The 453,995-nt window shown below is 66.3% G+C and carries 403 protein-coding genes, 3 tRNA genes, 1 rRNA gene, 2 other RNA genes, 7 pseudogenes and 5 riboswitches (1 of these 421 running past the window's edge); of the genes and pseudogenes, 163 read left to right on the top strand and 253 right to left on the bottom strand.

The genetic code is table 11. From position 1 onward, the window contains the following. A protein-coding gene (mgtE, locus tag ACXJJ9_RS02080) for a magnesium transporter (RefSeq protein ID WP_457095616.1) crosses the window boundary here: on the top strand, positions 1-127 show its 3' end. It extends 1,235 nt beyond the left edge of the window; 127 of the gene's 1,362 nt are visible here — the last part of the coding sequence; its start codon lies off the left edge, out of view; it ends in the stop codon at positions 125-127. A gap of 141 nt (positions 128-268) precedes the next feature. Beyond that, positions 269-352: pseudogene (locus tag ACXJJ9_RS02075) on the top strand (DUF1294 domain-containing protein); the annotation flags it as partial. 127 nt (positions 353-479) lie between these two features. On the opposite strand, the gene ACXJJ9_RS02070 reads toward ACXJJ9_RS02075, so the two are convergent. Genes ACXJJ9_RS02070 through ACXJJ9_RS02060 form a run of 3 tightly spaced genes read right to left on the bottom strand, consistent with a single transcriptional unit; the run spans position 480 to position 2,449 of the window. Continuing rightward, entirely contained in the window at positions 480-1,385 is a 906-nt protein-coding gene (locus ACXJJ9_RS02070; protein ID WP_457095615.1) for an aspartate carbamoyltransferase catalytic subunit, read from the bottom strand. Between the two features lie 39 nt (positions 1,386-1,424). Continuing rightward, complete coding sequence (ruvX, locus tag ACXJJ9_RS02065) at positions 1,425-1,886, bottom strand: Holliday junction resolvase RuvX (protein WP_457095614.1); 462 nt, start codon at positions 1,884-1,886, stop codon at positions 1,425-1,427. Further along, entirely contained in the window at positions 1,883-2,449 is a 567-nt protein-coding gene (locus tag ACXJJ9_RS02060; RefSeq protein ID WP_310051346.1) for a YqgE/AlgH family protein, read from the bottom strand. Before ACXJJ9_RS02060 ends, ruvX begins: the two co-directional genes overlap by 4 nt. Before the next feature lie 97 nt (positions 2,450-2,546). Between ACXJJ9_RS02060 and ACXJJ9_RS02055 the strand changes: the two genes are divergently transcribed. The 3 genes from ACXJJ9_RS02055 (at position 2,547) to ACXJJ9_RS02045 (ending at position 5,069) form a co-directional block, all read left to right on the top strand. Then, positions 2,547-4,277 (top strand): dipeptidyl-peptidase 3 family protein, encoded by a 1,731-nt coding sequence (locus tag ACXJJ9_RS02055; protein ID WP_457095613.1) that lies wholly within the window; start codon positions 2,547-2,549, stop codon positions 4,275-4,277. 1 nt (position 4,278) lies between these two features. Then, positions 4,279-4,842 carry a DNA-3-methyladenine glycosylase I gene (locus tag ACXJJ9_RS02050; RefSeq protein ID WP_457096140.1) on the top strand — a complete coding sequence of 188 codons (564 nt, stop codon included), beginning with the start codon at positions 4,279-4,281 and terminating at the stop codon, positions 4,840-4,842. Positions 4,843-4,919: 77 nt separating this feature from the next. Continuing rightward, positions 4,920-5,069 (top strand): hypothetical protein, encoded by a 150-nt coding sequence (locus ACXJJ9_RS02045; protein ID WP_310051340.1) that lies wholly within the window; start codon positions 4,920-4,922, stop codon positions 5,067-5,069. Positions 5,070-5,113: 44 nt separating this feature from the next. Here ACXJJ9_RS02045 and ACXJJ9_RS02040 read toward each other — a convergent pair whose 3' ends face one another. The 3 genes from ACXJJ9_RS02040 to ACXJJ9_RS02030 all read right to left on the bottom strand — a co-directional run bounded on the left by ACXJJ9_RS02040 (position 5,114) and on the right by ACXJJ9_RS02030 (position 8,502). Beyond that, positions 5,114-6,037 carry a hypothetical protein gene (locus ACXJJ9_RS02040; RefSeq protein ID WP_457095612.1) on the bottom strand — a complete coding sequence of 308 codons (924 nt, stop codon included), beginning with the start codon at positions 6,035-6,037 and terminating at the stop codon, positions 5,114-5,116. A 184-nt stretch (positions 6,038-6,221) separates the two neighbouring features. After that, positions 6,222-7,352, bottom strand: a complete 1,131-nt coding sequence (locus ACXJJ9_RS02035; protein WP_457095611.1) for a PilT/PilU family type 4a pilus ATPase — start codon at positions 7,350-7,352, stop codon at positions 6,222-6,224. A gap of 112 nt (positions 7,353-7,464) precedes the next feature. Next, entirely contained in the window at positions 7,465-8,502 is a 1,038-nt protein-coding gene (locus ACXJJ9_RS02030; RefSeq protein ID WP_310051334.1) for a type IV pilus twitching motility protein PilT, read from the bottom strand. A 145-nt stretch (positions 8,503-8,647) separates the two neighbouring features. Here ACXJJ9_RS02030 and ACXJJ9_RS02025 point away from each other — a divergent pair, with 145 nt between their 5' ends. The 3 genes from ACXJJ9_RS02025 (at position 8,648) to ACXJJ9_RS02015 (ending at position 10,733) form a co-directional block, all read left to right on the top strand. After that, positions 8,648-9,328 carry a YggS family pyridoxal phosphate-dependent enzyme gene (locus ACXJJ9_RS02025; RefSeq protein ID WP_457095610.1) on the top strand — a complete coding sequence of 227 codons (681 nt, stop codon included), beginning with the start codon at positions 8,648-8,650 and terminating at the stop codon, positions 9,326-9,328. A gap of 79 nt (positions 9,329-9,407) precedes the next feature. Next, positions 9,408-10,244 carry a pyrroline-5-carboxylate reductase gene (proC, locus tag ACXJJ9_RS02020; protein WP_457095609.1) on the top strand — a complete coding sequence of 279 codons (837 nt, stop codon included), beginning with the start codon at positions 9,408-9,410 and terminating at the stop codon, positions 10,242-10,244. A gap of 15 nt (positions 10,245-10,259) precedes the next feature. After that, positions 10,260-10,733, top strand: coding sequence for a DUF4426 domain-containing protein (locus tag ACXJJ9_RS02015; protein WP_457095608.1), 474 nt, complete (start codon positions 10,260-10,262; stop codon positions 10,731-10,733). Positions 10,734-10,773: 40 nt separating this feature from the next. On the opposite strand, the gene ACXJJ9_RS02010 is transcribed toward ACXJJ9_RS02015, so the two are convergent. Genes ACXJJ9_RS02010 through ACXJJ9_RS02000 form a run of 3 tightly spaced genes read right to left on the bottom strand, consistent with a single transcriptional unit; the run spans position 10,774 to position 12,438 of the window. Beyond that, positions 10,774-11,565, bottom strand: a complete 792-nt coding sequence (locus tag ACXJJ9_RS02010) for an ABC transporter substrate-binding protein (protein ID WP_457096139.1) — start codon at positions 11,563-11,565, stop codon at positions 10,774-10,776. A gap of 19 nt (positions 11,566-11,584) precedes the next feature. Beyond that, positions 11,585-12,187, bottom strand: a complete 603-nt coding sequence (gene pdxH / locus ACXJJ9_RS02005) for a pyridoxamine 5'-phosphate oxidase (RefSeq protein ID WP_457095607.1) — start codon at positions 12,185-12,187, stop codon at positions 11,585-11,587. A 47-nt stretch (positions 12,188-12,234) separates the two neighbouring features. Beyond that, the gene (locus ACXJJ9_RS02000) at positions 12,235-12,438 is read right to left on the bottom strand and encodes a dodecin family protein (RefSeq protein ID WP_457095606.1); all 204 of its coding nucleotides are present in this window, start codon (positions 12,436-12,438) and stop codon (positions 12,235-12,237) included. A 95-nt stretch (positions 12,439-12,533) separates the two neighbouring features. On the opposite strand from ACXJJ9_RS02000, the gene ACXJJ9_RS01995 reads away from it, so the two are divergent. From ACXJJ9_RS01995 to ACXJJ9_RS01975, 5 genes are all read left to right on the top strand, one after another. Continuing rightward, positions 12,534-13,076 (top strand): shikimate kinase, encoded by a 543-nt coding sequence (locus tag ACXJJ9_RS01995; RefSeq protein WP_457095605.1) that lies wholly within the window; start codon positions 12,534-12,536, stop codon positions 13,074-13,076. Next, positions 13,073-14,206, top strand: a complete 1,134-nt coding sequence (aroB, locus tag ACXJJ9_RS01990) for a 3-dehydroquinate synthase (RefSeq protein WP_457095604.1) — start codon at positions 13,073-13,075, stop codon at positions 14,204-14,206. Before ACXJJ9_RS01995 ends, aroB begins: the two co-directional genes overlap by 4 nt. Before the next feature lie 50 nt (positions 14,207-14,256). Beyond that, positions 14,257-14,517 (top strand): WGR domain-containing protein, encoded by a 261-nt coding sequence (locus ACXJJ9_RS01985; RefSeq protein ID WP_457095603.1) that lies wholly within the window; start codon positions 14,257-14,259, stop codon positions 14,515-14,517. Between the two features lie 47 nt (positions 14,518-14,564). Further along, complete coding sequence (gene hemE / locus ACXJJ9_RS01980) at positions 14,565-15,638, top strand: uroporphyrinogen decarboxylase (protein ID WP_457095602.1); 1,074 nt, start codon at positions 14,565-14,567, stop codon at positions 15,636-15,638. 300 nt (positions 15,639-15,938) lie between these two features. After that, positions 15,939-16,181: a helix-turn-helix domain-containing protein gene (locus ACXJJ9_RS01975; RefSeq protein ID WP_457095601.1), complete on the top strand. Its 243-nt coding sequence runs from the start codon at positions 15,939-15,941 to the stop codon at positions 16,179-16,181. A gap of 6 nt (positions 16,182-16,187) precedes the next feature. Here ACXJJ9_RS01975 and ACXJJ9_RS01970 read toward each other — a convergent pair whose 3' ends face one another. Then, positions 16,188-19,811, bottom strand: coding sequence for a hybrid sensor histidine kinase/response regulator (locus ACXJJ9_RS01970; protein ID WP_457095600.1), 3,624 nt, complete (start codon positions 19,809-19,811; stop codon positions 16,188-16,190). A 130-nt stretch (positions 19,812-19,941) separates the two neighbouring features. Between ACXJJ9_RS01970 and ACXJJ9_RS01965 the strand changes: the two genes are divergently transcribed. The 3 genes from ACXJJ9_RS01965 to ACXJJ9_RS01955 are packed head-to-tail and all read left to right on the top strand — an operon-like array spanning position 19,942 to position 21,834. Further along, positions 19,942-20,688 (top strand): YceI family protein, encoded by a 747-nt coding sequence (locus ACXJJ9_RS01965; RefSeq protein ID WP_457095599.1) that lies wholly within the window; start codon positions 19,942-19,944, stop codon positions 20,686-20,688. Then, the gene (locus ACXJJ9_RS01960; RefSeq protein WP_457095598.1) at positions 20,685-21,293 is read left to right on the top strand and encodes a cytochrome b; all 609 of its coding nucleotides are present in this window, start codon (positions 20,685-20,687) and stop codon (positions 21,291-21,293) included. Before ACXJJ9_RS01965 ends, ACXJJ9_RS01960 begins: the two co-directional genes overlap by 4 nt. Continuing rightward, positions 21,283-21,834 (top strand): YceI family protein, encoded by a 552-nt coding sequence (locus ACXJJ9_RS01955; RefSeq protein ID WP_457095597.1) that lies wholly within the window; start codon positions 21,283-21,285, stop codon positions 21,832-21,834. The genes ACXJJ9_RS01960 and ACXJJ9_RS01955 overlap by 11 nt, the downstream gene beginning before the upstream one ends. 60 nt (positions 21,835-21,894) lie before the next feature. Here ACXJJ9_RS01955 and ACXJJ9_RS01950 read toward each other — a convergent pair whose 3' ends face one another. After that, entirely contained in the window at positions 21,895-22,122 is a 228-nt protein-coding gene (locus tag ACXJJ9_RS01950; protein ID WP_457096138.1) for a glutaredoxin family protein, read from the bottom strand. Positions 22,123-22,243: 121 nt separating this feature from the next. Between ACXJJ9_RS01950 and ACXJJ9_RS01945 the strand changes: the two genes are divergently transcribed. Further along, on the top strand, positions 22,244-23,626 hold the full coding sequence (locus ACXJJ9_RS01945) for an L-serine ammonia-lyase (protein WP_457095596.1): 1,383 nt from the start codon (positions 22,244-22,246) through the stop codon (positions 23,624-23,626). 107 nt (positions 23,627-23,733) lie between these two features. Further along, complete coding sequence (locus tag ACXJJ9_RS01940; protein WP_457095595.1) at positions 23,734-25,923, top strand: putative bifunctional diguanylate cyclase/phosphodiesterase; 2,190 nt, start codon at positions 23,734-23,736, stop codon at positions 25,921-25,923. Positions 25,924-25,983: 60 nt separating this feature from the next. On the opposite strand, the gene ACXJJ9_RS01935 is transcribed toward ACXJJ9_RS01940, so the two are convergent. The 3 genes from ACXJJ9_RS01935 to metX are packed head-to-tail and all read right to left on the bottom strand — an operon-like array spanning position 25,984 to position 29,443. After that, the gene (locus ACXJJ9_RS01935; protein ID WP_457095594.1) at positions 25,984-27,159 is read right to left on the bottom strand and encodes a homoserine dehydrogenase; all 1,176 of its coding nucleotides are present in this window, start codon (positions 27,157-27,159) and stop codon (positions 25,984-25,986) included. After that, the gene (locus ACXJJ9_RS01930) at positions 27,156-28,367 is read right to left on the bottom strand and encodes an O-succinylhomoserine (thiol)-lyase (RefSeq protein WP_457095593.1); all 1,212 of its coding nucleotides are present in this window, start codon (positions 28,365-28,367) and stop codon (positions 27,156-27,158) included. The genes ACXJJ9_RS01935 and ACXJJ9_RS01930 overlap by 4 nt, the downstream gene beginning before the upstream one ends. Then, a complete protein-coding gene (gene metX / locus ACXJJ9_RS01925; protein WP_457095592.1) occupies positions 28,364-29,443 on the bottom strand; it encodes a homoserine O-succinyltransferase MetX in 1,080 nt (359 codons plus the stop codon). Before metX ends, ACXJJ9_RS01930 begins: the two co-directional genes overlap by 4 nt. A 72-nt stretch (positions 29,444-29,515) precedes the next feature. Then, positions 29,516-29,652: riboswitch (SAM riboswitch) on the bottom strand. A 240-nt stretch (positions 29,653-29,892) separates the two neighbouring features. Here metX and ACXJJ9_RS01920 point away from each other — a divergent pair. The 3 genes from ACXJJ9_RS01920 (at position 29,893) to ACXJJ9_RS01910 (ending at position 33,670) form a co-directional block, all read left to right on the top strand. Next, a complete protein-coding gene (locus tag ACXJJ9_RS01920) occupies positions 29,893-30,990 on the top strand; it encodes a phytase (RefSeq protein ID WP_457095591.1) in 1,098 nt (365 codons plus the stop codon). Between the two features lie 28 nt (positions 30,991-31,018). Next, positions 31,019-31,927: a peptidoglycan DD-metalloendopeptidase family protein gene (locus ACXJJ9_RS01915; RefSeq protein WP_457095590.1), complete on the top strand. Its 909-nt coding sequence runs from the start codon at positions 31,019-31,021 to the stop codon at positions 31,925-31,927. Between the two features lie 138 nt (positions 31,928-32,065). Then, positions 32,066-33,670 (top strand): peptide chain release factor 3, encoded by a 1,605-nt coding sequence (locus tag ACXJJ9_RS01910; protein ID WP_457095589.1) that lies wholly within the window; start codon positions 32,066-32,068, stop codon positions 33,668-33,670. Positions 33,671-33,725: 55 nt separating this feature from the next. On the opposite strand, the gene ACXJJ9_RS01905 is transcribed toward ACXJJ9_RS01910, so the two are convergent. Together ACXJJ9_RS01905 and ACXJJ9_RS01900 are read right to left on the bottom strand one after the other, a co-directional pair. Next, positions 33,726-34,343, bottom strand: coding sequence for an aspartyl/asparaginyl beta-hydroxylase domain-containing protein (locus tag ACXJJ9_RS01905; protein WP_457095588.1), 618 nt, complete (start codon positions 34,341-34,343; stop codon positions 33,726-33,728). An 8-nt stretch (positions 34,344-34,351) separates the two neighbouring features. Continuing rightward, the gene (locus ACXJJ9_RS01900; protein ID WP_457095587.1) at positions 34,352-35,074 is read right to left on the bottom strand and encodes a sulfotransferase family 2 domain-containing protein; all 723 of its coding nucleotides are present in this window, start codon (positions 35,072-35,074) and stop codon (positions 34,352-34,354) included. Between ACXJJ9_RS01900 and trhA the strand changes: the two genes are divergently transcribed. Next, positions 35,073-35,723, top strand: coding sequence for a PAQR family membrane homeostasis protein TrhA (trhA, locus tag ACXJJ9_RS01895; protein ID WP_457095586.1), 651 nt, complete (start codon positions 35,073-35,075; stop codon positions 35,721-35,723). The genes ACXJJ9_RS01900 and trhA overlap by 2 nt on opposite strands. Positions 35,724-35,925: 202 nt before the next feature. Then, positions 35,926-37,884 carry an AsmA family protein gene (locus ACXJJ9_RS01890; RefSeq protein WP_457095585.1) on the top strand — a complete coding sequence of 653 codons (1,959 nt, stop codon included), beginning with the start codon at positions 35,926-35,928 and terminating at the stop codon, positions 37,882-37,884. Positions 37,885-37,906: 22 nt separating this feature from the next. On the opposite strand, the gene ACXJJ9_RS01885 is transcribed toward ACXJJ9_RS01890, so the two are convergent. From ACXJJ9_RS01885 to mtgA, 3 genes are read right to left on the bottom strand one after another with little or no spacing between them, the layout of a single operon-like run. After that, complete coding sequence (locus tag ACXJJ9_RS01885; protein ID WP_457095584.1) at positions 37,907-38,335, bottom strand: CBS domain-containing protein; 429 nt, start codon at positions 38,333-38,335, stop codon at positions 37,907-37,909. Further along, a complete protein-coding gene (locus tag ACXJJ9_RS01880) occupies positions 38,274-39,314 on the bottom strand; it encodes a glycosyltransferase family 2 protein (RefSeq protein WP_457095583.1) in 1,041 nt (346 codons plus the stop codon). The genes ACXJJ9_RS01885 and ACXJJ9_RS01880 overlap by 62 nt, the downstream gene beginning before the upstream one ends. A gap of 38 nt (positions 39,315-39,352) precedes the next feature. Continuing rightward, positions 39,353-40,093 (bottom strand): monofunctional biosynthetic peptidoglycan transglycosylase, encoded by a 741-nt coding sequence (gene mtgA, locus ACXJJ9_RS01875; RefSeq protein ID WP_457095582.1) that lies wholly within the window; start codon positions 40,091-40,093, stop codon positions 39,353-39,355. Positions 40,094-40,230: 137 nt separating this feature from the next. On the opposite strand from mtgA, the gene hslO reads away from it, so the two are divergent. The 4 genes from hslO to ACXJJ9_RS01855 all read left to right on the top strand — a co-directional run bounded on the left by hslO (position 40,231) and on the right by ACXJJ9_RS01855 (position 46,118). Then, positions 40,231-41,142, top strand: a complete 912-nt coding sequence (gene hslO, locus ACXJJ9_RS01870) for an Hsp33 family molecular chaperone HslO (RefSeq protein WP_457095581.1) — start codon at positions 40,231-40,233, stop codon at positions 41,140-41,142. A 143-nt stretch (positions 41,143-41,285) separates the two neighbouring features. Then, positions 41,286-42,107, top strand: coding sequence for an XOO1806 family protein (locus tag ACXJJ9_RS01865; protein ID WP_457096137.1), 822 nt, complete (start codon positions 41,286-41,288; stop codon positions 42,105-42,107). A gap of 255 nt (positions 42,108-42,362) precedes the next feature. Then, entirely contained in the window at positions 42,363-45,356 is a 2,994-nt protein-coding gene (locus tag ACXJJ9_RS01860) for a TonB-dependent receptor domain-containing protein (protein ID WP_457095580.1), read from the top strand. Between the two features lie 108 nt (positions 45,357-45,464). Further along, positions 45,465-46,118: a TIGR02466 family protein gene (locus ACXJJ9_RS01855; protein ID WP_457095579.1), complete on the top strand. Its 654-nt coding sequence runs from the start codon at positions 45,465-45,467 to the stop codon at positions 46,116-46,118. Between the two features lie 32 nt (positions 46,119-46,150). On the opposite strand, the gene ACXJJ9_RS01850 is transcribed toward ACXJJ9_RS01855, so the two are convergent. From ACXJJ9_RS01850 to ACXJJ9_RS01835, 4 genes are read right to left on the bottom strand one after another with little or no spacing between them, the layout of a single operon-like run. Beyond that, positions 46,151-47,713: a tetratricopeptide repeat-containing sulfotransferase family protein gene (locus ACXJJ9_RS01850; protein ID WP_457095578.1), complete on the bottom strand. Its 1,563-nt coding sequence runs from the start codon at positions 47,711-47,713 to the stop codon at positions 46,151-46,153. Beyond that, entirely contained in the window at positions 47,713-48,300 is a 588-nt protein-coding gene (locus ACXJJ9_RS01845) for a 2OG-Fe(II) oxygenase (protein WP_457095577.1), read from the bottom strand. Before ACXJJ9_RS01845 ends, ACXJJ9_RS01850 begins: the two co-directional genes overlap by 1 nt. Before the next feature lie 6 nt (positions 48,301-48,306). Further along, positions 48,307-50,100: a phosphoenolpyruvate carboxykinase (GTP) gene (locus tag ACXJJ9_RS01840; RefSeq protein ID WP_457095576.1), complete on the bottom strand. Its 1,794-nt coding sequence runs from the start codon at positions 50,098-50,100 to the stop codon at positions 48,307-48,309. Positions 50,101-50,112: 12 nt separating this feature from the next. Further along, a complete protein-coding gene (locus tag ACXJJ9_RS01835; RefSeq protein ID WP_457095575.1) occupies positions 50,113-50,709 on the bottom strand; it encodes a TetR/AcrR family transcriptional regulator in 597 nt (198 codons plus the stop codon). 229 nt (positions 50,710-50,938) lie between these two features. On the opposite strand from ACXJJ9_RS01835, the gene ACXJJ9_RS01830 reads away from it, so the two are divergent. Both ACXJJ9_RS01830 and ACXJJ9_RS01825 read left to right on the top strand, forming a co-directional pair. Then, positions 50,939-53,407, top strand: coding sequence for an acyl-CoA dehydrogenase (locus ACXJJ9_RS01830; protein ID WP_457095574.1), 2,469 nt, complete (start codon positions 50,939-50,941; stop codon positions 53,405-53,407). Positions 53,408-53,473: 66 nt separating this feature from the next. Further along, positions 53,474-53,968: a hotdog fold domain-containing protein gene (locus ACXJJ9_RS01825; RefSeq protein WP_457095573.1), complete on the top strand. Its 495-nt coding sequence runs from the start codon at positions 53,474-53,476 to the stop codon at positions 53,966-53,968. On the opposite strand, the gene ACXJJ9_RS01820 is transcribed toward ACXJJ9_RS01825, so the two are convergent. Both ACXJJ9_RS01820 and ACXJJ9_RS01815 read right to left on the bottom strand, forming a co-directional pair. Beyond that, on the bottom strand, positions 53,936-54,286 hold the full coding sequence (locus ACXJJ9_RS01820; protein WP_457095572.1) for a DUF1304 domain-containing protein: 351 nt from the start codon (positions 54,284-54,286) through the stop codon (positions 53,936-53,938). The two genes, ACXJJ9_RS01825 and ACXJJ9_RS01820, sit on opposite strands and share 33 nt — an antisense overlap. A gap of 85 nt (positions 54,287-54,371) precedes the next feature. Next, positions 54,372-55,694, bottom strand: coding sequence for an NTP/NDP exchange transporter (locus ACXJJ9_RS01815; RefSeq protein WP_457095571.1), 1,323 nt, complete (start codon positions 55,692-55,694; stop codon positions 54,372-54,374). Positions 55,695-55,873: 179 nt separating this feature from the next. Here ACXJJ9_RS01815 and ACXJJ9_RS01810 point away from each other — a divergent pair, with 179 nt between their 5' ends. Next, a complete protein-coding gene (locus ACXJJ9_RS01810; RefSeq protein WP_457095570.1) occupies positions 55,874-57,475 on the top strand; it encodes a GMC family oxidoreductase in 1,602 nt (533 codons plus the stop codon). An 18-nt stretch (positions 57,476-57,493) separates the two neighbouring features. Here ACXJJ9_RS01810 and ACXJJ9_RS01805 read toward each other — a convergent pair whose 3' ends face one another. Together ACXJJ9_RS01805 and ACXJJ9_RS01800 are read right to left on the bottom strand one after the other, a co-directional pair. Then, positions 57,494-59,401, bottom strand: coding sequence for a M48 family metallopeptidase (locus ACXJJ9_RS01805; RefSeq protein ID WP_457095569.1), 1,908 nt, complete (start codon positions 59,399-59,401; stop codon positions 57,494-57,496). A gap of 82 nt (positions 59,402-59,483) precedes the next feature. Beyond that, on the bottom strand, positions 59,484-60,080 hold the full coding sequence (locus ACXJJ9_RS01800; protein WP_457095568.1) for a LemA family protein: 597 nt from the start codon (positions 60,078-60,080) through the stop codon (positions 59,484-59,486). Between the two features lie 86 nt (positions 60,081-60,166). On the opposite strand from ACXJJ9_RS01800, the gene ACXJJ9_RS01795 reads away from it, so the two are divergent. The 7 genes from ACXJJ9_RS01795 to ACXJJ9_RS01765 all read left to right on the top strand — a co-directional run bounded on the left by ACXJJ9_RS01795 (position 60,167) and on the right by ACXJJ9_RS01765 (position 68,959). Next, a complete protein-coding gene (locus ACXJJ9_RS01795; RefSeq protein WP_457095567.1) occupies positions 60,167-61,552 on the top strand; it encodes a serine hydrolase domain-containing protein in 1,386 nt (461 codons plus the stop codon). Positions 61,553-61,853: 301 nt separating this feature from the next. Then, a complete protein-coding gene (gene lptD, locus ACXJJ9_RS01790) occupies positions 61,854-64,244 on the top strand; it encodes an LPS assembly protein LptD (protein ID WP_457095566.1) in 2,391 nt (796 codons plus the stop codon). After that, complete coding sequence (locus ACXJJ9_RS01785; protein WP_457095565.1) at positions 64,241-65,614, top strand: peptidylprolyl isomerase; 1,374 nt, start codon at positions 64,241-64,243, stop codon at positions 65,612-65,614. Before lptD ends, ACXJJ9_RS01785 begins: the two co-directional genes overlap by 4 nt. Before the next feature lie 2 nt (positions 65,615-65,616). Continuing rightward, positions 65,617-66,606 (top strand): 4-hydroxythreonine-4-phosphate dehydrogenase PdxA, encoded by a 990-nt coding sequence (pdxA, locus tag ACXJJ9_RS01780; RefSeq protein WP_457095564.1) that lies wholly within the window; start codon positions 65,617-65,619, stop codon positions 66,604-66,606. A 70-nt stretch (positions 66,607-66,676) separates the two neighbouring features. Then, the gene (gene rsmA / locus ACXJJ9_RS01775; RefSeq protein WP_457095563.1) at positions 66,677-67,474 is read left to right on the top strand and encodes a 16S rRNA (adenine(1518)-N(6)/adenine(1519)-N(6))-dimethyltransferase RsmA; all 798 of its coding nucleotides are present in this window, start codon (positions 66,677-66,679) and stop codon (positions 67,472-67,474) included. Between the two features lie 210 nt (positions 67,475-67,684). After that, positions 67,685-68,062, top strand: coding sequence for a Co2+/Mg2+ efflux protein ApaG (gene apaG / locus ACXJJ9_RS01770; protein WP_310051221.1), 378 nt, complete (start codon positions 67,685-67,687; stop codon positions 68,060-68,062). A gap of 15 nt (positions 68,063-68,077) precedes the next feature. Continuing rightward, positions 68,078-68,959, top strand: a complete 882-nt coding sequence (locus ACXJJ9_RS01765; RefSeq protein ID WP_457095562.1) for a symmetrical bis(5'-nucleosyl)-tetraphosphatase — start codon at positions 68,078-68,080, stop codon at positions 68,957-68,959. Here ACXJJ9_RS01765 and ACXJJ9_RS01760 read toward each other — a convergent pair. The 14 genes from ACXJJ9_RS01760 to ACXJJ9_RS01695 form a co-directional block, all read right to left on the bottom strand. After that, positions 68,956-69,459: a dihydrofolate reductase gene (locus tag ACXJJ9_RS01760; protein WP_457095561.1), complete on the bottom strand. Its 504-nt coding sequence runs from the start codon at positions 69,457-69,459 to the stop codon at positions 68,956-68,958. The two genes, ACXJJ9_RS01765 and ACXJJ9_RS01760, sit on opposite strands and share 4 nt — an antisense overlap. Before the next feature lie 3 nt (positions 69,460-69,462). Continuing rightward, the gene (locus tag ACXJJ9_RS01755) at positions 69,463-70,257 is read right to left on the bottom strand and encodes a thymidylate synthase (RefSeq protein WP_457095560.1); all 795 of its coding nucleotides are present in this window, start codon (positions 70,255-70,257) and stop codon (positions 69,463-69,465) included. 13 nt (positions 70,258-70,270) lie between these two features. Continuing rightward, the gene (gene lgt, locus ACXJJ9_RS01750; RefSeq protein ID WP_457095559.1) at positions 70,271-71,176 is read right to left on the bottom strand and encodes a prolipoprotein diacylglyceryl transferase; all 906 of its coding nucleotides are present in this window, start codon (positions 71,174-71,176) and stop codon (positions 70,271-70,273) included. Positions 71,177-71,317: 141 nt separating this feature from the next. Beyond that, positions 71,318-71,806 (bottom strand): TPM domain-containing protein, encoded by a 489-nt coding sequence (locus ACXJJ9_RS01745; protein ID WP_457095558.1) that lies wholly within the window; start codon positions 71,804-71,806, stop codon positions 71,318-71,320. Between the two features lie 9 nt (positions 71,807-71,815). Then, positions 71,816-72,718, bottom strand: coding sequence for a TPM domain-containing protein (locus ACXJJ9_RS01740; protein ID WP_457095557.1), 903 nt, complete (start codon positions 72,716-72,718; stop codon positions 71,816-71,818). A 19-nt stretch (positions 72,719-72,737) separates the two neighbouring features. Beyond that, complete coding sequence (locus ACXJJ9_RS01735; protein ID WP_457095556.1) at positions 72,738-73,427, bottom strand: LemA family protein; 690 nt, start codon at positions 73,425-73,427, stop codon at positions 72,738-72,740. Positions 73,428-73,527: 100 nt separating this feature from the next. Further along, a complete protein-coding gene (locus ACXJJ9_RS01730; protein ID WP_310051201.1) occupies positions 73,528-74,262 on the bottom strand; it encodes a TerC family protein in 735 nt (244 codons plus the stop codon). Positions 74,263-74,318: 56 nt separating this feature from the next. Further along, positions 74,319-74,699, bottom strand: a complete 381-nt coding sequence (locus tag ACXJJ9_RS01725; RefSeq protein ID WP_310051199.1) for a diacylglycerol kinase — start codon at positions 74,697-74,699, stop codon at positions 74,319-74,321. Positions 74,700-74,940: 241 nt separating this feature from the next. After that, entirely contained in the window at positions 74,941-75,897 is a 957-nt protein-coding gene (locus tag ACXJJ9_RS01720) for an isoaspartyl peptidase/L-asparaginase family protein (RefSeq protein WP_457096136.1), read from the bottom strand. Between the two features lie 105 nt (positions 75,898-76,002). Then, positions 76,003-77,235, bottom strand: coding sequence for an ABC transporter permease (locus ACXJJ9_RS01715; RefSeq protein WP_457095555.1), 1,233 nt, complete (start codon positions 77,233-77,235; stop codon positions 76,003-76,005). A gap of 230 nt (positions 77,236-77,465) precedes the next feature. Beyond that, complete coding sequence (locus ACXJJ9_RS01710) at positions 77,466-78,149, bottom strand: ABC transporter ATP-binding protein (protein WP_457095554.1); 684 nt, start codon at positions 78,147-78,149, stop codon at positions 77,466-77,468. Beyond that, positions 78,146-79,672 (bottom strand): efflux RND transporter periplasmic adaptor subunit, encoded by a 1,527-nt coding sequence (locus ACXJJ9_RS01705; protein ID WP_457095553.1) that lies wholly within the window; start codon positions 79,670-79,672, stop codon positions 78,146-78,148. The genes ACXJJ9_RS01710 and ACXJJ9_RS01705 overlap by 4 nt, the downstream gene beginning before the upstream one ends. Positions 79,673-79,771: 99 nt before the next feature. Then, the gene (locus ACXJJ9_RS01700) at positions 79,772-81,040 is read right to left on the bottom strand and encodes a sensor histidine kinase (protein ID WP_457095552.1); all 1,269 of its coding nucleotides are present in this window, start codon (positions 81,038-81,040) and stop codon (positions 79,772-79,774) included. 11 nt (positions 81,041-81,051) lie between these two features. Further along, entirely contained in the window at positions 81,052-81,762 is a 711-nt protein-coding gene (locus ACXJJ9_RS01695) for a response regulator transcription factor (RefSeq protein ID WP_457095551.1), read from the bottom strand. 124 nt (positions 81,763-81,886) lie between these two features. Between ACXJJ9_RS01695 and ACXJJ9_RS01690 the strand changes: the two genes are divergently transcribed. After that, complete coding sequence (locus ACXJJ9_RS01690) at positions 81,887-82,225, top strand: DMT family protein (protein WP_457095550.1); 339 nt, start codon at positions 81,887-81,889, stop codon at positions 82,223-82,225. 38 nt (positions 82,226-82,263) lie between these two features. On the opposite strand, the gene ACXJJ9_RS01685 is transcribed toward ACXJJ9_RS01690, so the two are convergent. The 4 genes from ACXJJ9_RS01685 to nudE are packed head-to-tail and all read right to left on the bottom strand — an operon-like array spanning position 82,264 to position 84,773. After that, entirely contained in the window at positions 82,264-82,566 is a 303-nt protein-coding gene (locus ACXJJ9_RS01685; RefSeq protein ID WP_457095549.1) for an Mpo1-like protein, read from the bottom strand. 28 nt (positions 82,567-82,594) lie between these two features. Then, a complete protein-coding gene (mazG, locus tag ACXJJ9_RS01680; RefSeq protein WP_457095548.1) occupies positions 82,595-83,425 on the bottom strand; it encodes a nucleoside triphosphate pyrophosphohydrolase in 831 nt (276 codons plus the stop codon). An 8-nt stretch (positions 83,426-83,433) separates the two neighbouring features. Then, the gene (gene cysQ / locus ACXJJ9_RS01675) at positions 83,434-84,228 is read right to left on the bottom strand and encodes a 3'(2'),5'-bisphosphate nucleotidase CysQ (protein WP_457095547.1); all 795 of its coding nucleotides are present in this window, start codon (positions 84,226-84,228) and stop codon (positions 83,434-83,436) included. Beyond that, positions 84,225-84,773: an ADP compounds hydrolase NudE gene (gene nudE, locus ACXJJ9_RS01670; protein ID WP_457095546.1), complete on the bottom strand. Its 549-nt coding sequence runs from the start codon at positions 84,771-84,773 to the stop codon at positions 84,225-84,227. The genes cysQ and nudE overlap by 4 nt, the downstream gene beginning before the upstream one ends. Before the next feature lie 56 nt (positions 84,774-84,829). Here nudE and bioA point away from each other — a divergent pair, with 56 nt between their 5' ends. Together bioA and ACXJJ9_RS01660 are read left to right on the top strand one after the other, a co-directional pair. Continuing rightward, complete coding sequence (gene bioA, locus ACXJJ9_RS01665) at positions 84,830-86,233, top strand: adenosylmethionine--8-amino-7-oxononanoate transaminase (protein ID WP_457095545.1); 1,404 nt, start codon at positions 84,830-84,832, stop codon at positions 86,231-86,233. Further along, positions 86,233-86,970 carry a 16S rRNA (uracil(1498)-N(3))-methyltransferase gene (locus ACXJJ9_RS01660; RefSeq protein ID WP_457095544.1) on the top strand — a complete coding sequence of 246 codons (738 nt, stop codon included), beginning with the start codon at positions 86,233-86,235 and terminating at the stop codon, positions 86,968-86,970. The genes bioA and ACXJJ9_RS01660 overlap by 1 nt, the downstream gene beginning before the upstream one ends. Positions 86,971-86,991: 21 nt before the next feature. Here ACXJJ9_RS01660 and ACXJJ9_RS01655 read toward each other — a convergent pair whose 3' ends face one another. The 4 genes and pseudogenes from ACXJJ9_RS01655 to ACXJJ9_RS01640 all read right to left on the bottom strand — a co-directional run. Beyond that, complete coding sequence (locus ACXJJ9_RS01655) at positions 86,992-88,101, bottom strand: acyltransferase family protein (RefSeq protein WP_457095543.1); 1,110 nt, start codon at positions 88,099-88,101, stop codon at positions 86,992-86,994. Positions 88,102-88,142: 41 nt separating this feature from the next. Then, positions 88,143-88,649, bottom strand: coding sequence for a chemotaxis protein CheW (locus tag ACXJJ9_RS01650; protein ID WP_457095542.1), 507 nt, complete (start codon positions 88,647-88,649; stop codon positions 88,143-88,145). Between the two features lie 32 nt (positions 88,650-88,681). Next, on the bottom strand, positions 88,682-89,995 hold the full coding sequence (locus ACXJJ9_RS01645; protein WP_457095541.1) for a chemotaxis protein CheB: 1,314 nt from the start codon (positions 89,993-89,995) through the stop codon (positions 88,682-88,684). Further along, positions 89,988-92,288, bottom strand: a pseudogene (locus tag ACXJJ9_RS01640) (response regulator); the annotation flags it as partial. The pseudogene ACXJJ9_RS01640 and the gene ACXJJ9_RS01645, both read right to left, overlap by 8 nt. 284 nt (positions 92,289-92,572) lie before the next feature. On the opposite strand from ACXJJ9_RS01640, the gene ACXJJ9_RS01635 reads away from it, so the two are divergent. After that, the gene (locus ACXJJ9_RS01635) at positions 92,573-93,274 is read left to right on the top strand and encodes a pentapeptide repeat-containing protein (protein ID WP_457096135.1); all 702 of its coding nucleotides are present in this window, start codon (positions 92,573-92,575) and stop codon (positions 93,272-93,274) included. A gap of 925 nt (positions 93,275-94,199) precedes the next feature. On the opposite strand, the pseudogene ACXJJ9_RS01630 reads toward ACXJJ9_RS01635, so the two are convergent. The 5 genes and pseudogenes from ACXJJ9_RS01630 to ACXJJ9_RS01610 form a co-directional block, all read right to left on the bottom strand. Continuing rightward, a pseudogene (locus ACXJJ9_RS01630) lies at positions 94,200-94,553 on the bottom strand (Hpt domain-containing protein); the annotation flags it as partial. A gap of 1,939 nt (positions 94,554-96,492) precedes the next feature. Further along, complete coding sequence (locus ACXJJ9_RS01625; RefSeq protein ID WP_457095540.1) at positions 96,493-98,505, bottom strand: methyl-accepting chemotaxis protein; 2,013 nt, start codon at positions 98,503-98,505, stop codon at positions 96,493-96,495. A 59-nt stretch (positions 98,506-98,564) separates the two neighbouring features. Further along, positions 98,565-99,131, bottom strand: coding sequence for a chemotaxis protein CheW (locus ACXJJ9_RS01620; RefSeq protein WP_310051166.1), 567 nt, complete (start codon positions 99,129-99,131; stop codon positions 98,565-98,567). Position 99,132: 1 nt separating this feature from the next. Further along, on the bottom strand, positions 99,133-99,498 hold the full coding sequence (locus ACXJJ9_RS01615) for a response regulator (RefSeq protein WP_310051163.1): 366 nt from the start codon (positions 99,496-99,498) through the stop codon (positions 99,133-99,135). Between the two features lie 18 nt (positions 99,499-99,516). Continuing rightward, positions 99,517-99,927, bottom strand: coding sequence for a response regulator (locus ACXJJ9_RS01610; protein ID WP_310051160.1), 411 nt, complete (start codon positions 99,925-99,927; stop codon positions 99,517-99,519). 238 nt (positions 99,928-100,165) lie between these two features. On the opposite strand from ACXJJ9_RS01610, the gene gshB reads away from it, so the two are divergent. Next, complete coding sequence (gene gshB / locus ACXJJ9_RS01605) at positions 100,166-101,134, top strand: glutathione synthase (RefSeq protein WP_310051158.1); 969 nt, start codon at positions 100,166-100,168, stop codon at positions 101,132-101,134. A gap of 53 nt (positions 101,135-101,187) precedes the next feature. Then, a complete protein-coding gene (locus ACXJJ9_RS01600; protein WP_310051156.1) occupies positions 101,188-102,081 on the top strand; it encodes an energy transducer TonB in 894 nt (297 codons plus the stop codon). A 48-nt stretch (positions 102,082-102,129) separates the two neighbouring features. Here ACXJJ9_RS01600 and tsaB read toward each other — a convergent pair whose 3' ends face one another. From tsaB to mrcB, 4 genes are all read right to left on the bottom strand, one after another. Beyond that, a complete protein-coding gene (tsaB, locus tag ACXJJ9_RS01595) occupies positions 102,130-102,828 on the bottom strand; it encodes a tRNA (adenosine(37)-N6)-threonylcarbamoyltransferase complex dimerization subunit type 1 TsaB (protein ID WP_457095539.1) in 699 nt (232 codons plus the stop codon). 72 nt (positions 102,829-102,900) lie between these two features. After that, on the bottom strand, positions 102,901-104,964 hold the full coding sequence (locus ACXJJ9_RS01590) for an ATP-dependent DNA helicase (RefSeq protein ID WP_457095538.1): 2,064 nt from the start codon (positions 104,962-104,964) through the stop codon (positions 102,901-102,903). Further along, positions 104,964-105,548 carry a hypothetical protein gene (locus tag ACXJJ9_RS01585; RefSeq protein WP_457095537.1) on the bottom strand — a complete coding sequence of 195 codons (585 nt, stop codon included), beginning with the start codon at positions 105,546-105,548 and terminating at the stop codon, positions 104,964-104,966. The genes ACXJJ9_RS01590 and ACXJJ9_RS01585 overlap by 1 nt, the downstream gene beginning before the upstream one ends. Further along, positions 105,545-107,935, bottom strand: coding sequence for a penicillin-binding protein 1B (gene mrcB / locus ACXJJ9_RS01580; RefSeq protein WP_457095536.1), 2,391 nt, complete (start codon positions 107,933-107,935; stop codon positions 105,545-105,547). Before mrcB ends, ACXJJ9_RS01585 begins: the two co-directional genes overlap by 4 nt. Before the next feature lie 146 nt (positions 107,936-108,081). On the opposite strand from mrcB, the gene ACXJJ9_RS01575 reads away from it, so the two are divergent. After that, on the top strand, positions 108,082-110,190 hold the full coding sequence (locus ACXJJ9_RS01575) for a glycosyltransferase (RefSeq protein WP_457095535.1): 2,109 nt from the start codon (positions 108,082-108,084) through the stop codon (positions 110,188-110,190). Between the two features lie 11 nt (positions 110,191-110,201). On the opposite strand, the gene ACXJJ9_RS01570 is transcribed toward ACXJJ9_RS01575, so the two are convergent. Then, on the bottom strand, positions 110,202-111,794 hold the full coding sequence (locus ACXJJ9_RS01570) for a tetratricopeptide repeat protein (protein WP_457095534.1): 1,593 nt from the start codon (positions 111,792-111,794) through the stop codon (positions 110,202-110,204). 70 nt (positions 111,795-111,864) lie between these two features. Beyond that, the gene (locus tag ACXJJ9_RS01565) at positions 111,865-114,015 is read right to left on the bottom strand and encodes a RelA/SpoT family protein (protein WP_457095533.1); all 2,151 of its coding nucleotides are present in this window, start codon (positions 114,013-114,015) and stop codon (positions 111,865-111,867) included. A gap of 69 nt (positions 114,016-114,084) precedes the next feature. On the opposite strand from ACXJJ9_RS01565, the gene ACXJJ9_RS01560 reads away from it, so the two are divergent. Genes ACXJJ9_RS01560 through ACXJJ9_RS01550 form a run of 3 tightly spaced genes read left to right on the top strand, consistent with a single transcriptional unit; the run spans position 114,085 to position 115,723 of the window. After that, positions 114,085-114,585 (top strand): hypothetical protein, encoded by a 501-nt coding sequence (locus tag ACXJJ9_RS01560; RefSeq protein ID WP_457095532.1) that lies wholly within the window; start codon positions 114,085-114,087, stop codon positions 114,583-114,585. Further along, positions 114,585-115,076, top strand: coding sequence for a hypothetical protein (locus ACXJJ9_RS01555; RefSeq protein ID WP_457095531.1), 492 nt, complete (start codon positions 114,585-114,587; stop codon positions 115,074-115,076). Before ACXJJ9_RS01560 ends, ACXJJ9_RS01555 begins: the two co-directional genes overlap by 1 nt. A 53-nt stretch (positions 115,077-115,129) precedes the next feature. Then, positions 115,130-115,723 carry a hypothetical protein gene (locus ACXJJ9_RS01550; protein ID WP_457095530.1) on the top strand — a complete coding sequence of 198 codons (594 nt, stop codon included), beginning with the start codon at positions 115,130-115,132 and terminating at the stop codon, positions 115,721-115,723. Between the two features lie 18 nt (positions 115,724-115,741). On the opposite strand, the gene hrpA is transcribed toward ACXJJ9_RS01550, so the two are convergent. After that, complete coding sequence (gene hrpA, locus ACXJJ9_RS01545; protein ID WP_457095529.1) at positions 115,742-119,731, bottom strand: ATP-dependent RNA helicase HrpA; 3,990 nt, start codon at positions 119,729-119,731, stop codon at positions 115,742-115,744. 106 nt (positions 119,732-119,837) lie between these two features. On the opposite strand from hrpA, the gene ACXJJ9_RS01540 reads away from it, so the two are divergent. Together ACXJJ9_RS01540 and recQ are read left to right on the top strand one after the other, a co-directional pair. Continuing rightward, entirely contained in the window at positions 119,838-120,401 is a 564-nt protein-coding gene (locus ACXJJ9_RS01540) for a Dps family protein (protein ID WP_310051138.1), read from the top strand. 144 nt (positions 120,402-120,545) lie between these two features. Further along, positions 120,546-122,351 carry a DNA helicase RecQ gene (gene recQ, locus ACXJJ9_RS01535; protein ID WP_457095528.1) on the top strand — a complete coding sequence of 602 codons (1,806 nt, stop codon included), beginning with the start codon at positions 120,546-120,548 and terminating at the stop codon, positions 122,349-122,351. A 71-nt stretch (positions 122,352-122,422) separates the two neighbouring features. On the opposite strand, the gene ACXJJ9_RS01530 is transcribed toward recQ, so the two are convergent. The 3 genes from ACXJJ9_RS01530 to ACXJJ9_RS01520 are packed head-to-tail and all read right to left on the bottom strand — an operon-like array spanning position 122,423 to position 124,332. Beyond that, positions 122,423-122,944 carry a DUF4136 domain-containing protein gene (locus tag ACXJJ9_RS01530; protein ID WP_457095527.1) on the bottom strand — a complete coding sequence of 174 codons (522 nt, stop codon included), beginning with the start codon at positions 122,942-122,944 and terminating at the stop codon, positions 122,423-122,425. A gap of 49 nt (positions 122,945-122,993) precedes the next feature. After that, the gene (locus ACXJJ9_RS01525) at positions 122,994-123,512 is read right to left on the bottom strand and encodes a hypothetical protein (RefSeq protein WP_457095526.1); all 519 of its coding nucleotides are present in this window, start codon (positions 123,510-123,512) and stop codon (positions 122,994-122,996) included. Position 123,513: 1 nt separating this feature from the next. Next, positions 123,514-124,332: a DUF2092 domain-containing protein gene (locus ACXJJ9_RS01520; protein WP_457095525.1), complete on the bottom strand. Its 819-nt coding sequence runs from the start codon at positions 124,330-124,332 to the stop codon at positions 123,514-123,516. A gap of 207 nt (positions 124,333-124,539) precedes the next feature. Here ACXJJ9_RS01520 and ACXJJ9_RS01515 point away from each other — a divergent pair, with 207 nt between their 5' ends. Continuing rightward, the gene (locus tag ACXJJ9_RS01515; protein WP_457095524.1) at positions 124,540-124,680 is read left to right on the top strand and encodes a hypothetical protein; all 141 of its coding nucleotides are present in this window, start codon (positions 124,540-124,542) and stop codon (positions 124,678-124,680) included. Between the two features lie 77 nt (positions 124,681-124,757). On the opposite strand, the gene ACXJJ9_RS01510 is transcribed toward ACXJJ9_RS01515, so the two are convergent. The 9 genes from ACXJJ9_RS01510 to ACXJJ9_RS01470 all read right to left on the bottom strand — a co-directional run bounded on the left by ACXJJ9_RS01510 (position 124,758) and on the right by ACXJJ9_RS01470 (position 133,152). Continuing rightward, positions 124,758-125,537, bottom strand: coding sequence for a hypothetical protein (locus tag ACXJJ9_RS01510; RefSeq protein ID WP_457095523.1), 780 nt, complete (start codon positions 125,535-125,537; stop codon positions 124,758-124,760). Then, complete coding sequence (locus ACXJJ9_RS01505; RefSeq protein WP_457095522.1) at positions 125,534-127,570, bottom strand: CehA/McbA family metallohydrolase; 2,037 nt, start codon at positions 127,568-127,570, stop codon at positions 125,534-125,536. The genes ACXJJ9_RS01510 and ACXJJ9_RS01505 overlap by 4 nt, the downstream gene beginning before the upstream one ends. Before the next feature lie 208 nt (positions 127,571-127,778). Beyond that, positions 127,779-128,054: a hypothetical protein gene (locus ACXJJ9_RS01500; RefSeq protein WP_457095521.1), complete on the bottom strand. Its 276-nt coding sequence runs from the start codon at positions 128,052-128,054 to the stop codon at positions 127,779-127,781. Positions 128,055-128,267: 213 nt separating this feature from the next. Then, the gene (locus ACXJJ9_RS01495) at positions 128,268-128,408 is read right to left on the bottom strand and encodes a hypothetical protein (protein ID WP_457095520.1); all 141 of its coding nucleotides are present in this window, start codon (positions 128,406-128,408) and stop codon (positions 128,268-128,270) included. 162 nt (positions 128,409-128,570) lie between these two features. Continuing rightward, the gene (locus tag ACXJJ9_RS01490) at positions 128,571-129,551 is read right to left on the bottom strand and encodes a YeeE/YedE thiosulfate transporter family protein (RefSeq protein ID WP_457095519.1); all 981 of its coding nucleotides are present in this window, start codon (positions 129,549-129,551) and stop codon (positions 128,571-128,573) included. A gap of 51 nt (positions 129,552-129,602) precedes the next feature. Further along, complete coding sequence (locus ACXJJ9_RS01485; protein ID WP_457095518.1) at positions 129,603-130,055, bottom strand: Ohr family peroxiredoxin; 453 nt, start codon at positions 130,053-130,055, stop codon at positions 129,603-129,605. After that, complete coding sequence (locus ACXJJ9_RS01480; RefSeq protein ID WP_457095517.1) at positions 130,042-130,671, bottom strand: DUF4760 domain-containing protein; 630 nt, start codon at positions 130,669-130,671, stop codon at positions 130,042-130,044. The genes ACXJJ9_RS01485 and ACXJJ9_RS01480 overlap by 14 nt, the downstream gene beginning before the upstream one ends. Before the next feature lie 82 nt (positions 130,672-130,753). Then, positions 130,754-131,968, bottom strand: coding sequence for an epoxide hydrolase family protein (locus ACXJJ9_RS01475; RefSeq protein WP_457095516.1), 1,215 nt, complete (start codon positions 131,966-131,968; stop codon positions 130,754-130,756). A 65-nt stretch (positions 131,969-132,033) separates the two neighbouring features. Beyond that, a complete protein-coding gene (locus ACXJJ9_RS01470; RefSeq protein ID WP_457095515.1) occupies positions 132,034-133,152 on the bottom strand; it encodes a LuxR C-terminal-related transcriptional regulator in 1,119 nt (372 codons plus the stop codon). 329 nt (positions 133,153-133,481) lie between these two features. On the opposite strand from ACXJJ9_RS01470, the gene ACXJJ9_RS01465 reads away from it, so the two are divergent. Next, on the top strand, positions 133,482-134,024 hold the full coding sequence (locus ACXJJ9_RS01465; protein ID WP_457095514.1) for a hypothetical protein: 543 nt from the start codon (positions 133,482-133,484) through the stop codon (positions 134,022-134,024). Between the two features lie 3 nt (positions 134,025-134,027). Here ACXJJ9_RS01465 and ACXJJ9_RS01460 read toward each other — a convergent pair whose 3' ends face one another. Continuing rightward, positions 134,028-135,494, bottom strand: coding sequence for an epoxide hydrolase family protein (locus tag ACXJJ9_RS01460; protein WP_457095513.1), 1,467 nt, complete (start codon positions 135,492-135,494; stop codon positions 134,028-134,030). 127 nt (positions 135,495-135,621) lie between these two features. Beyond that, entirely contained in the window at positions 135,622-136,086 is a 465-nt protein-coding gene (locus tag ACXJJ9_RS01455) for a MarR family winged helix-turn-helix transcriptional regulator (protein ID WP_457095512.1), read from the bottom strand. A 337-nt stretch (positions 136,087-136,423) separates the two neighbouring features. On the opposite strand from ACXJJ9_RS01455, the gene ACXJJ9_RS01450 reads away from it, so the two are divergent. The 3 genes from ACXJJ9_RS01450 to ACXJJ9_RS01440 all read left to right on the top strand — a co-directional run bounded on the left by ACXJJ9_RS01450 (position 136,424) and on the right by ACXJJ9_RS01440 (position 138,205). Further along, entirely contained in the window at positions 136,424-136,861 is a 438-nt protein-coding gene (locus ACXJJ9_RS01450) for an Ohr family peroxiredoxin (protein ID WP_457095511.1), read from the top strand. Between the two features lie 66 nt (positions 136,862-136,927). Then, the gene (locus ACXJJ9_RS01445; RefSeq protein ID WP_457095510.1) at positions 136,928-137,719 is read left to right on the top strand and encodes a (S)-acetoin forming diacetyl reductase; all 792 of its coding nucleotides are present in this window, start codon (positions 136,928-136,930) and stop codon (positions 137,717-137,719) included. A 174-nt stretch (positions 137,720-137,893) separates the two neighbouring features. Further along, on the top strand, positions 137,894-138,205 hold the full coding sequence (locus ACXJJ9_RS01440) for a hypothetical protein (RefSeq protein ID WP_457095509.1): 312 nt from the start codon (positions 137,894-137,896) through the stop codon (positions 138,203-138,205). 184 nt (positions 138,206-138,389) lie between these two features. On the opposite strand, the gene ACXJJ9_RS01435 is transcribed toward ACXJJ9_RS01440, so the two are convergent. Further along, entirely contained in the window at positions 138,390-138,848 is a 459-nt protein-coding gene (locus tag ACXJJ9_RS01435; protein ID WP_457095508.1) for a hypothetical protein, read from the bottom strand. Between the two features lie 17 nt (positions 138,849-138,865). Further along, positions 138,866-139,474: an FMN-dependent NADH-azoreductase gene (locus ACXJJ9_RS01430; RefSeq protein WP_457095507.1), complete on the bottom strand. Its 609-nt coding sequence runs from the start codon at positions 139,472-139,474 to the stop codon at positions 138,866-138,868. 453 nt (positions 139,475-139,927) lie between these two features. On the opposite strand from ACXJJ9_RS01430, the gene ACXJJ9_RS01425 reads away from it, so the two are divergent. The 10 genes from ACXJJ9_RS01425 to ACXJJ9_RS01380 all read left to right on the top strand — a co-directional run bounded on the left by ACXJJ9_RS01425 (position 139,928) and on the right by ACXJJ9_RS01380 (position 151,074). Beyond that, positions 139,928-140,353, top strand: coding sequence for a DoxX family protein (locus ACXJJ9_RS01425; protein ID WP_457095506.1), 426 nt, complete (start codon positions 139,928-139,930; stop codon positions 140,351-140,353). Positions 140,354-140,613: 260 nt separating this feature from the next. Further along, positions 140,614-141,537 (top strand): LysR family transcriptional regulator, encoded by a 924-nt coding sequence (locus tag ACXJJ9_RS01420; protein WP_457095505.1) that lies wholly within the window; start codon positions 140,614-140,616, stop codon positions 141,535-141,537. Positions 141,538-141,820: 283 nt separating this feature from the next. Beyond that, positions 141,821-142,693 carry a pirin family protein gene (locus ACXJJ9_RS01415; protein WP_457095504.1) on the top strand — a complete coding sequence of 291 codons (873 nt, stop codon included), beginning with the start codon at positions 141,821-141,823 and terminating at the stop codon, positions 142,691-142,693. 229 nt (positions 142,694-142,922) lie between these two features. Then, a complete protein-coding gene (locus ACXJJ9_RS01410; RefSeq protein ID WP_457095503.1) occupies positions 142,923-143,420 on the top strand; it encodes a MarR family winged helix-turn-helix transcriptional regulator in 498 nt (165 codons plus the stop codon). A gap of 52 nt (positions 143,421-143,472) precedes the next feature. Continuing rightward, complete coding sequence (locus ACXJJ9_RS01405; RefSeq protein ID WP_457095502.1) at positions 143,473-144,450, top strand: carbon-nitrogen hydrolase family protein; 978 nt, start codon at positions 143,473-143,475, stop codon at positions 144,448-144,450. Beyond that, the gene (locus tag ACXJJ9_RS01400) at positions 144,395-145,393 is read left to right on the top strand and encodes an NmrA family NAD(P)-binding protein (RefSeq protein ID WP_457095501.1); all 999 of its coding nucleotides are present in this window, start codon (positions 144,395-144,397) and stop codon (positions 145,391-145,393) included. The genes ACXJJ9_RS01405 and ACXJJ9_RS01400 overlap by 56 nt, the downstream gene beginning before the upstream one ends. 62 nt (positions 145,394-145,455) lie before the next feature. Then, a complete protein-coding gene (locus ACXJJ9_RS01395) occupies positions 145,456-145,893 on the top strand; it encodes a hypothetical protein (protein ID WP_457095500.1) in 438 nt (145 codons plus the stop codon). Positions 145,894-146,470: 577 nt separating this feature from the next. Beyond that, positions 146,471-148,600, top strand: coding sequence for a catalase (locus tag ACXJJ9_RS01390; protein WP_457095499.1), 2,130 nt, complete (start codon positions 146,471-146,473; stop codon positions 148,598-148,600). Positions 148,601-148,643: 43 nt separating this feature from the next. Then, a complete protein-coding gene (locus ACXJJ9_RS01385) occupies positions 148,644-149,441 on the top strand; it encodes a DUF72 domain-containing protein (RefSeq protein WP_457095498.1) in 798 nt (265 codons plus the stop codon). Between the two features lie 373 nt (positions 149,442-149,814). Further along, the gene (locus ACXJJ9_RS01380) at positions 149,815-151,074 is read left to right on the top strand and encodes a c-type cytochrome (protein ID WP_457095497.1); all 1,260 of its coding nucleotides are present in this window, start codon (positions 149,815-149,817) and stop codon (positions 151,072-151,074) included. A 326-nt stretch (positions 151,075-151,400) separates the two neighbouring features. Here ACXJJ9_RS01380 and ACXJJ9_RS01375 read toward each other — a convergent pair whose 3' ends face one another. Genes ACXJJ9_RS01375 through ACXJJ9_RS01360 form a run of 4 tightly spaced genes read right to left on the bottom strand, consistent with a single transcriptional unit; the run spans position 151,401 to position 155,029 of the window. Next, complete coding sequence (locus ACXJJ9_RS01375; protein WP_457095496.1) at positions 151,401-152,552, bottom strand: hypothetical protein; 1,152 nt, start codon at positions 152,550-152,552, stop codon at positions 151,401-151,403. After that, on the bottom strand, positions 152,530-153,180 hold the full coding sequence (locus ACXJJ9_RS01370) for an LssY C-terminal domain-containing protein (RefSeq protein WP_457095495.1): 651 nt from the start codon (positions 153,178-153,180) through the stop codon (positions 152,530-152,532). Before ACXJJ9_RS01370 ends, ACXJJ9_RS01375 begins: the two co-directional genes overlap by 23 nt. Next, positions 153,177-153,755 carry a hypothetical protein gene (locus ACXJJ9_RS01365; RefSeq protein ID WP_457095494.1) on the bottom strand — a complete coding sequence of 193 codons (579 nt, stop codon included), beginning with the start codon at positions 153,753-153,755 and terminating at the stop codon, positions 153,177-153,179. The genes ACXJJ9_RS01370 and ACXJJ9_RS01365 overlap by 4 nt, the downstream gene beginning before the upstream one ends. After that, positions 153,752-155,029: an LssY C-terminal domain-containing protein gene (locus ACXJJ9_RS01360; protein WP_457095493.1), complete on the bottom strand. Its 1,278-nt coding sequence runs from the start codon at positions 155,027-155,029 to the stop codon at positions 153,752-153,754. The genes ACXJJ9_RS01365 and ACXJJ9_RS01360 overlap by 4 nt, the downstream gene beginning before the upstream one ends. Before the next feature lie 283 nt (positions 155,030-155,312). Here ACXJJ9_RS01360 and ACXJJ9_RS01355 point away from each other — a divergent pair, with 283 nt between their 5' ends. The 11 genes and pseudogenes from ACXJJ9_RS01355 to ACXJJ9_RS01305 all read left to right on the top strand — a co-directional run bounded on the left by ACXJJ9_RS01355 (position 155,313) and on the right by ACXJJ9_RS01305 (position 164,937). Continuing rightward, on the top strand, positions 155,313-155,453 hold the full coding sequence (locus ACXJJ9_RS01355; RefSeq protein WP_457095492.1) for a hypothetical protein: 141 nt from the start codon (positions 155,313-155,315) through the stop codon (positions 155,451-155,453). After that, the gene (locus tag ACXJJ9_RS01350) at positions 155,450-156,085 is read left to right on the top strand and encodes a hypothetical protein (protein WP_457095491.1); all 636 of its coding nucleotides are present in this window, start codon (positions 155,450-155,452) and stop codon (positions 156,083-156,085) included. Before ACXJJ9_RS01355 ends, ACXJJ9_RS01350 begins: the two co-directional genes overlap by 4 nt. Before the next feature lie 507 nt (positions 156,086-156,592). Further along, positions 156,593-157,003: a hypothetical protein gene (locus tag ACXJJ9_RS01345; protein WP_457095490.1), complete on the top strand. Its 411-nt coding sequence runs from the start codon at positions 156,593-156,595 to the stop codon at positions 157,001-157,003. A gap of 1,177 nt (positions 157,004-158,180) precedes the next feature. Continuing rightward, positions 158,181-158,606, top strand: coding sequence for a DUF305 domain-containing protein (locus tag ACXJJ9_RS01340; RefSeq protein ID WP_457095489.1), 426 nt, complete (start codon positions 158,181-158,183; stop codon positions 158,604-158,606). A 7-nt stretch (positions 158,607-158,613) separates the two neighbouring features. Next, on the top strand, positions 158,614-160,068 hold the full coding sequence (locus ACXJJ9_RS01335) for a YncE family protein (protein WP_457095488.1): 1,455 nt from the start codon (positions 158,614-158,616) through the stop codon (positions 160,066-160,068). A gap of 46 nt (positions 160,069-160,114) precedes the next feature. Next, positions 160,115-160,639, top strand: coding sequence for an RNA polymerase sigma factor (locus ACXJJ9_RS01330; RefSeq protein WP_457095487.1), 525 nt, complete (start codon positions 160,115-160,117; stop codon positions 160,637-160,639). Further along, positions 160,636-161,409, top strand: a complete 774-nt coding sequence (locus tag ACXJJ9_RS01325) for an anti-sigma factor family protein (protein ID WP_457095486.1) — start codon at positions 160,636-160,638, stop codon at positions 161,407-161,409. Before ACXJJ9_RS01330 ends, ACXJJ9_RS01325 begins: the two co-directional genes overlap by 4 nt. A 274-nt stretch (positions 161,410-161,683) precedes the next feature. Next, positions 161,684-162,760, top strand: coding sequence for an alpha/beta fold hydrolase (locus tag ACXJJ9_RS01320; RefSeq protein ID WP_457095485.1), 1,077 nt, complete (start codon positions 161,684-161,686; stop codon positions 162,758-162,760). A 126-nt stretch (positions 162,761-162,886) separates the two neighbouring features. After that, a complete protein-coding gene (locus ACXJJ9_RS01315) occupies positions 162,887-163,720 on the top strand; it encodes an SDR family NAD(P)-dependent oxidoreductase (RefSeq protein WP_457095484.1) in 834 nt (277 codons plus the stop codon). Positions 163,721-164,253: 533 nt separating this feature from the next. After that, positions 164,254-164,391 (top strand): annotated as a pseudogene (locus ACXJJ9_RS01310) (winged helix-turn-helix domain-containing protein); the annotation flags it as partial. 81 nt (positions 164,392-164,472) lie between these two features. Continuing rightward, a complete protein-coding gene (locus ACXJJ9_RS01305) occupies positions 164,473-164,937 on the top strand; it encodes a hypothetical protein (protein ID WP_457095483.1) in 465 nt (154 codons plus the stop codon). Between the two features lie 104 nt (positions 164,938-165,041). Here ACXJJ9_RS01305 and ACXJJ9_RS01300 read toward each other — a convergent pair whose 3' ends face one another. Beyond that, positions 165,042-165,950: a LysR family transcriptional regulator gene (locus ACXJJ9_RS01300; RefSeq protein ID WP_457095482.1), complete on the bottom strand. Its 909-nt coding sequence runs from the start codon at positions 165,948-165,950 to the stop codon at positions 165,042-165,044. Positions 165,951-166,068: 118 nt separating this feature from the next. Here ACXJJ9_RS01300 and ACXJJ9_RS01295 point away from each other — a divergent pair, with 118 nt between their 5' ends. The 7 genes from ACXJJ9_RS01295 to ACXJJ9_RS01265 all read left to right on the top strand — a co-directional run bounded on the left by ACXJJ9_RS01295 (position 166,069) and on the right by ACXJJ9_RS01265 (position 173,921). Continuing rightward, positions 166,069-166,695 (top strand): isochorismatase family cysteine hydrolase, encoded by a 627-nt coding sequence (locus ACXJJ9_RS01295; RefSeq protein WP_457095481.1) that lies wholly within the window; start codon positions 166,069-166,071, stop codon positions 166,693-166,695. Positions 166,696-166,707: 12 nt separating this feature from the next. After that, positions 166,708-167,979: an epoxide hydrolase family protein gene (locus tag ACXJJ9_RS01290; protein ID WP_457095480.1), complete on the top strand. Its 1,272-nt coding sequence runs from the start codon at positions 166,708-166,710 to the stop codon at positions 167,977-167,979. Positions 167,980-168,072: 93 nt separating this feature from the next. Beyond that, a complete protein-coding gene (locus ACXJJ9_RS01285; protein ID WP_457095479.1) occupies positions 168,073-168,891 on the top strand; it encodes an enoyl-CoA hydratase/isomerase family protein in 819 nt (272 codons plus the stop codon). A gap of 1,126 nt (positions 168,892-170,017) precedes the next feature. Then, complete coding sequence (locus tag ACXJJ9_RS01280) at positions 170,018-170,917, top strand: LysR family transcriptional regulator (protein WP_457095478.1); 900 nt, start codon at positions 170,018-170,020, stop codon at positions 170,915-170,917. A gap of 151 nt (positions 170,918-171,068) precedes the next feature. Next, positions 171,069-171,887: an alpha/beta fold hydrolase gene (locus ACXJJ9_RS01275; protein ID WP_457095477.1), complete on the top strand. Its 819-nt coding sequence runs from the start codon at positions 171,069-171,071 to the stop codon at positions 171,885-171,887. A 420-nt stretch (positions 171,888-172,307) separates the two neighbouring features. Next, positions 172,308-172,835 carry a hypothetical protein gene (locus tag ACXJJ9_RS01270; protein WP_457095476.1) on the top strand — a complete coding sequence of 176 codons (528 nt, stop codon included), beginning with the start codon at positions 172,308-172,310 and terminating at the stop codon, positions 172,833-172,835. 75 nt (positions 172,836-172,910) lie between these two features. Beyond that, entirely contained in the window at positions 172,911-173,921 is a 1,011-nt protein-coding gene (locus ACXJJ9_RS01265) for an aldo/keto reductase (RefSeq protein ID WP_457095475.1), read from the top strand. A 203-nt stretch (positions 173,922-174,124) separates the two neighbouring features. On the opposite strand, the gene ACXJJ9_RS01260 is transcribed toward ACXJJ9_RS01265, so the two are convergent. Then, a complete protein-coding gene (locus tag ACXJJ9_RS01260) occupies positions 174,125-175,012 on the bottom strand; it encodes a LysR family transcriptional regulator (protein WP_457095474.1) in 888 nt (295 codons plus the stop codon). 106 nt (positions 175,013-175,118) lie between these two features. Between ACXJJ9_RS01260 and ACXJJ9_RS01255 the strand changes: the two genes are divergently transcribed. From ACXJJ9_RS01255 to ACXJJ9_RS01245, 3 genes are all read left to right on the top strand, one after another. Then, the gene (locus tag ACXJJ9_RS01255; RefSeq protein ID WP_457095473.1) at positions 175,119-175,865 is read left to right on the top strand and encodes an SDR family oxidoreductase; all 747 of its coding nucleotides are present in this window, start codon (positions 175,119-175,121) and stop codon (positions 175,863-175,865) included. A gap of 46 nt (positions 175,866-175,911) precedes the next feature. Next, positions 175,912-176,811 carry an SDR family oxidoreductase gene (locus tag ACXJJ9_RS01250; protein WP_457095472.1) on the top strand — a complete coding sequence of 300 codons (900 nt, stop codon included), beginning with the start codon at positions 175,912-175,914 and terminating at the stop codon, positions 176,809-176,811. 326 nt (positions 176,812-177,137) lie between these two features. Continuing rightward, on the top strand, positions 177,138-177,770 hold the full coding sequence (locus tag ACXJJ9_RS01245) for a class I SAM-dependent methyltransferase (protein ID WP_457095471.1): 633 nt from the start codon (positions 177,138-177,140) through the stop codon (positions 177,768-177,770). A gap of 517 nt (positions 177,771-178,287) precedes the next feature. Here ACXJJ9_RS01245 and ACXJJ9_RS01240 read toward each other — a convergent pair. The 19 genes from ACXJJ9_RS01240 to aspS all read right to left on the bottom strand — a co-directional run bounded on the left by ACXJJ9_RS01240 (position 178,288) and on the right by aspS (position 194,321). Beyond that, positions 178,288-178,363 (bottom strand) — tRNA-Lys (locus tag ACXJJ9_RS01240). A 99-nt stretch (positions 178,364-178,462) separates the two neighbouring features. Continuing rightward, on the bottom strand, positions 178,463-179,158 hold the full coding sequence (gene queC / locus ACXJJ9_RS01235; protein ID WP_310050958.1) for a 7-cyano-7-deazaguanine synthase QueC: 696 nt from the start codon (positions 179,156-179,158) through the stop codon (positions 178,463-178,465). A 48-nt stretch (positions 179,159-179,206) separates the two neighbouring features. Continuing rightward, positions 179,207-179,893 carry a 7-carboxy-7-deazaguanine synthase QueE gene (queE, locus tag ACXJJ9_RS01230; RefSeq protein WP_310050955.1) on the bottom strand — a complete coding sequence of 229 codons (687 nt, stop codon included), beginning with the start codon at positions 179,891-179,893 and terminating at the stop codon, positions 179,207-179,209. A gap of 59 nt (positions 179,894-179,952) precedes the next feature. Beyond that, on the bottom strand, positions 179,953-180,753 hold the full coding sequence (gene ybgF / locus ACXJJ9_RS01225) for a tol-pal system protein YbgF (RefSeq protein ID WP_457095470.1): 801 nt from the start codon (positions 180,751-180,753) through the stop codon (positions 179,953-179,955). A gap of 88 nt (positions 180,754-180,841) precedes the next feature. Further along, a complete protein-coding gene (pal, locus tag ACXJJ9_RS01220; RefSeq protein WP_310050950.1) occupies positions 180,842-181,357 on the bottom strand; it encodes a peptidoglycan-associated lipoprotein Pal in 516 nt (171 codons plus the stop codon). A 192-nt stretch (positions 181,358-181,549) separates the two neighbouring features. Beyond that, entirely contained in the window at positions 181,550-182,866 is a 1,317-nt protein-coding gene (tolB, locus tag ACXJJ9_RS01215; RefSeq protein WP_457095469.1) for a Tol-Pal system beta propeller repeat protein TolB, read from the bottom strand. Positions 182,867-183,006: 140 nt separating this feature from the next. Then, positions 183,007-183,924, bottom strand: coding sequence for a cell envelope integrity protein TolA (locus ACXJJ9_RS01210; protein ID WP_457095468.1), 918 nt, complete (start codon positions 183,922-183,924; stop codon positions 183,007-183,009). Continuing rightward, positions 183,921-184,364: a protein TolR gene (tolR, locus tag ACXJJ9_RS01205; protein WP_457095467.1), complete on the bottom strand. Its 444-nt coding sequence runs from the start codon at positions 184,362-184,364 to the stop codon at positions 183,921-183,923. The genes ACXJJ9_RS01210 and tolR overlap by 4 nt, the downstream gene beginning before the upstream one ends. A 146-nt stretch (positions 184,365-184,510) precedes the next feature. Continuing rightward, positions 184,511-185,308, bottom strand: coding sequence for a protein TolQ (gene tolQ / locus ACXJJ9_RS01200; protein ID WP_457095466.1), 798 nt, complete (start codon positions 185,306-185,308; stop codon positions 184,511-184,513). Then, positions 185,305-185,712 carry a tol-pal system-associated acyl-CoA thioesterase gene (ybgC, locus tag ACXJJ9_RS01195; RefSeq protein WP_457095465.1) on the bottom strand — a complete coding sequence of 136 codons (408 nt, stop codon included), beginning with the start codon at positions 185,710-185,712 and terminating at the stop codon, positions 185,305-185,307. The genes tolQ and ybgC overlap by 4 nt, the downstream gene beginning before the upstream one ends. Positions 185,713-185,864: 152 nt before the next feature. Continuing rightward, positions 185,865-186,908: a Holliday junction branch migration DNA helicase RuvB gene (gene ruvB / locus ACXJJ9_RS01190; RefSeq protein WP_310050937.1), complete on the bottom strand. Its 1,044-nt coding sequence runs from the start codon at positions 186,906-186,908 to the stop codon at positions 185,865-185,867. Between the two features lie 100 nt (positions 186,909-187,008). After that, positions 187,009-188,853, bottom strand: coding sequence for a potassium transporter Kup (locus ACXJJ9_RS01185; RefSeq protein WP_457096134.1), 1,845 nt, complete (start codon positions 188,851-188,853; stop codon positions 187,009-187,011). A 112-nt stretch (positions 188,854-188,965) separates the two neighbouring features. Next, the gene (gene ruvA / locus ACXJJ9_RS01180) at positions 188,966-189,556 is read right to left on the bottom strand and encodes a Holliday junction branch migration protein RuvA (protein WP_457095464.1); all 591 of its coding nucleotides are present in this window, start codon (positions 189,554-189,556) and stop codon (positions 188,966-188,968) included. Positions 189,557-189,697: 141 nt separating this feature from the next. Further along, a complete protein-coding gene (gene ruvC, locus ACXJJ9_RS01175) occupies positions 189,698-190,219 on the bottom strand; it encodes a crossover junction endodeoxyribonuclease RuvC (RefSeq protein WP_457095463.1) in 522 nt (173 codons plus the stop codon). Between the two features lie 17 nt (positions 190,220-190,236). After that, positions 190,237-190,968 carry a YebC/PmpR family DNA-binding transcriptional regulator gene (locus ACXJJ9_RS01170; protein WP_457095462.1) on the bottom strand — a complete coding sequence of 244 codons (732 nt, stop codon included), beginning with the start codon at positions 190,966-190,968 and terminating at the stop codon, positions 190,237-190,239. A 90-nt stretch (positions 190,969-191,058) separates the two neighbouring features. After that, positions 191,059-191,679, bottom strand: a complete 621-nt coding sequence (locus ACXJJ9_RS01165) for an esterase/lipase family protein (RefSeq protein WP_457095461.1) — start codon at positions 191,677-191,679, stop codon at positions 191,059-191,061. Positions 191,680-191,737: 58 nt separating this feature from the next. Then, complete coding sequence (locus tag ACXJJ9_RS01160; RefSeq protein ID WP_457095460.1) at positions 191,738-192,253, bottom strand: N-acetyltransferase family protein; 516 nt, start codon at positions 192,251-192,253, stop codon at positions 191,738-191,740. Positions 192,254-192,255: 2 nt separating this feature from the next. Further along, positions 192,256-192,540 carry a DNA primase gene (locus ACXJJ9_RS01155; protein WP_457095459.1) on the bottom strand — a complete coding sequence of 95 codons (285 nt, stop codon included), beginning with the start codon at positions 192,538-192,540 and terminating at the stop codon, positions 192,256-192,258. 5 nt (positions 192,541-192,545) lie between these two features. Next, on the bottom strand, positions 192,546-194,321 hold the full coding sequence (aspS, locus tag ACXJJ9_RS01150; RefSeq protein WP_457095458.1) for an aspartate--tRNA ligase: 1,776 nt from the start codon (positions 194,319-194,321) through the stop codon (positions 192,546-192,548). A 192-nt stretch (positions 194,322-194,513) separates the two neighbouring features. On the opposite strand from aspS, the gene ACXJJ9_RS01145 reads away from it, so the two are divergent. After that, positions 194,514-195,461: a DUF3011 domain-containing protein gene (locus ACXJJ9_RS01145; protein WP_457095457.1), complete on the top strand. Its 948-nt coding sequence runs from the start codon at positions 194,514-194,516 to the stop codon at positions 195,459-195,461. An 86-nt stretch (positions 195,462-195,547) separates the two neighbouring features. On the opposite strand, the gene ACXJJ9_RS01140 is transcribed toward ACXJJ9_RS01145, so the two are convergent. Both ACXJJ9_RS01140 and ACXJJ9_RS01135 read right to left on the bottom strand, forming a co-directional pair. Continuing rightward, complete coding sequence (locus ACXJJ9_RS01140; protein ID WP_457095456.1) at positions 195,548-195,868, bottom strand: FmdB family zinc ribbon protein; 321 nt, start codon at positions 195,866-195,868, stop codon at positions 195,548-195,550. A 90-nt stretch (positions 195,869-195,958) separates the two neighbouring features. Then, positions 195,959-197,809 (bottom strand): ABC-F family ATP-binding cassette domain-containing protein, encoded by a 1,851-nt coding sequence (locus tag ACXJJ9_RS01135; protein ID WP_457095455.1) that lies wholly within the window; start codon positions 197,807-197,809, stop codon positions 195,959-195,961. Positions 197,810-197,979: 170 nt separating this feature from the next. Here ACXJJ9_RS01135 and ybaL point away from each other — a divergent pair, with 170 nt between their 5' ends. Next, positions 197,980-199,656 carry a YbaL family putative K(+) efflux transporter gene (ybaL, locus tag ACXJJ9_RS01130; RefSeq protein ID WP_457095454.1) on the top strand — a complete coding sequence of 559 codons (1,677 nt, stop codon included), beginning with the start codon at positions 197,980-197,982 and terminating at the stop codon, positions 199,654-199,656. A gap of 64 nt (positions 199,657-199,720) precedes the next feature. Here the strand turns inward: ybaL and btuB are convergent, their stop codons facing one another. Together btuB and clpB are read right to left on the bottom strand one after the other, a co-directional pair. Then, positions 199,721-201,607, bottom strand: a complete 1,887-nt coding sequence (gene btuB / locus ACXJJ9_RS01125) for a TonB-dependent vitamin B12 receptor (protein ID WP_457095453.1) — start codon at positions 201,605-201,607, stop codon at positions 199,721-199,723. Between the two features lie 113 nt (positions 201,608-201,720). Further along, a riboswitch (cobalamin riboswitch) is annotated at positions 201,721-201,961 on the bottom strand. A 579-nt stretch (positions 201,962-202,540) separates the two neighbouring features. Continuing rightward, entirely contained in the window at positions 202,541-205,126 is a 2,586-nt protein-coding gene (gene clpB / locus ACXJJ9_RS01120) for an ATP-dependent chaperone ClpB (protein ID WP_457095452.1), read from the bottom strand. A gap of 171 nt (positions 205,127-205,297) precedes the next feature. Between clpB and otsB the strand changes: the two genes are divergently transcribed. The 3 genes from otsB to otsA are packed head-to-tail and all read left to right on the top strand — an operon-like array spanning position 205,298 to position 209,267. Beyond that, entirely contained in the window at positions 205,298-206,062 is a 765-nt protein-coding gene (gene otsB / locus ACXJJ9_RS01115; protein WP_457095451.1) for a trehalose-phosphatase, read from the top strand. Between the two features lie 9 nt (positions 206,063-206,071). After that, a complete protein-coding gene (locus tag ACXJJ9_RS01110; RefSeq protein ID WP_457096133.1) occupies positions 206,072-207,886 on the top strand; it encodes a glycoside hydrolase family 15 protein in 1,815 nt (604 codons plus the stop codon). A 16-nt stretch (positions 207,887-207,902) separates the two neighbouring features. After that, a complete protein-coding gene (otsA, locus tag ACXJJ9_RS01105; RefSeq protein ID WP_457095450.1) occupies positions 207,903-209,267 on the top strand; it encodes an alpha,alpha-trehalose-phosphate synthase (UDP-forming) in 1,365 nt (454 codons plus the stop codon). A 4-nt stretch (positions 209,268-209,271) separates the two neighbouring features. Here otsA and ACXJJ9_RS01100 read toward each other — a convergent pair whose 3' ends face one another. From ACXJJ9_RS01100 to rluD, 4 genes are all read right to left on the bottom strand, one after another. Then, the gene (locus ACXJJ9_RS01100; RefSeq protein ID WP_457095449.1) at positions 209,272-209,685 is read right to left on the bottom strand and encodes a thiol-disulfide oxidoreductase DCC family protein; all 414 of its coding nucleotides are present in this window, start codon (positions 209,683-209,685) and stop codon (positions 209,272-209,274) included. After that, the gene (locus tag ACXJJ9_RS01095) at positions 209,675-210,049 is read right to left on the bottom strand and encodes a DUF4166 domain-containing protein (protein ID WP_457095448.1); all 375 of its coding nucleotides are present in this window, start codon (positions 210,047-210,049) and stop codon (positions 209,675-209,677) included. The genes ACXJJ9_RS01100 and ACXJJ9_RS01095 overlap by 11 nt, the downstream gene beginning before the upstream one ends. Positions 210,050-210,164: 115 nt before the next feature. Continuing rightward, positions 210,165-210,923 (bottom strand): peptidoglycan editing factor PgeF, encoded by a 759-nt coding sequence (pgeF, locus tag ACXJJ9_RS01090; protein WP_457095447.1) that lies wholly within the window; start codon positions 210,921-210,923, stop codon positions 210,165-210,167. A gap of 3 nt (positions 210,924-210,926) precedes the next feature. Beyond that, the gene (gene rluD / locus ACXJJ9_RS01085; protein WP_457095446.1) at positions 210,927-211,901 is read right to left on the bottom strand and encodes a 23S rRNA pseudouridine(1911/1915/1917) synthase RluD; all 975 of its coding nucleotides are present in this window, start codon (positions 211,899-211,901) and stop codon (positions 210,927-210,929) included. An 80-nt stretch (positions 211,902-211,981) separates the two neighbouring features. On the opposite strand from rluD, the gene ACXJJ9_RS01080 reads away from it, so the two are divergent. Next, on the top strand, positions 211,982-212,848 hold the full coding sequence (locus ACXJJ9_RS01080) for an outer membrane protein assembly factor BamD (protein ID WP_457095445.1): 867 nt from the start codon (positions 211,982-211,984) through the stop codon (positions 212,846-212,848). 257 nt (positions 212,849-213,105) lie between these two features. On the opposite strand, the gene ACXJJ9_RS01075 is transcribed toward ACXJJ9_RS01080, so the two are convergent. From ACXJJ9_RS01075 to sucC, 5 genes are all read right to left on the bottom strand, one after another. Beyond that, the gene (locus ACXJJ9_RS01075; protein ID WP_457095444.1) at positions 213,106-214,734 is read right to left on the bottom strand and encodes an NAD+ synthase; all 1,629 of its coding nucleotides are present in this window, start codon (positions 214,732-214,734) and stop codon (positions 213,106-213,108) included. 138 nt (positions 214,735-214,872) lie between these two features. Next, complete coding sequence (locus tag ACXJJ9_RS01070; protein WP_457095443.1) at positions 214,873-215,892, bottom strand: ribonucleotide-diphosphate reductase subunit beta; 1,020 nt, start codon at positions 215,890-215,892, stop codon at positions 214,873-214,875. A 282-nt stretch (positions 215,893-216,174) separates the two neighbouring features. Continuing rightward, positions 216,175-218,508 (bottom strand): ribonucleoside-diphosphate reductase subunit alpha, encoded by a 2,334-nt coding sequence (locus ACXJJ9_RS01065; protein WP_457096132.1) that lies wholly within the window; start codon positions 218,506-218,508, stop codon positions 216,175-216,177. A gap of 376 nt (positions 218,509-218,884) precedes the next feature. Then, a riboswitch (cobalamin riboswitch) is annotated at positions 218,885-219,139 on the bottom strand. A 243-nt stretch (positions 219,140-219,382) separates the two neighbouring features. Beyond that, a complete protein-coding gene (sucD, locus tag ACXJJ9_RS01060) occupies positions 219,383-220,258 on the bottom strand; it encodes a succinate--CoA ligase subunit alpha (protein WP_310050875.1) in 876 nt (291 codons plus the stop codon). A 13-nt stretch (positions 220,259-220,271) separates the two neighbouring features. After that, the gene (sucC, locus tag ACXJJ9_RS01055; protein WP_310050873.1) at positions 220,272-221,438 is read right to left on the bottom strand and encodes an ADP-forming succinate--CoA ligase subunit beta; all 1,167 of its coding nucleotides are present in this window, start codon (positions 221,436-221,438) and stop codon (positions 220,272-220,274) included. 207 nt (positions 221,439-221,645) lie between these two features. Here sucC and ACXJJ9_RS01050 point away from each other — a divergent pair, with 207 nt between their 5' ends. The 9 genes from ACXJJ9_RS01050 (at position 221,646) to coaE (ending at position 233,497) form a co-directional block, all read left to right on the top strand. Further along, positions 221,646-223,250, top strand: a complete 1,605-nt coding sequence (locus tag ACXJJ9_RS01050) for a sensor histidine kinase (protein WP_457095442.1) — start codon at positions 221,646-221,648, stop codon at positions 223,248-223,250. 252 nt (positions 223,251-223,502) lie between these two features. Further along, positions 223,503-224,981, top strand: coding sequence for a sigma-54-dependent transcriptional regulator (locus ACXJJ9_RS01045; RefSeq protein WP_457095441.1), 1,479 nt, complete (start codon positions 223,503-223,505; stop codon positions 224,979-224,981). 139 nt (positions 224,982-225,120) lie between these two features. Next, positions 225,121-226,014: a TfpX/TfpZ family type IV pilin accessory protein gene (gene tfpZ / locus ACXJJ9_RS01040; RefSeq protein ID WP_457095440.1), complete on the top strand. Its 894-nt coding sequence runs from the start codon at positions 225,121-225,123 to the stop codon at positions 226,012-226,014. Between the two features lie 159 nt (positions 226,015-226,173). Continuing rightward, positions 226,174-226,587, top strand: a complete 414-nt coding sequence (locus ACXJJ9_RS01035) for a pilin (protein ID WP_457095439.1) — start codon at positions 226,174-226,176, stop codon at positions 226,585-226,587. Between the two features lie 166 nt (positions 226,588-226,753). Continuing rightward, the gene (locus tag ACXJJ9_RS01030) at positions 226,754-228,646 is read left to right on the top strand and encodes a hypothetical protein (protein ID WP_457095438.1); all 1,893 of its coding nucleotides are present in this window, start codon (positions 226,754-226,756) and stop codon (positions 228,644-228,646) included. A 222-nt stretch (positions 228,647-228,868) separates the two neighbouring features. After that, positions 228,869-230,587, top strand: coding sequence for a type IV-A pilus assembly ATPase PilB (gene pilB, locus ACXJJ9_RS01025; protein ID WP_457095437.1), 1,719 nt, complete (start codon positions 228,869-228,871; stop codon positions 230,585-230,587). A gap of 3 nt (positions 230,588-230,590) precedes the next feature. After that, positions 230,591-231,847 (top strand): type II secretion system F family protein, encoded by a 1,257-nt coding sequence (locus ACXJJ9_RS01020; RefSeq protein ID WP_457095436.1) that lies wholly within the window; start codon positions 230,591-230,593, stop codon positions 231,845-231,847. Positions 231,848-231,870: 23 nt separating this feature from the next. Further along, the gene (locus ACXJJ9_RS01015) at positions 231,871-232,734 is read left to right on the top strand and encodes a prepilin peptidase (RefSeq protein ID WP_457095435.1); all 864 of its coding nucleotides are present in this window, start codon (positions 231,871-231,873) and stop codon (positions 232,732-232,734) included. 139 nt (positions 232,735-232,873) lie between these two features. After that, positions 232,874-233,497, top strand: coding sequence for a dephospho-CoA kinase (gene coaE, locus ACXJJ9_RS01010; RefSeq protein WP_457095434.1), 624 nt, complete (start codon positions 232,874-232,876; stop codon positions 233,495-233,497). 72 nt (positions 233,498-233,569) lie between these two features. On the opposite strand, the gene ACXJJ9_RS01005 is transcribed toward coaE, so the two are convergent. The 3 genes from ACXJJ9_RS01005 to ACXJJ9_RS00995 all read right to left on the bottom strand — a co-directional run bounded on the left by ACXJJ9_RS01005 (position 233,570) and on the right by ACXJJ9_RS00995 (position 238,517). After that, the gene (locus ACXJJ9_RS01005; RefSeq protein ID WP_457095433.1) at positions 233,570-234,568 is read right to left on the bottom strand and encodes a Nudix family hydrolase; all 999 of its coding nucleotides are present in this window, start codon (positions 234,566-234,568) and stop codon (positions 233,570-233,572) included. 51 nt (positions 234,569-234,619) lie between these two features. Then, positions 234,620-237,349 carry a preprotein translocase subunit SecA gene (gene secA / locus ACXJJ9_RS01000; RefSeq protein WP_457095432.1) on the bottom strand — a complete coding sequence of 910 codons (2,730 nt, stop codon included), beginning with the start codon at positions 237,347-237,349 and terminating at the stop codon, positions 234,620-234,622. Between the two features lie 250 nt (positions 237,350-237,599). Next, the gene (locus ACXJJ9_RS00995; RefSeq protein ID WP_457095431.1) at positions 237,600-238,517 is read right to left on the bottom strand and encodes a peptidoglycan DD-metalloendopeptidase family protein; all 918 of its coding nucleotides are present in this window, start codon (positions 238,515-238,517) and stop codon (positions 237,600-237,602) included. A 22-nt stretch (positions 238,518-238,539) separates the two neighbouring features. Here ACXJJ9_RS00995 and ACXJJ9_RS00990 point away from each other — a divergent pair, with 22 nt between their 5' ends. Next, a complete protein-coding gene (locus tag ACXJJ9_RS00990) occupies positions 238,540-238,992 on the top strand; it encodes a DUF721 domain-containing protein (RefSeq protein WP_310050823.1) in 453 nt (150 codons plus the stop codon). 315 nt (positions 238,993-239,307) lie between these two features. On the opposite strand, the gene lpxC is transcribed toward ACXJJ9_RS00990, so the two are convergent. The 17 genes and pseudogenes from lpxC to rsmI form a co-directional block, all read right to left on the bottom strand. After that, on the bottom strand, positions 239,308-240,219 hold the full coding sequence (lpxC, locus tag ACXJJ9_RS00985) for a UDP-3-O-acyl-N-acetylglucosamine deacetylase (RefSeq protein WP_457095430.1): 912 nt from the start codon (positions 240,217-240,219) through the stop codon (positions 239,308-239,310). Between the two features lie 391 nt (positions 240,220-240,610). Further along, positions 240,611-241,855: a cell division protein FtsZ gene (gene ftsZ / locus ACXJJ9_RS00980; RefSeq protein WP_457095429.1), complete on the bottom strand. Its 1,245-nt coding sequence runs from the start codon at positions 241,853-241,855 to the stop codon at positions 240,611-240,613. Positions 241,856-241,976: 121 nt separating this feature from the next. After that, entirely contained in the window at positions 241,977-243,227 is a 1,251-nt protein-coding gene (gene ftsA / locus ACXJJ9_RS00975) for a cell division protein FtsA (protein WP_310050816.1), read from the bottom strand. Then, positions 243,224-243,967 (bottom strand): cell division protein FtsQ/DivIB, encoded by a 744-nt coding sequence (locus ACXJJ9_RS00970; RefSeq protein ID WP_457095428.1) that lies wholly within the window; start codon positions 243,965-243,967, stop codon positions 243,224-243,226. Before ACXJJ9_RS00970 ends, ftsA begins: the two co-directional genes overlap by 4 nt. After that, positions 243,964-244,947, bottom strand: coding sequence for a D-alanine--D-alanine ligase (locus ACXJJ9_RS00965; RefSeq protein ID WP_457096131.1), 984 nt, complete (start codon positions 244,945-244,947; stop codon positions 243,964-243,966). Before ACXJJ9_RS00965 ends, ACXJJ9_RS00970 begins: the two co-directional genes overlap by 4 nt. A 2-nt stretch (positions 244,948-244,949) precedes the next feature. Beyond that, the gene (murC, locus tag ACXJJ9_RS00960; RefSeq protein ID WP_457095427.1) at positions 244,950-246,404 is read right to left on the bottom strand and encodes a UDP-N-acetylmuramate--L-alanine ligase; all 1,455 of its coding nucleotides are present in this window, start codon (positions 246,402-246,404) and stop codon (positions 244,950-244,952) included. Beyond that, positions 246,401-247,516 (bottom strand): undecaprenyldiphospho-muramoylpentapeptide beta-N-acetylglucosaminyltransferase, encoded by a 1,116-nt coding sequence (gene murG, locus ACXJJ9_RS00955; RefSeq protein WP_457095426.1) that lies wholly within the window; start codon positions 247,514-247,516, stop codon positions 246,401-246,403. The genes murC and murG overlap by 4 nt, the downstream gene beginning before the upstream one ends. After that, the gene (gene ftsW / locus ACXJJ9_RS00950; RefSeq protein ID WP_457095425.1) at positions 247,513-248,820 is read right to left on the bottom strand and encodes a putative lipid II flippase FtsW; all 1,308 of its coding nucleotides are present in this window, start codon (positions 248,818-248,820) and stop codon (positions 247,513-247,515) included. Before ftsW ends, murG begins: the two co-directional genes overlap by 4 nt. Next, entirely contained in the window at positions 248,820-249,905 is a 1,086-nt protein-coding gene (mraY, locus tag ACXJJ9_RS00945; RefSeq protein WP_310050807.1) for a phospho-N-acetylmuramoyl-pentapeptide-transferase, read from the bottom strand. Before mraY ends, ftsW begins: the two co-directional genes overlap by 1 nt. Then, the gene (locus ACXJJ9_RS00940) at positions 249,895-251,289 is read right to left on the bottom strand and encodes a UDP-N-acetylmuramoyl-tripeptide--D-alanyl-D-alanine ligase (RefSeq protein WP_457095424.1); all 1,395 of its coding nucleotides are present in this window, start codon (positions 251,287-251,289) and stop codon (positions 249,895-249,897) included. The genes mraY and ACXJJ9_RS00940 overlap by 11 nt, the downstream gene beginning before the upstream one ends. Continuing rightward, complete coding sequence (locus tag ACXJJ9_RS00935) at positions 251,286-252,773, bottom strand: UDP-N-acetylmuramoyl-L-alanyl-D-glutamate--2,6-diaminopimelate ligase (RefSeq protein ID WP_457095423.1); 1,488 nt, start codon at positions 252,771-252,773, stop codon at positions 251,286-251,288. The genes ACXJJ9_RS00940 and ACXJJ9_RS00935 overlap by 4 nt, the downstream gene beginning before the upstream one ends. After that, positions 252,770-254,539: a peptidoglycan D,D-transpeptidase FtsI family protein gene (locus tag ACXJJ9_RS00930; RefSeq protein ID WP_457096130.1), complete on the bottom strand. Its 1,770-nt coding sequence runs from the start codon at positions 254,537-254,539 to the stop codon at positions 252,770-252,772. Before ACXJJ9_RS00930 ends, ACXJJ9_RS00935 begins: the two co-directional genes overlap by 4 nt. A gap of 166 nt (positions 254,540-254,705) precedes the next feature. Next, on the bottom strand, positions 254,706-254,972 hold the full coding sequence (gene ftsL / locus ACXJJ9_RS00925; RefSeq protein WP_310050801.1) for a cell division protein FtsL: 267 nt from the start codon (positions 254,970-254,972) through the stop codon (positions 254,706-254,708). 11 nt (positions 254,973-254,983) lie between these two features. Then, positions 254,984-255,886: pseudogene (gene rsmH / locus ACXJJ9_RS00920) on the bottom strand (16S rRNA (cytosine(1402)-N(4))-methyltransferase RsmH); the annotation flags it as partial. Positions 255,887-255,933: 47 nt separating this feature from the next. Next, positions 255,934-256,380 carry a division/cell wall cluster transcriptional repressor MraZ gene (gene mraZ / locus ACXJJ9_RS00915; RefSeq protein ID WP_310050797.1) on the bottom strand — a complete coding sequence of 149 codons (447 nt, stop codon included), beginning with the start codon at positions 256,378-256,380 and terminating at the stop codon, positions 255,934-255,936. Between the two features lie 474 nt (positions 256,381-256,854). Further along, an RNA gene (gene rnpB / locus ACXJJ9_RS00910) (RNase P RNA component class A) lies at positions 256,855-257,203 on the bottom strand. Between the two features lie 175 nt (positions 257,204-257,378). After that, positions 257,379-258,203 carry a 16S rRNA (cytidine(1402)-2'-O)-methyltransferase gene (gene rsmI / locus ACXJJ9_RS00905; RefSeq protein WP_457095422.1) on the bottom strand — a complete coding sequence of 275 codons (825 nt, stop codon included), beginning with the start codon at positions 258,201-258,203 and terminating at the stop codon, positions 257,379-257,381. 60 nt (positions 258,204-258,263) lie between these two features. Here rsmI and ACXJJ9_RS00900 point away from each other — a divergent pair, with 60 nt between their 5' ends. The 5 genes from ACXJJ9_RS00900 (at position 258,264) to ACXJJ9_RS00880 (ending at position 263,531) form a co-directional block, all read left to right on the top strand. Further along, positions 258,264-259,655, top strand: coding sequence for a penicillin-binding protein activator (locus ACXJJ9_RS00900; RefSeq protein WP_457095421.1), 1,392 nt, complete (start codon positions 258,264-258,266; stop codon positions 259,653-259,655). Between the two features lie 64 nt (positions 259,656-259,719). Continuing rightward, a complete protein-coding gene (locus ACXJJ9_RS00895) occupies positions 259,720-260,118 on the top strand; it encodes a YraN family protein (RefSeq protein ID WP_457095420.1) in 399 nt (132 codons plus the stop codon). 47 nt (positions 260,119-260,165) lie between these two features. Continuing rightward, a complete protein-coding gene (locus ACXJJ9_RS00890; RefSeq protein WP_457095419.1) occupies positions 260,166-261,551 on the top strand; it encodes an FAD-binding oxidoreductase in 1,386 nt (461 codons plus the stop codon). A gap of 74 nt (positions 261,552-261,625) precedes the next feature. Further along, the gene (locus ACXJJ9_RS00885; protein WP_457095418.1) at positions 261,626-262,363 is read left to right on the top strand and encodes a hypothetical protein; all 738 of its coding nucleotides are present in this window, start codon (positions 261,626-261,628) and stop codon (positions 262,361-262,363) included. Between the two features lie 136 nt (positions 262,364-262,499). Beyond that, positions 262,500-263,531: a patatin-like phospholipase family protein gene (locus tag ACXJJ9_RS00880; RefSeq protein ID WP_457095417.1), complete on the top strand. Its 1,032-nt coding sequence runs from the start codon at positions 262,500-262,502 to the stop codon at positions 263,529-263,531. Between the two features lie 34 nt (positions 263,532-263,565). Here ACXJJ9_RS00880 and thiL read toward each other — a convergent pair whose 3' ends face one another. From thiL to glyA, 10 genes are all read right to left on the bottom strand, one after another. Further along, positions 263,566-264,534 carry a thiamine-phosphate kinase gene (gene thiL, locus ACXJJ9_RS00875; protein ID WP_457095416.1) on the bottom strand — a complete coding sequence of 323 codons (969 nt, stop codon included), beginning with the start codon at positions 264,532-264,534 and terminating at the stop codon, positions 263,566-263,568. 31 nt (positions 264,535-264,565) lie between these two features. Further along, complete coding sequence (nusB, locus tag ACXJJ9_RS00870; RefSeq protein ID WP_310050777.1) at positions 264,566-265,027, bottom strand: transcription antitermination factor NusB; 462 nt, start codon at positions 265,025-265,027, stop codon at positions 264,566-264,568. Continuing rightward, complete coding sequence (gene ribH / locus ACXJJ9_RS00865) at positions 265,024-265,491, bottom strand: 6,7-dimethyl-8-ribityllumazine synthase (protein WP_457095415.1); 468 nt, start codon at positions 265,489-265,491, stop codon at positions 265,024-265,026. The genes nusB and ribH overlap by 4 nt, the downstream gene beginning before the upstream one ends. Before the next feature lie 73 nt (positions 265,492-265,564). Beyond that, a complete protein-coding gene (gene ribB, locus ACXJJ9_RS00860) occupies positions 265,565-266,692 on the bottom strand; it encodes a 3,4-dihydroxy-2-butanone-4-phosphate synthase (RefSeq protein WP_310050773.1) in 1,128 nt (375 codons plus the stop codon). A gap of 123 nt (positions 266,693-266,815) precedes the next feature. Then, positions 266,816-267,421 (bottom strand): riboflavin synthase, encoded by a 606-nt coding sequence (locus ACXJJ9_RS00855; RefSeq protein ID WP_457095414.1) that lies wholly within the window; start codon positions 267,419-267,421, stop codon positions 266,816-266,818. Positions 267,422-267,578: 157 nt separating this feature from the next. Beyond that, a riboswitch (FMN riboswitch) is annotated at positions 267,579-267,739 on the bottom strand. 138 nt (positions 267,740-267,877) lie between these two features. Next, positions 267,878-268,639 carry a class I SAM-dependent methyltransferase gene (locus ACXJJ9_RS00850; protein WP_457095413.1) on the bottom strand — a complete coding sequence of 254 codons (762 nt, stop codon included), beginning with the start codon at positions 268,637-268,639 and terminating at the stop codon, positions 267,878-267,880. After that, complete coding sequence (gene ribD / locus ACXJJ9_RS00845) at positions 268,636-269,739, bottom strand: bifunctional diaminohydroxyphosphoribosylaminopyrimidine deaminase/5-amino-6-(5-phosphoribosylamino)uracil reductase RibD (protein WP_457095412.1); 1,104 nt, start codon at positions 269,737-269,739, stop codon at positions 268,636-268,638. The genes ACXJJ9_RS00850 and ribD overlap by 4 nt, the downstream gene beginning before the upstream one ends. A 17-nt stretch (positions 269,740-269,756) precedes the next feature. Continuing rightward, positions 269,757-270,167: a hypothetical protein gene (locus tag ACXJJ9_RS00840; protein WP_457095411.1), complete on the bottom strand. Its 411-nt coding sequence runs from the start codon at positions 270,165-270,167 to the stop codon at positions 269,757-269,759. Continuing rightward, a complete protein-coding gene (nrdR, locus tag ACXJJ9_RS00835; RefSeq protein ID WP_457095410.1) occupies positions 270,164-270,682 on the bottom strand; it encodes a transcriptional regulator NrdR in 519 nt (172 codons plus the stop codon). Before nrdR ends, ACXJJ9_RS00840 begins: the two co-directional genes overlap by 4 nt. Positions 270,683-270,714: 32 nt before the next feature. Next, positions 270,715-271,980, bottom strand: a complete 1,266-nt coding sequence (glyA, locus tag ACXJJ9_RS00830; protein ID WP_457095409.1) for a serine hydroxymethyltransferase — start codon at positions 271,978-271,980, stop codon at positions 270,715-270,717. Between the two features lie 194 nt (positions 271,981-272,174). Here glyA and ettA point away from each other — a divergent pair, with 194 nt between their 5' ends. From ettA to pyrF, 3 genes are all read left to right on the top strand, one after another. Then, positions 272,175-273,836, top strand: a complete 1,662-nt coding sequence (gene ettA, locus ACXJJ9_RS00825) for an energy-dependent translational throttle protein EttA (protein WP_457095408.1) — start codon at positions 272,175-272,177, stop codon at positions 273,834-273,836. A 3-nt stretch (positions 273,837-273,839) separates the two neighbouring features. Beyond that, a complete protein-coding gene (locus ACXJJ9_RS00820; RefSeq protein WP_457095407.1) occupies positions 273,840-274,316 on the top strand; it encodes a cupin domain-containing protein in 477 nt (158 codons plus the stop codon). A gap of 70 nt (positions 274,317-274,386) precedes the next feature. Further along, positions 274,387-275,202 carry an orotidine-5'-phosphate decarboxylase gene (gene pyrF, locus ACXJJ9_RS00815; protein ID WP_457095406.1) on the top strand — a complete coding sequence of 272 codons (816 nt, stop codon included), beginning with the start codon at positions 274,387-274,389 and terminating at the stop codon, positions 275,200-275,202. Between the two features lie 44 nt (positions 275,203-275,246). On the opposite strand, the gene ACXJJ9_RS00810 is transcribed toward pyrF, so the two are convergent. The 13 genes from ACXJJ9_RS00810 to gspE form a co-directional block, all read right to left on the bottom strand. Beyond that, complete coding sequence (locus ACXJJ9_RS00810) at positions 275,247-276,134, bottom strand: glycosyltransferase family 2 protein (RefSeq protein ID WP_457095405.1); 888 nt, start codon at positions 276,132-276,134, stop codon at positions 275,247-275,249. 19 nt (positions 276,135-276,153) lie between these two features. Further along, entirely contained in the window at positions 276,154-276,999 is an 846-nt protein-coding gene (locus ACXJJ9_RS00805; protein ID WP_457095404.1) for a glycosyltransferase, read from the bottom strand. Positions 277,000-277,008: 9 nt separating this feature from the next. Further along, positions 277,009-279,303, bottom strand: a complete 2,295-nt coding sequence (gene gspD, locus ACXJJ9_RS00800) for a type II secretion system secretin GspD (RefSeq protein ID WP_457095403.1) — start codon at positions 279,301-279,303, stop codon at positions 277,009-277,011. A gap of 9 nt (positions 279,304-279,312) precedes the next feature. After that, positions 279,313-280,098, bottom strand: coding sequence for a type II secretion system protein XpsN (locus ACXJJ9_RS00795; protein WP_457095402.1), 786 nt, complete (start codon positions 280,096-280,098; stop codon positions 279,313-279,315). Next, a complete protein-coding gene (gspM, locus tag ACXJJ9_RS00790) occupies positions 280,088-280,738 on the bottom strand; it encodes a type II secretion system protein GspM (RefSeq protein ID WP_457095401.1) in 651 nt (216 codons plus the stop codon). Before gspM ends, ACXJJ9_RS00795 begins: the two co-directional genes overlap by 11 nt. Next, a complete protein-coding gene (locus ACXJJ9_RS00785; RefSeq protein ID WP_457095400.1) occupies positions 280,722-281,891 on the bottom strand; it encodes a PilN domain-containing protein in 1,170 nt (389 codons plus the stop codon). The genes gspM and ACXJJ9_RS00785 overlap by 17 nt, the downstream gene beginning before the upstream one ends. A gap of 46 nt (positions 281,892-281,937) precedes the next feature. Continuing rightward, positions 281,938-282,816, bottom strand: coding sequence for a general secretion pathway protein GspK (locus ACXJJ9_RS00780; RefSeq protein WP_457095399.1), 879 nt, complete (start codon positions 282,814-282,816; stop codon positions 281,938-281,940). Positions 282,817-282,827: 11 nt separating this feature from the next. Further along, positions 282,828-283,481, bottom strand: coding sequence for a prepilin-type N-terminal cleavage/methylation domain-containing protein (locus ACXJJ9_RS00775; protein ID WP_457095398.1), 654 nt, complete (start codon positions 283,479-283,481; stop codon positions 282,828-282,830). 2 nt (positions 283,482-283,483) lie between these two features. Next, positions 283,484-283,915, bottom strand: a complete 432-nt coding sequence (gene xpsI / locus ACXJJ9_RS00770; protein ID WP_457095397.1) for a type II secretion system protein XpsI — start codon at positions 283,913-283,915, stop codon at positions 283,484-283,486. Continuing rightward, positions 283,912-284,367 carry a type II secretion system protein XpsH gene (gene xpsH / locus ACXJJ9_RS00765; protein ID WP_457095396.1) on the bottom strand — a complete coding sequence of 152 codons (456 nt, stop codon included), beginning with the start codon at positions 284,365-284,367 and terminating at the stop codon, positions 283,912-283,914. Before xpsH ends, xpsI begins: the two co-directional genes overlap by 4 nt. Before the next feature lie 28 nt (positions 284,368-284,395). Further along, positions 284,396-284,830 carry a type II secretion system protein GspG gene (locus ACXJJ9_RS00760; RefSeq protein ID WP_457095395.1) on the bottom strand — a complete coding sequence of 145 codons (435 nt, stop codon included), beginning with the start codon at positions 284,828-284,830 and terminating at the stop codon, positions 284,396-284,398. A 230-nt stretch (positions 284,831-285,060) separates the two neighbouring features. After that, the gene (xpsF, locus tag ACXJJ9_RS00755; RefSeq protein WP_457095394.1) at positions 285,061-286,278 is read right to left on the bottom strand and encodes a type II secretion system protein XpsF; all 1,218 of its coding nucleotides are present in this window, start codon (positions 286,276-286,278) and stop codon (positions 285,061-285,063) included. A 4-nt stretch (positions 286,279-286,282) separates the two neighbouring features. Continuing rightward, positions 286,283-288,001, bottom strand: a complete 1,719-nt coding sequence (gspE, locus tag ACXJJ9_RS00750) for a type II secretion system ATPase GspE (protein WP_457095393.1) — start codon at positions 287,999-288,001, stop codon at positions 286,283-286,285. A 210-nt stretch (positions 288,002-288,211) separates the two neighbouring features. Between gspE and ACXJJ9_RS00745 the strand changes: the two genes are divergently transcribed. Beyond that, positions 288,212-288,868: a helix-turn-helix transcriptional regulator gene (locus tag ACXJJ9_RS00745; RefSeq protein ID WP_457095392.1), complete on the top strand. Its 657-nt coding sequence runs from the start codon at positions 288,212-288,214 to the stop codon at positions 288,866-288,868. 107 nt (positions 288,869-288,975) lie between these two features. Further along, complete coding sequence (locus ACXJJ9_RS00740; RefSeq protein ID WP_457095391.1) at positions 288,976-292,779, top strand: HYR domain-containing protein; 3,804 nt, start codon at positions 288,976-288,978, stop codon at positions 292,777-292,779. A 64-nt stretch (positions 292,780-292,843) separates the two neighbouring features. Here the strand turns inward: ACXJJ9_RS00740 and purL are convergent, their stop codons facing one another. From purL to xerD, 4 genes are all read right to left on the bottom strand, one after another. Beyond that, a complete protein-coding gene (purL, locus tag ACXJJ9_RS00735; protein ID WP_457095390.1) occupies positions 292,844-296,776 on the bottom strand; it encodes a phosphoribosylformylglycinamidine synthase in 3,933 nt (1,310 codons plus the stop codon). 193 nt (positions 296,777-296,969) lie between these two features. Next, positions 296,970-297,848, bottom strand: a complete 879-nt coding sequence (locus ACXJJ9_RS00730) for a DsbC family protein (protein ID WP_457095389.1) — start codon at positions 297,846-297,848, stop codon at positions 296,970-296,972. Positions 297,849-298,059: 211 nt separating this feature from the next. After that, the gene (locus ACXJJ9_RS00725) at positions 298,060-298,194 is read right to left on the bottom strand and encodes a hypothetical protein (RefSeq protein WP_457095388.1); all 135 of its coding nucleotides are present in this window, start codon (positions 298,192-298,194) and stop codon (positions 298,060-298,062) included. A gap of 91 nt (positions 298,195-298,285) precedes the next feature. Continuing rightward, positions 298,286-299,239 carry a site-specific tyrosine recombinase XerD gene (gene xerD / locus ACXJJ9_RS00720; protein WP_457095387.1) on the bottom strand — a complete coding sequence of 318 codons (954 nt, stop codon included), beginning with the start codon at positions 299,237-299,239 and terminating at the stop codon, positions 298,286-298,288. Between the two features lie 25 nt (positions 299,240-299,264). Here xerD and ACXJJ9_RS00715 point away from each other — a divergent pair, with 25 nt between their 5' ends. The 4 genes from ACXJJ9_RS00715 (at position 299,265) to ACXJJ9_RS00700 (ending at position 304,386) form a co-directional block, all read left to right on the top strand. Next, a complete protein-coding gene (locus tag ACXJJ9_RS00715) occupies positions 299,265-299,729 on the top strand; it encodes an RDD family protein (RefSeq protein WP_457095386.1) in 465 nt (154 codons plus the stop codon). A gap of 319 nt (positions 299,730-300,048) precedes the next feature. Then, positions 300,049-301,746, top strand: coding sequence for a hypothetical protein (locus ACXJJ9_RS00710; RefSeq protein ID WP_457095385.1), 1,698 nt, complete (start codon positions 300,049-300,051; stop codon positions 301,744-301,746). Positions 301,747-301,829: 83 nt separating this feature from the next. Further along, on the top strand, positions 301,830-303,908 hold the full coding sequence (locus ACXJJ9_RS00705) for a TIR domain-containing protein (protein WP_457095384.1): 2,079 nt from the start codon (positions 301,830-301,832) through the stop codon (positions 303,906-303,908). A gap of 85 nt (positions 303,909-303,993) precedes the next feature. Further along, positions 303,994-304,386, top strand: a complete 393-nt coding sequence (locus ACXJJ9_RS00700; protein ID WP_310050700.1) for a hypothetical protein — start codon at positions 303,994-303,996, stop codon at positions 304,384-304,386. A 67-nt stretch (positions 304,387-304,453) separates the two neighbouring features. Here the strand turns inward: ACXJJ9_RS00700 and lptG are convergent, their stop codons facing one another. Both lptG and lptF read right to left on the bottom strand, forming a co-directional pair. Beyond that, complete coding sequence (gene lptG / locus ACXJJ9_RS00695; RefSeq protein ID WP_457095383.1) at positions 304,454-305,554, bottom strand: LPS export ABC transporter permease LptG; 1,101 nt, start codon at positions 305,552-305,554, stop codon at positions 304,454-304,456. 13 nt (positions 305,555-305,567) lie between these two features. Further along, positions 305,568-306,650: an LPS export ABC transporter permease LptF gene (lptF, locus tag ACXJJ9_RS00690; protein ID WP_457095382.1), complete on the bottom strand. Its 1,083-nt coding sequence runs from the start codon at positions 306,648-306,650 to the stop codon at positions 305,568-305,570. Between the two features lie 209 nt (positions 306,651-306,859). Here lptF and ACXJJ9_RS00685 point away from each other — a divergent pair, with 209 nt between their 5' ends. The 3 genes from ACXJJ9_RS00685 (at position 306,860) to ACXJJ9_RS00675 (ending at position 311,863) form a co-directional block, all read left to right on the top strand. Continuing rightward, complete coding sequence (locus tag ACXJJ9_RS00685; RefSeq protein WP_457095381.1) at positions 306,860-308,338, top strand: leucyl aminopeptidase; 1,479 nt, start codon at positions 306,860-306,862, stop codon at positions 308,336-308,338. A gap of 13 nt (positions 308,339-308,351) precedes the next feature. Beyond that, complete coding sequence (locus tag ACXJJ9_RS00680; protein ID WP_310050691.1) at positions 308,352-308,777, top strand: DNA polymerase III subunit chi; 426 nt, start codon at positions 308,352-308,354, stop codon at positions 308,775-308,777. A gap of 185 nt (positions 308,778-308,962) precedes the next feature. Beyond that, entirely contained in the window at positions 308,963-311,863 is a 2,901-nt protein-coding gene (locus tag ACXJJ9_RS00675; protein ID WP_457095380.1) for a valine--tRNA ligase, read from the top strand. Positions 311,864-311,900: 37 nt separating this feature from the next. On the opposite strand, the gene ACXJJ9_RS00670 is transcribed toward ACXJJ9_RS00675, so the two are convergent. From ACXJJ9_RS00670 to pssA, 4 genes are read right to left on the bottom strand one after another with little or no spacing between them, the layout of a single operon-like run. Beyond that, positions 311,901-312,383 carry a hypothetical protein gene (locus ACXJJ9_RS00670; protein WP_457095379.1) on the bottom strand — a complete coding sequence of 161 codons (483 nt, stop codon included), beginning with the start codon at positions 312,381-312,383 and terminating at the stop codon, positions 311,901-311,903. Beyond that, a complete protein-coding gene (gene rimI, locus ACXJJ9_RS00665) occupies positions 312,380-312,868 on the bottom strand; it encodes a ribosomal protein S18-alanine N-acetyltransferase (protein WP_457095378.1) in 489 nt (162 codons plus the stop codon). The genes ACXJJ9_RS00670 and rimI overlap by 4 nt, the downstream gene beginning before the upstream one ends. Then, positions 312,865-313,221 carry a hypothetical protein gene (locus ACXJJ9_RS00660; protein WP_457095377.1) on the bottom strand — a complete coding sequence of 119 codons (357 nt, stop codon included), beginning with the start codon at positions 313,219-313,221 and terminating at the stop codon, positions 312,865-312,867. The genes rimI and ACXJJ9_RS00660 overlap by 4 nt, the downstream gene beginning before the upstream one ends. Beyond that, positions 313,218-313,988, bottom strand: coding sequence for a CDP-diacylglycerol--serine O-phosphatidyltransferase (pssA, locus tag ACXJJ9_RS00655; RefSeq protein WP_457095376.1), 771 nt, complete (start codon positions 313,986-313,988; stop codon positions 313,218-313,220). Before pssA ends, ACXJJ9_RS00660 begins: the two co-directional genes overlap by 4 nt. Positions 313,989-314,064: 76 nt before the next feature. Between pssA and ACXJJ9_RS00650 the strand changes: the two genes are divergently transcribed. The 4 genes from ACXJJ9_RS00650 (at position 314,065) to ACXJJ9_RS00635 (ending at position 317,059) form a co-directional block, all read left to right on the top strand. Next, positions 314,065-314,472 (top strand): DUF4124 domain-containing protein, encoded by a 408-nt coding sequence (locus ACXJJ9_RS00650; protein WP_457095375.1) that lies wholly within the window; start codon positions 314,065-314,067, stop codon positions 314,470-314,472. Between the two features lies 1 nt (position 314,473). After that, complete coding sequence (locus ACXJJ9_RS00645; RefSeq protein WP_457095374.1) at positions 314,474-314,767, top strand: DUF4124 domain-containing protein; 294 nt, start codon at positions 314,474-314,476, stop codon at positions 314,765-314,767. A 105-nt stretch (positions 314,768-314,872) separates the two neighbouring features. Next, positions 314,873-316,618, top strand: a complete 1,746-nt coding sequence (locus tag ACXJJ9_RS00640; RefSeq protein ID WP_457096129.1) for a proline--tRNA ligase — start codon at positions 314,873-314,875, stop codon at positions 316,616-316,618. Between the two features lie 51 nt (positions 316,619-316,669). Further along, complete coding sequence (locus tag ACXJJ9_RS00635) at positions 316,670-317,059, top strand: H-NS histone family protein (RefSeq protein ID WP_457095373.1); 390 nt, start codon at positions 316,670-316,672, stop codon at positions 317,057-317,059. Between the two features lie 124 nt (positions 317,060-317,183). On the opposite strand, the gene ACXJJ9_RS00630 is transcribed toward ACXJJ9_RS00635, so the two are convergent. After that, positions 317,184-318,476, bottom strand: a complete 1,293-nt coding sequence (locus tag ACXJJ9_RS00630; protein ID WP_457095372.1) for a threonine/serine ThrE exporter family protein — start codon at positions 318,474-318,476, stop codon at positions 317,184-317,186. Positions 318,477-318,547: 71 nt separating this feature from the next. Here ACXJJ9_RS00630 and ACXJJ9_RS00625 point away from each other — a divergent pair, with 71 nt between their 5' ends. The 4 genes from ACXJJ9_RS00625 to ACXJJ9_RS00610 are packed head-to-tail and all read left to right on the top strand — an operon-like array spanning position 318,548 to position 322,209. After that, a complete protein-coding gene (locus ACXJJ9_RS00625) occupies positions 318,548-319,798 on the top strand; it encodes an MlaE family lipid ABC transporter permease subunit (RefSeq protein ID WP_457095371.1) in 1,251 nt (416 codons plus the stop codon). Positions 319,799-319,803: 5 nt separating this feature from the next. Then, the gene (locus ACXJJ9_RS00620; RefSeq protein WP_457095370.1) at positions 319,804-320,607 is read left to right on the top strand and encodes an ABC transporter ATP-binding protein; all 804 of its coding nucleotides are present in this window, start codon (positions 319,804-319,806) and stop codon (positions 320,605-320,607) included. A gap of 1 nt (position 320,608) precedes the next feature. Next, the gene (locus ACXJJ9_RS00615) at positions 320,609-321,535 is read left to right on the top strand and encodes an MlaD family protein (protein ID WP_457095369.1); all 927 of its coding nucleotides are present in this window, start codon (positions 320,609-320,611) and stop codon (positions 321,533-321,535) included. Between the two features lie 41 nt (positions 321,536-321,576). Then, the gene (locus tag ACXJJ9_RS00610) at positions 321,577-322,209 is read left to right on the top strand and encodes an ABC-type transport auxiliary lipoprotein family protein (protein ID WP_457095368.1); all 633 of its coding nucleotides are present in this window, start codon (positions 321,577-321,579) and stop codon (positions 322,207-322,209) included. Positions 322,210-322,232: 23 nt separating this feature from the next. Here the strand turns inward: ACXJJ9_RS00610 and ACXJJ9_RS00605 are convergent, their stop codons facing one another. Then, positions 322,233-322,820 carry an alpha-ketoglutarate-dependent dioxygenase AlkB family protein gene (locus tag ACXJJ9_RS00605; protein ID WP_457095367.1) on the bottom strand — a complete coding sequence of 196 codons (588 nt, stop codon included), beginning with the start codon at positions 322,818-322,820 and terminating at the stop codon, positions 322,233-322,235. A gap of 116 nt (positions 322,821-322,936) precedes the next feature. On the opposite strand from ACXJJ9_RS00605, the gene ACXJJ9_RS00600 reads away from it, so the two are divergent. Both ACXJJ9_RS00600 and ACXJJ9_RS00595 read left to right on the top strand, forming a co-directional pair. Beyond that, positions 322,937-324,580 carry an electron transfer flavoprotein-ubiquinone oxidoreductase gene (locus ACXJJ9_RS00600; protein WP_457095366.1) on the top strand — a complete coding sequence of 548 codons (1,644 nt, stop codon included), beginning with the start codon at positions 322,937-322,939 and terminating at the stop codon, positions 324,578-324,580. Continuing rightward, the gene (locus tag ACXJJ9_RS00595; RefSeq protein ID WP_457095365.1) at positions 324,580-325,422 is read left to right on the top strand and encodes a methyltransferase domain-containing protein; all 843 of its coding nucleotides are present in this window, start codon (positions 324,580-324,582) and stop codon (positions 325,420-325,422) included. The genes ACXJJ9_RS00600 and ACXJJ9_RS00595 overlap by 1 nt, the downstream gene beginning before the upstream one ends. A gap of 5 nt (positions 325,423-325,427) precedes the next feature. Here ACXJJ9_RS00595 and ACXJJ9_RS00590 read toward each other — a convergent pair whose 3' ends face one another. From ACXJJ9_RS00590 to ACXJJ9_RS00580, 3 genes are all read right to left on the bottom strand, one after another. Continuing rightward, complete coding sequence (locus ACXJJ9_RS00590) at positions 325,428-327,608, bottom strand: FG-GAP-like repeat-containing protein (RefSeq protein ID WP_457095364.1); 2,181 nt, start codon at positions 327,606-327,608, stop codon at positions 325,428-325,430. Between the two features lie 265 nt (positions 327,609-327,873). Beyond that, positions 327,874-328,503: a CoA transferase subunit B gene (locus ACXJJ9_RS00585; RefSeq protein ID WP_457095363.1), complete on the bottom strand. Its 630-nt coding sequence runs from the start codon at positions 328,501-328,503 to the stop codon at positions 327,874-327,876. A 20-nt stretch (positions 328,504-328,523) separates the two neighbouring features. Continuing rightward, positions 328,524-329,243 carry a CoA transferase subunit A gene (locus ACXJJ9_RS00580; protein ID WP_457095362.1) on the bottom strand — a complete coding sequence of 240 codons (720 nt, stop codon included), beginning with the start codon at positions 329,241-329,243 and terminating at the stop codon, positions 328,524-328,526. A 177-nt stretch (positions 329,244-329,420) separates the two neighbouring features. Between ACXJJ9_RS00580 and ACXJJ9_RS00575 the strand changes: the two genes are divergently transcribed. From ACXJJ9_RS00575 to ACXJJ9_RS00560, 4 genes are read left to right on the top strand one after another with little or no spacing between them, the layout of a single operon-like run. Beyond that, entirely contained in the window at positions 329,421-330,167 is a 747-nt protein-coding gene (locus ACXJJ9_RS00575) for an electron transfer flavoprotein subunit beta/FixA family protein (RefSeq protein ID WP_457095361.1), read from the top strand. Further along, positions 330,167-331,111, top strand: coding sequence for an electron transfer flavoprotein subunit alpha/FixB family protein (locus ACXJJ9_RS00570; RefSeq protein WP_457095360.1), 945 nt, complete (start codon positions 330,167-330,169; stop codon positions 331,109-331,111). Before ACXJJ9_RS00575 ends, ACXJJ9_RS00570 begins: the two co-directional genes overlap by 1 nt. Before the next feature lie 38 nt (positions 331,112-331,149). Further along, entirely contained in the window at positions 331,150-331,710 is a 561-nt protein-coding gene (locus tag ACXJJ9_RS00565) for a hypothetical protein (protein ID WP_457095359.1), read from the top strand. Positions 331,711-331,759: 49 nt separating this feature from the next. Then, on the top strand, positions 331,760-333,841 hold the full coding sequence (locus ACXJJ9_RS00560; protein ID WP_457095358.1) for a glycoside hydrolase family 99-like domain-containing protein: 2,082 nt from the start codon (positions 331,760-331,762) through the stop codon (positions 333,839-333,841). Positions 333,842-333,930: 89 nt separating this feature from the next. Here ACXJJ9_RS00560 and ACXJJ9_RS00555 read toward each other — a convergent pair whose 3' ends face one another. From ACXJJ9_RS00555 to ACXJJ9_RS00505, 11 genes and pseudogenes are all read right to left on the bottom strand, one after another. Continuing rightward, positions 333,931-335,004, bottom strand: coding sequence for a glycosyltransferase family 2 protein (locus ACXJJ9_RS00555; RefSeq protein WP_457095357.1), 1,074 nt, complete (start codon positions 335,002-335,004; stop codon positions 333,931-333,933). A 43-nt stretch (positions 335,005-335,047) separates the two neighbouring features. Further along, positions 335,048-335,431 carry a hypothetical protein gene (locus ACXJJ9_RS00550; protein ID WP_457095356.1) on the bottom strand — a complete coding sequence of 128 codons (384 nt, stop codon included), beginning with the start codon at positions 335,429-335,431 and terminating at the stop codon, positions 335,048-335,050. A 2-nt stretch (positions 335,432-335,433) separates the two neighbouring features. Further along, positions 335,434-336,234, bottom strand: a complete 801-nt coding sequence (locus ACXJJ9_RS00545) for a glycosyltransferase family 2 protein (protein ID WP_457095355.1) — start codon at positions 336,232-336,234, stop codon at positions 335,434-335,436. Further along, entirely contained in the window at positions 336,231-338,168 is a 1,938-nt protein-coding gene (locus ACXJJ9_RS00540) for a DUF2142 domain-containing protein (RefSeq protein WP_457095354.1), read from the bottom strand. The genes ACXJJ9_RS00545 and ACXJJ9_RS00540 overlap by 4 nt, the downstream gene beginning before the upstream one ends. A 56-nt stretch (positions 338,169-338,224) precedes the next feature. Continuing rightward, a complete protein-coding gene (locus tag ACXJJ9_RS00535) occupies positions 338,225-339,496 on the bottom strand; it encodes a rhamnosyltransferase WsaF family glycosyltransferase (protein WP_457095353.1) in 1,272 nt (423 codons plus the stop codon). After that, on the bottom strand, positions 339,493-341,346 hold the full coding sequence (locus ACXJJ9_RS00530; protein WP_457095352.1) for a glycosyltransferase family 2 protein: 1,854 nt from the start codon (positions 341,344-341,346) through the stop codon (positions 339,493-339,495). The genes ACXJJ9_RS00535 and ACXJJ9_RS00530 overlap by 4 nt, the downstream gene beginning before the upstream one ends. 41 nt (positions 341,347-341,387) lie before the next feature. Then, positions 341,388-342,803 carry a methyltransferase domain-containing protein gene (locus ACXJJ9_RS00525; RefSeq protein ID WP_457095351.1) on the bottom strand — a complete coding sequence of 472 codons (1,416 nt, stop codon included), beginning with the start codon at positions 342,801-342,803 and terminating at the stop codon, positions 341,388-341,390. After that, a pseudogene (locus ACXJJ9_RS00520) lies at positions 342,793-343,152 on the bottom strand (Wzt carbohydrate-binding domain-containing protein); the annotation flags it as partial. The pseudogene ACXJJ9_RS00520 and the gene ACXJJ9_RS00525, both read right to left, overlap by 11 nt. A gap of 101 nt (positions 343,153-343,253) precedes the next feature. Further along, positions 343,254-343,818: pseudogene (locus ACXJJ9_RS00515) on the bottom strand (ABC transporter ATP-binding protein); the annotation flags it as partial. A gap of 185 nt (positions 343,819-344,003) precedes the next feature. Next, positions 344,004-344,786, bottom strand: a complete 783-nt coding sequence (locus ACXJJ9_RS00510; RefSeq protein WP_457095350.1) for an ABC transporter permease — start codon at positions 344,784-344,786, stop codon at positions 344,004-344,006. Positions 344,787-344,801: 15 nt separating this feature from the next. Further along, positions 344,802-345,977: a cystathionine gamma-synthase gene (locus tag ACXJJ9_RS00505; protein ID WP_457095349.1), complete on the bottom strand. Its 1,176-nt coding sequence runs from the start codon at positions 345,975-345,977 to the stop codon at positions 344,802-344,804. A 57-nt stretch (positions 345,978-346,034) separates the two neighbouring features. On the opposite strand from ACXJJ9_RS00505, the gene ACXJJ9_RS00500 reads away from it, so the two are divergent. Further along, positions 346,035-347,048, top strand: a complete 1,014-nt coding sequence (locus tag ACXJJ9_RS00500) for a hypothetical protein (RefSeq protein ID WP_457095348.1) — start codon at positions 346,035-346,037, stop codon at positions 347,046-347,048. 4 nt (positions 347,049-347,052) lie between these two features. Here the strand turns inward: ACXJJ9_RS00500 and ACXJJ9_RS00495 are convergent, their stop codons facing one another. The 4 genes from ACXJJ9_RS00495 to ACXJJ9_RS00480 form a co-directional block, all read right to left on the bottom strand. Continuing rightward, complete coding sequence (locus tag ACXJJ9_RS00495) at positions 347,053-347,994, bottom strand: 2OG-Fe(II) oxygenase (protein ID WP_457095347.1); 942 nt, start codon at positions 347,992-347,994, stop codon at positions 347,053-347,055. Next, positions 347,994-349,370, bottom strand: a complete 1,377-nt coding sequence (locus ACXJJ9_RS00490; RefSeq protein WP_457095346.1) for a pyridoxal-phosphate dependent enzyme — start codon at positions 349,368-349,370, stop codon at positions 347,994-347,996. Before ACXJJ9_RS00490 ends, ACXJJ9_RS00495 begins: the two co-directional genes overlap by 1 nt. A gap of 240 nt (positions 349,371-349,610) precedes the next feature. Then, the gene (locus ACXJJ9_RS00485) at positions 349,611-349,829 is read right to left on the bottom strand and encodes a YdcH family protein (protein WP_310056046.1); all 219 of its coding nucleotides are present in this window, start codon (positions 349,827-349,829) and stop codon (positions 349,611-349,613) included. Between the two features lie 345 nt (positions 349,830-350,174). After that, on the bottom strand, positions 350,175-351,392 hold the full coding sequence (locus ACXJJ9_RS00480) for a DUF4398 domain-containing protein (RefSeq protein ID WP_457095345.1): 1,218 nt from the start codon (positions 351,390-351,392) through the stop codon (positions 350,175-350,177). A gap of 106 nt (positions 351,393-351,498) precedes the next feature. On the opposite strand from ACXJJ9_RS00480, the gene ACXJJ9_RS00475 reads away from it, so the two are divergent. Then, the gene (locus ACXJJ9_RS00475) at positions 351,499-352,605 is read left to right on the top strand and encodes a PilT/PilU family type 4a pilus ATPase (RefSeq protein ID WP_310056042.1); all 1,107 of its coding nucleotides are present in this window, start codon (positions 351,499-351,501) and stop codon (positions 352,603-352,605) included. Between the two features lie 90 nt (positions 352,606-352,695). Here the strand turns inward: ACXJJ9_RS00475 and maiA are convergent, their stop codons facing one another. From maiA to rplM, 5 genes are all read right to left on the bottom strand, one after another. Beyond that, positions 352,696-353,355, bottom strand: coding sequence for a maleylacetoacetate isomerase (gene maiA, locus ACXJJ9_RS00470; protein ID WP_457096128.1), 660 nt, complete (start codon positions 353,353-353,355; stop codon positions 352,696-352,698). A 119-nt stretch (positions 353,356-353,474) separates the two neighbouring features. Next, positions 353,475-354,461, bottom strand: a complete 987-nt coding sequence (locus ACXJJ9_RS00465) for a fumarylacetoacetate hydrolase family protein (protein WP_457095344.1) — start codon at positions 354,459-354,461, stop codon at positions 353,475-353,477. Between the two features lie 159 nt (positions 354,462-354,620). Continuing rightward, positions 354,621-354,695, bottom strand: a tRNA-Gln gene (locus ACXJJ9_RS00460). A gap of 27 nt (positions 354,696-354,722) precedes the next feature. Next, positions 354,723-355,115: a 30S ribosomal protein S9 gene (gene rpsI / locus ACXJJ9_RS00455; RefSeq protein ID WP_310056038.1), complete on the bottom strand. Its 393-nt coding sequence runs from the start codon at positions 355,113-355,115 to the stop codon at positions 354,723-354,725. Between the two features lie 11 nt (positions 355,116-355,126). Further along, positions 355,127-355,555, bottom strand: a complete 429-nt coding sequence (gene rplM / locus ACXJJ9_RS00450; protein ID WP_310056037.1) for a 50S ribosomal protein L13 — start codon at positions 355,553-355,555, stop codon at positions 355,127-355,129. Positions 355,556-355,720: 165 nt separating this feature from the next. Between rplM and ACXJJ9_RS00445 the strand changes: the two genes are divergently transcribed. Together ACXJJ9_RS00445 and coq7 are read left to right on the top strand one after the other, a co-directional pair. Next, on the top strand, positions 355,721-356,875 hold the full coding sequence (locus tag ACXJJ9_RS00445) for a (Fe-S)-binding protein (protein WP_457095343.1): 1,155 nt from the start codon (positions 355,721-355,723) through the stop codon (positions 356,873-356,875). A gap of 22 nt (positions 356,876-356,897) precedes the next feature. Continuing rightward, positions 356,898-357,539, top strand: coding sequence for a 2-polyprenyl-3-methyl-6-methoxy-1,4-benzoquinone monooxygenase (gene coq7, locus ACXJJ9_RS00440; protein WP_457095342.1), 642 nt, complete (start codon positions 356,898-356,900; stop codon positions 357,537-357,539). Positions 357,540-357,652: 113 nt separating this feature from the next. Here coq7 and speD read toward each other — a convergent pair whose 3' ends face one another. Next, a complete protein-coding gene (gene speD / locus ACXJJ9_RS00435) occupies positions 357,653-358,444 on the bottom strand; it encodes an adenosylmethionine decarboxylase (protein WP_187712885.1) in 792 nt (263 codons plus the stop codon). Between the two features lie 282 nt (positions 358,445-358,726). On the opposite strand from speD, the gene crp reads away from it, so the two are divergent. Genes crp through ACXJJ9_RS00420 form a run of 3 tightly spaced genes read left to right on the top strand, consistent with a single transcriptional unit; the run spans position 358,727 to position 360,223 of the window. Then, positions 358,727-359,362, top strand: coding sequence for a cAMP-activated global transcriptional regulator CRP (gene crp / locus ACXJJ9_RS00430; protein ID WP_310056308.1), 636 nt, complete (start codon positions 358,727-358,729; stop codon positions 359,360-359,362). A gap of 3 nt (positions 359,363-359,365) precedes the next feature. Then, positions 359,366-359,827, top strand: a complete 462-nt coding sequence (locus tag ACXJJ9_RS00425; RefSeq protein WP_310056029.1) for a GNAT family N-acetyltransferase — start codon at positions 359,366-359,368, stop codon at positions 359,825-359,827. Between the two features lie 24 nt (positions 359,828-359,851). Beyond that, positions 359,852-360,223 carry a TFIIB-type zinc ribbon-containing protein gene (locus ACXJJ9_RS00420; RefSeq protein WP_457095341.1) on the top strand — a complete coding sequence of 124 codons (372 nt, stop codon included), beginning with the start codon at positions 359,852-359,854 and terminating at the stop codon, positions 360,221-360,223. 32 nt (positions 360,224-360,255) lie between these two features. On the opposite strand, the gene ACXJJ9_RS00415 is transcribed toward ACXJJ9_RS00420, so the two are convergent. From ACXJJ9_RS00415 to ACXJJ9_RS00360, 12 genes are all read right to left on the bottom strand, one after another. Beyond that, positions 360,256-360,990 carry a haloacid dehalogenase-like hydrolase gene (locus ACXJJ9_RS00415; RefSeq protein ID WP_457095340.1) on the bottom strand — a complete coding sequence of 245 codons (735 nt, stop codon included), beginning with the start codon at positions 360,988-360,990 and terminating at the stop codon, positions 360,256-360,258. Beyond that, the gene (gene trpC / locus ACXJJ9_RS00410) at positions 360,987-361,778 is read right to left on the bottom strand and encodes an indole-3-glycerol phosphate synthase TrpC (RefSeq protein ID WP_457095339.1); all 792 of its coding nucleotides are present in this window, start codon (positions 361,776-361,778) and stop codon (positions 360,987-360,989) included. The genes ACXJJ9_RS00415 and trpC overlap by 4 nt, the downstream gene beginning before the upstream one ends. Before the next feature lie 105 nt (positions 361,779-361,883). Next, a complete protein-coding gene (locus ACXJJ9_RS00405; RefSeq protein WP_457095338.1) occupies positions 361,884-362,231 on the bottom strand; it encodes an antibiotic biosynthesis monooxygenase family protein in 348 nt (115 codons plus the stop codon). After that, positions 362,228-363,268, bottom strand: coding sequence for an anthranilate phosphoribosyltransferase (gene trpD / locus ACXJJ9_RS00400; protein WP_457095337.1), 1,041 nt, complete (start codon positions 363,266-363,268; stop codon positions 362,228-362,230). The genes ACXJJ9_RS00405 and trpD overlap by 4 nt, the downstream gene beginning before the upstream one ends. A 72-nt stretch (positions 363,269-363,340) precedes the next feature. Beyond that, a complete protein-coding gene (locus ACXJJ9_RS00395; RefSeq protein WP_457095336.1) occupies positions 363,341-363,919 on the bottom strand; it encodes an anthranilate synthase component II in 579 nt (192 codons plus the stop codon). A gap of 86 nt (positions 363,920-364,005) precedes the next feature. Next, positions 364,006-365,406, bottom strand: coding sequence for an ATP-binding protein (locus tag ACXJJ9_RS00390; RefSeq protein WP_457095335.1), 1,401 nt, complete (start codon positions 365,404-365,406; stop codon positions 364,006-364,008). Next, positions 365,403-366,080 (bottom strand): winged helix-turn-helix domain-containing protein, encoded by a 678-nt coding sequence (locus ACXJJ9_RS00385; protein WP_457095334.1) that lies wholly within the window; start codon positions 366,078-366,080, stop codon positions 365,403-365,405. Before ACXJJ9_RS00385 ends, ACXJJ9_RS00390 begins: the two co-directional genes overlap by 4 nt. A 99-nt stretch (positions 366,081-366,179) precedes the next feature. Next, positions 366,180-366,395: a hypothetical protein gene (locus ACXJJ9_RS00380; RefSeq protein ID WP_457095333.1), complete on the bottom strand. Its 216-nt coding sequence runs from the start codon at positions 366,393-366,395 to the stop codon at positions 366,180-366,182. A gap of 404 nt (positions 366,396-366,799) precedes the next feature. Next, the gene (locus tag ACXJJ9_RS00375) at positions 366,800-367,501 is read right to left on the bottom strand and encodes a hypothetical protein (RefSeq protein WP_457095332.1); all 702 of its coding nucleotides are present in this window, start codon (positions 367,499-367,501) and stop codon (positions 366,800-366,802) included. Positions 367,502-367,697: 196 nt separating this feature from the next. After that, positions 367,698-369,191: an anthranilate synthase component I gene (gene trpE, locus ACXJJ9_RS00370; RefSeq protein WP_457095331.1), complete on the bottom strand. Its 1,494-nt coding sequence runs from the start codon at positions 369,189-369,191 to the stop codon at positions 367,698-367,700. A 233-nt stretch (positions 369,192-369,424) separates the two neighbouring features. Continuing rightward, positions 369,425-370,096 carry a ribulose-phosphate 3-epimerase gene (gene rpe, locus ACXJJ9_RS00365; RefSeq protein WP_457095330.1) on the bottom strand — a complete coding sequence of 224 codons (672 nt, stop codon included), beginning with the start codon at positions 370,094-370,096 and terminating at the stop codon, positions 369,425-369,427. Between the two features lie 7 nt (positions 370,097-370,103). Then, the gene (locus tag ACXJJ9_RS00360) at positions 370,104-370,436 is read right to left on the bottom strand and encodes a J domain-containing protein (protein ID WP_310055990.1); all 333 of its coding nucleotides are present in this window, start codon (positions 370,434-370,436) and stop codon (positions 370,104-370,106) included. A 230-nt stretch (positions 370,437-370,666) separates the two neighbouring features. Here ACXJJ9_RS00360 and ACXJJ9_RS00355 point away from each other — a divergent pair, with 230 nt between their 5' ends. From ACXJJ9_RS00355 to ACXJJ9_RS00345, 3 genes are all read left to right on the top strand, one after another. After that, positions 370,667-371,614, top strand: coding sequence for a phosphoribosylaminoimidazolesuccinocarboxamide synthase (locus ACXJJ9_RS00355; RefSeq protein ID WP_457095329.1), 948 nt, complete (start codon positions 370,667-370,669; stop codon positions 371,612-371,614). A 115-nt stretch (positions 371,615-371,729) separates the two neighbouring features. After that, complete coding sequence (locus ACXJJ9_RS00350) at positions 371,730-372,209, top strand: Mpo1 family 2-hydroxy fatty acid dioxygenase (protein WP_457095328.1); 480 nt, start codon at positions 371,730-371,732, stop codon at positions 372,207-372,209. A 32-nt stretch (positions 372,210-372,241) separates the two neighbouring features. Next, positions 372,242-373,129, top strand: a complete 888-nt coding sequence (locus tag ACXJJ9_RS00345) for a DMT family transporter (protein ID WP_457095327.1) — start codon at positions 372,242-372,244, stop codon at positions 373,127-373,129. 5 nt (positions 373,130-373,134) lie between these two features. On the opposite strand, the gene ACXJJ9_RS00340 is transcribed toward ACXJJ9_RS00345, so the two are convergent. The 6 genes from ACXJJ9_RS00340 to hppD all read right to left on the bottom strand — a co-directional run bounded on the left by ACXJJ9_RS00340 (position 373,135) and on the right by hppD (position 379,552). Continuing rightward, entirely contained in the window at positions 373,135-374,013 is an 879-nt protein-coding gene (locus ACXJJ9_RS00340; RefSeq protein ID WP_457095326.1) for an NAD-dependent epimerase/dehydratase family protein, read from the bottom strand. Further along, positions 374,010-375,245 (bottom strand): Na+/H+ antiporter NhaA, encoded by a 1,236-nt coding sequence (nhaA, locus tag ACXJJ9_RS00335; RefSeq protein WP_457095325.1) that lies wholly within the window; start codon positions 375,243-375,245, stop codon positions 374,010-374,012. The genes ACXJJ9_RS00340 and nhaA overlap by 4 nt, the downstream gene beginning before the upstream one ends. Before the next feature lie 3 nt (positions 375,246-375,248). Then, the gene (locus ACXJJ9_RS00330; protein WP_457095324.1) at positions 375,249-376,277 is read right to left on the bottom strand and encodes a sodium:calcium antiporter; all 1,029 of its coding nucleotides are present in this window, start codon (positions 376,275-376,277) and stop codon (positions 375,249-375,251) included. A 107-nt stretch (positions 376,278-376,384) separates the two neighbouring features. Next, a complete protein-coding gene (locus tag ACXJJ9_RS00325) occupies positions 376,385-377,029 on the bottom strand; it encodes a hypothetical protein (RefSeq protein WP_457095323.1) in 645 nt (214 codons plus the stop codon). Positions 377,030-377,117: 88 nt separating this feature from the next. Then, positions 377,118-378,416 carry a homogentisate 1,2-dioxygenase gene (gene hmgA / locus ACXJJ9_RS00320; protein ID WP_457095322.1) on the bottom strand — a complete coding sequence of 433 codons (1,299 nt, stop codon included), beginning with the start codon at positions 378,414-378,416 and terminating at the stop codon, positions 377,118-377,120. A gap of 32 nt (positions 378,417-378,448) precedes the next feature. Further along, the gene (gene hppD, locus ACXJJ9_RS00315; protein ID WP_457095321.1) at positions 378,449-379,552 is read right to left on the bottom strand and encodes a 4-hydroxyphenylpyruvate dioxygenase; all 1,104 of its coding nucleotides are present in this window, start codon (positions 379,550-379,552) and stop codon (positions 378,449-378,451) included. A 76-nt stretch (positions 379,553-379,628) separates the two neighbouring features. Here hppD and ACXJJ9_RS00310 point away from each other — a divergent pair, with 76 nt between their 5' ends. Further along, positions 379,629-380,159, top strand: a complete 531-nt coding sequence (locus ACXJJ9_RS00310) for a MarR family winged helix-turn-helix transcriptional regulator (RefSeq protein WP_457095320.1) — start codon at positions 379,629-379,631, stop codon at positions 380,157-380,159. A 12-nt stretch (positions 380,160-380,171) separates the two neighbouring features. Beyond that, positions 380,172-381,452, top strand: a complete 1,281-nt coding sequence (locus ACXJJ9_RS00305; protein WP_457095319.1) for an aspartyl/asparaginyl beta-hydroxylase domain-containing protein — start codon at positions 380,172-380,174, stop codon at positions 381,450-381,452. A gap of 75 nt (positions 381,453-381,527) precedes the next feature. Here the strand turns inward: ACXJJ9_RS00305 and ACXJJ9_RS00300 are convergent, their stop codons facing one another. The 3 genes from ACXJJ9_RS00300 to ACXJJ9_RS00290 all read right to left on the bottom strand — a co-directional run bounded on the left by ACXJJ9_RS00300 (position 381,528) and on the right by ACXJJ9_RS00290 (position 384,550). Next, positions 381,528-383,072 carry a peptide MFS transporter gene (locus ACXJJ9_RS00300; RefSeq protein WP_457095318.1) on the bottom strand — a complete coding sequence of 515 codons (1,545 nt, stop codon included), beginning with the start codon at positions 383,070-383,072 and terminating at the stop codon, positions 381,528-381,530. Positions 383,073-383,199: 127 nt separating this feature from the next. Continuing rightward, complete coding sequence (locus ACXJJ9_RS00295; RefSeq protein ID WP_457095317.1) at positions 383,200-383,634, bottom strand: NUDIX domain-containing protein; 435 nt, start codon at positions 383,632-383,634, stop codon at positions 383,200-383,202. A 22-nt stretch (positions 383,635-383,656) separates the two neighbouring features. After that, positions 383,657-384,550, bottom strand: a complete 894-nt coding sequence (locus ACXJJ9_RS00290) for a tryptophan 2,3-dioxygenase (protein ID WP_457095316.1) — start codon at positions 384,548-384,550, stop codon at positions 383,657-383,659. A 181-nt stretch (positions 384,551-384,731) separates the two neighbouring features. On the opposite strand from ACXJJ9_RS00290, the gene ACXJJ9_RS00285 reads away from it, so the two are divergent. From ACXJJ9_RS00285 to ACXJJ9_RS00265, 5 genes are all read left to right on the top strand, one after another. Further along, positions 384,732-388,391: a Calx-beta domain-containing protein gene (locus ACXJJ9_RS00285; protein ID WP_457095315.1), complete on the top strand. Its 3,660-nt coding sequence runs from the start codon at positions 384,732-384,734 to the stop codon at positions 388,389-388,391. A 151-nt stretch (positions 388,392-388,542) separates the two neighbouring features. Further along, complete coding sequence (gene pdhA / locus ACXJJ9_RS00280) at positions 388,543-389,634, top strand: pyruvate dehydrogenase (acetyl-transferring) E1 component subunit alpha (protein WP_457095314.1); 1,092 nt, start codon at positions 388,543-388,545, stop codon at positions 389,632-389,634. Positions 389,635-389,648: 14 nt separating this feature from the next. Next, positions 389,649-390,659, top strand: a complete 1,011-nt coding sequence (locus tag ACXJJ9_RS00275; protein ID WP_457096127.1) for an alpha-ketoacid dehydrogenase subunit beta — start codon at positions 389,649-389,651, stop codon at positions 390,657-390,659. A 54-nt stretch (positions 390,660-390,713) separates the two neighbouring features. After that, entirely contained in the window at positions 390,714-392,060 is a 1,347-nt protein-coding gene (locus tag ACXJJ9_RS00270) for a dihydrolipoamide acetyltransferase family protein (RefSeq protein WP_457095313.1), read from the top strand. 144 nt (positions 392,061-392,204) lie between these two features. Further along, positions 392,205-392,591 (top strand): VOC family protein, encoded by a 387-nt coding sequence (locus ACXJJ9_RS00265; protein WP_457095312.1) that lies wholly within the window; start codon positions 392,205-392,207, stop codon positions 392,589-392,591. Positions 392,592-392,636: 45 nt separating this feature from the next. Here ACXJJ9_RS00265 and ACXJJ9_RS00260 read toward each other — a convergent pair whose 3' ends face one another. After that, complete coding sequence (locus ACXJJ9_RS00260) at positions 392,637-393,749, bottom strand: GGDEF domain-containing protein (protein WP_457095311.1); 1,113 nt, start codon at positions 393,747-393,749, stop codon at positions 392,637-392,639. Positions 393,750-393,835: 86 nt separating this feature from the next. After that, entirely contained in the window at positions 393,836-395,158 is a 1,323-nt protein-coding gene (locus ACXJJ9_RS00255; RefSeq protein WP_457095310.1) for a tryptophan--tRNA ligase, read from the bottom strand. Positions 395,159-395,295: 137 nt separating this feature from the next. Here ACXJJ9_RS00255 and ACXJJ9_RS00250 point away from each other — a divergent pair, with 137 nt between their 5' ends. Further along, positions 395,296-396,105, top strand: a complete 810-nt coding sequence (locus ACXJJ9_RS00250) for a hypothetical protein (protein WP_457095309.1) — start codon at positions 395,296-395,298, stop codon at positions 396,103-396,105. A gap of 95 nt (positions 396,106-396,200) precedes the next feature. Here the strand turns inward: ACXJJ9_RS00250 and ACXJJ9_RS00245 are convergent, their stop codons facing one another. The 8 genes from ACXJJ9_RS00245 to birA all read right to left on the bottom strand — a co-directional run bounded on the left by ACXJJ9_RS00245 (position 396,201) and on the right by birA (position 400,755). Then, a complete protein-coding gene (locus tag ACXJJ9_RS00245; RefSeq protein WP_310055939.1) occupies positions 396,201-396,401 on the bottom strand; it encodes a CsbD family protein in 201 nt (66 codons plus the stop codon). A gap of 177 nt (positions 396,402-396,578) precedes the next feature. Further along, positions 396,579-396,731, bottom strand: coding sequence for an entericidin A/B family lipoprotein (locus ACXJJ9_RS00240; RefSeq protein WP_310055936.1), 153 nt, complete (start codon positions 396,729-396,731; stop codon positions 396,579-396,581). A 224-nt stretch (positions 396,732-396,955) separates the two neighbouring features. Further along, complete coding sequence (locus ACXJJ9_RS00235; protein WP_310055933.1) at positions 396,956-397,090, bottom strand: entericidin A/B family lipoprotein; 135 nt, start codon at positions 397,088-397,090, stop codon at positions 396,956-396,958. A 118-nt stretch (positions 397,091-397,208) separates the two neighbouring features. Further along, positions 397,209-398,132, bottom strand: a complete 924-nt coding sequence (gene rocF / locus ACXJJ9_RS00230; RefSeq protein ID WP_457095308.1) for an arginase — start codon at positions 398,130-398,132, stop codon at positions 397,209-397,211. Positions 398,133-398,146: 14 nt separating this feature from the next. Further along, positions 398,147-398,222, bottom strand: a tRNA-Thr gene (locus ACXJJ9_RS00225). 60 nt (positions 398,223-398,282) lie between these two features. Then, positions 398,283-398,993 (bottom strand): SPOR domain-containing protein, encoded by a 711-nt coding sequence (locus ACXJJ9_RS00220; protein WP_457095307.1) that lies wholly within the window; start codon positions 398,991-398,993, stop codon positions 398,283-398,285. A gap of 23 nt (positions 398,994-399,016) precedes the next feature. Next, positions 399,017-399,757, bottom strand: coding sequence for a type III pantothenate kinase (locus ACXJJ9_RS00215; protein ID WP_457095306.1), 741 nt, complete (start codon positions 399,755-399,757; stop codon positions 399,017-399,019). Next, positions 399,754-400,755, bottom strand: a complete 1,002-nt coding sequence (gene birA / locus ACXJJ9_RS00210; RefSeq protein ID WP_457095305.1) for a bifunctional biotin--[acetyl-CoA-carboxylase] ligase/biotin operon repressor BirA — start codon at positions 400,753-400,755, stop codon at positions 399,754-399,756. The genes ACXJJ9_RS00215 and birA overlap by 4 nt, the downstream gene beginning before the upstream one ends. 136 nt (positions 400,756-400,891) lie before the next feature. Between birA and ACXJJ9_RS00205 the strand changes: the two genes are divergently transcribed. Together ACXJJ9_RS00205 and ACXJJ9_RS00200 are read left to right on the top strand one after the other, a co-directional pair. Then, positions 400,892-401,161, top strand: coding sequence for a hypothetical protein (locus tag ACXJJ9_RS00205; RefSeq protein ID WP_457095304.1), 270 nt, complete (start codon positions 400,892-400,894; stop codon positions 401,159-401,161). A 23-nt stretch (positions 401,162-401,184) separates the two neighbouring features. Continuing rightward, positions 401,185-401,928, top strand: coding sequence for a M90 family metallopeptidase (locus tag ACXJJ9_RS00200; protein ID WP_457095303.1), 744 nt, complete (start codon positions 401,185-401,187; stop codon positions 401,926-401,928). Between the two features lie 41 nt (positions 401,929-401,969). On the opposite strand, the gene ACXJJ9_RS00195 is transcribed toward ACXJJ9_RS00200, so the two are convergent. The 16 genes from ACXJJ9_RS00195 to ACXJJ9_RS00120 all read right to left on the bottom strand — a co-directional run bounded on the left by ACXJJ9_RS00195 (position 401,970) and on the right by ACXJJ9_RS00120 (position 429,634). Continuing rightward, positions 401,970-403,367 (bottom strand): ATP-binding protein, encoded by a 1,398-nt coding sequence (locus tag ACXJJ9_RS00195; protein ID WP_457095302.1) that lies wholly within the window; start codon positions 403,365-403,367, stop codon positions 401,970-401,972. Between the two features lie 174 nt (positions 403,368-403,541). Next, complete coding sequence (locus ACXJJ9_RS00190) at positions 403,542-404,225, bottom strand: response regulator transcription factor (RefSeq protein ID WP_310055914.1); 684 nt, start codon at positions 404,223-404,225, stop codon at positions 403,542-403,544. Positions 404,226-404,402: 177 nt separating this feature from the next. Next, positions 404,403-404,807, bottom strand: a complete 405-nt coding sequence (locus ACXJJ9_RS00185; RefSeq protein ID WP_457095301.1) for a PepSY domain-containing protein — start codon at positions 404,805-404,807, stop codon at positions 404,403-404,405. Between the two features lie 146 nt (positions 404,808-404,953). Beyond that, positions 404,954-405,865 (bottom strand): arginine deiminase-related protein, encoded by a 912-nt coding sequence (locus tag ACXJJ9_RS00180; RefSeq protein WP_457095300.1) that lies wholly within the window; start codon positions 405,863-405,865, stop codon positions 404,954-404,956. After that, positions 405,862-406,911, bottom strand: a complete 1,050-nt coding sequence (gene dusA, locus ACXJJ9_RS00175; protein WP_457095299.1) for a tRNA dihydrouridine(20/20a) synthase DusA — start codon at positions 406,909-406,911, stop codon at positions 405,862-405,864. The genes ACXJJ9_RS00180 and dusA overlap by 4 nt, the downstream gene beginning before the upstream one ends. A gap of 145 nt (positions 406,912-407,056) precedes the next feature. After that, complete coding sequence (locus ACXJJ9_RS00170; RefSeq protein WP_457095298.1) at positions 407,057-412,138, bottom strand: OmpA family protein; 5,082 nt, start codon at positions 412,136-412,138, stop codon at positions 407,057-407,059. Positions 412,139-412,158: 20 nt separating this feature from the next. Further along, entirely contained in the window at positions 412,159-419,631 is a 7,473-nt protein-coding gene (locus ACXJJ9_RS00165; protein ID WP_457095297.1) for an isopeptide-forming domain-containing fimbrial protein, read from the bottom strand. A gap of 73 nt (positions 419,632-419,704) precedes the next feature. Further along, positions 419,705-419,796: riboswitch (cyclic di-GMP riboswitch) on the bottom strand. Between the two features lie 41 nt (positions 419,797-419,837). Continuing rightward, positions 419,838-421,232: an AgmX/PglI C-terminal domain-containing protein gene (locus tag ACXJJ9_RS00160; RefSeq protein ID WP_457095296.1), complete on the bottom strand. Its 1,395-nt coding sequence runs from the start codon at positions 421,230-421,232 to the stop codon at positions 419,838-419,840. Positions 421,233-421,242: 10 nt separating this feature from the next. Continuing rightward, positions 421,243-421,749 (bottom strand): ExbD/TolR family protein, encoded by a 507-nt coding sequence (locus ACXJJ9_RS00155; RefSeq protein WP_457095295.1) that lies wholly within the window; start codon positions 421,747-421,749, stop codon positions 421,243-421,245. After that, on the bottom strand, positions 421,746-422,252 hold the full coding sequence (locus ACXJJ9_RS00150) for an ExbD/TolR family protein (protein ID WP_457095294.1): 507 nt from the start codon (positions 422,250-422,252) through the stop codon (positions 421,746-421,748). Before ACXJJ9_RS00150 ends, ACXJJ9_RS00155 begins: the two co-directional genes overlap by 4 nt. Positions 422,253-422,277: 25 nt before the next feature. After that, entirely contained in the window at positions 422,278-422,961 is a 684-nt protein-coding gene (locus tag ACXJJ9_RS00145; RefSeq protein WP_310051053.1) for a MotA/TolQ/ExbB proton channel family protein, read from the bottom strand. A gap of 62 nt (positions 422,962-423,023) precedes the next feature. Beyond that, a complete protein-coding gene (locus ACXJJ9_RS00140) occupies positions 423,024-423,380 on the bottom strand; it encodes a hypothetical protein (RefSeq protein WP_457095293.1) in 357 nt (118 codons plus the stop codon). After that, entirely contained in the window at positions 423,380-424,027 is a 648-nt protein-coding gene (locus ACXJJ9_RS00135) for a tetratricopeptide repeat protein (protein WP_457095292.1), read from the bottom strand. Before ACXJJ9_RS00135 ends, ACXJJ9_RS00140 begins: the two co-directional genes overlap by 1 nt. Continuing rightward, the gene (locus ACXJJ9_RS00130) at positions 424,011-427,172 is read right to left on the bottom strand and encodes a tetratricopeptide repeat protein (RefSeq protein ID WP_457095291.1); all 3,162 of its coding nucleotides are present in this window, start codon (positions 427,170-427,172) and stop codon (positions 424,011-424,013) included. Before ACXJJ9_RS00130 ends, ACXJJ9_RS00135 begins: the two co-directional genes overlap by 17 nt. Then, on the bottom strand, positions 427,169-429,112 hold the full coding sequence (locus tag ACXJJ9_RS00125) for a tetratricopeptide repeat protein (RefSeq protein WP_457095290.1): 1,944 nt from the start codon (positions 429,110-429,112) through the stop codon (positions 427,169-427,171). The genes ACXJJ9_RS00130 and ACXJJ9_RS00125 overlap by 4 nt, the downstream gene beginning before the upstream one ends. A 6-nt stretch (positions 429,113-429,118) precedes the next feature. Further along, complete coding sequence (locus ACXJJ9_RS00120; RefSeq protein ID WP_457095289.1) at positions 429,119-429,634, bottom strand: hypothetical protein; 516 nt, start codon at positions 429,632-429,634, stop codon at positions 429,119-429,121. 1,052 nt (positions 429,635-430,686) lie between these two features. On the opposite strand from ACXJJ9_RS00120, the gene ACXJJ9_RS00115 reads away from it, so the two are divergent. Together ACXJJ9_RS00115 and ACXJJ9_RS00110 are read left to right on the top strand one after the other, a co-directional pair. Beyond that, on the top strand, positions 430,687-433,527 hold the full coding sequence (locus ACXJJ9_RS00115; RefSeq protein ID WP_457095288.1) for a galactose oxidase-like domain-containing protein: 2,841 nt from the start codon (positions 430,687-430,689) through the stop codon (positions 433,525-433,527). A 254-nt stretch (positions 433,528-433,781) separates the two neighbouring features. Then, a complete protein-coding gene (locus ACXJJ9_RS00110) occupies positions 433,782-437,162 on the top strand; it encodes a galactose oxidase-like domain-containing protein (RefSeq protein WP_457095287.1) in 3,381 nt (1,126 codons plus the stop codon). Positions 437,163-437,176: 14 nt separating this feature from the next. On the opposite strand, the gene ACXJJ9_RS00105 is transcribed toward ACXJJ9_RS00110, so the two are convergent. The 8 genes from ACXJJ9_RS00105 to ACXJJ9_RS00070 all read right to left on the bottom strand — a co-directional run bounded on the left by ACXJJ9_RS00105 (position 437,177) and on the right by ACXJJ9_RS00070 (position 441,808). Further along, positions 437,177-437,734, bottom strand: coding sequence for a GNAT family N-acetyltransferase (locus ACXJJ9_RS00105; RefSeq protein ID WP_457095286.1), 558 nt, complete (start codon positions 437,732-437,734; stop codon positions 437,177-437,179). Next, positions 437,731-438,147, bottom strand: a complete 417-nt coding sequence (locus tag ACXJJ9_RS00100; protein ID WP_457095285.1) for a GFA family protein — start codon at positions 438,145-438,147, stop codon at positions 437,731-437,733. Before ACXJJ9_RS00100 ends, ACXJJ9_RS00105 begins: the two co-directional genes overlap by 4 nt. Positions 438,148-438,164: 17 nt before the next feature. Beyond that, positions 438,165-438,851, bottom strand: coding sequence for a hypothetical protein (locus ACXJJ9_RS00095; protein WP_457095284.1), 687 nt, complete (start codon positions 438,849-438,851; stop codon positions 438,165-438,167). Between the two features lie 19 nt (positions 438,852-438,870). Continuing rightward, a complete protein-coding gene (locus tag ACXJJ9_RS00090) occupies positions 438,871-439,305 on the bottom strand; it encodes a hypothetical protein (RefSeq protein ID WP_457095283.1) in 435 nt (144 codons plus the stop codon). A gap of 176 nt (positions 439,306-439,481) precedes the next feature. Then, on the bottom strand, positions 439,482-439,952 hold the full coding sequence (locus tag ACXJJ9_RS00085; protein ID WP_457095282.1) for a hypothetical protein: 471 nt from the start codon (positions 439,950-439,952) through the stop codon (positions 439,482-439,484). Between the two features lie 122 nt (positions 439,953-440,074). Continuing rightward, a complete protein-coding gene (locus ACXJJ9_RS00080) occupies positions 440,075-440,806 on the bottom strand; it encodes an HAD family hydrolase (protein ID WP_457095281.1) in 732 nt (243 codons plus the stop codon). Between the two features lie 164 nt (positions 440,807-440,970). Further along, positions 440,971-441,342, bottom strand: a complete 372-nt coding sequence (locus ACXJJ9_RS00075) for an EF-hand domain-containing protein (protein WP_457095280.1) — start codon at positions 441,340-441,342, stop codon at positions 440,971-440,973. 277 nt (positions 441,343-441,619) lie between these two features. Beyond that, positions 441,620-441,808 (bottom strand): CPXCG motif-containing cysteine-rich protein, encoded by a 189-nt coding sequence (locus tag ACXJJ9_RS00070; RefSeq protein WP_457095279.1) that lies wholly within the window; start codon positions 441,806-441,808, stop codon positions 441,620-441,622. A gap of 166 nt (positions 441,809-441,974) precedes the next feature. On the opposite strand from ACXJJ9_RS00070, the gene ACXJJ9_RS00065 reads away from it, so the two are divergent. After that, positions 441,975-442,478, top strand: a complete 504-nt coding sequence (locus ACXJJ9_RS00065; RefSeq protein WP_457095278.1) for a hypothetical protein — start codon at positions 441,975-441,977, stop codon at positions 442,476-442,478. 90 nt (positions 442,479-442,568) lie between these two features. Here ACXJJ9_RS00065 and ACXJJ9_RS00060 read toward each other — a convergent pair whose 3' ends face one another. The 3 genes from ACXJJ9_RS00060 to ACXJJ9_RS00050 form a co-directional block, all read right to left on the bottom strand. Beyond that, positions 442,569-443,363, bottom strand: a complete 795-nt coding sequence (locus tag ACXJJ9_RS00060; protein WP_457095277.1) for a lytic transglycosylase domain-containing protein — start codon at positions 443,361-443,363, stop codon at positions 442,569-442,571. A 112-nt stretch (positions 443,364-443,475) separates the two neighbouring features. Then, positions 443,476-444,801 (bottom strand): aminopeptidase P N-terminal domain-containing protein, encoded by a 1,326-nt coding sequence (locus ACXJJ9_RS00055; protein WP_457095276.1) that lies wholly within the window; start codon positions 444,799-444,801, stop codon positions 443,476-443,478. Positions 444,802-444,859: 58 nt separating this feature from the next. Further along, positions 444,860-445,408 carry a UPF0149 family protein gene (locus ACXJJ9_RS00050; protein WP_457095275.1) on the bottom strand — a complete coding sequence of 183 codons (549 nt, stop codon included), beginning with the start codon at positions 445,406-445,408 and terminating at the stop codon, positions 444,860-444,862. A 139-nt stretch (positions 445,409-445,547) separates the two neighbouring features. Between ACXJJ9_RS00050 and ACXJJ9_RS00045 the strand changes: the two genes are divergently transcribed. From ACXJJ9_RS00045 to ACXJJ9_RS00010, 8 genes are all read left to right on the top strand, one after another. Then, positions 445,548-450,071, top strand: coding sequence for an EAL domain-containing protein (locus ACXJJ9_RS00045; RefSeq protein WP_457095274.1), 4,524 nt, complete (start codon positions 445,548-445,550; stop codon positions 450,069-450,071). 48 nt (positions 450,072-450,119) lie between these two features. After that, the gene (locus ACXJJ9_RS00040) at positions 450,120-450,341 is read left to right on the top strand and encodes a TIGR02449 family protein (RefSeq protein ID WP_457095273.1); all 222 of its coding nucleotides are present in this window, start codon (positions 450,120-450,122) and stop codon (positions 450,339-450,341) included. Continuing rightward, positions 450,338-450,646 carry a cell division protein ZapA gene (locus ACXJJ9_RS00035; RefSeq protein WP_457095272.1) on the top strand — a complete coding sequence of 103 codons (309 nt, stop codon included), beginning with the start codon at positions 450,338-450,340 and terminating at the stop codon, positions 450,644-450,646. Before ACXJJ9_RS00040 ends, ACXJJ9_RS00035 begins: the two co-directional genes overlap by 4 nt. Positions 450,647-450,747: 101 nt before the next feature. Beyond that, positions 450,748-450,936, top strand: a non-coding RNA gene (gene ssrS, locus ACXJJ9_RS00030) — 6S RNA. Positions 450,937-451,049: 113 nt separating this feature from the next. Continuing rightward, on the top strand, positions 451,050-451,655 hold the full coding sequence (locus tag ACXJJ9_RS00025) for a 5-formyltetrahydrofolate cyclo-ligase (protein ID WP_457095271.1): 606 nt from the start codon (positions 451,050-451,052) through the stop codon (positions 451,653-451,655). A 19-nt stretch (positions 451,656-451,674) separates the two neighbouring features. Next, on the top strand, positions 451,675-452,142 hold the full coding sequence (locus ACXJJ9_RS00020) for an EVE domain-containing protein (RefSeq protein WP_457095270.1): 468 nt from the start codon (positions 451,675-451,677) through the stop codon (positions 452,140-452,142). Positions 452,143-452,146: 4 nt separating this feature from the next. Then, entirely contained in the window at positions 452,147-452,794 is a 648-nt protein-coding gene (gene rpiA / locus ACXJJ9_RS00015; protein WP_457095269.1) for a ribose-5-phosphate isomerase RpiA, read from the top strand. Positions 452,795-452,802: 8 nt separating this feature from the next. Further along, complete coding sequence (locus ACXJJ9_RS00010; RefSeq protein WP_457095268.1) at positions 452,803-453,531, top strand: 2OG-Fe dioxygenase family protein; 729 nt, start codon at positions 452,803-452,805, stop codon at positions 453,529-453,531. A gap of 270 nt (positions 453,532-453,801) precedes the next feature. On the opposite strand, the gene rrf is transcribed toward ACXJJ9_RS00010, so the two are convergent. Further along, a 5S ribosomal RNA gene (gene rrf, locus ACXJJ9_RS00005) occupies positions 453,802-453,914 on the bottom strand. Between the last annotated feature and the right edge of the window lie 81 nt (positions 453,915-453,995).

Genomic DNA, 453,995 nt, shown 5'->3' with positions numbered 1-453,995 from the left:
GCCGCTGACGCTCAAGCGCATGAACCTCGATCCCGCATTGGCGGGTGGCGTGATCCTGACCACCGTCACCGACGTGATGGGGTTCCTCGCGTTCCTGGGGTTGGCGACGATCATCCTGTTGCGCTGATTCGTGGGGGCGCCGCTGCTGGTCTGCGCATTTGCCGGCTTCATCGGATGGGCCATCCATGCAGGGCAGTTGCCCGTCATGGCCGGCTTTGCATTGCGTTCTTGAGCGCGACTACTTACCTCGCCTACGCGTTCGACAAGCATGCGGCCGAGCGTGGCCGTTGGCGGACGCCCGGAAAGCACGCTGCATGCACTTGAGTTGCTGGGAGGCTGGCCCGGCGCCCTCATCGCCCAACGCGTAATGCGACACAAGACGCGCAAGACAAGTTACCGCATGGGCTTCTGGATGGCGGTCGTCGCGAACTGCGCGGCATTGGGCCTGTGGATTGCCCAGCCCTGAAGCAACCAGCGCCTCAGCGGCCCAACAGCGCCTCCAGCGCCGCCATTCGCACCGCCACGCCATTGCCAACCTGACGCAGGATCAGCGACTGCGGCCCGTCGGCCACGTCATCGGTGATCTCGACCCCACGGTTCATCGGCCCCGGATGCATCACGACCGCATCCGGCGCCGCGCGACGCAGGCGGGATGCCGTCAACCCATATTCGCGGTGGTAGTCATCGAGCGAGGCGATCAGGCCGCCCTCCATGCGCTCGCGCTGGATGCGCAGCATCATCACCGCATCGACGCCTTCCAGGGCGGCGTCGAAATCCTGCGTGACCACGCAGCCCTGCAGCGTGCCGTCATCCGGCAGCAGCGACGCCGGCGCGCAGACCCGGATTTCGCCCGCACCCAGGGCGCGCAGTGCATGCAGGTCCGAGCGCGCCACGCGCGAGTGCTTGACGTCGCCAACGATCAGCACCTTGAGCTTTGCGAAATCCTTCCCCTTGGCCTGCCGCAGCGTGAGCATGTCGAGCAGCCCCTGCGTGGGATGCGCGCTGCGGCCATCGCCGGCGTTGAGCAGCGCGACGCCAGGCTTCGCGGCGGCGGCGAGCGCAGCCACGGCGCCATCGACCTTGTGGCGGACCACGAACCCGCGCACGCCCATCGCCTCGATGGTCCTGAAGGTATCCAGGTCGGTTTCGCCCTTCGTCGCCGAGGACGTCGATGCGTCGAAGTTGAGTACGTACGCGCCCAGCCTTTGTGCGGCGAGCTGGAAGCTCAGGCGCGTGCGCGTGGAGGGCTCGAAGAACAAGGTGCAGACCGCAACGCCGGCCAGTGCCTCGCGTGCGTCGGCGCCCTCGGCAAAGGCCTGCGCACGGTCCAGCAGGGTCTCGAGTCCGGCGCGCGGCAGGTTGTCCAGCGTGAGCAGATGCTTCATTGCCTGGTCTTCAGAGGTGGGAAGGGATGCGATTGCCGTTCAATCGGCAGGAACTTCGGTGGCGTCCTGCGGTGATGCCAGCCAACGCTCGACAATGACCGCGGCCGCCACGGCGTCCAGCGCTTCGGCATCGCGGCGGCGCTTGCGTCCTTCCGCCCGGTCGCTGGCGAAGCGCTGCGCGGCCTCGATCGAACTGGCGCGCTCGTCCACGAGGACCACCGGCAGCCGGAAGCGCACGACCAGCTCGCGGGCGAAGGCGTGAGCGCGCGTGCGCGCGGGTTGGTCGCCGCCTTCGAGCGTCATCGGATCGCCGACGATGAACCCGTCCGGACGCCATTCCCTGCGCAGCCGCTCGATCGAAGCCCAGTCGGGACCATGGCCATGCACGTCGATCACGGCCAGTGCCCGCGCTCCCGATCCGAATGCGCTGCCTACCGCTACGCCGATGCGACGCGCACCGACGTCGAAGCCGAGCACGGTGCCGTCGCTAAGAATGCTCATGCGTGCCCGGCGTAGTCCGCCAGGTGTGCGAAGTCGACGCCGATGCGTCCGGCTGCGGCCTGCCAACGCGCCTCGAGCGGCAGATCGAACAGGAGCTCGGCGTCGGCCGGCGCCGTGAGCCAGTCGTTTTCGGTCAGTTCGTGCTCCAGCTGGCCCGACCCCCACCCCGCGCAACCCAGCGCGACGATGGCGTTGTCCGGGCCTTCGCCGCGCGCCATCGCCTCGAGGATGTCGCGGGACGTGGTGAGGAACAGCCTGTCGGTGATTGCCAGCGTGGAATCCCAGCGCGGGCCGCCGTCATGCAGGACGAAGCCGCGTTCCGGATGCACCGGCCCACCGGCCAGCACGGGTTGCGCGCGGAGCGTTTCGGTGCCGCCGTCGAGGCCCATCTGGCCCAGCACTTCACCCAGGGTGTACTCGGATGGGCGGTTGACGACGATGCCCATCGCGCCGTCGTCGTCGTGCTGGCAGATCAGCGCCACGCTGCGCGAGAAGTTGGTTTCCGCCAGCGCAGGCAACGCGATCAGCAGCTGGTTCGTCAGGGGCTCGGGCATCACGGGCATGGCTGCATTCTAGCGCGCACGCCCCTTCGCGCCAGATGACGGAAGCACAATGGCAGGGCGTAGGATGGCGGCTTCCCCGACCGATCCGCGACTCGCCATGACCGCACCGAATCTTCGTCCGCTCGTCCTGGGCTGCCTCGCCGCGCTGGCCGGCCTTTCTATGGCCGCCTGCAAGCCGCATGCCGCGCAGGAAGCCGCCCCGACGGCCACGCAATCCGCTCCCGCGCCCGCTGCCTCCTACGCGCAGGCGCATGCCGGAGACTATGCGGTGGTGCCGCTGAAGGCCGACCTCTCGCACCTCGACGAGAACACCCGGCGCATGATCGCCAAGCTGGTGCAGGCCGCCGACGTCATGAACGACCTGGCCTGGAAACAGACCTGGAACGGTGACCGCGCCGCACTGCTTGCGCAGGCGCCCGACGATGCCACGCGTGAACTGGTGAACATCAACTTCGGCCCGTGGGACCGCCTCAACGAAGACACCCCGTTCATCGCCAACATCAAGCCGCGCCCGGCGGGCGGCCCGTTCTATCCGCTCGACATGACCAAGGAGGAATTCGAAGCCGCCGCCCTCGCGGACAAGAAGTCCAACTACACCCTGCTCCGCCGCGACGACGCGGGCAAGCTGATCACCGTCCCCTACCACGTTGAATACAAGGCCGAACTCGAGCGCACCGCCGCGCTGCTGCGCGAAGCCGCGGAACTGAGCGGCGACAAGAGCTTCGCCGATTACCTGCGCATGCGCGCGGACGCATTGCTCAACGACAACTTCCGTCCAAGCGACATGGCATGGATGGAGATGAAGACCAATCCGGTGGACATCGTCATCGGTCCGATCGAAACCTACGAGGACCAGTTGTTCGGCTACAAGGCCGCGTACGAAGGCCTGGTCCTGGTGAAGGATGCCGAATGGAGCAAGAAGCTCGCCCGCTACGCCGGCTTCCTGCCCGAACTGCAGAAGGGATTGCCGGTCGAAGCCAGGTACAAGGCCGAGAAGCCCGGGTCCAAGGCCGACCTCAATGCGTACGAAGCGGTGTATTACGCCGGCGATGCCAACGTCGGCGCCAAGACCATCGCGATCAACCTGCCCAATGACGAGGAAGTGCAGCTCGCCAAGGGCACGCGCCGCCTGCAGCTTGAAAACGTGATGCAGGCGAAATTCGACGCCATCCTCATGCCGATCGCGAAGCAGCTGATCGCCCAGGACCAGTTGCAGCACGTGACCTTCGATGCGTTCTTCGAGGACACGATGTTCCATGAAGTCGCGCACGGCCTGGGCATCAAGCACGTGCTTGATAAGGGCGGCCTGGCTGGCAAAGGCACGGTCGGCGAAGCGCTGAAGGAATATTCCTCCAGCTTCGAGGAAGGCAAGGCCGACATCCTCGGCCTGTACATGATCGACGCACTCAGCGCGAAGGGCGAGATGGACAAGGCCAAGATCATGGACAGCTACGTGACCTTCCTCGCCGGCATCCTGCGCTCGGTGCGCTTCGGCGCGGCCGACGCGCACGGCAAGGCCAACATGCTGCGCTTCAACTATTTCGCCGACGCCGGGGCGTTCACCCGCGATGCCAATGGCCGTTACCGCGTCGACTTCGACAAGATGCGCGCGGCGATGAATTCGCTCAGCGCCAAGCTGCTCACGGTGCAGGGCGACGGCGACTACGCCGAAGCCAAGCGCATGACCGACACGCTGGGAGTGGTCAAGCCGGAACTCGCGGCCGACCTCGCCCGGTTGAAGGACGCGAAGATCCCGGTGGACATCCGGTTCGAGCAGGGCCTGGATGTACTGGGTCTGGCGCAGTACGCCACGCCTGCCACCCAGTGACATGTCGGGCTATTGCGATTTCGCGCCGGGCCATGCGCTGCATGGCCCCTATCACGACACCGAGTACGGCTTTCCCAGCCGCGATGAATCCGTGTTGTTCGAACGCCTCGTACTCGAGATCAACCAGGCCGGCCTGAGCTGGGAAACCATCCTGAAAAAGCGCGATGGCTTTCGTCGCGCCTATCACGGGTTCGACGTGGACAAGGTCGCGGCTTACGGCGAGCGCGATCGCGAACGCCTGCTGGTCGATGCCGGCATCATCCGCAACCGGCTCAAGGTGGACGCCGCGATCCACAATGCGCAGGTGATCCAGGGCCTGCGCGCCGGGCACGGCAGCTTCGCCGGCTGGCTCGATGCGCAGTTGATGGATGCCGGTGCGGCACGCGACAAGGCTGGCTGGGTGAAGCTGTTCAAGAAGACGTTCCGCTTCACCGGCGGCGAGATCACCAACGAGTTCCTGATGAGCCTGGGTTACCTGCCGGGCACGCATCGCGAAGACTGCCCGGTATTCGCGGCGATCGCGGCGCTGGATCCACCGTGGCGGCGAGCGCTCGGGATGTCCTGAACATGGCGGCCTGCTTCGACGCTGCTGTCACCGCGGGCATGCTTCGATGTTTGCTCCCATCAAGGGAGGACAGGAGCATGATTCGCAAGCTTCCCTCTGGCGGGTACCGCCTGTACTCGCGCAAGAAGGACCCCCGCACCGGCAAGCGACGGAACCTGGGGACTTTCCAGACCCGCGACGCCGCCGAAAAACACGAACGCGAAGTGCAGTACTTCAAGCGCCACTGACTGGCGTCCACGCCGAAGCCGGTGGAGTGGCGCTGGATTGCAACTCAGAAGCGACGGGCGATGTATTCACCCAGCCTTCGTTCGAGTTGCGCCGGATCGTCCAGGAAAGCGCAGACGAGGGCGAAGAGTTCGAAACGCTGCCAGTCGAACACGGCGTGGTCACGGACCATGGCCGCGGTATGCACGCCTTCGCTGCGGATGTTGGCGCCGGAAGCGGCCACCTCCCCGCAGCGTCCCGCCGCGAGTTCGGCGCCGATGCGCCGGTGGTGGGATGACGCGCCGGTTGCCGAAGTCACCAGGTCGCCCAGGCCGGCCAGCGTGTAGGCGGTCTCCCGGCGACCTCCCTGGTGCTCCACGATGTCGGCCAGTTCATGCGTTGCCGCCGCGATCAGGAAGCCGCGCATGTTGTCACCCATGCCCAGTCCGTCCGCGGCGCCCACCAGGGGCACATAGACGTTCTTGAGAACGGCCGACCACGCGGCCCCAGGAACATCCTCGTGCACTTGAAGCCGCAGGGACGTACCCGAAAACAGCGCCTTGAGGCGTGCGCCCACTTCCGGCCGGTGGCTTGCGGCGACAGCGAACCCACTACGGCCCGACTGGAGTTCGCGCGCCAGCATCGGGCCGTAAAACAGGCCCCACCCAATCCTGGATCCGAAGTGCTGCGTGAACACCTGCGCCGCAGTGCGCCCCTGCTCGTCCAACCCCTTGGCGATGGACACGCAGAGCGCATCGGGCTGCAGGCATGGCACCAGCCGCCCGGCCAACTCGTCATGCGGCTGGGTCGGCAAGGCAAATACCACCACCTGGCGATCACGCGCGGCCTCCTCCAGGGGCTGGGTTTCCTCGCCTGTCGTGAGGTCGCGGTCCCAGGCCAGCACCTCATGCCGTTGCGAAAGCAACGTTTCCAACGCCTGCCCCATGGCGCCATGGCCGAGGATCAGGATTCGCTTGGCTGTGCTTGGCATGGCGTGTTTCCTAGGTGGATGGCCGGGTCACGCAGACACGCGGGACACGTCAGCCACTCACGTGCTCCGCGATGCTTGCCAGTTCAAACCCCGCCTGCAACGCTGCAAGCCAGCGCCTGTCCCTACACCCTGAAACGAAAGAAGCCGGGTTTCCCCGGCCTCTTCGTGAGCATGGCGCGTGGCTTCAGCGGGCTTCCGCGACTTCCACCCCATCCAGCCCCTGCGACAGCGTCCTGGCATCGCCGCCCTGGGCGAGCTTGATGCGCAGGCGCACTTCGTTCTGCGAATCGGCGTAACGCAGCGCGTCTTCGTACGAGATTTCGCCCGCCTGGTACAGCTCGAACAGGCTCTGGTCGAAGGTCCTCATGCCCAGCTGCACGGAATCCTTCATCACTTCCTTCAGCTTGTGGATCTCGCCGTCGCGGATGTAGTCCTGCACCAGCGGGGTGCCGAGCATGATTTCCATGGCGACGCGGCGACCCTTGCCATCCGGTGTCGGGATCAGCTGCTGCGCGACGACGCCCTTGAGGTTCAGCGACAGGTCCATCAACAGCTGGCCGCGGCGGTCTTCAGGGAAGAAGTTGATGATGCGGTCCATCGCCTGGTTGGCGTTGTTGGCGTGCAGGGTGCACAGCACGAGGTGGCCCGTTTCGGCGAAGGCGATCGCGTGGTCCATGCCCTCGCGGGTACGCACCTCGCCGATCATGATCACGTCGGGCGCCTGGCGCAGGGTGTTCTTCAGCGCCGCATCCCAGCTATCGGTATCGATGCCCACTTCACGCTGGGTGATGATGCAGCCTTCGTGCTTGTGCACGAATTCGATCGGATCCTCGATCGTGATGATGTGGCCGGTCGAATTCATGTTGCGGTAGCCGATCATCGCGGCGAGCGAAGTCGACTTACCGGTACCGGTCGCACCCACGAAGATGATGATGCCGCGCTTGGTCATCGCCAGCGTCTTGATGATCGGCGGCAGGCTCAGCTCTTCGACGGTCGGGATCTTGGTTTCGATGCGGCGCAGGACCATGCCGACCTGGTTGCGCTGGTAGAAGCACGACACACGGAAACGACCGACGCCGGTAACGCCGATGGCGAAGTTGCACTCGTGTGTCTTTTCGAACTCCTCGCGCTGCTGCGGCGTCATCACGTTGAGGACGAGGTCGCGGCTCTGCTGCGGCGTCAGCGGATTCTGCGAGATCGGCGAGATCTTGCCGTGGACCTTCATCGACGGCGGCATGCCGGCGGTGATGAACAGGTCCGACGCCTTCTGGTGCGCCATCAGCTTGAGGAAAGAGGTGAAGTCGATGGTGCTCATGCGTTTGCCTCCGGGAGGCTCTGGTACTCAATGCGTTGGGGACGCTGCTCGTCGCAATCCCTGCCCCCACCCAACCCTTCCCGCATCCGCCGGGAAGGGATGAAACGAAACATCAGTCGAACAACCGCTTGTCCTTGGCGTACATGCGTGCTTGCGGCTTCAGGATCAGGCCGCGCTTGACGAGGTCCTGCAGGTGCTGGTCGAGGGTCATCATTCCGTACTGCTGGCCGGTCTGGATCGCCGAGTACATCTGCGCGACCTTGTCCTCGCGGATCAGGTTACGGATGGCCGGGATGCCGACCATGATTTCCCACGCCGCGGTACGGCCGCCGCCGACCTTCTTCAGCAGCGCCTGCGAGATCACCGCGCGCAGCGATTCGGACAGCATCGAGCGGACCATCGGCTTTTCGCCGGCGGGGAACACGTCGATGATGCGGTCGATGGTCTTGGCAGCCGAGCTGGTATGCACGGTCGCGAACACCAGGTGGCCGGTTTCCGCGGCGGTCAGCGCCAGGCGGATGGTTTCGAGGTCGCGCAACTCGCCGACCAGGATGTAGTCGGGGTCTTCACGCAGGGCCGAACGCAGGGCCTCGTTGAAGCCGTGGGTGTCGCGGTGCACCTCGCGCTGGTTGATCAGGCACTTCTGCGAGGTGTGGACGAATTCGATCGGATCCTCGACGGAGAGGATGTGCGCGTATTCGTTCTTGTTGATGTGGTCGAGCATCGCCGCCAGCGTGGTCGACTTGCCCGAGCCGGTCGGACCGGTCACCAGGATCAGGCCCTGCGGCTGGTCGATGAGTTCCTTGAAGATGCGCGGGCAACCCAGGTCGTCCAGCGTCAGCACTTCCGAGGGAATGGTACGGAACACCGCACCGGCGCCGCGGTTCTGGTTGAACGCGTTGACGCGGAAACGGGCCAGGCCCGGGATCTCGAACGAGAAGTCGACTTCGAGGAACTCTTCGTAGTCGCGCCGCTGCTTGTCCGACATGATGTCGTAGACAAGGGCATGGACCTGCTTGTGGTCGAGGGCCGGGATGTTGATGCGGCGGACGTCACCGTCCACGCGGATCATCGGCGGCAGGCCCGCCGACAGGTGCAAGTCCGAAGCTTTGTTCTTGACCGAAAACGCCAACAGTTCGGCGATATCCATGCGTGCTCCCCTTGCACTGCCAACGGAATGAGTTGTAACGCGTACCGGCAGAATGCTGGAACGGCATACCCCTGCGAGGCAGTATAGCCCCCTCCCCCCGCCGTAAAACCAGCCCCTTTTTCGGCCCCAAGCGAGAACTGCGAACGTGCTCACGCACGCCCTGCAAGACACCCTGTACCGGGTAGAAAACGCGGCCAGCGCGGCCGGGCGGCCAACTCCACGACTGTTGGCGGTCAGCAAGACCCAGCCCGCGGACGCGATCGCGGGGCTTGCCAGCCTGGGGCAGCGCGCTTTTGGCGAGAACTACGTCCAGGAGGCGGTCGCCAAGCAGGCCCGGTTGCAGGGGCTCGGGCTCGAATGGCACCTGATCGGCCACCTGCAGTCGAACAAGGCGAAAGAAGCCGCCGCCCGCTTCGACTGGGTGCAGGCCGTGGATCGTGAACGGCTCGCGCTGGCGCTCAACGCCCACCGCGCCGCTGAACAGGCACCGCTGAACGTGCTGATCCAGGTCAACATCGACGACGAGGCGAGCAAGCACGGCTGCCCTCCCCAAGACGTGATGGCGCTGGCGGATGTCATCGCCGCCCAGCCACGCCTGCGGCTTCGGGGCGTGATGGTGATCCCCGCGCCGCATCCGGACGTCGACCTACGGCGTCCGGCCTTCCGCCACGCGCGGGAGCTGTTCGAAGCCCTCGCGGCCGTGCATCCCCATGTGGATACGCTGTCGATGGGGATGAGCGACGATCTGGAAGTCGCCATCGCAGAAGGCTCGACCATGGTTCGCGTCGGCACCGCACTGTTCGGGGCGCGGCCTCGCAAGGCGTGAGAACCACGGCCCGTGCCGTGCCACGTGGTCATCCGGGCTACGATGCGCCTCGCCCCCGACTGAATCATTCACCCCACCGATGAATCCGCTTCCCTTCGCATCCGGCACCGTGGCTTTCATCGGTGGCGGCAACATGGCCCGCAGCCTGATCGGTGGCCTGGTAGCGCGCGGCGTTCCGGCCACGTCGATCCGGGTGGCGGAACCGATGGCCGAGCTGCGCGATTCGCTGGCACGCGATTTCGGCATCCATGCCTTCACCGACAACGCCATCGCCGCGGCCAATGCGACGACGTGGGTGCTGGCAGTGAAACCGCAGGTGATGCGCCAGGTGTGCGAGGCGCTCGCCCCCGCCGCGCAGGCCACCCGGCCACTGGTAGTGTCGATCGCCGCCGGCATCACCGCGGCGCAGATGGAACGCTGGCTGGGCGGCGGTGTCGCGGTGGTGCGGACGATGCCGAACACACCCGCCCTGCTCGGCGCCGGCGTGACCGGCATGTTCGCCAACGATCGCGTCGATGCATCGCAGCGGACACAAGCCGCCGACCTGCTTGAAGCGACGGGCAAGACCGTGTGGATCGAGGACGAGCCGCGCATGGACGCCGTGACTGCGGTGTCCGGCAGCGGCCCCGCCTATGTCTTCCTGCTGGCCGAGGCCATGCAGGCGGCGGGTGAAGCCGAAGGCCTGTCCGGCGAGGCCGCGCGCACGCTGGTCCAGCAGACCATCCTCGGTGCCGCACGCATGCTGATCGAGAACGATGAGATGCCCTCGGAGCTGCGCCGCCGCGTGACTTCGCCGGGCGGCACCACACAGGCCGCGCTCGAGAATTTCGAAGCCGGCGGTTTCCGCGAACTCGTCGCCCGCGCCATCCACGCCGCGACCGAACGCGGCCGCCAGCTTTCCGCCGCCAACGACTGACCCGCGAGGACCGCCATGCGCCACCGTTTCGTACCAGCGCTCCTGCTCGCGATCGCGATGGCGGGTTGTGGCGGCAACGCCCCGGCGCCCGCGACTCCCGCTCCGCCGGCACAGCCGGAAGCCATCAGCAAAATTGGCGACGTCACCATCCGCGCCACCGCGCTGCAGACGGCCGCACTGACGCCCGAAGTGGCGAGCCGTTACGGCATCAGCCGCGGCGATCGCACCGTGATGCTGCTGGTCGGCGTGCGCCAAGGCCCCGAGATGCAGGAAACCGCGCTGCCCGCGACCATCACCGCCACGGTGACCAACCTCAGTGGCCAGCGCCAGCAGATCGCGATGCGCGAACTGCGCAGCGGCGACCTGCTCGATTACGTGGGAACGGCGGAAACGAGCCCGCCGGACACGTTGCGGTTCGACCTCACGATCGTTCGCGAGGGTGGCGCGAGTTCGACGATGCAGTTCACCCGCGAGTTCTATCCGCGCTGAGCGCACACCACGCGCACATCCACGCGCGCACGTCGATTTTTCAGCGGGCCGCGGCCCACGCCCGGATGATGCGGGCCATCTCGGTGACGCCTTCGGTCAGGGCCGCCGGGCCGGGCTGGAGGATCACCGGCGACTTGATCTCGTGCAGTTCGCCATCACGCACCGCGGGAATGGCGTCCCACCCGGGACGCGCGGCGACCTTTTCCGGGCGGAACTTCTTGCCGCACCACGAGCCCAGGATGATGTCGGGCGCGCGACGCACCACTTCATCGCCGTTCTCCAGGATGCGCTGCTTCGCGAGCGATTCGGCGGCGCGCTCGGGAAAGATGTCGTCGCCGCCGGCGATGCGGACGAGCTCGGCGACCCAGCGGATGCCGGTAATCATCGGCTCGTCCCATTCCTCGAAATAGACCTTCGGCCGGCGCGGCAGCGTGGCCGCTTCGCGTTCGATCGCCGCGAGGCCCGCTTGCAGGCTTCCGGCGTAGGCATTCGCCTTGTCGCCGGCCCCGACGAGTGCGCCGAGGCGGCGGATGTAGTCGAGGATCCCGTCGACGCCGCGATGGTTGCTGATCCACACCTCGACACCGTGCCGGATCAGCTCGGCGGCGATGTCGGCCTGGATGTCGGAAAAACCCACCACGAAGTCGGGCTGCAGCTTCAGGATCTCGCCGATCTTCGCCGAGGTGAAGGCGCTGACCTTCGGCTTCTCCCTGCGTGCGATCGCCGGGCGCACCGTGAAGCCGCTGATGCCGACGATGCGATGCTGCTCGCCCAGCGCGTACAGCACTTCGGTGGGCTCCTCGGTGAGGCAGACGATGCGTTGCGGCCCCATGCTCATTGCTCGAAACCGGTCACGGATACAGCATCCGCTTCGCCCATTCGCCCGCGCGGTTGCGCTCGTAGAGCCAGCGCTCGTGCAGGCGGAAATCGGCGCCGAACCAGAATTCGATCTTCTCCGGCTTCACCCGCAGGCCGCCCCAGCGCGGCGGTCGCGGGATGTCGCGGTCCTCGAACTCCACCTCTAGCCGGGCCAGCCGCTGTTCGAAGGTGGCACGCGAATCGAGCGTCTCCGACTGCTTCGAAGCCCATGCTCCCAGCTGGCTCCCGCGCGGACGGCTGGCGAAGTAGGTGTCGGCTTCGGCGTCGCCCACGATTTCCACCGCCCCTTCCACGCGCACCTGGATGCCGTCGCGCACGCGCGGCCAGTGGAACACCAGCGCGGCATGCGGATTGGCCTGCAGTTCGCGGCCCTTGCGGCCATCGAGATGGGTGTAGAAGACGAAGCCGCGCGGATCGTGGGCCTTGAGCAGGACGGTGCGCGCCGAAGGCCGGGCGTCGAGCGCGGCGGTGGCGACGATCATGGCGGTGCGGTCGGGTTCGCCCGCGGCCGCCGCCTCGTCAAAGAGGCGGTCAAAGGTGGCCAGGGCTTCGGCGTAGAGGTCGGTAGCGGTCATCCCGCCATTGTATGCGCGGGTCGCGGCGCCCACCCCGGACCACGGGGTCATTGCACGATGAAGGTCACGCGCAGGTTGACGCGCCATTCGGCCACGTTGCCGGCCTCGTCGGTGACGACCTTGATCTCGTTGACCCACGCGCCCTGGATGTTCTTCACCGACTCGGCGCACTTCTTCAGGCCCGCCTTCACGGCGTCCTCCATGCTGGTCTTCGACGCGGCGTTGAGCTCGATGATCTTGGCGACCGACATGGCGGTTCTCCCTGGATGACCGGCGCGGCGCCGGAATGAGGTGGGAGCTGCGACGCTACGCCGCGTTCCGTTAAGCGCGCGGCTAGAATCGCGGCATGGACCCCGCCAGCAACCTGATCCTCGTCGGCCCGATGGGCGCGGGGAAAACCTGCGTCGGCGAACGCCTTGCCCTGCAGTGCGGGCTGCGGTTGCTCGACCTCGACCACGAGATCGAGCGCGATGCCGGAGCAAGCGTGATGCAGATCTTCGAGCATGAAGGCGAAGCCGGTTTCCGCGCACGCGAAAGCGCGATGCTGGCCGAACTGCTGCGTGGCGATGGCATCGTATTGGCTACCGGCGGCGGCGCCGTGCTCGACGCCGACAACCGCGCGCTGCTGCGCGGACGCGGCTTCGTCGTGCATCTGCACGCAAGCGTCGAGCAGCAGCTGCAGCGCCTCGCGTTCGACGACACCCGCCCTCTGCTCGCGCGTCCGGATCGCGAGGACGTGCTGCATGATCTCGCCGCCGCCCGCGCACCGTGGTACGCGGAAGTGGCGGACCTCGTATTCGACACCGCCGGTCTCGACACCGACGCCGCCGCCACGCAACTGGCCGCGTTGCTGGAGCAGCGCTGGCACCGCATCGGAGCCAACGCATGACCGGGCCGCACCCCCATCCCCACAGGCAGGTCGAAGTCTCGGGCGACGCGCCCTACACGATCACCATTGGTCCGGGCCTGCTCGCGGCCGGGCACGCGGACAACGCGCGGCGGCTGGGCCAGGTCCTGCGCGGGCGCCATGCGCTGGTCGTCAGCGACAGCAATGTCGCGCCGCTGTATGCCGATGGCGTCGAGGCGTTGTTGCGCGCGGCGAAGCCCCAGCTCGCGCTCTCGCGCTGGGTCATGCCGGCGGGCGAACAGGAGAAGACCCTCGCCCGCTTCGGCGAGTGTCTCGATGCCCTCGCCGCGCTGGGGGCGACGCGCGACGCCACCGTGGTGGCGCTGGGCGGGGGCGTGGTCGGTGACCTCGCCGGCTTCGCGGCGGCCTGCTGGATGCGCGGCATCGACTGCGTACAGCTGCCGACCACGCTGCTGGCGATGGTCGACTCCGCGGTCGGCGGCAAGACCGCGGTGGACCTGCCGCACGGCAAGAACCTGGTCGGCGCATTCCATCCGCCGCGCGCGGTGATCACCGACACCACCGTGCTGCGCACCCTGCCCGATCGCGAATTGCGCGCGGGCCTGGCCGAGGTCGTGAAGTACGGCGCCATCTTCGACGCCCACTTCCTCGACTGGCTTGCTGCCCGCGCCGAGGCCCTGTTGGCGCGCGATGACAGCGCGCTGGCCGAGGCCATCGCCCGCTGCTGCGAATTCAAGGCCGATACCGTGACGCGCGATCCCTACGAGCACGGCCACCGTGCCCTGCTCAACTTCGGCCACACCTTTGGCCACGCCATCGAGGCGGAGCAGGGTTACGGCGCCGGCCGCGACGCGCTCCTCCATGGCGAAGCCGTGGCGGTGGGCATGGTGCTGGCGGCCCGGCTGTCGACCCTGCTCGGCCTCGCCCCGGCATCGGACGGCGATCGCCTGCAGGCGCTGCTGCAGCGCTTCGGCCTGCCCACCGCGGTGCCCGAAGGACTGGAAGCCGGGGCCCTGGTCGCCCGCATGCGCCTGGACAAGAAGGCGGACGCCCACGGGCTGCGCTTCATCCTCCTGGACAGCGCAGGGGCCGCGCGCGTGGTCGCCGGCGTCGCCGAGAGCAGCGTGCGCGCCGTCCTGGAAGCCGGCTGACGCCGGCAACCGGCAGGAAGGCGGCGCCCAGCCCTTACAATGCGCGTCCCATGCGCCTGCTCCTGCAACAACGCCCCCAGGGCCACGAAGCCCCGCGCTTCGTGCAACTGATGCTGCAGCCCGACCTGTTCGGCGGCTGGGAACTGCTGCGCGAAACCGGCCAGATCGGCGGCCGCAGCACGGTCCGGCGCGAAGTCTTCCTCGACCAGACCGCCGCCCTCGCTGCGCTGGAGCAAGCGCGCGACCAGCAGATCAAGCGTGGCTTCCAGTTGATGTTCGCCCAAGGCATGGAAGCGCCGAAGAACTCGTGATCGTGGCAGCTCCCGCCACGTCCCCCCCACCAGGACGACCCTCCCTCGTGCCCGCACCCCTGAAAAACGATCGTTTCCTCCGCGCCCTGCGCCGTGAGCCCGTCGACTGCACCCCGGTCTGGCTGATGCGCCAGGCCGGCCGCTACCTGCCCGAATACCGCGCCACGCGCGCCAAGGCCGGCAGCTTCCTGGCGATGGCCAAGAACCCGGAACTCGCCTGCGAAGTCACGCTGCAGCCGCTGCGCCGCTTCCCGCTCGACGCCGCGATCCTGTTTTCCGACATCCTCACCGTGCCCGACGCCATGGGGCTGGGCCTGTACTTCGTCGAAGGCGAAGGCCCTAAGTTCGAACGCCCGATCCGCACGGCCGCCGACATCGCGCGTCTCGCCGTGCCGGACATGGAAACCGACCTGGGCTACGTGATGGATGCGGTGCGCACCATCCGCCGCGAACTGGATGGCTCGGTGCCGCTGATCGGCTTCTCCGGATCGCCGTGGACCTTGGCCTGCTACATGGTCGAAGGCGGCGGCAGCGACAACTACTCCAAGGTGAAATCGCTGGCGCTCAATGATCCGGCCGCGATGCACAAGCTGCTCGATGTCACCACCGACGCCGTCATCGCCTATCTGTCGGCGCAGCAACAGGCGGGCGCGCAGGCGCTGCAGGTGTTCGATACCTGGGGCGGCGTGCTGTCGCCGGCGATGTACCGCGAATTCTCGCTGCGCTACCTGCAGCGCATCGCCGCCGAACTGCCGCGTGGCGAGGGCGCCGAACGCGCGCCCCTGATCCTGTTCGGCAAAGGCAACGCGCCCTACGTCGAAGACCTGGCCAACAGCGGCGCCGAAGCGGTCGGCGTCGACTGGACCATCGAACTCGGCGACGCCGCCCGCCGCGCCGGTGGCAAGGTCGCGATCCAGGGCAACCTCGATCCGGTCACGCTGTACGCCGAGCCGGACGCGATCCGTCGCGAAGCCGGCCGCGCCCTCGACAGCTACCGCGACGGCAACGGCGCTTCACGCGAGGGCCACGTGTTCAACCTCGGCCACGGCATGTCGCCCGACATGAAGCCCGAACACGTCGCCGTCCTGGTCGACGCAGTGCACCAGCTCAGCATGCGTTGATCCTGCCCGGCCGCGTGCGCGGCCACGGTTCGTGTCCGCGCTCGTTATCGCGTGACGGGGCGGCGCGCCGAGGATCGGAATCCGCCGGCAAAAAAGAAATGGCCGCTCACGCGGCCATTTCCCCCGATCACTGGCGCATGCAGCCACGCCAGAAACGCTGCGCATGAAAGCCTCGCACAGCGGCCGTGCCGCGGGCTGGTTGGGGTTCCACCATCACGGCAGGCGGCTCCAATATATCTGAATACTAGATATCCGTAAACAGGATATAGCTTCCCTGTGGTCCCACATTCGACCACGCCCGTGCCTGCCAAATCGCTCTACAGGAAAGAGAACGCCGCCCTCGCCCGCCTCATCCGCGAAATGCGCATTGCCGCCGACCTCACCCAGGTCGCATGTGCGGAAGCACTCGGGCGACCGCAGTCCTTTGTAAGCAATGTCGAGAGTGGCGAGCGGCGCCTGGATTTGTTGCAGCTGCGCGAGTATTGCGCCGTGTGCGGAATATCGCTCTCGACCTTCATCAAAAGATTCGAGGCATCGCTTTAGATCCCGTCATGCATCCACTTCCTGGCCGATTTCGGCGTCCATGTCGTGCAACGCCTGTCCGCGCACGGGAGCGTCGATGCCATCCAGCAGGGTGGCGAGCATTTTCAATGTCATGGGCTTGCGGATGAAATGATCGAAACCGGCATCCATCGCTTCGGCTTCGGCATCGGCATCGGCACGCGCGGTGACCGCGATGAGCGGCGGCTGGAAACCTTGTATGCGCAGTTGTCGCGCGAGTGCCAGGCCATCCATGCCAGGGAGGTCGAGGTCGAGCAGGGCGGCGTCGAACGGCGCGGTCGCCACGGCCACGAGCGCGGACAGCCCATTGGGTACATGGACGACATGATGGCCCTGCAAGCGCAGCAGGCCGGTCAGCACATCGGCCACGGTCGGATCATCCTCCACGAGCAGTAGCGACAGACTGCGCTGCGTGGGCGCTTCGGGAACCTCTGCCTCGTCGCGGGCAGCGAAGACGGGCGATGCCGGCAACGGCAGGCGCACGCTGAAGCGGGTGCCTTCCCCGGGCGCGCTGTCGATCTCGATCCTGCCCTCCATCGCCGCTGCAAGCTCCTGGCTGATCGCAAGCCCCAGGCCGCTGCCGCCGTACCGCGCACTGGTGCGCGCACCTTCGGCCTGCTCGAAGCGGCGGAACAGCCGCGATTTCTGTTCGGAATTGAGGCCGGGGCCGGTGTCGGCGACTTCGAAGCACACGCCTTCCGGCGTCGGCGCCACGCCGAGCGAAACGCTGCCGCGCTCAGTGAACTTCACTGCGTTGCCGAGCAGGTTGAGCAGGATCTGGCGCACGCGGGCGGCATCGCCGCGCACGTGCCGCGGCGTGTCGTCACCGATGCTCAGCGCGAAGGCGAGCCCGCGCTGCTTCGCCAGGGGAGCGACCAGGGCGGCGAGGTCCTCCATCAAGGCATGCAGGTCGAAAGACTCGTCGGCGAGTTCGAGCTTGCCGGATTCGATCCGCGCCAGGTCCAGCGCGTCGTTGACCAGTCGCAGCAGGTGCTCGCCCGCGCCGCGGATCGCGCCGACATAACCGCGTTGCTGCGGGTTGAGCGCCGTGCCCAGGAGCAATTCGCTCATGCCCAGCACGCCGGTCATCGGCGTGCGCACCTCGTGGCCGAGCGTGGCGAGGAAGCGGGTCTTGGCCAGCGACGCCTGCTCGGCCAGATCCTGTTTCTGCGTGGCGAGCTGCCAGGCATGCCGGCGCTTGAGGCGCTGGCGGTAAGCACCCGCCAGCATCCACGCCAGCGCCCCGGCCGCGAGCGCGAAGGCGGCGATGGCCCACCACGTCTGCCACCACGGCGGCTGCACGTCGAACACGAGCACCTGCACCGGCGACCACACGTTGTCCGCCGCGCGAGCCTGCACGTGCAGGCGATAGCGGCCCGGCTTCAGTCGCGAGAACACACGCTCGCCGGACGGACCGGTTTCGACCCAGCCGCTGTCGTGGCCTTCGAGGCGGAAGCGATAGCCATGGTTGCGCGCATCGTTGAACGAGAGCAGTCGCGCCACGATCCGCACATCGCGTGCGTCATGCGCGATCGCGATGGTGCCGCGCGGAACGAACGCCACCTTGCCATCGCCGCTCAGCGCATCGACGGATTCGATCACCAGCCGCGGTGGCGCACTCGTGTCCTTCATCGCGGAGGGATCGAAGATCACCAGCCCATCGGTCGCGCCGGCGAGGATGCGTCCGTCGCCCGGGCGCACCACCGGTGCGTCTTCGAACTCCTGCCCCGGCAAGCCGTCGCGTACGCCGAAGACGCGGACGGAACGATTGGCGGGATCCACCCGGATCAGGCCGCGCACGCTGGTCAACCAGAGCCGGTCGGCGATGTCGATGGCGATGCCGGCGGGTTCGAGCGCGGGGAATCCGTTGCGCGTATCGATGCCGGATTCCAGCGTGAGCGCGGCGCCATCCCAGCGGTAGGCCTCGACCGCGCCGAAGCGGGCGAGCCACACTCGATGCTTGTCGGCGCTCGTGAAGCCGAAGACGCGTTGCGACGGCGCGCCCGGCACCGGCTCGAAACGCCGCGCGCCGGCATTCCACATCAACAACCCTTTTGAGCCGGCGAGCCACAACGCACCATCCGGGCCAGTTCCGATCTGCTCGATGAAGAGGTCGGACGGCAGGCCGTCCTTGCCGGCCGGCATCGAACGCTGGACGCGGCCTTCCTCGTCGCGCACCTGCACGCCGTGTTCGGTCGCCAGCCACAGCAGGCCATCGGCGGTCTGCGCGAAGCGCGCCTCGCCGAACAGCGCCGCATCGGCACCGTCGCCACGGCGCCAGCGCGTGACGGCACCGCTGGCCGGATCCACGCGCGCCAGGCCTTCCGAGTAGCTCGCCCACACCTGCCCGCGCCGGTCCTCAAACACGTTGGCGAGCACGTAGCCCGCGCCGACATCGCGCGCGACATGCGTCAATGCCCCCGTCTCGGGATTCAGCCGGTCGAGTACACCGCCCGAGCCCACCAGCCACATGTCGCCCGTGGCCGACGGCGCGATGCCGCGCACGTGCGCGTTGGCGATCGAGCCCGGCATGCCGTCGCGACGCGACAACACCGCGAACCGGCGCCAGTTTGCCGGCAGGTACCACAGGCCATTGGTGTAACTGACGAACCACAGCCCGCCTTCGCGATCCTGGTGCGCAGCGACCCACGAGGGCCGGACGGCGCCATTCGCGGAGCCGTACAGCGGCACTGGCTCGATGCCGCGTTCGCCATTGATGCCCAGGCCGGCGGGAACGTCATACCAGTACTGGCCGCTGCGATCGTGGCTGAGGACGTGCAGCACCTTGCCGTCGCCCGCCAGCTGCGCCCACGGCGCCTTCGAATAGCGGCCATCGGGCCGGCGCACGCTGACGCCTTCGGGCGTGCCGATCCACAGCGTGCCGTCACGCTCGATGGTGAGGCCGTTCACCACCGACGAATTCAAGGCGGAACCGGGCACGCGCTCGAAGTCGCGCCCGGTCCAGCGCGCGACGCCGCCCTGCGTGCCGACCCACAGCGTGCCGTCGGGCGCGACCGCGAGTTGGCCGACGCCGGCGTGCGGGAGACTGCGCGGGTCGCCGGCTCGCGGCATGAAGCGGACGACCGCCTTGCCATCGGCGGCGATGCGGTAGAGGCCGCCATCGGCGGTGCCGAACCAGGTCGCGCCATCCGGCGTGGATGCCACCGACCAGACATCGTCGCTCGCCATCGCCGGCGTGTTGCCGCGGCTGTAGTAACGGAAGTGCCGGCGTTCGGCATCGAGAACACCGAGGCCGGCCTGGTGCGTGCCGAACCACACCCGGTTGCGTGCATCGACGTTCACCGACCAGACGAAGTTGTCGCGCAGCCCCTGCTCGACGCGCCAGGTGCGGAAGTCGACGCCGTCGTGGCGAACCAGACCGTCGCTGGTCGCTATCCACAGATAGCCGGCGCGGTCTTCGGCGATGCCATTGATCCGGTTCGATGGCAGCCCGTCCGCCACGGTGAACTGGCGCAGGCGCGGTGTCTCCGGCAGGCCCGCGTGCGCGCCTGCCGCCATGCCTGCGATGAACAGCACCAATGCCCACTTCCCTGTCACTCCGGCGGCGCGCAATACGACACGCGCTGCCAGCCCCTTCCAGGCTCTTGCCATGCGTCATCCCCCCGGATTCCCCGTCGCTAGGCTCGTCCATGCCGCGGCCGACTTCAAGTCACCCGCCGGGCTTCACCTGATTCAGTCAGCGCGGCCTAGAATCGGCCGCCTCCCCCCCGAGGGCTCCGCCATGGCGTGTCGACTGTCCTGCCTGCTCGCATGCGCGCTCTTGTCCGCCGCCGGCGCGGCCCAGGCCGAAACCGCGACCTATTCGCTCGATCCCGTCCACACGCGCGTGGTCTTCCTGGTGGAGCACGCCGGTTTCTCGCATGCGATGGGCTCGATTTCCGGCAGTTCCGGCACGCTCCGTTTCGATCGCGACGACTGGCGCAGTGCGCAGGTCGACGTTACGGTACCGCTCACCCGCCTGGAACTGGGCGATGCGAAATGGAATGCGTCGGTGCTGGGCACCAACCTGCTCGACGGCAAGCACCATCCCGAGGCGCACTTCGTTTCCAGCCAGGTCGAGGGCATCGATGCCGACCACGCGAAGGTCTGCGGTGACCTCACCCTGCGTGGTCTCACCCAGCCCGTATGCATGGACGTGACCTTCAACGCGCTCAAGCGGCATCCGCTGCCACCGTTCCACCGCACCGCCGGGTTTTCCGCGACCGCGGTGCTGAGCCGCAAGGCCTTCGGCATGACGGCCTGGCCGACGGTGATCGGCGACGAGGTCAAGCTGCTGATCGAAGCCGAGGCCGCGCGCGGCCAAGGCGAAGGCAGGGAAGCTCCGGCCGCCGCCGAGCCCGCCCCGGCCGAGGAATGCCAGCCCGACCGCGAATCCGAAACCGCTCCGCCTGCCTCTACCGACTGCCAGCCCTCCCCGCAGCCCGGGCCGGATCAGCCGCCACCGCCACCACAACGAGACCATCCATGACCTGGAAGAACACCGCCGAACGCTGGGGCCCCGTCAGCCAGCTGCTGCACTGGCTGATCGTGCTGCTGATCCTGGGCCTGGGCGCCGTCGGCCTGGTGATGACGGAGATGCGCAACAGCCCGGACAAGATCCAGGTCTACCTGCTGCACAAATCCTTCGGCCTCACGGTGCTGGCGCTGATCGCGCTGCGACTGCTGTGGCGCCTGTACGCAGGCGCGCCGAAGCCGGTGCCGGGCACGCCGCACTGGCAGGAGCGCATCGCATCGCTCACCCACGCCGCGATGTACGCGCTGGTGCTCGCCCTTCCGATCAGCGGCTGGGTGCTGAATTCGGCCGCCGGCTTCCCATTGCGCTGGTTCGGACTCTTTAACTTGCCGGCGATAGCAGGCAAGAGCAAAGCGCTGCACGAAGTCGCCGTGGAAGTGCACGAGTGGCTGTTCTGGACACTGATCGCGGTTGCCCTCATGCATGCGGCGGCCGCGATCTACCACCACGTCTTCCAGCACGATGCCACCCTGGCGCGCATGCTGCCGCGCGGCTGGCTGCGCGTACCCGATGCCACTCCCATTCCCCCCATCGCACAGGAGCGCCGCGATGTCGTTTAAGTTCGTTTTCCTTGCCGGGCTGATGGTCGCGGCCTCGCCCGTGGTCGCGGCTGACTACGTGCAGGCGCCGGGCTCGGTGCTGGCCTTCGCCGGCACTTACGAGGGCGAGGCCTTCACCGGCCGCTTCCCGGGCTTTGTCACCCGGTTCTCGTTCGACCCCGCGCAACTGGCGAATGCCAAGCTCGACGTCACCATCCCGCTCGCCACCGCCAGCACCGGCAACAGCGACTACGACGGCGAGATGCGCGGCAGTTCGTTCTTCAACGCCGCGAAGTTCCCGCAGGCGCGCTACACCGCGACCAAGTTCCGCGCGCTCGGCGGCAACAATTTCGTCGCCGACGGCACCCTGAACCTGCGCGGCCTCAGCAAGCCCGTCGCCCTGACGTTCACGTGGACGCCGGGCGCGCAGCCAGTCCTGTCCGGCAAGGCCTCGGTGAACCGGCTGGATTTCGGCGTGGGCCAGGGCGACTGGGCCGAGACCGATCTCGTCCCGAATACGATCGCGGTCAGTACCAAGGTGATTTTCGCTCCGGCGAAGTGACTTCCTGAACGACGCGGACCTCAGGCCCGGCGTTGTGCCGGGCGTTCAGCGTCTTGCCCTTCAATTCCGGGCCAGCCATTCCCGCAACTGGCCCTCGCCGAACGGCCATTCCAGTTCGACGTCGCTCGCTTCGTCCCGCAAAACGGGCACCCGCGCGCCGTAACGCTCCTCGAGCAGGGCGTCGCCGTCGATGAACACACTCTCGAACTCCGGGGCCTGCGCCTGCGCCAACACGTCCAGGGCGAGATCGCAGAGGTGGCAGTCATCGCGCTGGAACAGGACCAACAAGCGCTTCTTCAACGAAAACCCCTCAATACGCCAGAGAATTGCGCGGGCGGGCCGCGCGGCGGGCATAGAATAGGCCGATTCGCGCGGGCACTCGCGCGTGCTCCATCAATCTGGAACCACCATGGCTGTCAGTACTTTCGACCTGTTCAAGATCGGCGTGGGCCCGAGCTCCTCGCACACCGTTGGCCCGATGCGGGCGGCCTGCCGCTTCGCGCAGAAATGGCTGGAGGAAAACGGCAACCTCGAAAAGACCGCGCGCGTGCGCGCCGAGGTTTTCGGCTCACTCGCCCTGACCGGCCGCGGCCACGGTACCGACAAGGCCGTGCTGATGGGCCTGGAAGGCCACATGCCGAACGAGATCGATCCCGATGTCATCCCCGAGGCGCTCGCCCGCATCCGCGGCGAGAAGAAGATCCGCCTGCTCGGCAAACACGAGATCGCCTTCGACGAGAAGAACGACCTCATCATGAACAAGCGGCAGAAGCTGCCTTTCCACACCAATGGCATGCGCTTCATCGCCTACGACGCCGCCGGCGAAATACTGGCCACGCGCGACTACTACTCGGTCGGCGGCGGGTTCGTCGTCAACCAGGACGAGGCGGCGGAAGACCGCATCGTCGCCGACACCACCGAGCTGCCCTACCCGTTCCACAGCGGCGCCGAACTGCTGCAGCAGTGCGAGGCCCACGGGCAGACCATCGCCGCGCTCATGTTCGCCAACGAACACGCCTGGCGTTCCGGCCCCGAGATCCGCCAAGGCCTGCGCGACCTCTGGACCGCGATGCAGGCCTGCGTGGCGCGCGGCATCCGTTCGGAAGGCACGCTGCCCGGTGGCCTGCACGTCACGCGCCGCGCGCCCGCACTGCATGCCGAACTCTCCGGCAAGCCCGAGGCCGCGATGCGCGATCCGCTGACCGTGCTCGACTGGGTCAACCTGTACGCCCTAGCGGTGAACGAGGAGAACGCCGCCGGCGGCCGCGTCGTCACCGCGCCCACCAACGGTGCCGCCGGGATCATTCCCGCCGTCCTGCACTACTACGACCGCTTCTGCCCGGGCGCGAACGAACAGGGCGTGTTCGACTTCCTGCTCACCGCGTCCGCGGTCGGCATCCTCTACAAGGAAAACGCATCGATCAGCGGCGCCGAAGTCGGCTGCCAGGGCGAAGTGGGCGTGGCCTGCTCGATGGCGGCGGCGGGCCTCACCGCCGCGCTGGGCGGCAGCCCGGGACAGATCGAGAACGCCGCGGAAATCGGCATGGAGCACAACCTCGGGCTCACCTGCGACCCCATCGGCGGGCTGGTGCAGATCCCCTGCATCGAGCGCAATGCGATGGGCTCGGTGAAGGCGATCAACGCCTCGCGCATGGCCATGCGCGGGGATGGCAAGCACAAGGTCTCGCTCGACAAGGTCATCAAGACCATGCGCGATACCGGCCGCGACATGCAGGACAAGTACAAGGAAACCTCGCGCGGCGGACTCGCGGTGAACGTGATCGAATGCTGAAGCACGTTCCACCCCACCCCGGCCAGGTCCCGCCTCCCGTGGCGGGGCGTCCGGATTTGCGCAGCGGGGCGAGCCACGCGCCAGGATTTGACCTGTAGACTGGGGCCATGCAGGGAAACGCTCGAAAGTTTCGCCACTTCGTTATGTGGACCGCGCTCTACTTCGCCTGCGCGGTACTGGCCTCGCGCTTCCTGCGTAATTCCGACGGCGTCGCCCTGCTCTGGCCGAGTGCGGGCATCGGCTACGCCGTCGCCGTGCGTTACGGCCTGCGCTGGACCGCGGTTGTCGCCGTGGGCTCGCTGCTGTATGCGCTCCAGCTGGAACAGCCCACCCCGCTTTACATCGCGCTGATCGTCGCGGGAAAAACCGCAGCCACTGCCATCGCGGCCTGGTACGTGCTGCGGAGCCGGGTCCTGCACCTGCGCACGGACGACGGCATGCGCCTGCTCGGGGGCGGCGTGATCCAGAGCGTGCTCAGCGCCGCTTTTGGCCTGTTTGCCATGCAGCAGGTCGGCCAGATGGACTACGCCAGCACGCCGGATGCCTTCATCCGCTGGGCACTGGGCGACATGCTGGGCATCGCCGTCGTCGCCCCCACCCTGCTGCTGGCCACGACCTCGCGCAATCCGCTGCATCGGCTTTCGCCCTTCCACGAACCCGCATCCCGTCGCGAGCGCATGTTCTGGCTCGCGCTGCTGGCCACGAGCTTCATCGCCATCCCGGCGCTCGGTGGCCGCGGCATCTACGTGCTCGGCATGATCAGTGTGTCGCTGGTGCTGCTGCTGTGGTCCGCGTTGCGTTTCGCGCCGGTGTGGACGGCGGTGGCAACCGGGGTGACCGTCACGTATTTCAGCGTTTCGGCCGGGCTGGGGGTAGGTGGATTCACCGCACCGAAGTCGCTGGTCGAGACCGCGGTCCTGCTGTTGCTGCTGTGCCTGGTGGCGGTGATTCCGGTGATGATGGCGCTCGCCGGGCTGGAGCAGCGCACGACCTCCTACGCGCTCTACCAGCGCGCCACCCGCGACACCCTGACCGGCCTGCTCAACCGCACGGCCTTCGAAGAGGAAGCCCGGCGCCGCCTGTCCGCCACGGACACGCCGGCCACCCTGCTCTACCTCGACCTCGACAATCTCAAGATCATCAACGACAGCACCAGCCATGTCGCCGGCGACGACATGATCCATGCCATCGGCGGCGCGATCGGCGCGGTGGTTGGCGATGCGGCCGTAGTGGCCCGCACCGGCGGCGACGAGTTCGCGATCCTGCTGCCGCGAGGCGAAGCCGGCGCGATAGTCGAAGCCCGCCGCCTGCTCACTGAAATCGAGGCGATGCGCGTGCCGTGGGCGGACCAGGTGCTCACCACCACCGCGAGCATCGGCCTGGTGTCGGCGACCGCGCAGGACCGCGACTACGACATGCTCTTCTCGCATGCCGATGCCGCCTGCTTCGCCGCCAAGGAACTGGGCGGCAACCGTTTCCACGTGTCGTATCCGAGCAGCGACGAGGCACAGGCGCACAGCGCGGTGATGCGGTCCGCGCTGCGGATCCGCGAGGTGCTCGAACGCGAGCAGTTCCTGCTCTACGTGCAGCCCATCGTGCCGACGCACAACACCCGGGCCGGCGGCGTCCATTTCGAGGTGCTGCTGCGCTGGCAGGAGCCCGACGGCCGCATCCACGTGCCGGCCGAATTCATCTCCGCCGCCGAACGCTTCCGCATGGGGCCACGCATCGACCGCTACGTGATCGATGCGACGCTGCGCTGGCTGGAGCGCAATCCGCAGGCGGCAAAAAGCGTGACCAGTTGCGGCATCAACCTCAGCGGCGCCACGTTGACCGACGAGCACTTCGCCGACTACCTCGCGATGCGCCTGCGCCGCAGCAGTTTCCCGGCGCAGAACCTGTGCCTGGAAATCACCGAAACCAGCGTCGTCCGCGATCGCCAGCGCGCGCAGCGCTTCATCGGCCAGATGCGCGACCTCGGTTGCCGCTTCGCGCTGGACGACTTCGGCACCGGCTTCTGCTCGTTCGGCTACCTCAGCGATCTCGATGTCGACTACATCAAGATCGACGGCAGCTTCATCCGCGGCCTCGAAGCCTCGCCACTGTCGCAGGCGGTCGTGCGTTCGATCGGTGACATCGCCCACGTGATCGGCAAGAGCACTATCGCCGAACAGGTCGAGACCGAAGCGGAACACCGCATCCTGCAGGAGATGCAGGTCGACTACGCACAGGGCTACCTGTTTGGACGGCCGCAGTCGATCGAGTCGTTCTTCGCGGCAAAATCGGCCGTGGCTTGAGCCGCCCGAAAGGGCTGCAGACTCTTTTGGCACGCCACGAACAGCTTTCTGGCACGCCCTTCAGCGCAGCACCCGCAGCGCGTCGTCGAGCAGTCCTGCAGCGGTGACCTCGGCGCCAGCGCCCGGGCCCTGGATGACCAGCGGCTGGGTGCGGTAACGATCGGACCAGATCGCGACCTTGTTGTCGGTGCCGGCGCCCCCGGCCAGCGGATGATCGCCGGGCAGCGATTCCAGGCCCACGCGTGCCCTGGCCGCGCCCTGGGCGTTGCGTTCGAGGCGGGCGATGAAGCGCAGCTTCTCGCCATTCTTGTAGGCCGCGGCAAAGCGCTGGCGCAGTGATGCGTCCAGTGCCGGCAAGGCGGCGTCGATGGCGTCCTTCGACAGCACGGCGAGTTCCGGCGGCACCAGCGACGTGACTTCCACGTCCTGCGATTCCAGCTCGACTCCTGCCGCGCGCGCGAGGATCACGATCTTGCGGCGCACGTCTTCGCCGGAGAGGTCGTCGCGCGGATCGGGTTCGGTGTAGCCGGCATCGCGCGCCTGCCGCACCAGCGCGGAAAATGGCCGCATGCCGTCGTAATGATTGAACAGCCAGGCCAGCGAGCCCGACAGCACTCCGGCGATGGACTGGATGCGGTCGCCGCCTTCCTGCAGTTCGCGCAGTGAACGCAGCAGCGGCAGGCCCGCCCCGACGGTCGCGCTGTCGCCGTAGCGTGCGTTGCGTTCCGCGCAGGCCGCGCGGATCTCGCGCCAGCGATGGAGCGAGGTGCCCTGGCCCAGCTTGCAGGCAGTGACCACGTGGATGCCTTGTTTGAGCCACGCCGCGTGGCGCGTGGCCACGGCCTCGCTGGCGGTGGCGTCGATCACGATGCGAGGCCCGGACATGCCCAGTGCTGTGGCAACGGAATCGAGTGACGAAGGCGCCGAAGCCAGGGGGCGGACGCTTGCAATCGCCGGGAACGGGACACCGGCATCCACAACGGAAGCAGCTCCGAGCGCGATTCCCGCCTGCCACGGGCACACGCCCGCCGCATCGGCGACGGCAACGCGTGAGTTCGCCACGTGCACCAGGTGCAGTCGTCCACCCAACGCGGTGCCGGACCACGACGCCAACCGCGCCAGCACCGCGCGGCCCACGGTACCGGTACCGAGCAGGGCGACGCGTGCGCCAGCGTTGGCGTGCACGCGCACGCCGGCTTGCGGCGCCCTGCGCGCGACGTCGGCGACTGCGCTCATTTCGCCACGCGTTTGGCGCCGGTGGCCAGCGCGCCGGCGCGATCCAGTGCGGCGGCGATGTCGGCGACGAGATCGTCCGCATGCTCGATCCCCACCGACAGACGCAACAGGCCATCCCCGATGCCGGCCGCCGCGCGCGCTTCGGCCGCCATCGCCGCGTGCGTCATCGTCGCCGGATGCGCGATCAGGCTTTCCACGCCGCCCAGCGATTCGGCCAGGGTGAAACACTGCAGGCCGTCGAGGAATGCGCGTACAGCTTCGCTGCCGCCTTCGAGTTCGACGCTGAGCATGGCGCCGAAGCCGTGTTGCTGCTTGGCCGCGACGGCGTGGCCGGCATGCCGCGGCAGTCCCGGGTAATGCAGCGCCGCGACGGCGGGATGGTCGTCGAGCAGTTCCACCAGCGCCCGCGTGTTTTCTTCGTGCACGCGCAGGCGTGCATCCAGCGTGCGCAGGCCGCGCAGGGTCAGGAAGCTGTCGAAGGGCGAGCCGGTGAGCCCCAGCGCATTCGCCCACCACGCGATCTGGTCGTGCTGCTCCGCGTCCTTCGACACCACGGCGCCACCGACCACGTCGCTGTGGCCATTGATGTACTTGGTGGTCGAGTGCAGGACGAAATCGGCTCCGAAGGCGATCGGCTGCTGCAGCGCCGGAGACAGGAAGGTGTTGTCGACCACGGCCAGCGCGCCGGCCTTGTGCGCGGCTTCGATGACGAAGCGCAGGTCGGTGATGCGCAGCAGCGGATTCGACGGCGTCTCGATCCAGACCACCCTGGGCGGCTCGCGCAAGGCTTCGGCCAGCGAGCGCGGATCGGTGAGATCGGCGGTGACGAGTTCGAACGCGCCCTTTTTCGCCAACGCGTTGAACAGGCGCCAGCTGCCACCGTAACAATCGTGCGGCACCACCAGGCGATCGCCGGGTTGCAGCAGCGCATGCAGCAGCAGGGTGATCGCGCCCATGCCGGTCGCGGTGATCACACCACCGGCGCCCCCTTCGAGTTCCGCCAACGCTTCGCCGAGCAGGTCGCGGGTTGGATTGCCGCTGCGGGTGTAGTCGTACTGCCGCTTCTGCTCGAAACCGGCGAAGCTGAAATTGGACGACAGCACGATGGGCGGTGTCACCGCGCCAAACGCGGTGTCGCGGTCGATGCCGGCGCGCACGGCGCTGGTACAGCGGTGGTGGCGTGGAGGAGTGCGAAAGGGAGTGCTCATGCGGCGGCCTCGATGGCTATGGGAGAGTGGGACGTCGCAGCGGACTGCAGCGCGTGGTTCCGCGTGTGGTTCAGCGCGTGGTCCAGTACCGCGGCGATCGCGGCCTCTTCCTTGAGAAAGGCATCGTGGCCAAACAGCGAGCGCAGGACCTGGACACGCGTGGGACCGCGCACGCGCTGCGCGAGATCCAGGCTGTCGGCGATGGGGACGAGGCGATCCTCTTGGACCGCGACGACGGTCACCGGCACGTCGATGCACTCAGGGGCAACGGATTGCAGGTCGATCGATTCGGAGAGCCGCTGGAAGGCAAGCGGAGACGTGCGCGCCGTGTACTGGGCACCGCAATGGTCGAGGTAGTCCTCCGCGGCGACGCGCACGCGACCGTCGACGACCTGCGCCGCGTCGAAGCGCTCGGCGAATTCCTCCGGCGTGCGATAGCTGAGGATCGCCAGCTGGCGCGCCAGGGCCAGGCCGTGGCTTTCGTCGCATTGCAGCGCGCCCAGCGCGACCGCGCGACGCTGCAGCGCGCGCCACGCACTGGAAAACGGGTGGGCGCGGTGGGCGCCGCTGATGGCGACGACATGGTTGAGGCGGGCGCCGTGGCGCGCCGCGAACTGCAGGGCCACCATCGCGCCGTAGGAACAGCCGACGAAGGCTTGGAGGCGCTCGATGCGCAGGGCATCGAGCACGCAGGCGATGGCATCGGCCTGGTCGGCCGGATCGATCACCGCATCGAGGCTGCCGTCGCTGCCCAGCCAGTCGAAGGCGACAAGCCGGTACCGGCGGGGATCCAGCGCGCGCCCGGCCCCGGCCTGCGCTTCCCACCACCCCGCATCGGCGAAGGCCTCGCTGCTACCGACATGCCGGTTTGCGGAAATGCCGCCGGCGACGAAGACGGCGGGCAGCGCCGCATCGCCGCAGACCTCGTAACGAAGGGTGACGATGCGCGTGCCGGCGTGGCGCAGGGCGAGGGACACCACGACTTCGCCCCGTTGCGCCGGAACAGCAGCCGGCGCATGGCCGATGGAGGATGCGGTGGAGTGCGTGGTTTTTTCGAAGTGGCTGGCGAAGCTCATGTCGGCGATTCCGTCCAAGTAAGGACCACCGAGTCGTCAGCTGCGGCCTCCGCCTGCTGGCAGGCGAAGCCACAACCATCTTCCGGAGCCTCGCGATGGCGCGGGCTCCGCAGGAGTTGGCACCTTCCCGCTCCGTCACCGCGATGCGGTGGAAGCGGTAGGTTGCCCCGGCGTCAAAGGGCCTGTCCCTCAGCCGGTCTCGATGGATGCCGCCAGACTGCCAGCGCCTCGCCACCAAGTCAATCGCTTCATGCGAATAAAGCGATATATATTTCCATTCGTCATGACGCCAGGGACACCGGGGCGACGCAGGCGTTTTTCCGACACGGTTGCCACGCGCGGCCGGTCACGATGGAGCAACCGTCCCCGATCGACCCGGATTTCGACACAATGCCGCGTCCCGATCCCTCCCATCGCCTGCCGCGGCACCCGCCGCATACACTCCACCCATGAATCCACGTCTCCTGATTGCGGCCAGCCTCGCCGCCCTGCTGAGTGCCTGCGTTACAACGCCTCGCGAAACCGCTCCTCCTGCCACTGCCGCCGCCGCTCCGAATCCGGTCACCGTCGTCGAGGCCTACACCTCTGACGAGACCCCCGCCGAGGAACTCGACTCGCTCGCCACCTGGCCTGCCGAGGACGGCAAGACCTGGTTGATCGCCACCGGCAAGTCCAGCCACCGCCTGGTGGTGTTCGACGCGGACACCGGCATGGAACTGCGCACCGTCGGCGAGGAAGGCCCGGGACCGGGCCAGTTCAAGCGCCCGAACGGGATCGCGGTGCAGGGCGATTACCTGTTCGTGGTCGAGCGTGACAACCATCGCGTGCAACTGCTGTCGCTGCCCGACTTCAAGACGATCGGCACCTTCGGCGAGAAGGAACTGCGCAGCCCGTACGGCATCTGGCTGACCGAGAAGGAACCCGGCGAGCTGGACGTCTACATCACCGACAGTTTCATGTACGGCAAGAAGTTCGACGTGGTGCCGCCGTTCGAGGAGCTGAACCAGCGTGTGCGCCGCTACCGCGTGGTCTTCGACCAGGACGGCGCCATGCGTGCCCAGTACGCGGGCTCCTTCGGCGATACCCATGAAGAAAGCGCGCTGCGCATGGTCGAATCCATCGCCGGCGATCCGGAGAACGATCGCATGCTGGTCGCCGACGAGGACCGCCGCCATCTCTCGACGCTGCGCGAATACACCTTCAGCGGCCACTACACCGGCCGCAGCCTGCCGCAGGATGCGTTCGGCGCCGAAGCCGAGGGCGTGGCGCTATGGACCTGCCCGGATGGCAGCGGTTACTGGATCGCCGTGGACCAGCTCGCGCCGCTCACGATCTTCCATTTCTTCGACCGCGTGACGCTCAAGCCGGTAGGCAGTTTCCAGGGCGCGAAAACGGCGCGGACCGATGGCGTGACCCTGCATGCCGCGGCCATGGCGGCGTTTCCCGGTGGTGCGCTGTTTGCGCAGAGCGACGACAAGGCAGTTGCTGCCTTCGACCTGCGCGATGTGGCACGATCGTTGGGCCTGAAGCAGGGTTGCACCGAGTAGGCGAGCGGCGATGGCAGTTGCGCGATCCATGACCGTATTGGCCATCGCCACGTTGCTGGCTGGCCTGGGCATGGGCGCGCACGCCGCCAAGGTCTACAAGTGGACCGACAAGAACGGCGTCACCCATTACGGCGACAACGCGCCCGACAGCGCGAGCCCGGCGGTGAAGGCGGGCTCGGTCAAGGTCATCCCGGTCGTCGCCGAGCCGCGTGCGGTCGCGCGCCTGCGCCTGGAAACCAGCAACGGCCGCTACCTCGCCTTCGCCGACAACAACCTCGCGGGCCCGATCGAAGTGCTGCTGCAGGCCCGGGGCGGCGGTCTCGAAAGCGACCCGCCGCTGCCGGCGCGCGCGACGGTGCCCGCCCGCGGCACGACACTGGTGGCCGTGCTCGACGGCTCCCGTGGCGGCGAACTGATGATGGACAGCCTCCCCGGCGATCCCAGCGCGCGGCCACGCGATGTCGAATACCTGCTGCCGCTGCGGCAGCGCGACTTCCGCATCGACCAGGGCTTCGGCGGCAGCTTCAGCCACGACGACCCCCAGAACCGCTACGCCGTCGATTTCGCCGCGGACATCGGCACGCCGGTGCTGGCTGCACGCGACGGCGTGGTGATGCAGGTCGAGAACGATTTCGCCAAGGCCGGCCTTAGCCGGGAGAAGTACGGCGGCCGCGCCAACTTCATCCGCATCCTGCACGACGACGGCACGATGGCCCTGTACGCGCACCTGCGCGAGGAAGGCGCCCTGGTGCGGGTGGGCCAGCGTGTGCGCGCCGGCCAGCAGATCGGGCTTTCCGGCAATACCGGCTTCACCACCGGGCCGCACCTGCATTTCGTGGTCCAGGTGAATCGCGGGATGAAGCTGGAATCGCTGCCTTTCCACATGCGAGGGCCGGACGGGCCGCTGCGGATCGCCGGCGGCGGCAGCCCGCGATAAGGCTTCGGCGCTGGGATGCCGCGCCCGCGGTTGGGCCAGATGAACTACGGGAGCGGTCCCGCCCGGGATCGGCCGCGGCTTCCCCTATAATTCCCACCCTTCCCCGCTCCTCGACGCGCCGCCCGGCGCGCCGCCGCCATGTCCGACGTTTCCCTCGAAGCCCTGCGCCGCCGCACGTTCGCGATCATTTCGCACCCCGACGCCGGCAAGACCACGCTCACCGAAAAACTGCTGCTGTTCGGCGGCGCGATCCAGATGGCCGGCTCGGTCAAGGGCCGCAAGGCCGCGCGCCACGCGACGTCCGACTGGATGGCGCTGGAAAAGGAGCGCGGCATCTCGGTGACGTCCTCGGTTATGCAGTTCCCGTACGAGGGCCGCATCGTCAACCTGCTCGACACCCCCGGCCACGCCGACTTCGGCGAGGACACGTATCGCGTGCTCACCGCGGTCGATTCCGCCCTGATGGTGATCGACGTCGCCAAGGGCGTCGAGGAGCGCACGATCAAGTTGATGGAGGTGTGCCGCCTGCGCGACACGCCGATCATGACCTTCATCAACAAGCTCGACCGCGAAGGCAAGAGTCCGGTTGACCTGCTGGATGAGGTCGAGAGCGTGCTCGGCATCCAATGCGCGCCGGTGACCTGGCCGATCGGCATGGGCCAGCGCCTCAAGGGCGTAGTCCACCTGATCACCGGCGAAGTCCACCTCTACGAGCAGGGCCGCAACTTCACCCGCCAGGATTCGACGATCTTCGCGTCGCTGGACGATCCGGCGCTGGAAGCGCGCATCGGCACGCCGATGCTGCAGGAAGTGCGCGACGAACTGGAACTGGTGCAGGGCGCCTCGCATCCGTTCGACCCGGCCGCCTACCTGTCCGGCAAGCAGACTCCGGTGTTCTTCGGTTCGGCGGTCAACAACTTCGGCGTGCAGCTACTGCTCGATTTCTTCATCGAACACGCGCCCTCGCCCAAACCGCGCGGCACGACCAGCCGCGAAGTCGCGCCGTACGAACAACATCTGTCCGGCTTCGTGTTCAAGATCCAGGCGAACATGGATCCGCAGCACCGCGACCGCGTCGCGTTCATGCGTATCTGTTCGGGCAAGTTCAGCGCCGGCATGAAGGCCTTCCAACCACGTACCGGCAAAGAAGTGAAGCTGGCGAACGCGCTGACCTTCATGGCATCGGATCGCGAGATCGCCGAGAGCGCCTGGCCCGGCGACGTGATCGGCATCCACAACCACGGCACAATCTCGATCGGTGACAGCTTCAGCGAAGGCGAAATGCTGTCGTTCACTGGCATTCCCAACTTCGCTCCCGAACTGTTCCGCCGTGCGCGCCTGCGCGATCCGCTCAAGCTCAAGCAGCTGCAGAAGGGACTCGCCCAACTGTCGGAGGAAGGCGCCACACAGTTCTTCCGCCCGCTGATGTCGAACGACCTGATCCTGGGCGCCGTCGGCATGCTCCAGTTCGACGTGGTCGCGTACCGGTTGAAGGACGAATACGGCGTCGACGCCAGCTTCGAGCAGGTCAATGTCGCCACCGCGCGCTGGATCAAGTGCGCGGATGCGAAGAAGCTGGAGGAATTCCGCGACAAGAACGCGATGAACCTCTCCGTCGACGCGGCCGGTGAGCTGGTCTACCTCGCCCCCACCCGGGTCAACCTGCAACTGGCACAGGAGCGGGCGCCGGGTGTGCAGTTCCTCGCCACCCGCGAGCATGCGCACGCGGTGTCGCTGGACTGAGCGGCGTTTCGTTGTTGCACTCCAAAGGAAAACGCCCGGCCATGCCGGGCGTTTCTCATTTCTGCGCCGCCAACCATGCCGGTTCGGGCTGGTCCGGATCGTAGTACTCGAAGATCAGGTGGATGCGGTCGCTGGCGCCGGCGTTCTCCACGGCATGCACGGCCATGTTGCTGACCTCGACGGCCTCGCCCTCGGGAAAGTGGTAGCCGACGTTGTCGATGAAGAAGGTCACCTTGTCGTTGGTCAGCAAGGGCACGTGAATCTTGTGCGGCCACTTGGCCGCCGGATTGGCGTCGCGGTGCGGCTTGATGACGCCTCCGGGCGCCATGCGCGCCAGCATGACGCGCGGAAAGACGCCCCGCGCATAGCCGTAGGGCTCGACTGCCTTGGCCAGCACCGGCTCGAGCAATCCACGCCATTGCGCCCACAGCGGACGGTCATAGGAATCGCGCCAGTCGCGGAAATTGCTGACGAAGCGAAAGACGATATGCCGGGTCTTGTCGAGCGCTTCGAAGCGGTTCGGCTTGTCCGCATTCTCGGCATCCCACACCGCATCCGGAATCGCCAGCACGGCTTCGCGCAGCCGGGCGATATCCACCGGCCCCAGCTTGCGCATGGAGGTGGTCTTGCGCGGGTTGGGCTGCATGGCGGCGGCAGAAGCAGGAACGTTCATGGCGATGTTCAGAACTGGTAGTCGAAGAGTTCGAGGTCACGGCGATACAGCTCGGCCACGCCGTCGATCAGTTGCTGGTCATAGTAGTCGCGGTAACTGCCGCGGCGGGAACTGTTGACCTGTTCCAGCGACCGCGACGGGATGCCGATCCGCGCGCAGAGGCTGTCGTACGACGCCTGCATCTCCTCCACCCGGCCCACCATGTCCGCCAGCATCCGGCCGTCCCGGTCGGTGACGAAAGTGTGCTGCGGCACGAACAGGATGTGCTGCATCGGCCGCGCCTCGAACAGGATATGGCGCATCACCGCCTGCGGTTTTTGATTGAACGCGTCATTGGCCCGCGTCATGAACGCACAGTAGGAAACGAAGCGATCGAACGGATTGCGCACGAACGCGAACTTCAGGTAGCTGGCGAAGGCTTCCTCGCCGACGAACGGCCGGATCTGATCCAGGGTAATGTGGCCATGCTTGATCGACGCCAGTTCCTCGAACGGGAAACGCTTGTTGACGAACAAGCCGACCTGCTCGAGGTCTTCGTCGCTCATGTGCTCACGCAGTGCCTGTCGCACGGAGTGGGTTCCGGTCTTGGGAATGGCGGCAAAAACGAAGCGATGCTGATGGGAAATGATCATTTGCGAACGGCAACCGGCGGACGGGGAATCATAGGCCACCCGCCGCCCGCCTGCGGCCCTGAGTATTTGCTCCAGCGATGAACCGGATGCTCCAGCCATGACCCAGTCCAGCCCCCTGGCCGACGCCCGCGAGGAACTCGCCAACGCCCTCACCCATGGCCTTGGCGCCACCGCGGCTCTGGCCGGCGGCGCGGTGCTCGTCACCCTGGCCGCCCGTCATGGCGACGGCTGGCAACTGGTGGGCGCCTCCGTGTTCGGCCTGAGCCTGCTGCTGCTCTACATCGCCTCGACCCTCTACCACGCGATCCAGCACCCGGTCTTGAAAGCGCGCATGAAGGTGGTCGACCATTGCGCGATCTACCTGCTGATCGCGGGCACCTACACGCCCTTCACCCTGATCGGCCTGCGCGGCGAAGTCGGCTGGTGGCTGTTCGCGGCGATCTGGACACTCGCGCTCGCCGGCGTCGTCTTCAAGCTGTTCTTCACCGGGCGCTTCAAGCTGTTGTCGACGCTGATCTACATCGCGATGGGCTGGCTCGTGCTGGCGGCGATCGTGCCCGTGTTCCGCGCACTCGACGCCTGGACGTTCGGCTGGCTGCTTGCCGGCGGTGCCTGCTACACGCTGGGCACGGTTTTCTACCACCGCCCGACCATGCGCTACTCGCACGCCGTCTGGCACATGTTCGTCGTCGCGGGCAGCGTGTGCCATTACGTTTCGGTGATGGCGCAGGTGGCGCCGCGCGCCTGATCGCATCGCAACGCTGAATCGGCCACAACGTGTTCACCCGCGCTTGACCACCGCTTGCCGAAGGTAGTGCCGGTTCCCATGGAGCACCGGCATGCCGCGGCTCAGACACATGTCGCTCGGACACATGTCGCCATCGCTGCTTGCGGTGGTTGCCGCGGCAAAAAAAGTGGCTTCGCCGCCATGAAGCCACCTGACCAATGACATGGACACGCCGCGTCCGCCTGAACCGGCCGAAGCGATTGCCGCGCTGCGACGGCATCCCTGGCTGACCCTGCTGGGCCTCGCCATCGCCGGTCTGGTGGTGCTGATCTGGCTGTGGGACTGGAACTGGTTCAAGGGCGCCATCGAGCGCCAGGTCGAGGCGCGCACGGGGCGCGATTTCGAGATCGGCGGCAACCTCGACGTCGACCTGGACTGGACCGAACCGACGGTTCGTGCCGACGCCGTGCGCTTCGCCAATGCAAGCTGGTCCAGGCAACCGGTGATGGCGTCGGCCGACCGGGTCGAGTTCACCATCCGGCTGTGGCCGCTGCTGCGGCGCCGGTTCCTCGTCCCCGACCTGCGGTTGCGCCATCCCGTGCTGCACCTGGAAACCGACCCGCAAGGTATCGGCAACTGGGAGTTCGGCGAACCCGGTGGCACCATCCCGCAGTTCTCGCAACTGTGGATCGACAGCGGAAAGCTCACTTTCATCGATGCGGCGAGCAAGACGGACATCGCCACCGACGTGACCAGCAAGCTCGCGCCGGGCGCCGTCGCGTCGTCGGTGGCGCTCGACGGCGGCGGCCACTGGAAAGGCAGGCGGTTCCGCGTGAACGGCACCGCCGAATCGCCCTTGGCCCTGCGCGAGCGCCAACGTCCGTACCGCATCGACCTGCGCGCCAGCGCGGGAGACACCCACGCACACGCGCGCGGCTCCCTGGTCGACCCGGTGCTGCTGCGTGACTTCGACCTGCAACTTGCGATGGCCGGCCAGGACATGGCCGATCTGTACCCCTTGCTCGGCATCGTTACGCCCAACACGCCGCCCTACAAACTCGATGGCCGGCTGACGCGGGAAATCAGCGCCGGGAAACACACGTGGCACTACGACAACTTCCACGGGGTCGTCGGCGACACCGACCTCGCCGGCGACGCGAGCCTGACGGTCGGTGGCACACGTCCCTTCCTGCGCGCCAACCTGGCCTCGAAGCGACTCGACTTCGACGACCTCGCCGGCTTCGTCAACAAGGCCCCGCACACCGGCGACGGCGAATCGACCAACGCGCAACTCGCGGCGCAAGCCGCGAGCGACGATGCACGCCCGCGCTTGCTTCCGGACCGCCCGTACGAACTCGAAAAGCTGCGCGCGATGGATGCTGAAATCCAGTACACGGCACATCGCATCGACGCACCCAAATGGCCGCTCGACAACATGGATACCCACCTGCGGCTGGACAACGGCGTGTTGCAACTGCAACCGCTGAACTTCGGCGTGGCAGGAGGACAGGTGCGCTCGGTGGTGCGCATGGATGCGCGCGGAAATCCCATCCGCACCCGCACCCGGATCGACGCGCGCGGATTGAACCTGCGCGAACTCATCCCGGACGTGAAGCTGGCCCAGGACGCGATCGGCCGCATCGGCGGCCTCGTGACGCTGACGGGTAGCGGCAACTCGATCGCCCTCATGCTCGGAAGCAGCGACGGCGATGTCGCCATCGGCATGGGACACGGCCAGATCAGCAACCTGCTGATGGAACTGGCGGGCATCGATATCGCCGAGGCCCTGAAATTCCTCGTCGAGGGCGACCGCAAGGTGCCCATCCGCTGCGCCTTCGGTGATTTCAGCGTCAGCAACGGAGTCATGACAACGCGCGCGATGGCCTTCGACACCACCGACACGATCATCGTCGGCGAAGGCACCGTGAGCCTGCGCGACGAAACGCTGCATCTGAAACTGCGGCCACGACCGAAGGATCGCAGCCTGCTCGCATTGCGGTCGCCGTTGTGGATCGACGGCACGTTCAAGGATCCCGAATTCCATCCGGATTACGGACGCGTCAGCCTGCGCGGCGCCGTTGCGCTGGTACTGGGCAACATCGTCCCGCCGGCTGCGCTGCTGGCGACGCTGGAGCTGGGACCCGGCAAGGATGCGGCGTGTGGCGGGCGCTACGCCAGGTAATGCGCGCGCCGCCCGGCTTTACTCAACTGGCGATATAGCGCTGCAGCTGGTCCAGTTCGACCTGCTGGTCCTCGATGACCGCCTTCACCAGGTCCCCGATCGAAACCACGCCGACGACTTCGCCGCCCCGGATCACCGGCAGGTGGCGGATGCGCTGGTTGGTGACGACCTGCATGCAGTGCTCGGCCGTGTCGTCCGGGCGCACGGTGAGGACATCTGCGGTCATGATGGTACGCACGGGCGTGTCGCTGGACGAGCGCCCCTGCAGCACGATCTTCCGCGCATAGTCGCGTTCCGACAGGATGCCGACCAGTCGCGTCCCTTCCATCACCAGCACCGCGCCGATGCGTTTTTCCGCCATCAGCCGGATCGCATCGATCACCGGCGCATCAGGCGCGATCGCGTAGATCTCCGGGGTTTTCGCTTCGAGCAGCTGCCGCACGGTACGCATGGCCCTCTCCTTCGATGGCGACTGACGAGGCAGAGAATACTCCTGCCGCCGGCCTCCAGGCATCGACCAAGTAGAGCGGTCGCTGCTTGGCTTCGTCGTACAGGCGGCCCAGGTATTCACCGATGAGACCGAGGGCGATCAGCTGCACGCCCCCGAGGAAGAGGATGACGGCCATCATCGTCGGCCAGCCGGCGACGGGGTCGCCCCAGAACATGGCCTTGAGCACGACCCAGAGCGCGTACAGGAAGGCCACGACCGCGGTCAGCAGGCCCAGGTACGTCGCCAGCCGCAGCGGTGCGGTTGAGAAGCTCGTGATGCCCTCGAGCGCGAAATTCCACAGGCGCCACAGGTTGAATTTGCTGGTACCGGCGTTGCGCGCCGCGCGGTGGTAAGGAATCGCGGTGGAATTGAAACCCACCCATCCAAACAACCCCTTCATGAAGCGGTGGCGCTCGCGCAACTGCCGCAGCGCCGCCAGGGAACGCGGCGAGAGCAGGCGGAAGTCGCCGGTATCGGCGGGGATCGGCGTATGCGAGAGCCGGCCGATCACGCGATAGAAGGCGTGCGCGGTGCCGCGCTTGAGCCAGCTTTCGCCTTCGCGCTCCATGCGCGTGCCGTGTACGTCGTCATAGCCCTCGCGCCACTTGGCGACGAACTGCGGGATCAGCTCGGGCGGGTCCTGCCCGTCGGCATCGAGGATCAATGCGGCACCGGCGCCGACATGGTCCAGCCCCGCGGTCAACGCCGCCTCCTTGCCGAAGTTGCGGGAGAGGCGGAGCAGGCCGACGCCTGGATCGTTGGCGGCGATCTGCTGCAGCACGGCCCAGGTGGCGTCGTGGCTGCCGTCGTCCACATAGAGCACGCGGCCGTCGACATCGAGCATCCCATCCAGCGCGGCGCGCACGCGGGGATGCAACAGCGGCAAGGCCTGGGCCTCGTTGAAGGCCGCAACGACGACGGTGAGCAGGTCACGGGGCATGCCGGAATGGTAACGGGCCCGGCGCCGCCCGTCGCGATTCAGTCAATTTGCCGCAGGAATTCCGGGCCGCCCATGTAGCGCATCTGCCGCTGGATGGCGCTGCTGCGCCGCTGCACGTAGGGACCCGGGCTCGCCAGGCTGTACCGGCGCGGATTCGGCAGCACTGCGGCCATGCTCGCGGCTTCGGCCGGCGTGAGCGTGTTGGCATCCTTGCCGAAATAGGTGCGCGCCGCGGCCTGCGCGCCGTACACGCCGTCGCCGAGTTCCACCGTGTTGGCATAGACCTCGATGATGCGGGCCTTGGGCCAAAGCGCCTCGATCAGCACCGTGTACCAGACCTCCAATCCCTTGCGCGCCCAGCGCGTGACGCCCTGCCCCTTCCACAGGAACAGGTTTTTCGCTGTCTGCTGGCTGATGGTGCTCGCGCCACGGATCCGCTTGACCGGCTTGTTGCGTTTGCGCGCACGTTCCTCGGCGCGCTCGTTGTGGGCGCGGGCCTTTTCGATCGCCTTGAAGTCGAAGCCGTTGTGCGTCGCGAAGTTCTGGTCTTCCGACGCGATCATCGCCAGCGGCACGTTGCGCGAGATCTCGTCGAGATCGCGCCAGTCGTAGGCGATGCGGAAGCCGAATTCGCCTGAGCCCCAGGCCTCGACCTCCCTGGCGGCCATGAATGCCGTGAACGGAGGATCGATGAAACGCAGCAGCAACACCTGCAGGACCGTGACGGCCACGAACATCAGCGGCAGCTTCCACAACCAGCCCCGCCAACGCTTTCGCACGGCCCTTGCCGTCACTTCGTTCCCCTGTCGACCTGCGTCTTGCACCCGGCTGCCCCCATCCCCATCTTGCGGTCATCCCCGCAAACCCTGGTGCGCATTATCGTGGATGACGCGCGCCTTACCGCATGAGCCCCCCAATGACGACCCCCACAGATCGTGACCAGCTGAGCCGTTTCCTGATCGAAGGCGCCGGGGTGCGCGGCGTGCGCGTGCACCTGCAGGACACCTGGCAGCAGATCCGCACGCGCGCCGCCAGCCTGGACCATGAAATCCCGGCGGCCGCGGCGGAACTGCTGGGTGAAGCCGCCGCCGCGGCCGCCCTTTTCACCGGACACGCCAAGGTCGACGGCCGGCTGTCGGTGCAGCTGCGGGGCCATGGCGCCTTGCGCACGCTGTTCGCCGAATGCACCGCCGCGGGCACGCTGCGCGGCATCGCGCAACTGGCCGACGAGGGCACCGTGTCCCGCGACCTGCGCGACCTGGGACCCGACGCGATGCTCGCCATCACCATCGAAAACCCTTCGCGCGATGGTCGCGAGCCCATGCGCTACCAGGGACTGGTCGCACTCGAGTCCGATTCGCTCGCCGGCGCCTTTGAAGACTATTTCCGCCGCTCGGAGCAGCTGCCCACCCGCCTCCTGCTGGCGGCGGACGAGACCGCTGCCGCAGGCCTGATGCTGCAGAAGTTGCCCGGCGACGCCGGCGACGACGACGGCTGGGCACGGGCCGGCGCGTTGTTCGAGACCCTGACCCCCCAGGAGTTGCTGGACTGGACCGATACCCAACTGGTGACCCGGTTGTTCCACGAGGACGGCGTCCAGTTGCTGGGCTCCAGGCCGCTGAGCTTTGCCTGCTCGTGCTCAAGGGAACGGGTGGAGGCTATGCTGACCTCGCTGGGCGCGGAGGAGGCCCACGCGGCCTTGGCCGACGGGGAGGCGCTCGTGCGTTGTGAGTTTTGCGGCCAGTCGTATCGGTTCAGTGGGGAGCAGATCACCGGACTTTTCGAGACCGGGTTGGAGGTTCAACCTGCCCCCGAACGGACCCAATAAGGGGCTTGCGACGCAACGCACAGATTGTTAAATAAGCATAAAGTAGCTATAGTCCTAGGCCCATAACGCGGGGAACTTCACCGACCGATTCCGGTCGTAACCACGCCATGAAAGCGCGCCTGTTCCAGCTGCCACTAGCCCTGCTGCTCGCCCTTGGCGTGGCTTCGGGCGTGCATGCGCAGGCCACGGGGCGCACCGATGCGACCCTGCTCCCGGTGTGGAACACCAACGGCAAGCTCGAAGCCGTCCTCCAGCTCGAACCCAGCACGATCCCGGTTGCCGGCGCCCGCTGGCGCGTGGGCGGCAATACCCTGGATGCCGCTTTCGGCGTCGCTGCCGGCGATACGCTGGGCCTGGTATGCGATCGCAAGAACGGGCTGTCCTCGGCGATAAGCAGCCTCGCCAACCACTGCATGCTTGCCACGCTCGACGGTGATGGCGATGGCAGCGGCGACCGGCAGTTCAGTGGCGGAGCCAGTCTGAGCCACGGCAGCGGCCGCGTGGGCCTGATCATGGGCACGGCACGCGACACCCTGCCCGCGTGGCTCAGCCCCAGCTACAAGACCGGCAAGCTCGACCAGAACAGTCTTACCCTCTACGGCCAGAAAAACGTCGGCCGCGAGGCAACCGTCTCCATTGGCGGCACCCTGGCCCGGGCCCGCCTGATCCCTGCGGACGACATCCCGTCCGAAGTAGCCGACCGCTGGACCAGCAAGACCTTCACGGTCGGCGCCGGGGTGGGCAATTTTGGCGCCAACATCATCGGCCGCGTCGTCGACACCCCCGGGGTCCCGGGCCAATGGGGCGGCCTTGGAGTGGGACTCACCTGGCGGACGCCCTGGAGCGGCCAGCTCACCGTCGGCGCCGAGAACATCGTGACCCGGGGCAAGAACCCCTTCGCTCCCAGTGGCAGCGACAAGGACGAGGGAACCGTTCCCTACGTCCGCTACGAGCAGGACCTCTAGTCCGCTCTCCGGCCGCCCCCCTTCCGGCGGCGTCTCCCTCGTTTTTGCTGCCCCCCCCTTCCGGCGGCCCTCTCCCTCGTTTTTGCCTTTGGAACCCGTCCGGGGACCATTCGTCGGCGCTTGTTAACGACACTTTAATTTTTCGGAGCAGCCGTCTACTATCCGGACGGCCTTGCCGGATTAGGTGTCTTCCTTGACTCCGCCGGGGAGGTTCCCATGGGAAACAAACCAAGACCGACTTGGAGAGAGAGAGAAATGACCCTTAAGACCAACAAGCTCCGCGACGCGATTTCGTTCGCTATCGCTGTGGGCGCCATCGCCGGAACCGGCTCTGCGTTCGCGCAGGAAGCCGCTCCGCCGGAAAAGAAGGAAGCCACCACCCTCGATCGCATCGAGGTGACTGGCTCGCGCATCAAGCGCACCGACATCGAGACCTCGCAGCCGGTGTTCTCGCTGAGCCGCGATGAAATCACCGCACAGGGCCTGACCTCGGTCGGCGACGTGATCCAGAACATCACGGCCAACGGTTCGACCCTCAACAGCACCTTCAACAACGGCGGCAACGGTGAAACCCGCGTCAGCCTGCGTAACCTCGGTTCGAACCGCACCCTGGTGCTGGTCAACGGCCGTCGTTGGGTCGGTGGTACCGGCCTGGGTGGCGCGGTCGACCTGAACACCATTCCGACCGCCGCGGTCGAGCGCATCGAAGTCCTGAAGGACGGCGCCTCGACGATTTACGGCTCCGACGCCATCGCCGGCGTGGTCAACGTGATCCTGCGCCAGAACTTCGAAGGCGCCGAAGCCAACGCTTACATCGGCCAGTTCGACAAGGGCGACGGCACCAAGCAGGCCTACGACTTCACCATCGGTTCGGCTTCCGACCGCTTCACCGCGATGATGGGCTTCGGCTGGGTCAAGGAAGAGCCGGTCATGGCTGGCGACCGCGACATCTCCAAGGAGCCGGTCGTCGGCACGGGCAACGCGTTCGGCAGCGGCACCTCGCCGGGCGGCCGCTTCGCGCTGTGCCCGGGTGGCTACAACAGCGCCACCAACCTTTGCAATGGCCCGCAGCGGAACTTCAACGGCGGCGCCGGCACCTTCACCTACGACGGCGGTCCGGACAGCGCGCCGCGTCCGTACGTCCCGGGCGTTGATGCGTACAACTTCGCCCCTGAGAACTACCTGCTGACCCCGCAGGAACGCCGCTCGGTGTTCGGCAATGCCTCGGTGGACATCACCGACGACATCCGCTTCAAGACCACCATCACCTACAACGAGCGCACGTCCGAGCAGCTGCTCGCCGCCATGCCGGTCGTTCTGGGTACCGCTCCGGGTGCCACTCCGCTGAGCCGTGCGGTCTTCATCAGCAAGGACAGCATCTACAACCCGTTCGGCCAGGACGTCTCGCGCATCAACCGCCGCTTCGTCGAAACCGGCGGCCGTTCGTTCAACCAGGACGTGCGTACGTTCGCGGTGGACGCCGGCTTCGAAGGCACGCTGAACTTCGGCGAGAAGTACTTCGACTGGGAAGCTGGTTACTTCCGCGGTGAGAACCAGGCCAACAACACCACCCAGGGCCTGATGAACGTCATCGCGCTGAAGCAGGCGCTCGGCCCGTCGTTCCGCGACGCTGCCGGCGTGGCTCACTGCGGTACCGCCACCGCTATCGTCGCCGGCTGCGTGCCGCTCGACCTGCTCGGCGGCGTTGGCAGCATCACCCCGGAAATGCTCGACTTCGTGTCGTTCACCGCGCACGACGAGTACAACTACCTGCAGAAGACCTACTACGCCAACGTCAGCGGCGAAGTGTTCGACATGCCGGCCGGCGCGCTGGGCTTCTCGTTCGGCCTCGAGCACCGCAGCGAATCCGGTTACGACTCGCCGGACGCGCTGATCGCTTCGGGCAACACCACCGGCAACGTGCGTACCCCCACCAAGGGCGGCTACTCGCTTGACGAGGCCTACCTCGAACTGGCCATCCCGGTGCTGGCCGACATGCCGTTCGCCAAGCTGCTCGACTTCAGCGTCGCCACCCGTTACTCGGACTACAGCAACTTCGGCGACACGCTGAACAGCAAGTTCGGTTTCCGCTGGAAGCCGATCGATGACCTGATGGTCCGCGGCAACTGGACCGAAGGCTTCCGCGCTCCGTCGATCGGTGAACTGTTCGCCGGCCAGGCCGACTCGTTCCCGACCCTGTCGGACCCCTGCAACGTCGCCAACTTCCAGAACCAGATCCCGGCGGCCAAGGCCCGGTGTATTGCCGAAGGCGTGCCGAACGGCGGTTACGTGCAGGACAGCTCGCAGATCCGCATCACCGTCGGCGGCAATCCTGACCTGCAGCCGGAAACGGCCGAGTCCACCACCTTCGGCGTGGTCTACAGCCCGAGCTTCGCGGAAGGCCTGGACATCTCGCTCGACTGGTGGAAGATCAAGCTAGAAGACCAGATCACCACGATCGGCGGTGCCAACATCATCCAGCAGTGCTTGGACTCCGGTGGTACGGGCCCGACTTGCGCGCTCTACTCGCGTAATCCGGCCGGCGACATCAACACCCTGCTGAACACCACGACCAACATCGGCGGCGCCAAGCTCGAAGGCTACGACATGACGGTCAGCTACCGCCTGCCGGAAACGGCGTGGGGTACCTTCAGCTTCGTGTGGGATACCACCTACCTGTCCAGCTTCGAACAGGACATCGATGGCGACGGCCGCTTCGGCGAAGACCAGCAGATCCTGCCGGCCATCGGCCAGCCGTTCAACTTCAACGAAGGCGGCAACCAGGTCGGCGAGTTCGCCCAGAACTCCAACTCGTGGCGCATCCGCTCCAACCTGGCCACGCGCTGGGAAATGGGTGATTTCGGCGCGAATTGGAACATCCGTTACTTCTCGGCTCAGAACGAGGGGTGCCAGAACTTCGAAGACTACGGCTACGCCTTCCTGTGCTCGGATCCTGACCGCTTCATCGGCCTGCCCAGCGACGACAACGGCAATGGCGTGTGGGACGGCGAGGCTGGTGGCGATTCCATCGTCGCTACGCCTGCTGCCGAGAACCACATCGGTGCGACGACCTACCACGACGTGAGCGCCTACTGGAACGCGCCGTGGAACGCGAAGATCACCGTGGGCGTCAACAACGTGTTCGACAAGGATCCGCCGGTTGCGCTGAATGCCTTCGCGAACTCGTTCGACCCGCAGTACGAAGTCCCGGGCCGCTTCTACTACATGCGTTACGCGCAGAAGTTCTGATCCAGCCCAGTTGTATGTTTGCCACTACGGCCCCGAAAGGGGCCGTAGTTTTTTGCGCAGTACACTAGCCCCGTTGCGCGGGAGCGCCGCGCCCAGGAATCGCCACGCATGCCACTTGAGATCAATCCGGTATTCGCCGTGCCGCTCGGCCAGGAAACCCTGCCCGATGCGCAATCCATCAATGCGGAACTGAAGGCGTTGCTGCTCGCACGCGAGTCGGAAGGGGACCGCTACGCCAACCCCAATCCTTCGCTGAAGCAGCACCAGGGCGTATTCGAGAGCGACTTCAACCTGTTCTCATGGCCGGAGCCGTGCGTGCAGCGCTTGCGCCAGTTCTGCTGGTCGGCGCTGGGCAAGCTGATCCAGGACCTCAACGGCTACAGCGCCGAGGATATGCAGCGCCTGCAGATCTTCTCGCACACCTGGTTCCACGTGACCCGGAACGGCGGATTCACCATCATGCACACCCACCCGATGGCATCCTGGTCGGGCGTCTACTGTGTGGCCGCCGGGGAGACGCCAGCGGACCGGCCTGAATCAGGGATCCTGCGGTTCCACAACCCGCACCACTACAGCAACTATTTCCTCGACCCCGGCAATGCACGGCTGCGCGCCCCGTACCACCATGGCACCTGGAGCGTCCGTTTCGAGGGGGGGCAGCTGGTGCTGTTCCCGTCATGGCTGCAGCATGAGGTCATGCCGTTCTACGGCAACGATGAACGCATCACTGTCGCCTTCAACTGCTGGTTCGGCATGAAATGACAGCCAGGCGGGGCCGGTCCGACCCTCGTCAGTCAGCGATACGGGGCCAGTCCTTCGATCAACGGCTGCAATTGTTGCTCGTACGGACTCCAGGCGGCCTTGCGGTTCTTGATGATCCCGCCGCGCATCTGCGGACTGCTCGCGGTGGCCACCGCGCCGGCTCCTTCCAGCGTCGTCGCCGCTGCGTCCCACGGCAGGCCGCAGAATTCGAGCACGCCACGCATCACGCCCTCGGGGTCCTCCACCAACGCGTCGTAGTGGACGTCGAGGATCCGGCCCGGCATCACCTTGTGCCAGTGGGCCATCAGCTGCCGGTACTGGCCATACCACTCCGCCAACTCCTGCTGGTCGTACGAGAACGTGTTCACGTCCGAAAACATCGTGCGCAGGTTGGAGAAGCACGTATCCAACGGGTCGCGAACCATGTGCAGGATCCGGGCCTGCGGCAGGGCCTTGGCGATGAAGCCTAGGTTGAGGAAGTTCGACGGCAGCTTTTCGGTCAGGTATGGCTTGCCCTTGGCCCGCCAGGCGGTCGCTTCATCGAAACGGCGCCCCACCAGGCCGTAATCGACGTTGGCCGCGCGCCGGACCAATTCGGCATCGACCACACCCTTGTTGCGGTAATCCGCCGCATAACGCATCTGCGTCGTGAACGAGTATGTCTCGCCGCCGTCCGCCACCATCGGATGGCCGCCCAGCAATTGCTCGAGCAGCGTGCTTCCGGAGCGGTGCATGCCGACGATGAACACCGGTACAAAAGTGGCCTCGGGCTGCGCGACGGGTTGCACGAATTGTTCGTCGGCCAACGCCATCAGGCCGTCATACATGCGGCGGGCATCGGTGCGGTCGTGCGGCGTCAGCTGGCGCTTGCAGCGGCAGCCCTGCTGCAGCGCCTGCCAGGAATCGGCATATCGACCCAGGTCATGGAGCTCGTTGTGCAGGGCGAACGCCAGGTATGCATCGCTTTCGCTGCCGCGCGGCACCCTGGGAATCAGGGCGCGCATGCGCTCGACATGATTGGCGTCTTCCGTCTGCTTGCGCAGGCGCGACAGCACCCAATGCGCCTGGGTGAGCCCGGGCGCCTTGGCGATGCTCAGCTCCAGCTCCCGTTCGGAGGCTTCCATGTCGCCGAAGAACATCTGTACGACTCCGCGGAAATAGCGGGTCTGCGGGTTGTTCGGTTCGCGAATGATCGCGAGATCGAGCATCTCCATCGCCAGGTCGTTGGCGCCGATCGTGCTGACCATCATGGCCAGGTCCGTCAGCCAGGTGGCCGAGCGGCGTTCACGCCAGCGCGAGTGCTCCACGCATTCGAGCAGCGCGACAGGCTCGTTGTACATGCGCAACGCACGCACCAGGGTGAGCACGGTCTCATCGCTGCCGGGGCGCCTGGCCAGCGCGCGCAAGGTGTAGTCGAGGCCGTCACGGTAACGGCCGAGCGAGAGCGCCATCCTCGATGCGCGCAGCATCGCCATCGCATGGCCCGGATCACGCGCCAGCACGTTGTCGTATTGCGCCAGTGCGGCGGCCCACTGCCCCTGGCGGGCGTAGGTTTCAGCCTTGTTCCAAAGCGCGGGCACCGTTTCTGCGTTCATCATGCCCCGCCGTTCGCGACGCGCTCGAACTTGATGGCGAAGGTGTAGCGCGGCGCATAGCAGATGCGGTTCGGCGGCCTTCCGACGTGCTTGATCGCGCCGTCAAAGATGACCAGCCTTCCCGGCTGGGGGCGCACCGCGCAGGCGATCTCGTCCTGCGCGTCATAGAACATCGTCTCGCCGCCCCACTCGAGGTCCCAGCGTTCGCACAGGTACCACAGCGCGGTCAGGTCGTGCTGGTCCGGCAGGCAGTCCGTATGCGTGAACAGCATGTCGCCGTAGCTCGCGACGTTGGTGTAGGCGCGATACGGACGATATCCAAACCCGGGCCCCGCGAAGCCACCCACGGCGAGGCGGGTAACTTCAAAAATCGGCTGGCGCATGAGCGCTTCGAGCTTGATTTCCGTGGCCCAGTGCTTGTGCTCGGCCGTCTCAGGCCGCGCGAACTCCGTGCGGGTGAACATCGCACGCGCCAGCCCCTGCACGTACTCGCCCACATTGGGCAGCAGCCCGTCGAACACCCGCAGCGGGCGGCCATCGATCAACAGCTCGCGACTGCTCGCGGGCGCGGCGGGGTTCGAGGTCATGGCTCGTCAGCTGGCCAGCGAACGGGCAATGCGCTGCTGTTCGTCGTGCAGTGCCTGCGGCATGCGCGGACCGTACTCGCCGAGGTATTCGCCGATGCTCTCGAACTCGGCACGCCAGCCGGCGTGGTCGAACCCGAACAGCTTGGCCTTCGCCTCATCGCTCAGGGCGATGCCATCGACATTGACGTCATCGAGGCTCGGCAAGTGGCCGATCGGCGTTTCGACCGCGCCAGCTTCGCCCTTCACGCGCTTGATCATCCATTCCAGCACGCGCAGGTTGTCGCCGAAGCCCGGCCAGAGGAACTTGCCGTCGTCGCCCTTGCGGAACCAGTTGACATGGAAGATCTTCGGCAGCTTCGCGCCATCCTGGTCGAACGACAGCCAGTGGCCGAAATAGTCGGCGAAGTTGTAACCGCAGAAGGGCTTCATCGCCATCGGATCGCGGCGCATCACGCCAACGGCACCCGTGGCCGCGGCAGTGGTTTCGGAACCCATCGCGGCACCCACCAGCACGCCGTGCGTCCAGTCGCGTGCTTCGAATACCAGCGGCACCAGCGACGCGCGCCGACCACCGAAGACGATCGCGCTGATCGGCACGCCCTGCGCATCTTCCGCGTGCGGCGAGTACGACGGGCACTGCTTCGCGCTCACGGTGAAACGCGAATTCGGATGCGCCGCCGGGGCGCCCTTGCTGAAATCGTAGTCATTTCCGCGCCAATCAATGACGGGCTTGCCCTGGCTCAATCCCTCCCACCAAGGCTGGTTGTCGGCAGTGGTGGCGACGTTGGTGAAGATCGTGTCGTGCGCGATGGTCTTCAGCGCATTCGGATTGGAATTGATCGAGGTACCCGGGGCGACACCGAAGAAGCCCGCCTCCGGATTGATCGCATAGAGGCGACCGTCGGAACCCGGGCGCATCCAGCAGATGTCGTCGCCGACGGTCCATACCTTCCAGCCGTCCTTGCGGTAGCCCTCCGGCGGGATGAGCATGGCGAGGTTGGTCTTGCCGCACGCGGACGGGAATGCCGCGGCGATGTAATGGGTTTCACCCTGCGGGCTTTCCAGGCCGAGGATCAGCATGTGCTCGGCGAGCCAGCCTTCGGCCTTGGCCTGGTGCGAGGCGATGCGCAGCGCATGGCACTTCTTGCCCAGCAGTGCGTTGCCGCCGTAGCCGGAACCGAATGACTTGATCGCCAGTTCTTCGGGGAAATGCATGATGTAGCGGCGGTTCGGGTCGAGCTCGCCAATCGAATGCAGGCCTTTCACGAACGAGCCTTCGCGCTCGATGCGCGCGAGGGCCGGCGCGCCCATGCGGGTCATGATGCGCATGTTGGCGACGACGTAGGGAGAGTCGGTAATCTCGACGCCGCAACGCGACAACGGCGAGTCGATCGGCCCCATGCAGTACGGAATGACGTACATGGTGCGGCCCTTCATGCAACCGGCGAACAGCGCATCCATCTTGGCGTGGCCATCGGCCGGCGACATCCAGTGGTTGTTGGGACCGGCATCTTCCTGCTGCGGCGTGCAGACGAAGGTCAGGTGCTCGACGCGGGCGACGTCGTCCGGATGGGAGCGATGCAGCCAGCTGCGCGGGTGGGTTTCGGGGTTCAGCGGGATCAGGGTGCCGTCGGCTTCCATCCGCGCGATGAGCGCGGCGTTCTCGGCGTCGCTGCCGTCGCACCAGTGGATCGCATCGGGTTGGGTCAGAGACGCTACTTGTGCAACCCAGTCGTTGAGCGCGGCAAGTTTGCTTCGTCCGGCATTTTCAGCCGGAGCGTTCTGCGACACATTGTTCATCGATGAAACCTTCTACGGATTGGGAATCAGGGTCACGGCCATGTGCTCGACATAGGCCTCGAATTCGTCGTGCTGCATCCGCGTCTGGTGCAGCTGCAGATTGAGCTGCAGGAAACCGACGTAGGCGGAGTACAGCAACTGGGCACGATGGCGTGCGTCGGTGCGCACAAGACCCGCCTGGCGGAACGAGGCGGTCAGGTAATCCAGGCGACGTTCGGACACACGACCGATCACCGGCTGCACCGCCGGGTGGTCCATCGCCTTGATCAGTTCGGAATAGACGACGTGCGACTTGTATTCGTGCGCCACCAGGTTGAAGAGCGCACGCAGGCGGGCACGTGGGTCGTTGATGGGCTCGAGCTCGCCGAACAACAACTCCTGTTCCATCTTCTCCCAACGCTCCAGCGCAGCGACCAGGAGGGCTTCGCGCGATGGGAAGTGCCAGTAGAAACTGCCCTTGGTAACACCCAGCCGGCGGGCGAGCGGCTCGACGGCGACGGCGGCCACCCCCTGCTCGGCTATGAGGTCCAAGGCGGCCGACGCCCAGTCATCGGCGCTGAGGCGGCCGGTGCGTTCCTTGGCGGCGTCGGGCTTGGTGGTGGTAGTCATGGCGGCAAGTTTAACCATACGGTGGCGACTGTGATAGTACGCACAGTCCCGAAACGGGGATGGCGGCGCGGTTGACAGTGCTCGCACGCCCGAAACATACTCGGCCGTATGTTACGCGTTTCATGCCACTGTTTGAATCCGCTCCCGCGCGGCAGCAGATCCAGGCACCCGGCGCGGAACGGACTACCCTTACCTCAGCCCGTCAACGCCACGTCGCGTCGGAGCCCACATGAGCATCGCCCTTCCCTTCCTCGCCCTGCTGGTCGTCGGCGCCGTTGCCGCGTACCACCGCCTGCGCCTCGTCGTCTGGGCCGCGGCCACGCTGACCGCCCTGATCGGCTGCCTGATGCTGGGAGCGAACATCACCGCGACCATCGTCGCCACGATCTTCGCCGCCCTGGTCGCGGTGCCCCTGCTGGTGCCGCAGATCCGCCTGCCCTTCATCACCCAGCCATTACTTGGCTTCTACACCAGGATCCTGCCCCCGCTGTCGGAAACCGAGCGCGTCGCCCTGGAAGCCGGCACGGTCGGCTGGGAAGGCCAGCTGTTCTCGGGCAAGCCCGACTGGGACGTGCTGTTCGACCAGCCCAGGCCAGAGCTTCGCCCGGATGAGCAGGCCTTCCTCGACGGTCCGGTCGAAGAGGTCTGCCGCATGACCAACGACTGGCAGATCACCCACGTCAACGCGGACCTGACCCCGGAGATCTGGGATTACATCAAGCGCAACAAGTTCTTCGGCATGATCGTGCCGAAGGAATATGGCGGCCTGGGCTTCACCGCACTGGGCAACCACAAGGTGATCCAGAAGCTGGCCACCGTCTCGACCGTGCTCAGTTCCACCGTCGGCGTGCCCAACTCGCTGGGCCCGGCCGAGCTGCTGTTGCACTACGGCAGCAAGGAACAGAAGGATTACTACCTGCCGCGCCTGGCCGACGGCCGCGAAGTACCGTGCTTCGGCCTCACCGGCCCGTGGGCGGGTTCGGATGCGACGTCGATCCCCGACTTCGGCATCGTCACCATGGGCGAGTGGAACGGGGCACGCGTGGTCGGCGTGAAGCTCACCTTCGACAAGCGCTACATCACCCTCGCCCCGGTCGCGACCCTGATCGGCCTGGCGTTCCGCATGTACGACCCGGACGGACTCATCGGCGACAAGCGCGACATCGGCATCACCCTGGCGTTGTTGCCGCGCGACACGCCCGGCGTGGAAATCGGCCGCCGCCACTTCCCGCTCAACTCGCCGTTCCAGAACGGCCCGATCCATGGCAAGGAAGTCTTCATCCCGCTCAGCCAGTTGATCGGCGGCGAGGCATTTGCCGGCAAGGGCTGGCAGATGCTGGTCGAATGCCTGTCGATCGGCCGCTCCATCACCCTGCCCTCCACCGCCAGCGGCGGCGCCAAGTTCGGCGCCGTCGTCACCGGAGCGTATGCACGCATCCGCAAGCAGTTCGGCCTCTCCGTCGGCCGCTTCGAAGGCGTGGAGGAGGCCCTCGCCCGCATCGGCGGCAAGGCCTACGCGATCAGCGCGCTGTCGGAAGCCGCGGCCGCCGCCGTCACGCGCGGTGAGTTGCCGGCGGTGCCGTCGACGATCGCCAAGTACCACTGCACCGAGATGGCGCGGGAAGTCGCCACCGACGTGATGGATATCCACGGTGGCAAGGGCATCATCCTCGGCCCGAAGAACTACGCGGGCCGCAACTGGCAGGCGTTGCCGATCATGATCACGGTGGAGGGCGCGAACATCATGACGCGCTCGCTGATGATCTTCGGCCAGGGCGCGATCCTCTGCCATCCATGGGTGCTCAAGGAAATGAAGGCCGCGGGCCTGTCGGATCCGGAAGAGCGCCTGACCGAATTCGACGCGAACCTGTTCGGCCATGTCGGCTTCGCCTTCTCCAATGCCGTGCGCAGCTGGTGGTACGGCTTCACCGGTGCGCGCATCGGCAAGGCCCCGGGTGACAAGTACACCCGCCGCTACTACCGCAAGCTCAACCGCTATTCGGCGGCGCTGGCACTGGCAGCGGACACGTCGATGCTGCTGCTCGGCGGCAAGCTGAAGTTCAAGGAATCGCTGTCGGGCCGCCTGGGTGACGTGCTGAGCCAGCTCTACATCGCCAGCGCCATGCTCAAGCGCTACGAGGACCAGGGCCGTCCGGTGTCCGACCAGCCGCTGCTGGCGTGGGCTTTCCACGATGCCGTCAACAAGATCGAAACCGCATTTTCCGCGGCGCTGCGCAATTTCCCGGTGCGGCCGGTCAGTTACCTGCTGTGGGCGCTGATCTTCCCCTGGGGTCGCCGTGCGCAGGCACCGAGCGACCGCCTCGGCCACAAGATCGCCTCGCTGCTGATGTCGCCCAACGAGGCGCGCGACCGCCTTGCCACCGGCACCTTCCTGACGCCCTGCGCCAACAATCCGGCCGGCCGCATCAACAGCTACCTGCCCAAGGTGATCCTGGCCGAACCGGTGGAGCGCAAGTTCCTCAAGGCACTGAAGAACAGCGACATCGAGGCGCTGGATTTCGCCTCCCAGCTCGACGAAGGCGTGCGCGAAGGCTGGATTACCGCCGACGAGCGCAAGCAACTGGAAGAACTGCGGGAGATGACGATCGATGTGATCAGCGTCGACGACTTCGATGCAGAGGAACTGCGCTCCGCCGGCTATCGTCGCGAGAATTACGACAGTCGCGCCGCGGCCTGATCCAGCCAGTCAATCGCACAGGACGGCGGGCCAGGCCCGCCGTCTTCCTTTCCGGAGTCACAGCGCATGGCTGCTTCCGTGCTTTCGATGTACCGCCGCCTCAACCGCTGGCCCGGCGGGCGCTGGCTCTTCTCGCGTGCGGTGTGCTGGCGCGCCCCCTACTTCGCGACGATCTCGCCGCGCTTCACCGCACTGGAACCGGGGCGCTGCGAAGTCGAGATTCCCGACCGGCGCCGCGTCCACAACCACCTCGGCACCGTGCACGCGATCGCCCTGTGCAACCTGGCCGAACTGAGTGCCGGCGTGATGACCGAGGCGTCGCTGCCGGCTTCGATGCGCTGGATACCCAAGGGAATGACCGTCGAATACCTCAAGAAGGCGCGTGGCACCCTGCACGCCGTCGCCGCGCCGGAGACTGCCATCAAGGACGCCGCGAGCGGCTACGACCTGCCGGTGCTTGTGTCGGTACGCGATGCGGCCGGGGAAGAAGTATTCCGCGCCCGGATCATGATGTGGCTGTCGCCGAAATCACGCGGCCAGGACAGCGCCCATCGCCAGTAATGCCGGCATCGACTGGATGAAGAAGATGCGTTTGTTGACCGTCGCCGCGCCGTAAAGCCCAGCGATGATCACGCAGGCAAGGAAGAACAGTTCAAATTCGCGCGACCCCGTAAGCGCGCCGTAAACCAGTCCCGCTGCAAGAAAGCCGTTATAGAGCCCCTGGTTCGCGGCCAGCACCTTGGATTGCTCGGCTTTTTCCGCGGATTGCCGGAACACCTTCAGCCCCAGTGGCCTGGTCCACAGGAACATCTCGAGCACAAGGAAGTACAGGTGCAACAGGGCGACCAGCAGCACCAGCAGGACGGCGACGGTGGACATCGGTTTCCCCTTCGATGAAAGCGACACTGTTGCGAAGCCGCAGCGTAACCCAGGCCGGGGCACTGGCACTCAAATGCACCGCCACTCAAGTGCGCGCTGGCGCCCGCGACTCCCGCCCGCCAAACATCGCCTGCCGCGACAGCCGCACGCCAATCGCCGCCGCCGTGAACGCCGCCAGCGCACTCAACGTGGCGAACCCGCCAGCAGCGACCCCAAGCGAACGCAGGCCATTCATCCCCAGTGCGATCGCCATGTCGCCAAACCGCCATACGGCGGTATCGACGGTGTTCTGCCCCTTGTAGCGCTCGTTGCGCGGCACGCGGGTAAACAGGCTGTGGCGCGCGGGCTCGGCCATGCCGTAGGCGAGGCCGCGGCTGATGATGAGCGCGAGGGCCACCGCAGGGAATCCGCCGACGATCGGCGCATGCGGATCGGGCGAGAAGATCACCAGGGACAGCGCGATTACGCTGATACCGGCCCAAAGGGTGATGAGCAGGCCCGGGCCCTTGCGCGGCAGCAACCAGCGGGTGACCAGCAACTGCAGCACCACGGTCAGGATGTTCGCCGTCAGGTCCACGTTGGCGGCGAAACGCGTGCGCGCGACCGCATCGCTGAAGGTCGCTCCCGAGTAGTCGGACACGAGCGCGTAGTTGACCGTGCCGATGCCGTCCGCGAGCAGCAGCAGGAACGCCATGCTGCGCATGAACGGCTGCGTGAAGACCTGCTTGAGTCCGTCGAGCATGCCGCCGCCGATGGCGGTTTCGTGGGAGGCATCGTGGCGCCGGGCGCCATGCACGCGGGCCCATTGCCCCAGCAATATCGCGCAGACCACCGCGGCCGCCAGCAGCGTCGCCGATACCGCCAGCAGCGGCGCGACCCCGATCACGTCGACCAGCGACTTCGTCAGCAGCGGTCCGGTGATCGCACCGGCCGTGCCCGCGACGGCGATGATGGGAAACAGACGGCGCGACTGCTCCTCGCTCCAGATGTCGGCCATGAAGCTCCAGAACACCGACACCACGAACAGGTTGAACACGCTGACCCAGACGAAGAACGCGGTCCCGAGGGCGCGCGGACTGAGCAATCCCTGGTGGGTAAACAGCGGAATGAAGCCGATCAGGCACGCGATGAAGAACAGGTACACCACCGGCACGACGATTCGCCGCGGGTATCGCGACACCAGGGCGCCGAATACCGGCGCCAGCGCCAGGGTCGCGAAGAAGGTGCCCGCGTAGAACCATGGCAACTGCGTCGATCCCACTGCGGCAGACAACTGCTCGCGCACCGGCCGCATCACGTAGTAGGCGGTCAGCACGCAGAAGAAATAGACGAAAGACAGCGCGACCGCGCGCCACTCCCCCGTGTGGATGCGCCGCCCGGCGTTACCGGCGGCGTCGATGGTCGCCATGCAACCGCTCCGCGAAAACTGGCGCCACGGTAGCCCAAGCCAGCCCCTCCCGCTACAGCGCGCCAACGTGCGCGGCGCCTGCACATCCGGCGTCCCGCCCCTTGCCAGAGCAAATGCTCTAGGCTCGGGGAATAGCGTCGGCGCGGTCATCAAGTGGTAACGCAACCGGGATCAGCACGTTGTACGACTACATCATCATCGGCGCCGGCTCTGCCGGTTGCGTGTTGGCAAACCGGCTTTCCGAGGATCCTGCCTGCAAAGTCCTGCTGTTGGAAGCCGGTCCCCGCGACTGGCATCCCTTCATCCATATGCCCGCCGGACTGGCCAAGCTGGTTGGCAAGAAGGGCGTGAACTGGAATTACGACACCGCTCCCGAGCCGCAGCTCAACAACCGGCCAATGTGGTGGCCACGCGGCAAGGTGCTCGGCGGTTCCAGCTCGATCAATGCGATGTGCTACATCCGCGGCGTTCCCGGCGACTACGACGACTGGGTCGCGCAGGGAGCAACGGGCTGGGGCTGGAAACAGGTATTGCCGTTCTTCAAGCGCAGCGAACACAACGAGCGCGGTGGCGATGCCCTGCACGGCGGCCAGGGGCCGTTGTACGTTTCCGACCTGCGATACACCAACCCGCTGTCGCAGGCCTTCATCGAAGCGGGCCAGCAAGCGGGTTACGCGCGCAACCGCGACTTCAACGGCCCGCACCAACAGGGGTTCGGCCTCTACCAGGTGACGCAGAAGGACGGTGCGCGATGCTCGGCGGCCGTGGCCTACCTGCATCCGATACGCGAACGCCACAACCTCACCATCGTCACCGGCGCCCAGGCCAGCCGCATCACGTTCGACCCGGCTTCGACAGGCGCGCAGCGCGCGAACGGTGTCACCTATGCGGTCGGCGGCAAGGCGTTCCACCAGGTCGCCACGCGCGAAGTGCTGCTGAGCGGTGGGGCGATCAATTCACCCCAGCTGTTGATGCTGTCCGGCATCGGTCCAGCCCATCACCTGCGCCGGCACGGCATCGATGTCGTATTCGACGCGCCGCAAGTGGGCGAAAACCTGCAGGACCACCTCGATATCTGCACCTTGCAGCATTCGACCCAGCGCGTGACCTACGACCGCGTCAGCGATGCAAAGATCGCCTTTGACTACTACCTGCGTGGCCACAGCGGCCCTGGCAGCAGCAATATCGCCGAAGCCGGCGCCTTCGTGCGTTCGCGGTTCGCACCGGACGATCGCGCCGACATCCAGTTCCATTTCGTTCCGGCGATGCTCGACGACCACGGCCGCCACCGCCTTGCTGGCGATGGCTATACCGCGCATGCCTGTTTCCTGCGGCCGCGCAGCCGCGGCCGCATCCTGCTGGCCAGCGCCAATGCCGGCGACAAGGCGCGGATCGAGGCCAATTACCTGAGCGACGCGGAAGGCTTCGACCTGAAGATGATGGTCGAGTGCGCGAAGATCACCCGCGACGTGTTCGCACAGAAGGCGTTCGATGCGTACCGGGGCGCGCCGATCCATCCCGCGCGCAACGACCTGTCGGATGCAGAGCTCGTCGAATTCATCCGCGCCAAGGCCGAAACCGTCTACCACCCCGTCGGCACCTGCCGCATGGGCAGCGACGACGCGTCCGTAGTCGACCCGCAGTTGCGCGTGCGCGGCGTCGAGGGGCTGCGGGTGATCGATGCGTCGGTGATGCCGACGCTGATCGGCGGCAACACCAATGCCCCGACCATGATGATCGCCGAGCGCGCCGCGGACCTGATCAGCGGACGGATGGCCTGAAGCCCGACCCCCGCCAGCTCATTGCTGCCCCAGCAATGGCGGCAGCGGGCAATGCAATACGCTGCAGATCGTGCGCAGGAGTTCGGCTTCGGCGACATCGATGCGTCCGTCGTGGCTGATGGTGGCGGTGATCCCTTCGACCAGCGCCTCCTTCGCCAACGGCTCCAGCGCATCCAACGGCACCCACACATCATCCAGCGCCAGCACGCCATCGGTTCTTGGCACGTAGGGCAAGGGCTGGTCGGGAAGCACGCGCAGCATGCCGGCCAGGAAAGCCTGGCGGGCGGTTTCCGCATCGGTGTTGCCGCATTGCGCCACCACGGTAAGGAGCGTGGTGACCTCGTTGCGCACGCCGCTCAGTTTGCGACGGCCGAAGCGCGCGTAGCGGGAAGGGTCCAGGGACTCGCGCACGTGCACGGTGAGGAGCCGCGCCAGGCAATACTCGAACAGGGAGACGTTGCCGTCGGCATAGACCATCGCGTTGACGGTATCCAGGAACACGTCGAGTTCCGGTCGCGGCCGCCGGCGCAGCACCGGAAATGCCAGCGAGGCCAGCGGCAAGCGCAGCACGGGATGCAGCGATGCCACCGCGTCCTGCTGCAGCGTGCGTGCCTCCACGGCTGCGGTCTTGCCCATGCGTGCGGCAATCTCGTCGCCCTGCTTGTCCGCCACGGCGGGCTGCGTGTCGAGCAGCAATGCGAGCAGCAACGGAACCACCCTGTCGCGTTGCGCCGCCAGCGCACGCAGCTCCTCGGGGAGATGCGCGGCGATAACGTCCGCGGCGCGGTAATCATCAGCGCCAGGTTGCGCGACCTGCGCCACGACGCCCGCGGGCGTCACCGTCTGCTCCGTTGCCGATGGGGGCAATGACGGCATGGTGCGGGCACCGGCGAACCCCATCTGCACGTCCTCGTCCAGGCCGTTGGGTGGCAGCGCGTGCCATTGCAGGCGCAGCCGCGCGAGCTGGTCACTGGTGAAACCGGGTTCCAACACCCTGATGCGCTCGAGCAATGGCGGATGCGTGGCGAACCAGCTGCGCAGGCCCACGCCATCGCCGAAGAGCATGTGGCTGATTTCCTCGGCATCGCTGCGATGGCTGAGCTTGCTGCCTTCGTCGATGCCGCCAATTTTTTTCAGTGCGCCCGCCAGGCCGCTTGTCTGCCGCGTGAACTGGACCGCGGATGCATCGGCGAGGCGTTCGCGCGAGCGGCTCACCCCGGCCTTGATCAGGCGGCCGAAAAACAGGCCGATGTAACCGACGATCATCGCGATCAGCGCTGCGACGAGGATCGCGCCGGCGTTCTTGTCGCGCCCCCGCCCGAGTTCGAGCACCTTGCGGCCGATGATCGCGAGCATGAGGATGCCGAACAGCACTCCCATCAGGCGGATGTTCAGGCGCATGTCGCCGTTGAGGACGTGGCTGAACTCATGCGCGATCACGCCCTGCAATTCGTCGCGGTTGAGGCGCTCCAGAGCGCCGCGCGTCACCGCCACCACCGCATCGGACGGCGCATAACCCGCGGCGAAGGCGTTGATCGCGGCTTCGTGCTCCAGCACGTAGAGCTTGGGCATCGGCACGCCCGAGGCGATCGCGATCTCCTCGACGACATTGCGCAGGCGGCGCAGGTGGAAGTCGCTGCTGTGCTCGGGTACCGCCACGCCGCCCATCTGTAGCGCCACGGATTCCCCACCGCCGCGCAGCGTCGCGATGCGATAGAGCGATCCCAGGCCGATCACCCCCAGCGTCAGCAGCGAGGTGAAGACCAGCATTGCGCCGGTTTCGCCCGGCAGGGGATCCGAGCTGGCGAACACCAGCCACACGGCGAGATCCACCGCTGTCACTATCCCGGCCACGGCCAGCGCGAACAGCAGTACCAGCCATGTTGCGTTGCGCCGCGCCGCGGCCTGGTGTTCGAAGAAGTTCATCTCGCGCCGGCAGGGTCAGCCCGTGATCAGGAGTCGCGGCAATGGGCACTGCGCCCCTGCCGACGGATCGCGAATCCCCGGCTCAGAACTGGACCTTCGGCGCCGCCCTCACCTCGGCCTGCTGTCCGGCCGGGATCTCCAGCAGCGCCGCGGGCGCGAAATTGAACATGCCGGCGATGACACTCGAGGGGAACACCTCGCGCCGGTTGTTGTAGCCCATGACACTGTCGTTGAAGGCCTGCCGGGCGAATGCGACCTTGTTTTCGGTCGAGGCCAGCTCCTCGGTGAGCTGCATCATGTTCTGGTTGGCCTTGAGGTCCGGGTACGCCTCGGCGACGGCCAGCAGGCGGCCGAGCGCGCCATTGAGCTGCTCCTGGGTCGCGGCCAACTGCCCCATGGCGGCGGGGTCGCCGGGGCTGGCCTTGGCAGCGGACAGGCCGGAGATGGCGGCGCCACGGGCGGCGATGACCGCTTCCAGGGTCTCTCGTTCGTGTCTTAAGTATCCCTTGGCGGTTTCGACCAGATTGGGGATCAGGTCGAACCGGCGCTGGAGCTGGACGTCGATCTGGGCGAAGGCATTCTTGAATCCATTCCGCGCCGTGATCAGGCCGTTGTAGATGCCGACCACCCAGAACGCCAACACGATCACCAAAGCCAACAAAATCAGCAAGCTGAACATGTTTGTTGCCCCCGTCCCTTGAATTTTGGAGTGGTTTTGGAGTTATGATCCGGCGCGATTTACAGCATACGCAGGCGCTGCGAGCGATGAAAGAACCATCCAGCCGCCGGTCCCGCAGGATGTGGCAAGCCGGATTGATCCTCTCGTGCCTGATGACCCAGGCCTTGGGCTCTGCCGCCCAGACGCCGCTGCGGTGGGAAGGCCGTGCCGCCTCGCAGGCGCCGGTCCCGCGCACCGGTTATATCGATCGCGCCGCCGTACAGAACGTCCGCCCCCTGGGTTCGGATTTCAACGTCGCCCAGTTCGAGGCCATGGCGCAGCAGCTCGTCGCCAACCAGCGCGTGCCTGGACTGGCGATGGCCATCGTCCACAACGGCCAGGTCCTCAGTGCCCGCGGGTACGGCATCACCGACACGCGCGCGCCGTTGCCGGTCGACGCCCACACCGTTTTCCGCCTGGCCTCGTTATCCAAGGCTTTCGCGGGCACCCTCACCGGGCTGCTGGTCAATGACGGCACCCTGCGCTGGGATACCCGCCTGACCCAATACGACCCGGACTTCCGCCTGGTCGATCCGTCGGCCGCGCAGAAGATCACGGTCGCCGACCTGCTGAGCCACCGCGTCGGCCTGCGCCACAACGCCTATGACCGTGACCTGGAAGCCAACGTCGACTACGCGACGCTGACCCAGAAACTTGCCTATGCGCCGATGGAATGCGCACCGGGCACCTGCTACGGCTACCAGAACATCGCCTTCAGCCTGATTGGCGACGTCATCCAGGGCGCCACCGGCGTGCCGTATGGCCAGGCCGTGCAGAACCGCATTCTCCGCCCCCTCGGCATGAACGACGCCAGCGTGGGCCTGGAGGGGATCCTCGCCAGCCCCAACTGGGCCCGCCCGCATGTCCGCACCCGCGGTGGCTGGCTGTCGCTGACGCCGAAACCGAGTTACTACCACGTGGCCCCGGCCGCGGGGGTCAACGCCAGCGCGTCCGACATGGCGCAATGGTTGCTGGCACACACCGGCCATCGCGCGGACGTACTGTCCGCGCCGCTGCTGGCCACCCTGCACCAGCCACTGGTGGCCACGCCCAGCGAACTGCGTGGATCGTCCTGGCGGCGCGAACGCCTGAGTTCGGCGAGCTATGCCCTGGGTTGGCGCGTCTACAACTACGCCGGCAACAACCTGGTCTTCCACGGCGGGGCCGTGCAGGGCTACCGCGGCGTGGTGGCGATGCTTCCCGATCGGGACCTGGGCATCGCGATCCTGTGGAACAGCGAAAGCTCGCTGCCCACCGGCATGCTGCCGACCATGCTCGATCGTGCGATCGGCCTGAGCGAACGCCCATGGCTCGATATCGAGTTCGAAGATCCGACGCTGTTCGCGGGTAATTCCGGCAAGCCGTCCACCCGGGGCGAAGAGCCGGATGACGCCGGCACTACCACCACCAAGACGACCGCGGCGCCAAAGTAAGCGGACTACCCAATCCCGGTGCTTTCACCTGGCGGCGGATCGGCAACGATCCGCCGCTTTTGCTTCTGCGCAGCTGTACGCCAGCCCGCGGCATTGTGATCACTTGCCACGGTGAAATGCGCAATAACCATTGCATCCGACGGTTCCACTTGCCGTCATCCTCCTTGTCCGAATGCGCAGGACAGGCCACTCCCTCCGCTTCCCAGGTATGAACGTCGATGCCGCCCACAGGCGTCTGCATTGCCCGTATGCAAGGGATGGGGCAAGCTAGCGGCCGTTTGTATAGGACCTGGATGCCCGCGTGCGCCCCAGCTTTCGCCTGCTCCCGTTGTCGCTCTGCATCGCGCTGGCGCTGCCCACCCAAGCCAGGGAGCGGGAAGAGAACTGGGGCCTGTGCCCGGTGGTCGATGCCCTGCCCGGCTTCGACGAGCCGCCCCCGGGGTCGTCGGAAACGCGCGCGCAGCAGCCCACCGACATCGAGGGCGACCAGCTCCAGGACATCGAGAACACGAGCACGCTGATCCAGGGCAATGTCTCGCTCAGCCACGGCGACCAGACCCTGCACACCGACAGGCTGACGTTCAATCGCGAGACCGGCGATTACGCCGCCGAAGGCAGCGTGCGCTATCAGGATTCGGGCATGCGCGTGGTCGCCGAGCGCGCCACCGGCAACCAGGAAAAGGACACGCACCGGATCGAGGACGTGCAGTACCAGCTGACCCGTCGCCGTGGCAACGGCGGCGCCGAGGCCATCGAGATGCACGGCGCGGACGGTTCGCTGATCGGGTCCACCTATTCGACCTGCGAACCCGCGCAACGCGTGTGGGAGCTGCGCGCCCGGCGCATCGACATCAATACCGAAGAAGGCATGGGCGTTGCGCACAATGCGACCCTGCGCATCGGCAAGGTGCCAGTGCTGCACGTACCGTGGCTGATGTTCCCGGTCGATGAGCGCCGCCGCACCGGCCTGTTGTACCCCTCGATCGCGTTTTCCGGCCGCAACGGCTTCGACTGGCGCCAGCCGATCTACCTGAACCTCGCGCCGAACTACGATGCCACGCTCAACCCGCGTTACATGAGCAAGCGTGGCGTCGTGCTCGGCGGCGAATTCCGCTGGTTGTATTCGCAGGGCAGCGGCCGGCTGTCCGGCAATTACATGTACCACGACAACCTGCCCGACGACGAACCGTCCCGTTACCTCAACGACGTCAACGGCAACCCGATCCCCGGCGCGACCCTTCCGGAAGACGACCGCGGCAATTTCGCGTTCAACGCACTCCATCGCCTCGGGGACAGCTGGTTTGCCCGCGCCGACCTCGGGTGGGTCAGCGACACCCACTATTTCGAGGACTTCAGCAACAGTCTCTACGGAATCTCGTCGTCCTTCGTGACCAGTACCGCCGGCGTCTATGGCCGCGGCCGCTGGTGGGAAGCCGGCGTGATGGTCAACCGCTACCAGTTGGCCGACTACACGCTCAACGAGGGCAGCCTGCCCTTCGACCGCTTGCCGCGCGGCTACTTTCATTGGGGGAAACCGCTGGGCGACTGGTTCGAAGCAGGCGTGGATTCCGAAATCGTCCGCTTCGAGCACGACGACATCACCCAGGTCGGGCCCGACATCAGCATTCCGGGCGGCAGCCGTTTCGACCTCAAGCCGTACATCAGCTTCCCGCTGCAGGGCAACAGCTGGTTCCTGCGACCCAAGCTGGCATGGCGTTACACCGGTTACCAGCTCGACGACACCCCGCCGGGCCGCGACTCCAGTCCGACGCGCACCCTGCCCATCACCAGTGTCGACGCCGGTCTCTTCTTCGATCGCGAAACGAGCATTCGCGGCGAGCATTACCTGCACACCCTGGAGCCGCGCCTCTACTACCTGCACGTGCCATTCGAAGACCAGAGCGATCTGCCGATCTTCGACACCTCGCCGCTGACTTTCAGCTGGGGCCAGCTGTTCCGCGACAACCGCTACGGCGGCGCGGATCGCCAGGCCGATGCCAACCAGCTCACCGCCGCCCTCACCACCCGACTGATTGCAGAAGAGGATGGTCGCGAGCGCCTGACGGTGAGCCTCGGCCAGATCAAGTACTTTGATCCCTCCCGGGTCGTCATGCCCGGCGAGCCGGCGGTGCAGCAAGGGAAGTCCGCCTGGGTGGCGGAAGCCACCATCGCGCCCAGTGACCGCTGGAACATCTCCGCCGCCTACCAGGGGGACCCGAAGTACAACGGCGGCAACCTGGCCAGCCTGCGCGCACGCTACCTGATCGGCGACAGGGGCATCGTCAACGTCGGCTATCGCTACCGCCGCGACACGATCACGCGCGCCGACCTGGTAGAGCAGGCCGACTTCTCGTTCCTGTACCCGGTCAGCCAGAACTGGAGCGTGGCGGGCCGTTACTACTACTCGCTGCTCGACAAAAAGACGCTGGAGCAACTCTTCGGCGTGCAGTGGGACAGCTGCTGCCTGGCGGTGCGCGTGCTGTCCCGTCGCTATCTGCGCAACCGCACTGGCGACCTGAACAACAGCCTGCAGGTGGAGTTCGAACTCAAGGGCCTGGGCTCCGCCGGCCAGGACACGAGGCGTATCATGCGCCGTGCTATCCTCGGATACGACCGCGACGACCTCTATCTCGTCCCGCCCTCGTCGGTGAACAGCACCGACAGCGACCAGGTTCCAGACCCCATTCCATGAAGAAACTGTTTGCGTGCCTTCTCGCAGCCGTCGTCCTGACCGGCACTTCCGCCTTCGCCCAGCAGCAGGCGACCGCTCCCCAGCCCCTCGATCGCATTGCCGCCGTGGTCGACGAGGACGTGGTCCTGCGCAGTGAGCTCGATCGCGCCATCAACAACATCAACCGCCAGTACGCCGGCCGCGAGAACCAGCTGCCGCCGCGTGATGTGCTCGAGCGGCAGGTGCTCGAGCGCCTGGTATTGATGAAGCTGCAGCTCGCCCGCGCCGAACAGACTGGCGTGCGCGTCACCGACCAGGAAGTCGACAGCGCCATCGCCGGCATCGCGCAGCAGAACAAGCTGAGCATGGACCAGCTGCGCCAGCAGGCCGTGGCGGATGGCGGAACCTTCGAGGATTTCCGCAACTCCATCCGCGACGAGCTGATCGTGCAGCGCCTGCGCCAGCGATTCGCGCAGAGCCGCATTTCCGTAAGCGAGGCCGAAATCGAGGCCGCCCTGGCCGCACAGAAGAACGCCGGCGCCCAGTACCACCTTGCCCACATCCTCATCGCCCTGCCCGAAGGCGCGACGCCCGAGCAGATCAGCACGGCGAAGAGCAAGATCGAAGGCGTCCAGGGTCTGCTCGACCGTGGCGAGATGGATTTTTCCGCCGCTGCGGTGCGTTACTCCAACAGTCCCAACGCGCTGGAAGGCGGCGACCTCGGCTGGCGTTCGATGGACGAGATCCCGGCGGCATTCGCCTCGCTCATCAAGAACATGAAACCCGGTGACGTCAGCGCCCCGTTGCGCGGCGCCAGCGGCTTCCAGTTGCTCAAGCTGGTGGAAGTGCGCGACGCAGGCCAGGCTGCCAGCGCCAACATGATCACGCAGGTCCATGCACGCCACATCCTGATCCGCACCGACGACACCACGTCCCAGGCCGCAGCGAAGGCCAAGATCGACACCATCGCGGCGCGCCTGAAGGGCGGCGCGGACTTCGCCCAGGTAGCGCGTGAGGAGTCCCAGGACCTCAGCACGCAGGCCAAGGGCGGCGATCTGGGCTGGTTCGTGCCGGAGCAGTTCGGCACCGAGTTCGGCGTGCAGGTGTCATCGTTGAGCGACGGCCAGGTGTCCGCACCGTTCACCTCGGACGCCGGCTGGCATATCGTCCAGCGGATCGCGACCCGCCAGACCGATACCGCCGAACAGAACCGCCGCGCACAGGTCAGCGACACGATCGGCCGCCGCAAGCTCGAGGACGAGTGGAACCGCGCCCTGCAGGAAATGCGCGGGGAAGCCTACTTCCTTGACATGCGCAACGGCCTGCCGGCCGAACCGGCCCCGGCCCCGGCTGCCAAGGGCACCAAGCCGGCCAAGCCGCCGAAAGGCTGAGCATGCGTCCCATCCGGCTCGCGCTGGTCCCGGGTGAACCGGCTGGCGTCGGGCCGGAACTATGCGTGCGGCTTGCCCAGCGGCCGCGCGACTACGAGTTGATCGTCTTCGCCGATCCACGCAGCCTGCGTGCGGCGGCAGAGGCGCTGTCGCTTCCCATCGCCCTCGTCGCCCCCGGACATACCGAGGGCGTGGCGGGCGAACTCGCAGTGGTCGAGGTCGCCAATGCGACTGTTCCCGCCTTCGGCACCCCTGATCCAAGCAACGCCGCGGCCGTGATCGGCGCGCTGCGGCTGGCAGCGGAGGGCTGCCTGCGTGGCGACTTCGATGGCCTGGTCACCGGACCGGTGCACAAGGCCACCATCAACGAAGGCGGCATCGCCTACACCGGCACGACCGAACTGCTCGCCCGGCAGGCGGGGCGCGACGTGGTGATGATGCTGGCCAACGACATCGTCCGTGTCGCGCTCGTCACCACCCACCTGCCACTGCGCGCCGTGCCCGATGCCGTCACGCCCCAGGCGGTGGAGCGCACGCTGCGCATTACCCACACGGCCCTGCGGAGGGATTTCGGCATCGCCGATCCCGTCATCGCCGTGCTCGGCCTCAACCCGCACGCGGGCGAAGCGGGCCACCTGGGTGGCGAGGAAATCGAGGTCATCGAGCCCGTGCTCGCCGCGCTGCGTGGCGAGGGCATGCAGCTCGCGGGTCCGCTGCCAGCCGATACCGCGTTCCTGCCGTCGAAACTGCACGGGTTCGATGCCGTGGTCGCGATGTACCACGACCAGGGATTGCCCGTGCTCAAGTACAGCGGTTTCGAGCACGCGGTGAACCTGACCCTGGGTCTGCCCTATCCACGCGTGGCCGTCGACCACGGCACGGCGCTCGACCTCGCCGGCCGCGGCCTCGCCGACCCTTCCAGCCTGATCGCCGCCGCCCACACCTGTGCGCGCATCGCCGCCCTGCGCTCGCGCCGCGCCGCCCCCCAGTGAACGTCACGCAAAGACGATAACGATGCCGCGCCGGCGGCTGGCCAAGGCAAACAACGGCGATAATCCTGGAATGACCCGACCCGCCGCTTTCACCGAGCCTGCCAAGAAACACCTTGGCCAGCACTTCCTGCACGAGCGCGGGATCATCAGCAAGATCGTGCAGGCCGTGGACCCGCAACCGGGCGATCGCCTGGTGGAGATCGGCCCCGGCCAGGGCGCGATCACGTTCCCGCTGCTCGACCGGCACGGTGAACTCACTGTCATCGAGTTCGACCGCGACCTGATCTTCCCCCTGACCGAAGCGGCGCGTGCCCACGGCACGCTCGAGGTGATCCATCGCGACGTGCTGGCGGTCGACTTCACCGCGCTGTCGCACAACGGCGGTCCCATCCGCCTGGTCGGCAACCTGCCCTACAACCTTTCCACGCCGATCCTGTTCCATGCACTCGACCATGCGCCAGCGATCCGCGACATGCACTTCATGCTGCAGAAGGAAGTGGTCGATCGCATGGCCGCAGGCCCGGGCAGCAAGGTCTATGGGCGCCTGAGCGTGATGCTGCAGGCGTACTGCAACGTGACCCCGCTGTTCAACGTGCCGCCGGGGGCGTTTCGTCCGCCGCCGAAGGTCGATTCCGCCGTGGTCCGGATGGTGCCGCGCGATCCGGCCACGATTGGCGTCCGCGACCACGCGAAATTCGCCGAGGTGGTACGCGATGCCTTCGGCCAGCGCCGCAAGACGCTGCGCAATGCGCTGTCGCAGCAGTGCGATGCTGCCGCGATCGAAGCCGCCGGCGTGCGGCCGGATGCGCGCGCGGAGCAGATCGAGGTTGCGGATTTCGTGAGGCTGGCGAATTCGTTGTCGGTCTGAGTCGGGTTCGCCGCACAACGAATCGGCCATTGCCCGCCCGCGTCAGCCGCGCGCGCGGCATCGACATCGCGACAATATGCACCCTACCGCGGGCCGGGTTCGCCGCACAACGAACGGCCATTGCCTGCCCGCGCCAGCGGCGCGCGCGGCATCGACATCGCGACGATGTGCAACCTACCGCGGGCGGGCGTCGCGCACTACACTGCGACCATGGAAAGCCTTTACGCCATCGACATCGATGTCGCCACCCGCTATCTCGACGACCAGTCCGAGCCCGAGCAGGATCGCTACGTCTTCGCCTACACCATCCGCATCCGCAACAGTGGCCAGGTGCCTGCGCGCCTGCTGACGCGCCACTGGATCATCACCGACGCCAACGGCAAGACCGAGGAGGTCGAGGGCGAGGGCGTCGTCGGCGAGCAACCCTACCTGCGTCCCGGCGAGAATTTCGAATACACCTCCGGCGCCGTGCTGGAAACCGCCCTCGGCACGATGCGTGGCGGCTACCAGATGCTGGCCGATGACGGTACGCGGTTCGAAGCGCCGATCCCCGCCTTCACGCTGGCCGTTCCACGGACGCTGCACTGACATGGCGGCGTTCGAATGAGTGTCTGGGCGATTGGCGACCTGCAGGGATGCTATGACGCGACGCAGCGCCTGCTGGAAAAACTGGCGTTCGATCCCGCGCGCGATCGCCTGTGGTTCTGCGGCGACCTCGTCAACCGCGGCGGACAGTCGGTGGAAACCCTGCGCCTGGTGCATTCGCTGCGCGCCAACAGCGTCGTGGTGCTCGGCAACCATGATCTCTCGCTGCTCGCCATCAGCGAGCGTCGTGAGGACGAGCAGCGCAAGGTCAACCCGGACCTGCAGGGCGTGCTGTTCGCGCCCGACGCCAACGAACTGATCGGCTGGCTGCGCACGCAGAAGCTGCTGCATGTCGACCGTTCATTGGGCTGGATGATGGTGCACGCCGGCCTTGCGCCGAAATGGACCACGACCATGGCCGAACGCCACGCGCGCGAAGTCGAGGAGCGCCTGCACGGCGACCAGGCCGCGCGCCTGCTCAAGAACATGTACGGCGACAAGCCGGCATGGCACCCCAAGCTCGCCGGCGTCGATCGCCACCGCGCGATCATCAATGTCTTCACCCGCCTGCGTTACTGCACGCCGCGCGGCCGCATCGGGTTCGAGGACAAGGGCTCGCCGGGCACCCAGCAGCCGGGTTTCTATCCCTGGTACGAAGTGCCTGGGCGCGTCGAGCGGGACCTGAAGATCGTGTGCGGGCACTGGTCGACGCTCGGGCTGTTCATCGGCCATGGCGTGCATGCGATCGATACCGGCGCGGTGTGGGGTGGGAAGCTGACCGCATTGCAGCTGGATACCGACGAACTGCGGGTGGTGCAGGTGCCGGGGCGCGACGTGCCGGCGAGCCCCCCACGCCCGCGCACCCCGCAACGACGGCCGCAGGCGCCGCGCAGCGTCTAGGAAGCGACGACCCGTTCGTAGTCGACGAAGTCGAAATCGAAGGCGTGCTTCGCATCCGCCACGTGCGCCTCGCGCGCGGTGACGCGCCAGGCCGTGGCATCGAAGCCCGGAAAGAACGCATCGGCGCCGACAACCACCGTGTCGACATGGGTGAGGTGCATCCGCGTCGCCAGCGGCAGGCATAGCGCATAGACCTCACCGCCACCAATCACGCACAACTCGCCGGCTCCGGCCTGGCCGGCGACGCGGCGCGCATCGTCCAGCGATGCGACCGCCTGCATGCGCTCGAAGGGAACCTGCCCCGAACGCGTCAGCACCAGGTTCAGGCGTCCCGGCAGCGCGCGTCCCAGCGACTGTGCGGTCTTGCGCCCCATCAGCACGGGTTTGCCGAGGGTGAGCGCCTTGAAACGCTTCAGGTCATCGGGCAGGCGCCACGGCAGGTCGTTGTCGCGACCGATGGCGTTGCGGCGGTCCAGCGCCGCGACGAGCACGAGCTGCATGCGTCAGACCGCCACCGGCGCCTTGATCGCCGGTGCGGGATCGTAGTTCTCGATGCGGATGTCGTCGTAGCTGAAACCGAAGATGTCCTGCACCCCGGGATTCAGCATGAGCTGCGGCAGCGCGCGCGGCGCGCGCGACAGCTGTTCGCGCGCCTGTTCGAAATGGTTCGAATACAGGTGTGCGTCGCCGAGCGTATGCACGAAGTCGCCGACGCCCAGGCCGCACACCTGCGCCACCATGTGCGTGAGCAACGCATAGCTGGCGATGTTGAACGGCACGCCGAGGAAGATGTCGCCGCTGCGCTGGTACAGCTGGCAGCTCAGCTTTCCGTCGGCCACGTAGAACTGGAACATCGTGTGGCATGGCATCAGCGCCATGCGCGGCAGGTCCGCGACATTCCACGCGGAGACGATCAACCGGCGCGAGTCGGGATTGCGCCTGATCTCGTCGACGACCCATTGGATCTGGTCGATCTCCTTGCCATCGGGTCCCGCCCAGCGGCGCCACTGCTTGCCGTAGACCGGACCGAGCTCGCCCGCGGCATCGGCCCACTCGTCCCAGATAGAGACCTTGTTTTCCTTCAGGTAGGCGACGTTGGTCTCGCCCTGCAGGAACCACAACAGCTCATGCACGATCGAGCGCAGGTGCAGCTTCTTGGTCGTGACCAGCGGAAAGCCTTCGTTGAGGTCGAACCGCATCTGCCAGCCGAACACGCTGCGCGTGCCGGTGCCGGTGCGGTCCGATTTTTCCGTACCGTGTTCGAGGACGTGGCGAAGGAGCTCCAGGTACTGCTTCATCGAACAGGTCTCCTCAGTGCGATAGCGCCGGCTGCAGCGTCGGCGAGCGCCGCGAGAGCCACAGGAAGAACAGGCCAAGCGCGACCAGCGGCAGGCTCAGCACCTGCCCCATGGTCAGCCAGCCGAAGGCGAGGTAACCGTGATCGCCGATCTGCGCATCCGGAACGCGCACGAACTCGACGGCGAAACGGAACACCCCGTACAACAACGCGAACACGCCGGACACCGCGTAGCGCGGACGCGGCTTGCGCGAGTACCACCACAGCACCATGAACATGACCAGCCCCTCGAGGCCGGCCTGGTACAGCTGCGACGGATGGCGTGCGAACTGATCGAGCGCACCACCGGCGAACTGCGCCTGGATCTGCTGCATCGACATGTGCTGCAGCTCCGGCGCGGACGGGAACACCACGCCCCAGCCGGCTTCGGTGGGCTTGCCCCACAGCTCGCCGTTGATGTAGTTGCCCAGGCGTCCGAAACCGAGTCCCGGCGGCACCAGCGGCGCAATGAAGTCGACGGTGTCGAAAAGGTGCAGCTTCTGCCTGCGCGTCCACCACCACGCGGCGAAGACGACACCCATCAGGCCACCATGGAAGCTCATGCCGCCCTCCCAGATCTTGAGCACCTGCAATGGCTGGTCGAGGTAGGTCGGCAGGTCGTAGAACAGGATGTACCCGAGCCGTCCGCCGAGCACCACGCCAAGGGCGCAATAGAAAACGAGGTCGCCGTAGGCCTGCTCGTTGACCCCCGGGAGGCGCCCGGCGCGCACGCGCCGCAGGCCCAGCCACCACGCGGCGGCGAAGGCGAGCAGGTACATGATTCCGTACCAGTGGATCTGCGGATGCACGCTGCCAAGCAGGGGCAGGTTCCAGGTGCCGAGGTCGAGGGCGATCGGGTCGATCTGGTGCAGTACGGTCATTCCGGAACGGGCTCCGCGGGGATGTGGCTATTGTGCCGCGCCGCGAGATGGATCGGGGGGCGAAACACTCAAACGCGCCGCAGCGCGAGGGGAGCCCAACGCTCCGGTCGTTCCGCGACCGTGGCCGCGCCAGCCGCGGTCCTACAGCAGGTGCGGCGCATCCGGCAGCTCGTTCTCGTCGACGTAGTCGGCCCCGCGCGGGAAATGTGCTTCGACCAGGGCGGACAAGGCCTCGATGCCACGCAGGACCGCGATTTCGGGTTCGCCCGCCCTCAGCCGTTCCTCGATGAGCTGGCAGGCACCGCGCCATTGCTCCGCGCTCACCAGGCCCTCGAAACCGCGGTCGGCGACGATCTCGATGCGATGGTCGGCCAGCAACAGGTACAGCAGCACGCCGTTGTTGGCGCGGGTATCCCATACGCGCAACTGGGCGAAGACTTCATGCGCGCGGTCGCGCGCCTGCACGCCCGCGAGCACCGCGCGCGGATGCAGCGCGCTCTCGACGGCGAAGCGGACCTCGCCGGTGTGGCGCGCCTCGCTCGCCGCGATCGCGGCCGCAATGCGCTCCAGCGCGTCGGCTGCGAACAGGCGCCGCGGTGGCATGGCGAACAGATGCCTGAGCAATCGCATCGCGGGCTCCTACCAGCTGCCGGAGGCGCCACCGCCCCCGCTCATGCCGCCACCACCGGACCAGCCACCGCCTCCGCCAAATCCGCCACCGCCGCCCCCACCGCCACCGAATCCGCCGCCGCCCCAGCCCCCGCCGCCACCGAAACCACCCCAGCCGCCGTGGCGGGCATAGCTGCCGGGTGACACCCCGGCCAGGCCGACGAAGAAACCGATCAGGGCACCGATGCCACCCACCAGCACGGACGAGAGCAGCCATGCCACCCCGCCCGCCGCGACCGCGCCGAGGAGGCCGCGCACGACGGAGGGCACCGGACTGAGGAAGGCGCGCGCGACCTGCGCCACGATGAGCGCAGCGAACAGCGCAAACAGGAATCCACCACCGCGACCGCCGCGGGGCCGGCGCTGCTCGACCATCGGAGGTGGCAACGCTTCGCCATCGATCAGCTTCACCAGCTCGCCGGTGGCGTCGGTAAGGCCGCCATTGAAATCGCCGGCGCGGAACTTCGGCGCCATGTATTCGGTGATGACACGGATCGCAATCGCGTCTGGAATCGCACCTTCCAGCCCATAGCCGACTTCGATGCGGGCGCGGTGATCATCCTTGGCGATGACCAGCAGCGCGCCATCGTTCGTTCCCGTGCGGCCTAGCTTGTACTGGTCATAGGCACGCGTGGCGTACTGCGCGATGTCCTCGGGTTGCGTGGTCGGGATGACCAGCACCTGCAGCTGGCTGCCCTTGCGCTGCTGCAATGCGAGCGCCTGCGCCTCGAGTCGCTGTTTCGTCGTCGCATCCAGGGTCGCCGTCGTGTCGATGACCGGCCCGGTGAGCGGTGGAATGGCCGCAAGCTGCTGTGCCTGCGCGAGGGCGCAGGCGAACAGCAACACGGTCAGTGCGACCAGGCGCCGCAGCATCGGAATTACGCCTGTCGGCTCAGCCGCCCGCCGGTGCCGGCTGCTGCTGCGGCTGCTGCTGCGGCTGCTGTTGCGGCTGCTGTTGCGGCGGCTGCTGCGGTTGCGGCGCCGGAGCCGGCTGCGCGGGCTGGCCGAAATCGACCTTGGGCGCTTCCTGGACCTGCTGCTCGTTCTCGACGGTGAAGTTCGGCTTGGTCTTGTAGCCGAACATCATCGCGGTGAGATTCTGCGGGAACGAGCGGATGAAGGTGTTGTAGTCCTGCACCGAGGTGATGTAACGCTGGCGTTCCACCGCGATGCGGTTCTCGGTCCCTTCCAGCTGCGCCTGCAGCTGCAGGAAGTTCTGGTCGGCCTTGAGTTGCGGGTAGTTCTCGCTGACCACCAGCAGGCGGCTGAGCGCGCTCTGGAGCTCGCCCTGGGCCTGCTGGAACTGCTGCAGGGACGCCGGATCGTCCGCATTGACGTTGATGCTGCCGACCTTCGAACGCGCCTCGGTCACCTGCGTGAAGACTTGCTGCTCATGGGTGGCGTAACCGCGCACGGTGGCGACCAGGTTCGGCACCAGGTCGGCGCGGCGCTTGTAGACGTTGATCACCTGCGACCAGGCAGCCTTCACCGCCTCGTCCTTCTGCTGGATGCTGTTGTAGCCGCAGCCGCTGAGCATGCCGGCGAGCGTGAGCAGGCATAGCATCATGAGGAACTTGCGCATGGGGGTTTCCTGGTTGGGGTGGGACGACGCGCATTGCAGCATCGGCCGGAATTAAGGTGGCGTGATGATGCCCGATTCCCCCGCTGGCGGCACCGGCAGGTCAGTCCTCCACCAGCCGCCGCTGTGAGTTGCGCTTCGCCCAGAGGTTCAGGCATTCCACCAGCGCGGAGAAGCCCATCGCCCCGTAGATGTAGCCCTTCGGGATGTGCATGTCGAAGCCTTCCAGGATCAGGTACACGCCGACCAGCACGATGAAGGCCAGCGCCAGCATCTTGATGGTGGGGTTGCGTTCGATGAAGTGACCCAGCGGCGTCGCCGCCAGCAGCATCACCGCGACCGCGAGCAGGATGGCGGCGACCATCACCGGCGTCTTGTTGGCCATGCCGACCGCCGCGATGACCGAGTCGAGCGAGAACACGATGTCGATCACCGCGATCTGCGCAATGACACCCATGAACGAGATCGCCGGCTTGCTGTGGACGTCCTCGGATTCTTCCTCGCCGATGATCAGGTCCTTGACCTCGGACGCCCCCTTCACCACCAGGAACACGCCGCCCAGGATCAGCACCAGGTCACGGACCGAGATGCCCAGGCCGAAGAGATTGAACAGCTCCGTGGTCAGTCCGGCCAGCCACGCCAGCGTCAGCAGCAGGCCGATACGGGTTATGCAGGCGACCGCGATGCCGAACTTGCGCGCCTTCTCGCGCTGCACCAGTGGCAGCTTGCTCACCGCGATCGAGATGAATACGAGGTTGTCGATGCCCAGCACGATCTCGATCGCGCTCAGGGTGATCAGGGTGATCCAGGTTTGCGGGTCGGTGAGCAGTTCAATCACGTGCAAATTCTCGGCAAGGCGGGCTTCGGCCCGCCGTCAGGCAAGTCGGAAACGGATTACAGGACGCGCGGCAACAGGATGGCGCCCCACACCAGCAGCACGTTCATCATCAGCACGAAGACCGCAGCCGAGCCCATGTCCTTGGCGCGCCCGGCCAGCTCGTGGAACTCCGGACCATAGCGTTCGATCACGGCTTCGATCGCCGAATTGAGCAGCTCGATGCTCAGCACCAGCAATATGGAACCGATGAGCAGGATGCGCTCCACCGGCGTCTGGCCCAGCCACCAGCCGATCGGCGCCAGCACCACGAACAGATAGACCTCGAGCCGGAACGAGGACTCGTGCAGCCATGCCGCATGCAGCCCCTGCATCGACCATTTGGCGGCCTTGAGGATGCGTGAGGGGTGGCGGGGAAGATGACCGAAGGCGTCAGCCATGGCGGCGCTCCGGGACTGTTGCGGATGGAAAAAATGGCATGTCGCGCGATGCTCTGGACGGCCGCGAACGGGGCCGGGGAGGCGGCAGTAAAGCCGCCATCAAGTACCCGGATTCTGCCACAAGGCCCCCAGTCCCGCCCCTGCCGGCCTTTGCAGCATGGGCCCGGTGCCGCGCCGACACCGGCGGGCCGCAAGAGCCAACGCTCCAGGTGCGGCCCTGGATGTTCCCACCCGCGGTGAATCAGTCCTCGTCGCGGAAGATCGCGGTGCCACGCGATCCATCCGGCTTGATCCAGGCCCGGTACATGCCGGTGGTGTTGAACGGCATCGCGATGTTGCCGTCGCGGTCCAGCGCGATCGCGCCGCCGTCGCCGCCATTCGCCGGCACGATCTTGTTGACCACTTCCTCCGCGGCCACCGCCAGCGCGTCGCCGCGATAAGCCACGCGCGCGCAGATGTCATGGGCGACCGCGTTGCGGATGTAGAACTCGCCCCAGCCCGTGCCCGACACGCCGCAACGGTCGTCGGCCCACGTGCCCGCCCCGATCACCGGCGAATCGCCGATGCGGCCCCAGCGCTTGTTGGTCATGCCGCCGGTGCTCGTCGCCGCGGCGATGTGGCCCTGGGCATCGAGCGCCACTGCGCCGACGGTGCCGAAGTACTTGCCCTTCTCGACCAGGCCCGCACCGGCCTTCTCCTTCGCCTGCTCCGCTTCCAGCTGCTTGCGGCGGCGTTCGGTATCGAACCAGGAATTCGGTACCCGCTCGATCTCCGGACGGCTGTCGGCGAATTTCTCCGCACCCGCGCCTGCCATCATCACGTGGGGGCTATGCTCCATCACCGCGCGCGCGAGCCGGATGGGATTGCGCACGGTGCTGATGCCGGCGACCGCGCCCGCGCGGCGGGTGTGGCCTTCCATGATCGACGCATCGAGCTCGTGCTTGCCTTCGGCGTTGAACACCGCACCCTTGCCAGCATTGAACTGCGGCGCTTCCTCCATCACCACGATGGCGGCTTCCACGGCATCGAGCGCACTGCCACCTTTCGCCAGCACGGCGTTGCCGGCATCGAGTGCGCGATCAAGCGCGGCACGCACTTCGCGTTCCTCGGCTGCGCTCAATGCGCTGCGTTCGATCACACCGGCGCCGCCATGGATCACCAGTGCGGTCCGGGGCTTGTCTGCGGCCTGGGCGGTCATGGTGGCGAGTACGAGGAACAGGGCGGGAAGGAAGCGCATGGCGAGGCCTTGGGGTTCATGACACGCCAAGCATAGTGCAGCTCGCCTGCGGTTCGTGCGCGGGAGTCACTGTTGGCGCAGCGCCTCGATCGGATCCAGCTGCGAAGCCTTGCGCGCCGGGTAGTAGCCGAAGAACAGGCCGGTGGCGATCGAGAACCCGGCTGCAAGCGCGATCACCTGCCCGTTCAGCGCCACCGGCAGCGAACCAAAGCGCCCCACCAGCAAGGCGCCGACGACGCCCAGCGCGATGCCGATGACGCCACCGATCAGCGAAATCAGCATCGCCTCGGCCAGGAACTGACGGCGGATGTCCGACGGTCCCGCTCCCACCGCCATGCGCAGGCCGATCTCGCGGATGCGCTCGGTCACCGACACCAGCATGATGTTCATGATGCCGATGCCGCCGACGATCAGTGAAATCGTCGCCACCGCGCCCAGCAACAGCGACATCAGCCGTGTGGTCTGCGTGCGGGTGGCCACCACTTCGGCGATGTTGCGTACGCTGAAATCATCCTCGTCGCCGGGCTGGATCCGGTGCCGCTGGCGCAGCAATGCTTCGACTTCGTCCTGGACGTACGAAACATCATCGGCGCGCGTGACGCCCAGAGCGATCTGCTGCACCGCGCCCGGCGGTATCGCCGTTGCGCCGGCCAGCCGGCGGCGCGCGGTTTCCAGCGGCACCAGCACGATGTCGTCCTGGTCCTGGCCGAAACCGCCCTGCCCCTTCGGCTTGAGGATGCCGGCGACGGTGAACGGCACGCGGCCGATGCGCACCGTCTGCCCGACCGCATCCTCATCGCCAAACAGCTCGCGCCGCACCGTCTCACCGAGAATCACGGCCTTGCCGCCGTTGTAGTCGCGGGCCTCGAATGCATTGCCATCCCGGACTTCCCAGCCATTGATGGCGAAAAAATCCGGTTGCACGCCCTGCCACTGCGTCGACCAGTTGTTTTCCGCGTACACGATCTGGGTGCCGCCACGGAGCATCGCGGCGACGTACTGGACTTCAGGGATCTCGTCGCGGATCGCTTCCGCATCCGCTTCATCTAGGGTGTAACGGCTGCCCGCGGCGATGCGTGCGCCACCGCCGCCGAACCCGCCCGCGCCGCCGATATCGAGGCGGTTGGAGCCGAGCCCCGAAACCAGCTTGTCGATCTCGGCCTGCGTGCCCTGCCCCACCGACACCATCACGATCACCGCGGCGATGCCGATGATCACGCCAAGCGAGGTCAGTGCGCTGCGCAACCAGTTGCCACGCAGGGCGAAGATGGCGGTGCGCAGGATTTCGAGAAAATTCATGGCAGTTCTCCAGGTGCTCAGGTGCCGTCCATGGCGCAACCGTCGGGTGCTCCAACCTCCTGCCCGGCCATCCCTGGCCGGGCGCTCACCAGCGCAGCCGATGCCGATAGGGCATCGGCTCAGTACTCAGGTGCCGTCCGTGGCGCAACCCGTCCGGTGCTCCAACCTCCTGCCCGGCCATCCCTGGCCGGGCGCTCATCAGCGCAGCCGATGCCGATAGGGCATCGGCTTTACGCGCTGATGAGCCCATCCCTCATCACGAAGATGCGATCGCAATGCTTCGCCACATCCGGATCGTGCGTAATCAGCACCACGGTGTGGTCTTCCTGCTGCAAGCGCTTGAACAGAGCCAGGATCTCCTCGCCGGTGCGGCTGTCGAGCGCGCCGGTCGGCTCGTCGGCGAGCAGGATCGGCGGGCGGTTGATCAGCGCTCGCGCGATGGCGACACGTTGCTGCTGTCCGCCGGAAAGCTCGCTCGGGCGATGCCCGGCGCGTTCGCCGAGACCCACGGCTTCCAGCGCATCACGGGCACGCTGCAACCGCTCCTCGCGCTGGATGTTGGCGTAGCCCATGGGCATCGCCACGTTCTCCAGCGCGTTCATGCGCGGCAGCAGGTTGAAACCCTGGAAAACGAAACCGATTTTCTCCAGCCGCAACGCAGCGCGTTCTTCGGCGTCGAGGGTGGCGACGTCGATGCCGGCGCACAGGTAGGTACCACTCGACGGCGTGTCCAGGCAGCCCAGCAGGTTCATGAGCGTCGACTTGCCCGAACCCGAGGGCCCCATGATGGCCACGAATTCGCCACTACCGATGCGCAGGTCCACGTCTCGCAGCGCGGTCACTTCGGCTTCGGTGCCGGGCGAATACACCTTGCTCAATCCGAGCGTCTCGATCACGGCCACGGGAGAGTTCATTTCGCGGCACGCCCGCTGCCGACGATCACTTCGTCGCCTTCACGGATGTCGCCGGAGACCTCGGTGTAACTGCCATCGGATGCCCCCACGCGCACCATCACCGCCTGCGGCCTGCCGCCGGCCAGTTTGTACAGCGGCGCGCGACGCGAACCGAGCAGTGCGGCGGTCTCCCTGTCCCACACGGCCTTCTGGCTGTCGTCGAGCGTCGCCTTGAACGCGGCGAACTGCTGGTTGAAACGCTCGGCCATGCGTTGGCGCATCGCGCCGGCGTTGCCGCCATCGTTGCCTCCGCGGTTGTTGCCTCCGCCGCCGCCCGGTCCACGACCGAAGAGGGTCGCGCCCTGATTCTGTGCCGCGGGCGCTGCGATCCGCGCTGCCGCCCGCTGCCTGATCGCGGCCATCGCTTCGTCGAAGGCGGCCTGTTGGCCGGCATTGAGCGTCAGCGCGTGGGCGATGCGTTCGAAATCCTGCGCGAAGTTGCCGCGCGTGCCGCCCTGTTGCGCGGCCGCGTCCGTTGCGTTGTCGTCCGGTTTGTAACGCAGCGCTGCATTGCTGACGCGCAGGACGTTGTCGCGGTGGCTGACTTCGATCTCCGCGTTGGCGGTCATGCCCGGCAGCAGCGACTGGTCGCTGTTGCCGACGGTCACCACCACCGGGTAGGTGATGACATTGGCCGTATTGGTCGCTGCCAGCCGCACCTGCTTGACCTTGCCGCGGAAACGCCGTTCCGGGAACGCATCGACGGTGAAGCCGACTTCCAGGCCCGGCTTGACCCGGCCGATGTCGGCTTCATCGACCGCCAGCAGGATCTCCATCTGCGACAAGTCTTCGGCGATCTGGAACAGTACCGGCGCCTGCAGGCTCGCCGCCACGGTCTGTCCCGGCTCCACCGAACGCGACAGCACTACGCCATCCACCGGTGCGCGGATCACCGTGCGCTGCAGGTTGAGGCGCGTGGTCTGCGTGGACGCGGTCTGCTGCCTGATCTGCGCCTGCGCCGAAGCCACCTGCGCGCGTGCCTGGTCGCGGGCGGCGCGGGCGAGGTCGAGGTCGCCGCGCGCGATCAGCTGCTGCTGCGCGAGCTCGGCCTTGCGGTTGTAGTCGGCCTCGGCATTGCGCACGGTTGCCTGCGCCGTCGCCAGGTCGGCACGCGCACTGTTGATCTGCGCGTTGCCCTGTGCGATCTGCGCCTCGAAGGTGCTCGGATCGATGCGCGCGATCACCTGCCCCTTGGTCACGTGATCGTTGTAGTCGACGAGCACGTCGGTGACCTGCCCGGAAATCTGGCTGCCGACATCGACCTTCGAGGTGGCATTGAGCGCGCCCGTGGCGGAAATGGTGACGCGGATGTCGCCGCGATCGACTTTCACCGTGCGGTATGCCGAAGCGGCTTCCTCGCTGCTCCTGTGGCGCCAGGCGTAAACGCCTGCGATCAGGATGGCGAAGACTGCGATCACTATCGCGATGCGGCGCGGCCAGGCGGATGTCTTGCGTGCAGGGGAAGGCGTGCGGGCTGCGCTCATGGGGGAGGAAAAAAGGAAGTCGTTGGATATAACGCGCGAAAGGGCGTGGCGTTTACAAGTCCAGCCCCGCACGACGCCGACGGAGCGCGATCGGACAGATCAGGCAAAGCGGATGATCGCCGTGGTGCCCTTGCCCGGCTGGCTTTCCAGGCTCACTGGCCAGTCGAAGCGATCGCCGAGCCGGCGCACGATCGACAATCCCATGCCGCGTCCTTCCTCGCGCGCATGGTCGGCGCGATAGAACGGGTCGAAGGCCTTCATCAGTGCCTCGGGCGTCATGCCGATGCCGGTATCGCGGACCTCGATGCGCTCGGGCGCCAGGTGCAATTCGATGCGGCCGGAATCGGTGAAACGCACGGCGTTGCCGAGCAGGTTACCGATCATCACCGCCAGCACGTGCGGCGGCGCGAACAGCTTGGGCGTGCCCTCGTCGATCACGGCCAGTTCGATCGGTCGCCCCACCAGCAAGGGCTGGACCCGCGCGACCTCGTGCGCCACGACTTCGCGCACGTCGAATTCCTCGCTCAGCGGCTCCACCTCCGCTTCGCGCGCGAGGATGAGGAAGGCGTCGATCACCGCCTCCATGTCGCGTCCCGCCCGCTGCACGCGCGCGAGGGAACGTAATTGCCGGTCGCTGGCGTCGGGATCGGCCAGCATCAGGTCGGTGGCGACCCGGATGACGGTGAGCGGTGTGCGCAATTCATGGCTGGCATCGCGGGTGAAATCGCGCTCGCGCTGCACGAAATCGGTAACGCGGTCGCCGAGGCCGGCCAATGCGCTGGCGAGCTGGTGCACCTCGCTGCCCGAATCCGGCGGCAGCCGGCTGGCGCGGACCGCGCTGGTATCGGGCGCGCGTGGATCCCACCACGCCACCACGTCGGCAAGCCAGCTGACCGGCACCACCATGCGCTTGGTGGTCCGGTACGTCATCCATGCCATCACGTACGAAAGGCCCAGCGCGAACAGCAGCGTGACGAGCACGGTCACCAGGATGGCGGTGTCGATCAGGGTGGTATCGATCGACAATACGAAGCGGCCCTGCCGCCGCTCTTCGACGTAGACGAAACGGCTCAGCGCCACCTGGTTCAGCCCCGGGTGAAAGCCGCGCATCGCTGGGGGCAACGCATCGGGAGCAGCACCGGCCGGAATGAAATAGCTGTCGAACGCCCGGCTGCGCGGCAGGGCTTCGCTGCTTTGCGCGGCGACCTCCGTCCAGAACCGGGTGGCCTCTCGATGCGCCGCCCAGTTCACCACGGACTGCCGCACCGCGAGGCCGATCGCCAGCAGGAACAGGCACAGCACCACGCTGGCGACCAGCGCCTGCGCTATGAAGGCCAGTTTGATCCTTCGCGGCAACCCCTGCGGCATGAGCGTACCGATCAGTCGGGCGGCTGCGATATGTCGGCCACCCGGTAGCCGGCGCTCTGCACCGTGTGCAGCAGCTGCTTGTCGAACGGCTTGTCGATGGTCTTGCGCAGGTTGTAGAGGTGGCTGCGCAGGGTGTCCGAATCCGGCAAGCCGTTGCCCCAGATCTCGCGCTCGATTTCCTGGCGGCTGACCACGCGCGGCGACTCGCGCATCAGGATGGTGAGCAGGCGCAGGCCGATGGGAGAGAGCTGAAGCTCGGCCCCGCCTCGCGTCACCCGCAGGCTGGCAGGGTCGAGCACGAGGTCGGCGACCTTCAGTACCTCGCCCCCCACCTGGCGACGCTCGCGGCGGATCAGGGCCCGCAGGCGCGCTTCGAGTTCCTGGATGGCAAAGGGCTTGGTGAGGTAGTCGTCGGCACCGACCGACAGGCCATTGAGTTTCTCGTCCAGGGTGTCGCGGGCCGTGAGCATCAGCACCGGGGTCGACTTGCGGGCTTCCTCGCGCAGCTTCTTGCACACCTCGATGCCGTCCATGCGCGGCAGCATCAGGTCGAGCACGATCACGTCGTAGCTGTTCTCGGTGGAGAGGCGGTAACCGTCCAGGCCGTCGGCGGCAAAATCCACCTCGAACCCGCGGCCTTCGAGGTACTCACCGACCATCTCGGAGATGTTCCGGTTGTCCTCGACTATCAGGACCAGGCCGCCATCGCGTGTTGATTGCATGACCAGGAGCTCCAGTTCGACTTCAGGTTTGTGAAGTTGCCCTTCCGAGGGTAGACGCTCCGTGAAGACATTACAGTGTGTGGTCTCATTCGCCTTAACGACCTGTTAAAAACCGACCTTCCTGATGCTTGATCGCTTCTATCCCGCCCTGCTGCTGCTCGGCTCGAACCTGTTCATGACCTTCGCCTGGTACGGGCACCTTCGCTACAAATCCGCCCCTCTGGCGCTGGCGATCCTCGCCAGTTGGGGGATCGCCCTGTTCGAATACTGCCTGATGGTGCCTGCCAACCGGTTCGGCAGCGCGATGTATTCGGCGCCACAGCTCAAGGGCATGCAGGAGGTGATCACGCTGCTCGTGTTCGCCGGCTTCTCCACCTGGTACCTGGGCCAGCCATTGAAATGGAACCACTGGGCCGGCTTCGGCCTGATCGTGGTGGCGGCGTGGCTGATCTTCCGTGACTAACCGCGTGCGGCGACAGCCCGGTCAGAACCTGGCCCGCGTCAGAACCTGATGCGTCCGGTCAGGATGTCCTTGAACATCACCCAGTCGCCCACGAAGGAATAGAACGGGTGCTTGAAGGTAGCGGGCCGGTTCTTCTCGAAGAAGAAGTGACCGACCCAGGCGAAGCCGTAGCCGCACACCAGGGCGCCCAGCAGAAACCAGACGTTGCGGTTCCACAGCGCGAGCGCCAGAAGCACCAGCACGCCACAACTGCCGACGAAATGCAGGCGGCGGCAGGTGCGATTGACGTGCTCGCCCAGATAGAAGGGATAGAAATCGCGGAAGCTCGAGAACTGGCCCATCACTTGCCCCTGTTGGTTACCCGCGCCGCTATTTTTCACCGGCCTTGGCGCGGTTCCAGTAGCGATCCTGGGCTTCCAGCGGCAGCGCGGCAAGCGCGTTGCCATCGGCGTCGGCCATTGCCTCCATCGCCCGGAAGCGGCGTTCGAACTTGAGGTTGGCGCGCCGCATCGCGGCGCCGACGTCCACCCTGGCATGGCGCGCGATGTTCGCCGCGACGAACAGCAGGTCGCCGATTTCCTCCTCCAGGCGATTGCGTGCGGCGGCATCGCCCGGATCGTCGGCGACAGCGCTGAATTCGGCGCGCACCTCCTCGATTTCCTCGTGCAGCTTGGCGATCACGGGCGTGATATCGGGCCAGTCGAAGCCGACCGTCGCGGCGCGCTTCTGCAGCTTCACCGCGCGCTGCCATTCCGGCAGCCCGCGGGCGATACCGGCGAGCGCGGAGGTGTCTTCGTGCCCGGAGGATTCGCGTTCGCGGCGCTTCTGCTCTTCCCAGGCAACCGTCTGGGCCTCGGCATCCTCGACGCTGGCATCGGCAAAGACATGCGGATGGCGGCGGATCATCTTGTCGCTGATCGCGGCGACGACATCGCCGAAGGCAAAGCTGCCCTCCTCCTCCGCCATGCGTGCGTGGAAGACGACCTGCAGCAGCAGGTCGCCGAGCTCGTCCTTCAGCGCATGTCGATCCTCGCGATCGATCGCGTCGGCGACCTCATAGGCTTCCTCGATCGTGTAGGGCGCAATGCTGGCGAAGGTCTGCTCCACGTCCCAGGGGCAGCCGCCCTGTGGGTCGCGCAGCCGCGCCATGATCGCGAGCAGCGTGTGGATGTCGTGGTGGTCGTGCGGCAGTTCGTTCATCGGTTGCGTCATGCGATCCACTTGCGCCACGGCAGCGCGGTGTCACCCAGGGCGATGAAGTCGCCATTGAGGATCCGTTCGCGCTGGTTGTAGCGGAACGGCCGTCCCTGCGGATCGAACAGCGCGCCCCCTGCCCCTTCCAGTACGCATTGGCCCGCGGCGGTATCCCATTCGCTGGTCGGCCCGAAGCGCGGATAGACATCGAGCCCGCCATCGGCGATGCGGCAGAACTTCAGCGACGAGCCCAGTCCCATCGGCTCCACGTCGCCCATGCGATCGATGAAGGCCTGCGTGCGCTCATCACGATGGGAACGACTGGCGGCGACCCGCAGCGGCGACATGGCCGGTGCGCGCACGCGCAAGATGGCATCGCTGCCCTGCTCGCGGCGGAACGCTCCCAGCGTTGCGCCGCCATGCCACAGCTGGCCGGTCACCGGCGCCTGCACCACGCCGAAGGTGGCCACGCCGTCTTCGATCAGGGCGATGTTGACGGTGAATTCACCATTGCGCTTGACGAACTCGCGGGTGCCGTCGAGCGGATCGACCAGCCACAACCGCGTCCACTGCCGACGCTGCGCCGCGCTGACTTCGTGGGCGGATTCTTCCGACAGCACCGGAATGTCAGGCGTGATGCGGGCCAGCCCGTCGACGATGCAGCGGTGTGCGGCGAGGTCCGCCGCCGTCAGCGGTGAATCGTCGTCCTTGTGCTCGACCGCGAATTCGCTGTCGTAGATGCCCAGGATCGCCGCCGCCGCGTCCTGCGCCAGCCGGATCACCTCTTCCCGCACTGCTGCGTCGATCACGCCTGCATCCCCAGCCACTCACGGGCGATGAACAGGGCCGCGATGCTGCGTCCCTCGGAAAAATCCTCGCGCAGGATCAGCTCGTGCAGGGCATTGAGTTTCCACGGGATCACTTCGAGCTCCTCCGGTTCGTCACCCGGCAGGCGCTCGGGATACAGGTCTCGTGCCACCACCAGTTGCGCGGTGTGGCTCATGTAGGTGGGCGCGAGGGTGATGTCGCGCAGCAGGGTGAGCGATCGCGCGCCGTAACCGGCTTCCTCCTTCAGCTCGCGGTCGGCGGCCTGCAGGGCGGTTTCGCCCGCGTCGATGCGGCCCTTGACCAGGCCCAGCTCGTAGCGGTGCATGCCGGCGGCGTATTCGCGCACCAGCAGCACGGTGTCGGCGTCCAGCATGGGCACGACGATCACGGCGCCGTGGCCGCGGCCGTGCAGGCGCTCGTAGTTGCGTCGTTCACCATTGGCGAACTCGAGCTCGAGGCGCTCCAGCCGGTACGGGCCCGCGTCGTGCTCGGTGATGCCGTGGATGATGGGCAGGGGCCGCGTCACGGCTCGGCTCCGGGCCTTCGCCGGGCGGCCGCGCGGAAGGCTGCAATAATGGCGGGATGCAGGACATTACTCACGATGCCGCGATGATAGCGGACGCCGATGCATGGCGTTCGCGCGACCTGGCGGTGCTCTGGCACCCGTGCACGCAGATGCGCGAGCACCCGGACACATTGCCGCTGCTGCCGATCGCCCGCGGCGAGGGCCCGTGGCTGATCGGCCGCGACGGTCGCCGCTACCTCGATGCCATCAGCAGCTGGTGGACCAACCTGTTCGGCCATGCCGAGCCGCGCATCGCAGCGGCGATCGCGCGCCAGGCGTCTACTTTGGAACATGTGATCCTGGCCGGGTGTTCGCATGCGCCGGCCGTGGAACTGGCCGAGCGCCTGCTGGCGATCGCGCCGCGCGAAGCCGGTCGTGCGCCGTTGTCGAAGGTGTTCTATGCCGACAACGGCTCGGCCGGTGTCGAAGTGGCCCTGAAGATGGCCTTCCACTGGTTCCGCAATCGCGGCGAACCGGGGCGCACCAAGTTCGTCGCACTGGAGAATGGCTACCACGGCGAAACCATCGGCGCGCTTGCCGTCGGCGACATTCCGCTCTACCGGCGCGTTTACGCCCCCTTGCTGGCGGAGGCGCTGTTCGCGCCTTCCCCGGACGCCTACCTGTGCGAACCCGGGGAATCCCCCGCGCAACGTGCCGCCCGCGCGGCGGACGCTCTGCGCATCCTGCTTGAACGGCATGCCGGCGAGATCTGCGCCCTCATCCTCGAACCACGCGTGCAATGCGCCGGCGGGATGCGCATGCACGACCCGTCCTACCTGAAGCTGGTGCGCGAACTGTGCGATGCCCACGGCGTGTTCCTGATCGCGGACGAGATCGCGGTGGGATTCGGACGCACGGGCACCCTGTTCGCCTGCGAGCAGGTCGGCATCCAGCCCGACCTGCTGTGCCTGTCGAAAGGCCTTACCGGCGGCGCGATGCCGCTTGCCGCGGTACTGGCGACGCAGTCCATCTACGACGGCTTCCTCGACGATTCGCGCGAACGGGCATTCCTGCATTCGCACAGCTATACCGGCAATCCGCTGGCATGCGCCGCGGCCCTGGCGTCGCTGGATATCTTCGGCAGCGACAACGTCCTGGAGCGGAACCGCGCCACGGCGGAACGCATGCGGGACCTCGCGCAGCCGCTGGCTGCGCACGCGCATGTCGCGGACGTGCGCCAGGCCGGGATGATCGTCGCCTTCGAGCTCACGAAGAATGGCGACAAGCGCGTGCCATTCGACCCGGCGACGCGCGTGGGCCTGCGCGCCTATCGCGCTGCACTGGCGCGTGGCGTACTGCTACGCCCGCTGGGCGACATCCTGTACTGGATGCCGCCCTACTGCATCGACGACGACGCCCTGCGCCTGCTGGCCGACGTGACGCGACACGCCATCGACGAAGCGACCGCGGAGGCGACCTGATGCGCCTGACGCGAGTGCATGTCGACACACCGCTTTCGTCCGGGCTGGAACTGGCGCTACCCGAAAACGCCGCTGCCCACCTGTCGCGCGTGCTGCGGCTTGCCGTCGGCGACGAATGCATACTTTTCAACGGCGACGGCATCGATTACGACGCGCGCATCACCGCAATGGGCAAGCGCGAACTGCGTGTTACGGTCGCCTCCGGCCGTGAAGTGGACAACGAGTCGCCCCTGGCCATCACGCTACTGCAAGGTATTGCGCGCGGGGAGAAGATGGACCTGATCCTGCAGAAGGCGACGGAGCTTGGCGTGAATGCCATCGCGCCACTCTGGTCGCAGCGCAGCGAAGTGAAACTCGACGAGGCACGCGCCGAAAAGCGCCTGGCCCATTGGCGCGGGGTGGTGACCTCGGCCTGCGAGCAATGCGGCCGCGCGCGCGTGCCCGGCGTAGCGGCGCCGGTGTCGCTGTCCGTGGCACTGGGCGCCTTGCCCGCGGGCGGACTGCGCCTGATCCTCGATCCTGAGGCTGAACTGGCACTGCGCACGCTCTCGGTTGGCGACGAAGCGGGGATCGTCCTTGCAGTCGGACCGGAAGGCGGCTGGTCCCTCGCGGACCGCGAGCAGTTGCGCGCCGCCGGCTTCCAGGGACTGAAGCTGGGTCCGCGCATCCTGCGCACCGAAACCGCAGGCCTCGCAGCGATTGCGGCCCTGCAGTCGCGCCTGGGCGACCTGGCCTGACGCAATCGACCCCGACGTCGCTCAGATCTTGAAATAGACCTTCCGCGCGTCGAGCCAGCGCACGACGACCCACCAGATCGCAACGAAGGACAGCGCATAGGCCAGGGACGGCACGTACGGCCCGAAGCGCGGGGTCATCCAGTCGGCGAAGCCGTGCTGGTAGGCGGGAGCAAGCCAGCCGAGCGCGGCGAGCGCATACAGGAGGAAGGCGGAGCCTGCGTAGGCCGCGATCGCGTTCACGCCGAACGCGCGGCCCCACCCCGGCAACCCTCGTCGATCAACCAGCCAGTGGCACAGCGCCAGGAGCAGGCACGCGGCGCCGCCGGTCCACAACGCATACGACGGGGTCCACAGGTTCTTGTTGAGTGGCAGCGTCAGTGACCAGGCCTGGCCTGCAATCAGCGCGATCGCGCCGGCCGCCCATAGCCATCGCACGTGGCCGTCGCGCAACCAGGACCCGGCGCGTACGCCGAACAAGGTGGTAGCCAGCGCGCCGAGGGTACTTACCAGGCCTTCGGGATCGTGCCCGCGGCCGCTGCCCGGCTCGATCTGGTAGACATGCACGCCGAGCAGCGCGTGATCGAGGCGGCTGGCGATGTTGTCGAACGGCGCATAGCTCCCGCCGCTGGCGAGCAGCATGGAATAGCCGACGAGCAACGCGACGAGGATCGCCCATTGCAGACGCGGTCGCACGTACAGCGTGAGCAGGCCGGCGGCACCAAAGCACAGCCCGATCCGCTGCAGCACGCCCATCACCCGGTAATGCGGCAGGTCGAATGCCCAAAGGGCGCACAGGTGCAGCAGCAGCCCGAGCCCGAAGATGCGTGCGGCGCGCGCGAGTACCGTCTTCGCCAGTACCGACCGTGGTTCATCGCGCTCAAGCCGTGGCGTCACCGCGAGCGCGATCGAAACGCCGACGAGGAACAGGAACAGCGGAAAGATCAGGTCGGTCGGGGTGATCCCGTGCCACTCCGAGTGCAGCAAGGGGGCGTACACGTGGCCCCAGTCCCCCGGGTTGTTTACCAGCAGCATGGCGGCGACGGTGATGCCGCGCAGCGCATCGACCGATGCCCAGCGAGTTGGAGCGGAACGAGTTGGCGCGGAACGAGTTGGCGCAGAAACGGTGTCCACGCGGAATGTCGCCTCGGGCGACACAGCCGCGTGCATCATCCTCAAGCGGCCTGGGCCTGCGCGATCGCGTTGCCGATCAGGACCTCGATGGCTTCCAGGTCGGGAATGTAGGCTTCGTCCTCGTTGAGCCAGACCCGGGCGTGGACGCCCGCCGGCAGGTGCTGGTCCGCGTCGAACTGGAGACGGTCCGGCGACACCGTCACCAGTCGCGGGAAGCCCTGCGTCAGCACCGCGAAATAGGGCGCCTTCGGATCACCGCTGAGCGCCTTGAGAACGACGACCTTGCTGCCGAGGCCGCCTGCTTCCGGCGCGATATCGGCCATGCGCGAGAAGGCGACCAGCGGAACCTCCCAGCCACGCCAACGGATGCGGCCCAACAGCCAGTCCGGCGCACCTTCGACCGGTGTCGGCGGTGCGAACGAAAGCACTTCGGCGATGGTCGCATTGGGCAGGAGCAGGCGTGCACGGGCGACGGCGATCAATACGCCGCGGATGTCGTTTTGCGGGTTGGCCTGCGCTTGGGGCGCGTTGTGCTGGGAGGTCTTCATCGACGTCTTTGGAATTCTTCAGTGGCAGTTCGTCAGTGCCAACGCTGTGCGAGTCGGCGGGCAAGTTCCTGCGGCTTGCCCGACTGGCCACCGCGCGATGCAAGCGCCGCAGGCGCCGCCACGTCGTAGCAGCCATCCAGCGCCTGGCTGGCAATGAGCGCACCGTTGGCTGCAAGTTTCATCACAGCGTCGACCTGCGCCGGGTCGGAACCGCTGAGCATCAGCACGGCGCTGTCGTTCGCGGGCAGCCCGGTGAGCAGGTCGCCGGGCGCATCGTTGAAGGCGAGGCCCTGTTCGTAATCGTGCACGCCCAGGCTCGGCGGCAGGATGTAGATAGTCGCGGGCTGCACGGTGTCGCCGCTCACGGCCAGCTTCACCGGCAGCGAAGTGGCACGCTGCATCTGCGCGACCAGCTTGTCGTAGTGGCCACCGTCGAGGCGCTGCTGGATCAGCACGGCCCGTGGGAACCCTTCCGGCAATGCGCCCAGCAGCTGGCGCACCGCATCCGGGCCACCGATGCCCGCCAATACCAGCACCGCACCATGCGCCGGGGCCACGATGCGATCGTGCACCAGCTCCATCGCGCCAACGCGGCTGTGCAGGTCGGCCATGTCGTCACGGAAACGGCTGGCGTCCGAGGCCTGGTCCGGCGCCATTTCCAGGCCTTCGAACACGATCTCGGTCGGCGTGTCATCGACAAGTTCCAGATGGAACTTTGCAATCACCGTCGGCTCGGATCCGGCGTCATCTTCGAGGCCAAGGGGCGGATAGTCCGTGCCCGGCTCGTCCGTGCCCGGCTCGTCCGTGCCCGACTGGTCTGTGCCCGACTGAATCCCGACCGGCTCGATCTCAAGGTGTGTGTCGGAGGAACCGCTGTCATCCAGGTCGGAGAGGGTCAGCTCCCACTTGGCGGGCGCCTCCGCGACAGGCGCGGGCGATTCCGCGACGGGCGCGGGCGATTCCGGCAAGACCTCCGGTACGGAAGTTGCGCGACCGGGCGGCAACACCGAGTCCGACAGGCCCAGCTTGGCGCGCAAATGGCGCACCCAGCGTGCGGCGTCCCAACCCACGCGGCCGACAGCGAGTTCGGCCTCTTCGAACAGGATCTCGATCTGCGGGTTGGAAAGCACGCCATCGAAGCGGTCGAGCGCCTCGTCCGCCATCGCCGGGTCGAGCATGACCAGGGCGGCTTCGGGCTGCGCCGCAAGTACGGCCGCCTGATCGCCGGTGGCCGGATCGGCCTCCAGGACGATGTTCGCGCCGGCCAGGTCCAGCGCCTCGCGCATGCGGTCGCGGGCCGCACCTGGGCGGGCCAACAACACGACGCGGCGGGCGTTGTCATTCATGGCCGCGCTTGACCCCCAACAGTTCGAACACATTGCGGAGCAGTTCCGGCTCCTGGTACGGCTTGCCCAGGTAGCGGTTCACGCCGATGTCGAAGGCGCGCTGGCGGTGTTTCTCGCCGGTACGCGAGGTGATCATCACGATCGGGACGTTGCGCAGGCGCGGGTCGGACTTCATCGCCGTGGCGAGTTCGTAACCGTCCATGCGCGGCATCTCGATGTCGAGGAGCATCAGGTCGGGCACATGCTCGACCATCTTTTCCAGGGCATCCAGGCCGTCCTTCGCGGTGAGGACCTCGAAGTTGTTGCGCTCGAGCACGCGGCCCGTGACCTTGCGCATGGTGACCGAGTCGTCGACCACCATGACCATCGGAACCCGGCGCGCTTCGACCACGGGCGCGACCGGCCGGCGCTCGGGCGCAAGCACGGCCTGGCGGCGCACCAGCGGCGCGACGTCGAGGATCACCACGACGCTGCCGTCGCCCATGATGGTGGCGCCGAAGATGCCCGGGACCGATGCGACCTGGGGACCCACTGGCTTCACCACGATTTCGCGGTTGCCGATGACGTGGTCGACGCTGACCGCGGCACGCAGGTCGCCGGCGCGGATCAGCAGCAACGGCATCTGCAGCTGGCCTTCGGCCTTCGCCGTGGCATGGCCGACCAGGTTGCCCAGGTCGTGTACCGGATAGTCTTCGCCGCCGTATTGGTAGACCGCATCGGCCTGCGCCAACTGGTCGCGCGGGATGCGGCCCACGCCGCGTACCGAGGCGATCGGCACCGCGAAGCTGGTTTCACCGATGCGCACGAACACCGCCTGGGTGACGGCGAGCGTCTGCGGCAGGCGCAGGATGAAGCGCGTGCCCTCGCCCGGCTTCGAGTCGATATCGATGGTGCCGCCGAGCTGGCGCACTTCCGATGCGACCACGTCCATGCCGACGCCGCGACCGGCCAGGCGGCTGACTTCGTCAGCCGTCGAGAAGCCCGGCTCGAAGATCAGCATGTCGAGGTCGCTGTTGCTCAGCACCGCGTCGCTGCGGACCAGGCCGCGTTCCTCACCACGCTTGCGGATCGCGTCGCGGTTGAGGCCGGCGCCGTCGTCGGCGACTTCCAGCACCACTTCCGAACCTTCACGGCGGATGGCGATGCTGATGGAGCCTTCTTCCGCCTTGCCCGCCTTCTTGCGCTTGTCGGGCTTTTCCAGGCCATGCGCGACCGCGTTGCGGAGCATGTGCTCCAGCGGCGCGGTCATGCGTTCGAGCACGTTGCGGTCGAGTTCGCCCTGGGCGTTGCCAAGCTTGAGCTGGACGTTCTTGCCCAGTTCGCCCGAGGCCTGGCGCACGACGCGGCGCAGGCGCGGCACGAGCGCGTCGAACGGCACCATGCGGGTGCGCATCAACCCTTCCTGCAGCTCCGAGCTCACGCGCGACTGCTGCAGCAGCAGGGTTTCGTACTGGCGCGTCAGGTCGTCGAGCGTGGTCTGCAGGCTGGTCTGGTCGGCCGCGGATTCGGCGAGCGCGCGCGACAGCTGCTGCAGGGTGGAGAAGCGGTCGAGTTCGAGCGGGTCGAACGTCGCATCCGGCGTCTCGTTTTCACGCTGGTAGCGGGCCATGATCTGCGCTTCCGTCTCGATCTCGAGACGGCGCAGCTGGTCGCGCACACGGATGTTGGTCTGGTCCATTTCCGCGATGGCGCCGCGGAACGCACCCAACTGCTGTTCCAGGCGGGCGCGATAGATCGCGACTTCGCCGGCGTAATTGACCAGGCGGTCGAGCAGGTCGGCGCGAATGCGCACCTGCTCCTGCGGTGCTCGCGCTGCGATGTCGTCGTCGTCGACCTGCGCGGCATCGACCATCGGTGCCGAAAGCGGCTTGAGTTCCAGTGCGGGCGCGGCGGCGCGTTGCGGCGTCCCGGCGACCTCGTCCGTGGCCGTGGCGAGTCGCTGGCCCCGCGAGCGTGCGTCGAATTCGGCAATGAGCGCTTCGGGCATCGCGATCGCCTGGCGCGCACCGACGCGCGTGACCATCGCATGCAGGCGGTCAAAGCCGCGTTCGAGCAGTGGCACGCCGTCGCTGCCGAGTTCCACGCGGTTCTCGACCACGGACTCGAGCAGCGATTCCATGGTGTGGCCGAGTTCGCCCACGGCCATGATGCCGGCCATGCGGGCACCGCCCTTGAGCGTGTGCAGGTCGCGCTGCAGTCCGATCAGCGGTTCACGCGAATCCGGGGCCGCGCGCAATTCGGCGAGCAGGCCGTCGGAATGATCGAGCAGGTCGGCGCCTTCTTCGACAAAGATGTCGACCAGCTCCGGATCGAGGCCGGTAAGGTCGAGGGCTTCGTCGGGATCTTCTCCGCCGGCCTGGGCCTGCGCCAGGATCGCCGCGACCGCGGGTTCCGGTTCGGGCAGGGTGGTAGCAGCGGCCAGCGCGGCGGCCGCAGCGGCGGCATCGCGCTGCGCCTGGGCTTCGGCTTCGCGGACTTCCTCGGCGCGACGCACGGCTTCGGCTTCCGCCTCGGTGGCGGCTTGCGCGGCGGCAGCCTGCTCCACGGCGAGGCGTTCGGCTTCGAGACGCTCTTCGTCTGCGAGGCGCTGCGCTTCTGCCCGCTGGGCTTCCTCGGCAGCTGCAAGTTCGGCGGCAATGCGTTCGGCTTCGGCCTGTTCGGCCGCGATGCGTTCGGCTTCCGCAGCCTCGCGCTGCGCCTGGGCAAGGCGCTGGGCTTCGGCGTACTCGACTTCGAGACGCGCGTATTCGGCTTCTTCCTCGGCGGCGACGCGTTCGGCTTCGGCACGTTCGGCTTCGGCACGTTCGGCTTCGGCACGTTCGGCTTCGGCGCGTTCGGCTTCGGCACGTTCGGCTTCGGCACGTTCGGCTTCGGCGCGTTCGGCTTCGGCGCGTTCGGCTTCGGCGCGTTCGGCTTCGGCACGTTCGGCTTCGGCACGTTCGGCCTCGGCACGTTCGGCTTCGACGCGTTCGGCTTCGGAACCTTCGCCACCTTCGGCCAGGGCAGGTTCGGCTTCGAGACGCTCGGCTTCGAGACGCTCGGCTTCGAGACGCTCGGCTTCGAGACGCTCGGCTTCGAGACGCTCGGCTTCGAGACGCTCGGCTTCGAGGCGCTCGGCTTCGAAGCGTTCGGCTTCGAAGCGTTCGGCTTCGAAGCATTCGGCTTCGAAGCGTTCGGTTTCGAGGCGCTCGGCTTCGACGCGCTCGACTTCGAGCTGTGCGGCCTCGAGTTGGAGGTTCAACGAGTTGTCGGCAACGGCATCGAAGTCGTCGATCGTGAACGCCTCGACCTCCTCCAGCGCGACGTCACCGTGACCGGCTTCGAACGAGCCCGCATCAAGGGCAGCAGCGGTGAGTGCGGCAGCCGGCATGGACTGCACCAGACCACCCGTACCGAGGTCGACGGCCAGATCGGTGAATTCGCTGAGATCGAACGAAGTGAGCTCGGCTTCGTGTGCCGCTTCTTCTTCTTCGACCTGATGGTGGCGTGCCTCCGGCAGGCTGTCGCGGAGCGCCTGCATGCGCGCAGCCAGGCCTTCGAAGCGTGGCACGTGGGCGATCGGTGCTTGCAGGCCCTGCATGGTGCCGCGAATCGCCGCGGCGACGTCGCCCATTGCGGCCACGCCTTCGTTCGCCGGCACGACGCCGGCAGCGAGGAGACGCTTGATGTATGTCTCGGTCGGACCGGTGATTTCGGTAATCACCGGTACTTCGGTCATCGCGAAGGCGCCGTTGAGCGTATGCACGGCGCGCTGCAGCGATTCGGTCGCCGGTTGCGGCCCTTGGCGCGCGGTTTCCAGCCAGTCCTCGATGGTGACGAGGTGGCCACCGACTTCACCGGCGAGGATTTCCAGCAGCACGGCATCGACCGACGCGGGAACGCCCGGGATGACCATCTCTGTAGCGGCCGGCGTCGTTGCGGCGGGTTCCTCGAACACCGCCTCGTTGAGTTCCCCACCCAGTTCGCCCAGGTCGATGGAAACCACGGCGGCTTCGGCCAGCTCCGGAATGGCTTCGACGACCGGCGCGGCCGCTACCGGGGTGAAGAATGCTTCCTCACCGGCGGCAAGGCGATCGGCGACCGCTTCCATGCCGCTGAGATCCGCGGTGATGGCCGCTTCGCCGCGCAACGCGGCGTGCAACTGCGGCAACGTGTCATGGGCCTGGCCGACGAGGGCCACGACCGCGGGACTGGCCGGACGCGTGCCATCCAGCACGCGGTTGAGCATGTTCTCGACTTTCCAGCTGAACTCACCGAGGGTCTTGGCGCCGACAAGCCGGCCGCTGCCCTTGAGAGTGTGGAAAACGCGACGGATGGGACGCAGGCGTTCGGCGTCTTCCGGGTTGTCGCGCCAGGGCTTGAGCAGTTCGCCGAGGTTGGCGATTTCTTCCTGGAGTTCCTCGAGGAAGACTTCGCGGATTTCGTCGTCGATGTCGTCGCTGCGTTCGAAACCGCCGGCGGCGACAGCATCGGCACTGGCAGCCACCGGTGCCGGCGCGCTGACCGCGGCCACATCGGCAGTGGCTTCGACCACGCCGTGTTCCGGTGTCGCGGCCATTGTTTCGACCGGGCTCGAATGAGCCAGGCCACGGAACGGCTCGATCTTGCCGAAGTCGAGCGCGTCGGCGAGATCGGGCGACAGCTGGAGTGCTTCTGCCGTCGTCAACGGCGCGCAGACTTCCTCCAACGCCGGCAGCGGCCAGTAGCGCAGGCGCTCCAGGGCGTGGCGGGCGATTTCGAGGATCTCGTCGCGTCCGGGGCGCTGGTCGCGCAGCGCTTCGAGGTAGTACTCGAGGCTGGCCAGTGCATCGGCCATGGTGTCCAGCTGCTGGCTGTTCGGAACCCGCTTGCGCGTGATCAGTTCGACGTCGACGTAGCGCTTCACCGCGACGAGGTAGTCGGCGGGAAGCTGCTGTTCGAGCATGCGCAGGGCGCCGCCGACTTCATCGAGCAGGCGCGGGACTTCTCCGAGCTCGGCATGGTCCCAGCCGGTCTCGACGAAGGCCACGAACGACTGGCGCGCATCGCCGAAGTTGGCGATGGCTTCGCGCACGACGACGTCGATGACCTTGTTGTGTTCGCCGGAGACGAGGTCTTCATCGCCAGCCGCATCCGGGCGGCCCAGGCGTGCAACCTGGTCGTCCAGCGATGCATCGACATACAGCAGCGCACCAGCGACGTCGAGCAGCGCGCCTTCGTCGGCGGCACGGTGGCCAGCGACGATTTCGCGCATGGCGTCGCGCTGTTGCATCACGACGTTGCGCGCCACGCCCAGGCCCATCATGCCGAGCGTATCGCTGACGCGGGTGAGCGCATCGACCTGCTCGCGCAGTTCAGTGACGTCGGTCTGGCGCGTGCGCAGGTGCAGGTCCAGCGCGTCCTTGACGCGCAGGAGGTCTTCCTTGATCGCCGCGGAGACGGTGTCGAGCAGCGCGCGATTGCGGCCACTGAGACTGCCGCGTGCGTGCTCGAGCTCGTCTTCGCTGGGTAGCTGGCCGGCGAGGTCGAAAGTCTGGCGCAGGCTGGCGAGGGCCGGATGCTGGCCCTGGCTGTGGGCGACGTGGTACAGCAGCTGGCGGGTCGGTTCCGCCGCGGCATCGGTGCGCGGGGCACCGAAGGCGAAGCTGTCTTCGATCAGTGTCTGGCGCGCTTCGCGTTCGACGCCGGCGAAGGCCTGGCGCATGCCACGGCTGGCGTTCAGGGCGCCGTCGCGCAGGGCATCGGCGACGGACGACGCGACCCAGAGCATGCGACGCAGCGGCTCGGTTTCCACCTGCGCCAGCAACGACTCGATGGTCGTGGCGAGCTGGGAGGCATCGGCGGGCGCACCGTCTTCCGGCCATGCGGCCAGCTCGTCGCGCAGCGCACCGAGGTGCGTCACCAGTTCGTCGCGGGCCGGCTTGGGCGCCGACGACGCAGGTGCGGGGATGTTTTCCGGCAAGGGCCGGTCGAGATCGGGCGAGAACAGCACGCTCTCGTTCAGACCGGTCTCGCCGCGCGTGGCGCGCAGCTCATTTAGCAGCGGCAACAGCACGATCGGGATGTCGCGATGGCCGCCCTGCAGGCGTTCCAGGTAATCGGGCAGCTGCACCACGCCGCGCATCAGCGCCGCGCAGGCGTCGTCGCGCTCGGAGACTTCACCCCGCAGCAGCGACAAGGCGAGGCGCTCCATTTCCTCGGCGACCATTGCCGGCGCATAGAGCTCGATCATGCGCAGCGTGCCGTGCACCTGGTGCATGTAACCCGCACAGGTGCGCATGTGCGCCGTCTGCGAGGGATTCTCGGCAAAGGACTCGATCTCGTCGCGCGCCAGACGCAGCGTCGCATCGAGTTCGGGTTTGACCCAGCCCAGCGTGGTCGTGTCGATCGCGTCACGCAACACGGTCATCGATTGCCTCCGTATCGGCGCGCGGCCGCGGCGCCTGCCCCAGGGGCGGGCGCGTACGCGGGGCGATTTGCCTTCAAGCCGTCCATCTCGTTATCGGTTCCGTCTCGCGTCAGGCCGGCAGCTTGAAGTCGGCGACCGAGCGGCGCAGGTCGGCCGCAAGCTGCGCCAGGTTTCCGATCGATTGCGCCGTCTGGCTCGCACCCTGCGAGGTCTGCGCGGTAATCGACTGGATGGTGTTCATCGTGGCGGTGATGTTCGACGCCGCGCTGGACTGCTGCTTGGCGGCCGACGAGATGCCCTGAATGAGGCCCGACAAGTCGGACGACACCTTTTCGATCTCGCCCAGCGCCGTACCCGCGTCTTCCGCAAGGCGTGCACCCGCGACCACTTCCGAGGTCGTCTGCTCCATCGAGGACACCGCTTCGTTGGTGTCGGACTGAATCGTCTGGACCAGCGTTTCGATTCGCTTGGTGGCGTTCGAGGCGCGTTCTGCGAGTCGCTGCACTTCGTCGGCCACGACCGCGAACCCGCGGCCCGCTTCACCGGCCGAGGCCGCCTGGATCGCCGCGTTCAGCGCCAGGATGTTGGTCTGTTCCGAGATGTCGTTGATCAGTTCCACGATCGAGCCGATTTCCTGGGACGACTCACCCAGTCGCTTGATTCGCTTCGAGGTTTCCTGGATCTGGTCGCGGATCGAGTCCATGCCCGCGATGGTCTGGCGCACGACGCCGGCACCCTTGGTCGCGATCTGCACCGAGCGTTGCGCCACGTCCGCGGATTCGGCGGAGTTGCGCGACACCTGGTCGATGCTCGCCGCGATTTCGCTGATGCGGTCGGAGGCGGAGCTGATTTCATGCGCCTGGTGCTGCGCGGCTTCGGCGAGGTGCATCGCGGTCGCCTGCGTTTCCTGCGCGCTCGATGCCACCTGCACCGAGGTGTCGGTAATCGTCTGCACGAGGCTGCGCAGCTGCTCGACGGCGAAGTTGATCGAGTCCGCGATCGCGCCGGTCATGTCCTCGGTCACGGTCGCCTTCACGGTCAGGTCGCCTTCTGCGAGCGAACCCATTTCGTCCAGCAGGCGCATGATCGCCTCCTGGTTGCGGTCGTTGAGTTCCTTGGTGCTTTCGTAGCGCTTCTTCTGCGCGCTGTTCAGCGAGAAGAGCAAGCCGGCGATGGCGAGGATCGCGGCGATACCGGACAAGACCGAGATCAGGATGTGGCCCAGCGGGTTCTTGCTGCGGACCGAACCGAAGGCGGTGAGCGAGCGGAACAGCGATTCGCTCTGGCCCAGCAGGGCGTTGGATTCGCTGGTGATGGTGCCCGCCGCGGCCTGCGCGGTGAACAGGTTCTTGGAGCCGGAGCTGATCGCGTCCAGGTCCTTCTTCATGTCGGTCCACAGCGCTTCGGCCTGGCCGAGCGCGGCCAGCGCGCCGCCGTTGGACAGCGGGGTCACGCCGAGCGCGGCGTCGCCCTTGCGCAGGCCGGCAAGCACGTTGCCGAACACCGCGGCGGTACGGGTCAGCTGGTCGCCCGCGATCGAGGCGCCCTGACCGCCGGCGCGCATCGCGGTGATGTTCTTGTCGATCTGGCCCGCGAGCACGTTCTGGCGCAGCGCGAGGTAGACCTGCGAGGCCGGCGAACCGCTGGACGACATCGCGCGCACCAGTTCGTCCAGGCGCGCCTGCAGCTGCGGGACCTTGGCGGCGAAGCTGTCGGCGTTGCTCGCCAGGCCGGTCACCGCGCCTTCGGAGGCGATGACCTGGTCGGCGTTCTTGCCCACCAGGTCCCACGTATTGGCGACGTTGCCGATGTCGCCGGACACGCCCAGTTCGCCACCGAAGCGGTCGTTGAGCTGCTTCACGTCGGCGTCCATCTGCGCCTTGGTGGCCTTGAAGGCCGCGTAGGCCTCCTTGTCACCGCCCACGGCCTCGGCGCCCTGCACCGCGAGCCGCTGCGAGTTCACCTGCAGCGACGAAGCCGCGGAGCTGGCGCTGGCGAGCCGCGAACCCTTCCAGGTGGCGTAACCGGCGTTGACGCCGAAGATGACCACCGAGATACCGAGGATCGTCAACCAGGTATTGACACCGAGGCCGCGGCCCTTGGGATTCATCACAGTACTCATGGTTCAACCTCGTTGGCGATTGCTGCTTGTTGCGTGCGATTTGGTGACCGGGACAGGCGTCAGCCTGCGGCGGCTTGGCGGAATTCGGGTGTACGGGCCAGCCGGTCCAGGCTGAAAATGCCCCACGGCTGCTCGTCGACGCGGTAGGCCCGGTCGATGAAGTGCGTGTAGCGTCCCTGGTAAAGCGGATCTTCGGCGACCTGCGAGTCGGCGACTTTCTGCGGTTCGGTGAAGCTGCGCTGGCCGTAAAGCTCGTCGATCAGCACGGCAACGTCGCCGCCGGGCTGGCGCACGAGCAGCGCGCGCTGGCTTTCATGCAGCACGGTGCGCTCGCCCTCGAGGAACTGCTTGAGGTCGACGATCGGCAGCAGGTTGCCGCGCACGTTGGCCACCCCCAGCATCCACGGCTGCGCGCCGGGCACCTGGGTGATGGGCGGCAGCGGCAGGATCTCGCGCACCTCGTCGAAGCCGGAGGCCAGGCGGTGCGTGCCCACGCGGTAACCCACGCCGCGCCACAGACCGGGCGCGTCTAGCTGTTCGGGAAGGCCGGCGACGTGTTCGAGGCTGCGACGCTCGTAGTCGGCCAGCCGCTCGAACGGGCCGAGCGCGGTGACGTGTTTCTTCACTTCAGTGCCCCAGCACCGCGTTGATGCGGGCGATGAGTTCGGATTCGCGCGGCGGCTTGACGATGTAGTCCTTCGCGCCCTGGCGCATGCCCCATGCCCTGTCGGTATCCATGTCCTTGGTGCTGACGATCAGCACCGGGATGGCGCTGGTGGCCGCATCGCGCGACAGCGCGCGCGTGGCCTGGAAACCATTCATCCCGGGCAGGACGACGTCCATGATGACGAGGTCGGGCAGCTCGCGCTTGCAGGCGGCGATGCCATCTTCGGCGCTGCCCGAGGCCAGGACCTGGTGTCCATTGCGCTCAAGCAGCTGGGTGAGGACCGCCACGTCAGTCGGCGAATCCTCGATCAACAGAATACGTGCCATTGGTGCCTTACCCCCCGGTCAGGCGTTGCGTGCGGTGTCGTGCACGTGATTACGAATTGCGTCCAGCAGTTCCTCGCGAGTGAACGGCTTGGTCAGATATTGCTCGGACCCGACGATGCGGCCCCGGGCCTTGTCGAACAACCCGTCCTTGGACGACAGCATGATGACGGGCGTGCTCTTGAACAGTTGATTGTTCTTGATCAACGCACAGGTCTGATAACCATCCAGACGCGGCATCATGATGTCGACGAAAATGATCTGCGGCTGCTGGTCGGCGATCTTGGCCAAGGCTTCGAAGCCATCAGTCGCGGTCACCACATCGCAACCTTCCCGCTTGAGCAAGGTCTCCGCCGTACGGCGGATGGTCTTGGAATCATCGATCACCATGACCTTCAGCCCGTCGAGGCTGCCGTTGCGACCCTCTTGCATGCTTTCAATCCCCTGTGCGATCTCGGCGGTCTCCGCGCGTCGCGAAGTGCCTTTATTTCAAGCATAGCGCGGACTGTCAAGCACGAATTTCGCCGCTCCCGTCCCTGAATGTGCGCGGGTGCACAATCGCGACCCGGTTTGCACTTGCTGCGCCAGAACATGACGTTTTGCGGCAAGCACCGACTGGGGCGCAACCCCGCCTGCTACCATCGCCGGCATCGTTTTCACCGCCACCAACATGCCCTTCCAGCCGGGTGCCGACATCGTCGTCGTGATGGATCCGATCGGATCCATCAAGATCGCCAAGGACTCCACCTTTGCCATGCTGCTCGAGGGCCAGCGCCGGGGGCACCGGCTCTGGTACGTGCGCCCGGGCAGCCTGGCGGCCGCCGGGGGGCAGGCGCAGGCGACGGTCGCGCCGCTCACCGTCAGGGACGATCCGGCCGGCTGGTACGAACTGGGCGAGTGGAGCCGGCTGGTCTTCGGTCCGGGCCAGGTCGTGCTCATGCGCAAGGACCCGCCGGTCGACACCGCGTACCTCAATGACACCCACCTGCTCGGCCTGGCGCAGCGCGCCGGCGCCCTGGTCCTCAATGATCCGCAGGGCCTGCGGGACATGAACGAAAAGCTCGCCGCGCTGGAATTCCCCCAGTGCGTGCCGCCGACCGTTGTGAGCCGCGAGGCAGCGGTGCTGAAGGCCTTCGTGGCCGAGCATGGCGATGTGGTGCTCAAGCCCCTGGACGGCATGGGCGGGCGTTCGATCTTCCGGGTCCGCGCCGGCGACGCCAACACCAACGTCATCCTGGAGACGCTGACTGCCGGCGGCCGCGACCTCGCCATGGCCCAGCGCTACCTGCCGGAAATCACCGAGGGCGACAAACGCATCCTGCTGGTCGATGGCGTGCCGGTCGACTACTGCCTGGCCCGCATCCCCCAGGGTGACGAATTCCGCGGCAACCTCGCCGCGGGTGGCAAGGGCCGCGGCCAGCCGCTGAGCGAGCGCGACCGCTGGATCGCCGCACAGGTCGCTCCGGAATTGAAGCGTCGCGGCATGATCTTCGTCGGCCTGGACGTGATCGGCGACTATCTCACCGAGGTCAATGTGACCAGTCCGACCTGCATCCGTGAACTCGATGCCCAGTTCGGGATCAACATCGCAGGCATGCTGTTCGATGCGATCGAACGCAGGCTGGGGACCGGAACCTAGGGGCCGCCCCCCCCGGAACCCGCCTTCCCTTCTCGAGTCCAGCCCCTGTCCCCATGAGCACCGTCGCCGCCCGCGTCCCGCCCCACCCTGGCGAATATGCCCTGGGCGAGAACCGTCGCATCAGCGCAACCATGGTGTTGTCGGTGCTGGTCCACGCCATGCTCCTGCTCGGCGTGGGCTGGGCGGTGGAGAGTGCGGCGCCGGTGATGCCGACACTGGACGTGATCCTGACCCAGACCACGTCGCCCCTGACCCGCAAGCAGGCCGACTTCCTCGCCCAGGCCACCAACCAGGGCGGCGGCGAGCACGACAAGACCACCCGGCCGCGCGAAACCCAGTCGGGCCCTGCGCCCCTGCCGGAACCCGGCATCGCCCCGCGCCCGCTGCGGGCGCAGTCACCCGCGCCGCAGCCCGCGCCGCAGGACCGGGTGGTCAGCACGCTGCAGGCCGAGACCCAGGTCGCCAAGGCACAGGCCACGCCGCCGCCGGACGAACGCGTGCTGCCGCCCGGCCGCGAGAAGATCGCCCGCGACATGGCGATGGCGCGCCTGGCCGCGGAGATCCACCTGCGCTCGGAGCGCTACGCGAAACGCCCGAAGCGCAAGTTCGTATCGGCCAGTACGACCGAGTACGCCTGGGCCGCGTACCTGAGCGAATGGGTGAAGCGCGTGGAGCGCGTAGGCAACCTCAACTATCCGGATGAGGCGCGCAGCCGCCACCTTGCCGGCAAGGTCGTCATCACCATCGCGATCCGCCGCAACGGCACCGTCGAGCGCATGCAGATCGTGCAGTCGAGCGGGATCGCGTTGCTGGATTCCTCGGCCCTGCGCATTGCGCAGCTAGCCGAGCCTTACGCGCCGCTGCCGAAGACGGAAGAAAACCCGGACATCCTGCACGTCACCCGCACCTGGCTGTTCATGCCGGGCGGCGAACTGATCGACGATTGAGGCGCGCGGTGGGCCGCGCGGTGACGCGATTACTTGCCGCGAATCCGCCTACTTGTTCGCATCGCGCAGGGCCTGCTGCTCGGCAATGGTGAGCGCGACGTTGTCGCGCAGGTACGCAGGTTCGGCGAATTCCGGAGCCACCGTTTCGCCACGCGCGTAGGCCAGCGCGGCCAGGCGGGCGACGTCGGCCGCATGCGGCAGCGCGGCGGCATCGATGGCGGCGAAATGCGCACGCGCACGCGCCGCCAGCGCACCGTCCTGCGCGGCGAAGCCGGTGCCTACGCCGTGCCAGGTACCGGCTTCCTCGGGCAGGACTACGGCATTGGGCGGCAGCACCCGCTCAGCATCGAGCGCGATGGCATCGCCGTCGCGCAGTTCGAACGAAGCCGCATAGACCTCGCCCATGCGCGCATCGATCGCGGCGAGCACGCGCGGCCCTGGCGCCTGTAGCGCGAGCGCTGCGAGCGTCGAGACCGGCACGACCGGCCGGTCCAGCGCGAGCGCGATGCCCTGCCCGAGCGCGATCGCCAGGCGCACGCCGGTGAAGGCGCCTGGACCGCGGCCGAGGGCGATCGCATCGAGTTGCGTCTTCCGGATGCCGGCGTCGGCAAGCAGCTGTTCGGCCCAGGGCAGCGTGAGCTCCGCGTGGCGCCGCGGCGCGATCTCGAACCGCTCGCGCACTTCGCCATCGAGCCACAGCGCGACGGAACAGGCTTCGGTGGAAGTTTCGAGCGCAAGGAGCTTCATGCCAGTGGACTCTGCGCCGGATCGGCGGACGTGAAGAAGATGCCGCCGAGGCCGTGCACGCCGGGATTGGCGTCAGCCATGGTCGTGCTCCGTGGCGAGGGGCGTCGAAGTGGATTCTGGCGCAAAAAATTCCGCGACATCTTCCAGCCGGCGCGTCCTCGGCAGTGGCGGCAGCGAATCGAGGAAGACCTTGCCATAGCTCTTGGAGCTGATGCGCGGATCGCACAGCACCAGCACGCCGCGATCGGTCTCGCTGCGGATCAGGCGGCCGGCGCCCTGCTTCAACGAGATCACGGCCTGCGGCAGCTGCTCGTCGCGGAACGGGTTGCCGCCGTTGCGGCGAATCGCTTCCAGGCGCGCCTCGAACACCGGATCGTCCGGGGCGGCGAACGGCAGCTTGTCGATGATCACCACGCTCAGCGCTTCGCCGGCGACGTCGACGCCTTCGCGGAAGCTCGCCGCGCCCAGCAGCACGCCGTTGCCGGACGCACGGAAGCGCTCCAGCAGCACCGGTCGCGGCGCTTCGCCCTGCACGAACAAGGGCCAGGGACCGTCGCGCAGCAGTTCCGCGGCTTCGCGCAGGGCGCGATGCGAGGCGAACAGGATGAAGGCGCGGCCGCTGGAGGCTTCGAGTACCGGACGCAGCTTGTCTACGAGGCTTTCACCGTAATGGCGGACGGCCGGATCAGGCAGACCTGTCGGCAGGTAACACAGCGCCTGCCGCGGCCAGTCGAACGGGCTCGGTGCCAGCAGCGTGCGCGGATCGTGCAGTCCGAGCTTGGTGGCATAGTGGTCGAAGCGGCTGCCGATCGCCAAAGTCGCAGAGGTGAACACCCAGGCCGCGTGCGAGCGCTCGCGGTGTTGCGACAACGGCCCGGCGACATCCAGCGGCGTGCGGCTGAGGCGGAAGCCGCGCGCGGTGAGTTCGTACCAGTGGACACCGGTGTCTTCGCTTTCCGCCTGCTGCGAGGGCGGCGCATGGACTTCGCCCTCCGTGGCTGGCGAATCGTCGTGCAACGGCATGTCGAAGTCGTCGTCGCCCGCCCCCTGCACGGCATCGCCGCGCCAGCGTCGCAGTCGCGACAGGAACTCGCGCGCGCGCGCGGCGCAGCTCTCGAAACCCGGCGCGGATTCGCGCAGCGGTTCGAGCGCGGCGGCCAGGTGTTCGAGCGCCGCGTCGAGCGCGTCGAAGGCCTGCTCCGAGGCATCCAGTTCAGCGGCGCGGCGGCGCGTGCCGCGCACCGGCAGCTCGTCCATCGCCGCGCGCAGGGTCCGCACGCCATGTTCGAGCTCGCGCGCCGGTCCCTGGATCGCCGCCAGCGAACCGGCGACGTCCTTGCATTCGGCGATCGCGTCGCGCGCCAGTTCCACCAGCGGCCGCGCGCTCAGGGCCTCACCGAAAAACTGCGCGGCGAGATCCGGCAACTGGTGCGCTTCATCGACCACGAACGCCTGCGCGCCGGGCAGGATCTCGCCAAAGCCCTCCTGCTTGAGCGCCAGGTCGGCCAGCAGCAGGTGGTGGTTGACGACGACCACGTCCGCCGCCTGCGCACGCTGGCGGGCCTGCACGACGAAACAGTCGGCGAAGAACGGACATTCGCTGCCGAGGCAGTTGTCGGCCGTCGACGTCACCATCGGCAGCAGCGGCGAATCCTCGGGCAAGGCGTCGAGTTCGGAGAGATCGCCCATGCGCGTGCGCCCGCTCCAGGCGACGATGCGCTGGAACTGCGCTATCTGCTCGCGGTTGGCGAACTTCGGTTCGCCCTTGGCGTGGTTGAGGCGATACAGGCACAGGTAGTTCGCGCGGCCCTTCAGCAGCGCGGTCTTCAAGCCGCGGCCCAGGGCGTCGCGCACGCGCGGCAGGTCGCGGTGGTAGAGCTGGTCCTGCAGCGCGCGCGTGCCGGTGGAGATGATGGTCTTCATCCCCGACAGCAACGCGGGCACCAGGTAGGCGAAGGTCTTGCCGGTGCCGGTGCCGGCTTCGGCGATCAGCGTGCCACGGCTCTCGAAGGCCTCGGCAATCGCCGCGGACAGGTCCTGCTGCGCCGCACGGGGCGCAAACGCGTCGATCCGCGACGCGAGCTCGCCCCCTTCGCTCAATGCCGCACGGCTGGCTTCGGCTAGGCGACTGGACATCAGTAGCGATTCAACGCGGCGACCGTGCAGGCGTCGCGGCGTGTGCGGGCGGTGCGTGCGTCCGCGGCGGCGGCCTGCACGCGCGCGGTGGCCTGCGCCTCGCTTTCGTCACGACGGATCACGCGATCGTTCTCGCGCAACAGCGCTCCCTGCACGAGGGTTTCCCAATGGCGGCGGCACAGGGGACCGGTGGCGGACCCCAGGTCGATCGCCTGCTTCGCGTAGTGCTCCGCCTGTGCGGCCTCGCCCAGCAGCAGCGCGACTTCAGCACGTTCCTGCAGCAGGGCGGGATCCTCGGCATTGAGCTGCAGCGCGCGATCGAGCAGGTCGGCGGCGCCGCGATACATGTGCTTCGCCTCGAGTTGCACGGCCTGCTGGCGCAGGTCCTCGACCTGCGGGTCGCGCAGCGGCTGCACGTCGAGCTCGGTCGGACTGGCCGCCCCTGCTGCGCGAATGGTCCGCACCAGCGCGGCGGCATCGAATGCGGGGGCGGTCGGTTGCGGCGCCGGAGTCACGCAGGCGCCGAGCACCAGTACCCCGGGCAACAGCCACGAACCTCGCGGGGTCGAGTGCAATCGGCTCATTGCTGGTCCGGCGGCGGAGGCGGTGCCGCGTCGTCCTGCTTGTCGTCGTCTTTGCGACCGAGCCCGAACCAGTCGCGCCAGCCACCGCCCTGCTCTTCCTGCGCTTCGGCCTGCATCGGGCACGGCGCGTACTGCGGCGCGAAACCGGCGACGAAGGCGAAGCGGCGCGCGCCCGCGCAATCGGCGTCGGTGGTGTTGCTGCCGGCCACCCACTGCCAGTCGACACCCTTGTCGCCCGTCTGCAGCGAGGCGCTGGGCAGGCGCGAGAAGATCGCCGACCACACCCGCATCGCACCGGTGGCGCCGTACAGGCCGGTTTCCTTGTTCTGGTCGTTGCCCACCCAGATCACGGCGAGGTGGTCCCCGGTCCAGCCGGCGAACCAGCTGTCGCGACCGTCGTTGCTGGTGCCGGTCTTGCCGGCGGCATTGAGGCGCCCCAGGCCATCGCGCACCAGCTGCGCCGCGGTGCCGCTGGTGACGGTCTGCTGGCCCGCGATGGTGATCAGGCGCGCGGCGATGGCATCGCCTTCCTGTGCGGGCGCCGGCTTGGTGTCGTAACGATTGAGGGCGCGGCCATTGGCGTCGAGCACGCCGCGCACGGCATGCAGGGGCTGGATCTGGCCGCCACTGGCGAGGAACTGGTACAGCTGCGCCATCGCGTACGGGCTCTGGTCGAGCGCACCGAGGATCAACGACGGCCGCGGCTCGGCCTGGATGCCGGCGAGCGTGCGGATCAGGTCGGCGATGCGCTCGGGCGCGACCTTCATGCCCACGCGCACCGTGGCCTGGTTGTAGGACATCGCCAGCGCGTCGATCAGGCGCACGCTGCCGTGGCTGCGGCCGTCGGAATTGCCCGGGCTCCACTTCTTGCCACGGCCGAGGTCGACGGTGACCGGGGAATCGTCGACGTAGCTGGCCAGCGAATACCGGTCCGGCGTCGCCAGCGCGAGCAGGTACACGAACGGCTTCAGCAGCGAGCCCACCGGACGCTGCGCTTCCACCGCGCGGTTGAAGCCGTGCTCGCTGTACACGCGGCTGCCGACGACGGCAATGACTTCGCCGTTGTGCACGTCGGTCACGACCAGGCCGGCCTGCAGCGGCGGACGACGCTTGTTGTCGAGGCTCTTGAGCGTGCGGGCCACCGCGCCTTCGGCGAGGGCCTGGGCCGACGGCGACATGCCCGTCATCACGCTCAGGCCGGCGCCGACGAGCTGGTCGGCGGGGTAATCGCGCGCCAGCTGGCGGCGGACGAGGTCGACGTAGGCCGGGAAGCGGTTCGGCGCGAGGCTGCCGGGCACCTCGGTGATGCCCAGCGGCGCCTTCAGCGCGCGCTGGTATTCCTTCTCGTCGATCAGGTTGGTTTCGCGGAATTCGCCCAGGGCGAAGTTGCGGCGCTCCAGCGCACGCTCCGGATTGCGGCGCGGGTCGTACCACGATGGCCCGCGCACGATGCCGACGAGCAACGCCACCTGCTCGGTGCTCAGGTCGCGCAGGTCGCGGCCAAACCAGAATTCCGAGGCCGCCGCGACGCCGTGGATCGCCTGCGAACCGCGCTGGCCGAGGTAGACCTGGTTGAGGTAGGCCTCGAGGATGTCGCGCTTCTCGTAGCGCGCATCGATGATCAGCGCGTACAGGATCTCGTTGAACTTGCGGCTGAGCGTCTGCTCCTTGCCGATGCCGAGCAGGCCGCTGCGGGCGAGCTGCTGGGTCAGGGTGCTGGCGCCCTGCTTCGTGCCGGTCGCGGTCTTGAACGCCGCGCGCAGCATGCCGCTGAAGTCGATGCCGATGTGGTGGTTGAAGTCGCGGTCCTCGACCGCCTGCAGGCCGGTGACGAGCAGCTCGGGCACTTCCTCGATGCGGACCAAGCGGCGCTCTTCCTGCTTCTGGCCGTAGAGCGTGGCGATGCGCGCCGGGTCCAGGCGCGCCACCTGCAGCTTGCCCTTGCCGGCGACATCACGAACGCTGGCCACGCGGCCGCCGGACACCACCGCTTCGATGCGCCGCGCCGGCACCGCACCGTCGACGTCGTTGAAGCCGCGGCTGGAAATCCTCCAGCGCCCGCCGTTCTGGGAATAGCTGCCTTCGCGGCTGCCATCGCCTTCGTGGTAGCCAGCGGCGTCGAGCTCGGTCTTGAGCGTGCGGGAGTCCAGCACCAGCCCCGGCCGCAACGCCAGCGGGCGCGCATAGACACGGGTCGGAATCTGCCATTGCAGGCGCCCGAAACGCTCGGTCACCTGGTGGTTCAGGTACAGCGTGTAGGGGATGAGGAAGCCCAGCCCCAGGCCCATCGCCGCGAGCGACCAGGTGACCAGGCGGCGCTTCCACTGTCCCGTTTCGTCGCCGTCCGCCGGGGCGCCGTCTTCGTCTTCGTCGTAATCGATTGCCACGAGATGCCAAAATAACCGGGCTTGGCCCGAACTGGGCGAGTCTAGCGCAGGCGGATCGTGGCTCCGCGCGCCGGCAGTCCCGGTTCCGGCATGCCGGTTCACGCGGGATTGAGGCAGTCATCGAAACGGAGTTGGACGCGAATCCCATGGGCATGAACTGGACTGACCTGCGTTTCTTCCTCGATCGAAGCGCGGGGCTGTTCAGGCGTGGACTCGCAAGCCTGCGCACGCGCGGGCTGCGGGCATCGTGGGCGCGCGTGCACAAGCATCTGCGCAGCGCACCGGTGTCGCAGCGGCGCGCGCTCTACTTCCCCGAGGCGGCGGCGTTCGCCCCCTTCGCCCTGCCCGCGGGATCAGCAGTGGCAGCCGCGCCGCAGGCGAGCATCGTGATCCCGGTGTTCAACCAGTTCGCGCACACCCTGGCATGCCTGCGGGCGCTGGCCGCGCACATGCCGCGCGCGCCGGTCGAAGTCATCGTCGTCGATGACGGCTCGTCGGACGAAACCGAAGCCGCGTTGCTGCAGGTCGCCGGGCTGCGCTACCACCGCCGCGCGAGCAACGGCGGCTTCATCGCCGCCTGCAACGACGGCGCCGCCCTGGCGCGCGGCGACTACCTGGTGTTCCTCAACAACGACACGATTCCGCAACCGGGCTGGCTCGACGCGTTGCTGCGGACCTTCGCGGACCACTCCGACTGCGGCCTGGCCGGCGCGCAGCTGCTGTATCCGGACGGCCGCCTGCAGGAAGCCGGCGGGATCGTGTTTGCCGACGCCAGCGCGCACAACTACGGCCGCTTCGAATCGCCCGACGATCCGCGCGTTGCCTTCGTGCGCGAGGCCGACTATTGCTCCGGGGCGGCGATCGCGGTGCCCCGCGCGCTGTTCTCACGGCTCGGCGCCTTCGACACGCGCTATGCGCCGGCGTACTACGAAGACACGGACCTGGGCTTCGCGGTGCGCCAGGCCGGGCTCGGCGTGCTGTACCAGCCCGCCTCGCGCGTGGTGCACATGGAGGGCGCGACGGCGGGCACGGATACCGGTAGCGGCATGAAGGCGTACCAGGTACGCAACCGCTCGGTGTTCCAGGAGAAATGGCACAAGGCGCTCGCCGTGCAGCCCCTCGCCGACACCGATGCCGATGCCGCCGCCGTCCGGCGACGCCATCCCACCGTGCTGGTGATCGACGAATCCACGCCGCGACCCGACCGCGACTCCGGTTCGCTGCGCCTGGTCAACCTGATGCGACTGCTGCGCGGCGAAGGCGCGCACGTGGTGTTCCTGCCCGCCGATCGCGCGCACGACGGCGCCTATACGGAGGCGTTGCAGCAGCTCGGCATCGAGGCCTGGCACGCGCCTTTCGTCCAGAGTCCCGCGGCATGGCTGCGCCGGCACGGGCACCGCTTCGACACGGTCGTGGTCTGTCGCCATTTCGTCGCCCGCAACTTCCTGCCGATGCTGCGCCAGCACGCCCCTCGGGCCCGGGTCGTGTTCGACAGTGTCGATCTGCATTACCTGCGCGAACGCCGCGGTGCCGAGCTCGCCGCCGACCCCGCGCTGCTGCGCGCCGCCGAGCGCACCCGGGCGCTGGAACTGGACGTGATCGCCCGCAGCGACGCCACGCTGGTGGTGAGCGGGACCGAGCGCGCGTTGCTGGCGCACGATGCGCCGCAGGCGCGGGTCGAAGTGCTGTCCAACCTGCACCATGTCGCCGGGCCGGGCCGTCCGTTCGCGCAGCGCCACGACATCGTCTTCGTCGGCGGTTTCCGGCATCCACCCAACGCCGACGCGGTGCAATGGTTCGTGTCGGCGGTGTTTCCGCTCATCCGCGCGCGCTTGCCCGCGGTGCGCTTCCATTGCATCGGCGGCGACGTTCCGGACGAAATCACGATGCTGGCTGCGCAGCCGGGGGTGGTCGTGCACGGACACGTGCCCGACATCGCGCCCTACATGGACGGCGCGCGGATCGCGGTGGCGCCGCTGCGCTATGGCGCGGGCGTCAAGGGCAAGGTCAACCTGAGCATGGCGCACGGACAGCCGGTGGTAGCGACCTCATGCGCGGTGGAAGGCATGCACCTGCGCCACGCCGAGGATGTGCTGGTGGCCGACGACGCCCAGGCGTTCGCGGATGCCGTGCTGCAGGCTTATCAGGACGAAGCCTTGTGGCGACGGCTCTCCGCCAGCGGCCTGGTCAACGTGGAGCGCCACTTCTCACTGGATGCCGGACGCGACGTGGTGCGTCGCGTGCTGCTGGCCTGATCGCCACAGGGTCAATACGAATCCTCCCGATCGGCGGCGGCCGCGGCCATGCGCAGGCGATCCGCAAACGCGGCGAGCCCCGCCGCATCGGGATCCAGCGAGCGCGCGGACTGGAGTGCGGCCTGCGCGCCGGCTATCTCACCGGCGCTGAGGCGCTGGTCGCCGAGTGCGATCCAGCGTTGTGCGAGTTCACGGCGACCGGCGCGCACGGCGCCGGTTTCGCCTTCCAGGGCGCGGCGCGCGTCGAGACACGCGCCCGCACGTACCAGGCGATTGCCGCGCAGCGCTTCGTTGAAGCATTGCATTGCGACGGGTGCCAGGCGCGCTGACGCCGCCTTGACCCCTGGGTCCTGCGGCGCGATCGCGCTCGCGGCGCGCAGCTTGTCGAAAGCACTGTCTCCCGGCGGCGTGATGAGATCGCCGCGTGCCTGCGCGTGCGCGGCGTCCGCAAGCAGTTGCGCGACGCGCCTGCGTTGCGATGCCGTCGGCGCCGGGACAGCGACTTGTCGTTGCGATTGACGCGCGCGGACGAGGTGCTGCTGCGCTTCGGCAATGGCCGGCACCTGCGCGGCTGATGTGCCCGCTATCGTGCGTGCCTGCGCCAGTTCGGCCTCGGCCTCGGAAAAACGGTAGTCGGCGGCGAAACGATCGCTGCGCTGGGCATGCGCCGATGCGACCGCATGCACGCCGTGCAGCGCATCGGCGTCGTCCGGATTTACCTGCAACGCAGCCTCGTAGGCCTCCAGGGCCTGATCGAGCTCCTTGCCCGCAAGGTAACGATCTGCCTGCCTGCGCTTGTCTTCCGCGGCACGCGTCAGCGCGGCCAACAGATCGGGCAGTTCGACATGTCCGGCATCAGCGGCCTGTACGCGCCGCACCACCGCAGCGGCACCGGCCGCATCACCCGCGGCCAGTTGCGCAGTTGCCTGCTGCAGCAGGTCCGAGAGCACGTCCTCGCGCCCTTCCAGCGCCCCGATGCGATCGGGCTCCAGCTCGAGCACGCGCTGGTACAGCGGCAAGGCGCCATCGCTGCCTTCGAGCTTGCCCGCCGCATGTGCGCTCGCGGCCATGCGCAGCAGTGCGTCGATGCCGACCGAGCCGGCTTCGGCGCGCCGCAATTGCTCCCGCAACGCATCGGCCTGCGCACGCGGCACGGACAACTCGTCGGCGAGCTGCAAGGCCTCGTGCGCGCGCGCGAACTGGCGGCGCGCAACCGCCGCGCGCGCCTGCGCCAGCGCGGCCTGGCCCACGCGGTCCAGTCCGGCGCGCGCATTGGCGCGGTCGGGATCCAGCGCCAGTGCGGCCGCATAGAGCTCGCGCGCGCCGCTGCCATCGGCGGCGGTGAGCCGGCCCTGGGCGAGGGCGCGCTCGGCCTGCATGCTCAGCCGTTCGGCGCGGGTCTGCGGCCACAACCAGTCGGCCAGCGGTTGCCGCAGGCCGAACAGGAGCACGGCGAAACACAGGGCGATGGCGATGATCCATTGCCAGTCCCACGAGCGGAGTCGCCGCGCGATGACATTTGCACCCGATTCGTCGAAACGCCCCAACGACAGCGGGCGTCGTTGCGAACGTTCGGAATCGGGACCGGGATCGTGCATCGTCATTGCGGCGAGGATAACGCCATGCGAAACGGAGGCCGTGAGCGCAGTCAGACTTCGACCCGGTTAACAGGCGTCAGGTCCGGTTGGCATGTTCCACGCCCGGAAGCGCCGAAAGCTTGCCGAGCAGGGCCGACAGTTGGCCATAGTCGTTCACGCGCAAGCGCACGCGCAGGCGCACGTGCGCGCCATTGCGCTCCAGCTGGCTGCTGATGCTGGTGACATGGGCGTTGGCCTGCGCGATCACGTTGCTGACTTCCTTCAGCAGCCACTTGCGGTCGAGCGCCAGTACTTCCACGTCCACTTCGTAGCCGCCGCCCTTGCTGCCCCATTCCACCGGCAATTCCCGCTGCGGCTGCGCCGCGACGAGGCGCAGGTACGAAGGACAATCCGGACGGTGCACGCTGACACCGCGGCCGCGGGTGAGGTAGCCCACGATGGGTTCACCGGCCACTGGCTGGCAGCAGCGTGCGAGCTGCACCAGCAGGTTACCGACGCCCTCAACGGTGAACTCCGTACTTCCCCGCGCCACCTTGCGCGGCGCGCGCGTCACCTGGATGCCGGTAGCTGCGGGCTCGTCCGGCACCGTCGCCGCACGCTCGAGTTCCAGCAGCACGCGACCCACCTGGTGCGGGCCGACATCGCCCAACGCCACCAGCACGTGCAGGTCGCCGTCGCTGTCGACGTTGAAGCGTTGGTGCACCGGCGCGAGGTCGGCGCCCAGCAGGCCGAGCCGGCGCAGTTCCTTGTCCAGCATCTCCTTGCCTTCCTGCTCGTTGCGCGCGCGATCGAGCTTGTGGAACCAGGCACGCACCTTCTCGCGCGAACGCCCGCTCGCGAGGAACCCGTTGGATGCGACCAGCCAGTCGCGCCGCGGCTCCTCGGTCTTGCCGGTGAGGATCTCCACGCGGTCCCCCGTGCGCAGCTTGTGATCGAGCGGCACGATGCGCCCGTCTACCTTGGCGCCCCGGCAACGGTGACCCACCTGCGTGTGCACTAGATAGGCGAAATCGAGCGGCGTGGCGCCCACCGGCAAGTCCATCACCTCGCCCTTGGGCGTAAGCACATAGATGCGATCCTCGACCAGTTCGTTGTCGAACTCGCCGCTGAGCGCGCCCTCGCCTTCCTCGAGCAGCTTGCGCATCCACGCGATCTTGCGATCGAACGCCGCGTCGGCGCTTTGGCTGCCGGCCTCCTTGTACTTCCAGTGCGCGGCGACGCCGAGCTCGGCCTGCCTGTGCATGTCGAAGGTACGGATCTGCACTTCCAGGGTCTTGCCTTCCGGCCCGATCACCGCCGTATGCAACGAGCGGTAGTCGTTGCGCTTGGGTCGCGCGATGTAGTCGTCGAACTCGCTCGGGATCGGCGCCCAGGTCGAATGCACCACGCCGAGTGCGGCGTAGCAGGCGGCGACATCGTCGACCAGCACGCGCACGGCACGCAGGTCGTAGAGCTCGCTGATCGGCACGTCCTTGCGTCGCATCTTCTTCCAGATGCTGTAGATGTGCTTGGGACGCCCGGCGACATCCGCCTTGACGCCCTGCGCGGCCATTGCCTGCTGCAGCGTCTGTTTCACCGCCTCGATGTAGCGCTCGCGGTCGCCGCGCTTCTCGTCCAGCAGGCGCGCGATCTGCTTGTAGGTATCGGCTTCGAGATAGCGGAAGGCGAGGTCTTCCAGTTCCCACTTCAGCTGCCAGATGCCCAGGCGATTGGCCAGCGGCGCATGGATGTCGCGGGTGAGTTCGGCCAGCGCGCGCTGCTCGGTTTCCGGTAGCGTGCCCGCGTTGCGCATCCGCGCCAGTTGTCGCGCCAGCAGGATCGACACCACGCGCAGGTCGCGGACGATGGCCAGCAGCAGGCGGCGCAATCCTTCGTTGCTGGCATGCGATCCGCGCTCGGCATGCAGCGACCACACCTGCGACGCCGCGTTCTGGCCCTCCACGAGTGCGGCGACGGCGGGGAACTTCTTCTCGATTTCCGCGGTGCCCGCCGGGGGCGGGCAATCGTGCAGGAGTGCGGCGGCGACGGTTTCGCCATCGGCGCCGAGCCGGGCCAGCGACGCCAGCGTCGCTTCGACGATCGGCTGCGCATTGCGCATCACCACGTCCGCGTCGCCGTATGCCGCCTGCAACGCGCGCCGCAGCGGCGGCGCAATGGCCGTTGCCGCCTGCGCGGTGGCGGGCGACGCAAGCAGGGCATCCAGGTCGATGGCGGAAGCGGAAATCACGGTGGGGGCGTCGCGATGAAATCGTGGCGGCCGGACTACACTAGCCCCCAACCGTCCGGAGGAACAGTCATGCCCTCGATCCGCCTGCGTCCGCTTTGGCATTCGCTCATGTTCGTGGCCCTGGCCGCGGTCGTTCCCGCTGCCTGCGCCCAGCCGCCGATCGAACAGCAGATGAATCCGGCGCAGTTCAAGGCCGCGGGCCTGGACAAATTGTCGCCACAGGAGTTGGCCAACCTCAACGCCTGGCTCAACAACACCCTCGAAGTCGAGACCACCAAGGCCGCGACCCTGGCGAAGGAAAAGGTCGAAACCGAGAATCGTGGCTTCGTGAGCTTCGGCAAGGCCGATCCCATCGTCGCCAGGATCGTCGGCGAGTTCCGCGGGTTCTCCGATGGGCGCAGTTGGACCCTGGACAACGGCCAGGTCTGGGAACAGGTCGATTCGGCCTCCCTCGCCGGCGTGCACAAGACCGATCCGCAGGTGCGGATCACGCCAGCCGTAGTGGGCAACAAGTGGTACATGCAGATCGAGGGTTACAACACGCGCGCCGGCGTGCGCCGGGTCAAGTGATGGCCGGCGACAACCTCCAATGGATGCGGCGGCTCGGGTTCGCCATGGCCTTGCTGGCCTTGGCCGCCCCCATTGCCGCCTTCGCCGAGCGCCCCTACGTCGCCATCGAGCAACGCCTTTCCGCTGAACAGATGCGGGCGACGGGGCTGGACCAGCTCACTGCGCAACAGCTGTCCCTGCTCAACCAATTGCTGCGCGAGGAGCAGGCAACGGTCGCCGCCGACAGCGCGGCGACGGAGCGCTCCCGCAGGCTCCACGAAGCCGACGCTCCGGTAACCAGCACGCTGAAGGGCGAGTTCCACGGCTGGGAACCCGGGACCGTGTTCGAATTGGCGAATGGCCAACGCTGGCGCGTGGTCGACGGCGAGTACGTCACCAGCACGCGCCTGGCGAATCCGAAAGTCACGGTGCGGCCCGGCGCCCTCAGCAGCTGGTTCATCCAGATCGAGGGCGTCAGCATCGGCACCAAGGTCAGGCGGGTCGAACCCTGATGCGAGCGCGCTCCGCCTGACATATTCCTGAAACCTGCCTCGGACAGCATGTCGTGTTCCAGCCGCGCTGCTCCGCGTCCGGCTGGCGCAAGCGGAGGAACACCATGTTGCGACAGATGCTTTTGGGCGCCGCCCTGGCCCTTGCGGCTGCAATGCCGGCACAGGCGCAGGATTCCTCGGTCCGTCTCGAACAACGCCTGAGCCCCGAAGAAATGCACGAGGCCGGGCTGGACACGCTCACGCCTGCGCAACTGGCGGCATTGAACCGGCTGCTGGCCGAGAAAGCGGCAACGCCTGCAGCGGCACCGCCTGCATCTGCCCAGGCGCGCACCGCAGCCGCCACAGACCAGAGTGCCGATCAAAGCGCCGATCAAAGCGCCGATCAAAGCACCGATCAAAGCCGCACCTATGTCGGCCTGGACGACCGGCCCATCCACAGCCGCGTGAAAGGCAGCGTCGCCGGCTGGGAACCGGGCACCGTGTTCGCGCTGGAGAACGGCCAGCAGTGGAAGGTGCTCAAGGGCAACATGAAGCTGCGCGCACCCATGCAGGCGCCGGAGATCGTCTTGGTTCCCGGCATCGCGGGGCGCTGGTTCCTGCAGGTCGATGAAGACCTGCCCAAGGCGCGCGTCTACCGTATCGACTGAGGCGGGACACTGCGGCGCTTAACGCCGCAGCGATGCCAGCCGCTGGACCAGCTTCTTCGGCGACACACCGCCGCGCGCGCCCAGTTCCTGCGCGAACAGCGAGACGCGCAGCTCTTCCAGGTCCCAGCGCAATGCCTGCCATTCGGGCACGTCCGCTTCGCCCTGCTCCGTCGCCAGCGCCAACGCATCGGCGAACGGCTTGAGCTCGAGCATGCGCGTCTGGTCGCGGGTGGGATCGCGCAGCGCGCGCTCACCGCGGAGCGACAGGGCCTTCAGGTAACGCGGATACTCGCGCAGCGCGTCGGCAGGCACTTCGCGCAGGAAGCCGGGCGGCGTCAGCGCTGCCAGGTGCGCGCGCATGTCGTCGAGGTTGCCGCTGGCCCAGCCCATCAGCGGCGATTCCAGCTTCGCGCGCACTTCGGCCACGGCGGCGAGGATCACTTCAGCCTGGCGCAGGCGTTCCATGGCCTCCGGGAAGAGCTGCTTCGCGACAAACTCGCGGCGTTCGGCGAAAGCGGCTGCGTCGCGGATATCGGCCAGGCCATCGCGGGTCAACGCGTCGAACGCACCATCGACGAGGTCACCGCGCAGGCGATCGCCTTCCTTCAAGCCTTCGGTCCGCGGCGACGCGGATTCGATCGCGGCATACAGCAGGCCGATCTTCGGCGACACCGGCAATTGCTTGCGCGCCTGCTTGAGCTTGTCGGCGAGCGCGATCGCGAGCAGGCGGCGCACGCCGCGCGGATGCGCGCGCTGGGCGACGTCCCGCTCGGCATGCACGCGCAGCGACACGCTGTCGCCGTCGTCGTGCAGCGCCGGATACGCAGGCACACCGCCCGCGCCGGGAACCGAAGCCGGAATGGCCGCCTCCGGAAACGCCGTCAATCCCGCCTGCGCCAGCCCATCGGCCGCCTTCGCCGCGAACGCCGCGGCGGCGCGCTCACCGAAGCGGCGGCGCAGGTCGTCGAGGTCGCGCGACTCCGCCAGCACGTTCTTGCCGTCACGATCGAGCAGGCGCAGGTTGATGCGCAGGTGCGGTTCCAGCGTGGCCTCGTCGAAATCGGTCGCGGCCACCTCCACCCCGGTGAGCTTGCGCAGGAAGCGCGCCAGTTCGCCCGTGAGCGAATCGGCGCCGGGCTGTGCGTTCGCCTCGTGGAACGCGCGCGCGAAATCCGGCGCCGGCACGAAGTTGCGCCGCAGCGTCTTCGGCAACGACTTGATCAGTCCGGCCGCCTTGTCGGCGACGAAGCCGGGCGCGAGCCACGACAGGCGCGCCGGATCGAGCGCATTGAGCAGGTGCAGCGGCACCGCGACGGTCATGCCGTCATCGGGTGCGCCGGGTTCGAAGCGGTATTTCACCGCCAGCCTTGCATTGCCGAGCGTGAGATAAGGCGGGAAGCGCGCGGCCTCGGTTTCGCCACCGATCATCAGGTCGTCGAACGACCATTCGAGCTTCCCCTTCTCCGCCGGCGGCAGTTTGTTGTACCAGGCATCCAGCGCCTGCGCGTTGTGCACGTGCGGCGGCAGGCGGTCGAGGTACCACTGCGCCATCCATTCCTCGTCGACGACGAGGCCGGCGCGGCGCTGCTTGGCCTCTTCCTCGTGTGCCTTCGCCAGGGTGGCGAGGTTGCGCGGCAGGAACGCACAGCGCGTGTTGATCTCGCCGGTCACCAGCGCATCGCGGGCGAAGATGACGCGGCTTTCCTCCGGGAACAGCGCGCCGTAGTGCACCGGGCGCTTGGGGGCGAGGACCAGCCCGAACAGGCTGATCTGCTCGCTGCCGACGACACGGCCCTGCGATCGCGCCCAGTGCGGATCATGGTGGCGCCGCGACAGCAGGTGCGGGAGCTCGCTGATGGCCCAGTCCGGCTCGATCGTGGCGTTGGTCAGCGACCACACCCGCTCGGTATCGAGCAGCGTCGCCGAGAGCAGCCACGGTGGCGGCTTCTTCGCCAGCGGCGAGCCGGGGAACAACTGGAACTTGCGCCCGCGCGGGCCGTCGTAGAAACCCTTGTCGCCGCGCTGGCCGATCTGCGTCGGCAGCCCGGCGATCAAAGCGCGATGCAGCGTGGCGAAGGCGGCATGGTCGAAATCGCCCGTGGCGCCACGCACCGGCCATGCCAGCTCATCGCACAGCAGCTTCAGCTGCCGATGCAGTTCGCGCCATTCGCGCATGCGCAGGAAGCCGAGGAAGTGCTTGTCGCACCACGCGCGCAGCTTCGACTGCGTGAGTTCCTCGTGCGCGGCCTGGTAGGCGTCCCACAGCTTGAGGATGCCGACGAACTCGGAGCGCGGATCGGCGAACTGCGCGTGGGCATTGTCGGCCGCGGCGCGCTGGTCGGCCGGTCGCTCGCGCGGATCCTGGATGCCGAGGAAGGCGGCGATGGTGAGCATCTCGCGCAGGCAGCCGTGCGTGTTGGCGGCCACGAGCATGCGCGCGAGCTTGACGTCCACCGGCAGGCGCGCCATCTGCTTGCCGATGGTCGTGAGCTGGCGTCCTCCGCCTGCGGCGTCGATGTCGACGGCGCCGAGCTCGGCCAGTTGCTGCCAGCCATCGGCGACCGCACGCGGGTCGGGCGGCTCGAGGAAGGGGAAATCCTCGATGCGTCCCAGCCCCAGCGACAGCATGCGCAGGATCACGCCTGCCAGGGCGGCACGGCGGATTTCCGGATCGGTGTAGCGCGGGCGCGATTCGAAGTCGGCTTCCGAGTACAGGCGATAGCAGGTGCCCTCGGCGATGCGGCCACAGCGGCCCTTGCGCTGGTCGGCACTGGCCTGCGAGATGTCTTCGATATGCAGGCGGTCGAGCTTGCCGCGCGGGCTGTAGCGCTTGATGCGCGCCATGCCCGGATCGACGACGTAGCGGATGCGCGGCACCGTCAGCGAGGTTTCGGCGACGTTGGTGGCGAGCACGATGCGGCGCTTGGTGCCGGGATTGAAGACGCGGTCCTGGTCGCGCACCGACAGCCGCGCATACAGCGGCAGAACTTCGGTTTCGCGGTACTTGCGGCGCTCCAGCGACTGGTGCGCGTCGCGGATCTCGCGTTCGCCGGCGAGGAAGATCAGCACGTCGCCGCGCGGATCCTCGCGGGTGATCTCGTCGCAGGCGCCGACGATGCCGTCGTTGACCGTACGCTCGCCGTCATCTTCGTTTTCGCCTTCCAAAGGTCGATAGCGGACCGTCACGGGGTAGCTGCGGCCTTCGACATTCACCACCGGCGCGTTGTCGAAGTGGGCGGCGAAGCGCTCGGTGTCGATGGTGGCGGAGGTCACGATCACCTTGAGATCGCGACGCCGCGCAAGCAGCTGCTTGAGGTAGCCGAGCAGGAAATCGATGTTGAGGCTGCGTTCGTGCGCCTCGTCGATGAGGATGGTGTCGTACTGCGACAGCCAGCGATCGGACTGGATTTCGGCGAGCAGGATGCCGTCGGTCATGAACTTGACCGCGGTCTGTTCGCCCACGTTCTCGGTGAAGCGGACCTGGTAGCCGACTGCGCCGCCCAGCGGCGTCTTCAGTTCTTCGGCTACGCGCCGCGCCACCGCGCGCGCGGCGATGCGTCGTGGCTGGGTGCAGCCGATCATGCCCGCGGCGCCGCGGCCGGCGGCGAGGCACAGTTTCGGAATCTGCGTGGTCTTGCCCGAACCGGTCTCGCCCGCGATCACCACGACCTGGTGTTGGCGGATCAGCTCGACGATGCGTTCCGCCTCGCCGGCGATCGGCAGCGACGGATCGACGGGCGCCTGCGGCAGCGCGGCGACGCGGGATTCGCGCTGGGCCACGGACACCGCCAGCGCCTGCGCGAAGGCAGCCTGGGCCTTGTCGTCGGCCGGCTTGCCGCTCCAGCGCGACCATAGGCCGTGCAGCCGGCCGCGGTCGCGGCTCAGGGCGCCATCGATGGCGCGGCGGGCCTGGCGCAGTTCGGCCTCGCGCACGGGATCGGCCGGCCGGGCCTCGCCCCTGCCGCCCCGTCGTGACGCGGGCTTAGCGTTTGCATCGATAGGGTTCATCTATCCAACTGAAAGAAATAATCCACTTCAAACCGTCCACGTGCCGGCCTATTGTCGCCGCAAGCACCCCACGCAAGTACCCCACCAGTAACCCAGGGAGATCAGCATGGCCAAGAAGAAGTCCTCGAAGTCGGATTCGCCCCAGTCCGGATCTTCGAAACCCAAGTCCGTCGAGACTCCGACCGGCAATGCGCCCGCCATCGATATCGGGATCAGCGGCAGCGATCGCAAGAAGGTCGCGGAAGGCCTGGCGCGCTTCCTGTCCGACAGCTTCACCCTGTACCTGAAGACCCACAATTTCCACTGGAACGTGACCGGGCCGATGTTCAACGCCCTGCACCTGATGTTCGAGACCCAGTACAACGAACAGTGGGTGGCCCTGGACGAAACCGCCGAGCGCATCCGCGCCCTGGGCTACAACGCGCCGGGCTCGTACGCCGAATTCATCCGCCTGTCCTCGATCCCCGAGGAGCCGGGCCTGAGCGACACCGCCGCGTGGCGTGAAATGGTCCGTCAGCTCGTGACCGGCAACGAGGCGGTGGCGCGAACCGCGCGCAAGGTACTCAAGACCGCGGACGATGCGGGCGACGACCCGACGGTGGACCTGATGACCCAGCGCCTGCAGGTGCACGAGAAGAACGCGTGGATGCTGCGATCGCTGCTGGAATGACCCAGACCAGCATCCGCCTGCGCTCCCGGACCCCCGCATTGCGGGGGTCTTGCTTTTCCGCCCCTGCGCGAATTCGGACAAATCCGGGGCGCCTGCGCGGCAATGCCTCAGGGGCGTGAGAACCGCGGCCTTTAGAATGGGCCCATGTCCGATTCCGCCCTCGACCTCCTCCGCCGTATCTTCGGCCACCGCGAATTCCGCGGCGAACAAGCCCAGATCGTCGAGCAGGTCGCCAACGGCGGCGATGCCCTGGTGCTGATGCCCACCGGCGGCGGCAAGTCGCTGTGCTACCAGTTGCCGGCACTGCTGCGCGAAGGCTGCGGCATCGTGGTGTCGCCGCTGATCGCGCTGATGCAGGACCAGGTCGAGGCGCTGCGCCAGCTCGGCGTGCAGGCGGCGTACCTGAACTCCTCGCTCGACGCGGCCGAAGCCGGGAATGTCGAACGCCAACTGCTCAACGGCGAACTCGACCTGCTCTACGTCGCCCCCGAGCGCCTGCTGACGCCGCGGTTCCTGTCGCTGCTCGATCGCGCGCGCATCGCCCTGTTCGCCATCGACGAGGCCCACTGCGTGTCGCAGTGGGGGCACGACTTCCGCAAGGAATACCGCGAGCTCACCGTGCTGCACGAACGCTGGCCGCAGGTGCCGCGCATCGCGCTCACGGCCACCGCGGATGAACCCACGCGCCAGGAAATCGCCGAGCGCCTCGCGCTGGAAGACGCGCGCCGCTACGTCAGCTCCTTCGACCGGCCCAACATCCGCTATCGCGTCGTGCAGAAGGACAGCACGGTGAGGCAGCTGGGCGACTTCCTGCATGACCACCGCGGCCAGAGCGGCATCGTGTACGCGTTCTCGCGCAAGCGCGTGGACAGCGTCGCCGGCCAGCTGCGTGAACTCGGTTTCGATGCCCTGCCCTACCACGCCGGCATGGACGCGGCGTCGCGCGCGGCCAACCAGCGTCGCTTCCTGCAGGAGGACGGCGTGGTGATGGTGGCGACGATCGCCTTCGGCATGGGCATCGACAAGCCGGACGTGCGCTTCGTCGCCCACGTCGACCTGCCCAAGTCGGTGGAAGGCTATTACCAGGAAACCGGCCGCGCCGGACGCGACGGCGAACCGGCCGAAGCCTGGCTCTGCTACGGCCTGGGCGACACCATCAACCTGCGCCAGCTGATCCTGCAGTCGGAAGCGGGCGAGGAACGCAAACGGCTGGAGCTGCGCAAGCTCGACGCGCTGCTGGGCTATTGCGAGTCCACCGCCTGCCGGCGCCAGTCGCTGCTGGGCTGGTTCGGCGAAGCGCACGCAGGCGCCTGCGGCAACTGCGACAACTGCCTGGAACCGCCGCAGAGCTGGGACGGCACGATCGCGGCACGCAAGGCGCTGTCATGCGTCTACCGCAGCGGCCAGCGCTTCGGCGCGGCGCATGTCATCGACATCCTGCGCGGCGTCGGCACCGAGCGCGTGCAGCAGTTCAGGCACGACCAGCTCAGCACCTGGGCCATCGGCAGCGATCTCGACGAGCGCCAGTGGCGCAGCGTGTTCCGCCAGCTGGTCGCCCATGGCCTGCTCGAAGCGGATGTCCATGGCGCGTTGTTGCTTACCGAAGGTGCCGGCCCCGTGCTGCGTGGCGAGCGCAGCCTGCATTTCCGTGTCGAGCAACCCAAGCAGCCGCGGCGCAGGCGCGATCGTGCGACTGCTGCTTCGGACCAGGAATTCGACCTGCCGCCCGACGCGCTGGTGCGCTTCAACGCCCTGCGCAGCTGGCGAGCCAATACCGCACGCGAACAGAGCGTGCCGGCCTACGTGATCTTCCACGACAGCACCTTGCGGGCGATCGCGATGAATGCGCCCGAAGACCTGGACGAACTCGCCCGCATCCCGGGCATCGGCGCCGGCAAGCTCGACCGCTATGGCGAGGACGTGCTGCAACAGCTGTTCGACGCCGCGTAGTAGCGGCGGACGCGTCGGTCAACGCAGGCAATCATCAACACCGCCCCCGCGGCTACAAAGCCTCAGGGAGATCAGCTTCCTGGCGGGAAGTTCGCAAACATCTTGTCGAGCCCCGCCGTCACCGCGGCATCCACTTTTTCCGGTGAGTTCGGCACCGTTCCACTCGCGCTACCGCGCCATACCGCCTGCTTGGTGCGAGTGTCGAACATGTCCACCACCAGCGTTCCAACGGTGTAGTTGCGCACGGTCGTGGTCGCCGAACCCATGCCGCCCCAGCCGCGATAGCCCCAGCCGCCCATCCCGGTGCCGCTATAGAAGGTATCGATGGACTGCTGCTGCGCCCGCGATATGTTCGCGACCAGGGCCACGTCGCCGTCAGGCGCCTGCGTCCAGCCCTTCGCCTGCAGCCGGGCATCGATGCCCTCCACGATCCGCTGCGTCACGAGCGGCGAGGTGCCTTCGGGCTTTTTCGCCCAGTAGTAGGTCTTGTACGAGCCGAATTGCGCCGACGGATCGTGGTCCGTGGTCACCGTCGGTGTAGAAGCGCAGCCGGCCAGCAGCAGGAGTACGAATGCCATGGCAATGGATTTCATTGGAGTGCTCCGCGAATCGGGTGACTGACATGCTGGGAGAGAGGCTTCCTCAGGGCGCATTGACCACTACGTACTGCACGTTCGTGCCCGAGTACTGCGGCTGGTACCAGGTACTTCCGCACTGCTGGTAGGCAACCCCGTTGACCACGGTGCTCACGCAACTGGGCGGCACCGAATACACGATCGACCCGATCACCGCACTGGTGACTGCGACGGCCGTGGTCACCGCCGCCGCCGCCGCTACGGGATGGTCCCAATCGTTCCATCCGTTATGGCTATCGACGTCCACGTGGACGTCGCGGTTGACATTCACGTTGGTGTTGCGATTGACGTTGCGGTTGACGTTCTCGTTGCGATTGACGTTCTGCGCACTGCGATTCGCTCCGCCGCCTGCGTGCGCCTGATGATTGACGCTGCCGTGTGCGGCGGCGCGGGCACCGCCGCCACCGCCACCACGGCCTCCGCCACCGCGCTGCGCCTCCACATTGGAGATGCCTGCCACGGCGACCGTCGTGAACAGCAGCAGGGCCAGGTGCCAACGGCGATATTCGTTCCTGGAAGCGCTCATTTCACTTCTCCTCCACGACGGCCACGCCGGTTTTAACCAGCTTGAGCTGGTGCGCATCGGCCGGCGGCGAGAACTGGAACACGGTGGCATCCACGGGCGTCCGGGTATCCCAGTGCAGCTGTGCCCTGTATTGCGGCAGCGCCGGGTCATCGCCACTGATGATCACCAGCTTCTTCGGCAGCGAGGTTTCCTTCGAAATCCAGACCTGCCAGTCGGCATCTTCCTGGCGGAAGGCGTACTGATCCACGCGCTCGGAGTCGAGCGTGGCCGGCCCGACATAGGCGGCCTCCTGGATCTGGTCCTTGGGCGCGTGCTCGGTGCCCCAGAAGAACATGTCGGCCAGCGGGAATTCGATGCCGTACTTCTCGGCGGCATTGATGACCAGCTCACCGAGCGTGTGCGCCTGTGTGTCCGCTTTTGCGTAGTACTTCAGTCGCGGCGAATAGATCGCGAGCTGCTTGCCATCGAAGTACACCTGGCGCTGCTTCCGGTCGCTGCTTATCTCGACGAAGAGCTTGTCGGGTTGCTGCACCTTGTAGCGCACCTGCTCGTCGAGCTCGATCTTCTGGCCGTCGTCGAGCACCACCTCGGTGGTGGCATCGGAGGTGAGCGAGAACGATTTGAGCGAACGAAGCGCCTGTCCCATCTTGTCGAGGGCGGCCAGCGCCTGTGGATCGCGCAACTCGGCCGCAGCGGCCCCGGTCGCCTCGGCTTTCTTGGCCGCCTCGGCCGCCTTGGCTACGGCTGGCATCGCCGTCGCGCACACCAGCGCAAGCGAGCACGCCAGCGGCAGATACATGGGTCGTAGCTTGGTGGACATCGTCGTCTCCTGAGGGCAGTCGGCTTTCACGGTGGCCCATTCGCTTCGCGCGCGATGCGCTGGTGTTCGCGGATCGATGTCGGCAAACGAACGGCGCGCAGTCGTTGATCACGCCGGCCAGCGGGCTGATCCGGCGGCGCGGTAGCGCCGTTGGATGCATGCGCGGTACCGGTTGAGGGATTCGGCACCGCCTGTCGTTAAAGACCGATGAAACCTGAGATCGATGCCGTCGCACGACAGGCAGAAAAAGTGGACAGCCAGCTTTGTTTCTCCCTCTACGAGACCAGCATTGCCATCAACCTGGCCTACAAGCCCCTGCTGGACGCCCTGGGCCTGACCTACCCTTAATACCTCGTCCTCAGCGTCCTCTGGGAAGGCGCTTTCCAGACCGGCAAGCGGGATAGCAAGGGGGACGCCGTTCCGGCTCACACTTTCGGCATCGTCGCGAATTGAGCCGTCTTGGCCATGCGCCGTGCACGGCGTCCGGTGCGACCTTGCTTGATGGCACGACGCTTCCTGGCCAATGCATCGCCTTCGTGCTCATAGGTCAGGTTGTCGGCCTTCTTCGGATCGAAATAGCCGATGTAGCCACCATGCGCCACGCCGAACGAGGGCAGGTGGTGTGCTGTCTTTCCTCGAATCACGGCGCCCATGAAGTTGTTGCGCGAGCCCGATTCCGAGGAAGGCGTGAAGTACAAGGGCAGCACGAAATCCGAGACGCCGATGCCGTCGATCGGGTAGGACTGCGCCTGCACGGCGTCGCACATCTCGAACCAATGGAACACGTCGCGATCACGCCCTTCGGGATGCGGGCCCTGAACGACCAGATTGATCTGCGGATCGGCGATCATTTCCAGCGCTTCATGCGAGAGGCTGACGCTCCATTCCTCCTGCAGGCCTTCGCTCAAATCCAGATACACCACGCCTGCCGGGACGCCACGGAAGTCCGCGTCGTGTGCGCCGGCCAGCTCCTCGTTGAACTTGTCCAGCACGTACAGCACGCCGTCGCCGCGCATATCCAGCGGATCGAACTTGAAACGCTGTTTCCCCTTGTGGGCCGTGTGTCCCTCCAGGCGGAGCGTCGCACCGAAGCCCCAATAGGGCTCGAAATCGCGCGCGATCTGGACATTGATCGCCCGGATCACCTTCTGCATATGGATGTCGCTGATGGCCCCGTGACTCAGATTGAATACCGAAACGATCATGACCTGCCCTCCATTGGCTCGACACTCGGGGCCAACGTCAGACGCGGGACAGGGAGGCCAAAACCCGTTACCCAACCGGGGAAGACCGAAGGCCAACCGGGCAGATCATCAGTGTGTCGGCAATGCGCGACCGAGGCGCAGGGGCGAGCCGAGTAGGGAGAGGTTGTGTCGTTGCCCTTGAGCATGCCATCGACATAGAACTCGACCCTGCCAACACCTACATTGTCGGACGCGGTGGCCGCCAGTGTGATGGTGCCGCTGCTGCCGGATTCGGAGGCGCTCACCGTCGGCGGCGTGGTGTCGGCCGGGCCGCTGCCCTGGCTGACCCACACCGGTGCGGACCACAAGCGCAGTCCGTTGGCCTGGGTGACTAGCGCGTAATAGAAGTGCTCGCCATTGGCCGGAGTGAAGCTGTAGGTGTCGCTACCTTCGGTCAGCTGCGTCACCGTGCCGTTGCGACCGGGCACGCCTTCGAAGAACTGCACGCGCTGCACGGTCTGGCCATTGGTGCTGGCGTAGCTGGCGGTGAGTGTCAGCGCACCGTTGTTGGTGAAGCTTTCGCCCATCACGTGCCCGTTGCCGGTAAGCACAAGCTGGCCGGCCTTGTCCTCGGTGGCGAAGGCGCGGCGGGCACGCAGGGCATCCAGAAAGTTCGCCATGTCCAGCGCCGCCGCCGAGGGCAGCAGCACGCCGGTGCGGTTGGTGAACGACAGGCCCCAGTTGGCGCAGTGGTTGTCCTGGTCGCTCGATGGCGCGACGTGGTAACCCGCTTCCAGCAGCTTGTTCCAGGCTCCGACATAACTGCTGCGCCCGGTTTCGGTTTGCGTGGTGTTGGCCGAGAAAGCCGAGCTGTTGAGCACCTCGGCCATCACCATCACGTCGGCGCCGTTCGCGTCGTACTCCAGCGCGGTGCCGTTTACGAGGAACTGGCCAGTGGTCGCAGGATGGTTGAACTGACCGATCCAACCGCGGCTCTTCATCGTCGCGTAAAGCGCCGGGTAGTCGCTCTTGGCGGTGTAGACCTCGCCAATCAACTGGTTGGAGCCGTTGTACTCCCACCCGGCCAGGGCATCGGGGTTGAACAGGTTGAGATGGCCGCCGTTGCTGATCACACCCCATTCCAGGCCGTAGAGCGCCATGAAGGCCGGGTGTGCAGTGCGGTGGTCGCTCGCCTGTTGCAGGCCACTGTCGAACATCGCGATGGCGGCAGACGGGCTGGCCGACGCATTGGTGCCCGTCGAGCCGTCGAACATGTGGTTGTGCTCAGAGGTGAGCAGGAAGTCGCCACCGGCCTGGTTCTGCATCATCGCGTAGGCGTCGCTCGGGCCCATTGTGCCGCCTTGCGGCACTTCCGAACCGCTGCATTGCGCCACCGGCGTGCCACCGTCGCTGTGATTGGTCTGGCTATGGAGGTTGCCGTAGTAGATCGTGTACGGAAGGCCACCATCGGCAGGCACGGACTGGGCGGTGATGTTCTGGGACGAGAGCTTTGCATCGCGCGAACCCACCTTCAGCGCCTTCATCGGCCGGGTCGACGCCGCGCGCACAGTACCGACCATTACGTCGTAGTTCTGTTCGATGATCTCGTCCGCGAACGCGATCATCGACATCTCAACGCGGTCATCCACCGTGAGTGCAGTGTCTTGGGCCTGGTTCGTCGCCGGGACCGCGCGCAGGCGCAACGTGTAATAGCCATCGGTTAGTGGCTCCCCGCGGGCGCCACGGCCATCCCAGCTGAGATGCACGAGCCCTCGATGTTTGTTGAACGGCGCGATGCCGGCGTAGTGATGCACGACCAGGCCATCGGCCGACAGGACATCGAGCGTCCATGCAGCGGCTACGGAGGCACTGGAGTACGGGTAGTCGAACATCAGGCGAACAGGAACCTGCCCGCCCTGCGCCTTGAAAGGCGCCGCCAGCATGGCGTTGAACTCCGCATGATCCGGATGGACGAACTCGCCGGCCGAAACGGTACCGCACAGCAGCATCAGCGCCGCGGCGAGCGTTCGCCGGCGCACAGAAAACGTCTTCATTGGTTGCTCCCCGGGAAGCGCATCCGTGCGCAAGAAGTCCTGCGGCCCGCCTGCACCCTGCCAAGAACACGCGTCAGAATTATGACAATGCCAAGCTCGCCGCTGTCTCGCGAAGGTAGATCGCTCTTCCGACGCGTTCTGCGCGGACCAGAGAGCTGGCCTCTCGCCTACGCGATTCCCTGCTATGACCGCTCACGCGTGCGACGAACTAATCGCCTTCGCCGAAGCGTGGAAGTGGCCGAGATGAGGTCCGCCTACGTTCCAGCAGATGGATGGCATAGAGCGGGAAGGCGTGCTTGCGCAGCACGGCATTGATGCGGTTACACACGTACTGGTCGTCGTCCTCGCCGGTCACGGACAGGATCGAGTTAGCGTGGCCGTTGCAGTAAGCGACAAGTTCGTCCAGCAGGCGCGACAGGCACTGCTCGAAGCTGTCTATCAGCGCATCGAGTTGATCGCGTCGTTCAAAGGAGAATTTGTCCACGCTTGAGATTCCTATGTGCAACTCTTGTCATGGCGACGGCGCGCACTCTTTCAGGGCTGAGGGTTCGGTGCCCGACTGATGCATCGAGGGAGAAGAATTTCACTGCATCAGCCGGCCACCGCTTGATACGCATTGGCCCTCCTCAAGATGAACTGGGGAACGACATAACCGAGGCATGCCGCCAGGAGCGCGACGGCATGCCCCGGAACCACCCTAGGCAATGAGCAGCAGGATCGGTGCCGAACCACTGGTCACCAGTGCCCAGAACACACCGGCGACCAATGCGATCCCCAACACCGCCCGTTGGACGTGTTCCAGTTTGTCGGTAGAGCGTGCTGGTTTGCCGGCGGTCATTGGTTGCGTCTCCTGCTGCGACACCAATGAAACGCTTCCGCCCCGGCGTGAACTGCGATTCGCATCACGCACCACTGGAAATCAGACTTTTCCCCATGTCGCCTATTCAGCGATGCGGCGACCTGAGCGATATGGTCTTGTCGGCGAGCTCAGCCCGCATCGCTAACCATCGCTTCGCTCGTGTTGCCTTTCGCCATCCGGGTGGGCCCGAGTTCCACGCGGACGTGCAAGGACGGTTGCAATGTAGATCGTCATGCACATGCTTGCGAAAGCGATCCAGGCGTATGGCCGTAGCAACGGCATCCCGATCAGAATCAGTCCGTCACTGTTGCCTGGGACCAATGTCGCCCCAATGCCCATCAGCCCGCCTCCAAGCAGGCAGCGTCCAGCAGTGACGCCTTTTCGTGGCTTGATGCCGGACTCCCCGGCCGTCCAGCCGCCAATCAACGCGCCCGTGAACAACGCAACGAAAAGAAGCAGGCTCGGCATCATTTCAAAGGTCCCGCCGCGCGCCAGCCGGCCCAGCGTGTCGGTATAGGACCAACCACCTACCGTCACGAACACGACCAGAAAAGACAGCCCCATGATGGTTGTTGCGACATGAGGCGACCAGATGTAACGCAGCGGCGGGACGCCTGTACGCCGGATACTCCGGCCGTGCGTAAGCAGCCGCACGATGAACACGACTATGCATGCGGTCATCAGCCAGGCCGACGCCATCAGGATGATCGACGGGTCATCCAATCGCTGAGGGGCGGCCAGCCACACCATCGCCAGACTGCCAAGGAAAAAGCCGGCGAGCGTAGCCAGGTAAGCCCATTGCCTGGCACCAATCCCCGCAATGGTGCCGACGGCGCAGGTGCCGTTGATGAATGCACCGATTCCGAGCAGCACGCCGCCGACGACCGTGGTTGTACTGGCTCTGTAGCCCTGGGGCGCCTGTGGAAGCAGTCCTGCTGCGTTGAGGATTATCAGGCCGCCCCCGACCCAGAGCGAGGCTTCCAGGAGTGCCGCCAATCGCCGATACCGGCGCTCGATGACGATCTCCCTGATTGCACCCACGGTGCATATGGGGCCGCGCTGATTGGCGAATCCCAGCAGGCCGATCGCGGCCAGGCCAATCACGAAGGATGTGACGTTCATCAGGAGTGCCTCGGTCCTGCGCCTGCCGGTGGGATCTCTTCGATGCTTCGCTCAGACAGTGACTTTTGCCTCCACGTCGATGTTGCCCTTGGTGCCCTTCGAGTAGGGGCAGATCTCGTGGGCCCTGTGCGCGAGGGCCTCTGCCACTTCGCGGGTCTCACCCGGCACGATGACGTTGAATCGTGCCCGGAGGAAGTAGTCGCTGCCCGTCTGGACCATATCCACCTCGATCTCAATGGCCAGATCGGACGGGAGCTTCAACTTCATTTCCTGGGCAGCCACTCCGATCGCGCCGTAGTAGCACGCCGACCATGCGCCTGCGAACAATTGCTCCGCTGTCGGATGCGGCAGGGCGGCAGCGAATACCTGCTCCTGGCTCGTGCCGGATCCGGACGCCGATGTCTTGATGTCCAGACGGCCATGGGCGGCGCGCGCCTCGCCTGTGCGGGGGCTGGCAGCAGTATGGGTTTTGCCGGTAAACAAGATGGCTTCAGTCTTGGACATGGGGCAGTCCCTCCTTCGCTTTGGGTTGGATGACCGAACCGGCTGATGATTTCTTTCGGCCCGGAATCTGCATTGGTTCAGACAGCATACGACTCTCGGAGTACTTGCACCTGCCGCGATATGTGATGTGTGCGCCAAGTGCCTTGCTCGGATCCGGTTCCGCTTCGATCTTGTCGTAAAGCCACTGCCACCATTCACCAATATTGGGATTGCGGTTGTCGAGACGCTCCGCCTCAACCCATCCGCCAAGCTTGCGCCATGAGCCTCTGACCCAACCGCCCACCATGCGATCCAGCATGTGAAGGTCGACAACATTCTCGTAGACCAGGCAGCCCCACATTTCGCAAGCACTGTCCACCGCCAGAGCCGCCGCAAGCAATTTCGGATCGTTACGAATCATTTCGGGAGAAACGTTGTCCGGCAGCATCAGGATAGTCGCCATGGCTTGCCGCACTTCTTGCGTCTGGACCGTCCGAACGACGTCGACGGCCGCATGGTCACGGCGCGTGCGCGCGCCGTGCTGAAGTTGCACCATGGCGAACACAACTCCGACCACCACAGCGACGGTGGTCACTATGTTCAAAGCGGAGGCCAGATCGAATCCGTTGACAGTCATGCGCCGAGACCTTCAGGGTTTTGACCCCGCCAACACCGAGGCGAGGGCCACTCGCGACTCCATGCGTCAGAGCAATCCTGGTTCACTGCATCCGCAACGTTCTGAACCCCGCGCGGACTTCCTGTGAGTACAGCTCCGGCTGCTCCCAAGCCGGAAAGTGGCCGCCCTTCGGGAGCCTGTTGTAATGCACAAGCCTGGGATAGGCTTTCTCAGACCAACTCTTCGGCGCTTCATAAAGCTCATCGGGAAACACGCTGACGGCCACGGGGACGGTGACGCCCTTGACGGAGAAGTACGGGGTCTTGTTTTCCCAATAGAGGCGGGCGCTGGAAATGGCCGTGTTGGTCAACCAGGACAACGTGATGTTGTCGAGGAAATCGTTGGGCGTCTCCCCTTCCGGTTGCCCGTCGATCGAACGCGCGAGCATCTCGTAACGCTTGGGGTAAAGGTCGAGCATGAAGGCCGCCATGCCCACGGGGGAATCCGCAAAGCCGGTAAGCGTCTGTGGCCGGTCGCCCATCAACAGCGCATATCCGATGTGCTTGTAGGCGAAGGCAATCTGGTCGCACGCGCGCTGTTCCTCATCGGTTAGGCCAGCAGGGAGCGGGTCGCCACGCGATAGCGCCTTGTCGATCTCTGGCGGAACCACGCCGGCCATGTTGGTGTGGACGCCGACCAGGCCCGGTGGGGTCTTCAACGCCATCTGTTCGACAATGATCGCCCCCCAGTCGCCACCAGACACGCCGTACTTCGTGTACCCGAGGCGCTCCATCAATTCAATGTATGCGTTGGCGATGCGTACGGGGTTCCAGCCCGTCGTCTTTGGCTTCTCGGAAAAGGCATAGCCAGGCATGGACGGAATCACCAGATGGAATGCGTCGGATGCGCTACCTCCGTACGCTGTGGGATCAATGAGCGGGCCGATGATCTTCATTCGCTCGATGATCGATCCGGGCCAACCATGCGCCATGAGGAGCGGCAAGGCATTCTCGTGCTTTGAACGAACATGGAGAAAGTGAAAGTCCAGGCCGTCGATGTTGGTTATGAAGTTTGGAGCTGCGTTCAACCTGGCCTCGGTCTTCCTCCAGTCGTACTGCGTCGCCCAATGGCGCGCGAGCTTCTGGATCGTCGCCAGTTGTACGCCTTGTGTGGAATCGTTGACGGTCTCCCGATCTGGCCAGCGCGTGGCCTCAATGCGTCTGCGCAGATCTGCCAGATCGGCATCTGACGCCCTGAACTCAAATGGGCGAATCGCGGGAGCGCCAGCGGCGCTCGTCTTCTCTATGACTTGATTCACGAGATCTGTTCTCCTTGCTGAGATTGGGGAGGGCGTCTTTACGCCATCTGCTTGGACAAGCGGATCTATGGGGACGTGTCGAACGCTCTAGTGGGACACGACGAAGCCAGGCCCAGCGCCCCCCCAAGGTTGACCAGTTCCGCTAGCGAGTGCGCCTGCATCTTGCGCATCGCCCGTCCGCGATGTGCCTTCACCGTGATCTCGCTGATGCCGAGCTCGGCAGCCACTTGCTTGTTCAACAGGCCCGATATTACGCCGCGCATCACGTCGCGCTCCCTCGGCGTCAACGACACGTACCTGGCCTCGAGCGCGAGGCGTTGCCGTGCCCGCTCGAGCGTCGACGCGCTGAAAGCGATCGCATCGCGAATCGCTGTCAGCACGGCGTGCTCCGACAGTGGCTTGACAAAGAACTCAAAGGCTCCCGCTTTCATGGCGCGTACGCTCGTGGGCACGTCGCCGTGACTTGCCATGAGAATGATCGGAAGCGTTGCGCCATCTGCCGCCAAACGCGCCGGCAGAGCGAAGCAGTCCCAATCCGGACCTTCTACATCGAGAATCGCACAACCCGGGACGCAAGGGCGCGTGTGCGCCAGAAATGAATGTGCCGCCGCGAATGCTTCCACCTTGCACTGGCAGCGCTGCAACATCCTCGTAAGCGAAGCACGTATCGACGCATCGCTGTCAATGACGTACACGATAGGCTCGGCAGCAGCGCGCACCATCACGCGTTCGTCCTGCGCATCGACGCGCTGCTCGCGCTTGATAGCCGCAATCGTCGTATCGGGATCGCCACGCCTTCGACGGTGGGTTTCGCGCAAATAGCATGCGAGCATGAGGCGCCCGTCGAATCGGATAGCACGGACCGCGAGCTGGAGCGAAGCCAGTGCGCCATCGGCACGAAGGGCACAAACATCGGCGAAGCCACCCTGCCTCACGACGTCACGCAACCACGCCATACCATCACCGCGCACCGACGGACGCAGGAGGTCGATGAAGTTCTGGCCCTCGATGTCCGCGCAGGCATGCCCGAGCAATCGTGCAGCCCTTACGTTCACGGTCGCTACGCGGCCTGACTCGTCGATCGCGAGGATACCGCTTGGCGCAACGTCTACCAGCGCAGCCGAAATGCCACCTTGCGCGAGCATGTGCATATCTCGCGAGATATGAGCGGACTCCACCTGCATGTCGAATCTCGAGATCTAAACCGCGCCGTGAGAGTACGCCACTCGACAGCTTTTGCACGAGATTTTTTATGACAATGATGCCTCGCGCGCGGGTCGATACCTTCGTCCAATAGACATCACGGACACGCTGTAGTCTGTTGCGAAAAAACCATGAACACGGTTCCCTCCTCGCTAATAGCCACCGTGTGCGGTGTCGCCATTGCGTTTTTCGGCACGTCCTGCGAAGGCAGCGGCCAAAGGCTGATTGCGTCGCCGCCGAAGGAGCTCTCGCCCGTGGAACGTGCCATCGCTGCAAGGCGCCACCGGATGGATCAACTCCGAACCGCTCGATGCGAACAACTTGCGTGGCAAGGTCGTGGTCGTCGACTTCTGGACATATACCTGCTATCGCGCCGATCGTCGGGGAAGGCCCCGAAGCGGCCGCGGACTGGCCGAACCTCAAGTCGCCAGAGACATATACCGGCTATTCGCGCACGGAGCGATTCGCCTCGCCAGGGGGCATCGTGCAGTCGGAGCGGCACGTCTACGGCGCGCCGTCGCGGCTATTCGACAACCAATGGGCGCTCGATGGCGACTGGACGGTCAAGGAGGAGAAGGCACGTTCGAACGTGGGCAGGACGCGCGTGCTGTATCGCTTCCATGCGCGCGATCTGCACCTGGTGATGGGATCGTCGATGGACGGCCCCGTGCGCATCGACGGCAAGCCGCCGGGTTCGTCACACGGCTCGGACATCGATGCCGACGGTGCCGGCATCGTGTCCGGGTACAGGATGTATCAACTAATTCGCCAACAAGTTCCAATCGAAGATCGCGAGATGGAAATCCTGTTCCTTGACCGTGGGGTCGAGCTCTCCGCGCTCACGTTCGGCTGAGCCTCATGCGCGCAGCGAGCGGAATGACGCACGCAACTCCTCCGTGAGTATCTGCGGCTGCTCCCAGGCGGCGAAGTGCCCGCCCTTGGCGACGCGGTTGTAGTGGATCAGTTTCGGGTAGGCCTTCTCACTCCAGCTGCGCGGCGCCGGATACAACTCGTCCGGGAACACACTCACGGCTGTTGGCACCTTTGCGCCCTTGATGTCGAAGTACGGCTCCTTGAACTCCCAGTACAGCCGTGCGCCGGAGACGAACGTGTTCGTCAGCCAGGCGATCGTGATGTTGTCGAGCACGTCGTCCTTTGTCAGGCCTTCGCTCTTGCCCGCAAACACGCGAGCGATCATTTGGTAGCTGCGCTGGTCGTGATCGAGGAAGTACGCCGCCAGGCCGACGGGCGAATCCGCCTGCCCGTAGAGCGTCTGCGGCCGCAGGCCCATCTGGTAGCCGTAGGCGACGCCCTTGGTGTAGACGAAGCGCAGGCGATCAAATGCCTCCTGTTCCTCCGGCGATAGGCCCGCGGGCGGCGGTGCGCCGGTCGCCAGCGCCTTCGAGATATCGGGCGGTACAACGCTGGGCAGATTGACGTGGATGCCGAGCAGTCCCGGCGCTTCCTGCGCGCCCATGTACTCGGTGATGAACGAGCCCCAGTCCCCACCTTGTGCGACGTACTTGTCGTAGCCAAGCCGCTGCATCAGCACGGCCCAGGCTTTCGCGATGTGCTTGGGATCCCAGCCGGTCGTGCTCGGCCTGCCCGAGAATCCGTAGCCGGGCATCGACGGAATCACGACATGGAAGGCGTCGGCGGCCGATCCGCCGTGCGCCGTCGGATCGGTCAGTGGTTCGATGATCTTGATTTGCTCGAGGATGGAGCCGGGCCACCCGTGCGTGACGATGATCGGCAACGCGTTTTCGTGCTTGGAGCGCACGTGGATGAAGTGGATGTCGAGTCCGTCGATGTTGGTGATGAATTGCGGCAGGGCCTCAAGGCGGGCTTCGACCTTGCGCCAGTCGTAACTTTCGCCCCAATACTTGGCGAGCGCCTGCATCGTCGCCAGCTGCACGCCCTGTGTGTCGTCGTCAACCGTTTCCTTCTCTGGCCATCGCGTCGCCTTGATGCGGCGCTTCATGTCGGCCAGGTCCGTGTCCGACGCCTTGTAATGGAATGGTCGAATGTCGGTAGGGGCACCGGCATTGGTAGTTTCTGCATGTTGAGCCATGGCTGCTGTCCTTTCCGGGAAGACGAACACGCCGAACGGAGCGGCGGCGAGCGAGGCCGCTGCCGCGCCGCAAAGTCTGCGTCGCTCCGGTGATAAGGGAGGGGTGTCCACTGACATGTGAACTCCTTTTGGCGCGAAGCCAATTGGAAGCCAATCACACCAGACCGGACGGGCGGCGACGATTGCACGTTGGTATCGATACGAAGGTATCGAGCAGGCGTACCGAGGGCGTCGCACCTGTTTCGGCAACATCTCGCCAAGACAGACCACGCGACGCGTGTAGCCTGGGGCGTTCCAAGGTAATCCTGGTGTTCCGGTTCGGCCTCCCAGAACGGATAGCCGGCGCCCCTCAGTCACCACCTTGCCAGACTATGTCCGATCAACCTGCGTGATCTGCGGCCTGGATGAGGCTGTTGCGGAGCGTGACGACCTCCCTTTGCAACCTGGAGAAATCCTTGGCGCTGAGTCCGGTGGCACCGTTTAGATCAGCAAGCGCCTTGATCGCCCTTTCGCGCAGTCGCCGTCCGCCCTGCGTTACCTGAATACGCACCTGCCGTTCGTCGGCCGGATCACGTGCGCGTTCTACGTAACCCATCGCCTCAAGCTTTTTCAGGATGGGGGTGAGGGTGTTGGACTCGAGGAACAGCTTCTCGCCGAGGCCACTGACGGTTTGATCACTCTCTTCCCACAGCGCGACGAGGGTGACGTATTGCGTGTAAGTGAGCCCGAGTTCATCGAGGATTGGCCGGTAGATCTTGCCGAAAGCCAGGTTCGCCGAGTAGACCGCGAAGCATAGGAACTCGGACAACTTGAGATCCGATCCTTGTTTGGTTTTGGTGTTCATCTCCGTCTCACTGCTTGAGAGCCGAGCTGTAGCATATGACGCATGCGATACAATCGCAAGCGTAGGTATTCCGCGCAGCCAAGTCGGCCCCGTGGGTCCACGCCGCGGCCATTCATAGTCGCCGGCGCGGGCCTTGAACCGGGATCGTTGACTTCGATACGGACGATCCATCATTGTTGCGTACATCGCATGCGCTTTAATCGCATTCGATGACTGGAAGATAAACAAATTCGGACCGCCTCCTTGTAACAAGCTCGGCCCAGGTCTAACCTATGTCAATCGCATGCGACTTAAGCGGATGCGTTGCAAAACCCCTCCCCCAATTGAGCAAACAATCATGAACAAGACCCAGAAAATCCTCTTCACCGGCAAGACGCACACCACCGTCAGCCGCGGCTCTGATGCCAGCCATGGCAACGTGGACCTGAGGCTGTCTTCCCCTGGCGGCACCGAACAGGTGTTCGAGGGGGTCGCAAACCATCCCCTCGCGGAAAAACTGTTCGCCGGTGCCTGGTCGGCCTGCTACATCGGCGCACTCGCGCTTGTGGCTGCCCAGAAGCGGATCACTCTCCCGGACGACCTCTCCGTCGACGTCAAGATCGAACTTGTCCAGGCCGGAAGCGAGTATGTCCTACAGGCCGGGTTCGACGTCCGCATGCCTGGCTTCGAGCAAGAAGTCGCCGAGCAGATCGCGCACGGCGCGCATGAAGTCTGCCCGTATTCCAAGGCTACCCACGGCAACATCAATCTCGCCCTGAACGTCACCACGGCGTAACCCAACAACGTCAAGTGGAGTAGCCGGCTCAACGGGCCGGCTTCCTCCCAAACTCAAGCAGGAGAAATGAATATGGCACGCATTGCGAATGGCAAGGTTGCGCTGGTTACCGGTGGCGGCCAAGGCATCGGACAGGCCATCGCCGAACGGCTCCACGCCGATGGCTTCAAGGTGGCAGTTGCTGATTTGAACATCGAGACCGCGGGCAAGGTAGCCGAAAGGCTCGGGGGCAAGCAGGGCGGCGCACTCGCTCTTCAGGTCAACGTCGCCGATCGCGATAGCGTTTTCGCCGCGGTTAACCAGGCGGTGTCAGAGCTGGGTGGGTTTGACGTCATCGTAAACAACGCTGGCATCGCGCCGTCGTCCCCGATCGAGGAAATCACTCCGGAGAGTATCGAGACACTCTTCTCCATCAACTTCAACGGAGTCGTCTGGGGTACGCAGGCCGCGACCGCCGCGTTTCGGTCACTCGGCCACGGTGGCAAGATCATCAGCGCGGCGTCCCAGGCCGGACACATTGGGAATCCCGGCATCGCCTTGTATTCAGCCACCAAGTTCGCCGTGCGAGGCTTCACCCAGACGGCCGCGCGGGACTTGGTGAAACACGGCATCACCGTCAACACCTACGCCCCTGGCATTGTCAGGACGCCGCTCGTCGAGGACTTGGTGAAGGAAACCGCCGCGGCCGCAGGGAAGCCCGAGGCATGGGCCTGGGAGCAGTTCACAAAGGGCATCGCCCTCGAGCGACCGTCCGAACCGGCGGAAGTGGCGGCTGTCGTCTCGTTCCTGGCCGGCCCTGATTCCAACTACATCACCGGTCAGTCGATCCTGGTCGATGGCGGAATGGTCTTCAACTGATTGTCCAGCCTACCGCTCCAGCATCCTGATGCGGCGCGCATTCCCTAGCCATCCTTACGGCCCGCCTCCACCCGTTCCTAGCGGCCGCCCCCCTCGGCTCGCGGTCGGGTGTGGGCGGGCAACCTTACGGGCGAAGAAATCCGTCTGACGCACCCCTGCACATGGCATCCCCTCATGACTACTGACCAAACCGGCTACCACCCCATCAACTGCGAGTTCCACGACCTGCTCGAAGACCTCGCGACTCTGCGCAGGTCAGCGAAGATCCGCTTCCTCGATGAAAGCAACGTCACCCACCATCGCGATGCTGTGATTACGGATGTGTTCGCTCGCGATGGCGCGGAGTACGCCTCGTTGTCCACGGGCGAGACCCTGCGTCTCGATCGCCTCGTGGAGGTTAACGGTGCGCGCCTTGCTGACCACGGCGAAAGCTCGATATGCGCGCTTTGGCTAGCCAAATGTCCACTCCTCACCGCCAGCGGGTGAAGACTAGCCCAGTGGCGCCTTGAGCCAGGGATAGCCATTGGCGCCTTGCTGATAGGCGTAGTCGAACAGACGCGATCGTGATGGTGATTGAAGTCGGAACCGACATGGGCAAGGTAAAAATTCGCCCCATCCATCTGGGCGGTGTGAAAAATCCGATCCAGGTCGTTGATGCCCTGGGACTGAATCAATGCACTGATCGCCCTGCTCCCGATGCCCAAGGTGCGGCGTTTCGTCTCGGCCGAAACAGGGTTCCTGTAGCCCTGTTCAACTCCTCGATCGTGCGCGACGGGTAGGCGAATACCTGTGCGAGTACGCCGCCACCGACATGCATTTCCTGAAATCGTTCCCCGTCGACCTCCACGGCGATCATCACGGGTGAAACCGCGCCAGGAATACTCATCGAGGCGATCATGACACTGCGAAAAAGATCCAACGCACCTGGGGCGGCGCTGGACGCGATGGCGCCCATGTTCCAGGTTACCGGTCGCCCGGAATCCAGATCGGTCGTACCAATCTGCAGGACACGCCCCTTGCCGTACTCCGTCGCAATGGCCGCGAGCAGCTCCGAGTTGACATGGCTCGCAACCAGTCGCGCGAGCGGCTCGCTGTCTGCCATGCCATCGCTGGCGAGGCGGGTGAACAAGCTGCGCGGAGGGCGCCTCAGGCGAACGCCGCCGCTATCTCGGCATTGGCTCCGCGCAGCGCCTGCGACCGCGACTCGTCGCCCATCGCCAGGCCTTCGGCACGTACGAACTGAAGATCCGGGACTCCGAGGAATCCGAACACGCTCTTGAGATATGTCTCCTGATGGTCCATCGCAGCCATGGGCGTATCGCTTGCGTAGACACCGCCGCGCGTCGATGCGACCAGGACGCGCTTGCCGCCGACCAACCCTTCTGGACCATTCTCGGTGTAGCGGAAGGTCTTTCCGGCGACCGCGATCCGGTCGATCCATGCCTTCAATTGGCTCGGGATGCTGAAGTTGTACATCGGCGCACCAATGACCACGACGTCGGCTTCGAGGAAGGTTTCGAGATCGCCTGTGCCGATATCGACGTCCTGCTGTAGCTCGGACGATTCGGGTTTTACACCCTGCGCCGCGGCGAGGTGTGTTCCGGCGAGATGACGTACCGGATTCCCGACCAGGTCACGGTAGAAAACTTGTGCGTCCGGGTGTTTTTCGCGTGCCGCGTCGACGAGCTTCGCCGTCAATTGCCGGCTGACGGAATGCTCGCTGAGGATGCTGGAATCGATGTGAAGGAGTTTCATGGTGTTGGCCTGGAAGTCGAGGGTTAGGGACGCGCCGTTAGTGACGCTCCCGCCAGGAAATCTATGAATCCCCTCTTCCAGCCACTAGGCGGCGCAATGGGATTTCACTCGTCCAGCAAGTGAGGCAATGCGGGACGGAATCCATGAGTGGATCTCGACTTGGGGCCATGGCGCAGCACCCGGGAGGAAGCCTGCGCCCCGCGCCATCGGCCCATTCGGGATTTCCGCGATTCGTGGATGGGTGAAATCCGATTGCGCCGCCTAGTGGAGCAATTACCTCGACCCTACAGTCTCCCCACGCAAACCGGCTTTCACCGTCAGGGACGATCTGATCGTTACGGGCTCCCCATGAGGGACGCAGGTTGGCGTAGGCATCCGCCTTAGGGCGAACGCCTCAAGCGGTTCACCTCGTTTGTCACGCCATCCATCTCTCAACACAAAGGAAATCCTGACATGTCTGCTACCTCCTCGAGGCTGGTCGCTGCCAAGAGTTCGACCACCCTGCACAACACTGCCGAACTCCTCGGACGCTTCTTGCTTGCGAGCCTGTTTCTGATGTCCGGTATCGGCAAGATCACCGCCTACGGCGCAACCGCTGGCTACATGGCTTCCCAGGGCGTCCCGGGCATTTTGCTGCCCCTCGTCATCCTGATCGAGGCTGGCGGCGCCCTTGCCATCATTGCCGGCTGGCATACCCGCGTCGTTTCGCTGCTGCTGGCGGGCTTCACCCTGCTGGCCGCCCTGCTCTTCCACAACAACTTCGCCGATCAGATGCAGATGATCATGTTCCTCAAGAACGTATCCATCACGGGTGCATTCCTGATGCTGGCCGCGAATGGAGCGGGGCGCTTCAGCCTGGATGCACGCGCCGCAAAGTGATCAGCCGCCCCGTACGTTCGCATATTCCGGCGAGCTCCAGATATCAACGGCCATTGGACCGCTCGGTCATGACGTCTGATCCCATTCCTGTTGATGCGGAACAGGCTGCGATAAGCGAAATGCGCAGCGTGGATGCGATAGGCGTCCACGCTGCGCCGGTGCCGCGACGCCTCCGGCGGTGGCCTCGTGCGGGAAGCCCTCGGCTCAGGGACAATGCTTCCACCTCCGACACTACGGAGGCTTCCGCCCGGAGGCAGTCCATGGTCGATCTCAACGACATCGCCCTGTTCGTGCAGGTGGTGAAGGCCGGCAGTTTTGCAGAGGCCGCCCGCCGGGCGGGCATTCCGTCGAATACAGCGAGTCGCCGCGTTCAGCAGCTGGAAGAACAATTGGGCCTGCGCCTGCTGCATCGCTCGACGCGGCGTTTGACGCTGACGGACGCGGGCGAAGCGCTCTACGCGCGTAGTGCAGACCAGGTCGAAGCGCTGTCGGAGGCCACGTTGGAACTGGCGGAAGGCAGCCACATACCCAGCGGCAAGGTGCGGGTGGCCGCACCGGCGGACTTTTTCAACTGGTTCGAACTCGCATGGGTGAGGGAGTTTCTCGCGGATCACCCCAAGGTGCGGCTGGAATTCGCGCTCAGCGATGCCCGCGCGGATCTCGTCGCGGCAGGTATCGACGTTGCCATCCGCAGCGGTGTGATCACCGAGCCGACCCTCGTCGCACGGCGCGTCGGTAGTAACCGCGCCCGCCTGATGGCAAGCCCTGCGTATTTGGCCGCACATGGGATGCCGCAGTCCCTGGAGGAGCTGGCGACGCACGACTGCGTTGCGATGCAGCCTGCCTCGGGCCGAGTCATCTGGCGTCTGGATGGTCCGGATGGCCAGGTCGAGACAGAGGTTCGCGGCCGCTTCCACGCCAACGCGGCGCTCGTACTTCTCAAGGCGTGCGTCGCCGACATGGGCATCGCCCTGCTGCCAGATGTAATGACCACCCAATATGTACGAGACGGCCAACTGGTCCAGGTCTTGCCCGATTACCGCGTTGCGGGCCTGGAGCTGTTTCTCGTGTACCAGAGCCGGCGGCAGCTCCCGCGTGCCGTGAGCGCATTCATTGAGTTTGTAATGGCCAGGATGGTCGCCTCCGGGTTAGTCGAGGCCGAGACTTCTGCTTTGACGCGATAGAGAAGAGCGTAATCAACGCGCGTCGCTAATTCTCTGGCACGCATTGCCCGCTTGGCATTCGCGGAACACATCACGATGCCCGCCGTGGCGCGGCAGAGTGACTGGGGAATTCCTCTCCAAGCGTGGCCATTCCTTCCAACCGTGGCTGGATGAAATCCGCCTGCGACGACTACTGAACATGGCGTGCGCTCTCTAGATTCTTCTGTAGAGCATGCCCCTGGCGTCATGCGGTATTCCGTGCATCGCGCCCGGAATCATGTGCACCTTGGCTGTTGGAGATCTTATGAACATGCACGCTGCTAAGCCTCTAAGAGAGACAAACACCGATATGCGCGACCGCCGCGCGATCGTCTACCGCACCCGCGGCAGGACACACGGGCCGATCACCCGCCTCATGAGTCCTTCGGATCTTGGCGAAAGGCTGAAGCCTTTCGTCTTCCTGGACCTTATCGATGCAAAGAATCCATCCAGCAACAAGATGGACATGGGGCTGCATCCGCATTCTGGCATCGCAACACTTACCTGGTTGCTCGAAGGTTCGGTCGATTACGAAGACGACCTGGGACGCAAAGGGCAAGTGGAGGCCGGATCGATGGAATGGATGCGTGCCGGCAGCGGAGCTTGGCATGGCGGCGGATTTGGAAATTCCGATCGCTTGCGAGGGTTCCAGGTCTGGCTCGCGTTGCCACCTTCCGATGAGCTCGGGCAGCCGTACAGCAAGTACATCGGTCCATCTCAGTTACAGAGCGATGGACCAGTGACCGTTCTCTTGGGCCAGTACGGGCAGGCTGCGGGCGTCATCGACGCGCCTTCGCCTGTCAATTACTTCTCCGTGAAGCTCAAGGCGGGAGAAAGCTGGCTATATCAGCCGCCGCCGGGGCATGAGGTCGCGTGGGCTGCTGTCAGCATCGGATCTCTGGCGGTTCATGAGCCGATCGAAGCAGGGGAAATGGTGGCCTTCGAAGACGGCGATCAGGCCATCGAGTTCTTCGCCACGCAGGACACAGAATTCGTATTCGGCTCGGCGGAAAAGCACCAACACGAGCTGGTGCTGGGCTATTACTCGGTTCACACGAGTGTTCAATCGCTGATACGTGGCGAGAATCGCATCCAGGAAATTGGGCGCAGCCTTCGAGCGCAAGGTCGACTCAAGTAGAACCGCGGGGCTCAACGGAAGTGGACATGTTGCAAGTTCGCAACGCTGATAGACGAGGCGAGCGGGCCGAGAATCCCCGGTGAGCAGGACGGCCAACGCGGCCACGGGATTCGATCAGAGAAGCCAGGACGATCGCCGCCATCGGCCAGCGCCGTCTTGCTTGCCCCAAGCCTTGACCTGAATGGTTCGCAGCCCCGAGGGAGCTGGGTCTTTGGAGGGAGTTGACATCATGGTGTATATGCACCATTATTCGCCCATGAACACTCAGCGCCACTCCAAATCAGAAGCCGCCAGCCTCGTCTCCGAGGTGACTCGACACTGTCTGATGACCCGTGCTCGCCGTATCTCCCGGGTCATTACCAGCCTCTATGACCAGGAACTGCGTCCGTACGGATTGAGTTCGTCGCAGTTTTCCTTGCTGGTGCTCATTGCCGGCTTGGACGGTGCCAGTCGCGCCGAGATTGGCCGCGCCAACCACCAGGAGCGATCGACGTCTACACGCAATCTGCAGTTGGTGCTGGACCAGGGCTGGGCGGAGGAGATCATTCCGGAGAGAGGGCGTAGCCGCCCCATCCTGATCTCCAAGGCCGGCCGGGATCTGCTCGCCAAGGCCATGCCGGCCTGGCGCGCGGCTCAGGTCAAGGCGAAACAGCTACTCGGTGTTGACGGTGCGTCTGCCATCGTGCAGCTGTCTTCGGGCCTGCCCGTTGAAGAGCTGGCCGGGTAATTTCTTTTCTAATGTGGTGTATCTACACCTTAATCTCCGAGAACCAATCATCATGACCACCGTAAAAGCCGCCGCAGTACAGATCAGCCCCGTGCTCTATAGTCGGGAGGCCACCGTAGACAAGGTCGTTCGCAAGATCCGCGAGCTCGGCCAGAAGGGCGTGCAGTTCGCCACCTTCCCGGAAACCGTAGTGCCGTACTACCCCTACTTCGCTGCAGTCCAGACGGGCATCGAGCTGTTGTCGGGCAAGGAACACATGCGCCTGCTGGAGCAGTCCGTGACCGTCCCCTCCCCCACCACGGATGCGATTGCCCAAGCTGCTCGCGAAGCCAACATGGTGGTGTCCATCGGCGTCAACGAGCGCGACGGCGGCACCATCTACAACACGCAACTGCTCTTTGATGCCGATGGCACGCTCGTGCAGCGTCGCCGCAAGATCACGCCGACACATTTCGAACGCATGGTCTGGGGCCAGGGTGATGGCTCGGGCCTGCGCGCCGTGGACACCAAAGTCGGGCGAATCGGCCAGCTGGCCTGCTTCGAGCACAACAACCCGCTGGCGCGCTACGCCATGATGGCCGATGGCGAGCAGATTCACTCCGCCATGTATCCGGGTTCGGCCTTCGGCGAGGGCTTTGCGCAGCGCATGGAAATCAACATCCGCCAGCACGCCCTGGAATCGGGTTGCTTCGTGGTGAACGCGACCGCCTGGCTCGATGCCGACCAGCAGGCGCAGATCATGAAGGACACCGGCTGCTCGATCGGCCCGATCTCCGGTGGCTGCTTCACCACGATCGTCACACCTGAGGGCATGCTGATCGGCGAGCCACTCCGCGAGGGCGAAGGCGAAGTCATCGCCGACCTCGATTTCTCCCTGATCAACCGCCGCAAGCTGCTGATGGACTCGGTCGGTCACTACAACCGTCCGGAGCTTCTGAGCCTCCTGATCGATCGCACCCCCACGGCGAACTTCCATGAGCGCAACGCCCGGTCGGCGAACGATGCCGCTGGCGGCTTTGAAATCCTCTGATCGCACACCGCGGAACAACATCCCCATGAATACTTCAAACGAAAGCCCCATCCTGGTCACGGGCGCCGCCGGTGACATCGGCGCCATCGGTCGCAACGTCGTTGCCATGTTGCTGGCCAAAGGCCACAAGGTCCGCGCGCTGGTTCGGCGCGAAGACGAGCGCGCCGAAAATCTGCGCAAGCTCGGCGCCGAGGTCGTTGTCGGCGACCTCACCGATCTCCAGTCGCTGCACCGTGCCATCAAGGGCACCAAGCGCATCTATTTCGGCATGTCGATTTCTGCAGCCTATCTGGAGGCAACGGTCAACGTGGCCGCGGTCGCCCGCCACCACGGCGTAGAGGCCATCGTCAACATGTCGCAGATGACCGTGTCGCAGATGGACATCAACGACACCACCGACAGTCCGCAACACAAGCTTCACTGGCTGGCAGAACAGGTGTTGGCGTGGTCGGGCCTCCCAGTGGTCAACGTGCGTCCGACCGTTTTCCTGGAAGGCTTCTTCCTGCGCCTGGGCGCCACGGGCGTCCGCGAGAACGACGAACTCGCACTTCCGCTCGGACATGCCAAGACCTCCCCCATCTCCGCGTACGACGTGGCACGCGTCGTCGCAACGATTCTCGACAATCCGGCGCCGCACATCGGGCAGATCTACAACCTCACCGGCCCGGAATCGGTCGACGTGGACCAGCACGCTCGCGCGTTCTCCGAGGCGCTCGGCCGCACGATCCGCTATCGCGACGTACCGGTGGCGCCGTGGACCGAGAAGCTACGCGAGTTCGGCGTTCCGCAGCATTTGATCAGCCACCTGGCGGTGATGGCCGACCTGCACACGCAAGGTCGCTATGACCGAGCGACCGACGACGTCTTCAAACTCACAGGGAAGCCGGCGATGAGCACGGGGGAGTTCGTCAAGCTACATGCGGCGGAGTTCACGCGAGACTGACGGCGCGATACGACCCAACTGATCACATCCCCTGTCAGCCGATACCCATCCTGGTTTGAATCATGAAGTTCACCGAAACCGCCCCTACCCTGCCCCGCCCGTCCGGCCCGCCGCCGTGGCTCGGGAAGATCGCGCAGAACGCAACGCTCGAAGGCGCCGTCCTCAAACATCCCGTTCACGGCAAGGACAACATCCTTGCCCTCCTTTCGCATGCACGCACCCTTTACGAATTCCAGGACTACACGCACTACGGCGACGTCGGCAGCGGGTTCTTCATGGAATCGTATCGGTCGAGCATCAACGGAGTGCCCGTGGAATGCTCCATCATCGTGCACATGAACGAAGACGGTGAAGCGGATTCCCTCCTGATCCACCACTACCCGCTCGACGCTACGTTGGAGTTCTCCCGGCTGATGGGGGAGAAGTTCGGCGGTCAGTTCCCCGATCTGTACCTCAACGCCCCACAGGCCGATGCCCTGACCGCGGCCTCGCGCAAATAGCCCGCGCATGAAAGGCGGTTTTCTCAGGCTTGGCGATAGCCGTAAGACTGATTGGTGGTGGATGCAGTCACCCGCTAACCAGTCTCACTAAGTTTTTCCCTATTTCAGGGAAAACAACAGAGAAACCGGCTAGCGGGACGTAGCTGCCTAGAGCAGATTCCTCGCCAGCGACGGACTCCTCTGCCACCGCAGGTCTAGTCGGATCAGGGAACCGCATCAGGGAACCCCTTGACCGCGATCTGGCAGCTATCGGCCAAAAGCGGACGTTCCAAAAAAACGCCGTCGCTTGTCAGGTCCGGGGCAGGTGCAATTTGAAAGTCGTCGTGCCCTCCGCCGATTCCGCGCGAATGGTGCCGGCATGGGCCTGCGCGATCTGACTCACGATGAATAGTTCCAGACCCGGGCTGGCCTGCTCCGATTCGCCGCCGGATACGCCCCCGCTGAGATGGTGCGGTTCGTTCTACAGGTGAGCCGCGAGGCCTGAACAGGCGGAGCAGTGTGCGAAGCAAAGGGCGACACTGCATTCACGCCCACGTCTCCAGCATCACACGACCGCCCTTTTCCGGAGTGTGTCGTCATGGCCGTGCGCAAGAATCCCCACAAGACTTCCCCGGCCAGCACGACAAAGACCAAGACCTCGACCAAACCCGCCAGCGCCGCGCCTGAAACCCGCGGCAATGCCCATGAACTGCACCAGCTCGTTGGCGGCGAGCACCAGACCCTGACCACCAACCAGGGCATCCCCGTCTCCGACAATCAGAACTCGCTGCGCGCCACGCCGCGCGGGCCCACGCTGCTGGAGGACTTCGTCCTCCGCGAGAAGATCACTCACTTCGATCACGAGCGCATCCCCGAACGCATCGTCCATGCGCGCGGCTCCGCGGCGCACGGTTACTTCGAACTGACGAAATCGCTGGCGAAGTACACCACCGCGAAGATTTTCACCGAAGTCGGCGAGCGCACGCCGGTGTTCACGCGCTTCTCCACCGTTGCAGGCGGCCCCGGCTCGGTCGATACCCCGCGCGACGTGCGTGGCTTCGCGGTGAAGTTCTACACCCAGGAAGGCAATTTCGACCTTGTCGGCAACAACATCCCGGTGTTCTTCATCCAGGACGCGATCAAGTTTCCCGACGTTGTGCATTCGGTGAAGATGGAACCTGACCGCGGCTTCCCTCAGGCGGCCTCCGCCCACGACACCTTCTGGGATTTCATCTCGCTCACGCCCGAAGCGTTGCACATGATCATGTGGACGATGAGCGACCGCACCATCCCGCGTTCGCTGCGCATGATCGAAGGGTTCGGCGTGCACAGCTTCCGCCTGCTCGATGCCAAGGGCCGCTCGACCTTCTGCAAGTTCCACTGGCGCCCGCGCCTGGGCCTGCAGTCCACCTGCTGGGATGAGGCGGTCAAGCTGCAGGGCGCCGACAACGATTTCCACCGCCGCGACTTGTTCGAGGCAATCCAGGCCGGCAACTTCCCCGAGTGGGATCTGGGCGTGCAACTGTTCACCGAGGAGGACGCCGAGGCCTTCCCGTTCGACCACCTGGACCCGACCAAGCTCATCCCCGAGGAAACGGTGCCGCTGACGATGATCGGGCGCATGGTGCTCGACCGCTGGCCCGACAACTTCTTCGCCGAGACCGAGCAGGTTGCGTATTGCCCCGCCAACATCGTGCCCGGCATCGATTTCAGCAACGATCCGCTGCTGCAGGGCCGCCTGTTCTCCTACCTCGATACCCAGCTGCTGCGCCTGGGCGGGCCCAACTTCCACCAGCTACCGATCAACGCCCCCAAGTGCCCCTTCGCCAACCAGCAGCGCGATGGCCACATGCAGATGCAGACCCCGCGCGGTCGCGTGAACTATGAGCCAAGCACGCTTGACCCGACTTCCGCGCGTGCCACGCCCAGTGGTTTCCACAGCTTCGCTGAGCCGGCCGACGACGGCGCCAAGGGTCGCATCCGCTTCGAAGCCTTCGCCGACCACTACAGCCAGGCGCGGCTGTTCTTCCGCAGCCAGACCGAGATCGAGCAGGCGCACATGGCGTTCGCGCTGGTGTTCGAACTGTCGAAGGTCGAGACGCCGCACGTGCGCGATGCGATGGTCGGCCACCTGCGCAATGTCGACCCGGACCTGGCACGCCGCGTCGCCGAAGGCCTGGGCATGGACAAACTGCCGCCGGCACCCAAGCCCGCCGTGCCGGTGATCGACATGCCGCCGTCCCCCGCCTTGCAGATCATCGGCAAGATGAAGAAGACGCTACAGGGCCGCGTGATCGGAATCCTCATCGACGACGGCTCTGATGCGAATACCGTGGCAGCCCTCCGCCAGGCCGCCGATGACGCCGGCGCCGCGGTCAAGATCGTCGCGCCGAAGATCGGTGGGGCGCTGCTATCCGGTCGCAAGAAGCTACCGGCCGACGGCCAACTCGCTGGCACCCCGTCGGTCATATTCGACGCGGTGGCACTAGTGTTGTCGAAGGACGCCGGTCAACGTCTGAGCCAGGAGGCGGCGGCAGTGGATTTCGTGCGCGACGCCTATGGCCACCTCAAGGCGATTGCGTTCGACGCCGGGGCGGGTGCGGTGCTGGATGCGGGCGGCATTGATGTCGATGCCGGCGTGATCTCCGCTTCCGACCCCCAGCGCTTCATCCAAGCGGCCATGACGCGACAGTGGCAGCGCGAGCCTATGGTACGCACATTGCCGTAAGCGCCTTACGCGGGCATCCGAGGATGGCGCGGGTTGCAGACACATGCGTCAAGTCAGGGTAGGTTGTGCCGGTTGGTCTGTATCACGCCAGCATGCCCGGCTGCTTGGCGATGGAGCCAGCATGCTCGCACGCTACGCCTCCCGCTTCTCAGTGGTGGAGGTCAACTCATCGTTCTATCGTCAGCACCAGACCAAGACATATGCGCGCTGGGCCTCATCTGTGCCCCGAAATTTTCGCTTCTCCGTCAAGCTGCCGCGTGCGATCTCACATGAACTGGCCCTTCGGGATTCTGGCCCGCTGCTCGATCGGTTCCTCGGCGAAGTCGAAGGTCTGGGTAACAAGTTGGGCGGATTCCTGCTCCAATTGCCGCCCAGCTTCGCGTTGGACTTGCGCACAGCTTCAGCGTTCTTCCGGGCATTTCGAAACCGCAGTAATGTGCCACTGGTATTCGAGCCACGCCATCCAAGCTGGTTCACGGCACGGGCCGAGCCATTGTTTGAACGCTTCGAGATTAGTCGGGTGACAGCAGATCCCGCAGTGGAGGGAGCTGGCAGGCCCAACTTCACGCCCTATTGGCCCTACTGGCGCTGGCACGGCTCTCCGCGCATGTACTACAGCGCCTACTCCGAGGAGGCCCTGAGCGCACTGGCGGTCGAGGTCCGCCAGAGCAGAACGGCGCCGATTGCGCGGTGGGTCATTTTCGACAATACCGCGCATGACTTTGCCGTCACCAATGCAGCCCGCTTTCAGGAGCTGCTCAAGGCAGCCCGACCACGTGTTGCATGCCTGAATCCCCTCCATCGTCATCCTGAAGTCAGGCGGCCGCACAGCGCGCCCTAGCGGCTGTTTCCCAACCCGCGGTGAGCGGCGCGGCCTCGCTCGTGGCCGGATCAAATCTCCGGGCGCTGGATCCCGGCACAGGCAAGGCGGCGCTGCTCCATCGCAGAGAACAATGTCAGCTTCGGGTCGATAGCGGACATTGAGCCGTGTCTACGCCCTTCGCGAATGGCTGCTTTCGGCCAGAAGCCATTCGGCTCTGCAGCGCTGGAGAGTCGAATCAGTCTCACTGCACTTTCACGAGATGCTGGAACAAAATCCCTCTCCTGAATCCGATGCGTCCGGAGCAAGATGATGCGACCGCCTGACCCGTGGCGGGCCGCAGCGGCTGATGCTTTAGAAGCCCACGCCCCCGCGCTGGCACCCTGGAGGATTGATGATGTCGACGACATCCCTGTTCCATCTGACGTTGCTGGCGACGGCCATCGTGGCCGGCGCAGCAGGATGCACGAAGCAGCCTGCCGCGTCGAACGAGCACGTCGACGCCGCATCGCCTCCCGCCCAGAGCGCTGCACCTTCGCCGACGGACGACATCGCCAGGGGTCGTGAGACTTTCCGCCACGACACGTTCGGCGACGAAACCCTGTGGACGGACACGCTGCGGTTGCACGAGGTGATCGCCAAGTCGGTCGATCCGACCACGGCCCTGAAGGTCGGCCTGAAGGTGGATGCCGAGGCGCTGCCGCCGGAAGTTGTCAAGGGCATCCAGGACAAGAGCATCAGCCTGACCGATCCGGCCACGACACTGGCTTTGCTCAAGCTGGGCGCGGTCGTCGGGATCAAGGGACAGGTGGATACGGTGGATGGCAAGGATCAACTGACGCGCGTCGGTGTCACGTGCGCGCTGTGTCACTCTACCGTCGATGACTCCTTCGCACCGGGAATCGGCAAACGTCTGGATGGCTGGCCCAACCGCGACCTGGATCCCGGAGCGATCATTGCGCTGTCTCCCGCGTTGACGCCCGCGCAGAAGGCGGTCTACTCAAGTTGGGGCAAAGGCAAATACGATCCACGCTACAACCAGGACGGCAAGAACGGTCCGCAGGTGATTCCACCTGCGTATGGGCTTGAGGGCATCCACCGGGTCACAGTCACCGGCGACGGCACCGAACTGGCCTACTGGAACCGCTATGTCGGCGTGACGCAGATGGGCGGCCACGGCACCTTCGAGGAGCCGCGCACCGGAGTGCGAGTCACCCACGGGACCGACGACCAGATCACGGCCAAGCTGCCGGCATTGCAGGCATACCAGTTGTCCATTGCGGCACCGGCACCACAGGCGGGCAGCTTTGATGCTGGCGCCGCCGGCAGGGGCAAGGCGATATTCGAAGGCAAGGCAGGCTGTTCCGACTGTCATTCCGGCGCGATGTTCACGGACGCGAACGAGCGCCTGCACAGCCCCGATGAGGTAGTCAGCGAGCCGGAAGCCAAGGGTGTGCCGAGCTATGCATCGCGCAGTGCCACAAAGCAATACCGGACATCACCGCTGAAAGGCGTCTGGCAGCACCCGCCCTACTTCCACAACGGCAGCGCAAAGACACTCGCCGATGTCGTCGCACGTTACAACACGCGCAAGTCACTCAACCTGACCGCTCAAGAGGTGGGCGATCTCACGGAGTACCTCAAGTCGCTGTAAACAAATCGCACAGCAAATGGGGTTCGAGCGAGACAAGCGAAAGATCGGCATCTGAGGAGCCGATGATCTACAACGGTCTCACAGAGCGCGAACGCGTCACCTTGGCGCGACAGCGATCGCCGCGGTACGACGGCGCGCCGCCCGGCGGCCAGCCAGATGTGAATGACCACGCAGAGTGCAATCGTCCCGATATCCAATGACTACGAGCCTCTGAACCACGGAAAGTGAATGTCTGCTTTGGGTCGGAAGCGGACATTAGCACCGCCCCGGCCGCCCCGCCCGACTGCATGACCGCTACCGGCCGGAGCGGACACTCCCGTCTCCTTCTAGGGGACCGCATTTGTCGAGCCCGCCGCCAGGTCTTCCTCCACGAAGCGCAGGATTGCTTCCAGCAATGCCTCGCGCGGATACGCGTTCTGGGTCACGAGCATGGACGCGACCATGGGATGCGTCCTGGAAATCGGCACTGCGACTGCCCAGTGATCCGCATTGAGATAGCCGACCAGCGTGCTGCCCGGCACGATCTGATCGTAGTAGATCATCTGGCTGTCATTGCGCGCGTCGATCTTTGCCAGCTTGCGGTAGCTCGATTTCAGGATCTTCGAGATGCGTTCCGGCTGCGGAAAGGTTGCAACCGAATAGCAGGGAACATCCGTCGGCAGCGCATGAGTTGCCAGCCACACGTGACGCGTTGCGGGTCTCAGGCTTTCCACGCCGCCGCCGTCGCCGGTCTCGCAAGTCGCGCCGGGAAAATGCCGCAGCAGGTCGGCCTGGTACTGTTCGGCGTCGTTGGCAAGCGCCGAGCCGCCGACGGCACCGGCCACGCTGACCACCGCTGCGATCCGCGTGCGGATCTCCGGATACGCGACCACCGCTTCGAGGATGTCGGGCGTCCCTTTCGAGTACCCGATCAGCACGAGGCGCGGTACCTGCGCATCGGTTGGCATGGCCATGACCGCATCGCGGACCTGGCGCGCGTTCCTCGCGGTTCCGGACAACGCGTCGACGTCGAGCACTTTCAAATCGTAGCCGTACTGGCGCACATGCGCGGCGGCGGTGTCGAGAGGCTGGAGCCACGGCTTGAAGCATTCGTATCCGATGCCCGGCACCAGGAATGCGACGAGGCCTCGCTTGGATGGGCCAAGGTCAACGGGCTGGTGCATGCCGACAGGTTCGGTGCCCACGCGGGTCAACGCATCGACGCAGGGTCGGTATTCCGGAAGCAAGCGTCCATGTGCATCCAGAATGGCGCAGTAGATCTCGCGGAAGCGCGCACGCTCGTCCCGCACGGGTACGGACAGCGACGAATCGGTCGTGAACGGAACGCCGGGCTTTGTTGTTGCGCATGCGCCCGCCACGAGACATGCCACGACCACGCCCACTCGGAACATGCGGCGCGACGCCATGCCGGCCGCCCCCATCGCTGCTGCCGCGCCCCGCGATTCCATGGCAGCGTCACTTGCGCGCATCGTCGCCATGCCCGTGACCGGCCCCCTCGAGGCGCTCGAGGTAAGGCACCCATTCAAGCAACTCCACGTCCGCCATACTGAGCGGGCGCGTGGCGAAGAACAGGACGGCGCGGAGGCCGTCGGTGTAGTAAGCGGCGCCATCGAATGTGCTCCTGGGCGACGTCTCGTCCGCCTCGCCTACACCGTGGACGAAGCCGAGCTTTTCCAATCCACCCGAGTACATCATGTCCTGGACCAGAAAATTCCTGGCCTCGTCCACGTCGCCATGGAGGCCGCTGGCGTCAGCGGAGGCGAACCGACCGCCGGCTGGCCGCCCGACTTGCGCGACGAAGACCACCCTTCCCTCGAAGCTCATCGGCGCGGCCCACAGTCGGATCCAGGTTGCCGGCGCGCCAGACTGGGAATACCTGCGCCCGACGATATCCGGCCCCCGACCGAAGACGCGCTGCAAGCCATCGTTCTCACGGGCGTCCCGCCGGTAGTTGCGCCGGATGCTTGCGGCACCGATGTCCTCCACCGTGCCGATCATGACGAGGTTGAGCGGATCGCCGCGCTTCGATCCGGTGGCATCGGTCGCACAGCACGGCAACCGCTCGAGCGCCGAGCGCAAGGAATCGAGGTCCTTGTAGTCGGTCACCGAATCATACCGGCGCCTGAGCGTGAGGGGTGGCGGGCCTGTGTAGTCGTCGGGAAACAAGACCATCGAGAAGGGATCAGCGTCTTCCGCCCGAACAGATCAATGTTGAGCAGCGTCGCACCCCTCTGCGGATTGATGAAGATAATACCTGCGTTGGTGGCTCCAGGCGGGATCGGGTTTGGGAAAGCTTGGGCCTGGATGTGCTCGTCGATGCGTGCGTTCGTGCGCTTCGAGAATCTCCGGTGCATCAACCAGGCAACCTCCAACGGCGAAAAGTAGTCCGGATCGGCTCCCGACCGCAGGAGCCGAAGCGGCTGGGACGTCCGGTTCGCGACTTCGATCCAGACGGGACGCACGTTCGCCTTGTCGATGTCGTCGCCGAACCTCCGGTGGCTCGTTTCCGCCCCGAGCATGACGGCACTCACGCGCACGTCATGCCCCTCCGCGGTCGTGGCCCGTGTGCGCAGGGCGGAGTCGTCGACTCCAGGGGGCGGCTGCCATGTCGCGCAAGCCACCAAGACCAACGCCGCCGCGGCATGCGCGATCGCGCGGGGCAGCCGCCGCCAAGCCATCATGGCGTGCCTCCCACGGGCTTATCCTCGAGAATGCCGCCCAAGAACTCGACCTCCGCCATCGATGTCGGCCTGCGGTCGAACACCAGCACCAGCCGCATCCCATCCGTGTAATACGGATCGGTGGTGAGGTTCTCCCGCGGCAATTGCTTTGGGGCGGCACCCACGCCTTCGGCGTACCCGACCTTCGCGAGCGCCTGCGAATAAGCCATGTCGTCCGCGAAGGCCCCGCGCGCTTCATCCACGTCCGGATCGATCTTGTGCGTGGTCAGTGTCGGCGAATGGATGGTCAGGCGGCTGCCTATGTCGCGGCTGATCTGGCCCACCCAGACCTGCTTGCCCCGATAGCGCAACGGACTCAGCCAGAGCCGCAGGTGGTTGCGCTGATGGATGTTGTCGCGCGCCTTCTGCAAAGCGAAGTCCTGGGCACGTCCATAGAGATACAGGTCGCTGACCGGCGCATTGCCATAGCGCTCGCCAGAAACCGCGGATTTCATCATCTTCATGATCGAGCCCGACCACTTCTGCTCGGTCGGCCGCCAGCCGCGTCGGACGAGTGCGGGGATGGCATCGTCGAACCCGCCGACGACCACGAGGTTGAGCGGATCCCCGTTCCTTGAGCAGTCCTTGTTGGTGACGCAGCAGGGGAGGCGCTCAAGTGCCTGCAGGAAGTCGATATCGTCCACAAAGTCGACGATGCCGCCGACCGGGATATCTCCCCTGAAGACTCCGCTGACGTGGTAATCCGCGCGGAATCCCGGGACGCCGGTGAGGATCGAGAACGTCTTCACGCGTCCGTTCGCCACCAGATCCAGCCCGACAAGCTTTCCACCTTCGTCGAGGTTGGTCAGGATGAAACCCGAGGTCGTCGTCCCCGGCAGAACCGGATTGCGGAACGCGAGTTGGCGAAAGCGAAGGTCGAGTTCGGTTCGGCCGCGGGGGTCGCCCGGCGCGAATGCTTCAGCCGCTTCGGAAGCCGGGAAGAAGTTCGGATCGAGGCCCGGCGACATCAAGTAGTAGGGCCGGGCATCGTGATTCTCGACCTGGATCCAGACCGGCTGGATTCCTTTGGTTGCGAGGGGTACGCCGTAGGCATGCGCACTCTCATCGTCCGAAAGCACCGAAGTGGAAACCCGAACGCCACCGTCGGTTCGTAGCTCGGCCCTCTGCCTGTAGTCGAGTCCCGAGGTGGCGGACTCCACGGGCGCGGAGGCGCAACCGCCCAACGCAGCCGAAGTGGCGGCGACCGCCAGGCCAAGCGCCACGAGAAGGTTCATGTCGCAGGAAACCAGGTCATGACTGGAGGAGCAGCCCATTCACCATCGGTAGCCCGGACTCAGCGCGGCACTCGACGCGCTACACGTGCCTGGCTTGCGATTCCGCCCGCGTCGGGGGCAAGGTCCCTGCGTCGGGTCCCAGCAGACTTTGCCGGAATTTAGTTCGGCAGCCCTTATGCCGATGTGAGTGCCGCGGCGTCGGCGTCTACGAGTTAACCGTCACCGCCGCGGAACACGCAGTGGTGCTTCGCGATGCGCACCACCAGTATTCGCGAATAGCCCGATGGATGCGCAACTGGTGTGGAATTTACGCACCTGGCGCGAACGTACCGCTTGTCAGGATGTTTTCACCAGTGCTGAACGGGGTATCGAGCTCAATAGCGAAGGTTTGCGGACGCGCGCCCGCGTTCGGAGCGAAAAATGAAGCACAAGTCGAGAATCTGGAACTGGGTTATTGCGGGGTCTTTCAGCGCCCTCGTCGCGTCGCCTGCGCTTTCCGAGGCCCAGCAATGGCACACAGTCGTCGACAAGAATGGCATCCGGGGGGAGCGCCGGCACATTCCTGGCGAGCGTTACGACGAACTTCGCATCAGTACATCGCTGCAGGTGGCGCCGGAAGCGATCGCGGACTACCTGTTCGGAAAATTCCTCGATGAGAATAACAAGAATGTCAATCGCACCTTCATCCAACGGGGTCGAAAACTGACCATTTGGTCGGACGTCCTCAGCACGCCGGTGACCAGCGAGCGCTGTTATTCGATGCGCTTCGAGCGACACGACGCTGCCAGTGGCGAGATACGGGTGAAGTTCGTATCCCTTGATTATCTCGGAAGGAAACCGACGCCAGACTGCATCGCGCTACGCTCGCGCGGCGAGTGGATCATGACTCCGACGCGCGCCGGGACACGATTGGCCTATATATCGGTGACAGATATCGGCGGCAACATGCCGGCTTTTTTCGTGCAGCGTTCGCTTTTGTCGTCGGCAGTCCTGAGCGTCCGCAAGGTGGTCGCGGGCGCATCTGGCCTGCCCCTGCCTCGGGGAATACGCGACTGAGCGCAGCAAATACCCAATGACCGGCGCCACACAGGGGAGATGCTCGCTCTCTCCTGGCGCCTCACACACTGCCAGTGCCTGTAGAACCAATAAGCCTGGTAAAGCCCAAACGTACTGAGTGACATCACCACCAATTTGGTCGGTGATACCGCAAAGAAGGCGGGACGGCTGAAAAACCATTTCGTGAGTGCTCATAGATCGTGGTGCAGGCCTAACCCCTGAATTAAGCCGAGCCGCGAAGCGGCTTCGGCTTGAATGAATTGTTAGGCGCGTGCCAACTGATAGTTGATTCGCAAGTCTTGCCGCTGTCTTCGACATTGAATCGCAGGCTTGCGAGTCGTCTTGCATGGAAAGGCAAGAACAGGTCGTAGGCTCCGGCGGTAGTGAGGGATCCGCATCAATAACAGTGGGCCTTGATCTGGAACTAACATTTCTGCGGGTATTTTGCGAATTTCCGGCAGGCGGACACCCATCCCGGGCTGACCCGGAATCAGAGAGGAAGCTCCGATGAAGACGAAGATGCATACCTTGATGGTCACTTTCGTTGTCGCCTCCGCCGGTTTCCTCGGCGCCTGCGCCAGCGTCGCTAATGACCAATGGTTCGTGCTCGGCGAGCAGACGCTCCAGTCCGTTAATCCCAGCGTGGAGATCAAGAGCGAAGGGGGGCGGTGGGATAAGGACGTCAAGCAAGTAAAAATGTCTGCCGAGGGTGCGGACGTGCAAATCACGAACCTCATCCTCCATTGGGACAATCGCCCGGACGATACGTTGACGAATGTCGGAGTGCTGAAGTCTGGTGGGCAGACCGCCCCGTATAACGCACCTGGACGCAAGGGGCGCCTGACAGCCGTGACGGTCCAATACCAAATCCTTGGCGGTGCGCCGTCGGCCGACCTCAAAATCTGGGGATTTGACTAAGGCGGGCGGTGAACTGAGTGGGCCGCGACCCGACCAGAGCAACAGAGCAAGCTCCAGCCGACTAGCTTCTCGGGACTGCCAGACGCTTCGGATGCCGAAGCTTTCGTCGACGTACAGCTTTCCACCGCGCTTGAGATAGGTTGCCTTCAAAAGGCACTCAATCGCAAAGCCGAATAGCATCAACCCGACGGACGAAGTCTGCAGGCCTCTGCTCACTATTTGCTCTTCCTCTGTCGTTCGCGTGTCCGCCGACGGACCACCGCTGAGCACGGCTCGAAGCATGATCGTCAACGAGTCCGAATATGCACGGACGATCAGCGCCCCACTCTCGATCAGATTTCTAGAGACTCTTATCCAGCCGTCGGGATCATTCCCGTGCTGTTCGATCTGATCTTTGCGCCAAACTTCCCAACGCGCGTGCTCAAATTCACTATTCATGATCTGAGCCTGCCATACGAGTCCGGCCTTGGGCTATAGCTCTGGCTGCGGGCTGGGCATCGTTACTCGGGAGAACGCGCCAATTGCACTGTCAAAAAGTGCGCGCGAAAAGTTGGTCATCGCTACGACGGCAAGGGCGGAATGATCACTACCGTCTACGCAATCAAGTTGCGCTAATCCGCAAGAGGCGAGCGTGCGGCCGTGCACTGCAAAGATCTTTTCTCAAACGAGCGTTTAGATTTATTTTTCAGGAGCTTCGCGCGCGAAAAATCGCCGTAACTAGCTGATTTATTTGGTGGTGGATCCAGTCTCCGGCTAACTCATCTGCGGGGCAGTTCCCTATTTCAGGGAAAATTTCAGAGAAATTCTGCCGACCTATTGAGCTTACGGCTAGCCCGACCCGGCCGAGGCCGTTCATGTGCTCATTCCAGCGATCCTGGAACAGGGACCCCATGCAGGGAATTCCGAGCCGCAAAGCGCAACTTGGCGTTTCAGAACCGAGCTTCAAAAGGCTGACCTACGACTCGAGCGGGCGCTCTGGCAACGGCGATTTCACTTCATTTGAACCCGGTAGAGCGCATCCCCGGCTCCGCGGGCGGCTCGTCGACGGGCACCCCGCCTCTAGCAATGCCGTCGCCCGCTGCGAACGACCAGTCGGTCCGCATGGCCATTCTCATTCGAGGGAATAAAAACGGCTCCCGGGTGTCCTTTCTTATGGACGACTCAACTGAGGCCCTCGATGCGCTCTCGCTCCTTCTCGACTACGACTCTCCTTGGCGGATGCTTGTGCCTGTTCAGCCCGCAGGCATTCGCGGCAACTCCAAAACCCCAGTCCGCTCCGACTCGGGCTGAAGAGTCGGCATTCCTCGCGGAAAACACCGCAGCCATGGATCGAATGATGGCCGCTATGGATGTGCAACCGACGGGCGACGTGGATCGGGACTTCGTCGCCATGATGACGCCGCACCATCAAGGCGCCATCGACATGGCGCAGGCGGTCCTGCGCTACGGAAAAAACGAGCAGATCCGGCGCCTTGCGCAGGAAATCATCGTGACGCAGCAGCAGGAGATCGCCGCCATGTCCCTAGCGATCGGATCACCACTACCTGCGGCATCGCCAGCCCGACCCGCGCAATCCACCGCCCATCACAATCACCAACCGTGACCGAACAATGAAGAACCTTACTCTCAAGGTAGCCGCCTTCGCTGGATCGCTGTGCGTTTTCGGCACCAGTTACGCCGCAGCTCCCGATGCCAAAGTCCACGACGTCCCGATAAGCCATCACGACCGTGTCTATGCGGCCGAGCAGTTCTCCAACACGGTCTCCGTGACCGACCCGGCGGACAACAAGCTGCTCGGTGTCATCCGACTTGGCGACCCGCAACCCGGAAATCTCAGTCCGCTGTACAAGGGACAGGTGCTCGTGCACGGACTTGGGTTTTCGCCCGACGGAAGAACGCTTGCCGTGGTCTCGATCGGCAGCAACTCCGTCAGCTTCATCGATACGGCTACTAATGTGGTCAAGCACGTGACCTACCTTGGCCGCTCGCCGCACGAGACGTTCTTTACGCCGGACGGCCGGGAAGTCTGGGTCACGGTACGCGGCGAAAACTACGTCGCGGTGCTCGACGCCACAACGTTCGAGGAGAAGACACGTATCGAGGTGCCCGCTGGACCAGGCATGCAGATCTTTTCTCCCGATGGGCAGTACGGATATGTCTGCTCGTCGTTCAATCCGGAGACCGTGGTCATCTCGGTCGCCACGCACAGCATCGTGGGGCGGGTCAAACAGGAGAGTCCGTTCTGCCCCAACATCGCCGCGACCCCCGATGGCCGCCAGGTGTGGTTGACCCTCAAGGACATTGGCAAGGTCATGGTGTTCGATGCCCGTCCTCCATTCGTGGTGCTGAAGACCATCGATACCGGCCCCCTCACCAATCACGTCAACTTTGCGTTCACTCGCAAGGGCGGATTCGCCTATGTCACGGTGGGAGGCCTGAACCAGGTCAAGGTGTTCCGGACCGACAACTTCGAGCAAGTTGCCGCCATCCCCGTCGGCAACCTGCCGCACGGTCTATGGCCGTCCGGTGATGGCAGCCGGATCTACGTCGGCCTTGAGAACGCCGATGCGCTTACGGCCATCGACACATCAACCCATCGCGTCGTAGCCACCATTCCGGTGGGGCAGGCCCCCCAGGCCGTGGTCTACGTGCCCAACGCGGTCCCCGGGGCCAGCGCTGGCGGTTCGGCTGGACTGCAACCGCTGGGAATGGCTGCCATGGCGACCCAGCTGAAACTCGTCGCGCCTGGCTCTAAGGGAGAGTTGGCGCCCACCACCGTCTCGCTCTTCGACCAGGGCCTGACCCAGGTACTGCAGGCATCCGTTACTGGCCTCGAACCCAAGCAACCCTATGTGCTCGCGCTTTCCGCCAAGCCAGATGGCAGCGGCACATTGGAGCCAGTGGCCATGTTCAAGACGAACCCGCGTGGCTCGGCCATCGTCAACGCGGTGGGTCCAATCCGACAACTCGTGCATGACAGCGGCGACGACCTGCGCCACTACCTAGTAGTCGCTCCTGGCACGCCCGAAAAACCTGGCTCTCCGGTCCAAGTGCAAGCGCCATGATCACGCACAGCATCGACACTGCGCCAGGCCGCGAAGCAGGTTGATCGTGAACGACTTGACGCAGGTGGTTCAGCCACTGATCCCCGGTCTTCGGCGGTATTCCCGCGCCATGCTGCGCGATGCCGCCACCGCCGACGACCTGGTGCAGGATTGTCTGGAACGCGTTGTCAGTCGTTGGCACCAGCACCGAACCGACGGTGACGTCGCGAGCTGGGCCTATAGGATCCTGCACAACCTGGCGATCAACCATCTGCGTAGTGCAAAGCGACGTGGCATGCACGTGGCACTCGATGACACCGAGGATTCAGCTCTTTCCCGTCCTCCCTCTCAGGAGGACGCTCTGCACCATCGCGACATTGCCCATGCGTTGCAGGAACTTCCCGTGGATCAACGCAGCGTACTGTTGCTTGTGACGGTCGAGGACATGAGTTATTCGGAAGCCGCCAAAGTACTGGATATTCCGATAGGCACCATCATGTCGCGTCTGGCGCGCGCGAGGGAACGGCTGCGACGTGCCGTCGAAGAATCTCGGACGGTCGCCGGAAATGGCAAGTTGAGGAGTGTCAAATGACACCGCGCCCCATCACCGAAGATGACCTGCACGCGTACGTGGACGATGCCCTCGATACGGAGCGCCATGCGGAGGTGTCCGAGTACCTGCGGCTGAATGCCGATGTGGCGCAACGCTTCTCTTCCTATCGACGTCAACGCGACGAGCTTCGCGCCGCCTTCGGGCCCGTCATTCGGGAACCAATACCCGCCGCCCTCAACCTCGAACACATCATCGAGTCACGACGTCGCCCTCGCTGGGTGCCCTTGCAGGCCGCCGCCGCGGCGCTGCTCATTGGCCTAGGCGGGGTTGGCGGGTGGTTTTCGCACGCCCAACTTCATTCCGCCCCGGCCGGTATCGAAGCGCTCGCGGAGGAAGCAGTCGACAGCTACGAAGTGCACACCCCGGACCGGGTTCGCCCCGTGGAACTACGTGCGAGCGACCGCATCACGCTAGTCAACTGGGCCTCGGAGCGACTCGGACGCCGGGTCATCGTCCCCGACCTATCGGGTTCCGGCTACCGGTTCATGGGTGGACGGCTCGTGGCAACGGCGCATGGACCCGCCGTGCTTTTCATGTACGACGATGATCGCGGGACCCGGCTTGTGATGCTGAGTCGTCCCATGGCGATCGAGCGGGACACGCCGATGAAACTTCACTCTCATGGCGTCCTGGCCGGCTATGCCTGGGTGACTCGCGGCATCGGCTATAGCTTGGTGGGGCCAGTGGCCGCCGACCGGATACACCCACTCGCCAACGAGATGCGTAGACAAATCGAACGCAGCGTTTAACCGTGATGCACGCCTCATCCGGCCAGTGGCATAGCGGGGCAGACCACCAATGCCAAAAGAAGTGACCGGAGCGCTGGGTAGACAGCGGTAATTCCAGACTCACCGCGCGGCGCTGGCGCCGCGTGTTTTTTTGCTTCCGCACCATTGCAAGGGGGCTGCTGCGACGACTCTCTCTGCAGCGGGCGGATATTTTCTGCCTTCGGTACAACTCAAGATCGGAATAAACGTTTCGCACGGGTGTCTTTCCTTGTGAGTGATTCAAAAGGAACCCTCAATGCAACTCCCCTCCTTCCCGATCATGGCCGAAACCGATCCTCATCGACGCAAATTTCTCGGCCTGGTTGTCGACACCATGGCTGTAATGCCATGGGTCTCTGTGGCGGCCACAATTCCCTCCGCGCACGCGAGTACGCCTTCACGGGCAATCACGACCGCATCGAACGTCGGCAGCCCATTTGGCTCGTTGAAACAGGCAAAGACAGATCTTCTCGACATCGGGTACGCCGAGGTCGGTGCGCCCGATCAGCCGGTGGTAATCCTGCTGCATGGTTGGCCCTACGACATCCACAGCTACGCCAATGTCGCCCCAGCGCTGGCCTCGAAGGGCTACCGAGTCATCGTGCCCTACTTGCGCGGTTACGGCACGACCCGCTTCCTTTCGACCGACACGTTGCGCAATGGACAACCGTCGGCGGTCGCGCTCGACGTCATCGCGCTCATGGATGCCCTGAAGATCGACAAGGCCGTCATTGGCGGCTTTGACTGGGGAGCGCGTACGGCGAATATCGTCGCAGCACTCTGGCCAAAGCGCTGCAAGGCTATGGTGTCTGTCAGCGGCTATCTGATCGGCAACCAAGCGTCTGGCAAGAGCCCGCTGCCGCCCAACGCCGAACTCCAGTGGTGGTACCAGTACTACTTCGCAACGGAACGTGGGCGCGCTGGCTACGACAAGTACCGACGGGATTTCGCCAAGCTCATCTGGCAGATCGCATCGCCGCGGTGGAACTTCGACGACGCCACCTTCGATCGGTCGGCGGCCGCCTTTGACAACCCGGACCATGTAGCCGTCGTCATCCACAACTACCGTTGGCGCCTTGACCTGGTCGAAGGCGAATCCCGCTACGACGAATTGGAAAGTCGCCTGGCCGTAGGCCCGTCCATCGCCGTGCCCACCATCACGATGGAAGGCGACGCCAACGGCGCTCCGCATCCGGACAGCAGCGCCTATGCCAGGAAATTTACCAGCAGGTATGCACATCGGGTGGTCGAAGGCGGTGTTGGCCACAACTTGCCCCAAGAAGCACCCGAGGCATTCGTCAAGGCCATCGTCGATGTCGATGGTTGGGGGTGAGGACTGAGCGAGCCCTTCTTCTACAACCACTTCGCCGTTTGCGGACAACGGCACGCCTGTTTGATTGCTCCTTCTAAGCAACTTTAGTGAGTCGCTACTCACGGATCTCTATAGGAACACCCATATATGTCAAAGATTTGGTTCATTACCGGCAGTTCGACCGGCCTCGGCCGCGCCATCGTTGAAGCAGCCCTCAAGGCTGGCGACCAGGTGGTCGGAACGGCGCGCGATGCCAGCACGCTCGACGAGTTCGCCAACGCATTTCCCAACGACTTTTTGGGTCTCCCGCTTGATGTGACCTCACCCGCGATGTGGAACACTGCGCTGGAGGTCGCGCTGCAGGCCTTCGGGCGCATCGACGTGCTGGTAAACAACGCCGGCTTTGGTGCCGTTGGCTCCTTGGAGGACACCCCTCTGGAAGTCGCTCGTCAACTCTTCGAGACGAACTTCTTCGGTGCGATGAATGCCTGCCAGGCGATCCTCCCCGTCATGCGCGAACAGGGCGCCGGGCGCATCATCCTGATCTCGTCCATTGGCGCTCGCATTGCGACGCCCGGCGCAGGCCTCTACTACGCATCGAAGGCAGCCGTTTCCTCGCTGGCGGAAACCCTCGCGCTGGAAGTAGCCCCCTTTGGCATCAGGGTCACCGCGGTCGAACCCGGTGGGATGCGCACACAGTTTGCCGAACCCACCTCGTTTAAGATCCTGCCATCCAATCCCGACTATGCCCACACGGTTGGCGCGACCGTGACCATGATGCAGTCGACAGAATATTACTCATACCTCTCGGATCCGGCGGGGCATGCCGCGCTTATCCTCCAGGTTGCGGGCTTAGGGACGTCGCCAACGCGCCTGCTCGCAGGTCAGGACGCCTATGCGTACGGCACACAGGCCATGGATCGGCTGATCCAGTCCGATAAGCATTGGGAAAATCTCAGCTGCTCGGCATCGATCAAGTGATCAATGGGCGCTTGGCCCGCAAGACTGTGATGCTCGATTGCCTAGAAGGATAATTGAAGGCAGAGAACGTCCTCGTCCTCCTGCGGGGGAGTGCACGTGCTGCGCTCGGACAGCCGACCCGCGAAGCGGGTCCGGCTTCCTTGGGCCATCAATCCGGAACGTCGAGCGCATGCCTTCGACGGACAACAACGGCGCTTATGCATGCCGGATCGGACCGTCAAGACGTGACGGGGCGTCGAACGTCCGCTTTGGGTCGTAAGCCGCCACACGCCCGCGATTGACGACGCCTAAAAAACACAGCAAAAGCATGCCGAAAAAACTGTGCCATAAGTGTGCCATTCCACGGCACAAAATTACGGCTACCCCACTGTTTCTACTGAAGAACAAAAGTCCACCACGGTCTCAAAATCCGCCGCCCTTAAAAGCGTGTGGGCTCGAGTCCCACTTCCGGCACCAACACGGGATTTCAGGAAGTCCGAGGAAATCCGAAGAGCTCATAGAGACCCCGCGAAAGCGGGGTTTTTGTTGCAAACAGGTCCATTGACCTTCTGGTCAGTCGTCTGCGTCAACGCCTGCAGGATGATGCACGTGGATCGGGCTATATCAAGACGGTGCGGAATGAGGGCTATGTCTTCTCCATGCCAGTGACTGTGGTCGGCGACGACACATGAGCGACCCATCCAGAGCGCTTCCAGATCCATCTCAAGCTTGGCGACGGCAATCCGCTGACGATCGAGGTCATTCCCTCTACGATGCCTATCGCCCAATGGTTGCCGTTCGTGCTCGATGCCCAATTGCTACTCCTGCTTTTCTGCGCGTGGATAGCGGTGCGGTTGGCGACACGCCCGTTGGCGCGTCTGGCCAGCGCCGCCGACCCCCTCAATTTGAGCGGCGACGGCGCGCGCCTGCAGGCAGACGGCCCGGCGGAAGTAGCCAAGGCGATGACCGCCTTCAACGCCATGCAGGACCGCATCGCCCGTCACGTGCGCGAGCGCCTGCAGATCCTGGCCGCAATCTCGCACGATCTGCAAACTCCGATCACGCGCATGAAGCTAGGGTCGCGCAACCGCGATACCGGCGGGGCCGGTCTCGGACTGGCAATTGCCCAGCAGCTGGCGATATCGATCGGCGGAACACTTTCGCTGTGCAACCGCAAAGGCGGCGGGCTGGAAGCCGTTCTGGTGCTAAACGATGTCGCGCGAATCGAACTCGGATAACGAGTCTGGCTCAAGGCCGGCATATCCCGAAACGATGGATATGCGACAAGCAACCACGCGCGCCGCGCGCCGCTGCGCTTGCAAAGTCGATCGTGGATTCGTGTCTAAACCTTGTAACCGAGCAGATGCCTGAGCCGCGGCACGGAGAAATCCAGAAACGCACGCAACTTCAACGGCACCTGGCGCTGGCTCGGGTAGATCAGATTGGCCGACCAGGGGGCGGGCTCGTACCCATCGAGCAACTGCACTAGCGAGTGCGCCTTCATCTGGTCGACAATCTGGTACGACAACACACGCGCGATCCCGCCGCCGGCCACCGCGGCGATCACGGCGGCTTCCGCGGAATTAACGACGAGGCGCGAACGTACCGCGACCGTCTGCGGAACCCCCTTCACGAGGAAGTTCCAATCGTTGCGCGCCATGATGTTGGTGCCCTCGTAAGTGATGCAATCGTGCGATAGCAGATCGACGGGTTCTTTCGGTGTCCCGCGTAACTTCAAGTAGGCGGGACTCGCGCAAAGCACCTCGCGGATCAGTCCGACGCGCGTCGCGACGAGACTACTATCGGGAAGCTCGCCCAAGCGCAGGGCGAGATCGACGTGCTCATCAACGAGATTCACGGTGCGATCGCTTAACTGCACGCGTATGCGGATGTCGGGGTACGTTCCCAGGAAGTCCACGATCACGGGCAGCGCGAGCGCTTTGCCCATGACCGTCGGTGCACTGATGAGCAGATCGCCTTGCGGTGCGCGGTATTCGCCCGTCGCCGTGCGTTCGGCTTCGGCGATGTCTTCGATGATCCGCCTGCACATCGTGATGTACTGCGCACCCGAATCGGTCAACGTGAGCTTGCGCGAGCCGCGCAGCAGCAGGCGGACTTTCAGGTGTTCCTCAAGCTCCGCGACGCGGCGGCTCACGGTCGCGAGCGGTATGCCCAGCTGACGACTCGCGGCGGACAGACTCCCTGTATCCACAGCGGCTAACAGGATGGTCATCGCTTCGAGTCGGTCCATAGCCTCTCCCTCGTGGAAGGATACTTCTCGAATTTACCGGCTAGTAACCGAATCCGGAAGGGGCAAACTTACTGCTCGAAGCCCCTCACCGTGTTGGGTCAGATCGAAGGATATAGCTGTGACAACCTCGAGCGTGCACTATCCCAAGGACCGCACCGCCTACCTGCTTGTTGATCCGTACAACGACTTCCTATCCGAAGGTGGCAAGGTGTGGCCGCGGATCAAGTCGATCGCGAACCAGAACGGAATGCTCGGCAATCTGCGTGCACTGGACAAGGCGGTTCGCGAACGTGGCATTCCGGTTTTCTTCGTGCCTCATCGGCGCTGGGAATCTGGCGACTACGAAGACTGGGATCATCCAAACCACAATCAGCGTCTAGTTATGCGCGGGCACCATTTCGCGCGTGGCGAATGGGGTGGTGAGTGGCACCCGGACTTCACGCCCCAGGACGGTGACACCGTCGTCGCCGAGCACTGGGGTTCGAGTGGATTCGCCAACACCGATCTCGATTTCCAGCTGAAGCAGAAAGGCATCACGCACGTGATCATCACCGGCCTGCTGGCTAATACCTGCATCGAATGCACGGCGCGTTATGCATCCGAGCTCGGCTATCACGTCACGCTCGTGCGCGACGCGACGGCCGCCTTCACATCCGAAATGATGCATGCCGCACACGAACTTAACGGCCCCACGTTCGCCCACGTCATTTCGAACACGGACCAGCTCATCGCGTCCCTCGAGTGAGGAGAACCACCCATGAAACGTCTGTTCACAGCCATCGCTGCCGCCCTCACGCTTTCGCTCGCGACCGCGGCCGGTGCGGCCACGATGGACGACACCAATGCGATCCGTCCTTTCCACGTCCATGTTGCCGATGCACAGCTTGTTGATTTGCGCCATCGTCTCGAGGTGACGCGCTGGCCCGATAAGGAAACCGTAACCGATCGCTCCCAAGGTGCACAGCTGGCCGATCTGCAAGGATTGGTTCGCTATTGGGCCAAGGGCTATGACTGGCGAAAGGCCGAGGCGCAGCTCAATGCCTTTCCGCAGTTTGTGACCAAAATAGATGGCGTCGACATCTATTTCATCCACGTGCGTTCGCGCCACCCGAACGCGATGCCGCTGCTAATCACGCACGGCTGGCCGGGCTCGGTATTCGAGTTCACCAAGACGATTGGCCCGCTGACCGACCCGACCGCCTACGGCGGTAACGCCGCCGATGCCTTCGACGTCGTAATCCCGGCGATCCCTGGCTACGGCTTTTCCGGCAAGCCGACCGAACCCGGCTGGAATCCCGAACGCATTGCGCGCGCATGGGCGGAACTGATGAATCGCCTTGGCTATCAGCACTACGTCGCCCAGGGCGGCGACTGGGGCGCACCGATCACCAGCGCGCTAGCGCGCCAAAAGCCGGCGGGATTGCTCGGCATTCACCTGAACCTGCCGGCGACGATACCAACAGAAGTGGGCGCGGTCCTTCCTAGCGGCGGCCCTGCTCCTGCCGGACTTTCCGAACGGGAGCGAGCGACGTTTGACGCGCTCGTCGCAAACGTGAAGAAAGGCAACACGGCTTACCTGAGCATGCTCGGCGCGCGACCGCAGACGATCGGCTACGGAGTCACGGATTCGCCAGCATTTCTCGCGGCATTTCTGCTTCAGCACCCCGGCTTTGCGCAATGGAACTACGGCGCGGATCCCCAAAAGTCGCCGACGAGGGATCAGGTGCTGGACGACTTCACATTGTATTGGCTGACCAACAGCGCCGCCTCGGCGGGCCGACTGTATTGGGAAAACAAGGGCCAGAGCGTGCTGCTGTCGGGTCCGCAAAAAACTACGGAGATTTCCGTGCCTGTTGCTATCACGGTTTTCCCCGAAGACGTCTATCGGCCGCCGGAATCGTGGGCACGCCGCGCCTACCCTACCCTGAGCTACTTCCACGAAGTCGACAGAGGCGGCCATTTCGCCGCGTGGGAACAGCCACAGCTATTCGCCGAAGAGCTGCGCGCCGCGTTTCGACCACTGCGCTGATCGCACCGGTTCTACTCATCAAGTAAAGCTATTTTCGGTCGCGCAGCTCGCGCTGCGTCGCCGTTTCCCATCACTACCAGTTCAGAGAAGACAATGAAATTAGAAACACTAAACATCCGGGAAGAAGGCGATGTGATCTTTGCTGAGATCGTCGCTCCGCCGATGAACCTGCTTGGACCAGAACTCGTGCGCGATCTTGTCACGCTGATCAAGTCTGCGGAGGCAAACGCGAACGCCAAGGTGCTCGTATTCAAGAGCGGCGACCCCGACTACTTCATTTCCCACGTAGACGTAACCCGGATCAAGGAGCTGCGGGCCGAAACTTCGAAACTCATCAGTGAAGGGTCGCTCGCGCTGCTGTTGCACCATTTGAGCAACAGCCGCCTCGTGACCATCGCGCAAATAGCTGGGCGCGTTCGCGGCGTTGGCAGCGAGTTCGCCCTCGCCTGTGACATGCGCTTCGCCGCACGCGAATCGGCGGTCTTCGGCCAGTTCGAGGCGGCGTTCGGCGTGATCCCCGGCGCCGGTGGCGCACAACACCTCGTACGCTTGATGGGCCGGGCCCGCGCACTCGAAGTGATGCTGAGTGCCGACGATTACGATGCCGATCAGGCCGAACGCTACGGCTGGATCAATCGCGCGCTACCGGTCGCGGAACTCGACGAATTTGTCGCGGCGCTGGCGCGGCGCATTGGCCGCATCCCGGACGCAGGGCGTGCCGTTGTCAAGGAACGCGTCAATGCCTTCGCGCTCGCACCAGCCGACGAAGTGCAGCGTGACTCGAACCTTTTCATCGAGGGCCTTGGCAATCCGCAGGCCCAGATCCGACTGCGCGAGGCGTTGCAAAAGGGCATGCAAAACCGCATCACCGAGCTGACCCTGCCGGCGCTGCTGGACGGCCTCGGCGCGTAGACGGGAGCCTATCCCCAGCGTCGGTTCAAGCGCGATCAGAATCGATGATTGCCTTGGCGAACGCGAGAGGTGCTTCCTGCGGGAGGTTGTGACCGATGCCCCCGGTTAGTAGGCGGTGTTCGTACTTGCCGGTGAAGCGCTTGGCATAGCTCTCGGGCGACGGGTGCGGCGCACCGTTCGCGTCTCCTTCCGGCGGCGCGCACGCCGCCCACTACGCCTCGGATCATGTCGAAGTGTCAGGCATCCTGGTGCCGACCAGGCGATGGGTATTGGTTCGCAACCCCGATGGAAGCACGCAGTCCGAACCGACCATCGTGTCGATCGCCTTGAGCGAGATTACGTTTCACGGCGCATAGCCTCTGGTTCGCGGAGCCACGCCAATCGGTTTGGCTCCGGCGCATGGCGCCTTGCGACCCACGAGCTTGCCCTTGTTCCAGGGAACTGAGGTGGTGGCGCCATCGTTCTGCATGTCCGACTCCGAGGTGGGGAGTCCGAACATGCCTCCTGTCACTTTGGAGCCGCCGATGACGCCTTCCGACCCATAGCGGACTTTCACTGCTAGTGGCCAATTGTGCGTGAGTCGCGCTGGTTTGAAATACGCACTGGAATCGGCCCTAGCTCACAGGCCTTCTTGACACGTTTTTCTGGCAACGCAGCATCACCTTCAAGTGCGGCGCGATGGGCTACGGCACATCCGCTCCCTGGTCATCTAAAGACACCCCCAAAACACGCGGAATCCACCCGCCCGGGTGATCGACATGGAGCGCGACGACCGCCTGTATATCTCCTATGACCAGATGTCCGCGGCGGAGACACCGTGCTTCGGGCCAGCCCAGATACCTCATCCCTGCAAATGGAACGCCTTGGTTCGAACTGATCATTGCTCACGAAGCAATACGAGTTGCTCAAGAGACGAGATGTGGTCGGTCATTTCCTCCGTTAGAGTCTGGCGAAACATCACGTGGGCCGACACGCACCTGCACCGCAGCGCACCGCTGTTGTCGGGCTGTTACGGAGCCCATTGACAGTACTTCGGCCCGTTTCATCTTTCATTGCGCAGGTCGGGGCGGCATCCGGAGCCCCGGCTTCGGACGTTGCCTTCTTGAAGATTAGACCGATTGGACTCATGCAACTGACTGGCCTCAAGTACTTCGTCGCCGTCGCCGAACACGGCAGCTTTTCAGCCGCTGGTGAATGGCTGGGCGTTTCGGTTTCGACTTTGACCCGAAGCGTGACGACACTGGAGGAAGATTTGGGTCTGAGCCTGTTCGAGCGAAGCAAGCAAGGCGTTTCGCTTACTCCTGCTGCTGGACCGGTACTTACTGAAACCAGACGAATGCTTGCAAGTCTCCAGACAGTGACGGAGGTCGCAGCCGGAGCGGCGCGAGGAACTGCAGGAGAGCTTCGCTTGGGCGTTCGATCGCCTCCATTGGGCGAGCCTCTGCGCGGCATGCTCGCGCGCTGGCGCGAGGGTCATCCCGCCGTGCGCTTGGTCGTCCACGAACTGCCAGATCTGGAGTTGTTCTCTGAGCTTGTGGCGCGACGTATCGACGTCGCGCTGATACCTAGCTACGCGCCATGGCCGCGCATCGTCATGGAGCCACTCTATAGCGAGCGGATGGTGGCAGCAGTACCCCAGGGACATCCACTCGCCCAACGCGCATCGCTCCGCTGGAGCGATTTGCTAAGTGAAAGCATTTACGTCCAAGACTGGGCTCAAAGCCACGCCATGCGGGAGTTTTACGCCAGGATGATGGGCCCAGGCATGCCGCTTAACCCCGTTCCTGCTGGAAAGCAAACCATCTTCAGCCTCGTGGCGGCGGGATTCGGCGTGACGCTCGCACAACAAAGTCAAGCAGAAGTGAGCTTCCCGGGCGTGGTGTTCCTTGCCATCGACGAGCCAAGCGCCCAGGTGGAGTTCTCACTGGCGTGGTCGCCGCATTCCGAGTGCTCAATCATAGGCCGATTCTTGTACTCGATGCGTTCAAGCGCCAGGAGCAAGGGCGTCGCGCCAAGGGGCACCTAGAGATCCATCGCAGCGTTGTCGTAGTGCACTCCGCTCGCACGTTTTCAGATGCGTTGTGAAACAAGACTTCGCAAGAAGCCGCTGGCAGCACTCTCGATGCCTCGCGGAGCACTACCACCACAATCAATCTCTCTTATTGGAGGTACCAGCGATGCCTACGATCACCACTCCGGATGGCGTAAAGATCTTCTACAAGGACTGGGGGTCCGGTCAGCCGATCGTCTTCAGCCATGGCTGGCCCCTGTCGGCCGACGACTGGGACGCCCAGATGATGTTTTTCCTTCACCACGGCTACCGGGTGATCGCCCATGACCGGCGCGGGCACGGTCGGTCCGAGCAAGTCGGCACCGGCAACGACATGGACCACTGGGTTGCCGACCTCGCTGCACTGACCGAACACCTCGACCTCCGCAACGCGATCCACATCGGGCACTCCACGGGCGGCGGCGAGGTGGCGCGCTACGTCGCTCGCCACCAGGAGCGGGTCGCCAAGGCCGTGCTGGTGGCCTCGTTGACGCCGAACATGGTGAAAACCGACGCGAACCCTGCCGGTCAGCCGCCGGAGTTTTTCGACGGGGTCAAGGCAGGCGTGCTTGGCAACCGGTCGGAGTTTTTCCGGGCAGTCCCGGAGGGCCCGTTCTATGGATTCAACCGACCGGGCGCCAAGCCATCTGAGGCAGTGATCGCGAACTGGTGGCGCCAGGGCATGGCCGGCGGCGCCCTAGCCCACTACGAGACGGTCTTCTCCTGGCTGGAGGACTACACCGAAGATCTGAAGAAGATCACTGTGCCGGTCCTGGTCATGCATGGCGAAGACGACCAGATCGTCCCGTTTGCCAGTGCGGTGCCGCGCGCGGTCGACCTGCTCGCGAACGGTGCGTTGAAGGCATACCCTGGCTTCCCGCACGGCATGCTGACCACCCACGCGGACGTCCTCAACCCCGACCTTCTCGAGTTCATCAAATCCTGACGGGACGCCAGCCCGAACCAGAACTAGGCAATTCGAGTGGCGCGCTCCACGGGTGCGCCATTCGACCTCCGTGTCCACTTAGGGTCGGAAGCGACATTGGCACCGGACTATAGGGCGAGCCACCGGCCGGGAGGGTCGTGCAGCTCTACGCTTCCGTCCGCTCCGAAAGTTCGAGGGCATCATCAACCTCTATCCCGAGGTAACGGACAATGCTCTCCAGCCTGGTGTGCCCCAAGAGTAGCTGGACGGCGCGAAGGTTCTTGGTTTCGGTGGTAGATCAGCGCGGCCTTGATGCGGAGCATTGAGTGGGTGCCGTAGGCGCTGCTATCTAAGCCCACCTCGGTGACCCAGCGTTGGACATTGCGGACATTTGGCACGTCTACGCAGCTTCACATTCTTGCAAGAGTCGAGGCAGTAGTTATGAGTTTGGATATTGCTGCGATTAGCCAGGTTGCCGCTGCCGTCGGCGTGATCATCTCTGTCCTGCATCTCGCCAAGCAGATGAAGGATCAGAATAGTGATCGGCGCCGGGCTTCAGTCAATATCCTGGTCGGCCAGTGGAATGCGATCGTGAAGTCGCTCGTCGAAAACGAGGACTTCTGCGATCTCTATCTACGCGGCCTCAAGAGCTTTGGACAACTGAGCCCGACCGAGAGAATAAGACTGGGAGTATTCCTGGGCATGCATTTCAAGAATTACGATGAGATGTATCACTACTACCTGGATGGCTCGCTGGGACGATCACATTGGGACGTGGTCGAGAGAATGATCGCTGACATGATTTCCTACCCGGGAATCCGGGAGTGGTGGTCGGTGCGGCACGATTGGCACACAGAGGAATTTTCTTCATTGGTCGATCGGATCGCATCCAAGGGCCTTGTCGCCACCGCTTACGATCGCTTCTTCGACACGGCCGGCGATGACCATGAAACCGGACGGTCTGGGTAACAAGCGGTCGTGGCGGGCCAGAAAAGTTCATTTGTCCCGCCGCTTCCGCGCTCCAAGAGCTGAGAGGATCAAGCCATGGCACTCAAAGATCTCCTTCCCGGCAAGCTCGGATTCGGTACTGCCCCTCTGGGCAACATGTTCCGCGACATCCCCGAATCCGAGGCGCGTGCGACGGTGGAGGCCGCGTGGAACGACGGGATCCGCTACTTCGACAATGCGCCTTTCTATGGCGCGGGCCTGGCCGAGATCCGCATGGGCGAGGCGCTCGCCGCGCGCCCTCGCCAGGACTACGTCATCAGCACCAAGGTGGGCCGCGTCGTCCTGGACGAGGTGGAGGACGTGAGTGCGCGCGACCTCGGCGAGAAGGGTGATGTCTTTAAATACGGGCGCCCGAACAAGATCGTCAACGACTACTCCGAAGACGCGACGCTACGCTCGATCGATGACAGCCTTAAACGCCTGAAGACGGACAGGATCGAGATCATCTGGGTCCACGACGTTGCCCAGGACTTTTATGGCGACGAATGGCTTGGCGTATTCGAGGGTGCGCGCAAGGGCGCGTTCCGGACTCTGGACCGTCTGCGCGACGAAGGCGTCATCAAGGCCTGGGGGCTTGGCGTCAATCGGGTGGAGCCGATCGAATTGCTGATGGATCTTGAAGGACCGCGCCCCGACGGATTCCTGCTCGCCGGGCGCTACACTCTGCTGGACCATGCGCGTGCGCTGCAACGCGTGATGCCGCAGGTAGCCGCGCGCGGCCTGGGCATCGTGGTGGGCGGTCCCTACAGTTCGGGAGCGCTGGTCGGCGGGCCCAACTTCGAATACGCGCCGGCCAAGCCGGAGATCCTCGCCAAGGTCGCCCAGATCAAGTCCACCGCGGATCGTTACGGCATCAGCATGAAGGCCGCCGGGTTGCAATTCGCACTCGCGCATCCGGCGGTAGCAGCCGTGATTCCCGGAGCCAGCAAGCCGGAGCGCATTGCAGAGGATCGCGCCGCACTGGAGGCGGAGGTGCCGCCCGACTTTTGGCGCGATCTGCGCGACGCAAAACTTGTGGATCCCGCGGCGCCATTACCGATCGCGTAGTCGCCGCTGGCTGCGGTGATCCGCCAATCGCCCCGCCGACTGCTTCGCCAGCGGCTGCTTCTGGCCGATAGCAGACATCTGGACGTATCCGGCCGCCTGAGCCGACGGGGCTGTCTTAACGGCCGCTATGGGCCAGAAGCGGTCATTCGTGCAAGGGACGGACACCTCGCAATATCTGACGCAAATCAGCGCGCCGTACAAATTCAGGTAGAGAAGGCGCCGGTCGCCCAGTCTATGAATACACGCAAGCGAGGCGATGGCAGGCGAGTGCGTGGATAGACGATGTTGACCGGGCTTGGTACTGGCGGAAACTCCTCAAGCAGGGGTATCAATTGCCCGCTCGAGAAATATGGCTCCAGCCGATAGCGTGGAGCCTGGATGATTCCGAAGCCAGCCAGCGCCGCCCCAAGGTAAGACTCCGCTCCGCCAACCCGTACCCGTGTCGGTAGGTTGATGTGGCGAACAAGTCCTTGCTGTTGGAATTCCAACGGCAGCAGCGCACCGATGGATGTCGATTTGAACCCCACCATCAGGTGCCCGTCCTGCATGTGGTCCGGGTCCTTCGGTATCCCGTGGCCTTCGCAATATCCAGGCGACGCAGCTGTAGCTTCGGGCAGCATCGCCAGGCGGCGCGCGATCAGATCGCTATCACGGAGTTCGCCCACGCGCACAGCACAGTCGACGCCTTCCCCCACGAGGTCGATGTAACGATCCCCCTCGCTCACATCCAGCTCGATGTCGGGGTACATCGACAGGAACTCGGGAAGACGCGGAAACAACAGGTGACGCGCGAGTACGCCGTGCATGTCGATGCGCAGCGCTCCCTTGGGATGCACGTTGCTGAAAGCGCTCTCGGCATCCTCCAGATCGGCTATCAGGCGCAGGCTGCGTCCATAAAAGGCTTCGCCCTCCAACGTGGGCGTGACCTGGCGCGTGGTCCGCTGCAGCAGGCGCACACCCAATCTGGATTCCAGCGCCTTGACGGCATCGGTCACGGTCGCCCGGGGGAGGTTCAGGTCATCGGCTGCCCGCGTGAAGCTGCGACGCTCCACGATCCGCACGAAGACCCGCATGGCATCAAAACGATCCATTGTTCGGATATCCGAATAGTGTTCGCGGAATATGCCTAATTATCCGGCATTCGGGAATGACTACCTTGTCCTCACGCCAATTTCGGCGGATCACCGAGGCATCCCCATGAACACCCAATCCAATCCCCGTTCAGTGGCGATCGTCACCGGTGCCTCCCGAGGCATCGGCGCCGCCATTGCCGAACGCCTGGCCAAGGACGGCCATGCCGTAGCCGTCAATTACGCCGGCAATCGCCGGGAGGCCGATCAGGTCTTCGAGCGCATTGCCGCCGCCGGTGGCGAGGCAATCGCCCTGCAGGCCGACGTGTCCGATCCGGCCGCCGTGCAACGCCTTTTCGAAGCGGTCGAATCGCGCTTCGGTGGCGTCGATGTGCTGGTCAACAACGCCGGCATCATGAAGCTGGCGCCGCTGGCCGACAGCGACGATGCACTGTTCGACAGCCAGGTCGCGATCAACCTGAAGGGCACCTTCAACACAGTGCGCCAGGCCGCGCGCCGGCTGCGCGACGGCGGCCGCATCGTCAACCTGTCCACCAGCGTGGTCGGCCTGAAGCTGGAGACCTACGGCGTCTATGCCGCGACCAAGGCGGCGGTGGAAACCCTGACCGCCGTCCTGTCCAAGGAACTGCGTGGACGCTCGATCACCGTCAACGCCGTGGCCCCAGGCCCGACGGCCACCGACCTGTTCCTCAACGGCAAGTCGCCCGAGTTGATCGATCGTATGGCGAAGATGAACCCGCTGGAGCGCCTCGGCACGCCGGGCGATATCGCGAACGTTGTCGCCTTCCTCGCCGGCGCCGACGGGGGCTGGATCAACGGCCAGGTGCTGCGCGCCAACGGCGGCATGGTCTGAGCAGCCGTCCGGGCGCCCCATTGATTTCGAATTTAGGAGAACCGCAATGAGCAAGATCATCCTGATCACCGGTGCTTCCAGCGGCTTCGGTCGCCTGACCGCCGAAGCGCTGGCCCGCGCGGGCCATACCGTCTACGCCTCCATGCGCAAGACCACCGGTCGCAACGCGCCGGTTGTCGGGCAGATGGCCGCCTTCTCGAAAGCGAACGGCGCAGACCTGCGCACCGTGGAAATGGACGTGCAGTCGCAGGATTCCGTGGATGCCGCGGTGGCCAGGGTCATCGACGATGCCGGCCGCATCGACGTGCTGGTGCATAACGCCGGGCACATGGTGTTTGGTCCGGCGGAAGCCTTCACCCCCGAACAGTATGCGCAGCTGTACGACGTCAACGTGCTGAGCACGCAGCGCGTCAATCGTGCCGTGCTGCCGCATCTGCGCAGGCAGCGCGAGGGCCTGCTGGTGTGGGTGTCCAGCAGTAGTTCGGCCGGCGGTACGCCGCCATACCTGGCACCGTATTTCGGTGCGAAGGCGGCGATGGACGCGATCGCCGTGCAGTACGCACGCGAGTTGTCGCGCTGGGGCATCGAGACTTCGATCATCGTGCCTGGCGCGTTCACCAGCGGCACCAACCACTTCGCTCATGCCGGCACGCCCGCCGATGAGGCGCGTGCAGCCGAGTACGAGGCGGGCCCCTATCCAGGTTTTGCCGAACAGGTGCAAACGGCATTCGCCGAGATCGTGCCACCCGATGCCGACGTCAACCTGGTCGCCGATGCCATCGTCAAGCTCGTGGACGCGCCGTTCGGCGAGCGGCCGTTCCGGGTGCACGTCGACCCCGCGCAGGACGGCGCGGATGTCGGCTTCGCCGTCCTGGACCGCCTGCGCGCCGAGATGCTGCACCGCGTTGGCCTGTCAAAGCTGCTGAAGCCCCAAGCCAGGGCATAAGCAATGTGCTCGATCGCGATCGGGGATCCGGTCGCGATCAGGTTCCCGTCGGCAATTGCCATTCCTCGTATCCGGAACCGAATGTCCGCTCCGGGTCGAAAGCTGTCATTGACAGCGGCTGCTACCGGCCATTAGCGATCAGTGGCGGACTAGTATGGGAACGACAGGTTTAGAGGTTCCGCCATGCCCGACTCCATCGTCTTGCCCGCCGACCTCGAAGAAGTCAAGGGAAGGCTTCAATCGGTCCTTGATGCTCAAGGGGAGGACACGATCGCCCCCTCGCACACCGCACGCTCGTCGAATGCCCAACCGTAACGGAGATCCCGATGTACGACCAATCCAAGCTATCCGAGTTGATCAGGTTCGCAGGAGTCGATGCGGGCTCCACCGTTATCGACGTTTACCCAGGCGACGGCGACTGGACCCGTCTGTTCTCCGACATCGTGGGACCCGAAGGACGGGTCTACAGCTTCGTGCCGGCCGAAGTCGCCCACTTCAAAAACGATCCGGTCGGCCGCATGCGGATGCTTGCGAAGGAGCCGGGCCGAGAGAACGTCGAAGCCGTCTCGGCGGACCTCGTGGCGATGCCGGAGGTTACGCAGCCAGCGGATGTCCTGTGGTTGCACCTGTTCTACCACGATCTCCACACCGAGCTGATGCAGGCCAGGGGCGCGACGGCGGCCCACTTCAATCGAGCCGTCTACGAGCGGTTGAAGCCCGATGGGTCCTACGTCATCGTTGACCACGCCGCCGCCGTCGGGGCAGGCACGAGCGTCGCCCAGTCGCTGCATCGGATTGAGCCTGCATCCGTTCGCGAGGAGGTGGAGGCGGCCGGCTTCGTGCTGGACGCGGAAAGCATACTGCTCGCGAAAAAGGACGATCTGCACTCGATCAAGGTGTTCGATCCCTCAATCAAGGGCGGGACCGATCGCTTCGTCTATCGGTTCGTGAAGCCCTGACCGGTCCCGGCGCCGACTTCGCGTCAACCTCCCCAATGGGCGCAAACAAGCCCAAACATCGAGGCAACCCTGCTTGCCGCCGCGACGTCGGCTTTGGATGGGCTCGTTTGGCGGGTCCACGCGACGATGGCGGCGAAGGCCGCTGAACCTTCATAGCGACGCGATCAGAGCCATGCGGCACACGCATTTGCGCGTAATCGAGGCTCATACATGATCTCTGGCATTTCCCGGTTACGCTGCCACCTATCCGTACGCGACATGCCAGATGTCAGTCGACCTGGGATATCTATGCGGGAGAACGCGCCAATTGCACTGTCAAAAAGTGCGCGCGAAAAGTTGGTCATCGCTACGACGGCAAGGGCGGAATGATCACTACCGTCTACGCAATCAAGTTGCGCTAAACCGCAAGAGGCGAGCGTGCGGCCGTGCACTGCAAAGATCTTTTCTCAAACGAGCGTTTGGATTTATTTTTCAGGAGCTTCGCGCGCGAAAAATCGCCGTAACTAGCTGATTTATTTGGTGGGTCGTGACGGATTCGAACCGTCGACCAGCGGATTAAAAGTCCGATGCTCTACCGACTGAGCTAACGACCCACGTGTTGCAGAACGGCTTCTTCGCCGCATCCCGGCCTTGCGCCGGGGTGCGCATTCTAGCGCAGGCCCGCGCTTTCCTGCAGGGCCCGATGCGCCGCTTCAGGCATAGCGGGTGGGATCGGCGACGCCGGCCGCGGCGAAGCCTTCGGCGCGCAGGCGGCAGGCGTCGCAGTGGCCGCAGGCACGGCCTTCGGCGTCGGCCTGGTAGCACGACACGGTTTCGCTGAAATCCACGCCCAGGCGCAGGCCTTCACGCACGATGTCGGCCTTGCTCAGGAACTGCAGCGGCGCATGCACGCGGATGCCCGCGCCTTCGACGCCCGCCTTGGTCGCGAGGTTGGCCAGGCTCTGGAATGCGGCGATGAATTCGGGGCGGCAATCGGGATAACCCGAGTAATCCACGGCGTTCACGCCGCAGAAGATGTCGCTGGCACCCAGCACTTCGGCCCAGCCCAGCGCCATCGACAGCATGATCGTGTTGCGTGCCGGGACATAGGTGACGGGAATGGCGTCCTTGGCCGCGGCGGCGCCGATGGCATGGCCATCGACGTCGGTGGGCACGGCGATGTCGTCGGTCAGCGCGGAGCCGCCGATGCTGCGCAGGTCGACGTTGACGGTCTTGTGCGCCACCGCGCCCAAGGTGCGCGACACGCGATCGGCCGCATCGAGCTCGGATGTGTGGCGCTGGCCGTAACGCACGCTCAGCGCGTGCACGGCGAAGCCCTGTTCGCGTGCCATGGCGATGACGACTGCGGAGTCCATGCCTCCGGAAACGAGGACGACGGCTTTTTTCATGGCGTGCTGGCGGAAGTGGATTCGTTGGCCAGGAATGTCCGATGCGGCCTACCGCCCGCGTTCGTCATTCCACAGGAGCTTGTGCAACTGCATCTGGAAGCGTACCGGCAGGCGATCGGCGACGATCCAGTCGGCCAGTTCGCGCGGCGTCACTTGTGCATAGCTCGGCGAGAACAGCACGTCACAGATCCCGGCCAGGCGGTGCTCGGCGACGATCGCCTTGGCCCAGTCGTAGTCCTCGCGCGAGCAGATCACGAACTTGACCTGGTCGTGCGGCGTCAGCAATGCCACGTTGGACCACAGGTTGCGATGCACTTCCAGCGAGCCGGGTGTCTTGATGTCGAGCACACGCGATACCCGCGGGTCGACCTCGGCGATGTCGATGGCACCGGAGGTTTCCAGCGATACCGCATGACCTGCATCGCACAGCTTCTGCAACAGCTGGATGCAGCGCTTCTGCGAGAGCGGCTCGCCGCCGGTGACACAGACGTGGCGGACGCCTTGCCTGGCGACTTCCGCGAGGATGGCGTCGATCGTCCACCACTCGCCGCCATGGAAGGCGTAGGCGGTATCGCAATACTGGCAGCGCAGCGGGCAACCGGTCAGGCGCACGAAGACGGTCGGCCAGCCCGCTTCGCGGGCCTCGCCCTGCAGCGAGAGGAAGATTTCGGTGATCTTGAGGCGTTCCGCGGAGGCAGCCGCCTCGCCGGGAATTTCGCTGACAACGGCGTTCATGCCGCCATTGTAACGTGCGGCCCCCGCGGCTCCGCCGGGAGCGGCCGGCCAGGTCGGCCTTACTTGTTGTTGCCGATCTGGCCCAGCTGGATGGCGTTCAGGCGATCGGCGGCGGTGCGGGCGGCGTCGGTGCCGGGATAGCGGCGGGTCACTTCGCCCAGCGTGCGTTCGGCGGCTTCGTACTGGCGCGCGCCGTATTGCGCGAGCCCGACCTTGAGCAGGGCGCCCGGGGCCTTGTCGTGGGTCGGATAGCGGTCCAGCAGCGACTGGAACTGTTCCTGCGCCAGCGGGTAGTTCTGGGTGACGTAATAGCTCTCGCCCAGCCAATAGAGGGCATTGGGGGTGTAGCTGCCGTTCGGGTACCGCTCGAGGAAATCCTGGAACAACCCGGCTGACTGCACATACTGGCCGGCCTTGAGGGCATTGAACGCGGCGTCGTAGGCGGCGCGTTCCTGGGCGACCGCGCCCTTGTCGCCATAGACGACAGGCGCCTTGTCCTGCACCGCGGGCGCCGTCGCCGCAGCGGCGGGCTTGGTGGAAGCGGCCGGCACGGCCGGTTTCGTCGCGACCGGCGCCGGCGCTTCGAGCCGGTTGAGACGGTCGTCGAGGTCGAGGTACTGCGCTTTCGACGTGGACTGCAGTTGCTGGTTCTGCTGCTGCAGCTCTTCCACCTGCGACCGCAGCGCCTGCACTTCCGAGCGCAACTGGGTGAGCTGGTTCAGCAGGTCGACATTGCCCTGGTTGTTGTTGGCGCGGGCTTCGAGTGCAGCCACCCGGTCCGCCAGGCTTGCACGCTGGGCGACGGCGGGAGCCGAGGCGAGGCATGCAGCGAGCAACAGAAATAGGAGTCTGGGACGCATGGAGTATTTGACCGGAGGAAACGGGAAAGTTCAGGTCTCGCCGCAACCCTCCCCCGTGCTGGGGGAGGGCGCGAGAGCCTGTCGGCCCTTACTTCGCGGTGTAGACGATCTCGACGCGGCGGTTCTTGGCCCAGCAGTCTTCGGTCGAATCGGTGCAGGTCGGGCGTTCCTCGCCGTAGCTGACGACGTTGACCTGGCTGCCGGAACCGCCATTGGCCTGGATGGCCGACGAGACGGCATTGCCGCGGCGTTCGCCCAGGCCCTGGTTGTATTCACGGCTGCCACGCTCGTCGGCGTTGCCTTCCAGGTTCATGCGCGAGGACGGACGGTCGCGCAGGTACTTGGCGTGGCAGGCGACGATGGCCTGGAATTCCGGACGCAGCGCGTCCTGGTCGAAATCGAAGTAGACGACGCGCTGGCGCAGGCAGGCATCGGTGTCGAGGTCTTCGGGACCGAAACCGGTCTTTGCGACCGGGGGCGGGGTGACCGGCGGCTGTTCGACAGGAGTGGGTTCGACCGGCGGAACTTCCTTCACTTTCTTCGAGCAGGCAACGGCCGTGGCGCACAGGAGTGCGGCAACAAGAATGCGGGTGGTGCTGTTCATCGGGTTTCCTCGTCTATGAGCTTTGGAGCGGGTGTGCGGGAGATGTCTCGAGCATCCGGGAGGGATTTGAAACGATGCTGCATTAGCCTACCAGTCAACATGAACAGGGGAGCGTGACCGGTGTTGCGGGGTCGCGTTTGCGTCCGGGCGGGCGCAGCGGCCCAATCTTTCAACAGCTTTTCGGGCAAAGGATTACCTGCGAATGCGGTACGGCCCCCAGGCCGGCTCGCGCACGTCGCCATCGGCCAGCACCAGGCGCTGGCGCACGCGGCCATCGGAGGAAACGGCATAGAGCACGTCGCGGTGTCCCTCGCGTGCGGCGTAGAGGATCATCATTCCGTTCGGGGCGAAGCTGGGCGATTCGTCCAGCGAGCCCGGCGAGAGGTTCGTCCACGAGCCACCGACACTGCGGTCCATTATCGCGATGCGATAGCCGCCCCCGCTCTGCTGCGTGGTGGCCAGTTTCTTGCCATCGCTGGAGACGGTCGGGTCGGCGTTGTAGCTGCCCTGGAAGGTGACGCGCGTGGCACCGCCACCGGAAGCCGGCGCCTGGTAGATCTGCGGCTTGCCGCCGCGGTCCGAGGTGAAGTACAGGGTGCTGCCATCTGCGCTCCACACCGCCGAGGTATCGATCGCGAAATGGTTGGTGACCTGGGTCAGCGCGCGGCTGCCGAGGTCCATCACGTAGATCTCCGGATTGCCGCCCTTCGAAAGCGTCAGCGCCAGCTTGCGGCCGTCCGGGGAGAACGACGGTGCGCCGTTGATGCCGCGGAACTTGGCGATGACTTCGCGCGCGCCCGACGCAATCGTCTGCAGGTAGATCGACGAGTTGCCGCCCTCATAGCTGACGTAGGCGAGCTTGCCGCCATCGGGACTCCACGACGGCGACAGCAGCGGCTCGGCGGAGCGCACCACGGTCTGCGGGTTGTAGCCGTCGCTGTCGGCGATCATCAGTGCGTAGCGCGACGCCTTGCCGGTGCCGGTTGCGGTGACGTAGGCGATGCGGGTGAAGAAGGCACCACGGATGCCGGTGACCTTCTCGTACACGGCATCGGCGATCTGGTGGCCGACGTCGCGCATGGCGTTGGCGCGTGCGCTCAGGGCGAATCCAAGCAGGCGTTCCTGGCGGGCGACATCGAACAGTTCGTATTCGATGCGATAACCACCATCACCGGCATCGAGCACGCGGCCAACCAGGATGTAGTCCTGGTTGAGTGCGGCCCAGGTCGGGAAGTTGATCTCGCTGCCGCGCGAGGGGCGCTCGACGATGTCCTTGTCGGCGAGGCTGCGGAAGGAACCGGAGCGGTTGAGGTCCGATGCCACGACCTTGGCGACGTCGGTGTCCAGAGCCGGGCCCTGCATCGGGATCACGGCGATCGGCGCGGCCGAGGCGTTACCGCCGACGATGTCGATCTCCAGGCCTTGTTGCGCGCTGGCGGCGAAGGGAAGCAGGAGGGCGAGGAGCACGGCCAGCCAGCGCGTCGAGGAATAGGGCGTGGATCGATTCATCAGCGCTCCAGGGCGTGGGAAAAACGGGGCTTGCGAGCGGTCCGCGCTGCGGCCCGATTCAGTTTCATCATTCTTAACAACAGTTTGGTTAACGCCACCTCAAGCAGGGGTTGAGAGGCCTGAACCGGCAAAAACCGCAATCAGCGATCTTCGGCGCGGAAATTCAGGTTGACGTTACGCGAAAAGACTTCTTCGAAGCCGGCGTAGGGCAGCGGTTGTGCCTTCAGTACCGCCGCCTCGATCGAGCGGCGGCCCTGTTCGTCGTAGGCGCAGGGCGAGGTGACTTCGACCCCGATCACCTGGCCGCCGGGCAGCTGGCGGATGCTCAGGCGGCAGGTCGCCCCCAGCGGCACGCTGTCCGGACGGGTCCATTTGGCCAGGATCGCCGCTTGCAGCGCGGCGGAGTACCGGGCGTGCAGGCCATTGTCGCTGCCCTGGGCACCGCTCACCTGCGCATCCGTGGGCGCCGCGGCTTCGGCCGCGTTGCGTGCGCGGGCGTCGGCGAGTTGTGCCAGCTTCTGTTCGGCCAGGTCTGCTTCGTGCGAAGCCGCGGCGCGGCGACGGCGGATGTCTTCCAGCTGCTTCTGCCGCTGGATCTCCATCTCGGTCAGCTTCTGCTTGCGCTGCACGTCCTGCTGGCGCTCCAGTTCGGTCAGGTCGACCTGCTCCTGGCGCTGCTTCGCTTCCTGGACCTTCTTTTCCTCCGTCGGCGTCGGCGTCGGCTGCTCGGTGACGGCTTCCTGGTTGACCTCGTCGGGAACCGGAATGAAATCCTGCGCCTCGGGCTGCGGTTCGACCGGCTCGGGTACGGGCTCGGGCAGTGGTTCGGGCTCGGGCACGACCTCCTCCACCGGCCGCTCAGGCTTGCGTTCCAGCGTGCGGCGCATCGCCGCCGACAGCTGGCTCGCGTCCATGAGCTCGGCGGAAATCGCGCCGGCCGCCGCCGGTGTCGCGCTGCGCGTCCACCACAGGCCGAGGAACAGCACGGCGAACAGCGCCAGGTGCAGCAGCACGGCGAAAACGAAAGCCTGCGCGGTGTCGGCGCGGGTTTCCTTCATTTACGGCCGGCCTGCTTCGGGTCGCTCATCAGGCCGATCTTCCTGACGTTGGCGCGCTGGAGCAGCTCCATCACGTTCATCACGTCCTGGTACTTTCCCTGGCCCTGTGCCGCGACGAAGATCGACGCTTCCTTGTTCTGGCCAACGATGGCGCGGATGCGCGCTTCCAGGGCCTGCGCCGTCACCGCCTCGTTCTTGCCCGCCTTCACCGCCAGCGCGTACGTGCCGTCGGGATATACGCTGACCACGATCGGGTCTTCCTTGGCGTTGACGGTCTTCGCATTGCTCTGTGGCAGGTCGACGTCCACGCCCAGCGTGAGCAGCGGCGCGGTGACCATGAAGATCACCAGCAGCACCAGCATCACGTCGATGTAGGGCACGACGTTGATCTCGGCCTTGAGCTTGCGCTTGCGATGGCGGCGCATGGAAAGGACGCTCATACGAATTTCCTGTTTGTCATTCCGATCAGCCGAAGGACCTGCCTGTTTAACGCATCGGCGGCCCTATTGGGGTTCACCATTCTCGGCCGCAGGCGCGGCCCAGGCATCGCCGCGCTTGCGGGCTGGTCGCGGGCCGGTTATTCGTCTTATTCGTCCGCGTGCGCCTGGCGCTGCAGGATCGAGGAGAACTCCTCGGCGAAGGCGTCGTAACGCACCGCCAGCCGCTCGACGCCGTTGGCGAAGCGGTTGTAGGCCCAGACCGCGGGAATCGCGACGAACAGGCCCATCGCGGTGGCGAGCAGCGCCTCGGAGATGCCCGGCGCCACGTCCTTGATGCCGACCTGGGCGCCGCTGGCGAGCAGGCCGTGCATGGTCACCATGATCCCGAACACGGTGCCGACCAGGCCGATGTACGGCGCGGTCGAACCGATGTTGGCGAGCAGCTCGAGGTTGTGTTCGAGTCCGTCGATCTCGCGCGAGCCGGTCGCACGCATCGCGCGCTGCGCGCCTTCCAGCTGCACGCGCGCATCGACCATGCGTGCGTCCGGCCCCTTGCGCTGGCGCAGCCGGCCGAACTCACGGAAACCAGCTTCGAAGATCGACTCCATGCCACCGCCAGGGCCGCGCCCTTGGGTCGCACCGGCGTAGAGCTTGGTGAGCTCGGCGCCGGACCAGAAACGTTCCTCGAAACGTTCGGCTTCCTTCTGCGCGCGGGAGATCACGCTGCGCTTGCGGAAGATGATCACCCACGAAACGATCGAGGCGACGATCAGCAGCGCCATGATCAGCTGCACCGGCAGGCTGGCATCCAGCACGAGGCGCACCAGGTCGAGGTTGGCGCTGGCCGCGGCCGTGCCGTCGGCAAGCGTCGCGGCCTGCACCGGTGCGTCTTCGGGCAGTGCTTCGACGGTGGCCTGGATCGCCATGAAAGTTGCGGGGGTCATGCGTCTGTCTCCACCAAAGCGTTCAATTCGTCGTACAGCGGTTGCGGAATCGGGGTCGGTCTGAAGTCCGTGCCCAGGGCGGCGACGCGGACCGTGGCGGTGAGCAGGCGCTCGCCGCCGCGGCGGATCTCCTGCCGGAAGATCACGCTGGCGCGACGGCACTCCTGCAATGCCGCGGTGACGTCGAGCGCGTCGTCCAGCCGTGCCGGCTTGAGGAAGTCGAGCTGCATCGCGCGCACCGCGAACAGAAGGCCGTGCTCGCTGCGCAGCAGTTCCTGCCCGTACCCCCGCGCGCGCATCCATTCGCTGCGCGCGCGTTCGAGGAAGGCCAGGTACTGCGCGTGATACACGACGCCGCCTGCGTCGGTATCTTCCCAGTAAATGCGGACGGGATGGCTGAACATGCGTTAAGAAAACCCCGGTACGGAAATCACGGAAAGCCGGCTGCGCGGCACGAAAGTCCGCCACGTCGCGCGCGAAACGCGGGATGGGTCATTGCGGGAACGGGCGGAGGACGCGGCACTGGAAATGCGCTCGTGCTCACACTCCGGCATCGTCATTCTTCGGTCTCGGCGCGTTCCGCGTACAGGTCGCTCGCCCCCGCCTTCGGCTTGAAGCCCATGTGCCGGTAGGCCTTGGAGGTGGCCATGCGGCCGCGTGCGGTACGCACGAGGTAGCCCTGCTGGATCAGGTAGGGCTCGATCACGTCCTCGAGCGTGCCGCGTTCCTCGCTCAGCGCCGCGGCCAGCGACTCCACGCCGACCGGGCCGCCATCGAAGGACTGGATGATCGTATTGAGCATGCGCCGGTCGAGGTCATCGAAGCCTTCCGGATCGACCTTGAGCATCTTCATCGCCGCATCCGCGACCTCGCGCGTGATCGCCCCGCTCGCCTTCACCTGCGCGTAATCGCGCACGCGGCGCAACAGGCGGTTGGCGATGCGCGGCGTGCCGCGCGAGCGCTTCGCGATCTCCGCCGCGCCTTCGGCATCGCAGTTGATGCCAAGGATCTGCGCCGAGCGGCGCACGATGCGGGTCAGTTCTTCCGCGCTGTAGAACTCCAGGCGCTGCACGATGCCGAAGCGGTCGCGCAGCGGCGCGGTCAGGAGGCCGGCGCGCGTGGTGGCGCCGATCAGGGTGAAGGGCGGCAGGTCGAGCTTGATCGACCGGGCCGCGGGGCCCTCGCCGATCATGATGTCGATCTGGTAGTCCTCCATCGCCGGATACAGCACTTCCTCCACGACGGGCGACAGGCGATGGATCTCGTCGATGAACAGCACGTCGTGCGGCTGCAGGTTGGTGAGCAGCGCCGCGAGGTCGCCCGCCTTCTCGATCACCGGACCGGAAGTCTGGCGCAGGTTGACGCCGAGCTCGTTGGCGATGACGTGGCTGAGGGTGGTCTTGCCCAGGCCTGGCGGACCGAAGATCAGGACGTGGTCGAGCGCTTCGCCGCGCTGCTTCGCCGCCTCGATGTAGATCTGCATCTGCTCCCGCACGGGTGCCTGGCCGAGGTACTCGTCCAGGCGCTTGGGGCGAATGGAGGCCTCGATGGCGTCTTCTTCGCGCGTGGCGGCAGGGGAAACGATGCGGGAGTCATCCATGCCGGCATTATGGTGCGCGCCGCGATGAAATCCACATGCGGCGCCCCCAAACGCGCCGCGGCGCGCGGGGAACGGCTGCGGCGGGCTGCTGATTAACCCCTCAGATCTCGACCTGGGCGCCCAGTTCCACCAGCCGGTTGCCGGGGATGCGGAAGAACCCGGTCGCCGAGGCCGCGTTGCGGTGCATGACCGCGAACAGCTTGTCGCGCCAGTACGGCATGCCGCGATGGCGGCTGGCGATCACGGTCTCGCGGCTGGCGAAATAGGTGGTTTCCATCGGATCGAAGTGGATGCCGCCCCTGTCGCAGCTGCGCATCAGCGCCAGCGGCACATCCGGGGTTTCCATGAAACCGAACTTGATGACCACGCGATAGAAGTCCGCGCCGCCGATCGAATCTATCTTGAGCCGCTTCTCCTTGGGCGCGTATGGCACGTTCATCGTGTCCACGGTGAGGAACACGTTGCGCTCGTGCAGCACCTTGTTGTGCTTGAGGTTGTGCAGCAGCGCGTGCGGCACCACGCCGGTCTGCGCGGTCATGAAGATGGCCGTGCCCGGCACGCGCACCGGCGGCGCCAGCATCAGGCCGGGCAGGAAGGTATCGATCTGGATGCCTTCCTTGCGGATCTCGGCGTGCAGCAGCTCGCGGCCGCGGCGCCAGGTACGCAGCACGGTGAATGCGATGATGGCCAACACCACCGGCACCCACGCGCCATCGAAGAACTTCACGCCATTCGCGATCAGGAAGGCGATCTCCACGACGGCGAACAGCACGCACAGCGGCAGTACCCAGCGGCGCGCCTTGGGCCACATCGTGCGCGCGACCAGCGCCAGCAGAAGGGTGTCGATCAGCATCGTGCCGGACACCGATACGCCGTACGCCGATGCCAGCGCCGTGGACGTGCGGAAGGCCAGCACCAGCGCGATCACCAGCACCATCAGCGTCCAGTTGATGCCGGGAATGTAGATCTGGCCGATGGTGTCCTTCGACGTGTGCGTGATCGCCATGCGCGGGATGTACCCCAGCTGCATCGCCTGGCGCGCCACCGAATACGCGCCGGTGATCACCGCCTGCGACGCGATCACCGCGGCAGCGGTGGCCAGCCCGATCATCGGCACCATGGCCCAGTCGGGAACACCGATATAGAACGGGTTCTTGACGGCGGAGGGATCGGCCAGGACCAGCGCACCCTGGCCGAGGTAGTTCAGCATCAGCGCCGGCAGCACGAAGAAATACCAGGCGTAACGGATCGGCTTGGCCCCGAAGTGGCCCATGTCGGCGTACAGCGCCTCGCCGCCGGTCACCGCCAGCACCACGGCACCCAGGATGAAGATGCCGTGCCAACCGTGCTCGATGAAGAAGCGCACGGACCACGACGGATTGAAGGCCTGCAGCACTTCCGGGTTGTGACCGATGTTGAACAGGCCCAACGCCGCCAGCGAGGCGAACCACAGGGCCGTGATGGGGCCGAAGACCTTGCCGACCTTCTCCGTCCCGAAGCGCTGGGTCATGAACAAGGCCAGCAGGATCAGTACCGCCAGCGGCACGATCCAGGTATGCAGTTTCGGCGCGGCAACCTCGATGCCTTCGAGCGCGGACAACACGGACACCGCCGGCGTGATCACGCCGTCGCCGAAGAACAGCGACGCGCCGAAGATGCCCAGGATGCCGACCGCGTAGGCCGAGCGCGAGCCTTTCGGCAACGTGCGCTGGGCCAGCGCCATCAGCGCCATGATGCCGCCCTCGCCTTCGTTGTCGGCGCGCATGATGATGCTCACGTACTTCAGCGTCACCACGATCACCAGCGCCCAGAACACCAGCGACAGCACCCCCAGAACGGTGGCGTGATCCGGCGTCAGGCCGTAGTGCGGGATGAAGGCTTCCTTGATCGTGTACAGCGGGCTGGTGCCGATGTCCCCGAACACGACGCCGATCGCGCCAACCATGAGCCCGAACAGGCCCACGTTGCCATGGCCGTTGTGGCCATGCGCGTGGGTATTGGCGTTGCTGGAACTGGCCATGGGCCTTCCTGGATCTGTGACGCGAAGCAGCGGGGCGTCAGCGAAGCGCGGACTTTAGCGCTTTGCGGATGATGGTGGCGGCGTCATCGCCGACAGTGACCGCGGCGGCGGCCATGCGGGAGGCTTCGGCGGGCTTGTAACCCAGCTGCTGCAGGGCGATGACGGCTTCGGATTGCGGATCTCCCGGCGCGCCGGAGGCGTTCAGGGTCGCGCCCACGCCGGCGAGGGCGGCGGCGCGGTCGCGCAGTTCGACGACCATGCGCTCGGCGGTCTTCTTGCCGATGCCGGGAATGCGCGTCAGCGCGGTGACGTCGCCGGCCTGCACCAGGCGCGCGAATTCGTCGACGCTCACGCCCGACAGCACGGCCAGGGCGATCTTCGCGCCGATGCCGGTGACCTTCTGCACGTCGCGGAACAGGCGGCGCTCGCCCTCGCGCAGGAAGCCGTACAGCGAAACGCTGTCTTCCTTCTGCGCGTAGTGGGTGAACAGCGAGACTTCGCGGCCCATTTCGGGCAGGTCGTAGAACGTGCTCATCGGCGCCTCGAGCTCGTAACCGACGCCGTTGACGTCTACAACAAGCCACGGTGGCTGCTTGTGCACGATGATGCCTTTCAGGCGCCCAATCATGACCGCCCTCCGGCCCGCGAGCACAGCTCGCGGGCGTTCAACGGCGCGCGAGCCAGTGGCTCGCAAGCGCGCCGCTTCACCCAGGGCGGCTGCTTGTGCACGAGGATGCCTTTCAAACGACCGATCATTTACGTCCCCACGTCATTTCCGACCCCAGGCCTGTTTGGTACTGACGCCCAGCCGCTGCGCGGTCGAGCGCACGTGTGCATGCGTGATCGCCACGGCGAGTGCGTCGGCGGCGTCGGCCTGCAGCTTGCCCTGCAGGCTCAGCATCACACCGACCATGTGCTGGACCTGCGACTTGTCCGCACCGCCCTGCCCGACCACGGCCAGCTTGATTTCCTTGGCCGCGTATTCGTGCACCGGCAGGTCGCGCAGCACCGCCGCGCACAGCGCCGCGCCGCGCGCCTGGCCCAGCTTCAGTGCCGAGTCGGGATTCTTGGCCATGAAGACCTTCTCGATCGCCACTTCATCGGGCTTGTAGGTCTCGATGATGTCGGCGAGGCCATCCAGCAGGCGCTTGAGGCGCTGCGGGAATTCGCCCTCGCCGAGCAGCAGCAAGGGCGCATGGAACACATGCCGGGCGCGCCCGGTGCTGTCGGCATCAATGATGCCGACACCGGTGCGCTGCGAGCCGGGGTCGATGCCTAGGATTCTGGTCACGAAGTCAGCGTACGCCCTCAGGCGTAGGCATCCTCGCCGAGATCGGCGTTGGAATACACGTTCTGCACGTCGTCCATGTCTTCCAGCCAGCGCAGCAGCTTGGCTACCTGTTGCGCGGTGTCGCCGCTGACGGCGATGTCGTTGTCGGCGCGCAGGGTGACTTCGGCGAGGTCGGGCACCAGGCCCGCTTTCTCCATGGCTGCCTTCACTTCGGCGAAGGCATCGGGCGCGGTGATGACGTCGATCGCGCCGTCTTCCGGATACACGACGATGTCGTCGGCGCCGGCTTCGATCGCCGCCTCGGTGATTTTTTCTTCATCCGCGCCCGGCGCGTACGACAGCACGCCCAGCTTCCTGAACATGAAGGCGACCGAGCCGTCGGTGCCGAGGTTGCCGCCGAACTTGCCGAAGGCGTGGCGCACGTCGGCCACGGTGCGCACCTTGTTGTCGGTCAGGCAGTCGACGATCACGGCCACGCCACCGGGGGCGTAGCCCTCGTAGCGGATTTCCTCGTAGACGACGCCTTCGAGTTCGCCGGTGGCCTTCTTGATCGCGCGCTCGATCACGTCCTTGGACATGTTGACCGACAGCGCCTTGTCCACGGCCGTACGCAGGCGTGGATTGCCCGACGGATCGCCGCCACCGGCGCGTGCCGCGACGCTGATCTCGCGGATGATCTTGGTGAAGATCTTGCCGCGCTGCGCGTCGACCGCATTCTTGCGGGCCTCGATGGAAGGGCCTCTACCCATGGATGTTCCGTGCCGTGCCTTGTGACGAAGGCGGCAATTTTAGCGCGCCGCACGACTCCCCGTGGCGGTTCCCGCGGAGGGCCGCCGGTTTCATTGCAGCTCCGGCCGGAACCGGCCCTGGCGGAAGAAGTGGATGGCCAGCCGTGCGGCTTCGGCCGAAAATAGCATGCCGCTGTGGCTGGCGGCGATGACGGCGTGGTCGGCCAGGCCCGGCAAGCGGGTTTCGGCCACGGCGACGGAGCCGTCGTGCTCGCCGTCGAACCCGCCAAAGACGTGCCCCAGTCCGCGTGGCAGCGTGCCGGCGATGACCCCGACCTCCGGATGCCCATCCCACTGATCGAAGCCGCGTTCGAGCAGGTCGGCGGCGAGCCCGAGCGTGGCCGCGGTCCACGGACGCTGGCGCATGCCATGCACCGCGCCGCTCCCGCGCAGCGGGGAGCCTAGGCAGACCACGCGATGTACCGGCAGCGCCGGGTGATCGTGCAGCGCCTGCAGGGCGACCAGGCCGCCCAGGCTGTGCGCGAGCACATGCGTGGGGCCGCGCGCGAGGATTTCAGCCAGGTGCGCGCTGGCGTCTTCCGGCCCGCGGGTGACGCCGTGGTAGGCGAAGACCCCGCAGTCGAAGCCGGCCTCGCGCAACCGCGCCGCCTGCCAGGCCATGACGGCACCGGGCATCCAGATGCCGTGGATGAGGACTACGTGTTGGGCCATGTCAGCCGCGAAGGTAAAGCGATGCCGTGCGCGGTGCCACCACCGCGCGCGAGGCGCATCACGCCCGTGCCTTGCGCCGGTAGATGAATTCGTGGTCGCGCTGCTGGCCGACGATGAACTCGTACTCGCCCGCCTTCTCGAAGCCGTAGCGGCCGTAGAAGCGCTGCGCACCGTAGTTTTCGGACCACACGCTGATCCACAGCGTGCGCGGACCGTCACGCTCGAGCCAGGCCTGGGCCTCTTCGAACAACTTCGCGCCGATGCCGCCGCCCTGTGCCTTCCCGCTTATGTAGAGACGCTTGAGTTCGCCGTCTTCGGGTCGGGCATCTTCATGCGGCAGGCCACAGGGACCCGCCAGCGCATAACCCAGCGGCTCGTCGCCTTCCACCGCCAGCCAGATCGCGTACAACGGGCTGGCCAGCAGCTTGGCGTAGGCATCGACCGAATGCGACTCGTCGAGGAATGCCTGTAGGTCTTCCTGCGAATACAGGTGAGCGAAGGCGTCGATGAACGTGCGCGCGCCCAGCTCCGCGAGCACGGCGGCGTCGGTGGACTGGGCGCGGAGGATCAGCATGCTCAGGCGTCTTCTTCTTCTTCGTACTCTTCGTCTTCCTCGTCCGACTCTTCGTCGTCCGATTCTTCCCCTTCGCCCTCTTCGTACTCGTAGTCGTCCTCGCCAAAGTCCTCGCCGTCCCAACGGCCTTCGCCGTCCGGAACGAAAGTCAGGGCCATCGCGTTGGGCGCGCTGCCCACGCGCACCAGCCAACCGCCGAACACGCGGGCGCGTTCGGTCAACAGGCCGGCGTCGGTGCCTTCATTGGCCAGTTTTTCCCACTGCAGGGCAAATGCGGTCTCGGTCATTCCAGTTATTCCTTTGAAGAAGCCTTGGGCCGAATGGCGACGTGCACTTCGGCCAGCTGCGCATCCGGCACCGGCGACGGTGCGCCGGTCATCAGGCACTGCGCGGTCGTGGTCTTCGGGAACGCGATGACGTCGCGGATCGATTCGGTGCCGGCCATCAGCGCGGCGATGCGGTCGATGCCGAAGGCGATGCCGCCGTGCGGCGGCGCGCCGTACTTGAGCGCGTCGAGCAGGAAGCCGAACTTGCCTTCCGCCTCTTCCGCACCGATGCCGAGCAGCTCGAACACCGCGCTCTGCATCTTCGAATTGTGGATGCGGATCGAACCGCCGCCGATCTCGTTGCCGTTGAGCACCATGTCGTAACCGCGCGACACCGCGGTCCGGGCGTTCGCGCGCAGGTCCTCGATCGAATCAACCGCGGGCGCGGTGAACGGGTGATGCAGGGCGACGTAACGCTTTTCCTCGTCGTCCCACTCGAACATCGGGAAGTCGGTGACCCACAGCGGGGCCCAACCATTGGCGACCAGGTTGAAGTCCTTGCCTGCCTTCAGGCGCACCGCGCCCATGAAGTCGCTGACCTTGTTGTAGGCGCCGGCGCCGAAGAACACGATGTCGCCGTTGCCGGCGCCGACGTGCCCGAGTAGTGCGGCGAAGGCGTCTTCGCTGAAGAACTTGGCGACCGGCGAATTCACCGCGCCGGTTTCGTCGATCTTGGCGTAGGCCAGGCCCTTGGCGCCGAACTTGGCCGCGTGCGCGGCGTATTCGTCGATCTGCTTGCGCGACAGCGCGGCGCCACCGGGGATGCGCAGCGCGGCGACGCGACCATCCGGATCGTTGGCAGCCGCGGTGAACACGGCGAACTCGCTGGCCTTCACCAGCTCGGCGACGTCGACAAGTTCCAACGCGATGCGCAGATCGGGCTTGTCGGAACCGTAGCGGCGCATGGCTTCGGCATAGGTCATGCGCGGGAACTGCGCGGCGAGTTCGACGTCCATCACTTCGCGGAACACGAAGCGGATCATGTCCTCCACCGTGTCCTGCACGTCGCGTTCGCTGACCCACGCGAATTCCATGTCGAGCTGGGTGAACTCGAGCTGGCGATCGGCGCGCAGCGCCTCGTCGCGGAAGCAGCGCGCGATCTGGTAGTAGCGGTCGAAGCCCGCCATCATCAGGATCTGCTTGAACAGCTGCGGCGATTGCGGCAGCGCGTAGAACTCGCCCGGGTGCATGCGCGCCGGAACGAGGAAGTCACGCGCGCCTTCCGGCGTGGCCTTGGTCAGGATCGGGGTTTCCAGGTCCTGGAAGCCGCGCTCGTCGAGATAGCGGCGCAGCGCAGCCACCAGCCTGGTGCGGGTGCGCATCTTGCGCTGCATGTCCGGCGTGCGCAGGTCGAGGTAGCGGTACTTGAGGCGGATGTCCTCGCCCGGATTCTCGTGGGCATGGAACGGGAGCGGCTCGGCCTTGTTGAGCAGTTCGATCTTGGTCGCGACGATTTCGACCTGGCCGGTGCGGATCTTGTCGTTGACGCTCTGGCGCTTGCGGACCACGCCGGTGACACGCAGGCAGTCCTCGTACCCCACATGAGCGGCGGCTGAGAGAACCTCGGCGTTGCCCGGAATGTTGCTGTCGGGTTCAGCGACGATCTGCACGATGCCTTCATGGTCGCGAAGATCGATGAAGCACAGGCCGCCGAGGTTGCGGGCGACATCGGCCCAGCCGCAAAGCGTGACGGTCTGGCCGACCAGGGCCTCATCGATGAGGCCGCAGAAGTGGGTACGCATGGAAACTCCGGGAGGTACATTCGATCCGGCCTGGGCCGGAAGCTTCTTGCAACGGCCGCGCCTCGGCGCGGCCCCGGCCGTGGACCGGAAAGACGGCATTTTAACGGCAGCAGCGCCTTACTTGCTGCCAAGTTATGAACGGAAGCGGCGGACGCCCCGTCGCGGGATTCCCACCATCAATAAGGGTAGGTCATGAAGACATTGTTGAAACCGCTGCTCATGGTGTTGTGCCTGCTGGCCCTGTCCGCGCCCGCCATGGCGCAGTACCAGACCCGGGCCTATGCCCCGGAAGACCTGCGCAGCCTGTCCTACAACGACCAGGTCCGGGTCATCAGCCAGGAATACCAGGAGCAGTCCGGCGGCCAGCGCATCGCCGACGACCAGCTGCGGTTCTACCTGGACCAGGTGAATCGCTCCAGCTGGCGCTTCAGCGACATCAAGCGCGATATCGCCACGTCCCTGCAGGGCTCGTCCGGTCCGGGTCCGGGCCCGGGCCCCTATCCCAGCCCGGGAGACACGATCCGCTGCGAGAGCCCCAACAACAACAGCCGCACCTGCAATACCCCGTGGCGTGGCAACTCGCGGCTGGTACGGCAGTTGTCGAATACCAACTGCGTCGAAGGCCGTAACTGGAGCTCGCAGAACGGCCAGGTCATGGTATGGAGTGGTTGCCGCGCCGAATTCGCCAGAGGCGCGGGCGGCGGCCAGACCGGCACCATCCGCTGCGAAAGTGCCGACAACCGCACCGCCAACTGCCGGACCCCCTGGCGGGGCCGATCCCAGGTGGTGCGCCAGATCTCCGACCGCGCCTGTCGCGAGAACCAGAACTGGAACAGCAGCAACGGCCAGGTGACCGTGTGGGCGGGCTGCCGCGCCGAGTTCGGACCCGCCGGCGGCGGCTGGAACGGCGGCAATGGCGGCGGCAACGGCGGCGGCTGGAACGGCGGCGGCAATGGCTACACGGTGACCTGTTCCAGCAACGGCGGTTACTCCACCTGCAACTGGCCGCCGGGCCAGGGCGCGCCGCACCTGATCGAGCAGCTGTCGACGACCCCCTGCATCCAGGGCCGGACCTGGGGCATGGACGGCAGCAACCGCATCTGGGTCAACGGCGGCTGCCGCGGCCGCTTCGGCAACTGATCGCAGCCAGCCGCGACCACAAGGCTGCAAACGAAAACGGCGGCTCCGCACAGGCGGGCCGCCGTTTTCTGTTGGGGCTGGCGAACTCAGGCCGGCTTGGTGTCGGACTTTGGCGCCGGCGCCGGCTCGGCCTTCTTTTCCGCAGGCATGGCTTCCGCAGGCTTGCTGTCCGCCGCAGGCGACGCGGCCGCGCCGTCCCCGGCCAGGTTGCGCTTCTTGTCGCCGTCCTTCTTGAAGTCGGTCTCATACCAGCCGCCGCCGGCCAGGCGGAACTGCGGCGCGGTCAGCTGGCGACGCACCTGCTCTGCGTGGCACGACGGGCACACCGTCGGATCCGGGTCGGACATCTTCTGCAGGCGGTCGAAGCTATGGCCGCAGGCGGCGCACTCGAAGGCGTAGATCGGCATGGCAAGGGCACTTCTGGGATCGGATGAGCGCGGCGGGCGCCGCGAGCAGGAAACTGGAGGTCGGACTCCAGGGATTCAAGCGGCGCAGGCCTAGGCCGCGTCGTAAAGCGCCAGCAAGTCTTCCTCGGCCCGGGCGAGTTCCGCCGCCAGCGCATCGCGCTGGCGCGACAACTCGTTGGCGTTGGTGGCGCCATCGGCATAGACGTCCGGATCGGCCAGGTCCATGTCGATCGCATGCAGCTTCGATTCGAACTCGGCGACGCGAGCTTCCATCTGCGCCAGCTTGTGCGGGTTCGGCGGCTTCTTCTTCGTGGCGGCAGCGGCCGGTGCCGGCGCGGCCTTGGCCGCTGCCTTGGTCCTGCTGTCCGTCGCTTCGCGCGTGCGCAGCCATACCGCGTAGGCATCGAGATCGCCATCGAACGGCTGCGCCACGCCATCGGCGACGCGCCAGAACGTCTCGCAGACCAGGCCGATCAGGTGACGGTCGTGCGAGACCAGCACGATCGCGCCATCGAACGTCGCCAGCGCTTCGGCCAGGGCCTCGCGCATGTCGAGGTCGAGGTGGTTGGTCGGTTCGTCGAGCAGCAGCACGTTGGGCTGGCGCCATGCGATCAAGGCCAGCGCGAGGCGCGCGCGTTCGCCACCGGAGAACTTGTCGACCGATTCGAACGCGCGGTCGCCAGGGAAATTCCACTTGCCGAGGAAGTCGCGCAGCTGTTGCGTCGACACGCCCGGGGCGATGTCGCCGAGGTGATCGATCGGGCTGGTGCCTTCGCGCAGCGATTCCACCGTGTGCTGGGCGAAGTAGCCGATGCGCAGGTCCGGATGGCCGCCGCGTTCGCCGGTGAGCAACGGGATCTCGCCGACCAGCGATTTCACCAGCGTGGATTTGCCGGCGCCGTTGGGACCTAGCAGGGCGACCCGGTCGCCGGCTTCGAGGATGAAGCCCACCTGGTCCAGCACGGTGTGATCGCCGTAACCGCAATCTGCATGCATCAGGCGCAGCAATGCGTGCGGCAGTTTCGCCGGCGCCGGGAATTCGATGCGCAGCGCGCGCTCGGCACGCACCGCCTCGGTATTGGCCATCTTGGCCAGGCGCTTGACCCGCGACTGCGCCTGCTTGGCCTTGGCGGCGCTGGCACTGAAACGGTCGATGAAGCTCTGCAGGTGCGCGCGCTCGGCCTGTACCTTTTCGTGGGTGATCTGCTGCAGGCGCAGGTGTTCGGCGCGCTGGCGCTCGAAGGCGGTGTAGTCGCCGGTGTAGAGCTTGGCCTTGCCGTCGTGCAGGTGCAGCGTGTGCGTGGTGACTTCGTCGAGGAACTCGCGGTCGTGCGAGATCAGCAGCAGCGTGCCGGGATACTTCAGCAGCCACTGCTCAAGCCACAGCACCGCATCGAGGTCGAGGTGGTTGGTCGGTTCGTCGAGCAGCAGCAGGTCGCTGGGCGTCATCAGCGCGCGGGCGAGATTCAGGCGCACGCGCCAGCCGCCGGAGAATTCCTTCACCGCACGCGCATGGGTGTCGGCGGTGAAGCCCAGGCCGTGCAGCAGCTTGCCGGCGCGTGCGGTGGCGTCGTAGCCACCGAGTTCTTCGAGCTTGTGGTGGGCCTCGGCGACGGCCTCCCAGTCCTCGCGCTCCATGGCCGCGCGTTCGGCCTGGATGACCGCGTGCACCTTCGCGTCGCCGGACAGGACGAAATCGAGCGCGGGATCGTCCAGCGCCGGCGTTTCCTGGGCCACGCTGGCGATGCGCACGCGTGCGGGCACGTCGATATCGCCGCGATCGGCCTCGACCTCGCCCTGGATCGCGGCGAACAGCGAGGACTTGCCGGTGCCGTTGCGGCCGATGACGCCCAGGCGCCAGCCGGCCTGCAGGGCCAGGTCGACGTTGGACAAAAGGAGGCGTTCGCCCCGGCGCAGGGCGAAATCACGAAAAGCAATCATGGGCGGTATTGTACGGTGGCGACCGGGGTTTCCCGGTTGCCTGGGGGCACCCATCGGCCCTGAAGCCGGCAAATTCCGCCTTTGCGACATCGGTCCACTGCACATCCCGGCACTGGACGCAGCGCCGGATACCCCCATTGAGGATGGTTCCCCCGCCACATCGAGGCCGAATGCACCACACCTCCCTCATCGCCATCCTCGTCGCCGGCTTCGGCCTGGCCTTCATCTTCGGCGCGTTGGCGCAGCGGCTGCGCTTGTCGCCGCTGGTGGGATACCTGGTGGCCGGCATCATCGCCGGGCCGTTCACGCCGGGCTTTGTCGGCGACCCCACGCTGGCGCCGCAGCTCGCCGAGATCGGCGTGATCCTGCTGATGTTCGGCGTCGGCCTGCACTTCTCGCTGGGCGACCTGCTCGAGGTGAGGTGGATCGCGGTACCCGGCGCGATCGTGCAGATCCTGTTCGTGTCGCTGCTGGGCTGGGGACTGGCCCGCTGGTTCGGCTGGGACAATGGCGCGGGCCTGGTGTTCGGGCTGGCCTTGTCGGTCGCCAGCACCGTGGTCGTGCTACGCGCGCTGGAGGAACGGCGCCTGCTCGAGACCAGTCGCGGCCGCATCGCGGTGGGTTGGCTGATCGTCGAAGACCTGGTGATGGTGCTCGTGCTGGTGCTGCTGCCGGCCATGGCCGGCATGTTCAAGGGCGATGGCGGCGACCGCGTGGAAGTGATTACCGCGCTGATCAAGACCCTGTTCAAGGTCGGCGGCTTCATCGCGGTGATGCTGTTGGTCGGGCGCCGCGTGGTGCCCTGGATCCTCGAACGCGTCGCCGGCACCGGCTCGCGCGAGCTGTTCACCCTGTGCATCCTGGCGATCGCGTTGGGCTTCGCATTCGGATCGGCGGAACTGTTCGGCGTGTCGTTCGCACTGGGCGCGTTCTTCGCCGGCCTGCTGCTCAACGAATCCGAGTTCAGCCACGAGGCCGCGACCGAAACCCTGCCGCTGCGCGATGCCTTCGCGGTGCTGTTCTTCGTTTCGGTCGGCATGCTGTTCAACCCGATGATCCTGGTCGAGCGCCCGCTGGAAGTGCTGGCGACGTTCGCGATCGTGGTGTTCGGCAACGGCTTGGCGGCGTGGACGGTCGCGCGCCTGTGGGGCAGGTCCGGCGCCACGGCGCTGCTGCTCGGGATCAGCCTGTCGCAGATCGGCGAGTTCTCTTTCATCCTCGCCGGCCTCGGCGTGCAACTGCGCGTGCTGCCGACCGCCGGCCAGGACCTGATCCTCGCCGGCGCCCTGCTCTCGATCACGTTCAACCCGTTGCTGATGGCATGGCTGGACCGCCGCACCGCCGCCGAAGCGCGCCTCACGCAGGAGGAGGCCGACCGCGCGGCGCCGATACCGCCGGACATCCGCGACCACGTGCTGCTGGTCGGCTACGGCCGCGTCGGCCGCGAACTCGCCCGCGTGCTGCACGACCACGGCGTGCCGCTGGTGGTGATCGACGGCGAGGACCATCTCATCGCACGCGCACGCGCCGACGGCCTGCCCGCCATCCGCGGCAATGCAGTCAACGAAGGCGTGCTGCGCGAAGCCGTGCCGGAACGCGCGCACATGGCCTTGCTGGCAATCCCGAATGCGCTGGAAGCCGGCGAGATCATCGCCACACTGCGCAAGTTGAACCCGGCGCTGAGCATCGTCGCGCGCGGCCACAGCGACGCCGAGGTCAAGCACCTGCTCGAACACGGCGCGGACGCCACGGTCATGGCCGAACGCGAACTGGCGCATAGCTTCGCCGAGATGGTGATGGCGACGCCGCCGTACCGCGGCGAGCGGCACCTGCCGCCGGCCACCTGAAAACAAAACCGCCGATGCCCTCGCGGACATCGGCGGCCTTGAACGCAGCGGGTGGTGCGAGTGGTTACTTCGCGGCGTAACGCAGGCTCACGAACCAGTTGCGCCCCGCCTGCGGATAGAACATCGCCGTCTCGTAGGTCTTGTCGAACACGTTGTTCGCGTTGACCTGCAGCGTCCATGCCTGCGCAAACGTGTAGCCGAAGCGCAGGTCGGTCGTGGCATAACCGCCCATGCGCAGCGTGTTGCCCGGATCGTCGTAGCGCTCGCCCGTGGCGACGACGCTGGCGCCGACGCTGAAGGCGCCAAAGCTGCGATCCGCATCCACGCGCGCGTTGGTGCGCGAACGGCGCGGCAGCAGGTTGCCGTCGTCGAAACCGCTGGTGCTGCGCGGATCCAGCCAGGTGATGTTGCCCTGAACCGCCCAGCCCAGCACCGTCGCGTCGACCGTCGCTTCGGTACCGCGGATGCGGGCCTCGTCGACATTGTTGGGCTGCCCGAACGGACGTTCCGGCTTCGGTGTGGGGTCGTAGCTGATCAGGTCGTCGATGCGCGTCTCGAACGCGTTGACCGACCAGCCGCCCCAGCCGTGCTTGCCGCGCAGGCCGAGCTCGAAACTGCACGAGGTTTCCGGCGCCAGGTCGGAATTGCCGAAGAACGGGAAGTACAGATCGTTGAAGGTGGGCGCGCGGAACGCGGTGCCGTAACTCGCGGTCAGGCGCAGGGCCTGGGTGAAATCCCAGCCCCAGCGGGCGCTGCCGGTGGTTTCGCCGCCGAACTGGGTGTCGTCGTCGCGGCGCAGGCCCAACTGCAGCGAGTGCGCGCCGAAGGCCTGCTGCCACTGGCCGAACACGCCGCGGGTGATGCGAGTGGTCTGGTCATACGGCGTGTCGCTGCCGACTTCATCGCGACGCCAGTCGTAACCCAGGGTCGCCAGGCCCTCGCCCACGCCGAAATCGCCCTGCAGCGAGCCGCTGGTGCGGTGCGAATCGAAGTGGCCATTCGGCACGCCCAGCGAGAAGTTGTCGCTGAGGTCATCGTTGCGGCCGAGGTTGAGGCTCACCGTAACCTTGTCGCTGGGTGCATATCGCACGCGACCGCCGACAACCTGCTGCACGATGTCGGATTCGTCATTGAACCCGTCGTACTTGTTGTTGCCTTCCGCGCGCAGCGCGCGCGCCTCGACGTCCCACGCCTTGTTGAAACGGTGGCCGGCGCCCAGCGACAGCGACTGGTTGCGATAGCCGTCGCGATCCGTATCCAGGGTGAAGTCATCGAAGGGGTTGCCGGGATTGTCGCGATAGCTGTCGAAGCCGTCGGTGCTTTCATACGCCGCGTGCACCTGGTACCAGCCGCCCCGGCCGTCGGATGTCTCGCCGCGGCCGCCAATGCCCGCGCCATAACGCTGGGTGCCGTAGTTGCCGGCGCCGACGTTGAAGGTGGGATCGAAGGCATCGTGCGGACGGCGGGTGAAGATGTGGATCACGCCGCCGATCGCATCCGAGCCGTACAAACTGGAGAACGGGCCCCGCACGATCTCGATGCGCTCGATCTGCTCGACCGGGATGTCCTGGAACGCGGCGCCGCCACTGGTGGTCGAGCCGATGCGCACGCCGTCGACCAGCACCAGCACATGGTCGGATTCGGTGCCGCGCAGGAAGGTGGAGGCCACCTTGCCCGGTCCGCCATTCGCGGCGATGGAGATACCCGGCATGCCGCGCAGCAGTTCCGGCAGCGAGGCCGGAGCGCGGCGTTCGATGTCCTCGCGCGTGATCACGGTGACGGCGGCGAGCGCGGAATCCGGCGCCTGCGGCGTGCGCGAGGCGGTGACGATGACGTCGTCGAGTTCGGTGGCACCGCGTGCGGCATCGGCCGCGAATGCAGGGGCGACGCAGCCCAGCAGGCCGATCGCCAGCAGCGTGCGGCGCGGGGCATGGAAATTACGGTAGTGCATGGAAACTCCTTGGCCGCGCCTGTCCCGCGCGGTGGTTCGGGATGGACGACAGGAGGCAAGGAATGAATGCGAGGCACGCGAAAGCGCATGGCCCGCGACAAAAGCCCACCGCTTGTCGGGTCAGACCTGGGGCCGGTCTCCGGGCTTGTGCGCGGACGCTCGCTCGCGTCCGGGAGCGGCGCCTTCCCGTGCAGTGCGCACAGTGGCATTCGCCGGTCCCGAGCCATCCTGGCTCAACACTTACCGTTGCGGGGGCAGCTCCGGAATTGCCTGTTTCGTCGACCAGACGAGGGCGCACCGGATTCCCGTTTCAACCGCCGCGTCGCGACGGTCACCTCAGGCGGCGCGAAGTCTATCAGCTGCGCGGTGGGGGAGCAGGAGCTGGGCGGTGGCGGGCAGGAGCTTGACTTATGCCGATTGGAGTCCAGGGCAGACAAAGGCCGCTCGTCCTGAGCTTATCGAAGGACGCCCCTGAGCGGTGAAGTGGCGGCGGCATCCTTCGACAGGCTCAGGATGAGCGGGTGTTCGACTTCATGAGCGGGTGTTCGACTTCGCTCAAGCCTTGTGGAACACCAACTTCCCACCCGCCGCATCGACCTGCACCGTATCGCCGCTGTTGCATTCGAAGGCCGCTCGTCCTGAGCCTGTCGAAGGACGCCCCTCGGCGGTGAAGTTGCGGCGGCATCCTTCGACAAGCTCAGGATGAGCGGGTGTTCGACTTCACGAGTGGGCGTTCGACTTCGCTCAAGCCTTGTGGAACGCCAACTTCCCACCCGCCGCATCGACCTGCACCGTATCGCCGCTGTTGCATTCGAAGGCCGCTCGTCCTGAGCCTGTCGAAGGACGCCCCTCGGCGGTGAAGTTGCGGCGGCATCCTTCGACAAGCTCGGGATGAGCGGGTGTTCGACTTCACGAGTGGGTGTTCGACTTCGCTCAGGCTTTGTGGAACACCAACTGCCCACCCGCCGCATCGACCTGCACCGTATCGCCCGCATTGAACTCGCCGGCCAGGATGCGCTGCGCCAGCGGATTCTCCAGCTGTTGCTGCACGGCGCGCTTGAGCGGACGCGCGCCGTAGACCGGATCGAAGCCGACGTTGCCCAGCAGCGTCAGCGCGGCATCCGACAACGCCAGCTTCAAGCCGCGTTCGTTGAGCCGCTTCTCCAGTCCGCGCAACTGGATGCGCGCGATCTCGCGGATCTGCGCCTTGTCGAGCGGATGGAACACGACGATGTCGTCGAGGCGGTTGATGAACTCCGGGCGGAAGTGCGCCTGCACGACGCCCATCACCGCGGCCTTCATCTGCGTGTAGGCCTCGGGTGAATCGTCGCCTGCCATGTCCTGGATCATCTGGCTGCCGAGATTCGACGTCATGATGATCACGGTGTTGCGGAAGTCGACGGTGCGGCCCTGTCCGTCGGTGAGGCGGCCGTCGTCGAGCACCTGCAGCAGGATGTTGAAGACGTCCGGATGCGCCTTCTCCACCTCATCGAGCAGGATCACGCTGTATGGACGGCGACGGACGGCTTCGGTGAGGTAACCGCCTTCCTCGTAGCCGACATAGCCCGGAGGCGCGCCGACCAGGCGGCTGACAGCGTGCTTCTCCATGAACTCGCTCATGTCGATGCGCACCATCGCATCGGCCGAGTCGAACAGGAATTCGGCCAGCGCCTTGGAGAGTTCGGTCTTGCCCACTCCGGTGGGGCCGAGGAACAGGAACGAACCCGACGGGCGATTGGGATCGCTCAGTCCCGCGCGCGAACGCCGCACCGCATCGGACACGACCTTGATCGCCTCGTCCTGGCCGACCACGCGCGCATGCAGCTGGTCCTCCATCTTCAGCAGCTTCTCGCGCTCGCCTTCGAGCATCTTGTTGACCGGGATGCCGGTCCAGCGCGACACGACTTCGGCGATCTCCTCCTCGGTGACCTTGTCCTGCAGCAGCGTGAAACCCTTGGTTTCGGCTTCCTGCGCGGCCTTGAGCTGCTTTTCCAGTTCGGGCAACTTGCCGTACTGGATCTCGCTCATCGCGGCGAAGTCCTGCTTGCGCTGCGCGGCCTCGAGCTCGAGCTTGGCGGCCTCGATCTGCTCCTTGATCCGGGTCGCGCCCTGCAGCATGGCCTTCTCAGCCTTCCACACTTCCTCGAGGTCATTGAACTCGCGCTCGAGCCGGGCGATCTCGTCCTCGAGGTCGGCCAGGCGCTGCCTGGAGGCGTCGTCCTTTTCCTTCTTCAAGGCCTCGCGCTGGATCTTGAGCTGGATCAGGCGGCGCTCCTTGCGGTCGAGTTCCTCGGGCTTGGAATCGATCTCCATGCGGATGCGCGACGCCGCCTCGTCCATCAGGTCGATGGCCTTGTCCGGCAGCTGGCGGTCGGCGATGTAGCGATGGGACAGCGTCGCGGCGGCGACGATCGCGGGATCGGTGATCTCTACGCCATGGTGCACGGCGTACTTCTCCTTCAGCCCGCGCAGGATGGCGATGGTGTCTTCCACGCTGGGCTCGCCGACGAAGACCTTCTGGAAGCGGCGCTCCAGCGCGGCGTCCTTCTCGACGTACTTGCGGTACTCGTCGAGCGTGGTCGCGCCGATGCAATGCAGCTCGCCGCGGGCCAGGGCAGGTTTCAGCATGTTGCCGGCATCCATCGCGCCCTCGGCCTTGCCAGCGCCGACCATGGTGTGCAACTCGTCGATGAACAGGATCACCTGGCCTTCGTTCTTGGCCAGGTCGTTGAGCACCGCCTTGAGGCGCTCCTCGAATTCACCGCGGAACTTGGCGCCGGCGATCAGCGCGCCCATGTCGAGCGAGAGCACGCGCTTGCCACGCAGGCCTTCGGGCACCTCGCCGTTGACGATGCGCTGGGCCAGGCCCTCCACTATCGCGGTCTTGCCGACACCGGGTTCACCGATCAGCACCGGGTTGTTCTTGGTCCGGCGCTGCAGCACCTGCACGGTACGGCGGATCTCCTCATCGCGGCCGATCACCGGGTCGAGCTTGCCGCTCTCGGCGCGCTCGGTGAGGTCGATGGTGTACTTGTCCAGCGCCTGGCGCTGGTCCTCGGCGTTCTCGGACTGCACGGTTTCGCCGCCGCGGACCTTGTCGATCGCGGTTTCGAGCTTCTGCTTCGTCGCTCCGGCCGCCTTGAGGGCACGCCCGACTTCGCCGCCGTCCTCGAGTGCGGCGAGCACGAACAGTTCCGAGGCGATGAACGCATCGCCGCGCTGCTGCGCGTACTTGTCGGTGACATTGAGCAGGCGCGCCAGGTCGTTGCCGATGCTGACGTTGCCGGCCTGGCCGCTGACCTTCGGCAGCTTTTCCAGCGTCTCGCCCAGGCGCTCGCGTAGCAGCGGCACGTTGACGCCGGCCTGAGCCAGCAACGGGCGCGTGCTGCCGCCACTTTGATCAAGCAGCGCGGCCAACAGGTGTGCGGGTTCGATGACGCTGTGGTCGCGGCCGACGGCGAGCGACTGCGCATCGCTCAGGGCCTGCTGGAAGCGCGACGTGAGTTTGTCCATCCGCATGGGGGGGAACCTCGGGAAATCAGGGCGGCCGTGCCGCAACTTCCCCGGAAATGCGGGCTCCCGGTGCGCTTTCAAGCACCAGGGGCGCTGGGTGGCGCGGCCGTTCGGCCAGCCGCCAGCGCCATTGCGCATGCACCTGATGCTTACATCCCGGCCATCACAATGCCGTGCATGAGCGCAGACCCCGCCCGCCTGCCGCCGCCCCCGCCGCCCGCGCACGACTGGGCCCTGTTCCTCGACGTCGACGGCACCCTGCTGGATTTCGCGCCATCACCCGACGGCGTGCATGTGCCTGCCGATCTCATCGACGACCTGCGCCGCCTGCACGATGCCTTCGGCGGCGCGCTGGCGCTGGTCAGCGGTCGCCGGCTGGAGACCCTCGATGCGCTGTTTGCGCCGTTGCGGCTGCCCGCGATCGGCCTGCACGGACTGCAGCGGCGCGATGGCGCCTTCGCCGGGCACGAGGCGCCGCGCGAAATCGCGTCCGTGCTCGCCGCCGCGCGCGCGCTCGCCGCGAAGTACCCCGGCGTGATCGTCGAGGACAAGGGCATCACCATCGCCCTGCATTGGCGCAACGCGCCGGCTGCCGAGGAGCCGCTGCATGAGTTCGCGACCTCGGCGCTGATCGAACTCCCCGGCTATTGCCTGCAGCCCGGGAACGACGTACTGGAGCTGCGCCCGGATGGCCATGACAAGGGTGACGCGATCATCGCGCTGCTGCAGAGCGAGGAGTTCCGCAACCGCTTCCCGGTGTTCATCGGCGACGACCTCACCGACGAGCACGGCTTCGAGGCCGTCAACGCGCGACACGGCATCAGCGTACTGGTCGGCACGCGCGCGAACAGCGCCGCCCGCCATGGCCTGCACGACCCTGGCGTCGTACGCGCCTGGCTGCGCGAAGCCGCCAGGCTGCTCGCGCCCGAAGCGGTCCAGTGACACCACTGCATCCACCCGCCGCGACAGGCGGCGCTTGAAGGGAATCCGCGCATGTCCACGCTCGACCTCGGCATCATCGGCAACGGCAGCATCGCGGCATTGATCGACAGCCGCGCACGTATCGTCTGGGCCTGTGTGCCCGCCTTCGACGGCGACCCCGCGTTCTGCGCCCTGCTCTCTCCCGTCAACGACGGTGGTGACTATACGATCGAGCTGCTCGACTGCGTGTCTTCGGAACAGCACTACCTCCCCAATACCGCGGTGTTGCGGACGGTGTTGCGCGACGGCAACGGCGGGGCGGTGGAGATCACCGATTTCGCGCCGCGCTGGCGCCAGCACGATCGCTACTTCCGGCCGGTGATGCTGATGCGCCGCGTGCGCCCGCTATCGGGCAGCCCGCGCATCCGCGTGCTGCTGCGACCGCTTGCGGACTACGGCGCGCGAATTCCCGACACCACCTGGGGCAGCAACCATGTGCGCTACCTTCTGTCCGACATCACCCTGCGCCTGACCAGTGACCTGCCGGTACGCATGCTCCGGGATGCATTGCCGTTCGTGCTCGATCGCGATGCGCACCTGTTGCTGGGCCCGGACGAGACGCTCACCGAGCCGGTCGGGATCTACGTGCGCCTCGCCGAGGAACGCACGGTCGACTATTGGCGCGAGTGGAGCCGCTACCTGTCGATCCCGCTGGAGTGGCAGGACGCCGTGATCCGCAGTGCGATCACCCTGAAGTTGTGCCAGTACGAGGACACCGGCGCGATAGTCGCCGCGATCACCACCTCCATCCCGGAAGCACCGCACACCGTGCGCAATTGGGACTACCGCTATTGCTGGCTGCGGGATGCGGCGTTCGTGGTGCGCGCGCTCAACCGCCTGGGCGCGACGCGCACCATGGAAGACTATCTACGCTATCTGTCCAACCTCGCCACTTTCGTATCCGATGCGCTTCAGCCGTTGTACGGGATCGGCTTCGAGACCGAGCTCGCCGAGGAGGAAGTGCCTTCGCTGGCGGGCTATCGCGGCATGGGCCCGGTACGGCGCGGCAACCTGGCATGGCTGCAGAAGCAGCACGACGTGTACGGCAGCGTGATACTGGCGTCGACGCAGCTGTTCTTCGACCAGCGCCTGAACCGCCCCGGTGACGCCACCGTCTTCGCGCGGCTGGAACCGATCGGCGAGCGCGCGTACGAACTCTACGAGCAGCCCGACGCCGGCCTGTGGGAATTCCGCGGTCGCGCCGAAACGCATACCTATTCCGCTGCGATGTGCTGGGCCGCGTGCGATCGCCTTTCCAAGATCGCCGCCCACCTGCACCTGCCCATCCGCGCCGACTATTGGCGCGTGCGCGCGGACGAGATGCACGCAAGGATCGTGGACGCCGCGCTGGACCGCGAACGCGGCCATTTCGTCGACGCCTTCGGCGGACACCGGCTCGACGCTTCGCTGCTGTTGCTGGCGGACCTGGGTTTCGTCGCCGCGGACGATCCGCGCTTCATCGCCACCGTCGAAGCCATCGGTCGCGAGCTGCTGCACGGCGATGCACTGTTCCGCTACATCGCGCCGGACGACTTCGGCGTTCCGGAAACCAGCTTCACCATCTGCACCTTCTGGTACATCGACGCGCTCGCTGCGATAGGACGCCTGGAGGAAGCGCGCGGGATGTTCGAGCGCCTGCTCTCGCGCCGCAATCCGCTGGGCCTGTTGTCCGAGGACCTCGCCTTCGACGGCGAGCCATGGGGCAACTTCCCGCAGACGTACTCGCACGTCGGGCTCATCATCGCGGCGATGCGGCTGTCGCGGCCGTGGCGCGACGCGGTGTGAGCACGGGTCCTGGGCAATGAGCCGGCTGGTCATGGTGTCCAACCGCGTCGCCCTCCCCGGCGAATCGCGCGCGGGCGGACTGGCGATCGCGTTGAAGGCGGCGATGGAGGAATCGGGTGGACTCTGGTTCGGCTGGAGCGGGCGTATCGCCGCCGAATCCGGGCACATGCACGAAATCGACGCCGGCAACGTCCGCTACATCACCGTCGACCTGTCCGAACAGGACCGCGACGACTACTACAACGGCTTCGCCAATCGCACGCTCTGGCCGTTGCTGCACTTCCGCATGGACCTGGTCGATTACCGCCGCGAGATGTATGCCGGCTACCTGCGCGTCAACGCGCTGTTCGCCGAGCGCCTTGCACCGCTGCTCGACGAAGACGACGTGGTCTGGGTGCACGACTACCACCTGATCCCGCTGGCGCAGCTGTTGCGCGAGCGCGGCGCGCGGTGTCGGCTGGGCTTCTTCCTGCACGTGCCGATGCCGTCATCCGACCTGCTGGCGGCATTGCCGGACCACAGCCGGCTGTTCGAAGGGTTGTCGGCGTACGACCTGGTCGGTTTCCAGACCGAGCGCGACCTCGAGCGCTTTCAGGATTACGTGCGCCTGTTCGGCCGCGGACGCGTGGTCGAACACGGTGTGCTGGAAACCGCGGGCGGCAGGCAGCTGCGCGCCGGGGCGTTCCCGATCAGCATCGACACGAACCAGATCAGCCTCCTGGCGGCCAAGGCGGTGGGCAAGGCGAGCGTGAAGCGGCTCGCGGCGAGCATGTCGGGCCGTTCCCTCGCGATCGGGGTGGACCGGCTGGACTATTCCAAGGGTCTGCCGGAGCGGTTCCGCGCCTTCGAGCGCTACCTGCAACGCCATCCGGAACAGCGTGGACGCCTTACCTTCCTGCAGATCGCGCCGGTCTCGCGCGACACGCTGCCCGAATACCGGTCGCTGCGGCGCGAACTCGAACAACTGGCCGGCCACATCAACGGCACGCGTGCCGATGCCGACTGGACGCCGGTCCGCTACGTCAACCGCAACTATCCGCACGCCTCGCTGACCGGTTTCCTGCGCTTGGCGCGCGTGGCCCTGGTGACGCCCCTGCGTGATGGCATGAACCTCGTCGCGAAGGAGTTCGTCGCCGCGCAGGACGCCGAAGATCCGGGGGTGCTGGTGCTGTCGAGCTTCGCGGGTGCCGCACGAGAACTCACCCAGGCCCTGCTGGTGAATCCCTACGATCTCGACGGCGTGGCCGATGCCATCGCGATCGCGGTGGCGATGCCGCTGGAAGAGCGGCGCGAACGCTGGCAGGCGATGATGCGACGGCTCCGGCACCACGACATCACGGCGTGGCGGCAGCATTTTCTGGCTACATTGCGCGCGGCGTGAGCTCTCATTGCAGGAAGCGGTCTTCGCATCCCGGGGGTACCAGCATGCACACCTCGCGCCGGCCGAACCAGCGATAGCGATTGCGCGCGAGCCAGCGGTACAGGCGATCGCGCAACGGGCGGGGCAGCATGGCGGCAGCGCGCACCAATCGCCACGCACCACCCAGCTCGGTCACCACGCGAACGATCGCGTCGGTGTCCTGCAACGCTAGGCCGCGCTCCACCAGCAGGAAGGACACCGGATCGTCCGGATCCAGCCCATGGCGCAAGAGCAATGCGCGACCGCTCGGCGTTTGCATGGCCGCAAACCGGTATTGCGCGCGACTGTCGCGTCGGAGCAGGAACTGCACCCACGCGTTGCACAACACGCACACGCCATCGAACACGATGACCGGGCGCGGATCGCCGTCAATCGACATGCAACCATCCCTCGTAGCAAACCAGCAGTCCTGCGAACGGCAGTGCTGCGCGGACGTCGAAACAATAGCGTTCCTGCCGCTGCGACTCGCGCGCTTCCACGCCCGTGAACCAGGCGGTCGGCAGCGCGATCCCGAGCACGCGGACGTGCGCGACGCGCCAAACGAGTGTGCTGCCTTCGGTCGCACCTTCTTCGACGTCGAGGCGGAATCCGAACGTCACCAGACCCAGACGCTCGCAGAGCAGGCCATTGCCCGCCCACAGGCGTGACGACATCGCATGGCCGGCAATGTGCCGCGTCCAACGTTCAGCGCCGGGCGTGGCCGCGATGTCGACTGCGATCGGGCCTATTCCCGCAGGCGGCAACCGCGTGGCCCAGGCGCAAAGCCGTGACAGCCGAGCAGCGCCGGAAACAGCAGCGGTGAGGCAGGCAGATTCTGAACAGACATGTTCTGAACGGACACGTTCAGAGCTGGCGCGTTCAACGAGCCGGGTCCATCCATACCAGCGACGCCATGCGACCGGTGCGCTGGTCGCGACGATGCGAATAGAACGATTGCGGATCGGCGATCGTGCACAGCGCGCCGCCGTGGATGTCGTCGGCACGCAGCCCGGCCTTTTCGAGGCGGCGCCGGGCGAGTGCGTAGAGATCGACATTCCAGTGGTCGGGCCGTGTGACCGTGAAGGCGCGCGCCGCGCCCCAGTCCTTGGCGACGAAGGCGTCGTAGACCTCGACGCCGACTTCGTATCTGCGTGGTCCGGCCGCCGGTCCCAGCCAGGCCACCAGCCGGTCGGGCGGCGTGTGCATCTTGTTCAGGGTGGCTTCCAGCACGCCGGCTGCCAGGCCGCGCCAGCCGGCGTGCGCGGCACCGACTTCGCCGCCGTCCCTCGCCGCGAGCAGCACGGGCAGGCAATCGGCGGTCAGGATCGCGAGCACCACGCCCGGCGTGGAAGTCACCGCGGCATCGGCTTCGGGTTCGATCGACGTGGCGGCCTCGTTGACGCGCGTGACCTCGACCCCATGCACCTGCCGCAGCCAGTGCGGCGCCGATGGCAACTCCGCGTACTCGGCGAGCTGCCGGCGGTTGCGCTCCACCGCGGTTTCATCGTCGCCCGAGCGCAGCCCCTGGTTGAAGCTGTCGAACGGCGCCTGCGACACGCCGGCACCATGCCGCAGCGTGGTGAAGCCGTGCACCGACTTCGGCACGGGCCACGCGGCGGGCAGGAAGGCCGCGTGCATGACTCAGCGACCGTCCTGCTTCGCCGCCACGGCATCGTTGTGCAACGCGCGCACCAGGCCACGCATGTCGTCGGGTACCGGGGCGCTGCAACGCACGGGTTCGCCGCTCACCGGATGCGCGAATTCCAGCACTTCGGCATGCAGTGCCTGGCGGCGGAAGCCGCGCAGCGCCTCGATCAGCTCCGGCGTGGCGCCCTTGGGCAGCTTCAACGGACCGCCGTAGAGCGGGTCACCCACGATGGGGTGCTTGAGGTGGGCCATGTGCACGCGGATCTGGTGCGTGCGACCGGTTTCCAGGCGGCACTCGAGCAAGGTGTGGGCGCGGAAGCGCTCGCGCAGGCGGAAATGGGTGACCGCATCCTTGCCGTCGTCGCGCACGGCCATGCGGATGCGATCACGCGGGTGGCGTTCGATCGGCGCGTTGGCGGTGCCGCCGGACACCAGCGCGCCGACCACGACCGCGAGATACTGGCGGTGCACCTCACGCGAGGACAGCTGCTCGATCAGCGCGGTATGCGCCGGCAGCGTACGCGCGATGACCATGACGCCGGAGGTGTCCTTGTCGAGGCGATGGACGATGCCCGCCCGCGGCAGCGCATTGAGCGCCGGGTCGCGATGCAGCAGCGCATTCACCAGGGTGCCGGCCGGGTTGCCCGCGCCCGGATGCACCACCAGCCCGGCCGGTTTGTTGATCACGAAGACGTGCTCGTCTTCGTGCAACACGTCCAGGGCGATGTCCTCGGGCTCGGAATGGGTCTGCACGTCCAGGACCACGGTCAGGGTCACGGCTTCGCCGCCGCGGACCGGATCGCGCGGCCGGACTTCCCTGCCATCGAGGCGGGCGTCGCCCGACTTGATCCAGGCGGACAGCCGGGAACGCGAGTAGTCGGGGAAGAGTTCGGCCAGCACGGCATCGAAGCGGCGACCGGCGCTGCTGTCGGGAACGGTGGCGGAGAGGAGGTTAGCGGAGCCGCTCATGGGGGGACTTGGTTCAGGGGGCGGATCGCCGGGCTGCTATTATCCGGGTTTCGTGCCTCCGGCGTCCGTCCAAGCCTCCCATGACCCCCAGCTGTAACCGCATCGCTCCGCGCGTCCTGCTTTCGCTGCTGCTGATCGCCGTCCTCGCCGGTTCCGGCTGTAGCAAGGGCTTGTTCAAGGACAAGGAAGCCGATGAAGGCCAGCCGGTCGAAGAGCTCTATGCCAAGGCTCACGGCCTGATGAAGCACGGCAACTGGAACGGCGCCGAAGTGACCTTCCGCCGCCTCGTCGCCCAGTACCCGTACGGTCCCTACACCGAGCAGGCGCTGATCGAAACCGCCTACGCCCAGTACAAGGCGGGCAAGCACGACGACGCGATCAGCAGCATCGACCGCTTCCTGCGCACCTACCCGACCCACCGCAACACCTCGTACATCTACTACCTGCGCGGACTGGTGGATTCGAGCCGCGACACCGTGTTCCTGCAGCAGGTATGGCGCCTCGACCCGAGCCGTCGCGACCTGGCCACCCCGCAGCAGGCGTACAACGACTTCCAGATCGTCGCCGAGCGCTACCCGAACAGCCGTTACGCCGAGGACGCCCGCGCGCGCATGGCCGACCTGCGCAACGTCTTCGCCCGCCACGATCTCGACGTCGCCCTGTACTACCTGCGCCGCACCGCCTACGTGGCCGCGGCCGACCGTGCCAAGCGCGTGCTCGAGACCTACCCGCAGAGCAAATACCAGAACGACGCCGTGGCCACGCTGGCCGCCGCCTACACCGGCCTGGGCAACCAGGTACTGGCCGACGACGCCAAGCGCGTGCTGCAGCAGAACGAACCCAACCACCCGTACCTGCGTGGCGACTGGCCGGACTACCCGAGCAACCTGCGCAAGCTCAACCCGTTCGCGGGCGAGAAGTCGGCGCTGGACAACGAGAAGCACTGACAGCGCTGCCGTGCAATCGCAAAAACGCCGCCCCCCGGGCGGCTTTTTTGTTTGTCGGCGCGCCGCGATGAAACAAGGCAATGTTGGACTCAAACGCGCCGCAGCGCGCGAGGGGAATGAACTGCGTGGAGGGAATGAACCTGCGCCCCGCGCCTGTCAGTCGCCCATATACCCATTGCTGATCGGATAGCGCCGCTCGCGCCGCACCGCGATGAAACACGGCGATGTCGTGGAATGAACTGGCGCTCCCGCGCCCGTCAGTCCCCCGTATACCCATTACTGATCGGATAGCGCCGCTCGCGCCCAAACGCACGGCGGGACACCTTCGGCCCAGGCGCCGCCTGGTGCCGCTTCCATTCACTGATCCGTACCAGCCGCAGCACCCGCTCCACCGTTGCGGCATCGAACCCGGCCGAGACGATGTCCTGGTGCGACTGCTCCAGGTCGACGTGGCGATACAGGATCGCATCCAGCACGTCGTAGGGCGGCAGCGAATCCTGGTCCTTCTGGTTCTCGCGCAGTTCCGCCGATGGCGGGCGGTCGATCACGCCCTGCGGAATGACGATGTCGCCCACGGTGTTGCGCCAGCGCGCCAGCGCGAACACCTCGGTCTTGTACAGGTCCTTCAGCGGCGCGTAGCCGCCGCACATGTCGCCATAGATCGTGGCATAGCCCACCGCATACTCGCTCTTGTTGCCGGTGGTCAGCAGCAGCCCGCCGAACTTGTTGCTCAGCGCCATCATGATCGCGCCGCGGCTGCGCGACTGCAGGTTCTCCTCGGTGGTATCGACCGGGTGCCCGGCGAACTGCTCCGCCAGCGCCTCGAGGAAACCCTGGAACGGTTTCTCGATCGGGACGGTGATCATGCGCACGCCCTGCCTGCGGCATTGCTCCTGCGCGAGGTCATTGGAGATGCCCGCCGTGTAACGCGACGGCATGCGCACCGCGGTGACATTCTCTGCGCCCAGCGCGTCGACCGCGATCGCCAGCACCAGCGCGGAATCGATGCCGCCGGACAAGCCGATCCAGGCCTGCTTGAATCCGTTCTTGGCGAAGTAGTCGCGCGTGCCGCGCACCACCGCGCGCCAGGCCAGGGCATCGCGGCTCTCGTCGCCATCCTCCATCCATTGCAGCGGGGTGAAGCGGCGCGCTTCCGCATCGAAATCCACCACCAGCCACTGGTCGGCGAAGGCCGCCGCCGGATGCACGGTGCCGTCGCCATCGGCGACCACGGAGCCGCCGTCGAACACCACCGCGTCCTGGCCGCCCACGGTGTTGAGATAGGCGATCGCGGCGCCGGTCTCCTGCGCGCGCTGCATCAGCAGGCCATCGCGCTGCGCATGCTTGTCGCGCTCGAACGGCGAGGCATTCGGCACCAGGACCAGCTGCGCACCGGCAGCCACCGTCTCCGCGATCGGCTCGGGAAACCACAGGTCCTCGCAGATGACCAATCCGACCTGCACGCCGTCGAGCTCGAACACGCAGGTATCGCGGTCCGGATCGACATCGAAGTAGCGGCGCTCGTCGAACACCGCGTAGTTGGGCAGTTCGCGCTTGCGGTAGGTGTGGGCGATGCGGCCGTCGCGCATCACGCTGGCCGCGTTGTACACGATCGCACCGGCTGCCTGCGGCCAGCCGACGATGGCCACGATGCCGGTGGCGGCACGGGCGATGCGCCCGATCGCCGCCTCGCAATCGGCAAGGAAGGCCGGGCGCAGCAGCAGGTCCTCGGGCGGATAGCCGCTGAGTGCCAGCTCGGGGAAAAGCACGACGTCGGCGCCGTATTCGTCCCGCGCCGAGGCGATCATCTCGATGAGGCGGTCGGCGTTCTTCGCCACCGCACCGACCGGAAAATCGAACTGCGCCATCGCGATCCGCAACGTCATGCCCTGCTCCAGCCCACGCCTGCGCGCATTCTACTAGGCGTGGCAATTCGGCTTGCGGCGGGCCCGTTCCTTCTCCCGCACTGCCCTCACCCCAACCCTCTCCCGTAAACGGGAGAGGGAGCAACGGCGGCTGCGTCCTCAGAACGCGTCGTCAAAGCCGACCGCGCCGCTGATGCCGACCTGGTAGGCCGAGACGCGGCGCTCGAAGAAGTTGGTCAGCTCCTGCACGTCCTGCAGGTCCATGAACGGGAACGGATTCTTCGCGCCGAACTCCGGCGCCAGGCCCAGCGCGGACAGGCGCAGGTCGGCGACGTACTCCAGGTACTGGCGCATCTCGCGCGGCGACAGGCCGTTGACGCCGCCGGAGAGTACGTCGTCGGCGAAGCCGGCCTCGACCTCGATCGCCTCGCGCAGCATGGCGCGCACATCGCGTTCCATGCCGGCATCGAACAGGCCGGGATCCTCGCTGCGCACGGTATGGATCACTTCCAGCGCGAAGGCCATGTGGCCGGATTCGTCGCGGAACACCCAGTTGGTGCCGCTGGCCAGGCCCGGCAGCAGGCCGCGCGACCGCAGGAACCAGACGTAGGCGAACGCGGCGAAGAAGAACAGGCCCTCGATGCAGCAGGCGAAGCAGATGAGGTTGAGCAGGAAGGCGCGGCGCTGCTCGCGCGTCTCCAACTGCCGCAGCGACTGGATCGAATCCATCCACTTGAAGCAGAACGCGGCCTTGGCGCGGATCGAGGGAATGCTCTCGATCGCGGCGAAGGCCTCCGCGCGGCGCGCCGGATCGGGAATGTAGGCATCGAGCAGCGTGAGGTAGAACTGCACGTGCAGCGCCTCCTCGTACAGCTGGCGCGACAGGTACATGCGCGCCTCGGGCGCGTTGATGTGCTGGTACAGGTTCAGCACCAGGTTGTTCGCCACGATCGAGTCGCCTGTGGCGAAGAAGGCAACCAGGCGTTCGATCAGGTGGCGGTCGGCGGCGCTGAGCTTGTGGCGCAGGTCGTTGAGATCGATGCCGAAATCGATTTCCTCCACCGTCCAGGTGTTGCGGATCGCGTCCTTGTACATCTCGTAGAACGCGGGGTAACGCATCGGCCGCAAGGTGAGGGCGAAGCCGGGGTCGAGCAGGTGCTGGTTTGTCACAGTGGACATGGAACGCTCCAGGGGCGTGGCCCCCCGCTCGCACGGGGAGGGTTGGGGCATGAGGCCCTTCCTCCGCTCACACGGGGAAGGCTTTGGGGCATGAGGCCCCCTCCCCCGCTTTGCGGGGGAGGGTTGGGGTGGGGGCAGGCGGGGGACACGATGACCCCCATCCCAGCCTTCCCCCGCATGCGGGGGAAGGGGCAGGAGAGCAGGTGCGGCGGCGACCGCTACAGCTTCCATGCAGCGCCACGTCCTGTGGCGACCACGGCGCCGCCGCACCTGCATGAAGCGTTACTGGCAGGCCTCGCAGGCCTCCGGGTTCTCCAGCGAACAGGCCAGGGCCTGCTGTTCGGAATAGGCCGGTGCCGGCGCCGCGGCGACGGTCGCCTTGGCAATCCGCGTGGCCGGTCGCGAGCGCAGGTAATAGGTGGTCTTCAATCCCGCCTTCCACGCGTACATGTACATGGACGACAGCCGGCCGATGTTCGGGCTCTCCATGAACAGGTTCAGCGACTGCGACTGGTCGAGATACGGACCGCGCGCCGCGGCGAGATCGATCAACGCCTTCTGTGGAAGTTCCCACGCGGTGCGATACACCACCTTGAGCACGTCCGGAAGCCCGGCCACGTTCTGCACCGAGCCTTCGGCGAGCTTGATCGCGTCGCGCGTTTCCGCGGTCCACAGGCCGAGCTTCTTCAGCTCGTCGACCAGGTAGCGGTTGATCTGCAGGAAGTCACCCGACAGCGTTTCGCGCTTGAACAGGTTGGACACCTGTGGCTCGATGCATTCGTAGCAACCGGCGATCGAGGCGATGGTCGCCGTGGGCGCGATGGCGATCAGCAGCGAGTTGCGCAGTCCGTGCTCGGCGATGCGCTGCTTCAACGCGTCCCACGCCGCGGTGTCGCTGGGCGTGATGCCCCACAGGTCGAACTGCAGCGCGCCGCCGGCGGCGCGCGTCTCGGCGTAGCTCGGATGCGCGCCATGCTGCTCGGCGATCTCGCACGAGGCCTCGAGCGCATGCAGGTAGATGCGTTCGGCGATCTTCGTCGACAGCTGCAGCGCCTCGCTCGAATCAAACGGCAGGCGCAGCTTGAAGAACACGTCCTGCAGGCCCATCACGCCCAGGCCGACCGGACGCCAGCGCAGGTTGGAGCGGCGTGCGGATTCGATCGGATAGAAATTGAGGTCGATCACTCGGTCGAGCTGGCGCACCGCCACGCGCACGGTTTCGGCCAGCTTGTCGAAGTCGAACACTGGCTTGCCGTCGTCGAACAGGGCGACATGCTGGGCGAGGTTGATCGAGCCCAGGTTGCACACCGCGGTTTCTTCAGCCGAAGTGACCTCGAGGATCTCCGTGCACAGGTTCGACAGGTGCACGGTGCGCCCCGGCCCGACCTGGTTGCAGGTGCGGTTGGAGGCGTCCTTGAACGTCATCCAGCCGTTGCCGGTCTCGCCCAGCACTTTCATCATCCGCGCGTACAGTTCGCGCGCCTTGATCGTCTTCGCCGCGAGCCCCTGCTGCTCGGCCTGTACATAGGCGCGCTCGAAGGCCTCGCCCCACAGGTCGACGAAGTCCGGCACCGCGTAAGGGTCGAACAGCGACCAGTCGCCATCCACCTCCACGCGCTGCATGAACAGGTCCGGCACCCAGTTGGCGAGGTTGAGGTTGTGCGTGCGCCGCGCCTCGTCGCCGGTGTTCTCGCGCAGCTCGAGGAATTCCTCGATGTCGGCGTGCCAGGTTTCCAGGTAGATGCAGGCCGCGCCCTTGCGCTTGCCGCCCTGGTTCACCGCGGCGACCGAGGCATCGAGGGTCTTCAGCCACGGCACGATGCCGTTGCTGCGGCCGTTGGTGGAACGGATCAGCGAACCGCGCGAACGGATGCGCGAATAGGCCTGGCCGATGCCGCCACTGAACTTCGACAACTGGGCGACGTCGCCGTAGCGCGCATAGATGTCGGTGAGCGAGTCCTGCGGCGAATCCAGCAGGAAGCAGGACGACAGCTGCTCGTGGCGCGTGCCGGAGTTGAACAGCGTCGGCGAACTGGGGATGTAGTCGAGCGACGCCATCAGCCGGTACAGCTCCAGCGCCGCGGCCGGGTTCTCGGTCAGCGACACGGCGATGCGCATGAAGAACTGCTGCGGTGTCTCGATCACGCTGCGGCGTTGCGGGTGCTTGAGCAGGTAGCGGTCGTACAGCGTGCGCAGGCCGAAGTACTCGAAGCGCTGGGTCTGCGCCGTATCGATCGCATCGTTGAACTTGCGCGCGTTGGCCTCGACGGTGTCGCGCACGCGGTCGTTGATCAGGCCTAGCTCGTGGCCGAGCACGATCGATTGCGAGAACGAATGCACGCCCAGGCCCGACACTTCCTTGTCGATGTAGCCGGCGAGCAGGCGCGCGGCGAGGCGGGCGTACTGCGGCTCCTCGGCGGTGAAGGCAGCAGCGGTGCGGATCGACAGTTCGTCGAGCTCGCGCGTGGTCGCGCCGTCGAAGATGCCGGCGATGGTCTTGAGCGCGACCCGCATCGGGTCGATGTCGTTGAGGCCGTCGCCACAGCGCGTTACCGCGCGCACGATCTTGCCGACGTCGACCGGCTCCTTGCGGCCGTCGCGCTTGGTGATGGTCATGGTCGCCGGCGCATGCGGCGGGGTCAGGGCGAAGCTGCTTTGCGCGGCGTAGTTCGCAGGCGCGGTGGAACGCGCGGTTGAAGGCGTGGCGCTATCGCGTACCGGCGTTTCGGTGGCTGCTTCGGCCAGGGTTTCGATGTGCATGGCTGTCCTCTCCGGTGGATGTGGAGAAGAAGCGAAAGCGGTCGCACGCATTGCGATTGGGCGCTTCGACCCGGATCGCTGCCGCGCACGTGCCAGCCCCCGCCCCCTCGGGCGAGCCGGCTTCAACGCGGGGATGCTGTCCAACAGCATGGAGACGGTGCGACGGCACGGGACGGACTCCCGGCATGGTCGACCGTCGCTCCCCGCGGAGACGCCTGGCCAAACGGAGGCATCGCTGCATCCGGTCGTGGCAGGTTTTCGGGCTTCTGGTCGGGCGGCGGGCCGGGGCTCGCCGTCTTCCTACTGCGCGTCGCTTCCCAGCTGCATCCCGTTACGGGATCGGGCCAGTGCCATTGACGCGGGTCGTTACCAGTTACCGCTGCGGGGCAGCTCCGGAATCGGTCCGAACATGCTCGGAACGGGCCTCACCGGATTCCCTTTAAGCCTTCCCCGGGCGGGGTCGGCACCATCGACAACCACAAGATAGTGGGGGTCGTCGAATCGGTCAACACGAAATATTGATTGAGTCGGGGCGCCCCCATCCCTCCCTTCCCCCGCGCGCGGGGGAAGGGGCAAAGCTTCGGCCCTTGATTCTTGCCCCCCGCTGGTGGCTTCCTCGGTCGCCGCGAATTGCTTCCCCCTCCCCGCCTCGCGGGGGAGGGTTGAGGTGGGGGCACGCAACAACAAAAAGGCCGCCCGGAGGCGGCCTTTCTGCAACACGAAGGCGCGATTACTTGGCGAGGCGTTTCGCGATCGCCGCACCGAGGTCGCCCGGCGACTTCACCGTGGTGACGCCGGCCTTTTCCATCGCTGCGAACTTGCCTTCGGCCGTGCCCGATCCGCCCGAGGCGATCGCACCGGCGTGGCCCATGCGCTTGCCCTTCGGCGCCGAGGCGCCGGCGATGAAACCGACGACCGGCTTGGTCACGTACTTGCTGATGAATTCGGCCGCTTCTTCCTCGGCCGAACCGCCGATCTCGCCGACCATGATGATGCCTTCGGTCTGCGGGTCGTCCTGGAACAGCTTGAGCGCGTCGATGAAGCTCGTGCCGTTGATGGGGTCGCCACCGATGCCGATGCAGGTCGACTGGCCGAGGCCGACGTCGGTGGTCTGCTTGACGGCTTCATAGGTCAGCGTGCCCGAACGCGACACGATGCCGATCTTGCCCGGCAGGTGGATGTGGCCCGGCATGATGCCGATCTTGCACTCGCCCGGCGTGATCACGCCCGGGCAGTTGGGACCGACCAGCACGACGTCGTCGTAACCGTTGAGGGTGTTCTTCACGCGCAGCATGTCGAGGACCGGGATGCCCTCGGTGATGCAGACGATGACCTTGATGCCGGCATCGGCCGCTTCGAGGATCGCGTCGGCCGCGAACGGCGGCGGCACGTAGATGACGGAGGCATCGGCGCCGGTCTCGTTGACCGCATCGGCAACGGTGTTGAACACCGGCAGGCCGAGGTGCTGGGTGCCGCCCTTGCCCGGGGTCACGCCACCGACGACCTTGGTGCCGTAGTCGAGCATCTGCTCGGCGTGGAAGGTGCCCTGCGAGCCGGTGAAGCCCTGGACGATCACCTTCGTATTCTTGTTGATCAAAACAGACATGGGTCGTCGTTCCTTACTTGCCGGCGACGGCGGCAACCGCCTTCTTCGCGCCGTCGTTGATGTCGTCGGCCGGAGTGATGGCCAGACCCGAGTTCTTCAGCAGTTCCTTGCCGGCTTCCACGTTCGTGCCTTCGAGGCGGACGATGACGGGAACCTTGACGTCGACTTCCTTGACCGCGCCGATGATGCCCTCGGCGATCATGTCGCAGCGGACGATGCCGCCGAAGATGTTGACGAAGATCGCCTTCACCTTGTCGCTCGACAGGATCAGCTTGAAGGCTTCGGTCACGCGTTCCTTGGTGGCGCCGCCGCCGACGTCGAGGAAGTTGGCCGGCGAACCGCCGTTGAGCGAGATGACGTCCATCGTGGCCATCGCCAGGCCGGCGCCGTTGACCATGCAGCCGATGTTGCCGTCCATGGTGACGTAGTTGAGGTCGTGCTGGCTGGCCTTGACCTCGGTCTCGTCTTCCTGGCGGATGTCGCGCATCGCGGCCAGTTCCGGATGGCGGAAGGTCGCGTTGTCGTCGGAGTTGATCTTGCCGTCGAGCACGGCGAGATCGCCGTTGGTCATGATGGCGAGCGGGTTGAGCTCGACCAGCGCCAGGTCCTTGTCGTTGAACAGCCTGTACAGGCCCAGCATGATCTTCGACAGCTGGCCCACCTGCTTGGCGTTGAGGCCGAGGGCGAAGCCGAGGTCGCGGGTCTGGTAGGGCTGCAGGCCCTGCACGTAGTTCACGTGCAGCGTCTTGATCGCTTCGGGCTTCTCGTGCGCGACCTGCTCGATGTCCATGCCGCCTTCGGCCGACGCGATGAACGTGATCGACTTGCTGTCGCGGTCGACGAGCACCGACAGGTACAGCTCCTTGGCGATGTCGGTGGCCTGGGTCACCAGCACGCTGTCGACGGGCAGTTCCACGCCGGCGGTCTGGTAGGTGGCCATCTTCGTGCCGAGCATGCCCTTGGCGTACTCGCGCACTTCATCGAAGGTCTTGGCGAGCTTCACGCCGCCGGCCTTGCCGCGGCCGCCCGCATGGATCTGGGCCTTGACCACCCAGAAGTCGCCGCCGATGGCCTTGGCTGCATCGACAGCCTCTTCCGGCGTGCGCGCTACGCGCCCGGCCGGCACCGAAATGCCGTAATCGGCAAAGAGTTGCTTTGCCTGGTATTCGTGGAAATTCATGCGTCACCGAGGGGAAGGAAAGAACCCGCGCCAGAACTCGCGGCCAGGGTGGCCGCCGCGCGAGGGGCAGCATTGTCGCCGATCGGGGCGGCCGGGGCAAAACGCGGGTCCTTCTCCCCGCGTGCGGGGAGAAGGACCCGTCAGGGCGGATGAGGGGCGCACTGCCCGCCCCTATACTCGGCCCGCGCCACCCCCAGGGACTTCCGCTTGACTACTCGCCCCGCCGCCCAAGCCGACAGCGCGCTGCGCCGCGAGTTGCACTTCTTCACCCTGTTCCGGCTGTTCGAAGCCGCGCTGCTGACCTTCCTGTTATTCGGCCCGGTGCGCGATTACGTCACCGAGCCGCGCGACGAGGGCATCGCCAAGGCCACGGTGGTCAGCTACCTGTTCGTCGCGCTGGTGCTGTTCGTGATCCGCAAGCGCGGCGACCTGCAGTTGCAGGCACTGACCGGAATCGCGTTCGACCTGTTCTTCTGCATCCTCGCCGTGTATGCGTTGCCGGGGACGCGGGCGGGCATCGTCCTCATGCTGATGTTCAACGTCGGCGCGGCGGCGCTGCTGCTGCCGACGCGCTTCGGCCTGGGCGTCGCCACGCTCGCCGCTGGCGCGCTGATCCTCGAATATTTCTGGAACGCAAGTACCGGCGACACCTCGCGCGGGATCGCCGAACCGCTGCTGTTCGCGACCGGCTACATGGCCACCGCCACGCTGACCAACGTGCTGGGCCGGCAGATGCGCGAAAGCGTGGACCTTGCCGCGCGCCACGGCGAGGACGCGGCGTCGCTCGCCGAAGTCAACGAACTGATCATCCGCCGCCTGCGCACCGGCGTGCTGCTGATCGATAAACACGGCCACCTGCGCCTGGCCAACGAAGCGGCGATGCTGCTGTTGAGCGACAGCGGCGACCACCCGGGCGAAGGGCGCAACCTGCACGTGGCCGCACCGGCATTGGCCAAGCGGCTGGAGACTTGGCGCGAAAGCAGCCGTGCCGACGACACGCCGCTGCAGCTCGCCCCCGACCTGCCCGAAGTCGTGCCGCGCTTCACCCGCCTGCGCGCGGGCAGCGACCAGGTCCTGGTCTTCCTCGACGACACCAGCATCGTTTCGCGCCAGGTCGAATCGATGACGCTGGCCACGCTGGGCCGCTTCTCGGCCAGCCTCGCCCACGAGATCCGCAATCCGCTGGCGGCGATCAATTACGCCGTGCAGTTGCTCGAAGAGTCGAAGGACCTGCCCACGGCCGACCTGCGCCTGCTCGAGATCGTGCGCCAGCAGGGACAGCGCATGAACGGCATCGTCGAAAACGTCCTCGGCCTCGCCCGCCGCGAGCCCGCCAAACCCGAGCACGTCGACCTGATCGCCTTCACCCGCCGCTTCGTCGAGGACTATGCCAGCAGCCATCCGCTGGAGCACGACACGCTGCTGGCCACCGGCAAGCCGACCGCGCTGTTCACCCTCATCGATCCCCGCCAGTTGCACCAGGTCCTGACCGCGCTGGTCTACAACGCCCTCACCTATGGCCGCATGCCGGGCCAGCCGGCGCGCGTCTACGTCCACGTCTCCGTCGACGACGACGGGATCCCGGCGATCGATGTCCGCGATCGCGGACCGGGCGTGCCCGAGTCCGTGGTGCGCCAGCTGTTCCGCCCGTTCTTCACCACGTCGGGCCATGGCACCGGCCTGGGCCTGTACATCGCGCGCGAGCTCTGCCGCGCCAACCAGGCCACGCTCGAACATGTGTCCCTGCCCGGCGGCGGCGCCTGCTTCCGGATCGGGCTGTCGGCGCCCAGCCCCCTGATGGGCGGTAGCTGACCTGCCCCATGTCGCGCGCGAGGGCACGAAACCCCGGGCATCGCCCGTCACGGCCGTGGACCTCGCGCACCAACGCTCCTGGCCTCAGTGCCATGTCCGCTTGCCTGAACGCCGTTCACCGGCGCACGCCCCCGGAAAGCGCCGCAGCGCACAGTTCCTGCCCCAACGGTTCAGGTGTCCGCCATTCCCCCCTACCCGCGCTTGGCCTCAGCGGCGCCATTCCGCTATCGTGTCGCCGGCGCGGAGGAGCGGATGACTGAAACACGCAGTGCATTGATAGTCGACGACGAGCGCGATATCCGCGAACTGCTCGTCATGACCCTGGGCCGCATGGGCCTGCGATGCGATACCGCCGCTACCCTGGCCGATGCGCGAGCCCAGCTCGCCGCGAATTCCTATGACCTGTGCCTGACCGACATGCGCCTGCCGGACGGTTCGGGCATGGAGCTGGTCGCCGAGATCAGCCACAAGTGCCCCAATACCCCGGTCGCCATGATCACCGCCTTCGGCAACGTCGAAGCCGCGGTGGAAGCGCTCAGGGCCGGCGCCTTCGACTTCGTCGCCAAGCCGGTCGACCTGTCGGTGCTGCGCGACCTCGTGCGCCACGCCCTGGACCTGCGCGAGAAGCGCCGCACCATCGCCGCGGCCGACCCGGTCGCCGCCCGTTTCTTCGGCGACTCCCCGGCCATCGCGACCCTGCGCCAGACCATCGCCAAGGTCGCGCGCAGCCAGGCCCCGGTCTACATCGCCGGCGAGTCCGGCGTCGGCAAGGAACTGACCGCGCGCACCATCCACGACCAGGGCCCCCGCGCCAACGGCCCCTTCGTGCCGGTGAACTGCGGCGCGATTCCCGCCGAACTGATGGAAAGCGAGTTCTTCGGCCACAAGAAGGGCAGCTTCACCGGTGCCCACGCCGACAAGCCCGGCCTGTTCCAGGCGGCCGACGGCGGCACGCTGTTCCTGGATGAGGTCGCCGAGCTGCCGCTGGCGATGCAGGTCAAGCTGCTGCGCGCGATCCAGGAAAAGTCGATCCGCCCGGTCGGCGCCAATGCCGAAGTCAATGTCGACGTCCGCATCCTCTCGGCGACGCACAAGAACCTGGCCGCCCTGACCGAGGATGGCCGCTTCCGCCACGACCTCTACTACCGCATCAATGTCATCGAGCTGCGCGTCCCGCCGCTGCGCGAGCGCCTCGAAGACCTGCCCGGCCTGGCCCAGCGCGTCCTGAACCGCCTCGCCGGCGCACAGGGCCGTCCCGTCCCCACGCTTTCCGCGGCCGCCCTCGACGCGCTGCGTGCGCACCCGTTCCCCGGCAACGTCCGCGAGCTCGAAAACGTCCTCGAGCGCGCGCTGGCCATGGCCGACGATGACCGCATCGAAGCCTCCGACCTGCGCCTGCCGCAGCCGCAGAGCACCGTCGCGGCCGCCATCGCCGCCGGCCATTCGCCCGTATTCGGCGCCCCGCCCGGCGCGCTGGCCGCGCGCGCGCCCAGCGCGCCCCCGCCGACCGACCCCCGCGCCACCGGCACCCACGCCGCCTTCGACCCCCGCCAACTCAGTTCGCGGGAAACTGCCAGCAGCCGCCTGCCCGAATACATCGAGCAGATGGAGCGCCAGGCGATCGAGCAGGCGTTGCAGGAAAACCGCTTCAACAAGACGCGGACGGCAGCGGCGCTGGGGATCACGTTCCGGGCGCTGCGCTACAAGCTGAAGAAGCTTGGGATCGACTGATACGCTCGCAGCGCATCGCCGCTGTTCCAACTGCATCACACGAAGGGCCGCCACAAGTTGCGGCCCTTTGTTTATTTTATTGCCGCCCACCCAGACCCGCGGTGGGCCGTCCACTCACCTTGACCGACATACGACCGCCATGACCCGTTGGAAAGCTTCCGCCATCCATCTCACCCTGAGCGTCCTCGTCCTTTGCACCATCGCCGCCGTGCTGGTCTGGCGCTGGTATCCGCCCGGCCTGTTCCATATGGCCAATGCCGACAAGCTGCTGCTGATCATCGCCGGCGTCGATGTGGTGATGGGCCCGTTGCTGACCCTGATCGTCTACAAGCAGGGCAAGAAGCGCCTGAAGTTCGACCTGACCATGATCGCGCTGCTGCAACTCGGCGCGATGGGCTACGGCCTGCACACCGTGTGGCAGTCGCGGCCGGTCTACATGGTTGCGGTCATCGATCGCTTCACCCTCGTGTTTGCAAACGAACTCGAGCCCGAGGACCTGAGGGCCGCTGAAGACCGTTTTCGAACATTGCCTTGGCTGAATGTTGAAACGGTCGCCGCCGTGCTGCCGACGGACCCTACGGAGAACCACGGCTTTCTTGTTCGTTCCTCGCAGACCGGCAAGGACATCGATCTGTTGCCGAAGTACTACACGCCCTACGCTGCGGTCGCCCGGGGAATGCTGGGCCATTCGGCGCCGGCACGGGAATTCGCCGCCCAGCTCTCGGGCGAGGAGGCCAAGGCTTTTTCCAGCGCCCTCCAAAGCACCGGCCTGGATCCCGCCCGGGTTCGGGTCGCCCCGATCAGCTCCAGCCGGGGCGACGCCAGCATGCTGCTGGATGCCCGTGATGGCCGTCCGCTCAAGCCTGTCGATGTCGATCCGTGGCCCGTTCTCAGTGCGTTAAAGCGCGCCAAGCCCAAGCAAATAAGCTTAATAGGGGAGGCGGCGTGGAAACGTGACCATACAGGGCGCTTATTGACCCTCAATGACAGGTCGATTTGTTCGAGCTGCGTGAAATTCGCCAAAAGGACGTGACCACTGGCGCAGTTTGATAACCGAATCACCGCTGAATGCTCTTGGCACGCGCCATGCGTATACATTCATGGCACGTGCAGCGTTGCACGGCTGCCCATCGGACCGGAACGCTGGCGATGCGGCACGTGATAGTCGAAAACCACTCCTAGGGGATACACCATGAAGAAGCAGCAGGGCTTTACGCTGATCGAACTGATGATCGTGATCGCGATCATCGCCATCCTGGCCGCCATCGCACTCCCGGCGTACCAGGACTACACCACCCGCAGCAAAGTCTCCGAGGTCATCATCATGACTGCCCCGGCCAAGCTGGCTGTGGCCGAAACCGCCTCGTCGGTCGGCGGGCTGTCGTTGGTCACCGCCGCCAACAGCGGTTATTCGTTCCCGGGCGCCACCAGCTACGTGTCGGGCATCACCATCACCTCCGCGACTGGCCTCGTCACCGCGACCTCGACCGTGCCGAACGCCACCGGCACCATCATCCTGACCCCGACCGACGTCGGTTCCGGCCAGCTCACCTGGGTCTGCTCCTCGGCGATTGCCGACAAGTACCTGCCGGCCAACTGCCGCTAAGTCTTGCGCTTCGAAAAAACCCCGGCTGCGGCCGGGGTTTTTTTTGCCTGCCATTGCAGATTTCAACAAGTACACGCTGCAACGGCGCCACTGCCCGGATAACCTTTCGGCAGCTCAGATTCGCAAAATATTCTTAGTAGAAGGGCTCCAGTCCATGGTATCCCGCTTGATCCTGCTGATCGCGCTGCTCTCAACCGCGGCCCTGTACTGGAGCGGCCTGGGCGGGCCATTCATCTTTGACGACCGCTGGAACCTGGAGCCCGTGCGGCTGTGGCTGGCTGGCGATGCCTCCCTGCCGGAAGTGCTGTTCCCGTATCCATCGGTCGTGTTCTCCCGGCCCGTATCGATGGGCAGTTTCGCCCTCAGCGCCTGGCTGACCGGCGACACCAGCTTTTCCTTCAAACTCGGAAACCTGATCGTCCACCTGGCCTGCGGCGTGATGGGCTACGTCGTGCTACGCCGGGTGTTGGCGCTGGACTCCCGGCTGACCAACCGCGCGCCCCTGCTGGCGGCCCTGGTCGCAGCCCTCTGGCTGTTGCACCCGCTGCACGTCAGCACGGTGCTGTATGCGGTGCAGAGAATGGCGCAGCTCGCCACCCTGTTCACCCTGCTCGCGATCTGGGTGTACCTGCTGGCCCGGCAGCAACTCGACGCCGGGCGCACCCGCATCGCATGCCTGAACCTTTTCGTATCGTTCCCGCTGCTGGTGGCCCTGGGTGTGCTGGCCAAACAGAACGCCGCCGCCGCCCCGCTGCTGTGCCTGGTGCTGGAACTGGCCCGCGGCACGCGACCGCCGCACGTCCGTAATGCGCTTGGCGCGTTCTTCGGCATTTTCGTGGCCCTGCCGGCGTTGGCCACGGCGGCATTGCTTGCATTGGCGCCGCAGAAGCTGCTGGCAGGCTACGCCGAGTGGGATTTCACGTTGTGGCAACGTCTGCTGACCCAACCGCGCGCCCTGGTCGACTACATCGGCATGCTGCTGCTCCCGCGCGGGCCACAGATGGGGCTGTACACCGACGACTTCCCGATCTCGACCGGACTACTGTCACCACCCTCCACCTTGCTGGCCATCGGACTGCTGCTGGCGATCAGCGTCATTGCGATTGGCCTGCGCAGGCGCGCACCGGCGGTATTCGCCGGCTGGTTCTTCTATCTCGCCGCGCATGGCGTGGAATCGGGCTTCCTGCCATTGGAGATGTATTACGAGCATCGCAATTACCTACCCGGCTTTGGCCTACTACTGGCGGTGGCCGGGTTATTGGCGCTGGTGCCGGACTTCCGGACCAACTTGCTCACCCCGCGCAAACTTGGACTGTTGGCCGCGGGCGGTCTTGCCGTGATGCTGGCGGTGGCCACGCTGGGCCGCGTGCTGGTGTGGCAGGACTTCGGCACCATCGCGCAACTGGGCGTAAAGACTCACCCGGACTCGTTGCGCGCCCGGTTCGATGTTTCGCGATGGGCTCTGCAGAACCAGAATTACCCTGCCGCGGTCGAGCAGATGCGTTACCTGATCGCCAGCGACAACCCGCGCCACCGGCAGTTGGGCCAACTCAGTCTGGTCGTCATCAATTGCATGCGGGGCGACAACACCGGCAGCAGGGACCTGTTGCGACAGGCTGCGGCGGCCAACCTGCCTCGGCTGACGACCTTCGAGACACAGGCATTCATGCGATTCGCCGGCTATCTGGACAAAGGCGATTGCGGCGACATCTCGATGAGGGAGATCGCGACAGCCCTGTCGCAGATACTCGATTCGGCCGAGGCGCAACCAGACTCCGCCAACCCCGTGTGGTTCGCCCGATTCGCTCTCGCCCAGATCCTGGCGCGCGACGGCCAGGCACAGCGAGCCAGGGATCAGCTGGCGAAAGCCTGGGAGGGCGGACGGGATAAGAAGGTCGGAGTGTTTTATGCCCGAATGCTGCTCCTCAGGGGGGAGACAGTCGCGGCCGCGCATGTAATAGGCGAACTCGACGGGCTGATCCGGAATTACGACAAGCAGGGAAATGCCCAACTGGCCGATCTGAAACGACTGTTGGGCGAAGCTACGCCTGACAGGTGACCCCTAAGGCGGCCGCCTGTGTCTCCTGACCGGGGCGGGCACGGTAGCGCTGGACAACTGGAATAGGGCCCCGACCGTGATTCCGGTCCGCAGTAGGCTTCCCGTTGTGGATGAACGGGATGCCCCGCTCATGGGATGCGAACTCAGTCCGGTCCCTGCGGTCTGGAACTGCTATAAAGTCGGACTTGGGGACTAGCAGTAACGCAATATTGGGGGCCTTGTATGAGCGCGGTAACTGCCAACCTGGTGGGCATCACTGGCATTGCCCGGCGCTTGGTCGTGGATGGGGCGCTCGAGGAGCAGGCTGCCCGCACTGCAATGGCCGAGGCGACCCGGGAACGCAAGCCGCTGGCGCTGTTCCTCACCGAGAAGCGCCTGGTCACCATGGCGCAGCTGGCTGCTGCAAACTCCCATGAGTTCGGAGTGCCGTTGTTCGATGTCGTGGCGCTTGACCCCAATCAGTCCGCGATCAAGCTGATCGACGAGGAACTGATCCGTAAGCACAGTGTGCTGCCGCTATTCAAGCGCGGCAACCGCCTCTTCATCGGCATCGCGGATCCGACCAACACCCAAGCCCTGGACGAGATCAAGTTCCAGAGCAACATGGCGGTGGAAGCCATCCTGGTCGATGCCGACAAGATCCACCGCACCATCGAGCAATGGCTGGCCACAGCTGATTCCTTTGCCGAGACCATGGGCGATGGCGAGGACCTCGACAAGCTCGATGTCAGCGGCGGCGAGGAGGAGATCGGCGATACCGGCGTGGACGCCAAGGGCGACGACACGCCGGTCGTCAAGTTCATCAACAAGGTGCTGGTCGACGCGATCCGTCGCGGCGCCTCCGACATCCATTTCGAGCCCTACGAGACCGAGTACCGGGTGCGCCTGCGCATCGACGGCCTGCTCAAACAGGTCGCCAAGGTGCCGGTAAAACTGTCCCCGCGCATCTCCGCGCGCCTGAAGGTCATGGCGCAACTGGACATCGCCGAAAAGCGCGTGCCGCAGGACGGTCGCATCAAGCTCAATCTCAGCAAGACCAAACAGATCGACTTCCGCGTCAGTACGCTCCCGACCCTGTTCGGCGAGAAGATCGTGCTGCGTATCCTCGACGCCAGCGCCGCCAAGTTGGGCGTCGACAAGCTGGGCTACGAGGAAGATCAGAAGAAACTTTTCGTCGACGCCGTAATGAAACCTTACGGCATGGTGCTGGTCACCGGCCCCACCGGCTCGGGCAAGACCGTGTCGCTGTACACCGCGCTGAACATCCTCAACGACGAGCAGCGCAACATTTCGACGGTTGAGGACCCGGTCGAAATTCGCGTGCCGGGCATCAACCAGGTGCAGATGAACGTCAAGCGCGGTATGACTTTCGCCGCCGCGTTGCGCAGCTTCCTGCGCCAGGACCCGGACGTGATCATGGTCGGCGAAATCCGTGACCTGGAAACGGCGGAGATCGCCGTCAAGGCCGCGCAGACCGGCCACATGGTGCTGTCGACACTGCATACCAATGACGCGCCGCAGACAATCGCGCGCATGATGAACATGGGCGTGGCACCGTTCAACATCACGTCGTCGGTCACGCTGGTCATTGCACAACGCCTGGCGCGTCGCCTGCACGACTGCAAGCGGGAAGTGCAGCTACCGGAACATGCTCTGCTGGCCGAGGGTTTCACCCACGATGAAATCGCCTCAGGACTGAAAATCTACGACGCCGTGGGCTGCCCCGACTGCACCGAAGGCTACAAAGGCCGTACCGGCATCTATCAGGTCATGCCGATGTCGGAGGAAATCCAGGCGATCGTTCTCGAAGGCGGCAGCGCCATGAAAATCGCTGAAGCCGCGCAGAACGCGGGCATCCGCGACCTGCGCGCCTCCGCGCTGTGGAAAGTCAAGAACGGCGTCACCAGTCTTGCCGAAATCAACCGAGTCACCAAGGACTAAGCCATGTCCGCATCCCGCTCTGCCACCAATGCCGCCGCTGCCCGCCGCCTGGACACCATGCAGACGTTCGTCTGGGAGGGAACAGACAAGCGCGGTATCACGATGAAGGGCGAACAGCCCGCCAAGACTGCCAATATCGTTCGCGCCGAATTGCGCAAACAAGGCATCACCCCCAAGGTCGTCAAGGTCAAGGGTAAACCGCTGTTTGGTGGTGCCGGCAAGACGATCGCGCCGGGTGACATAGCAGTGTTCAGCCGGCAGATCGCGACCATGATCAAGTCGGGCGTCCCGATCGTACAGGCGCTAGAGATCATTGCCGACGGCCAGAAGAATCCAAAAATGAGGAATCTGGTCAACTCGATACGTTCAGACATCGCGGGCGGCACCTCGTTCCACGAGGCGCTCGGCAAACATCCAGTCCAGTTCGACGAACTCTTCCGCAACCTGGTCAAGTCCGGTGAAGCCGCTGGCGTCCTTGAAACCGTGCTCGACACCATCGCGACCTATAAGGAAAACATCGAAGGCCTGAAGAAGAAGATCAAGAAGGCGCTGTTCTATCCTGCGATGGTGGTTGCAGTGGCACTCATCGTCAGTGCGATCCTGCTGATCTTCGTTGTTCCCACCTTCGAGGACGTTTTCAAACAATTCGGCGCCGACCTGCCAGCCCCCACCCAGTTCGTGGTCAACCTGAGCCGCTTCGCGGTGAGCTGGTGGTGGTTGATAGCTCTGGTAATTACCGGTGCGATCGTCGCCTTGATCGCAGCCAAGAAACGTTCGGTCGCGTTCTCCCAGCTCATCGACCGGACCATGCTCAAGCTTCCGGTCCTGGGACAGATCCTCCACAATTCTGCGATCGCGCGCTTTGCGCGTACGCTGGGCGTCACCTTTAGGGCCGGTGTTCCGCTGGTAGAGGCCCTCGAATCCGTGGCCGGCGCAACCGGCAGCGTTGTCTATGAGAAGGCTGTACTCCGCATTCGTGACGACGTCTCGGTGGGCTATCAGCTCAACCTGGCAATGAAACAGGTCAACCTGTTCCCGAACATGGTCATCCAGATGGCCGCGATCGGCGAAGAAGCCGGTGCGTTGGACACGATGCTGTTCAAGGTGGCCGAGTTCTACGAGACTGAGGTCAACAATTCTGTCGATGCGCTATCCAGCCTCATCGAACCGTTCATCATGATCTTCCTCGGAGTCGTGGTCGGCGGCATGGTGATCGCCATGTACCTGCCGATCTTCAAGCTCGGCGCCGTCGTCGGCTGATACTCAGACAGGCTCCCTGATAGATGGCATTCCTGGACCAGAACCCCGCCATCGGCTATCCGCTGGTGGCGGGCTTCGGGCTGCTCGTGGGCAGCTTTCTCAATGTGGTGATCCTGCGCCTGCCCAAGCGGCTGGAGTGGGAATGGAAACGCGAAGCGCGCGAAGTGCTGGAGGAGCCGGAGGTCTATGACCCGCCGCCCCCGGGCATCGTGGTCGAGCCTTCGCACTGCCCGCACTGCAAGCACCAACTGAGCTGGTACGAAAACATCCCGCTCTTCAGCTGGCTGGTGTTGCGCGGCAAATGCCGCCACTGCAAGGCACCGATCTCTGCGCAGTATCCGCTGGTCGAACTGCTGACAATGCTGCTGTTCGTGGCGGCGGTGTGGCGATTCGGCTTTGGCTGGCAGGGCTTCGGGGCGATCGTGTTCACCGGCTTCCTGATTGCGATGTCGGGGATCGACCTGCGCACGCAACTGCTGCCCGACAGCCTGACGTTGCCGCTGATGTGGCTGGGCCTGATCGCAGCCTCCGACAATCTGTACATGCCGGTGAAACCGGCGCTGCTCGGCGCGGTCGCGGGTTACATCAGCCTGTGGTCGGTGTGGTGGTTGTTCAAACAGCTCACCGGCAAGGAGGGCATGGGGCACGGCGACTTCAAGCTGCTGGCGGCGATCGGCGCGTGGACCGGATTGAAAGGCATATTGCCGACGATCCTGCTGTCCTCGCTGGTGGGCGCGGTGATTGGTTCGATCTGGCTGGCCATGAAGGGGCGCGATCGCTCCGTGCCGATTCCGTTCGGCCCCTACCTGGCGATTGCCGGCTGGATCGTGTTCTTCTGGGGACAGAAGATGATCGACGCCTATCTGCGCATTTCCGGGTTGGGTTAGTAGCCAGCTCTTCGGCGGAGGCTTGGTCGACGGCACCGCCCCTGCCCTGCCCGCACACCGAGGCATGGTGTTTACGGATCGGCATCAGGCCTGCAAAGCGACGCGCGCAAAGCCCGCGTCGTTCGGCGAGAATCCCGGCATGAGCGATTGCATCATCGGCGTTACCGGCGGTGTCGCCTCCGGCAAGAGTGAGGTCACGCGGCGCTTCGAGGCGCTGGGCGTCCTCGTCGCCGACGCGGATGTCGCGGCACGCACGGCGGTCGCGCCGGGTTCCCCGGGATTGGCAGCGATAGTGACTGCGTTTGGCCCGTCCGTGCTCACGGCGGATGGCGGCCTGGACCGTGCCGGCATGCGCCAGCGCGTATTCGGCGACGAAGCCGCGCGCAGGCACCTGGAGTCGATCATCCATCCCCTGGTGCGCGCGCAACTGCAACACCAATGCACGACCGCGCCGGGCCCCTACGCCATCGCCGCGATCCCGCTCCTCGCGGAAGGCGGTGGTCGCGCAGCTTATCCGTGGCTGCAACGCATCCTGGTTGTCGACGTCGAGGCGGAGATCCAGCGCGCCCGGCTGATGCAGCGCGACGGCATCGATGCAACGCTGGCGGAACGCATGATCAATGCACAGGCCTCGCGCGCCCAGCGCCTGGCAATCGCAGACGACGTGATCGTCAACGCCGGCGGATTGGAGCTGCTGGACGAGCAGGTGGCCGCGCTCGACCGCCGATACCGGGCGCTGGCTTTGCAGGCTGCACCCGCCTGAGCGGCCGCGCCAGGGTATGCCGCGAATCCGATGCCTTGCCGACCGCCATTGCGGAGTGAGGCCGACGATCGATCAGTCCGGCCACAGCCCGCGAATCGCCGCGATGCCTTGGGCGCCGTGGTGCCTCGCCTCGCCGATATCGTCCGGTACCAGTCCACCGATTGCATAGATCGGCAACGACACGGCTTCGCGCAATCCGGCGAAACCTTCCCAGCCCAGTGGTGCGATTCCCGGATGGCTCGCGGTCGGCCTGATCGCCCCGACCACGGCGAAGTCGCAACCGATGGCCTGTGCGGCGAGCAGTTCATCGAGCGTGTGGCACGAAGCCGCGACCATGCCTCCATCGGGAAGCGGCCGCTTCGTGAGGCCAGTCAATTGCGATGCGCGCAGATGCAGTCCCACACCCAGTGATTGCGCGAGCTCGATATCCGCATTGACCAGCACCTGCGCTCCGACTTCCCGGCAGCGCGCGACGGCTTGCGCGACGAGCGATCGCCAGCGCAGTGGCTCGCATTCGGGCGCGCGCAATTGCACCCGGCGGATGCCGTTTGCCAGCGCGCGCTCCAGCGCATCCAGCCACAGGTTGTCGTCGCTGCCCGGTTCGGGTGTGACGAGATAGCGATCCGGCTGGGTCAGCGCCGCCACCACCGGGATATCGGCGGGCGGCATCGGGTAGTCGGCCAGCTTGTGCGGCGGCACCCAGGCCAGCGCCTGGCCCTCGAGGCCGCGCACGGTGCCACGCCACGCCTGCACGCCGTACACATCCAGGCACAGGCGCTTATGCGGATAGGCTTGCGGCACGCGGATCAGGGGCGCGCCGATTTCGATCTCGATGCCGAGCTCCTCGCGCAGCTCGCGCGCCAGAGCGGTTTCGGCGCTTTCATCGACCTCATGCTTGCCGCCGGGAAATTCCCACAGGCCGGCGAGATCACGGCCTTCGGTACGACGGGCGAGGAGGATGCGTCCGCGGTGGTCGCGGATCACCCCAGCGACGACTTCGACGGGTTTCGTCCCCTCCCCCGCTTGCGGGGGAGGGTTGGGGAGGGGGTATGGCGACGAGGTTGATGGCAAACCACTTACCCCCATCCCGACCTTCCCCCGCAAGCGGGGGAAGGAGCTGAATCAGGCCAGCTGGCCGTGGCAGTGCTTGTATTTCTTGCCGCTGCCGCACGGGCACGGATCGTTGCGGCCGACATTGGCGAACGCGGCGTTCGCCTTGGCGGCCTGGACCTGCGCGGCTTCCTCGTCGGCACCGAAGCCGCCCATGTCCGGATGCTGGAACTGCATCTGCCGCGCCTGCGCCTCGGCCGCTGCACGTTCCTGCGCTTCCATCGCGGCGATTTCCTCTTCGCTGCGGATGCGCACGCGCGCCAGCAGCGTGACCACCTCGCGCTTCACCTTCTCCAGCATGTCGCTGAAGAGCTCGAACGCTTCCTTCTTGTATTCCTGCTTCGGCTGCTTCTGCGCGTAGCCGCGCAGGTGGATGCCCTGGCGCAGGTAATCCATGCGTGCCAGGTGCTCCTTCCAGTTCTGGTCGAGCACGTTGAGCATGATGTGCTTTTCGAGCATGCGCATGGTTTCCGGACCGAGCTGCTGCTCGCGATCCGAGAAATGCGCGGCGACGGCTTCCTGCACGCGCGCGGTGATCGTCTCCGCGTCGATTTCCTTCGCGTCCTGCACCATCTGCACGACGGGTACCTGCAGGCCGAATTCCTGCTCGATCGTCGACTGCAGGCCCGGCAGGTCCCATTGCTCATCCACGGATTCGGCGGGCACATGGCGCTGGACGATCTCGGCCACCACGTCTTCGCGGATGCCCTCGATGTTCTCCTGGACGCTCTCGGCTTCGAGCAGCTCGTCGCGCTGGCCGTAGATGACCTTGCGCTGGTCGTTGTTGACGTCGTCGAAATCGAGCAGGTTCTTGCGGATGTCGAAGTTGTGCGCTTCCACCTTGCGCTGCGCGCCGGCGATCTGCTTGGTGACGAGGCCGCTTTCGATGACGTCGTCTTCCTTCAGGCCCATGCGCGCCATCGCCTTCTGCACCCAGTCGGCCGCGAAGATGCGCATCAGGTTGTCTTCGAGCGACAGGTAGAAGCGCGAGGAGCCCGGATCGCCCTGGCGGCCGGAACGGCCACGCAGCTGGTTGTCGATGCGGCGCGACTCGTGGCGCTCGGTGCCGACGATGTGCAGGCCGCCGGCCTGCTTGACCGCCTCGTGGCGCGCCGACCATTCGGACTTCATGCGCTGCTTGGTTACTTCATCGACTTCACCGCCGTTGGCGGTTTCAAGCGCGGCAAGCTCGGCCTCGAGCGAACCGCCCAGCACGATGTCGGTACCGCGACCGGCCATGTTGGTGGCGATGGTGACCGCACCCGGACGGCCCGCCTGCGCGACGATGTGCGCTTCGCGCTCGTGCTGCTTTGCGTTGAGCACTTCGTGCGGGATGCCGGCTTCCTTGAGCTGGTCGCTGAGCATTTCCGACACTTCGATCGAGGTCGTGCCCACCAGCACCGGCTGGTTGCGCTTGTTCGCCTCGCGGATCTCGTTGAGCACCGCGCGGTACTTGCCGTTGCGGTTGAGGAACACCGCATCCGAATGGTCCTTGCGCACCATCGGGCGGTGGGTCGGGATCACGATGACTTCCAGGCCATAGATGCTCTGGAACTCGTAGGCTTCCGTGTCCGCCGTACCGGTCATGCCGGACAGCTTCTTGTACATGCGGAACAGGTTCTGGAAGGTGATGCTGGCAAGCGTCTGGTTCTCGCGCTGCACCGGCACGCCTTCCTTCGCTTCCACGGCCTGGTGCAGGCCGTCGGACCAGCGGCGGCCGGCGAGCGTGCGACCGGTGAATTCGTCGACGATGATCACTTCGCCGTCGCGCACGATGTAATCCACGTCGCGCTGGTAGATGGCATGCGCGCGCAGCGCGGCGTTGAGGTGGTGCACGACGCTCAGGTTCTGCGCGCCGTACAGGCTGTCTTCGTCGCCCTGCAGGATGCCGGCTTTGCGCAGCAGTTCTTCGGCATGTTCCTGGCCGGCTTCGGACAGATGGACCTGCTTGCCTTTCTCGTCGACCCAGTAATCACCCTCGCCTTCTTCGGTTTCCTGCTTGGTCAGCGAAGGAACGATGCGGTTGACCTTGATGTACAGCTCCGGCGATTCGTCCGCCGGACCCGAGATGATCAGCGGCGTGCGCGCCTCGTCGATCAGGATCGAGTCGACTTCGTCGACGATCGCGTAATGCAGGCCGCGCTGGAAGCGGTCTTCCTTCGACAGCGCCATGTTGTCGCGCAGGTAGTCGAAGCCGAATTCGTTGTTGGTGCCGTAGGTGATGTCTGCTGCGTAGGCGGCATGCTTGTCCGAGTGCGGCATGTTGGGGTACACGACGCCGACGCTCAGGCCCAGCCAGTTGTAGAGCTTGCCCATCCAGGCCGCGTCGCGACGGGCCAGGTAGTCGTTCACGGTGATGACGTGGACGCCCTTGCCTTCCAACGCATTGAGGTAGGTCGGCAACGTGGCGACGAGCGTCTTGCCCTCGCCGGTGCGCATTTCGGAGATCTTGCCCAGGTGCAGGACCATGCCGCCGATCAGCTGCACGTCGTAGTGGCGCATGCCGAGCACGCGCTGGGCGGCTTCGCGGCAGACGGCGAAAGCTTCGGGCAGGACCTTGTCGAGCGACTCGCCTGACTGGATGCGCTGCTGGAACTCGGGCGTCTTGGCCTTCAGCTCGTCATCGGACAGCTTCTGCATCTCCGCCTCGAGGGCGTTGATCTTGTTGACCGAGCGTTGCAACTGGCGGAGCAGGCGTTCGTTGCGGCTACCGAAGACGCGGGTAAGCAGGCTGTTGAGCATGGTTGGGCCGGGAGGACTCGTTAAAAGCGGAATTCTGGGTCGGGTTTCGGTGCGGCATGCGCCGTTCGATCCCGGAAAAGGAAAAAGGGCGCCGGGCGCCCTTTTCTGGCACGTCAATTGTAGCTGGTGGCGACCCCGGACGCTTGCAAGGGTACGGCCGTCACCAATTTGAACCGGCGCACGCGGGCTCGGAAGGCCCCAAAGAAAAACGGCGCACCCTGGGGCGCGCCGTTCGAGAAATGGTTGGGCTTCAGCCGTTGACCAGCGGCGAATGCTGGCTCAGGAAATTCCGCGGATTGACCGCCTGCCCGTTCTTCCAAACTTCCAGATGCACGTGGGCGCCGGTCGAACGCCCGGTGGAACCGGCCTTGGCGATTTCCTGGCCGGCGCGAATCAGTTCGCCGACGTGGTGTTCCAGGCGCGAGTTGTGCGCGTAACGGGTGACGTAGCCGTTGCCGTGGTCGATCTCGATCACGTTGCCATAACCCGAGCGCACGCCGGCAAAGCTGACGACGCCATCGGCCACGGCCAGCACCGGATCGCCGACGTCGGCTTCGAAATCGATGCCCTTGTGGAACTGGCTGCCGCCGACGATCGGATCGACGCGGCGGCCGAAGCCCGAGGTGATGTAGCTGTCGGCGATCGGTTCGCGCGACGGCACGGAGTTCATGTCGAGCTGGCGGTTGAACAGCATCGATTCCAGCACCGACAGCTGCTCGCCCGACTGGACGAACTGGCGGCTGAGGGTATCGAGTCCTTCGTGCAGTTCCGGCCGGGAAATGTCGCGGACCGGACCGGTACCACCGACGCCGACCGGCTTGTCGAAGTTGAATTCACCGTCCTGCAGCTGGCCGATGCGCGTCAGGCGCTCGCCCAGGGCGTTGAGACGGTTGGCTTCGGCCTGCAGTTCGCCAAGGCGGGCAGCCAGGGCATTGATCTCGCGCTGCGATTCGCGGCGCGACGCGGCCAACTGCGCCTGCTGGTTGCCCACCTGCATGCGCAAACCGGCCGTACCGAGCAGGCCGGAGGCGCCGCCGGCAATGAAGCCCACTCCCAGCAACGCGCAGACCGCCACAGCCGGTCGGCGAGCGCCGAGGCTGCTGATCGAATCAACGAGTCGAGCAAGGGGCTTCTTGCGGAATCTGTTTACGATAAGTGGATGGGTCATCTGATCCGATTCGGTTCTTGACGTGTCCAAATCTCCAACCTCGCGTCGTCCCTCCACCCCGCAGGCCGCGCTCGAAGCGCTGCTTGCGGAACCGGCTGGTGACCCGATCCGTAGAGCCCTCTGGCTCGACGGGTTGGACCGTCAGTTGCGTCCCCTCCTGCCACCGACGCTGGCCCCGCATGCGCGGCTGGCCAACTTCGAGCGCGGCAGGCTCGTTTTTGTCGTCGATGCTCCGGTGTGGCGGGCCAAACTGCGGCTCGCTGCTCCTGAGCTTCTCGACGCAGCCCGATCCCTCGGACTTGAAGCGACCGAACTCGTGGTCAAGACGACCTTGAGTCCGTCGGCCGGTGCGGTCCCGCCACCCCTGGCGAGTGCCAAAACACGACCGATGTCGAAGACGGCGCACGATGCCCTGCAAGCCGCCCTGGCGTCCCTTCAACAGCCCGACCCTTCGGGCTCCGATGACGCCGATTGACCGGTTCTTTACCCAAACTGCGTTGTAGTGCTGCCTGGGCCAATCATTCGGTCGGGCGCATCCTATCGGCCCACCCCCCTGATTTTGTTAAGAATCAGGAAGCGAGTTGGCAGAAAAACGTTAAGGTTCGGTTAGTCGGGCCGCCAAGGTTCATCTCTGTGACCAAGGTCGCGCTAGGGGGAATCCCCGGATGGGGCATCGCCGCGGCGAGCGCCGCTGGGACGGATTCAGAAGGGTGGCCAGGGAGCCGGTTGCTGCATTGCGCCACGGCTCTGGCGAGGGTCCGCCCGCCCAGCCCTTTCGAAACGGGGCCGATCAGACGATCTGCGGGGAGCCGTAGACCACAGGCGCCGGCTGGCTTTCGTCGGCGAAGGTCACTTCTTCCCAAGCCGAACGCTCGGCCAGCAGGGCGCGGACCAGCTTGTTATTGAGGGCGTGGCCCGACTTGTAGCCCTCGAAGGCACCGATGATCGGGCGGCCGGCCAGGTACAGGTCGCCCACCGCATCGAGGATCTTGTGGCGGACGAACTCGTCCGCGTAGCGCAGCCCGTCGTCGTTGAGGACGCGGAATTCGTCGAGGACGATCGCGTTGTCCATCGACCCGCCCAGGCCGAGGTTGCGTTCGCGCATGTACTCGAGGTCGCGCATGAAGCCGAAGGTGCGGGCGCGGCTGACTTCCTTTACATAGGAGGCCGTGGAGAACTCGACTTCGGCACGCGACTGCGCGGCCGGGATGGCCGGATGGTCGAAGACCACGGTGAAACCGATGCGGAAGCCGTCGTGCGGTTCGAAGCGGGCGATCTTGTCGCCGTCGCGCACTTCCACCGGACGCTTCACGCGGATGAAGCGCTTGGGCGCTTCCTGCTCGCGGATGCCTGCCGATTGCAGGAGGAACACGAAGGGGCCGGCCGAGCCATCCATGATCGGCACTTCCGGAGCGGACAGCTCGATATAGCAGTTGTCGATGCCCAGGCCGGCGAGCGCCGAGAGCAGGTGCTCGACCGTCATCACCTTGCCGGCACCGCTACTCAGGCCGGTGCACAGCACGGTCTCGGTGACGAGGTCGGCACGCGCGGGCACCTCGACGACGGGGTCGAGGTCGATGCGGCGGAATACGATGCCGGCATCCACCGGGGCCGGACGCAGGGTGAGGAAAACTTTCTCACCGCTGTGCAGGCCCACGCCGGTGGCGCGGATCACATTCTTGAGGGTGCGCTGGCGAAGCATCGGTCTGTGTCAGCCCTTGGATCGGGGGATCGGGACTTTAGTTCTTGTCGGACGTTCCCGAGCGCGCAGGGCGCCCTGAAAACGGGCCGGGAAGGTTAACACGCAGCTGGCTGAACCTTAACGGAAAAGACATATCACAAAACCCGCTTTGCGGGAGCGTCGTCACGTTTCCCGTCGGCCCGGACCGGGGGTCAGCGACGGAAAAAGCCGGCCGGCAGATGCCGACCGGCGCAAGATCTCCGGGCGCAGGCGGCCCGAAGCCTAGGGTCCAAACCGGCCGGGGACGAGTCCGGCCGACCCGGGACCGATTCCTCGGTCCCCTAATACTGAAGCCACGTCGGCGGCTGGCATTGGCAAACCACCGACGCTTTCGCGGGTCAAGCTCCTACATTCAGTCGGCCTGGCGGCGCAGGAACGCCGGGATGTCCAGGTAGCTGTCGCTGCCGCCGAAGTCGGCCGCGGCGGGTGCCGCCGGCTCGCTCACGCGGCTGCCGCCACGCAGGCTGCCGGCGAACGACGGCGGGCCACCCTGGAAGCCATCGGACACCGCATCGATCGGCAGGCCGGTGGTGCCATCGCGCTTGACCTGGGTGCGGACGAGTTCCACCTGCGGACGCTGGCGGGCATCGCTGAAGTCGGCACGCTCGCCATGGCGGATCGGCTGGCGGACCACGGCGCGGTTGAGGCCGGTGGCGACCACGGTCACCTTGACCTCGTCCTGCATGTCCGGATCGAGCACGGTGCCGATGACCACCGTGGCGTCCTCGGAGGCGAAGTTCTCGATCGTGCGGCCGACTTCATCGAACTCGGCCATGGTGAAGTCCGGACCGGCGGTGATGTTGACCAGGATGCCGTTGGCGCCGGACAGGTTGACGTCGTCGAGCAGCGGATTCTGGATCGCGGATTCCGCCGCGGCCTGGGCGCGATCGTCGCCGCGGGCCGAGCCGGTGCCCATCATCGCCAGGCCCATCTCGGACATCACGGTGCGCACGTCGGCGAAGTCGACGTTGATCAGGCCCGGACGCACGATCAGGTCGGCGATGCCCTGCACGGCGCCGAGCAGCACGTCGTTGGCGGCGCGGAAGGCCTGGATCATGGTGGCGTTGCGGCCGAGCACGGTGATCAGCTTCTCGTTCGGGATCGTGATCAGCGAGTCGCAGTGGTGCGACAGCTCCTCGATGCCCTTGAGCGCGACCTGCATGCGGCGGCGGCCTTCGAACGGGAACGGCTTGGTGACCACGGCCACGGTCAGGATGCCCATCTCCTTGGCGAGTTGCGCCACGACCGGTGCGGCGCCGGTGCCGGTGCCGCCACCCATGCCGGCCGTGATGAACACCATGTCGGCGCCGGTCAGCGCATCCATGATGCGTTCGCGGTCTTCCAGGGCTGCCTGGCGGCCGACTTCCGGATTGGCGCCTGCGCCCAGGCCCTTGGTGACGTTGCTGCCGAGCTGCAACTGCAGCTTCGCGCCGCAGTTCTTGATCGCCTGCGCGTCGGTATTGGCGGTGATGAATTCCACGCCGTCGACGCTGCCGTTGACCATGTGCGCGACGGCGTTGCCACCGCCACCGCCGACGCCGACGACCTTGATCACCGCGTTCGGGGCCATCTTCTCCAACAATTCGAAATGTGCCATGTCCTCGTCCTCTTGTTATGTGTTGCTAGTGATTGATCGGGGATGCCAAGTTGCTCTCAAGAACTGCAAGTCGCCCTTCCACCTGCCACCGCACCGCCGCGCCTTCGCGGCAGCGCTCGAATCAGAATTCGCCCCGGTACCAGCTCTTCAGCCGGTTGAAGAGGCTGCCGGCGCGGCCCGCGGAAATCGTCGGGCGCCGCGGGTTCTCGATCTGGCTGCCCATCAGCAGCAGGCCGACTCCGGTGGCATGCACCGGGTTGCCGACCACTTCGCCCAGGCCGGTGACGTGCTGCGGGATGCCCACGCGCACCGGCATCTGCAGCATTTCCTCGGCCAGCTCGACCACGCCTTCCATCTTCGCGGCGCCGCCGGTGAGCACCATGCCCGCACGCACGTGCTGCTCGAAGCCGCTGCGACGCAGTTCGGCCTGGATCATTTCGAAGATTTCCTCGTAGCGGGCCTGCACCGCCTGCGCCAGCGACGCGCGCGGCATGCGCCGTGGCGGGCGGTCGCCCACGCTCGGCACCTGGATCGATTCTTCCGCGGTCGCCATCTGCGCCAGCGCGCAGGCATAGCGGACCTTGATCTGTTCGGCTTCGGGCGTGGGCGTGCGCAGCATGTGCGCGATGTCCTCGGTGACCTTGTCGCCGGCGATCGGCAGGCTCGCGCTGTGCGCGATCGCGCCCTGCACGAACACCGCGATGTCGGTAGTGCCGGCGCCTATGTCGACCAGGACCACGCCGAGCTCGCGCTCGTCGCTGGTGAGCACGGCAGTGCTCGATGCGAGCACGCTGAGCACGAGGTCGTCGACCTGCAGGCCGCAGCGCTGCACGCACTTGCTGATGTTGGCGGCGGCCGATTGCGCGCACACGACCAGGTGCGCATGCACCTCCAGGCGCACGCCGGTCATGCCGACGGGATTGCGGATGCCCTCCTGCGAATCGTCGAGCACGTAATCTCGCGGGATCGCGTGCAGGATCTTCTGGTCGGCGGGGATCGCCACGGCCTTGGCCGCTTCGAGTACCCGGTCGAGGTCGCCGTAGGTCACCTCGCCATCGCGGATCGGCGCGATGCCCTGCGAGTTGCGGCACTGGATGTGGCTGCCGGAGATCGAGGCATAGACCGAACGGATCTCGCAACCGGCCATCAGCTCGGCTTCCTCGATCGCGCGCTGGATCGACTGCACCGTCGATTCGATGTCGACCACCACGCCACGCTTGAGTCCGCGCGATTCGTGCGAGCCGATGCCGATGACTTCGATCGGTGCGCCGGGGCGGCCTTCATTGGGCGAATACTCGCCCACCAGCGCCACCACCTTGGAGGTGCCGATGTCGAGTCCCACGATCAGCGATTTGTCGCCCTTGCGATTCATGTATTTCCCTGAACTTGCGGCGCGTCGATGTAGGCCTGGGCCGGAGCCGGCTTCCACGTCAGCGCGAAACCATTGGTGTAACGAAGGTCGGCGCGCGCGAGCTGCTGCGTGTTCTGCGTCAGTAACTGGGGCAGCAGGCGCACGAACCGATCGAGGCGGGCGCGCGCTTCGCTGCGGCCGACGATGACGACGGCGCCGTTGGTCAGCCCCAGCGTCCAGCTGCCACGCGGATCCAGCGCGACTTCGCGCACGTCGATGCCGACCTTGGCGAACAACTCGCGCGCCTCGTTGTAGAGCTCGACCACCTCGGCGCTGCGCGCTTCTGGCCCCGAGAATTGCGGCAGGCCGTCCGGCACCACGATCCCCTTGGCGGGAAACAGGCGCCCGTGTTCGGAGAGCACACGGTCGGCGCCCCAGCGAGCGAACGGCTTGTGTTCGACCACGCGCACTTCGAGCACGTCGGGCCAGCGCTTTCGCACTTCGGCGGTTTCGACCCACGGCAGCCTGGCGACGGCATCTTGCGCGGACTCGAGATCGACTGCGAAGAAGCCGCGCTGCGCATAGGGCAGCAGCGTCTGGCGCAACAGCGTGCCGTCGACGCGGTGGAATTCGCCCGTGGCCTGCAGTCGCGTCAACGGCCAGTGGCCCGCGCCGACCCAACCGTTGAGCACGGCCACGACCGGCAGCACGACCAGGGCGACCGCGAGGATCCAACCGGCGATGCGCAGCAGCGCGTTCACTTCGGCGCGGCCTCCGTGGTCTGGGCTTCGACGGCCTGCTCGAGGATCCGCCAGCACAGGTCCTCGAACCCGATGCCGACCTGGCGCGCGGCCTTGGGCACCAGCGAATGGCTGGTCATGCCCGGCGCGGTGTTCACTTCCAGCAGGTAGAACTTGCCGCTGCTGCGATCGCGCATCACGTCGACGCGGGCCCAGCCGGTGCAGCCGGCGGCGATGAACGCCGCCAGCGCGATGCGGCGGATTTCCGCTTCGGCATCGCCTTCCAGGCCGGGACACAGGTACTGCGTGTCCTCGGCAATGTACTTGGCGTTGTAGTCGTACCACTCGCCCTTGGGCATGATCCGGATCGACGGCAGCGCCTGGTGCGCCGTGCCATCGCCGAGGATACCGACGGTGAGTTCGTCGCCGACCACCATCTGCTCCATCAGCAACTCGCCGGGATAGCGCGTGGCCAGTTCCACTGCGGAGTCGAGGTCGGCGTCGTTGAACACGCGCGAGACGCCCACGCTCGAACCCTCGCACGAGGGCTTCACGATCACCGGCAGACCGAGCTCGCGCGCGGCGGCGTGCACGTCGGCGCCCTTCTCGAGGCGCACGTAGCGCGGCGTCGGCAGGCCCAGCGACAACCACACCTGCTTGGTGCGGATCTTGTCCATCGCCAGTGCCGAGCCGAGCACGTTCGAACCCGTGTACGGCACGCCCAGTGCTTCGAGCAGGCCCTGCAGCACGCCGTCTTCGCCACCGCCCTTGTTGCCATGGAGGATGTTGAAGACGCGATCGACCCGGTCCGCACGGATCGCATCGATCAGCGCGGGTATCCCGTCGACCGCGAAGGCGTCGACACCACGCGAACGCAGCGCGTCCAGCACGTTGCGGCCGGAATCGAGCGAGACCTCGCGCTCGGAACTGGTGCCGCCCATCAGCACGGCGACTCGGCCGAAGACGGCCGGATCGGTGACGCGCGTGGCGGCGAAATTCATGCTCACTTCGTTTCTCCCGCGAATCCATTGGCGGCCAGTTGTTGAGCGGCATGGCCGATGTCGCCCGCCCCCATCATCAGCAGCAGGTCGCCGTCGTTGAGGACATCGGGCAGCACGCCTGCGAGTTCGCCCGCACTGCTGACGACGATCGGATCGATGCGGCCACGCGTGCGGATGGCACGCGCCAGCGACTTCGCATCGGCGCCGGCGATAGGCGCTTCGCCAGCCGGATAGATTTCCGTCAGCACCAGCGTGTCCACCGTCGACAGCACCGCGGCGAACTCGTCGAACAGGTCGCGGGTACGGCTGTAGCGATGCGGCTGGAAAGCGACCACGAGGCGGCGATCCGGCCAGCCTCCGCGCGCGGCGGCGAACACGGCCTCGAGTTCCTTCGGGTGGTGGCCGTAGTCATCGACCAGCTGCACCGTCGCACCCTTGGCCGTGGTGAGCTGGGCGAGCAGGTTGAAGCGGCGGCCGATGCCGGCGAATTTCTGCAGCGCACGGGCAATGGCGTCGCTGTCGACGCCCAGTTGCCAGGCCACCGCGGCGGCGGCGAGCGAGTTCTGCACGTTGTGGCGGCCCGGCAAGGCGAGCTCGACGGGCGTGCGCGTGCCATCGGGCAGGCACAGCATGTAGCGCATGGCCGGGCCATGCTGGGTCACGTCTTCGGCGCGCACGTCGGCGTGGTCGGCGAAGCCGTAGGTCATCACGTGGCGCGTGGTGTTGCTGGCCAGCGCCGCCACTTCGGCGTCGTCTATGCACAGCACGGCCAGGCCGTAGAACGGCAGGTGGTGCAGGAATTCGTCGAACGCGGCCTGGACCTTGGCGAAGTCGCCGCCGTAGTTCTCCAGATGGTCGGCATCGATGTTGGTGACGATGGCGATCTGCGGATTTAGGCGCAGGAAGCTGCCGTCGCTCTCGTCGGCCTCGGCCACCAGCCAGTCGCCCTTGCCCAGGCGCGCATTGGCGCCAGCGGCGAGCAGCTTGCCGCCGATCACGAAAGTCGGGTCGATGCCCCCCTCGGCCAGCACGCTGGCGAGCAGCGACGTGGTGGTGGTCTTGCCATGCGTGCCGGCGACGGCGATGCCACGCTTGAAGCGCATCAGTTCGGCCAGCATTTCCGCGCGCGGCACGATCGGGATGCGCTGGGAGCGGGCCTCCATCAGTTCCGGGTTGTCGCGGCGGATCGCCGAGGACACGACGACGCAGTCGGCGCCCAGGACGTTGGCGGCGGCATGGCCGCGCATCACGTTGATGCCGAGCGAGGACAGGCGGCGCGTCACGGCGTTGTCGGCCATGTCGGAACCGGAGACCAGGTAACCCAGCGTGGACAGCACCTCGGCGATGCCGCTCATGCCGACGCCGCCGATGCCGACGAAGTGCACGCGCGCGCCGGCACCACCACTGGCGACGAGGTCGCCGGTGTGCTGCATGCGGTGGCGGGTCTGCGGGGTCATGAATGTTCCTTGTTCGATTGTTCGAGCACGATGGTCGCCACGCGTTCGGCGGCATCGGGCCTGGCCAGCGCGCGCGCGGCCCGGGCCATCGGCAACAGCAGGTCGCGCTCGCCGAGGATCTCCAGCGTCGCGGAAAGGCGCTGCGCGAGTTCGCCGACATCGCTGCCCTGCGGCAGCAGCTGCGCGGCATTGCGGTCGACCAGGAACTGCGCGTTCTTGGTCTGGTGGTCGTCGACGGCCTGCGGGAACGGCACCAGCACGCTGCCCACGCCGACCGCGCACAACTCGGCGAGCGTGAGCGCGCCGGCACGGCAGATCACGATGTCGGCCCATGCGTAGGCCGCGGCCATGTCGGCAATGAAGGGTTCGACCGACGCCGGCACGCCGGCCTGCGCGTAGGCCTGCACGGCCTCGTCGCGCATCTTCTCGCCGCACTGGTGGCGCACGTCGAAGCGCAGGTTGCGCGGCAACGAGGCAATGGCCCTGGGCACGGCGCCGTTGAGGGCGCGTGCGCCCTGGCTGCCACCGAGCACGAGCAGGCGCAGCGGGCCTTCGCGACCGGCGAAGCGCGCTTCCGGCGGCGCGATGGCGGCGATCTCGGCCCGCACCGGATTGCCCACCACTTCCTCGTTCGCAAACGTCTGCGGGAACCCGGTGAGGATGCGGCGGGCGAGCTTCGCCAGCACGCGGTTGGTCATGCCCGGTGCGCGGTTCTGCTCATGCACGATCAAAGGAATGCCGGCAAGCCGCGCGGCGAGTCCGCCCGGGCCTGCGGCGAAGCCGCCAAAGCTCACCACCGCGCGCGGCTGCCGCTCGCGCAGGGTCTGGCGCGCGGCATTCACCGCGCTGAGCAGCTTGAACGGCGCGGCGAACAGCGTCGCGATGCCCTTGCCGCGCACGCCACGCACCGCGATGGTGTCGATCGCGATGCCGTGCTGCGGAACCAGGCGGGTTTCCATGCCGCCTTCGCTGCCGAGCCAGAGCACGGGAACGTCGCGCGCACGCAACGCCTTCGCGACGGCCAGGCCGGGGAAGATGTGCCCGCCCGTGCCGCCGGCGAGGATCATCACCGGATGCAGGTCGGAGTCGGTGGCGGCGCCAGCAGTGCTCATGCCGTCCTTCCGAAGGCTCTTTCGAATACCGGTTCGACGCGCTGGCGCAGGCGGCTGGTGCCGCGTGCTTCGGCCGTCACCAGCGGCAAGGGCTGCGTCGTGGCAGGCATCGCCGCCGCGGGCGCCTGCGCATCGCCGCGCAGGCGCGCGACCTGGCGCTGCGCGCGGTCCAGTTCGAACGACACGCGCAGCAACACACCGAGCGCGGCACAGGTGAGCAGGACGCTGGAACCGCCCGAGGAAATCAACGGCAGGGTCAGGCCCTTGGTCGGCAGCAGCCCGAGGTTCACGCCGATCGAGACGAAACTCTGCAGCGACATCCACAGCGCGATGCCGAAGGCGCAGTAGCCGGCGAAGTGGCGGCGCATCTCCACGCACTTCAGGCCGATCCAGAATGCGCGGCCGGCCAGGCCCGCGTATAGCGCGATGATCGCGAACACGCCGACGAAGCCCAGCTCTTCGGCGATGACGGCGAGGATGAAGTCGGTGTGCGCTTCGGGCAGGTACGACAGCTTCTGCACCGAGGCACCGAGGCCGACGCCGAACCATTCGCCGCGCCCCACCGCCATCAGTGCATTGGTGAGCTGGTAACCGCTGCCGAACGGATCAGCCCACGGGTCGCGATAGGAGACCAGGCGCTGCACGCGGTAAGGCTCCATCAGGATCATGCCGGCCAGCAGCGGCAGCGCGCACAACACCGGGAACAGCATGCGCGGCAGGTTCACGCCACCGAGGACGAGCATGCCGGCGGTGATCGCGAGGATCAGCGCGGACGAGCCGAAGTCCTTGTGCACCACCAGGAGGATGCCGACCAGCAGCCCGGCGACGGCGAGTGCCTTGATCATCGCGCGCCACGTGGCGCTGACCTCGTCGCGGAAGCGCGCGAGGAAGCTCGACAGCCACACGATCAGCATCAGCTTGACCGCTTCCACCGGCTGGAACGTGAGCACGCCGAGGTTCAACCAGCGGCGCGCGCCCTTCGCGGTGACCCCGATGCCCGGGACGACGACGAGGATCAGCAGCAGCAGGCACACCAGCGGCAGCCACTGGCTGTGCTGTTCGATGGTCTTCATTTCGGTACGCATCGCCGTGTATGCGAGGCCGAGGCCGAACCCAAGGAAGACCAGGTGGCGGAACAGATAGTGGAAGGGACCGGCATCGCGGCCCTCGGCAATGGCGATCGACGCCGAACCCACCATCACCACGCCCAGGCATGCGAGCGTGCAGGCGATACCGAGCAGCCACGGATCGAAGCGGCCCCCGATGTCGTCCAGTCGCGTTGCCTGGCGTGAGAGGTCGTTCATCAGCGCACCTTCAAGGTCGCCAGGCCGACGAGGACGAGGATCACCGAGATGATCCAGAAGCGCACGATCACGCGCGGCTCCGGCCAGCCCTTCAACTCGAAGTGGTGGTGGATCGGCGCCATCCGGAACACACGCTTGCCGGTGAGCTTGAACGATGCCACCTGGATCATCACCGACAGCGTTTCGATGACGAAGATGCCGCCCATGATCACCAGCACCAGTTCCTGGCGCACGATGACGGCGATGCAGCCGAGCACCGCACCCAGTGCCAGGGCGCCGATATCGCCCATGAACACCATCGCCGGGTAGGTGTTGAACCACAGGAAGCCCAGGCCGGCGCCGGCGATCGCCGCGCAGATGATCACCAGCTCACCCGCACCCGGCACCTGCGGGATCTGCAGGTAGTTGGAGAACACCGCATTGCCCGAGGCATAGGCGAACACGCCCAGCGCGCAGGCCACCAGCACGGTCGGCATGATCGCGAGGCCATCCAGGCCGTCGGTGAGGTTCACCGCGTTGGAGAACCCGACGACCCACAGGTAGGCGAGGAAGACGAAGCTGATGCTGACCAGCGGCAGCGCCACCGTCTTGAAGAACGGGATGTAGAAGGTCGTCGCCGCCGGCGCGTCGGCGGTGTAGTACAGGAACAGGCCGACACCGAGTCCGAACACCGACTGCAGGAAGTACTTGGTGCGCGACTTCATGCCGTTGGGATCGCGCTTGACGATCTTGATCCAGTCGTCCCACCAGCCGATCCAGCCGAACGCGACCATCACCGCCATCACCAGCCACACGTAGCGGTTGCGCAGGTCGCCCCACAGCAGCACGGAGGCGAGGATGGTCAGCAGGATCAGCGCGCCGCCCATGGTCGGCGTGCCTGCCTTGGAGAAGTGCGACTGCGGGCCTTCCTTGCGGATCGGCTGGCCACCCTTGAGCTGGGCGAGGCGGCGGATTACCGCCGGCCCCCACCACAGCGACAGGAACAGCGCAGTCAGTGCCGCGAGGATGCCGCGGAAGGTGAGGTAGCCGAACAGGCCGAAGAGGCTTTGCAGCTGTTCGAGCCAGCGGAAGAGTTCAAGCAGCATCGGTGGTCCCTTCGGCGCCGAGCACCGCCTTCACGATCTTGTCCATCGCGCTGCCGCGCGATCCCTTTACCAGGACGCGCACGCCCTCACGCAGGTCGCCGCGCAGCGAGGCGATGAGCGCATCGTGGCTGTCGAATTGGGAAGCGCCTTCGCCGAAGGCCTTGGCGGCCTCCGCGCTGAGTTCGCCGAGGGCGTACAGGCGCCTGATGCCCGCAGCCTTGGCCCGCCGGCCCATTTCAGCGTGCATCGGCCCGGCATCGACACCGAGCTCGCGCATGTCGCCGAGCACGAGCCAGCCCTCGCCGTTGCGGCTTGCTTCCGCGAGCGTGTCGATGGCGGCCGCGAGCGAGCCCGGGTTGGCGTTGTAGCTGTCGTCGATGAGGACGGCGCCGTCGCGCAGGCGATGGATGATGAGGCGGCCGGCGACGGGCTCGGCGGCGTTGAGGCCCGCACCGATGATCTCGAGTGGCACGCCCAGGCCCAGCGCGATCGAGGCCGCTGCCAATGCGTTGCTTACGTTGTGGCGACCGGGCATCGCCAGGTCGATCGCGGTTTCTCCCTGCGGCGCGACCAGCACGAAGCGCGAACCGTTTTCGGTGGGTTGGATGTCGCGCGCGGTGACGTCGGCGCTGGCATCGAGACCGAAGCGGATCAGGCGGTGGCCATGCGCGCGTTCGGCGAAGAACGGCGCGAAGGCTTCATCGGCGTTGATCACCGCGACGCCGTCCTCGGGCAGCGCGTCGTAGACCGCGCCCTTGGTGTCGGCGACGCCGAGCAGGCTGCCCATGCGTTCCAGGTGCGCCGGTGCGATGTTGTTGACGAGCGCCACGTCGGGACGCGCGACCGCGGTCAGGTAGGCGATGTCGCCCGGCTTGCCTGCGCCCATCTCGTACACGGCGAACTGTGCGTCCTCCGGCGCATCGAGCACTGCCAGCGGCAGGCCGATCTCGTTGTTGCGGTTGCCGGGATTGGCGTAGGCGTGGCCAGCCCGCGACAGGATCGCCATGGCGAGCGTCTTCACGCTGGTCTTGCCGTTGCTGCCGGTGATGCCAATCACCTTGACGTTGCTGCGGTCGCGCTGCATGGCGCCGGCGAAATCGGCCAGCGCGCGCTCGGTGTCGGCGACGACGATCTGCGGCAGCGGACCGTTGGCGACGGACGTATCCATCACGCGCGATACCAGCGCGGCGACAACCCCGCCCTGCGCCGCGGCGGCAACATGGTCATGGCCGTCAAAGCGCTCGCCCTTCAGGGCAACGAACAACGTGCGGCCGCCGGCCGGCAATGCGCGCGTATCGGTCGCGATGGCGTCGATCAGGGCGTTCTCACCGTGCAGGCGGCCGCCGGTCATGCGGGCGATGTCGGAAAGTTGCAGCGGCTTCATGCATGCACCTCCAGTTGTGCCCGGGCGACTTCCGTGTCATCGAAGGGATGCTGCACGCCGTTGATTTCCTGGTAAGGCTCATGGCCCTTGCCGGCGATGAGCACGATTTCGTTGGGCCCGGCTTCGCCGATCGCGCGCGCGATGGCCGCGGCGCGGTCGCGCTGCACGACCACGGCACCCGGATGGGCGAAACCGGCAAGGATGTCCGCCACGATCTGGTCGCCGTCCTCGCCGCGCGGGTTGTCGTCGGTGACGATCACGGCATCGGCATTGGCTTCGGCGATCGCGGCCATCTGCGGGCGCTTGCCGCGATCGCGCTCGCCACCGCAACCGAACACGCAGACCAGGCGCGCCTGCGCATGGGCGCGCAGCGACTTCAGCGCCTGTTCCAGGGCGTCGGGGGTGTGCGCGTAATCGATGACCACCAGCGGACGGCTCTTGCCCTCGATCCCGCCATCGCCGCCGAGGCGGTTCATGCGGCCATGGATCGGTTGCAACTGCGACAGGGTCGCGGCGATCTGCGCGGGCGTGTCGCCCGACGCGTACAAGGCACCGGCCACCGCCAGCAGGTTGTCGACATTGAAGCGGCCCAGCAGCTTCGATCGCACCGGATGCGCCTGCGTGCCCTCGACCAGATCGAAAGCGATACCGGCGCTGTCCAGCTTCAACGCGTCGGCGCGCAGGGTCGCGCCTGCGGCACCGCGCGAGCTCAGGCCGATCACCTTCACGCCGGTGGGCAGGCGCGTGTGCAGATGAGCGCCGTACTCGTCATCGAGGTTGACCGCCGCGGCCTGCAGGCCCGGCCACGCGAACAGGCGCGCCTTCGCGGCGCCGTAGGTGTCCATGTCGCCGTGGTAATCGAGGTGGTCGCGGGTGAGGTTGGTGAACACCGCGACATCGAAGTGCACGCCATCGACGCGGCCCTGGTCGAGCGCGTGCGAACTCACTTCCATCGCCACCGCCTGCGCGCCGGCGTCGTGCATCTGCGCCAGCAGTTCATGCAGCTTGAGCACCAGTGGCGTGGTGAAGCCGGTCGGCGTCACCTGTCCGTACAGGCCCGCTCCGAGCGTGCCGACAGTGCCGCAGCGCAGGCCGCGCAGCGTCCACGCCTGCGCGAGCAACTGCACGGTCGAGGTCTTGCCGTTGGTGCCGGTGACGCCGACCACCGTCATCGCGTCGGTGACGCGGCCGTGGAAGCGGTCGGCGAGCTCGCCCAGGCGCGCGCGCAGGTTCGGCACGGCGATCGCATCCGGGGGCGCGGGCAGGTCGGCCGGCGCCGGCGCTTCGAACAGGATCGCGCTGGCACCGCCAGTGCGTGCCTGCTCGATGAACTTCAATCCGTGCGCACCGAAGCCGGCGATGGCGACGAACGCATGGCCGGGCCTGACCTCGCGACTGTCCATCACCAGGCCGGTGATGCGCAGATCGCCGGGGATGCCGGCGACGTCGGGAAGCAGTTCGCGCAGGAGCATGGCGCGGCTCATTGCGTGCCCCCGTTCACGGGTGCAGGCAGGCTTGCGTCGGCCAAGGGCGCCGCCGCGGAGGCGTCGGGCAGGACCGGACCTTCTTCGCCGCGCAGTTCGTTGGCGTGCTGTGCGTTGTTCTGCGCGGCTATCCAGGTGTCGATGTCGTCCGGCGGCACGTCCATCAGGCGCAGCGCGCCGTCCATGACCGTGCGGAACACCGGGGCGGAGACGAGGCCGCCGAAGTAGCCGCGCTCCGGATCGGGATCGTTGACGACCACGACCATCGAGAAGCGCGGGTTCTGCACCGGCACCACGCCGGCGAAGTAGGACAGGTAGCGGCGCGTGTAGCCGCCGGTCTCGCTGTACTTGCGCGCGGTACCGGTCTTGCCGGCGACGTGGTAACCGAGGATCGCCGCCTGCGTCGCCGTGCCGCCGGTTTCGGTCACTGTCTGCATCATGCGCATGACTTCGTGCGCGACCTGCGGATCCAGCACCTGCCTGGGTTCGTTGCGCTCGCCCTTGACGAAGGTCGGCGTGATCAGCTTTCCGCCGTTGCCCAGGGACGCGTACACCATCGCGATCTGCAGCGGCGTCGCCGACATACCGTAACCGTAGGCCATGGTGGCCTTGGTCGTGCCGCTCCAACGCGAGGGCATGGCGAGCACGCCGGCGGATTCGCCGGGGAAGCCGCTGCCCGGTTTCTGGCCGTAGCCGAACTGGCGGATGAAGTCGTAGAAGTACTGGTCCTTCATCCGCGCCGCGAGCTTGGCCGCGCCGATGTTGGAACTCTTGGTGATCACCCCGGTGATCGTCTGTACGCCGTAGTTGCTGTGGTCGCGGATGGTGTAGCGCCCCAGCTGCATGTAGCCCGGGTTTAGGTCGATGCGGGTGTCCGGGGTAACGATGTGGGCATTGAGTGCCGCCGCCACCGTGATCGGCTTCATCGTCGAACCCGGCTCGAACACGTCGGTCACCGCGCGATTGCGGTGCGTGTCGGCGTTGCCCATGGCCACGGCGTTCGGGTTGTAGCTGGGCAGGTTCACCATCGCCAGCACTTCGCCGGTGGCGATGTCGAGCACGACCGCCGAACCGCTGCTGGCGCCCGTCTTCACCAGCTGGTTGCGCAGCTCCCGATAGGCGAGGAACTGGATGCGGCGATCGATGGTGAGGGTCAGGTCCTGGCCGGGCTCGGCCGCCTTGATCAGGTCGACGCTTTCGACGATGCGGCCCTGGCCATCGCGGATGACGCGCTTGGAGCCCGGCTTGCCGCTGAGGATGTGGTCGAAGGACAGCTCGAGCCCTTCCTGTCCGCGGTCGTCGACGTTGGTGAAACCCAGCACGTGCGCCATCGCCTCACCCTGCGGGTAGAAGCGGCGGAATTCGCGCTGCGAGAACACACCCGGGATGTTGTGGGCGAGGATGCGGCGCGCCTGCTCGGGGCTGATGCGGCGCTTGAGGTAGAGGAATTCCTTGTTCGCGCGCTGGGTGAGCTTGCGCGTCAGCACGTCGGCGGGAACTTCAAGCGCCACGGCGAGTTCCGGGATGCGCGCGGGATTCTCCAGCAGCTCCTTCGGATTGCCCCATACCGATTCGACCGGCGTCGACACCGCGAGCGGCTCGCCGTTGCGGTCGGTGATCATCCCGCGCGAGGTCGGAATGGGAATCTCGCGCAGCGATCGCGCCTGGCCCTGTTGCAGGTAGAAGGCGTTGTTCACGACCTGCACGTCGAAGGCGCGCACGACGAGCGCCACCGAGCCCAGCGCCAGCGCGCCACCGACGATCATGAGGCGCTTGCGCAGGTCCAGGCCGCCGCGCTGGTGGCGCGCGCGCGCGCTGCTCGCCGCCGGTTGGGCGGCGATGCGGGCGCGCAGCGCGTCGGCGACCTTGCTGACGAGGTGCTGGCGGCGGTCGTTGCGGGCGCTCATGGGCCCAGCCTCGGTGTGAACGCGCTCATGGCCTGATCACCACGGTTTCGGCGCCTTCGGGAAACTTCATGCCAAGCCGGTCGCGGGCGACCTGGTCGATGCGGTTGCTCTCGGCCCAGGTGGCCTGCTCCAGTTGCAGGCGACCGAACTCGATATTGAGCTCATCACGCGCTTTTTCCAGCCGCGTGGCCTGCACGAACAACTGGCGGTGCTGGTGGCGCGCGAGGACGACCGCGAGCGCGGAGGCCAGGTTCGCCACGACCAGCACGGTGAGCAGGAGGCGCCAGGTCATGCGGCCTCCGCGAGCTTTTCGGCCACGCGCAGGACGGCACTGCGGGAGCGCGGGTTGGCGGCGATCTCGGCCGCGTCAGCCTTCTGTGCAGCGCCAATCGCCATGAGCGTCGGCGTGAAGGCGACTTCCACCGGCATGCGGCGGTTGGCGGGCGGCGCCTTGGCGTGGCGGGCGATGAACTGCTTGACGATGCGGTCTTCCAGCGAATGGAAGCTGATCACGGCGAGGCGACCGCCCGGCTTGAGGCGTGCAAGGGCGGCGTCCAGGCCGGCTTCGAGGTCCGCGAGCTCGCGATTGATGAAGATGCGGATGCCCTGGAAGCTGCGGGTCGCGGGATGGATCTTCTGCTCGCCGCGCGGCACGACCGACGCGATGAGGTCGGCCAGTTGCGCCGTGCGCAGCAGCGGTTGTTCCACGCGCCGCGCGACGATGGCGCGCGCGATGCGGCGGCTCATGCGCTCCTCGCCATAGGTCCACAACACGTCGGCGATATCTTTCTCGGACGCGCTTGCGAGCCACTGCGCGGCGCTGTCGCCGGCCTCGGGGTCCATGCGCATGTCGAGCGGCCCGTCCTTGCCGAAACTGAAGCCGCGTTCGGCGACATCCAGTTGCGGCGACGACACGCCAAGGTCGAGCAGCACACCATCGAGGCCGGCCGCGGCCGCATCCCACTGCGCAAGTTCGGCGAAGCTGCCGCGATGGATCGCCACGCGCGCATCCGCGCCGAACTCGCGTTCAGCCACGGCGATCGCTTCGGGATCCTTGTCCATCAGCAGCAGCCGACCCCCGGCCCCCAGTAGTTGCAGCACGCCGCGCGCATGGCCGCCGCGCCCGAACGTGCCGTCCAGATACGTTCCATCCGCCTTGACCTGCAGGCCTTCCAGGCACTGCGCGTACATCACCGGTACGTGCATGACGGGAAGGTGGCCGGACGTCCCTTCCCGTCCGCTGCCACCGGCCGTCACAGCTGCAGCTCGAGCAGTTCGTCGCTCAGATCGTCGTCGGTCACCGTCTGACGGATCTGGGCGTGGTGCGCCTGCTCGCTCCACAACTCGAACTTCTCGCCCATGCCCAGCAGCACCGCCTTCTTCTCGATCGCCACCGCCGCGCGGTGGCTGGCGGGAATGCTGATGCGGCCGTTGCCGTCGAGTTCGACGAACTCGGCGGCACCGACCAGCTTCAGCTGCATCGAGCGGTTGACCTTCTTCGCCTTGGGCAGGGCGTTGACCTGGTCGCGCACGCGCTCCCAGACCGCCAGCGGGTACAGCCAGAGGGAACCGGATTCGAAGGGGTTGTAGGTGATGACCAGACGGTTGCCGCATTCACGCGCGACGAGGTCGCGGTAGGCGGTGGGCACCGCCAGCCGGCCCTTGTCGTCGATCGTGATGGCGGTCTCGCCCTGGAACATTCGCCTGCCTTGCCGCGTTTTCCGCCTCTTCGGGCGGCTTTGGGGTCACCTTCGCATGGAAAAACCACAAAAAACCCGGTTTTCCCTCCGATGCCCACCTTAGCATCGCGCTAGGGCTTGTCAACGCTTTTCTGGAGGCAATTTCACTTTGCGTTTCAATGGCTTGCAGCGAACTTCAGAGTCTTTATGAACAGTTGTTCCCTAAGCTTTGTTTCGTCTCATTTTTTGAGACAAAAGGAGTGCCGGGAATTGGGAAACCACAGGAGCGGCAAAACCCGCCGCCAATGCTGCGTCGCAACATACGCTCAGGAGCGCCATGGCCGTTGAGCCCCAGGTGGACACCAGGCCTCCATGAAGCAACCGGGCCGGCGAAATAGTCTCCATCCCCAAAACGCAGGGCGCACCGATCCATCTGGAGAAAAGCCCCTGGCAAATGAAAATTGTGGGGCGCCTTTCGTGCGTAGCATGAAAAGGTGGCGGAGCCGGCCTGTAAGCCGGGTTCTGTCGTGGACAGTCATTCCTCTAGGCGCATCGTCACCGATACGCTCAAGCAACCTACCCGGAGACACCGCGGGCCGCGGCATTGCCTCCCTATTTGGTCTTGCTCCCGGTGGGGTTTGCCGTGCCGGCCTGTTACCAGGCTCGCGGTGCGCTCTTACCGCACCATTTCACCCTTGCCTGATCTCCGAAGAGCCATCGGCGGTATCTTTCTGTTGCACTTTCCGTCGACTCGCGCCGCCCAGGCGTTACCTGGCACCGTGCCCTGTGGAGCCCGGACTTTCCTCGGCATCCTTTCGGATGACGCGACTGTCCGGCCGACTCCGCCGAAGCGCATTCTACGGCTTCGCCTGCTAATACCCCAAAGTTTGCTACGCAAACTTCGGGTCCGCGCTGCCAATCCCCGCGGCTATCGCCGCGCCCCCTTACTAAGGGGGCTTCACCACCGGGACGTTTCCAGCACTGATTGGATCGGCGCACGGAATTGAAACTGCTGGGAGCTACTCGCCGCCGTACAGGGCTTTGCGCGGGGCGCCGCTGAGTTCCGCGGCAAGCTTCGCCGCCTGCGACGGCTTCAGGTATTCGCTCAGCTTCGCGTACAGGCGCTGGCCCTCGGCGATCTTCGCGTCGGCATCGTCACCCGCACCTTCGACGATCACCACGAACTCGCCCTTGCGCTGATCGGCTTCCGTGGCAACGCGCAGGTGCAGCGCCGACAGCGGGCCATCCAGGACGGTTTCGAACAGCTTGGTCAATTCCCTCGCGACCACGGCACGGCGCGTCGCGCCCAGGACAGTCGCCATGTCGGCCAGCGTTTCTTCGATGCGGTGCGCGGATTCGTAGAACATCAGCGTGCGTGTCTCACTCGCCAGCCGCGCCAGCCGTTCGCGCCGCGCCGCGGCTTTCACCGGCAGAAAGCCTTCGAACACGAAGCGATCGCTGGGCAGGCCCGCCACACTCAACGCGGCGATCGCCGCGCACGCGCCCGGTACCGGCGACACGCGTACGCCCGCGGCCCGCGCCGCACTGACCAGGCGGAAACCGGGATCGCTCACCAGCGGCGTCCCCGCGTCGGACACCAGCGCCAGCGAGTCGCCCGCAAGCAGGCGCGCCACCAGTTGCGCCGCCTGTGCATCCTCGTTGTGCTGGTGCAGCGCCAGCAGTGGACGCTCCAGGCCGAAGTGGGACAGCAGTTGCCGCGTGTGCCGGGTGTCCTCGGCGCAGACGGCAGCGACATTCCGCAGCGTGTCGAGCGCGCGCGGCGAAAGGTCGCCAAGGTTGCCTATCGGCGTCGCGACGACATGAAGGGTGCCGGGAGTGAGCATCGTGAGGAAATCAGCGGGACGGTTAGAATCCTACCCGGTCCCCCAAGGAAAGCCGCGCCGATGCCCCTGCCGATGCCCTCGCCCGCCCGCCAATGGCCCATTGCCCGGGTGCTGGCCGCATCGTTGCTGCTGGCCACGCTGGCCGGCTGCAGCTCGATGCAGACCACGGGAGGTGCGCCGGCCGGTCGCGGACCGCGCAGCGAAGCGATGGTCCAGGCCGATGCGCTGGCTCGGCAGGCCATGGCACAGGGCGGCGCCGAGCGTGCGCAGACGGACAAGCAGATCGAGACGCTGCTGGCCGCGCTGGACAACCCGACGCTGCAGCGCGAAGCCGCTGCGTTGCCCGCGGGCGACCCGCTGTACAACTACGCCGGCCGCGCGCTGCTGCGCCGTGGCCTGCCACTACCGCGTCCGTTCGATCGCACTGCGTGGAAGTTCGATGCCGGCAACCGGCCGCCCGCCGAAAGCGACGGCTATCGCCCGCCGATGAAGCTGGCCGTGCTGCTGCCGTTGTCGGGCAATCTCGCCACGGCCGCGGCACCCGTGCGCGACGGTCTCCTGACCGGCTATTACGCTGAAACGCGCCGCCGTCCGGAGGTCAGCTTCTACGACACCTCCACCGGCGCGTCCGCCGCATACGACCGCGCCGTGTCCGAAGGCAACGATTTCGTCGTCGGCCCGCTCGGCCGCGATGAAGTCGGCACGCTGTTCAACCGCACCACCCTGCCGGTGCCGGTGCTCGCGCTCAACCGCAGCCAGCTGCTGCCACCGCCCGGCAATGCGAGCTTCTCGCTGTCGCCGGAGGACGAAGGCATCGCCGCCGCCGATTACCTGGTCGAGCGCGGTGCACGCCGCGTGCTCGTGGTCAGCGCCGAAGACGACACGCAACGCCGCGCCGTCACTTCGCTGCGCGAACGCCTGGCCGAACGCGGCGGCACCATCACCGACGTCGTAAGCGAGGGCGCCGCCGACTTCGCGCCATTCGCGGCCAAGGAAGGCGGTGTCGATGCGGTGTTCCTCGCCGTCAAGGGCACCGCGGCACGCCAGCTGATGCCGCGCCTCGCCCTGGCGGGCCTCGCCGGCAAGCCGCGCGTGGCGACGTCGCAGCTGCTGTCCGGCACGGGCAAGCCCGAGGACGATCGCGTGCTCGACGGCATCGCCTTCCCCAGCGAAAGCTGGACCACGCGCGGGGCGCGTGGCCTGCCGCCGCCTGCGAGCGCCGCGGCGATGCTGCCGAATGCGAAAGGTCCGGCGGCGCGCCTGTTCGCCTTCGGTTTCGACGCCTGGCTGATCACCGCCTACCTCGAGCGCCTGGCCACCTCGTCCGAAGGCATCAATGGCGCTACCGGCGTCCTGCGCATCGACGGCTTTGGCAACGTCCAGCGCACGCCCGCCTGGTCGACCTTCAGCAGCGGCATCGCGGTGCCGCTGGCGGACGCGGCGCGGCGCTGATCTCGACAGGCGACGTCTCGACAGCCGACATCTCGACAGGCGACGCGCGATACCCGACCGGCTTATGGACAAGCCAATCCCACAACGACGTACAACGGGCGCATCGGTCGAGGCCGCCGCCCTCGCCCACCTGACCCGCGCGGGACTGCGCGAAGTCGCGACGAACGCCAATTACCGCTTCGGCGAACTCGACCTCGTCATGCTCGACACCGGCGCGGGCGCCGAGCCGACGCTCGTTTTCGTCGAAGTCCGCTACCGCCGCGACCGGCGCTTCGGTGGCGGTGCGGCTTCGGTGGATGCGAACAAGCGCCGCAAGCTCGTGCGTGCCGCGCAGGCTTTCCTCGCCGCTCATCCGCGCCTCGCCAAGGCCGCCTGCCGCTTCGACGTGGTCGAAGCCGACGGTGATCCGCGTTCGCCGCGGCTGCACTGGCTGCGCGATGCGTTCCGTGCCGATGACTGCTGATTCTCCGCTGCCACCATGATCGCGGGCGTGGCGGATAATCAGCCGGCATGAGTGCCTTGCCTGCCGAGCTGCATCGCGAACTCGCCGACCTGCTCGGCGAAGGCCGCAACTGGCTCACCGATCCGGGCGAACGCCTCGCCTACGCCTACGACAACTCGCGCCGCGAATCGCTGCCCGATGCGGTCGCCCTGCCGGTCGCGCGCGGACAGGTACAGGTGCTCGTGCGCGCCTGCTTCCGCCACCGTGTCCCGGTGATCGCGCGCGGTCGCGGCACCAATACCACCGGCGCCTCGGTGCCGGTGCAGGGCGGCGTGGTGGTGTCGTTCGAACGCATGGACCGCATCCTCGAGGTGCGACCGGGGGATCGCTGCGCGGTGGTCGAACCCGGCGTGCTCAACGGCGACCTGCAAGCCGTCCTGCAGGGACACGGCCTGTTCTGGCCGCCCGACCCCACCAGCGCGGCATTCAGCACCGTCGGCGGCAACCTGGCCTGCAATGCCGGCGGACCGCGCGCGGTGAAATACGGCGCGAGCCGCGACAACGTGCTGGCGCTGACCGCCGTCACCGGCACGGGCGACCTGATCCAGTGCGGCAGCGCGACGACCAAGGGGGCGACCGGCTACGACCTGCAGCGCCTGCTCGTGGGCAGCGAGGGCACCCTGGCGCTGATCGTGGAGGCCACCCTCAAGCTCACGCCACTGCCCCCGCAACGGCGCGTGATACGGGCGCTGTATCGCGATGTCGCGTCGGCCGCGCAGGCCGTGGCGCGGCTGATGGCACAGCCGGTGACGCCATCGATGCTGGAATTCATGGATGGCGACTGCGTGCGGCTGGCGCGCGATGTCGGCGGAGCCGAACTTCCGGCCGATGCCGGCGCGCTGCTGATGGTCGAAGCCGATGGCGATGCCCAGACCCTGCCGCATGCCATCGAGGCCCTGATGCGCGTGGCCGAAGGCGAAGGCCTGGTCTCGCTCGACGATGCCGCCGACGAAGCCGCGCGTGAAAGGCTCTGGGCCGCGCGCAAAGCGTTGTCGCCAGCATTGCGCACGCTCGCTCCGGGCAAGATCAACGAAGACGTGGTCGTGCCGGTCTCACGCATCCCGCAACTGGTCCAGGGCGTACGCGACCTCGCGTCGGAGTTCGCATTGCCCATCGTCAGCTTCGGCCATGCGGGCAACGGCAACCTGCACGTGAACATCCTCTTCGACCCCGCCGACACCGGCCAGAACGGGCGCGCGCAGGCCGCTCTCGCCCGCGTGTTCGCGCTGACGCTGTCGCTCGGCGGCACCCTGTCGGGCGAACACGGCATCGGCCTGGCCAAGCGCGAGTTCATGCCGCAGGCGATCGATCCGGCGACGCTCGCCCTGATGCGCCAAGTCAAGGCCGCATTCGATCCCGCTGGCATCCTCAATCCCGGCAAGCTGCTGCCGTGATCGGCTACCTGCATCTCGGCGAGCGAGCGGCCTTGCGCTATCGTGAATGCACTGGACCTGGGAAATGAAAGGCAATGTCGATCCACCGGGTCGTTTGCATGAAATGGGGCGACAAGTTCGCCGCGGATGACGTCAACCGCCTGTACCGCAGGGTGCGCAGCCACCTCGAAGGCGACCTGCGCATGCTGTGCTTCACCGACGACGCGCGCGGTATCGATCCCGAAGTGGAATGCCATCCCCTGCCTGCCGTACCGGTGGTCGGGGACCGCCACGATCGGGGCTGGCGCAAGCTCGGCCTGTTCGGAACGGAGCTGGCCGCGCTGCTCGAAGGGCCCGTCCTGTACCTCGATCTCGACATCGCCGTCGTGCAGCGACTGGAACCCTTCTTCGATTGGCCCGGCGAATTCCTGATCATCAAGGACTACAAGCCACTGCGTTACCGCCATCGTTTCAGCGGCAACTCATCCGTGATCCGTTTCCATGCCGGCGCCCACCAGGGACTGATCGCGGAACTGCTGCAGCGGGGCGCGCGCATCCGCGAGGATTTCCGCGACGAACAGGAGTTCGTTTCGGATTACATGCGCCGCCAGGGAGTCCTGCAGTACTGGCCCCCAGGCTGGTGCGCCAGCTTCAAGCACGACTGCGTGCGGCCGCTGCCGCTGGGACTGTGGCAAGAGCCGCAGTTGCCGGACGGGGCCAAGGTGCTGGTCTTCCACGGGCGCCCCAAGCCCGACGAAGCGATCATCGGGATCGGCTCGAAGTGGTATCGGCCCTTGCGGCCGGCCCCGTGGCTGCGGCGCTATCTGGAATGATGAGGCCGGGCACGGTTCGCCAAGGCCGGCCGCCCGCGCACGCCAGGCACACTCCCTGCTGACCGATGCGACCTAGGTACGCGAAATACCGCCACGCCGACGCTATCCTGCGCGCCTCGCGTTCCTGCCCGTTGCCATGCCCACCCGCGTCCGACTGCTGTCCTCCCTCGCTACCTTTTCGCTGACTCTCCTGCTGGCCGCCTGCGCCAGCGGCGGTGACACCCTGCCCCCGCCCGAACCCGTGGCGCCCAAGCCCATCCCGGCGCCGGTGAAACCGATCCGCGTCGGCATCGCGCTCGGCGGCGGCGCGGCCAAGGGCTTCGCCCACATCGGCGTGATCAAGATGATCGAAGCCAACGGTATCCATATCGATGTCGTGTCCGGCACCAGCGCGGGCAGCGTGGTCGGCGCGCTCTACGCCAGCGGCATGGATGCGTTCCAGATGCAGAAGACGGCGTTCGGCCTCGACGAAACGCAGATCCGCGACGTCAGCCTGTTCTCCGGCGGCGTGGTGAAGGGACAGAAGCTGCAGGACTACGTCAACCAGCTGGTCGGCGGGCGCCCGATCGAGCGCATGAAGAAACCCTTCGCCGCGGTGTCGACGCAGCTGGAAACGGGCGAGCGCACTGTGTTCGTGCGCGGCAACACCGGCCAGGCGGTGCGCGCGTCCAGCAGCATTCCCGGCGTGTTCGAACCCGTCGTGATCGGCCAGAAGCATTATGTCGATGGCGGCGTGGTCAGCCCGGTCCCGGTCGACGCGGCGCGCCAACTCGGCGCCGACTTCGTCATCGCCGTGGACATCTCCACCAAGGCCAGCGGCAAGAATCCCGGCAGCCTTCTCGGCACGGTGAACCAGTCGATCACGATCATGGGCCAGAAACTCGGCCAGCAGGAATTGGCGCGCGCCAATGTGATCATCCGTCCGGGCGTCAGCGACATCGGTCCGGCCGACTTCGAGCAACGCAACAACGCGATCCTCGAGGGCGAGCGCGCCGCGTTGGCGGTCATGCCGCAGATCCGCGCGCAGCTGGCCAGGCTGCGTGCCGAACGCGAGGCGGCGGCGCGACCGCCCGTTCCGGTCACGGCGCCCGTGGAAGCATGCAAGGAAGGCCGCCTGGGCCGCCTGTTCGGCGACAAGTGCGACGACGGCAAGGGCGCGAAGCAGTAGCGCGAATCAGTAGCGCGACCGCGCTTCGTCCGCCTCAGGCGAAGTGGACGAATCCCGCAGCCGGCGCCGACCACTCGCTGCCATCGGCGCGCAGCGCGCGGACGCCGCGCCCGGCGACGATGCGGCCGATGCGCATGATCGGCGTGCGCGTTTCGATCGCGATGTCCTCGACGGCATAACGCATCGCCGGCGGCGCGGTGAAACACAGTTCGTAGTCGTCGCCGCCCGTGGCCTGCGCCGCCAGCCGGCGTTGCATGTCGAACGCGGCAATGAGCTGCGGCGAAGCCGGCAAGGATTCCAGTTCGACCTCGCCGCCCACTTCGCTGGCGGCACAGATATGCTGCAGGTCCGCGAGCAATCCATCCGAGATGTCGATGCACGCATGCGCGACGGCGCCGAGGCGCATGCCCACGGCTACGCGCGGCGTGGGACGGTCGAGGCGCGCGCGCAGGGCCGGATCGACCACCGCGCCACCGCGCCACTGCAGCAATGCGGCCGCCGCTTCGCCGAGCGTTCCCGTCACCCAGACATCGTCGCCGACGCAGGCGCCGCCGCGGCGCAGGGCGCGTCCCGGTGCGACGAAGCCATGCACGGTGACGCTGACCGACAACGGTCCGCGCGTGGTATCGCCTCCGATCAACGCGATCCGATGCCGCGTGGCGAGTTCGAGGAATCCATCCAGGAACGCGTCCACCCACTCCATGTCGCCCGCCGGCAGCGACAACGACAGCGTGCACCAGGCGGGTTCGGCGCCCATGGCGGCGAGATCGGACAGGTTCACCGCCAGCGCCTTCCAGCCGATATCGGCCGGCGCTGTGTTGTCGGGAAAGTGGATGCCGCGGTTGAGGGTATCCGCCGCGATAACCAGCTGTTTGCCGGCAGGCACCTGCACGATGGCGGCATCGTCGCCGATGCCGAGGACCACATCGTCGCGGACCGCGGCACGGCGGCGGATGCGCTCGATCAGGTCGAACTCGGCGGCGACTCGGGATCGTTCGGTCACGATGCGCTCCAGCGCGCCACCGGCTGCGTCGTCAGCGCGGCCGCGCGGCCTGCACTTCCACCGGACGCCACGCCACGGCGGCATGGTCGAGCACGCCGTTGACGTAGGTGTGGCCGTGCTCGGAGCCGAAGCGCTTCACGGTTTCGATCGCCTCGTTGATCACCACGCGATACGGCACGTCGCGGCGTTCGCGCAGTTCGTACGCGGCGATGCGCAGCACGGCGCGTTCGATCGGATCGACCTGCTCGATGTCGCGATCGAGGAACGGCGCGAGGGCGACGTCCAGCTCCTCGCAATGCTTGTCGACGCCGAGCACGAGGTCCTCGAAATACTCCAGGTCGGCGACTTCGTGCGCCTGTTCGTGGGCGAACTGTGCGATCACCTCGCGCGCGCTGGCACCGGACATCTGCCAGGCGTACACGGCCTGCAGCGCGCGACGGCGCGAGCGCGAGCGCGCAACGGGATCGATGCCATCGGAACGGCGACGGTTCATGCGAGTTGCTCCAGCAGTTGCGCCATTTCCAGGACCACCAGTGCGGCCTCCTCGCCCTTGTTGCCGTGGCTGCCACCGGCACGGGCCTCGGCATCCTGGAAGCGGTCGACGGCGAGCACGCCGTTGGCCACCGGAATGCCATGGTCGAGGGCGACGCGCATCAGGCCGTCGGAACAGCCATCGGCGACCTGCTCGTAGTGGCGGGTATCGCCGCGCACCACGCAACCCAGGGCCACGATCGCGGCATGCGAGCCCTTGCGCGCCAGGCTCGCGGCGGCCAGCGGCAGCTCCCACGCGCCCGGCACGCGGATCACGTCCACCGCATCCTCGGCGACGCCATGGTCGGCGAAGGTGCGGCGCGCACCGGCGACCAGCGCATCGGTGATGCGCGGATTCCAGCGGCTGGCGATGATCGCGAAGCGGGCGCCGGGGGCGGCGCGCATATCGCCTTCGTAATGGGGCATGGGCGGGGGTCTCGAAGGGGGGCGCAGTTTACCGCGTCGTGGGGGCCGGGGCCGTCGGCGGTCCCGCGGCCGTTCAGTGCGGCGGTTCGACGTACTCGACCACCTCCAGGCCGAAACCGGCGAGGCCGACCTGCCGGCGCGGCGTGCCCAGCACGCGCAGCTTGCCCAGGCCCAGGTCGGCCAGGATCTGCGCGCCGGCGCCGTTGCGTCGCCACTCCGCCAGTGCGTGGCCGCGGCTGGGGCGTTGCGCCGGCTCCTCATGGGAAGCCGCTTCAGGATGCGCACGGACGCGGGCGAGCAGTGCGTCGGCATCGGCATGGTCACCCAGCAGCACCAGCGCACCGCGGCCTTCGCGCGCGATCGCGGCGAGCACGTCGCCCACGGCGGGGCCGAAATCGGCGCGGCGCCAGTGCAAAGCGTCGGCCAGCGGGTTCTGCACGTGCACACGCACCAGCGTCGGCGTTGCCGCGTCGACGTCGCCGCGCACCAGCGCGAAGTGCAGGCCGTGGCTGAGGCGGTCGCGATAGCTCACCAGGCGGAAGCCGCCGTGCTCGGTGTCGATGTCGCGTTCGTCGACGCGCTCGATCGTGTGCTCGGTGGCGAGGCGGTAGCGGATCAGGTCCTCGATCGAGCCCATCTTCAGGCCGTGCTCGCGGGCGAACGCTTCCAGCTGCGGCCGGCGTGCCATCGAGCCGTCGGGATTGAGGATCTCCACCAGCACGCCCGCCGGCTCCATGCCCGCGAGCAGGGCGAGATCGCTCGCGGCCTCGGTATGCCCGGCGCGGTTGAGCACACCGCCAGGCTGCGCCATCAGCGGGAAGATGTGGCCGGGCTGGCTCAGGTCGGCGGCGCCCGCGTCGGGACGCACCGCGGTGCGCACGGTGTGCGCGCGGTCGTAGGCGGAAATGCCGGTGGTGACGCCCTCGGCCGCCTCGATCGAGACGGTGAAGTTGGTGTGGTGCGGCGAGGTGTTGTCGCGAACCATCGGCGGCAGGCCCAGCTGCTTGCAGCGCTCGCGGGTGAGCGACAGGCACACCAGGCCGCGCGCGTGCGTGACCATGAAGTTGATGTCCTGCGGGCGCACCAGTTCGGCCGCCATGATCAGGTCGCCTTCGTTCTCGCGGTCCTCGTCGTCGACGATCACGACCATGCGGCCGGCGCGGATTTCTTCGAGCAGTTCGGGGATGGGGGAAAAGGACATGGTTTGCTACCTCGGCGTCATTTCTTGCTCGTCACCCCGGCGCACGCCGGGTCCAGCGGTTGCCCTTGCACGTTGAGGCCAAAGGCTGGTTCCCGGCGTACGCCGGGATGACGAAGTGGTTGTTCAGTTGTTGTCGCTACGACCTGCCAGCAATCGCTCGACGTAACGCGCGACCAGATCAATCTCGAGATTGACCGCATCGCCGACGCGCGTCTGCGCGAAGGCGGTGTGGGAAACGGTGTGCGGGATCAACGCGACCTCGAACCCGTCCGCGTCGACTTCATTGACGGTGAGGCTGACGCCGTCGACGCAGATCGAGCCCTTCTTCGCGACGTAGCGCAGCAGCGCCGCGGGTGCGGCGAAGCGCCAGCGCTGCGCGCGGGCGTCTTCGACTATTGCCAGCACGCGGCCGACGCCATCGACGTGGCCGCTGACCAGATGGCCGCCGAGGCGGTCGGTCGGACGCATCGCGCGTTCGAGATTGACCGGCGCGCCGACCTGCAGCGTGCCCAGGGTGGTGAGCGACAGCGTCTCGTTCGAGGCATCGGCCGCGAACGAAACGGCATCGAATTCGACCACGGTGAGGCACACGCCATTGACGGCGATGCTTTCGCCTAGTTGCACGGCGTCGAAGGGCAGCGTCCCCACTTCGACGCGCAGGCGGACATCGCCGCCACGCGCCTCGAGGACCGCTATCCGGCCGACGCCTTCGATGATGCCGGTGAACATCAGCGCACCTCCGGGACGGAGGCGGCGGGGTCGTCGAACCGGGACGCATGGATCTGGAACTGGGACATGTGAACGTTTCCCGCAGGTAGCTGGCGAACCAGCTGGCGAAAAGCGTCCCCAAGGCATGAGGCACACGCACGGCTTGGCGCCATGCGGTAGCCGTCTTCTTTCATCCGGACTGTGACCGTCGGCTCCGGCATCGGACCGGATCTGCTGACCCTCCGGTGCACTGGAGGCGCTCGCGGGCTCGTGCGTGCGATCCGTGGGACCGTCGCACCTACCGCCGGTGGGGAATTGCACCCCGCCCTGAAGACGTTACGAGTTGTGGTGCCGGCGGACCGGCGGCGCATTCTATCACCCGGGTTTCCGGGCTCCGGCCGCGATGGGTGCCGGAATTGGAACGCTGCGTCGGGGGCCCCTGTGGAATCCAGGTCCGAAGCGGATTCGCGACCGGCCTTACGGCTTCCTGCGCAGGTGCAGGAACAGCGGCCAGCGGATCGTGCGCAGCTCCTCGGCTTCGCCCCAGGCCGCGGCCAGCGCGGGCGCATGCCGCGCCACCGGATCTGCGCCGGTATCGGCACGGCATCGCGCCGTCGCCGACATGCTCGAGAGATAACGCAGGAAATGCGGCAGGGCCCACTCCGCTTCCAGCCACAGGGACGGCGCGGGCAAGGCGGGGAACGGCCAGGCGAAGCCGGCGTAGTGCGTGTCGACCAGCACGCGCTCGGGCGGCCAGTACGGATCGATCAGGGCGCGGAAATCCTCCACCGCCTCGACCATCCCCTCGGGCGCGATGAAGTCGCCATAACCCCACGCCGCCAGCAGGCCGCCGGGTGCGAGCACGCGGTCGCATTCGACAAAGAACGCGTCGCGATCGAACCAGTGCAACGCCTGCGCGACCGCGACCAGCTGCACGCTCGCGTCAGCCAATGCCGTGCGCTCGCCGGGTTCGACGGCAACGCTGACGTTGGCCGCGCCCGAGTGCGCCCAATGCTGGGCGATCTGCTGCGCACTCGGATCGGTCGCATGCACATGGGCGAAGCGCATCGCCAGCCCACGCGTGGCCTGGCCGCTGCCGCAGCCGGGTTCCCACACCCTCGCCTCGCGCGGAACGCGTGCGGCGATGAGGTCGAACAGTTCGTCGGCATATTCCGGGCGCGATGCCGCGTACGCGTCGGCGACGCCGGAGAAGTGGTCCTTGAAGCCCGACGCGGTCACGCCGTGCCCGCGTCTGCCGGCTCGGGACGCAACAGCAGGCGCACGTCGTTGCCGATGCGGCGCGATTCCACGATCGACAGGTTCAGGCGCTGGGTCATCTCGTCGATATGCAGGCCGTCGAACAACGGCCGCGCGCGATCGCCCAGGAGCACGGGAGCGACGTACAGCAGGATCTCGTCGACCAGACCCTCGGCGAGGAAGGCACCGGCCAGTGTCGCACCGGCTTCGATCTGCACTTCGTTGATCTCGCGCGCCGCCAGCAGTTTGAGGACGGCCTCGAGGTCGAAGCGGCCTTCGTGCACGGGGGCTGCCGCGGTCTGGGCGTCGATGCCGCGCGGCGGCTTCGCGTCTGGCGCGTGTATGTACAAGGTGGGCGCATCGCCCTCGCGCACGCGGCCGCGGGTGATCGTCGCCAACCCCGGGTCCAGCACCACGCGCAGCGGCGGGACGACGGCGGCACCGTCGTCGAGTCGCACCGTGAGGCTGGGGTCGTCGATCAGCACGGTGCCGGCGCCGGTGAGGATCGCGCCCGCCCGCGCACGCCAGCGCTGCACGTCCTGGCGCGAAGCCTCGCCGCTGATCCATTTCGATTCGCCGCTGGCGAGCGCGCTGCGGCCATCCAGGCTGGTCGCAAGTTTCACCCGCAGCCACGGCCGGCCGCGCTCGATGCGCGACAGCCAGCCGCGATTGAGCGTGCGTGCCTGCGCCTCCATCAGACCGCTTTCCACCGCGATGCCCGCGGCTTCCAGCGTCTTGAATCCCTCGCCGTCGACCTGCGGGAACGGATCGCGCATCGCCGCGACCACGCGCGCCACGCCCGCGGCGACCAGCGCATTGGCGCAGGGCCCCGTCTTGCCGACATGCGCACAGGGCTCGAGCGTGACGTAGACGGTCGCGCCCTTGGCCCGCTCGCCCGCCGCCTGCAGCGCCAGGACTTCCGCATGCGGCTCGCCGGCCCTGGCATGGAAGCCCTCGCCGACCACTTCATCGCCTTGCGTGATCACGCAGCCGACCATGGGATTGGGCCGGGTGGTATAGGCGCCGCGTTCGGCGAGCCGCAGCGCGCGGGCCATCATCAGATGATCGGTGGAACTGAACATGCCTGTCTCTCGTTTGTCTATTCGGCGACGTAGCGGCCGCGCTCGGCGCCGTCTTCCCACGGCCATGCGGGCACGAGGTCCTTGCCGTCGACGCGCAACTGCATGCGCTTGAACGCCAGTTGCGAATAGTCGGGCGGCGAACGGAAATCATCCGGCACCAGCACGACCCGATCGCCTTCGCGATGCCAGCGGCCCTTGGCGAGCAGATCCAGCGCGCCATAGCTGAAATACCACTGGAACTGCCCATCCTCGCCCAGCATCAGCTCGGAGCCGGTCTCCATCACGCCCTGCAGGTAGTAGTGCCCCGACAGGGCGGGCTCACTGGCCACGACCGCCGCGGGCTCCTGCTGCGCTTTCGCGCTCTGCGCCTGCACTACCCACGGCACCAGCAGTGCACAGAGGAGAAGCCAGGCGCGCAGCGGGTTCACCGCTTGCGGCTCTTGGTCGGCGGCGGTTCGTCTTCGATGAGCGCCAGCTGGCCTTCGGTGGCGTTGTCGTGTTCGAGGCGGTCGAGCACCTCGCGGAAATCGGCGACGTCCTCGAAGGCGCGATACACCGAGGCGAAGCGCACATAAGCCACGTGGTCGAGCTTGCGCAGTTCCGCCATCACGTATTCACCGACCCGGCGCGAATCCAGTTCGCGCTCGGCGGTCATGCGCAGGTGGTGGACCACGGCGCGCACGGCGGCCTCGATCTGTTCCTCCGATACCGGCCGTTTCTGCAGCGCGCGGTCGAAACCGGAGCGCAGCTTGCGCGCATCGAACGCCTCGCGGCGGCCGTCGCTCTTGATGATCAGCGGCAACTTCAGCTCGATGGTTTCCAGCGTGCTGAAACGCTCGCCGCAGGCTTCGCAGACGCGACGACGGCGGATGGTGGCGCCGTCGTCGGACACGCGTGAATCGATCACGCGGGTGTCGAGGTGCTGGCAGAAAGGACAGTGCATCGGGTGGCGATCTCCTTTCCGGTGTCGTCAGTTCAACCGTAGACGGGGAACTGCTTGCACTGCTTGGTCACGTTCTCGCGCACCCCGGCGATGACCTTGTCGTCGTTCGGGTGGTCGAGCACGTCGCAGATCCAGTTGGCCAGCGCGACGCAGTCGGCTTCCTTGTATCCGCGCGTGGTGACCGCCGGGGTACCGATGCGCAGGCCGGAAGTGACGAACGGCTTCTGCGGATCGTTGGGCACCGCGTTCTTGTTCACCGTGATGTGGGCGCGGCCGAGCGCGGCTTCCGCGTCCTTGCCGGTGATGCCCTTGCCGATCATGTCGACCAGCATCAGGTGATTTTCCGTACCGCCGGAGACGATCTTGTAGCCGCGGGCAATGATCGTCTTGGCCATCGCCTGCGCGTTCTTCACCACCTGCTGCTGGTAGGCGGTGAATTCGGGCTCCAGCGCTTCCTTGAACGCGACCGCCTTGGCGGCGATCACGTGCATCAGCGGACCGCCCTGGATGCCGGGGAACACGATCGACTGCAGCTTCTTCTCGATCTCGGCGTCGGCCTTGGCCACGATGATGCCGCCGCGCGGGCCGCGCAGGGTCTTGTGCGTGGTCGAGGTGACGACGTGGGCGTGCGGCACCGGGTTCGGGTACACGCCGGCGGCAATCAGGCCGGCGACGTGGGCCATGTCCACGAACAGGTACGCGCCGACCTTGTCGGCGATGGCGCGGAAGCGCGCCCAGTCGATGACCTGCGAGTAGGCGGAGAAACCGGCGACGACCATCTTCGGCTTGTGCTCGACGGCGAGGCGCTCGACTTCGTCGTAGTCGATCAGGCCCTGCTCGTTGACGCCGTACTGGACGGCGTTGAAGAGTTTCCCGGAGATGTTGACCTTGGCGCCGTGGGTCAGGTGGCCGCCATGCGCGAGCGACATGCCGAGGATGGTGTCGCCCGGATTCAGCAACGCGAAATACACGGCCTGGTTGGCCTGCGAGCCCGAATGCGGCTGCACGTTGGCGTACATCCCTTCCGTGGAGCCCGCGCCGAACAGCTGCTTGCAGCGGTCGATCGCCAGCTGCTCGGCGATGTCGACGTATTCGCAGCCGCCGTAGTAGCGCTTGCCCGGATAGCCCTCGGCGTACTTGTTGGTGAGCTGGCTGCCCTGCGCCTCCATCACGCGCGGGCTGGCGTAGTTCTCCGACGCGATGAGCTCGACGTGGTCTTCCTGGCGGCGGTTCTCGTTGGCAATGGCCTGGGCGAGTTCGGGGTCGAAACCTTCGATACGGGCGTCACGCGGGAACATCGGCTCTCCGGCGGGGTGGTAGGAGGGGAAGAGGCGGCAAGTTTACCCGGCCGGTCGCCTCCCAAGGGCGAAGCGGCCGGTCCGGCCCGCTATAATTCCCCGATCCCGATTCTCCCCGGCCCTGCCCTGCGCAGGTCGCCGCCGCCTGCCCCCGCGGCGCCCCTCCAATGGGCGCCGTTCGAACGAGAGCCCCGATGCAATACATCTACACCATGAACGGCGTCAGCAAGGTCGTGCCGCCGAAGCGCCAGATCATCAAGGACATCTCGCTGTCCTTCTTCCCGGGCGCGAAGATCGGCCTGCTCGGCCTCAACGGCGCCGGCAAGTCCACGGTGCTGAAGATCATGGCCGGCGTCGACACCGATTTCGTTGGCGAAGCGCGCCCGCAGGCCGGGATCAAGGTCGGTTACCTGGCGCAGGAACCGCAGCTCGACCCGGCCCACACCGTGCGCCAGGCAGTCGAAGTGGGCCTGGGTGAAATCATCAATGCACAGGCCGCCCTGGACGCGGTGTACGCCGCCTATGCGGAAGAAGGCGCCGACTTCGACAAGCTCGCCGCCGAACAGCAGCGCCTGGAAGCCATCCTCGCCGCCGGCGACGCGCACACCCTGGAAAACCAGCTCGAAGTCGCCGCCGACGCGCTGCGCCTGCCGCCGTGGGAGGCCGTGATTGGCAACCTGTCCGGTGGCGAGAAGCGCCGCGTCGCGCTGTGCCAGCTGCTGCTGCAGAAGCCGGACATGCTGCTGCTCGACGAACCGACCAACCACCTCGACGCCGAATCGGTCGAATGGCTGGAGCAGTTCCTCGCGCGCTACACCGGCACCGTGGTGGCCGTCACCCACGATCGCTACTTCCTCGACAACGCCGCCGAGTGGATCCTCGAGCTCGACCGCGGCCGCGGCATTCCGTGGAAGGGCAACTACACCGACTGGCTGGTGCAGAAGGACGAGCGCCTGAAGCAGGAAGAAGGCCAGGAAAAGGCGCGCCAGAAGGCGATCCACAAGGAACTCGAATGGGCGCGCCAGAACGCCAAGGGCGGCCGCTCCAAGGGCAAGGCCCGCCTCGCGCGCATCGAGGAACTGCAGTCGGTCGACTACCAGCGTCGCCAGGAAACCAATGAGATCTTCATTCCGCCGGGCGAGCGCCTGGGCAACAAGGTCATCGAGTTCAAGAACGTCAGCAAGAAGTTCGGCGACCGCCTGCTGATCGACGACCTCAGCTTCAGCGTGCCCGCGGGCGCCATCGTCGGCATCATCGGCCCCAACGGCGCCGGCAAGTCGACCCTGTTCAAGATGATCATCGGCAAGGAGAAGCCGGATTCGGGAACGATCGAATCCGGGCAGACCGTGAAGCTCGCCTACGTCGACCAGAGCCGCGATGCGCTGACCGGCAACCACAACGTGTTCCAGGAAGTCTCCGGCGGCCTCGACATCCTCAACATCAATGGCATCGAGATCCAGTCGCGCGCCTACATCGGCCGCTTCAACTTCAAGGGCCAGGACCAGCAGAAGATGGTCGGTACGCTGTCCGGTGGTGAACGCGGCCGCCTGCACATGGCCAAGACCCTGCTCCAGGGCGGCAACGTGCTGCTGCTCGACGAACCGTCCAACGACCTCGACATCGAAACCCTGCGCGCGCTCGAAGACGCGCTGCTCGAATTCCCGGGCAACACCTTCGTCATCTCGCACGACCGCTGGTTCCTGGACCGCATCGCCACCCACATCCTCGCCTTCGAAGGCGACTCGCACGTGGAGTTCTTCCAGGGCAACTATCGCGAGTACGAGGAAGACAAGAAGCGCCGCATGGGCGCGGAAGGCGCTGCGCCGCACCGCCTGCGCTTCAAGGCACTGAAGTAAGCCATGAGCGGCGCGGACAAACCCGTCGCCCTCTCCGCCGAGTCGGTGGCACCACGCATCGGTTCGGGTTATCCCGAGCCGTTCGCGTCACGGGTCGCCGGGCGCGCCAAGCGCGTGCTTGGCGATGCCTTCGGGCTGACCGCGTTCGGCGTCAACCTGACCCGCCTGCCACCGGGCGCCTGTTCGTCGATGCGCCACGCGCATTCGCACGAGGATGAATTCGTCTACATCCTCGAGGGCACGCCCACGCTGGTGACCGACAAGGGCGAGACCCTGCTGCAACCGGGCATGTGCGCCGGCTTCGCCGCCGGCAGCGGCGACGCGCACCAGCTGGTCAACCACGGCGCGACCGACGTGGTCTACGTCGAGATCGGTAGTCGCCACGGCGAGGACAGCGTCGTCTATGCCGACGACGACCTGGCCCTTCGTCGCATCGACGGCCAGTTCCGTTACTTCCACAAGGACGGCCAACCGTACTGACGGCCTCCCGCGCGTTTTTGAACAGCGTTTTGAACAGCGTTATGAACCGTGTTCTGAACAAGGATCGACGATGAGTTTCATGCAGGCGTTGCGTACCCGCTGGGAACAGGCCGATTCGCTGGTCTGCGTCGGCCTCGACCCCGAGCCGGCGAAGTTTCCCGCGCAGTTCACGGGCGACCCGGACGCGGTGTTCAACTTCTGCCGCGCCATCGTCGATGCCACCGCACCCTACGTGTGCAGCTTCAAGCCGCAGATCGCGCACTTCGCCGCGCTTGGCGCCGAAGACGCACTGCAGCGGTTGATCGCGCACATCCATGCAGCGCATCCGGGCACCCCGGTGATCCTCGACAGCAAGCGCGGCGACATCGGCAGCACGGCGCAGCACTATGCGACCGAAGCCTTCGATCGCTACGGCGCGGATGCGGTGACGGCGAATCCCTATCTCGGCCGCGACTCGGTGCAGCCGTTCCTCGACCGCGCCGACCGTGGCGTGGTGATCCTGTGCCGCACATCGAATCCCGGCGCCGGCGACCTGCAGGATCTGGAGATCGGAGGCCGGCCGCTCTACCAGCACGTCGCCGAGAAGGTGGCCCGCGAATGGAACGGCCACGGCAACTGCGCGCTCGTCGTCGGCGCGACCTGGCCGCAGCAGTTGCGCGAAGTCCGCGCGATTACCGGTGCCGACGTGCCGTTCCTCGTCCCCGGCGTCGGCGCACAGGGTGGCGATGTCGAAGCAGTGGTGACGAATGCGAAGACCGCCGACGGCACCGGCCTGGTCGTCAGCTCGTCGCGGGCGGTCCTGTACGCGTCGAACGGCGCCGATTTCGCCACGGCCGCCGCCAATGCGGCGAAAGCGCTGCGCGACGAAATCAATCGCTTTCGCTGATCCGGTGGCAGCGCGCGCGAAGGCGCAGGCCCGGCGCTACGGATTCAACCGCGCAGCCACGCCTTCATCGTGGCGAATGGAAAGCGCAACCAGATCGCCGCGAATACCGCCAGGCGCGTGAGCGCGCCGCGCCGCGGCGCTTCGAACCTGCGGAAATAGCGCCACAGGCCGCGATGCTTGTGCCATTCCACGAACAGCGGGCGCGAGCGGGAAGACACGCCGCGGATGTGCACGATGCGCACGTCGTTGGCGACCGCGACCATGGCATTGGCCTGGCGCGCGCGACGGCACAGGTCCAGGTCTTCGGCATGCAGGCGGTAGCCGGCATCGAAACCGCCGAGCCGTTCGAACAGATCGCGCGAGACCAGCATCAACGCCCCCGACACCGCGTCCACCGCCTGCAGGGTCCGCGTTTCGTCGACGGCAACGCCCAGTTGCGTGCCAGCGGCCGCCGTGGACCCGACCAGGGAGGCCAGCATCGAACCGAAATCCGGATCGCGTCGACGCGCGGCGACATCGCGCACGCCGACCTCATCCACCAGGTCCGCGCCCAGCACCACCTCGCGATTGCTGGCGACCGCATGGGTGCGCAGGCGCGCGAGCGTGTCCGCCTCGACCAGGCAATCGGGATTGACGAAGGCCAGCCAGTGCACGCCATTGGACCGCGGCAGGTCCGCCGCACCCTGGTTGCAGGCCACGGCGAACCCCGGGTTGTCGGGATTGGCGATGAAATGCACGCGCGTGTCGCGGGTGGCATGGCGCTGCACGATTTCCATCGTGCCGTCGTCCGAGCCGTTGTCGATCACGCGGATCGCGCCCACGCCCTCGGTGCCGCGCAGGCGCAGCAGGCAGTCGTCGATGGTTTCGGCACTGCGGTAACTGACGACGATGGCGGCGATGTCGGCGATGTCGGTGATGTCGACGGGGGTCATGCGCAACTCGGTATGGATCTCATGCGAACAGGTCGCCCTGCACGTCCGGCGGACCGATGCTGGCAAGCAGGCTTTCCAGCTGGCCGCGCGGCTCGCGCAACGGGTCCTGCATCAGGAAATGGGCGACGCGCGCATGCCATGCGGGCCAGCGCGCGGCGATCGCATCGAGGTCGCCGTCGCGCGGAACCCCTTCGCTGCGACGCGCGACCACCGCGGTCTCGCACAGCACGTTGCGCCAGCCGAGCCCGGAGAGGCGCAGCGACAGATCGATCAATGCCGCGTACCAGGAGCCGTAGCTGGAGGCGTCGAGGCCGCCGGCGCGGCGGCGCGCGCTGCCGCGCAGGAGCACGGCATGACTCAGCGCGGTCGGCAGTTCAGGGGATGCCCCCGGCATGGCAGCCGCGGCGCGAGCGAGCCGCTCGGGATCGGCAGGCGCTTCGTTGACCTCGCCGATTCGCGGAAACGACGCGGTTTCGCCGGCATTGCTCCACGGCGTCGCCGACGCGACCGCGGCATCGGCCCGCAGGCAGGCAGACAGGCGCGTGAGCCAGCCCGGCAGCGGCATGGCGTCGCAGGCGAGCACCGCGACGTCGGCATCGCCGCAGGCACCGAATACCTCCTCGAGGTGCGCGACTTCCCCCACGCTGCGGTGGCGGCGCGTGTAGTGCGCCTGCAACCTGCTGCCTGCGATCCAGCGTTCGATGATGGCCTGGCCGCGCGGGCCGGCCTGCGCGTCGTCCGCCAGCCACACGCGCGTTGCCGGCGGCGTGTTGGCCGCAAGCGCGGCGAGGCAGGCGTCGAGCGCTTCGTCGTCGACACCTACCGGCACGACCACGATGGGGAGCACGTCCGGAGTGGCTGGCATGCCCCGCGATTACCGCCCCGGCTGGCGATGCAGCGGCTCAAGGGCGCGGAAGCGGGAGCCGTATTCGTCGGTGAGGTCGCGTGCTTCCTGCGGATTGCGGATGATGCTCGGGGTCAGCAGCACCACTACCTCGTTGCGCTCGTTGCGCGACGTCTGGGTGCCGAACAGGCCGCCGATGATCGGGATCCGGCTCAGCCCCGGGAACCCGGTGGAACCGCGCGAGGTGGTATCGCTGATCAGGCCAGCCAGCATCACCGTATCGCCGCTCTGCACCGCGGCTTCGGTCTTGAGCTTGCGCGTGTTGACTGGCGGGTTGCACGGCGAGGTGTTGAGCGCGTTGACGCTGTTGCAACGCGCAGGCAGCGCCCCCGGCGAGCTGACTTCCTGCACCAGGTCGAGGAACACCATGCCGTCCTTGCTCACGCGCGGACGCACCTTGAGGATCACGCCGGTATCGAGGTACTGCACCTGCCCGTACGAAGTGGTGTTGCCGGTGCCCGAATTGACCGTCACCGATTCGATCGGAATGCGCGTGCCAACGTTGAGCGTGGCCTCGGCGTTGTTGCGCACGATCACGGACGGCGTCTGCAGCAGCGTCAGGTCGGTGACCGAATCCAGCGCGTTGATGATCGCGGCGGCGTTCTTGCCGAGGAAGGTCCAGGACACGCCACTGTCGGTCACGCTGCCGGCGATATCGCCCCAGATGTCCCTGCCGAGCGCGCTCGGCAGGCCGGCGCCGCCGGCGCTCGTCGGGGCATTGACCGCCTGCTCGAAGAACCAGTTGACGCCGTACTTGAGGTCTCCGGTCAGCTGGACCTCGACTACCTGCGCCTCGATCTGCACCTGCAGCGGCATCACGTCGAGGCGCTCGATCACGTCGCGGATCGACTTCCAGGCGGCCGGGTTGGACCGCACCAGCAACGAATTGGTCTCTTCGACCGCGGACACGCCGACCTTGGCGCCTTCGACCTCGAGCGTGACCGCGCCATTGCCGTTGGTGTTGCTCGGATTGAGCGCCATGCCTTCACCAAGGCCTCCGGTGGTTCCGGTCCCGGTGTCGGTGTAGTTCCCGCCGTTCCCGCCGGTCATCTGCGCGGTGCTGCCGCTGGTATCGCCGTTGTCGTTGAGCTCCACCGACTGCAGGCCCGGCATGAGCGACGGCGAACCGTTGCCATTGGTGGAACTGCTGGTGCCGTGACCGAACACCTCCGACAGGCGATCGGCGAGATCCTTGGCCTTTATGTACTTGAGCTCGTACGAATAGAGCTGAACACCGCCAGCGGCGCTATCGATGCGATCGAGCCACTGCTTGATGTCGTCGAGGTAGTTGGGCTGCGAAGTGATCACCAGTACCGCGTTGGCTCCCTCCAGCGGCATGAAGCGGAACATGCCGGCGACGGGCGACTTGCTGTTCTCGCCGAACACCTTTTCGAGATCGGCAACGACCTTGCTTGCCTGGCCCGTGCCCAGCGGGAATACGCCGACCGACATCCCCGAAAGCCAGTCGACGTCGAAGATCTCGATCGTGCGCAGGTAGTTCTCGAGTTCGGTGCGCGTGCCCGCCACGCTGATGATGTTGCGTGCGTTGTCGACGTTGACCACGGCATTGGGACGCGCGTACGGCTTGAGCACCTTCTCCATCTCGGTGGCGGAGATGTAGCGCAGCGGGATGGTGCGCACTTCATAACCCCGTGCGAGCGCTGCCGAACCCGTGCGCGGCGCGACGGCGCCACTGGCGAGTGCCTGGTCGGCGGCGACGATGTTGTAGCGGCCGCCGCTGTAGATCAGGCGGGCGTTGTTCCAGCCCAGCACCATTTCCAGCAGGTTCAGCGCTTCGGCCGGACTGACCGGCTTGGGCGTGCCCAGCGTGACCGTGCCCTGGACCCCCGGGGCGATCACGTAGTTCTGCCCGAGCATGTCGCCCAGGATGGCCTTGACCACCGCTTGCAGCGATTCGCCCTCGAAGTTGAAGGTTGCGCCGCCACCGGTGGCCGGCAACGCGGGTGGCGCGGCGGCGGCGGCTTCGCGATTGATGACCTGGCCGCTGCCACGGCGGATCTGCGGACGTGGCGTGGCTTGATCCGCGGGCAATGGCTGCGCGCCGCTGACTACGGTGTCGCCGGTCGCTGGCGTGGTCGTGCTCGCGGCGGGTGCGCCGCCCGCCTGGATGTGCAGCGTGCGCGGGTCGGCGTCGCGGCGGATGTTGGCCACCGGTGTCGCCGTGCATGCGGTCAAGGCGAGCGCGACCGCGGTAGCGATCAGGGATTGGCCGGACCAGAGCGAGGAATGCGGGAGACGATTCATGCGGGCACTCTATTTGACCGGCGGTTTCTGTTGTTGCTGCTGCAGGGCTTCCTGCCGCAGTTGAGCACGGCGCGCTTCGATGCGCTTGCGGATGGCTTCCATCTGCGACTGTTCCGTCGCCGCCGACTGGTTGGGCGTGGTGGCGGTTGGCGTGGCAGGCGCAGGCGACGCGACGACCGCGGGACCCTGCGGTCCCGGAGTTTCAGCCGTGGCCGGCCCCTGCGGCGCGGCAGACTGGCCTTCGGGCCGCGCATTGTCCGGCTTGGTCATCGCCGTGGGCGCTTCGCCGCCCACGCCGTTGAAGACGCGCAGCTCAAGCCGTCGCTCGCCCTCGGGACCCACGAACACGGCGGCGCGGGCGTCCAGTGATTGCAGGCGCCAGTTCGGCAACGATTCGTGCGCTTCGCCCAGCTTGATGCGCAGCGGTGCGCTCCTGCCGTCGGGCGGCTGGATGATCGCCATCTTGAAGGTCGGCGTGATCATCACGCTGGTGAGCACGTAGTCGAACGCCTTGGCCTGGTCCTCGCCGCCCTGTGGCTGCAGCGAGAACGCGTGGGGGCGGCGGTCATCGGCGAACAGCGGCCGATTGATGATTTCGCCGTACTGCACAAGGGCGCCCAGGCGTTCCGGCGAGGCTTTCGGCAAGACCGGCAACGCGCGCACCAGCGCGGAATCCTCGGGCAGCTTCGCGATGCGCGCGCCCATGCCGAACAGCGCCAGCAACAGGGACGCGACGGCCCATGCCGCGATCGCCGCGAGCAGCCAAGTGCGCGGACTGGCACTGTCAAAACGCATCGCCGCCCCCCGTGCGCGCAGCCGCGCCGCCAGGTTGCCTTGCAACGGGCACCGATCCCGGCGGCAGGTAGCCGTACAGGTCGAAACTGATGTCCAGTCCGCCCTGCATCCCGTTCTGGCCCGGGTTGAAGAACACACGCTGGCCAAGGACGTTGAGGTTGTTGACGAACACCCGTGGCGAGCCGCCTTCCAACGAATGCAGCACGCTGGCCAGTTCGGGCGTGCCGCAGCGCAGGCGTACCTGCACGGTCACGCGCGCATATTTTTCGCGCGAGGGTTCCTGCAGCGGCGAGCGGTTGGTGATCTCGCAGGCGCGGCGGCCGGGACTGGCCTGCGACACCACGGCTTCCAGCCGCTGCACCAGCGCGGCGGTCGCAAGTTCGGGGCTGCGCTCGGGCAGGAAGCCGGGCGTGCGTGCGAGCTGCGTACGCGCCTGTTGCAGGCGCTGCTGGACCTGCGGCGCCTGCTTCATCTGCATGCGCAGGCGCAGTTCGCGCTCGCGCGCGCCCTCGATGCGGTCGTCGACCTCGCGCATCGGCACGGTGAACCAGGGATGGATCAGCACGGCATACGCCAGCGCCAGCGCGGCGGCGAGCAGGCCGAGTGCCAGCCAGCGATCGCGGTCATTCACCGGCTGCACTTGGTGCCTCCTTGCTGGTGTTGGCGGGACCGAGTTCGGCGGTGAGGGTGAAACGATCCTTGTGCGTGACCGGGTCGGTCTGCAGCGCGCCGGCCAGTGCGGGCGAATGCCAGAGCTTCGAGTCCTGCAGGCGGCCGATCAATGCCGGCGCCTCGTTGCTGAGTCCTATCAGCGTGAGACGGTCGTCTTCGATGGCGAGTTTTTCCAGGTAACTGCCATCAGGCAGGCGACGGCTGAGTTCGTCCATGACTTCCACGGCGGTAGGGCGTGCTGCCCGTGTGCGCTGCAGGAAGGCCTGTCCCTCGATCAGGTTGACGAGTTCCTGCTGCTGGGCAGCGGCACGACGGGCGGGGACCGCTTCGCGCTCCACCTCGGCATCGAATGCGTCCGCGGCGGCACGGCGATTTTCCAGCACCTGCCACAGCGCCAGGCCGGCGGCGATTACTGCCACCGCGGCGAAGGCCAGGTTCCAGGTCTGCCACGGGTCGCGAATGTTCTGTCGCTGCGACAGCGGCAGCAGGTTGACCTGCAGCGGCACGCCATCGGGACCGGCGACATCGATGCCGGCCAGGGCCGGCGCGACGGGTCCCAACGCGGCCAGCTGCGGATCGAGTGCCGCGCGCGGCACTGCAATCAGTTCGGCATCGATGGGGCCCTCGCCTTCGCGCCGCGCGATCACGCGGGCGTCGTAGGCAACGGCGTCGAGCGCGAAGGGCGTCTGCCGCTCGATCTCGAAGCCGACCACATCGCGCAGGCGGTTCGCCGCGGCCGCCGGCAAGGGCAGGCGTCGCCGCAGCGCACTGCCGGCGGGCAGCAGCAGCCAGCGCGGAAGGTCGGAAAGTCGCGACCCGAGCACGCTCGCCAGGGGATCCCGGGGGGCCTCGAAGCCGTCCAGCCGCGGCACATTGCCGAGGTCGCGGATCTCGGCGCCACGCTGCAGGCGCAGGCGCAACGCCTCGCCTTCCACGACCAGCAACAGGCGGCCGCGATCCATGCCCAGCACCTGGCGCACGCGCGGCGGCAGCCAGGAGGCCAGTGCCTTTCCCCACCATGAGACGAAGCCGCCGGTGCCGATCCTGAGCGTGGAACCGCTCAGCCGGGCGCCGAAACGACCTAGGCGGTCCTGCAACCGACCTGCGGCAGGTGTGCTCATCCCGGCGAAGCTCCTCCCTCAAATGACTGCTGGAAACAGCAGGCCATCAATCCCCTGCCTGCCAACGCAATGGCGTATAGGCTGCGCCGGGCATCGCCCCACCCGCGCGCACCACCGCCCGCAACACCGCCTGGCGACGATCGGCCAGAACCGCACGGCTCTCAATACTATACGTGCCGCTACTGCCACCCACGAGCGAACCGCCATCGGGCAGTGTCGGCGCCGGCAGGCCGGACGCGGGATTCCATCCCTCGCGCCGTGCCACCACGTCGGCGCCGTCCATCCCCATCGCATCGAGTACCTCGGCTGAGGCAAACGCTGGATCCGGACGGCCACGGCCACTGAACACGGTCAGGTGCGGGGCCATCTTCGCGTACAGCTTGGTCGTCATGCCGAGTACCTGTTCGAGCTCGGCAACGCTTTCGAACTCGGCATCCTTGGCGCCGTAGGGTAGTCCTGCGGCCGCATAGTCGTCGTCCTCGCCGCCACCAATGGGCTGGCTGAGGCTGTCGGGGTCGCGCCAGTCGATGATCGCCGCAGCAAGCTGCGTCGCCTGCTGCTGCTCGACGCCAAGGTGGCGGATGAATTCGGTCAACAGGGTGAGATCGGCCTGGTTGAGGTCGATCTTGCCGTTCTCGTCGACGATCTCCACCACGACCTCGGCATCATCGTAGTGCCAGCGGTGCGGACGGCCATCTGGCAGCCAGCGCTGCCGCGGATCGGGTGCGGCGACGCGGGTCATCGCGTATTCGATGCCGGCCCGGGCCGCGTTCTCCGCCACCAGGCCGCGTACCAGCACGCGGCCCTGCAGGTGCTCGGTACGCGCGATCAGCGTGAACGCCCCGACCAGCGCGGCGAGCAGCGCCACCAGCCACATCACCAGCAGCAGCGCTACGCCGCGCTGGTAGCTGGACAGCGTTTTCATGGCCACGCCCGTCATTGGGCCACCGGCACGATCGAACTCGCCGTGGTCATCGCTGCGAGCGGCAAGGCCACGACCAGTGGCGGCCATGCTTCGCCCTTCTGGTCGGTCAGGGTGACTTCCACCATCAGCGGCAACTGATCGGCGTTGTCCCATCGTTCCACCCAACCGCCCAGTCCGCCTTCAGGCGCGTACGTGCGGTAGCGGAAGCGTGCGGACTCCAGGCCTTCGACCAGCACTTCCGGCGCGCGTGCATCGTCTTCCTCGATGGTCTTGCCTGCCAGCACCATCGTGAGCGCCAGCGTGATGCGCGCGCCGGCCTCCCCGCTTCCTTGTTCGATCACGAAATCATGCAGGTAGGGGCCGCCGCGGCCGAGGTAATCCGGCAGGTCGGCGACGAAGCGCATGCGATCCGGCCCGCCGATGAAGCGCTGGGGTGCGCCGGTCTCCGCATCCACGTTGAACGGCACCGCGCGCGCGGCTTCGAGCCGCCGGCGCAGGAAGCCTTCCACCGCGCGCATGCGTTCACTGCGTGAGGCCATGCCCTCGCCGCGCTGCGTGGTCCGGGTAGCCGCGCCAATCGTGGCGAAGGCCAGGGTGAGTCCCGCGGCCAGCAGGACGGTCGCAATCAGCACCTCGATCAGGGTGAAGCCGCGTGCGCCGCGCATGGTCACAGACTCGCCTCGGCGCTCGGCGGCAGCAGCCGGAGCGTACGCAGCAGCAGGCGCTGGCGGGGGCCACCGTCGCCCCACTCGATGCCCAGGCGCACCTCGACCAACTGCGGCGCACCCGGAGCGCGCAACGCATCCGCCGATTGCGCGGGATCCTGCCAGCGCTGGATGTCCACCGACCAGCGGTATCGCCCGTCCTCGAGTTCGCCGTTGGTGGTGCCGGGCTTGAGCGCCTCGCCCACGCCCAACTGCGCCATCAGCGACTGGGCGTGCAGCGCGGCGCGCCCGGCATCCGCGGCGCCACGTACCTGTTGCGCCGCGCCGGACAGCGTGCCCAGCAGCAGCGTCAGCGCCGCCGCCAGCAGCGCGAAGGCGACGATGACTTCGATCAGCGTGTAGCCGCGCTGGCGATGGCCGGGAGCGAAACTCATCGCGAAACCTCGCCGCGCCGCAGGCGCACCTCGCCGGTGAGCCAGGTCACGTCGATGTTCATCGCGGACTTCTTCGCGCTCAGCTGCACGCGGCCGCCGGTCGACGCGCCATCGGGAAAGAACACGATCGCGCCCTCGCCACGCTGTGGCTGCACCTCGCGGGCACCGGTGAAACTGATGCCCAGCTTCTTCGGGATCTCGCCGTGGCGGTTGTCCGGTGCCGACCAGGTACGCGCCTGCGGATCGATGGTGAACCGTTGCGGCACGCCGGTCGCGATGGCGCGGGTACGCGTGAAGCGCAATTGCGCCGTGATCTGCTTGGCTTCACTGCGCAACTGCATGCCGGTGAAGCCGCCGCTCATCGCGCCCGCGGCCAGCACGCTGATGGCTGCCAGCAGCGCGATCACCAGCAGCATTTCCAGCAATGAGACGCCGCGGGCCTTGCGCTGCATGTGTCGCCTCTGCACCGGAGCGCGTGGGTTACTCGAACTTGAAGTCGGCGTCGGTACTGGTGCCGCCCGGCTTGCCGTCCTTGCCAAGGAAGACCAGGTCGAAGTCGCCATTCTCGCCGGGCACGCGGTATTCGTACGGATGGCCGAACGGGTCCTTCAGCTCCGTGGCCTTCGCATACGGACCGAGCCAGCCGCTGGCATCACCGGGCGCCGTGACCAGCTCATCGAGCGAGTTCGGCAGGCGGCCGGTATCCATGCGGAAGGATTCGATCTTGCCGGCGAGGGTCTGCACCGCCGATTTGCCAAGGTTGTAATCGCCGCGGTCCTTGCCACCGATCACGCGGCTGCCGACGAAGGTCAGCACTGCGCCGATCAGCACGATCACGATGATGATTTCGATCAGGCTCATGCCGCGCTGCCTGGCGGCGGTGGCGAGTCGGGGTTGGGAACGCAGGTTACGCATGGTGGATTCCAGGAATGAAGGTGTCTGGGAGCCGGGCCCGCGGCTGGTTATGGATCTTGCTGGTCATGGATCTTGGATGGTGGTGGAGCTTGCCGTGGTTGTCTGGAGGTTCGCCGCTTTCCATGACATCCACTACAGATATATCCAGTGCCGTCCATGGCGCAACACCGCGATCTTCGGATGGTCCGGCTTCGGCGATGCGCGAACCAGTGGTTCGCAAACGCATCGCCTCACCCGATCGCATTGGTCAGGTCGTACAGCGGCAGCAGCACCGACATCACTACGATGCCGATGACCGCCGCCAGCACCACGGTGACCACCGGCACCAGCGCCGCGAGCATGCGGTCCAGGCTCAGCGCGGTTTCCTGCTCGAAGGTCTCGGCGGTCTTTACCAGCATTACATCGAGCGCACCGGATTCCTCGCCCACCGAAATCATCTGCAGGGCCAGCCGCGGGAAGCGCTTGCCACGCGCCAACGCCGTGGACAGGGCGATGCCGTTCTTCACCTCGTCCGCAGCAGTTTCGACATCCGCGGCCAGCACGCGGTTCCCCAACACATTGCGGCCGATGCCCAGCGCGGTCAGCAAGGGCACGCCGTTGCGCACCAGCGTGCCCAGCGTGCGCGCGAGGCGGGCCGTTTCGACCTTGGCCACCAGGGCGCCGGCGAAGCGGCGCTTCAGCAGCCAGGCATCGAACTTCTCCCTGAATGCGGGATCGCGGCGTTTGCGGTCGAACCACCATATCCCGGCGGCGGGAATCGCCAGCAGCAGGAACCACCAGTCGCGCACGAACAGGCCGATGCCGAGCACGATCTTGGTGAACAGGGGCAGCTCGGCATCGAGGCTTTCATACATCTGCGCGAACTGCGGCACGACATAGCCAAGCAGGAACAACAGACTCAGGCCCACCATCGTCATCAGGATCGCCGGATAGATCAGCGCATTGACGATCCGGCCCTGCATCTCACGCGAGCGCTCGAGGTACTCGGCCAGGCGCGTCAGTGTCTCGTGCAGGCTGCCGCCCGCCTCACCCGCGCGGACCATGTTGACGTACAGGCGCGAGAAGGCGCCATGCTGCCGATCGAGTGCGGTCGACAAGGAACTGCCACCACGCACCGCATCGCGGATGTCGGAAATGGTGCGCTTGGCGACTTCGTCTTCCGGCAGCTCCAGCAGGATGCTCAGCGCACGATCCAGCGGCTGCCCGGCGCCGAGCAGCGTGGCCAGCTGCTGGGTGAACTGCACCAGCCGCGCCCCGGCGAACGGCTTGGGCTTGAACAACCCTTTCCAGATCGACGCCCCGCGCGCCTCGCTGGCGAGCTTGGCCTCGACCGGCAGGTGCCCCTGCTCCTGCAGGCGCGCGATCACCTCGGCATTGCTCGCGGCTTCCATCTGGCCGTCGAGCAGCTCACCGCGGGAGTTCAGCGCCTGGTAGTGGTAGAGAGGCATGCGATCAGGCGTCCTCGGTCACGCGCAGTACTTCCTCGATCGTGGTCTCGCCCGCCAACGCCTTGACGATGCCGTCCTCGTACATGGTGCGCATGCCGGACTGGCGCGCGAGCTGTTCGATTTCGCCCATGCCGGCGTGGCGCATCACCGCGCGACGCAATTCGTCGTTCATGACGAGGAATTCCAGGATCGTGGTGCGCCCCAGGTAACCGGTCGGTGCGATCGCGGAACCGCGCGGGTGATACAGGTGGATCGTGCCTTCGGGCTGGTAGCGGCGCAGGCCGAACTTCTCGATCTCCTCGGGCGAAGCCGGGTAGCGTTCGGCGTGCGTCGGTTCCAGGCGGCGAACCAGCCGTTGCGCGAGGATGCCGTTGATCGTGGAGGTGAGCAGGTAATCCTCGACACCCATGTCGAGCAGGCGGGTAATGCCGCCCGCGGCATTGTTGGTGTGCAGCGTGGACAGCACCAGGTGGCCGGTGAGCGCGGACTGGATCGCAATGCGCGCGGTTTCCAGGTCACGCATTTCGCCGATCATGATGATGTCCGGGTCCTGGCGGACGATGGACCGCAATGCATGGGCGAAATCGAGGCCGATCTGCGGCTTGGCCTGGATCTGGTTGATGCCTTCGATCTGGTACTCGACCGGATCTTCGACGGTGATGATCTTGACGTCGGGCGTGTTGAGCTTGGACAGCGCGGTGTACAGCGTGGTCGTCTTGCCCGAACCGGTCGGGCCGGTGACCAGCAGGATGCCGTGCGGCTGGTCCAGCACGTGCTGGAACTGCGGCAGGAAATGGTCGGTGAAGCCGAGCTTCTTGAAGTCGAAGACGACGGTTTCGCGGTCCAGCAAGCGCATCACCACCGATTCGCCATGCGAGGTCGGCATGGTGCTCACGCGCAGGTCGAGCTCCTTGCCCTGCACGCGCAGCATGATGCGGCCGTCCTGCGGCAGGCGGCGCTCGGCGATGTTGAGCTTGGCCATGATCTTGACGCGCGAGATCACCGCGGCCGTGAGGTTGGCCGGCGGCGACTCGCCTTCCTCGAGCACGCCGTCGATGCGATACCGCACCTTCAGCCGGTTCTCGAACGGTTCGATGTGGATGTCCGACGCGCGTAGTTCGACCGCGCGCTGGATGACCAGGTTGACCAGGCGGATGACCGGCGCTTCCGACGCGAGGTCGCGCAGGTGCTCGACGTCTTCGAGGTCGCCGGCGCCCTCGCCTTCCGCGGTTTCGACGATCGCGCCCATCGCGCTGCGGCCCTGGCCATGCCAGCGCTCCACCAGGTCGTCGATCTCCGAACGCAGTGCCACCAGCGGCCGCACCTCGCGCTGGGTCGCCAGGCGCACGGCATCGAGCAGGTAGGTGTCCTGCGGATCGGCCATCAGCACGTCCACGCTGCGCTCGGTTTCGGCCACCGGGCAGACGTGGAACTGCTTCATGAACTTGCTCGTGAGCACGACGCCTTCCGGCGGCAGCTCCGGCGCGTCCTTGGCGCTGACCAGTGGCAGTTCGAGGACGCCGGCCACGGTTTCGGCATGATCGCGCTCCGAGACCAGGCCCAGCCGCGACAGCAGCGACAGCAGGCTGCCGCCGGCTTCTTCCTGCAGGCGCCGCGCGCGCACGAGGTCGGCATCCTTCAGGCGGCCTTTCTCCAGCAGCGAGGCGACGATGCGCTCGTCGATGCCCGGGTCGATGGTGGTGTCATTGGCAACCGCGTTCACGTCAAGTCCCTCGCAGGCCCCGTACAGGGGGCTCCGACTTTAACAGCTACGCGGTAATGCCCTTGGCGAGGACGAACTCCCTCCCTGCCCGCTGCAACGCTTGCCCACTCACCGGCCCTAGATGGCCATTCGTCCTTTTCCGCGGTCTTGCGCCGGTTTCATGCGAACGAGGAGCGCTATGGTTTCGCCATCTGGGGAGGGGGTCCGTTCATGACGGGTGACAGCGGGCGACAGCCGGCCGAGCGCCGGGTACGGCGCGAGGATCGACCTGAGCAATTGCGGTGGATCGCGCAGGCGCGCTGCCTGGCCGCCACGCTCGACCTGCTGCGGCATCCGATCGCGCTGCTGCTGCCGGGTGAGCCGATCCGCGTGTGGCATGCCAACGCGGCAGCGCGCAACCGCTTGAGCAGCCATGCCGACCTGCTGATCCGCGAGGGCATGTTGGTGGCCGCGCCTGCGACCGCGCACGCGCTGGCGCAGGCGATCCTGCACGCCCGCGTGCTTGGGCCCGGGCACCCGCAACAAGTCGTGCTGCCGTCTGGCAGTGGAGCCGTGGCCAGCGTGCAGGTCCTGGACTTCGGCGCCACCGCCGATCTCCCGGTTTCCACCGTGCTGATGTTCGAAGTGCGCGAGTCGGCCTCCGCCGAGCACGGGGTGCAGCGCTTGTGCGGCGAATTCCAGCTCACCCGCAAGGAAGCCGAGATCGCCCTCGGCCTTTATTCGATGGGCTCCATCGAGGAACTGGCGCGCTGTGCCGGCAAGTCCGTGCACACCGTGCGCACCCAGCTCAAGGCGGCGATGCAGAAGACCGGCACGCACACCCAGGCCAGCCTGGTGGCGATGGTGGCGAACCGGTTGACCCGCTGATCCGACCGCCGGCCGGCGCTTACCCCAGATGGGTGATGACGCTGGTCGAAGGCAGCGCCTAGCGTGCCCAACCCGCGCGGGGGCGCTTTCGAACAGGGGAAACAGCCATGAAACTCTTTGGGACACTCGCTCAGCGGGTGTGGCTTGGCGTCTTCGTCACCGCCGGTCTGGCTCTGGCGCCGCCATCGGCCAAGGCGGCATGCGACACGCCCGATGCGCGCATCAACATGGGCTCGGCCCAGGTCCCCGATTTCAAGCTGGTCAATGGAAATTGGGTCGCCAACACGATCCAGATCAACGGCCAGCCATCCAGCCCCAAGCAGAACAAAGGTGGCCTGTACCAGTGGACGTTCGTCGGCACGCCGCTGGGTACGCTGGCCCCCACCACGGATCCGCAGCCGAACTTCACTCCTCCGGACGTGACCACCAGCACCCAGGTCACCCTCCGCCTGACGGTGACCGTCGCCGGTTGCCCGGGAAGTGATTCCGAAGACATCACATTGACGATCACCAATGCCCACGACGTCGTGATCAACACGGCGCCGCACTCGGTTCCCACCGCCTCCCCCGGCTCGGCGACCGAAGGCACCGTGGTCACGCTGGACGGCAGCGCGTCATGGGACGTCGAAACCGCCCAGGCCAACCTGATCTATACATGGACGCAGACGGTCGGCCCGGCGGTAACGCTTCTTCCGACGCCGAACCCGGCGATCAAGACGTTCGTCGCGCCGAACTTCACCGGCAACACCCTGCTGACGTTCCGACTGACGGTTTCGGATGGCGCGCTCGACAACTCGAATACCACCGACGTCAACATTTCGTGGACCAATGACGGGCCGGTCGCCTCGTTGGTGTGTCCCGACCTGGTGTTCGACGTGAATGAAGGCCAGTCGTTCACCTTCAACGGCAGCGCATCGAGCGACGCCGACGACGGCATCTTCAAGTACGAATGGAAGCAGCTCGAAGGCCTGCCGGAAGTGCCCGGCGTCGGCGATTGGAACACTCCCATTGTCACCTTCGTCGTTCCCCATCTCTCACTCCAGGAATCCGGCCTGATTCCTTTCAAGCTGACGGTCACCGATCACAACAACGCGAAATCGAGCGCTACGTGCTCGATCTTCATCCACGACGTCACCGGGCCGATCATCTCCGTGCCAAGCGACTTCATCGCGGAGGCTGATTCGGCAACCGGAGCCATCATCGGTCCCGATCGTGGCTATGTCGTCTCCTCGTGGGACGCCGTCGACGGCCCCCTTCCGCTCGTCAATGCCAGCGCGTTCTTCATGTGCGAGCCACCGCCGGGGGCGGCGTTCGCGCTCGACCAGGTGACGCCCGTGGCATGCATCGCCCACGATTCGGCTGGCAATGGAGCGAATGCGGATTTCTCCATCAGCGTGCGGGACAGAACCGCGCCGGTGATCGACGTACCGTTCTCCTTCGCCGTGGAAGCCACTGGGCCGGACGGCGCTCCTGCGAATTACGTTGCCAAGTCGCATGACGTAGTCGATGGCGAAAAAGACGCCAACTGCCTGCCGTTGTCCGGGTCCGTGTTCCCGATCAATGCGCCGGGTCCGACGACCACTGTCAGCTGCAATGCCACCGACGCGCACGGCAACGTCGCCCAAGCGAAGACCTTCACGGTCGCGGTGCATGACACCACAGCGCCAACGATCGACGCGCACCCGGACGTCAAAGCGGAAGCTACTGGCCCAAGCGGCGCCGTGGTGACTTACACCAGTCCGGCCACGCACGATGTCGTCGACGGCGGTGGCACGGCCACCTGCGCTCCGGCGTCCGGCTCGACCTTCGCTTTGGGCACGACCCTGGTGACCTGCAGCGCAGCTGATGCCGCGGGCAACGACGCCGTGGGCACGCACTTCAACGTGGTCGTGGTCGACAGCACGCCACCGACGATCGATGCGCGTGACGACATCGTCGACATCGAGGCCACCGGCCCCGATGGCGCCGCGGTCATCTACAACAATCCGGCCACGCATGACCTGGTCGATGGCAACGGCGTGGCTAGCTGCCTACCGGCGTCTGGCTCGGTCTTCGGGCTCGGTACGACCCTGGTGACCTGCAGCGCGACCGATGCCGCGGACAACCCCGCCGTGGACACGCACTTCAACGTGACCGTGGTCGACAGCACGCCACCGACGATCGATCCGCACGGCAATGTCGGTCCGATCGAGGCGACCAGTTCGTTGGGCGCGCAGGTCTTCTACACCAGCCCGGCCACGCATGACGCGGTCTCCGGCGACGACACCGCTTCCTGCACGCCCACTTCAGGTTCGATCTTCGCGCTCGGCGAAACCACGGTGACCTGCTCGGCCAGCGATGCCGCGGGCAATGCGGCCACTCCGACGCAGTTCGTGGTGACCGTGCGCGACAGCACGCCACCGACGATCGACCCGCATGCCGACATCCTCGGTGTTGAGGCTACCGGGCCGGATGGCGCCGCGGTTCCCTACGTCAGCCCGGCCACACATGACCTCGTCGATGGCGCCGGCACGGCTTCGTGCGCCCCGGCCTCCGGATCGACGTTCGCGCTGGGTTCGACCTTTGTCACCTGCAGCGCCTCTGATGCAGCGGGCAACGCCGCCCAGGGGACGCAGTTCCATGTGACCGTCGTCGACACGACGGCCCCCGTGGTTATCGCACCCGCGAACGTGACAGCCGAAGCCACTGGGCCGCTGACGGCCGTACCGCATGGCGCGGCGACGGCATCCGACGCGGTCGGCGTGGTGTCGCTGACCAACGATGCCCCCGCCACTTTCCCGCTGGGCACGACGACGATCACCTGGACCGCCGCGGATGCCGCCGGCAATTCCGCCAGCGCCACCAGCACCGTGACCGTGGTCGACACCACCGCGCCGGTCGTGACACCGCCCGCGAATGTCACCGCCGAGGCCAGCGGCCCGCTTACCGCCGTAGCCCACGGCACGGCCACGGCCACTGATGCGGTCGGCGTGGTGTCGCTGACCAACGACGCCCCCGCCACGTTCCCGCTGGGCACCACGACGATCACCTGGACCGCCGCGGATGCCGCCGGCAATTCCGCCAGCGCCACCAGCATCGTGACCGTGGTCGACACCACCGCACCCGCGGTCACCGTGCCGGCCAGCCTCGTCCGCGAAGCCACTTCCGCGGCAGGCGCCAGCGTCACTTTCAGCGCAACCGCGATCGACCTGGTCTACGGCAATGTCGCCGTCACCTGCGCGCCGGCTTCAGGCAGCACCTTTGCCCTGGGCGTGACCACGGTGGCGTGCGCGGCGACCGACGGCTCCGGCAACACGGGCCACGCGGCCTTCACCGTCACGGTGCAGGACACCACGGCCCCGGTGATCCATTACCTCGGCGACGTCACCGCGACGGCGGGCAGCAACTCGAACGCCACGGTGAACTACACGCAGCCGACCGCGTGGGACATCGTCGACGGCACAGTGCCGGTCAACTGCACGCCCGCCTCGGGCACCACGTTCCCGGTTGGCACCAATACCGTGTATTGCAGTGCCACGGACCAGCACAACAACACCGCAAGCGGTTCGTTCAAGGTCACCGTGAGCTATGCCTGGACCGGATTCTTCCGCCCGGTCGACATGGCGCCCATCGTCAACTCCTCCAAAGCAGGCAGCGCGATCCCGATCAAGTTCAGCCTGGGCGGCAACCAGGGCATGGGGATCATGGCAGCGGGCTATCCGAAGTCGGCACCGATGTCCTGCGGCGGTGCGGTGGAAGACCCGCTGCTGGAAACGGTCACTGCCGGCGCGAGCAGCCTGCAGTACGACTCCGGCGCCGCCCAGTACATCTACGTGTGGAAGAGCGAGAAATCCTGGGCCGGAACCTGCCGGCAGATCCAGGTGAAACTGGCCGACGGCACGCTGCACACCGCCAACTTCTCCTTCAAGTAGACAGCGGCGCAAAAAGAAAAGCCGGGCCTCGAGCCCGGCTTTTCCGTTTCAACCTAGCACCGCCTCAATTCACCCATGCCCGCGCATTGCGGAACATGCGCTGCCACGGTGAGTCGTCCCGCCACTCGCGCGGTGCCCAGCTGAAGTTGGCGGCGCGCAGGGTGCGCTCGGGATGCGGCATCAGGATGGTGGCGCGGCCGTCCTCGCTGCACAGGCCGGCGATGGCATTCGCCGAACCGTTCGGGTTGGCCGGGTAACTCGTCGCGAGGCTGCCATCGCCATTGATGTAGTTGAGCGCGATGGCAACGCGTGCGTTGTCGCCGGTCGACTCGAACGACGCACGACCTTCGCCGTGCGCCACCGCGACCGGGATGCGCGAACCCTGCATGTCGCGCAGGAACAGCGACGGCGAATCCGCCACTTCCAGCAGGGCCACGCGGCCTTCGTACTGCTCGCTGGCGTTGCGCAGGAACTGCGGGAAGTGCTCCGCGCCCGGGATCAGGTCCTTGAGCTGCGACAGCATCTGGCAGCCGTTGCAGACACCCAGGGCGAAGGTGTTGTTGCGGTTGAAGAAGGCGGTGAACGCGTCGCGCAGCGCCGAACGCTCCAGCACCGATGTCGCCCAGCCGCGGCCGGCACCGAGCACGTCGCCGTAGCTGAAGCCGCCACAGGCGACGAAGCCGATGAAGTCCTCGAGCCTGAAGCGACCCTGGATCAGGTCGCTCATGTGCACGTCGTAGGCTTCGAAACCGGCACGGTCGAAGGCGTACGCGGTTTCGACCTGGCTGTTGACGCCCTGCTCGCGCAGGATCGCGACCTTCGGCCGCACGCCGACGTTGAGGTAGGGCGCGGCGATGTCTTCGTTGGCGTCGAACGTCAGCTTCGGCTTCAACCCGGGCGCATTGAAGTCGCGCGCGGCGGCGCGTTCCTGGTCGGCCGATTCCGGGTTGTCGCGCAGCTTCTGCATCGCGTGCGTGACCGACCACCAGGCATCGAACAGTTCTTCCCAGCGCCACTCGGCCAGGGTATCGCCGTCCTGGCGCACGCGGATCGACGGTGCCGTGGTCGGCCGGGCAATGCGCTGCGCGCAATCGATCAGGCCATGGCGGGCGACGAGGTCGGCGAACTCGGCGCGGTCCTCGGTCGCGATCTGCACGACGGCGCCGAGTTCCTCGTTGAACAGCGTACGCAGCGGGTCGCTGCCGCGATCGTCGCCCCAGCCGTCGAGGTCGATGTCGAGGCCGACGTGCGAGGCGAACGCCATTTCGCAGAGCGTGGCGAACGCGCCGCCGTCGCTGCGGTCGTGGTAGGCGCGCAGCAGGCCATGCATGCGTGCATCGCGGATCAGTTCGAAGAAGGCACGCAGGCGTTGCGGATCATCGAGGTCCGGCACCGCGGGATCGTCGCGATCCTGCGAACGTCCGGCGAAGGCCGGCAGGTCATTGCCCCCCGCTTCGGGGAAGCATTGCGCGAGGATCGAACCGCCCATGCGCTGCTTGCCGGCACCCAGGCCGATCAGCCACAGCTCGGACTCGTCCTCGCGCGACAGCAGTGGCGTGAGCTGCTCGCGCACGTCGGTCACCGGCGCGAAGGCACTGACGATCAGCGACACCGGCGACACGGACTTGTGTGCCTCACCGTCGTTGTGCCACTGCGCCTGCATCGACAAGGAGTCCTTGCCGACCGGGATGCTCAGGTCGAGCTCCGGACACAGTTCCATGCCCACGGCCTTGACCGCGTCGAACAGCAGCGCGTCTTCGCCCGGATGGCTGGCGGCGGCCATCCAGTTCGCCGACAGCTTGATGCGGTCCAGCGATTCCACCGGCGCGGCGGCGAGGTTGGTGATGGCCTCGCCTACGGCCATGCGCGCGGCGGCGGCGGCATCGAGCAGGGCCAGCGGCGTGCGCTCGCCGATCGCCATGACTTCGCCAACGTGGCTGTCGAAACCGGACAGGGTGATGGCGCAGTCGGCCACCGGCATCTGCCACGGGCCCACCAGCTGGTCGCGCGCGGTCAGGCCGCCGACGGTGCGATCGCCGATGGTGACGAGGAACTGCTTGGACGCGACGGTGGGATGCGCAAGCACGCGCAAGGCCGCATCGCGCAGGGCAATGCCGCTCCAGTCGAGCGCGGGCCATGGCGCGGCGGCGGGCTGCCGGGTGTCGCGGTGCATCTTCGGTGCCTTGCCGAACAGCACGTCCATGGGCAGGTCGATGGACCAGTCGCGACCGGCCTCGTGCGCGTTGTCGACCGTCGCGCCGTAGCCGACGACGAGACGTTCCTCGGCGGTTGCGTGGCCGACCACTGCGAACGGGCAGCGCTCGCGTTCGCACAGCGCGGCGAATTCGGCGACACGGTCGGCCGGCAAGCCGAGCACGTAGCGCTCCTGCGATTCGTTGCACCACAGCTGCATCGGCGACAGCGACGGGTCGTCCGCGGGCACGCGGGCCAGGTCGATCACGCCGCCGACGCTGGAGTCGTGCAGCAGTTCGGGGATCGCATTGGACAGGCCGCCGGCACCGACGTCGTGCGCAGTGACGATCGGGTTGTCCTCGCCCATGGCGACGCAGCGGTCGAGGACTTCCTGGCAGCGACGCTCCATCTCCGGGTTGTCGCGCTGCACGCTGGCGAAGTCGAGGTGCTCGGCGCTCTCGCCCGACGCGACCGAACTGGCGGCACCGCCGCCGAGGCCGATCAGCATCGCCGGGCCACCGAGCACGATGACCGCATCGCCCGGGCGCAGCGAATGCTTCTGCACCTGCATGCGGTCCATCGCGCCGAGGCCGCCGGCGAGCATGATCGGCTTGTCGTAGGCGCGGGTGTGGGCGCCTTCATTCAATTCGAAACTGCGGAAGTAGCCGGTGAGGTTCGGCCGACCGAATTCGTTGTTGAACGCGGCGCCGCCGAGCGGGCCGTCGAGCATGATTTCCAGCGCAGGCGCCATGCGCGGATTGAGCGAACGCGGTGCCTCCCACGGCTGTGGCAGCGTGGGAATGCGCAGGTGCGACACGGAGAAGCCGCACAGGCCCGCCTTCGGGCGGCCACCGCGGCCGGTCGCGCCTTCGTCGCGGATCTCGCCGCCGTTGCCGGTGCTGGCGCCCGGGAACGGGGCGATCGCGGTGGGATGGTTGTGGGTCTCGACCTTGATGCAGAACGCCGATGGAAGCTCGGCTTCGCTCGCGTACGCCTGCGTGCCCGGCTGCGGGCGGAAGCGGCGCGCGCCGTAGCCTTCGACCACCGCGGCGTTGTCGCTGTACGCCGACAGCGTGTACTGCGGCGTGGTCGCGTGGGTGTTCTTGATCATCTTGAACAGCGACAGCGGCTGCTCACGCCCGTCGATGGTCCACGACGCATTGAAGATCTTGTGGCGGCAATGTTCGGAGTTCGCCTGCGCGAACATCATCAGCTCGATGTCGGACGGATTGCGGCCCAGCGCGGCGTAGCGCTCGCGCAGGTAGGCAATCTCGTCGTCGGCGAGGGCGAGGCCGAGCCGCGCATTGGCGTCCTCGAGCGAGGCCAGCGCGATGCGTTCGAGTTCGCCACGGGCGGGCACGGCGAACAGCGCGGCGGCATCGTCGCGCGCCTCCAGCAGCGACTGGGTCATCGGGTCGTGCAGCAGCTTCGCCAGCGCGCCCTGCGTCGGCGCATCCGCGGGCCAGCCCGCCACGTCGTAGCGCAGGCCGCGCTCGACCCGCTTCACCGGTTGCCCGGCGCCCTGCAGCAGCTCGGTCGCCTTGCTCGCCCACGGCGACAGCGTGCCCAGGCGCGGGGTGATATAGCGGGAGACCGCGCCGGCGTCGCGCGGCGCCTCGTCGAAGCCGCCCTGCAGGATGCGCGCGAGCGTGGACCGGTCGGGCTCGCTCCCGGTTTCGGGGACGACCCAGTAGGTCCACCTGGCGCCCAGCAGGCGCAGGTCGGGATGGACGGCTTGGAGGCGGGCTTGCAGGCGTTCGCGGCGGAACGAAGACAGGGCGGAAGCGCCCTCGAGGACCATCATGTCCGGGGAACCGTGGGGTACGGGCCGGCTATTGTAGCCGCCGGCCCGCGGTAGACCCAAACCGTAGCAATGCCGAAGCCGCGCCCGCGGCTAGCCATGGCAGGCCATGGGCTGTAGATGGCGACCCTGACCCGCTCGAAACCAAAACGGAGGCCGAAGCCTCCGTTTCTGCCGTTGTCCAGCGGGATGCGGATCAGCCGCCGGTCGACGCCACCGGATCGGTCGCGCCGCTGGCGGAGGTCTTGCCGCCCTGTGCCAGGCGATCCAGCGTCTCGCGCAGCTGCTGCGGCGGCAGGTAGCCGCCGACGGTGGTGCCGTCCTCGGCGATGATCATCGGCGTGCCGGTCAGGCCCGCGCGCTGGCCGATGTCGTACTGCATCGACACGGTGTTCTTGCAGTCACGCGCCTGTATCGGGCGATCGTTCTTGGCGTCGGTGAGGGCCTTCTTGCGGTCGGGTGCACACCACACCGAAATCATCTTCTTGTGGTCCGGACTGCCGATGCCCATGCGCGGGAAGGCCATGTACTGCACGGCGATTCCCTGCTTGTTGTACTCGGCGATCTCGCTGTGGAACTTGCGGCAATACGCGCATTCGACGTCGGTGAAGATCGCCACCGTGTACTTCGGATTCGGCGGAGAAAAGACGATGCGTTCGCTGACCGGGATGGCCTTGATCAGGTCCTTGCGCACCGCGGCGAGCGACTGCTCGCTCAGGTCCTTCTTGGCCGTGACGTCATACAGCGCGCCTTGCGGACCGGGCAGGAACAGGTAGCGGCCATCGTCGCTGACATAGACGACCTGGCCCTGGACGATGGCTTCGCGGAAGCCGGCAATCGGCGCGGCCTTGACCTTCTCGATGGTGACGCGCGGATTGAGCATGTGGACGGCTGCGACTGCACGCGCTTCCGGCGTGTTCGCGCCCACCTTGGGGGCATTGCCCAGCGGAGCCGTGGCGCCCGCGGTGGTCGCCTGCGCGCCCGGTGCCTTGCCGCCGGCCGCGCCAGACTGGGGACCCTGGGCGCAGGCCGAGAGGCTGATCACGCCCAACAGGGCAAAGAAAATTTGCTTCATGAACAGTCCTTGCATGGGGGGACCGGTATTGGAACGCCGGAAAAGCCGGGAGTTTCGCGATTGTCTCATGGCACGACAGGCGGTGCGCCCCGCGGGGACTGGCGGTTGGTGCGATGGGTCACGCATTGGGGCCCTTCCCTCCTGTTCATGCCGGTGTTCGCGATGCCGCCGATCGCGAGAGGCCCTGCAAGTAGAGGACCGCCGTTCCCCGCTACAACGCGCTGCGGCGCGTTCGACCCCACCATTGCGCAAGCTCGCCGCGGCGCGGCCGGGAGTTCGCGGCCGCGCGCGCCTGGCGCCAGTGGCGCGCCGTGTTCACTTCGATCACGTAATAGCGGCCATCCATGGCGCAAGGCCGCGGGCTTCGGATCGTCCGGCGGCCATCCATGGCCGGGCGTTCGCGGCCGCGCGCGCCAGTGGCGCGCAAGCGCGGCCGCTCACCCTCTGGGATGGTGCTTCGCATGCAACTGCTTCAATTGCTCCCGAGCCACCAGCGTGTAGATCTGCGTGGTCGACAGCGAGCTGTGCCCCAGCAGCATCTGCAGCGCGCGCAGGTCGGCGCCGTGATTGAGCAGGTGGGTGGCGAAGCTGTGGCGCAACCCATGCGGGCTGATCTTCGCCGGGTCGATGCCCGCGACGCCGGCATAGCGCTTCACCAGTTGCCAGAAGTGCTGGCGCGAAGGTGCCTCGCCGCTCGCCTCCAGGAACAACGGCGCCAGCGCGCGCTTACCGGCGAGCTGCGGACGCGCGTTCGCCAGGTAGCGCTCGAGCCAGTGCTGTGCCTCTTCGCCCAGCGGCACCAGCCGCTCCTTGCTGCCCTTGCCGGTCACGCGCAACACGCCCTGGCGCAGGTTGACCGCCGTAGCGGGCAGGTTGACCAGTTCGCTCACCCGCAGGCCGCAGGCATACATCAGTTCGAACATCGCGCGATCGCGCAGCCCCAGTGGCGAGTCGACCGCAGGCGCGGCCAGCAAGGCGTCGATCTGGCTTTCGCCCAGCGCCTTGGGCAAGGACCGCGGTTGCCTGGGCGGGTCCAGCAATGCGGTAGGGTCGTCGGCGCGCGCACCGCTGCGCACGCGATGGGCGAAGAAGGCCCGCAAAGCCGACAGCAGGCGCGCGTTGCTGCGCGGCGAATATCCGCTGCGGCTGCGCCACGCCAGGTAATCGAAAAGCGTGGCGCGATCGGCGGACGGCAGCCCGCCGCCCCGGCCTTCATGCCAACGCGCGATGCCTTCCAGGTCGCGTCGATAGCTGTCGAGGGTCTGCCGCGACAGGCCGCTCTCGGCCCAGATCGCATCAAGGAAAGCACTGATCGCGATCGCATCGGCATCGGTCAATGGCGGCAGGGCCATCGCCTGCGTGCGGCGTTCGGCCGGCGTATGCGGTCTCATGGCGCAAAGCTTATATGCTGGTGCGATGACTTCGTCCGATACCACTTCCCATCCCGCTGCACCGACCCGGCCCGCGGCCCTGGTCGGTTGGCGCCTGTTCGCGCTGCTGTATGACTTCTTCCCCGTGCTGGGCCTGTGGTTCGCGACCGGCGCGGTCGCGATGCTGGTGCACGGCGGTGAACCGATCTATGGCGACACGCTCGCGGGCTGGCTCGAACTGTGCGCGCTGTGGCTCGTCACGGGCCTGTACGCGACGTTGAGCTGGCGTCGTGGCGGACAGACGCTGGGAATGCGGCCATGGCGCCTGCACCTGGCCGCGCGTGATGGCGGCGAGCCCTCGTGGTCGCAGCTGTGGACGCGTTACGCCGTCGGCACGCTGTCGCTGCTGCTGGGCGGAATCGGGTTCTGGTGGGCGTGGGTTGACCGGGAAAAGTTGACCTGGCACGACCGCGCCAGCAGAACTCGGCTGGTCCGGATGCCCAAGCAGTAGTCCTGGATCTCCACGCGCAAGCGGCACGCTTAGATCCCCGCGCGCGGCGGCGCGTTCGGCTTCTTTGCCACATCAAGTGAACCGCGGCGCGATCGCGGCGCGGTCCGATTGCCCAGACGACACTCCTAGATCCCCACGCGCTGCGGCGCGTTCGACTTCATCGCCACTTCAGATGGATCGCGGCGCCCCCGCGCGCGGCGGCGCGTTCGGCTTCTTCGCCACGCCAAGTGAACCGCGGCGGGTAGTGGCCTTCCCCTTCCGGATCCCACGTTGGGGCTAGAGGATCCGCGGCGCGCGTGCCGTCGGTGAGGGACATCGCATGCCCGCTCTCGAGGCGACCTCCCTGGTGGTTGGCATCACGGGTCACCGCAACCTGCACGCCGCCGCCATCCCCGTCCTGAAGACGCAACTGCAAATATTCTTTGTCGACCTTGCCGAGCGCTATCCGCACCTGCCGGTGGTGCTGCTGTCGTCGCTGGCCGAGGGCAGCGACCAGTTGGCCGCGCAGGTCGCCCTCGACCTTGGCCTGCGCGTGGTGGCGCCGCTGCCGCTGCCGGTGGCGCTGTACCGCGATGACTTCGAGAGCGCGGGCAGCCTGGTGATGTTCGAACAGCAGTTGCAACGCGCCGAAGTACTGCAGCTGCCATTGCGGCACGGCGTCGACATCGAAGAGGTGTCGCGCCCGGGTCCGGCCCGCGACCGGCAATATGCCCAGGCCGGCATCTTTGTTTCCAGCCATTGCCAGATACTGCTGGCCCTCTGGGACGGACGCGAATCCGATCGCCTTGGCGGCACCGCCCAGGTCGTCCGCTTCCACCTTCATGGCGAGCTGCCCGGCGCGATCGAGCGTCGCCGCGATACCACGCTCGCACTGCTCGGCCTGGACGAGGAGACGGTGGTCCATCACCTGCCCGTGCGCCGCACCGAGGATGAGGAAGGACCTGGCGAGGCGGGTCGATGGATCACCGCCGAGGACGACGTCGTCGCCCATGCCGACATGCCCGAGGTATTCGACCGGATGTTCGAGCGACAGGCGGAATTCAACCGCGACTGCCGTACCTACGCCGAGGCCATTGCCGCCGACGGCACGGACCCGGCCGGGCCGGCGGCGATGCCCGCCTGCCCGATCCACCAGTTGTTCGTCAGCGCCGACTGGCTGGCGCGCACCTACCAGCGCCGCGTCAACCAGGTGCTGCGCATCGTCTACCTGCTCGCCGCCGCCACGGGCTTTGCGTTTTTCCTGTACACGCACATCGCCGCGCACTCCCTGATCATCAATCTGTTCCTGGCGTTCTTCCTGGCCGGCATGGGCGTGGTGCTGGTGTCGCGCCGCCGCGAATGGCAGCGCAAGTACCTCGACTACCGCGCGCTCGCCGAGGGCCTGCGCGTGCAGTCGTACTGGCGGCGCGCCGGCATCACCGACCTGCACTCGCCCGCCTTCGCCCACGACAATTTCATGCACAAGCAGGACGTGGAGCTGGGCTGGATCCGCAACGTGATGCGCAGCGCCAGCCTCGAAGGCCTGCTGGTGCCGGCCCAGGCCGATGCCCCGGCCGTCGATGCGGTGGTGCGCGAGTGGATCGGCACCAACGACGGCGGCGGCCAGCTCCAGTACTTCTCCGCCGCCGCAGCACGGCGCGAGCGGCAGCACCGTCGCGCCGAACTCGCGGGCATGGTCTGCCTGTGGATCGGCGTGGGCATCAGCGCCGTCCTCGCGGTGTTCTCGCGCCGGTTCGACCCGCAGGTGCAGCACGTGCTCGTGTCGTCGATGGGCATCCTCTCGGTGGCCGCGGCCGTGCACGAGGCGTACGCCTACAAGAAGGCAGACAAGGAACTGATCAAGCAGTACCGCTACATGCAACGCATCTTCGGCGCGGCGCGGCGGCGCCTCAACGGCTGCCAGGGCGTGCACGAGCAACAACAGATCCTGCGCACGCTGGGCGAGGCGGCGCTGACCGAGCATGCCGAATGGACGCTCATGCATCGCGAGCGCCCGCTTGAACATTCGCACCTGTGACCCCCATCAGGGGGTGCCTCCGGCTGTCCTGAATGCAGGTAGGCAGGCGTTAAACCGGATGCACCGGCGACACACGGGCTCCAATGCGATTCCGCGCCTTCCTCAGCTACAGCCATGCCGATGCCGAGTGGGCACGCTGGCTGCTGCGTCGCCTGGAAACCTATCGGGTGCCGTCGCGGCTGGTGGGCACGCGCGGCACGTATGGCGAAATCGGGCCGCGGCTGGGCACCTTCTTCCGCGATCGCGATGAATTGCCGAGCTCGGGCGACCTGGGCACCACCATCCGCGAGGCCCTGGGCGAATCCGACGCGCTCATCGTGGTGTGCTCGCCCGCCGCCGCGCAGTCGCGCTGGGTCAATGCCGAAGTCGAGGCGTTCCGCGCCAAGGGGCACAACGATCGCGTGCTGTGTTTCGTCGTCGCCGGCGAACCGGGCAGCCCCGACCCCGCGCAGCAATGCTTCCCCGCTGCCGTACTCGCACATGCCGGCGACGGCAGCGCGATCGAACCGCTTGCCGCCGACGCGCGTCGCGAAGGCGACGGGCGCGAACGCGCCTTCCTCAAGCTCGTCGCCGGACTGCTCGGTGTCGGCTACGACACGCTTGCCCGGCGCGAAGCGCAGCGACGCCAGCGCAAGTGGGCTGTGGTCGCCGCCGCCTCGCTGGCGGGCATGGCGATCGCGCTGGCGCTGGCCGCGACCGCCTGGGTCGCGCGCAACGATGCGCAACGCCGACAGGCCCAGGCCGAAGACATTCTCGGCTTCATGCTCGGCGACCTGCGCAAGAAGCTGGACACCGTCGGCCGGCTCGACCTGATGGGCGCCGTCGACGACAAGGCCATGGCCTACTTCGCCACGCTCGACCCACGCGACCTCAGCGACCGCGCCCTCGAGGAACAGGCGCGCGCGCTGGCCGGCATCGGCCAGGTGCGTCTCAACGAAGGCAAGCACGACCCCGCGATGGCAGCGTTCCGCGAGGCGCACGCGCGCAGCACCGCATTGCACCAGCGCGCGCCGGACAACGGCCAGCGCCTGTTCGACCTGGCGCAGGCCGAATACTGGATCGGGTTTGTCGCGCTGGAGCAGGGGCGCTATGACGAATCGGCCGTCTGGTTCCGCAAGTATCGGGACAGCGGAATCCGGCTCGCGGCGATGGACCGCAAGAACTTCGACTGGCAACGCGAAGTCGCCTACGGCCACCAGACTTTGGCGGTACTCGACGAGCGGCGCGGACGCTATCCGGAAGCCGAGCGCGCCGTGCGCGAAGAGCTGGCGCTGTACCGGACCTGGACGGCGCAGCACCCGGATGACACGGCGCTGCGCTTCGAGGCCGCCAACGTCCTGTCATGGCTGGGCACCCTGTCCGCCCAGCAGGGCAAGCTGGCGGACGCGGAAGCATTCTTCACCGAGCAACTCGCTGGGATGCAACGCAACATCGCGGCGGAACCGGCGAACGCCAAATGGCAGGATCTGCGTATCAATGCCTTGTATTTGCTGGTGGAAGCACAGGCCCAACGCGGCCGACGCAACGAGGCCCTCGCCAACATCCTTGCGGCGAGCACGTCCGCAGACGCGTTGGCCAAGCAGGATCCGGCCAACAACTTGTGGCAGTCGCCACCTGCGATCTGTCGCTGGTGGCACGCCCAGTTGATTGCCACCTCCGACCGCGCGACGGCCATCAAGCTCGCGGACGAGGCCGCCGCGATCGCGACCCGGGCGCGGACAGCCGAGCCCAAGAACGAACGCGTACTGCGCTGGCTGGTCATGGCGCGCAACCTGCAGGCCCAGCTTGCATTGGCGCAGGGTGACAACCGTGGGGCGCAAGCGCATGCCGCCGAAGCGTTGGCCCTGTTGGAACCGGCCTGGAAGGACGCTCCGAACGAAACCCTGCGCCTGGTCCTGGCCAACAACCGGATCCTGGCCGGAGAGGGCGCACAGGCGGCAGGAGACGACGCGGCGGCGCGGGCGGATTGGCAACAGGCCGAGCAGCTGCTGACGACGGACGCACGCGACGCGCCGCCGTTCGAACGGCTGGATCCCCTGGTACGAACCCTGCTGCACCTCGGCCGCGCAGTCGAGGCACGGCTGCACCAGCAACGGCTCACCGCCGCGGGCTACGTCCCGCTGCGGCCATTCCCGCAGGCCGAACGAATCGCCGCGCAATAAGGCCACGTCCCCACTACCGAATCCGTCGGGCTTTACGCCCACGTCCCGGCCCGAGCGGCCATTCCCCCGAAGAGGAGCCACGACCATGCCCAACACTCCGAACATCAATCTCGACCTGCGCTTGAACGGCTCCAGCGACCCCGGCTGGCACAACGTAGTCGCCTCGAACGGCCAGACGACCTATGGCTACCGCTACACCGGTGGCGACGATGGCGCCGGCGGTCTGGAACAGACCACCGGCCAGGGCCGCGATACGGCACCGCTGCAGCTGATTGCCGACCAGCGTTACCAGATCAGCGGTCACAACTTCTTCAACGACACCAATAACCAGCTCAGCTGGAACGGGAACAGCGGTCGCGCAGCCACGATCATCGACGCCAACAGCCACGTCGAGACCGCCGAATACAACGTCATCGTGACCGACACCGGCAACGGCAACTGCACGATCCAGTGCGACCCGCCGATCATCAACCGGTAGCCGTCGGCCTGGCCCTGGACGCGGCGCACACACGTGCGCCGCAGGCGGCCGGAAAGCCGCTCGTGACTTACCCCGAGCGGCGCCTGAAGAAGAAGAACGACACCGTGAGCATCACCAGCGTCGGCAACAGGTACGCGATGCGGTAGTCGAAATGGTAGACCTGCGCCAGTCGCACGCACTGCTGCTGCAGCAGCCAGAAGCCGAGCGAGAACACGATGCCGATGAACAACCGCTTGCCCATGCCGCCGCTGCGCAACGTGCCGAAGGCGAACGGCACGGCAGCCAGGCACAGGGCGAGGATGTTCAGCGGATAGAACCAACGCCCCCAATAGATCGCCTCGAACTCCGAGGCATCCAGGTCGTTGCGCTGGCGGTAGGCGATCGCCTTGCGCAACTCGCCCGCGGCGAGGTAACGCGGTTTGTCGGTGCCGGCGGTGAGCGCGACCGCATCCAGCTTCGACGCCCAGCGTTCTTCCGGGACCTTGGTCTGCGTCACCGACTTGGCCTGGAAGTTGGTGCGGGTGACATCGCGCAGCAGCCAGCCACCGGGGCGGTGCTCGGCGACTTTCACCAGCGCCAGTGACTTGAGCCGTCCGTCCCCGGCGAATTCGTAGAGGCGCACGTCGCGCAGTTCGAGCCAGCGATCCGTGCCGTTGTCGCGCTCCTCGCCACCGTTGGCATTGAGGATGACGTCGCCCTCGCGCGCCCACAGCCCGGAGTAGCGCGCCACGATCATGTCCTTCGACTTCGCGGTGGTCTTCAGGGCGTTGGAGCGACGCTCGCCCCACGGCCCCGCGGTCTCGCCGCTGAACACCATCAGCAGGGTCAGCACCGCCAGGGCGCCGGCGACCGCCACGCTCAGGCGGCGGCGCGACAGGCCGAGGGCGCGCAGCGCGGTGAGCTCCGAGGATGCCGCCAGTTGGCCCAGGGCCATCAGCGAACCCACCACCGCGGCGTAGGGAAACAATTCGTACAGGCGGCGCGGCACCGTGTAGGCCATGTAGGCGATGGCCGTCGTCATGCCGTAGTTGCCCCGGCCGATGTCGCTGAACTCGCCGACGAACCCCAGCATGAGGTCGAGTCCGATCAGCACCGCCCACACCAGCACAATGGTGGTGAAGACGACACGGCCGACGTACAGGTCGTGGATCCTGGGGAATGGTTTCATCGACGCTCCCCCTTCACGACCGCGCCGGCTTCGCCCGGCGCATGCGGCCGTCGAAGAAGTACAGCCACAAGGCGATCACCAGCAGCGGCACGACCAGCCACCACAGGCCCAGAGCGGCGGAAATCTTGCCCTTCTCGAGCCACTTGGTCCCCATCAGCATGAGGTTCATGCCGATCATGTAGCCGAGGAACCCGGTCATCACCCGGCCATAGCGGGCCTGGCGGGGCATGCTGCGCGCCAGCGGGATCGCCATCAGCGCAAAGGCGAGCGTCAGCAAAGGCGGTGCGATGCGCGCATGCAGCTGCGCATTGGCCTCCCTGCGCTTGTCTCCGATCAGGCGGGAGGTCGGCAGGTACTCGGGATCGTTGGGATCGAACTTCCGCTCGACCGCCGGCATGGTCACTTCGTTGCGCTTGTAGCTGAGCAGGCGATAGTCGAGCCCGGCCTCGCGCGGGCCTTCCACCTCGAAGCCATCATTGAGGGTGAGGAAGCGTTCGCCGTTGTCGGCGACGGTGACCTCGCCCTCGTTGGAAGTGGTGACGTCGAGGCGGTCCTTCTTCTGCCGGTATACGAAGACGCGACTGAAGCGGCTTCCATCGGGACTCATCGCCCCGACGAAGATCACGCCGCCCCCGGCAATTTCGGTGAAGGCCCCCGGCTCCAGTCCCGCCACGATCAGGTTGCGGTTGGCCTCGCTCACCATCTGCCGGGACACGCGCTCGGCCCACGGCCCCAACCACAGGGAACAGGCACCGACCACGGCCACCATCGGCAGCACCAGCAGCAGCAGCGGCTTCAGGATGCGGGTCGGTCCCACCCCGATCGCGGAGATCACCGGCATTTCCGAATCCCGGTAGAGCCGCCCCATCGCGAGCATCAGCCCCAGCATCAGCGCCAGGGGCAGGATCAGCGGCAACCAGTTCAGCATCACCAGTCCCATCTGGGGCAACAGCATGCCCACCGGGATGCGGCCGGTGGCCATGTCGCGCAGGACGTCGGTGAAGACACCGCCGAAGGCGACGATCATCAGGACGACGCCGGCGGCGAAGGTGGACTGGACGAATTCGCCGAAGAGGTATCGATCGAGCTTGCGCATCAGGGGGCGGGCTTCCAGTGGGCTGCTAGACTTGAGGTTTGGTCGGGCCGGCGTCGCCGGGGTGGCTGCACCCGCGCCTCGCCGACCAGCCGGTCGCGACCGATCCGCGATTGTACTGGTAGTACCGGAGTGGTTCGGTGCGCCGGTTTGACCGCGCACGCCGAACGTTCCCACCCCACCGCACCTCTTCTTCCCCCGGAATCTGTTGGATGGCCCTCGAATTCGACCTGAACCATGCCGCTCCCGCGACCATCACCACCGATTGCGTGGTCGTGGCCGCCTTCGCCGACAAGAGCCTGAGCCCGTCGGGCCAGGCGCTGGATGAGGCCAGTGGCGGCCGCCTGCGCGCCCTGCTGGAACGCGGCGACATCAGCGGCAAGACCGGCAAGACCGCCCTGCTGCACGACCTGCCGGGCGTCACCGCGCCGCGCGTGCTGGTGGTCGGCCTGGGCGATGCCGGCAAGTTCGGCGTGCCGCAGTACATCAAGGCGCTGGGCGATGCCGCCCGCGCGCTCAAGACCGGTCCGGTCGCCCATGCCCTGCTCACCCTGAGCGAGCTGGATGTGAAGGGCCGCGACCAGGCCTGGAACCTGCGCCAGGCCGCGATCGTCTGCGACCACGCCTGCTACGCCTACACCGCCACGCTCGGCGCCAAGAACAAGAAGCGCGACGAAACCGGCCTCAAGCACCTCTCGATCCGCGGCGAGGACAAGACCGCCCTCGCCAACGGCAAGGCCATCGCCGCCGGCGTCGCCTTCACCCGCGAACTGGGCAACCTGCCGCCGAACATCTGCAACCCGGGCTACCTCGCCGAGCAGGCGCAGGAATTCACCGCCCGCTTCGACAAGGCCAGCTGCGACGTGTTCGACCGCGCGCAGATGCAGGAACTGGGCATGGGCTCGCTGCTCGCCGTCGCGCGCGGCTCGGCCAACCCGCCCAAGCTGATCGTGATGAAGTGGAACAACGGCGGCGACGCCAAGCCCTTCGTCCTCGTCGGCAAGGGCATCACCTTCGATACCGGCGGCATCAACCTGAAGACGCAGGGCGGCATCGAGGAGATGAAGTACGACATGTGCGGCGCCGCCAGCGTGATGGGCGCGTTCGTGGCCGCGGTCGGCATGCACCTGCCGATCAACCTGGTCGTCATCGTCCCGGCGGTCGAGAACATGCCCGACGCCGACAGCTACCGGCCGTCCGACGTCCTCACGTCGATGTCGGGCAAGACCATCGAGGTCGGCAACACCGACGCCGAGGGCCGCCTGATCCTGTGCGATGCACTGACCTACGCGCAGCGCTTCGAGCCGCAGGCCCTGCTCGACGTCGCCACCCTCACCGGCGCCTGCGTGATCGCGCTGGGCAAGTACGCGACCGGCCTGATGTCGAAGGACGACGACCTCGCCAACGAACTCATCGCCGCCGGCGAGAACGTGTTCGACCGCAGCTGGCGCCTGCCGCTGTGGGACGAATACCAGTCGCTGCTCGATTCCACCTTCGCCGACGTCTACAACATCGGCGGCCGCTGGGCCGGTGCGATTACCGCGGGTTGCTTCCTTGCGCGCTTCACCGAGGGCCAGCGCTGGGCGCACCTCGACATCGCCGGCGTGGCCAACGACGAAGGCAAGCGCGGCATGGCAACCGGCCGTCCGGTCGGCCTGCTGAGCCAGTGGCTGCTCGACCGCGCCGCCTGACGTCGACCGCATCGTGGCGCGCGCCGACTTCTATCTGATCGCCAAGGAACGGTTCAAGGCCGAACCGCTGCGCCTGGTGTGCGAGCTCGCACGCAAGGCGCACGACGCCGGGTTGTGGACGCTGGTGCTCGCGCGCGATGCGGCGCAGGCCGAACAGCTCGACGACCTGTTGTGGGACATGGGCGAGGACGTCTACATCCCGCACCAGATCGCCGGTGCGGACGTCGACGAGGAAGAAGCCGCGGTCCTGATCGCCTCGCCCGATGTCGATGCACCGCTGCGACCGCTGGTGATCAACCTGCGCGACGCGGCGGTCGACGGCAGCTTCGAGCGCGTGCTGGAAGTCGTCCCCGCCGACGAGTCCGCGCGCGGCCCGCTGCGCGAGCGCTGGAAGCACTACCAGGCGCGCGGACTGGAGTTGAAGAAGTACGACATGTAAGAGATGTCCAGTGCGTCCGGGATGCCGGGCGCGCCGACTTCGTCATCCCGGCGCAAGCCGGGATCCATTTTGACTTTGCTCTATTCGCGCGTAGTACGCGATGCAACAGCAACAGCAAAATGGATCCCGGCTTACGCCGGGATGACGAGCAAAAGCAACGGCAACAGCACCAATAAGCGCAAGCCATGACCCAGACGCTCTCCTCCAGCTACGACCCCACCCAGTTCGAAACCCGCCTGTACCAGCAGTGGGAGAGCAGCGGCGTGTTCCAACCACGGGGAGAAGGCGAGCCCTACACCATCCTGCTGCCGCCGCCGAACGTGACCGGCACGCTGCACATGGGCCACGCGTTCCAGCACACGCTGCAGGACGCACTGGTGCGCTATCAGCGCATGCGCGGCTTTGACGTGCTGTGGCAGATGGGCACCGACCACGCCGGCATCGCCACGGAAATGGTGGTGTCGCGCAACCTCACCGCCGAAGGCAAGGGAGAAACGCGCGACTCGCTCGGCCGCGACGGGTTCATCGCCAAGGTGTGGGAGTGGAAGCAGCAGTCCGGCGACACCATCGAGCGACAGATGCGCCGCCTAGGCACGTCCGGCGACTGGACCCGCAGCGTGTTCACCATGGACCCGATGGCCGCGGAAGCCGTCGTCGAAGCCTTCGTGAAGCTGCACGAGCAGGGCCTGGTCTATCGCGGCCAGCGCCTGGTCAACTGGGATCCGGTACTGAAGACCGCGATCTCCGACCTCGAAGTGGTCAACGAGGAAGAAGACGGCCACCTGTGGTCGATCGCCTATCCGCTCAGCGACGGCAGCGGCACGCTCACCGTCGCCACCACCCGCCCGGAAACCATGCTCGGCGACACCGCCGTGATGGTGCATCCTGACGACGAACGCTACGCGCACCTGATCGGCAAGACCGTCTCCCTGCCGCTGACCGGTCGCGAGATCCCGGTCATCGCCGACGCCTACGTCGATCGCGAATTCGGCACCGGCGTGGTCAAGGTCACGCCCGCGCACGACTTCAACGACTACCAGGTCGGCCAGCGCCACAAGCTGCCGATGATCAACATCTTCACCCCGGACGCCGTCACCAACGACAACGTCCCGGAGAAATACCGCGACCTCGATCGTTACGTCGCGCGCAAGGCCGTCCTCGCCGATCTCGAAGCCGAAGGCCTGCTGGTCGAGACCAGGCCGCACAAGCTGCAGGTACCGCGTGGCGACCGCACCAACCAGGTGATCGAGCCCTACCTGACCGACCAGTGGTTCGTGCAGATGGACGGCTTCGCCAAGCGCGGGCTGGAACTGGTCGAGAAAGGCCAGATCGACTTCGTTCCCGCGAACTGGATCAGCACCTACCGCCACTGGATGGAGAACATCCAGGACTGGTGCATCAGCCGCCAGCTCTGGTGGGGACATCGCATCCCGGCCTGGTACGACGACGCCGGCAACTTCTACGTCGGCCGCAGCGAAGCGGAAGTCCGCGCGAAGCATTCGCTCGGCACCGAGGTCGTGCTGACGCAGGACAACGACGTGCTGGAGACCTGGTTCTCCTCGGCGTTGTGGCCGTTCAGCACCATGGGCTGGCCCAACGCCGGGCTGATGCAGGAACGCGGCTTCGACAAGTACCTGCCGTCGTCGGTGCTGGTCACCGGCTTCGACATCATCTTCTTCTGGGTCGCGCGCATGATCTTCATGACCGACCACTTCACCGGCCGCGTTCCGTTCAAGGACGTCTACATCACCGGCCTGGTGCGCGATGCGCACGGGCAGAAGATGTCGAAGTCCAAGGGCAACATCCTCGACCCGATCGACATCATCGACGGCATCTCGCTCGACGACCTGGTCGCCAAGCGCACCACCGGCCTGATGCAGCCGAAGATGGCCGAGAAGATCGAGAAGGCCACGCGCAAGGAATTCCCGGAGGGCATCCCCGCCTTCGGCGCCGACGCGCTGCGCTTCACCATCAGCGCCCTCGCCGGCCACGGCCGCGACATCAAGTTCGACCTCGGCCGCGCCGAGGGTTACAAGAACTTCTGCAACAAGCTGTGGAATGCCTCGCGCTTCGTGTTGATGAATACCGAAGGCTTCATCGCTCCGGCAAGTACGAGCGATGCCATCCATGGCGCTACTACCTTGTCTTCGGATAGCCCAGCCCGGCCATCCATGGCCGGGCGTTCGGAGCCTCAGCCGATGCCGATAGGGCATCGGCTGGGCGCGGCTCCTCACCCGCAGCCGCAAACCGATGCCGAACGCTGGATCCTCGCGCAGTTGGCGAAGACCGCGGCCGAGGCCGAACAGCACTTCGCGTCCTACCGCTTCGACCTGCTCGCGCAGGCGCTGTATGAGTTCGCCTGGAACAACTTCTGCGACTGGTTCGTGGAACTGGCCAAGCCGGCACTCAACGGCGCCGACGCGGCCGCGGCCGACAGCACGCGCCACACGCTGCTGTACGTGCTCGAGCGCCTGCTGTCGCTGCTGCACCCGCTGGTGCCGTTCGTGACCGAAGAACTATGGCAGGCGGTCGCGCCCAGGCTCGGCATCGCGGAAACGACCATCATGCTGCGGCCCTATCCGCAAGCCGCGGATTTCGCCGGCGCCGATCATGCGCGGGCCGAAGCCGATATCGAGTGGCTCAAGGCCATGGTCTCGGCGTTGCGTCGCGTGCGCAGCGAACTCAATGTCGCGCCGTCGAAGCTGGTGCCGCTGCTACTCGCGGAAGGCAACGAGGCCGACCGCGCGCGCGCGCAACGCTTCGATTCGCAGCTGCGCTTCCTCACCAAACTGGAACGCATCGATTTCATCGCCGATGCCAAGTCCGCGCCGGCTTCGGCCGCAGCCGTGGTGGGCGAGCTGCACCTGCTCGTGCCGCTGGAAGGTCTGGTCGACCTGTCGGCCGAGCGTGCGCGCGTTGAAAAGGAAATCACGCGCGTCGCCGGCGAAAAGGAAAAAAGCGAAGCCAAGCTCGCCAAGTTCACCGACAAGGTGCCAGCTGCGGTGGTCGAGCAGGAGCGTCAGCGCCTGGTCGACTGGACCACGCAACTCGAAGGCCTGGCCGCACAGCGGGCAAAGCTGGGCTGATCGCAACCGGGTGCCGCCGCTCGCCGGCGGCGCCTGGTCAGAAGCTCTTGCCGGTGTCGATACGGACATCCTCGCGCACGGCGGCGCTGGCACGGCGCTCGAACTCCGCGGGGTCGATGATGACCAGGTGGCAGGATTGCACCGGAGGCGTCAGCCGGACCGCGGCCCCTTCCAGGTAGAGCCAGGTCGGGCGCCTGGGTTGCCTGGCACCCTTGCCCACGTAGTCGGCCTCATGGCTACGCAGCACCACGGCATCCGCGCCCCTCGCCTCGGCTGCCTGCACGAGTTCGGCAAACGCCTTGCGGTAACTGACACTCGCCGGGGCCATGCCCGTGCGATCGTTGGGCTCCCGGCTCCCAAGCTGCACCGATACCCGCCCCAAGCGCGCCTGCACGCAGCTCGGCGATTCCTCCAGCAGCAGCGCGGTCGCGGGCTCGTTGGCCATGACCCTGGCCACGGCGAGGGCCAGCCCCAGCGGCACACACCCGCCCAGCAGCAGTGTTCGAAGCGGCTTCTTCATCCACTCTCCGCGGGGAGAAGCTCCATTGCCATCACCAGCGCATCCTCGCGTCCGTCCTTCGCTGGGTAGTAGCGCGGGCGGCGGCCAATCTCGTTGAAGCCCTCGTCGTGGTACAGCGCGATCGCATTCGCGTTCGACGGCCGCACCTCGAGGAAGACGCGGGCCACGCTGCGGGCACGCGCCATCTTCAGCAGCGCATGCAGCAGGCGGCGGCCATGCCCCTGCCCCTGCAGTTCCGGTGCGATGCAGATGTTGAGCACGTGCGCCTCGCCTGCCGCGATCGACATCAGGAAGTAGCCGACGATGCGTTCGTCGTTGGACAGCACCCACGCCGGGTAATCGGCGCGCAGGCAGTCGCGGAAGATCCCCAGGGTCCAGGGAAATTCATAAGCGCGCGCCTCGATCAGCTGTACGGCGGCGAGGTCGTCCTCGCGCATCGCCCGCAATGCCAGCGGCAGGACCTGATCTCGCGCGCGTGCGTTCATGGCGTCCGCCTGCGCAGTGCCCGCAGGCGCGGCCACAGCGCGCGACGCGCGGCGACGTCGCCCAGCGTGGCGAGATCGGGCAATGCCGCCAGGAGTTCGGAGTCCTGCGGGTTCCGGTCCGCCGCCCGCGCCAGCGCAGCCAGCAGCGGCGACAGCGGGACCACCGGTTTTGTCGGCACATCTTTTGTCGGCACATCTGCCTTCGCAGCGCGCGGCGCCGCACCGGCGCGATGCGCGGGCGGCTCCGGCGCGGCGACGTCGCCTGCCGAAGCCGGCATCAGCACCTCATGGCCCAGCGCCTGCAACCATTCGCGCTGCTGCGCACTCCACGGCGTGTCGTGCGAGGACATCACGTTGCGGGCTCCGGCGGCAGGCGGCGCATGCGGCGCCACAGCGCCCGCACCGGCCCCGACAACGCGTAGAGCACGCCGATCGACAGCAGTACCGACGGCGGATCGATGGCGACAGCCACCAGCACCGCCAGCACCACGACCCCGACCAGGAATGGCATGCGGTCGCTGCGCGGTCCGCCGCCCTTGAAACTGAAATAGCGGAACCGGCTCACCATCAGCAACGCGGCCGCCACGGTCACGCCCAGCGCGACGTAGCGCAGCTCCTCACCGGCGAAACCGTTGTCGTGGCAGGTCCACACGAAACTCACGACCAGTCCCGCCGACGCCGGGCTCGCCAGTCCGATGAACCAGCGCTTGTCGACCTGACCCACCTGCGAGTTGAAACGCGCCAGGCGGATCGCCGCGCACGCGGCATAGAGGAAGGCCGCGATCCAGCCGAGCTTGCCCGGCACCACGCCATCCAGGCGCGTCGATGACAGTGCCCAGTGGTACATCACCAGCGCCGGTGCCAGGCCGAAGCTGATCAGGTCGGCGAGCGAGTCGTACTGCACGCCGAATTCGCTCTGGGTGTTGGTCAGGCGCGCGACCCGGCCATCGAGGCCATCGAGGATCGCGGCGATGAAAACGGCGATGCAGGCATGCTCGTAATGCCCTTGCGTCGCCGCGATGATCGCGTAGAAACCGGCGAACATGCCGCCGGTGGTGAACAGGTTGGGCAGCAGGTAGATGCCGCGGCCGCGCGGCCGTGGGATGTGCGATGGGTCCATGTCCACGAGTTTAACCCTTGCCTGCGCGCGGGCACGGTGCTGCAATCCAGCTTCCGCCGCTGATCCGAGCATTCCCATGCGCAGCCGCACCATCCGCCCGCTTTCGCCTCGCCTGCTCCTGGCGCTCGCCACCGTGCTGTTCGCCCCGGGCGTCTTCGCCGGAACGGTCTACCAGTGGAAGGACGCCAAGGGCGTGACCCATTACGCCGACGCCCCGCCGCCCGGGCAGCAGGGCGTGAAGAACCGCGAGCTGCAGGACGCCCCCGCAGCGCCGCAGCAGGCCGCGCTGACGCCGGAAGAGGCCAACTGCGCCACGGCGCGCAAGAACCTGGAACAACTGAAGAGCTCCCAGCCCGTCGGCCTCGATGCCAACGGCGATGGCAAGCCCGACGCACCCATGACCGCGGAAGAACGCGCGAAACAGGTCCAGCGCACCGAGTGGGTGCTGGCCAACCACTGCAAGCAGCCCGCCGCGGCGCCCTGACATGCGCCTGGGCTGGGCCCTGGTCGGCGGCATCGCGATCGGCGCCGCACTATGGTGGTGGAACACGCGCGACGAACGCGAGCAGGCCCGCGCCGAACGCGAACACCAGGCCGCCGCCGCAGCCGAAGCGGCCCGTCCCGTGCTCTACCGTTGGCACGATGCCAACGGCGTGCTGCAGATCACCGAGCAGCCGCCGAAGGGGCGCAAGTACGTACGCATAGACCGCGAACCGTACGACGGCATCGAGGTCCACGGCGACCGCAGCGCCGACCTGCCCGAAACACCCGGGAAATAGCGCCTCCGGCCCGCAACGGGTCGAAGCGCTCGATGACGGCGAAGTCGGTAAACCCGCGAAACGCATGGCAAAATGCCCGCTTCCCTTCGCGTGAACCCCCCGCCGATGCGCCTGTCGCAGTTCCACCTCCACACCAGCAAGGAAACCCCCGCCGAGGCCGAGATCGTCAGCCACAAGCTGATGCTCAAGGCCGGCATGATCCGCAAGCTCGCCGCTGGCCTGTACACGTGGAGCCCGCTGGGCCTGCGCGTGCTGCGCAAGGTCGAGCGCGCCGTGCGCGAGGAGATGGACGCCGCCGGCGCGGTCGAACTGCTGATGCCGACGATCCAGCCGCAGGAACTGTGGGAGGAGACCGGGCGCTGGGAGAAGTTCGGCGGCCAGCTGCTCAAGATCAAGGACCGCAAGGAGGCCGGCTACTGCTACGGCCCGACCGCCGAGGAAGTCATCACCGACTTCGCGCGCAGCGAGTTGTCCAGCTACAAGCAGCTCCCGGTCAACTTCTACAACATCCAGACCAAGTTCCGCGACGAGATCCGCCCGCGCTTCGGCGTGATGCGCGCGCGCGAGTTCCTGATGAAGGATGCGTACTCCTTCCACGTCGACGACGAATCGCTCGCCGCCGAATACAAGAACATGTACGACACCTACGGCCGCATCTTCACCCGCCTGGGACTGAAGTTCCGCGCCGTGTTCGCCGACACCGGCGCGATCGGCGGCAGCGCTTCGCACGAATTCCATGTGCTGGCCGACTCCGGCGAGGATGCGCTGGCCTTCTCAAGCGACTCCGACTACGCCGCCAACGTCGAGCTGGCCGAAGCCGTCGCACCGGGTCCGCGTCCCGCCGCTGTCGAAGGGATGCGCAAGGTCGACACGCCCACGCAGAAGACCTGCGAAGACGTCGCCGCGCTGATGGGCATCGACCTCAAGCGCACGGTGAAGTCGGTCGCGGTGATGGGCGCAGATGCCGATGGCAACCCGCAGTTCGTGCTGGCGCTGGTGCGCGGCGACCACGTCGTCAACGAGATCAAGCTGGCCAAGCTGGCGGGCCTGGGCGAATACCGCCTGGCCAGCGAAGGCGAGATCGATACGCACCTGGGCAGCGAGCCGGGCTTCCTGGGACCCGTGCTTGTCGGCGGTGCCAAGAGCACCGCCGGGTCCCCCAAGCGGAAGATCCGCATCGTCGCCGACCGCAGCGTAGCCGCGATGGCCGACTTCGTCGTCGGCGCCAACGAGAAGGGCTTCCACATCGCCGGCGTGAACTGGGTCCGCGACCTCCCCGAACCCGACGACGTCGCCGACATCCGCAACGTCGCCGAAGGCGATCCCTCGCCGGACGGCAAGGGCACCCTCGGCTTCGCGCGCGGCATCGAGGTCGGCCATGTGTTCGCACTGGGCCGCAAGTATTCCGAGGCAATGCAGTGCACCGTGCTCGACGCCAACGGCAAGGCGGTGATGCCGGCGATGGGCTGCTACGGCATCGGCGTGTCGCGAATCGTGGCCGCCGCCATCGAGCAGAACCACGACGCCAACGGCATCGTCTGGCCCGACGCGATGGCGCCGTGGCAGGTCGCGGTGTGCATGATCAACCCGAAGAACGACGCCAACGTCAGCGCGGCGGCCGAAGCGCTGTATCGCGAACTCAATGCCGCCGGCATCGAAGCCGTGCTCGACGACCGCGGCCTGCGTCCGGGCGCGATGTTCGCCGACATCGAGCTGATCGGCATCCCGCACCGCGTGGTGGTGTCCGAGCGCGGCATCGCCGCCGGCTCGTTCGAATACCGCCACCGCCGCGCCAGCGAGGCCGAGAACCTCGACCGCGCGGCATTGCTCGCGCGGCTGGGCGCGGCATAATCGATGGCAAGGCCGGCCACGGTCGTATATCCATCGCAATCCGGAGGTTCCATGTCGATCGACATCACCGGCCTATCCACGAAGGAACTGGACGCGCTGATCAACCAGGCGAAGAAGCGCAAGACCACGCTCAGCAAGCGCAAGCCGATCGCCGTGGTGCGCAGGAAGCTCACCGACCTGGCACGGGCCGAGGGCTACACGATCGCGGAACTCTTCGGCGGCGCGCCGGTGGCGAAGGCCGCCTCCGCACCCAAGGCACCCAAGGCACCCAAGGCGCGCAAGACCACCAAGGGCTACAAGCTTGGCAAGGTTGAGCCCAAGTACCGCAATCCGGCCAATGCCGAGGAAACCTGGGCGGGTCGCGGCAAGCCGCCGCGCTGGCTGGCGACCTATCTGGACAACGGCCGCAGGATCGAGGAATTCCTGATCGCGCCGCAGTAAGGCTCCAGCCGCCACGGGGACAAGCGCGCCGCGGCGCGTCGTATCACCGACGTGGCAATGAAAAAGCCGGCCATTGGCCGGCTTTTTCATTGCGTCGGTTCGCGGCGGAATTCCCTCGAGCACGCTACAGATTGCGCCCCGGCGGCAACAACAGGTTGCCGAACAGCAATCCCGCCACCAGCGCCAGCAGGACATTCAGCACCGCCAGCAGCGCGTCCTGCCCCACCACCGCATCCTGCTGCTGGATCATCGACAGCAGGCCGCGCAGGCTGGTGCTGCCCGGCACGAGCAGGATGATGCCCGGCAGGCGGATGATCGCGCCGGGCCGCTTCCACCAGCGCGCGTAGGCGTTTCCGGCGGCGGTCAGCAGCAATGCGGCGAGGAAGATACCGGACGGACTGCCGAGGCTCTCGCCCGCGTAACGTGCGATCAGGTACCCCGAAGCGGCTGCCAGCATGACCAGTGGGTAGTCGCGGCGGCTGGCGCGGAACAGCACCGCGAACGCAAATGCGGCCAGCACCAGCGAGCACGTCTCTACCCAGGCCGGCTGCGGTCGCGATGCATGTACCCAGGGCTCCAGTCCAAGCAGGTTCGTGATGTACAGCGCGATCACCGCACCCACGGTCAGCTTGAGCACCGTGGTCACCGCGCCGGCAAAGCGCGCCGTCCCGGACGCCAGGTGCTGGCTGGTGAGTTCGTTGACCGCATTGGTCAAGGCCAGGCCGGGGAGCAGCACGATCAGCGAGGCGATGATCACCGTGTTCTGGTTGAGCGGGGCAATCAGGCTCGCCACCAGCGCCGTGATCAAGCCAGCGAGCATCGCCGCGACGGCTTCGGTGGCTTCCCGCAACCGTGGCCGGTGGGTCGCATAGTCGCTCAGGGCGCCTATGATCAATCCGTTGAACCCGGCCACCGCGATGTCCATCCAGGGCAGGCGCAGCAGTCCGGCGACGGCAAGGGCGGCGAGGCCGTAGCCGAGCACCTGCATGATCCGCCAGGGCCGGGTCGGCGGCCGGTCGAGGGCGCTCATCTGCTCGTGCGCCTGCCTGAGGTCCAGCGTGCCCGCCATCACTTCCTCGGCGATGCGGTCGGTCTCGGCGAGCCGGTGCAGGTCGGTATCGCCTACCGGCAGGCGCAGCACGCGGGTGATCTCGCTTTCCTCTTCCGGGCGCGAAGGATCATTGAAGGTGAGGATCATCCCGGTCGGGTTCGACCACGGCTCGCAGTCGACGTGCAGCTTGCGCGACACCGCGATGATCGCGCCCTCGAGACGCTGCGCGGTGGTGCCGTAGCGGTGCAAACGGGCGGCCAAGTCCACCAGGAACGCCGCGCGGTCGGCGAAGCTGATCGAGGCGAAGAAGGTGGCGGGAATGAACAAGAGTGCGAAGGCCGTTGCGTGACGTGCGAAGGATCGCATGCCCCGGCGCCTGCGGCACGCCCTTGCAGCGCCGGCGGCACGCCCATGCAGCGCCTGCGGCACGCCCTTGCATGGGGCGGCAGCCCACGCAAGGCTGCCCGGTGCAGGCCGGGCCGGTACCACTGCGCGATGTCGAATCCCCTGCACGCGGTACTCACCCGCGGCATGGACCATTCGACCACTTGCGCCTGTATCCTCAAGAGGCCATGACCGCTTCGACCGCGTCCCGACCGCAGCTAGTTGCCGAAGGTAGTCCGCCGCGCCTGCGCCTGAGCGGGCAATGGACGCTGGAGTACGCCGAGGCCATCAGCCAGGCCCTGTCGACGGCGCCCCGCACGATCGACTCCATCGACGCCAGCGCTGTCGATCGCCTCGACTCGCTGGGCGTCCTGCAACTGTTGCGATTCTCCCGACGCCAGGGTTTCGGCTTCGACAGCATCCACTTCCGCGATGACCACCGCGACCTGGTCTGCGCGATCGAGGACGTCGCCGATGACCGCCCGAAGAAGAAGCGCGAGTACGGCGTCGCCGCCGCGCTGGCGCGCCTGGGTTTCGCGATCCACGACAACGGCAAGGAAATCCTCGCGCTGATCGGCTTCTTCGGCGAGACGCTGGTGAAGCTCGTGCGCACGTTCAAGGAACCCGGCCGCTTCCGCCCCACCGCTACCGTGTACCACATGGAGCAGGTCGGCCTCGACGCGGTGCCGCTGGTGGCCCTGCTGTGTTACCTCGTCGGCGCGGTCATCGCCTTCCTCGGCTCGAACATCCTGCGCGACTTCGGCGCGACGATCTATGTCGTCGAGCTGGTGAGCATCTCCTTCCTGCGCGAGTTCGGCGTGCTGCTCACGGCGATCATCCTCGCCGGCCGTACCGCCAGTGCCTTCACCGCGCAGATCGGTGCGATGAAGAGCCGCGAGGAGATCGACGCGATCCGCACGCTCGGGATGGATCCGATCGACCTGCTGGTGATCCCGCGCGTGCTGGCGCTGCTGGTGATGCTGCCGCTGCTGACCTTCGTCGCGAATGTGTTCGGCCTGCTCGGTGGTCTCACCGTGGGCGCCTACGGCCTGGACATACCGCCGATGCAGTACCTCGCGCGCATGCACGACACGATGGAGCTGCGCCACTTCGTCGTGGGCCTGGTCAAGGCGCCGATCTTCGCCCTGGTGATCTCCCTGATCGGCTGCCTGGAAGGCCTGCAGGTCGAAGGCACGGCCGAATCGGTCGGCGAACGCACCACATCCAGCGTGGTGCAGGCGATCTCGCTGGTCATCGTGCTCGATGCGGCCGCCGCGATCTGGTTCATGGAGATGGGCTATTGAACGCCATGATCGTCCCTGACGCCGCCGAACCGATCGTGCGCGTGCGTGGTCTCGTCAACCGTTTCGGCGAACAGCTCGTGCACGATGGGCTCGACCTCGACGTGCGTCCGGGCGAAATCCTCGGCGTGGTCGGTGGCTCGGGTAGCGGCAAGTCGGTGCTGATGCGCTCGATCCTTGGCCTGCACGAACCGGACGCCGGCGCGATCGAAGTGCTCGGGATCGATGCGCGCAGCCAGACCGCGAACGTGCATCGCGAGATCGAACGCAGTACCGGCGTGCTGTTCCAGGACGGCGCGCTGTTCTCCTCGCTCACGGTCGGCGAGAACGTGCAGGTCCCGTTGAAGGAGTACCACCCCGAGCTGCCCGATTCGCTGCGCTACGAACTCGCACTACTCAAGGTGAAGCTCTCCGGCCTGCCCGCCGATGCCATCAACAAGCTGCCTTCGCAGCTATCGGGCGGCATGCGCAAGCGCGCCGGCCTGGCGCGTGCGCTGGCGCTGGATCCGCCACTGCTGTTCCTCGATGAGCCCACCGCGGGCCTGGACCCGATCGGCGCCGCCGCCTTCGACCGCCTGATCCGCACCCTGCAGGAGGCGCTGGGCCTCACTGTATTCCTTGTCACCCACGACCTCGACACGCTCTACGCCATCTGCGACCGCGTCGCGGTGCTGGCCGACCACAAGGTCGTGGTGTGCGCGCCGATCGAGGAAGTGGAACGCTACGATCACCCGTGGGTGCAGGACTATTTCCACGGTCCGCGTGCCCGCGCCGCGCAGTCCGGGCACGCGCGGCAAAGCCAGGAAAACTGACATGGAAACCAAGGCCAACTACGTCCTGATCGGCGCCTTCACCATCGTGGTGACGCTGTTCCTGCTGCTGTTCGCGCTGTGGGCGGCGAAGTATTCGTCCGAGAAGGACTGGAAGCAGTACGCGGTGATCTTCGAAGAACCGGTCACCGGCCTGAGCGAAGGCAGCCCAGTGCTCTACAACGGCATCTCCGTCGGCACCATCGAATCGCTGCGCCTGTCGCCCGAGGACCCGCGCCGTGTGCTCGCCACCCTGCGCATCCAGGCGCGGACGCCGGTGAAGACCGACACCCGCGCGAAGATATCCACGCCCAGCCTCACCGCGCCGCCGATCATCCAGCTCACCGGCGGCAGCCCGCAGGCGCGCCTGCTCATGGACGTCGACCACAGCGACGTCCCGGTCATCCGCGCCGAGGCCTCCGCGCTGCAGAACATCGCCGACACGGCCAACAAACTCGTTGCGCGCATGGACGAGCTGCTGAGCGAGGAGAACATCAAGCGCATCTCCAATTCGCTGGCCAGCATCGAGGCCATGACCGGCGCGATCGGCGACCAGCACGAGGACGTGCGCGCGATGATCGTCAGCGCGCGCCGTTCCAGCGAGCAGCTCGAAAAGACCCTCGCCCGCACCGACGCGGCCGTCAGCGACATCGATCGTGAGCTGGTGCAGAAGCTGCCAGCCCTGATCACCAAGCTCGATGGCACGCTGGCGAAACTGGATTCGGCGGCCGGTGGCGTCGACGGCATCGTCAGCGACAATCGCGCCGCGATCAGCAGCTTCGCCAATGACGGGCTCAGCCAGCTCGGGCCGACGCTGGCCGAGCTGCGCGGCCTGGTGCGCGACCTGCGCCGCATCAGCAGCCGCCTCGACAGCGGCCCCACGCAGTACCTGCTGGGACGCGACCGACCCAAGGAGTTCGAGCCGAAATGAGCACAGGAATGGGGAACCACGGGTCTGGATTGGCAAGGGCGATGCGCGCCGGCGCATGGCTGGCGACGCTCGTGGCGATGGTGTTGCTTGCGGGCTGCGCGCGACTGCTGGCGGGTGGCAGCGAGGGCCCCCCGACGATCTATGCGCCTGACGTCCACGTGCAGGCAACGCAAGCCTGGCCGCAGGTGCGCTGGGCGCTCGCCATTGGCCACGCCAGCGGCGCGCGCACCGCCGACAGCCTGCGCATCGCGGTCCGGCCGACGCCGAGTGAGCTGCAGATCTACAAGGGCGCGCAATGGGCGAAGTCGCCCGGCGACATGATCGAAGACGGCGTGCTGCATGCACTGGAGGACTCCGGCCGCATCGCCAGCGTGGGCCGCCAGGGCAGCGGCATCGCCTACGATTACCGCCTGCTGCTGGACGTGCGCCGGTTCGAGTCCGATTACGCCGGTGGCGCCACGCCGACCGCAACCATCGAAATCACTGCCAAGCTGCTGCACGTCAAGGACCAGCAGCTCGCCGGTTCACGTACGTTCCTGCAGACGCAGGCGGCGTCGTCGCCCGCCGTGCCGGACGTGGTGGCTGCGTTCGAACAGGCACTGACCTCGGTCAGCGGCGAGCTCGCCGGCTGGAGCCTGACCACCGGCGAACAGTACGAGCGCACGCGCCGCTAGAGCGGTCGTCGTCCGACGTCCGGTCAGCCCAGGATTTGCCGGAATGTCAGGTTGATCCGCTCGCCCACGGCCTTCGCCGTCCGCGGCAACGCGTGCCGGTAGTGGCGCTGGGTTGCGCCCGCCATCACCAGCAGGCTGCCGTGCGGCAGTTCGATCGCGAGTTTCTCCTGCGGCTGGTCGCGATGCTTCAGCACGAATCGCCGCGTCGCCCCCAGGCTGACGGACGCGATCACCGGCGCCGGGCCAAGTTCGGGCTCGCTGTCGCTGTGCCAGCCCATGCAGTCCCGGCCGTCGCGGTAGCGATTGGCGAGCACGCTGTTGAAGCCGGCGTCGAGTTCGGCACACAGGCGCTCGCGCAGGCGCTGCAGCGACGACGGCCACGGCCGCGGCTCGAACAGGGTGCCCGAATAGCGATAGGCCGTCCCGGGATCGCCGATCCAGCAACTCAGGCGCGGCGAGGCGTGCTCGCGCCCGAACAGGCGGACGTGATGGGTTTCCCAGGCGACTTCGTCGCGCAGGCCCCGAAACAGCCGCTCCGCCTCGTCCTCCGCCAGCCAATGCGGGTCGAACGAGACGTCGGCATCGACCAGCGGCAATCGCTGCAGGCTCATGGTCCGACGCTACCACGGTGCTCCCGGCGGGCAATCCGGACGGCCGATTTGCCCGTGCCGTCCGCAACCGCGAAAATCCCCGGATTCACAGCCATGCGGCCCCCGCGGAGCCACCAATGACCGACGTCCCCGAAAACACCATGCCAATCGAGCGCGAGGTCATGGAGTACGACGTCGTCACCGTCGGTGCAGGACCGTCCGGCCTGGCGTTCGCGATCCGGCTCAAGCAGCTCAATCCCGATATCTCGGTGTGCGTCATCGAGAAGGCCTCGACCATTGGCGCCCAGATCGTGTCCGGCGCGGTGATCGAGACCGGCCCGCTCGATGCGTTGCTGCCGAACTGGCGCGACAACCCGCCGCCGATCTGCGTGCCGGCGGTCAAGGACGAGTTCTGGCTGCTGAGCAAGACCGGCCATATCCCGCTACCAATCCCGCCGGGCATGCATAACCGCGGCAACGTCATCGTCAGCCTCGGCGCCCTGTGCGCCTGGCTGGCGCCGCAGGCCGAGGCGCTGGGCGTGGAGATCTACCCCGGCTTCGCCGCCTCCGAAACGCTGCACGATGCCGACGGCACCGTGGTCGGCGTGCGCATCGGCGACATGGGCGTGGCGAAGGATGGCAAGCACAAGCCCGGCTTCACCGCGGGTATCGACATTCGCGCCAAGGTCACCGTGCTCGCCGAAGGTGCGCGCGGCCACCTGACCAAGCGCCTGGTCAAGCAGTTCAGGCTCGATGCCGACAGCGATCCGCAAAGCTACTCGATCGGCTTGAAGGAGCTGTGGCAGGTTCCCGAAGACCGCGTCGAGCCAGGAAAGATCGTCCACAGCTTCGGCTGGCCGGCCGATACCAAGACCTACGGCGGCAGCTTCCTGTATCACCTGGACAAAGGCCGCATCGCCCTGGGCTACGTCAGCGGGCTCGACTACCAGGACCCCGAATACAAGCCATGGGAAGCCTTCCAGCAATGGAAGAACCATCCCTCGGTCAAGCCGCTGCTGGAAGGCGGCAGCATCCTCTCGGCCGGCGCGCGCGCGATCGCCTGCGGTGGCTGGCAGTCGCTGCCCAAGGTCGAAATGCCGGGCGCCCTGCTGATCGGCGACACGGCCGGCCTGCTCAACGTCCCCAAGATCAAGGGCACCCACCAGGCGATCCGCTCGGGCATGCTCGCCGCCGAGCACCTGGTGGCATCGCAACTCGCGCCGCAAGGGTTCGATGCAAAGCTGCGTGCGTCCGAGGCGATGGCCGAGCTGAAAAAGGTCCGCAACATCAAGCCCGGCTTCAAGCGCGGGCTGTGGTTCGGCATCCTCAACTCCGCCTGGGAAACCATCACCGCCGGCCTGTCCCCCTGGACGCTGAAGGTCAAGGCCGACTGGTCGACGCTGGACAGGGTCGGCGCGCACGAGTCGCCCAAGCGCGACTACGTCGACCGCGACCTCGCGCCGCGCGACCGCCTGCAGAGCGTGTACTACGCCGCGACCGAGCACGACGAAGACCAGCCCGTGCACCTGCAGGTGCTGGACACCAACATCTGCGTCACCCGCTGCGCCGAGGAATACGACAACCCGTGCACGCGCTTCTGCCCAGCGAACGTCTACGAGATCGTCGACGAGGCGAAGACCGATGGCAGCAGCGGCAAGCGCCTGCAGATAAATGCCGCCAACTGCGTGCACTGCAAGACCTGCGACATCAAGGACCCGTACGAGATCATCAACTGGGTGACGCCGGAAGGCGGATCCGGGCCGAACTACCAGAACCTGTGATGCCCCGCCGACAGCCTCAGGTTATCGTCGGGCCCGGCGCACCGTTCCCTGCCGCCACTGCATGTCGACATCCCGGTATTGAAATGTTGAACTCCCGGACGCCGCGCCACATCTCACAGGAATGGTTAATGGAAAGGCTTAACTACACGGCACTGGAACGGGTCAAAGTGTCGCGGCCAGTGGATCGGCTGTCCTTCCTGGAAGCCCACGTCCGCGGAAAGGCCATTTTTGATCTGGGCGCGCTGGATGAAACCGCCTATCAATCAAAGCAAACCACGACGAGCTGGCTGCATGCCCGCCTGTGTCGGACCGCGAGCAACGTGGTTGGCATCGATAACTCCCGGATCATTCCCGACGAAGGCCTGCGCACGTCGGGCAACGGCGTGATCATCCGCGCGGACATCTTCGACCTCCGCGATGTCACCGAGCAGTTCGGCCTTCCGGAAGTGATCGTGGCCGGCGAGCTGATCGAGCACTTGCCCAATACCAGCGAATTCCTGCGGTCCCTGAAGGCCAGCGCGTATCTGAAAGGTGCACAGCTACTGGTCACCACGCCGAACGCATGCTGCTGGCACAACACCCTGGTCGGCTTGGCCGGAAGGGAATCCATGCACAAGGACCACCTGCAGATCTATTCCTACAAGACGCTGCGCACGCTCTTTGAAAGCAGCGGCTTCGATGTCGAATCCATCCAGCCGTATTACGCGCGCTTCCCCGAGATGATCGAGGCCGGTCCGTGGCCCGTATCGTTCGGAGCGCGAATGTTCCAGGGGGTGACCAACCTCCTGGAGACAATCACGCCCCTGCTCAGCTCGGGCTGGATCGTAAAAACCCGGATCTAGACTCGTCAGTTCGAATCGACTTCAACATCGACCGGACGCCAGCCGTCGCCGTACGCCCCGACGTACGAATGGACGAATGCAGCGCCGGTGCTCGACAGCAGTTGCAGGTCCGATGCGGCACTGCTCCACAGCACGTCGGACCGGTTGTCGCCATTGAAATCCGCCACCGCGACGGGGAAATACCCGGGGGCTGCGGGGAACGACGCGCTGCCGGATACGCTCGGGCCGTCCATCAGCCAATAGCCATACTGCGTCGAACTACGTAACAGCAGATCGTCGCGGCCATCGCCGTTGACGTCGCCCGCGCCAAATATCCGCCAGCCACTGGGGTAGTTCCATGCCATCCGGCTGTCGACGAAGGTCGTGCCATTGCTGGTCAACATGATCAGGTCGCCCAGATCGCTGGTCCACAACAGATCCAGGTAGCCGTCGGAGTTGAAATATCCCGAAGTCACCAGCCGGTAACCGGCGGCGGCGGGCCGCGACTGGATGCTCAGGATCTGCCCGCCGCTCATCAGCCAGTGACCCCACTGCAATGCGCCGGCGTTGTGCCAGACCAGGTCGTCGGTCCCGTCGCCATTGATATCGCCGGCGGCCACGATCCGCCAGCCGCTGGGATAGTTACCAAGGAAGCTGTCGATAAATCCGCTCCCCGTACTGCTCAGCAGCCACAAGTCGCGTTGCGCGCTCGTCCAAATCACGTCCATGCGGCCGTCGCCATTGAAATCGCCCTGCGCGGCAATCGTGTATCCCGGCGCGGCGGAGAAATTCGGTGCCTGCAGGATGGTCGATCCGTTCATCAGCCAGAAACCGTGCCGTGAGCTGACCGGGTTGTGCCACAGCAGGTCTTCCATGCCGTCGCCGTTGATGTCCTTGCGCGGACGCGGCACCGTAACCGCGGTCGCGCGGAATGCCGCGATCAGCGGCATCGTCTGCGCCATGCTGCGTGCATTGTCGGAGACATTCGCAACGCCTGTCGGTCGGCCCGTCCCCGCATCCGACACATTGGGATTTGCGAAGTAACGGATCCCGCGCTGGGCGCTGTTTGGCAGGCGATAAGCCATCACCGTATAGAAACCGGACGTCGACGTTTCGCGGTAACCGTACGAGTACGCGTGCGCTCCGGGCTCGGTGCTGTCCTCGGTGTTGTGCGCCTGTCCCATGTTGTGGCCAAACTCGTGCGCCAGCGACTCCTTGCGACAGCCGTAGGTCTTGCCGTCGGACTCGTCGTAGTCGCCCATGTCGAGATCGTCGCTCACCACCGAGTAGCCGAACGGGGCATCAGAATTGTTGATGGACGACCTGTCACCACCGATGAGCCAGGCGATGCCGCAACCATCGTTCTCGGGGGTCCGGAATCGACGGACCAGCGACACCAGGTCGGCGCCATATTGGTCGCGAGCCGCGCGCAGACCCGCAAAGGCGGGGTCAGTGGGCATGGTGCCCGTGCCTGCCTGGTATCCGCTCAGTTTGCTGAGGGCGTCGCCATTGTCGGTGGCATCGGCATACGCCACGGAAAGCGTCCGTACGAGGCGGACCTGTGCGCTGATCTGGCTGTTGGCGTAGGCCTGGTTGGTGATGTCCACCAGGTTCTGCAATCGGGTCACAGCCTGCGAGTCGCCGCCGAGCTCGGCCGCATAGGCGGTCGTGTAGCCCAGGGCGACGTCGACAGTCACGGCAGCAGTGGCCGCTACAGCCTGGGGTTGCGCCGCTGCGGCAAGGGACTCGCTCGAAGCCAGCGACGCGGCCAGGCTCGGCGGCACCAGGAAGTCAGGCTTCGATGCCTCCGGCGAATGCAGCCTGGTGGGGTCGATCTGGACGACCCAGGCGCGTCCGCCGCGGGTGGACAACCGCAACTCCTCGCGGCCGTGCTGCGGAATGCTGCCGAACACGGCCTTCTCGCCGAACGTCAGGACCGCATCCTCGCCATAGGCGTCGCGGCCAATCCACGTCCAGTTGCCGTTGGGATGTTCGAAATGCCGCTGGTACTGCAGGCGGACCGGCTGTCCATCCGGCGCAGTGATGGTCATGTGACCGGTCACGATCGCGCTGAAGGCATGCGCTTCGCTGATGTCGGCGGGATACCAGGTGGATGCATTTTCATGGCGCACCGGCTGCGCGGAATAGCGCAGCAGGTCGCCACGATCCGGCAATGCGGCGAATGCGCCCGCGCTGCGGATGGGCACCAACGCGGAGGGTGCCGGGAACGGCCGTTGTCCACTCGCGCGACTGACCGGGGGCGGATCGGAAGTCCTGAAACAACTCAGGCCAGCCAGCGTGGCTGCCAGGACGAGGGGGACGGTCAGAAGGACAGTACGGCGCATGGCGGACGATCCGGTGGGATGCCCGCATCCTGTGGCTTCCGGCGCCCGCAATCAATGCCGTCGTGGCGCGGTACGGGGATTCGCCGCGGATTGGGGGCATCCATGCCTTGTCCGGTTATGCCACTGGTCAGCCGGCGAGGGCGACGCCCGTTTTTTCGCGGAGTTCGTCCAGGGTGACGCCGGGCGCTAGTTCACGGACCTGAAGTCCGCGCTCGCCCACGTCCATCACAGCCAGGTCGGTGATGATGCGGTTGACCACTCCCACGCCGGTGAGCGGCAGCGTGCACTCGGGCAGGATCTTGTGCTCGCCGCCCTTCGCGGTGTGCTCCATCAGCACGACGACGCGTTTCACGCCGGCAACCAGATCCATGGCACCGCCCATCCCCTTCACCATCTTGCCGGGCACCATCCAGTTGGCGAGGTCGCCCTTCTCGGTGACCTGCATCGCGCCGAGGATCGCCAGATCGATGTGGCCACCGCGGATCATCGCGAAGGAATCGTGGCTGCCGAAGTAGCTCGCGCCGCGACGCGCCGTCACGGTCTGCTTGCCGGCGTTGATGAGGTCGGCGTCGACCTCGGATTCCAGCGGGAAGGGACCGATGCCGAGCAGGCCATTCTCGCTCTGCAGCCATACGTCCATCCCCTCGGGAATGAAGTTGGCCACGAGCGTCGGCAGGCCGATGCCGAGGTTGACGTAAGCACCGTCGGTGAGTTCCTGCGCGGCGCGCTGCGCCATCTCGTCGCGGGTCCAGGGCATGTTGGTTTGTCCTCGTTTCGTTACGCGGCGCGCACGGTGCGCTGTTCGATGCGCTTTTCCGGCGCCGGATTGTGGACGATGCGGTCCACGTAGATGCCGGGAAGGTGCACGTGGTCGGGATCGATCGCGCCGACCTCGACGATTTCCTCCACTTCGGCCACGCACACCTTGCCGGCCATGGCGCAGGCCGGGTTGAAGTTGCGCGCCGTCTTGCGGAACACGAGGTTGCCGGCCTTGTCCGCCTTCCACGCCTTCACCAGCGACACGTCGGCCTTGAGCGCGGTCTCCATCACGTACCAATGGCCGTCGCCGAACTGGCGCGTTTCCTTGCCTTCGGCGACCACGGTGCCGTAGCCCGTGCGCGTGTAGAAGGCGGGAATGCCGGCGCCGCCGGCACGCAGGCGCTCGGCGAGCGTGCCCTGCGGGTTGAACTCGAGTTCAAGCTCGCCCGAGAGGAACTGGCGTTCGAATTCCTTGTTCTCGCCGACGTACGACGAGATCATTTTCCGGATCTGCCGCGTGGCCAACAGCAGGCCGAGGCCGAAGCCGTCCACGCCGGCGTTGTTGGAGATCGCCGTGAGATCCTTCGCGCCGGAGTCGCGCAGCGCCTCGATCAGCGCCTCGGGGATGCCACATAGGCCGAAACCTCCCACGGCCAAGGTCTGGCCGTCTGCGACGAGCCCTTCCAGCGCCGCGGCGGCGTTCGGGTAAACCTTGCTCCTGGCGGTGGCCACGGCCATCGTGCGACTCCAAGTGGGGAGGCGCGAGTTTAACGCGGGCCATGGCGGCGCCATACCGTACTTTCGGGCATGTCAACGGATTTTTACCGGCGGCGGGGCCGCCTCCGTTAGAATTGCCGACCCGGCCGCCCCAAGGCCGTGCACCTTTCGGAACCTCCCCACAGGAACCCCCGCACGATGAAAATCCTCGTCGGTTACAAGCGCGTGGTGGACTTCAATGTCCGCATCCAGGTCAAGCCGGACGGCTCCGGCGTGGTCACCGACGGCGTCAAGCTGTCGGCCAACCCCTTCGACGAAATCGCGCTGGAAGAGGCCCTGCGCCTGCGCGACAAGGGCATCGCCACCGAAGTCGTGGTCGCCACCATCGCCCCGGCCGACGCCCAGGCGCACCTGCGCAACGGCCTGGCCATGGGCGCCAATCGCGCCATCCACGTGGTCAGCGACCAGCCCATCCAGCCGCTGACCGCCGCGCGCACCCTGCTCAAACTGATCGAGAAGGAACAGCCGGACCTGGTGATCCTGGGCAAGCAGGCCATCGACGACGACGCCAACCAGACCGGGCAGATGCTGGCCACGCTGTGGGGCCGCCCGCAGGCGACGTTTGCCTCGAAGCTCGAGATCACTGCAGGTAAGGCCACGGTCACGCGCGAAGTCGACGCCGGCCTCGAGACGCTGGAAGTCGACCTGCCGGCGGTGGTGACCACCGACCTGCGTCTGAATGAGCCGCGCTTCATCAAGCTGCCGGACATCATGAAGGCCAAGAGCAAGCCGATGGAAACCATCGCGTTCGCCGACCTCGGTGTCGACACCGGCGACACCCTCAAGACCACGCATTACGCCGCGCCGGCAAAGCGCAGCAAGGGCGTGATGGTGAAAGACGCGGCCGAACTGGTCGCCGCACTCAAGGCAAAGGGGTTGCTGTGATGAGCAAGGTACTGATCGTCGCCGAACACCTGGACGGCAAGCTCAACGCGGCCACTGCCAAGTGCGTGTCCGCCGCGCAGGCATTGAAGCCCGAGTCCATCGATATCGTCGTGCTGGCCGCCGACCCGGCGGGTATCGCCGCGGAAGCCGCGCAGATCGCCGGTGTCGCCAAGGTGCTCACCGTCGCCAACCCGGCCAATGCCAACGCCATCGCGCAGGTGCTGGCACCGCAGATCGCCAAGGCCGCCGCGGGCTACTCGCACGTGTTCGGCCCCTCGACCACATTCGGCAAGGACCTGATGCCCTGCGTTGCCGCCCTGCTCGGCGTCGCCCAGGTGTCCGACGTGATGGCGGTGGAAGGCAGCCACACCTTCAAGCGCCCGATCTACGCGGGCAACGCAATCATTACGGTCGAAGCGCCGACGGACCATGCCGTGGTCGCCACCGTGCGCACCGCATCGTGGCCGGAAGCCGCGCGCGGCGGCAATGCCGCGGTCGAAGCCGCCAATATCGATGCCGCCGTGCCGACGCACACGCGTTACGTCGGCCTCGCCGCCGGCAAGTCGGACCGTCCCGACCTGCAGAGCGCCAGGCGCGTCGTTTCGGGCGGCCGCGGCGTCGGTTCCGCCGAGAACTTCAAGATCATCTACGACCTCGCCGACAAACTCGGCGCCGCCGTGGGCGCCTCGCGCGCCGCGGTCGATGCGGGTTACGTGCCGAACGAACTGCAGGTCGGCCAGACCGGCAAGATCATCGCGCCGGAGTTGTACATCGCCGTGGGTATTTCCGGTGCGATCCAGCACCTGACGGGCATCAAGGATGCGGGCACGATAGTGGCGATCAACAAGGATGGCGATGCGCCGATCTTCGAGATCGCGGACATCGGGCTGGTTGGCGACCTTTTCACGCTGTTGCCTGCCATCGACAGCGAATTGCAGAAATAACCCCATCAGCTGAACCCCCTACCAGCACAGAGGACACCATGCTTAACCGCCATTCGATTTTGTTGGCCATAGCGATCTCCTTCTCGCTGGCCGGATGCCTGGACCGTCCTGCCACGGAAGCGACTGGGCCGTCTGACAATGCACCCGCGAAAACCACAGCCGAATCGAACGTAGGCTCCGGCACCTTGTTCGAGTATCCGGTGGGTGGCGACGCCTCGGCGTTTCCGCTGGCCCCGGGTAGTTTCATAAGCGGATCGCTCCCTTTTCATGAGGGACAACCTACTGCCATCGCGGTGCAGATCGGCAATTACGGCAACACGTCGGATGGAAGCCTCTCGGTCGAGCTTTGCCAGAAGGATCGATGCTCGACCGGAACAGCATCGCTGACATCGAGCACTGACAACGCCTATCTCGAAATCCCCATCAGCCCTGCGCTGGACACCGCCGACACCAGCCCGTTCCGGTATCGCCTCGTGAAGGTCGCCGGCTCCAAGCAGGTAGCGGTCTGGCTGTACACGCTTCCCCCGAAGATCGAGTCCCCCAAAGTGAACGATCAAACGGCATTGTTCCGAACGCCAAAATTGGCTCTGCGGTTTTGATTCCAGAGCTCGAGGGGAACGGTTTGTGGCGGACGCATCCGAGTAATCCGTGAGCGGCATCCTGCCTCCGCGCGACCGGTCTGGGGTTGCGGCCCTGGTTTCAGTGTGTCGCAACCTGGCCTCGTCGTTGCCGCTGCCCGAAACGGCGCGTCGCCTACTCCGCTCGGTGGCAAAGCGGCTCCTCGTCGCTCCCGCCAGCCGACAGAGAGGGCCGCTGACGGCGACGCACCTGGGACGCGCCGTCATGCGCGGCGATGGTCGCGCAGTCGGATATCGCGACAAGAAGCAGCTAACCGCTCCTGATGCCGCATCGACGGTTGTCGCGTTTTATCTTCCGCAATTCCATCCCATTGAAGAAAACGACCAATGGTGGGGGCCGGGCTTCACGGAATGGCGAAACGTAACGCGTGCGCTGCCGCAGTTTGAGGGACATCCCCAGCCCCGCCTGCCAGGCGAGCTGGGTTTTTACGACCTTAGACTGCCTGGCGTGATGCAACAGCAGGTCCGGTTGGCGAAGCAGTACGGAGTCGGAGCGTTCTGCTTCTACGTCTACTGGTTTGCAGGGCGACGCGTCCTCGAGCGACCCGTCGATTCATACCTGTCGGATCCCACTTTGGAGCTGCCCTTCTGCCTGTGCTGGGCAAACGAGCCGTGGACGCGCCGATGGGACGGCCGGGCGGAGGAAGTGTTGCTGGAACAGCAACACAGCCCCGAGGATGATCTGGCCTTCATTTCATCCCTGGTGCCATTCCTGCAAGACCCACGGTACTTGTACGTCGATGGAAAACCCCTCGTTATTGTGTACCGCCTGGAGTTGTTTCCCGACCCAGCAGCAACAGCCGCGCGCTGGCGGAATTACTGTCGCGAGGCGGGCATAGGTGAGATCCACCTGGCGTGCGTGGAATCGTTCCGGCGCATAGACCCGCGGCCACTCGGCTTTGATTCCGCCATCGAGTTTCCGCCAAATCTCACCCAGACATTTGGCCTGACTATCGACAGGGAACCCATCAACCCCGGCCATGAGGGTGAAATATTGGACTGGCGAGCCATGGCAGACCAGTTTCGCGCGCGCAAACGCCCGGACTACCCTCTGTTCCGTGGCGTCAATCCAGGTTGGGACAATGAGCCCCGCCGCCCCGGCCGGGGGAGAAGCTTCGTCAACAACTCTGTCCGCGGCTACGAGAGCTGGCTGCGCAACGCACTAGCGAGCACACCCGACGCGAAGGAAACTTCCGCGAGCAGGCTGGTCTTCATCAACGCATGGAATGAGTGGGCAGAAGGGGCATATCTCGAGCCTGATACGCGCCTTGGTTACGCGTTGCTTGAAGCAACACACCGGGCCCAACTTCCACCGCGGCCCAAGCAAAACCGCCCCTGTGCCGTGATCCATGTGCACTACCCTGAACTCCTTGCGGAAATGCTGGAGTGCATAAGCGCGTCGGACGGCGATTGGCGCATAGTCGTCACCACCTCGTCCCAACTGGCGGCGCAGGTCGACGAGAGCATCGAACGATGGACGCAGAGTACCCGCGCCCATCAAGGTAAAAACTACACGATCGAGACGCGGGTAGTTGAGAACCGCGGCCGCGACATCCTCCCGTTCCTGCGTGTCGCAGACGAACTGATCGACGAAGGCGAGGACCTGATACTCAAGTTGCATACCAAGCGTTCACCGCACTTGGACAATGGCGACTCCTGGCGTTCCCAGCTGCTGGACAAGCTGATCGCTCCTGCCCGCGTGACCGCGGTATTGCGCGCCTTCCATGGCGATCCCTTACTCGGCATGGTTGGGCCGTCGGGACACGCACTCGATATGAGCATGCATCAAGGTGGCAACGCAGAGTCCATATCGCTCCTTCGACGCCGACTCGGAGTTCACACGGAGCCGGGTCTCTTCTTTGCGGGCTCGATGTTCTGGGTACGTCTGGGTGCATTGCAGCCACTGCTTGACGCGCACCTGGACGAATTTTTGTTCGAGGAGGAGCGCGGCCAAGTCGACGGAACAATCGCTCACGCGCTCGAGCGCATGATTCCAGCGGTGGTGACTACCGCGGGATTCCGGATTTCAGTCACGGACGATCCTGAAGCCGGCATCCCGGCCGTCGAGCCCGACTATCCCTTTGTTCCCTGACGATGGAAAACGTAGTGCGGCACACACTTACGAAGCGCCTGCCTACCGAGTCTCGTGTTCTTTTCCGCTGCGGTTTGTTCGTGAACCGTCTAGCGTTCCAGCCGCTCCCGCGTGGAATGCGAAGCATCGACGCTATGGGGGAGGCGATGATCGGATGAACGCCATTCCGGGTTACGCGAGCGTCGGCTGATGCGTCGACGGGGAACCCGCGCGATATCGTAGGCGAGAAAAGCCAACAGCAACTGCAGCCCAAGCATGATGGGGAGCGCGGCCAGCATCACCGTGCCCGCAGACGTCGCCGCACCGCTGGCGAAGGAATGCGCCCATGACATCGCACCGAAAACCGTCCCCACGGCCACCAGGATGAGCCCTGCCACCAGCTCTACCGATGCGATCGTGAAGTCACGCAGGAAGTAATTGTAAAACACGCGCTTCAGCGCATTGCGTGCGTGCTTGAAGGCGAACTCCCCGATGACACGGGAGATCTTCAGGTTGCTGACCTCGTCTCCGTAGCGGGCATCAAGGGGAACATCCACCACCACTGCGCGCGCGAGATTCAGGCGGAACAGGATGTCCGTCTCGAAAAAGTAACGCTCGCTGATCTTGCGTGCATCGAGCCGGCGCAGCGCGTCGGCATGGATGGCCGTGTATCCGTTCGTCGGGTCCAGAATGTCCCAGTAACCGGTGGAAGCTTTCGCCAGGAACGAAAGCACCGCGTTCCCCGCTATCCTCATTCGCGGCATGTTGCCGATGTAGGTCAAGTCGTAGAAGCGATTTCCCTTCGTATAGTCCGCCTCGCCCTCGACGATCGGCTCGACGATGTCCCACATTTTCAGGGGGTCCATCTGGCCGTCGCCGTCGATTTTCACGATGATGTCGTGACCAGCGTCAACCGCTGCTGCGTACCCGGCGAGGACCGCACCGCCCACGCCCCGATTGCGGCTGTTGAAGACGACGCTGACGCGCGGATCCGCCATCGCCTCGACGACTGCGCCGCTCTGCTCCGGACAAGCGTCGTCTACGACATAGATATGGCGGACAAAAGCAGGAACGGTTCGCACGACGTCCTCGACGTGCGCTGCCACTTTGTAGGCAGGAATCACGACTGCAATCGAAGGACTACCTCCGCGCACGTCCCGCTTTTGCTCGTTTGCTTCTTCCATGTCTGATTACCCGCAAGGGTGGCAGGGATTGCGTGGCGATGGACTACGACTGCAGCGGTTGGGCGCCATTGCTCACCAGCATGACCCCGCAGGAAATCAATACAAGTCCCGCCCACTGCACGGCAGTGAGGCGTTCGCCAAAGACCAGCCAGCTGGCAGCCGCCATCACCAGATAGAAGAAGGATCCCGATGTCGCGAATGCCACCGACAGCTTGGACTGGGCCAGAACGAAGAGCCAGACCACATAGCCGGCCCCCTGGATCGAGAGGGCCGTCAGGACCTTGGGCGAAGTGGCGGCAGCGAAGAGAAAGGGCACTACCCCCTCCGTCTTCAACACCGCCACCAGGGAGTTCACACCGCTCTTTAGGATGAGCTGGCTGCCGATGGTGCAGAGGGTGACTAGCAGGATGAGCACTACAGTGGGCATGGTCAGGCCTGGTTGTAACGGTAGGACAAGGCATAGGCCTTGGCGATGAGCGAAGCGATCGGCGCCGGCCAGACTCGCCCGAACAGCTCCCGGTCCTCGCGCATTCGGACGCCATCGGCGATGCCGGAAGTGGTTTCGCTGCCCGGGTGTATACGGTGATGCATCAACACCTTCCGGTCGCAGGCGAAGGCGCCTTTGGATTCTCTCGCCAGCCGCAACCAGAAGTCCCAATCCAGGTTGACCCGGAATTTCTGATCGAAGGCGAATCCCTGCGGAAGCGACGTCCTGCGCAATGTTACGCTCGGACAGGGAATCGGGCAGCCAAAACGCAACAGGTTGGTTCGCGCAAAACGAGTCTCGATGCTTTCCCTTCCAAGCATGGCCAGTTCGATCAGGATCTGTTTGATCCGCAACGGAACCCCCAACGCACGAATCCCGCCCTGGTCCATTTCGCTGTAACCGGTGAATACCAGGATTGCGGCCGGATTCCGCTCGATCAGGCGCAACGTCCTGTCCGCAAAATCCGGAAGATAAACGTCATCCTGGTGCGCGATGGTCACCCATTCGGCGTGGGCGCTGCCCAGCGCCATGTTCCAGTCGTGCGCTATGCCACGGTTGGGAGAGTGGCAGACGAGCCGTGCCTCCATTTCATCGCACAGCGCGGCCAGCCCTTCATATGGAGTGGACGTGCAAACTATCACTGGACTACGGGATTGCTGTCCGCGCAATGAAGCCAGGCACTCGCGCAGGTGGGGCGAGTCGCGGTATGCGGGAACCACGAATGCGTGTTGCGGCCGGCTCATGCGAAAAACCTCTCGGTGACCCGGTACAACGCGTCCAGATTCATGGCTAGCGCCGCCATGAGTACGAACGCCACGGCGGGGAAGCGCCATGGACGTGGCGCCCAGAATGACAGCCACACCAGGCAAAAAGCGGCGGAAGGGATCAGGTACCTGCCCTGGAGACCTTCGATCATGATTGCACCGGGCGGCGTCCAGAACAGGTACATCGGCAGCGCCGGCAGGAGCACTGCGCCGATCGCGAAAAACATCGCTGCCGGTCGTGTACGGGCCCCTTGCGGAATTGCCGTGGCTCCCGCGCTGCCCAGGCCCAGCGATGCCAGCAACGCGGCCCACGCGATGGCGTAAGCGCCCGGATGCAGGACGACGTCGAGCCATCCCAGTCGCCCCACGAGAGAGGACCACAGGAAGTCACTGCCTTCGCCGAAGAAGGTTAGCCACCACAGTTGCAGCGCTTGCGTCGGCGAGTTGAAAAAGGCGGCCAGATTGGCCTTCGGATCTACTCCCGGTCGTGGCGCCACCGCATCGGACGAGAAGAGGACCCAGGCCACATGGATCAGCCAGGGTAATGCGACGAGCAGCAGCCCCTTCGGCCAGTAACGACGCTCAACACTCTGATAGGCGGGGCGGCAGAAGAGGAAGCCGACGCAGATCCATGCATATCCCGGCTTCGACAGCGCCAGTGCAAGCCCTAGCGCCAGCAGCGCGGCTTCCACGCCACGCCCCGGGCGGACCTGTTTCGTTGCAAGTCCTACTTGCAAGCCTGCCAGGCACAGGACCAACCCCAGAATCGGGCTGTCCGGCGAGAACGAAGCCTGCTCGAAGAGCACGGTCGGCAACATTGCCACTGCAAACAGAGGCCATGCGTGGGTTCCGGCCGCTCGCAGGCCAAGGAAAACCAGCAACACCGCCAAGGCCAGGTTTGCGAACCGTCCTCCGTAGACGAAAACACCCGTGGGTGCCTGCAGGCGACAAGCGACATTCAGCACGGCTGCCGCAGGCGCGTACAGGGTGGGTGAATAGTTCTTGGCACTCTTCGGGTAGTCCCCCGACACGGGATGACACCGCAGGGGCCGCTCGGCGTGCGCGAAGACCTGATCAGGCGTGAATCGCTTTGACGGATTGAGGAAGTCTTCGAACGGGCCGAGTACGTCGCCCAGCCCGGGGTCAAGACTGCTTTTGGCAGCCCCTATCCATTGCCCGTTCTCGACCATGATTGTCTTTGCGATATGGGCCGGCTCATCCGGTACGGCACCCGGAGGCGTGACCACGCAGTACAGCCCCCCCAGGGACAGCGCCAGGAACAGATAGATCCGTGGCAGCGCCTTGCCAAGCGACGTCCATTCGATCTCGGAGTGCTGCGATCGACCAGTCCATGCGCACACCGCGCCTGCGGCCAGCAGCAGCGCGACGCTCAGTGCGGCAAGAAGGAGCCCTAGTCGGTGACGATGCCTCTTCGATTGCTCGACGCGCCCTTGCACCGTAGACAGATCCAGTCGCGCCTGGGCTTCAATAGCGGAGCTGCTGGAAGCAATGACCGCGCAATCCGCAACGACCTCTACCTGAACCTCATTGGCGGGCGCAAAGCTTCGGGGATCGACGTGCTGCACCGTCCCATCCGGCAAAACCACGCGCGTGTCGCAGAGCACCGTCCGCTCCGCGCCGGTCGCTGGATCCACGCGCAAGATGGCGCTGTCTTCATATGGGATCGACGCAATGAAGCTTTGCGACGCACCCGTCTTCAGCGACACGATGGTGGATCGGACTTCGCTAAACCCACCATCCCTCGAGTAGTAGATCTGCAGGCCGCCGGGTCGGGATACGCTTACCTGCGAAATCAGCTCGACGTCCGGAACCTGCATCGCGACCAGGGCCGCCAGCGCGACAAGGGCGCTGAAGCAGCAGCAGATCCAGTCGAGCCGGAACGTGCCTGCCACTCGCCTCGTTGTCGCGCTCAACATAGTCCGTGCTTTCGCCCAGCCCATTCCCGCCCTCATGCGCTGCCTGGTGCCTTTTTCGAAAGCGTGGAGACGACCTCGTCGGCAATGGCGTCCAGTCCGCCTGGCTGCAGGAAACCATGCTCCGGCGCCATGACCGGATACGCCGCCATGTTGCGGGCTTCCCAGCGTGCCGACTCCAGCGAAAGGGATTCCGCTATCGCCTCCGGGCGCAACTCGTCAAATGAGCGGATTCCGGCACCCCAGCTGGAGAGATCCTTGCCTGCGAAGCCGTTGGTGATCACACCCATGCCGAATGCAGACATCTCCAGCGGGGGATAACTCGGGTGCGGAGAGATCATCAGCGAAACCCCGATCCCCGACGTGGACAGCAGCTCGCCATAGTCGGCGATGGCCAGCTTGCCCATGGCCTTCATCACGAACGGGCCCAGGTCGATGTCGCGTGCCAATTCGCCGACCGCAACAACCTCCCATTCGCGTGCAGCGGGATCGGACCAACCCCAGGCCCGCAGCCCCTCGCACAAAAGTTCGAAGGCATTGCGGGGCGTCGACGGACGCGCATAGACCAGGATGCGACGACGGCGCGGCAACGGATTGCCGCGTGCGGACTCCAGTGCATTCCGCAAGCCCGCGTTCAACGTCGGTTCGAACACCCAGCGGTCGCGGTAACGGAGCCTGTTCTCATCGAAGTAGCCCGCAAGCATCGCCGTGTTGAACACGGCGATGTCACGCTCGGGTCGATACGTGCTCAGTGCCATCGCCGAACGGCTCGACCAGGCGTAGAAGCCCGGTTCGAAATCCTGGATGAGATAGGTAATCCTCCCCTCCTCACCGAACTGTGACTGTTGCCAGGCGGCGATCCTCTGGGCCGCATAAGCTGTCCACCACCCCGTGCACACCCACGTATCGCCCGCACAAACGGGCAGCGTGCGCCCGTAGCGGTCGCTGAAGGGGACAACCTGCCGCGCCGCTCCTCCGGCTGTCTCGCTGGGCACCAGCACGTGATCGCCGAAGCGCTGCAGCGCCTCGGCGTCGGGTGCGGCGTCCAGGAGGATGATCCGCGACTGCGGATAATGCCGGCACAGGCTGCGGTAGAACTGCACCGCCGTGTGTATGCCCCCGAAATAGTGACCTGCATTGATCGACGGCAGCAGGAGGTTGATGCGCCGGCCACCGGCATCATCGCGACGCGGTACGCACGGCGTGAGCTCCGGCACCGACGTTGGTGGAACAATCGATTGGGAGCTCTCGCTGCCCAACAAGCGGTTCAAGCGTTGCCCCGCGCGGCGCATCATGCGTTCGATCATGGGCGAGCACGCAGCCGTGGGGCGGCCGACATCATGTCAAGATTCCGGTTGTAGAGAGGATCGCCCTCGGTCCGATACGGCGCATACGCCTCAGCCGAGCGATGAAAGTCCGTCTCCGGGATCGCCTGGGGATCGCGTGTCTTCGACTCGTGGTGCAGCATCCGCGACTCGCCGACATACACATTCAGCAGGTCCTGCCGGTGCGCACGCAGGCAAAGTTCCACATCACTGCCGCAAACAACGAATGATTCGTCAAATCCGCCGAGCTGCGCGAATTTTCGTGCCTCGATGGCCATGCAGGCGCCGGTCACGGCGAGCACGTTGCGACGCAGCACCGGAGATACGAAGAGCCTCTGGTTGTGCACAGGCCATTCGCCCTTGAACACATGGTCTGCCCATCCACCCATGCCTACCACCACGCCTGCATGCTGGATGGAACCATCGCCATAGAGCAACATCGGCCCACAGACACCGACGTCGTCACGAAGCGCCACTTCCACCAGCCGCGCAAGCCAATCCGCTTGCACGGCCTCCGTGTCGTTGTTGAGGAAGACCAGCACTTCACCAGTCGCTTCGCGCGCCCCGATGTTGTTCAGCACTGACCAGTTAAACGGAATATCCGCGCGAATCACGCGAAACCCAGGCCCGGCCATGCTCTCCAGCCAACTGGCTGTCGAAGCTTCCGCAGACCCGTTGTCGATGATGATGATTTCGTATGCCTGGCCAGCAGTCAGTTCGCGCAGGCTTTCGATGCACGGCTGCAGCAGGTCGAGACGATCGCGCGTCGGGATGATGATGCTGGCCTTGGCCGCACCGGCGAGGTACCGCACGTCGTAGCAGAAGGTGTAAGCGCCATCATCCACCCTCGCCCCCGGATAGCGGTGTCCGACGTAGTCCTGCAAGGCACGGCGGCCCGCATGGTGGGCGTAGGGCTTGGAATCGGCGTTTGCCGAAGTCGAGCCATCGTGCTGGCGCCAGTGATAGAGCACGCGCGGCTCATGGACGACCTTCGCGCCCGCGGAGACACATCGCAGCAGGAGGTCATAGTCCTGCGCACCGTCCATCGCTGGACGAAGTCCCCCCACGCGCTCGACCAGCGCGCGCTCGACCACGACGAGATGCCCCAGGTACATCTGCGAAAGCAGCAGGTCCGGGCTCCAATCCGGCTTGAAGAACGGTGCGCAGCGTCGCCCTCCCCGATCCAGCGCGTCGTGGTCGGTGTAGACCAGATTCCCCTCATCGCTGACCAGCCGCGCCACTGACGCGGCGATGGCATCGCGATGCAGGAGGTCGTCATGGTCGAGAAAAGCGACCCAGCGCCCGCTGGCAATAGCGAGCGCCGCATTGGTCGCGGCAGCGATGCCGGATTGCTTGCGCCCGCGCGACACGCGCACCCGGCTGTCGCGCTCGAGTTCCGCGAGCAGGCCCTCCATCCATGACGCATCGGAAGCGTCGTCGTGGATGCACAGCTCCCAATCGCCGTAGGTCTGCGCGCAGACGCTTTCATACGCCTCGCGCAGGAAGCGTTCTGGCGTGTTGTAAACCGGCATCACCACGCTCACGCGCCCGGCGGCGGGCCGCGATTCACATGCTGGCACTGACTCGATGGTCGCGAGCCAGCTCGTGTATTCGTCCCGCAGCTCGGGCGCAAATGCACCTGCCTGGCCTGCATCAGGCCAGGCGAAACGAACGAGTGATCGCGCAAACTCGCGCGGACCGCGACGCAGCGCAGCCATCGTTCGACCGAATATTTCCCGCTTCGGCATCCCCATCGCGCGCGCGCGCCCAAGGCTGGCCCTGGCCGCCTGCCACAGCGACCGCAGGCGGATCACCAGATCGCGCATCGTCATTCCATGCTCCAAAAAATCGTTCCCCAACACACGACTACACCTCAGGAATACGAGCGGATAACCGCAAACAACAACCCGGCTACCACGGCGACGGCGGTTGCATACAACGCCCAGCGCTGGCGACGCTCCAGTACGCGAGTCCGCTCATGCAGCCGCAACCGATCGGCTTCAAGCCGGACGTGCGCTACGCGGAGTGAAGCAAGATCATCATTCGACTGCGCAAGCTCGGTGGCAAGCCCGAGCGCCTTCCGATCGGCCGCTTCCGCGCGATGGAAGTGCTCCAGCGCCTTCCGATCGGCCGCTTCCGCGCGATGGAAGTGCTCCAGCGCCTTCCGATCGGCAGCTTCGGCCTTCTGATCGGCCGCTTCCGCGCGATGGAACTGCTCGACCGCGCTGTGCGCCTGTTCCTGCAATTTCAGGCCGGTTTCGTGATGCGCGAGTGCTTCCTGCTGCAGGCGTGCCTCGACGTCGTGCTGCTGCGCGATTGCCCTCTCAAACCCAGCCAGGGCCTGATCGCGTTCTCCATGCAATTCCGCCGCCCTGCGGTCGGATGCATCGGCGCGCCGCAACTGTTCCGCAGCGCTCTCCGACATGTTCCGCAGAGCATCCGCCGTCGACGTCCACTCGCGCTCGGCGGTCAGAACCCGGGAGGCAATGGGATGCAACGCCGCGGCGATTGCCTTCAGTCCCGACGCCCCCTCGCGGGCGGTCTCGGCCGGCGGCAGGGCTGGATGGGCCACGTGGACTTCGTCGGCCGCGTGCCGAACACCGACGAAGAACTGTCGATAGGCATCACCTTCCCAATCGAACGGGAAGACGCAACTGTTGTAGCAGCGGTCCATCGCCGCCACCACGCCGGCCAGCTCGGGCACCGCTTCCTTGGCGAAGTGTGCCCCCATGAGTGCCGCCCAGAGCCCCGCATCTCCTTGCCCGAAGCGGAAAACGCGAAGACCCCCGTCCTTCAAACCGGCTTCGACCTGGATCGGATCGACCAGGCCGTAGACCTGGTGTTCTTCCAACCAGGGATACGATTCCTTGAAGTATTCCCGCCAGACCGAGTCCGCGTCGCGTTCAACCGCTCGCGTAACGGGTTGGTCGATCGGGCAGCCGATGACGACCAGGCGGCCGGCAACTCGGGCCATCTCCGCCACTGCCGACGCGCGTGCCGCTGGCGCTATGTGCTCCAGCACGTCCAGCGATATGACCGCATCGAACGCATGATCGGCGAACGGCAACGCCGTTGCATCGGCCACCACGAAGTCGGCATCCGCTTCCTGCGCCTCGATATCGGTGTAGAGAACGCGCGCATTTGGCAGGAAGGCGCCCAGCAGGCGCTGCCGGTTGGCTCCGACCTCAAGCACGGTACCCGCGCCCGGTTCCAGCGATTGCACTATTGCAGCGCCCGTGGCATACCGCTGGTAGTGATCGAACGGAATGCTGGTCAGGTCATCCTTCATGCACTTTCCACTCGTGCGTGATGTAAACGAGCCCTTCACTGAAGTAAGGGGAAGCCACCGTCAACCGGGACACGTCCGAGAGATAGTCCAGGCACACCAGCCCCTTGTCAGTGAACAGACCAACATCGATGCGATAGCTGCCGCTCAACAGCGGCAACGAGGGAACGTGATAACTGATGCGGTGCGAACCACGGGTCGTGGGTATCTGGACCCGCTCAAGATGGGTATTGGGACCGAAGATGTGGAGACCATCCACGCTCTTTATCGCCACCCCGACAAGAAAGCCGGGCAAGGATTCGTCACGTATCGAATAACTGATCTCGACCGTGAACGGATCGAAGGGCGCCAGGTGCGCCTGCGGGACGCTGACGGTTTCGATTACTGCCGGAACATGTGTTCGTGCTTCGCCACGGGTTTCGGTGTGCGCCTGGGCACCATCGGCCTCAAGCGCGAGTTCATGGTCCCGGTACTGGTCGGCGACGAAGTTGGCCTCGCCAAACAGCTTTATCCGTCCGTTCTCCAGCCAGATAGCCGACTGACAGAACCGCTTCACCTGCTCCAGCGAATGGGACACGAACAACACCGTGGTCCCGCGCGCCCGCAGTGACTCGATCCGCTCAAGGCATTTCATCTGGAACCGGATGTCGCCTACCGACAGCGCCTCGTCGATCACCAGCACTTCCGGCTCGGTATGGATGGCCACGGAGAATGCCAAGCGCACATACATGCCACTTGAATAGGTCTTCACCGGACGATCGAAGAAATCGCCGATATCGGCGAACGCACGGATGCCATCCAGCCTGGCATCGACCTCCTCGCGCGACAGCCCAAGCAGCGACGCATTGAGATAGACGTTCTCGCGGCCGCTGAAGTCCGGATTGAACCCGGCTCCGAGCTCGAGCAGCGCCGCGAACCGCCCATGGATGGCTACGCGCCCGGCAGTCGGAGACACCGTGCCGCACAGCACCTGCAGCAGCGTGGACTTGCCCGCACCATTCCGGCCGATGATGCCCATGGTCTCGCCGCGCGGGACATTGAAGTTGACATCGTCAAGCGCCCGGAACCGGCGTGCCTTCGTGGCGCGCGGCCATAGCAGCGACAACAACCGATCGCGCGGGCTGCGGAAAATCGGGTAGTCCTTGGTGACGTGCACGACTTCGATCGCGCTCTGCGTCGAGTCGGAAGTGCGGGCGGCCAGGCTCATAGGACGTCCGCGAACCCTTTCGACAAGCGCTGGAACAGCCGGTACGCCAATGCTGCGAACACGCACGACAGGAAGAAATAGAGCGCCAACCCCGTGAAGTCCGCTGCCTGGCCCTGCACGGTCAACGCGCGAAGCTGCTCCATCGGGGCAACCAGGGGATTGAAGTCAACCAAAAAGCGCACCTCTGCAGGCATCGCACTGGCAGGAAAAAAAATTGGACTCAGGAACAGCAACATGCTGACGACGACGCCGGCGACCTGGGTAATGTCCTGGAGGTACACACCGAGCCCGGACATCAGCCAGGACACGCCCAGCAGCATCGGCGCCATGGCCACCAGCACAAGTGGAGCAAGCAGGAACCAGGGAGACGGAGGCTGCGCCATCAGCCATTGCGCCAGACACAGCAGCACCAGGCCCGCCAGCGCCGGCACAGCCGCAGTGGCCACCCGCACGGCGGCCAACAGTGCCACCGGGAAAACGACCTTCTTGACGTAGTTGGGCTGGGAGGAAACCGCAGTGGGAGAGGAGACGAACACGTCAGCAAAGAAATTGAAGACGATCAGGCCGGCGAAAAGCACAAGCGCAAAACTCGCGGACGAACCCTCGCCACCCCAGCGGACCTTGAAGATGCCGCTGAACACCAGGGTATAGATGGCGAGCATCAATAGCGGCTGGAGGATGACCCATAGCAGCCCCAGGGTCGTAGCCCGGTAACGAGCCGAGAGTTCCCGCACCAATAATTGACGAAAGAGAAACCAAAGATTGGCCCGATCACGCATGCGTGGCAGCCCCGGTCAGCTCAAGGAATGTTCGAGGTCCCTGCGAAGGTCCTCTGGACTTTCAATGCCGACGCTCAGCCTAACGAGGTTGTCGGTGACACCAAGTTGCGCCCGTCGCTCGGGCGGAATCGAGGCGTGGGTCATGATCGCCGGGTGGTTGACCAGGCTTTCAACGCCACCCAGCGATTCGGCGATGGTGAAATATTGACAGCGCTCCATCATCCGGCGCGCGCCATCCAGACCACCCTTCACGAAGATGCTGACCATGCCGCCGAAGCCGTCCATCTGCCGCTTCGCCAGCTCATGCTGGGGATGCGATTTCAGGCCCGGATAGATCACTTTCTCGATCGCCGGATGCGTCTGCAGCCACTCGGCCAGCACCTGGGCATTCTCGCAATGCGCCTTCATGCGCAGGTGCAGCGTCTTCAGGCCACGCAGCGCGAGGAAGCTGTCGAAGGGACCCTGCACGCCGCCCACTGCGTTCTGCAGGAACGTCATCTTCTCCGCAATTTCGTCGTCGTCGCCGACGACGACGATGCCGCCCACCATGTCGGAATGGCCGTTGAGGTACTTGGTGGCCGAGTGCATGACCAGATGCGCGCCCAGTTCCAGCGGGCGCTGCAGGATCGGCGAGCTGAAGGTGTTGTCGACGGCGACGATCAGCCCGTGTTTGCGGGCGATCGATGCGATCTTTTCGATGTCGACCAGTTTCAGCAACGGATTGGTCGGGGTTTCGATCCAGACCAGCCGGGTGTTGGGGCGGATCGCGGCTTCGAAGGCCGCGGCGTCACTCAGGTCGACCCAACTGAAATCCATGCCGGCGGAACGACGGCGCACGCGTTCGAACAGGCGGTAGGTGCCACCGTAAACATCGTCCATTGCGATGACGTGGCTGCCGCTGTCGAACATCTCCAGCACGGTGGACGTCGCGGCGAGTCCCGACGCGAACGCGTACCCGCGCGTGCCGCCCTCGAGGGCCGCGATGCAGCGCTCGTAGGCGAACCGGGTCGGGTTGTGGCTGCGTGAATACTCGAACCCCTGGTGCTCACCCGGACTAGTCTGGGCGTAGGTCGAGGTGGCGTAGATCGGCGGCATGACGGCGCCGGTACTGGGGTCGGGCGACTGGCCGCCGTGGATGGCCAGGGTGCCCAGGCCGGGCTTGCGCCCACCTTCCGAATGTCGGTCACTCATGGATCTGCAGCCTTCCTGTTCCGCTAGCATGAACGGTCGTTGATTCTAGCATCGGACATGAATTCTTCCCGGCGACTGCCGCCCGATTTCAGCGAGAGTGCAGCCTATCCGCTGTATGCGATCGACCCGGCGCAGGACCGCGCGTGGGTGCTGCATTTCGAACGCGAGGACTATGCCCGCGCCAGCTTCCTCGACCAGCGGGCGCTGCGGCACCGGGAAATTTCCGGCTGGACGGTTTCCGGCGCGGAGCTTTCCGCCGCATTGCAACCAGCGGCTTCGTTGGCCCGCCTGCATTGGCTCTTCCACATCGGACATTGCGGTTCGACGCTGGCCAGCAGGCTGCTTGACCTGGTCCCGGGGACACTGGGACTGCGCGAACCGTTGCCGCTGCTGACCCTTGCGCATGGACGCGGCCAGCCCATGGCAGGCCCATGGTTGTCGGCCACCCGGCACCTGCTCGCGCGCGGCTTCACCGAGACGCGTGCGGTGATCGTCAAGCCGACCAGCGTGGTCACGACCCTCGCCGACCAGCTGCTTCCCGACACCGGCCAGGCTTGCCTGCTATGGGTGGACCTGCAGACCTGGCTCGCCACCATGCTCAGGGATACGGATCTGGTGCAGGGCACGCTGGCGATCGAAGACCTGCGTCTTGCCGGGATCGACACCAGCGAACCGGCCTCCGGACCGGGGGCTCGACTGGCGCGTTTGTGGCTGGCGGAGCAGCTTCGCTGGTCCCGCTTCAAGCAGCGCAGCGAGTTCGCTCCACGTCTGCTCGACCTGGACTTCGCGGGATTCCTGAAGGATCCCGCTGCCGGCACCCGCACCCTAGCGGGACATTTCGGGCTTGTGGCTCCGGAAGACCTGGATGCACGCATTGCGGCATCCGGCGTTCTTGGTCGCTACGCAAAGGATGCTTCCCAGCCCTTCGACGCGCACGCACGCCGGCAAGAGTTGCGGCAGGCTTCGGAGCGCCATGCGGCCGATATCGCCGAGGGCCTGGCATGGGCCGGTCGGGAACTCAGCCGAGAGGAAGCGACCGGACTGGAAGCGAGGCTGCGGCCCGCTGCCTGACCGCTCAGGACAGGAATGTCGTTACCGCGTAGCGGACACCGCTGTCGACCGGGAGCACTTCGTGCAGCAGGCCGCATGAGAACACCAACGCGGTTCCCGTCGCCGGCGAGTAGCGGTGCGGCCCGAACTCGGGATAGCGGAATTCGCCCCCCGCGTAGTAGCCATGGTTGAGGTTGACCGATAGCGCGAACCGCCTGTGGGCGACATCGGGTGTGTCGTTGTCGCGATGGGCACGAAAGTAACCCGCGCCTGCCGGATACGAAAGCAGCTTGAAGGAATCGCGCCGGTTCACCGGAAAGTTGAAGACCCTGGCGATTTCCGGCAATGCGCGACGCATCACCCGCTCATGCATGCGCGCCTCGAGTGCCGGATCGCGCGGCGTACTCTCGCGCCGTTGCTTGATCGACGGGTCCAGTTGCAGCGTTTGCGCGCCGCCTTCCATCACCAGGACGCGCGAGACTTCGCCGCCCGCGCAATCCACTTCGAAATGACGGATCAGTTCCCGGCACAGGTCGCGCTCGAACACATCGGGGATCTGCAGTACGGGGGCCGCGTGCAGCGTGCAGTCGGCGCCAAGCGCCTCGACCACCCTCGCGGGCAATGGCGCATGGGACGATGGCAGGCGTTGCTCCTGCTGCAGGCGCAGGTTGGCATCGGCCAGCCAAAGCACGTCGTCTTCGAACAGTTCCAGCCAGCGGGCGTCCGCGCCAAGCGAAAGCCATCCCGCGGCCGTGCCGGGAAACGCCTGCGCTCCAACGCACAACGCGGTAATGCCCTTGGGCACTTCCGGCAAGGACGCCGCCACCGTCGCGGACGAGGGCTTCAGCAGCCATAGGGGGGCGCCCGCGAACTCGGCGTGCAATGTCCGACCGCCATCGCTGCCGTGCAACCGCACATCGGGTACGCGATCGCCCGGCAGCAGGCGCTCGAGTGGTGCGCCCGCCATCACTGCACCCGGCGGCGCAGGTAGTTGAGCAGGTCGATGCGGGTGATCAGGCCGACGAACCGCTCGCCTTCCACCACGATCGCGACATGGCCGCGATCGAAGACCGGCAGCAGCGCTTCGATCGGGGAACGGACATCCAGCTTGTCGAGCTTGCTCACCATCGCCGTCGCCACCGGATCGCGGAAGCGCGATTCGTCGCCGTACACATGCAGCAGGACATCGCTCTCGTCGACGATGCCCACGATGTTGTCGCCCTCCATGACCGGCAACTGGCTCACGTCGTAGAGCTTCATCCGCTGCCAGGCCGTGACCAGCAGGTCGGTCGGAGCGACCACGATCGTGTCGCGCTTGGAGAACGGGCGCGTTATCAGGTCGCGCAGGTCGCCCGTGGGTTCGCGGTCGAGGAAGCCGTTGTCCAGCATCCAGTAGTCGTTGTACATCTTGGAGATGTACTTGTTGCCGGTATCCGGCACCAGCACCACCACCCTCTTCGGCGTCGTCTGCTCGCGGCAGTACTTCAGCGCGGCGGCGAGCAGCGTGCCGGTGGAGGAGCCGCCGAGGATGCCCTCCTTTTCCAGCAATTCGCGCGCCGTGAGGAAACTTTCTTTGTCACTGATCGCGTAGGCCTTCTTCACCCGGGTGAAGTCGGAGATCTGCGGCAGGAAATCCTCGCCGATGCCTTCGACCATCCAGCTCGCGGACTTGTCGCTGAGCGTGCCGCGATTGATGTATTCCTCGAGGATCGACCCGACAGGATCGGCCAGGATCAGCTCGGTGTGCGGCGACTTCTCGGCGAAACAGCGCGACAGGCCGGTCATGGTGCCCGAGCTGCCGCAGCCGAAGACGATGGCGTCGAGGCCGCCCGCCTGGGCCATCTGCTCCAGGATTTCCGGACCGGTGCCGAATTCGTGCGCCGCCGGGTTGTCGGGATTGCCGAACTGGTTGATGAAGTACGCACCCGGCGTTTCACGGGCGATGCGCTCCGCCATGTCCTGGTAGTAGTCGGGATGGCCCTTGGCCACGTCCGAACGCGTGAGCAGGACCTGCGCGCCCATCGCCTTGAGATTGAAGATCTTCTCGCGGCTCATCTTGTCGGGCACCACGAGGACCAGCTTGTAGCCCTTCTGCTGCGCGACGAGTGCCAGCCCGATGCCGGTATTGCCGGCGGTGCCTTCGACCAGGGTGTCGCCGGGTTTGATCTTCCCCGCCTTCTCCGCCGCTTCGATCATCGACTTGCCGATGCGGTCCTTGATCGAACCGCCCGGGTTCTGCGATTCGAGTTTGAAATAGAGCTCGCACGGGCCGGTGTCGAGGCGGCGGGCTTTCACGATCGGCGTGTTGCCGATCAGTTCGAGTACGGAAGCGTGGATGGGCATGGGAATCCTGCAGCCGCCAACCTGGCGGCAATCGCCGGATTCTACCGGGCGCCCGCGCCGGGGCGCAGGTGCGGCCGCGCGGTCGTGATGCCCAGCGCGGGCGACGGCGGTCCGACGAGGAAGGCGCCGCCGCCCGCGTTGGAGTAGCCGGGGCGATGGTTGCGGCCGATCCTGTGCCGGCCGCCACCGCCGGCGATGTCCTCGTGGACTCGCCGGCCATACTTCAGGGATTCGGGGACGTCAGTGGTGTCCCGCGTCGTACAGGCGGACCAGGCGGTCCTTGGCAGCAAGTTTCTCGCGTTTCATTTGACCGAGCGTTGCGTCGTCGACCGGCAATACGCCGAGCTCGGCATCCATCACCTTCTTGTCCAGATCGCGATGGCGCTGATACAGCTGCTTGAATTCGGGATTGGAACGCATCAGCGCGTCGATTTCCTGCTGCGGTTGTTCTTCGAACATGGTGCCTCCTTCAACGATTGCCTGTTGCACGGCGTGGTGCCGAGACCCCGGACGCAAAAACGCCCCGGTCGCGGGACCGAGGCGTTGCGTCGGGTGATAACGGGAGCCGGGGACGGCGGATCAGCGGACCGGCTTCACGCAGGTCCGCCGCGACCTCTTTTGTGGCGGCGGTGTCCTGCGAAAGGGGCGTTTGCGTCATGGACCGGGCTCTCGACCAAGCGGCTGTGGAACCGCTCGGATAATTGACGCTACTCCTCCCCAACGGCCTCGGCAAGCGGCCGCGGACGAATGGCGCGGCGCATCCCGCCCGCCCCGGTCAATCGAATAAATATTTGATATGCATCACTATTTTGTCGAAATGACCACTTCGACACGGGGCTTGGATTTGGACGTAGAGCCCACGGCCGCGCGCACCTGCTGGCGCGAAGCCCCCGCCTTGACCAGGGCCTCGCGCACGGCTTCGGCGCGTTGCTGGGCCAATGCGCCCTTCGGGTCCATGCCCTCGATGCGCGCCGCGCTGCCACTGGTCGCCTGCAGGTAGGCGGCGAGCGTGCGCACGCTGGAGGCGCCTCGGTCGGTCAGGGTCGCCTTGCCAGCCGCAAACGTGTCGCCGCCCAGGGTGAAGACCTCGCCACGATCGTCCCAGCGCGAAGACGGCAGCTTGCCACCTGCCACGAGCTCGGCTTCCTCGCGCGCCAGCTTGGCTTCGCGCTCGCGCGCCGCCCTCAGCTTGGCCGCCTGCACGTCGCTGACGCCGGCAATGGCGGCTTCCACGTCCTGCATCGCCAGGTCGCTCTGCGCGGCCTGCTGGCGCAGCCGTTCGGCCTCCTCGGCCTGGATCTGGGCCTGCACGCGCAGGCGCTCGGCCTCGGCCCGGGCGGCCTCGGCATCGCGGCGGCTGGCTTCGACCAGCAACTCGGAACGCTCGCGGTCGAGCTGGTCGATATCGCGACGGCTCGACTCGGTACGCGCGGTGAGTTCGGCGATCTCCACCCGGCGCAGGGCGAGGTAGTCGGCGGCCTCATGCTTGCGGCGGGAGGCCTTCGCCAGCGCGTCCACCGCCTGCTGCGCCCGGAGGCGCTCGAAGGCCCCGAATGCGGTCAGTTGCGGATCGGCAGCCAGGGCCTGCAGGCGCAGCGCGTAGTCGCCCGTGGCCGGCGGTTCGCTGTCGAGCGCACTGGGGCGCATCCCGCCTTCATCGATCTGGAGCCGGCTGCGCAGGTCGCCGATTTCGGAACGGCGCTGGACCAGTTCGGTGCGGGTCTGCGCTGCCCGGCTGCGCGCGTAAGCCAGGTCACCATCCGCTGCGGCCGCCAGGGACAGGGCCAGGGCGTCCTTGTACTTCCGGGCCGTCATGGCCAGCTGCGCCTGGGTCAATTCGTCGCGTGCCGTCGTCAGCTCCTGCGCCGCGTACTGGTCGCCATCCGCGCTGTCGGCCCGGCTGACGGCCTGCTGCGCCGCCGTCAGCTCTGCGTCCGGTGGCTGCGCGGCCATCGCGGGCAGGGCCGAAGCGAGAACCAGTGCCAGCGAAAGTTTCAGGATTTGTGCGAAGCTTGGGCTCATAGGGGATGCCGTGACTGCCGGGGATGGGTATGGCTTCGGCGCGGCCATTGTCGGAAGCTCGCGCTGTGCTTGCAACGGCGCTATTGATAGTTAAGGGGACGGATACATGGACATCGGCTATTTCCTCAAGCTGATGACGGAAAAGAACGCGTCGGACATGTTCCTGACCACCGGCGCGCCTGTGTATATTAAGGTCGAGGGCAAGTTGTATCCGCTCGGCAATACCGGCCTGCCCCCGGGCATGGTCAAGAAGATCGCCTACTCGCTCATGGACGAGGGACAAGTTCCCAACTTCGAGCGTGACCTCGAGCTGAACATGGCGCTGGCATTGGCGGAAGCCGGCCGGTTCCGCGTGAATGTATTCAAGCAGCGCGGCGAAGTCGGCATGGTGATCCGCGCGATCCGCAGCGTGATCCCGTCGATCGAGGAACTCCAGCTGCCGCAGGTGCTGAAGGACATCATCATGGCCCCGCGCGGGCTGGTGCTGATCGTCGGTTCCACCGGTTCCGGCAAGTCGACCACGCTCGCGGCGATGATCGATCATCGCAACACAAGCACCTCGGGCCACATCCTCACCATCGAGGACCCGATCGAATACCTGCACAAGCACAAGAAGTCGATCGTCAACCAGCGTGAAGTCGGCCTCGACACGCATGCCTTCCACAACGCGTTGAAAAACGCGATGCGTGAAGCACCGGACGTCATCCTGATCGGCGAGATCCTGGACGCCACCACGATGGAGGCGGCGATCGCGTTCGCCGAAACCGGCCACTTGTGCCTGGCGACGCTGCACTCCAACAACGCCGACCAGACGCTGGAACGCATCCTCAATTTCTTCAACGAATCCGCGCACAAGAACGTGCTGATGAACCTTGCGCTGAACCTGCGCGCGGTGATCTCGCAGCGACTCGTGGTCGGCAAGGACGGCCGTCGCCTGCCGGCGACCGAAGTCCTGATCAACACGCCGATGATCCGCGACCTCATGCGCCGCGGCCAGGTGCACGAGATCAAGCCGGCGATGGAAGGCTCGTTGCAGGAAGGCATGGAGAGTTTCGACCAGTGCCTGTTCCGCCTGTACAAGGAAGGCCGCATCGAGCGCGAGGAAGCGCTGCGCGCGGCCGATTCGCGCGACGGCCTGGACCTGAAGTTCCGCCTGTCCGAAGGCGGCGACGTACACGACCCCTACGCGGAAGTCTTCACTCCCGCCGGATAACTGGATATGCAGTGCGGAGCGTTTGCTCCCGCTGCATGGGAACCGGCGCACCTCGATCGACAGCTTCGCAAGGGCCGCGGATCCGGGTCCCTACGCGGGTTTGTCCGGCTGCATTTCCGGACGCGCCAGGTCGAATGCGGGCAGCTGCAGGCAGGCCTTCTCGATCCGCGCGATGGTAGGGAACTGCGCCACGTCGATGCCGAAGCGACGCGCGTTGTAGACCTGCGGGATCAGGCAGCAGTCGGCAATGGTCGGCGTTTCGCCCTCGCAGTACTGGCCGGTCGAGAGGTGGTCGTTGAGCATCGCCTCGATCGCCCCGAAGCCCTCGTTGATCCAATGGCGCACCCAGACATCGCGTTCGGGCTGCGGCACGTTCCATTCGTGCTCGAAATACTGCAACACGCGCAGATTGTTGAGCGGATGGATGTCGCAGGCTATCGCCTGTGCGAGCGCGCGGGCGCGCTGGCGCGAGCGCGCCGTGACGGGCAGCAGCGGGCGCATGGGCCAGGTCTCATCGAGGTACTCCAGGATGGCCAGCGACTGCCGCAATTGACGGCTGCCATGCTGCAGCACCGGCACCAGCCCCTGGGGGTTGATCCGGCGGTATTCGTCGGTGCGCTGTTCGCCGCCGTCGCGCAGCAGGTGGATGGGCACGATCTCGTAAGGCAGGCCCTTGAGATTCAGGCCGATCCGCACGCGGTAGGCGGCGCTGGAGCGCCAGTACGAATACAGCCGCAACTGATCGGTGATGCGCGCGTCTTCCACGTCCCCTTCCCCTGTACGTCGGCCCGATGGGTCGCCGGGATGACCAACCTTAGCGGGCGCGGCCGACGGCAGTCATCCTTCCGCCGGCCTGCCAGCGCCGCCGGTCAGGCCGACTGGAGCTCGATGCGTTGCTCGATGGCCCCGAACACGTCGCTGCCGTCGCGCGCCTTCATTTCGATGCGCACGACGTCGCCGAACTTCATGAAGGGCGTGATCGGCTTGCCTGTTTCCAGCGTCTCCACGGTCCGGCGCTCGGCGAAGCACGAGGCCCCGAGGCTGGTGTCTTCATTGGCCACCGTGCCGGAACCGACGATCGTGCCGGCCGACAGCGGACGCGTCTTCGCCGCATGCGCCACCAACTGGGCGAAATTGAACTGCATGTCGACCCCGGCCTCGGGCGCACCGAACCATTCGCCGTTGATGTGGGTGAGCAGCGGCAGATGCACCTTGCAGTCTTGCCACGCAGCGCCAAGCTCGTCCGGCGTGACGAAGACCGGCGACAGCGCCGAACGCGGCTTGGACTGCAGGAAGCCGAAGCCCTTGCCGAGCTCGGCCGGAATCAGGTTGCGCAGGCTCACGTCATTGACCAGGCCCACCAGCTGGATGTGCGCGGCCGCGACTTCCGGCGTCACTGCCATCGGCACATCGTCGGTGACGATCACGACTTCGGCTTCGAGATCGATGCCGTAGTCTTCGCTCACGACGCGCACCGGATCGCGCGGGCCATAGAAGCCGGCGCTGACGGCCTGGTACATCAGCGGATCGGTGTAGAAGCTTTCCGGCACCTCCGCGCCACGCGCACGGCGCACGCGCTCCACGTGAGGCAGATAGGCGCTGCCATCGACGAATTCGTAGGCACGCGGCAGCGGTGCGGCGAGCGCGGACATGTCGAGGTCGAAGGCGCCTTCGGCGCTGCCTTCGTTCAATGCATCGGACAGCGCATTGAGGCGAGGCGCTGCATTGGACCAGTCCTCGAGCGCGCGCTGCAGGGTGTCGGCGATGCCGGTGGCCTTGACCGCACGCTTGAGGTCGCGCGACACGACAATGAGGGTGCCGTCACGGCCGCCTTCCTTGAGGGAACCGAGCTTCATCTGTGACTCCGGATTTCTGCGCCGCAGCGCGATAGTTGCAATTGTAACTTAGGCGGAAACAGCGTCGCGGGTGAGCTTATGCCGTGCAACGCATGCCGCGAAACTCGCGACGAAATCGCAGACAACAAAAAACCCGCCTTGCGGCGGGTTCCTTGTGTTTGGCAGCCCCGGATGGATTCGAACCACCGAATGCCTGAGTCAGAGTCAGGTGCCTTACCGCTTGGCGACGGGGCTATGAAGCTGTTTCTGCAGTTCCGAATATTAGCGCTTCGAGAACTGGGTGGCACGACGTGCCTTGTGCAGACCGACCTTCTTACGCTCGACTTCGCGGGCGTCGCGGGTCATGAAGCCGGCCTTGCGCAGCTCGGACTTCAGCGATTCATCGTACTCGACCAGCGCGCGGGCGATGCCCAGGCGGATCGCACCGGCCTGGCCGGTGATGCCGCCGCCGGCGACGGTGATCGTGACGTCGAACTTGTCGCCCGACTTGGTCAGCTCAAGCGGCTGGCGCACGATCATGCGCGCGGTTTCGCGGCCGAAGAACTCGTCGATCGGACGCTGGTTGATGGTGATCTTGCCGTCGCCCTTGCGCAGGAACACGCGGGCGGTGGAGGACTTGCGACGGCCGGTGCCGTAATTCTGCTGGAGTGCCATGTGTCGTTACCTTAGAAGTCCAGCGGCTGCGGCTGCTGTGCGGTGTGCGGGTGTTCGGCGCCCTTGTAGACCTTGAGCTTGCGATACATCGCACGGCCCAGCGGATTCTTGGGGAGCATGCCCTTCACGGCGATCTCGATGACGCGCTCCGGATGGCGCTCGAGCGCCTGGCCGAGGGTCTCGGACTTCAGGTTGCCGATGTAGCCGGTGAACCGGTAGTACATCTTGTCCTGCAGCTTGTTGCCGGTCACGGCGATCTTTTCGGCGTTGATCACCACGAGGTAATCGCCGGTGTCGACGTGCGGGGTATAGACGGGCTTGTGCTTGCCTCGCAGGCGGCGGGCGAGCTCGGAGGCGAGGCGACCGAGGGTCTTGCCTTCGGCATCGACGACGTACCAGTCGCGCTGGACGGTCTCGTTCTTGGCGGTAAAAGTCTTCATGACTGCTCTACTTAGGGGGTACCTGGTCGGGCTGATTCAGCGCGGGATCCCGTGGATCGACCGGCGGAACTTCGCCTCGCGTTTGGGCGGAACGAAAAGAAGCGGGATCATAACGGCCCTGCCCCGCCACCGCAAGCCCGGGGACCCCGGTGCTAGCATCCGGCCATGCCTGCGGCCCTCCGTCCTGTCACTGCCGCCTCCCCTCCGGACCGGCTGCTGGCCCTGGCCGACCGCTGCGTCCAGTGCGGCCTGTGCCTGCCGGCCTGCCCGACCTACGGCCTGGAGCGCGAAGAAGCCGAATCGCCCCGCGGCCGCATCGCCCTGGCGCGGGCCTGGACCTTGGGCACGATCCCCCCGACCGACATTTCCGACAGCCATCTGGACCACTGCCTGGGTTGCCGCAGCTGTGAAGCGGTATGCCCGGCCGGCGTGGAGTATGGGGAACTGCTGGTCGAGGCGCGCACCCGCCAGCGCGCCAGGCGCGGCGCGGGCTGGCGGCAGGCGGCGATGGAACGGCTGGCGGCGCGCCCGCGGCTGCTCGGAGCGCTCCTCAGCCTGTACGGCTGGCTATTCCCCGTGCTGCCGAAATCCCTGCGGCCACTTCCGCGTCCCGCCCGCGTCGCCCGGAAAGCGGCATCGGCCACGCCTTCGATGCCGCCCACCGAGCCTGTCGCACTGTTTGTCGGATGCATCGCGCGACCTTATGAAAGCGCCGTGCGCGACGCCGCCGTGCGCCTGTGCGCCGCGGCCGGTGCGCGCATGCACGTTCCGCCAGCGCAGACCTGTTGCGGAGCGCTGCATGCGCACGCGGGCTCGCCGAGCCAACACCTGGCGGCGATCAACCGCGCCGCTTTTTCCGGCTGTGGCACCGTGCTCACGCTGGCCAGTGGATGTCATGAGGCAGTGGCGCAGGCGCTATCCGGCGTGGCCGCGACCGTGGACGGCCTGGCGTTCCTGCACCAGCGCGCTGGCGCCATCCAGTTCGCCGAATGCAGGGAGCGCATCGCCTTGCACCTGCCCTGCACCCAGCGCCACGTCGTCAAGTCGGTGGCGGCGCTGCGTGGCCTGCTCGCCCGCATCCCCGGGCTGGAGGTCATCGAATTGACCGCCGGTTACGGCTGCTGCGGCGCTGCCGGCACGCAGATGCTGTTGGACCCCGAGCGCGCTGCCGCCTATCGCTCCCCGCTGCTCGAACAATTCGAACGTAGCGGCGCCACCCGCCTGCTCAGTGCCAACATCGGCTGTCGCCTGCACCTGGCGAACGCGACGGCGAAACCGGTCCAGCACCCGCTGGAATTCCTCGCCGCCTGCCTCGCCTGATCCGGGCGTTAAACTGCGACCCATGAATGCACGCGCCCTTACTCCGTTCGACCGCCTGCTGATCGATGCACAGAACGCGCTGGACACCATCTTCGGTGCCCCGCCCGCGCAGCGCGCGAACCCGGCGATCGGCGAGCCCGACGTCGTCCTCGACGATGCCGAACGCCGCCACGCCGCCGGACTGATGCGCATCAACCATGTCGGCGAAGTCTGCGCACAGGCGCTGTATGTCGGCCAGGCCGCAGTGGCGCGGGACGACGCCACCCGCGCGCACCTGCTCGAAGCCGCCCAGGAAGAAACCGACCACCTCGCCTGGTGCGCGCAACGACTGGATGAACTGGACAGCCGCCCCAGCCTGCTCAACCCGGTGTGGTATGCCGGCAGCTATGCGATCGGAGCGCTGGCCGGCCTGCGCGGCGACGGCTGGAACCTGGGGTTCGTGGTCGAGACCGAGCGCCAGGTCGAGGCCCATCTCGACGAGCACCTGCAGACGCTGCCGCCGGCCGACGGGCGCAGCCGCGCGATCCTGGAAGTCATGAAAGCCGACGAAGCCCGCCATGCCGACAATGCCCAGGCGCAGGGGGCGCGTGCCTTGCCGCAACCGGTGCCGACGCTGATGGCGATGGCGTCGAACCTGATGAAGACGATCGCGTATCGCATCTGATCCCGCTTGCCGCTTTTGCTCGTCATCCCGGCGAAAGCCGGGATGACGAGCAAAGGAAGCGCAAAGAAAAGGCCGGCAATGCCGGCCCTTTTTCTACACATCTGCGCTTCCGGTCAGTCGACCAGGTTGCGGCCGTGGTACAGCTCTTCGATCTCCCGCTTCAGGCGCGCTTCGATCTTCATGCGCTCCTTGAACGACAGGTTCTTGGCCTTCTCCTCGAACAGATAGGTATCGAGGTCGAACTCCTTCAGGTGCATCTTCGTGTGGAAGATGTTTTCCTGGTAGACGTTCACGTCGAGCATCTCGTAGCGCGACTTGATGTTCTTGGCCAGGTAGTCCTGGATCGAGTTGATCTTGTGGTCGATGAAGTGCTTCTTGCCCTTGATGTCGCGGGTGAAGCCGCGCACGCGGTAGTCCATCACCACGATGTCGGATTCCAGGCTCTCGATCAGGTAGTTCAGGGCCTTCAGCGGCGAGATCACGCCACAGGTGGCGACGTCGATGTCGGCGCGGAAGGTCGCGATGCCGTTGTCCGGGTGGGTCTCCGGATAGGTGTGCACGGTGATGTGCGACTTGTCCATGTGCGCGACCACGGCTTCCGAGATCACGCCCTTGGCGTCGGCCTTGTCGATGACCGGCTGCTCGGAGATCAGGATCGTCACCGAGGCGCCCTGCGGGTCGTAGTCCTGGCGGGCGATGTTGAGGATGTTGGCGCCGATGATGTCGGCCACATCGGTCAGGATCTGGGTCAGGCGGTCGGCGTTGTAGGCCTCGTCGATATACTCGATGTAGCGCTTGCGCTCGTCCTCGGAGGCGGCGAAGCACACGTCGTAGATGTTGAACGAGAGCGCCTTGGTGAGGTTGTTGAAGCCTTGGAGCTTCAGGCGCGGCAGCGGCTTGACCAATGTCTTGTCCAGGTCGGGCGGCGGGGGGCCGCGCTTGCGAGGGCGCGATTATGCGGCAATCGGAACACGGGGGCCAAACCAGCCACGCGCGTGGCGCCGGAAGGCGGCCGTGGCGCCCCCGGGAACCGGAACTGGGACATCGGTCGTCATTCCGGTGACCACCAGCGGCAATATCCGGCACTATTTGCCCATGCCCCGGCTTGGCCCTAAGCTCCGCCGGTTCCTAATCAATTCAACTGGTCGATATCCGTGATAGCCCTGCGCAAGACCAACAGCCCGTTGATGCCGGACAGCGCCACCATCGAGCGCTTCCTCGCACACTGCCACCGCCGCCGCTATCCCTCCCGCACCGACGTGTTCCGCCCGGGCGACCCGGCAAACACCATCTATTACCTGATCTCCGGCTCGGTCAGCATCATCACCGAGGAAGACGACGGCCGTGAGCTGGTCCTGGGCTACCTCGGCCCGGGCGAGTTCATTGGCGAACTCGGCCTGTTCGTCGAGAGCGAGCGCCGCGAAGTCGTGTTGCGTACCCGCACCCCGTGCGAGTTGGCCGAGATCGGCCACGAACGCTTCTACGACCTGCTGCTGACCCGCCTGGCCACGGACGCCCCGAAGCTGCTCTACCAGATCGGCGCGCAGATCTCGAAGCGCCTGCTCGACACCAGCCGCAAGGCCGGTCGCCTGGCCTTCCTCGACGTCACCGACCGCATCGTCCGGGCGCTGCACGACCTGTCCCGCGAACCGGAGGCGATGAGCCACCCGCAGGGCACGCAGATCCGGGTGTCGCGCCAGGAGCTTTCACGCCTGGTCGGCTGCTCGCGCGAGATGGCCGGCCGCGTGCTGAAGAAGCTCCAGGCGGACGGCAAGCTGCACGCCCGCGGCAAGACCGTCGTCCTCTACGGCACGCGCGACTGAGCAATGGGTAGGCTGGCCGGCTCGTCCACCACGACGGTGCGCATCCGCCCAGCCCAGATCGGCGATGCCAACGACGTCGCCGGCCTGCTCGACGCACTCGGCTATCCCTGCACGCGCGAGGACGCCGCCGAGCGCATCTCGCGCGTCCTGCACGATCCGCGGCTGTTCCTCGTGGTCGCCGAGATCGAGGGCGCGGTTTGTGGGTTGATGTCGCTCGACATCCGCTACTCGATCACCCGTGGCGCCGACCTCGGCCGCATCACGGCGCTGGTGGTGTCGGCCAATTGCAGCCGCCAGGGCATCGGCCGCCGGCTGTTGCGTGAAGCCGAGGCCATCGCGCGCCGCGCCCACGTGGCCCGCATCGAGGTCACCAGCAATGTCCGCCGTGAAGCCGCCCATGCGTTCTACCTAGGGTGCGGCTACAGCGAAGGCTCCAGGCATTTCATCAAGCTACTGGGCGACTGAGCACCGCCCGACAGGAAGCGATCCATGCAGTGTCCGAAATGCCACTCGGTGATGGCACCCGTCACTCACTCGGGTTGCATCGTGCACCGGTGCACGCAGTGCGCCGGCCTGTGGTTCGAGCCGCTCGACCATGAGCGCCTCAAGGATGCCGCTGCGGAGATCGACACCGGGGATGCCGAAGTCGGCGCCCGGTACAACCACATCGACCGCATCGAGTGCCCCCGGTGCGCGCACTGGCGGCTGATCCGCATGGTCGATGCGCAGCAGCCGCACATCTGGTTCGAGAGCTGCAAGCACTGCTACGGCCGTTTCTACGATGCGGGCGAGTTCCGCGATTTCGCCGACCACTCCCTGGCCAAGTTCTTCGATGACCTGACAGCCCCGGAACGCGAGTGAGCCGCGGACGGCCACTGCGCGGCACGAAGGTGCTAGCCGGGGATCGCGTCCCCGCCGCGCTTGCGGCAGCCCCAGTTGAGGATCGGCGTACCGGCAGGAAGCACGCGGCGGAACATCTCCACGCGCCCGGGCTTCGGGTTCACCACCACCGGCTTGCGCGCGGCGCGCAGCAGCGGCAGGTCGGCGCTGCTGTCGGAATAGGCCACGGCGACTTCGTCGCGGAAGCCCGCCTCGCGCAACATCGTCATCTTCATCTCGTTGTGGCAGTGGCGCTTCGCGCCGAGGCCGCCCAGGCGCGGGCCCACCTGCGTGCCAACCACGGGAACGTCCTCGTGGGCGACGAAAGCCAGGATTGCGCGCGCCAGTTCCGGCGGCGCTCCGGTCGCGACCACCACGCGGTCGCCCGCTTCGCGATGACGATGCAGGACATCGATGCCGATGGGCAGCAGGCGCTCCCTGATCTTCCCGGCATGCGTGGCGACATAGCGGTCGATGAGCGCGTCGAGCTCGCGCGGGCGATGGAAGCCCACCGTCCCTGCCCACACGAATGCGCTGACCCCGAAGCGTCGCGTCGGCAGTAAGGCCACCAGTGGGAGGAACAGCGGCAGCATCGGCAATGCCAGCAGTCGCCGCCACCAGCTGCGCCGGATCAGCCATGCGAACAGGTGACTACCGGAATCGCCGTCGTACAGGGTGTGGTCGAAGTCGAAGACGACCAGCGGGGCGCCGGCCTGTGCCCTCGGATACTGCCTGCCCTTGATGCTCATGCGGCGAACAGGCGCTTGAGCGCCGCACCCGGATCGGCTTCACGCATGAACGTCTCGCCGATGAGGAAGGCATTCACGCCGGCGGCGCGCATCTTCTTCACGTCGTCACGCGCGGCGATGCCGCTTTCGGTGACGAGGATGCGATCGCGCGGCACCGCATCCTGCAACATCAAGGTTGTGTCGAGCGAAACCTCGAATGTGCGCAGGTTGCGGTTGTTCACGCCGATCAATTCGCAATCGGTCTGCAGCGCGCGCTCAAGCTCGTCGACATCGTGGACCTCCACCAGCACGTCCATGTCCAGCTCGCCGGCAAGATTGGCCAGCTCGACCAACTGCGCGTCCTCCAGCGCGGCGACGATCAGTAGGATGCAGTCGGCGCCGATCATGCGCGCCTCGTAGACCTGGTAGGGATCGACGATGAAGTCCTTGCGGATCACCGGCAGCCGGCAGGCGCTGCGCGCCTCGCTGAGGTACAGGTTGCTGCCCTGGAAGAAATCGACGTCGGTGAGCACCGACAGGCAGGCCGCGCCACCCGCTTCATAGCTACGCGCGATCTCGGACGGCCGGAAGTCGGCACGGATCACGCCCTTGGAGGGACTGGCCTTCTTCACTTCCGCGATCACGGCGGCATCGCCGGCATCCAGCTTGTTGCGGATCGCCCTGACGAAGCCGCGCGTGGCCGGCTGGTTCAGCGCACGCGCGCGCAGTTCCGACAACGGTCGCACGCGGCTGCGCTGTTCGATTTCCTCGGCCTTGCGCGCGAGGATGGTGGTGAGGATGTCGGTCATTGGGGGAAATTGTAGTTTCTTTGCGGCGCCGGTCTGGGCGAGGCCATGGAACAAGGCGCTATGGTTTGCCTTGGCCAGCCGCCGGCGCGGCATTTATCAATCCGATTACCTAGCCGTACCGAGGGCCGGCTTTCCATATGCGCGCGCGACCTTGGCCACGCGCAGCTCGAAATGTTCGTACCAGTGCTTGCGACCGTGCGCGCGGGTGGCGGCGTGCTCGGCCTGGTACTTCCAGGCACCGATCGCGGCTTCGCTTTCCCAGTAGGACACGGTGATGCCGAAGCCGTCGGCGCCGCGTACCGATTCCGCGCCGAGGAAGCCCGGCTGCTGCGCGGCCAGTTCCAGCATGCGTTCGGCGGCCGCCGCATATCCGGCCTCGTCGTCGCCGTTGCGCTGTGAGGAGAAGATCACGGCGAAGTACGGTGGCTCGGGGAGTTTGGCGAAACCGTTCATGCCTTGCCCCCGGCGAGTTCCTGCGTGATGGCGATGAATTGTTCCAGTTTCGCGCGGGCGGCACCGGACGCGATGGCGTCGCGCGCCCTGGCGATGCCGTCGCCGATCGAATCGGCCACGCCCGCCGCATACAGCGCCGCGCCGGCGTTGAGCGCCACGATCTCCAGCGGCAGCCCCGGCTTGTTGCCGAGCGCATCCAGCAGCATCGCCTTCGATTCGACCGCATTGGCCACGCGCAGGTTGCGCGAGGCGGCCATGGCGATGCCGAAATCTTCCGGATGCACTTCGTATTCGCGCACGACGCCGTCGCGCAGTTCGCCCACGAGCGTGGCCGCACCCAGCGACATCTCGTCCATGCCGTCGCGACCCCACACCACCAGCGCGCGTTGCGCGCCCAGCTCCTGCAGGACGCGCACCTGGATGCCGACGAGGTCGGGATGGAACACGCCCATCAGGATGCTGGACGCATTGGCCGGGTTGGTCAGCGGACCCAGGATGTTGAAGATGGTGCGCACGCCCATCTCGCCGCGCACCGGGGCGACCGCCTTCATCGCCGGATGGTGCACCGGCGCGAACATGAAGCCGATGCCGCAACGCTCGATGCATTGCGCCACCTGCTCGGGCTGCAGCTCGATGCTTGCGCCGAGGGCTTCCAGCACGTCGGCCGCACCCGACTTCGACGAAACGCTGCGATTGCCGTGCTTGGCCACGCGGGCGCCCGCCGCCGCAGCTACGAACATCGACGCGGTGGAAATGTTGAATGTGTGCGCGCCGTCGCCGCCGGTGCCGACGATGTCGACGAGGTGGGTGCGATCGGCAACGTGGACGGGACGTGCGAATTCACGCAGCACGGTGGCGGCGCCGGCGATCTCGCCCACGGTTTCCTTCTTTACCCGCAGGCCGGTGAGGATCGCCGCGGTCATCGTCGGCGATACCTCGCCGCGCATGATCTGCCGCATCAGATCGACCATCTCGTCATGGAAGATCTCGCGGTGCTCGATGGTGCGCTGCAGGGCTTCTTGCGGGGTGATGGGCATTGCGGCTTCTGTCTGCGTGGATTGCCGTACCGGGTTTGCGGGTGGAATACCCCTCGCCGCCGGGGTGCGGTTCTATCGTTCGAGGAAGTTCTTCAGCAGCGCATGCCCATGCTCGGTCAGGATCGACTCGGGATGGAACTGCACGCCCTCGACGGGATGCTCGCGATGGCGCAGGCCCATGATCTCGTCGAAGGAGCCGTCGTCACTGTCGGTCCACGCGGTGACTTCGAGGCTGCCGGGCAAGGTGTCGCGCGCGACCACCAGCGAGTGGTACCGCGTCGCTTCATAGGCATCCGGCAATCCGGCGAATACGCCCTGCCCGCCGTGGCGGATGCGCGATGTCTTGCCGTGCATGATGGTCTTGGCGCGGACCACGTCGCCGCCGTAGGCCTGGCCGATGCTCTGGTGGCCGAGGCAGACCCCGAGGATGGGCACGCGTGCGCCGAGCTGCCTGATTACATCCACGGAAACGCCCGCCTCGTTCGGTGTGCAGGGGCCGGGGGAAATCACGATGCGCTCGGGCGCCAGCGCCTCGATCTGCGCCACCGACAGCTCGTCGTTGCGCACCACCTTCACCTCTGCGCCCAGCGTCTGCAGGTACTGCACGAGGTTGAAGGTGAAACTGTCGTAGTTGTCGATCATCAACAGCATGGAACTGCCTGCTTCCGGTGCCGCGGCGGGGGCGCGGACGGGCCGGCAGGATATCGCATGCACCTGCCCGGTGCCGGTGGCCGGCCTTATGAAACTTCGCTTTGCGGGGCCGCCGATGCAGCCGACGGCAGGATCACGCGCACCCGCAATCCCGGCTCGTGATCCAGCAACACCACGCGGCCGCCATGCCGTTGCACGATCGCGCGCACCAGGCTCAGGCCCAGCCCGCTGCCGGGTGAACCCCGATGGCCTTCCAGGCGCTGGAAACGGTCGAAGACGCGCTCGCGATCGCCTTCCGGGATCCCGGGACCACGATCATCGACCTGCAGCACCACGCCTTCGGTCGTGGCATGCGACGACACTGCGACGACGCTCCCGGCCGGCGCATATTTCACGGCGTTGTCGAGCAGGTTGACCGATGCCTGGAAGAGCTGGTCGCGGTCGCCGTGTACCCACGCGGGACGCAGGTCGGAAGCCAGCCGGATTCCGCGTTCGCCGGCGCTGGGTGTGTACAGCTCAATCGCGTCCGCAACCAGCGCGGACAGGTCGAGCAATGGATCATCTTTCGCGGGTGCCTGTGCTTCGATGCGTGCCAGTCGCAACAACGCACCGAACGACTGCAGCAGCTGATCTGTTTCGGCGATCGCGCCATCGAGCGCGGCTCCCTGGGCGGTGCCAACGGGCTGCTGGCGGAGACCTTCCAGGCGGTTGCGCAGCCGGGTCAGGGGCGTGCGCAGGTCGTGGGCGATGTGGTCGGTGGCATGGCGCACCCCGCCGAGCAGTTCCTCGATGCGATCGAGCATGCCGTTGAAACGGCGCGCGAGCCGGTCGAAGGCATCGCCGCTGTGATCGAGCGGCACCCGCAGTGCGAGCTCGCCGCCGCCCACGCGCTCGGCCGTGGCGTCGAGGCTGCGCAGGCGTCGGGATACCCACCGCGACGTGAGCCAGCCGATCAATGCACCGAGCGTGGCGGCGAACACCAGTGCGACCAGCGCCGTGTGCTGCATCAAAGCGAGGAAGCGGTCCTGCGAGCGCAGTCGCAATCCGGCCAACAACATATCGCCGCCGGCCAGCGGCTGCAGGTAGGCGACCACGTGCAGCGGGGCATCGTCGCCGTCCTGCGAAAGCAGCCGCTCGTCGAACTCGATCCAGCGCGCGCCCCGCCGGTAATGCGGCAGCGTGGTGAAGCTGCCCATGAGCAGCTGGCCACGCGGCGACACCAGTGCGTACACGGCATCGGGGTCTTCCGGCTCCGCCAGACGGCGCTGCAATTCCTCGAGCAGCGTCTTGCGCCCGTCTTCGCGATACACGTCGAGCAGGCCGGCCGCGTCGTTGCGCACCAGTTCGCGTGCGTCCTGCAGCAGCAGGGTCGAAACGGCGTAGTAGACACCGGCCCCGAGCAATACGAACGCGAGCAGGAAGGCGGCCATCACCACCAGCGCAAGTCGCGTGCTGGTGGAAAGCGCATGGTTGTTGGCCGGGGTCATTCGCCCAGCCGGTAGCCGGCGCCGCGAACGGTATGCAGCAATGGCCGCGCGAAGCCGTGGTCGATCTTCTGCCGCAGCCGGCTGATGTGCACGTCGATGACGTTGGTCTGCGGATCGAAGTGGTAGTCCCACACCGCCTCGAGCAGCATGGTGCGCGTGACCACGCGATCGGCCTGGCGCATGAGGTATTCGAGCAGGCGGAACTCGCGCGGCTGCAGTTCGATGCGCCGATCGCCGCGACGCGCCTCGCGGCTGAGCAGGTCGAGCTCGAGGTCGCCCACGCGCAGGCGGGTCGGCTCACGCTCGTCGCCCGCGCGGCTGCGGCGCACGATGCTGTCGAGGCGCGCGCTCAGCTCGGAATAGGCAAACGGTTTGGCCAGGTAGTCGTCGGCGCCGGCGCGCAGGCCCTCGACGCGGTGGTCCACTTCCCCCAGCGCCGTCAGCAGCACCAGCGGCGTGCGATTGCCGGCGCCGCGCAGGGTCTGCAGCACGACCAGGCCATCGAGGCCCGGCAGCATGCGGTCGAGCACGATCGCGTCGTAGGTTTCGGTGGTGGCCAGGAACAGGCCCTGCTTGCCGTCCTCGGCATGGTCGAGCACATGGCCGTCCTCGCGCAGGCCCTTGCCTATGAAGGCCGCGGTGTGGGGATCGTCTTCGACCAGCAGGACGCGCATGTCACCTCCCGGATGAAAAAGGATACCCCGCCGAAAACCTTCGACGGGGTATCCCGCCCGCATCCACTTACGGGCGTCGGGGACAGATCAGCTCTTCGATCAGCTCTTCTTGGCGTCGCTGCTTGCGGGCGCCTTGTCGGACTTCACGTCCTTCTTGGCCTTGGCCATGTGCTTGTGCTTGGTGACCTTGGCTGGCGCGGTGGAGTTGGCCGGCGTGGTCGAGGAGGCAGGCGTGGTGGCGGGCGGTGCGGCAAGGGCCGTGCCCGCGAAGGCGCTCAGAGCGGCGGCGAACAGGATCTTGCGATAGTCGTTCATGGTGGCTCCTGGATGAAGGTCTGGGTTGCCGGTGGGGCGTATCCCCATCGCAGCGACAGGTTGCGCTCCCGGGCTTCACCGGCGCCTTTCCGCGCCATGAACGATCCGTAATGTTTCTGGCGCGCATTGCATGCGATGCACGGAAGCGGTCGCGCCACCCGGACCTGGCGTCGCCTTGTGGCTGGCCCTTGGCCCCATCAGGCCTGCGCATGGCGTCGGAGGGATTCGGCCGCAAAAAAAGGGCGACCCATCGCGCTGCCTCCGTGGCGACGGCTCACGGTGCAGACGCAAAGGCCTCGGGCTGGTTTCCAGATCGGTACGCGCGGTTCTTGTTGCAGGTGGGCGAGCGACGCGACGTACCGATGCAGCGATAGCGCCGGCACGCCGCGCGTAACGCAGTCGCCCTACCCCACGCTTCCGCCTCGGCGCAGCGGCACCGGGGCCGTGGCAATGCGGCTCTTGAGCTCCGCCAGCTCGCCCGGCAGCACCACCAGGTAATGGATCAGTTGCTCGGCGAGTTCGAGCAGGTTTTCGGCGGTGACCTTGTCGATCGCGGCTTCGTCCTCGAACTGCCGGCCGAACGCGCCATCGGGCGCCATCAGGTGCGAGATGTCCTGCAACGGCCGGGTCAGGTCGATATCGCGCGGCAAGGTCTCGAGCTGGCGTGGCAGCGGCAGGTCGCGCTTCTCCGCGGGCAGCAGGCGCGCGCACAGGCCTTCGAGCAGGTGTCGCACCGTCAGCGCGGTGGGGCCCCATTCGGCGTGGTTGTAGAGCTTCAGGGCCGAGTCGTACGTGCGTGCCAGCGGTCCGGACAAGGCGTGCAGATGCTGCGTGCCCGTCATGCATTCGCGTCCGCCCGGCGCCGGATAGGTGAAGAGCGTTTCCGGCTTGCAGTTGTTGAAGTCGTCGATCAGCTGCACCAGCAGGACCGGGCGCCCGCAGCGGGTGCAGCTCATTTCCGTGGCCACGACCTGGCCGCCATGCTCCTGCCAGGGCCGCGCCTCGAACATCGCCTTTGCATTGCAGCCCGGGCAGATCAGTTCGATCGCGCGGGCAAAGCCGTTGGCAAACCGGGCCTGGACGCTGGTGTCGGGAATCTGATGCATGGCGCACTCCCTCAAGTCACGCAATTGGCATGGGCATTATTTCAACCGGATGTTCCCCTGCACTCGCAGTGAACCGTTCCTCTTGTGAACAAAACGTTGAGGCACGCGCGGACCGGCCGGACAGGACAAGCCCGGGCGGACAAAAGCGGACGAACGGCAGGGGCGAAACGGACAGGCGCGCGGCCCGTCGACGCCGTCAGAGCCCGCGCGCGGCCTCGGCGACGGCACGGAACAGGGCGCGGCCCTTGCTCATCGTCTCCTCCCACTCCTTCGCCGGGTCGGAGTCGTAAACGATGCCGGCGCCGGCCTGCACGTGCAGGCGGCCGTCCTGGATGACGGCGGTGCGGATCGCGATCGCGGTGTCGGCGTCGCCGTGCCAGCCGATGTAGCCGACCGCCCCGGAATAGACGTTGCGGCGGATCGGTTCGAGCTCGCGGATCACTTCCAGTGCGCGGATCTTGGGTGCGCCACTGACCGTGCCGGCGGGGAATGTCGCACGCAGTACGTCGGCGTAGCTCAGGCCCGCCTTCAGCGTGCCGGTGACTTCGCTGACGATGTGCATGACGTGGCTGTAGCGCTCGATCACGAACTGCTCGCCCACCTCCACCGTGCCCGGCTCGCTGACGCGGCCGACATCGTTGCGGCCCAGGTCGATCAGCATCAGGTGCTCGGCGCGTTCCTTCGGATCGGCCAGCAGTTCGGCTTCCAGCGCCTGGTCCTGTTCGACCGTGGCGCCGCGCGGACGCGTGCCGGCGATCGGACGCACGGTGATCTCGTCGCCCATCAGGCGCACGAGGATTTCCGGCGACGAGCCCACGACCTGGGTGCCGCCCACATCGAGGAAGTACATGTACGGCGACGGATTCAACGCCCGCAGCGCGCGATAGACATCGACCGGGCGCGCCTTGAACGGCACGCTCAGGCGCTGGCTCAGCACGACCTGGAAGATGTCGCCGGCGCGGATCAGTTCCTTCGATTTCTCCACCGCATCGATGAAGCCCTCGCGGGTGAAGCCGGAGACGAAGTCCTCTTCCTCCAGGCCGTTGGGATCGCGTGTTTCCGGATAACCCTGGCCGCCCTGGCGCAGGCGGTGGGTCAATTCATCGAGCCGGCGCTGCGCACGCGCGAAGGCACGTTCCTCGCGCGGGTCGGCGTGGACGATCAGGTACAGGCGGCCCTTGAGATTGTCGAATACCGCCAGTTCCTCGCTGAGCATCAGCAGGATGTCGGGCGTACCCAGTTCGTCGGGCTTGTGCGATCCGTCCCGCTGCGGCGCGGCCAGGCGCGGCTCGATGTACTGCACGCACTCGAAACCGAACCAGCCGACCAGGCCGCCGGTGAAGCCCGGCAGGCCTTCGATCTTCGGCACCGAATGCGCGGTGCGCAGGCGCTCGACTTCGGTGAACGGATCCTCGACGACACGGCTTTCGACCAGCTCACCGTCTTCGGTCACGAACAGGGTGTGGCCGGCGAAGGCGTACACCCGCCGCGCCGGCAGGCCGATGATCGAGTAGCGGCCGAAGCGCTCGCCGCCTTCGACGGATTCGAACAGATAGGTATGCGGACCGTCGGCGAGCTTCAGGTACACCGACAGCGGTGTGTCGAGATCGGAAAAGACCTCGCGCACTACGGGAATGCGGGTATGGCCGGCCTCGGCAAGCTGGCGGAACTGGTCGGCGTCGAGCTGCATGCGGGGCAAACGCGGATCGCGCGGAAGGCGGCGGGGCAGTATGCCACCGCGGTGCAGGCCCCCGACCGGGGCGAGTGCCGCGGGCATAGAAGAATTCATCACATGGATGTCATCTTCCGCCGGGAAAATAGGAGGCCATTCCCAGGGACGACGGGCGGAGGCGGGATTGCCTCCAATCTTCAACGGCAGGCCGGCAACGGCCTGCCGTTTTCATTCACGGGATAGTTGCGCGCTCAGCGCACGCCGGCGACCGCTGCCTTCATCCTGGCGATGACGTCGGCGTAGTCCGGCGCGTTGAAGATCGCCGAACCCGCGACGAAGGTATCGGCGCCGGCGGCGGCGATTTCCGCGATGTTGTCGGCCTTCACCCCGCCATCGATCTCGAGCCGGATCGGCTTGCCGCTGCGGTCGATCATCGCGCGCACGCGGCGCAGCTTCTCCAACGCCGAGGGAATGAAGGACTGGCCGCCGAAACCGGGGTTCACCGACATCAGCAGGACCAGGTCGAGCTCCTCGAGCACGTAGTCGAGCACTTCCACCGGCGTTGCCGGGTTCAGCACGAGGCCCGCCTGGCAACCCGACGCCTTGATCAGCTGCACCGTGCGATGCACGTGCGCGCTGGCTTCGGGATGGAAGCTGATCAGCGAGGCGCCGGCCTTGGCGAAGTCGGGAACGATGCGGTCGACGGGCTGCACCATCAGGTGCACGTCGATCGGCGCGGTCACGCCGTGCTTGCGCAGCGCCTCGCACACCATCGGGCCGATGGTGAGGTTGGGCACGTAGTGGTTGTCCATCACGTCGAAGTGCACCCAGTCGGCGCCGGCCTTGAGCACGTGGTCGACCTCATCGCCGAGCCTGGCGAAGTTGGCGGAGAGGATGGACGGGGCGATCACGGTCGATTGCATGGCGTGCTTACTTCCTGCGCAGGGTCTGGATGCGGTCGTAGGCGGCGTTGATCTCGCGGGCCTTGGCCTCGGCCTGGCGGCGCAGCTCTTCCGCGGCGCCGGCCATGCGGTCGGGGTGGTACTGCGAGATCAGGCGGCGGTAGGCCAGGTCGATTTCGGCATCGCTGGCCTCGTCGGTCAGGCCGAGCACGGCGTAGGGGTTGTCGCGGCGCAGCCTGAACCAGTCGGTGTCGAAGGCATGCCCGATCAGCAGGCCGATCAGGGCCCCCAGCAGCGGATTGAACCGCAGCAGCTCGGCACCGGCGATGAAACCCAGCAATTTGCCGTACCAGCGTTTCATCGGGGCGGCTGCAAACACCGTTGGAATCGGGTGCGCAGTTTACGGCACCCCCAACTTGTTCGGCGGTCGCAGCCCGGCCCGGCGCAGCGCGCCGGGCGTTCGTCAGGCCGCGCACGCGGCCTGAGCTTACCCTGCAAGCCCCGCCCGACCGGCGTACACTTCCCGGCCCTGTCGCGCCCGCCCGCGCGATGCGCAGGCAGGCATGAGCCATTACGGCTGCTTTGCTGAGGATGTCTGCCTTGCCCACGACTGTGTCCCGTCCCTTCCTGCTGGAATCGGATCTGCCCGGCCTGACGCTGCGCCACCGCGGCAAGGTCCGCGACGTGTTCGACCTGCCCGGCGACCGCTTGCCCGCCGGCCATCCCGGCGATCACCTGCTCATGGTCGCGACCGACCGCCTCAGCGCGTTCGACGTGGTGCTGCCCGACCCTATTCCGGGCAAGGGCGAGATGCTGTGCCAGATCAGCAATTTCTGGTTCGGCCAGACCGAACACATCCTGCCCAACCACCTCACCGGCATCGCGGTGGAATCCGTGTTGCCGCCAGGCGTGGACGCTTCGCTGTATGCGAAGCGCTCGGTGGTGACCAAGCGGCTGAAGCCGGTGCCGGTGGAATGCATCGCGCGCGGCTTCGTGATCGGCAGCGGCTGGAAGGACTACCAGCGTACCGGCCGCATCAGCGGCATCGCCCTGCCCGACGGCCTGCGCCAGGCCGAGCAACTGGCCGAACCGATCTTCACCCCGTCGACCAAGGCCGCGGTCGGCGACCACGACGAGAACATCGATTTCGACACGGTCGTGCACACTATCGGCGCCGCACTCGCCGAACAGGTGCGCGACGCGACGCTGCGCCTGTACACCTTCGCGCGCAACTACGCCGCGCAGCGCGGCATCCTGCTGGCCGATACCAAGTTCGAGTTCGGCACCGATGCCGACGGCCGCCTGTACGTGATGGACGAGATGCTGACGCCGGATTCCTCGCGCTACTGGCCGGCCGACGAGTACCAGGTCGGCACCAGCCCGCCGAGCTACGACAAGCAGATCGTGCGCGACTACCTGGAGACGCTGGACTGGGACAAGCGCCCGCCGGGTCCGAAGCTGCCGCAGGAAGTGATCGACCGCACGCGCGCGCGCTATGCCGAGGCGCTGCAGAAGCTGGCGGGAATTTCCGTCGACTGATCGATGCGGGGCCGGCCACATGCTCCGGCCTCGCCGCGCGCAGCCGCGTGATGCGGCCGGCTGACAGCGCACATCCCCCGGCGTACAGTCGTTCGCATCCACAGGGGACTTTTCGATGAACGCGACCACCGACCGCCCGATCGACCGCTGGTTCGCCAGCTACTCCGGCGACCACCGCAACGAAACCAACCAGCTCATCCACGTGGTGTGCGTCCCCGCGATCCTGTGGAGCGTGGTCGCGCTGCTGTGGTGCCTGCCCGTGCCGACCGGCCTGTTCGTGCCGGGCACGTGGGCAGCACTCGCGATGTTCGCGGCCTGGATGTTCTATTACCGCGCATCGCGCCCGCTGGGCTTCGGCATGCTGGCCACGTTCGTGGTGATGGGTTTTCTCACCCGCTGGCTGTACGACAACCTCGGCCAGCTCGGTCTGCTGCGCGTGGCGATTGCGGTCTTCATCGTCGCCTGGATCGGCCAGTTCATCGGACACAAGATCGAGGGCAAGAAGCCCAGCTTCCTCACCGACCTCACCTACCTGCTGATCGGACCCGCATGGGTGCTGGCGAAGCTGTATCGCAAGCTCGGCTGGCGTTATTGAGGTTGTCACACGCGCCTTCGCCCTCGCCGGCCATGCCCGCCCGCGACATCGCCCTCGTCCTGCTGGTCTGCGTCGCCTGGGCCCTCAATTTCCTGATCTCCGCGCTGGCGCTGCGCGAGATCCAGCCGTTCCTGTTCACCGCGGTGCGCTTCGCCCTGCTGGCGTTGCCGCTGGCGTTCTTCCTCAAGCGCCCGGCACCCGGGCAATGGCTGCGGCTGGTCGCTGTCGCGCTGTGCGTGGGCGTGGTGCATTTCGGCCTGAGCTTCAGCGCGCTCAAGCTCGCCGGTGACCTGTCGTCGCCGGCGATCGTGATGCAGAGCTACGTGCCGATGACCGCGCTGCTGGCGTGGTGGCTGCTCGGCGAGCGCTTCGCCTGGCGCACCGGCGTGGCGATCGCGGTGAGCTTCGCGGGCGTGCTGGTGCTCGGCTTCGACCCGCTGGTGCTGGACCAGCCGATGTCCCTGCTGCTGATGCTGGTCTCGGCCGCGTTCCTCGCCATCGGCACGGTGCTGATGAAGGGCCTGCGCGGACTGGATGTCTTCAGCCAGCAAGGCTGGACGGCCGTTTTCAGCGTGCTGCCCCTGCTGGCGATCAGTGCGGCGGTCGAACCCGGCGCGCTGGCGCAACTGCCGCAGGTGAGCTGGGTCGCGTGGACAGGTGCGCTCTACGCCGCGTTCGTTTCATCGCTGCTTGGCCACGGCCTCTATTACGTGCTGGTGCAGCGGCATCCGGTGGCGCAGGTGACGCCGTGGCTGTTGCTGGTGCCGGTGCTCGCGGTGGCGCTGGGCATCGCGTTCTGGGGCGACCGCCCGGGACCGCGGCTGTGGCTGGGCGGCGCGATGGTGCTGGGCGGCGTGCTGATCATCGCGCTGCGGGCGATCGCGAAATCACGCGTGATTCCGGCCAGCGAAACCCCGTAGCGCGCTCAGACGATTTCCTCGATCTCATCGCGCGCCTCGAACATCCGCGCCGTGGGCCGGAACGCGCGCGGTGCATAGCCGAAGTCGCGGCGTGCCGGCGTGTCGTCGAATACCAGGTCCGTGCGCATGCGCCGCACCGCGGCTTCGCCCAATCCCGTGCCGCCTGCGAGTTTCGCGGCCGCCAGGGCGAGATTGAATAGCGGCGACGGCAGTTCCACCAGCGACGGCGGCGGCTCGAGCACGGCGAGCACGCGTTGCACCATCTCGCGATACGGCAAGGTCTCGCCCCCGGGCAACGCATAGGTCTGCCCGTGCGCCGCGGCGGTGCCGATCACCGCGAATGCCGCGGCGGCCAGGTCATCGACGTGCACCGGTTGGCGGCGTCCGGTGGCATTGCGCGGCAACGGAAAACGCCCCCAACGCTGCGCCAGGCGCGCGATGCGCGTCAGCGTGGCATCGCGTCCGGCGCCGTAGATCAGGGTCGGCCGCAGCAGCGTCGCCTGCGCCGAACGCAATGCGGCCGTGGCCAGCACACCTTCTTCGCCCGCGCGCAGGCGCTGGGCGACATCGCGCTCGCGCGGATCGGCCGAGCCGCGCTTCACGTCCACGCTGGTGGAGCCGAAGGCGACGATGCGATCGCATTCGATCCTGGCGGCGCCGTACCACTGTGCAAAGGCATCGAGGGGTCCACAGCTGACGATCGCATCCACCCGCACCGGCAATGCCGGCAGTGCACTCAAGTCCCCGCGCAACCACACCAGCCCCGTGCGTTCGTGCTGTGGCTGCCGCGACAACGCGGTGATGCGCCAGCCCTCGCGCAGCAACCTGCCCAGCAAGGGCCGCCCGATCTGGCCGCTGCCTCCGAACACCAGCGCGTGCTTCATTGCTCTCCCACGCCTCGTTCCGGCAGCACCGCGCGCAACCACGCGAACCCCAGCACCGCCGCCAATACCGACGCCCCCAGGATGCCCAGCACCGACTCGTCGTAACGCAGGCGGTCGTTGTAGGCCAGCGAGGCGATGAACAGGCTCATGGTGAAACCGATGCCGCACAGCGCACCCAGGCCGAACATCGCGCGCAGGTCCATTCCCTTCGGAAAACGTGCCCAGCCCATCGTGCGCATCAACAGCGCGGCGCCGACGATGCCGATCGGCTTGCCCAGCACGAGGCCCAATGCGATACCCAGCGGCAACGCCGCGAGCGCGTCCTTCATCTGCAATCCGCCCAGCACGAGGCCGGCGTTGGCAAAGGCGAAGACCGGCAGGATCGCGTATGCCACCCACGGATGCAGCGCGTGCTCCAGCGTCTCCAGCGGCGAATGCTCGATCTCATCCGGAATCGCGTTGCGCTTGTCGACATGCGGAATCATCAACCCGGTCGCCACGCCCGCGAGCGTCGCGTGCACGCCCGACTTCAGCACGCACACCCACAGCACCGCGCCCAGCAGCAGGTAAGGCCACAGCGCGGTGACCCTGGAGCGGTTGAGCAGCGTCATCGCCACCAGCACCAGGGCCGCGAGCCCGAGTGCGGCAAACGACATCCCGTGCGAATAGAACGCGGCGATGATCAGGATCGCGATCAGGTCGTCGACCACCGCAATCGTCGACAACAGCAGCTTCATGCCGACCGGCACGCGCGAACCAAGCAGCGCCAGCACGCCCAATGCGAAGGCGATGTCGGTGGCCGCCGGCACCGCCCAGCCGCGCATGGCCGGAGCATCGCCGTGGTTGAGCGCGGTGAACAACAGCGAGGGCACGAGTACGCCGGCGGTGGCACAGACCAGCGGCAGGATCAGCTGCTCCCGCCCCGCCAGCTGGCCAGTGAGACGTTCGCGTTTGATTTCCAGCGCCACCAGCAGGAAGAACACGGCCATCAGGCCATCGTTGATCCACAGCAGCAATGGCTTGGCGATGGCGACATCGCCGAAACCCAGCTTGAGATTGAAGCTGCGGAACGCTTCATAGCTGTCTTGCAGCGGCGAATTCGCCGCGACCAGCGCGAGCGCCGCAGCCGCGATCAGGGTGATGCCACCCGCCGCTTCCAGGCGGAAGAATTCGACCAGCGCAAGCAGGGCGCGCGGCAGACGACGCGCGGAGGCGGAATCCGGGCGACTCATTGCCTAGCCCGACTTGCCTGCCAGCAACAGCTCGAACGCGATCCAGACTCCATACGCGATCAGCAGCATTGCGCCCTCGCCCCTGGATACGCGCATTTCGCCGCTGAGCACCGGGTACAGCATCAGTGCGAACGCCAGGGCGGCCAACAGCTCGTAGCCCAGCGGCAGGGCGAAATGGCCCGGCGCCATTACCGTCATCGGCAACGCGAGCGCGCCGAAGGCCGCCATGCCGCCGACCACCACGAGGATGTTGAAGACACTGGCGCCGATCACATGGCCCATGACCATGTTGCCGTGGCCGCGCCGTGCCGCGGCGACCGCCGCCGCCACTTCCGGCAGCGCGGTACCGATCGCCACCGGCAGCAGGCCGGTCAACACCGGCGACAAGCCAAGGCCCTGGCCGATCACGGCGGCGCCGGAATCGGACACGTCCATGCCGAACAGCTTCATGCCGGCGCCGCCGACGATCAGTTTCGAGCCGATCCACACGAGGGCGGTGCCCAGGACGAAGCGCACCAGGTTCTGGCCGAGCATGGTGCTGGTCTGCCCGAACTCGCTGATCTGTTCGCGCACGTCCGCCGCTTCCTGGCGGGTGCGCGCCAGGGCGAAGAAAAACACCGCGACGAAGGCCAGCAGCAACAGGCAGCCTTCGACCCGCGACAAGGTGCCATCCGCGCCCAGCGCGAGTACCGCGATCGTGCCCAGCACCAGCACCAGCAGCAACGGGCGCAGCGCGCGCCAGCGCACCAGCAGCGGGGCCGCGAGCGCGGCGGCACCGAGGGTGAGGCCGATGTTGGCGACATTGCTGCCGACGGCATTGCCCAGCGCGAGTTCGCCCTGGCCGTGGTGGATCGCCACCAGGTTCACCGCCAGCTCCGGCAGCGAGGTGGCGAAGGCAACCAGCACCAGGCCGGTGGTGAACGGTGTGAGTCCCAAGCGCTGCGCCAGTCCCGCGGCGCCCTTGACGATCGAATCACCGCCCAGCGCCAACAGCACCAGACCCAATAAGAACAAGCCGATGGCTGTCAGCATTGCGTTGCCTCCGGAAGGGTTGCGGCGATCTTACGGGCTTTGGCGTGAGCGGGCTTTGTCGTGGGTGGGCTTTGCTTTGTAGTGACGCATGTCGCGCCGGTGCGCGATCAGCCACAGCCTTCCACGTAGTCGACCTGCGGTGGCATGCCCAGCCGCCACGCGGTGACCTTGCCCGACGCGTCGGTTTCGAACACCAGCACCGCGCCGCTCGCGGCGTCGGTATGGCGCAGGTACTTCGCGCCTTCGACGTACTTGTGCGGCTGCTCGACCAGGTCAGCGTAATGCTGGCCGATCTCGGCGGCGCTCATGCCCACCCGTCCGCCGCCCGGCGCGACGATGTCGGCGACATCCACGTCGAGGCGCGAGAAGCGCCGGTTCTCGATCATGAAGCCGATGCGGTGGCTGTCCTTCTGGTGCGGCTCGGGATACAGGTAGTAGCAACCCTGGGGATCACCGGGGCCTCCGGCCATGTCCTGGCCCCAGGCCATGCGCACTTCCTCGGCCGTCGCGCCGAACCTGGCCGGACCGAATCCGCTGTAGCCGATCGCGCCACTGGCGGGCATCGGCCCCGATGTCGCCTCGGGTGCCGGTGCGGCCGCCACCGGTTGTGGTGGCGGAGCGGAGTCCGGGGCAGCGGGTGTGGCCGGCTTCGCGGCGGCGGCGTCATGCGGGCGCTCCGTCCGATCGGAGGAGCAGGCCGCAAGCGCCAGCGCGATCGCCAGCAGCATGGGCCACATGGGGGTTTGGGTCATCGTCGTCCTCGTTCGCACAGCGCAGGTCCGCGGCAGTGTCGCCAGCGTCCGTTAACCGGATGCGAAGCCCGCCCCGCGGGCGTGACGGTTACGTGGATGCGAAGTGCTTCTGCAACCCTGCCCAGCAGGCCTGGTAGTCGCGCTGCCGATGCGTCGCATCGATGGCCTGCTGCGTCGGACGGATCACCGCGCGCGTCTCGAACATGAAGGCCATCGTGTCGCGGATGACGTCAGGCCCGGACAGGTCGGCCGCAATCGCCTTCTCGAACGTCGCCGCGTCGGGCCCGTGGCCGGTCATCGAGTTGTGCAGCGAACAGCCGCCGGGAGCGAAGCCCTCGGCCTTGGCGTCGTACACGCCGTGGATGAGGCCCATGAACTCGCTGGCGATGTTGCGGTGGAACCACGGCGGCCGGAACGTGTCCTGCGCCACCAGCCAGCGCGGCGGGAAGATCACGAAGTCCATGTTGCTGGTGCCCGGCGTGTCGCTGGGCGAATGCAGCACCAGGAAGATCGACGGATCGGGATGGTCGAAGCTGATCGAGCCGATCGTGTTGAAGTGGCGCAGGTCGTACTTGTACGGCGCGTAGTTGCCGTGCCACCCGACCACGTCGAGCGGCGAATGACTGATCGGCGCACGCCACAGGTGGCCCTGGAACTTGGCAATCAGTTCGAACTCGCCTTCCGCTTCCTCGTACGCCGCGTTCGGCGTGAGGAAGTCGCGCGGGTTGGCCAGGCCATTGGAGCCGATCGGGCCGAGGTCGGGCAGGCGCAGGATCGCGCCGAAGTTCTCGCACACGTAGCCGCGTGCGTCACCATCTGGCAGTTCGACGCGGAAGCGGATGCCGCGCGGGATCACCGCGATTTCGTTCGGCTCGACATCGAGCACACCGAGTTCGGTGGCGATATGCAGGCGGCCCTGCTGCGGCACGATCAGCAGTTCGCCGTCGGCGTCGTAGAAGAAGCGGTCCTGCATCGACTTGTTCGCCGCGTACAGGTGGATGCCGACGCCGCTCTGCGCGCCGGGCGAACCGTTGCCGGCCATGGTGAAAAGCCCGTCGACGAAATCGACCGGCGCCCGCGGCATCGGCAGCGGGCTCCAGCGCAGCTGGTCGGGCGTGACCGGACCGTGGCCGAAGTCGTTGTGGAAGTGCGAATGCAGGTACGGCGCGAACGCGCCATGCATCGCCGCCGGGCGGATGCGGTATAGCCAGCTGCGATGATTGGCATGGCGCGGCGCGGTGAACGCGGTGCCGCTCACCTGCTCCGCGTACAGCCCGTGGGCGACGCGCTGCGGCGAATTGCGTCCGACCGGCAGCGTGCCGGCGACCGCCTCGGTCGCGAATTCGTTGCCGAAACCGGATTGGTAGCCGTTGCCTGCGATCGTCATCGCCGCTGGTCCTTGTTGCCGAGGATTGGGGGTTACAGCACGCCGCGCTTCATCTGGTCGCGTTCGATGCTCTCGAACAGCGCCTGGAAGTTGCCTTCGCCGAAGCCTTCGTTGCCCTTGCGCTGGATGATCTCGAAGAAGATCGGTCCGATCGCGTTCTGGGTGAAGATCTGCAACAGCTTGCGCTGCTTGGTCTCGGCGTCCGCGTCGATCAGGATCTTGTTCTTCGCCAGGCGCGCGACGTCCTCGCCATGGTTGGGCACGCGCTGGTCGATCACCTCGAAGTAGGTATCCGGCGTGTCGAGGAACTCGACGCCCTGCGCGCGCATCGCTTCCACCGTCTCGTAGATGTCGTCGGTGAAGCAGGCGATGTGCTGGATGCCCTCGCCCTTGTAGGCATCGAGGTACTCGTTGATCTGCGACTTCGGGTCGCTGGATTCGTTGAGCGGGATGCGCACGACGCCGTCCGGTGCGGTCATCGCCTTCGACACCAGGCCGGTCTTGGCGCCCTTGATGTCGAAGTAGCGGATCTCGCGGAAGTTGAAGAGACGCTCGTAGTAATCCGACCACTTCTGCATGTTGCCGAAGTAGAGGTTGTGGGTCAGGTGGTCGATGAAGGTCAGGCCGAAGCCCTTCGGATCCTGCTCGGCGCCCTGCACCGGCAGGTAGTCCTCGTACATCGAACCCTTGTCGCCGTAGCGGTCGATCAGGTACAGCATGCAGTCGCCGATGCCCTTCACCACCGGGGCATCGACGGCCTTGCTGTCGGCCTTGTCGGTGATGGCTTCGCCACCGTTGTTGACGACGGTGTCGAACACGACGCCGGCCGGCTTCTGGAAACGGATCGCGAAGCCGCAAGCGCTGGGCCCGTGCCTGGCGGCGAAGTCGGCGGCGAAGCTGTCGGGATCCTCGTTGACGAGGAAGTTGACGCCGCCCTGGCGGTACACCGTGATCGGCCGCGACTTGTGGTGCATCACCGCAGTGAAGCCCATCTTGCGCAGGTAGTCGTGCAGCAGTTCGCCCTGGCCGGCGGGCGCGGCGAATTCGACGAATTCGAAGCCGTTGATGCCGAGCGGGTTCTCGAAAGTGGTGACCTGCATGCCCAGGTTCGGGCCGGACGTGGTCTGGGCGTTCATGCGGAGACTCCTGATAACGTGGGGCGTACCAGTGCCCGCAACCGCGGGCAGGGTGTAAAGAGCACTATAGTTTCATATGAAACCAACAACAAGCCACGATAGCACCGCTGCGCCGGGGCCGGGCGACCCTTCGTCTGCACAGGCCAGCGCGGAACACGCCCAATGGGAACTCGACCGGTTCCTGCCCTACCGCCTCAGCGTCCTGTCCAATCGTGTCAGCCAGACCATTGCCAGCGCGTATGCGCGGCGTTTCGGCCTTGGCGTGACCGAATGGCGGGTGATCGCGGTACTCGGTCGTTACCCCGGGCTGTCGGCGAACGGCGTCGCGGCGCGCACGGCGATGGACAAGGTGGCGGTGAGCCGCACCGTCGCACGGCTGCTCGAACGCGGCCTGCTCCAGCGCGACACCCATGACGACGATCGTCGCCGCTCGGTGCTGGAGCTGAGCCCGGACGGTTACGGCATCTATGACGAAGTCGTGCCGGTGGCGCTGGATTACGAGCGGCGCCTGCTGGAGCCACTGGATGCGGACGAGCGCGCGCAGCTGGACCGGTTGCTGGTGAAGCTTTCCACCGGAGTGGCCGGCCTGGCGGAATCCAGGGACTGACAAGTGCAACCAATGTCCACTCCCGATCCGCTGCCCGAGCTGTTGCGTGCGCGCCGGCTCGATGAAGCCGAAGCGTTGTGCCGCGCGCGCCTGCAGGCCGATCCGGCCGACTTGGGCGCGGCCCGTTTCCTGCTCCCGCATCTGGCCCGGAAGGGAGATGCGGAACAGGCCCGCGCCCTCGCCCTGCGCGGAGTGCAGGTCAGTGGCGGCAACCGCGACCTGCAGTTGATGCTGGGGCAGGCCTGCGAACAACTCGGCGACCTCGAGGCCGCCCGCACCGCCTACACCGCGGCCGCGGCCGCGGACGCGGAGGACTGGGTGGCACCGCTGCTGCTGGCCGACAACCTCGAGCGGCTGGGCGAAGCGACCCCGGCTCTCACGGCACGCGTGCAGGCCCTGTCCCGCGCCGAACGCGATGGGGCCCTGCTGCCACAGACGCCGATGCCGCAGGTGATGCAGGCCCGCCTGCAACGGGCCTTCCTCGCCGTGCAGCACGCACGTGGCCTGGAACTGGACGCGGCGCTGGCCCCGTTCGCTGCGGCAGCGCGCGTGCGGGCCGCCACGGACGCCCTCCTGGGCCGTCGCGCGCGCACGACCTCGCATCCACTGCAGCAACCGACCTTGCTGTGCCTGCCCGATCTGCCGCCACAACCCTGGTTCGACCGCACGCAGTTTCCCTTCCTTGCCGCGATCGAAGGCGAGACGGAAGCGATCCGCGCGGAACTGCTGGCCCTGCTCGACGATGACGCCGCCATGGAGCCATACGTCGACATGCCGCAACGCGCACCCGCCGCGCGACTGTGGCAGGAACTCAATCATTCGCCGCGCTGGCGTGCCTTCCACTTCCATCGGCACGGCATGCCCGTCGCGGCGCACCTGGCGCGCTGCCCGCGCACGGCGGCGGCGCTGGCGGCGCTGCCGTTGATGCGCATCCCCGGGCACGCGCCCGAAGCGATGTTCTCCCTGCTCGCGCCGCGGACACGGATTCCGCCGCACACCGGCGTGATCAACGGGCGCCTGACCGTGCACCTGCCGCTGGTGGTGCCTCCACGGTGCGGCGCGCTGCGCGCCGGGGAAGAAGCGCGCCCCTGGGAGGAAGGCCAGTGCCTGGTCTTCGACGACAGCTTCGTCCACGAGGCCTGGAACGACAGTCCACACCTGCGCGCGGTGCTGATCTTCGACATCTGGCATCCGGCACTCACTGCGACCGAGCGCCAGGCGTTGTCGGCGGTGATTACCGCGCTGGGCGAATTCAACCGGCGCCATGGCGCGGACGATCCATTGCAGGAGTAGCGCCCAGAAAAAAACGGCGGCCAGTGGCCGCCGTTTTTGTTCTTGCCGGTTGCCTCGCAGCAACCGTGGATGCGCTTACTTCACGCCGTGCATCAGGCGCTGGATCAGCGGCGCGACCAGGAACAGCAATACGCCGCCACCGACCAGGATCCAGAAGCCCATGGTGTAGCCCGCCAACGCCGACGCGGTGTTCATGCCGCCCTCGCCGCTGACGCTGCCGGCGAAGATGCCCGACAGGTTGTTGCCGATGCCGGTGGACAGGAACCAGCCACCCATGCCGAAGCCGACCAGGCGCAGCGGTGCCAGCTTGGTCACCATCGACAAGCCGATCGGCGACAGGCACAGCTCGCCGATGGACTGGATCCAGTACACCGCGAACAGCGTCCAGAACGGGATCAGGCCGGCAGCCGAGACCAGCTTGGACAGCGCGAACATCAACAACAGGAAGGCCAGGCCGTTGAAGATCAGGCCGAGGCCGAACTTGCGCGGGATGGACGGGTTGAACCGGCCCAGCTTCACCCAGATCCAGGCGATGAGGGGTGCCAGCACGATGATCGCAACCGAGTTGACCGACTGGAACCAGGCGTTCGGGAACACGGTCTCGCCGCTCAGGGCCAGGACAGTGCCCTTCAGGCCTTCGCTGAAGATGTCGCGGTCGACGATCTTGTCGGCGAGGAAGGTGAAGGAGCTGCCCGCCTGTTCGAAGAACATCCAGAACAGAATGTTGAAGGTGAAGATGATCAGCATGGCGATGCAGCGGTCGCGCTGCACGGCGCCCTCGCGGAAGGCCTCGACCATCAGGAACGCGCACAGGACCAGGAACATCGGCGTCAGCACGAACCACTGCAGCGCATTGGCGCCCATCTCGAGCAGGAAGTAAGCCACCGGGATCGAGGCCAGTGCGCCCGCGAACACGTACAGCACCTTGCGCTTGCCGCCCTCGCCTTCCGGCGGACGGCCGATACCCCCGAGCTGGCGGCGACCAAACCAGAACCACACCAGGCTCAGGATCATGCCCACGCCGGCAGCCATGAAGACCACCTTGTAGGCCGGCATGGACTCGATGCCGAACACCTTCTTGGCCAGGTACTGGGTCACGAGCGGCGCAATCATCGCGCCGAGGTTGATGCCCATGTAGAAGATGGTGAAGCCCGAGTCACGGCGCTCGTCCGTCACCGAGTACAGCTTGCCGACCATGGTCGAGATGTTGGGCTTGAACAGGCCGTTGCCGCAGATCACCGTGGCCAGGCCGAGCTTGAACACCTGTTCGTTCGGGAATGCGATCATGAACAAGCCCGCACCCATGATCACCGCGCCGAGCAGGATCGAGCGCTGGTACCCCAGCACGCGGTCGGCCACGTAGCCACCGAAGATGGCCGCCGCATACACCAGCGCCAGGTAGGCGCCGTAGATCTTGCTTGCCGGCTCCTCGCCCGACGGGTCGCCGCCATGGAACTGCGCCACGATGTAGAGCACCAGCGCCCAGCGAATGCCGTAGAAGGCGAACCGTTCCCAGAATTCGGTCATGAACAGCATCCACAACGGACGCGGATGGCCCATCACCTGCTTGAATTCCGGGATCGGTGCGCCCGGTGTTGTCGTGCTTGCGGCACCGCTCATGCGGTTTTTCCCCTGTCAATTGATTCAATAAAAAAAGCCCGGCGCGGCGCGCGGGACGGGCGAGGATTACCGACGGTAGCGGGGGGCGTCAAACCGTCGTTGCTGCTGCAATGCAGCAACCGCCTGTTCAGCCAAGACCCGTGCTGGGGCGTGTGGTGGCCAGGGCCCGCTCGATCAGGGATGGCAGGTCCGCGTGCGCCGGTCCGAGCCGCTGCTTTGCCTCATCTGGCGAACACCAGCGGATTTCCGCGTGCTCATGCAGCTGCAGATTCTGCGGATCGCCCCGCCACGATGTCACTACATGAACTTGCAGCCGCCATGGCTCGGGGTGATCGCCGCCAATGGTTCCCAGGCGTCGCGCTTCGAGCGGGTCGATGCCCAGCTCCTCGCCGAGTTCGCGCCGCAGCGCGGCTTCCACGCTTTCGCCGGCCTCGATATGACCGCCGAACATGTCCCATGCCCCGGGCAGCCACGCACAATCGGCGGCGCGCCGCCCGAGCAGGACTTGGCCGTCCCGGACCAGGAACGCCCCGACGCAATCATGGAAGGCCGCGACGGACATACGCCCTCGCCCGCCCGGAGACTCAGACCGCCGGCACGTCCGGCGGCGGCCCGTAGCTCGCGCCGGGACCGATCGACGTACGCACTTCGAACAGCTCGGGGAAGAAGGTCAGCTCGAGCGCCTGCTTGAGGAAGCCCACGCCCGACGATCCACCGGTGCCGCGCTTGAAGCCGATGATGCGCAGCACCGTGCGCATGTGGCGGAAGCGCCACAACTGGAACTGCGTCTCCACATCGACCAGGTCCTCGCACAGCGCGTATTCGCGCCAATGCGTGGCGGTGTCCTCGTAGATGCGTTCGAACACCGGTACCAGCGCGCTGTCGGACACATGCGGCTTCGACCAGTCGCGCTCGCGCTGCGAGGCGGGAATGGCGTGGCCCCAGCGCGCGAGATAGATGAGGAATTCGTCGTACAGGCTCGGCGACTCCAGCACGTCCTTCAGCGCGGCGTGGCCGGCCTCGTCGTGGGCGAACACCTTGAGCATCTGCTCGTTCTTGTTGCCGAGCAGGAACTCGATCGTGCGGTACTGCAGCGACTGGAAACCCGAGGACGGGCCAAGCACGTCGCGGAACTCCATGTATTCCGACGGCGTCAGCGTCTCCAGCACCGACCACATCTCGGTCAGCTGGCGCATCACCTGCTTGCAGCGCGCCAGCACCTTGCGGCATTGCCAGACGTGGTCGCCGCGCAGGTAGACCGTGGCGGCGCGCAGCTCGTGGATCATCAGCTTCATCCACAGTTCGGACACCTGGTGCTGGACGATGAAGAGCAGCTCGTCGTGGTGCGCCGGGCTCGACAGTGGATGCTGCGCCGACAGCAGGCGGTCCAGCTGCAGGTAGCCGCCGTAGGTCATCCGGCCGGACAGGTCGGTGTGGATGCCGGTTTCCAGGTCGCGTTGGTTCTTGTCGACGGTCATGAGCGGGGCCTGCGTGGGGCGCAAAGAGTACCGCATCGCCCCGTCCACTCCTGTACATGCGGCGGTGCGTCACGCCAGTGAAACGCGGGCATGGATAATGACGGCACATTGCGCCTCCAGCGGGCAATCAACGCGCCAGTCCTGGGCCGACCGGGCGCTTCATCTGGTTAGGGGAAACGAAATGAAACGACCTGCTCGCGGCATTACCGCGTTGCTGGCGCTGGCCCTTGCGGGCATGGCGCACGCGGATTGCATCAGCATCACCAGTGCCGGCCCGGCCTACGGAGAGGACTTCAACACGCTGGCGTCGACCGGCACCTCCACGGTGCTGCCGGCCGGCTGGGTCATCCGGGAAACCGGCACCAACGCCAACGGCATCTACGCCACCGGCACCGGCAGCAGCACCGCCGGAGATACCTACAGCTTCGGTACCGCTGCCAGCACCGACCGCGCACTGGGCGCACTGCGCAGTGGCAGTCTGGTGCCGAGCTGGGGTGCCTGCTTCACCAACAACACCGGCGCGGCGATCGCTACGTTGGACATCGCCTACACCGGCGAGCAGTGGCGCCTCGGCGCGACCGGCCGCACCGTGCCGGACCGCCTCGACTTCCAGTACAGCCTCAACGCCAGCAGCCTGGCCGACGGCACCTGGTCCGACGTGGACGCGCTCGATTTCAGCGCGCTGTACCTGAGCGGGACCGTCGGCCTGCGCGACGGCAATGCCGGGGCCAACCGCACGACGCTCGGCGCGACGCTGGAGTCGCTGTCGATTCCGGCTGGCGGCACGATCTGGATCCGCTGGACCGACTTCGACGTCGCCAGCTCCGATGACGGCCTCGCCATCGACGACTTCACCCTCACCCTCCACGGCCCGACTACCAGCGCGCCGGTCCTGGCGGTAAGCGACACCAGCGCGGATGAAGGCGACGCGGGCAACACGCCGCTGTTCTTCAGTTTCAGCCTCGACAAGCCCGCCGGCGCCGATGGCGTGGTCATCGAATACGCGACCCATGACCGCAGCGCCATAGCGGGCAGCGACTACACCGCGTCGACGGCGACCGTCACCATCCCGGCCGGCGAGACCTCGGTCATCGTCTCGGTCGACGCGCTGGGCGACACGGCGCAGGAAGCCGACGAAACCTTCAGCCTCGACATCGTCGGCGCCACCGGCGCGGACATCGGCGACGGCCAGGGCATCGCCACCCTCCGCAACGACGATTTCGTCGTCACCGCGATCCACGACATCCAGGGACCCGGCGCGACCTCGCCGCTGGCGGGCCAGTTCGTCACGCTCACCGGCATCGTCACCGGCCGCAAGGGCAACGGCTTCTTCGTGCAGGCCAGCGATGCGGACGCCGACCTCGACGCGCTGACTTCCGAGGGCGTCTATGTGTTCACCGGCAGCGCACCGCCGGCCGCCGTCGCGGTCGGCAACCGTGTGCGCGTGCGCGGCACCGTGTTCGAGTTCGTGCCGCCGTCCGATCCGGGCCAGCGGCCGCTGACCGAAATCGGTGGCAGTCCGACGGTCGCGCTGCTCTCGACCGGCAATGCCTTGCCTGCACCGGTGGCGATCACCGCCGGGATGACCCGGCCGGATGGCGGCTTCGACCAGCTCGAAGCGCTGGAGGGCATGCGCGTTTCCGCCGCCAGCCTGACCACCATCGCCGCAACCGAGGGCAGCGCCACGCCCTTCAACGCCACCGGCAGCGTCAACGGCATCCTCCAGGCGGTGCTGACCGGCGTGCCGCGTCCGTTCCGCGAAGCGGGCTTCGATGCGCGCGACCCGGTACCGGGCGGCGCCGGCGCGCAGCCGATCCCGCGCTGGGATGGCAATCCGGAAATCCTCACCATCGACAGCGACACGCTGGGCGGGCCCGCCTACCTGCTCAACCTGCCCGCCGGCAGCGTGATCGAAGGCCTCACCGGTCCGCTCGATTACGGTTTCCGCCGCTACACGCTGCACCGCGATCCGGCGGTGGCCATCAACGTCATCCCGGGCCCCGGCCCGCGCGCGGCGCGCGCTCCGGCTGCGAACGAGTTCACCGTCGCCGCGGCCAACCTCGAACGCTTCTTCGACAACATCAACGATCCGGGCGTCGACGACAGCGTCGCCACCGCCGCGGCCTACCAGAAGCGCCTGCAGAAGGCGTCGCTGGCGATCCGCGATTACCTGCATGCACCGGATGTGCTCGCCGCGGTCGAGATCGAGAACCTGGCGGTGCTGCAGGCCCTCGCCGCGCGCATCAATGCCGATGCCGTGGCCGCCGGCCAGCCGGACCCGCAGTACGTCGCCTACCTCGAGGAAGGCAACGATGTCGGTGGCATCGACACCGGCTTCCTGGTGAAGAGCGCCACCGTCGGCAACGATGTGCCGCGCGTGGAAGTGGCTTCGGTGACGCAGGTCGGCAAGGACACGACATGGATCCAGCCGGACGGCACACCGGGCATCCTCAACGACCGTCCGCCGCTGGTGCTCGACGCCGTCGTGCATTACGCCGATGGCCGCAGCTTCCCGATCACCGTGATCGGCGTGCACCAGCGTTCGCTGATCAGCGCGGAGGAGGACACCGCCGGTGGCGATCGCGTGCGCAGGAAGCGCCAGGCGCAGGCCGAATTCCTCGCCGGCTACATCCAGCAACGCCAGGCCGCCGCACCCGCGACGCGCATCGTCACGCTGGGTGACTTCAACGCGTTCGCCTTCAACGATGGCCTCGGCGACACGATGAACGTCGTCGGCGGCACGCCGACGCCGGACGAGCAGACCGTGGTGCCGGGCGACGGTATCGACCTGGTCGATCCGGACCTGGTCAACCTCGGCGAACTCGCGCCGCCCTCCGAACGCTATTCGTTCGTGTTCGACGGCAATGCGCAGACGCTGGACCACGTGCTGGTGAACGAGGAACTCGTCGTCACCACGCGCGCGGCCGCGATCGACCATGCGCGCATCAACGCCGACTTCACCGAAACCAACCGCGCCGACGCCACCACGCCGACGCGCACGGCCGACCATGATCCGGTGATCGCGTACTTCGACCCGCGTCCGGTCGCCGACCTCGCCATCACCGCATCCGCGGACAACGCCTCGGTGCCGGTGGACGGCGCGATCGCCTTCACCGCCACGGTGCACAACAACGGTCCGGAAGCGGCCGAGTCGGCCGGTGTCGGTTTCGCCCTCGATGCGGTGCTCCCGACCATGGCAGTCACCGCACCGGCCGGCTGGAACTGCGATACCGCGCAGGTCGACGGCGGCCGCACCTCGGTGGCGTGCCATGCGGCAACGCTGGCCAGGGATGCCGACGCCCGTTTCGCCATCACCGCAGCCGCCACGCCGGAAACCGCGCATGCCACGGTGTCGCTGGCCGCGGCGGTCGATGCACTGTCGCTCGACCGGGAGCCCGGCAACGACCAGGCCGCCGCCTCGCTGGACGTCGCAACGCGCGTCGATCTGTCGGCGCGCATCGCCGGCCCGGTGAAGAAGCTGCACTACGGCGACCTCGCGCCGTTCGCGATCGACCTGCGCAATGCCGGTCCGTACACCGCGAAGCAGGCGACGATGACGCTGCGCGGCGACGCGACCGCGGCCAACGTGTCGATCGGGGCGCCGGCGGGCTGGGACTGCACGGTCTCGCCGGACGGCAGCGGCAGCTTCGTCGCCACGTGCAAGGCCGCGGCGCTGCTGGTCAACGTGAACCAGCGCTTCTCCGTGGTGGTGGAGGTGCCGGCGCGCCCGGACAGCACGCAGTTCCTGACCCTGACGGCGACGGCGGGTTCGGCCTCGATCGAGACCGCGCCAGCCAACGACGCCGGCCGCTACAGCAACCGCATCGTCGGCGTGCCGTAACCCTCACGTCCGGCCAAGGCAAGTGCAGAAAGCGCGGCTCCGGCCGCGCTTTCTGTTTGCGTGCGCCCCCGTCTTGCCGCAATGCGCAACGGGCTGTTTACGCCCGGCGGGTATCATCTGCCGGTTGAAGTGAGCCAGTGAAGGACTAGCGATGACCGACGTGCCTGCCAGGAAAGTCGTGGCGACCTACGAGATCGAATACCTGCAATACCTGGGTCCCGACGGCAAGCTCGTCGCCGAACTGCCGCCCGCCTTCCGCGACGCCAGGGCCCTGCTGCCGCTGTTCAAGCAGATGCTGTTCGTGCGCGTGTTCGACACCAAGGCGATCGCGCTGCAGCGGACCGGCAAGCTCGGCACTTACGCCTCCTGCCTCGGCCACGAGGCCACCCACATCGGGATCGGCGCCTCGATGAAGCCCGAGGACGTGTTCGCCCCCAGTTACCGCGAGTACGGCGCGCAGTTCATGCGTGGCGTGCTGCCACGCGACGTGCTGATGTACTGGGGTGGCGACGAGCGCGGCAACGATTTCGCCGGTCCGAAACACGACTACCCATGGTGCGTGCCGATCTCCACGCAATGCCTGATGGCAGCCGGCGCGGCACTGTCGTTCAAACTGCGCAAACAGGACCGCATCGCGGTGGCCTGCTGCGGCGATGGCGGATCGTCCAAGACCGACTTCTATGCCGCGCTCAATTCCGCCGGCGCCTACACCGCGCCGCTGGTGCTGTGCGTGATCAACAACGGCTGGGCGATCTCGGTGCCGCGCTCGGCCCAGACCGGCGCCACGACGCTGGCGCAGAAGGGCCTCGCCGGCGGCCTGGACTGCCTGCAGGTGGACGGCAACGACCTGTTCGCGGTCATGGAAGGCATGCGCCGCGCCACCGAGCGTGCGCGCACCGGCAAAGGCGGCAGCGTGATCGAGTTCCTCACCTACCGCCTGCACGACCACACCACCGCCGACGACGCGCGCCGCTACCGCCCCGACGAGGAAGTGAAGGCCGCCTGGGCGCGCGATCCGATCCCGCGCCTGCGCACCTACCTCATGGCGCAGGGCCTGTGGACCGAGGCCGAGGAGAAGGCCTGGGCCGACGACTGCGGCAAGCGCGTCGACGAGGAGATCAACGCCTACCTCAACACGCCGGTGCAGCCGGTCGAGGCCATGTTCGACTACCTGTACGCCGATCCGCCGCCGGACCTGCTCGAACAGCGCGCTGCCGCGCTCGCGCTCGAGGGCCGCTCGTGAACAAGGCCGAGACCATGCCCAAGACCGAAGCCGCCACCGCCACGCCCACCGCCATCACGCTGATCGAAGCGATCACGCAGGCGCTGGCCTACGAGATGCGCCATGACGACGCGGTCGTCGTGCTCGGCGAGGACGTCGGCGTCAACGGCGGCGTGTTCCGCGCCACCGCCGGCCTGCAGCAGACCTTCGGCGCCGAGCGCGTGCTCGACACGCCACTGGACGAAACCACCATCGCCGGCCTGACCGTCGGCATGGCCTCGCAGGGCATGAAGCCGGTCGCCGAAGCCCAGTTCGACGGCTTCATGTACCCGATGGTCGACTTCATCGTCTGTCATGCCGCGCGCATGCGCTACCGCACGCGCGGCCGCCTGCATTGCCCGATGGTGCTGCGCGTGCCCTGGGGCGGCGGCATTCGCGCGCCCGAACACCATTCCGAGGCGAACGAAGCCATCTTCACCAATGTGCCGGGCCTGCGCGTGGTGCTGCCGTCCTCGCCGGCGCGCGCCTATGGCCTGCTGCTCGCCGCGATCCGCGACCCGGATCCGGTGATCTTCATGGAGCCCAAGCGCATCTACCGCCAGTACAAGGAACTCGTTCCCGACGACGGCGAAGCATTGCCGCTGGATGTCTGTTACGTGCTGCGCGATGGCACCGACGTCACCCTCGTGACCTGGGGCGCGCAGGTGAAGGAAACGCTGGAAGCCGCCGAGAAGCTGGCCGCCGACGGCATCAGTGCCGAGGTCATCGACGTCGCCACGCTGCGTCCGCTCGACTTCGCCACCATCGCCGAATCGGTCAGCCGCACCGGTCGCTGCGTGATCGTGCACGAGGCGCCCAAGACCGCCGGGTTCGGCGCCGAGATCGCCGCGCGCCTGGCCGAGGAGTCGATGTTCGACCTGCTCGCGCCGGTCGAGCGCGTCACCGGTTACGACACGCACATCCCGTTGTTCCGCCTGGAGATGAAGTACCTGCCGAGCGTGGACCGCATCATCACCGCGGCCAAGCGCACGCTCGCCGCGGGCTGACGCCTTACGCTCCGCACACAACACCGCCCCGGCAACAAAATCGAGAAACCACCCATGGCCGAACACAAGACCTTCCTGCTCCCCGACCTCGGCGAAGGCCTGCCGGATGCCACCATCGTCGAATGGATGGTCAAGCCCGGCGATACGATCCTGCTCGACGCGCCGCTGGTGTCGATGGAAACCGCGAAGGCCGTGGTCGAGGTGCCGTCGCCGGTCTCGGGCAAGGTGCTCAAGCTGGCCGGCGGCCCGGGTGACGTGATCGTCACCGGCAAGATGCTGGCCGAGTTCGAACTCGATGCCTCGTTGCCGCAGCGCGCCGAGGGCCAGGACACCGGCCACCACCACGGTGGCGGCGACCACGCCCCAGCGGCTCCCGCGAAGCCGGCGGCGCCGGAAGCGAAGACCGAAGCGGCACGCGAGGACAGCGGCACCGTGGTCGGCGCGATGCAGAGTTCGGACGCGGTGCGCAGCGAAAGCGCGGTCGCGGTCGGCGGCGTCAAGGCGATGCCGGCAGTGCGCGCGCAGGCGCGCAAGCTCGGCGTGGACATCGCCCGCGTGCGCGCCACCGGCGCCGACGGCGTGGTGACCATGGACGACGTCAAGCGCGCCGCCGCCGACGGCAGCGCCAAGGTCGGCGCGGCTGCTCCGGCGGCCCGCATGGCCGCGCCGGCTCCCGCCGCGCCTGCCTCGGCACCAGCCTCGCGCAGCACGCTCTCGCAGTCCGGCAAGCCGATGCGTACGCAGCCGCCGGGCGTCACCGCCACCGGCCAGCCCGAGCAGCTCAAGGGCGTGCGCCGCAACATGGCACGGGTGATGGCCGACGCGCACAGCAAGGTCGTGCCCACCACGCTGGTCGACGATGCCGACCTGCATGCCTGGATCGGCAAGCAGGACATCACCGCGCGCCTGGTGCGCGCGATGGTGACCGCCTGCAAGACGGTGCCCGCGCTCAACGCCTGGTTCGACGGCGACAACCTGACCCGCACCCTGCATCCGCACGTCGACGTCGGCATCGCGGTCGACACCGACGATGGCCTGTTCGTGCCGGCGCTGCGCAACGCCGACATGCTCGATGGCGGCAGCATCCGCACCGCGATCCAGCGCCTGCGCGCGCAGGTCGAGGACCGCACGATCCCGTCAAGTGAACTCAGCGGCTACACGATCTCGCTGTCGAACTTCGGCATGTTCGCTGGCCGCTACGCCACTCCGGTGGTGGTGCCGCCGTGCGTGGCGATCATCGGCGCCGGCAAGCTCTCGCACGACGTGGTGGCCGTGATGGGTGGCATCGAAGTGCACCGTCGCATGCCGATCTCGCTGACCTTCGATCATCGCGCCTGCACCGGCGGCGAGGCGGCCCGCTTCCTCAAGGCGCTGCTGGACGACATGTCGCTGCCGCAGTGAACACGCTGCGCGCATTCACCCCAAGGTTTGCTTCGCAAACCTTGGGCCCCGCTACGTGCTTCCACACCCCCATTCGCGCTTTGCGCGAATCGCCCCCTGACTCAGGGGGCTGTGCTCGCTTCCCTTGATTCCAAGGAGCAGACCATGGCCCATCGCAGCCGTCTTGCCGGCTTCATCATCGACTGCAACACGGACAATCTCGACGCGGCGGCGGATTTCTGGAGCCAGGCCCTGGGCCTTGCCATCGCCGACCGCGATGCCGGCGACGACACCGCGGAGTACCAACTGTTCGGCGGCACGCCGGCCGACCTGTGCATCGAGGTGCAGAAGGTCGACCATCCCTCGCGCGTGCACCTGGACATCGAAGCCGACGACGTCGACGCCGAAGCCGCGCGCCTGGAAGCGCTGGGCGCGAAGAAGATCGGGTTCATCAAGCGCTGGTGGGTGATGGAAGCGCCGACCGGCCAGCGCTTCTGCGTGGTGAAGATGCACCACCCCGAGCGTGGCGCGCCCCCTGCCGAATGGCCTTGAGCAGCCACGCGCCGCTGCGGGCATGACCCACCGGTCCGGGGTTGGCTAATCCGGGTTGATGCTGGTGAACAGCGGCGTGTCGTCCACCACCACGCGATCGCGTCCTCCCGCCTTGGCGCGATAGAGCGCCTGGTCGGCACGGTCGAAGGTCTGTTCGGGCCGGTCGCGAGTGGGATCGCCGGCGGCGATGCCCACCGACACCGTGATCGGGAAGGGCAGCGGCGCGCGGGCCACCTGCTCGCGTATCCGTTGTGCGACCTCGGTGGCGCCATCGAGCGCGGTGCCCGGCAGGTAGACCACGATTTCCTCGCCGCCGAAGCGCACCGCGATGTCGCTCTTGCGTATCGAGGTCAGCACCGCCTGCGCCACCGCGCGCAGGGCCTGGTCGCCGGCAAGGTGGCCGTGCACGTCGTTGACCATCTTGAAGTGGTCGATATCGAGCAGCAGCAGGGTATAGGGCGGTCGCTCGGACGGATCGCGCCTGAGCGTGTCCGCGAGCACTTCCTCCATCGCCGCGCGATTGAGCAGGCCGGTGAGCGGATCGCGCGTCGCCGACTGCTGCAGTTCCTCATGCCGGCGCTGCAGCTCGGCGCGCGCCTGCTCGGCGCGCTGCGCCGCCGCCTCGCGTGCATTGAGCAGCTGTCCCTGCTCCAGCATCAGGCGGCGCAGTTCCAGCAGATGCTGCGTCTGCCGCGCCAGCAACTCCAGCCCCTCGACCTGTGCGGCCGCCAAGTGGCGTGGCACGGTGTCGGCGACGCTCAGGGTGCCCAGCGGATAGCCGTCGGGACTGAGCAGCGGCACGCCCGCGTAGAAGCGCGGTGGCAGGCCGCCGAGTCGGCGGCGCTTGGCCGCGGGAATCGGGTCGATGTCCAGGTCGTCGATCACCAGCGTGCGCCCGGGCTGGTCGATGGCGTGGTTGCACAGCGACAGTTCGCGCGACACCTGCGGCTGGTCGACGCCGATCTGGGCCTTGAACCAGACGCGGTCGCGATCGATGAGGGAAATCGAGGCGGCATACACGCCGCAGAGCATCACCGCCAGGCGGACGATGTCGTCGAACGCCTGCTCGGGGCCGCTATCGACGATCGCATAGGTATCCAGGGCCGCCTGCCGGGCGGCTTCACTGTCGATCGTCTGCGCGGGCACGCGTACGGACATGGCTCGTCACGATTGCGCCGCGACCGGGCGGAGTCAAGTAATCCGGGAGTGGCCTCTCATCCGGCCTCCCCCCGGATAAACAGCGTTCACTCCCCTTCCGCGAGCTGCGCCAGGGCTTCCGCGACGTCGGCCAGCTCGGCCGCGTCATGCAGGTGGCCGATCAGTTCTTCACCCAGGTGCAGCGCATCGGCGTCCGCGTGGCGCAGCGCGGAGGCGCCTTCGCGCTTCAGGCGGGCGATCAGCTGGCCCGCGTCCTTGGGCGAGGCAAAACCGATGCTCTGCACGAGCACGCGTTCACCGTCGACGAACTTGAAGTAGAAACGACCATCGGCCTCGCGGTACTGCTTGAACATCGGCAGCGCGGACTTTTCCTTCTTCGCCGTGGCCGACGACGCCACGTTCGACAGATCGCGCAGGCCAACCGCCTCGCGCAGGCGCGCCAGCAGTGGTGTCGCATGCCGCGCGCGCAGGCGCGCGGCGCCGTCGCGCAGGATCGCCTCGATCTCCGCGGGCCTTGCCATCAGCGCATCGTATTTCTCACGCAGCGGCGCCACTTCCGCGTCGATGCGTTCGAACAGCGTCTGCTTGGCATCGCCCCAGCCGATGCCATCGGCGTAAGCCTGGCGCATCGCCGCGGTTTCTTCCGTCGAGGCGAACGCCTGGTACAGCTGGAACACGTTGGAATTGTCCGCATCCTTGGGTTCGCCGGGCGCGCGCGAATCGGTGACGATGCCGGCGATCAGTTTCTTCAGCTGCTCCCTCGGCGCGAACAGGGGAATGGTGTTGTCGTAGCTCTTGCTCATCTTGCGGCCGTCGAGGCCGGGCAACGTCGCCACGTGCTCCTCGATCGCCGCTTCCGGCAATGCGAAGTGTTCGCCATAGAGATGGTTGAAGCGCTGGCCGAAGTCGCGCGCCATCTCGATGTGCTGCACCTGGTCGCGGCCGACCGGCACCTTGTGCGCATTGAACAGCAGGATGTCCGCGGCCATCAGCACCGGGTACATGAAGAGGCCGGCGGTAATCGCGGCATCGTCGTCGAGTGCTTCGGCGCGGTTCTTGTCGACGGAAGCCTTGTAGGCGTGCGCGCGGTTGAGGATGCCCTTGCCGGCGACGCAGCTGAGGAACCAGGTGAGCTCCGGGATTTCGGGGATGTCGCTCTGGCGATAGAACCAGACCGACGCTGGATCGAGGCCGCAGGCGAGCCACGTCGCCGCGATTTCCAGGGTCGAGCGCTGCACGCGTGCCGGATCGCTGACCTTGATCAGGGCATGGTAGTCGGCGAGGAAGTAGTAGCTCTCCACGTTCGGATCGCGGCTGGCGGCGATGGCCGGACGCACGGCGCCGACGTAGTTGCCGAGGTGCGGCGTGCCGGAAGTGGTGATGCCGGTGAGGACGCGGGTGCGGGACATGCGAAGCGGACTCGAGGTTCAGGACGCGGTCGGGCAGTTTAACCGCTGGCTCGCCCCCGCCCCGCCCGCGGCCCCTGACGCAACCCCATTCCCGTTGCAGGCGCGTTTGCCCGCATACCTCACCGGGAGTCCGCGCCATGTTCCGCCGCTTCGCCACCCTTGCGCTCTGCGTTGCCCTTGCCGCCTGCACTTCCGTGCAGGCACGTCCCCTGGTCGATGTGGGCGTGGTCGATCGTGACCGCGGCTACGCACCCGACGGAGGCTGGCTCGGCCAGATCCATCATCGCGGCCAGGACTGGATTGAAGGCGAACCCGGCCATCGCTATTCGGTGCGCCTGACCAACACCAGCGGCGGCCGCGTGCTCGTGGTGCTGTCGGTCGACGGCATCAATGCGGTCACCGGGCAGAGCGCGCATCCTTCGCAGGCCGGCTATGTGCTCGAACCGTGGGAAAGCACCGAGATCACCGGTTGGCGGAAGTCGCTCGATGACGTCGCCCAGTTCGTGTTCACCGACTTGCCCGACAGTTACGCCGCGCGCACGGGCCGGCCCGACAACGTGGGTGTGATCGGCATCGCCGTGTTCGAGGAAGCGCGGCCGCTCTATTACCCGCCGCCGATCTGGCGCCGCGAAGCACCCATTGCCCGCGACAGTGCCGACGCCGCGAAGGCGGCAGCGCCGGCGGCCGAGGCCCGCGGCGACCGGCAGCGTGACGAAGCCGCGGCCCAGGGCCTGGGCACAGGTCATGGCGAGCGCGAATGGGCGCCGGTGTCCCGCACCGGCTTCGTGCGCGCCACGCGATCGCCCGCGCAGGTGAGTCAGTTGCGCTACGACGATTACCGCGCGCTGGTCGCGCGCGGCGTATTGCCACGGCATCCCGGATACCGCTGGCAGCGCGCGGAACCCGAGGCGTTCCCGGCCGGCTTCGTCGCCGATCCGCCGCACTGACTCGCGCGCTGACTCGCGATCCAGGGTCGTGAAGAACGGGCCGTAACGGCCCGTTCGTTTACTTCTGCATCGACCGCTCCAGCGGTCGTGCCGCCTCAGTGCAGGGAGCGGCTGAAGTCCGCCACCTCGCGCTCGGCGCGATCGCGGTCCCAGCCGTACTGCTCCTGCAACTTGCCGGCGAGGTATTGGGAATTGCCTTCGCTGACATCGAACACGTCGTCGGTCAGGTCGCCCCAACGCGCCTGGATCTGGCCTTTCAACTGGGTCCACTTACCCTGGATGACATCTTTGTTCATGCGTTCGCTCCTGTGGTGTGCGCATCGTTGCGCGATGCCGGCACAGGATGCGGACAGCGGTGTTGGCGAAGCATCACGGACGCGTTAGAAGGTGTTGATACCTGAACGATCGCAACCTGTGTTCAATCACTCTTCAGCAAAAAGGCCGGGAATCCCGGCCTCTTTGCAAACGGTGCGTTACTTGCAATGCTCGCCTTCCTTGCAGGCACTCTTTTCGACCGCTTCACCGGCCTTCTGCACATCCTTGCCCGCGCCGGCCATGGTGTTGCAGGCAGTGATGAAACTGGACGAGAACGCAACCAGCAGCAGCAGGAAAATCAGACGCTTCATACCTTTCTCCTTACGGTCGGGTGGTCCGTCGGTCCGGACTGGGCGTTGGCTTCGTCCGCGCTCCCCGCATCTAACGCGGATACGCATGAACTTCCTGTGGAGATGGGCTGCGGAGCCTGACTGCCCATTCAGTTTTGAGCGGCAGGGCCGCCATGGTTTTCCAGGCGGCAGAAAGCACAAAGGCCGGATTGCTCCGGCCCCTGTGGCGGTCCATGCAGCCAACATCAGCTGCTGGCTTTGTCCTCGACCTTCTCGCCGAGCTTCTTCACGTCCTTGCCGAGGCCTTCCATGGTGTTGCAGGCCGACAGGGTCGCGATCGAGAACAGGGCCAGCATAGCCACGGCCATCAGACGCTTCATTGGATTCTCCGGTACGGGTTTCGAAAGGGGCGGCATGCCGCGCGGGCGCATGGTGTGGCGACCAGGGGAGCGGCGCAAGGGGGCGTCGTCACAGCCCGGAATTCGATTCAGGTGCCCGCTAGTCGCGCATCAGGGTCGACTTGCCGAACAGGCTCTCCACCAGGTCGACCGCGACTTCGGCGGTCAGGTTGCGGGTATCGATCACCGGATTGAGCTCCATGATGTCGAGCGACGCCATGCGGCCACTGTCGGCGATCATCTCCATCACCAGCTGCGCCTCGCGGTAGCCCGGGCCACCGGGCACCGTGGTCCCCACGCCCGGCGCGATCGCCGGATCGAGGAAGTCGACGTCGAAACTGACATGCAGGTGCGTGTTCTCGTCGACGCCGTCCAGCGCCTCTTCCATCGCCCGCTTCATGCCGACTTCGTCGATGTAGCGCATGTCGTAGACATCCAGACCGTGCTCCTGGACCAGGCGCTTCTCGCCCTCGTCGACGGAACGGATACCGATCTGGCGGATCTCGTCCGCACGCAGCGCGGGGGCGGCACCGCCCAGGTGTGTGAGTTCACGCGGCCCCAGCCCGCACAGGCACGCGACCGGCATGCCATGGATGTTGCCGGACGGGGTCACGTCGCTGGTATTGAAGTCGGCGTGCGCGTCGAGCCAGAGCACGCGAAGCTTCTTGCCGGTTTCGCGGCAATGCTGGGCGACGGCGGTGATCGAGCCCAGGCCGAGGCAGTGGTCGCCACCGAGCAGGATCGGCATGCGGCCACCCCGCAGCTCGGCGAGCACGGCGTCCATCACCGCGCGGTTCCAGGCAACGACTTCCGGCAGGTGCCGGTAGCCCCCGGTGGGCGGTTGCCAGGGATTGCGCGGACCATCGAGGTTGCCGCGATCGGCGACGTCGATGCCGCGCGCGACCAGCGCCTGCGGCAATCCCGCGATGCGCAGCGCCTCCGGCCCAAGGCGTGCACCCAGGTGTCCGGCGCCGATGTCGGTGGGCGCGCCGATCAGGGAAACAGGAGGAAAGCTGCGGCTCATGCACCGGATCCGTTTGGTGCCGGCTGTCAGAATCGAACTGACGACCTACCGCTTACAAGGCGGTTGCTCTACCAACTGAGCTAAGCCGGCGTGGGAAATGCGGCCCGGAGGCCGCGCTGCGCATTCTAGCCTGCGGTGGCTGCGCGCCGGTCAGCGCAGCGCGCAATCGGCCTTGCGGTATTGCGCCGCGGCGATCGTGGCCTGCGCGTGGCGCGGGTCGAACCCGGTGTCCGCGGTCACGTCCAGCCACACTGTGTTGGCAGCATCCGGCGCGCCCAGGGCTTCGACCTGCGCGGCGATACCGGCGGCGTTGAGCGCTTCGGCGCGCTTCCTTGCGGCGGCCTCGCCGCCGTAGCGGCCCAGGGCGATGGAATTGGCTTCTGCCCCTTCGCGCACGATGAAGAAATCGTTGAACCCCGCCGCAGCGATGCGCTGCGCGACGCTCTGCGCCTGCTCCGCCGACGGCAACGGCGGCAGGTATACGCGCCAGCCGTGTCCCGGGGCTGCCGCAGCTTGTTCGCGCGTGGCGACATGCTGCACCAGCGGCGCCAGCTTCGCGGCGGCGGCGCTGCCGGCGCCCTTCGATGCGAAGGGACCGAAGCTGAAGCACTGCGGCGCCGGCGGCGCGGGTACGTCGCTGGCAACGGCGGTGGTGGACGGCGACGGTGCTGCAGCGATCCCGGCGGACGGCGCCGGTGGAGGCGCCGGTGTCCGCGCCCCTCCATCCACCAGCTGCAGGCGCGCGACGCCCGGCGGCAGCTGCACGGGCGCGGGCGGTGGCAGCGGATCGCGGGCGATCCACCAGGCGGCGGCCCCGAGGTTGAGCATGGCAAGCAGGACGATGAGTGCGCGAACGAGCATGCGTCGATTCTAGGGGGAAGCTTCTAGGCGATGGAATCGACCGCGGCCCAGATCGCCAGGCCTTCAAGCACCAACGAGGCGGATTGCACCGCTTCCGGGAGCCGCGCTGCCAGCAGTTCCGCGCCGCCGCCATGGATCAGCACGCGCGGGCGCTGGCCCAGCGTCCGCCGCGCGGCCTCGGCGCTGGACTCGACCAGCGCGAGCGCCGCGCCGTCGCAGCCGGAGGCCAGGGCGTCGTCGGTATCGGTGGCGAAATCGGCGCAATCCCCGCCCTGTGCCGGCAGTTGCGGCGCGCGTTCGTGCAGGACCTCGCGCATCAGGGTGGGCGACGGGGCGATGCGACCGCCGACATGTCGTCCCCCTCCGTCCACCAGATCGATAGTCAGCGCGGTGCCGACGCCGCACACCAGCACGGCTTCGCCTTGATGGCGGCGGTGCGCCGCGAGCATGGCCAGGAAACGGTCGACGCCAAGCTTGTGCGGCTGCGCATAGGCGATCCGGAAGTCGCCGAACACGGCCTGCGTGCGCGCCAGCGAAATGCGGCATGCGCGCGCCGTCAGCGCCTGCAGGAGCGCGACCCGCAGCGCATCGTTCGCGACGCTGGCGACATAGGCGACGTCGATGCGCAGTGGCAAGGCGGCCGCGAGGGCAGCAGCGAGATCGGCTTCGCGATGCGGCAGTGCGATCACTTCGCCCACGCCGTCGGCACGCAACGGCGCACACTTGAGCCGCGTGTTGCCGAGATCGAATACCCACGCGCTCACGCGGCCACGGTCCTGCGCACGCTGACTTCGCCGGCATGGACGTTCTGCTCGCGGCCATCGTCGAGGCGCAGTCGCAGGGCGCCGTCTTCGGCAATGCCCAGGGCGGTGCCGGATTGCGTGGCGGTGGCCGAATACAGGGTGACCGCCTGGCCGGCCAGCGCGTCGAATGCGGCGTAGCGCCGCAGGAACGGCGCGAGACCTTCGACGTCGAACACGTCCAGCGCGGGCAGCAGGTGCGCCAGCACCATGGCCACCACGAGGTTGCGATCGGGCAAGCCATGCGACGCCGGCGCCAGGCCGGCGAGATCGCACCAGGGCTGGTCGATCGCGCGCGCCACCGCATCGGGCATGCGCACGTTGAGGCCCAGCCCGATGACCGCGCGCGCGGGCCCGGCGTGTTCGCCACTGCCCTCGATCAGCAGGCCCCCGAGTTTGCGCAGCCCCTCGGGGCCCGCGACCACCACGTCGTTGGGCCACTTCAGGCGGACCTCGCCGAAGCCCAGTTGGTGCAACGCCTCGGCCACGGCCACGCCCGCCACCAGGCTCAGACCGCCCAGCCGAGCCAGCCCGCCACCGAAACCGCGTGCAAGCGAGAGATACAGGTGGGCCGCCATGGGCGAGGCCCAGACGCGCCCGCGGCGTCCGCGGCCGCCGGTCTGGCGCTCGGCCAGCAGGACATCGACGCCGGCTCCCTCGGGGGCGCGGCGGCGCAGCAGTTCGCTGTTGGTGGAATCGATGGACCAGGCCACCTCGAGGTTGGCGAGTCTCCTGGAGGCCTGTTCAGGCAGGGCCGCACGGATGGCCGCGGGGTCCAGCAGGTTCACCGGCTGGGCCAGGGCGTAGCCGCGGCCGGACTGGGCCGTGATGGCGACGCCAGCCTGGCGGAGATGCTCGATCCGCTTCCACACGGCGGCCCGGGTCTGGCCCGCCGTCTTGGCGAGGGCGTCGCCGCTGACAGGGCCACGGATCAGCTGTTCGAGCAGTGCGCGATCATCCATCCGGCAATTATGCGGGGCCGGACCGGCGACCGGCCGGCCTGTTGCGGTGCACCACAATCCGCCCGTCGAATGCAACTCCGGCGGCCACCGGGTGCGATATAGTTCGCGTGATCCCAACTCCGGGAGTGGACTACCCATGCGCCGCATCGCCGTATGCCTGCTGATCATTCTCTCGAGCGCGAGCGTTGCCGCGCGCGAAAGCAAGCTCAGCGACGCCGACGGCGGCAGCTGCCCGACCCGGACGCAGACTGCCGTCACGCGTTCGCCGGATCGCGATCCATCCTCGATGGCTCTGCCGGTGAAGAAGGCCAAGCCGAGCCTGCCCAGCAGCAGCGGGGGTGGTGGCGAAGACGTCCGCCTGCAGTCGCCGCGTTGGCACCGCTTCCTGCCAGGCATGTTCCGCTAAGCATGTTCCGCTAAGCACCCCGCTTGTTCCGCTGGCTGCTCGGGCGAACCCCGCAACCGATAGCTCCCGACCTGTGGCGTGACATCCGCGCCGCAGTGCCGTGGGTGGCCGCGCTCGACCCGGAACGGGACGCACGCCTGGCGCAACTCGCGGCGCGCTTCCTGCACGAAAAAGCCATCACGCCTGTCGGCGAACTCGTCCTCGACGACCGTGACCGCGGCCTGCTCGCCGCGGCGTGCTGCCTGCCCCTGCTTGAGTTCGGCGCAGCCGGCCTGCGTGGCTGGTCGCAGCTGATCGTCTATCCCGAAGCCTTCCGCGTGAACCGCACCCACGTCGATGCCGCCGGCGTGCTGCACCAATGGGAGGACGAACTGGTCGGTGAGTCCTGGGACAGCGGCCCGCTGATCCTGTCGTGGGCCGACGTGCTCGCCGACTGCGACGATCCGCACGCGGGTTTCTGCGTGGCGGTGCATGAGATGGCGCACAAGATCGACGTGCTCGATGGCGAACTCGACGGCACCCCGCCCCTCCCAGGACCCTGGCAGCGCGGGTGGGCGCGCGATTTCCAGGCCGCGTACGACGCCTTCGTCGAGGAAGTCGAAGCCGGACGCGACACGGCCATCGACCCGTATGCCGCAGAAGCGCCCGAGGAGTTCTTCGCCGTCGCCAGCGAATACCACTTCAGCGACCCGCGCCTGCTGCGCGCGGCGATGCCCAAAGTGGCAGCGCACCTGGAACGCTTTTACGGGCTTTCACCGTTCGCTTGAAGCCGCCGTTCGCTTGAAGCCGTTCGCCTGAAGCCTTGAGTTCACAGTCCCGGCGGCAACCTCGCTTCGAAACGCGCACCGCCCAGTTCCTGCGAAGCGAGAACGTCCAGCGTCCCGCGATAGCTGCGCACCATGTCCTGCACGATCGCCAGGCCGATGCCGTGTCCCTGCACGCGCTCGTCGCCGCGCACGCCGCGCTGCAGGATCAGCGCGACCTTTTCCGGCGGAATGCCGGGGCCGTCGTCGTCGACCGCTACCAACAGGCCCGGGCGGCGATTGGGCACCGTCTCGCCGTGCTGCACAGTCAGCAGCACGCGCGAACGCGCCCACTTGAAGGCGTTTTCCAGCAGGTTGCCCAACAACTCCTGCAGGTCGCCGGGCTCGCCATGGAATTGCGCACCCGGCGCGATTTCGAACTCGCACAGCACGCCCTTGCGCGAGTAGACCTTCTCGAGCCCTTTCACGATTTCCTCGGCATGGGGTTCGATCGCGATCGGGGCAGCGAACAGCTGGTGGCCCGATCGCGCCGCGCGCGCGAGCTGGTACGACACCAGGTCGTTCATGCGCCGCAGCTGCACGTCGACGTCCCCGCGCAGTTCCGCCTCGGGGCCCGGATGGTCCAGGCGCGCGCGCAGCACGGCGAGCGGCGTCTTCAGGCTGTGCGCGAGGTCGGCAAGCGTGTTGCGCTGGCGGTCCAGGTTCTCCCGCTCGCTTTCGATGAAAGCGTTGATGCTCTCGGTGAGCGGCTCCAGTTCGCGCGGGTGCAGTTCGCTCATGCGCGAGGCGGTGCCGCGCTGAACGCGCTTGAGCTCGTTGATGACATTGCGCAGCGGCCGCAGGCTCCAACGCAGAATCACCGTCTGCAACAACATCAGGATCAGCCCGGCACCGCCCAGGTAGCGCCACAAGGCCGCGCGGAACACCGCGACCTGCTGGCTCAGCGCGGTGGTGTCCTCGAGGATGTAGATGGTGTACGGGAATTCCGCCTTGGCATCGTCTTCCGCGCTCCAGATGAAGCCGCGCCCATAGCGGTATACCTCGCCCGGCGTGCCCTTGATCTGGGTCAGCGGCAGCGGGCCTTCGAAGCGCTCCTCGTTCGGCCGCAGCATCTGCGATCCAGGCAGCGTCGGCCCCTGTGCGGAATGCGAATCCCAGTGCGCGTTGGGCAATACGACTTCCGCGTACAAGCCACTGCCCGGACGCTCGAAGCGCGGGTCGATCGGATCATAGGGCTGGATGAATTCGCCGTTGCGCGCGAACTCGCTCTTGTCGGCGTAGGCCAGCGCATAGTTCTCGAGGCGCTGGTGCAGGTTGTCCTTTGCCGTCTGCAGGAACGCGCGATCGAGCGCATAGCCGGCGAGCGCGAGGAATGCGATCAGGCCCAGGCTGGCCGCCAGCAACTGGCGGACCTGCAGCGACCGCGGCTGGCGCCAGCTCACGGCGTCGCCTCGTTGGCTGGGGAGAACGCGCTGGGTGAGAGCACGCTGGGGGAGGACGCGCTGTGGGAGAGCGCGCTGGCGGACATGCGATTCATGTGCCGCCAGCGTACAAAGCCCGAACGCCGCGCGCGATCAGCAGCCGTGCGAAATCCGACGCGGTCGCCAATCCAGGCCTCAGTCGCCGCTGCGCGGAATCGCGAAGCGATAACCACGGCCACGCACGGTCTCGATCGGCTTGAGCGAACCATCCGGGTCGAGCTTCTTGCGCAGGCGGCCGATGAACACCTCCAGCACATTGGAGTCGCGATCGAAGTCCTGCTGGTAGATGTGCTCGGTGAGGTCGGCCTTCGAGACCAGCTCGCCGGCATGCATCATCAGGTACTCCAGCACCTTGTATTCGTAGCTGGTCAGGTCGACGTTGCTGCCACTGACGCTGACCGTCTGAGCCGCCAGGTCGAGCACGACCGGGCCGCATTCCAGCGACGGCTTGCTCCAGCCGGCCGCGCGGCGGACCAGCGCGTTGATGCGCGCCAGCAGTTCTTCCACGTGGAAGGGCTTGACCAGGTAGTCGTCGGCGCCCTGCTTGAGGCCTTCGACTTTGTCCTGCCAGCTCGAGCGCGCAGTCAGGATCAGCACCGGAAATTTCTTGCCTTCCTCGCGCAGGGCCTTGATCAGGTCCATGCCGGACATCTTGGGCAGGCCCAGGTCGATGATGCCGAGATCGAAAGGCACTTCGCGGCCCATGTACAGGCCTTCCTCGCCGTCCTGGGCGGCATCGACCGCAAAGCCTTCGCGCTTGAGGCGGGCGGCCAGGGTTTCGCGGAGGGGAGCTTCGTCCTCGACCAGAAGTATGCGCATGGGGGACTCCTTCAGCAGGCAGCCATCTTGGCCGGGTGCATTCAGGTTAGTCGTTCAGGTTGTCGCCGGCGCGTGTACAGCAAGCAGCGACCTCTGTTTTGTTCAGCTTAGTGAACGGGACTGCAACCAGACCGCGCCCCGCCCGGATTCACAGGGAACCAGGACCAGCGGTGTGGTTCAGTCGTCGTCGCGGGGTTCCGGCTGGCGGCGATCCTGCCCCTGGGGCTGCGGATCGTCCATGTACACCCGGACGCGGCCGCTGGAATCGATGACCTTCACGCGATTGACGTTGCGCCCATCGAAGGGCACGCGTTCGGCGCTGAGCACCTGGCCGCCGGTGCGGCGCTCGACCCGACGCACGGCATCGGAGAGGGCCCGATGGTCTTCGCCGCGATCGTGGCGCTCGTCCATGCGCGGCGAGCGATCCTCCCCGCGCTGCCCCCGGTCTGCATGGTCAGTAGCGCCGCGGCCCTGACCGGGGTCCAGCAACGCCCCGAGACTCTGGGCCGTTGCGTGGCCCATCGGCACCACGAGCGCGGCGGCCAAGGCCAGGGAAGCGAGTCGGGAAACGGGAAGGGGCATGGGCTCGGGAGTGCGGCGGGACGCAGGCAGAACGACGAGTGTGCATTCTTGGAACGACGCAGTGAATCCGGTCTGAACTTTTCTTTCACGGCACGGTCGCGTTCAGCGCACGGCACGGCGCGCGCAAGCAGCGCCAGGACGCTGCATCAGTAGATCTCGCCCACACAGCAGCGCAACGAGCCGCCGCCCGCCTCGATGGCATCCAGTTCGACCGTGGCAACCGTGAAGCCGGCGACACGCAAGCGCTCGCGGTTGGCCTCGGTCAGCGTGCTGCCCGCGTGCGCGCTCATCCATACCGTGTCCGCGGACAGCGAGATTGCGTTGCCGACGAAGGCCGCGTGCTCGGCAGGCGAACACGACACGACATGGGGCGCGTACAGGGATGCGATGGCCTCGACCACGGCCGCATCGGCGAATCCCCGCGGGCAGACGATCGCCGCCCGTCCGGCCAGCACGGCCAGCACCACGTTGGTGTGGTACTCGCCCGGCGCGAGATCGAACAACAGCGTCGCACGCAGGCCGAAAGCCTCGTGCATCAGGCGCGCGCCTTCTTCGTCGCAGCGTTCGGACAGGCCACAGAAGCCCAGCCCGCGCGCGCGATCGATCACCAGCGCGCCCGTGAGTTCGCAGGGATGCGCCTGCGTCGACAGATCGACCTCGGCGTAATCGAGCACGCCGGCGAAGAAGCCGCGGATGTCGTCGCGCGCGGCTTCGCGCTGGCGCACCGGGTGGCGCATGCGCCCGACCACATAGCGCCCCGCCGCCGTTCCGAACACGTTGTTGGGGAACAGTGCGTCCGGCGTGTCCGGGCTTCCGGCGAAGCAGACGGTGGGGAGGACCCCGGAAAACGCGCGGTGCAGTTCGCGATGCTGCGCAGACGCGCTCGCCGGGTCGAAGGCCGTGGCCGGCGCCATGTAGCGGTTGTCCTGCGCCGACTGCTCGGCCAGGGCGAAGCCATCGGGCGCGACCAGGAATGCCGCGCGCGCGGTGACCGGGCCGAAGTCGGTTGCACAACCACGGGCGAAATCGAGGAAGGCGTTTGTGTCGCGAGTGATCATGCGGAGGCTTCCGCGGTGGCGAAGGACTCGGTCAGCGCCAGCGCCTGCTCGACCAGCGACCAGTCCGCACCCGGTTTGTGCGCACCCTCGCTGAGCACCTGCCGGAAGGCGCGTCCACCGCGTTCGCCGGCAAACAGGCCGAGTATGTGGCGCGTGATGTGTTTGAGGAGCGCGCCACGCGCAAGCTCTGCCTCGACATACGGCCGGTAAGCGCGCAGCAGGTCGCCGCGCGTGCGCAGCGTGCCTCCGAACCACGCCGCATCGAGGCGGTGCAGCAGGTAGGGGTCGTGATAGGCCGCGCGGCCGAGCATGGCGCCATCGGCGTGGTCGAGGTGCTGGGTGGCTTCGTCCATCGTTGCGATGCCACCGTTGACGATGATCTGCAAGTGCGGTCGTTCCCGCTTCAACCGATAGGCCCAGTCGTAGCGCAGCGGCGGAACCTCGCGGTTTTCCTTTGGAGACAGGCCCTGCAGCCAGGCGTTGCGCGCGTGGATCACGAACATGTTGCACCCCGCGGCGGCGACGCTGTCGACGAAGTGGGCGAAACGGTCCCATTCATGGTCGTCATCGACGCCGAGACGGCACTTCACCGTCACCGGGATATCGCACGCGGCGATCATCGCGGCGACGCTGTCGCCGACCAACGCGGGCTCGCGCATCAGGCACGCGCCGAAGCGGCCCGCCTGGACGCGATCCGACGGGCAGCCGCAGTTGAGGTTGATTTCATCGAAGCCGGCCTCGGCGCCGATGCGCGCAGCCTGTGCCAGGAGCGCCGGCTCGCTGCCGCCCAACTGCAGCGCGACCGGATGTTCGCTGGAATGCAAGGCGAGCAATTTATGGCGATCGCCGTGGATCACCGCATTCGCGTGCACCATTTCCGTGTAAAGCCGCGCATTCGGTGCAAGCACGCGGTGGAAGGCGCGGCAATGGGTGTCGGTCCAGTCCATCATCGGGGCGACGGACAGGCGCAATGAAGCCGAATAGCGCGACAGATCCCCACCACTCGAGGATTTGCCGTGATCTCCATTGCGCGCGATTTCGGTCATCGGAACTATCGTCAGCCGTGGGAGGGACGGCTTGATAGGTTACACCGCGCCAATCGCCCTCCATCGGAATGGCCGCCCTCCATCGGAATGGCCTCCATTCCGAGTCGCAAGGGGAGCCGCACCAACCCGCGGCTCCCCAGCGGCGCTACAACGCGCCGACGACGTTCAGGAACACGCCACGGTGACGGTAGCTCAGGTCGGTAAGGTTCTCCGAGAAGTCAGTGAAGTTGTAGCCCACGCCGGCCTTCACGTGCTCGCCGAAATAGCGATACACGCCCAGCAGCATGCCGCTGCGGGATTCATCGAGGTCCGGCAGTTGCAGCCTGCGGGCCTCCAGCAGCCCCTCCCATTGGTCGAACAAGCGCACGTCGGTACGCAGGATGACCAGTTGCGCGCGGTTGTCGAAGAACTCCGGATTCTCGCGGTCCAGGCTCACCGACCCCAGGCGGTAAGCGTACTTGCCGCCCACCGACCACGAGGGGGTCAACTCGTAGTTGGCGTCCACCGAGGCGATGTGGCTCTTCTGGATGAATTGCGCCGCCGTGCCGTTGAGCGCAACCTGGTCCGTGGTCGGCACGTTGTAGAAGTACGTGTACTTGGCGAGCGCGTTCAACCGGTTGCTGAGCACCGGCCGGTAGCCGAAGCCGACCACGCCCTCGGTGAACTTGCCGTCGTAGAACTGGCCCTGCGAACTCTCACTCATCGAGTGATCGAGCTTGCCGACCAGGCGCCAGTCGTCGGACATCTGGTACTTGAAGTTGTTGCGGAACAGCCAGGTGGTGCGTTCCACGTGCGTGGCGTCGGGCTGCTCGGCGTCATCGTTGCGGTACTCGACACCGCTGGAGATCTGGGTCGGGCCATTGGTGTAGGCCACGCGCACGCCGCTCGCACGGCGATCGGTCTCGGCCGCTGTCTCGCTGTTCTGCAAGGTGCCCAACTCGGCGTTCGCGCCCACGGTCCAGTGGTCATCGAGGTTCAGCGACAAACCGGCAGCATGCGTCAGGCCCCGGGCCTCGTTGGCGTCCTGGTAGCGCTCTTCGGCATAGACGCTGCTGCTGTCCGCCAGTCGGTGCTTCATGCCGCCGACCAGGCTGCCGCGCTGGCCGCCCAGGTTGGTGCCATCGACAACGTCGCCATGCTCGTTTTCCAGCGCGTAGTTGAGGTACAGGGTGGTCTTGTCGGACACCATGTAGCTGGTGCCCACTCGCCCGCCCGGGCCCAGATCGCCGGCCGAGACTTCAGCCTCGAGACGGAACTTGTTGCCGCGCAGCGCGGCGCCGGCACCCAGTCGGCCGTTGTCCTGGCGATCGCCATCCTTCGAAACGGTGCCCTGGGCGAATCCCCACGCATTCCAGATGCTGGCGGAGTCGTAACCCATGTGCACCACCGCGTCGGTGCGCTGCCCCTGCTCCTGGGTCAGGGGCACCACCGCGCGCTGATCTTCACGCTTGTCGTTGCGTACACCGGTGGCCACGCTCCAGCGATCGTTGAGCTGGTACTTGACGTTCACCTCGGCCGCATCAAGCGTGAGGCCCGCGTCCTGTTCGCGGTGATCTGCCTTGCCGACGACGCTGAGCTTGTCGCCGATCGGCAGGTCCAGCGTGCCGCCGTAGTACGTGCGATCGGACGGCGTCCCCAGGCCTGGCGCCGAGTAACCGGCATCCTGCGCCTGCGTATACAGCGTCACCCTGCCCTTGCCCTGCTTGAAGACGTCGCCGATGCCGAGACTGACGTCGGCACGGTAGCCGTTGGCTTCCGCGTCGGCGAACGCCGTCGGATCGGTACCGGTGAAGCCGAAGCCGCCGTCATACGAGTACAGCGAATGCGACGCCAAGCCCGTGGTGCGGCCGCCCTGCAACTTCAGCCACGTCTCGGTGGTCTTGCGCAGCGTGAGGTCCACGCCGAGCACGCCGCTGTCCTCGGCATCGCCACTGCTGCTACTGCCGGTGAGGCCGATGCCGACATGGTCGTTGACCCAGACATGCGCCTGGCCGCCGGTGGTGAGCGTGTCGATCTCGTCGAAGCCGGGCGTGTACTCGTAGCGCGCCACCAGCCAGGCCTCGTCTCCCGAGAGACCTCCGTTGTGCACCAGCATGTTGTCGCCACCTGTGGACGACAGCGGCTCGGACAGCAGGACACGGCCCTGCAGGTAGTCGATGTCGTAGTCCAGGCCCGGGCGCAACTCGACCGTACCGGTGACCAGCTGCGAGTCCTTGTCGCGCATCTCGATGCGCAGGCGCTCCGAGCCGGTAAGGATGTCCTGGTTGCGCAGGTAGAAGAGCGAACCGCCGGTGCCACGGAATTCTTCGCGACCGGCAATCGTGCCCGGCTCGGCGGCGAAGCCGCTGACAACCGCGCGGCGTTCGCCGAACGCGGTGGTCGAATCCGCCTTCCACTCCGCATTGCCGCCGTAGAGCCCGCGATCGACCTGGGCCAGTTCGTTGCCCGCGTAGTCGGTCTTGAAATTGCCCCACATCGCGTAGTCGTCGCCATGCTCGGCGCGCAGGTAGAACTTGCCCAGGGTGGGCGCCATCTCCTCGACGGTGCCGTCATCGCCGAAGGTCGAATAGTGGTAGTCCGGGTCGATGCGGCGGAACAGCGCGTCGGGGGCCTTGTCGAGGAAGTTGCCGAAGATGTCCTGCACCGGGCCCTCGCGCGTGTCGGCACTGCCGGTCACACGCCAGCCGTTGCCGAACTTCTCGGTGCCGAAGAAAGCCAGTCGCCCGTCGAACGAAGAGCTGCGCTCAAAGGCGGTGTTCTCGCCCTGCAGCAGGTCGGCAGGCCCGCTGGTGCTGTTCGTCGACGCGGTCAGGTCGGCAACGCCGACGAAGAAGCGGTCGCGCTCGCGCATCTCCAGGTCGCGCAGGTAGAGATTGCCGTTGCCTTCCGCGTCGAGCACCGCCACCTCCACGGTGTGCAGGCCTTCGGGCAGGATCTCCTCGGCGATGAAATCGCCCTTGGCGTCCACCGGCACCGGCCGGCCGGCCACCCATACCGTGTGCCCTTCCGGGATGCCGCCGCCACGCACTGCGATGGTGTTGCCACCGATGCGGATGTTGCGCGTCGCAATGTGGCTCTCGCCGTAGCCAGCCAACGGCGGCGCGGCACCTTCAGCCGTTGCCGTCACCGGAATATCCGCAACGCTGCCATCGCCCTGGGCATTGACCAGCCACAACGGACGCGGACTGGTCTCGTCGAACCTGCCCTGCTCGTCGTACACGCGCAGCACGTACTGCAGTTCCCGCCCGGCGGACGGAATATCCACAACCGCCGGCTGCCACTCCGCCTCACCGTTCGCGTCCAACGTCACGGCCGCAAGCGGCGTGGCCTGCACGGACTGTCCCTTCTCCTGGATGCGCACTTCCGCGCGCTGGATGAAGCTGCCGTAGTTCGAGTACATCCGGAAGCGCACGGGCTCGTCGACCAGCGCCACCTGCGGCGAGGCGGACACCGACAGGCGCGGCTGGGCCTTGAGGTCGTCGAACTGGAAACGGATGCCCGCATCGTCCAGCGCGACGTCGGTGCAGCGCTGCACGTCGGCGGAGCTGCGTCCCGGATCGTCGATCGGCTGGCCGTTCACCGAGATGTGCATCGGGTTGAGGCCGAAGGCATTGCGCGGCGTCAGTTCGCGGGTCAGGCGGGTGATGTCCACGCCCTCGTAGTCGTCGCGCAGAACCGGCTCGTCGTACACCACCTGCACTTCGATGTAGGAATCCGCGCCCTGGACGAAACCCTCGTTCGGCACGTCCTTGGCCTGCACGAAGCCGTGGCCCTCGTGCTCGACCTGTTCCGGACTGAGCTCCATCAGGCTGCGAATGGTGTCCATCGCGCGACGCGCACGCGCCGCGGACAGGCCGATGTCATCCTCGTACACGGAGGCAGTGCGGCGATCCAGGCGCTCATTGCCGGTGTAGCCGATGAAGCGCAGGCGCACGTTGTCGCGATCCTTGACTTCGGCCATGGCAGCGCGCAGGCGGTCGGTGAGGCCGGGCGGAGTGACGATGTCGCTGCCGTCCATCGTCAGCACCGGGAGCGGACCACCCGAGGGCTGATGGATGCGGGTGACGATCTCCTTGTCCGCTTCCGCCGGGCACATCTGCGGCTCTTCGGGCAGTTCCCGCAGCGGATCGTCGTACCAGAACTGCACCTCGATGCGGCGGTTGAGCTCGCGACCCTGCGGCATGTCGTTGGCGCCAACAAACGCCGTGGCGCCGCGGCCGTCGCTCTGCACCGACGCGGTCGGAAGGTTCAATGCCTGTTGCACCGCGAGCGCCGCTCGATGCGCGCGCGCCTTGGACAACGCCACCGCGTCGCCATAGATGCGCGCGTTGCGGTCCGACAGGGCCATGTCATCGGTATAGCCGACGAACTTGGCGATCACGTTCTGCTTGCCTTCCAGGTTGGCGAAGCCCTTGCGCACCTGTTCGATGAACGCCGGGGTGACTTCCACGCCCTCCTCGCCGTAATGCAGCGCGGAGACCAGGTTGTTCACCCGCGTGCGGCGCGCCTGCCCTTCCTGGAAACGCATCACGCAGAGCTCCTGCACGCGGCAGACCTTGATCTGGCGGAGCTCTTCCTTGACGAGGACCTCTTGTTCCTTCGTCGCGGCCTTGGGTTCGTCGTACCAGACTTCCACTTCCACCCGGCGGTTGCGGGCGCGGCCCGCGTCCGTTGCGTTGCCCGCCACCGGCCTGGTATCGCCCATGCCTTCGAACGCGATCGCTTCCGGCGGCAGGGTGAGTGCGCGTTGCAGCAACTCCGCTACTTCGCCGGCGCGTTCACGCGACAGCCCCTGGTTGTCGCCATAGCGCGCGGTCAGTTCCGGCGACAGGCGCTGGTTGTCGGCATGGCCGATCAGATGCAGGCGCACGTTGGCCTTGCCCTGCACCGATTCCATCGCGCGCCGGATCTTCTCGACGTCCTTGGCGCGGAGGGTGATCGCACCCGAATCGAATTGCAGCGGTGCGATGATGCCCCCCAGCTTCACCGTTTCCATCACCTGACCATCGACCTGCTGCTTCTCGACGTGATCGCCGCGTTCGGTCTGCAGCACGCTCGGGTCGCGAACCTCCGGGCGAAACGCCTGGTCACCGGGCAGGTGGCGTTCGACGGATTCGCGGATCGGCGTTTCCTGGATCTGGTCGCTGGCGGCCTGATCCCCGGCCGTCTGTGCCAGCACTGTGGCCGTCATCAGGCTCAGGCCCAGCAGCATGCTTTTCTTCAACATGTTTTTCTTCAGCATGGTGTTCACTTGCGCGCCCCCTGGTTGCCCGTCGGGCGTTGCACTGGCGCGCCGAGACGCCAGAAGGTCTGTTGCTCGACCGTGAGTTCGTAGTCGGCGCCTGCGGTCGGCCAGGCTTCGGCGACCTTCGCCTTGACCGCAGCCAAGCGCGCTTCGACCAGATCCGGGTCCTCGAGATCGGCCAGGTAGGACAGGCGCAGTACCGCGCGCTCCTTCACCAGTTCATCGATCAGCGTCTGCATGCGCGGCTGCCACTGGCGGCGCAGCTGCGTGCCGTCGTGTTCGAACACTTCGTCGCTGAGATCCAGGCTCACCACGCGGAAGACCGAGGCACCGAAGTCGATGCTCAGCGCCTTGCCGCGCGTGGCACGCGCGATCACGGTCTGGCGGGTGGAGAGGCGGTAGCCGCTGGGCAGCGTCCTGTCGTCCAGCTTCAGCACGAAGTTGCTGCCGCGGTCCTCGTTCGGCACCACTGCGCAGGTCAGGTGGTAACGACCCTTGGCATCGGTGGTGGCCGCGAGGCCGCGCGCGCTCACCACGCGCACGCCGCCCAAGCCACTTTCGCCCTGGTCCTGGTGGCCATTGCGGTTGGCGTCGTCGAACACCTTGCCGATGACGTCGGTGCAGTCGAAGGTCGGATCCGGGACCACGCGCACGGTGGCGGTGGCGTCACCGGAAAGCGGACGGTTGGTGAGCCCGTTCCAGACGCGCGCGTGGTTCACGAACTCGCCCTCGCCCACGCCTGCGCCGACCGCCAACAGCAGGGTGATCGTGTGTTCGTCGCTGGTACCGAACGCGACGCCACTCCACGTCAGCTGGCGCCCGTTCTGCACCGGCTCGGTCGGCACGTTGTCGATGCGCGCAGAACCCGGCACGTAGCGGAAGCCCGCCGGGTAGGAGTCGACCGCACGCACATCGCGCAACTGCAAGCCCGAGAGGTTGCGCAGCGTGATGGTGTACGGCACCAGCTGGCCGCGCACGACGTTCTTCAGCGGCGTGGTCTTGCTGATGGCCAGCGCTTCGCCCAGGTCGAGATCAAGCGGAATGTGGTTGTTGAAGATCTGGCTGCTGCCCGGCACGAACGTGTCATCCAGACGCAGGTGCAGGTAGTAAGTGGTGCCCGCCGAACGCGCCGGAACCGAAGTGGGCGGCGCCAGCTCGGATGCCTGCGCCTCGCAGCGCTGGGTCGTGCCGGGGATGGCATCGCTTACGCCGGCCGGGCAACTCGGCACCGGGAACGCCGCGGTGCTCGCATCCGACGTCGGCGGGATCAGCGCCGAAGCACCGGCGATGTAGTTCGCAGAAGGCGGCGCGACCTCGACCACGTAGCTGCCGCCGGCCGGACATGCCGCATCGGCGAAGTTGAGGTCGAAGCGGTAAAAACCACCCTGCAGCGTGACCTGGCCCTGCTGCACCGGATCGGCGAAGCAGGAGGCGGGCAGCGCCACGCCGGACGCACCGAGCATGCGCAGACGCGCACCCGGGATCGCGCCACGGTTCATGGACTCGTAGACCACGCCGTTGGGTTCGATCGGCAGATTGAGGTTCAGCAAGTTGCTGCCGGGCTGCACGGTGATGGCGTGGATGCGCTGCAGGTCGTTGCTGAACACCGAATCCGCGTAGCCGAGCTTGGCCGTGGTCGCCGTGGCACCCGGCGCGGTGAAGCGCACTTCCAGCGCCTCCGACGATGTGTCGTTCGGCGCCACGCCGGCGATCTGCCAGGCGCCGTTGGCGTCGGTGGTGGTGCTGCGTTCGAGCCGGTTGTTGCGATACAGCTGCACGTTCCAGCCAGCGAGCACGCGTTCGCCTGCGTCCGCCGTCTTGTTGAAGTTGGCGTCATGCCAGGCATTACCGCTGAGCACGCCGACGCCGATCCGGCCACCGACATCGAACGAGACGCTCGCGCTCGCGGTCTGCGTCGGATTGTTCCAGCTCACGACGCCCGTGTTGGTCACGCGTGTAGCAGGTGCGAGGCCGGACGCGATGGTGGCGCGGAAGCGCAGCGTGGCCGATGCGCCCGGTGCGAGATCACCGTGGCTGCCGGCGTAATCGGCAGTGATGGCGTTGCCTGCGGACGTGATGCCTGCGGTGCCGCCATTGAGCGTGGCCGAGCCGTTGACGTAGATGAGCTGGCCCGGCGCGGACGCGTTGAGGTCGTCCACGATGCGCACCAGCGTGGCCGGCATCGGGGCGATGTTGCGCACGGTGACGACGTACTCGACTTCGGCACCCGGCAGGGCCATGCCGCCGCCCACCACCGCGACCTGCTTGCTGATGGTCAGCATCTGCGTGCCGCCGACGACCACGACAGTCGGTTCAGGGCCGGTCGCCGGATTGCCGTCGCCATCGGTCAGCAGGCGCGGTACTTCGACGCTGGCTACCGTGGCCTGGTTCGAGATCACGGTGCCATTGGCGGTGCCGGCGTTGACCTGCAGATCGAACTGCACGACCGCAACCTGCCCCGGATTGAGCGTGCCGACGTTGATGCCGGCAATCAGCGGCGATACACCGCCATCGGGCACGCCGACAGGTTGGCCGTTGAGGGTGAGCGAGTTTGCGACCCAGCTCGTGTACTGCGGCACGTTGTCGCGCAGCATCACCTGCGTGGCAGGCGCCTTGCCGTTGTTGTAGATGCGGATGGTGTAGCGCAGCGTGTCGAGCGGTTCGACCACGCCCGGCGCGCCGTTGTCGATGCGCAGCGCGACCAGCTTCTCGGCGTACATCAGCGGCGAGTTGCCGACTACGTCGCGGGTCGGGTCGTTGATTACTGGCGTGCGCGGATCGTCCGAGGGCACTTCACCAATGACGTCGGTGCCCGTGGCGAAGGCCTGGTTGGCAATGATGGTGCCGTCCACCGCGTTCGCGTCGACGGTGACGTTGAAGGTGATGGTGACGACGTTGTCGGCGGCATTGGCCGGGTTGTCGGCACGGATCACGCCCACGGTCGTCTCGACCGGCGAGTTGATACCGATGCCGTTGATCAGCGGCGAGCCACTGGGGCCATCGGCCAGGGTCAGGCCGTTGAGCGTCGTGGTGCCCGCCACGTAGGTAGTGTTGGCCGGCACGAGGTCGCGCAGGACCACGCCATGCGCATGATCGGTACCGGTATTGCGCACGGTGATGGTGTAGCGCAGCGAATCGCCGGCCATCAGCACGCTGGGATTCGCGCCCAGGTACGTCGAAACCTTCTCGATCACGAGCTGCGGCGCGGATTCGATCGGCAGCCGGGTCGGATCCTCATCCCCGGAGACGTCCGGGTTGGCCGGGCCGTTGACGCTCGGATCGTCGCTGAGCTGCAGCAGCAGGGTGCCGAACTGCGCGCGGGCCTGGTTGAGCACGACGCTGCCGTTGGCGATCACCGGCACGAGCTGCACGGTGTATTCGACGGTCACGGTTTCCGAACCCGAACCCACCGCGCCCAGCGTGAGGTTGCCGATGTCGATCCGGCCGGTGCCCTTCGCACCGCCGTTGGCATTGGTGTTGTTCACCGCACCCGCCGGCAGCGCGCCGACCAGCGTCAGCGTGCCCGGCACGAACTTCGCCGGATCGTTCAGCGCATCCAGTTCGTCCACCAGCGAGATGCCGGCGGCGCTGACGTCGCTGAGGTTGCTCAGTTGCACGCGGTACCGCACCACGTCGCCCGGATGCGCAGGCATTGGGCTGACCACGGTCTTGGTGAAGTCGAGTCGCGGCGGATCGGTGAGCACCGCGTACGATGCCGGCCCGATGCAATAGTCGTTGGGCGCCGTCCAGTTCGGGCAACCGGCGCCGTGGCGCTCAAAGGTGCTGTTGCCATCGAGGCCGGTCCAGTCCACGACCACGTTGTTGGCCAGGGACGTCAGGGCGGCAATATTGTTCGCCACGCGCACGTCGTAGCTGACCTGCACGGACGTGCCCTTCGCCACGTTGATGTCGGCGTTGCCGGCGGTCGTGCTCCAGCTGAGCACGTACGGATTGCCCGCCGTGCCGTTGCCCGTGATCACCGGCGCACCAATGCTGTTACCCGTACCGGTAACGATCGGGTTGCCGGCGTACTGCAGGCCCACCGCAAGGGTGTCGACCAGATGCAGGTCGAAGGCATCCGACGCATTCGCATCCCCGGCCGCCGTCAGGGTCACGGTGTAGCGCACGACATCACCACCGCCAGCGGTGGTCTTGTCGCCGGTCTCGGTCGCGCTCAGGGTCGGTTCGACGATCGTGAACGTGGCGGGGGCGCTGACCAGTGGAGCCTTGGCTGTGCCGCCCGGGCTGGTCGCGTAGGTGTAGGAAACGGTGTTGTCGACCTGCACGCCCTGCTGGGCGGGCAGGAGGTTGCGCACGCGGGTGCGCAACTCGATCGTCGCCTGCTGGCCCGCAGGGATCTGCGGGACAAGCACATTCATCTGCGTCGGCGTGCTGCCAGACGTATTGGCACCGGCGACACCGGTTACCGTTGCGCCGACAAATTCGAGGTTCGCATCGAGCACGTCGGCGACCGCGACATCGAACAGCGCGCTGCTGCTCGGCGCGCTCGGTACCGTAATGGTGTAGACCACGTCCTCGCCGATCGTCGCCGTGCCCGATGCGGGAGAAGTGACGACCTTGGAAGGACGCGCACCGGGCGTGGTCACCGTGCTCGAAGCAGGAGACGTCACGTAATCATTGAGTTGTCCGGGGCCATCGGCACCCGTACGTTCCACGACCGTTGCACCGTCGATGCCGGTCCAACGCGCCACGGCGGTATTGATCAGGTCCTGGTCGGCGAGCACGGAGTTCAGCACGCGCACGTCGTAGGAAACCTGGATCGACGCGCCCTCGGCGATGTCGATGTCGGCATTGCCGTCGGCCAGGCTCCACACCAAGGTCTGCGGTGCGGCGGCACTGCCAGTGCCGGTGACGACGGGAGCACCGATCGTATTGCCGGCGCCGGTGACCGTCGGATTGCCGGCGTACTGCAGACCCGCACCGAGCGTATCGGTGAGCGACACGTCGAACGCGCCGGAAGCGTCCACGCCACTCGCCGCCGTCAACGTGACGGTGTAACGGATGACGTCGTTGACGGCCGCGATGGCGCGATCGGCGACCTTGGCGATCCTCACCGTCGGCTCAACGATATTGAAGACTACGGAATTCGTCGTGAGCGCGGATTCGCGCGGGCCAGCGTCGCTTTCCGCGTAGGTGACCGAAGCGGTATTGCTGACGTCGACGCCTTCCTGCGCGCCGAGCACGTTGCGCACGCGCACACGTACGTCGACGAAGGCCTGCTGGCCCGTGGGAATCTGGTCGATCGCGACGTCCAGCTGCGAAGCGGTGCTCGAATTCACCACACCCGCGCCATTGACGACGCCGCCCACGGATACGGTCGCGCTGACGTACTCGAGATCGGCGCTGAGCACGTCCGTGACCTGCACGTCGTACATCGGCGAGTTGCGCGCCTGGCCAGGCACGGCGATGCGATAGACCAGCTCCTCGCCAATGGTGGCTTCGCCGTTGGCCGGCGACAGCAGCACCTTGGTGGGCGGGACCGGCGGTGCGCCGATGCGCACGACGGTGGGATCCTCATCGTCCACCGCGGGATCGGGATCCGCCTGACCGTTAACGGTCGGGTCGTCGCTGTCCGCCAGGAACGTTCCGGTGCTGCTGAGCAACTGCGCCTGGTTCACGACGAGGTGGCGGTTGGCCAGCGTCGGGAGCAGCGTCACGTTGAATTCGACGCGCACTTCGGTACCCGCCGCCACGTCGATGCCGCGGATATCGATCAGGCCCGTGGCCGGATTGCTGTTGTTGACCGTACCGGCCGGCAGCGAGGTGAATACCAGCGAGCCGGGAACGAAGTCCGGCGGCAGCTGGTCGCGGAAAGTGACGTCGGTAAAACCGGACTTCGTCGCCTGCAGGCGCAGGGTGTAATGCAGCACGTCACCGGGCGTAGCGGTCCTCGCCGGATCGTCGCCGCTGGTGAGGTCGCGGACCGTCTTCTCGTAGAAATAGCCCGACAGCAGGACCGCGAGCGAATGCGCGTCCTCATGGTCGTCGATGCCGACCGTGCCGTTGGTGAGCGTGCGGGTCACTTCGACGCGCGCGGGATTGCTGCTGCGGTCGTTGAACCAGCTCGTCGCACCGGCGACGTTGGTGAGGGTGACGCCGTTCTGGCTGTTGGCGTCCAGCTTGGTACGGTACTGCACCACCAGGTGCTGACCGGGCGCGATGGGTCCCGCAGCGTCGAGAAACTTCAGGCTCAGCTCGCAGGTGGGCGCGGCGGTATAGGACCGCGTGTAATGCACGCCTTCGGTCAACGCCGTGCCGCCGAGCAGGACACCGGTGATCTGCGGCGTCATGTCGCACATGCCGCCGTTCGGGCCGTCGGGCAGGCGGTCGAGCAGCGTGACATTCCATGCGTCGAACTGGCCCGTGTTCACAGCGTCGACGGTGAAGTCGCCCCACTGGCCGAGGTTCAGTCCGCCACTACCGAGCACCACGCTACCGCTCTTGTTGACGACCAGGTTCGGCCCGGCGATCTGCGTCGGATTGGAGATGCCGTTCTCGCCGGGCAGCGGGGTATAGAACGTGCTGTCGATGAGACGACCGAACTGCCAGATCGCCGTGTTGACGAAGGACTTCCCGAGGACATTCACCGTCGGGTTGTCGTTGAGCACGGTGGTGATGTCGATCGCCAGGCGCCCACCCTTGGGCAGGATGAAGCCCGGCGGGAAATGGAATTCGATCAGGCCATTCGCGTTGGCGACGATGTTCGGATTGATGGGCGCGCCCAGCGTCGCGCAGGACAGGTCCGTGCACCAGCGCACGCTGGGCGTACCGACCAGGCTCATGTCGACGCCCGTGCCGGGAATCACGGTGGGCAGCTGCACTGGCGGCGTGCTCGGATCGCCGTCGTCCAGTCCGTTGAGATACACGGTGGCCGGATCGAAACCGATGTTGTCGTACAGCGTGATGCCGTGCAGATCGTTCTGCGACGCACCGTTGAGCACCACCGTGCCGGTGGACGGATCGATCAGGACGGGAATCAGTAGCCGGTAGGTGAACGGCACGCCCACGGCCGCGTACGACGGGGCGGACTTATTGATCGACTCGACTGGGACCAGGAAGTTCTGACAGTTCGGCCTGACGTTCTCCAGCGAGCCGTTGACGAACCAGATGTGATGCTGGTGCACCGCGTCGCACGCGATGTTGCCCATGGTGAAGTCGACGTTGTCAAACACCACCAGCCAGCGCTGATCGGTCTGGCCGGGCGAGGTGTAGAAGCTGATGTTGGTATCGAGCGGATTCGGCTGCTGGAAATTCCGGATGACGCAGTTGCCGTCGATGGTCAACTGGCTGGGGGCCGGATTGACCACGTTGCCGTCGATCACGCCGCCGTAATCGGCAACGCAGTCCGCCGCATACGCGCCAAACGTCGTACCGAGCAGTATCAACAAGGCGCAGAGCTGGATGTGGATCCAGCGCTTGCCTGCTCCTGCGTTGCGTGCGATCCCCAGACTCATACACCCTCACTCCGTTCGCGTGCGACGCAAGCCACCGACGGACCAAGGGAATGCCTGCGCTCCGGGCGCAGGTTCCGGCGGTCCCGCTGCCATGGGGCGCTTTGCGCGCCCGACAGGCCGGTGACTTTGCGTCGCCACCTTTCGGTGGTTTTGCCTTTGTCGTATTGCGTTTTTTTGCTTCGAAACGCGCGCTGCGACGCGTCGTCTCAGCCAGACGGCAGGAAATTCATCGGGTACACGATCGTTACTGCAGGCACGTCCTTCGCGCCGAAGTTGAAGCCCTTGACGCGCTCCACGATGCCGGAGGTCAGGTCCGGCGCATCCATTTCCGACGACTGCACCTGCACCATCGACACACTGCCGCCCGGCTGGATGGTCAGGCGCAGGATGACCTTGCCCTGCAACGTCGAATCACGACGAAGCTCGCGCTGGTACAGCCGGTACAGCGCAGCCTTGTAGCGGTCGAAGACGATCTGGATCTCCTCGCCGGAGCGTCCGCCCTTGCCGCTGGCACCGACCGACTTGTTGCTGTCCGCGGACGCGATCGCGTTGATTCCACTCGAGGCCCTGGTCAGCGCAGTGCCCTTGATGGCTCCGCGTTCGCCACCACCACTGCCGAAGCTGCGGCTCTGCGAGGACAGGTTGATGCCACCGCTGCTCCCCGGTGCATTGCTGGCCAACATGGCGCGTTCCGGACGCGCCGCGCCGGTGTCGGCACTGAGCTTCGCGGACTTGCCGAGCTCGGCCACGGCAGGCAGGTCGTCCACCGCTGCCAGGCTGTCCTTGAACGCCAGGATGCCCTGCGGCTTCGACGCCTGCGGCTGCTTCGGAACGGGCTGCGGTTCGACCTTCGCGGTCGGCCTCGTCGGCTTGGGCTCGACCTTTTTCACCACCGGCTTGGTGAGTTCCGGCGGCGGCGGCGGGGCCTCCTCCAGCTTCTTGGTCTCGGGGATCACGGTGACCACGCGTTCCGGCAACTTCTCGGCCGCGGGGACGATCTTCTGCGGAACGTGGATGAAGGGGAACACGATCGCAATCACCAGCCAGACGCACAGTGCGATGGCCAACCCCTTGCGCGAACGCCGGTCCTCCTCGCCACGCGTCCACAGCATGAGGTGCGGACGCGCACGCTCCGTCTGGAGCTCGCGCTCGACGATCCACTCGTTGCGCAGGCGTTCGAGCTCCTCCTGATGCTCGAAGGCTTCGTCCTCGAGCAGGAAGAGCTGCTCGTTCTCCTCGCCGATCCGCTCCACCAGGCCGCAGCGACGCGCATCGATATCGGCGATGCGAGCGCGCACGGACTCGGTTCGGCGACGCGCACGCGCGATGTGCCCGGGCCATTCTCCCTGCTCGGAGAGCCCTTCCCAGAACAGCGCCGCAGCGCCCGCCTGGTCCAGTTCCTCCAGTGCGTGGCACGCCTTCTCCAGCACCTGATGCTGGAAGCGCACCCCAGCGAACGATTCGAGCTCGTCATCGACGGCGGCGAGGTCGCACGCAAGTTCGGCGAGTCGCGCACGTGCGTGCGCGATCCGCTCGTCGAGCGGGTTCTGGGCCGCGACATCCCGGATGGTTTCGAGTTCCATGGTCTTGGTATCGGTCACTTGTGCTGACTCAACCGCCGGCCGGGGCGCTGCCGCCCTTCTCGAGCACGGCGAGCGACAACTTGTCGTAGGCGGCCGCCGTGCAGGTCGTCATCACCTTGCGGATCACCTCGTAGGGAAGGCTCTTGTCGGCCAGCACGGTGATTTCGCGGTGGGCGAGCGCGGCCTGTTGCGCGGCGCCGCCCCCGGCGGTCAATGGACGCGACAGATACTCGCGCAGCGGCTCGATCAGCGCGGCCTTCGGATCGCGGATCTGGTCCATCGTGGCGATCACTTCCCCCTGCACGAGCAGCATGTCCTGGGTGATCGTCACTACCACGGTCTCGGCGGGCTTGGCTTCGGCGGTGGAGATCGGGACCTCCACGCCCTTGGCGTTCTGGACCACCTCTACTTCGGTCGAATAGATCAGCAGGAACGCCACCATCACCGACATGATGTCGATCATGGGGATCAGGTTGAGCTCGACATCCTCGTGCTTCCTGCGTGCGCCACGAAACGGGTTCAGCGACATCCTCATGGTGCGTCTCCCACGGCGACCTTCGGGAACATTGAAATGCGGCCGCGCTCATCGGGCGTGCCGGTGAAGCCATGGCTGTTGGCGGTTGCCAGGTCCGTGCTGCGGACCGCGTCCATCACCTGCACCAGATGGTCGTAAGCCACGTCCGGGGCCATCAGCACCGAAGCCGTGTCGACTTCCACGTGCTGGCCCTTGAGATCGGCGGCGAGGAGCGACAACTTCTCGAGCGGATAAGCCCCGTTCTCAACAGGCAATACGGCGATCGTGTCGCGACCGTTGGTCAGCTCCAGCCCTTCCTTGCGCACCATCACTTCGAGGCGGAAGGCCGGTTCGGTGGGCGCGCCGGCGGACGCACTCGGCAGGTCGAGCTGGATGATCGAAATGCGCGAGAACACCGCCGTCATCAGCAGGAACGTGACCATCACGGTGAAGATGTCGATCATCGGCACGAGCATCAGCTCGACCGGTTTGGCCGGTGGCTTGCGGCGGGGCATCAGGGCCATGGCGTCGTCTCTCCTGTCCCTGTCCTCAGGCGGCCCGGATGTTCTGGACGGAGGCCTGCTGCGCGATGCGATTCGTGCGCAGCGTCAGGACGTTCAGGTACTTGATCGCGGCCATTTCCAGGCTCTCGACCAGGTGCTGGGTCCGTGACGTCAGGAACGCATGCAGGAACAGCAGCGGCACCGCGGTGCCGAGACCGAACGCCGTGCAGTTCATCGCCTCGGAGATGCTGGCCGACAACATGTTGGCCTTCTCCGCCGGGTTGGCCATCGCCACCGCGCTGAACGCGCTGATGAGGCCGGAGACAGTGCCGAGCAGGCCGACCAGGGTCGCGAGGTTCGCAAAGGTGCCCAGGTAGTGCGTGCGCTTTTCGAGGCGCGGCACGATTTCCATGATGCCTTCCTGCATCGCCTTCTCGACATCGTCGCGGCGGCGCACCGCGCCCTGCATGGCCAGGCCGGCGCCGAGCAGGCGCCCAAGCGCAGTGTTGTCCTTGTCCTCATCGACGATCTTGCGGGCCTTGTCGAAGTCGCCTTCGCCGAGCGACGGCTCGACCTGCGCCCACATGCGCTTGGTCTGTGCCTGCGCCCGGGCGATGGTGACAAAGCGTTCGATGGCGATCGCCAGGCCCACCAGGCCGACGAGCATGATCGGCAACATCATCTTGCCGCCGGCCTCGAAGAACTGCGCTACTGAATGAATCAAACCCATGGCACTGCCCTCACTGGAAATTCGTTGAAGATCGGTGGAGAAAAAGTTGTTGAAGCGCTAGCTCACTTGTCGTGCGGTTCGGCAGACTTGAGCCCGTAATACGCGAGCTCGCGCATGAATACGTCTTTGTCGACGGGTTGCGTGGCATCGTCGAGAAGCCGCGAAATTCCCGGCGCATCGCCCAGCTGCGAGCTCTTCCACGGCACGATGACGAGTTCCTTCGGCGCCTCGTCGTTGCCGACGATGGACATGCCGGAGAGCACCATGCTGTCGCTCGCCTTGCCCGCCTGTTTCGTCGCGCCGGATTTGGCGGGCTTGGCGGGTTTGGCTTCGGCCTTCGCATCCCGCGGCGCCGGCCCGGCGGAAAACGCCGCCACGGGTGCCAGCAACAAACACACGCACAGGGTTTTGAGCAGCATCACTTCGCTCCCTTTTCGACCCGCGACCGGGCGTTGGCGATCCAGCCCGCTACCTGTTTGTCGCCAGGCACGACCTGCTGGTAGATGAGGTAGTTCTCCAATGCGCAGGGGGCGTCTGCGAGGTACAGGTCGCAGAGCACCGCGAGGTTGAGCCTCGCGAAATGGAAGCCCGGCGCGGCGGCGAGCGATTTCTCGTAGGAGGCGCGTGCGTCGCTCAACTTGCCCAGACGGCGCTGCACCAGGCCCAGCTCGTTCCAGGCGACCGGATGCTGCGGTTGCAGTTCGACCGCCTGCTTCAGGCTCGCTTCGGCCTTGTCCAGCTCATCGGTTTTCGCGTAGGCAATGCCGAGGTCAATGTGCGCGGCGGTGAGTTTGGGCTGCTTCGCCACGACCGCCTGCATCAGGGCGACGCCCTCCGCGTAGCGCTCCTGCGCAAGCAGGCCGGCCGCGCGCGCGTAGTCCGCCCGCGTCGCGCCATCGACCTTGGCCGTCTCCACGATGGTGAAGCCGGTGGCGGTGGCGTGCACGCCGGGCCCTTCCTTGCGCGCTGCCATGGCCGTTGCAGCGAAGTAGACCAGCGATATCGCGGCCAGGCGCGCGGCGTGGCGGGCTGCGCGTCGGTAAGTCGGGTTAATGCGCATCGGCATTGGCCTCTCCGTTGTTGGCCGGGGCGGCGGGCGCGGCTGCGTTTCCGACGTCACTGGTTTCAACTGGCTGTGCGGGTTTGGTTTCGAGGACCGGTGGCGGGGTCGGCTGGATGTATTCGTATCGTTCCGGCGAAGCGACGAACCCGCTGCTTGCTTCGGTGCGCGCATAGCGGGCCGGAGACAATTGCGCCAGGCGCGCCAGGCTCTTCTCGATCCACGGAGCGTGGACGCCGGCCTGCATCAGCTCGAGGTTCTTCTTGTGCAGGTCGATGGCCTTCTCCTCGAAGGGGAATGCCATCTCGTCCAGCTGGTCGTTGTAGTCCTGCAGTTCCGCACCCTTGAGGCCGGCCGGTCGTTCGGACTGGTTGAGCGCCTGGCTGAAACCGGCGTACACCTCGGCCATGTAGAAAGTGGCGGCGGCGGTGACATCGGGGGTCTCATAAGGCACCAGGGCGTTGAAGCCCTTGATCGCCGCCGACATGGCCTTCTGCTTGGCGGCCATGCTCTTCTCGAACGGCTGCTTGAGCTCGATCGCTGCGAACCCGGTGTACAGCGGCTCGGTCAGCACCAATGCGGCGCGACCGGCGAGCGTGCGCGTGCGATTGCTGCGCCCGGTGCCGGCGCTGGCATCCGCCTGCACGATCTTCTGCAGTTCGGCGCGGTAGCGGGCGTCGTCGCCGCGTGTCTTGTGGATCTCCGCCATGCGGTTGCGTGTTTCCACCGCATCCTCGACCGGCTTCGGGAACTCGCCGACGTAGCGGGTGTAAACCGCGAGCGCGCGATCGAAGTCCTTCGCGTCTTCATGCAACTGGCCAGCCGTCAGCAGGGCCTCGGCGCGCAGCTTCGGATCGCTGGCGCCGTCGGCGACGCGCTCGTATTCGCCCGCCGCGCTCGCCAGATCGCCGGCCTGGCGCAAGGCATTGGCGATCTGCTGCGTCGCTTCCTTCACCAGCGCGTGCGTGGGGTTGTCGCGCCGGAATTCGTCCAGCGCCGTGGCGGCACCCTTCCAGTCCTGCAACCGCACCAGCGCCGCGCCCGCGTCGTATTGGGCGCCCGCGCGGATCTTCGAGGTCGGCGCCACATCCTTGATGCGCAGGAAGTGGTTCGCAGCGGCGCGGTAATCACCGGCGGTGTTGGCCGCCTCGCCCTGCTTGTAGATCGAGGCCGCGAGGTTCTCGACCAGGTCAGCACGCGACGAATCGCTTGCGGGCGTCATTGCCAGGACCTGCGTGTAGGCCTGCTCCGCCACCTGGTAGTCCGCCAGTTCGAACGACGAGTGCGCCACCACCGTCCAGGCCGTGCGCTTCAACTCCTGCGACGCGGCCGGGAATTTCTCCAGCAGTTTGCGACCGGCATTGCGCGCGGCGGCATGGTCCTTCAGGTCGAACAGGTCCTGCGCGGCGGCAACCAGCACGGTGGGTGCCTGGTCGTGCTGCGGGAAGGTGTCGGCAAAACGCAGCGAGCTGGCCACGGTCGCGCGCCTGCTCTCCTCCTGCTCGGATGCGGCCACCACCTTGAGGTTCTCGCGGTGCGCGAAGATCGCCGCGTAACCCGCGGCTGCGGCCTTCTCGTGAGCCGGATAGTCGTAGGCAGTGCGCTCGTACTGCGCCGCTGCCAGGCGGAAGTTGCCGTTCTCGCGCAGCAGGTCCGCGAACTGGTAGTTCGCGGCCGGCGCCGCCGGGTCGTCGTGGAACGAATCGAGGAATTCGCCGTACCAGCGCGAGGCTTCGGCGAAGCTCTGCGCCTTCTCCGCAGCCTGCTTCGGATCCTGGTAACGCGCGTGGTAGTAGTTCGCCAGGTCCATCAGATTGGATTTGAGCGCCGCTACCACATCCGGCCGCTTGCCGATGGACTGGTGCTTCCAGTACTCGGACTTCAGCCCGTAGCTGGCCGCGAAGCCGCGCTTGGCCTCGACCACGAGCAGCGGGAAACCGCCCGTCTCGTAAATGCCGATGGTGCGCAGGCTGAAGTCGGGCGACGCCGCGTGGAACGGATAGAGCGCGACGAAGTCCGTCAAAACCTTGGCGGCGTCCTGGTAGCGCTGCTTGGAGAGGTAGAACTCAGCCAGGTAGCGATACGCGCGGTCCTCATAGGGGCGGTGGCCGAACTCGGCGAAATACTCGCCGATGACCTCAGGCCCACCGAGATTGGAGAAGGACAGCGCGGTGACCTGGAAGGTGTCCTCGACGCGGCTATCTTCGGCTGCCGTGTGCTTCGCATCGAAATCGAAGCCCTTGGACACCTTGTTGTCGAGCAACGCGAAGTAGCGGTGCAGCGCTTCCTCGAACGCATCCTGCTTGTAGAACGACCAGCCCAGCTTGAACAGCGAAAGCTCGAAGTACTCCGAGACCGGGCCCTTCGCCACGACGCTCTGGTAGGCGTTCTCTGCATCGCGGTACTTGCGCAGGGTGAAGAACCTTTCGCCACGGCGGAACTGCACTTCATCGGCGAGCGCGGAGTCCGGGTCGCCCTTGACCAGCTGCTCCATCACGGCCATCGCTTCATCGACGCGTCCAAGCTCGTCGTAGGCACGGGCCTTCTGGTAGAGCACCTGGTCGCGGTAAGCGTAGTTGGGGAATTCGGCGAGCAGCTTGTCGTACAACTGGATCGCCTCGAGCGGACCCGCCTCCGCCGCCGCAACGCCGGACGTAGCCGTCGTGGCGATGGCCGGTCCTGCCGCCGCGCGTTGCTCGACTTGTCGCTCGATGTCGGGAGGCGCAGCGGCGCCCGGTGCGGCTGTCTTGCCCCTGGCATTGGAAGCAGTGGCGATTTTGGTGATCGCTTCGGGCGCGGCGAGCTGCACGGGCTTCGCGTCGGCCGCCGGTGCAACCGCTACTGCACCCGCTGCCGTGGGCGCGCGATCAACCACGATTTCTGTAGTACCGCGTACGCCGTATTCCCTTTCCAGCTGCAAGTCGGCAAGGCGACGCATCGCCTCCGGCGTACGCTCGCCGGCCGGTGTTTCCTGCAGGAACTGGCGATAGCCCACCATGGCCTTCTCGAGACCCTGGTCGACACGAACGTCGGTGGTGTCGGGTTCCACCCGGCGCAAGGAGGCCAGCGTGCCGGCGCGCTCGGTATGCGCGCAGGCAGCCAGCAGCACCAGCTGCACCGCGATCACGCTGTGGCGAATCCGAAACCTCATTTGCCCTCCCCGGCCGGTGCTGCCGGTGCTGCCGGTGCGCTCGGTGGCGCTGTCGCGCCCTGCGCCTGGTTGGCGCGGTCATAGCTGTCCGCAACGGCATAGCGCGCCTGGACCTGATAACCCTTCAGGCGCTCAGTGCGTGCCGTCAGCTCGGTGGTGGCCACGGCCTCGATCAGCGAGCCCTGCTGCTTCTGCAATTGATTCACGCGCTCCAACGCATCGCGCACGCGGTTGCGCAGGTCCTGGATACCGTCGTCGTAACCGGTATAGGCGTGGACGCTCGCCTGCCGCGCACGCACGAAGGACTGATAGCGGACCTGCAACGCTTCGAGGTCCGTATCAAGCAGCGCCAGGTGCTCGTACGCCTCGGTCAGGCGATCGGGGTACTCGGTGCGGAGCTTCCAGTCGATCGCGCCACGCAGGCGCTCGGTGCGCTCCGCGAGTTCGCCCCGTTGTGCTTGCGGAAGACGCACAACTGCCGCTTCCGTCGCGCGGATGTGTTCAAGCAGGATGCGCTCGTCGGCCGTGGCGAGCAGTTCCGGCCTCGGCTTGGTCAGCTGATCGTTGAGGCGCCGTGCCAGGTTGTCGCGCTGCTCCAGCCGCAACTTGTATTGCGAATCCAGTTCGCGGAACTGGGTGTCGATGCCGGGCAACAGCGGCTCGTAGTAGTCGCGGCGCTGGGCGATCAGGTCATCGAAGGCATCAAAGCTCGACTGCCAGGATTCCAACTTGCGGCGCAGGTCGTCGAGGTCCAGGTAATTCTGCAGCGCCGTCTGGAAGTCGTGCGACGCCATCAGCGCGGTCAGGTAGAAGGTATCGGGCGTGTCCGGCAACTCGCGGAGTTTCACCACCCACAGCGCGTCCTGGTGGATCTCTTCGCGCACCAGCGCCTTGAGGAAGGCGCCCTCGCGCACGCTGCGAGTGGAGGCGTCCAGCTTCTGCAACTCCGTACCGAAGGAAGTCAATGCCTCGTCGTACAGCACCGCGGCGCGGCCATGCAGGTTCAATTTGCCGTAGGCATAAGGCAGGGCCAACTTCGCTTCCTGCACGGCGCTGTCGGTCGAGTCACGCGCGGCAAGAATCTTCCACGGCACCAGCGCACGTTGGAAGTTTCCCGCCTGGGCATCGGCCCAGCCGGCACTGAGCAGCGCCTGGTTGGAATACGGCCCGGTGAGGCTGACCCGATCGAAGTAGCGCTGCGCATTGCCGAAATCGTTGGACTCGAGCATCAGACGCCCGAGCACCATGTTGGCCTTGTCGCGGATCGCGACGACCTCCTTCGGATCGTCGCGCCGTGGTTCGCCGGCCTTCGCCAACTGCTGCAGGCCATCGTTCGTCCTGCCGTTCTGCAGCAGTGCGATGCCGTAGTTGTACCCGGAGAAGCCCTCGAGACCCTTCGCGTCCTGCAGCTGCTTCAACACGGCCGCCGCTTCGGCCGGCTGGCCCATGGCAAGGTAGGTATTGGCGCGCAGGAACTCGATCTCGTCGCGGATTCCCCCGGGCACTTCTCCGTGAATTCGTTCCAGCGCCTGCATCGCGTCCTGCGGCTGGTCTTTCTGGAAGTGGATGCGCGCCAGGCGGAAAGCCGCGTCATTGCGCACTTCGTCAGGCACATCGGCTTCCAGCACCGCCTTGATCGCGCGTCCGGCGCGGCTATGCATGCGGTAGTTCAGTTCGAAGTCGCCGACCGAGAACTCTGCCTGGCCAATCAACGGATACAGGGAGTCCAGGGTCTTTTCGTCCACGCGTTTGTGCTGCGCCAACTCGGTATCGAGTCGCTGCAAGGCTTCGAACCAGCGACCTTGATAGGCGTTGTACAACGCCTCGCCGAAGTACAGGTCCTGTACTGCAGCCGGATTCGCATCGGCGGCCGCACAGGGACGAATCCCCGGCAGCACGGCCAGTGCGAGTCCCAACGAGAGGGTGGACGCGCGCCGCATCTGGCCTTACCAGTTCGCGACGCTGACGGAATCGCCGGATACGGTCACGCCGAGAAGCGTGGGCTTGATCGCCTTGGTGAACGCGGCCGTCTCGCTGCGGCTGTACTCCTGGCCGTTGGCGAGCTTGCCGTTCACCGTTACCTGGATCTGGTGCGCTCCGCTGGCGATGTTGCCGGTATACAGGCGCTGCACACCGCCCTTCTGCAGGGCTTCAAGCTCCTTGAAGCTGTAGATGTAGTGAGTCGCAGGCTGTTCATCGACCTGCACGTCCACGGAATCCAGGCGCAGCGTATCGCCCTTGGCGAGTTGCACGAACACCGCCAGATGAGTGTCGGACGAATACAGCAGCTTCTCTTCAAGCTGGTTGAGCTCGGCGGCGATGGACAGGACGTCGGACTTGACCCCCTGCACCTGCTCGTCCAGGCCCTTCATCTGCTCGCGATAGCCGTCCTGCGCCCACGCCTGCGCGCAGGTCCCCATCAGCAGGAGCGATACGACTGCCCACGAAAAAACCTTCTTCATGCGATCCGCCTCACAGTTCCCTGGCCACGGCTGCGCATCACCATGCAACCTGCAAGGCAGGCTGCGGCGATCCCGCTTTTTGTGGAGCTTTTTGTTCCCCTCAACCCCGGCGACTTCGTGCGCGCAATCTTTCGATTGCCCTGCTCTTGTCCCTATTCAGCCGGTGGAAAGTGGGCGCATTAGATCAGCGGCCAAATCCGGCGCAGTGAGATCGTCATTGCAGAACGTGTACACAACAGGGCAATAACTGACGAATTTTTGTCAGATGCCAACGCATCTCTCAGGAGAAGTGTGATGCAGATCTTCGATGCGCGAATCCAGCAGCAAGAGAGCGGCACGGGCACGAGTTGTGCCACCCCACCGTGGCGACATCAGGTTGAGGACCCGCGGCCACGAAGTGATCGGCGCCCGGTGTCCGGCGAGCTGTGCGAGGCGACCGAATCGGGCAGTACCCCCGCCGGACGGTGCGCGGATGAGTGGGTCTTGGTACCTGATCCCGACAGATGCAGGGCGGATCAAGCGTCAACCTCAGGTCACCCATAGGTGCTGAAACCAGGTTCGCCGCTTTCTCATTGCGGCAAGCGAAACACTGATGTGCTGCTTTACCTGTGAGACGTTCCCTTGACTTTGCTTAATGCGCCTCTCCAGGCCGGCCCGCCAACATGCATGCCAACACGCGTGCCAATAGACGTGCCAACTACCCGGCTCGCTGCCGCCGCTGCAACGCAACTCATTGCGCACGAGCCATTACACAACCGCTTCACACGGTCGCCATGGCAGTCGCGACGCGTGCACGCGATGAAAGGCGCGTCAATACAAGTGCATTGCACACCGCAACCACAAAGGAAGAAGTGCGCACGACGTGAATTCTCGATGTCGTCGTTTATGCGATGTACAGGCATAATTTATGCATTCGAATTTTTCTTTCTCGCAACACAATTTGCATGTCCTCATGCATGCATTCGCGACGTTACGTACCTAGGCAGGGGGTCGAATTAACGTGGAATGACACGACATCATTTCCACGTAAACAAGCAAGGCGGAACAAGAACGTGCTTCGTGATCGGCTGGTGCGTCGCAGTTACATCATTGGAGCAATGCTGGTCCTGGCCATGCTGGCCACGTGGGCAGCCATCCATCCGAACACGCGCGTCGAGCGCGCTCCTGAACGGGATTTTTCGGCGGCCATCACCGCGGCGAGCAACGACCCTCTCATTCTCGCGGCACTGAAAACCCGGGCCAACCAGGACCGTGTCATGGGTGGCGACGAAGCTGCGGTGAGCGAGTTCGCGACCACGCAGCCGATCGGTGCGCTGAGCGCGCTGCCTTCGTCCGGTGACCCGGTAAAGGGCTCGTTTTCCCCAGTCATCAACTGGCCACTGGTCGGAATCCACGCGGTACTGACCCCCGATGGTCGCGTACTCAGCTATGGCACCTCGGCGACCGGCGCCCGCACCGGGTACTTCATCTACGACGTGTGGGACCCACAGCTCGGCTTGGGCAGCAACTCACATACGGTGCTGCCCAACCAGACCGCGGTCGACCTGTTCTGCAATTCCCAGCTCCTCCTGCCCAATGGCAACATCGAGATGTGGGGCGGCGACGTGTTCAACGCGACCACGGGCAAGGCATTACTCCAGCCCAATGACGATTCCAATCTCTTCACGCCGCTGAACAACAGCCTGGTGCGCACGGGCAAGATGTTCCGCAAGCGCTGGTACGCGACCGCAACGACCCTGCCCAATGGCGAGGTCTACATCCAGGGCGGTACCGGTGGCGAGGACTTCCCCGAAGTCCGCATGAGCACCGGCAACTTCCGCCTGCTGACGGGCGCATCGACGACGTTTCTCGGCGCCCTGTATCCGCGCAACTTCGTCGCACCGGACGGCAAGGTCTTCGGCACGCGCTACGAATACATGTACCGGGTGGATCCCACTGGCATTGGCACCATTACGCGGCTGGCGAACTTTCCCGGCACCAATCTGGGCGCGAGTTCGACCGCGGTGATGTTCCGGCCGGGCAAGATCCTGCAGACGGGGGGCGGCTACGACACGAACTCCGCCAGTCCGCTGGCCCATGTGATCAACATCAACGGCGCCACTCCGGTCGTCCAGCAGGTGGCATCACCGCTCTATGCTCGCCACTGGGCCACGAGCACGATCCTCCCTGACGGCCGCGTGTTCCTCTCCGGTGGCAGTGTCGCCGACAACGATCCGATCAATGGCGTGGACTACATCAGCGAACTCTACGACCCGGTCGCGAACACCTGGAAGGCCGGCGCCACGGCGCAGCGGATGCGCCTGTACCACTCGACCGCATTGCTGTTGCCCGACGCCACGGTATTGACCCTGGGCGGCGGCGCGATCGGGCCCGAACTCAACCTCAATGGCGAAATCTATTACCCGCCGTATCTTTTCAACAGCAGCGGCACGCCTGCCACACGGCCGATCATTTCGTCGGCGCCAATGACCATCGACCCGGGCCAGGCGATCACGATCGGGACGCCCAGCCCATCCAGCATCACCCGCGTGACCCTGGTCAAGGCCGGTTCGGTCACGCACTCCTTCAACATGGACCAGCGCTTCCTCGAACTGCCGTTCACGGTGGTCGGAGGTCAACTGCGGGCCACGCTTCCCAGCAATCCGTTCGAAACACCGCCCGGCTTCTACATGGTCTTCATCTTCAACGGCAAGGTCCCGTCCGAAGCCGCCATGCTGCGCATCAACATCCGGTCGCCGGCGCGCCTGACGGTCCGCAAGGTGGTGGTGAACGACAACGGCGGCAACAAGGTCGCCGCGGATTTCGGGTTCTCCATCAACGGCGCCGCGGCGGTGACCTTCGAGGCCGACGGCAGCAACACACTCAACCTGCCCGCCGGCACCTACACCGTCACCGAGCCGGCCACCTCCGGCTATGCCGCCAGCCTGTCCAACTGCAGCGGCATCGTGCTGGCCGACAACAGCAATGCGACCTGCACGATCACCAACAACGACATCGCCGGCGCGCTCGTTGCGAGCACCGGCACCAGCAAGCCGGTTTACGTGCGCAGCGAAACGGTGACCATGACGGCCCATGTGGTGCGCAATGGACAGCCGGTCGCTGGCGCAAGCGTCAGCTTCGATGCGCTCAAGCCGAATCTCGTGAACCACTCCCGGGGCACTGCAGTCACGGACGTCAACGGCAATGCCAGCGCGTCGTTCGTGTCCGGCACCGGCTCGAGTTCGATCGGCACGTATCTGCTGACCACCACCGTGACCAGTGGCGGCCTCACGGGCACCGCCAATGCCAGCTTCGTGGTCCAGTACGCCGCGACCGCGACGCTGACCGTCAACAAGGTGATGGTGAACGAGAACGGCGGCACCCGGCAGGCCTCCGATTTCAGCTTCTCCGTCAATGGCGGCGCCCCGGTGGCTTTCCAGAACGACGGCAGCAACGTGCTCTCGGTGGCGGCGGGGACCTACAACGTCACCGAGCCCTCCCCCCTCGGCTATACGCCCACTTACTCCAATTGCAGCAACATCGTGCTGGGAGTGGGCGGTAGCGCGACCTGCACGATCACCAACAGCGACCACTCCTCGACCCAGACAGCGGAGCTCACGGCGACGGCCGGCAGCAGCAAGCCCACCTACGTGCGTGGTGAAACCGTGACGATGACGGCCCGCGTGCTCCGCGACGGCGTGCCGGTGGCGGACGCGCTCGTCTCCTTCGATGCACTCAAGCCGAACCTGCTGAACCATGTCCGCGGCAGCGCAACCACGGATGGCAACGGCAACGCCAGCGTGTCATTCGTGTCCGGCACCGGATCGAGCTCGATCGGCACCTACCAGTTGACGGCGACTGCATCCAGCAACGGGCAGACCACACAGGCGTCCGCGACCTTCGTGGTCCAGTAGCAGGACCTGCATGCGTTAGTGCGGTGTGATCGTGCGGAGCCACGGGTATCGACCCGGCCGCAATGGGGGCCCACCGCGACGACGGGAATGGCGAGAGCCGACGCGCGTGCGCAAGGCAAAGGCCGGCACTGGCTGTGCTCAAACGGGAAGCCAGACGCGTGTCCTTCCGCGGAGTCCCGTTGCGTTACTACTCGAGAAGAGGGTCGCAACACGCGGAGTGACCGTCATCAATCCGCGCATCGAGGCAGGGCGAAATGAGCGACGTCTTACCGGGGCCAGCGCGCCGTGGTTTCATGATCGGAGCAGTGCTGGTCCTGGTCGCCGTCGCGACCTGGGCGGCCATCCGGGTTTCGAGCGAGCGCACGACGGACGTCGTCCGTGAGCGCGACCTGTCCGCCGCGGTGGCCGCCGCCCGCAACGATCCCCTCATCCTGGCAGCGCTGCAGACACGGGCGAACCAGAACCGCGTGAGGCAGGGTGACGCCAGGGCGGTGGCGGCGTTCGCAACCACCGTCCCGGTCGGCGCACTGACCGCGCTGCCCGCGTCGGGAGATCCGGTCAAGGGCGTATTTTCCCCAGTCATCAACTGGCCACTGGTGGGCATCCATGCGGTACTGACGCCCGATGGTCGCGTGCTCAGCTATGGCACCACTGCGACCGGAGTCCGCACCGGGTACTTCACCTACGACGTGTGGGACCCGCAGCTGGGCCTGGAGAGCGCGTCGCATACCGTGCTGCCCAACCAGACCGCGGTCGACCTGTTCTGCAACGCCCAGCTCCTCCTGCCCGATGGCAACATCGAGATGTGGGGCGGCGACGTGCTCAACGCGAACACGGGCAAAGCCTCGCTCCAGCCCAATGACGATTCCAATCTCTTCACGCCGCTGAACAACAGCCTGGTGCGCACGGGCAAGATGTTCCGCAAGCGCTGGTATGCGACCGCCACGACCATGCCCAGCGGCGAGGTCTACATCCAGGGCGGCACCGGTGGCGACGACTTCCCCGAAGTCCGCACGAGCACCGGCAACTTCCGCCTGCTGACGGGCGCATCGACGACCTATCTTGGCGCCCTGTATCCGCGCAACTTCGTCGCCCCGGACGGCAACATCTTCGGTACGCGCTATGGCTACATGTACCGGGTGGATCCCGCCGGTGTTGGCGCCCTTACGCGCCTGGCGAACTTCCCCGGCAGCAACCTGGGCGCGAGTTCGACCGCGGTGATGTTCCGCCCGGGCAGGATCCTGCAGCTCGGTGGCGGCTACGACGCCAACTTTGCCAGTCCGCTGGCCCATGTGATCAACATCAACGGCCCCGCCCCGGCCGTCCAGCAGGTGGCATCACCGCTCTATCGTCGCCACTGGGCCAACAGCACGATGCTGGCGGACGGTCGCGTGTTCGTATCCGGCGGCAGCGTGGCCGACAACGATCCCGTCAATGGCGTGGATTACACCAGCGAACTCTACGACCCGGTTGCGAACACCTGGACGGTGGGCGCCACGGCACAGCGGATGCGCCTGTACCACTCGACGGCGCTGCTGTTGCCCGACGCCACGGTGCTGACCCTGGGAGGCGGCGCGATCGGCCCGGAACTCAACCTCAATGCCGAGATCTATTACCCGCCGTATCTTTTCAACACCGATGGCACGCCCGCTGCGCGGCCGATCATTTCGTCGGCACCGATGACCATCGATCCCGGCCAGACGATCACGCTCGGAACGCCCGACGCATCCAGCATTTCCCGCGTGACGCTGGTCAAGGCCGGCTCGGTCACGCACTCCTTCAACATGGATCAGCGCTTCCTCGAGCTGCCATTTACCGTGGCCGGGAACGAACTGCAGGCCACGCTTCCCACGAATCCGTTCGAAACGCCCCCGGGCTTCTACCTGGTTTTCATCCACAACAACCAGGGGGTGCCATCGGAAGCCGCCATGGTGCGCATCAACGTGCGCGCACCGGCACGCCTGACCATCAACAAGGTCGTGGTGAACGACAACGGCGGCAACAAGACCGCCTCGGACTTCAGCTTCTCGGTCAATGGCGCGGCGCCGGTGGATTTCGACGCCGACGGCAGCAATACGCTCAATGTACCTGCCGGCACCTACACCATCACCGAACCGGCGACGACCGGCTATGCCGCCAGCCTGTCCAATTGCAGCGGCCTCGTCCTGGGCGACGGCGATAGCGCCACCTGCACGATCACCAACAACGACATCGCCGGCGCGCTCGTGGCGAGCACCGGCACGAGCAAGCCCGTCTATGTGCGCGGCGAGACCGTGACGATGACGGCCCACGTGCTTCGCAACGGCGTGCCCGTTTCGGGCGCAAAGGTCAATTTCGATGCGCTCAAGCCGAATCTCATCAACCACGTCAATTTGACTGCGAATACGGACGTCAACGGCAATGCCAGCGTGTCGTTCGTCTCTGGCACCGGTTCGAGCTCGATCGGCACCTACCAGCTGACCACCACCGCGACCAGCGGCGGCCTGACGGCGACGACCGAGGCCACCTTCGTGGTCCAGTTCGCCGCGACCGCGACCCTGACGGTCAACAAGGTGATGGTGAACGAGAACGGCGGCACCAAGGATGCTTCCGACTTCAGCTTCTCGGTCAATGGCGCGGCGCCGCTGGCTTTCGAGGCCGATGGCAGCAACGTGCTCACGGTGACCGCAGGGACCTACACCGTCACCGAACCGCCCTCGCCAGGCTACACCGCCACCTTCTCCAACTGCACCAGCATCGTGCTGGGAGTCGGCGACAGCGCTACCTGCACGATCACCAATAGCGACCACACCCCGCCGCCACCCAATGCGACGCTGACGGTGATCAAACTCGTGGTGAACGACGATGGCGGCATCAAGACCGCGTCGGACTTCAGCTTCTCGATCAACGGAACCGCACCGGTGGCATTCGAGAGCGATGGCGACAACAACGTCAGCGTGGCCGCGGGAATCTACACGATCACCGAGCCGCCCTCGCCCGGCTATGCCGCCACGTTCTCGAATTGCAGCAACATCGAGCTCGCCGCTGGCGACAACGCGACCTGCACCATCACCAACAACGACCTGCCGCTGGCAACGCTTACGGTCAACAAGGTGGTGGTCAACAACGACGGCGGCACCAAGGTCGCATCGGACTTCGGGTTCTCGGTCAATGGCGCGGCGCCGGTGGCCTTCGAAGCGGATGGCAGCAACACGCTCAGCGTCCCAGCCGGAACCTACACCATCACCGAACCGGCCGTGGCCAACTATGTCGCGAGCTTCTCCAATTGCAGCGGCCTCGTCCTGTCCGCGGGCGGCAGCGCGACCTGCACGATCACCAACAATGACGTGCCCGTGTTTTCGGCGACGGCCGGCACCAGCAAGCCCACCTACATACGCGGCGAAACCGTGACGATGACGGCCCACGTAGTCCGCAACGGCGCGCCGGTTGCGGGCGCCAAGGTCAGTTTCGACGCGCTCAAACCGAATCTCATCAACCACGTCACGATGAGCGCGAATACGGACAGCAACGGCAATGCCAGCGTGTCGTTCGTGTCCGGCACCGGCTCGAGCTCGATCGGCGTCTACCAGCTGACGGCGACCGCCACCAGCAGCGGGCAGACGACACAGGCGTTCGCGACCTTCGTGGTCCAGTAACAGGCGCGCGGCACTCAGGCCGTGCGATCGGGTTCCCAGCGCATGTAGACGTCGGCACGGTCGTAATGCGAGCCAGGCCGCGGCGCCGGGTAATGGCGGAAGCCGACGCTCTCGTACAGCGCCAGCGCCGGGGCCAGCTTGTGGCTGGACTCAAGGAACAACTCGTGTCCGCCCGAGGCGCGGTACGCCTCCAGCGCGCCCTCCATCAGGCGGCGGCCGATGCCTGTGCCGCGGTGTCCTTCTTCCACCGCCATCTTGGTCAGTTCGAAGACGCCATCGCCCTCGTGCTTGAGCGCCACCGTACCAACGGCGCGCTCACTGCCGTCGCCGGCGCGCAGCAACGCAAACAACACGCGGCCGCCTCCGGCAAGGATGTGGGCTTCGGGGTTGCCGAGCACTTCGCGATCGATCGGTTCGACCACGAACCAGCGCTCGAGCCAGGCGATGTTGAGGCGGGCGAAGTCCTCGCGCCAGCGCGGAACGAAATCGACGATGCGGAGGTCGGTCGTATTGGCCATGCCCGGATCATAGCCACGCGCCCGGCAGGCCTCCAGCGCCACCTGCAACGTCATGTTGCGGGTGGCGCCACGGAGAGATGGGCGATGGCCGCGGTGGCGGCTTCGCGGTTGTTGTCGTCGAAGACCGCGATCGTCATGCCCGTCACCGTACCGTCGTCGAGGCAGCGCGCGTTGACGTCGAAGCCGTCGGGGTGGCTGCGCGGCACATAGAAACTCTTGATGCCGCAGTGCCGGCAGAACAGATGCCGTGCGGCGCCGGTATTGAAGGCGTATTCGCTCAGCTCATCCGCGCCCGCGACCAGGCGAAAACGCGCGGCGGGAACGATCAGGTGCAGGAAGCCGCTCATGCGACAGATCGAGCAGTTGCAGTCGAGCACCTCAAGTTGGGCGGGAGCATCGACTTCAAAACGCACGCGACGGCAATGGCAGCCACCGCGATGCGTCACCAGCGAATCGGACGTGTTCATGCACGCCAGTTTACGACTCACTCCTTGCCGTTGCCCTTGCCTTTCCTGCTGCCCTGGGCCGGGGTCTTGCCAGCCGGCTTGCCCGCGTCCGTTTTGCCTGCCTTGCCCTTGCCTCGCGCGGCCGGATCATGGCCGGATTTCACCGGCTTGCCATGGCCGTGGGCCGCGGGAGCGCCGCCCGCCGGCTTGCCGGAGTGGTTCCTGCTGCGCTCGGGGTACTCGCGCCGCAGGTCGTCGTCGATGTCGATCGGTCGCGCCCAGCGGTCGTAGGTCGGCACGAATCCCTTCTTCAGTGCGTGGAATTCCGGGGATCCCGGCTTGATGCCCAGGCGCTGCGCCAGCGCGCCCCAGCCTTGGCCCCGATCGGCTTCGTACTGGTCGGCGACGTAGCGGCATGGACGCCCCAGCACCGATGCCATGGCGCAGGCGTAGTACACGTCACCCGGCGCCCAATGGCGCGCCTGCAGCAACTCGACTACCAGCGGACGCGGCGCGTTGTGGTAACGCACCATCTCGTCGATGAACGGCTCGGGATAGCGCGCGCCGTAGTGATTCATGTCGCCAAGCCAGGTATCGACCCAGGCATCGCCGCTGCGTGGATCCCAGTCTCCTTCCTGCGCAACCGCGTTGGCGCCGATAAGCACCAGGACCAGCGCGAGCAGGCCGTGCTTCCACTTCATGTGCATCCGGGAGAGCCCGTGCATGGAGATTCCTCGTATCGACTCAGGGTTCGATCACGAACTTGCCGAAAGCCACACCCAGGTCCCAGCCTTTGCCCTTTCCAGCCAACGTCAACGAGACGCTGCCCTTGGTCATGGCCATGGCCTTGGCTGACCTGGAGGCGCCCGCATGCACCTCGCTGCTGGCATAGGTGCCCAGCACGTCCTTGATGGTGTACACGCCGGTGAACTCACCGTGGCCACCTTCGATCCGCGACTTGCCGACCGTCAGCCCGCCGCCCTTCGCCCGAATATGCACTGGAAGCGTCTGGCCATCGTCGCAGCTCACCAGGCCTGAGCCGGTCGCAGTCTCGTAGAAGACCGACCATCCCGCGAGGTCGAAGGACAAGGTGCAGGTGATCGGTCCACTGGCGAAGGCGGGCGTCGAGGCTGCGGCCAACAGGACGGCACAGGTCAGTGCAGACAGACGGGCTTTCATTCCAGTGCTCAGGGATCGCGATGGGCAAAGGCTACCATTGCACCACGATGCCGATCACGGCCCGGCGCGTCGGGCACCAAACAAGAAAGGCGGCACCTCGCAGTGCCGCCTCTCCATGCTCGTGAAACCAGGCGTACGGCGACATTCGCCCAACGCGCAATCCCAACGCACAAATATCAATCGCGATCGTCTTCATCGCGCCAGTGGCGGCCGTCCCAATAGCGGCCATCGCGGTCCTGATAGCCGTAGTAGTAGCGGTTGTCGTAGTGCGCGTCGTAGCGACGGTCGTAGTGCGGATCGTAATAGCGGGTCACGCAGCGGCCCTTGCGATCGCAGGTCACGCGGTCCTGTGACTGCTTCTTCCAGTAGCCATAGGCGTTGCCATGCGGCGGGCCGCTGCGCACGTTGCGGTAGTAGACGGGCCGGCCATAGCGATCGTGCTCGACGAGCAGGCGATCGTCGTAGCCATAGTTGCCGTAACGGTAGTACGGATAGCCACCGCGGATCATGACGTCGGCAACGTCGACGATCACCCGGGCGAAGTCGTCGCCATTCTGCGCATGCGCCGGCGCCGGAGCAGCCAGCGCCGCCATGCCGATACCGGCGGCCAAAGCGGTCGAAGCCAACCAGCGGGTCACGATGGCCATAGCGTCCTCCTCTCTCTCACCCGCCACCGTGGCGGGCATGGGCAGACGATGCGAGGGGAACGGTGAACCGATTTGTAATTTTTGCGTGAACCGCAGGTATCGCTCAGGCGCCAGTTAGCAACTCATGTGCCGAGCATCGCCAATTGCCGCACCGCGGCCGGCAGTTCCGACGGCGTGGTCACGCGGCGCAGGCGTGGCGCATCGTCGGCCACTTGGGCCTCGGTCTCGTGCGCCCATGTCACGTGATAGGGCATGTACACGCCCCACCCGCCCAATTCGAGCACGGGCGCGATATCGGATCGCAGCGAATTGCCGATCATGGCGAAACGGGATGGGGGCAAGTCGAATTCCGAGAGCACGCGCGCGTAGGTGGAGGCATCCTTCTCGCTGACGATCTCGATGCGATGGAAGAGATCAGCCAGGCCCGATTGCTTCACCTTGTTTTCCTGGTGGAACAGATCACCCTTGGTGATCAGCACGATCTCGTGTTCGGCGGCGATTGCTTCCACCGCCTCGCGTATTCCCGGCAGCAGCTCCACCGGGTGCTGCAGCAATTCCTTGCCCAGGGCGACGATGCGGTGCACGTCAGCGGCACTGATGCGCGCCTCGGTGATCTCGACCGCGGCCTCCACCATCGACAGGGTCATGCTTTTCACGCCATAGCCGAACAGCGCGAGATTGCGCATCTCCACCGCGTACAGGCGCTCGAGCGTGCGGGCGTCGAGCAGGTCCACGTAGGGCTGCAGGATGCGTTCGAAGTCGCCCTGCGCGGCGTGGAAGTAGTCCTCGCTGCGCCACAGGGTGTCGTCGCCGTCGAAGCCGACGAGGCGGATTGCGTTGTCGTTGGATGTCATGCGCGCAAGTATGCCAGCGCGGCGCGGCGGGCCTTCGTGCACAAACGAAAGGCGGCCCACGGGCCGCCTTCGTTTGGCAAGGAATGGATCCGGCGTAAACCGGCGGGGCGCGAATCACGCGCCCCGCCGCGCCGGCACGTACCGGCAAACCGGTTGCGGGCGCCTTACTTCTTGCCCTTCACCTTGGTGTAGGCCTTGTACTCCTCCGGAGTCAGCGAGCCATCGGCATTGCTGTCGGCCTTGTCGAACGCCTGGCCCAGCGCCGGCACGGCGGCGGCCTCGGCCTTGGTGAGGTTACCGTCTTTGTTCAGATCGACGTCGGCCCAGCTCTTCTTGACCGGACTGGTGGCCGCGGCGGCGTCGTTGTAGGTGGCGGGCGGACTCGGGGACTGCATTGCAGCATCCGTCGGAGTGCTCGTCTGCGTCGAGGCGTCAGTCGCCGTGGTGTCGGTCTGCGACTGGGCGAAGGCCAACGGGGCGGACAGGGTGGCGGCGAGGGCGATGGTACCGAGCATGGACTTGCGGGACAGGTTCATCAGTTTCTCTCCAGGTAAGGGTGTGCGTGGCGGGTATGCGACTCGGGGGGATATGCCCCGCACGAGTCGTACCTTGCCCGCATCCGCATGAACACACACACCGCAAGGCGCCGTGCCGTGCACATGGCGTTAACCACAAGAACGTCAAACGCGTCTATGCGGTCGGCCTGAATCCGTTTTAAGCGTGATGGGCGTCGGAAAGCACAGCCTCCGCGTCGCTGAACGCAACACAACCTTTACGAATTTTCCGTCGCTGATCCCAAAACGCGACGCGGGTTCAGGCATCGCTGTCGCGCGCGGCATTCGCCAACACCTCTCCGCCGGCGCCGAAGGCAACGGAGATCTCCATCGGCCTGCAGCACACCGGACAATCCTCGACGTAGCGTTGCAGCTCCTCGGATTCGTCGATCATCAATTCGACGCGCTCACCGCAATAGGGGCAAGGCACCGTAATCGTGGGCAACATTGGCGACCTCCTCGGATGGCAATCCGTGCCAGCGTAGCGCCGTCGGCGGATGCCGGCATGCCGTCACGCCTCGCTAACCATTGCGGAGCAAAGCTGGCAATACGCGCTGGGGAGCCGCGCGGCGCGCTGCCACCGTCCGTTCGCGGCCGATCCCTAGGAGCGCGCGATGAAAACCCGACGTGTTTTCAGTACCCCCGACCTGGTCACGGCCCGCGCCGCCATCCAGGCCGCAAAAGACGTCGGCATCCATGACGAAGACATTTCGCTGGTCGCACGGTCGGACATCGAAGGCGGCCATATCCCTAACCGGCGCCAGGAGGCCGACAGCGACTTCGTTCCCGCCGCCATGCGCGGCGCGCTCTTCGGCGGCCTCGCCGGCCTGCTTGCCGGCGCGATCGCAGTAATCGCGTTTCCTTCGGTTGGCATGAGCTGGGCCGGCGCGGGCCTGGTGGCCCTGGCCGGTGTGCTGGTTGGCGCGTTCGCATCCGCTCTCGTCGGCTCGTCGCTACCCGACCCGGTGCGCCAGAAATTCGATGGCGAGATCAAGGCGGGACGCATCCTCGTCCTGGTCGATGGCGCGGCGGAAATCCTGCCCGCGGTGGAAACCGCGGTGACACGCGCCGGTGCGTTGTCGCTGCCTTTCGAGACTCCGACCGCGCTCATCCGCTGAGCGGGTCATGGGGACACGATTAGGGCGCCTGGTGGGCGCCCTCGTTGTGCCTCGCGAATGCCGCTGATGCCGTCTGCTTCGCGCGGCGCCTCATGGCATGGCACGGCCTGCGGCCAGTGGCGCGACGGGGCCGAGGGCGCGGCGATAACTCGCGTGCAAGGCCTGGACCTTGGCGATGTAGTCCCGGGTCTCGCGGTATGGCGGCACGCCACCGAAACGCGTTACCGCGCCAACGCCGGCGTTGTACGCCGCCGCGGCGAGAGTGAGGTCGCCTCCGTAGCGACGCAGCAAGGCATGCAGGTGCCGCGCGCCGGCATCGATCGACTGCACCGGCGAATACGCATCGGTCACGCCGTATTCGCGCGCGGTGTCCGGCATCAGCTGCATCACGCCCTGCGCGCCCTTGGGCGACACCGCCCTGGCATCGAAGCCGCTTTCGGCATGCGCGATCGCGCGCAACCAGGCATCGTCGATGCCGTGCTCCTTCGCGGCCGCGCGGAACTGGTTCGGATAGCGATCGAGCTGCGGCTTGCCGATGGCGCCCAGGCCCGCATGCGCGGGCTCGCCCGGGGGCGTGGCGACGGTGAACGCCAGCACCGGCGTCGAACCCGGCAGCCGGCGCGTGCTGTAGACGGTGCGGCCATCCTGCTCCCGCTCGTACAGCGTGCCGCTGACGACGCCCAGCGAGCCCCACAGGTTCGGCAGCTTCACGGCGTCATCGGCGAATTGTCTGGCGACGCAACGCGAACCAGGCTCCGGCGCCGTCGCAAGGCTGACGGTGCCGTCGCGCACGCAGCGATACACGGTCCGTGCCTGCACCGGCGCAGCACTCAATGCCAGTGTCAGCAGGATCCCCAGGCAGGCCGTGTGGCGGCGCGTGGTCATGCAGGCAGTCTAGGGTCGCCCTGCGTTAGCGCCATGTGCGGATGGTTTACCCGGCACCCGCTTGAGCCGCGCAGCAGCGCCTCGCGGCAAAAAAGCGGCCGTCCCGGGGACTTCAGGCGCGGGCCATGAACGCCTCGATCTCGTCGGCACTGCGCGCAAGGCCGCGGGTCAGCACCTCGTGTCCCGCGGCGGTCACCAGCACGTCGTCCTCGGTGCGGATGCCGATGCCACGCCATTTCGCGGCGACGCTGGTATCGTCGGGGGCGATGTACAGGCCGGGCTCGATGGTGAAGACCATGCCCGGTTCGAGCAGGCGCGATTCGCCATCGATGCGGTATTCACCGACATCGTGGACATCGAGGCCGAGCCAGTGGCCCGTCTTGTGCCGGTAGAAGCGGCGATAGAGGCCGTCGGCGATGTTCTTTTCCAGCTTGCCCTTGAGCAGGCCCAGGTGGAGCAGGCCTTCGGTCAGGGTGGCGACCGCGGCGACATGACCGGCTTCATAAGGCACGCCGGGCCGCGCCTGCGCAAGTGCGGCGGCCTGCGCGGCATCGACGAGGTCGTGCAACGCGCGCTGCTCCTTGGTGAAGCGGCCGCTCACCGGAAACGTGCGGGTGATGTCGGCGGCGTAGCCGCGGTATTCGGCGCCGGCATCGATCAGTACCAGCTCGCCCTCGCTCACTGGCGCATTGTTGGCCCGGTAATGCAGCACGCACGCGTTGCCGCCCGCGCCGACGATGCTGCCGTACGCGGACTCGGCATCGTGCTGGCGGAAGACGCGTTCGATTTCGGCCTGCAGTTCGTATTCGCGCATGCCACCGCGCACCGCGCGCATCGCCGCCTGGTGCGCAAGCACGCTGATGTCCGCGGCACGCTGCATGAGCTTGAGTTCGTCGCGATCCTTGAACAGCCGCATTTCGTCGAGCAGGTGGCCCAGCTCGAGGAATTCGTGCGGCGGCTGCGCGCCGTGCCGCACTTCCGCACGCACGCGGTTGAGCCAGCCGATCAGCTTCAGGTCGAATTCCTGGTCGCGACCGAAGTGGTAGTACACCCGCGTGCGTCCTTCGAGCAGCCCCGGAAGGATGTCGTCGAGGTCGCCGATCGGATAGGCGTCGTCCATGCCGAAGGCTTCCACCGCACCTTCCGGTCCAACCCGCGGGCCGTCCCAGGCTTCGCGTTCCGCGTCGCGCTCGCGGCAGAACAGCAGCGTTTCGCCGTGCTTGCGGCCCGGCACCAGCACCAGCACCGCGTCGGGTTCGGCGAACCCGGTCAGGTACCAGAAGTCCGAATCCTGGCGATACGGGTAATGAGTATCGCGGCTGCGCACCATTTCTTTCGCCGCGGGCAGGATCAGGATCGCCTGGTCGCCTGCCATGCGCATGAGTTGCTTGCAGCGACGGGTGTGGTTGCGTGCGGGGATGCTGAGCGGTCTGGTCATTCGCAGGAAGCTGATGCTGGACGGCCGCTCCGATGGAGCGGTGCGCGCGGACGTGAGGTCAATTGAACCGTTGCCGGTGCTGGGCCGCCAGCACGCAATCGCCGTGCAGCAGCAGCGCGGCGACGCGGACGAATTCCTCCAGCTCCACCAGCGCTTCCTCGTCCTCTTCGTCGCCATCGTCCTGCGGCTGCGCCGCGGCGAGTTTGGCGATATCGGCCAGCGCTTCGCGGCTGTCCTCGGACAACGATGGCGCGGCGCCCGCGGCGAGGCCGAAGCCGCCGAGGAAGCCGCGGCACCAGTCGAACAAGGCGCCGCTGCGTTCGGACAACGAAGCGTCGGCATCCGGCAGCAGCAGCTCGAATTCGAAGCTGCGATCGGCCAGTTGTGCCGCGCTGGCCAGGCGCATGTCGTCCAGCGCGCTGCCTTCCGCGACCGCCGGCAATTGGGGATCGGCCATGACCTTCGCCAGCCATTCCCGATTCGACACCCCCCCGCCGGCGAGCCAGCCACACAGGCCGCCATGCAGCTCCCATGAGGTGACGGACAGGGCCAGGGCGCGGATTTCGGCGTCGAGGGCGGCGGCGGCGGGCAGGTCGGGTGCGGACACGGTGTCGAGGCGCGTTGGGGGGATATCGGAGTTTAGCGGCAGACGCGTGGCTGGCGGCAGGCGCGGCGTGGCTTACACTGCCGCATACGCTCAACGGTCGGGGTCCGTGCGTAACTTTCCGTCCTACACCGCTTGCCTGATGGCATTGATCGCAGGCCTGCTCGGCGCGGGCATTGCGCGCGATGCCGGGGCGCTCACGCGCGAGTATTACTTCGAGCGCATTGGCAGCGCCCGCGGCCTGGGGCAGAACACCGTCAACGCCCTGGCGCAGGACGAGCAGGGCTTCGTCTGGGTCGCCACCCAGGGCGGCCTGCACCGCTACGACGGCCAGCGCTACGTCCAGTACCGGCATGACCCGCGCGATCCGGCGAGCCTCCCAGACAGCTATGTCACCGCACTGGCGATCGATGCCGGCAAATCGTTGTGGGTGGGCTCGTACTCCCAGTACGTCTCCAGGCTCGACCTGACTTCGGGCAAGATCCAGCGGTACGAGGTGCCGGGGGATGAACAGGCCCAGCGGCACGTGGCCGCGCTGCTGCCGCACGCCGGCAAAGTGTGGGTCGGCACCTTCGCCGGCCTGGAGAGACTGGATCCCGCGACGGGCACTCGCGACCGCGTGATCACGCTCGACCCCAGGGCACTGCGCAGGTCGCCGCGACAGGCCCTGGTGGCCGGACCCGAAGGCGAGGTCTGGTACGGCACGCAGACCGGCTTGTACCGGATTGGCGCACGTGGCGGCGTGGAACGGATGCGGCCGGCGCTGTCGGTGCGCGCCCTCGCCTACGACCATCGCGGCCAATTGTGGATCGGCGCGACCCAGGGGCTGTACCGGCTGGCATCGGACGGCCGCTCGTTGCTGCGCGTATGGCCTGCCGAAGGCGCGCAGGAAATCGAGGTGGCCGCGATAGTGGAGGCGCCCGACCATCGGCTGTGGCTGTCGCTGTCTGCACAGGGCGTGCTGCGCTTCGATCCCGCCACGGGTCGCAGCCTGCAATTGCGCGAGCAGTCCGGTGTCACCTCGGGCCTGGCGGAAGACAGCTTCAATGCGCTGATGATCGACCGCGGCGGCATGCTCTGGCTGGGCGGGCAGTTCCGCGGCGTCACCGTGGCCGATCCACGCGGGACGCGATTCAACTACGTACTCGACCTCGAAACCGGCCCCGGCCACAACGCGGCGACCGACGACAGCGTCCGCACCGTTGCCCAGGACACGAGCGGTGCACTGTGGATCGGAACCGACAACGCACGGCTGCTCCGCTACGACATTGCCGGCGACCGTTTCGAGGACTACACGCCGCGCCTTCCGCTCCCGCCCATGCCGGTGGCGCCACGCGTCATGGCCATGGTCCGCGACCGCGACGGGAGCCTCTGGGCGGCGACGGAACACGGCCTGATGCGGATCGACCCGCGGCGCGGATCGATCGAGCAGGTGCCGCTGGGAAGCTATACGAACGTCGCGATCCGCAGCCTGATGCTCGCGCGCAGCGGTGCATTGTGGATGGGCACGGCTGACAGCGGCGCCCTGCGCTACTCGCCGGATGACGGCGAGGTGCTGCACTACGGCTATCGCGATGGCGATCGCCACCAGCTATCGCATCCCGCCGTGCACGCCATGCTGGAAGACCGTCGCGGCCGCATCTGGCTGGGTACGGGCGACGGATTGGACCTGCTGGATCCCGCCACCGGCCAACTGCGCCACTACCGCCACGGCATCAACGCGCCGGACAGCCTGCCGGGCAACCTGGTGCGCGCGCTCTTGCAGGCGGCGGACGGGAGGATCTGGGTCGGCACGCACGCAGGCTTGAGCCGCGTGATCGAGACGCCGGACGGCGGCATCGCCTTTGCGCATCCCCTTGCCGATGCCCTGCGCGATCGCCTCGCGCCGGTGGTGTTTTCGATCGCGGAAGCGCCGGCGGGGACGTTGTGGCTCGGCACGGACAACGGCATCACCCGCTTCGATACGGCGAACGACCATTACCGCACTTACGGCCTTGCCGACGGGCTGCAGGACCTTGAGTTCAACGGTGCCGCGGTGACGAGGCTGGGAGACGGGCGCCTGGCTTTCGGTGGCGTACGCGGCCTGAACCTGTTCGATCCCCGCCGCGCGTCCGGCTCCGGTTACGTGCCTCCGCTGCGCCTGCTCTCCGCGCGCATCGGGGCGGAGGCGCCCATCAACGACGGCGTCCTGTGGCAACCGCATTCGCTATCGATACCGGACGGCGCCGAGCTGCTGCGACTGCGCGTGGGCGCGCTTGATTACGCGCCGTCCGCCGACATCCAGTACCGCTACCGCCTCGAAGGCTTCGATCCTGGCTGGATAGACAACGGCCATCAGCAGGACATCACCTATACGAAACTGCCGGCGGGCGAGTACGTCCTGCGCGTACAGGCCACCAATCGCGATGGGGCGTGGAATTCGCAGGAGTTGAGCGTCCCGATCCGCGTCATGCCGCCGTGGTGGCGGCACCCGCGGGTGGTCGCGACCGGCGCGCTTGCGCTGCTGGCACTGGCGCTGGCACTGGCGTGGCGCCACCACCAGCAGGTGCGGCGCGAACGCGGTTTGTTCGAAGCCATCCGCGAACGCGAGCAGCGACTCAAGCTCGCGTTGTGGGGCTCGGGCGAGATCTTCTGGGATTACGACCTGCGTCGCGGCGAGATGCACGCCATGCGCATCGACGAGCATCGCATCCTGGATGCCGACAAGGCCGTCCAGATGGAAATCGTCGATCAGCACGAGGTCCACCCTGACGACCTGCCACGCCTGCGCGACCTCCTGCGCCAGCACGTGCGCGGTGAGAGCCCGCTATTGCTGTCCGAGCACCGCGTGCGGATGCCGGACGGCTACTGGGCGTGGATGCTTGCCCGTGGCCGCGTGGTCGACCGCGATGCCAGCGGCCGCGCATTGCGCATCGCCGGTACCGCCCGGGATGTCACCACGACCCGCAATGCCGAGCGCGAGCGTCGCATCGCGAGCGAGGTACTGCGAAGCATGGGCGAGGCCGTATGCGTGTTCGATCGCGACTTTGCCTTCGTTTCGGTCAACCCCGCCTTTACGCGCATGACCGGCTATAGCGACGTCGAAGTCCTCGGTCGCGATACCAGCCTGCTCAACAGTACGCAGCATGATCCGGAGTTCTATCGGCAGATGCGCTTCCGCCTGGAGCGCGACGGCCGCTGGTCCGGCGAGCTCTGGCAACAGCGCAAGGACGGCCAGGAATTCCTCTGCTCGGTGCAGGCCAGCGTCGTACTGGACGCCACCGGCCAGCGCAGCCATTACGTGGGCGTACTCGGCGACATCACGGACCAGAAGCGCGCCGAGCAGGAGCTTCGCTACCTCGCCAACTACGACACCCTGACCAGCCTGCCCAACCGCACGCTGCTGTCGGAACGGCTGTCGCGCGCCATCGTGCGTGCACGGCGGCAGGGCAAGCGCATCGCCGTCCTGTTCCTCGACCTCGACCGCTTCAAGGACATCAACGACTCGCTCGGCCATGCCGCCGGCGATCGCATCCTGCGCGCCGCCGCCGCGCGCCTGCAGAACACGGTGGGCCCGCAGCACACCGTGGCGCGCCTGGGCGGCGATGAATTCACTGTCGTCCTGGAGGACGTCGATATCGTCGAGCAGGCCGAACAGGTTGCGCGCATGATCATCGATGCCTTCGGCCAACCGCTGGACATCGACGACCGCCACGACGTATCGATCTCGCCCTCGATCGGCATCAGCCTGTACCCGGACCACGCCCAGATCCCCACCGACCTGCTCAAGCACGCCGACACGGCGATGTACCAGGCGAAGGCTGCCGGTCGTCGTACGTTCATGCGCTACACCGACGCGATGGACGTCGAGATCCGCCAGCGCGCCACCATTTCGGCGGCGTTGCGCAAGGTGCTGGATCGCAACGAACTTCGCCTGGTGTTCCAACCCAAGCTGTCGTTGACACAGATGCGCATCACCGGCGTGGAGGCGCTGCTGCGCTGGCACAGCCCCGAATACGGGGACATTCCGCCCGACCGCTTCATCCCTCTTGCGGAGGAGAGCGGGCTCATCCTGGAGATCGGCGAGTGGGCCATGCAGGAGGCCTGTTCCACCCTGCAGCGGTGGCGCGAACAGGGACTGCAAGACGTCTCGATGGCCGTGAACGTTTCCGCGCTCCAGCTCGCGCGCGGTCACCTGGCGGACGTCGTGGCGCGCGCACTCTCGGGGCGCGGCATCCCACCGGATCGCCTGCAACTCGAACTGACCGAGACCGTGATCATGGCGAATGCAGGACAGAACGCCACGATGCTGCAGGCGATCCGCGATCTCGGGGTCGGGCTGGCGATCGACGATTTCGGCACCGGCTACTCGTCGCTGTCCTACCTCAAGCGCCTGCCCCTCACCACCCTCAAGATCGACAAGGAGTTCATCGGCGATCTCACCCACGATGCCGACGATGAAGCCATCACCGGTGCGGTGATCGCAATGGCGCATTCGCTCGGGCTGACCGTGGTTGCCGAGGGCGTGGAGACCGAAGCCCAGGTCAAGTTCCTGCACGACCACGGCTGTGACGAAATCCAGGGCTACTGGCTGGCGCGCCCGCTGCACGCGGATGAATGCCTGGCCTTCCTGCACAGCTGGGCGACCGCCGCCGTCGAAACCGACTGCCAGGCAGTGCCGGGCTAGCCAGCGACGCGCCTTGACCCGCCCCCGGCCGCTCCCCATCATCCGCCCATGGACCGCGCCCAACTGATCGCCGAACTGCAGAACCTGTCTGCCCGCCTCGATGAGCTGGGCGCGCAGGCGCGCCGTCTCAGCGACGAAAACCGCAGCCTGCGCCTGCAGCAGGAGCAACTGGCCAACGAGCGATCCACGTTGTTGGCCAAGAACGAGCAGGCGCGTACCCGGGTCGAGGCGATGATCGCGCGGCTCAAATCGCTGGAGCAGCACACGTGAGCTCGAAGGCCAGCGAACCGGTCAGCATCCGCCTGCTCGATCGCGAATACACCATCGGCTGCGAGCCCGACGAACGCGACAGCCTGATGGCCGCCGCGAAGCTGCTCGACAACAAGATGCGCGAGATCCGCGGCAACAACCGCATGGCCGCGCTCGATCGCGTTGCCGTGCTCGCTGCATTGAACCTCGCGCACGAGCTGCAGCAACTGCGCAGCGAAGGCGATGGCCGCGATCGCGAGCTCGTGCGCACGCTCGACGACCTGCACCGCAAGCTGGACGGTTTGTTCGACGTCACGCCGCGCTGACATGCGGGTCAGGCGTCATTCCGACTTCGTCGGAAATCGCAACAGTCACCGCGCCGACGAGCGGACTAGCCTCCCGGGGTTGCCGCGCTATAATTCGCGCACGTCCTCTGCTGTGCGCGACAGCTTGCGCAAACATTCGCCTTGCCCCTTAATGACGACACCGGGGGCGCAGCGGAAGCCCGGAGTGCATGTCCGCCTTGCAGCGGAAAGCCCGAAGGCATCCAAGCGTTCCCACTTGAACCCCGGGTTCAAGGTCGTTTCCGCAGGCATCGCACACCGGTGGAGGACTTTTCCCTTTCTGCGCGGCGCTTCGGCGCCGCGTAGTCGTATTCGACATCCATCCGTGCGCGCATGCACTTCCATGGCTTGTTCCAGATGAGCGCGTCAGCCGGTGGTTCACCGCATGAATGATGGCACTCGCGTAGCCCAACGCCGCCAGCTTCGAATGGATCTGCGGGCGCGTCGTCGCGCATTGCCCGCGGCGCATCGCATCGCCGCCGCCGACGCTCTCGCCGGGCACCTGCTCGCATTGCCGTTCGCACCGCGTTCGGGCTACGTGGCCGGTTACTGGGCCGTTGACAGCGAGATCGCGCTGCACAGCTGGCAGCTGCGCCTGCCGCCCGAATGCGTTTACTGCCTGCCCGTGCTGTGCGATGACCAGCGCCTGCGCTTTGCGCCATGGCGGCCCGGCGACGCGCTGGTCAGCAACCGGCACGGCATTCCCGAGCCAGACGTGTCGGCGTCGTCACTGCTGGACGCGGAATCCCTGTCGCTGGTGGTCCTGCCACTCGTAGGTTTCGACGAACACGGCAACCGGCTTGGCATGGGCGGCGGCTGGTACGATCGCAGCTTCGCATTCCGTCACGAACGCAGCGCCCCACCCCATCTCGTCGGCGCCGCGTTTGCATTGCAGCAGGTCCCGCCACTGGCAGCCGAGCCTTGGGACGTGCGCCTGGATGCGGTCTGTACCGAAGCCGGGCATTTCGATTTCACGTCCTCCGTCGCCTGACGTCCGCACGAGCAACCGCATGACCGCACGCCGCCGCTATTGGCTGATGAAGTCCGAACCCGATGCGTTCTCGATCGACGATCTTCAGCGCATCGGTACGGAGCCGTGGACGGGCGTCCGCAACTACCAGGCACGCAACAACATGCGGGCGATGCAGGTGGGGGACGGCGTGCTCTTTTACCACTCCAGCTGCGACATCCCCGGCATTGTCGGTGTTGCGACGGTGGCGACCCCGCCCTACCCCGACCCGACCCAGTTCGACAGCAAGTCCGACTATTACGATCCCAAGGCAACGCGGGAGCAGCCGCGCTGGGAGCTTGTCGACGTCACCTTCGAGCGAAAACTCAAGCGCACCATCGCGCTGGAAGAAATCCGCCAACACGCAGACGAGCTTGGCGAAGGCTTCGCGCTTACGCAGCGCGGCTCGCGCCTGTCGGTCCTGCCCGTTACCGCCTCGCAATGGAAACTTCTTCTTTCCCTGGAATGATCACGTGACTGAAGCCAAGCGCCTGGCCGGCGAAAGGGCCATCGACTACGTCGAAGATGGAATGATTGTCGGCGTCGGCACCGGTTCGACCGTTGCCTTCTTCATCGATGCACTGGCCCGCATCAAGGACCGCATCCGCGGCACGGTATCCAGTTCGGAACAGAGCACCCAGCGCCTGCAGATGCATAGCATCGAGGTGCTTGACCTCAATAGCACCGGGCCATTGTCCCTGTATGTCGATGGTGCCGACGAATGCGACCCGCACAAGCGCCTCATCAAGGGCGGCGGCGCTGCCCTCACGCGCGAGAAGATCATTGCCGAGGCGAGCGACAAGTTTGTCTGCATCATCGATCCAGCCAAACGCGTGGACGTCCTGGGCCGCTTCCCGCTCCCGATCGAGGTGGTTCCCATGGCGCGCAGCCTGGTCGCTCGCCAGATCGTGGCCAGGACCGGTGGCCAGCCGGTATGGCGTGATGGCGTGGTGACCGACAACGGCAACGTGATCCTGGACGTGCACAATCTTTCCATCACCGATCCGGTCGCCGTGGAAATGGCGCTCAACCAGATTCCAGGCGTGGTGTCGGTCGGCCTGTTTGCACGGCGCCCCGCGGATGTGGTGATCGTGGGTGGTGAGCCGCCCTTGGTCTTCTGACCGGTCCCATGTCCGCATCTTCGTCACCCGATCCGATACCTGGCCGCCTGCGTGATGCCGGCTTCGAGTTCGCAGAAGCCTCATGGATGCGGGCGCGGCTGCAGCAGGCCGGCGGCTTGCCGGACTGGGAAACGTTCGCCGCGAGCTGGGACGCATTGGAACCCGATGCCTACCTGGCACGGGTCGGCCGCCATCGCCGTAGGCGCTACGCAGTCTATTCGGCTGGTCACGCAGGCCCGATCGTCAGGGAATCGCACCAGCCCCATTACCAATCGAGCAACTACAACAGCCTTCAGGGCGACATCGAACGCTGGTTCGCTCCGATCGCGGACGAGGTCGGCGGTTGCGTCTCCCTGCAGACCGTCCTCCGGTTCAGCCGCGACCTGTTCGCGAAGCTTGCGCCGGACACGCGCCACTGGCACATCGAAGTCCACCAGTTCCGCATCGAAGCGAAACCCGGCGAGCCTGGCGAGCCCACGCCCGAGGGTGTGCATCGCGATGGCGTCGATTACGTCCTGGTCCTGCTGGTCGATCGCCAGAACATAGCCAGCGGCACAACCACCATTCACTCCGCCGACGGCACGTTGCTCGGCAGCTTCACCCTGACCCATGCATTGGATGCGGCTCTTGTCGACGATGCGCGCGTCTTCCATGGAGTCACGCCGGTCACGCCGCTGGACCCGGCCTTGCCCTCGCATCGCGATGTGCTTGTAGTCACGCTGCGCCGCAACGGCTGAGCGAGCTCCGCCACCCTGATACGCAAAGCCGGCGAAGCCCGGCCATCGGCTTGCCGCGAGCGGTTTCCGGCTCGTGGCGGGCTTGAGTGCTTTCGGTCATTCCCAAGTACAGGTTGCCTGCCGGTGGTCGCCGCGCGGGGTTGTCAGCGCGGGGTACTTACTGCGGTTAGTAAGTCAGACTTTCCACCTGGCGCCAGCCCGGGTGGTCCTTCGGCTTTTTCCCACGCAAAGAAGAAGCCCCGGTCTTTTGGACCGGGGCTTCGGATAAATGCTCAGCAATGACCTACTCTTGCATGCGGATGCACACTACCATCGGCGCGGTTGCGTTTCACTTCCGTGTTCGGGATGGGAACGGGTGGTGCCACAACGCTATTGTCACTGAGCAAGCTGGTGAAGCGGCGCTGTAGCGCCTGCTTGCATGGGATGGGAATTGTAGCAAGTTGGTCCTGGAAGGTCACGACGTC

This window comes from Lysobacter sp. P5_B9 (assembly GCF_054049835.1).
Note: the sequence above shows the minus strand (reverse complement) of the source record. Positions and strands in the feature narration are given on the sequence as shown.

Coding starts and splice junctions, on each gene's coding strand:
- ACXJJ9_RS01450 (WP_457095511.1), top strand. CDS start 136,424: ATGAACAAGACCCAGAAAATCCTCTTCACCGGCAAGACGCACACCACC.
- ACXJJ9_RS00705 (WP_457095384.1), top strand. CDS start 301,830: ATGCGATTCCGCGCCTTCCTCAGCTACAGCCATGCCGATGCCGAGTGG.
- queC (WP_310050958.1), bottom strand. CDS start 179,158: ATGAAAAAAGCCGTCGTCCTCGTTTCCGGAGGCATGGACTCCGCAGTC.
- ACXJJ9_RS00575 (WP_457095361.1), top strand. CDS start 329,421: ATGAAAATCCTCGTCGGTTACAAGCGCGTGGTGGACTTCAATGTCCGC.
- ACXJJ9_RS00780 (WP_457095399.1), bottom strand. CDS start 282,816: ATGAAAACGCTGTCCAGCTACCAGCGCGGCGTAGCGCTGCTGCTGGTG.
- xpsF (WP_457095394.1), bottom strand. CDS start 286,278: ATGCCTCTCTACCACTACCAGGCGCTGAACTCCCGCGGTGAGCTGCTC.
- ACXJJ9_RS00190 (WP_310055914.1), bottom strand. CDS start 404,225: ATGCGCATACTTCTGGTCGAGGACGAAGCTCCCCTCCGCGAAACCCTG.
- ACXJJ9_RS00135 (WP_457095292.1), bottom strand. CDS start 424,027: ATGCCGATGCGCATTAACCCGACTTACCGACGCGCAGCCCGCCACGCC.
- ACXJJ9_RS00545 (WP_457095355.1), bottom strand. CDS start 336,234: ATGAGCCGGCCGCAACACGCATTCGTGGTTCCCGCATACCGCGACTCG.
- ACXJJ9_RS00265 (WP_457095312.1), top strand. CDS start 392,205: ATGGCCCATCGCAGCCGTCTTGCCGGCTTCATCATCGACTGCAACACG.
- ACXJJ9_RS01735 (WP_457095556.1), bottom strand. CDS start 73,427: ATGCGCAAGTTCCTCATGATGCTATGCCTGCTCACGCTCGCCGGCATG.
- ACXJJ9_RS00880 (WP_457095417.1), top strand. CDS start 262,500: ATGCCCACCCGCGTCCGACTGCTGTCCTCCCTCGCTACCTTTTCGCTG.
- ACXJJ9_RS00650 (WP_457095375.1), top strand. CDS start 314,065: ATGCGCAGCCGCACCATCCGCCCGCTTTCGCCTCGCCTGCTCCTGGCG.
- ettA (WP_457095408.1), top strand. CDS start 272,175: ATGCAATACATCTACACCATGAACGGCGTCAGCAAGGTCGTGCCGCCG.
- gspD (WP_457095403.1), bottom strand. CDS start 279,303: ATGAATCGTCTCCCGCATTCCTCGCTCTGGTCCGGCCAATCCCTGATC.
- ruvB (WP_310050937.1), bottom strand. CDS start 186,908: ATGGATGACTCCCGCATCGTTTCCCCTGCCGCCACGCGCGAAGAAGAC.
- ACXJJ9_RS00255 (WP_457095310.1), bottom strand. CDS start 395,158: ATGTCCCGCACCCGCGTCCTCACCGGCATCACCACTTCCGGCACGCCG.
- otsA (WP_457095450.1), top strand. CDS start 207,903: ATGAGCCGGCTGGTCATGGTGTCCAACCGCGTCGCCCTCCCCGGCGAA.
- ACXJJ9_RS01390 (WP_457095499.1), top strand. CDS start 146,471: ATGGCCGTGCGCAAGAATCCCCACAAGACTTCCCCGGCCAGCACGACA.
- ACXJJ9_RS00625 (WP_457095371.1), top strand. CDS start 318,548: ATGGGGCGGCAGCCCACGCAAGGCTGCCCGGTGCAGGCCGGGCCGGTA.
- ACXJJ9_RS01920 (WP_457095591.1), top strand. CDS start 29,893: ATGAATCCACGTCTCCTGATTGCGGCCAGCCTCGCCGCCCTGCTGAGT.
- xpsH (WP_457095396.1), bottom strand. CDS start 284,367: ATGCAGCGCAAGGCCCGCGGCGTCTCATTGCTGGAAATGCTGCTGGTG.
- ACXJJ9_RS01490 (WP_457095519.1), bottom strand. CDS start 129,551: ATGAACGTCACATCCTTCGTGATTGGCCTGGCCGCGATCGGCCTGCTG.
- ACXJJ9_RS00420 (WP_457095341.1), top strand. CDS start 359,852: ATGCAGTGTCCGAAATGCCACTCGGTGATGGCACCCGTCACTCACTCG.
- ACXJJ9_RS00820 (WP_457095407.1), top strand. CDS start 273,840: ATGAGCGGCGCGGACAAACCCGTCGCCCTCTCCGCCGAGTCGGTGGCA.
- ACXJJ9_RS01410 (WP_457095503.1), top strand. CDS start 142,923: ATGGTGTATATGCACCATTATTCGCCCATGAACACTCAGCGCCACTCC.
- ACXJJ9_RS01250 (WP_457095472.1), top strand. CDS start 175,912: ATGAGCAAGATCATCCTGATCACCGGTGCTTCCAGCGGCTTCGGTCGC.
- ACXJJ9_RS00565 (WP_457095359.1), top strand. CDS start 331,150: ATGCTTAACCGCCATTCGATTTTGTTGGCCATAGCGATCTCCTTCTCG.
- ACXJJ9_RS02040 (WP_457095612.1), bottom strand. CDS start 6,037: ATGCCAAGCACAGCCAAGCGAATCCTGATCCTCGGCCATGGCGCCATG.
- secA (WP_457095432.1), bottom strand. CDS start 237,349: ATGCTCAACAGCCTGCTTACCCGCGTCTTCGGTAGCCGCAACGAACGC.
- ACXJJ9_RS00240 (WP_310055936.1), bottom strand. CDS start 396,731: ATGAAGCGTCTGATTTTCCTGCTGCTGCTGGTTGCGTTCTCGTCCAGT.
- ACXJJ9_RS00260 (WP_457095311.1), bottom strand. CDS start 393,749: ATGTCCGTACGCGTGCCCGCGCAGACGATCGACAGTGAAGCCGCCCGG.
- ACXJJ9_RS00045 (WP_457095274.1), top strand. CDS start 445,548: ATGGCATTGATCGCAGGCCTGCTCGGCGCGGGCATTGCGCGCGATGCC.
- ACXJJ9_RS01365 (WP_457095494.1), bottom strand. CDS start 153,755: ATGATGGCTTGGCGGCGGCTGCCCCGCGCGATCGCGCATGCCGCGGCG.
- murG (WP_457095426.1), bottom strand. CDS start 247,516: ATGAGCACTGCTGGCGCCGCCACCGACTCCGACCTGCATCCGGTGATG.
- ACXJJ9_RS01965 (WP_457095599.1), top strand. CDS start 19,942: ATGGCGTGTCGACTGTCCTGCCTGCTCGCATGCGCGCTCTTGTCCGCC.
- ACXJJ9_RS01530 (WP_457095527.1), bottom strand. CDS start 122,944: ATGAAATCCATTGCCATGGCATTCGTACTCCTGCTGCTGGCCGGCTGC.
- ACXJJ9_RS01210 (WP_457095468.1), bottom strand. CDS start 183,924: ATGAAGGAAACCCGCGCCGACACCGCGCAGGCTTTCGTTTTCGCCGTG.
- ACXJJ9_RS00040 (WP_457095273.1), top strand. CDS start 450,120: ATGGACCGCGCCCAACTGATCGCCGAACTGCAGAACCTGTCTGCCCGC.
- ACXJJ9_RS00485 (WP_310056046.1), bottom strand. CDS start 349,829: ATGTTCGAAGAACAACCGCAGCAGGAAATCGACGCGCTGATGCGTTCC.
- ACXJJ9_RS01570 (WP_457095534.1), bottom strand. CDS start 111,794: ATGACGATGCACGATCCCGGTCCCGATTCCGAACGTTCGCAACGACGC.
- ACXJJ9_RS01340 (WP_457095489.1), top strand. CDS start 158,181: ATGCGCTCTCGCTCCTTCTCGACTACGACTCTCCTTGGCGGATGCTTG.
- ACXJJ9_RS00510 (WP_457095350.1), bottom strand. CDS start 344,786: ATGCGTGATCGGGCCAATCTTTGGTTTCTCTTTCGTCAATTATTGGTG.
- ACXJJ9_RS01290 (WP_457095480.1), top strand. CDS start 166,708: ATGAAACGTCTGTTCACAGCCATCGCTGCCGCCCTCACGCTTTCGCTC.
- glyA (WP_457095409.1), bottom strand. CDS start 271,980: ATGTTCCCGCGTGACGCCCGTATCGAAGGTTTCGACCCCGAACTCGCC.
- rsmI (WP_457095422.1), bottom strand. CDS start 258,203: ATGCTCACTCCCGGCACCCTTCATGTCGTCGCGACGCCGATAGGCAAC.
- pdxA (WP_457095564.1), top strand. CDS start 65,617: ATGCGTCCCATCCGGCTCGCGCTGGTCCCGGGTGAACCGGCTGGCGTC.
- ACXJJ9_RS01600 (WP_310051156.1), top strand. CDS start 101,188: ATGAGCACCGTCGCCGCCCGCGTCCCGCCCCACCCTGGCGAATATGCC.
- dusA (WP_457095299.1), bottom strand. CDS start 406,911: ATGACCGAAATCGCGCGCAATGGAGATCACGGCAAATCCTCGAGTGGT.
- ACXJJ9_RS00505 (WP_457095349.1), bottom strand. CDS start 345,977: ATGAGTGACCGACATTCGGAAGGTGGGCGCAAGCCCGGCCTGGGCACC.
- ACXJJ9_RS01645 (WP_457095541.1), bottom strand. CDS start 89,995: ATGAATGACAACGCCCGCCGCGTCGTGTTGTTGGCCCGCCCAGGTGCG.
- ACXJJ9_RS01305 (WP_457095483.1), top strand. CDS start 164,473: ATGCCTATCGCCCAATGGTTGCCGTTCGTGCTCGATGCCCAATTGCTA.
- ACXJJ9_RS01845 (WP_457095577.1), bottom strand. CDS start 48,300: ATGACCTCGAACCCCGCCGCGCCCGCGAGCAGTCGCGAGCTGTTGATC.
- ACXJJ9_RS01910 (WP_457095589.1), top strand. CDS start 32,066: ATGTCCGACGTTTCCCTCGAAGCCCTGCGCCGCCGCACGTTCGCGATC.
- ACXJJ9_RS00600 (WP_457095366.1), top strand. CDS start 322,937: ATGACCGACGTCCCCGAAAACACCATGCCAATCGAGCGCGAGGTCATG.
- ACXJJ9_RS02070 (WP_457095615.1), bottom strand. CDS start 1,385: ATGAAGCATCTGCTCACGCTGGACAACCTGCCGCGCGCCGGACTCGAG.
- ACXJJ9_RS01420 (WP_457095505.1), top strand. CDS start 140,614: ATGGTCGATCTCAACGACATCGCCCTGTTCGTGCAGGTGGTGAAGGCC.
- ACXJJ9_RS00610 (WP_457095368.1), top strand. CDS start 321,577: ATGCGCGCCGGCGCATGGCTGGCGACGCTCGTGGCGATGGTGTTGCTT.
- ACXJJ9_RS01065 (WP_457096132.1), bottom strand. CDS start 218,508: ATGACCATCACCAAGCGCGACGGCCGCAAGGAGCCGGTCGACGTCGGC.
- ybaL (WP_457095454.1), top strand. CDS start 197,980: ATGCACCACACCTCCCTCATCGCCATCCTCGTCGCCGGCTTCGGCCTG.
- ACXJJ9_RS01700 (WP_457095552.1), bottom strand. CDS start 81,040: ATGCCGCAGGGGTTGCCGCGAAGGATCAAACTGGCCTTCATAGCGCAG.
- pgeF (WP_457095447.1), bottom strand. CDS start 210,923: ATGCACGCGGCCTTCCTGCCCGCCGCGTGGCCCGTGCCGAAGTCGGTG.
- ACXJJ9_RS00080 (WP_457095281.1), bottom strand. CDS start 440,806: ATGACATCCAACGACAACGCAATCCGCCTCGTCGGCTTCGACGGCGAC.
- ACXJJ9_RS01505 (WP_457095522.1), bottom strand. CDS start 127,570: ATGAAGACGTTTTCTGTGCGCCGGCGAACGCTCGCCGCGGCGCTGATG.
- ACXJJ9_RS01575 (WP_457095535.1), top strand. CDS start 108,082: ATGGGCATGAACTGGACTGACCTGCGTTTCTTCCTCGATCGAAGCGCG.
- pyrF (WP_457095406.1), top strand. CDS start 274,387: ATGAGTTTCATGCAGGCGTTGCGTACCCGCTGGGAACAGGCCGATTCG.
- ACXJJ9_RS01900 (WP_457095587.1), bottom strand. CDS start 35,074: ATGGCTGGAGCATCCGGTTCATCGCTGGAGCAAATACTCAGGGCCGCA.
- ACXJJ9_RS01725 (WP_310051199.1), bottom strand. CDS start 74,699: ATGGCTGACGCCTTCGGTCATCTTCCCCGCCACCCCTCACGCATCCTC.
- ACXJJ9_RS01515 (WP_457095524.1), top strand. CDS start 124,540: ATGAAACCTGAGATCGATGCCGTCGCACGACAGGCAGAAAAAGTGGAC.
- lptF (WP_457095382.1), bottom strand. CDS start 306,650: ATGCGCAAGCTCGATCGATACCTCTTCGGCGAATTCGTCCAGTCCACC.
- ACXJJ9_RS00605 (WP_457095367.1), bottom strand. CDS start 322,820: ATGAGCCTGCAGCGATTGCCGCTGGTCGATGCCGACGTCTCGTTCGAC.
- ACXJJ9_RS02015 (WP_457095608.1), top strand. CDS start 10,260: ATGCGCCACCGTTTCGTACCAGCGCTCCTGCTCGCGATCGCGATGGCG.
- ACXJJ9_RS00740 (WP_457095391.1), top strand. CDS start 288,976: ATGAAACTCTTTGGGACACTCGCTCAGCGGGTGTGGCTTGGCGTCTTC.
- crp (WP_310056308.1), top strand. CDS start 358,727: ATGCCGGACAGCGCCACCATCGAGCGCTTCCTCGCACACTGCCACCGC.
- ACXJJ9_RS00055 (WP_457095276.1), bottom strand. CDS start 444,801: ATGACCAGACCGCTCAGCATCCCCGCACGCAACCACACCCGTCGCTGC.
- ACXJJ9_RS01405 (WP_457095502.1), top strand. CDS start 143,473: ATGACCACCGTAAAAGCCGCCGCAGTACAGATCAGCCCCGTGCTCTAT.
- ACXJJ9_RS00445 (WP_457095343.1), top strand. CDS start 355,721: ATGCCTGCGGCCCTCCGTCCTGTCACTGCCGCCTCCCCTCCGGACCGG.
- recQ (WP_457095528.1), top strand. CDS start 120,546: ATGTCCGATTCCGCCCTCGACCTCCTCCGCCGTATCTTCGGCCACCGC.
- trpD (WP_457095337.1), bottom strand. CDS start 363,268: ATGCCCATCACCCCGCAAGAAGCCCTGCAGCGCACCATCGAGCACCGC.
- ACXJJ9_RS00270 (WP_457095313.1), top strand. CDS start 390,714: ATGGCCGAACACAAGACCTTCCTGCTCCCCGACCTCGGCGAAGGCCTG.
- ACXJJ9_RS00490 (WP_457095346.1), bottom strand. CDS start 349,370: ATGCCCATCCACGCTTCCGTACTCGAACTGATCGGCAACACGCCGATC.
- pal (WP_310050950.1), bottom strand. CDS start 181,357: ATGAACAGCACCACCCGCATTCTTGTTGCCGCACTCCTGTGCGCCACG.
- ACXJJ9_RS01140 (WP_457095456.1), bottom strand. CDS start 195,868: ATGCCGATCTACGCCTTCGAGTGCGCCGCCTGCGGCCATAGCTTCGAC.
- ACXJJ9_RS01445 (WP_457095510.1), top strand. CDS start 136,928: ATGAATATGGCACGCATTGCGAATGGCAAGGTTGCGCTGGTTACCGGT.
- ACXJJ9_RS00380 (WP_457095333.1), bottom strand. CDS start 366,395: ATGAACGACTATCGCAAGATCCTGTTCGCCGCCGCTCTGAGCGCCTTC.
- pilB (WP_457095437.1), top strand. CDS start 228,869: ATGAGCGCGGTAACTGCCAACCTGGTGGGCATCACTGGCATTGCCCGG.
- ACXJJ9_RS01430 (WP_457095507.1), bottom strand. CDS start 139,474: ATGAAACTCCTTCACATCGATTCCAGCATCCTCAGCGAGCATTCCGTC.
- trhA (WP_457095586.1), top strand. CDS start 35,073: ATGACCCAGTCCAGCCCCCTGGCCGACGCCCGCGAGGAACTCGCCAAC.
- ACXJJ9_RS00325 (WP_457095323.1), bottom strand. CDS start 377,029: ATGACCCAAACCCCCATGTGGCCCATGCTGCTGGCGATCGCGCTGGCG.
- ACXJJ9_RS01035 (WP_457095439.1), top strand. CDS start 226,174: ATGAAGAAGCAGCAGGGCTTTACGCTGATCGAACTGATGATCGTGATC.
- rluD (WP_457095446.1), bottom strand. CDS start 211,901: ATGAGCGGCTCCGCTAACCTCCTCTCCGCCACCGTTCCCGACAGCAGC.
- ACXJJ9_RS01890 (WP_457095585.1), top strand. CDS start 35,926: ATGGACACGCCGCGTCCGCCTGAACCGGCCGAAGCGATTGCCGCGCTG.
- ACXJJ9_RS00290 (WP_457095316.1), bottom strand. CDS start 384,550: ATGACCGTCGACAAGAACCAACGCGACCTGGAAACCGGCATCCACACC.
- ACXJJ9_RS00745 (WP_457095392.1), top strand. CDS start 288,212: ATGACGGGTGACAGCGGGCGACAGCCGGCCGAGCGCCGGGTACGGCGC.
- ftsZ (WP_457095429.1), bottom strand. CDS start 241,855: ATGGCACATTTCGAATTGTTGGAGAAGATGGCCCCGAACGCGGTGATC.
- ACXJJ9_RS00100 (WP_457095285.1), bottom strand. CDS start 438,147: ATGAACACGTCCGATTCGCTGGTGACGCATCGCGGTGGCTGCCATTGC.
- ACXJJ9_RS00555 (WP_457095357.1), bottom strand. CDS start 335,004: ATGGAAGAAGCAAACGAGCAAAAGCGGGACGTGCGCGGAGGTAGTCCT.
- ACXJJ9_RS01395 (WP_457095500.1), top strand. CDS start 145,456: ATGAAGTTCACCGAAACCGCCCCTACCCTGCCCCGCCCGTCCGGCCCG.
- ACXJJ9_RS01045 (WP_457095441.1), top strand. CDS start 223,503: ATGACTGAAACACGCAGTGCATTGATAGTCGACGACGAGCGCGATATC.
- ftsW (WP_457095425.1), bottom strand. CDS start 248,820: ATGAACGACCTCTCACGCCAGGCAACGCGACTGGACGACATCGGGGGC.
- ACXJJ9_RS00095 (WP_457095284.1), bottom strand. CDS start 438,851: ATGCACGGGCTCTCCCGGATGCACATGAAGTGGAAGCACGGCCTGCTC.
- ACXJJ9_RS01470 (WP_457095515.1), bottom strand. CDS start 133,152: ATGCAGGTGGAGTCCGCTCATATCTCGCGAGATATGCACATGCTCGCG.
- ACXJJ9_RS00350 (WP_457095328.1), top strand. CDS start 371,730: ATGAACGCGACCACCGACCGCCCGATCGACCGCTGGTTCGCCAGCTAC.
- trpE (WP_457095331.1), bottom strand. CDS start 369,191: ATGCAGCTCGACGCCGACCAGTTCCGCCAGCTTGCCGAGGCCGGCCAT.
- ACXJJ9_RS01800 (WP_457095568.1), bottom strand. CDS start 60,080: ATGTTCAGCTTGCTGATTTTGTTGGCTTTGGTGATCGTGTTGGCGTTC.
- ACXJJ9_RS00110 (WP_457095287.1), top strand. CDS start 433,782: ATGAGCGACGTCTTACCGGGGCCAGCGCGCCGTGGTTTCATGATCGGA.
- ACXJJ9_RS01270 (WP_457095476.1), top strand. CDS start 172,308: ATGAGTTTGGATATTGCTGCGATTAGCCAGGTTGCCGCTGCCGTCGGC.
- ACXJJ9_RS01155 (WP_457095459.1), bottom strand. CDS start 192,540: ATGACCGAGACCGCATTTGCCCTGCAGTGGGAAAAACTGGCCAATGAA.
- ACXJJ9_RS01835 (WP_457095575.1), bottom strand. CDS start 50,709: ATGACTACCACCACCAAGCCCGACGCCGCCAAGGAACGCACCGGCCGC.
- ACXJJ9_RS00140 (WP_457095293.1), bottom strand. CDS start 423,380: ATGCTGCTCAAAACCCTGTGCGTGTGTTTGTTGCTGGCACCCGTGGCG.
- ACXJJ9_RS00425 (WP_310056029.1), top strand. CDS start 359,366: ATGGGTAGGCTGGCCGGCTCGTCCACCACGACGGTGCGCATCCGCCCA.
- ACXJJ9_RS01760 (WP_457095561.1), bottom strand. CDS start 69,459: ATGCAGCTCGTGCTCGTCGCGGCGCTGGACCGCCGCAACGCCATCGGT.
- ACXJJ9_RS01695 (WP_457095551.1), bottom strand. CDS start 81,762: ATGCAATCAACACGCGATGGCGGCCTGGTCCTGATAGTCGAGGACAAC.
- trpC (WP_457095339.1), bottom strand. CDS start 361,778: ATGACCGACATCCTCACCACCATCCTCGCGCGCAAGGCCGAGGAAATC.
- ACXJJ9_RS01325 (WP_457095486.1), top strand. CDS start 160,636: ATGACACCGCGCCCCATCACCGAAGATGACCTGCACGCGTACGTGGAC.
- ACXJJ9_RS00645 (WP_457095374.1), top strand. CDS start 314,474: ATGCGCCTGGGCTGGGCCCTGGTCGGCGGCATCGCGATCGGCGCCGCA.
- ACXJJ9_RS00670 (WP_457095379.1), bottom strand. CDS start 312,383: ATGAAGAAGCCGCTTCGAACACTGCTGCTGGGCGGGTGTGTGCCGCTG.
- ACXJJ9_RS00675 (WP_457095380.1), top strand. CDS start 308,963: ATGACCCAGACGCTCTCCTCCAGCTACGACCCCACCCAGTTCGAAACC.
- ACXJJ9_RS00995 (WP_457095431.1), bottom strand. CDS start 238,517: ATGACCCATCCACTTATCGTAAACAGATTCCGCAAGAAGCCCCTTGCT.
- ACXJJ9_RS00640 (WP_457096129.1), top strand. CDS start 314,873: ATGCGCCTGTCGCAGTTCCACCTCCACACCAGCAAGGAAACCCCCGCC.
- ACXJJ9_RS01915 (WP_457095590.1), top strand. CDS start 31,019: ATGACCGTATTGGCCATCGCCACGTTGCTGGCTGGCCTGGGCATGGGC.
- ACXJJ9_RS01880 (WP_457095583.1), bottom strand. CDS start 39,314: ATGCCCCGTGACCTGCTCACCGTCGTCGTTGCGGCCTTCAACGAGGCC.
- ACXJJ9_RS01145 (WP_457095457.1), top strand. CDS start 194,514: ATGAAGACATTGTTGAAACCGCTGCTCATGGTGTTGTGCCTGCTGGCC.
- ACXJJ9_RS00020 (WP_457095270.1), top strand. CDS start 451,675: ATGACCGCACGCCGCCGCTATTGGCTGATGAAGTCCGAACCCGATGCG.
- pssA (WP_457095376.1), bottom strand. CDS start 313,988: ATGGACCCATCGCACATCCCACGGCCGCGCGGCCGCGGCATCTACCTG.
- ACXJJ9_RS01495 (WP_457095520.1), bottom strand. CDS start 128,408: ATGACCGCCGGCAAACCAGCACGCTCTACCGACAAACTGGAACACGTC.
- ACXJJ9_RS02045 (WP_310051340.1), top strand. CDS start 4,920: ATGATTCGCAAGCTTCCCTCTGGCGGGTACCGCCTGTACTCGCGCAAG.
- ACXJJ9_RS00170 (WP_457095298.1), bottom strand. CDS start 412,138: ATGTTGAAGAAAAGCATGCTGCTGGGCCTGAGCCTGATGACGGCCACA.
- ACXJJ9_RS01755 (WP_457095560.1), bottom strand. CDS start 70,257: ATGAAGCAGTACCTGGAGCTCCTTCGCCACGTCCTCGAACACGGTACG.
- tfpZ (WP_457095440.1), top strand. CDS start 225,121: ATGACCCGTTGGAAAGCTTCCGCCATCCATCTCACCCTGAGCGTCCTC.
- ACXJJ9_RS01075 (WP_457095444.1), bottom strand. CDS start 214,734: ATGACGTTGCGGATCGCGATGGCGCAGTTCGATTTTCCGGTCGGTGCG.
- ACXJJ9_RS00760 (WP_457095395.1), bottom strand. CDS start 284,830: ATGCGTAACCTGCGTTCCCAACCCCGACTCGCCACCGCCGCCAGGCAG.
- ACXJJ9_RS01020 (WP_457095436.1), top strand. CDS start 230,591: ATGTCCGCATCCCGCTCTGCCACCAATGCCGCCGCTGCCCGCCGCCTG.
- nhaA (WP_457095325.1), bottom strand. CDS start 375,245: ATGAGTCGCCCGGATTCCGCCTCCGCGCGTCGTCTGCCGCGCGCCCTG.
- ACXJJ9_RS02060 (WP_310051346.1), bottom strand. CDS start 2,449: ATGCCCGTGATGCCCGAGCCCCTGACGAACCAGCTGCTGATCGCGTTG.
- ACXJJ9_RS01765 (WP_457095562.1), top strand. CDS start 68,078: ATGAGTGTCTGGGCGATTGGCGACCTGCAGGGATGCTATGACGCGACG.
- tolQ (WP_457095466.1), bottom strand. CDS start 185,308: ATGACCCCCGCAACTTTCATGGCGATCCAGGCCACCGTCGAAGCACTG.
- hmgA (WP_457095322.1), bottom strand. CDS start 378,416: ATGACGATCGCAGGCAACGGCTACCAATCCGGTTTCGGCAACGAATTC.
- nrdR (WP_457095410.1), bottom strand. CDS start 270,682: ATGCACTGTCCTTTCTGCCAGCACCTCGACACCCGCGTGATCGATTCA.
- ybgC (WP_457095465.1), bottom strand. CDS start 185,712: ATGTTCAGCCATCCCGTCCGCATTTACTGGGAAGATACCGACGCAGGC.
- mraY (WP_310050807.1), bottom strand. CDS start 249,905: ATGCTGCTTGAACTCTTCCGCTGGCTCGAACAGCTGCAAAGCCTCTTC.
- ACXJJ9_RS00500 (WP_457095348.1), top strand. CDS start 346,035: ATGAATTCTTCCCGGCGACTGCCGCCCGATTTCAGCGAGAGTGCAGCC.
- ACXJJ9_RS00585 (WP_457095363.1), bottom strand. CDS start 328,503: ATGCCCTGGACCCGCGACGAGATGGCGCAGCGCGCCGCGCAGGAACTC.
- ACXJJ9_RS01360 (WP_457095493.1), bottom strand. CDS start 155,029: ATGAACCTTCTCGTGGCGCTTGGCCTGGCGGTCGCCGCCACTTCGGCT.
- ACXJJ9_RS01585 (WP_457095537.1), bottom strand. CDS start 105,548: ATGAGCCGATTGCACTCGACCCCGCGAGGTTCGTGGCTGTTGCCCGGG.
- ACXJJ9_RS01970 (WP_457095600.1), bottom strand. CDS start 19,811: ATGGCAAGAGCCTGGAAGGGGCTGGCAGCGCGTGTCGTATTGCGCGCC.
- ACXJJ9_RS01885 (WP_457095584.1), bottom strand. CDS start 38,335: ATGCGTACCGTGCGGCAGCTGCTCGAAGCGAAAACCCCGGAGATCTAC.
- ACXJJ9_RS01080 (WP_457095445.1), top strand. CDS start 211,982: ATGACCCCCAGCTGTAACCGCATCGCTCCGCGCGTCCTGCTTTCGCTG.
- lgt (WP_457095559.1), bottom strand. CDS start 71,176: ATGACCGTACTGCACCAGATCGACCCGATCGCCCTCGACCTCGGCACC.
- ACXJJ9_RS00580 (WP_457095362.1), bottom strand. CDS start 329,243: ATGGCCGTGGCCACCGCCAGGAGCAAGGTTTACCCGAACGCCGCCGCG.
- rpsI (WP_310056038.1), bottom strand. CDS start 355,115: ATGGCACTCCAGCAGAATTACGGCACCGGCCGTCGCAAGTCCTCCACC.
- ACXJJ9_RS01400 (WP_457095501.1), top strand. CDS start 144,395: ATGAGCGCAACGCCCGGTCGGCGAACGATGCCGCTGGCGGCTTTGAAA.
- ACXJJ9_RS01940 (WP_457095595.1), top strand. CDS start 23,734: ATGCAGGGAAACGCTCGAAAGTTTCGCCACTTCGTTATGTGGACCGCG.
- ACXJJ9_RS01860 (WP_457095580.1), top strand. CDS start 42,363: ATGACCCTTAAGACCAACAAGCTCCGCGACGCGATTTCGTTCGCTATC.
- ACXJJ9_RS00475 (WP_310056042.1), top strand. CDS start 351,499: ATGGACATCGGCTATTTCCTCAAGCTGATGACGGAAAAGAACGCGTCG.
- ACXJJ9_RS00550 (WP_457095356.1), bottom strand. CDS start 335,431: ATGCCCACTGTAGTGCTCATCCTGCTAGTCACCCTCTGCACCATCGGC.
- ACXJJ9_RS00285 (WP_457095315.1), top strand. CDS start 384,732: ATGAAACGACCTGCTCGCGGCATTACCGCGTTGCTGGCGCTGGCCCTT.
- ACXJJ9_RS01350 (WP_457095491.1), top strand. CDS start 155,450: ATGAAGCACAAGTCGAGAATCTGGAACTGGGTTATTGCGGGGTCTTTC.
- ACXJJ9_RS01625 (WP_457095540.1), bottom strand. CDS start 98,505: ATGAGTACTGTGATGAATCCCAAGGGCCGCGGCCTCGGTGTCAATACC.
- ACXJJ9_RS00235 (WP_310055933.1), bottom strand. CDS start 397,090: ATGAAGCGTCTGATGGCCGTGGCTATGCTGGCCCTGTTCTCGATCGCG.
- pdhA (WP_457095314.1), top strand. CDS start 388,543: ATGACCGACGTGCCTGCCAGGAAAGTCGTGGCGACCTACGAGATCGAA.
- coq7 (WP_457095342.1), top strand. CDS start 356,898: ATGAATGCACGCGCCCTTACTCCGTTCGACCGCCTGCTGATCGATGCA.
- ACXJJ9_RS01425 (WP_457095506.1), top strand. CDS start 139,928: ATGTCTGCTACCTCCTCGAGGCTGGTCGCTGCCAAGAGTTCGACCACC.
- ACXJJ9_RS00810 (WP_457095405.1), bottom strand. CDS start 276,134: ATGACCCCCGTCGACATCACCGACATCGCCGACATCGCCGCCATCGTC.
- ACXJJ9_RS00700 (WP_310050700.1), top strand. CDS start 303,994: ATGCCCAACACTCCGAACATCAATCTCGACCTGCGCTTGAACGGCTCC.
- ACXJJ9_RS01070 (WP_457095443.1), bottom strand. CDS start 215,892: ATGTCCACTGTGACAAACCAGCACCTGCTCGACCCCGGCTTCGCCCTC.
- tolB (WP_457095469.1), bottom strand. CDS start 182,866: ATGAATCGATCCACGCCCTATTCCTCGACGCGCTGGCTGGCCGTGCTC.
- ACXJJ9_RS00085 (WP_457095282.1), bottom strand. CDS start 439,952: ATGGCCATCGTGACCCGCTGGTTGGCTTCGACCGCTTTGGCCGCCGGT.
- ACXJJ9_RS01185 (WP_457096134.1), bottom strand. CDS start 188,853: ATGGTTGGCGCGATCGGCGTCGTGTTCGGGGACATCGGCACCAGCCCG.
- ACXJJ9_RS01280 (WP_457095478.1), top strand. CDS start 170,018: ATGCAACTGACTGGCCTCAAGTACTTCGTCGCCGTCGCCGAACACGGC.
- ACXJJ9_RS00725 (WP_457095388.1), bottom strand. CDS start 298,194: ATGGATGGCCGCTATTACGTGATCGAAGTGAACACGGCGCGCCACTGG.
- ACXJJ9_RS01315 (WP_457095484.1), top strand. CDS start 162,887: ATGTCAAAGATTTGGTTCATTACCGGCAGTTCGACCGGCCTCGGCCGC.
- ACXJJ9_RS00070 (WP_457095279.1), bottom strand. CDS start 441,808: ATGTTGCCCACGATTACGGTGCCTTGCCCCTATTGCGGTGAGCGCGTC.
- ACXJJ9_RS00480 (WP_457095345.1), bottom strand. CDS start 351,392: ATGAGCCCAAGCTTCGCACAAATCCTGAAACTTTCGCTGGCACTGGTT.
- ACXJJ9_RS00415 (WP_457095340.1), bottom strand. CDS start 360,990: ATGAGCATCAAGGGCAGGCAGTATCCGAGGGCACAGGCCGGCGCCCCG.
- ACXJJ9_RS01355 (WP_457095492.1), top strand. CDS start 155,313: ATGGATGCGCAACTGGTGTGGAATTTACGCACCTGGCGCGAACGTACC.
- ACXJJ9_RS01465 (WP_457095514.1), top strand. CDS start 133,482: ATGCGAACAACTTGCGTGGCAAGGTCGTGGTCGTCGACTTCTGGACAT.
- ribB (WP_310050773.1), bottom strand. CDS start 266,692: ATGTCCTTTTCCCCCATCCCCGAACTGCTCGAAGAAATCCGCGCCGGC.
- ACXJJ9_RS02050 (WP_457096140.1), top strand. CDS start 4,279: ATGTCGGGCTATTGCGATTTCGCGCCGGGCCATGCGCTGCATGGCCCC.
- ACXJJ9_RS00275 (WP_457096127.1), top strand. CDS start 389,649: ATGCCCAAGACCGAAGCCGCCACCGCCACGCCCACCGCCATCACGCTG.
- ACXJJ9_RS00245 (WP_310055939.1), bottom strand. CDS start 396,401: ATGAACAAAGATGTCATCCAGGGTAAGTGGACCCAGTTGAAAGGCCAG.
- rocF (WP_457095308.1), bottom strand. CDS start 398,132: ATGAGCCGCAGCTTTCCTCCTGTTTCCCTGATCGGCGCGCCCACCGAC.
- ACXJJ9_RS00295 (WP_457095317.1), bottom strand. CDS start 383,634: ATGTCCGTCGCGGCCTTCCATGATTGCGTCGGGGCGTTCCTGGTCCGG.
- ACXJJ9_RS01520 (WP_457095525.1), bottom strand. CDS start 124,332: ATGTCCACCAAGCTACGACCCATGTATCTGCCGCTGGCGTGCTCGCTT.
- ACXJJ9_RS00310 (WP_457095320.1), top strand. CDS start 379,629: ATGAAACCAACAACAAGCCACGATAGCACCGCTGCGCCGGGGCCGGGC.
- ACXJJ9_RS01135 (WP_457095455.1), bottom strand. CDS start 197,809: ATGATTGCTTTTCGTGATTTCGCCCTGCGCCGGGGCGAACGCCTCCTT.
- ACXJJ9_RS00630 (WP_457095372.1), bottom strand. CDS start 318,476: ATGCGATCCTTCGCACGTCACGCAACGGCCTTCGCACTCTTGTTCATT.
- ACXJJ9_RS00465 (WP_457095344.1), bottom strand. CDS start 354,461: ATGAAGCTCGGTTCCCTCAAGGAAGGCGGCCGTGACGGCACCCTCATT.
- ACXJJ9_RS00355 (WP_457095329.1), top strand. CDS start 370,667: ATGTCTGCCTTGCCCACGACTGTGTCCCGTCCCTTCCTGCTGGAATCG.
- ACXJJ9_RS01100 (WP_457095449.1), bottom strand. CDS start 209,685: ATGTCGATTGACGGCGATCCGCGCCCGGTCATCGTGTTCGATGGCGTG.
- gshB (WP_310051158.1), top strand. CDS start 100,166: ATGCCCTTCCAGCCGGGTGCCGACATCGTCGTCGTGATGGATCCGATC.
- ACXJJ9_RS01855 (WP_457095579.1), top strand. CDS start 45,465: ATGCCACTTGAGATCAATCCGGTATTCGCCGTGCCGCTCGGCCAGGAA.
- ACXJJ9_RS00305 (WP_457095319.1), top strand. CDS start 380,172: ATGTCCACTCCCGATCCGCTGCCCGAGCTGTTGCGTGCGCGCCGGCTC.
- tolR (WP_457095467.1), bottom strand. CDS start 184,364: ATGAGCGTCCTTTCCATGCGCCGCCATCGCAAGCGCAAGCTCAAGGCC.
- ACXJJ9_RS01795 (WP_457095567.1), top strand. CDS start 60,167: ATGAAAGAACCATCCAGCCGCCGGTCCCGCAGGATGTGGCAAGCCGGA.
- ACXJJ9_RS01160 (WP_457095460.1), bottom strand. CDS start 192,253: ATGCTGATCCTCCGCGCCCAGTCCACCGACGCCGCCGTGCTCGCGGAG.
- ACXJJ9_RS01415 (WP_457095504.1), top strand. CDS start 141,821: ATGAACATGCACGCTGCTAAGCCTCTAAGAGAGACAAACACCGATATG.
- ACXJJ9_RS00145 (WP_310051053.1), bottom strand. CDS start 422,961: ATGGGTTTGATTCATTCAGTAGCGCAGTTCTTCGAGGCCGGCGGCAAG.
- ACXJJ9_RS01945 (WP_457095596.1), top strand. CDS start 22,244: ATGGCTGTCAGTACTTTCGACCTGTTCAAGATCGGCGTGGGCCCGAGC.
- lpxC (WP_457095430.1), bottom strand. CDS start 240,219: ATGCTTCGCCAGCGCACCCTCAAGAATGTGATCCGCGCCACCGGCGTG.
- ACXJJ9_RS00125 (WP_457095290.1), bottom strand. CDS start 429,112: ATGCGGCGCGCGTCCACCCTCTCGTTGGGACTCGCACTGGCCGTGCTG.
- ACXJJ9_RS00885 (WP_457095418.1), top strand. CDS start 261,626: ATGTCGATCCACCGGGTCGTTTGCATGAAATGGGGCGACAAGTTCGCC.
- ACXJJ9_RS01615 (WP_310051163.1), bottom strand. CDS start 99,498: ATGGCACGTATTCTGTTGATCGAGGATTCGCCGACTGACGTGGCGGTC.
- ACXJJ9_RS00330 (WP_457095324.1), bottom strand. CDS start 376,277: ATGCTGACAGCCATCGGCTTGTTCTTATTGGGTCTGGTGCTGTTGGCG.
- ACXJJ9_RS01510 (WP_457095523.1), bottom strand. CDS start 125,537: ATGATCGTTTCGGTATTCAATCTGAGTCACGGGGCCATCAGCGACATC.
- rimI (WP_457095378.1), bottom strand. CDS start 312,868: ATGAACGCACGCGCGCGAGATCAGGTCCTGCCGCTGGCATTGCGGGCG.
- ACXJJ9_RS01995 (WP_457095605.1), top strand. CDS start 12,534: ATGGACCCCGCCAGCAACCTGATCCTCGTCGGCCCGATGGGCGCGGGG.
- ACXJJ9_RS01720 (WP_457096136.1), bottom strand. CDS start 75,897: ATGACCGCCCAGGCCGCAGACAAGCCCCGGACCGCACTGGTGATCCAT.
- ACXJJ9_RS00385 (WP_457095334.1), bottom strand. CDS start 366,080: ATGCGCGTCCTGCTGGTCGAAGACGATCCCCACACCGCGGCCTTCATA.
- lptG (WP_457095383.1), bottom strand. CDS start 305,554: ATGAAACCATTCCCCAGGATCCACGACCTGTACGTCGGCCGTGTCGTC.
- ACXJJ9_RS01480 (WP_457095517.1), bottom strand. CDS start 130,671: ATGACTGTCAACGGATTCGATCTGGCCTCCGCTTTGAACATAGTGACC.
- ACXJJ9_RS01930 (WP_457095593.1), bottom strand. CDS start 28,367: ATGAGCACTCCCTTTCGCACTCCTCCACGCCACCACCGCTGTACCAGC.
- bioA (WP_457095545.1), top strand. CDS start 84,830: ATGCAGGACATTACTCACGATGCCGCGATGATAGCGGACGCCGATGCA.
- ACXJJ9_RS00150 (WP_457095294.1), bottom strand. CDS start 422,252: ATGGCCCTGATGCCCCGCCGCAAGCCACCGGCCAAACCGGTCGAGCTG.
- rplM (WP_310056037.1), bottom strand. CDS start 355,555: ATGAAGACTTTTACCGCCAAGAACGAGACCGTCCAGCGCGACTGGTAC.
- ACXJJ9_RS01935 (WP_457095594.1), bottom strand. CDS start 27,159: ATGAGCGCAGTCGCCGACGTCGCGCGCAGGGCGCCGCAAGCCGGCGTG.
- ACXJJ9_RS01440 (WP_457095509.1), top strand. CDS start 137,894: ATGACTACTGACCAAACCGGCTACCACCCCATCAACTGCGAGTTCCAC.
- queE (WP_310050955.1), bottom strand. CDS start 179,893: ATGAACGCCGTTGTCAGCGAAATTCCCGGCGAGGCGGCTGCCTCCGCG.
- ACXJJ9_RS01165 (WP_457095461.1), bottom strand. CDS start 191,679: ATGGCCCAACACGTAGTCCTCATCCACGGCATCTGGATGCCCGGTGCC.
- ACXJJ9_RS00060 (WP_457095277.1), bottom strand. CDS start 443,363: ATGACCACGCGCCGCCACACGGCCTGCCTGGGGATCCTGCTGACACTG.
- ACXJJ9_RS00635 (WP_457095373.1), top strand. CDS start 316,670: ATGTCGATCGACATCACCGGCCTATCCACGAAGGAACTGGACGCGCTG.
- ACXJJ9_RS01985 (WP_457095603.1), top strand. CDS start 14,257: ATGCGCCTGCTCCTGCAACAACGCCCCCAGGGCCACGAAGCCCCGCGC.
- ACXJJ9_RS00730 (WP_457095389.1), bottom strand. CDS start 297,848: ATGAAGCAAATTTTCTTTGCCCTGTTGGGCGTGATCAGCCTCTCGGCC.
- ftsA (WP_310050816.1), bottom strand. CDS start 243,227: ATGAATCGCAAGGGCGACAAATCGCTGATCGTGGGACTCGACATCGGC.
- ACXJJ9_RS00345 (WP_457095327.1), top strand. CDS start 372,242: ATGCCCGCCCGCGACATCGCCCTCGTCCTGCTGGTCTGCGTCGCCTGG.
- hslO (WP_457095581.1), top strand. CDS start 40,231: ATGACGACCCCCACAGATCGTGACCAGCTGAGCCGTTTCCTGATCGAA.
- apaG (WP_310051221.1), top strand. CDS start 67,685: ATGGAAAGCCTTTACGCCATCGACATCGATGTCGCCACCCGCTATCTC.
- ACXJJ9_RS01740 (WP_457095557.1), bottom strand. CDS start 72,718: ATGCTGCGGCGCCTGGTCGCACTGACCGTGTTGCTGTTCGCCTGCGCC.
- ACXJJ9_RS01275 (WP_457095477.1), top strand. CDS start 171,069: ATGCCTACGATCACCACTCCGGATGGCGTAAAGATCTTCTACAAGGAC.
- ACXJJ9_RS00130 (WP_457095291.1), bottom strand. CDS start 427,172: ATGAGGTTTCGGATTCGCCACAGCGTGATCGCGGTGCAGCTGGTGCTG.
- ACXJJ9_RS01265 (WP_457095475.1), top strand. CDS start 172,911: ATGGCACTCAAAGATCTCCTTCCCGGCAAGCTCGGATTCGGTACTGCC.
- ACXJJ9_RS01805 (WP_457095569.1), bottom strand. CDS start 59,401: ATGAACTTCTTCGAACACCAGGCCGCGGCGCGGCGCAACGCAACATGG.
- ACXJJ9_RS01380 (WP_457095497.1), top strand. CDS start 149,815: ATGATGTCGACGACATCCCTGTTCCATCTGACGTTGCTGGCGACGGCC.
- ACXJJ9_RS00010 (WP_457095268.1), top strand. CDS start 452,803: ATGTCCGCATCTTCGTCACCCGATCCGATACCTGGCCGCCTGCGTGAT.
- ACXJJ9_RS00855 (WP_457095414.1), bottom strand. CDS start 267,421: ATGTTCACCGGCATCATCGAAGGCGTCGGCCGGATAGCGGTCCTCGAG.
- ACXJJ9_RS01170 (WP_457095462.1), bottom strand. CDS start 190,968: ATGGGTAGAGGCCCTTCCATCGAGGCCCGCAAGAATGCGGTCGACGCG.
- ACXJJ9_RS01820 (WP_457095572.1), bottom strand. CDS start 54,286: ATGTCCACCGTCGCCGTCCTGCTGGTGCTGCTGGTCGCCCTGTTGCAC.
- ACXJJ9_RS01455 (WP_457095512.1), bottom strand. CDS start 136,086: ATGAACACCAAAACCAAACAAGGATCGGATCTCAAGTTGTCCGAGTTC.
- proC (WP_457095609.1), top strand. CDS start 9,408: ATGAATCCGCTTCCCTTCGCATCCGGCACCGTGGCTTTCATCGGTGGC.
- ACXJJ9_RS00685 (WP_457095381.1), top strand. CDS start 306,860: ATGGCCCTCGAATTCGACCTGAACCATGCCGCTCCCGCGACCATCACC.
- ACXJJ9_RS01960 (WP_457095598.1), top strand. CDS start 20,685: ATGACCTGGAAGAACACCGCCGAACGCTGGGGCCCCGTCAGCCAGCTG.
- ACXJJ9_RS00715 (WP_457095386.1), top strand. CDS start 299,265: ATGACTTCGTCCGATACCACTTCCCATCCCGCTGCACCGACCCGGCCC.
- ACXJJ9_RS00530 (WP_457095352.1), bottom strand. CDS start 341,346: ATGACGATGCGCGATCTGGTGATCCGCCTGCGGTCGCTGTGGCAGGCG.
- ACXJJ9_RS01560 (WP_457095532.1), top strand. CDS start 114,085: ATGCCCTCGATCCGCCTGCGTCCGCTTTGGCATTCGCTCATGTTCGTG.
- ACXJJ9_RS00185 (WP_457095301.1), bottom strand. CDS start 404,807: ATGCCCCTTCCCGTTTCCCGACTCGCTTCCCTGGCCTTGGCCGCCGCG.
- ACXJJ9_RS01815 (WP_457095571.1), bottom strand. CDS start 55,694: ATGGCGACCATCGACGCCGCCGGTAACGCCGGGCGGCGCATCCACACG.
- birA (WP_457095305.1), bottom strand. CDS start 400,755: ATGGATGATCGCGCACTGCTCGAACAGCTGATCCGTGGCCCTGTCAGC.
- xerD (WP_457095387.1), bottom strand. CDS start 299,239: ATGAGACCGCATACGCCGGCCGAACGCCGCACGCAGGCGATGGCCCTG.
- aspS (WP_457095458.1), bottom strand. CDS start 194,321: ATGCGTACCCACTTCTGCGGCCTCATCGATGAGGCCCTGGTCGGCCAG.
- ACXJJ9_RS00065 (WP_457095278.1), top strand. CDS start 441,975: ATGAAAACCCGACGTGTTTTCAGTACCCCCGACCTGGTCACGGCCCGC.
- ACXJJ9_RS01590 (WP_457095538.1), bottom strand. CDS start 104,964: ATGTCCAGTCGCCTAGCCGAAGCCAGCCGTGCGGCATTGAGCGAAGGG.
- ACXJJ9_RS00495 (WP_457095347.1), bottom strand. CDS start 347,994: ATGGCGGGCGCACCACTCGAGCGCCTGCTGCCGGGCGATCGCGTACCC.
- ACXJJ9_RS00375 (WP_457095332.1), bottom strand. CDS start 367,501: ATGCATCAGATTCCCGACACCAGCGTCCAGGCCCGGTTTGCCAACGGC.
- ACXJJ9_RS00120 (WP_457095289.1), bottom strand. CDS start 429,634: ATGAAGAAGGTTTTTTCGTGGGCAGTCGTATCGCTCCTGCTGATGGGG.
- aroB (WP_457095604.1), top strand. CDS start 13,073: ATGACCGGGCCGCACCCCCATCCCCACAGGCAGGTCGAAGTCTCGGGC.
- ACXJJ9_RS01710 (WP_457095554.1), bottom strand. CDS start 78,149: ATGAACTCTCCCGTGGCCGTGATCGAGACGCTCGGATTGAGCAAGGTG.
- ACXJJ9_RS00250 (WP_457095309.1), top strand. CDS start 395,296: ATGTTCCGCCGCTTCGCCACCCTTGCGCTCTGCGTTGCCCTTGCCGCC.
- ACXJJ9_RS02055 (WP_457095613.1), top strand. CDS start 2,547: ATGACCGCACCGAATCTTCGTCCGCTCGTCCTGGGCTGCCTCGCCGCG.
- metX (WP_457095592.1), bottom strand. CDS start 29,443: ATGAGCTTCGCCAGCCACTTCGAAAAAACCACGCACTCCACCGCATCC.
- ACXJJ9_RS00775 (WP_457095398.1), bottom strand. CDS start 283,481: ATGCGCGGCGCACGCGGCTTCACCCTGATCGAGGTGCTGATTGCGACC.
- ACXJJ9_RS01525 (WP_457095526.1), bottom strand. CDS start 123,512: ATGAGCGCTTCCAGGAACGAATATCGCCGTTGGCACCTGGCCCTGCTG.
- ACXJJ9_RS00570 (WP_457095360.1), top strand. CDS start 330,167: ATGAGCAAGGTACTGATCGTCGCCGAACACCTGGACGGCAAGCTCAAC.
- ACXJJ9_RS00390 (WP_457095335.1), bottom strand. CDS start 365,406: ATGACCCCGGCCAACAACCATGCGCTTTCCACCAGCACGCGACTTGCG.
- murC (WP_457095427.1), bottom strand. CDS start 246,404: ATGACCCCGCAGACCCGCCACCGCATGCAGCACACCGGCGACCTCGTC.
- ACXJJ9_RS00405 (WP_457095338.1), bottom strand. CDS start 362,231: ATGAACGGTTTCGCCAAACTCCCCGAGCCACCGTACTTCGCCGTGATC.
- pdxH (WP_457095607.1), bottom strand. CDS start 12,187: ATGACCGCTACCGACCTCTACGCCGAAGCCCTGGCCACCTTTGACCGC.
- ACXJJ9_RS00525 (WP_457095351.1), bottom strand. CDS start 342,803: ATGAAGGATGACCTGACCAGCATTCCGTTCGATCACTACCAGCGGTAT.
- ACXJJ9_RS01705 (WP_457095553.1), bottom strand. CDS start 79,672: ATGAGCGCAGCCCGCACGCCTTCCCCTGCACGCAAGACATCCGCCTGG.
- ftsL (WP_310050801.1), bottom strand. CDS start 254,972: ATGACCTGGCGCCTCCTGCTCACCGTGCTGGTCGTGGCGAACCTGGCC.
- ACXJJ9_RS01955 (WP_457095597.1), top strand. CDS start 21,283: ATGTCGTTTAAGTTCGTTTTCCTTGCCGGGCTGATGGTCGCGGCCTCG.
- rsmA (WP_457095563.1), top strand. CDS start 66,677: ATGACCCGACCCGCCGCTTTCACCGAGCCTGCCAAGAAACACCTTGGC.
- otsB (WP_457095451.1), top strand. CDS start 205,298: ATGAGCGCAGACCCCGCCCGCCTGCCGCCGCCCCCGCCGCCCGCGCAC.
- clpB (WP_457095452.1), bottom strand. CDS start 205,126: ATGCGGATGGACAAACTCACGTCGCGCTTCCAGCAGGCCCTGAGCGAT.
- ACXJJ9_RS01285 (WP_457095479.1), top strand. CDS start 168,073: ATGAAATTAGAAACACTAAACATCCGGGAAGAAGGCGATGTGATCTTT.
- ACXJJ9_RS00890 (WP_457095419.1), top strand. CDS start 260,166: ATGAGTGCCTTGCCTGCCGAGCTGCATCGCGAACTCGCCGACCTGCTC.
- ACXJJ9_RS00105 (WP_457095286.1), bottom strand. CDS start 437,734: ATGACGTTGCAGGTGGCGCTGGAGGCCTGCCGGGCGCGTGGCTATGAT.
- ACXJJ9_RS01540 (WP_310051138.1), top strand. CDS start 119,838: ATGGCCAAGAAGAAGTCCTCGAAGTCGGATTCGCCCCAGTCCGGATCT.
- mraZ (WP_310050797.1), bottom strand. CDS start 256,380: ATGTTCCAGGGCGAGACCGCCATCACGATCGACGACAAGGGCCGGCTG.
- ACXJJ9_RS00220 (WP_457095307.1), bottom strand. CDS start 398,993: ATGCTCGTTCGCGCACTCATCGTCCTGCTTGCCATGCTCAACCTCGGG.
- ACXJJ9_RS01375 (WP_457095496.1), bottom strand. CDS start 152,552: ATGGCGACGATGCGCGCAAGTGACGCTGCCATGGAATCGCGGGGCGCG.
- ACXJJ9_RS00180 (WP_457095300.1), bottom strand. CDS start 405,865: ATGATCACTCGCGACACAAACGCCTTCCTCGATTTCGCCCGTGGTTGT.
- ACXJJ9_RS01385 (WP_457095498.1), top strand. CDS start 148,644: ATGCGTCAAGTCAGGGTAGGTTGTGCCGGTTGGTCTGTATCACGCCAG.
- ACXJJ9_RS01825 (WP_457095573.1), top strand. CDS start 53,474: ATGGCTGCTTCCGTGCTTTCGATGTACCGCCGCCTCAACCGCTGGCCC.
- ACXJJ9_RS00615 (WP_457095369.1), top strand. CDS start 320,609: ATGGAAACCAAGGCCAACTACGTCCTGATCGGCGCCTTCACCATCGTG.
- ACXJJ9_RS02000 (WP_457095606.1), bottom strand. CDS start 12,438: ATGTCGGTCGCCAAGATCATCGAGCTCAACGCCGCGTCGAAGACCAGC.
- btuB (WP_457095453.1), bottom strand. CDS start 201,607: ATGCACTACCGTAATTTCCATGCCCCGCGCCGCACGCTGCTGGCGATC.
- purL (WP_457095390.1), bottom strand. CDS start 296,776: ATGATGGTCCTCGAGGGCGCTTCCGCCCTGTCTTCGTTCCGCCGCGAA.
- ACXJJ9_RS00785 (WP_457095400.1), bottom strand. CDS start 281,891: ATGAGCACACCTGCCGCAGGTCGGTTGCAGGACCGCCTAGGTCGTTTC.
- ACXJJ9_RS00895 (WP_457095420.1), top strand. CDS start 259,720: ATGGACAAGCCAATCCCACAACGACGTACAACGGGCGCATCGGTCGAG.
- ACXJJ9_RS02010 (WP_457096139.1), bottom strand. CDS start 11,565: ATGGGGCCGCAACGCATCGTCTGCCTCACCGAGGAGCCCACCGAAGTG.
- ybgF (WP_457095470.1), bottom strand. CDS start 180,753: ATGCGTCCCAGACTCCTATTTCTGTTGCTCGCTGCATGCCTCGCCTCG.
- ACXJJ9_RS01690 (WP_457095550.1), top strand. CDS start 81,887: ATGCTTGATCGCTTCTATCCCGCCCTGCTGCTGCTCGGCTCGAACCTG.
- tsaB (WP_457095539.1), bottom strand. CDS start 102,828: ATGAAGCTCCTTGCGCTCGAAACTTCCACCGAAGCCTGTTCCGTCGCG.
- rpe (WP_457095330.1), bottom strand. CDS start 370,096: ATGCAATCGACCGTGATCGCCCCGTCCATCCTCTCCGCCAACTTCGCC.
- ACXJJ9_RS01745 (WP_457095558.1), bottom strand. CDS start 71,806: ATGCGATTGCTCAGGCATCTGTTCGCCATGCCACCGCGGCGCCTGTTC.
- ACXJJ9_RS00340 (WP_457095326.1), bottom strand. CDS start 374,013: ATGAAGCACGCGCTGGTGTTCGGAGGCAGCGGCCAGATCGGGCGGCCC.
- ACXJJ9_RS00620 (WP_457095370.1), top strand. CDS start 319,804: ATGATCGTCCCTGACGCCGCCGAACCGATCGTGCGCGTGCGTGGTCTC.
- ACXJJ9_RS01840 (WP_457095576.1), bottom strand. CDS start 50,100: ATGAACAATGTGTCGCAGAACGCTCCGGCTGAAAATGCCGGACGAAGC.
- ACXJJ9_RS00930 (WP_457096130.1), bottom strand. CDS start 254,539: ATGATCGTCGGTGGCGCGCTGGCGCTGGGCTCGGTGGCGCTCGTCGTG.
- ACXJJ9_RS00900 (WP_457095421.1), top strand. CDS start 258,264: ATGCCCCTGCCGATGCCCTCGCCCGCCCGCCAATGGCCCATTGCCCGG.
- ACXJJ9_RS01345 (WP_457095490.1), top strand. CDS start 156,593: ATGAAGACGAAGATGCATACCTTGATGGTCACTTTCGTTGTCGCCTCC.
- ACXJJ9_RS00795 (WP_457095402.1), bottom strand. CDS start 280,098: ATGCGTTTTGACAGTGCCAGTCCGCGCACTTGGCTGCTCGCGGCGATC.
- sucD (WP_310050875.1), bottom strand. CDS start 220,258: ATGTCTGTTTTGATCAACAAGAATACGAAGGTGATCGTCCAGGGCTTC.
- ACXJJ9_RS00165 (WP_457095297.1), bottom strand. CDS start 419,631: ATGAGTCTGGGGATCGCACGCAACGCAGGAGCAGGCAAGCGCTGGATC.
- ruvA (WP_457095464.1), bottom strand. CDS start 189,556: ATGATTGGGCGCCTGAAAGGCATCATCGTGCACAAGCAGCCACCGTGG.
- ACXJJ9_RS01685 (WP_457095549.1), bottom strand. CDS start 82,566: ATGGGCCAGTTCTCGAGCTTCCGCGATTTCTATCCCTTCTATCTGGGC.
- ACXJJ9_RS01460 (WP_457095513.1), bottom strand. CDS start 135,494: ATGTTGCCGAAACAGGTGCGACGCCCTCGGTACGCCTGCTCGATACCT.
- ACXJJ9_RS00535 (WP_457095353.1), bottom strand. CDS start 339,496: ATGATCGAACGCATGATGCGCCGCGCGGGGCAACGCTTGAACCGCTTG.
- ACXJJ9_RS02035 (WP_457095611.1), bottom strand. CDS start 7,352: ATGAGCACCATCGACTTCACCTCTTTCCTCAAGCTGATGGCGCACCAG.
- ACXJJ9_RS00075 (WP_457095280.1), bottom strand. CDS start 441,342: ATGAACCTGTCCCGCAAGTCCATGCTCGGTACCATCGCCCTCGCCGCC.
- ribH (WP_457095415.1), bottom strand. CDS start 265,491: ATGCCCCATTACGAAGGCGATATGCGCGCCGCCCCCGGCGCCCGCTTC.
- ACXJJ9_RS01660 (WP_457095544.1), top strand. CDS start 86,233: ATGCGCCTGACGCGAGTGCATGTCGACACACCGCTTTCGTCCGGGCTG.
- hppD (WP_457095321.1), bottom strand. CDS start 379,552: ATGAACGCCCAGACCACGTCCGGCCCGAACCTGGGCATGCAGGTCACC.
- ACXJJ9_RS00205 (WP_457095304.1), top strand. CDS start 400,892: ATGCGCCGCATCGCCGTATGCCTGCTGATCATTCTCTCGAGCGCGAGC.
- ACXJJ9_RS01785 (WP_457095565.1), top strand. CDS start 64,241: ATGAAGAAACTGTTTGCGTGCCTTCTCGCAGCCGTCGTCCTGACCGGC.
- ACXJJ9_RS00595 (WP_457095365.1), top strand. CDS start 324,580: ATGCCCCGCCGACAGCCTCAGGTTATCGTCGGGCCCGGCGCACCGTTC.
- ACXJJ9_RS00805 (WP_457095404.1), bottom strand. CDS start 276,999: ATGCCAGCCACTCCGGACGTGCTCCCCATCGTGGTCGTGCCGGTAGGT.
- ruvX (WP_457095614.1), bottom strand. CDS start 1,886: ATGAGCATTCTTAGCGACGGCACCGTGCTCGGCTTCGACGTCGGTGCG.
- ACXJJ9_RS01485 (WP_457095518.1), bottom strand. CDS start 130,055: ATGTCCAAGACTGAAGCCATCTTGTTTACCGGCAAAACCCATACTGCT.
- ACXJJ9_RS00360 (WP_310055990.1), bottom strand. CDS start 370,436: ATGAAACGCTGGTACGGCAAATTGCTGGGTTTCATCGCCGGTGCCGAG.
- ACXJJ9_RS01715 (WP_457095555.1), bottom strand. CDS start 77,235: ATGAATTTTCTCGAAATCCTGCGCACCGCCATCTTCGCCCTGCGTGGC.
- ACXJJ9_RS01245 (WP_457095471.1), top strand. CDS start 177,138: ATGTACGACCAATCCAAGCTATCCGAGTTGATCAGGTTCGCAGGAGTC.
- nusB (WP_310050777.1), bottom strand. CDS start 265,027: ATGAACCGTCGCCGTTCCGATGGCATCGATCCCGTTGCGCGCTCGCGC.
- ribD (WP_457095412.1), bottom strand. CDS start 269,739: ATGTTCAGTTCCACCGATCATCTGATGATGGCCCGCGCGCTGCGGCTC.
- ACXJJ9_RS00300 (WP_457095318.1), bottom strand. CDS start 383,072: ATGAGCGGTGCCGCAAGCACGACAACACCGGGCGCACCGATCCCGGAA.
- ACXJJ9_RS01335 (WP_457095488.1), top strand. CDS start 158,614: ATGAAGAACCTTACTCTCAAGGTAGCCGCCTTCGCTGGATCGCTGTGC.
- ACXJJ9_RS01830 (WP_457095574.1), top strand. CDS start 50,939: ATGAGCATCGCCCTTCCCTTCCTCGCCCTGCTGGTCGTCGGCGCCGTT.
- mazG (WP_457095548.1), bottom strand. CDS start 83,425: ATGAACGAACTGCCGCACGACCACCACGACATCCACACGCTGCTCGCG.
- ACXJJ9_RS00025 (WP_457095271.1), top strand. CDS start 451,050: ATGAATGATGGCACTCGCGTAGCCCAACGCCGCCAGCTTCGAATGGAT.
- ACXJJ9_RS01650 (WP_457095542.1), bottom strand. CDS start 88,649: ATGAAGACCTCCCAGCACAACGCGCCCCAAGCGCAGGCCAACCCGCAA.
- ACXJJ9_RS01320 (WP_457095485.1), top strand. CDS start 161,684: ATGCAACTCCCCTCCTTCCCGATCATGGCCGAAACCGATCCTCATCGA.
- ACXJJ9_RS00155 (WP_457095295.1), bottom strand. CDS start 421,749: ATGAGGATGTCGCTGAACCCGTTTCGTGGCGCACGCAGGAAGCACGAG.
- ACXJJ9_RS01905 (WP_457095588.1), bottom strand. CDS start 34,343: ATGAACGTTCCTGCTTCTGCCGCCGCCATGCAGCCCAACCCGCGCAAG.
- ACXJJ9_RS00710 (WP_457095385.1), top strand. CDS start 300,049: ATGCCCGCTCTCGAGGCGACCTCCCTGGTGGTTGGCATCACGGGTCAC.
- ACXJJ9_RS01260 (WP_457095474.1), bottom strand. CDS start 175,012: ATGGATCGTTTTGATGCCATGCGGGTCTTCGTGCGGATCGTGGAGCGT.
- ACXJJ9_RS01015 (WP_457095435.1), top strand. CDS start 231,871: ATGGCATTCCTGGACCAGAACCCCGCCATCGGCTATCCGCTGGTGGCG.
- ACXJJ9_RS00940 (WP_457095424.1), bottom strand. CDS start 251,289: ATGAAGCCGCTGCAACTTTCCGACATCGCCCGCATGACCGGCGGCCGC.
- ACXJJ9_RS01850 (WP_457095578.1), bottom strand. CDS start 47,713: ATGAACGCAGAAACGGTGCCCGCGCTTTGGAACAAGGCTGAAACCTAC.
- ACXJJ9_RS01555 (WP_457095531.1), top strand. CDS start 114,585: ATGGCCGGCGACAACCTCCAATGGATGCGGCGGCTCGGGTTCGCCATG.
- ACXJJ9_RS00935 (WP_457095423.1), bottom strand. CDS start 252,773: ATGAGCCGCGCCATGCTCCTGCGCGAACTGCTTCCCGACGTCGCCGGC.
- sucC (WP_310050873.1), bottom strand. CDS start 221,438: ATGAATTTCCACGAATACCAGGCAAAGCAACTCTTTGCCGATTACGGC.
- xpsI (WP_457095397.1), bottom strand. CDS start 283,915: ATGAGTTTCGCTCCCGGCCATCGCCAGCGCGGCTACACGCTGATCGAA.
- hrpA (WP_457095529.1), bottom strand. CDS start 119,731: ATGAACCCTATCGATGCAAACGCTAAGCCCGCGTCACGACGGGGCGGC.
- ACXJJ9_RS01255 (WP_457095473.1), top strand. CDS start 175,119: ATGAACACCCAATCCAATCCCCGTTCAGTGGCGATCGTCACCGGTGCC.
- ACXJJ9_RS00965 (WP_457096131.1), bottom strand. CDS start 244,947: ATGAATTTCGCCGCCACGCGCGTCACCGATCCGGCCGTCTTCGGCCGA.
- ACXJJ9_RS02030 (WP_310051334.1), bottom strand. CDS start 8,502: ATGGATATCGCCGAACTGTTGGCGTTTTCGGTCAAGAACAAAGCTTCG.
- ACXJJ9_RS00395 (WP_457095336.1), bottom strand. CDS start 363,919: ATGCTGTTGATGATCGACAACTACGACAGTTTCACCTTCAACCTCGTG.
- ACXJJ9_RS01610 (WP_310051160.1), bottom strand. CDS start 99,927: ATGCAAGAGGGTCGCAACGGCAGCCTCGACGGGCTGAAGGTCATGGTG.
- ACXJJ9_RS01300 (WP_457095482.1), bottom strand. CDS start 165,950: ATGGACCGACTCGAAGCGATGACCATCCTGTTAGCCGCTGTGGATACA.
- coaE (WP_457095434.1), top strand. CDS start 232,874: ATGAGCGATTGCATCATCGGCGTTACCGGCGGTGTCGCCTCCGGCAAG.
- ACXJJ9_RS00090 (WP_457095283.1), bottom strand. CDS start 439,305: ATGAAAGCCCGTCTGTCTGCACTGACCTGTGCCGTCCTGTTGGCCGCA.